Source organism: Rothia sp. (in: high G+C Gram-positive bacteria) (genome assembly GCF_030540545.1).
Lineage (GTDB): Bacteria > Actinomycetota > Actinomycetes > Actinomycetales > Micrococcaceae > Rothia.
Window position 1 is genome coordinate 1 of record NZ_JAUNVZ010000001.1, and the last position, 369,875, is coordinate 369,875.

The 369,875-nt window shown below is 56.2% G+C and carries 318 protein-coding genes, 10 tRNA genes, 2 rRNA genes, 3 pseudogenes and 1 riboswitch; of the genes and pseudogenes, 208 read left to right on the top strand and 125 right to left on the bottom strand.

Annotated features, from left to right (window positions below; translation table 11 throughout):
• Positions 1-220: 220 nt before the first annotated feature.
• The 11 genes from dnaB to Q4P78_RS00055 all read right to left on the bottom strand — a co-directional run bounded on the left by dnaB (position 221) and on the right by Q4P78_RS00055 (position 10,702).
• A complete protein-coding gene (gene dnaB / locus Q4P78_RS00005) occupies positions 221-1,585 on the bottom strand; it encodes a replicative DNA helicase (RefSeq protein WP_303338258.1) in 1,365 nt (454 codons plus the stop codon).
• 243 nt (positions 1,586-1,828) lie between these two features.
• Complete coding sequence (locus Q4P78_RS00010) at positions 1,829-2,632, bottom strand: class I SAM-dependent methyltransferase (RefSeq protein ID WP_303338260.1); 804 nt, start codon at positions 2,630-2,632, stop codon at positions 1,829-1,831.
• Positions 2,633-3,638: 1,006 nt separating this feature from the next.
• Positions 3,639-3,956, bottom strand: a complete 318-nt coding sequence (locus Q4P78_RS00015; RefSeq protein WP_303338261.1) for a hypothetical protein — start codon at positions 3,954-3,956, stop codon at positions 3,639-3,641.
• A gap of 118 nt (positions 3,957-4,074) precedes the next feature.
• Entirely contained in the window at positions 4,075-4,971 is an 897-nt protein-coding gene (locus Q4P78_RS00020; RefSeq protein WP_303338262.1) for an ABC transporter permease subunit, read from the bottom strand.
• 2 nt (positions 4,972-4,973) lie between these two features.
• Positions 4,974-5,972, bottom strand: a complete 999-nt coding sequence (locus Q4P78_RS00025) for an ABC transporter ATP-binding protein (RefSeq protein ID WP_303338263.1) — start codon at positions 5,970-5,972, stop codon at positions 4,974-4,976.
• 426 nt (positions 5,973-6,398) lie between these two features.
• Positions 6,399-6,851, bottom strand: a complete 453-nt coding sequence (gene rplI / locus Q4P78_RS00030; RefSeq protein WP_303338264.1) for a 50S ribosomal protein L9 — start codon at positions 6,849-6,851, stop codon at positions 6,399-6,401.
• A 20-nt stretch (positions 6,852-6,871) separates the two neighbouring features.
• A complete protein-coding gene (gene rpsR / locus Q4P78_RS00035; protein WP_004005948.1) occupies positions 6,872-7,108 on the bottom strand; it encodes a 30S ribosomal protein S18 in 237 nt (78 codons plus the stop codon).
• 89 nt (positions 7,109-7,197) lie between these two features.
• The gene (locus tag Q4P78_RS00040) at positions 7,198-7,851 is read right to left on the bottom strand and encodes a single-stranded DNA-binding protein (protein ID WP_303338265.1); all 654 of its coding nucleotides are present in this window, start codon (positions 7,849-7,851) and stop codon (positions 7,198-7,200) included.
• Between the two features lie 89 nt (positions 7,852-7,940).
• Complete coding sequence (gene rpsF / locus Q4P78_RS00045; protein WP_303338266.1) at positions 7,941-8,243, bottom strand: 30S ribosomal protein S6; 303 nt, start codon at positions 8,241-8,243, stop codon at positions 7,941-7,943.
• A gap of 222 nt (positions 8,244-8,465) precedes the next feature.
• A complete protein-coding gene (locus Q4P78_RS00050) occupies positions 8,466-8,789 on the bottom strand; it encodes a TM2 domain-containing protein (RefSeq protein ID WP_303338267.1) in 324 nt (107 codons plus the stop codon).
• 476 nt (positions 8,790-9,265) lie between these two features.
• Positions 9,266-10,702 carry a CCA tRNA nucleotidyltransferase gene (locus tag Q4P78_RS00055; RefSeq protein WP_303338268.1) on the bottom strand — a complete coding sequence of 479 codons (1,437 nt, stop codon included), beginning with the start codon at positions 10,700-10,702 and terminating at the stop codon, positions 9,266-9,268.
• A gap of 104 nt (positions 10,703-10,806) precedes the next feature.
• Here Q4P78_RS00055 and Q4P78_RS00060 point away from each other — a divergent pair, with 104 nt between their 5' ends.
• From Q4P78_RS00060 to trxA, 5 genes are all read left to right on the top strand, one after another.
• The gene (locus Q4P78_RS00060; RefSeq protein WP_303338269.1) at positions 10,807-11,307 is read left to right on the top strand and encodes an NUDIX hydrolase; all 501 of its coding nucleotides are present in this window, start codon (positions 10,807-10,809) and stop codon (positions 11,305-11,307) included.
• Positions 11,308-11,330: 23 nt separating this feature from the next.
• The gene (gene murJ, locus Q4P78_RS00065) at positions 11,331-12,998 is read left to right on the top strand and encodes a murein biosynthesis integral membrane protein MurJ (protein WP_303338270.1); all 1,668 of its coding nucleotides are present in this window, start codon (positions 11,331-11,333) and stop codon (positions 12,996-12,998) included.
• 246 nt (positions 12,999-13,244) lie between these two features.
• Entirely contained in the window at positions 13,245-14,453 is a 1,209-nt protein-coding gene (locus tag Q4P78_RS00070; RefSeq protein ID WP_303338271.1) for a serine/threonine protein kinase, read from the top strand.
• 224 nt (positions 14,454-14,677) lie between these two features.
• Complete coding sequence (trxB, locus tag Q4P78_RS00075; protein ID WP_303338272.1) at positions 14,678-15,703, top strand: thioredoxin-disulfide reductase; 1,026 nt, start codon at positions 14,678-14,680, stop codon at positions 15,701-15,703.
• Between the two features lie 26 nt (positions 15,704-15,729).
• Entirely contained in the window at positions 15,730-16,053 is a 324-nt protein-coding gene (trxA, locus tag Q4P78_RS00080) for a thioredoxin (protein ID WP_303338273.1), read from the top strand.
• A 125-nt stretch (positions 16,054-16,178) separates the two neighbouring features.
• On the opposite strand, the gene Q4P78_RS00085 is transcribed toward trxA, so the two are convergent.
• From Q4P78_RS00085 to rpmH, 8 genes are all read right to left on the bottom strand, one after another.
• A complete protein-coding gene (locus Q4P78_RS00085) occupies positions 16,179-17,474 on the bottom strand; it encodes a ParB/RepB/Spo0J family partition protein (protein ID WP_303338274.1) in 1,296 nt (431 codons plus the stop codon).
• Positions 17,475-17,506: 32 nt separating this feature from the next.
• On the bottom strand, positions 17,507-18,343 hold the full coding sequence (locus tag Q4P78_RS00090; protein ID WP_303338275.1) for a ParA family protein: 837 nt from the start codon (positions 18,341-18,343) through the stop codon (positions 17,507-17,509).
• 392 nt (positions 18,344-18,735) lie between these two features.
• Entirely contained in the window at positions 18,736-19,371 is a 636-nt protein-coding gene (gene rsmG, locus Q4P78_RS00095; RefSeq protein ID WP_303338276.1) for a 16S rRNA (guanine(527)-N(7))-methyltransferase RsmG, read from the bottom strand.
• Positions 19,372-19,893, bottom strand: coding sequence for a R3H domain-containing nucleic acid-binding protein (locus Q4P78_RS00100; protein WP_303338277.1), 522 nt, complete (start codon positions 19,891-19,893; stop codon positions 19,372-19,374). It lies immediately after the preceding gene.
• An 11-nt stretch (positions 19,894-19,904) separates the two neighbouring features.
• Positions 19,905-20,891 (bottom strand): membrane protein insertase YidC, encoded by a 987-nt coding sequence (gene yidC / locus Q4P78_RS00105; protein WP_303338278.1) that lies wholly within the window; start codon positions 20,889-20,891, stop codon positions 19,905-19,907.
• A 101-nt stretch (positions 20,892-20,992) separates the two neighbouring features.
• Complete coding sequence (gene yidD, locus Q4P78_RS00110; RefSeq protein WP_303338279.1) at positions 20,993-21,475, bottom strand: membrane protein insertion efficiency factor YidD; 483 nt, start codon at positions 21,473-21,475, stop codon at positions 20,993-20,995.
• 2 nt (positions 21,476-21,477) lie between these two features.
• Positions 21,478-21,897 (bottom strand): ribonuclease P protein component, encoded by a 420-nt coding sequence (rnpA, locus tag Q4P78_RS00115; RefSeq protein WP_303338280.1) that lies wholly within the window; start codon positions 21,895-21,897, stop codon positions 21,478-21,480.
• Positions 21,898-21,919: 22 nt separating this feature from the next.
• Positions 21,920-22,057: a 50S ribosomal protein L34 gene (gene rpmH, locus Q4P78_RS00120; RefSeq protein ID WP_049332235.1), complete on the bottom strand. Its 138-nt coding sequence runs from the start codon at positions 22,055-22,057 to the stop codon at positions 21,920-21,922.
• Between the two features lie 566 nt (positions 22,058-22,623).
• Between rpmH and dnaA the strand changes: the two genes are divergently transcribed.
• From dnaA to rrf (Q4P78_RS00195), 15 genes are all read left to right on the top strand, one after another.
• Complete coding sequence (dnaA, locus tag Q4P78_RS00125; RefSeq protein WP_303338281.1) at positions 22,624-24,162, top strand: chromosomal replication initiator protein DnaA; 1,539 nt, start codon at positions 22,624-22,626, stop codon at positions 24,160-24,162.
• A gap of 641 nt (positions 24,163-24,803) precedes the next feature.
• Positions 24,804-25,922 carry a DNA polymerase III subunit beta gene (gene dnaN / locus Q4P78_RS00130; protein WP_303338282.1) on the top strand — a complete coding sequence of 373 codons (1,119 nt, stop codon included), beginning with the start codon at positions 24,804-24,806 and terminating at the stop codon, positions 25,920-25,922.
• 75 nt (positions 25,923-25,997) lie between these two features.
• Positions 25,998-27,194, top strand: a complete 1,197-nt coding sequence (recF, locus tag Q4P78_RS00135; RefSeq protein WP_303338283.1) for a DNA replication/repair protein RecF — start codon at positions 25,998-26,000, stop codon at positions 27,192-27,194.
• A complete protein-coding gene (locus Q4P78_RS00140) occupies positions 27,194-27,940 on the top strand; it encodes a DUF721 domain-containing protein (RefSeq protein ID WP_303338284.1) in 747 nt (248 codons plus the stop codon). Before recF ends, Q4P78_RS00140 begins: the two co-directional genes overlap by 1 nt.
• Positions 27,941-28,219: 279 nt before the next feature.
• Positions 28,220-30,241: a DNA topoisomerase (ATP-hydrolyzing) subunit B gene (gyrB, locus tag Q4P78_RS00145; protein WP_303338285.1), complete on the top strand. Its 2,022-nt coding sequence runs from the start codon at positions 28,220-28,222 to the stop codon at positions 30,239-30,241.
• Between the two features lie 64 nt (positions 30,242-30,305).
• Positions 30,306-32,924 (top strand): DNA gyrase subunit A, encoded by a 2,619-nt coding sequence (gene gyrA / locus Q4P78_RS00150; protein ID WP_303338286.1) that lies wholly within the window; start codon positions 30,306-30,308, stop codon positions 32,922-32,924.
• Positions 32,924-33,523 carry a DUF3566 domain-containing protein gene (locus Q4P78_RS00155; protein ID WP_303338287.1) on the top strand — a complete coding sequence of 200 codons (600 nt, stop codon included), beginning with the start codon at positions 32,924-32,926 and terminating at the stop codon, positions 33,521-33,523. The genes gyrA and Q4P78_RS00155 overlap by 1 nt, the downstream gene beginning before the upstream one ends.
• 142 nt (positions 33,524-33,665) lie before the next feature.
• A tRNA-Ile gene (locus tag Q4P78_RS00160) sits at positions 33,666-33,739 on the top strand.
• 162 nt (positions 33,740-33,901) lie between these two features.
• Positions 33,902-33,974 (top strand) — tRNA-Ala (locus tag Q4P78_RS00165).
• A gap of 3 nt (positions 33,975-33,977) precedes the next feature.
• Positions 33,978-34,094, top strand: a 5S ribosomal RNA gene (gene rrf, locus Q4P78_RS00170).
• A 227-nt stretch (positions 34,095-34,321) separates the two neighbouring features.
• Positions 34,322-35,497: an inorganic phosphate transporter gene (locus Q4P78_RS00175; protein ID WP_303338288.1), complete on the top strand. Its 1,176-nt coding sequence runs from the start codon at positions 34,322-34,324 to the stop codon at positions 35,495-35,497.
• Positions 35,497-35,799, top strand: a complete 303-nt coding sequence (locus tag Q4P78_RS00180; protein WP_303338289.1) for a hypothetical protein — start codon at positions 35,497-35,499, stop codon at positions 35,797-35,799. The genes Q4P78_RS00175 and Q4P78_RS00180 overlap by 1 nt, the downstream gene beginning before the upstream one ends.
• A gap of 27 nt (positions 35,800-35,826) precedes the next feature.
• Positions 35,827-36,267 (top strand): DUF3349 domain-containing protein, encoded by a 441-nt coding sequence (locus tag Q4P78_RS00185; RefSeq protein WP_303338290.1) that lies wholly within the window; start codon positions 35,827-35,829, stop codon positions 36,265-36,267.
• 224 nt (positions 36,268-36,491) lie between these two features.
• Positions 36,492-36,564 (top strand) — tRNA-Ala (locus tag Q4P78_RS00190).
• Between the two features lie 3 nt (positions 36,565-36,567).
• Positions 36,568-36,684 (top strand): 5S ribosomal RNA (rrf, locus tag Q4P78_RS00195).
• A 173-nt stretch (positions 36,685-36,857) separates the two neighbouring features.
• Here rrf (Q4P78_RS00195) and Q4P78_RS00200 read toward each other — a convergent pair.
• Positions 36,858-37,199 carry a hypothetical protein gene (locus Q4P78_RS00200; RefSeq protein WP_303338291.1) on the bottom strand — a complete coding sequence of 114 codons (342 nt, stop codon included), beginning with the start codon at positions 37,197-37,199 and terminating at the stop codon, positions 36,858-36,860.
• A 236-nt stretch (positions 37,200-37,435) separates the two neighbouring features.
• Here Q4P78_RS00200 and Q4P78_RS00205 point away from each other — a divergent pair, with 236 nt between their 5' ends.
• Both Q4P78_RS00205 and Q4P78_RS00210 read left to right on the top strand, forming a co-directional pair.
• On the top strand, positions 37,436-37,963 hold the full coding sequence (locus Q4P78_RS00205; protein ID WP_303338292.1) for a peptidylprolyl isomerase: 528 nt from the start codon (positions 37,436-37,438) through the stop codon (positions 37,961-37,963).
• Positions 37,964-38,067: 104 nt separating this feature from the next.
• The gene (locus tag Q4P78_RS00210; protein ID WP_303338293.1) at positions 38,068-38,955 is read left to right on the top strand and encodes a rhomboid family intramembrane serine protease; all 888 of its coding nucleotides are present in this window, start codon (positions 38,068-38,070) and stop codon (positions 38,953-38,955) included.
• A gap of 391 nt (positions 38,956-39,346) precedes the next feature.
• On the opposite strand, the gene Q4P78_RS00215 is transcribed toward Q4P78_RS00210, so the two are convergent.
• The 5 genes from Q4P78_RS00215 to Q4P78_RS00235 form a co-directional block, all read right to left on the bottom strand.
• Complete coding sequence (locus tag Q4P78_RS00215; protein ID WP_303338294.1) at positions 39,347-40,186, bottom strand: shikimate 5-dehydrogenase; 840 nt, start codon at positions 40,184-40,186, stop codon at positions 39,347-39,349.
• A gap of 10 nt (positions 40,187-40,196) precedes the next feature.
• On the bottom strand, positions 40,197-40,523 hold the full coding sequence (locus tag Q4P78_RS00220) for a glutaredoxin domain-containing protein (protein WP_303338295.1): 327 nt from the start codon (positions 40,521-40,523) through the stop codon (positions 40,197-40,199).
• A gap of 73 nt (positions 40,524-40,596) precedes the next feature.
• Complete coding sequence (locus Q4P78_RS00225; protein ID WP_303338296.1) at positions 40,597-40,764, bottom strand: ribosome recycling factor; 168 nt, start codon at positions 40,762-40,764, stop codon at positions 40,597-40,599.
• Between the two features lie 139 nt (positions 40,765-40,903).
• Positions 40,904-42,322, bottom strand: coding sequence for a galactokinase family protein (locus Q4P78_RS00230; protein ID WP_303338297.1), 1,419 nt, complete (start codon positions 42,320-42,322; stop codon positions 40,904-40,906).
• 94 nt (positions 42,323-42,416) lie between these two features.
• Positions 42,417-42,989: a helix-turn-helix domain-containing protein gene (locus Q4P78_RS00235; protein ID WP_303338298.1), complete on the bottom strand. Its 573-nt coding sequence runs from the start codon at positions 42,987-42,989 to the stop codon at positions 42,417-42,419.
• A 117-nt stretch (positions 42,990-43,106) separates the two neighbouring features.
• On the opposite strand from Q4P78_RS00235, the gene Q4P78_RS00240 reads away from it, so the two are divergent.
• From Q4P78_RS00240 to Q4P78_RS00255, 4 genes are all read left to right on the top strand, one after another.
• On the top strand, positions 43,107-44,012 hold the full coding sequence (locus tag Q4P78_RS00240; protein ID WP_303338299.1) for a biotin synthase: 906 nt from the start codon (positions 43,107-43,109) through the stop codon (positions 44,010-44,012).
• Between the two features lie 234 nt (positions 44,013-44,246).
• Entirely contained in the window at positions 44,247-46,004 is a 1,758-nt protein-coding gene (locus Q4P78_RS00245) for a sodium:proton antiporter (protein ID WP_303338300.1), read from the top strand.
• A 211-nt stretch (positions 46,005-46,215) separates the two neighbouring features.
• Positions 46,216-46,698, top strand: a complete 483-nt coding sequence (locus tag Q4P78_RS00250) for a hypothetical protein (RefSeq protein ID WP_303338301.1) — start codon at positions 46,216-46,218, stop codon at positions 46,696-46,698.
• Between the two features lie 12 nt (positions 46,699-46,710).
• Positions 46,711-46,950, top strand: a complete 240-nt coding sequence (locus Q4P78_RS00255) for a hypothetical protein (RefSeq protein ID WP_303338302.1) — start codon at positions 46,711-46,713, stop codon at positions 46,948-46,950.
• A gap of 108 nt (positions 46,951-47,058) precedes the next feature.
• Here Q4P78_RS00255 and Q4P78_RS00260 read toward each other — a convergent pair whose 3' ends face one another.
• The 8 genes from Q4P78_RS00260 to Q4P78_RS00295 all read right to left on the bottom strand — a co-directional run bounded on the left by Q4P78_RS00260 (position 47,059) and on the right by Q4P78_RS00295 (position 54,741).
• On the bottom strand, positions 47,059-47,859 hold the full coding sequence (locus Q4P78_RS00260) for a CE1759 family FMN reductase (protein WP_303338303.1): 801 nt from the start codon (positions 47,857-47,859) through the stop codon (positions 47,059-47,061).
• 29 nt (positions 47,860-47,888) lie between these two features.
• Positions 47,889-49,022, bottom strand: coding sequence for an LLM class flavin-dependent oxidoreductase (locus tag Q4P78_RS00265; RefSeq protein WP_303338304.1), 1,134 nt, complete (start codon positions 49,020-49,022; stop codon positions 47,889-47,891).
• Between the two features lie 327 nt (positions 49,023-49,349).
• The gene (locus tag Q4P78_RS00270; protein ID WP_303338305.1) at positions 49,350-49,787 is read right to left on the bottom strand and encodes a hypothetical protein; all 438 of its coding nucleotides are present in this window, start codon (positions 49,785-49,787) and stop codon (positions 49,350-49,352) included.
• 92 nt (positions 49,788-49,879) lie between these two features.
• Positions 49,880-50,674: an HAD-IIB family hydrolase gene (locus Q4P78_RS00275; RefSeq protein ID WP_303338306.1), complete on the bottom strand. Its 795-nt coding sequence runs from the start codon at positions 50,672-50,674 to the stop codon at positions 49,880-49,882.
• A gap of 192 nt (positions 50,675-50,866) precedes the next feature.
• Complete coding sequence (locus Q4P78_RS00280; protein WP_303338307.1) at positions 50,867-51,727, bottom strand: PTS system mannose/fructose/sorbose family transporter subunit IID; 861 nt, start codon at positions 51,725-51,727, stop codon at positions 50,867-50,869.
• Positions 51,728-51,736: 9 nt separating this feature from the next.
• Positions 51,737-52,618, bottom strand: a complete 882-nt coding sequence (locus Q4P78_RS00285) for a PTS mannose/fructose/sorbose transporter subunit IIC (protein ID WP_303338308.1) — start codon at positions 52,616-52,618, stop codon at positions 51,737-51,739.
• The gene (locus Q4P78_RS00290; RefSeq protein ID WP_303338309.1) at positions 52,618-53,595 is read right to left on the bottom strand and encodes a mannose/fructose/sorbose PTS transporter subunit IIA; all 978 of its coding nucleotides are present in this window, start codon (positions 53,593-53,595) and stop codon (positions 52,618-52,620) included. Before Q4P78_RS00290 ends, Q4P78_RS00285 begins: the two co-directional genes overlap by 1 nt.
• A gap of 297 nt (positions 53,596-53,892) precedes the next feature.
• Entirely contained in the window at positions 53,893-54,741 is an 849-nt protein-coding gene (locus Q4P78_RS00295; protein WP_303338310.1) for a PRD domain-containing protein, read from the bottom strand.
• Between the two features lie 493 nt (positions 54,742-55,234).
• Here Q4P78_RS00295 and Q4P78_RS00300 point away from each other — a divergent pair, with 493 nt between their 5' ends.
• The 6 genes from Q4P78_RS00300 to Q4P78_RS00325 all read left to right on the top strand — a co-directional run bounded on the left by Q4P78_RS00300 (position 55,235) and on the right by Q4P78_RS00325 (position 62,514).
• A complete protein-coding gene (locus Q4P78_RS00300; protein ID WP_303338311.1) occupies positions 55,235-55,978 on the top strand; it encodes a response regulator transcription factor in 744 nt (247 codons plus the stop codon).
• A gap of 16 nt (positions 55,979-55,994) precedes the next feature.
• Entirely contained in the window at positions 55,995-57,686 is a 1,692-nt protein-coding gene (locus Q4P78_RS00305; RefSeq protein WP_303338312.1) for a cell wall metabolism sensor histidine kinase WalK, read from the top strand.
• Between the two features lie 172 nt (positions 57,687-57,858).
• The gene (locus tag Q4P78_RS00310) at positions 57,859-60,624 is read left to right on the top strand and encodes an MMPL family transporter (protein WP_303338313.1); all 2,766 of its coding nucleotides are present in this window, start codon (positions 57,859-57,861) and stop codon (positions 60,622-60,624) included.
• 225 nt (positions 60,625-60,849) lie between these two features.
• Positions 60,850-61,305, top strand: coding sequence for a CrcB family protein (locus Q4P78_RS00315; RefSeq protein WP_303338314.1), 456 nt, complete (start codon positions 60,850-60,852; stop codon positions 61,303-61,305).
• The gene (locus Q4P78_RS00320; protein ID WP_303338315.1) at positions 61,305-61,712 is read left to right on the top strand and encodes a CrcB family protein; all 408 of its coding nucleotides are present in this window, start codon (positions 61,305-61,307) and stop codon (positions 61,710-61,712) included. Before Q4P78_RS00315 ends, Q4P78_RS00320 begins: the two co-directional genes overlap by 1 nt.
• Before the next feature lie 172 nt (positions 61,713-61,884).
• Positions 61,885-62,514, top strand: a complete 630-nt coding sequence (locus tag Q4P78_RS00325; protein WP_303338316.1) for a VanZ family protein — start codon at positions 61,885-61,887, stop codon at positions 62,512-62,514.
• Between the two features lie 88 nt (positions 62,515-62,602).
• Here Q4P78_RS00325 and Q4P78_RS00330 read toward each other — a convergent pair whose 3' ends face one another.
• On the bottom strand, positions 62,603-63,862 hold the full coding sequence (locus Q4P78_RS00330; protein WP_303338317.1) for an acetylornithine deacetylase: 1,260 nt from the start codon (positions 63,860-63,862) through the stop codon (positions 62,603-62,605).
• A gap of 42 nt (positions 63,863-63,904) precedes the next feature.
• Positions 63,905-64,432 (bottom strand): flavin reductase family protein, encoded by a 528-nt coding sequence (locus Q4P78_RS00335; protein WP_303338318.1) that lies wholly within the window; start codon positions 64,430-64,432, stop codon positions 63,905-63,907.
• Positions 64,433-64,680: 248 nt separating this feature from the next.
• Here Q4P78_RS00335 and Q4P78_RS00340 point away from each other — a divergent pair, with 248 nt between their 5' ends.
• From Q4P78_RS00340 to Q4P78_RS00370, 7 genes are all read left to right on the top strand, one after another.
• Complete coding sequence (locus tag Q4P78_RS00340; protein ID WP_303338319.1) at positions 64,681-66,672, top strand: DUF6541 family protein; 1,992 nt, start codon at positions 64,681-64,683, stop codon at positions 66,670-66,672.
• 92 nt (positions 66,673-66,764) lie between these two features.
• Entirely contained in the window at positions 66,765-67,502 is a 738-nt protein-coding gene (locus tag Q4P78_RS00345; RefSeq protein ID WP_303338320.1) for a glycosyltransferase family 2 protein, read from the top strand.
• Positions 67,502-67,894 (top strand): DUF2304 domain-containing protein, encoded by a 393-nt coding sequence (locus tag Q4P78_RS00350; RefSeq protein WP_303338321.1) that lies wholly within the window; start codon positions 67,502-67,504, stop codon positions 67,892-67,894. Before Q4P78_RS00345 ends, Q4P78_RS00350 begins: the two co-directional genes overlap by 1 nt.
• 21 nt (positions 67,895-67,915) lie before the next feature.
• Positions 67,916-68,791 (top strand): glycosyltransferase, encoded by an 876-nt coding sequence (locus Q4P78_RS00355; protein ID WP_303338322.1) that lies wholly within the window; start codon positions 67,916-67,918, stop codon positions 68,789-68,791.
• Positions 68,792-68,800: 9 nt separating this feature from the next.
• Positions 68,801-70,096: a hypothetical protein gene (locus Q4P78_RS00360; protein WP_303338323.1), complete on the top strand. Its 1,296-nt coding sequence runs from the start codon at positions 68,801-68,803 to the stop codon at positions 70,094-70,096.
• Between the two features lie 50 nt (positions 70,097-70,146).
• Complete coding sequence (locus tag Q4P78_RS00365) at positions 70,147-71,280, top strand: acyltransferase (protein ID WP_303338324.1); 1,134 nt, start codon at positions 70,147-70,149, stop codon at positions 71,278-71,280.
• On the top strand, positions 71,267-72,232 hold the full coding sequence (locus Q4P78_RS00370) for a glycosyltransferase family A protein (RefSeq protein WP_303338325.1): 966 nt from the start codon (positions 71,267-71,269) through the stop codon (positions 72,230-72,232). Before Q4P78_RS00365 ends, Q4P78_RS00370 begins: the two co-directional genes overlap by 14 nt.
• Before the next feature lie 80 nt (positions 72,233-72,312).
• On the opposite strand, the gene Q4P78_RS00375 is transcribed toward Q4P78_RS00370, so the two are convergent.
• The 4 genes from Q4P78_RS00375 to Q4P78_RS00390 all read right to left on the bottom strand — a co-directional run bounded on the left by Q4P78_RS00375 (position 72,313) and on the right by Q4P78_RS00390 (position 74,608).
• Positions 72,313-73,125, bottom strand: coding sequence for a peptidoglycan amidohydrolase family protein (locus Q4P78_RS00375; RefSeq protein WP_303338326.1), 813 nt, complete (start codon positions 73,123-73,125; stop codon positions 72,313-72,315).
• Positions 73,126-73,153: 28 nt separating this feature from the next.
• Entirely contained in the window at positions 73,154-73,516 is a 363-nt protein-coding gene (locus Q4P78_RS00380; RefSeq protein ID WP_303338327.1) for a hypothetical protein, read from the bottom strand.
• Between the two features lie 284 nt (positions 73,517-73,800).
• On the bottom strand, positions 73,801-74,271 hold the full coding sequence (locus Q4P78_RS00385; RefSeq protein ID WP_303338328.1) for an ImmA/IrrE family metallo-endopeptidase: 471 nt from the start codon (positions 74,269-74,271) through the stop codon (positions 73,801-73,803).
• Positions 74,204-74,608, bottom strand: a complete 405-nt coding sequence (locus tag Q4P78_RS00390) for a helix-turn-helix domain-containing protein (protein ID WP_303338329.1) — start codon at positions 74,606-74,608, stop codon at positions 74,204-74,206. Before Q4P78_RS00390 ends, Q4P78_RS00385 begins: the two co-directional genes overlap by 68 nt.
• 642 nt (positions 74,609-75,250) lie before the next feature.
• Between Q4P78_RS00390 and Q4P78_RS00395 the strand changes: the two genes are divergently transcribed.
• Both Q4P78_RS00395 and Q4P78_RS00400 read left to right on the top strand, forming a co-directional pair.
• Positions 75,251-75,430, top strand: coding sequence for a hypothetical protein (locus tag Q4P78_RS00395; protein ID WP_303338330.1), 180 nt, complete (start codon positions 75,251-75,253; stop codon positions 75,428-75,430).
• Positions 75,431-76,143: 713 nt separating this feature from the next.
• On the top strand, positions 76,144-77,484 hold the full coding sequence (locus tag Q4P78_RS00400) for an MFS transporter (protein ID WP_303338331.1): 1,341 nt from the start codon (positions 76,144-76,146) through the stop codon (positions 77,482-77,484).
• A gap of 129 nt (positions 77,485-77,613) precedes the next feature.
• Here Q4P78_RS00400 and Q4P78_RS00405 read toward each other — a convergent pair whose 3' ends face one another.
• A complete protein-coding gene (locus tag Q4P78_RS00405) occupies positions 77,614-78,552 on the bottom strand; it encodes a shikimate dehydrogenase (RefSeq protein WP_303338332.1) in 939 nt (312 codons plus the stop codon).
• A 212-nt stretch (positions 78,553-78,764) separates the two neighbouring features.
• Here Q4P78_RS00405 and Q4P78_RS00410 point away from each other — a divergent pair, with 212 nt between their 5' ends.
• The 5 genes from Q4P78_RS00410 (at position 78,765) to Q4P78_RS00430 (ending at position 89,631) form a co-directional block, all read left to right on the top strand.
• Positions 78,765-83,669 carry an NAD-glutamate dehydrogenase gene (locus tag Q4P78_RS00410; protein ID WP_303338333.1) on the top strand — a complete coding sequence of 1,635 codons (4,905 nt, stop codon included), beginning with the start codon at positions 78,765-78,767 and terminating at the stop codon, positions 83,667-83,669.
• A gap of 151 nt (positions 83,670-83,820) precedes the next feature.
• Complete coding sequence (locus tag Q4P78_RS00415) at positions 83,821-84,885, top strand: alcohol dehydrogenase catalytic domain-containing protein (RefSeq protein WP_303338334.1); 1,065 nt, start codon at positions 83,821-83,823, stop codon at positions 84,883-84,885.
• 355 nt (positions 84,886-85,240) lie between these two features.
• A complete protein-coding gene (locus Q4P78_RS00420; RefSeq protein ID WP_303338335.1) occupies positions 85,241-86,605 on the top strand; it encodes a hypothetical protein in 1,365 nt (454 codons plus the stop codon).
• A 92-nt stretch (positions 86,606-86,697) separates the two neighbouring features.
• Positions 86,698-88,401 (top strand): GT4 family glycosyltransferase PelF, encoded by a 1,704-nt coding sequence (gene pelF, locus Q4P78_RS00425; RefSeq protein WP_303338336.1) that lies wholly within the window; start codon positions 86,698-86,700, stop codon positions 88,399-88,401.
• A gap of 3 nt (positions 88,402-88,404) precedes the next feature.
• A complete protein-coding gene (locus Q4P78_RS00430; protein WP_303338337.1) occupies positions 88,405-89,631 on the top strand; it encodes a putative glycoside hydrolase in 1,227 nt (408 codons plus the stop codon).
• Positions 89,632-89,725: 94 nt separating this feature from the next.
• Here the strand turns inward: Q4P78_RS00430 and Q4P78_RS00435 are convergent, their stop codons facing one another.
• The gene (locus Q4P78_RS00435; RefSeq protein WP_303338338.1) at positions 89,726-91,165 is read right to left on the bottom strand and encodes a glyceraldehyde-3-phosphate dehydrogenase; all 1,440 of its coding nucleotides are present in this window, start codon (positions 91,163-91,165) and stop codon (positions 89,726-89,728) included.
• Between the two features lie 345 nt (positions 91,166-91,510).
• Here Q4P78_RS00435 and Q4P78_RS00440 point away from each other — a divergent pair, with 345 nt between their 5' ends.
• From Q4P78_RS00440 to Q4P78_RS00470, 7 genes are all read left to right on the top strand, one after another.
• Entirely contained in the window at positions 91,511-92,446 is a 936-nt protein-coding gene (locus Q4P78_RS00440; protein WP_303338339.1) for a carbohydrate kinase, read from the top strand.
• A 116-nt stretch (positions 92,447-92,562) separates the two neighbouring features.
• Positions 92,563-93,123, top strand: a complete 561-nt coding sequence (locus Q4P78_RS00445; RefSeq protein ID WP_303338340.1) for a YbhB/YbcL family Raf kinase inhibitor-like protein — start codon at positions 92,563-92,565, stop codon at positions 93,121-93,123.
• Positions 93,124-93,945, top strand: a complete 822-nt coding sequence (locus Q4P78_RS00450; RefSeq protein ID WP_303338341.1) for an HAD-IIB family hydrolase — start codon at positions 93,124-93,126, stop codon at positions 93,943-93,945.
• A gap of 43 nt (positions 93,946-93,988) precedes the next feature.
• The gene (gene leuB / locus Q4P78_RS00455; protein WP_303338342.1) at positions 93,989-95,038 is read left to right on the top strand and encodes a 3-isopropylmalate dehydrogenase; all 1,050 of its coding nucleotides are present in this window, start codon (positions 93,989-93,991) and stop codon (positions 95,036-95,038) included.
• 156 nt (positions 95,039-95,194) lie between these two features.
• Entirely contained in the window at positions 95,195-96,637 is a 1,443-nt protein-coding gene (gene leuC / locus Q4P78_RS00460) for a 3-isopropylmalate dehydratase large subunit (RefSeq protein ID WP_303338343.1), read from the top strand.
• On the top strand, positions 96,637-97,242 hold the full coding sequence (gene leuD / locus Q4P78_RS00465; protein ID WP_303338344.1) for a 3-isopropylmalate dehydratase small subunit: 606 nt from the start codon (positions 96,637-96,639) through the stop codon (positions 97,240-97,242). The genes leuC and leuD overlap by 1 nt, the downstream gene beginning before the upstream one ends.
• A 2-nt stretch (positions 97,243-97,244) precedes the next feature.
• The gene (locus tag Q4P78_RS00470) at positions 97,245-98,024 is read left to right on the top strand and encodes an L-threonylcarbamoyladenylate synthase (protein ID WP_303338345.1); all 780 of its coding nucleotides are present in this window, start codon (positions 97,245-97,247) and stop codon (positions 98,022-98,024) included.
• A 996-nt stretch (positions 98,025-99,020) separates the two neighbouring features.
• On the opposite strand, the gene Q4P78_RS00475 is transcribed toward Q4P78_RS00470, so the two are convergent.
• The 9 genes from Q4P78_RS00475 to Q4P78_RS00515 all read right to left on the bottom strand — a co-directional run bounded on the left by Q4P78_RS00475 (position 99,021) and on the right by Q4P78_RS00515 (position 108,401).
• On the bottom strand, positions 99,021-100,205 hold the full coding sequence (locus Q4P78_RS00475) for a type II toxin-antitoxin system HipA family toxin (RefSeq protein ID WP_368660883.1): 1,185 nt from the start codon (positions 100,203-100,205) through the stop codon (positions 99,021-99,023).
• Positions 100,205-100,513 carry a helix-turn-helix domain-containing protein gene (locus Q4P78_RS00480; RefSeq protein WP_303338346.1) on the bottom strand — a complete coding sequence of 103 codons (309 nt, stop codon included), beginning with the start codon at positions 100,511-100,513 and terminating at the stop codon, positions 100,205-100,207. The genes Q4P78_RS00475 and Q4P78_RS00480 overlap by 1 nt, the downstream gene beginning before the upstream one ends.
• Positions 100,514-100,645: 132 nt before the next feature.
• Positions 100,646-101,980 carry a uracil-xanthine permease family protein gene (locus Q4P78_RS00485; protein WP_303338347.1) on the bottom strand — a complete coding sequence of 445 codons (1,335 nt, stop codon included), beginning with the start codon at positions 101,978-101,980 and terminating at the stop codon, positions 100,646-100,648.
• A 229-nt stretch (positions 101,981-102,209) separates the two neighbouring features.
• Positions 102,210-102,974, bottom strand: a complete 765-nt coding sequence (locus tag Q4P78_RS00490; protein WP_303338348.1) for an ABC transporter permease — start codon at positions 102,972-102,974, stop codon at positions 102,210-102,212.
• A complete protein-coding gene (locus tag Q4P78_RS00495) occupies positions 102,967-104,148 on the bottom strand; it encodes an ABC transporter substrate-binding protein (RefSeq protein WP_303338349.1) in 1,182 nt (393 codons plus the stop codon). The genes Q4P78_RS00490 and Q4P78_RS00495 overlap by 8 nt, the downstream gene beginning before the upstream one ends.
• On the bottom strand, positions 104,148-104,930 hold the full coding sequence (locus Q4P78_RS00500) for an ABC transporter ATP-binding protein (RefSeq protein WP_303338350.1): 783 nt from the start codon (positions 104,928-104,930) through the stop codon (positions 104,148-104,150). Before Q4P78_RS00500 ends, Q4P78_RS00495 begins: the two co-directional genes overlap by 1 nt.
• Before the next feature lie 23 nt (positions 104,931-104,953).
• Positions 104,954-106,051 (bottom strand): acyl-CoA dehydrogenase family protein, encoded by a 1,098-nt coding sequence (locus Q4P78_RS00505; protein ID WP_303338351.1) that lies wholly within the window; start codon positions 106,049-106,051, stop codon positions 104,954-104,956.
• Positions 106,052-106,062: 11 nt separating this feature from the next.
• Positions 106,063-106,584 carry a DUF4242 domain-containing protein gene (locus Q4P78_RS00510; RefSeq protein ID WP_303338352.1) on the bottom strand — a complete coding sequence of 174 codons (522 nt, stop codon included), beginning with the start codon at positions 106,582-106,584 and terminating at the stop codon, positions 106,063-106,065.
• A gap of 362 nt (positions 106,585-106,946) precedes the next feature.
• On the bottom strand, positions 106,947-108,401 hold the full coding sequence (locus Q4P78_RS00515) for a peptide MFS transporter (protein ID WP_303338353.1): 1,455 nt from the start codon (positions 108,399-108,401) through the stop codon (positions 106,947-106,949).
• 282 nt (positions 108,402-108,683) lie between these two features.
• On the opposite strand from Q4P78_RS00515, the gene Q4P78_RS00520 reads away from it, so the two are divergent.
• From Q4P78_RS00520 to Q4P78_RS00535, 4 genes are all read left to right on the top strand, one after another.
• Entirely contained in the window at positions 108,684-109,013 is a 330-nt protein-coding gene (locus Q4P78_RS00520) for a rhodanese-like domain-containing protein (RefSeq protein WP_303338354.1), read from the top strand.
• A gap of 171 nt (positions 109,014-109,184) precedes the next feature.
• Positions 109,185-110,579, top strand: coding sequence for an aminodeoxychorismate synthase component I (pabB, locus tag Q4P78_RS00525; RefSeq protein ID WP_303338355.1), 1,395 nt, complete (start codon positions 109,185-109,187; stop codon positions 110,577-110,579).
• 10 nt (positions 110,580-110,589) lie between these two features.
• Positions 110,590-111,171, top strand: coding sequence for an orotate phosphoribosyltransferase (pyrE, locus tag Q4P78_RS00530; protein WP_303338356.1), 582 nt, complete (start codon positions 110,590-110,592; stop codon positions 111,169-111,171).
• A 206-nt stretch (positions 111,172-111,377) separates the two neighbouring features.
• The gene (locus Q4P78_RS00535; protein WP_303338565.1) at positions 111,378-112,004 is read left to right on the top strand and encodes a TrmH family RNA methyltransferase; all 627 of its coding nucleotides are present in this window, start codon (positions 111,378-111,380) and stop codon (positions 112,002-112,004) included.
• Positions 112,005-112,137: 133 nt separating this feature from the next.
• Here Q4P78_RS00535 and Q4P78_RS00540 read toward each other — a convergent pair whose 3' ends face one another.
• Together Q4P78_RS00540 and Q4P78_RS00545 are read right to left on the bottom strand one after the other, a co-directional pair.
• Positions 112,138-113,178 carry an ornithine cyclodeaminase gene (locus Q4P78_RS00540; protein ID WP_303338357.1) on the bottom strand — a complete coding sequence of 347 codons (1,041 nt, stop codon included), beginning with the start codon at positions 113,176-113,178 and terminating at the stop codon, positions 112,138-112,140.
• A gap of 232 nt (positions 113,179-113,410) precedes the next feature.
• Positions 113,411-115,006 (bottom strand): amino acid permease, encoded by a 1,596-nt coding sequence (locus tag Q4P78_RS00545; RefSeq protein WP_303338358.1) that lies wholly within the window; start codon positions 115,004-115,006, stop codon positions 113,411-113,413.
• 625 nt (positions 115,007-115,631) lie between these two features.
• Between Q4P78_RS00545 and Q4P78_RS00550 the strand changes: the two genes are divergently transcribed.
• The 6 genes from Q4P78_RS00550 (at position 115,632) to Q4P78_RS00575 (ending at position 122,593) form a co-directional block, all read left to right on the top strand.
• Complete coding sequence (locus tag Q4P78_RS00550; protein WP_303338359.1) at positions 115,632-116,498, top strand: hypothetical protein; 867 nt, start codon at positions 115,632-115,634, stop codon at positions 116,496-116,498.
• 222 nt (positions 116,499-116,720) lie between these two features.
• The gene (locus Q4P78_RS00555; RefSeq protein WP_303338360.1) at positions 116,721-117,578 is read left to right on the top strand and encodes a hypothetical protein; all 858 of its coding nucleotides are present in this window, start codon (positions 116,721-116,723) and stop codon (positions 117,576-117,578) included.
• Between the two features lie 384 nt (positions 117,579-117,962).
• A complete protein-coding gene (locus Q4P78_RS00560; protein WP_303338361.1) occupies positions 117,963-118,292 on the top strand; it encodes a hypothetical protein in 330 nt (109 codons plus the stop codon).
• Entirely contained in the window at positions 118,286-119,146 is an 861-nt protein-coding gene (locus tag Q4P78_RS00565) for a hypothetical protein (RefSeq protein ID WP_303338362.1), read from the top strand. Before Q4P78_RS00560 ends, Q4P78_RS00565 begins: the two co-directional genes overlap by 7 nt.
• Before the next feature lie 220 nt (positions 119,147-119,366).
• Complete coding sequence (locus tag Q4P78_RS00570) at positions 119,367-120,497, top strand: secretion protein HlyD (protein ID WP_303338363.1); 1,131 nt, start codon at positions 119,367-119,369, stop codon at positions 120,495-120,497.
• On the top strand, positions 120,497-122,593 hold the full coding sequence (locus tag Q4P78_RS00575) for an ATP-binding cassette domain-containing protein (protein WP_303338364.1): 2,097 nt from the start codon (positions 120,497-120,499) through the stop codon (positions 122,591-122,593). Before Q4P78_RS00570 ends, Q4P78_RS00575 begins: the two co-directional genes overlap by 1 nt.
• 85 nt (positions 122,594-122,678) lie before the next feature.
• Here Q4P78_RS00575 and Q4P78_RS00580 read toward each other — a convergent pair whose 3' ends face one another.
• Positions 122,679-123,005, bottom strand: a complete 327-nt coding sequence (locus Q4P78_RS00580; RefSeq protein WP_303338365.1) for a hypothetical protein — start codon at positions 123,003-123,005, stop codon at positions 122,679-122,681.
• A gap of 215 nt (positions 123,006-123,220) precedes the next feature.
• Here Q4P78_RS00580 and fbaA point away from each other — a divergent pair, with 215 nt between their 5' ends.
• The 4 genes from fbaA to Q4P78_RS00600 all read left to right on the top strand — a co-directional run bounded on the left by fbaA (position 123,221) and on the right by Q4P78_RS00600 (position 126,677).
• Entirely contained in the window at positions 123,221-124,246 is a 1,026-nt protein-coding gene (fbaA, locus tag Q4P78_RS00585) for a class II fructose-bisphosphate aldolase (RefSeq protein ID WP_303338366.1), read from the top strand.
• Between the two features lie 200 nt (positions 124,247-124,446).
• Positions 124,447-125,070, top strand: a complete 624-nt coding sequence (locus Q4P78_RS00590; RefSeq protein WP_303338367.1) for an NAD(P)H-binding protein — start codon at positions 124,447-124,449, stop codon at positions 125,068-125,070.
• A gap of 339 nt (positions 125,071-125,409) precedes the next feature.
• Positions 125,410-125,766 carry a beta/gamma crystallin-related protein gene (locus Q4P78_RS00595; RefSeq protein ID WP_303338368.1) on the top strand — a complete coding sequence of 119 codons (357 nt, stop codon included), beginning with the start codon at positions 125,410-125,412 and terminating at the stop codon, positions 125,764-125,766.
• 89 nt (positions 125,767-125,855) lie between these two features.
• Positions 125,856-126,677: a hypothetical protein gene (locus tag Q4P78_RS00600; RefSeq protein WP_303338369.1), complete on the top strand. Its 822-nt coding sequence runs from the start codon at positions 125,856-125,858 to the stop codon at positions 126,675-126,677.
• Positions 126,678-126,781: 104 nt separating this feature from the next.
• Here Q4P78_RS00600 and Q4P78_RS00605 read toward each other — a convergent pair whose 3' ends face one another.
• Positions 126,782-127,360: an arsenic metallochaperone ArsD family protein gene (locus Q4P78_RS00605; RefSeq protein ID WP_303338566.1), complete on the bottom strand. Its 579-nt coding sequence runs from the start codon at positions 127,358-127,360 to the stop codon at positions 126,782-126,784.
• Between the two features lie 246 nt (positions 127,361-127,606).
• On the opposite strand from Q4P78_RS00605, the gene Q4P78_RS00610 reads away from it, so the two are divergent.
• Positions 127,607-128,110, top strand: coding sequence for a PTS glucose transporter subunit IIA (locus Q4P78_RS00610; protein ID WP_303338370.1), 504 nt, complete (start codon positions 127,607-127,609; stop codon positions 128,108-128,110).
• 270 nt (positions 128,111-128,380) lie between these two features.
• On the top strand, positions 128,381-129,976 hold the full coding sequence (locus Q4P78_RS00615) for a glycerophosphodiester phosphodiesterase (RefSeq protein ID WP_303338371.1): 1,596 nt from the start codon (positions 128,381-128,383) through the stop codon (positions 129,974-129,976).
• 113 nt (positions 129,977-130,089) lie between these two features.
• On the opposite strand, the gene Q4P78_RS00620 is transcribed toward Q4P78_RS00615, so the two are convergent.
• The gene (locus Q4P78_RS00620; RefSeq protein ID WP_303338372.1) at positions 130,090-130,698 is read right to left on the bottom strand and encodes a TetR/AcrR family transcriptional regulator; all 609 of its coding nucleotides are present in this window, start codon (positions 130,696-130,698) and stop codon (positions 130,090-130,092) included.
• Positions 130,699-130,935: 237 nt separating this feature from the next.
• Here Q4P78_RS00620 and Q4P78_RS00625 point away from each other — a divergent pair, with 237 nt between their 5' ends.
• The 5 genes from Q4P78_RS00625 to Q4P78_RS00645 all read left to right on the top strand — a co-directional run bounded on the left by Q4P78_RS00625 (position 130,936) and on the right by Q4P78_RS00645 (position 135,489).
• The gene (locus Q4P78_RS00625) at positions 130,936-132,162 is read left to right on the top strand and encodes an ABC transporter permease (protein WP_303338373.1); all 1,227 of its coding nucleotides are present in this window, start codon (positions 130,936-130,938) and stop codon (positions 132,160-132,162) included.
• A 260-nt stretch (positions 132,163-132,422) separates the two neighbouring features.
• The gene (locus Q4P78_RS00630) at positions 132,423-132,833 is read left to right on the top strand and encodes an RNA-binding S4 domain-containing protein (protein WP_303338374.1); all 411 of its coding nucleotides are present in this window, start codon (positions 132,423-132,425) and stop codon (positions 132,831-132,833) included.
• A 62-nt stretch (positions 132,834-132,895) separates the two neighbouring features.
• The gene (locus Q4P78_RS00635; RefSeq protein ID WP_303338375.1) at positions 132,896-134,281 is read left to right on the top strand and encodes an MATE family efflux transporter; all 1,386 of its coding nucleotides are present in this window, start codon (positions 132,896-132,898) and stop codon (positions 134,279-134,281) included.
• Positions 134,282-134,543: 262 nt separating this feature from the next.
• Positions 134,544-135,098, top strand: a complete 555-nt coding sequence (locus Q4P78_RS00640; protein ID WP_303338376.1) for a hypothetical protein — start codon at positions 134,544-134,546, stop codon at positions 135,096-135,098.
• Positions 135,099-135,150: 52 nt separating this feature from the next.
• Entirely contained in the window at positions 135,151-135,489 is a 339-nt protein-coding gene (locus Q4P78_RS00645) for a hypothetical protein (RefSeq protein WP_303338377.1), read from the top strand.
• 92 nt (positions 135,490-135,581) lie between these two features.
• On the opposite strand, the gene Q4P78_RS00650 is transcribed toward Q4P78_RS00645, so the two are convergent.
• The 3 genes from Q4P78_RS00650 to pta all read right to left on the bottom strand — a co-directional run bounded on the left by Q4P78_RS00650 (position 135,582) and on the right by pta (position 140,579).
• Positions 135,582-137,843 carry a cation-translocating P-type ATPase gene (locus tag Q4P78_RS00650; RefSeq protein ID WP_303338378.1) on the bottom strand — a complete coding sequence of 754 codons (2,262 nt, stop codon included), beginning with the start codon at positions 137,841-137,843 and terminating at the stop codon, positions 135,582-135,584.
• A gap of 300 nt (positions 137,844-138,143) precedes the next feature.
• Positions 138,144-138,359, bottom strand: a complete 216-nt coding sequence (locus Q4P78_RS00655) for a heavy-metal-associated domain-containing protein (RefSeq protein ID WP_303338567.1) — start codon at positions 138,357-138,359, stop codon at positions 138,144-138,146.
• 126 nt (positions 138,360-138,485) lie between these two features.
• Positions 138,486-140,579 (bottom strand): phosphate acetyltransferase, encoded by a 2,094-nt coding sequence (pta, locus tag Q4P78_RS00660; protein WP_303338379.1) that lies wholly within the window; start codon positions 140,577-140,579, stop codon positions 138,486-138,488.
• Positions 140,580-140,751: 172 nt separating this feature from the next.
• On the opposite strand from pta, the gene Q4P78_RS00665 reads away from it, so the two are divergent.
• The 8 genes from Q4P78_RS00665 (at position 140,752) to Q4P78_RS00700 (ending at position 149,566) form a co-directional block, all read left to right on the top strand.
• Positions 140,752-141,063 carry a thiamine-binding protein gene (locus Q4P78_RS00665; RefSeq protein ID WP_303338380.1) on the top strand — a complete coding sequence of 104 codons (312 nt, stop codon included), beginning with the start codon at positions 140,752-140,754 and terminating at the stop codon, positions 141,061-141,063.
• A gap of 45 nt (positions 141,064-141,108) precedes the next feature.
• Positions 141,109-141,969, top strand: coding sequence for a spermidine synthase (locus tag Q4P78_RS00670; RefSeq protein WP_303338381.1), 861 nt, complete (start codon positions 141,109-141,111; stop codon positions 141,967-141,969).
• Between the two features lie 154 nt (positions 141,970-142,123).
• On the top strand, positions 142,124-143,071 hold the full coding sequence (pheA, locus tag Q4P78_RS00675; protein WP_303338382.1) for a prephenate dehydratase: 948 nt from the start codon (positions 142,124-142,126) through the stop codon (positions 143,069-143,071).
• Positions 143,072-143,120: 49 nt separating this feature from the next.
• Positions 143,121-144,425, top strand: coding sequence for a serine--tRNA ligase (gene serS, locus Q4P78_RS00680; protein ID WP_303338383.1), 1,305 nt, complete (start codon positions 143,121-143,123; stop codon positions 144,423-144,425).
• A gap of 137 nt (positions 144,426-144,562) precedes the next feature.
• Positions 144,563-145,666 (top strand): diacylglycerol kinase family protein, encoded by a 1,104-nt coding sequence (locus Q4P78_RS00685; protein ID WP_303338384.1) that lies wholly within the window; start codon positions 144,563-144,565, stop codon positions 145,664-145,666.
• A gap of 201 nt (positions 145,667-145,867) precedes the next feature.
• Positions 145,868-147,004, top strand: a complete 1,137-nt coding sequence (locus Q4P78_RS00690) for an acetate/propionate family kinase (RefSeq protein WP_303338385.1) — start codon at positions 145,868-145,870, stop codon at positions 147,002-147,004.
• Between the two features lie 128 nt (positions 147,005-147,132).
• Positions 147,133-148,491 carry a M48 family metallopeptidase gene (locus Q4P78_RS00695; protein ID WP_303338386.1) on the top strand — a complete coding sequence of 453 codons (1,359 nt, stop codon included), beginning with the start codon at positions 147,133-147,135 and terminating at the stop codon, positions 148,489-148,491.
• A gap of 88 nt (positions 148,492-148,579) precedes the next feature.
• Positions 148,580-149,566 (top strand): bile acid:sodium symporter family protein, encoded by a 987-nt coding sequence (locus Q4P78_RS00700; RefSeq protein WP_303338387.1) that lies wholly within the window; start codon positions 148,580-148,582, stop codon positions 149,564-149,566.
• A 168-nt stretch (positions 149,567-149,734) separates the two neighbouring features.
• On the opposite strand, the gene Q4P78_RS00705 is transcribed toward Q4P78_RS00700, so the two are convergent.
• Complete coding sequence (locus Q4P78_RS00705) at positions 149,735-150,538, bottom strand: exodeoxyribonuclease III (RefSeq protein ID WP_303338388.1); 804 nt, start codon at positions 150,536-150,538, stop codon at positions 149,735-149,737.
• Positions 150,539-150,756: 218 nt separating this feature from the next.
• Complete coding sequence (locus Q4P78_RS00710) at positions 150,757-151,842, bottom strand: 2,3-butanediol dehydrogenase (RefSeq protein ID WP_303338389.1); 1,086 nt, start codon at positions 151,840-151,842, stop codon at positions 150,757-150,759.
• A 388-nt stretch (positions 151,843-152,230) separates the two neighbouring features.
• Here Q4P78_RS00710 and Q4P78_RS00715 point away from each other — a divergent pair, with 388 nt between their 5' ends.
• The 3 genes from Q4P78_RS00715 to Q4P78_RS00725 all read left to right on the top strand — a co-directional run bounded on the left by Q4P78_RS00715 (position 152,231) and on the right by Q4P78_RS00725 (position 155,027).
• Complete coding sequence (locus tag Q4P78_RS00715; RefSeq protein WP_303338390.1) at positions 152,231-153,142, top strand: metal ABC transporter substrate-binding protein; 912 nt, start codon at positions 152,231-152,233, stop codon at positions 153,140-153,142.
• Between the two features lie 194 nt (positions 153,143-153,336).
• Entirely contained in the window at positions 153,337-154,167 is an 831-nt protein-coding gene (locus Q4P78_RS00720; RefSeq protein WP_303338391.1) for a metal ABC transporter ATP-binding protein, read from the top strand.
• 41 nt (positions 154,168-154,208) lie between these two features.
• Positions 154,209-155,027: a metal ABC transporter permease gene (locus Q4P78_RS00725; protein ID WP_303338568.1), complete on the top strand. Its 819-nt coding sequence runs from the start codon at positions 154,209-154,211 to the stop codon at positions 155,025-155,027.
• A 65-nt stretch (positions 155,028-155,092) separates the two neighbouring features.
• Here Q4P78_RS00725 and Q4P78_RS00730 read toward each other — a convergent pair whose 3' ends face one another.
• On the bottom strand, positions 155,093-155,785 hold the full coding sequence (locus Q4P78_RS00730) for a metal-dependent transcriptional regulator (protein WP_303338392.1): 693 nt from the start codon (positions 155,783-155,785) through the stop codon (positions 155,093-155,095).
• 256 nt (positions 155,786-156,041) lie between these two features.
• On the opposite strand from Q4P78_RS00730, the gene Q4P78_RS00735 reads away from it, so the two are divergent.
• A complete protein-coding gene (locus Q4P78_RS00735; RefSeq protein WP_303338393.1) occupies positions 156,042-156,833 on the top strand; it encodes a MarR family winged helix-turn-helix transcriptional regulator in 792 nt (263 codons plus the stop codon).
• Between the two features lie 79 nt (positions 156,834-156,912).
• Here Q4P78_RS00735 and Q4P78_RS00740 read toward each other — a convergent pair whose 3' ends face one another.
• The 4 genes from Q4P78_RS00740 to Q4P78_RS00755 all read right to left on the bottom strand — a co-directional run bounded on the left by Q4P78_RS00740 (position 156,913) and on the right by Q4P78_RS00755 (position 163,186).
• Positions 156,913-157,791, bottom strand: coding sequence for a hypothetical protein (locus Q4P78_RS00740; RefSeq protein WP_303338394.1), 879 nt, complete (start codon positions 157,789-157,791; stop codon positions 156,913-156,915).
• 446 nt (positions 157,792-158,237) lie between these two features.
• Positions 158,238-158,876: a recombinase RecJ gene (locus Q4P78_RS00745; RefSeq protein WP_303338395.1), complete on the bottom strand. Its 639-nt coding sequence runs from the start codon at positions 158,874-158,876 to the stop codon at positions 158,238-158,240.
• Positions 158,877-159,050: 174 nt separating this feature from the next.
• A complete protein-coding gene (locus tag Q4P78_RS00750) occupies positions 159,051-161,675 on the bottom strand; it encodes a DEAD/DEAH box helicase (RefSeq protein WP_303338396.1) in 2,625 nt (874 codons plus the stop codon).
• An 89-nt stretch (positions 161,676-161,764) separates the two neighbouring features.
• On the bottom strand, positions 161,765-163,186 hold the full coding sequence (locus Q4P78_RS00755; RefSeq protein WP_303338397.1) for a D-alanyl-D-alanine carboxypeptidase: 1,422 nt from the start codon (positions 163,184-163,186) through the stop codon (positions 161,765-161,767).
• A gap of 86 nt (positions 163,187-163,272) precedes the next feature.
• Here Q4P78_RS00755 and ppa point away from each other — a divergent pair.
• The 6 genes and pseudogenes from ppa to folE all read left to right on the top strand — a co-directional run.
• A pseudogene (gene ppa / locus Q4P78_RS00760) lies at positions 163,273-163,767 on the top strand (inorganic diphosphatase); the annotation flags it as partial.
• A 274-nt stretch (positions 163,768-164,041) separates the two neighbouring features.
• The gene (locus Q4P78_RS00765) at positions 164,042-165,169 is read left to right on the top strand and encodes a zinc-dependent metalloprotease (RefSeq protein ID WP_303338398.1); all 1,128 of its coding nucleotides are present in this window, start codon (positions 164,042-164,044) and stop codon (positions 165,167-165,169) included.
• A 2-nt stretch (positions 165,170-165,171) separates the two neighbouring features.
• Positions 165,172-166,341, top strand: coding sequence for a tRNA lysidine(34) synthetase TilS (gene tilS, locus Q4P78_RS00770; protein ID WP_303338399.1), 1,170 nt, complete (start codon positions 165,172-165,174; stop codon positions 166,339-166,341).
• Positions 166,342-166,543: 202 nt separating this feature from the next.
• A complete protein-coding gene (gene hpt / locus Q4P78_RS00775) occupies positions 166,544-167,095 on the top strand; it encodes a hypoxanthine phosphoribosyltransferase (RefSeq protein WP_303338400.1) in 552 nt (183 codons plus the stop codon).
• Positions 167,096-167,315: 220 nt separating this feature from the next.
• Positions 167,316-169,502, top strand: a complete 2,187-nt coding sequence (ftsH, locus tag Q4P78_RS00780; RefSeq protein ID WP_303338401.1) for an ATP-dependent zinc metalloprotease FtsH — start codon at positions 167,316-167,318, stop codon at positions 169,500-169,502.
• Positions 169,489-170,067: a GTP cyclohydrolase I FolE gene (gene folE / locus Q4P78_RS00785; RefSeq protein WP_303338402.1), complete on the top strand. Its 579-nt coding sequence runs from the start codon at positions 169,489-169,491 to the stop codon at positions 170,065-170,067. Before ftsH ends, folE begins: the two co-directional genes overlap by 14 nt.
• A gap of 160 nt (positions 170,068-170,227) precedes the next feature.
• Here the strand turns inward: folE and Q4P78_RS00790 are convergent, their stop codons facing one another.
• Positions 170,228-170,413 (bottom strand): hypothetical protein, encoded by a 186-nt coding sequence (locus Q4P78_RS00790; RefSeq protein ID WP_303338403.1) that lies wholly within the window; start codon positions 170,411-170,413, stop codon positions 170,228-170,230.
• A 174-nt stretch (positions 170,414-170,587) separates the two neighbouring features.
• Between Q4P78_RS00790 and folP the strand changes: the two genes are divergently transcribed.
• From folP to Q4P78_RS00820, 6 genes are all read left to right on the top strand, one after another.
• Positions 170,588-171,487 carry a dihydropteroate synthase gene (gene folP, locus Q4P78_RS00795; RefSeq protein ID WP_303338404.1) on the top strand — a complete coding sequence of 300 codons (900 nt, stop codon included), beginning with the start codon at positions 170,588-170,590 and terminating at the stop codon, positions 171,485-171,487.
• Entirely contained in the window at positions 171,477-171,890 is a 414-nt protein-coding gene (folB, locus tag Q4P78_RS00800) for a dihydroneopterin aldolase (protein WP_303338405.1), read from the top strand. Before folP ends, folB begins: the two co-directional genes overlap by 11 nt.
• Entirely contained in the window at positions 171,883-172,539 is a 657-nt protein-coding gene (folK, locus tag Q4P78_RS00805; RefSeq protein ID WP_368660884.1) for a 2-amino-4-hydroxy-6-hydroxymethyldihydropteridine diphosphokinase, read from the top strand. The genes folB and folK overlap by 8 nt, the downstream gene beginning before the upstream one ends.
• Before the next feature lie 3 nt (positions 172,540-172,542).
• Positions 172,543-173,037 (top strand): DUF3180 domain-containing protein, encoded by a 495-nt coding sequence (locus Q4P78_RS00810; RefSeq protein WP_303338406.1) that lies wholly within the window; start codon positions 172,543-172,545, stop codon positions 173,035-173,037.
• Positions 173,038-173,145: 108 nt separating this feature from the next.
• The gene (locus tag Q4P78_RS00815) at positions 173,146-173,715 is read left to right on the top strand and encodes a PH domain-containing protein (RefSeq protein ID WP_303338407.1); all 570 of its coding nucleotides are present in this window, start codon (positions 173,146-173,148) and stop codon (positions 173,713-173,715) included.
• Complete coding sequence (locus Q4P78_RS00820) at positions 173,715-175,430, top strand: PH domain-containing protein (protein ID WP_303338408.1); 1,716 nt, start codon at positions 173,715-173,717, stop codon at positions 175,428-175,430. The genes Q4P78_RS00815 and Q4P78_RS00820 overlap by 1 nt, the downstream gene beginning before the upstream one ends.
• Positions 175,431-175,566: 136 nt before the next feature.
• Here the strand turns inward: Q4P78_RS00820 and Q4P78_RS00825 are convergent, their stop codons facing one another.
• Positions 175,567-176,637, bottom strand: coding sequence for an alkene reductase (locus tag Q4P78_RS00825; RefSeq protein WP_303338409.1), 1,071 nt, complete (start codon positions 176,635-176,637; stop codon positions 175,567-175,569).
• A 104-nt stretch (positions 176,638-176,741) separates the two neighbouring features.
• On the opposite strand from Q4P78_RS00825, the gene Q4P78_RS00830 reads away from it, so the two are divergent.
• The 8 genes from Q4P78_RS00830 (at position 176,742) to Q4P78_RS00865 (ending at position 186,452) form a co-directional block, all read left to right on the top strand.
• Entirely contained in the window at positions 176,742-177,161 is a 420-nt protein-coding gene (locus Q4P78_RS00830; protein ID WP_303338410.1) for a MarR family winged helix-turn-helix transcriptional regulator, read from the top strand.
• A 35-nt stretch (positions 177,162-177,196) separates the two neighbouring features.
• Positions 177,197-178,087 carry a Rossmann-like and DUF2520 domain-containing protein gene (locus tag Q4P78_RS00835; protein ID WP_303338411.1) on the top strand — a complete coding sequence of 297 codons (891 nt, stop codon included), beginning with the start codon at positions 177,197-177,199 and terminating at the stop codon, positions 178,085-178,087.
• A gap of 51 nt (positions 178,088-178,138) precedes the next feature.
• A complete protein-coding gene (gene panC / locus Q4P78_RS00840) occupies positions 178,139-179,083 on the top strand; it encodes a pantoate--beta-alanine ligase (protein WP_303338412.1) in 945 nt (314 codons plus the stop codon).
• A gap of 49 nt (positions 179,084-179,132) precedes the next feature.
• Entirely contained in the window at positions 179,133-180,716 is a 1,584-nt protein-coding gene (gene lysS / locus Q4P78_RS00845) for a lysine--tRNA ligase (protein ID WP_303338570.1), read from the top strand.
• 302 nt (positions 180,717-181,018) lie between these two features.
• Positions 181,019-181,378, top strand: coding sequence for an Lsr2 family protein (locus Q4P78_RS00850; RefSeq protein WP_303338413.1), 360 nt, complete (start codon positions 181,019-181,021; stop codon positions 181,376-181,378).
• Between the two features lie 612 nt (positions 181,379-181,990).
• Positions 181,991-184,546, top strand: coding sequence for an ATP-dependent Clp protease ATP-binding subunit (locus tag Q4P78_RS00855; protein WP_303338414.1), 2,556 nt, complete (start codon positions 181,991-181,993; stop codon positions 184,544-184,546).
• A 165-nt stretch (positions 184,547-184,711) separates the two neighbouring features.
• Positions 184,712-185,695, top strand: coding sequence for a type IV toxin-antitoxin system AbiEi family antitoxin (locus Q4P78_RS00860; protein ID WP_303338415.1), 984 nt, complete (start codon positions 184,712-184,714; stop codon positions 185,693-185,695).
• Between the two features lie 82 nt (positions 185,696-185,777).
• Positions 185,778-186,452: a hypothetical protein gene (locus Q4P78_RS00865; RefSeq protein ID WP_303338416.1), complete on the top strand. Its 675-nt coding sequence runs from the start codon at positions 185,778-185,780 to the stop codon at positions 186,450-186,452.
• Between the two features lie 58 nt (positions 186,453-186,510).
• On the opposite strand, the gene Q4P78_RS00870 is transcribed toward Q4P78_RS00865, so the two are convergent.
• On the bottom strand, positions 186,511-187,527 hold the full coding sequence (locus tag Q4P78_RS00870) for an A/G-specific adenine glycosylase (protein ID WP_303338417.1): 1,017 nt from the start codon (positions 187,525-187,527) through the stop codon (positions 186,511-186,513).
• Positions 187,528-187,778: 251 nt separating this feature from the next.
• On the opposite strand from Q4P78_RS00870, the gene Q4P78_RS00875 reads away from it, so the two are divergent.
• Positions 187,779-188,543, top strand: a complete 765-nt coding sequence (locus Q4P78_RS00875) for a hypothetical protein (protein WP_303338418.1) — start codon at positions 187,779-187,781, stop codon at positions 188,541-188,543.
• 67 nt (positions 188,544-188,610) lie between these two features.
• Here Q4P78_RS00875 and Q4P78_RS00880 read toward each other — a convergent pair whose 3' ends face one another.
• The gene (locus Q4P78_RS00880) at positions 188,611-189,321 is read right to left on the bottom strand and encodes an adenylate cyclase (RefSeq protein WP_303338419.1); all 711 of its coding nucleotides are present in this window, start codon (positions 189,319-189,321) and stop codon (positions 188,611-188,613) included.
• A 220-nt stretch (positions 189,322-189,541) separates the two neighbouring features.
• Positions 189,542-189,958 (bottom strand): hypothetical protein, encoded by a 417-nt coding sequence (locus Q4P78_RS00885; RefSeq protein ID WP_303338420.1) that lies wholly within the window; start codon positions 189,956-189,958, stop codon positions 189,542-189,544.
• Positions 189,959-190,905: 947 nt separating this feature from the next.
• Between Q4P78_RS00885 and Q4P78_RS00890 the strand changes: the two genes are divergently transcribed.
• Together Q4P78_RS00890 and Q4P78_RS00895 are read left to right on the top strand one after the other, a co-directional pair.
• Positions 190,906-191,250 carry a hypothetical protein gene (locus Q4P78_RS00890; protein WP_303338421.1) on the top strand — a complete coding sequence of 115 codons (345 nt, stop codon included), beginning with the start codon at positions 190,906-190,908 and terminating at the stop codon, positions 191,248-191,250.
• A 117-nt stretch (positions 191,251-191,367) separates the two neighbouring features.
• Positions 191,368-192,156, top strand: a complete 789-nt coding sequence (locus Q4P78_RS00895; RefSeq protein ID WP_303338422.1) for a hypothetical protein — start codon at positions 191,368-191,370, stop codon at positions 192,154-192,156.
• 75 nt (positions 192,157-192,231) lie between these two features.
• Here the strand turns inward: Q4P78_RS00895 and disA are convergent, their stop codons facing one another.
• Positions 192,232-193,299: a DNA integrity scanning diadenylate cyclase DisA gene (gene disA, locus Q4P78_RS00900; protein ID WP_303338423.1), complete on the bottom strand. Its 1,068-nt coding sequence runs from the start codon at positions 193,297-193,299 to the stop codon at positions 192,232-192,234.
• A 380-nt stretch (positions 193,300-193,679) separates the two neighbouring features.
• On the opposite strand from disA, the gene Q4P78_RS00905 reads away from it, so the two are divergent.
• The 4 genes from Q4P78_RS00905 (at position 193,680) to Q4P78_RS00920 (ending at position 197,851) form a co-directional block, all read left to right on the top strand.
• Entirely contained in the window at positions 193,680-194,633 is a 954-nt protein-coding gene (locus Q4P78_RS00905; RefSeq protein ID WP_303338424.1) for a hypothetical protein, read from the top strand.
• Between the two features lie 311 nt (positions 194,634-194,944).
• The gene (locus Q4P78_RS00910; protein WP_303338425.1) at positions 194,945-195,964 is read left to right on the top strand and encodes a peptidoglycan-binding protein; all 1,020 of its coding nucleotides are present in this window, start codon (positions 194,945-194,947) and stop codon (positions 195,962-195,964) included.
• Entirely contained in the window at positions 195,961-196,701 is a 741-nt protein-coding gene (locus Q4P78_RS00915) for an ABC transporter ATP-binding protein (RefSeq protein WP_303338426.1), read from the top strand. The genes Q4P78_RS00910 and Q4P78_RS00915 overlap by 4 nt, the downstream gene beginning before the upstream one ends.
• Complete coding sequence (locus Q4P78_RS00920; RefSeq protein ID WP_303338427.1) at positions 196,694-197,851, top strand: ABC transporter permease; 1,158 nt, start codon at positions 196,694-196,696, stop codon at positions 197,849-197,851. Before Q4P78_RS00915 ends, Q4P78_RS00920 begins: the two co-directional genes overlap by 8 nt.
• 68 nt (positions 197,852-197,919) lie before the next feature.
• Here Q4P78_RS00920 and Q4P78_RS00925 read toward each other — a convergent pair whose 3' ends face one another.
• Entirely contained in the window at positions 197,920-199,383 is a 1,464-nt protein-coding gene (locus Q4P78_RS00925) for a DNA repair protein RadA (RefSeq protein WP_303338428.1), read from the bottom strand.
• 436 nt (positions 199,384-199,819) lie between these two features.
• On the opposite strand from Q4P78_RS00925, the gene Q4P78_RS00930 reads away from it, so the two are divergent.
• On the top strand, positions 199,820-200,560 hold the full coding sequence (locus Q4P78_RS00930) for a hypothetical protein (protein WP_303338429.1): 741 nt from the start codon (positions 199,820-199,822) through the stop codon (positions 200,558-200,560).
• 42 nt (positions 200,561-200,602) lie between these two features.
• Positions 200,603-201,832: a hypothetical protein gene (locus Q4P78_RS00935; protein WP_303338430.1), complete on the top strand. Its 1,230-nt coding sequence runs from the start codon at positions 200,603-200,605 to the stop codon at positions 201,830-201,832.
• Between the two features lie 64 nt (positions 201,833-201,896).
• Here Q4P78_RS00935 and Q4P78_RS00940 read toward each other — a convergent pair whose 3' ends face one another.
• The 3 genes from Q4P78_RS00940 to Q4P78_RS00950 all read right to left on the bottom strand — a co-directional run bounded on the left by Q4P78_RS00940 (position 201,897) and on the right by Q4P78_RS00950 (position 205,632).
• The gene (locus Q4P78_RS00940) at positions 201,897-203,327 is read right to left on the bottom strand and encodes a polysaccharide pyruvyl transferase family protein (RefSeq protein WP_303338431.1); all 1,431 of its coding nucleotides are present in this window, start codon (positions 203,325-203,327) and stop codon (positions 201,897-201,899) included.
• Positions 203,328-203,369: 42 nt separating this feature from the next.
• Positions 203,370-204,428 carry a glycosyltransferase family 2 protein gene (locus tag Q4P78_RS00945; protein WP_303338432.1) on the bottom strand — a complete coding sequence of 353 codons (1,059 nt, stop codon included), beginning with the start codon at positions 204,426-204,428 and terminating at the stop codon, positions 203,370-203,372.
• 481 nt (positions 204,429-204,909) lie between these two features.
• A complete protein-coding gene (locus tag Q4P78_RS00950; protein ID WP_303338433.1) occupies positions 204,910-205,632 on the bottom strand; it encodes a histone acetyltransferase in 723 nt (240 codons plus the stop codon).
• Positions 205,633-205,766: 134 nt separating this feature from the next.
• Here Q4P78_RS00950 and Q4P78_RS00955 point away from each other — a divergent pair.
• The 3 genes from Q4P78_RS00955 to Q4P78_RS00965 all read left to right on the top strand — a co-directional run bounded on the left by Q4P78_RS00955 (position 205,767) and on the right by Q4P78_RS00965 (position 207,512).
• Positions 205,767-205,839: transfer RNA gene (locus Q4P78_RS00955), tRNA-Lys, on the top strand.
• A 191-nt stretch (positions 205,840-206,030) separates the two neighbouring features.
• Complete coding sequence (locus Q4P78_RS00960) at positions 206,031-206,732, top strand: hypothetical protein (protein ID WP_303338434.1); 702 nt, start codon at positions 206,031-206,033, stop codon at positions 206,730-206,732.
• 138 nt (positions 206,733-206,870) lie between these two features.
• Positions 206,871-207,512, top strand: coding sequence for a hypothetical protein (locus Q4P78_RS00965; protein WP_303338435.1), 642 nt, complete (start codon positions 206,871-206,873; stop codon positions 207,510-207,512).
• Positions 207,513-207,651: 139 nt separating this feature from the next.
• On the opposite strand, the gene Q4P78_RS00970 is transcribed toward Q4P78_RS00965, so the two are convergent.
• A complete protein-coding gene (locus Q4P78_RS00970) occupies positions 207,652-208,311 on the bottom strand; it encodes a DedA family protein (RefSeq protein WP_303338436.1) in 660 nt (219 codons plus the stop codon).
• Positions 208,312-208,566: 255 nt separating this feature from the next.
• Between Q4P78_RS00970 and Q4P78_RS00975 the strand changes: the two genes are divergently transcribed.
• The 9 genes from Q4P78_RS00975 (at position 208,567) to Q4P78_RS01015 (ending at position 218,483) form a co-directional block, all read left to right on the top strand.
• Positions 208,567-210,762, top strand: coding sequence for an ATP-dependent DNA helicase RecQ (locus tag Q4P78_RS00975; protein WP_303338437.1), 2,196 nt, complete (start codon positions 208,567-208,569; stop codon positions 210,760-210,762).
• A 104-nt stretch (positions 210,763-210,866) separates the two neighbouring features.
• Positions 210,867-211,328: a nucleoside deaminase gene (locus Q4P78_RS00980; protein ID WP_303338438.1), complete on the top strand. Its 462-nt coding sequence runs from the start codon at positions 210,867-210,869 to the stop codon at positions 211,326-211,328.
• A 248-nt stretch (positions 211,329-211,576) separates the two neighbouring features.
• Entirely contained in the window at positions 211,577-212,443 is an 867-nt protein-coding gene (locus tag Q4P78_RS00985) for a multidrug ABC transporter ATPase (RefSeq protein WP_303338439.1), read from the top strand.
• Complete coding sequence (locus Q4P78_RS00990; RefSeq protein ID WP_303338440.1) at positions 212,440-214,920, top strand: YhgE/Pip family protein; 2,481 nt, start codon at positions 212,440-212,442, stop codon at positions 214,918-214,920. The genes Q4P78_RS00985 and Q4P78_RS00990 overlap by 4 nt, the downstream gene beginning before the upstream one ends.
• Positions 214,920-215,549, top strand: coding sequence for a TetR/AcrR family transcriptional regulator (locus Q4P78_RS00995; protein WP_303338441.1), 630 nt, complete (start codon positions 214,920-214,922; stop codon positions 215,547-215,549). Before Q4P78_RS00990 ends, Q4P78_RS00995 begins: the two co-directional genes overlap by 1 nt.
• 64 nt (positions 215,550-215,613) lie before the next feature.
• Positions 215,614-215,700: transfer RNA gene (locus tag Q4P78_RS01000), tRNA-Ser, on the top strand.
• Positions 215,701-215,861: 161 nt separating this feature from the next.
• A complete protein-coding gene (gene upp / locus Q4P78_RS01005; protein ID WP_303338442.1) occupies positions 215,862-216,500 on the top strand; it encodes a uracil phosphoribosyltransferase in 639 nt (212 codons plus the stop codon).
• Between the two features lie 598 nt (positions 216,501-217,098).
• Positions 217,099-217,830, top strand: coding sequence for a winged helix-turn-helix domain-containing protein (locus Q4P78_RS01010; RefSeq protein WP_303338443.1), 732 nt, complete (start codon positions 217,099-217,101; stop codon positions 217,828-217,830).
• A 128-nt stretch (positions 217,831-217,958) separates the two neighbouring features.
• Entirely contained in the window at positions 217,959-218,483 is a 525-nt protein-coding gene (locus tag Q4P78_RS01015) for a histidine phosphatase family protein (RefSeq protein ID WP_303338444.1), read from the top strand.
• Positions 218,484-218,559: 76 nt separating this feature from the next.
• On the opposite strand, the gene Q4P78_RS01020 is transcribed toward Q4P78_RS01015, so the two are convergent.
• A tRNA-Ser gene (locus Q4P78_RS01020) sits at positions 218,560-218,648 on the bottom strand.
• Between the two features lie 269 nt (positions 218,649-218,917).
• Here Q4P78_RS01020 and Q4P78_RS01025 point away from each other — a divergent pair.
• The 5 genes from Q4P78_RS01025 to Q4P78_RS01045 all read left to right on the top strand — a co-directional run bounded on the left by Q4P78_RS01025 (position 218,918) and on the right by Q4P78_RS01045 (position 222,053).
• A complete protein-coding gene (locus tag Q4P78_RS01025; RefSeq protein WP_303338445.1) occupies positions 218,918-219,178 on the top strand; it encodes a hypothetical protein in 261 nt (86 codons plus the stop codon).
• Positions 219,179-219,184: 6 nt separating this feature from the next.
• A complete protein-coding gene (locus Q4P78_RS01030; protein WP_303338446.1) occupies positions 219,185-219,439 on the top strand; it encodes a hypothetical protein in 255 nt (84 codons plus the stop codon).
• Positions 219,440-219,675: 236 nt separating this feature from the next.
• A complete protein-coding gene (locus Q4P78_RS01035; RefSeq protein WP_303338447.1) occupies positions 219,676-220,527 on the top strand; it encodes a hypothetical protein in 852 nt (283 codons plus the stop codon).
• Between the two features lie 146 nt (positions 220,528-220,673).
• Positions 220,674-221,066 carry a hypothetical protein gene (locus Q4P78_RS01040; RefSeq protein ID WP_303338448.1) on the top strand — a complete coding sequence of 131 codons (393 nt, stop codon included), beginning with the start codon at positions 220,674-220,676 and terminating at the stop codon, positions 221,064-221,066.
• Between the two features lie 81 nt (positions 221,067-221,147).
• Positions 221,148-222,053, top strand: coding sequence for a hypothetical protein (locus Q4P78_RS01045; protein ID WP_303338449.1), 906 nt, complete (start codon positions 221,148-221,150; stop codon positions 222,051-222,053).
• A 146-nt stretch (positions 222,054-222,199) separates the two neighbouring features.
• Here the strand turns inward: Q4P78_RS01045 and Q4P78_RS01050 are convergent.
• Positions 222,200-222,287: transfer RNA gene (locus tag Q4P78_RS01050), tRNA-Ser, on the bottom strand.
• Positions 222,288-222,391: 104 nt separating this feature from the next.
• On the opposite strand from Q4P78_RS01050, the gene Q4P78_RS01055 reads away from it, so the two are divergent.
• The 3 genes from Q4P78_RS01055 to Q4P78_RS01065 all read left to right on the top strand — a co-directional run bounded on the left by Q4P78_RS01055 (position 222,392) and on the right by Q4P78_RS01065 (position 225,230).
• The gene (locus Q4P78_RS01055; RefSeq protein ID WP_303338450.1) at positions 222,392-223,411 is read left to right on the top strand and encodes an NAD(P)H-quinone oxidoreductase; all 1,020 of its coding nucleotides are present in this window, start codon (positions 222,392-222,394) and stop codon (positions 223,409-223,411) included.
• Between the two features lie 108 nt (positions 223,412-223,519).
• The gene (locus tag Q4P78_RS01060; RefSeq protein ID WP_303338451.1) at positions 223,520-224,011 is read left to right on the top strand and encodes a dehydrogenase; all 492 of its coding nucleotides are present in this window, start codon (positions 223,520-223,522) and stop codon (positions 224,009-224,011) included.
• 310 nt (positions 224,012-224,321) lie between these two features.
• Positions 224,322-225,230, top strand: coding sequence for a CoA ester lyase (locus Q4P78_RS01065; protein WP_303338452.1), 909 nt, complete (start codon positions 224,322-224,324; stop codon positions 225,228-225,230).
• Between the two features lie 72 nt (positions 225,231-225,302).
• Here the strand turns inward: Q4P78_RS01065 and Q4P78_RS01070 are convergent, their stop codons facing one another.
• Positions 225,303-225,491: a hypothetical protein gene (locus tag Q4P78_RS01070; protein ID WP_303338453.1), complete on the bottom strand. Its 189-nt coding sequence runs from the start codon at positions 225,489-225,491 to the stop codon at positions 225,303-225,305.
• Between the two features lie 124 nt (positions 225,492-225,615).
• Positions 225,616-225,687, bottom strand: a tRNA-Thr gene (locus tag Q4P78_RS01075).
• Between the two features lie 166 nt (positions 225,688-225,853).
• Here Q4P78_RS01075 and Q4P78_RS01080 point away from each other — a divergent pair.
• Together Q4P78_RS01080 and Q4P78_RS01085 are read left to right on the top strand one after the other, a co-directional pair.
• Positions 225,854-226,582, top strand: a complete 729-nt coding sequence (locus Q4P78_RS01080; RefSeq protein ID WP_303338454.1) for a DsbA family protein — start codon at positions 225,854-225,856, stop codon at positions 226,580-226,582.
• A gap of 5 nt (positions 226,583-226,587) precedes the next feature.
• Positions 226,588-227,406, top strand: a complete 819-nt coding sequence (locus Q4P78_RS01085; RefSeq protein ID WP_303338571.1) for a spermidine synthase — start codon at positions 226,588-226,590, stop codon at positions 227,404-227,406.
• A 108-nt stretch (positions 227,407-227,514) separates the two neighbouring features.
• Here the strand turns inward: Q4P78_RS01085 and Q4P78_RS01090 are convergent, their stop codons facing one another.
• Positions 227,515-228,561 carry a DMT family transporter gene (locus Q4P78_RS01090; RefSeq protein ID WP_303338455.1) on the bottom strand — a complete coding sequence of 349 codons (1,047 nt, stop codon included), beginning with the start codon at positions 228,559-228,561 and terminating at the stop codon, positions 227,515-227,517.
• 454 nt (positions 228,562-229,015) lie between these two features.
• Here Q4P78_RS01090 and Q4P78_RS01095 point away from each other — a divergent pair, with 454 nt between their 5' ends.
• Complete coding sequence (locus Q4P78_RS01095; protein ID WP_303338456.1) at positions 229,016-229,939, top strand: di- and tripeptidase; 924 nt, start codon at positions 229,016-229,018, stop codon at positions 229,937-229,939.
• Between the two features lie 111 nt (positions 229,940-230,050).
• On the opposite strand, the gene purB is transcribed toward Q4P78_RS01095, so the two are convergent.
• Positions 230,051-231,478 carry an adenylosuccinate lyase gene (purB, locus tag Q4P78_RS01100; protein WP_303338457.1) on the bottom strand — a complete coding sequence of 476 codons (1,428 nt, stop codon included), beginning with the start codon at positions 231,476-231,478 and terminating at the stop codon, positions 230,051-230,053.
• 337 nt (positions 231,479-231,815) lie between these two features.
• Here purB and Q4P78_RS01105 point away from each other — a divergent pair, with 337 nt between their 5' ends.
• The 6 genes from Q4P78_RS01105 (at position 231,816) to Q4P78_RS01130 (ending at position 239,842) form a co-directional block, all read left to right on the top strand.
• On the top strand, positions 231,816-232,409 hold the full coding sequence (locus Q4P78_RS01105; RefSeq protein ID WP_303338458.1) for a hypothetical protein: 594 nt from the start codon (positions 231,816-231,818) through the stop codon (positions 232,407-232,409).
• Positions 232,410-232,437: 28 nt separating this feature from the next.
• A complete protein-coding gene (locus Q4P78_RS01110) occupies positions 232,438-234,678 on the top strand; it encodes a hypothetical protein (protein ID WP_303338459.1) in 2,241 nt (746 codons plus the stop codon).
• A 33-nt stretch (positions 234,679-234,711) separates the two neighbouring features.
• Entirely contained in the window at positions 234,712-235,833 is a 1,122-nt protein-coding gene (locus Q4P78_RS01115; RefSeq protein ID WP_303338460.1) for a histidinol-phosphate transaminase, read from the top strand.
• A 317-nt stretch (positions 235,834-236,150) separates the two neighbouring features.
• Entirely contained in the window at positions 236,151-237,269 is a 1,119-nt protein-coding gene (locus Q4P78_RS01120) for a thiamine pyrophosphate-dependent enzyme (protein ID WP_368660886.1), read from the top strand.
• Entirely contained in the window at positions 237,269-238,261 is a 993-nt protein-coding gene (locus Q4P78_RS01125) for an alpha-ketoacid dehydrogenase subunit beta (RefSeq protein WP_303338462.1), read from the top strand. Before Q4P78_RS01120 ends, Q4P78_RS01125 begins: the two co-directional genes overlap by 1 nt.
• 63 nt (positions 238,262-238,324) lie before the next feature.
• Positions 238,325-239,842, top strand: coding sequence for a dihydrolipoamide acetyltransferase family protein (locus Q4P78_RS01130; protein WP_303338463.1), 1,518 nt, complete (start codon positions 238,325-238,327; stop codon positions 239,840-239,842).
• 81 nt (positions 239,843-239,923) lie between these two features.
• Here Q4P78_RS01130 and Q4P78_RS01135 read toward each other — a convergent pair whose 3' ends face one another.
• Genes Q4P78_RS01135 through Q4P78_RS01145 form a run of 3 tightly spaced genes read right to left on the bottom strand, consistent with a single transcriptional unit; the run spans position 239,924 to position 241,831 of the window.
• Entirely contained in the window at positions 239,924-240,952 is a 1,029-nt protein-coding gene (locus Q4P78_RS01135) for a hypothetical protein (RefSeq protein ID WP_303338464.1), read from the bottom strand.
• A gap of 32 nt (positions 240,953-240,984) precedes the next feature.
• Positions 240,985-241,683 (bottom strand): sugar O-acetyltransferase, encoded by a 699-nt coding sequence (locus Q4P78_RS01140; RefSeq protein ID WP_303338465.1) that lies wholly within the window; start codon positions 241,681-241,683, stop codon positions 240,985-240,987.
• 1 nt (position 241,684) lies between these two features.
• The gene (locus Q4P78_RS01145) at positions 241,685-241,831 is read right to left on the bottom strand and encodes a hypothetical protein (RefSeq protein ID WP_303338466.1); all 147 of its coding nucleotides are present in this window, start codon (positions 241,829-241,831) and stop codon (positions 241,685-241,687) included.
• A 94-nt stretch (positions 241,832-241,925) separates the two neighbouring features.
• Here Q4P78_RS01145 and Q4P78_RS01150 point away from each other — a divergent pair, with 94 nt between their 5' ends.
• The 4 genes from Q4P78_RS01150 to Q4P78_RS01165 all read left to right on the top strand — a co-directional run bounded on the left by Q4P78_RS01150 (position 241,926) and on the right by Q4P78_RS01165 (position 246,761).
• Complete coding sequence (locus Q4P78_RS01150; RefSeq protein WP_303338467.1) at positions 241,926-243,668, top strand: long-chain-fatty-acid--CoA ligase; 1,743 nt, start codon at positions 241,926-241,928, stop codon at positions 243,666-243,668.
• Positions 243,669-243,987: 319 nt separating this feature from the next.
• Positions 243,988-244,860, top strand: a complete 873-nt coding sequence (locus Q4P78_RS01155) for a MetQ/NlpA family ABC transporter substrate-binding protein (protein ID WP_303338468.1) — start codon at positions 243,988-243,990, stop codon at positions 244,858-244,860.
• Between the two features lie 144 nt (positions 244,861-245,004).
• Entirely contained in the window at positions 245,005-246,054 is a 1,050-nt protein-coding gene (locus Q4P78_RS01160; RefSeq protein WP_303338469.1) for a methionine ABC transporter ATP-binding protein, read from the top strand.
• Positions 246,054-246,761: a methionine ABC transporter permease gene (locus Q4P78_RS01165; RefSeq protein WP_303338470.1), complete on the top strand. Its 708-nt coding sequence runs from the start codon at positions 246,054-246,056 to the stop codon at positions 246,759-246,761. Before Q4P78_RS01160 ends, Q4P78_RS01165 begins: the two co-directional genes overlap by 1 nt.
• 72 nt (positions 246,762-246,833) lie before the next feature.
• Here the strand turns inward: Q4P78_RS01165 and Q4P78_RS01170 are convergent, their stop codons facing one another.
• The 3 genes from Q4P78_RS01170 to Q4P78_RS01180 are packed head-to-tail and all read right to left on the bottom strand — an operon-like array spanning position 246,834 to position 249,858.
• Entirely contained in the window at positions 246,834-247,553 is a 720-nt protein-coding gene (locus Q4P78_RS01170) for an HAD family phosphatase (protein ID WP_303338471.1), read from the bottom strand.
• A 32-nt stretch (positions 247,554-247,585) separates the two neighbouring features.
• Positions 247,586-248,995 carry an FtsX-like permease family protein gene (locus Q4P78_RS01175; protein ID WP_303338472.1) on the bottom strand — a complete coding sequence of 470 codons (1,410 nt, stop codon included), beginning with the start codon at positions 248,993-248,995 and terminating at the stop codon, positions 247,586-247,588.
• Positions 248,995-249,858 (bottom strand): ABC transporter ATP-binding protein, encoded by an 864-nt coding sequence (locus Q4P78_RS01180; RefSeq protein ID WP_303338473.1) that lies wholly within the window; start codon positions 249,856-249,858, stop codon positions 248,995-248,997. Before Q4P78_RS01180 ends, Q4P78_RS01175 begins: the two co-directional genes overlap by 1 nt.
• A gap of 123 nt (positions 249,859-249,981) precedes the next feature.
• On the opposite strand from Q4P78_RS01180, the gene Q4P78_RS01185 reads away from it, so the two are divergent.
• The 8 genes from Q4P78_RS01185 (at position 249,982) to Q4P78_RS01220 (ending at position 260,328) form a co-directional block, all read left to right on the top strand.
• Complete coding sequence (locus Q4P78_RS01185) at positions 249,982-251,271, top strand: histidine phosphatase family protein (protein ID WP_303338474.1); 1,290 nt, start codon at positions 249,982-249,984, stop codon at positions 251,269-251,271.
• Positions 251,261-251,755: a VanZ family protein gene (locus Q4P78_RS01190; RefSeq protein WP_303338475.1), complete on the top strand. Its 495-nt coding sequence runs from the start codon at positions 251,261-251,263 to the stop codon at positions 251,753-251,755. The genes Q4P78_RS01185 and Q4P78_RS01190 overlap by 11 nt, the downstream gene beginning before the upstream one ends.
• A gap of 268 nt (positions 251,756-252,023) precedes the next feature.
• Positions 252,024-252,815 (top strand): DeoR/GlpR family DNA-binding transcription regulator, encoded by a 792-nt coding sequence (locus Q4P78_RS01195; RefSeq protein WP_303338476.1) that lies wholly within the window; start codon positions 252,024-252,026, stop codon positions 252,813-252,815.
• Entirely contained in the window at positions 252,812-253,768 is a 957-nt protein-coding gene (locus Q4P78_RS01200) for a 1-phosphofructokinase family hexose kinase (RefSeq protein ID WP_303338477.1), read from the top strand. Before Q4P78_RS01195 ends, Q4P78_RS01200 begins: the two co-directional genes overlap by 4 nt.
• Positions 253,769-253,899: 131 nt before the next feature.
• Entirely contained in the window at positions 253,900-255,915 is a 2,016-nt protein-coding gene (locus Q4P78_RS01205) for a fructose-specific PTS transporter subunit EIIC (protein ID WP_303338478.1), read from the top strand.
• Positions 255,916-256,021: 106 nt separating this feature from the next.
• The gene (gene ptsP, locus Q4P78_RS01210) at positions 256,022-257,716 is read left to right on the top strand and encodes a phosphoenolpyruvate--protein phosphotransferase (protein WP_303338479.1); all 1,695 of its coding nucleotides are present in this window, start codon (positions 256,022-256,024) and stop codon (positions 257,714-257,716) included.
• A 224-nt stretch (positions 257,717-257,940) separates the two neighbouring features.
• Complete coding sequence (locus tag Q4P78_RS01215) at positions 257,941-258,219, top strand: HPr family phosphocarrier protein (protein WP_303338480.1); 279 nt, start codon at positions 257,941-257,943, stop codon at positions 258,217-258,219.
• A gap of 180 nt (positions 258,220-258,399) precedes the next feature.
• On the top strand, positions 258,400-260,328 hold the full coding sequence (locus Q4P78_RS01220) for a threonine/serine exporter ThrE family protein (RefSeq protein WP_303338481.1): 1,929 nt from the start codon (positions 258,400-258,402) through the stop codon (positions 260,326-260,328).
• Positions 260,329-260,406: 78 nt separating this feature from the next.
• Here Q4P78_RS01220 and Q4P78_RS01225 read toward each other — a convergent pair whose 3' ends face one another.
• Positions 260,407-261,081 carry a uracil-DNA glycosylase gene (locus Q4P78_RS01225; protein ID WP_303338482.1) on the bottom strand — a complete coding sequence of 225 codons (675 nt, stop codon included), beginning with the start codon at positions 261,079-261,081 and terminating at the stop codon, positions 260,407-260,409.
• A 253-nt stretch (positions 261,082-261,334) separates the two neighbouring features.
• Between Q4P78_RS01225 and Q4P78_RS01230 the strand changes: the two genes are divergently transcribed.
• From Q4P78_RS01230 to Q4P78_RS01255, 6 genes are all read left to right on the top strand, one after another.
• Complete coding sequence (locus tag Q4P78_RS01230) at positions 261,335-261,541, top strand: DUF3263 domain-containing protein (RefSeq protein WP_303338483.1); 207 nt, start codon at positions 261,335-261,337, stop codon at positions 261,539-261,541.
• Between the two features lie 179 nt (positions 261,542-261,720).
• On the top strand, positions 261,721-262,299 hold the full coding sequence (locus Q4P78_RS01235; protein WP_303338484.1) for a LytR C-terminal domain-containing protein: 579 nt from the start codon (positions 261,721-261,723) through the stop codon (positions 262,297-262,299).
• Between the two features lie 191 nt (positions 262,300-262,490).
• A complete protein-coding gene (groL, locus tag Q4P78_RS01240) occupies positions 262,491-264,113 on the top strand; it encodes a chaperonin GroEL (protein WP_303338485.1) in 1,623 nt (540 codons plus the stop codon).
• Positions 264,114-264,230: 117 nt separating this feature from the next.
• Entirely contained in the window at positions 264,231-265,370 is a 1,140-nt protein-coding gene (gene rlmC, locus Q4P78_RS01245) for a 23S rRNA (uracil(747)-C(5))-methyltransferase RlmC (protein ID WP_303338486.1), read from the top strand.
• Between the two features lie 52 nt (positions 265,371-265,422).
• Positions 265,423-266,184 carry an alpha/beta hydrolase gene (locus Q4P78_RS01250; RefSeq protein ID WP_303338487.1) on the top strand — a complete coding sequence of 254 codons (762 nt, stop codon included), beginning with the start codon at positions 265,423-265,425 and terminating at the stop codon, positions 266,182-266,184.
• 189 nt (positions 266,185-266,373) lie between these two features.
• The gene (locus Q4P78_RS01255; protein WP_303338572.1) at positions 266,374-267,765 is read left to right on the top strand and encodes an FAD-dependent oxidoreductase; all 1,392 of its coding nucleotides are present in this window, start codon (positions 266,374-266,376) and stop codon (positions 267,763-267,765) included.
• Positions 267,766-267,883: 118 nt separating this feature from the next.
• Here the strand turns inward: Q4P78_RS01255 and Q4P78_RS01260 are convergent, their stop codons facing one another.
• Positions 267,884-268,879 (bottom strand): MsnO8 family LLM class oxidoreductase, encoded by a 996-nt coding sequence (locus tag Q4P78_RS01260; protein ID WP_303338488.1) that lies wholly within the window; start codon positions 268,877-268,879, stop codon positions 267,884-267,886.
• 317 nt (positions 268,880-269,196) lie between these two features.
• Here Q4P78_RS01260 and Q4P78_RS01265 point away from each other — a divergent pair, with 317 nt between their 5' ends.
• The 3 genes from Q4P78_RS01265 to Q4P78_RS01275 are packed head-to-tail and all read left to right on the top strand — an operon-like array spanning position 269,197 to position 271,749.
• Positions 269,197-269,871, top strand: coding sequence for an isochorismatase family protein (locus Q4P78_RS01265; protein WP_303338489.1), 675 nt, complete (start codon positions 269,197-269,199; stop codon positions 269,869-269,871).
• Entirely contained in the window at positions 269,872-270,639 is a 768-nt protein-coding gene (locus Q4P78_RS01270) for an SDR family oxidoreductase (protein ID WP_303338490.1), read from the top strand.
• A 9-nt stretch (positions 270,640-270,648) separates the two neighbouring features.
• Positions 270,649-271,749: an isochorismate synthase MenF gene (locus Q4P78_RS01275; protein WP_303338491.1), complete on the top strand. Its 1,101-nt coding sequence runs from the start codon at positions 270,649-270,651 to the stop codon at positions 271,747-271,749.
• 34 nt (positions 271,750-271,783) lie between these two features.
• Here Q4P78_RS01275 and Q4P78_RS01280 read toward each other — a convergent pair whose 3' ends face one another.
• A complete protein-coding gene (locus Q4P78_RS01280; protein ID WP_303338492.1) occupies positions 271,784-272,797 on the bottom strand; it encodes a 4'-phosphopantetheinyl transferase superfamily protein in 1,014 nt (337 codons plus the stop codon).
• A 63-nt stretch (positions 272,798-272,860) separates the two neighbouring features.
• Between Q4P78_RS01280 and Q4P78_RS01285 the strand changes: the two are divergent.
• Positions 272,861-273,316, top strand: a pseudogene (locus tag Q4P78_RS01285) (RNase H family protein); the annotation flags it as partial.
• 1,496 nt (positions 273,317-274,812) lie between these two features.
• Positions 274,813-275,103 (top strand): WXG100 family type VII secretion target, encoded by a 291-nt coding sequence (locus Q4P78_RS01290; RefSeq protein ID WP_303338493.1) that lies wholly within the window; start codon positions 274,813-274,815, stop codon positions 275,101-275,103.
• Between the two features lie 198 nt (positions 275,104-275,301).
• On the opposite strand, the gene Q4P78_RS01295 is transcribed toward Q4P78_RS01290, so the two are convergent.
• From Q4P78_RS01295 to Q4P78_RS01305, 3 genes are all read right to left on the bottom strand, one after another.
• Positions 275,302-276,972 (bottom strand): HAMP domain-containing sensor histidine kinase, encoded by a 1,671-nt coding sequence (locus tag Q4P78_RS01295; RefSeq protein WP_303338494.1) that lies wholly within the window; start codon positions 276,970-276,972, stop codon positions 275,302-275,304.
• 106 nt (positions 276,973-277,078) lie between these two features.
• The gene (locus tag Q4P78_RS01300; RefSeq protein WP_303338495.1) at positions 277,079-277,783 is read right to left on the bottom strand and encodes a response regulator transcription factor; all 705 of its coding nucleotides are present in this window, start codon (positions 277,781-277,783) and stop codon (positions 277,079-277,081) included.
• A gap of 21 nt (positions 277,784-277,804) precedes the next feature.
• Positions 277,805-278,053, bottom strand: a complete 249-nt coding sequence (locus Q4P78_RS01305) for a hypothetical protein (protein ID WP_303338496.1) — start codon at positions 278,051-278,053, stop codon at positions 277,805-277,807.
• A gap of 165 nt (positions 278,054-278,218) precedes the next feature.
• Between Q4P78_RS01305 and Q4P78_RS01310 the strand changes: the two genes are divergently transcribed.
• From Q4P78_RS01310 to Q4P78_RS01320, 3 genes are all read left to right on the top strand, one after another.
• Complete coding sequence (locus Q4P78_RS01310) at positions 278,219-278,857, top strand: DUF3027 domain-containing protein (RefSeq protein WP_303338497.1); 639 nt, start codon at positions 278,219-278,221, stop codon at positions 278,855-278,857.
• A 217-nt stretch (positions 278,858-279,074) separates the two neighbouring features.
• Entirely contained in the window at positions 279,075-279,770 is a 696-nt protein-coding gene (locus Q4P78_RS01315; protein WP_303338498.1) for a metal-dependent transcriptional regulator, read from the top strand.
• 561 nt (positions 279,771-280,331) lie between these two features.
• Positions 280,332-280,479, top strand: a riboswitch (cyclic di-AMP (ydaO/yuaA leader).
• A gap of 4 nt (positions 280,480-280,483) precedes the next feature.
• Positions 280,484-281,134, top strand: a complete 651-nt coding sequence (locus tag Q4P78_RS01320) for a C40 family peptidase (protein WP_303338499.1) — start codon at positions 280,484-280,486, stop codon at positions 281,132-281,134.
• Positions 281,135-281,293: 159 nt separating this feature from the next.
• On the opposite strand, the pseudogene Q4P78_RS01325 reads toward Q4P78_RS01320, so the two are convergent.
• Positions 281,294-281,554 (bottom strand): annotated as a pseudogene (locus Q4P78_RS01325) (DUF4031 domain-containing protein); the annotation flags it as partial.
• 157 nt (positions 281,555-281,711) lie between these two features.
• Between Q4P78_RS01325 and Q4P78_RS01330 the strand changes: the two are divergent.
• The 4 genes from Q4P78_RS01330 (at position 281,712) to sucD (ending at position 287,117) form a co-directional block, all read left to right on the top strand.
• Positions 281,712-281,787, top strand: a tRNA-Arg gene (locus Q4P78_RS01330).
• A gap of 75 nt (positions 281,788-281,862) precedes the next feature.
• Complete coding sequence (gene pcrA / locus Q4P78_RS01335) at positions 281,863-284,736, top strand: DNA helicase PcrA (protein WP_303338500.1); 2,874 nt, start codon at positions 281,863-281,865, stop codon at positions 284,734-284,736.
• A 267-nt stretch (positions 284,737-285,003) separates the two neighbouring features.
• Positions 285,004-286,170: an ADP-forming succinate--CoA ligase subunit beta gene (gene sucC / locus Q4P78_RS01340; protein ID WP_303338501.1), complete on the top strand. Its 1,167-nt coding sequence runs from the start codon at positions 285,004-285,006 to the stop codon at positions 286,168-286,170.
• 29 nt (positions 286,171-286,199) lie between these two features.
• Positions 286,200-287,117 (top strand): succinate--CoA ligase subunit alpha, encoded by a 918-nt coding sequence (sucD, locus tag Q4P78_RS01345; protein ID WP_303338502.1) that lies wholly within the window; start codon positions 286,200-286,202, stop codon positions 287,115-287,117.
• Between the two features lie 168 nt (positions 287,118-287,285).
• Here the strand turns inward: sucD and Q4P78_RS01350 are convergent, their stop codons facing one another.
• The 4 genes from Q4P78_RS01350 to Q4P78_RS01365 all read right to left on the bottom strand — a co-directional run bounded on the left by Q4P78_RS01350 (position 287,286) and on the right by Q4P78_RS01365 (position 291,301).
• Positions 287,286-288,674 (bottom strand): VIT1/CCC1 family protein, encoded by a 1,389-nt coding sequence (locus Q4P78_RS01350; RefSeq protein WP_303338503.1) that lies wholly within the window; start codon positions 288,672-288,674, stop codon positions 287,286-287,288.
• 586 nt (positions 288,675-289,260) lie between these two features.
• The gene (locus tag Q4P78_RS01355; protein ID WP_303338504.1) at positions 289,261-289,761 is read right to left on the bottom strand and encodes a Dps family protein; all 501 of its coding nucleotides are present in this window, start codon (positions 289,759-289,761) and stop codon (positions 289,261-289,263) included.
• A gap of 208 nt (positions 289,762-289,969) precedes the next feature.
• Positions 289,970-290,608, bottom strand: a complete 639-nt coding sequence (locus Q4P78_RS01360; RefSeq protein ID WP_303338505.1) for an HAD family phosphatase — start codon at positions 290,606-290,608, stop codon at positions 289,970-289,972.
• A 15-nt stretch (positions 290,609-290,623) separates the two neighbouring features.
• A complete protein-coding gene (locus Q4P78_RS01365) occupies positions 290,624-291,301 on the bottom strand; it encodes an NAD(P)-binding oxidoreductase (protein ID WP_303338506.1) in 678 nt (225 codons plus the stop codon).
• A 195-nt stretch (positions 291,302-291,496) separates the two neighbouring features.
• On the opposite strand from Q4P78_RS01365, the gene clpB reads away from it, so the two are divergent.
• Complete coding sequence (clpB, locus tag Q4P78_RS01370; RefSeq protein WP_303338507.1) at positions 291,497-294,094, top strand: ATP-dependent chaperone ClpB; 2,598 nt, start codon at positions 291,497-291,499, stop codon at positions 294,092-294,094.
• A 93-nt stretch (positions 294,095-294,187) separates the two neighbouring features.
• Here clpB and Q4P78_RS01375 read toward each other — a convergent pair whose 3' ends face one another.
• The 5 genes from Q4P78_RS01375 to Q4P78_RS01395 all read right to left on the bottom strand — a co-directional run bounded on the left by Q4P78_RS01375 (position 294,188) and on the right by Q4P78_RS01395 (position 300,086).
• Entirely contained in the window at positions 294,188-294,814 is a 627-nt protein-coding gene (locus tag Q4P78_RS01375) for a hypothetical protein (RefSeq protein ID WP_303338508.1), read from the bottom strand.
• A gap of 833 nt (positions 294,815-295,647) precedes the next feature.
• On the bottom strand, positions 295,648-297,306 hold the full coding sequence (locus Q4P78_RS01380; RefSeq protein ID WP_303338509.1) for an ATP-binding cassette domain-containing protein: 1,659 nt from the start codon (positions 297,304-297,306) through the stop codon (positions 295,648-295,650).
• 393 nt (positions 297,307-297,699) lie between these two features.
• Positions 297,700-298,356 (bottom strand): hypothetical protein, encoded by a 657-nt coding sequence (locus Q4P78_RS01385; protein WP_303338510.1) that lies wholly within the window; start codon positions 298,354-298,356, stop codon positions 297,700-297,702.
• 74 nt (positions 298,357-298,430) lie between these two features.
• The gene (locus tag Q4P78_RS01390) at positions 298,431-298,670 is read right to left on the bottom strand and encodes a hypothetical protein (protein WP_303338511.1); all 240 of its coding nucleotides are present in this window, start codon (positions 298,668-298,670) and stop codon (positions 298,431-298,433) included.
• 462 nt (positions 298,671-299,132) lie between these two features.
• Positions 299,133-300,086: a Sir2 family NAD-dependent protein deacetylase gene (locus tag Q4P78_RS01395; RefSeq protein WP_303338512.1), complete on the bottom strand. Its 954-nt coding sequence runs from the start codon at positions 300,084-300,086 to the stop codon at positions 299,133-299,135.
• A gap of 311 nt (positions 300,087-300,397) precedes the next feature.
• Here Q4P78_RS01395 and Q4P78_RS01400 point away from each other — a divergent pair, with 311 nt between their 5' ends.
• The 10 genes from Q4P78_RS01400 to Q4P78_RS01445 all read left to right on the top strand — a co-directional run bounded on the left by Q4P78_RS01400 (position 300,398) and on the right by Q4P78_RS01445 (position 310,647).
• Positions 300,398-301,144: an MmpS family transport accessory protein gene (locus tag Q4P78_RS01400; RefSeq protein ID WP_303338513.1), complete on the top strand. Its 747-nt coding sequence runs from the start codon at positions 300,398-300,400 to the stop codon at positions 301,142-301,144.
• Positions 301,145-301,380: 236 nt separating this feature from the next.
• A complete protein-coding gene (locus Q4P78_RS01405) occupies positions 301,381-302,670 on the top strand; it encodes a hypothetical protein (protein ID WP_303338514.1) in 1,290 nt (429 codons plus the stop codon).
• Between the two features lie 258 nt (positions 302,671-302,928).
• Positions 302,929-303,276, top strand: a complete 348-nt coding sequence (locus Q4P78_RS01410; protein WP_303338515.1) for a hypothetical protein — start codon at positions 302,929-302,931, stop codon at positions 303,274-303,276.
• A gap of 14 nt (positions 303,277-303,290) precedes the next feature.
• A complete protein-coding gene (locus Q4P78_RS01415; RefSeq protein WP_303338516.1) occupies positions 303,291-303,956 on the top strand; it encodes an excalibur calcium-binding domain-containing protein in 666 nt (221 codons plus the stop codon).
• A 288-nt stretch (positions 303,957-304,244) separates the two neighbouring features.
• Positions 304,245-304,862: a DUF4956 domain-containing protein gene (locus Q4P78_RS01420; RefSeq protein ID WP_303338517.1), complete on the top strand. Its 618-nt coding sequence runs from the start codon at positions 304,245-304,247 to the stop codon at positions 304,860-304,862.
• A gap of 134 nt (positions 304,863-304,996) precedes the next feature.
• On the top strand, positions 304,997-305,872 hold the full coding sequence (locus Q4P78_RS01425) for a polyphosphate polymerase domain-containing protein (protein WP_303338518.1): 876 nt from the start codon (positions 304,997-304,999) through the stop codon (positions 305,870-305,872).
• Positions 305,873-305,918: 46 nt separating this feature from the next.
• Positions 305,919-307,607, top strand: coding sequence for a carbohydrate-binding domain-containing protein (locus Q4P78_RS01430; protein ID WP_303338519.1), 1,689 nt, complete (start codon positions 305,919-305,921; stop codon positions 307,605-307,607).
• Positions 307,608-307,927: 320 nt separating this feature from the next.
• Positions 307,928-308,140: a DUF3073 domain-containing protein gene (locus tag Q4P78_RS01435; RefSeq protein WP_303338573.1), complete on the top strand. Its 213-nt coding sequence runs from the start codon at positions 307,928-307,930 to the stop codon at positions 308,138-308,140.
• A 350-nt stretch (positions 308,141-308,490) separates the two neighbouring features.
• Entirely contained in the window at positions 308,491-309,522 is a 1,032-nt protein-coding gene (locus Q4P78_RS01440) for a phosphodiester glycosidase family protein (RefSeq protein WP_303338520.1), read from the top strand.
• A 3-nt stretch (positions 309,523-309,525) separates the two neighbouring features.
• Positions 309,526-310,647 (top strand): glycosyltransferase family 2 protein, encoded by a 1,122-nt coding sequence (locus tag Q4P78_RS01445; RefSeq protein WP_303338521.1) that lies wholly within the window; start codon positions 309,526-309,528, stop codon positions 310,645-310,647.
• 85 nt (positions 310,648-310,732) lie between these two features.
• Here Q4P78_RS01445 and purM read toward each other — a convergent pair whose 3' ends face one another.
• From purM to Q4P78_RS01470, 5 genes are all read right to left on the bottom strand, one after another.
• Positions 310,733-311,875, bottom strand: a complete 1,143-nt coding sequence (gene purM / locus Q4P78_RS01450; RefSeq protein ID WP_303338522.1) for a phosphoribosylformylglycinamidine cyclo-ligase — start codon at positions 311,873-311,875, stop codon at positions 310,733-310,735.
• Positions 311,875-313,650, bottom strand: coding sequence for an amidophosphoribosyltransferase (purF, locus tag Q4P78_RS01455; protein WP_303338523.1), 1,776 nt, complete (start codon positions 313,648-313,650; stop codon positions 311,875-311,877). The genes purM and purF overlap by 1 nt, the downstream gene beginning before the upstream one ends.
• A gap of 212 nt (positions 313,651-313,862) precedes the next feature.
• The gene (locus Q4P78_RS01460) at positions 313,863-314,285 is read right to left on the bottom strand and encodes a sterol carrier family protein (RefSeq protein WP_303338524.1); all 423 of its coding nucleotides are present in this window, start codon (positions 314,283-314,285) and stop codon (positions 313,863-313,865) included.
• On the bottom strand, positions 314,286-315,389 hold the full coding sequence (locus Q4P78_RS01465; protein WP_303338525.1) for an asparaginase: 1,104 nt from the start codon (positions 315,387-315,389) through the stop codon (positions 314,286-314,288).
• A 75-nt stretch (positions 315,390-315,464) separates the two neighbouring features.
• Positions 315,465-315,788: a hypothetical protein gene (locus tag Q4P78_RS01470; RefSeq protein WP_303338526.1), complete on the bottom strand. Its 324-nt coding sequence runs from the start codon at positions 315,786-315,788 to the stop codon at positions 315,465-315,467.
• 500 nt (positions 315,789-316,288) lie between these two features.
• On the opposite strand from Q4P78_RS01470, the gene purD reads away from it, so the two are divergent.
• Positions 316,289-317,566: a phosphoribosylamine--glycine ligase gene (gene purD, locus Q4P78_RS01475; RefSeq protein ID WP_303338527.1), complete on the top strand. Its 1,278-nt coding sequence runs from the start codon at positions 316,289-316,291 to the stop codon at positions 317,564-317,566.
• Positions 317,567-317,661: 95 nt separating this feature from the next.
• Positions 317,662-318,603, top strand: coding sequence for a phosphoribosylaminoimidazolesuccinocarboxamide synthase (locus Q4P78_RS01480; RefSeq protein WP_303338528.1), 942 nt, complete (start codon positions 317,662-317,664; stop codon positions 318,601-318,603).
• A gap of 347 nt (positions 318,604-318,950) precedes the next feature.
• Here the strand turns inward: Q4P78_RS01480 and Q4P78_RS01485 are convergent, their stop codons facing one another.
• Positions 318,951-319,712, bottom strand: coding sequence for a FadR/GntR family transcriptional regulator (locus Q4P78_RS01485; RefSeq protein WP_303338529.1), 762 nt, complete (start codon positions 319,710-319,712; stop codon positions 318,951-318,953).
• A 120-nt stretch (positions 319,713-319,832) separates the two neighbouring features.
• A complete protein-coding gene (locus tag Q4P78_RS01490) occupies positions 319,833-321,500 on the bottom strand; it encodes an L-lactate permease (RefSeq protein WP_303338530.1) in 1,668 nt (555 codons plus the stop codon).
• A gap of 1,020 nt (positions 321,501-322,520) precedes the next feature.
• Between Q4P78_RS01490 and Q4P78_RS01495 the strand changes: the two genes are divergently transcribed.
• Genes Q4P78_RS01495 through Q4P78_RS01505 form a run of 3 tightly spaced genes read left to right on the top strand, consistent with a single transcriptional unit; the run spans position 322,521 to position 325,656 of the window.
• Entirely contained in the window at positions 322,521-323,309 is a 789-nt protein-coding gene (locus Q4P78_RS01495; RefSeq protein ID WP_303338531.1) for a (Fe-S)-binding protein, read from the top strand.
• Between the two features lie 17 nt (positions 323,310-323,326).
• Complete coding sequence (locus Q4P78_RS01500; protein ID WP_303338532.1) at positions 323,327-325,015, top strand: LutB/LldF family L-lactate oxidation iron-sulfur protein; 1,689 nt, start codon at positions 323,327-323,329, stop codon at positions 325,013-325,015.
• Positions 325,015-325,656, top strand: a complete 642-nt coding sequence (locus Q4P78_RS01505; RefSeq protein ID WP_303338533.1) for an LUD domain-containing protein — start codon at positions 325,015-325,017, stop codon at positions 325,654-325,656. The genes Q4P78_RS01500 and Q4P78_RS01505 overlap by 1 nt, the downstream gene beginning before the upstream one ends.
• Before the next feature lie 190 nt (positions 325,657-325,846).
• Here Q4P78_RS01505 and Q4P78_RS01510 read toward each other — a convergent pair whose 3' ends face one another.
• On the bottom strand, positions 325,847-327,406 hold the full coding sequence (locus Q4P78_RS01510; RefSeq protein WP_303338534.1) for a molybdopterin-dependent oxidoreductase: 1,560 nt from the start codon (positions 327,404-327,406) through the stop codon (positions 325,847-325,849).
• Positions 327,407-327,896: 490 nt separating this feature from the next.
• Entirely contained in the window at positions 327,897-329,324 is a 1,428-nt protein-coding gene (locus Q4P78_RS01515) for a cation:proton antiporter (protein ID WP_303338535.1), read from the bottom strand.
• A 227-nt stretch (positions 329,325-329,551) separates the two neighbouring features.
• Between Q4P78_RS01515 and Q4P78_RS01520 the strand changes: the two genes are divergently transcribed.
• Complete coding sequence (locus tag Q4P78_RS01520) at positions 329,552-330,604, top strand: hypothetical protein (RefSeq protein ID WP_303338536.1); 1,053 nt, start codon at positions 329,552-329,554, stop codon at positions 330,602-330,604.
• Positions 330,605-330,871: 267 nt separating this feature from the next.
• Here Q4P78_RS01520 and Q4P78_RS01525 read toward each other — a convergent pair.
• The 7 genes from Q4P78_RS01525 to Q4P78_RS01555 all read right to left on the bottom strand — a co-directional run bounded on the left by Q4P78_RS01525 (position 330,872) and on the right by Q4P78_RS01555 (position 345,421).
• Positions 330,872-330,948: transfer RNA gene (locus tag Q4P78_RS01525), tRNA-Pro, on the bottom strand.
• A 160-nt stretch (positions 330,949-331,108) separates the two neighbouring features.
• Positions 331,109-335,194, bottom strand: coding sequence for a S8 family serine peptidase (locus tag Q4P78_RS01530; RefSeq protein ID WP_303338537.1), 4,086 nt, complete (start codon positions 335,192-335,194; stop codon positions 331,109-331,111).
• 132 nt (positions 335,195-335,326) lie between these two features.
• Positions 335,327-337,843 (bottom strand): S-layer homology domain-containing protein, encoded by a 2,517-nt coding sequence (locus Q4P78_RS01535; RefSeq protein ID WP_303338538.1) that lies wholly within the window; start codon positions 337,841-337,843, stop codon positions 335,327-335,329.
• 328 nt (positions 337,844-338,171) lie between these two features.
• Positions 338,172-340,022, bottom strand: a complete 1,851-nt coding sequence (locus tag Q4P78_RS01540; protein WP_303338539.1) for an ABC transporter ATP-binding protein — start codon at positions 340,020-340,022, stop codon at positions 338,172-338,174.
• Positions 340,022-341,872 carry an ABC transporter ATP-binding protein gene (locus Q4P78_RS01545; protein WP_303338540.1) on the bottom strand — a complete coding sequence of 617 codons (1,851 nt, stop codon included), beginning with the start codon at positions 341,870-341,872 and terminating at the stop codon, positions 340,022-340,024. The genes Q4P78_RS01540 and Q4P78_RS01545 overlap by 1 nt, the downstream gene beginning before the upstream one ends.
• A 202-nt stretch (positions 341,873-342,074) precedes the next feature.
• Complete coding sequence (locus tag Q4P78_RS01550) at positions 342,075-343,028, bottom strand: metallophosphoesterase (RefSeq protein ID WP_303338541.1); 954 nt, start codon at positions 343,026-343,028, stop codon at positions 342,075-342,077.
• Positions 343,029-343,279: 251 nt separating this feature from the next.
• Entirely contained in the window at positions 343,280-345,421 is a 2,142-nt protein-coding gene (locus tag Q4P78_RS01555) for a transglycosylase domain-containing protein (RefSeq protein ID WP_303338542.1), read from the bottom strand.
• A 186-nt stretch (positions 345,422-345,607) separates the two neighbouring features.
• Between Q4P78_RS01555 and Q4P78_RS01560 the strand changes: the two genes are divergently transcribed.
• The 3 genes from Q4P78_RS01560 (at position 345,608) to Q4P78_RS01570 (ending at position 347,606) form a co-directional block, all read left to right on the top strand.
• Positions 345,608-345,808 (top strand): hypothetical protein, encoded by a 201-nt coding sequence (locus Q4P78_RS01560; RefSeq protein ID WP_303338543.1) that lies wholly within the window; start codon positions 345,608-345,610, stop codon positions 345,806-345,808.
• A gap of 116 nt (positions 345,809-345,924) precedes the next feature.
• Entirely contained in the window at positions 345,925-346,407 is a 483-nt protein-coding gene (locus Q4P78_RS01565; RefSeq protein ID WP_303338544.1) for a RidA family protein, read from the top strand.
• A 26-nt stretch (positions 346,408-346,433) separates the two neighbouring features.
• A complete protein-coding gene (locus Q4P78_RS01570) occupies positions 346,434-347,606 on the top strand; it encodes an NUDIX hydrolase (protein WP_303338545.1) in 1,173 nt (390 codons plus the stop codon).
• A 152-nt stretch (positions 347,607-347,758) separates the two neighbouring features.
• Here Q4P78_RS01570 and Q4P78_RS01575 read toward each other — a convergent pair whose 3' ends face one another.
• Positions 347,759-348,436 carry a Crp/Fnr family transcriptional regulator gene (locus Q4P78_RS01575; protein ID WP_303338546.1) on the bottom strand — a complete coding sequence of 226 codons (678 nt, stop codon included), beginning with the start codon at positions 348,434-348,436 and terminating at the stop codon, positions 347,759-347,761.
• Positions 348,437-348,721: 285 nt separating this feature from the next.
• On the opposite strand from Q4P78_RS01575, the gene Q4P78_RS01580 reads away from it, so the two are divergent.
• Positions 348,722-349,900 (top strand): MarP family serine protease, encoded by a 1,179-nt coding sequence (locus Q4P78_RS01580; protein ID WP_303338547.1) that lies wholly within the window; start codon positions 348,722-348,724, stop codon positions 349,898-349,900.
• A gap of 96 nt (positions 349,901-349,996) precedes the next feature.
• Here the strand turns inward: Q4P78_RS01580 and aroQ are convergent, their stop codons facing one another.
• Positions 349,997-350,464 (bottom strand): type II 3-dehydroquinate dehydratase, encoded by a 468-nt coding sequence (aroQ, locus tag Q4P78_RS01585; RefSeq protein WP_303338548.1) that lies wholly within the window; start codon positions 350,462-350,464, stop codon positions 349,997-349,999.
• A gap of 119 nt (positions 350,465-350,583) precedes the next feature.
• Between aroQ and nth the strand changes: the two genes are divergently transcribed.
• Entirely contained in the window at positions 350,584-351,486 is a 903-nt protein-coding gene (gene nth, locus Q4P78_RS01590; protein ID WP_303338549.1) for an endonuclease III, read from the top strand.
• Positions 351,479-352,222, top strand: a complete 744-nt coding sequence (locus Q4P78_RS01595; protein ID WP_303338550.1) for a CoA pyrophosphatase — start codon at positions 351,479-351,481, stop codon at positions 352,220-352,222. The genes nth and Q4P78_RS01595 overlap by 8 nt, the downstream gene beginning before the upstream one ends.
• Before the next feature lie 90 nt (positions 352,223-352,312).
• On the opposite strand, the gene Q4P78_RS01600 is transcribed toward Q4P78_RS01595, so the two are convergent.
• The gene (locus tag Q4P78_RS01600) at positions 352,313-354,340 is read right to left on the bottom strand and encodes a bifunctional 3'-5' exonuclease/DNA polymerase (protein WP_303338551.1); all 2,028 of its coding nucleotides are present in this window, start codon (positions 354,338-354,340) and stop codon (positions 352,313-352,315) included.
• A 291-nt stretch (positions 354,341-354,631) separates the two neighbouring features.
• Here Q4P78_RS01600 and Q4P78_RS01605 point away from each other — a divergent pair, with 291 nt between their 5' ends.
• From Q4P78_RS01605 to Q4P78_RS01630, 6 genes are all read left to right on the top strand, one after another.
• Positions 354,632-356,011, top strand: a complete 1,380-nt coding sequence (locus tag Q4P78_RS01605) for a CpaF family protein (RefSeq protein WP_303338552.1) — start codon at positions 354,632-354,634, stop codon at positions 356,009-356,011.
• Positions 356,004-356,672 (top strand): type II secretion system F family protein, encoded by a 669-nt coding sequence (locus tag Q4P78_RS01610; RefSeq protein WP_303338553.1) that lies wholly within the window; start codon positions 356,004-356,006, stop codon positions 356,670-356,672. The genes Q4P78_RS01605 and Q4P78_RS01610 overlap by 8 nt, the downstream gene beginning before the upstream one ends.
• Positions 356,669-357,181, top strand: a complete 513-nt coding sequence (locus tag Q4P78_RS01615; RefSeq protein WP_303338554.1) for a type II secretion system F family protein — start codon at positions 356,669-356,671, stop codon at positions 357,179-357,181. The genes Q4P78_RS01610 and Q4P78_RS01615 overlap by 4 nt, the downstream gene beginning before the upstream one ends.
• A 96-nt stretch (positions 357,182-357,277) precedes the next feature.
• Positions 357,278-357,748, top strand: a complete 471-nt coding sequence (locus tag Q4P78_RS01620) for a DUF4244 domain-containing protein (protein ID WP_303338555.1) — start codon at positions 357,278-357,280, stop codon at positions 357,746-357,748.
• 42 nt (positions 357,749-357,790) lie between these two features.
• Entirely contained in the window at positions 357,791-358,276 is a 486-nt protein-coding gene (locus tag Q4P78_RS01625; RefSeq protein WP_303338556.1) for a TadE family protein, read from the top strand.
• The gene (locus Q4P78_RS01630) at positions 358,277-358,792 is read left to right on the top strand and encodes an Rv3654c family TadE-like protein (protein WP_303338557.1); all 516 of its coding nucleotides are present in this window, start codon (positions 358,277-358,279) and stop codon (positions 358,790-358,792) included.
• Here the strand turns inward: Q4P78_RS01630 and Q4P78_RS01635 are convergent.
• Positions 358,713-361,256, bottom strand: coding sequence for a DEAD/DEAH box helicase (locus tag Q4P78_RS01635; RefSeq protein ID WP_368660885.1), 2,544 nt, complete (start codon positions 361,254-361,256; stop codon positions 358,713-358,715). The two genes, Q4P78_RS01630 and Q4P78_RS01635, sit on opposite strands and share 80 nt — an antisense overlap.
• 116 nt (positions 361,257-361,372) lie before the next feature.
• On the opposite strand from Q4P78_RS01635, the gene Q4P78_RS01640 reads away from it, so the two are divergent.
• Positions 361,373-362,278 carry a rhodanese-related sulfurtransferase gene (locus tag Q4P78_RS01640; protein WP_303338558.1) on the top strand — a complete coding sequence of 302 codons (906 nt, stop codon included), beginning with the start codon at positions 361,373-361,375 and terminating at the stop codon, positions 362,276-362,278.
• A 100-nt stretch (positions 362,279-362,378) separates the two neighbouring features.
• On the opposite strand, the gene Q4P78_RS01645 is transcribed toward Q4P78_RS01640, so the two are convergent.
• Entirely contained in the window at positions 362,379-362,840 is a 462-nt protein-coding gene (locus Q4P78_RS01645) for a pyrimidine dimer DNA glycosylase/endonuclease V (RefSeq protein WP_303338559.1), read from the bottom strand.
• Positions 362,841-362,990: 150 nt separating this feature from the next.
• Between Q4P78_RS01645 and Q4P78_RS01650 the strand changes: the two genes are divergently transcribed.
• The 4 genes from Q4P78_RS01650 (at position 362,991) to topA (ending at position 369,553) form a co-directional block, all read left to right on the top strand.
• Entirely contained in the window at positions 362,991-364,049 is a 1,059-nt protein-coding gene (locus tag Q4P78_RS01650) for an LLM class flavin-dependent oxidoreductase (protein WP_303338560.1), read from the top strand.
• A 139-nt stretch (positions 364,050-364,188) separates the two neighbouring features.
• Positions 364,189-365,928, top strand: a complete 1,740-nt coding sequence (locus Q4P78_RS01655) for a methyltransferase (protein WP_303338561.1) — start codon at positions 364,189-364,191, stop codon at positions 365,926-365,928.
• 301 nt (positions 365,929-366,229) lie between these two features.
• On the top strand, positions 366,230-366,637 hold the full coding sequence (locus Q4P78_RS01660) for a pyridoxamine 5'-phosphate oxidase family protein (RefSeq protein WP_303338562.1): 408 nt from the start codon (positions 366,230-366,232) through the stop codon (positions 366,635-366,637).
• Between the two features lie 99 nt (positions 366,638-366,736).
• Complete coding sequence (topA, locus tag Q4P78_RS01665) at positions 366,737-369,553, top strand: type I DNA topoisomerase (RefSeq protein WP_303338563.1); 2,817 nt, start codon at positions 366,737-366,739, stop codon at positions 369,551-369,553.
• The last annotated feature ends 322 nt before the right edge of the window (positions 369,554-369,875 follow it).

The following is a 369,875-nucleotide window of genomic DNA, read 5'->3' on the forward strand; positions in this document are numbered from 1 at the left end:
ACAAACCACACCCAACATCAACACCACAACTAGGTGAATCAACCAGGAAGGTTATTTTCAGTTTTCGTCACCGTCTCGCGGCGACTCATATAACTATACAGGCTTTGAGGAGGTCGTGCAACTCGATATTGCATGAAGTGAGTCACATGTATATGGAGGGTGCTAACGCACCCTCCATATACCCTTCCACCCCTCATCTATACCTCTATAGAGAGAAGACCTAAGCTCCGCGAGGCTCCTCAATATTAGGAGCAAGGTTCGTAAAGCGAGAGTACTTACCCTGGAAGCCCAGAGAAATAGTCTTCGTAGGACCACCGCGGTGCTTGGCAATAATCATGTCCGCCTCACCCACACGAGGAGAATCAGGATCGTACATATCCTCACGATGCAGCAAAATCACCATATCCGCATCCTGCTCAATAGAACCAGACTCACGCAGATCCGAAATCATCGGGCGCTTATCCGTACGCTGCTCAGAACCACGGTTCAACTGGGACAGAGCAATCACGGGAACCTCAAGCTCCTTAGCCAAAAGCTTGAGACTACGAGAGAACTCAGAAACCTCTTGCTGACGAGACTCCACACGCTTACCCGAAGACATGAGCTGCAAATAGTCCAAAACCACCAGCTGCAAATTATTGCGCTGCTTGAGACGACGGCACTTTGCGCGAATCTCCATCAGCGTCATATTCGGAGAGTCATCAATAAATAGGGGTGCGGACTGCATCTTGCCCTGAGCCAGACTCAGACGAGACCAACCGTCATACTCCTCCAGCTCACCCTTCTTCAGGCGACCCATGGATAGCTTGGCCTCAGCGGAAATAATACGTATAGCAAGCTCCGTATGACTCATTTCCAAAGAGAAGAACGCGGTAGTCATATTGTGCTTAATCGCGGCAGAACGCGCGAAGTCCAGCGCCAGAGTCGACTTACCCACACCGGGACGCGCCGCAATCACAATCATCTGACCCGGATGCAGGCCACCGGTAAGATCATCAAACTCCGCAAAATCGGTGGGCACACCGTACACACCATCGGGGCGGTCCGCATTTGCCTGGATTTCCTGAACGGTTGCTTCCAGAACCTCAGAGAACGGCTTGTAATCATCCGATGCATTACCATCGGAGACCGCATAAATCTCAGCCTGAGCAGCATCCACCAGCTGGTCCACCTCGGCATCGCCATCATAGCCAAGGCGCGCAATCTTAGTACCCGCCTCAATCAGACGACGCATAATCGCGTGGTTCTTGACGATATCGGCATAGTAGGCGCTAGAGGCCGCGGTAGGCACAGTATTGGTCAGAGTATCCAGGTATACTGCGCCACCGGCACGGGTCAGCTCACCCTGCTTCTTGAGCTGAGCTGCAACCGTCACCGGGTCGGCGGGCTCACCGTGGCCGTAGAGGGATAGAATCGCCTCATAGATCAGCTCATGCGCGGGCTTATAGAAGTCCCCGGCGCGCAGCACCTCAACCACATCGGCAATAGCGTCTTTGGAGAGCAGCATGCCGCCCAGCACCGATTGCTCAGCAACCTCATCATGAGGCATAGAGCGAGCGCCATATTCGACGGGGGATTCAGACATGAAAAACTCCTCCAAGAAAACTACGGGTCATAGGGTCATGGGGCAGAGACACAGCTCTGCCTTCCCCTATTATCCCCCATGATGGCGCCAGCAGGCAGCAATTAATCCCGAATGAGCGCAGGGCTAAAGGAATAGAGAATGATGCCCCGGGTGCACGGCAGGTGCCGAACCCGAGGCATCATTCTCTATTGTTCTCTATGTATCTCCACGAGTCTCATCTACCGAGCCCACAGGGCAAAGGATTTATGCTTCCTTCTTGCGCAGCACCAAACCAATAGCACCCATGTGATCGGCGTGCTTGCGGAAGGTTGCGCGCATGCCCAGAACACGCTCGCGAATCTGGGGCTTACGTGCCAGGTTGAAGAGAATCTTAGCCATGCCCACGCCCTCGTCAGCAATCATGCGCTTGGGTTCCAGCAGAGCCATATCGGTCTGGTACATATCCACGACCTCGAAACCTGCCTCTTCAGCCAGGCGAGTCCACTCGCTCACGGTCAGCGGGCGGGCATTCACGCGGATGCTACGCGCCAGATCGCGCTGGATCTCCTGCTGGATTTCCGGGCGCAGGTAATCGGGGGTCAGGCTCAGCTCGTGAATAGCGTAGAAACCGCCGGGACGCAGGATGCGCGCTGCTTCCTTCATAATGTCCAGCTTGTGGTGGTCAGTCTGCATGGTCAGCATTGCTTCACCCACGACCACGTCAAAGCTTTCGGAGGGCAGGCCGGTTTCTTCTGCGCTAGCGTTGACCACACGGTAATTGGGGTGGTTTGCTGCATCAATGCGCTCACGGACGATTTCAGCTGCTTTGGGATCCAGGTCGACACCGGTGTAGGTTGCCGGCTGCCGCTTGACGATTTCCAGGGCGGTAATGCCCAGACCGGGTGCGAACTCTACGACATCAATCTCGCCGCCCAGAACGCGGCGCAGCAGAAATTCAGTGGTTTCGCGGCCGCCGGGGCGCAGGACCTTCTTACCGAGCTGTGCCAGAAGCCAGTGGCCGGCTGCCTTTTCTGCCGGACGGTCGGTGCCGGGTACGTTCTGTGCCATGCGTAGATCTCCTTTAATTCGCAGTGCATATAATTTGCATCGGTTGGGCAAGATTAATTGTATTCTACTCCCCCGCCGCCCGGGCTATCAATTTCTACAGTGAGCACTACGGAATATGAACTCTAGGGTGACCTGAGATAGGCATGAGTTCTGCAGCCAGGCTCTCGGGGCGCGCTCAGCGGCGAGCGCCCAGTCCCAGGCAGATCCGGGCAGGTGCTGTGGCGCGGAGAGATCAAGCTTAAAAGAGAATGGGGAGAAGTCCGAAGACCTCTCCCCATTCATCACACACACATACATACGAAAATCAGAGCCACTTCCGCTATGGAAGTCCAACTTTCTTCGTAGGTTCTCTCGAACCCACTGATATAACTATGAGGCATCCACCTTTATTCCCAATTTGTGAAAACTGAAAGAACCCTGTGAATGCATGGGATTGTGTGGGTTCATGTGGGAAAGTAGAGCCAGACCACCCCTAGAATCCCACGTAAAACCACATATAGGCTTATTGCGGAGGAAATCTATGCTCTGAGTGAAGAGGGAAAATCTATAGAAATTTTCAAAAATTTTCTGGATATACGCCCCAATACGGTCCCTCTACAAGTCTTGAAGGCAGCTTTTCTGCGCTGCGCGGCTCTGTTCTTTCAACAATTCACTCAGGTACAGAGTCTGTCTAGCGGATCGTGAAAGCTACTTCTATGAGGCTCCTGGAGGATTATCCTCTTGAGATGGTTGCTCCGCGCTCTTGCTCTTCTGAGATTCCCGCGCTCAATCCATCTCGAGATTAAAAGCAGAAGGGCGAAACCTTCATTTGAGGTTTCGCCCTTCTGCTTCGTATCTAACACTCTTTGTCAGATATACGAAACACACACATTCACATCGCAGTCCTCTCGAACCAACACTTATAGTAAACACCAGCTACCTGAACAAAGGATTGTGTTTAGCTGGAAGAATGCTGGGAGAGCGCTCCCAGAAGCCTGTGAACGCACCTCTAGCCTTCTGAAACCGCCTATACAGACGGGTTAACCACCAACGAAAACATAATGACCGAGAAAGGATTGAGCAGAAAAGTCGCCGCAGCCAGCACAATATTCTGCCAGCGGTAGGAGCGGAAACGAACCAAACCCACCAGGGCACAGGAGAGGCCAATCAGGGAACTAATCGTACCGACAATCATGCACAGTGCCCACAGGCCGGCTGCCGCATCCGGGCTCATCGATAAAGGGATAAACATGAGTGCCGAGGACACCAGAGTCACAACGGTAAAAATAGCACTCGTTATGCACAGCTGAGCGCTAGAAGAACGGGGAGCAGAAGATTTAGCCATATACCCAGAGTACCGGAGCTGGGACGCACAGGGTATTTAAAAGGCTCGGGCGGGTAGTGTTCTACCCGCCCGAACCTTCAGTTATTTCTTGTAGACAGGACTCGCCTATATCCAGATTCTAATCATCTAGACGCAGACGCAACCATCCCGCTACCAACGGCACCAGACCCCACGCCATAAAGCAGAGAGTACGCACCGTATGGTTTGGATCGCTGACCTTATCAATATCATGGGTCATTATCATATTGCCCAGATTCGAGGGAGTATATACCGTAATATCCTTGACCCACTCGACCCCGCTAAATACAGCCAGCAGCAGGGGAAGCACGAAAAGCAGCACAACAGCCACCACAATACCTCCCACATTGGATCGCAGCAGAGCACCCAGACCAAGACCCATCCAGCTCAACACCACCATATGCAGGCCTACCAGGGCAAAAAGACGGTACATGCCGCCGTCCATCTCGGGGCGAATTGCCTCGGGCAGAATGGGAAGACCCAGTACAAAACCTAATATCGAGCCCGCATAGCCCAGGATAAAAGCCACCACGCTAATAGAAATAGTCTTAGCCAGCAGCAGTAGTCCTCGACGTGGCACGGCAATCAAGGATGATTGAATGGAACCGGTAGAGTACTCCGTGGCTATAAAGTTCACTGCCGCCGAGAGGAAAAGCAGACCGCCTAAGGTGGCACCGGCAGCCGCCGGATAAAACACCACCTGCTTGAGCTGCTCCGCCACAGCCTCGGGCGGTAGAGCCGAACCACCCCAGGGAATCATATCCCCCGGTTTTGCGTGCTGAATACGGTCGTAGGTCATGGAGAGAGTCCACGCGTACAGGGCACCAAAGCCCGCCATAAGTGCCAGAGCCACCAGGAAAAGGATCCTCGGGGAGGGCAAGGTGCGTAGTTTATAGTGCTCCCCGCGGAGCACTCCAATCACTGAGAGTTTGGGTGCGCGGGACGCGCTCTTTTGTGCAGAAAGTTGTGCGGGGAGAGTGGAGGGTGCGACAGTCATGATTACTCCTTTCCTGCCGGTGTCGAGGCGGAAGACTCCTGCCAGGGGATATCTGATGCGGGCGCTGAGGGCTCTTCTACCGGGGCAACCGAAGACTTGGGAAACAAGGAGCTATATTCTTCTTCCCCACGGGTAAGCCGCAAATATACATCTTCCAGGGTTGCTTTGCGAGAGGAAAGCTCATAGACGAGGATCCGCTCATCCAGCGCAAGGCGGGCAATTTCCTCCGCGGGTGCCTGCACCATGAGAGCGTCATGTTCTAAAGGCTCCGTGGCAATGGAGCGGGAGTGCAGAAGATTCTGCAGGCGTTCGCGTTCATCGGTTCGCACCATGAAGCGATGCTCGCTGACCCGGTCGAGCAGCTGCTGCATGGAGGTATGCTCCAGCAGTCGACCGCGACCAATAATAATAAGGTCGTCAGCGGTCAGCTGCATTTCGCTCATCAGGTGCGAGGAAATCAGTACGGCTTTACCCTCGGAGGCGAGGTAGTGCGCCAGCTGGCGAACCCACACAACACCTTCCGGGTCGAGACCGTTGACGGGTTCATCCAGAATAATGTTTTGCGGGTCTCCCAAAAGTACCGAGGCGATACCTAAACGCTGGGTCATACCCAGGGAAAATTTACCCACTTTACGGTTGGCAACAGAGGAAATACCCGTCAGCTCCAGCACTTCTTTGATGCGGGAGACGGGGATGGAGTGAGTGAGCGCCAGGGTGCGCAGGTGCTGGTATGCGCTGCGACCGGGGTGGAAGGATTTACCGTCAAGCAGCGCGCCAACACTGGTCATGGGGGATGCGAGGGTGCGGTAGGGTACATTATCGACCAGTGCTGTACCGGAATTGGCGTGTTCCAGCCCGGTAATAAGGCGCATGGTGGTTGACTTACCCGCGCCGTTGGGGCCAAGGAATCCGGTGACTTTGCCATTGGGCACCGTGAAGCTGATATTATCAACGGCTACTTTGGAACCGTACTTCTTCGTCAGGTTTTTGACTTCTAACATTGAAATCTCTTTTCTACAGTATCGACAGGTGATGCTGTACTTCTAAAATACCCCCGCAACTCCTCTTCTCCTAGCCTATTGCGTATATTACGGAATTATGACGCGAGCCCCCTGAGTGAAACCCCAATCCGACAGCTTATCGGGTAGGGGCTTTGCAATGTTTCACGTGAAACGTGGAGAGTGCAGTGAGTGAATGTTTCACGTGAAACAATCTGATTAAAGCGCATGGGACGATGCCCTGGGAGGGACATTCCAGAGTTCGCTTGCGTTCCAGCCCTACCGGATCTAAAGAGCATCATCCCCTGCGGGATCTTTGCTACACCAGAATCAGTGAATAGCTCAGGTATAGCAAAAGGGGTAGTACCTATAGGTACTACCCCTTTAGAATCCTAGAAAATTCTAGAATTTTAAGCTATTGCTTATGCATTATGCAGCTGCAACAACATCCAGCTCAACGTTAGCAACAACGTCGTCGTGCAGACGAACGGTTACCTGGTGTGCACCGGTGCGCTTGATAGCGGAACCGAGGTGGATGGTGCGCTTGTCGATGGAGCCAATGCCTGCAGCCTCAACAGCTTCAGCAATTGCCTCAGCCTTGACGGTGCCGAACAGGCGGCCATCTACGCCAGCCTTGTGAGCAATCACAACGGGCTTAGCGGACAGTGCTGCTGCCAGTGCCTTTGCTTCTTCCAGGGAAGCCTTTGCGCGTGCTGCACGAGCTGCGCGGATGGACTCCACCTGCTTCTCGCCGCCTACGGTCCAGGTCACTGCGAAGCCGCGGGGCAGCAGGTAGTTACGTGCGTAACCGTTCTTAACGGTGACAACATCGCCAGCTGCACCGAGACCGGAAACTTCCTGAGTCAGAATGATCTTAGCCATGTTCTATACTCTCCTTCTCTTTAGCGGCCAGCGCCGGAGTAGGGCAGCAGTGCAACTTCGCGGGCGTTCTTAATTGCCTGAGCGATCTTGCGCTGTTCCTGAACGGTCACGCCAGTTACGCGGCGAGCGCGGATCTTGCCGCGATCGGAGATGAACTTGCGCAGCAGAGCGACGTCCTTGTAGTCGATTACGGTGACGTCAGCAGCCTTGAGCGGGTTCTGCTTGGGTTTGGGCTTACGGATTTCAGCCTTAGCCATCGTGGTGCTCCTTCATGAGTTTGGGAGCCCGCGGCCTTAAACCGCGGGATGGATGAATAATTTATGGTGTGAAAGAAAACGTGAACGGTTTAGAACGGGGGTTCGTCGCTAGCAGCGCCGGTTCCCCAGCTGTAGTTACCGCCTGCCTGAGAGCTCCAGGGATCAGCTGCAGGAGCAGACTGAGGCTGTGCCTGCTGAGGTGCAGGTGCGCTCTGCTGGGCGGGGGCGGAGTTGAAACCGTTGGCGTTGGAGTAACCATTATTGGTGTAGCTCTGCTGTTGGGGAGCGTATCCCTGTGCAGCGCCGCCTCCAAAGCCATTGTCGCCACCGAAGTTGGACTGCGGGGCGCCTGCGAAGTTGCCACCTGCGCCGTTGCCGCGCGCGGAGCGGGCTACGTTTGCGGTTGCGTAGCGCAGTGCCGGACCGATTTCTTCGAGTTCTAGCTCGAAGGAGGTGCGGCGTTCGCCTTCTTTCGTCTCATAGGTGCGAGACTTCAGGCGACCCTGCGCGATAACGCGGGTACCCTTCTTCAGGGATTCAGCGACGTTTTCTGCGTAGTCGCGCCAGATGGACGCGCGCAGAAAGAGTGCCTCACCGTCTTCCCACTGGTTCGTTGCACGGTTGAAGGTGCGCGGAGTGGATGCAATCGTGAAGTTTGCTACGGCTACACCATTGGGGGTGTATCGCAGTTCAGGATCGCTGGTGAGGTTACCGACCACAGTAATGACGGTTTCGCCTGCCATGGATGCCTCCTACTTATGAGATGGGTTCAAGTATGTTAGTTCTAGTTCACCATGCTTAACGGACAGGTTAAGCAGGTGAGCTAAAGACCTTACTTGGAGATCTTCTGATCTTCCGGGCGGATGATCTTGGTGCGCATGACGGACTCGTTCAGGTTCAGAACGCGATCGAGCTCAGCTGCGGTCTCGGGGGTTGCGGTGAAGTTAACCACTGCGTAGATACCCTCGGACTTCTTCTGAATTTCGTATGCCAGGCGACGACGACCCCAGATGTCTACGTTCTCGATAGAACCGCCATCGTTGGTGACGATCTCGAGGAACTTGGACAGCGAAGGCTCAACCGCACGGTCCTCAACCTCGGGGCTGAGGATAACCATCAGTTCATATGCACGCATGATTAAACCCCTCCTTTGGGCTAAACGGCTATGGGATTTCCATAGCAGGAGATACATGTTGCTTTATCGTGTGCCGCGCACCATGAGGGTGCGCACACAGATTGTTTAAGTTTACACCAGATATAGGCTTAATGACAGTAGAAACGCTGTGATATTAACGGGGACACCCGCACTTCATCATCAAGTGCGGGTCTCCCTCAATACCTAGAGCAGTGGATGCGCCTAGCGGGCGTTGAGAATAGCAACGCGCAGTATATTCGTAAAGGCATCCTTGAAAAGCAGCAGTAGGAGTAAACCGCCCGGTATCCACGGCAGACCCACGGGAGCCAATAGACCCGTAAGGCCGGTAAGGAGCAGATAGAAAATGCCCTGGATGGGCTGCGCCAGGTAGAACTTGTGAATACCGAGGGATCCCAGGAAGAACCAAAGGACATAGGTTAGCACCACAGACTTGCGGTTTACGTAGACGACACGGGTGGGTTCATTGACGTAGGATCGGGGGCCGGGCGCGGAGCCGTGTTGATAGCTTCCAGATGAATAAGCCATGAGTGATTCCTTTCGTAGTGAGTATATCTATGTGTTGATGCTTTGAGTATAGGGTTTTTAGCTATGTATCAGCTATGAGATACCCCGGTGATTGACGAGCATTTCTACACATATATGCCTACCGTGTATCCCAGTATCTCCCGGAGCTCTGACAACACAAGAGGGGTTTTGGAATCTAGAAGGTATTACAGAGCCTTAAATGGAAAGTGGTGGTGAATGTTTCACGTGAAACATCCACCACCACAACACACTACATTCAACCGATAGGTTCACACTCAGACATAGACTCCAAGAGCGCTACCCGCAGCCACCGGAAGTAAGCACAATTTTTAGCTGCGGGTGGCGCTCTAAGAAGTTGAGTTATATCAAGCTTAGCACTACTTTCAAGTTAAGGTTGAACTTTAATCAAATATTACGGAGAAATCTTTCCTCCACTCTGATAAGCCACCCCGAGTACCAGCACCAAGCACAGATACTTAGGACTCCTGTTGCTCATTCCACCAGGCCAGCAGGCGAGCGCTCGCTTCCTCCTGCCCTAAGGGGCCTTCCTCCATACGCAGATCCATGAGGAACTTATAAGCGCGACCCACCTGCGGACCCGGAGCAAGATTCAGCAGAGCCATAATCTGGCCGCCATCCAGATCCGGGCGAATAGCATCCAGCTCCTCCTGCGCGGCCAGAGCCTCAATACGCTCTTCCAAATCATCGTACGCGGCAGCCAAGGAACGAGCCATACGCTTATTGGAAGTAGTCACATCCGAACGAGACAGACGGTGCAGGCGCTGCAGCTGCTCGCCGGCATCGCGCACATAGCGGCGCACCGCAGAATCGCTCCAGCCCGCATCGCGATAGCCGTAGAAACGCATATGCAGCTCAATCAGGCGAGAAACAGCCTTAATCGTGTCATTATCAAAACGCAGAGCGCGCATACGCTTACGCGCCAACTTTGCACCCACCAGCTCATGCTGCAGGAAGGTCACCGAGCCATCCGCCTCAAACTTGCGGGTGGCGGGCTTACCAATATCGTGCAGCAGAGAGGCAAAACGCAAAATGAAATCGGGAGCCGGAACATCCCCCTCCGGGCCGGTCTCGCGATCCATTGCCTGCTCCATAACCTTGAGAGAATGCCAGTAGACATCCTTATGGTGATGAGCCGGGTCAATCTCCATACGCAGGGCGGGCAGCTCCGGCAGCACAAAATCAGCCAAACCCGAATCCACCAGTACCTCAATACCAGCCTTGGGGTAGGGGGCAACAATGAGTTTCACCAGCTCATCGCGTACACGCTCGGCAGAAATAATCTCAATGCGAGAAGCCATCTGTTCCATGGCCTCAAAAACCTCGGGTGCCAGCTTCATATTAAAACGAGCCACAAAACGCGCCGCGCGCATCATACGCAGGGGATCCTCAGAGAAAGAGTCCTGAGGCGAGCGCGGAGTACGAATAATACCCTCTGCCAAATCACGCTGGCCCTCAAAAAGATCCACAATCGCACCATCGGGCAGACGGGCTGCCATAGCGTTCATGGTGAAGTCGCGGCGAATCAGATCCTCACGCAAATCCTTACCGAAAGTCACGGTGGGCTTGCGGGAATCCGAAGCGTACACCTCGGCACGGTAGGTGGTAATCTCGTAAACCACGCCATTTTTGCGGGCGCTAATAGTGCCGTATTCCTTACCGATATCCCACGTCTTCTCAGCCCAGGGAGCAATAATCTGCTGAATCTGCTCCGGTTCGGCATCCGTGGTGAGATCAAAATCGGTAAAGGTATCGGAAGAATTCTGCTGACTGTGGCGAATAATATCGCGCACAATACCGCCCACCAGGTACAGCTGGAAACCCGCCCGGGCAAACAGCTCGCCCAGTGCCACGGCGTCAGGATACTTCTTCAACACATCAATTTTTTGCGACATAGTCCTCTAATCCTTGCAGATTCTACGCAAAAAAGCATATCGGGTAGCTCTCATAACCTCGCACTAGATACCGTATAAGGCTAGCTATCGGATAAGGTATAACTATGACTTTTCCAGTACCACGCGCACCCAAAGAGGGCTCCTTCGTGCCCCTGCGCCCCTCCGCGATGCCCCCAGAGGTCTCCGCGGGCGGAATTGTCATCGACTTTAACCAGCCCAATATGCCCGCAGCCATCATCGCCCGAGTCAACCGCGCCGGTTCCCTCGAATGGTGCCTGCCCAAAGGACATGTTGAGGCCGAAGAAACCATCCCCGACGCAGCGACCCGCGAAATCGCCGAAGAAACCGGCATTAACGGGCGCCCCATCTGGCCCCTGGGCACCATAGAATACTGGTTTACCGCCTCCGGAATGCGAATCCGCAAGCAGGTCTACCACTACCTCTTTGCCGCCACCGGCGGTGAACTGACCGTAGATAACGACCCCGATCGTGAAGCCGTAGACGTCGCATGGGTACCCCTGGCAGAGCTGGGAGAAAAACTCTCCTTCGCCAATGAACGTCATATCGCTGAACGGGCCTACCAGTATATTCAAAACCAGCTCTAAACACTCATATCAAAGGAGAATAGGTGGCACGAACAGACGCGTTCGCCAGCGCCATTATGGCAGCCGGAACCCTCGTATCCCGAGTGCTGGGTTTCGTCAAAGCAATCCTGCTCACCGTCGCCATCGGCTCCATATCCAATGTGGGCGACGTTTTTGAAACCGCCAACACCCTGCCCAACCTCATCTACGTGCTGGTAGCAGGCGGCGTGTTCAACTCCGTGCTGGTTCCTCAAATCATTAAAGCCGCCCAGGCTCAAGACGGGGGGCTGAGCTATATCTCCAAATTGGTCACCCTCACTGTGACCGCCATCGGTATAGTCACCGCCATAACCGTCGCCTGCGCCGTACCCATTATTCACATTATGGGTGCCAGCTGGACACCCGAACAGCAGAAACTGGGCGTTATCTTTGCCCTATGGTGTCTGCCGCAGATATTCTTCTACGGCCTGTACACCGTGATCGGTCAGGTACTCAACGCCAAGGACGCATTTGGCTCCTATATGTGGTCGCCGGTGCTGAATAATATCATCACCATTGCAGCCCTGATCGGTTTTATTGCCCTCTTTGGTCCGCAGGATACCAGCACCATCCCGCCGGCACACTCGGTGGAAAACTGGACCAGCGCCCAGACCCTGGTTCTGGCAGGTAGTGCAACCCTGGGCGTAGCGGTCCAGGCGCTCGTGCTCTTTATCCCGCTCTTCCGCATGGGTTTGCGCATTCGCCCCGACTTTGCATGGCGCGGCATCGGCCTGCGCGAGGCAGCAAAGCTCGCCGGCTGGACCCTCGCCTCGGGCGTGATCTCCAATATCGCCTTTATGTATATGACCCAGGTGGCCGCTTCCGTGGTCTCCTCCCGCGACTACTACGCTGCTCAGGGCATTGAGGTGCCGGGTCTGCAGGCTCTGAACTACGCCACCATGCTCTATATGCTGCCGCACGGCGTGGTGGGCGTATCCATTGCCACCGTGCTCTTTAACCGCCTGAGTGCCTCCTCCATTGCCGATGATAGCGATAGCGTGATTTACGCATTCTCGCGCGGTCTGCGTAACTCCGGTGTCGCCACCGTTTTCTGCGCCGTAGCTCTGGTCATCATGGCAGGTCCGGTAGCAACCCTCTTTAGCGGTGGTAATCCTAAGGCCGCCATTGCTATTGCCCAGCTGATTATTATCCTGGCGCCCGCCACTCCCCTGCTGACCGTGAACTTTATGTACACGCGCGTGCTCTTTGCCCGCGAAAACGCCAAGACCCCCTTCAATCTGCAGCTCTTCTCATCCATCACCATGGCACTCATGAGCTTTGGCGCATCCCTGCTGCCGGCCCCCTATGTGGTCTTTGCGCTTGCGGCTATTTACCCGATCAATAGCTTCTTGATGCTCATTACCGGTCACGTGGCAATCCGCCGCCGCCTGGGTGATTACGAGGGTCTGAAGATTATTAGCAGCTACGCCCGTTCCTTCTTCGCTTCGGTGGGTGCGGCTCTGCCGGCTCTGCTGGTGCTCTACCTGCTGGGTGCATGGAACCTCAGCGGTTTTGCCCTGGGCTCCAAGATGGGTGCGGTGATCTCCCTGGTTATTGCCGGAAGCATTATGGCCATCTGCTATGTGCCCATGATGCGCCTGGTGGGTCTACATGAGGGCCTGGCTCTGGTGGCTCCCCTTACCCGACGCCTCAAGACTCTATCACGCCGATAAAGCCGTTCAAGCTCTTTTCCGTAGCGTATAGACTTGTATCCCGTCTGCTTCTAGACGCAGACGGGATACGGCGTTTAAAGCCCCTTGTGCGACTAGCAGAGCGCTATACGCACCCGCTATTGGCATGAGAACATATGCACAGGCGCACACAGCGATGAGCCACAAGAGGCGGTACACTTGAATACATACAGCCCACCAGCGCCCTACAATACGGGCGCACGCTCACAAAAACCACAGGGAGAGTACATGGCGCAGCCCATTCCCGTAGGCACCGTCCTCGGAAACCGCTACGAAATTACCGCACAAACTATTACCACCGCAGAATCCGATATGATTCTGGACGGCATTGACCAGGTACTCAACCGCAAGGTCTCCATTGTGGTCGCCTCGGCGGCGCGCGCCTCTCTGCTGGAAAATAACTCCCGTATCCTTGCCGAGCGCAGCCGCTTTAATATTCAAATCCTGGATATGGGTATTACCCCCGAAGGCAATAAGTACCTGATTACCTCCCACACCCGCCCGGACGTGCTGCTAGATACCCTGCTGACCGATAACCAGGCGCTGGCAGAAGAGCAGAACGACGGCGCCATTGACTCCGAAATCTTCGGCGCGCCCAAGGATGCCACCAAGAACACCTACGAGCGTGTGAGCACCTCCACTGCACAGGCACCGGTAGCTATTAGCGCCACCAAGGAATGGACCGAAGCGGCTCCCATTAACCCCGAAGTTATCTCCGCAGTTTCCGAATCCAGCGGCATTTACGAAGACGAGGACGACGAAGAAACCCGCTCCCGCGGCGTATGGGCTATTGCCCTTGCCGGCGTGCTGGTGCTGGTCATCGGTGTGGGTGCAGCCCTGAGCTCTCTGAGCTCCCTGAGCAATAATGCTCCCGTGCTGGCAGACCCCACCGCCAAGGCAGCCAGCGCAAGCGCCTCCGTAGCTGCTGCAAGCGCCGCGGCATCCCCGAGTGCAAGTGCCTCCCCCACCCCGGCTGCACCCCCGAAGATCGCCGCCGTTACCCGCCTGATCCCCAATAACCCCACCTACATGGCGGATATGGACACCATGCTGCCCTATCTGACCGATGGCAACGCCAATACCGCCTGGATGAGCTACGGTTTCGGTACCGAGAACTTCTCCGGTCTGGTCACCGGCGTGGGTCTGTCCATTAAGCTGCAGACTCCCACCCTGACCAATACCGTGACCATTGACCAGATCGGTGGCACCGGCGGCGCATTTACCGTCTACACCAACTCCAAGGACTCCCTGGACGGCGCTGTAGAGGTCGCTAAGGGCACTATTTCCGGTCCCTCCACTGCGGTCAAGCTGGACACCGCAAAGCAGGCTGATAAGACCGGCTACGTGATTATTGTCTTCAATAGCGCATCCCGCCAGTCCCAGCCCATTGCACGCATGCCCTACGGCCTGCGCATTAGCGAGCTAAAGGTCGCCTAAGAGCTAGAGCAAGGGCTGTACAAGGGTCGAGATTCTTATGAGTCTCGACCCTTTTGCTATGCGTTCATACATAACGTTCTTCAATTCTCTATGACAGTCTGTGACCTTCTATGACCATATATTGCACTGAAAGGGTGTGGCTTCTACAGCACAGAGCAAACATGGAATAATCGAAGGAAAACAACGGTTACACACCATAGATACACGATGACAAGGAGAACACCATGAGCGAATCCACTCTGGGCGGCCTGTTTGGCGGTGCAGCACTGGGCGGTTTGAACCTGAACACCGCACCGGCAGCCCCCGAGCACGAAGAAACCGATGAAACCATTCATGAGGTTGTTATTGTCGGCGCAGGCCCCGCCGGTAATACCGCAGCCATCTACGCGGCTCGTGCCGATCTGCACCCCGTGCTCTTCGCAAGCTCCGTAGCTATTGGTGGCGCGCTCATGAACACCACCGAGGTGGAGAACTTCCCCGGATTTGTTGAGGGTATTCAGGGTCCGGAGCTGATGAGCAATATTGCTGCTCAGGCTGAGCGTTTCGGTACCGATGTACGCTATGCAGATGTTACCCGCCTGGAACTGGAGGGGGATGTAAAGAAGATTCATACCTCCGACGGTAAGATTCATCTGTCAAAGACCGTGATTCTCTCCACCGGTTCCCAGTACCGTTCTCTGGATGTGCCCGGCGAGGAGCGCCTCTCCGGTCACGGTGTTTCCTGGTGCGCAACCTGTGACGGTTTCTTCTTCAAGGACAAGGTCCTTGCTGTGGTCGGCGGTGGCGACTCCGCACTGGAAGAAGCAAACTTCCTTACCAAGTACGCATCCAAGGTCTACTTGATTCACCGCCGCGATTCCTTCCGTGCCTCGGATATCATGCAGAAGCGCGTTTTCGAGAACGAAAAGATCGAGGTTATCTGGAATAGCCAAGTTGTAGAAATTCAGGGTGAATCCACCGTAAACAACCTGGTACTGGAAGATACTGCAACCGGTCAGAACCGTGACCTGGCAGTGGACGGTATCTTTGAGGCTATTGGTTCCGACCCGCGCATTGAGCTGGTTGCCGATCAGCTGGAGCTGACCGAGAACAATACCATTGCGGTTCAGGGCCGTTCCTCCCGCACCTCTCTCCCCGGCGTATTTGCCTGCGGTGACGTGATTGATCCGACCTACCGCCAGGCAATTATTGCCGCAGGTTCCGGTGCTGTAGCCGCTCTGGACGCTCAGCACTACCTGGAATCTCTCTAATACTTTCTACTTGAAAAGGAGGCGCTATGAGCGCTCTGAATATTAGCGGCGATCAGTTCGCCAGCGAGGTTCTCTCCAGCGATAAGCCGGTTATTGTGGACTTCTGGGCTGAATGGTGCGGCCCCTGCCGCTCCATGGCTCCGACTCTGGACGAAATCGCTGCAGAGAATGCAGACACTCTGAAGGTTGTTAAGGTCAATGTGGATACCGACGGCGATATTGCTGCCGAGTACGGCGTGACTTCCATTCCCGCCATTTACCTCTTTAAGGATGGTGCAGTGGTCAAGGAAAGTGTGGGAGCCCGCCCCAAGCAGGCTCTGATGGCTCTCTTTGCTGAACACCTGAACTAGAGAACATATAGCTCTATAGATAAAGATCCGGGCTGTGCATGTTTCACGTGAAACATGCACAGCCCGGATCTTTATCTTCAATGGACTCTACACCCGAATATTCGAGCGCTCAGCACGTGTTGCCTCTACGATTCAAAGGAAGAATCAAGCACTCGAATAATACGATTCAAATCCTCAACATTGGCAAACTCAATAGTCATCTTGCCCTTGCGAGCGCCCAGACTGATCTTCACCTGGGTATCGAGCTTGTCGGCAAAAGCATCAGCAATATAATCCAGACGCTCATGGTGCTTCTGAGGCTGAGCTGCAGGACGCTTAGCTGCCGGCTCCTGACCACTATTTTCAGCAACCAGAGACTCCACGGCACGCACCGACAGACCCTCATTAACAATCTTCTGCGCCAGGGTTTCCATCTGAGCAGGATCCTTGAGAGCCAGCAGAGCGCGAGCGTGACCTGCTGAAAGAATACCCACGGCAACGCGACGCTGCACTAGGGCGGGCAGCTTGAGCAAGCGAATCGTATTGGTCACCTGCGGGCGAGAACGACCAATACGCTGAGCCAGCTGCTCCTGAGTGGCACCAAATTCTTCCATGAGCTGCTGGTATGCAGCGGCCTCTTCAATGGGATTCAGCTGGCTGCGGTGTAGATTTTCCAGCAGGGCATCGCGCAACAGGTCTTCATCCTGAGTGTCGCGAATAATTGCCGGGATAGTATCCAGACCCGCACGCTGGCTGGCGCGCCAACGACGCTCACCCATCACCAACTCATATTTTTCCTTGCGATCCTCTTCACGGGAAGGGCGCACCACAATGGGCTGCAGCACACCAATCTCACGAATAGAATGAACAAGCTCTTCCATATCCTGTTCATCAAAATCAACGCGAGGCTGTTTGCGGTTCGGGTGAATATCCGCAATATTCAGAGTTGCAAAGGATGCACCGGGTACGGGAAGCAGCTGATCTGCAGCAGTGCCGGGAGCCTGTACATCCTCACCAAAGAAGAAGTCTACCGGACGGCGGGTTAGGGTCGTATTGCGTAGAGCAGCACCCATATCCATACGGTCGGTCTTGCGATCTACCTTAACGCTCTTGGGTCCGGCAGCCTTGTGGGAAGACTGAGAAGAAGATGTTTCACGTGAAACATTGGCTTTATCTTGGGATGCTTCCACCGGGGTATGGGCGGATTTTACATCCTCATGTTCTTTATCCTCAACCTTATAAGAGTTGTTTTTCTGCTTCTTGGACGCATCTGCCGCGGGCTCGGATACAGACTTCTGCTCAGGCTTCTCCACGGGCTTTTCTGCAGCGGGAACCTCAAAAAGAGTCTGGGGCTCTTCAATATTCTTCTCTTCTGCAAGGGATGCCACATTGGGAATAAGCGCACCCAAACCGCGTCCTAGACCGCGACGTTTCTCAGCCAATCTTTTCTCCTTCTATTGTTAGGGTGCGCGAATTACTCAGCGCGATGAGCGATCTCTGCAGCAGCCTCGCGATAAGCGCGAGCGCCGGTAGAGGCGCTGTCATAAGTAATAACGGTCTGCTGGTAGCTGGGAGCCTCCGAAATGCGCACAGAGCGCGGAATGAGGGTCTGCAGGGTCTGCTGCGGGAAGTGCGAGCGCACCTCCTGAGCCACCTGGGACGCCAGATTGGTTCGACCGTCATACATAGTTAGCAAAATAGTGCTGATATGCAGAGAAGAATTCAAGTGCTTTTGGATCAGCTGGATATTCTTCAGCAGCTGGCTCAGGCCTTCCAGCGCATAGTACTCGCACTGAATGGGAATTAGAATTTCTTCTGCCGCCACGAAAGCATTAACGGTCAGCAGACCCAGGCTGGGCGGGCAATCAATAAAGACATAATCCAGGCGCTCCATACCCTGGTCCTGGCGCCATGCCGCGTAATCTTCCAGGGCGTTCTTCAAGCGGGTTTCGCGAGCCACCTGGGAAACCAACTCAATCTCAGCACCCGCCAAATCGATATTTGCCGGAGCGCACCACAGTTTTGCCATTTCGGGGCTGGCGACCACCACCTCGTGCAGGGGCTTGTCATTGATGAGCACATCGTACACGCTGGGTATTTCAACACCGTGCTCCACGCCCAGGGCGGTGGAGGCATTACCCTGGGGGTCATTATCAATCACCAGCACGTTCATACCGGCTTCCGCCAAGGCTGCGGCAAGATTGACGGCGGTGGAGGTTTTACCCACGCCTCCCTTTTGATTAGAGATCGTGAAGATACGGGTCTGCGGCGGAGTGGGCAGCACTGCCAGGGGGGTGGTTGCTTCGCTCATCGTTCCTTCCACGGGGTTTTCGGTGTATATTCTTGCCTGGATTATCGACGTGACATAGCCCGAAATGCGTGCATAATCTACACCATGCGGGGCAATGTTTCACGTGAAACATCTCGTTTCACACTCTCACAGTCAATCACAGGACGCCTATACAAGGGTATCGAAGATATGACAATGACGCCATACGGACACACTTCTAGGCATTGTTCATCCTTAGGCGCCGCTCATACTAGGCACTATTCACAGGTGCACCTCTCCCCTATTCCCTTACTCCTCCCTCTATGCCCCTCTATACATTCCAATAAACACAGAAGCCCCGTATAGGCATATGCCTATACGGGGCTTCTGCACGGCGCTTCTGCTAGAGCTCCAGCGGTTTAAGGTTCACACTCTTAGAGCTGAACCCTCACCACGGTGGTCGGTTCTTCCATCAGAGATTCACCTGCAATCAGAATATCGGTCTGGCGAGCACCATAACGATTGAGTTTCTTCTTTGCCTTGGTAATCTCCTCCGCTGCCGAACGACCTTTGAGAGCCAGCAGCTGGCCGGTACCGCGCAGAATCGGCAGGGTAATATCCAGCAGACCCACCAAAGCGGATACCGCGCGAGCGGTCACCACATCGGCCTGAACTTCACCCACAGCCTGTTCAGCACGCGAGCGCAGAATGGTTACATTCTCCAGACCCAGGTCCTCAACCACCTCAGTCAGCCAAATAACGCGGCGCTCCAAGGGCTCAATAAGGGTCACATGCAGATCGGGGCGGGCAATCGCCAGGCACAAGCCCGGCAGGCCCGCACCGGATCCCACATCAGCCACGCGGGCATTGGGTTCAATGAATTCCTGAACCACAGCGCAATTGAGCACGTGACGAGCCCACAGGCGAGGCACCTCACGCGGACCAATCAGGCCGCGCTCAATACCGCTGGTGGCAAGGTGCTCAACATAGCGCTGAGCCAGAGGCAGACGCTCGCCAAAGATTTCCTCGGCGGCGCGCTGCTCATTGTCAGTTAGAGTAATCTCGCTCATTTACGCCTCCGGCAGGGAAATGACGATATGGCGGCGGGTACCCTCACCCTCGGATTCGCTATAGAGTCCGGCGGCGGCAACCACATCATGAACCACCTTGCGCTCATAGGCACCCAGGGGCTTCATATGGTGCTCCTTACCGCTTTCACGCACGCGCTCAATGGCTTCCTGAGCGATCAGGGTCAGCTCCTGGCGGCGTGCGGCACGGTAGCCGTCCACATCCAGAATCAGGCGGGAGCGCTCGCCAGCCTGAGCCAGAACAGCCAGGCGCACCAGTTCCTGTAGAGCTTCGAGAACCTCGCCATTGCGACCAACCAGGTGGTGCAATTCGTTCTCTTCATCCTCTTCGTTGACTACCGAGAGGTAGGTGCGCTGGTTGCGCACCTCAATATCAATATCGCCGTCAATATCGGCAATATCCAGCAGCTCTTCCAGGTAGTCAGCGGCAATATCGCCCTCTTCAGCGGCGAAATCTACGCTCTCCAGCTCTTCGGGAGCAATATCCAGTACTTCTTCAGTCACCGTTATCTCCCTTAGTTGGACTTGCCCTTGGAGCGCTGCTGCTTCTGACGCTTCTTGCTCATGGGTTGCTGACGCTGACCTGCTGCTGCACGCTCACGAGCCTCTGCCAGCTCCTGCTCGTGCTGCTCGCGGGTCTTACCCACCGGAGGCAGGCCCTTAGCTGCACGGCGTGCATTCAGTTCCTTCTCAGCCTGGGAGCCGGGGGTGGGGTTATTGCGGATAACCCACCACTGCTGGCCCAGGGACCAGATGTTCGAGACGGTCCAGTAGTAGAGCACGCCCAGGGGGAAGTTAATACCGGAGACAGCGAAGATGATCGGGAACAGGTACATGATCATCTGCTGCTGACGGAACATGGGGGAATTCAGAGCGGCTTCGGACATGTTCTTGACGCTCAGCTGCTTCTGAATGAAGAACTGGGTGCCGCTCATAATCAGGATCATGACAACAGCCTGAACAATAGTGGAGACCTGATCACCATTGCCGGGGTTGAGCATGGTTGCAAAGAGGTTTGCACCGAAAATAGTTGCCTGGTTGAACTGCTGCACCAGGTCGGCGCTGAGCACCAGGATACCCTCGTGCTTGCTTGCAGCCTCGGGGACGCTATTGAGCACCTGGAACAGGCCGAAGAAGATCGGCATCTGAGCCAGGATGGGCATGCAGGAAGCCAGCGGGTTGGTACCGTGCTTCTTGTACAGATCCATCTGCTCCTGCGCCATCTGCTGGCGGGAGAGCTGGTCTTTCTTGCCCTTGTACTTTGCCTGCAGCTTTGCCATATCTCCCTGCATTGCGCTCATACCGCGCATTGCCTTGATTTGGGTGACAAAGAGAGGGATGGTGATGGTTCGCATCACCAGGGTCAGGCAGATAATTGCCAGAACCCAGGTTAGACCGCTGGCGGGGTCCATGCCCACTGCGGTAAAGAGCGTGTGGAAGACCCACAGCACTGCTGAGACGGCCCATTTGAAGGGCCAAAGGATCATATCAAAGATATTCACGTATTCTCCTTTGTGACTCGGCTAAGTCGTTGGAAGGAATCTGCGCCGGCAGGATAGCCGGGCAGAAGGTCTTATGGTCTTAGTCTGGGCAGGCCTTCGTATCAGGCGTCAGCTACGGCAGCAGCGTATTCGTCGATAGCTCTGCTCTGAAGTAACTGAGGATGGTTGACTAAGAGAATTTTCGGTTCGTTCCCGGGCTCAAAATCTCGTGTCCCCGCCGGAACGTGCTCTACTCCCCCGCGTTGCCAGGGAGTGCAGCGCAGAATGCGCACGCAGGTTAGATACGCACCTTTGAGAGCCCCGTGAACGGTGATAGCTTCCAGTCCGTAGGCGGAGCAGGTGGGGTAAAAACGACATACATCCCCGTAGAGAGGTGAGATGAAACGGCGCCAGAAACGAATAAAGGCAATCATAATATTTGCCGGTAGATACACCAGCGCCCACAGGGCACGTACAGCCCATAGAGTGTGGTTTGAACGCCAGTACTCTGTGGGGGCGTGATTCAGAATCTGCTCAGCGTAGAAAGCTATCTGTGCATCATCCGGGTGCGCCGGGTGCTTGTGGGGAGGATAAGGTTCGGGCATTACTAGCTCGCACTGCCTTCTTCACGATCCCGGCGTGCCTGCAGCTTAGCTATGCAGGAGGCGAGCGCCTGCTCGTAATCCTCGCGTAGCTGTTCGGTGCTGGCGTTAGCGGCGGCAGGTAGGGCGCGCACGGCAATGAGCAGCCCGGTCGGGTGCTGCTCTGTCGTGGATGCGGCAAATGCCCGCAGGCGCCTCTTGACGCTATTGCGGGTGATGGCGTTACCGACAGCCTTAGATACGATGAAACCTATCTGGGTTGTCTTTTCGGTATTTTCTGCCGTATATAGCACTACGTTCCGGCGTCCTGAGCGGACGCCGGAACGAAAAGCGCGGGAAAATTCTGTGCCAGTGCGCAGCCGGTGCCAGGTGGGCAGCACGGTTTTCCTCCCTAAGTGGACAAATCGCCCATACGCTAGGCGCATGGGCGATGAGTTGAAGCCGTTATTATGCCGACAGCTTTGCGCGGCCCTTGCCACGACGGTTCGACAGGATTGCGCGGCCTGCGCGGGTGCGCATGCGAAGACGGAAACCGTGCTTCTTGGCGCGGCGGCGGTTGTTCGGCTGGAAAGTACGCTTGCTCATACTTTTCTCCTTGATACTCGGTCAGCAAGCCCGTGTGAAACGGGGTTACTGTAAAAATTTTTATGCCCGGGGTACTTGCAACACTTGAAGTAGGCGGTGCATATACAACAGAACAACTCTAGAAGAGTAGAGTCTGAAGGTCAAGTTAAAAGCGGTGTTGTCGACTGGATGTAAGGGATTGCACTCTGCCTTACCCACTCTTGCACACCCTATATATATCGCGAGCAGAAACCCTTTAGGCCAAGGGAGCCTTTGGGCATTCACTATCCACACACAGCGTTTGGATCGGTACTTTAAGGGGATAAGACACAGGGGCGCTCCTGTGCAGGAGGGGTAAATACAGCAGTTTTCCCCAGATTCCCTCAAAAGCTATATCCAGATTTCCACAGGCATAATCCTTGAAAAATCAAGGTTTTATCCACATTTAATCACGGTCAACACACAAGTTTTCCACCATGTGGATAACTTGTGTGGAAAACCTGTGTGTCTACTGTGGATAGGCGCTATAGTTGGGGTATACTTCTTAATCTTTGAACATTAAGCGATGAACCGGATGGAGGCGGCGCATGAGCACGCAGAATGAACTAAGCGTCCGCTGGGCTCAGGTAGTCCAGCTGCTGCATGATGACCCGGATGTATCGCGTCTGGATCGCGGCACCATTAAGACTCTGAATCCGCAGGGTCATTTTGGGCAGATTCTGATTGTGGCTTTCCCCAGTGCCCATGCCCGTGATCTTTACCAGACCGGCAAGCTCAAAGAACCCATTGACCGCGCTGTGGCTGAGGTTTTCGGCGCCGGTACCGCTATTTCCGTACTCATTGATGAGAGCCTCAATAGCTTTAGTGAGGATATTGAGGATCTCTCCCCCGTGCGCCCGCTGCCGAGCCCCGAACAGCTCGAGCAGGAGGCACGCCCGGTAATTCTGCCTGAGGTAGCACCTGTCATGCGCGATATGCACCAGAAGGTGATTTACCACGAACTGGGCGATAATAATGCGCCCGCAGCGTTGAGTTTTAACCCGCAGCAGCTTGCCGATCGTCTGGCGGAAACCCCCAGCTGGGATACCTCCGATGATCTGAACCCGAACTATACCTTCGAAACTTTCGTGGTGGGCGCTTCCAACCGTTTTGCGCATGCGGCGGCCTTTGGCGTCTCCGAAACCCCCGGCGGGCTCTATAACCCCCTCTTTATTTACGGTGGTTCGGGTCTGGGTAAGACCCACCTGCTGCACGCCATTGGCAATTATTCCAAGGATCATCGCCCGGAGTTGCGCATTCGCTATGTGAATTCCGAAGAGTTCACCAACGACTTTATTAACTCCATTAAGGACGATGAGGGTGTCTCTTTTAAGCAGATCTACCGCAATGTGGATGTTCTGCTCATTGACGATATTCAGTTCCTTGCCGGTAAAGAGGCAACTCAGGAAGAGTTTTTCCATACGTTCAATGCCCTGCACGCGCACGGTAAGCAGATTGTGATTACTTCTGATCTGCCACCCAAGCAGCTGACGGGTTTTGAAGAGCGTATGCGTTCGCGCTTTGAGTCCGGCCTATCGGTGGATGTGCAGCAGCCCGATTTGGAGACTCGTATCGCAATTTTGCGTAAGAAGGCTCAGCATGACCTGCTGCAGGTACCCGATGATGTCATGGAGTACATTGCCTCCCATATCACCTCCAATATTCGCGAGTTGGAGGGTGCGCTGATCCGCGTGCACGCCTATGCTTCCCTGCAAAGTAAGCCTCTGACCGTTGGTTTGGCGCAGGAAACCCTCAAGGATTTGATCGATGGCGGCAGCGGCGAGGAAATTACCGCCTCCCACGTGCTGGCAACAACTACCGCCTATTTCAATGTGTCCCTCGAGGATGTTCGCTCCAAGTCCAGGACGCGCACTCTCACCAATGCCCGCCAGATCTCTATGTATCTGCTGCGTGAGCTCACGGATATGTCCCTGCCCCGTATTGGTCAGGAACTGGGCGGTCGTGATCATACGACGGTTATGCACGCTGTTCGTAAGGTCGGGGCGCAGATGGCGGAGCGAGAGACCACCTATAACCAGGTGACTGAGCTGACCAATATGATTCGTCAGAATCAGAAACACTCTTAAAAGTGGGATTTCTGCCTGTGGAAAGTCTGTGGTTTAAGTCCGGTGCGCTGTGGATGTTAAGTGCATAGATATTCTTTTGCTGTGCACAACGGTGGATGTATAAATTTCCATTCACAATGCATGGGATTTTATCCACGAACAATTCACAATCTACCCACAGGTAACTTTGGCGAAATAGTGCGGATGTAGGGGCTTTTCCACAGAATCCACAGCCGTTAACACTACTACTGTACTTTTTAAGAGAAAATCCTGAATAACGAAGTGGGGTTCCTTCGAGGATCCGAGCCATCCGCTGTGTGGTTGAAATTTCGAGTCAGGGTTGTCTGGTGCAGTGTGTGGGTTCCTGGGTAAGTAGTGAGGGGTTTTCGAACATTCCTACGCGCGCGTGCATGCGCGTACGCGTGCGCGCGTTAAGTACTTACTCTCCTAGGTTTTCCTGCTGCTGTACTTCTGGGGCTTGGGTGAGTCCTTGAGGGAAAGAGTTTGTAATTACAAGAATTTCTGCTCCCATCAAGGGTTCGTTTCACCGCTTCTGTATTTTGTGTAATTACAATGTTTCGGCTTCTCCGGTAGGATTGTGTATAGGTGTGCCCTCAAAGCGGCGCACAGAAGATTTTTGATTTCTTGTGAAAGGCGAAGGTATGAAATTCACTGTGGAGCGCGATGTCCTGGCTGAAGCCGTATCGTGGACTGCACGTTCTCTTCCGGCTCGTCCTACCGCACCGGTACTGAACGGTCTGCTCATTACCGCAAGCGCCGGTGAAGTAACCATCGCCAGCTTCGATCACGAAACCAGTGCCGTACAGCGTATTGCAGCCAATGTTGATACCGAAGGCGTGACCCTGGTTCCTGGCAAGATGCTCGATAGCATCTGCTCCTCCCTGCCGAATGCTGAAGTTGAGTTTGTGGCTGAGGAAAACGCTGTGTTCCTCACCTGCCGCTCGGCAAAGTTCAAGCTCGCGTCCATGCCCGTAGTTGACTACCCGGAACTGCCGGCTCTACAGGAAATTTCCGGTACCGTTGACGGGGCGGAATTCGCTAAGGCTGTGCAGCAGGTCAAGGTGGCTGTCTCTAAGGACGAAACCCTGCCTCTGCTGACCGGTATTCGCCTGGAAATTTCCGGCAACACCATGACCCTGCTGGCAACCGACCGTTACCGCCTTGCCATGCGTGAGCTGACCTGGAACCCGGTAGACCCCAATGTTGAGGCGGCTGTGCTGCTCAAGGGTAAGACCATTGCAGAGGTCGGTAGCACCCTCTCGGGCGCCGGTGAACTCTCTATCGCTCTGCCCGGCAGTGGTGAGCTGATCGGTTTTGCCTCCGGTACCCGCGTGAGCACCAGCGTGCTCATGGACGGCGAGTACCCCAATATCCGTCGCCTCTTCCCCGAAACCACCGATATTCACGCGGTGGTGCGCACCTCCGACCTGCTGGAGGCTGCACGCCGTATCTCGCTGGTTGCTGAGCGCAATACTCCCCTGCGCCTGGCCTTTAGTCAGGGTGCTGTGAGCATTGACGCCGGCCGCGGTGAAGAAGCTCAAGCCTCTGAAACCATTAATGCTCAGCTGCACGGCGAGGATATCGTGGTTGCCTACAACCCCGATTACCTCAAGCAGGGTCTGGGCGCTTTCGGTACCGAGTATGTGCGTTTCTCCTTCACCAGCGCTCCTAAGCCCGTGGTTCTCTCGGGTCAGGAGGAGCCTTTGGGCGAGGACCAGAGCCAGTACCGTTACCTGCTGATGCCCGTGACGAAGTTCTAAACTATTGCGCTCCTACGAGCGCTTGGTGCCCCGGCGCACGAGCCGCGGCGCGCATTCTAATCTTGTGGAGGTGCTGTGTTCATAGATCATATTTCGCTCTTGGATTTCCGCACCTACAGAATGCTGCAGCTGCCTCTTCGCGCCGGGGTTACTGTTTTCTTGGGCTCCAATGGTGTGGGTAAAACCAATATTGTGGAGGCCGTAGACTATGCGGCGAATTTGGGATCTCACAGGGTTAGTCACGATGCTCCCCTGGTGCGCGTGGGCGCCCAGAGGGCCTATATTCGTACCCGAACTGTGCGCGGTAATTTGCAGACCGTCACCGAGTTTGAGATCGCCCCCGGCGCCTCTAATCGAGTGCGCATTAATCGCGCGGCTCCCGTGCGGGCTAAAGAGGCGGCGGGTATTGCTCGCACGGTGCTTTTCTCTCCCGAAGATCTGCAGCTCATTAAGGGTGAGCCGGCGCTGCGTCGTCGTTTTTTGGATGAGGTGGCTATTTCTTTACGCCCCACGGTGGGCACCTATCGTAGCGAGTATGAGCGGGTGCTCAAACAGCGTAATTCGCTCTTGAAGTCCGCTCTGCGCTCTCGCAGCGATGAGAATCTTGAATCCACTCTGGCGGTCTGGGACGCCCAGTTGGCTGAATATGGCGCCCAGATACTTTCGGCTCGCCTGAAGTTGCTGAGCCGACTGCTGCCGGCTCTGCAGCGAGCCTATACGGGGCTTGCTGATGTGGCTAAAGAGGTGAGCTTTAGCTATGAGTCCACGGTACTGGGCAGCGTGAGCGCTGCTAATGTATCGGCTGCCGCTGCCCTACCGATATCGAGCCTGCAGGAGTATTTTGTTCGCGCGCTCTGGGAGGCGCGCAAGGCTGAGCGTGAGCGTGGGGTGACCCTGGTGGGTCCTCACCGTGATGATATTGCCCTGCTGCTGGGTTCTATTCCCGTCAAGGGTTATGCCTCTCATGGGGAGAGCTGGTCCTATGCTCTGGCGCTGCGCCTTGCCTCCTGGTATGTTCACCGGGATGAGGATCCGAGTGAGGGCGCTGAGCCGATTTTGATTCTGGATGATGTTTTTGCTGAGCTGGATTCTGCGCGCCGTCACCGTTTGGGTGCCCTGGTTGCCAATGCTCAGCAGGTGCTGATTACCTGTGCGGTTATTAGCGATATCCCTGAAGAGTTGGGAGACTATGCCCTGGTGCGTGTAAGTCCGGGCGTTGCGGTCTATGAGTCGGAAGCGGATCAGGATACTGAGAATATAGGTGATCGGTAATGAATACTCCTGATGCTGACTATGTAGCTTTGAATCGCGAGAAGAGCTATACCATGCGTGTGGAGCAATCTGAAGATGGCTCCGATATGGAAGTTGAGTTCCTCCATGCGGAAGGAAATATTGATACTGATGAATATAGCCCTACGGAAATAGATTACGAAGAGCTAGAGCACAGCAACGCCCCGGAGCAGATGTTACGCCGCGCTCGCGGCATAGCCTCCGAAGCGGGTATGGGGCGCCTGAACGATGACTCGGCAAAGATTCTCTTCCGCCGATTCGGTGCTGCCATGGACCAAACCCCCGGCGCGAAAAAACCCAAAATATCGACCCCTAACGATATAGCTCTGGCTCGATTGGGCGGCTACACCGGATCTAAAGAAAGTTTCCGCGACCCCAAAGCCTTAGGTGGTGTGCTGGATAATCTGCTGCGCTCTCGCGGCTGGCAATACCCTGTCTCTGTGGCTGGCGTGACCGCACGCTGGTCCCAGCTGGTGGGTGAGTATATTGCCGAACATACTGAGCCCACCACCTTCAAAGACGGAGTGCTGACCGTGCAATGCGATAGCACCGCCTACGCTACCCAGCTCAAGCTCATGCGCTTTGATGTCTTGGCCCATATGAATCGAGAACTGGGTGAGGATATTGTTCGCGGTCTGAATATTCTCGGCCCCAATAATGGTCGTTGGCGCTCGCGTGGCGGATGGCGTGTACAGGGTGGTCGAGGGGTGCGCGATACCTATGGATAGGGTGTGTGTGGCAGAGGAATATATCACTGAGTGATTCGGTCAACGTACGGCTGCGCTAGGTGTACTGGCTGTGCTGTACACCCCTACCGCCACGGGGGATGAGGCGCTCTAAGCGCCCTCTGAGGCGTTTTTGTGAGTCCTAAGGCTGAAAAATCACCTCAAAACATGTTCTATAGGGGATATTTTCGGTAGAATGGTAGAGAATATGTGCACCCTCAAGAGGCCTTGAGATATCCAGGCTACTGGGAGCACTCCCCTACCCGAGGAGACCTGAAGTACGTGGCTACGGAAAACACCCACGAATACGGCGCATCCGATATTACCGTTCTTGAAGGCTTGGAAGCTGTTCGCAAGCGTCCGGGCATGTACATTGGCTCAACCAATGAACGCGGTCTGCACCACCTGGTCTACGAAGTAGTAGACAACTCTGTGGACGAAGCCCTGGCAGGGCACGCAAGCCGCATTAACGTCACCATCCTGCCCGATGGTGCTATCCGCGTAGAAGACGACGGACGCGGTATCCCCGTGGACGAGCACCCCACCGAGCACAAGTCCACCGTCGAGGTGGTTATGACCGTGCTGCATGCCGGCGGTAAGTTCGGCGGCGGCGGCTACTCCGTCTCCGGCGGTCTGCACGGCGTGGGTATCTCCGTGGTGAACGCACTCTCCACTCGCGTGATTACCGAGGTGCACCGTCAGGGCTACGCATGGCATATTTCCTTCGCAAACGGCGGCGTGCCGGACGGCCCGCTGCGCCGCGGCGAACCCTCCGACCGCACCGGCACCATCCAGACCTTCTACCCGGATGGCTCCATTTTCGACACCGTCATTTTCGACTTTGAAACCCTGCGCACCCGATTTCAGCAGATGGCATTCCTGAATAAGGGTCTGACCATTGCCCTGACGGATCAGCGCGAAAAGTTTGAGGGCGACGAAGTCACCAGCGAAGAGGGTGAAAAGAAGGCTCTGCCTCTGAATACCGTGGGTGCAGATGCTCAAGGCTTTAAGAGCGTAACCTACCGCTACGATAACGGTCTCTTTGACTACGTTCACCACCTGAATAAGTCCAAGACCGTGGTCAATGAAGAAATCATTGCCTTTGAGGCAGAAGATGATGAACGCGGTATGGCTCTGGAAGTGGCTCTGCAGTGGACCACCTCCTACACCGAAAATACCTATACCTACGCCAACACCATTAACACCCACGAGGGTGGCACCCACGAAGAAGGCTTCCGTGCGGCTCTGACCTCCCTGGTGAATCGTTACGCTCGCGAGCAGAAGCTGCTGCGCGATAAGGACGATAACCTCACCGGTGACGATGTGCGCGAGGGCCTGACCGCCGTTATCTCTATCAAGATCGGCGAACCGCAGTTTGAAGGTCAGACCAAGACCAAGCTGGGCAACTCGGAGGCTAAGTCCTTTACCCAGCGAGAGGTCAATGACCACCTGGGCGACTGGTTCGGCCGTAACCCCTCCACCGCCAAGGATATTGTGCGTCGCGCCATTACCGCCGCTCAGGCACGTATGGCGGCCCGCAAGGCACGCGAAACCACCCGCCGTAAGGGCCTGCTGGAGACCAGCTCCATGCCCGGTAAGCTCAAGGACTGCTCCTCCAAGGATCCGCAGATTTCCGAAATTTACCTGGTGGAGGGTGACTCCGCGGGCGGTTCGGCTGTTCAGGGTCGCGACCCGAACACCCAGGCTATTTTGCCCCTGCGCGGTAAGATCCTGAACGTTGAGCGCGCTCGCCTGGACCGCGCCCTGTCCAATAGTGAAATCCAGTCCATGATTACCGCCTTCGGTACCGGCATTGGCGATGATTTCAATATTGAAAAGGCGCGCTACCACAAGATCGTGCTCATGGCCGATGCGGACGTGGACGGTCAGCACATTACCACCCTGCTGCTGACCCTGCTCTTCCGCTTTATGCGCCCGCTGATTGAGGCCGGCTATGTCTACCTGGCTCAGCCGCCGCTGTACCGCATTAAGTGGTCCAATGCCCCGCACGATTATGTCTACTCCGACGCCGAGCGCGATGCGGCTCTGGAGCGCGGCGCCGCCAAGAACCAGCGTCTGCCCAAGGATAACGGCATTCAGCGCTATAAGGGTCTGGGCGAGATGGACTACACCGAGCTGTGGGATACCACTATGGATCCTCAGCGCCGCACCCTGCTGCAGGTGACCATGGAAGACGCGGCCGCAGCGGATCAGATTTTCTCGGTGCTCATGGGTGAAGACGTGGAGGCACGTCGCGAGTTCATCCAGCAGAACGCCAAGGACATTCGATTCCTGGATATCTAAGACCCGCTTGAAAAGCGCGCGCTAAAAGATATCAGGGAACAACGATAAGAATGAGACGATAAGTATGAGTGAAGAGAATAACTCTACGCCCGAGATTGAGGTCATGACCAACCGCGGCGAGATCGTGGTGGATAACCCTCACGGTCATATTGAACAGGTGGACCTGCAGACCGAAATGCAGCGCTCCTACCTGGACTACGCTATGGCGGTTATTATTGGCCGCGCACTGCCGGATGTACGTGACGGCCTCAAGCCTGTGCACCGTCGCGTGATTTACGCAATGTACGACGGTGGTTACCGCCCCGACCGCTCCTTCAATAAGTGCGCTCGCGTGGTAGGTGATGTGATGGGTCAGTTCCACCCGCACGGTGACGCCGCGATTTATGACGCCCTGGTGCGTCTGATTCAGGGCTGGACCCTGCGCTACCCCCTGGCACTGGGTCAGGGCAACTTCGGCTCCCCCGGTAATGACGGTGCGGCAGCTCCCCGTTACACCGAGACCAAGATGGCGCCCATTGCTATGGAAATGGTGCGCGATATTACCGAAGATACCGTGGATTTCCAGCCGAACTACGACGGTAAGTCTCTGGAACCTACCGTATTGCCCTCGCGCATCCCGAACCTGCTGGTCAACGGCTCCTCGGGTATTGCTGTGGGTATGGCAACCAATATCCCGCCGCATAACCTGCGCGAAGTAGCCGATGGCGTGGACTGGTACCTGCAGAACCCCAATGCCACCAATGAAGAGCTGCTGGCAGCCCTGATGGAACGCATTAAGGGCCCCGACTTCCCCACCGGTGCAACCATTTTGGGCACCAAGGGTATTGAAGACGCCTACCGTACCGGTCGCGGCTCGATCACCATGCGCGCGGTGGTTAACGTTGAGGAAATCAACGGCCGCACCTGCCTGGTGGTGACCGAACTGCCCTATCAGGCAAACCCGGATAACCTGGCGATTAAGATTGCCGACCTGATTAAGGACGGCAAGATTACCGGTATTTCCGATCTGCGCGATGAGACCAGTGGTCGTACCGGTCAGCGCCTGGTGATTGTGCTCAAGCGCGATGCTGTCGCCAAGGTTGTGCTCAACAACCTGTACAAGCACACCCAGCTGCAGGAGAATTTCTCCGCCAATATGCTGGCCATTGTGGACGGGGTGCCCCGCACCTTGTCCCTGGATGCCTTTATTCGCCACTGGGTTACCCACCAGCTGGACGTTATTGTGCGCCGCACCCGCTACCGTCTGCGCCAGGCGGAAGAAGAGGCGCATATTCTGCGCGGTCTGCTCAAGGCTCTGGATGCCCTGGATGAGGTTATTGCCCTGATCCGCCGCTCCCCCACCGTAGATGAGGCGCGCACGGGTCTGATGCAGCTGCTGGGCATTGATGAGGCTCAGGCTCAGGCTATTTTGAATATGCAGCTGCGCCGCCTGGCTGCTCTGGAGCGCCAGAAGATTGAGGATCGTCACGCCGAGCTGGAGCGCCTGATCGGCGAATACAATGCGATTATTGCCTCCGAGGCTCGTCAGCGTGAGATTGTCTCCCAGGAGCTGCGCGAAATCGTCAACCGCTATGGCGATGACCGCCGCACCCAGATCCTGCGCGGCTACGACGGAGATATGTCCATTGAGGACCTGATTCCCGAAGAGGAAGTGGTGGTTACCATTACCCGCGGCGGCTATGTTAAGCGTACCCGCAGCGACCAATACCGCAGCCAGCACCGCGGTGGTAAGGGTATTAAGGGTGCCTCCCTGCGCGGCGATGATGTGGTGGAGCACTTCTTTGTCACCACCACCCACAGCTGGATTCTCTTCTTTACGAACCTGGGTCGCGTCTACCGCACCAAGGGCTATGAGCTCATGGATGCCGGTCGCGACGCCAAGGGTCAGCATGTGGCTAATCTTCTGGAATTCCAGCCCGGAGAGACCATCGCTAAGGTCATGGAGCTGCGTTCCTATGAGGATGCGGACTATCTGGTGCTGGCAACTCGCGGCGGCATGATTAAGAAGAGCCGCTTGAGCGATTACGACACCAACCGTACCGCGGGTCTGATTGCTATTAACCTGCGCGAGGGCGATGAGGTTGTTTCGGCATTCCTGGCTTCGGCTAGCGATGATATTATTCTGGTTTCCCGTGCCGGTATGTCCCTGCGCTTTAATGCCACCGATGAGGCTCTGCGTCCTATGGGTCGTTCCACCTCGGGTGTGACCGGTATGAAGTTCCGCGACGGCGATGAGCTGATTTCGGCTAATCTGGTAACCGATAATAGCTTTGTCTTTGTGGTCACCGAGGGTGGCTACGCCAAGCGCACCAGCGTGGACGAGTACCGCGTGCAGGGTCGTAATGGCTACGGCATTAAGGTTGCCAAGCTGGTGGAGGATCGCGGTGCTCTGGTGGGTGCCCTGATTGTTGATGAGGATGACGAGGTGCTGGTTGTTATGGCCGGCGGCAAGGTTGTCCGCACCAATGTCTCCGAAGTGCCGGCTAAGGGCCGCGATACTATGGGTGTTATTTTTGCAAAGCCCGGTAAGGGCGATAGCATTATCGGTGTGGCTCGTAATCAGGATCGTCAGCTGGACTCCGCCGAGGAACAGGACGAAGATTCTGAGCAGAGCGCCGCACAGGCAGAGCACACATCACAGGACGGTGGCGAAAATGACGCCGCCGGACAGGAAGGTAACTAATGAGCACGAATCCGCAGAGCGCATCCTCGGCGCAGAAGTCCGTCTCCACCGAGAAGAAGGCTGCCCCGAAGAAGAGCGCATCCGGCGCTAAGAAGGCTCCTGCAGGCGCTAAGAAGAAGCCCGTTGCCCGTAAGGGCAGGACCGGACCTGCACGCCGCACCACTGCGGCTCGTCGCGGCCCGGCGTCGCGCGCACAGGGCTCCCGCCGTCAGCTGGTGCGCCCTGCACCGCGTAGCAAGATTCGTCGCGCTCGCCTGGTGGTCCAGAAGATTGACCCCTGGTCGGTAGCTAAGATGGTCTTCCTGCTTTCGATGGCTCTGGGTATTGTGGTGGTTGTGGCTTCTGTGCTGCTCTTCCTCTTCCTGCAGGCATCCGGCTCTTTCCAGGGTATTAACCAGCTGCTGACCTCTTTGGGTACCGGTAATCAGGCTATTGATATTACTCAGATGGTCTCTGTGGGTCAGGTTGCTTTGATTACCACCATTATTTCGGTGGTCAATACTGTGCTCTTTACCCTGTTGGGTATGATTGCTGCGACCCTGTACAACCTGGCTGCTCGCCTGGTTGGTGGTATTACTCTGACGATGAGTGATGAGTAAAAGCCCGGATTTATGCGGGTTTTCTGCTGAATCAGCATCCAAAAAGTGCATGTGATGCAGAACATATGATTTCGACTTGCAGGGGGTGAAAAACCTCTGTATAGTTATATCTCGTTCCACGGGGAAACCCGAAGGAATGGGAGGGCGTATAGCTCAGACGGTTAGAGCGCTTCGCTGATAACGAAGAGGTCCCTGGTTCGATTCCAGGTACGCCCACTCTCTGAAAACTGAAAGGGAAAAATGAAGAAGATTCTTCTGATTGCGACCCTGGCGGTGGCCGGAGTTCTGGGTTTGAAAAAAGCTCAGGATGCCAAGCTTGCACAAGCCTGGCGTGAATCTACGGATTCTTTATAAAATAATAGCGATTTCCGCTAATGCGGGGGCGTGGCGCAATTGGTAGCGCATCTGCTTTGCAAGCAGAGGGTTAGGGGTTCGAGTCCCCTCGCCTCCACTTTCCGGTGATTATAGCAAGAGGGAAACGCCTGGTTCCATTCCGAACCCAGAAGCTAAGACTCTTAGCGCCGATGGTACTGCACTTTTGTGGGTGTGGGAGAGTAGGTCGTTGCCGGTTTATTATTGATAAAGACCGCTGAGGAAACTCAGCGGTCTTTTTGTTTACCCTAAGGGCTGCTGATCCGCCACCTTTCCCCCCTCGAGATATCGAGCGGGCACAGTGGATAAGCTGTTGCACGCTCTGCGGAGCGAGCTGCCCATAAATTCTAAAGTGCCCGGCGCGAGATAAGGCACTAAATGAGCAAAAGCGCACGCGAGGGTGCACAAGCGCTATAGAATTTAAGCGTGACTACTGAATTAATCGTTCTAGTGATTGTGGTGTTGACGGCTCTAGCCTTCGACTTCACAAACGGCTTCCACGATACCGGCAATGCCATGGCAACCTCCATTGCCACCGGCGCCTTGAAACCGAAAACCGCGGTGGCACTTTCTGCGAGCCTAAACCTCGTGGGTGCATTCCTCTCGGTTGAGGTGGCAAAAACTGTTGGTAAGGGGCTGGTAAACCTAGACCAAATCGACATTTCTCAAGACGGCTCAGGACTGATGCTCATCGTCTTTACCGGTCTGGTGGGCGGTATCCTATGGAACCTGCTGACCTGGCTGGTGGGTCTACCCTCAAGCTCCTCCCACGCTCTCTTTGGCGGCCTGATTGGTTCGGCTCTGGCAGCGCTGGGTTTCTCGGGCGTACAATGGGCGGGCGTCTTCTCTAAGATCGTAATCCCGGCGGTTATGTCCCCGGTGATTGCCGCCTTTGTCTCCTGTATTGGTACGTGGTTGGTGTACCGTATTGCCGCTCCGGTTTCCGATGAGCGCAAGCACCGCACCTTCCGCTGGGGTCAGGTGGGCACTGCCTCCCTGATGTCCCTGGCTCACGGTACCAATGATGCCCAGAAGACCATGGGTGTTATCTTCCTGGCGCTGGTTGCCTCCGGCGCGGTGAATGAATCCGACTCTATCCCCTTCTGGGTCAAGGCAGCCTGTGCAATTGCTATTGCTCTGGGTACTTGGCTGGGTGGCTGGCGCATTATCCGTACCCTGGGTAAGGGTATTGTGGAGGTTGACACCCCGCAGGGCGTGGCAGCTGACGGCGCATCCGCAGCTATTATTCTGACCTCCTCGCACTTCGGTATGGCTCTGTCCACCACTCACGTGGCAACCGGCTCCATTCTGGGTTCGGGTCTGGGTCGTAAGGGTGCTCAGGTGCGCTGGGGTGTTGCAGGACGCATGGTGCTGGCGTGGGTTATTACCCTACCCGCCGCTTCGGTGATTGGCGCTGTGACCTGGCTGATTGGTGCGGGTCTGAATACCCTCACCGGCACCCATTTTGTGGGTGAGCTGGTGGTCTTTGGCCTGCTGTGCCTCTTTAGTTTCATTATTTGGCGCCGTTCCAAGCATGATGATGTTTCCGCAGATAGCGTGACCGATGATTGGGATGAGAAGAGCCAGAAGGTGAGTGCCTAATGTCGCTGTTTGAACTGCTGGAAAAGATTGTCCCTGTGACCCTTGCCGGCCTTGCCTTTGGTGCGGGTCTGCCGGCTCTCTACGCCCTGGGCGTGCGTCTGCTGGCGGGTCGTACCGAGTACACGGCGGACGGTCAGCTGGTGGAGATTGAACCGCCCTCGACTGCCGCTCGCGTGGCCTCTGCCCTGGTCTTTGTTCTGATCGTGGGCGTGATTATTGTGGCGATCCTATGGGTCGCTAAGGACTTTATTGACCATACCTTTGGCTGGAATATCTTCGGTGTTACCGGAGGCGGCCACTAATGACTACTTGTAATGAAGGAGGGAACGATGCCGGATAAGAATATTATTACCCGCGTCGTGGATTGGCTGAGCGTCGGCTATCCCAAAGACGTGCCCGTACAGGACCGTGCTGCGGTGATGGCGATTCTGAAGATGCGCCTGACCGATGTGCAGCTGCAGGAGGTTGTGCGTCAGCTGATGCAATCGCGCGCAGCCCGCGGTGAGGCTTATGTGAGCGACCAGCGCATTAATGAGTACATTCGTCGCGTGGTTGACCACACCCCCACCCCGCAGGATATTGACCGCGTGGCAAAGATCCTGGGCGCTCACGGTTTCTTGATTTCGGAGAATCACGTGAATGAGGATGCGGATATCGCAGGTCGCCCCGAGTATGTTGCGTACGAGGATCCGACCACCGGCGAGATTCGTATTGCTGAGCTGGCGGCTGAGGCGGCTAAGATTGCCGCTCCGGGTGCCGGTGAGGAATAAGCTTTTCTGCGGCTCATAGACCCGTCAGAGGCGCGTAGAAGAACGTAGAGCCCTGTGCCCGTGCATACCTGGTAGTAATAGGTACGCACGGGCACAGGGCTTTTAATCGGTGGGACGGGCGGTATGAGAGAGTAGTGCAACACCCACCCTAAAAGCGTGATACAGTTCATAGCTTTTCGATTTGTATTCGGGGTGTTGGGTCTGTATAGTTGTATATGCACCGCGGGGGCGTGGCGCAATTGGTAGCGCATCTGCTTTGCAAGCAGAGGGTTAGGGGTTCGAGTCCCCTCGCCTCCACTTTCCGGTGATTATAGCAAGAGGGAAACGCCTGGTTCCATTCCGAACCCAGAAGCTAAGACTCTTAGCGCCGATGGTACTGCACTTTTGTGGGTGTGGGAGAGTAGGTCGTTGCCGGTTTATTGTTGATAAAGACCGCTGAGGAAACTCAGCGGTCTTTTTTGTTTACCCCTCTACAGAGTCTTTAGAGGTTATTCCCCTTTCTATCTCTAGCTGGCGGATATACACAAACCCGCGGGGTAGAATGCTTGATCAAGCACTCTATCCCGCGGGCTTTTCGAATATATGACCTCTTAGGCGTTCTTCCAGGGATCCTCAACCGGACGAGCAGCAGAGTATGCAGCGGCACCGGCAGCACCCAGAGCCACCAGCAGACCCACAAATGCCAGACCCTTACGGGGGCGCTTGCCGCCATTGCGAGCAATACGAGCCAGTTCCTTCTCGCTAGCCTTCAGGGTCTTAGCGGTAGCCTTACGAGCCTTCTTCAGGGCGCGCTCATTGCCGGTCAGCTTCTCAGCAAACATAGCGGCGGTCTTGGGATCGACCAGCTGCTCAGCCTTCTCAGCAACAGCCATGGACGCTACCACTGCGGCAGCCTTTGCAGCCTTAGCTGCCTTACGCTTCTTGCAGAACATTGTTCCTCCTTGGATAGTGCCGCCTCCGCATCGAGGGAGGAGGCAAATAAATCTGCTACTTCTTAGGATAAAAGGTTTAGCCCAAAATACCCACCGCACATGGGGCTAGAGAGCCAAATAATCCCCTCATCTGCCCCAGGCAGAGAGCATCTGTTCACGCCCGGCTAAATTGCCCAAAGACGAATATAGGGCGCTTCATGTGGCATAGGGGGCGTGTGCCATGAGAAAATAGGGGTATGACTATTGCAACTGCTAAGGCAACTATCCACACCAACTACGGTGATATTCACGTGGACCTCTTCGGTAACCACGCACCCCTGACCGTAGAGAACTTCATCGGTCTCTCCGATGGCTCCCGCGAGTGGAAGCACCCTCGCACCGGCGAAATCATGTCCCAGCCCCTGTACAAGGACGTGGTTTTCCACCGCATTATCAAGGACTTCATGATTCAGGGCGGTGACCCCCTGGGTCTGGGCATCGGCGGCCCCGGCTACCAGTTCAAGGACGAGTTCCACCCCGAGCTCTCCTTCTCCAAGCCCTACCTGCTGGCTATGGCAAACGCAGGCCCGGGCACCAACGGTTCCCAGTTCTTCATCACCACCCAGCCCACCGAGTGGCTGAACAACCGCCACACCATCTTCGGTGAGGTCTCCGATGAAGAGTCCAAGAAGGTTGTGGACGCTATTGAGAGCGTACAGACCGGCCCCCAGGACCGCCCCGTTAAGGACGTTGTGATCTCCTCGATCGATATCGAGAAGCTCTAATCTTTTTCACACTCAGCCCCCGCGCTTGCACCCCACAACGGTGCTGAGCGCGGGGGCTGAGCTTTATATGACCTGCCCGTCCCTCGCGATTCATAAGGATATGTATGACAGAGCAGCACCCCGAACATAGCTCCGCCTCCCCCGCTTATATACCCGAAGCCTCCACCAACCCCGCCGCTTCTGGCTTAGGGTCTAGCTCTTACAGCCCACTGGAGGCTACAGGAGCTGCGCAGAGCCAAGAAGAGCCTGTATGCCCGCGTCACCCCGACCGCGTCTCCTACGCCCGCTGTAAGCGCTGTATGCGCCCCGCCTGCGGTGCCTGCCAAGTGCAGATGGAGGTGGGTATGCTCTGCGCCGATTGCTACCGAGAGCTCTCCGCCGCCGCGGCAGCCGCTCGACCGGCTCCCTTTAAACCCTGGGCGACCTACACGCTGATCTCCTTGAATGTTCTGGTTTACGCTCTGCAGTGGATGGTTCCCAGCTTCTTCCAGAACTTCGCGCTCAACTGGGCCTATGTGGACTACTACGAGGGAATCAACGGCTACTACCGTGCGCTAACCAGCGGCTTTATGCACTCCCAGTACGACTACACACATATTCTCTTCAATATGTTCTCCCTGTACATTTTCGGTACCGCCCTGGAGAGAATGCTGGGACGCTGGCGCTTTGTGACCATCTATATCGCCTCGATTCTGGGCGGCTCGGCGATGGTCTATCTGCTTGCCTATAGGGATACCGTGGTGGGTGCCTCCGGCGGTATTTTCGGTCTGATTGGCTCCTATTTGGTGCTGCTGGTACTCATGAAGCAGCGTGAGCAGATTCGCTCCCTGATGGGTATGATCGGTCTGAATGTGGTCATGGGCTTTGTGATGCCCAATATTTCCTGGCAGGGACATCTGGGTGGCTTTATTGCCGGAGTTGTGGTGACCCTGGTGGTCATTGCTCCGCAGCTGATTCAGGTTCAAAAGCTCAAAAAGGAGCACCATCTCTAAGAGTCGTATGACAGGCACTAGAGTGAAGAGATTCCCCGATGTGCTATAGCACATCGGGGAATTTTTTGCTCCGAGCCCTCTGATACCCGTGAAAATGGGGGAGAGGCGCGTGGAGAACCTGAAACTTTTGTAATTACATAAATCCACAGACTGGGTTTTAAGTTATCCCCAGCTGTGGAGAAAGCTGGGGATAAGTCTTACATGCATGTAATTTAGGGGAGAATCTAGCGCAGAATCAAAGTCTTTAAGGGGTGAGTTTCATTCGTGAAATTACACGAATGTAGTTATACACAGTGTGGAAAAGTCCTGTGGAAAACTTGCGCGAGCGCAGAAAATCCCCGGGATTTAAGGCAAAAAGCCTTAAATCCCGGGGATTTTCAGCTATCCACAGCTAGTGGATAGAGGCGTACTCTTCAGCCTCCTGCACCAGCTGCGGCGAAAGCTCAACACCCGTATAGAGCTTGAACTGCTCGGCAGCCTGCAGGGCAATAATATCGCCACCGTGAATAATCTGCTGAGAACGCTCGCGCGCCGCGCGCACCAGGGGCGTGGCAACCGGCAGAGCCACCGCATCCACAATCACCCGCGCGCTATCAATGAAAGACAGAGGGAATGCGAGAGTCTCGCTCTCATCTGCACCCTCCATGCCTAGAGGAGTGACATTGACCAGCACCGCAGGGTGAGCGGTCGCCAAAGAAGCATCGGAGAGCTGATCCTCATGCGGCACCCAATCCCAGCCGTAACTAGAAGCCAAAGCGCGACCTGCCCGCTCATTGCGCGCCAGAATAGTCACCGCTTTAAAACCCGCACGATAAAAAGCACCCGCAACAGCAGAAGCCATACCGCCCGAGCCACGCAGCAGAACCGGCAGGGTAGGATCCACAGCGCGCTCAGTCAGCAGTTGGGAAACCGCCAAAACATCGGTGTTATACGCCTTGAGATGACCATCAGTATTAACCACGGTATTAACCGCACCGATGACCGCGGCAGATTCGTCCACCTCATCCACCAGCTCCAGCACGCGCTGCTTATGAGGCATAGAGACAGAGCAACCGCGAATACTCAGCGCACGCACACCGGCAATAGCACCGTCAATATCCTCTACACGATGAGCCTTATAGATAAAATTCAGCCCCAGCTTCTCATAGAGATAATTGTGGAAACGATTACCGTGCTCGGAGGGGCGCGCCGAGACCGAAATACACAGCTGAGTATCGCGATTAACCTGCATAATTCCCCCTTTAGCTCTGCTGAGCCTGCTTGCCCTCAACAACATTACGCAGCAGCTTAGCGGTGCGCTCGCGCAGCTTATCGCTAGCCGCCACAAAAGAAATATCGCCGGTATCCACGGTGGGAACGGTGGAATTGCCATCGTTCAGGCTCTGAACATGAGCCTCAGCCTGGGGATCTTCCCAAATATTTACCCAGGTAGCCTCATCGCCCAGGGCACCCAGGTGTGCATCCAGGCGCTCGCAGAAGGGGCAGCCCGGACGCCAATAAATCACGACACCGCCATTAGCGATGGTTTCGCGAGCTTGCTGCTGAGTGGACTGAGAACGCTCCAACATAATTTTCTCCTTGAGGGTTGATTCTTTATATACAGCATAAAGGCTCCCGTAACCCTACGGGAGCCCCTACACCTTACTTACCGGTGAACTTCTCGCTCAGCGACTGAGCCTGCTCGGAAATAACCTCGCCGGCCTTCTGAGCCATATCGTCGTTCACAACTTCCTTGCCAGCCTTGTCATTAATCAGGTCCTGAGCCTTGTCAACGCCCTGCTCAACCAGACCCTTAATATCGAAACCCATGAATTCTCCTTGAGTAGACCCCGCAATGGGGGAGTAAGTGGATTAGCCCGCACGCTTACGGGCTGTGCTGTTCACTATAACTGCTGAGGCGGACACTTTATGCCCGCATACGCCCAAAAGATAGCCACAACACAGAGTATTAGTCGCGCTTATAGGCAATATCCGCGGCATAACCAGCGCGCATGGGCAAAAAGCGCGGGGGTGCCCAGCCGCACGAGGCATAGAGATGCGCAATGGCATCCGCGGTACTCTCCAATAGCTCCTGCGGCATCAGAGCCATAACGGCACCGCCAAAACCACCGCCCACAATACGGGCACCCAGGGCGCCGTGTTCCAGACAAAGGCGCACCGTCTCATCAATTTCCACGCGGGATACGCGCAGCTCATCCCTCATAGACACAAAAGACTCTGTGAGAAGATGGCCCAGTTCTTTATAGAGCTTCTGCCGCTCTTGAGGCTCAGCGGTAGTTTCCAAAGCCTTGAGCACATAGATAGCACGGGGGACAAGCATCATATCGTGGAAGGCGTGGCGCACCCAGCCGCGCGGAAAATCCGGGGGAGTGCCTTCAGCATCTTCTAAAGCCAACATGGCGGCATTGGTACAAGAATCCACACGATTGGCGCGCTGTGCCTTTGCCTCGCGCTCGGGTACGTCGGCAAAGCTCAGATCCTCCGGCAATGCCCGGCGCAAAAAACTATAGCCCAGGGCATGGGAAGCCGATTCGGAGGCGGCGCGGCGTGCGGCAAAGCCACCGTCGATCAGCTCATGCGGGGTATTGGTATCAATGACCAGCCAGGCAAGTCCATCCTGCTCGGGTGCAACGTGCAGAGGTTCAATAGAAAAATCACGAAAATCAATCGCAAGCGCTTGTCCCGGCAGAGAACGCAGGGCAGCACTTTGATCCAAACCGCCCGTTTGAGCTCCCGCAATGGTGTTTTCAGCATTAATACACACCTGCGCCAAGCGGGCGCGTAGGGCATCATTGGCGGCGCTGCGATCCTGGGCTGCACGGTCAATTTCGACGCAATTTTCACGCTGCGGGCAGGAAAGATCCAGCAGAGCGAGCGCCGTAGAGGCCTCTAGAGCAGCAGAGGAAGAAAGACCGCCGCCAACCGGCACGCGGGAATTAATATAGAGATCGGCGCCGAAATGCTCGGGTAAGGCAATATCGCGACCACCCTCCTGATTCATAGCCCAGGCAACCCCGGCAACATAGGTAAACCAGCCCTTGAGCTGGCCGGGCACAATATCGCTAATCATGACGGTGCGTGTATCGGCAGGCATTTGGGCGCTGGCTGCGCGCAGCACACCGTCAGTGCGGGCACTACCTGCAATATAGGTGCGATAGGGCAGCGGCATGGGCAGGCAGGTGCCTCCCAAGAAATCAATATACTCGCCCAGTAGGTTCAGGCGCCCGGGTGCGGACCATACACCTTCGGGCTCATAGCCATAGGCTGAAATAAAGCTGGCACGGACGCGCTCAATCTCCTGAGCATCATCGGGTAGGCTTTCCCAGTGGGCGCCCAAGCTGGGCGATATCTCGGGGGAGGAAGTCATAGAATCATCTTTCTGAGATAGATGTTTCACGTGAAACATAAGAAGACCGGGTGTGCACCCATCAAGGGGAACACACCCGGTACTACTTTCGCTCTTAGTGCTGAAGAGTCATCTCAATAGCCTCACGCAAGGAGGCTAGATAAGCGGCACGACCGGCATCCGTAGGATCTAGAGGGCCCTCAATCACCTCGGCAAACATGACGCGGTTCTGCTGCTCCTCAATCAAATCCAGAGAGATATGAGTCAGTAGGCGAGCGCGCATCATAGCCTGCTCATCGCTAAAGCCAAGAACCAGCAGATCCTGAGCAATAGCGGCGGTCGGGGCAATGGAATCCTTGTGCAGGTTCAGTGCCAGGCGCATTACCTGCGAACCCTCACGAATGGGGTAGAGCACCGAATAGAGCACATCCCCACGCTGCAGCAGGGACTGCGCAATGCGCTGGCGATCGCGAGTACCCGCGGCTACAGAAAGCTCAGAAGGAGCCTTCTCCAAAATAAAATCAGCCAGGTCGATCAGTAGCTGCTGCTTAGAATCGACATGATAGTAGAGTGCGCCGGGAGCAACATCAAGCTCCTGAGCCAATCGGCGCATGGACAGTTCAGCCACACCACGCTCGGTCATGACCTCACGTGCGGCTTCCAGAATCTTAGTATGAGAAAGTGCCACATATCCATTCTAAAACTTTCCGCATCAGAATGGGATAAAAAGAGCCAAAGAAGCAAAAAATCCATGCCTAAGGCATAACTGCCTCGTAAATTTCGCCCAAAGGTGTTTAATACTTGTATGAGCAATACCTATTCTGAACTGGTAGACAGCATTAACGCCGGTAATAATCTGAGCGTTGAGCAGGTACACGACCTGCTGCTGGCAGAAGACGGGCAGGACTTCGCCCTGATTGAAGCGGCATCCATTCTGCGCCGCAATGAATTCCGCAATATGATCGCCATTGAGGCGCCCAAGGAACTGGCAGACGCCATGAGTACCCGCGCCATTTCCACCGCGAACTACGACCTGCTGGACATTAGTCACGATATCGACTCCCAGGAGCTGGCTGAACAGCTCGTGGCTCTGCGCGAATCCAAGGCGGTTGGTTTTAGTGTCAAGCTGCCCGAAAACGCAATCCCCATGAGCCTGCTGCGAATCCTCGCTATTGCTCGCCTGGCAGCACCCCAGAAGGTTATTCACCTGCCCGAAGGCTTTGAAGACGCACTGCGCTCGCTGACCTCCCTATCCCTGCACGTGGTTAGCGCCATTACCATTAGCGACGATTTGGATCGTTGGGAAACCGTCAACGATCTGCTCAAGTCCATGCGCCACGGCGGTATTGTCATCGCCGGCTCCGGTAGCGCCAACCCCCTGGCAGGCTACCTGAACTACCTGGCAAGTCAGGGTGTTGACCTGATGGGTATCGGCGGCGCTCGCGGCTCTTCCTGTGGCTCCGCTGATGGCGGCGGATGCTGCGGCGGTCACGATGAGGCACCCGCTGCCTCCGCCGGTGGTTGCGGTTGTGGGTCCGGTGGTTGCGGCGGTCACGCAGAGCCGGAACCTGAGCCCGTGGTGGAAGGCTGTGGCTGTGGATCGGGTGGCTGCGGTAGCTACAATGCTGAACCGGAACCCGAGCCTGAACCCGAACCTCTGGTTGAGGGCTGTGGTTGCGGTAGTGGCGGTTGCGGTAGCTACAACGGCTAATAGGTGTGAGATTTTCTAAGAGCCCGGTGCGAGTATCTAAATCATACTCGCGCTGGGCTCCTTCTCTATGCTCTAGCGGGTGAAAATAGGGTAGAGAGGCTCAAAAGGTCGAAAAGTTACGCCCATAGGGTGAGAAAGCTCCCTCGCTCGCTAAAAACCAGGCTCAGTAGAGTAAGGGTGCGCTAGAGTAAAAGGGAGTGCACCCGCGATAAAGAAAGGGGACACCCGCGCCTCATGCTCTACTTGACGACCATTATTATTATTCTGCTCGCCACCGTTTTTATGGTGGGACTGGGCGAACGTATTAACCTTCCCTGGCCGGTCATGATGACCCTGCTGGGCTTGGGCACCATGGCATTCCCCTGGGTGCCCCACATTGATATTGACTCCAGCATTATTCTGCCGATCTTCCTACCGCCCCTGCTCTGGGCTATCGGTGTGAAATTCTCCTGGGGTGCTCTGCGCCGCCGCTGGAAATCCGTACTGCTTTACTCGGTGCTGCTGACCACCGCCTCCGCCCTTGCCGTGGCGGGCTCGGTCATGTGGTGGGTGCCGGGCATGAGCGTTGCTATGGCTCTGGCAATCGGCGCCGCTATTGCTCCCCCCGACCCCGTGGCGGTGGAGGCAGTGGCAGAGCCGGTGGGTATTCCCCGCCGCCTGATTGCTACCCTGCAAACCGAGGGTAGTTTTAACGACGCTATCTCCCTGGTGCTCTTCCACGCAGCTATTCACGCCATTGAAAGCGGTCACCATGTGGATGCCCTGCAGGTCAGTATAGATTTTGTTGCGGGTTCCGCCCTGGCGGTTGTTATCGGTTATCTCTTTGGCTGGGTGGGTGGCTATGTGCGCCGCGCAGCCTACGGTACCGTGGCACGAAGCGCCGTGAGCCTGGTGATTCCTTTCGCTGCCTACCTGGTGGCTGAACATATTCACGCCTCGGGCGTTATTGCCGTGGTCATTGCCGCGATTCAGTTCTCCAGCACCAAGAACCTGGTGGCGCTGGATGCTGAGGACCGTCTGGCCAATGCCTCTTTCTGGCAGGTGATTGAGTTGCTGCTGACCGGTCTTGCCTTCGGCCTGATTGGCCTGCAGGCAAGCGGTATTATCTCCAGCGCCAACCCGGAACGACTGCTAACCCTCTTTATGCAGGGCGCTATGATTTCCGCCGTGGCTATTGCCGTGCGTCTGGCGTGGTTCGGTGCTGTGTGGCTTGCCGGTACCGCCAAGGGAAGCCCCGTACACGGTGGCGCACCCCGCTCCTTTGCCGAGGTGCTCATTATGACCTGGTCGGGTATGCGCGGTCTGGTGACGCTGATTCTGGCGCTGTCCATCCCCATGATTGAGGGCTATGAGCACCTGCGCGAAGACGCTATCGTGATTGCAATTTCCGTGCTCGCCTTTACCCTGGTGCTGCCGGGCCTGACCCTGCCGACCCTGATGAAGGTACTCAAGGTAGAGGTGGACGAGAGCGAAAAGGACGCCGTCTCCTCCCTGCTGAAGATCGCTCAGGACGCCGCCCTGGTCGCCATTCAGGAAGAAGCGAAGGATACCAGCCCCGAGGTTCAAGAGCGCGTGACCGATATGTGCACCGCTATTACCCGCCGCGATGATCTGCGTGAAATGGTACCTGAGAACTTCCAACCTCGATTGGATGCTCTGAAGAAGAGCAAGGAAGAGTACGCGCGTATTCGAGACGCGGCAATGGCTGCAGCTCAGGCTGAGGTGCTCTCGGCTCAGGATCGCTACGACCCGGATGATGTCTACCGTGTGGTGCGTAAGCTCGATATTCTCTCCCAAGCGGATGCTATCCGTCAGACTACCAATCAGAGCTTTGTGCTGCCGGGTCTTGCCGCCGGTGCCGTGGCACTGGAGCGCTATAACCTGGTGCGTCAGCATCTGAACCTGGGTACCTCCTCAATCCCCGTGATTGCTAACGCTCCCTCCTCGCCCTTTATGAGTCAGGTGGATTCGGGTGAGCAGCGCACTTCCTAAGTCTCAAAGAATGATTGAGAAATAGGTCAAGGAGAACTTGAGGCTCTTGCGCCGTCATATTCTTGGAGTTTTATCCTGAATATGGCGGCGCAAGTGTAGTTTATGCACCTTTTCCCCTAGAATATAAGGGGAGTACCTATTTATATATAGCAACTTCGCTATATAGCTGGTACTGAATATTGTCACTTACTCGCTGTCTATGGAAAGAAAAATGGACCTTAGCCTGATCAAAAAGCTCTCCCCCGCCTACTACACCTCCATCGCGGCCATTTTCCTTGGTGCCCTGGCATACTCCAGCTCCACCGTATGGCTCTCCGTGCTGGGCATGATCCTGCTGCTGCTGGCACTGGGACTGAACTTCTACGCCGTGTACCTGATGATTGCCCGCCAGGCAGGTCTGAGCACCCCGGCGGTTATTGAACGCCTGGATAACCTGGGCGCCAAGGCGGAACAGCAGATCCACGATGTTGAAAACCAGCTGCAGGAAAACTACGATAACCACCGTATTGCTCGCGCCGAGGCAAAGAGCCAGGCGGCAGAGCAGGCAGTTGAAAAGGCAAAGGCACAGGCAGCCGAGCATGCCGCAGAACGCGCTGCCGAAGCCTCCCAGGCAGATATTGATGAGGCTGAAACCCAGTCCCAGCCCGTAGTAGCTCCCCGCCGTAGCGTGCTACCCAAGCGTAGCGCTCGCTAAGGAAAGAGAGCCATGAACACTTCCTTCCTGCGATCCCCTGCGTACCTGCTCTCCATTACCCTGCTGCTCATGGGCGCTATTTTTAGCGGCACCCGCTATATGCTCATTGGCTGGATTCTTTTCATTGTGGGCCTGGCGCTAAACGCCATGGCGCTGGTGGTCCTTGCCAATCGCGACCGCCTGCACGCCATTGATGAAGCGGCACATAATGATGTGCTGCGCGCTCCCAAGAAGAACGCCCCCAAACGCTAAGCAACCATAGCGGCAGCTAAGAGACAGAATATCCCCCGGATAGCTCAGCTATCCGGGGGATATTTGTATAGACTGCATGCATCAAGGAACGGGTACTGATAACCTCCTTTAAGATTGCTGCAGGTTCTGCAGCATCTGGCTAAAGGGAGTCACGCTAAAACCGTGGCTGCTCTTCTTAGCTGCGGGCTCATCAAAGGGCGAAACACCGCCGCGAGCCACACCGAAGAAGGAACCGCTATTGGCGCCGCCCGCCTCGTCAAAGGGAGCATTCTCGCCCACCAGGGCACCGTCTACCTGAGCACCGGGAACCACCGGAGCATCAGCGTGAGCTGCCGCTACAGGAGCCTGAACGGGCTCCAGAGGCAGACCCGCCAGGGCGCCGGTGAGCTGCACAAACTCGGTGACCGAGGTGCGAATACGATTGGGCAGGGTTGCGTCCGAACCGAAGTCCGCAGTTGCCGCAAAGACCGCACTGGGAATCACAATGCCCTTCAGGTATCCCATCAGAGAGCGAATGGACTCAATCGCCAGGGAATGACGCGCGGTGCCGCCAGTTGCCGCGGGAAGTACCACGGTCTTGGCAAGGGAACCCTCGTCCACAGTATCCCAGAAGGACTTGAACAGACCCGAGTAGCTCGCCTTGAAAATCGGGGTTACCGCAATAACGCCCTGGGCATCCGCAATGGTGCTGTGAGCCGCCTCCAGAGCGGGGGAGGGGATGCCGGTCAAGAAGTACTGCATAATATCGTTACCTAGAGCGCGCAACTCAATATGCTCAATAACAATCTCGGTGCCGGAGGCTGCAAACTGGGCGCGAGCCTCATCTCCCAGCTGGTCGGCAAGCAGAGCCGTGCTGGAGGGAACCGAAAGACCTGCACTGACCAGGGCAATACGAAGAGTAATCATCATATATTCCTATCTATTCGACGCGAGCTGTTTTAGTTGACGCCCTTGTAGGAAGGGTCGGTGTGCACACCGCCGGGCAGAGCAATCTTGCCCTCAGCATGGCGCTTGAGCATGACCTTGCGGGTGGGTGCGGGAGCCGCATTTGGGGAACGCAGAGCCTCAAATTCCTTACGCAGAACGGGCACGACCTCTTCACCCAGCAGATCCAGCTGTTCCAGAACGGTCTTGGTGGGCAGACCCGCGTGATCCACCAGGAAGAGCTGGCGCTGGTAGTCGCCCGCGTACTCGCGGAAGGAGAGGGTCTTCTCAATAACTTCCTGCGGGGAGCCGACGGTCAGAGGGGTCTGCTCCATGAAGCTCTCCATGGAGGGGCCGCCACCGTAGACCGGTGCGTTATTGAAGAAGGGGCGGAACTCGTTCTTAGCGTCCTGGGAGTTCTTGCGCATAAAGACCTGGCCACCCAGACCCACAATTGCCTGCTCGGCGGTGCCGTGGCCGTAGTACTCGTAGCGCTCGCGGTAGAGCTCAATCATGCGCTGAGTGTGCTCCTTGGGCCAGAAGATATTGTTGTGGAAGAAACCGTCACCGTAGAATGCTGCCTGCTCGGCGATTTCGGGGGTGCGGATCGAGCCGTGCCAGACGAAGGGTGCCACATTATCCAGGGGGCGCGGGGTTGCGGTGAAGCCATTGAGCGGGGTGCGGTGCTTACCGGACCAGTTCACGCGCTCTTCACGCCAAAGCTTGTGCAGCAGGGCGTAGTTTTCGATGGCCAGTTCCACGCCCTCGCGAATATCCTTGCCGAACCAGGGGTAGACCGGGCCGGTGTTGCCGCGGCCGAGCATCAGGTCGGTGCGGCCGTCTGCCAGGTGCTGCAGGGTGCCGTAGTCTTCGGCGATGCGTACCGGGTCGGTGGTGGTAATCAGGGTGGTTGCGGTGGAGAGGGTGATCTTCTCGGTCTGTGCCGCAATATATGCCAGGGTGGTGGTGGGGGAGGATGCGATAAAGGGCGGGTTGTGGTGCTGGCCGGTTGCGAAGACGTCCAGGCCTACTTCTTCCGCGTGCTTTGCGATGGTGACCAGGTCCTTCTGACGCTGGTATTCGCTGGGGGTAACACCGGTGAGGGGGTTGCGGGTCAGATCGCCTACGCTAAAGATACCGAATTCCATGAGTTTTTCCTTTCATTGATGCTGTCTATCTCTTGGATGTCTCCAGTCTACAGGAAAATACTTTACATGTAAAGTATTTGGAAAGTGTGAGGTTGGGAATGGTTGTTATTGCTTGTTAGACAGGTTTACGATTTGAGTTATGGTGGTGCCGATGTGGGATGGGCTTCTCATTGGAGGCCCGAGTCATACTTCAAATATTGCATATATGAAACATTTGAAGCTCTCGCTCTCTACCTGCTCAGGGTGGGGTGTGGGAATGGTTGGTATTTCGGTATATAAAAATCGACCCCGTATGTTCTTGCGGGGTCGATAGCAGCGTGGTGATCGCTAATGCTGTTCGGCATTATCGGCTTGAGGATTGGAAGCGAAGATGGCAAAAGATTCAATGCTCGCGCGAGCCGAGGCCGTGAGTGCCTTGTTTTCGCTCAAAATACGCTCCGACAACTCCGCCATAAAATCCAGATACTCCTGCTTAGGTTCAGCCTGCCATGCCATGCGTGCCGCCTCCAGAGCCGCAAAATCACGCCAGAAACTACGCACCATCGTATTGCGCACCCACATAAGCACCAGAATGAGTGCCAGGGGAACCAAGCACCATGCGCTCTGCCAGAGAAGATATATGGCGATCGTGGTAGCCAGCAAAACCACCGACAGGGTGGTCGCGGGAACAATAGGGCTCGGGGGCTTCAATCTCTGATTCTTTACCAGGGAAGCGCGTGCCTCGGCACGGAAAATCTCACCCAGGCTCGGGTTCTTCTCGCTCATAAACCTAAAATCCTAACTCTGCAGGGTGATAATCATGTTTCACGTGAAACATTGACTCCTCCCCCCGGATATTTTTATAGATAGTGCGCGTATTATTTCGCAGCCGCCGAGCGCTCAATCGGCTCCTCAAGCAGCCCATCAATGAGCTCATGGGTGCTCGTAATCACGCGATCCGTCGCGCGCTTGACCGACAGGGGAGAACACTCAAAAGAAGCACTCACATCAGCCCAGCGGTGCATGGGAATATCATTATAAGAATCACCCACACTCACCCAGGTATACTCGGCCGGAGCAAGATAGCGTGCCAGCCAATCCAGTCCCGTACCCTTTGAAGAAGCGGGTGGCACAATATCCAAAAAGTCCTGATTCTTATGGCAATCAATGCGCTCACCGAAGCTGGCAAGAATCCACTCGTAGACCTCATCGCGCAGGCGCGCATCCGGAATCCAGAAGGGAATACCCACATACTCGTGGCTCTCCAGATCCTCTAGCGCCAGGGGTTCAAAAGCCGCCAAAATACTGGTAGAAGAATCCAGCGCACCACCCAAGCGGAAATCATACTCCAGGCTGGTTGCAAAAAGAGCTAGACCCTGATGATCGCCCCATTTCTCAACACAGGAGCGCACAATATCAACCGGTAGCGTCTGCTTATACAAAACTGTGTAATCAGCATCGGTCACCACAGCACCGGTATAGAGCACATTGTAATCAAAGCGAATTGAGGTGTCTTTTAGGGCATAGCGTGCGGCATAAATGCTCTTACCCGTGCACGCCACCGCAAGATTGCCCGCCTGCTGCCAGCGCGCAATAGCGGCTTGATCCTCGCCGCTTACGCCGTGCTGAAATAAAATCGTGCCGTCAAAATCAAAAGCCATTGCCATGGTCATAGCTGCGCTCCTATCCCTAGACTTTTCTACTATCCAGTGTACGTGCTGCCAGTTTCCAAAAATAGTGGAAAGACCAGCCTGTCGGTATTGAAAAGCCTGTACAGAAAAGCGGGCATAGAAAAGCCGGCGTGCCCCATATAAGGAACACGCCGGCTTTAAAGCTCATACAAGCTTAGATTACACTCTCATATCTTAGAGACCCAGGAAGCCGGTGTAGGCACCCGCAATACCCACGGCGAACAGACCGAAGATAATCCAGATAGCGTTAACCTTCTTCTTCAGCAGCCACATGCACAGGAAGCACAGCGCCAGCGACGCCAGGCCCGGCAGCAGCTGATTCAGGATGGACTGAACGGTCACATCTACATGAGCACCGGTCTGATCGGTGTACTCGGTGAGCTTGAGCGGAATATTCACACTCGTCCAGCGGTACACCAGAGCACCCATCACAAACAGACCCATCACGGAGGCACCCTGAGTGATCTTCTGCAAGGTGTTACCGCCCGCCTCCGATACAATCTCGGTACCCTTTTCGTAGCCGTACTTAAAGCCGTACCAGCGGGTTGCCCAGCGGATAGCGGACAGGCCAAAGAAGAAAATCAACGGGCCCAGAATATTGCCGGCAATAGCGAAGGATGCGCCAATAGCTGCCAGCACAATACGTGCGGTACCCCAGTAGATCGGGTCACCCACACCAGCCAGCGGGCCCATTAGACCCACCTTCACATTGGTGATAGCGGCGTCGTCAATATCCTTGCCGGCTGCCTTCTCGCGCTCCATAGCTGCGGTCACACCCATAATGGAGGATGCAACCCACGGCTGGGTATTGAAGAACTCCAGGTGGCGGGTCAGCGCCTCCGCCTGCTCTTCCTTGGTGCTGTAGAAACGCTTAATCGCCGGGATCATCGAGACCGCGAAACCGATCGACTGCATACGCTCGAAGTTAAAGGAACCCAGCAGGAAGGTCGAACGGAAATAGGTGTTGATCTTATCGCCCTGAGTCAGTTCGGGAACTTCGCGGGTCTGCTTTTCAAGATTCAGATTTTCACTCACGGGATTCTCCTACTCCAGCTCGTTATCAAGATCATTGGACGGGGCAGCAACCACAACAGTCTCGCTCTTGTGGAAGAGTGGGTTCAGCTGGGTGTAGAGTAGACCCAAAATAGCGCCCAGAATACCAATGCCCACCAGGTTCAGCTGAGCCATGCTGGACAGAGCCACGGACAGATCAGCCGGGCCACCGGTTACCGCGATGGACTGGCCAGCCGGGATAGCGGAAGCAGCAATGAAGCCCAGGAAGAAGAAGGGCATAAGAGCCTTGGAACGCATCATGTTCACCACCATGGCGAAACCAACCACGGTAATCATGCCACCTGCAATACGCAGACCCATGGTCACCTCGGCGGGGATAGCGTTGAGCATAGCGTTTAGGGAGTCGGTGCTAATAGCCGCCACGATTGCGGTCGGAATAGCCACACGCAGACCCTGCAGCACCATACCGGAAATGTGCATTGCCTCAATGCCGCGGAAGTTTGCGGTCTTGGCAAAATTATCAGCCTGGTGCTGGAAGAAGACGGTAATGGTACGGACAAAAATGGTCAGCACCTGACCCGCTGCCGCCAGGGGTACAGCCACAGCAATACCGGTGGTGATGTCCTGGTGACCCTGGATCACCACAATAGCGGAAATGGTGGAGGCCAGAGCCGAGTCGGGAGCCATTGCGGCGCCCACGTTCATCCAGCCCAGAGCGATGAGCTCCAGAGCGCCACCGAGCATAATGCCGGTAGAAATAGCCCAGCCCGGGTCAGCAGAACCCGGTGCCAGAGCCAGACCCATGAGGGTACATGCAACCAGCGGGCGGTGGAACTGACGCTCATCAACCACCGACGCCACGCCGGCAATAAAGGCCACAATAATGACCAAAATAAATGCGAGAGGACTCATTACTTATCCAACCCCTTATCCTTCAAAACCTTTGCCAAATTCACCGGAGAGTGGTTCGGCAACTTCTGCAGAGTCAGCTTTACTCCGCGGGAGAGCAGTTCGCGGTACGCAGCCAGGTCCTCTTCGGAGGCGTAGACCGCATCCGAAAGCTGAACCATGCCCTGCTTGAAGGTCACGCCACCGACGTTAATTTCGGCGATTTCAATACCTTCATCCAGCAGACGCAGTGCGTCCACGGGGTTTTCCACCACGAACATGGTCTTCATGCCGGTGTACTTGGGGTTGGAGTAGACGCGGCCGCTCTTGGCAATATCCAGAACGTTGGTCTTCACACTGGTAGGAGCGACCTGCAGCAGCAGGGTCTTGCGCAGCTTATCGGCTGCCGCATTATCGGAGGCTGCAATCAGGGTCTGAGGTGCTACGTGAGGCACCCAGCTGCCGGCAACCTGACCGTGAATCAGGCGGGAGTCAATGCGCATAAAGACGGCGTCCATATGACCGCCGGGCACCTGCTGTTCAGCCGGAACTTCAACTGCTGCGGGCTTGGGAGCTTCCGCGGGCTTGGCAGCGGCGTCGGGCTGGTTTGCTTCCTGGTAGGAGCGAATACCCTTAGTGCCCGCTTTATGTGCCTTGGCAACCAAGGAGGACAGGGTTGCGCTCTTGCGGCCTGCGGCGCTGATAACTTCAACCAGCATGGGGATATTAACACCGGAAACAACATCGATGTTCTCGCGCTCTGCGGCAAAAAGTACTGCAGCGTTATAGGGGCTGCCACCGAAAAGGTCTACCAGCAGCAGAACTTCTTCTGCACCGCTTTCCTTTTCAATGCGAGCGTATTCTGCCTGCAGATCTTCCGGACCCTGACCGGGTAGGAAGGTGACCGCGTGAACATTCTCGAGGTTCCCGAGAATCATGCTGGCAGTGGATACAAGCGCCGGAGCGCTCTCACCGTGTGCTGCCACAATGATGGTGACCATAGTGGTCCTCTCGTGAAGTGCGAATGGATGTGAGTTGCTCCGTGCCTAAGTGGCGCGGGGTCTCTTTGATAGTAGCACGTTAGGCGCTTCACACGAGGGGAAAATCATAGTATCTATACACTGTTTGGAATGTGGATATTGTTCACTCGCCGGGTATGTGGTCAGACCAATAATGAATCAATAGTGTGAGCAATGAATGGGTGGAAGGATAAAAGCGGTGTAGACCAGTAGAAATTGGAGGTTTTAAATATATGAATAGCTATATAGTTGAACATCTATATAGTCTTGACATGGTGTTTAACCCCAAATATCCTTGGCGAGACGGTCAATATGAATGGTCAGATATGTCAGTTCATCCTCGCGTAGAGAGTGCTGCATCTGCATTTCTAAAAGCATGAGCACCTTCTGTGCGCAGGCAAAAGCCTCCGGCGCATCTGCACGCACGGCAGCTAAAACACTGGGCTGAGAAATGCCGGTCGATTCAAGCTTTCCCTGGTCGGCGCGCACAAATAAATAGCGCAGGTGGGTAATAAAACGCGCCGCTGAAATAGAGGAGGAGTCAATAGTGCGACCGTAGGCGCTCTCAATCACCTCAAAAACCTGAGCGAAAACCTCGGTCATGCGGAAGGCACGCGACATATCCGCGGTGGCAAACTGGGCATTCACCAGGTGCAGCGCCAGGGGGATTGCCTCCGCGCTATCCAGGCGCACGCCGGTTCGCTCGGCAACCATCTGCAGAGCCTGGCGACCGTAGGTGACCTCGCGGGGATATAGAACCGTTACCTCCGGCTCCAGAGGGTACTGAACCCGAGTACCCTCGCGAGCACGAATGAGTGCATAGTGCAGGTGATCCGCCAGAGGCAGGATAAAGGAATTAGCAATCGCCAGAGTGGAGTCGGCGCGAGCCTGCGCCTCAAGCTGCGTGGCAATGCTGAGAATATCGGCGGGGATTTCCGTCAGAGACCAGGAGAGGCGCTCGGGGGAGATGCCCTGCTCGGGTACAAAGGTCTGCTCAATTTTGGACGGGTCGATCATATCGCCCTTGCGCTTACCAAAGGCAATACCGCGACCCATAACCACCGATTGTTTGCCGGTGGAGTCCTCAAGGAGGGCAATATTATTGTTGTAAATGCGGCTAATGCGCACGCTGTCCCTCCTTGTCGACTCGTGGATTCGGGGTGCTTAGGTCTATCCGGTGAGTGAATACGGATATAAACTCAGGAATGCTTATCCTTAATTTTAGCCCCATTTCACCTGGGGTGAGTGCTTTTATCTGAACTCTTGGGCCTTTACGCTCTCAGGTGGTGTAAGTGTCTGTTTCGGTCTCTGGAGCGGCTGCTGATAGCGCTGTGCAATGCGAAGAGTAACTGCCTTTGGTGGGATCGAGTACGAGGATAAAAGGTATATACGGTTTCAGTGTTGAGGTATATACGGTTTTGACCCCTAGGCCTCTACTTCCTTGATATTCCGGGCTAAAATGGGGTGTGCCTGGTATATACGGTTTTAGGGGTGTGTACATACGGAATCGTTATAACAGGGTTTTCTGCAGCCGCGCCGGTTCGCTGTGAGCACTAAAGTTTATGAAAAAAATTCATAGGTTTAGGCTCAGGTGCTCTCAAAGCCCGGTAACCTTAGATATATGAGCACTAAAGCAACAGAAATCGCCAAGAATCTACCCGCCCTTGAACACCCCGACGGCAGCCCCATCCGCGCCCTGGTGGTGGACGATGAAGAAATGCTCAAAGAACTCGTGAGCATGGGTCTGAAAATGATCGGCTGGGAGGTGCGCTCGGCAGGAGACGGCCCCTCCGCCCTTGCCGTGGCCCGCGATTGGCGACCCGATGTGCTGGTTCTGGACATTATGATGCCCGGCTTTGACGGTATTGAACTGCTTGGTCGCATCCGCAAGTTCTACCCCGAGGTTCCCTGCCTCTTCTTGACCGCAAAAGACTCCGTGGATAACCGTATTGAGGGTCTTGCCGCCGGTGCCGACGACTACGTCACCAAGCCCTTCTCCATGGAAGAGGTCATGATTCGCCTGCACCGCCTGGTGCAGCGCTCCGGTGTAACCGCCGTAGATGACGCTGAACTGGTCGTGGGTGATCTGGTGCTCAACCAGGACACCCGTGAAGTAACTCGCGGCGGCGACCCCATTGTGCTGACCGCAACCCAGTTCGATCTGCTGCGCTACCTGATGGAAAACGCTAAGCGCGTGGTCTCCAAGAGCCAGATCCTGGACAATGTGTGGAATTATGACTTCGGCGGTCAGGCAAATATTGTCGAACTCTACATTTCCTATCTGCGTAAGAAGATCGACGTGGGTCGTGAACCCATGATTCACACCGTGCGTGGCGCCGGTTATGTGCTGCGCCCGGCTATCTAAGGAACCCTCTTAACTAGTGAGTATTCCCCCCAACTCCGTGCCGCCCGCCGGCATGCCCGCCCCGCAGCCTGCACCCGTACCTCAGACACAGGCACCGCTCTCACATGGACAGGCAGCAGAAATCAGCACCGGATATAGTGCTCCCGGTGCTCCTAGCGCTGTCCTGAAACCCGCTCGCAAGCGCCGCCTCTGGCGTTTTAATCTGCGCTTGCGTACCAAAATCATTGCCCTGATGATTAGCCTGCTGGGCGTTGCCATGCTGCTGACCGGTGTAAGTACCTATGTGGTGCTTGAGCAGTCCATGACCAATCAGCTTAAAACCAGTCTGAATCAGGCATCGCAGCGCGCCCAAAGCCCCGGATTTAGTGACCGAGGCGGCGGCGGCTACACCTGCCAGAGCAGCGAGGGTGTGCACAACCCCCTGCTGACCCCCGGTCAGCAGAGCGGTCTGATTAGCATGTGTGTGAGCAGTAGCGACGAGATTGAGTTCGCCGGTCAGCTCACCGACGGCAATACCAGTTCTAAAGTTCGTGAACTAACCGAAGCTGATAAGAACACTCTCTTTACCTATAAAAACGGAGCCTATGACGGTCAAACCGCCCCGGCTGATGGTAAAGAGTACTATATTGTAAAACTCAGTATCGGTGACTACCTGGTTAAGGCATATAAGGGTAAAAACCCTCAAAGTGACATTCTGATTACCGGCGTGCCCATGAAAACCACCCAGGATTACCTGGGGCTCTATGTGACCGCCATGGTCATTGGATCCCTTGCCGTCATGATCGGTGCCGGCGCCCTGGGATCGGTCATTATCCGCCGCACCATGCAGCCCCTGGAACGAGTCTCCGGAGTGGCACTGGAAGTAGCACACACCGATCTGAGCCGCGGCACCCTTGACTCCGCCGTACGCGTGCAGGAACGAGACGCCGACCCCGATACAGAAGTGGGAGCGGTGGGCTACGCCCTGAACCAGATGCTCAATAATGTGGACTCGGCGATTACCATTCGCGACCGCACCGAACAGCAGATCCGCGCCTTTATTGCCGACGCCTCCCACGAGCTGCGCACGCCCCTTGCCTCCATTAAGGGGTACGCGGATATGATGCGCTGGACCGAAGCCCTGAGCGATGAGGGGCAAAGCTCCCTCATGCGCATTGACTCCCAAACGGACCGTATGCGCCGCCTGGTAGAAGATCTACTGCTGCTTGCCCGCCTGGATGAGGGCCGCGAACCCAAATACGAAATGGTGGATCTAACCGAGCTGCTGATTGAAAGCATCTCCGATATTCAGGTCGCCGCGCGCACCCACAAATGGCGACTGGATGTTCCGGATATCCCGGTGGAAATGTACGCCGATAAAATGCAGATGCAGCAGGTCATTCTCAATCTGCTCTCCAATGCGCGCAAACACACCGATGACGGCACCACCGTTATTGCCGGTCTGCGCATTTCCGCTGACGGGCAGCACGCCCTGATCAATGTGGTGGATAACGGCCCGGGTATTGCACCCGAATTTATCTCCAAGATCTTTGACCGTTTCTCCCGCGCGGATAAGGCACGCTCCGGATCCGACGGTACCACCGGCCTGGGCCTGTCCATTGTGCAGGCGATTGTGCAGGCGCACGGCGGTACCATTGAGGTGGCATCGCGTCCCGGACGCACCGAGTTTAAGATTCGCGTGCCCCTGGACTACCGCAAGCATATCTAGCGCTAGAGCAGCTAAGGCATAGAACTCATCGTGGAGGGTACCTGTAGAATAGGTACCCTCCATACCATTGCTCGGATCGTGAACCCGGGCATCGGTACACACCGAATTTAATGCACCGTTCATTAGCACCTTCATTAACCAACCACTCGACATCACAGTCTCAAGGACATATATGGCACAGCTTCTTTACCGCCTGGGCGAACGCTCGGCGCGTTTTGCCTGGAATATGATCGCTATTTGGGTATTCATTATCGCCCTGGCAGCAACCGGCTATAGCGCATTCCACGGCACCCTAGCGAACTCCTTCTCCATCCCCGGTTCCCAAACCCAGCAGCTAAGCGACGAGCTGGCTCAGCGTTTCCCCAGCGCCAATAAGGGCACCGGCCAGGTGGTTGTCTCCACCGCTGACGGTAGCGCCATGAGCGCCGAGCAGCAGCAGGCATTTACCTCCACCCTCGAGGGCGTCGCCAAGCACGTGTCGCAGGTTGACTCCGTGACGGACCCCTTCGCCCAGAAGCAGCAGCTTGAAGACGCCGCGCAGAAGATCCACGACGCGCGCGAGCAGATTAACGGTGCCGAGCCCCAATTTGCTGACGCCTGGACCCAGATTAATAACGCCCAGGCTCAGATCGACGGCGCCATTGCCCAGGGTACGCCCGCTGAGGCGCTCGCCGAACAGCAGACTCAGGTCAACGAGCAGAAAGCTCAGCTGGAGCAGTCCCAGAAGGAATTCCCCTCCAAGAAGAGCGAATTTGAGCGTCAGGAGAAGCTCTACAATCTGCTCTCCTCCTACCATGCGGTTTCCGAAGACGGCAGTACCGCCATTGCTACCGTGATCTTTGACCGCAGCACCCCCAATGTCTCCGCAGAGGCCAAGGAAGAACTGCAGTCCTACTTTAAGAATGCGGACCTCAAAGGTCTGCAGGTGAACTTTAGCCAGAGCATTGCCGAAACCGCCGGTGGCGGCATGGGCTCCAGCGAGATTGTGGGCGTTGCTATTGCCCTCATCGTGCTGATCGTTATGCTCGGCACCCTGATCGCCGCCGGCCTGCCTATCCTCATGGCGCTGGTGGGTGTTATCGTGGGTGTGCTCGGTACTCTGTCCTTCTCCTCCCTGGTGCAGATGAGCTCCACCACCTATATTCTGGGCATGATGCTCGGTCTTGCGGTGGGTATTGACTACTCCCTCTTTATTGTCAACCGTCACCGCCAGAACCTAATGCGTGGCGAAGAGATGCGCCGCTCCATCGCTCTGGCAAATGGCACCAGCGGTAACGCCGTGGTTTTTGCCGGCCTGACTGTGATTATTGCCCTGGTGGCTCTGAACGTGACCGGTATTCCCTTCCTGGGCTATATGGGTAATGCGGCGGCACTGTGCGTGGCGGTAGCTGTGCTGGTGTCCGTCACCCTGACCCCGGCGGTCCTGTCGGTTATTGGTCGCCGTATTATGCCCGCCAAGCTCTGGGCACAGGTGGATAGCGAAGAGAAGATTCAGGCTCTGCAGCAGGAGCGGGAACACCGCGCCGAGAACCCTCACGGCTGGGTCAAGATTGTGACTGCACGCCCCGTGGCAACCATTGCCTTGAGCATTATGCTGCTGGGTGCGCTCGCCATTCCCATGAGCCAGATGCGCCTGGGCCTGCCCGATGCCTCCGCCTCCGCCGTGGAGAGCACCGACTACAAGGCATACCAGCAGGTCAAGGAAAAGTTCGGTGAGGGCATGAGCGGCCCGGTTCTCGTGGTTGCTCACACCCCGGAGGGCATGGATCAGGCCAAGAGCGAGGAAACGCAGATTGCCATTGCGTCCTTCATTAAGTCCAAGGACAATGTTGCAACCGTCATCCCCGCCGGTCAGACCGATGATTACACCCTGCAGGTTTTCCAGGTAATCCCCACCCACGGCCCGGCGTCTGAAGAGACCGAGAAACTCGTGCAGCAGCTGCGCGAATCCACCGTGGATGTGCAGAACACCCAGGTGAGCCTGGGCGTGACGGGTCTGACCGGAGGCAATATTGACGTCTCTCAGATTCTCGCCTCCAAGCTGCCCCTGTACTTGGCTGTGGTGCTGGGACTGTCCTTTATTGTGATGATCCTGGTTTTCCGCTCCATTATTGTTCCCCTGGTTGCAACCGTGGGCTTTTTGGGGTCGATCCTGGCAAGTTTCGGTGCCGTGGTGGCAATTTACCAGCTGGGCTTTATGGGTTCCATCTTTGGTGTGCACGATCCGGGCCCGGTGCTTTCTTTCCTGCCCACGCTCATGATCGGTATTCTTTTCGGTCTGGCAATGGATTACCAGGTGTTCCTGGTGTCGGGTATGCGCGAGGAGTATGTGCACGGCCGTGAGGCTCGCCAGGCTGTGGTGACCGGTTATAACCATGCGGTGCGCGTGGTGGTTGCCGCAATGATCATTATGATTTCGGTCTTTGGCGGCTTTATGTTTGCTGAGTCGGCAATGATTCGCCCCATGGGCTTTGGTCTGGCGTTCGGCGTGCTGGTGGACGCCTTTATTGTGCGCATGACCCTCACCCCCGCGGTTTTGACCCTGCTGGGGGATAAGGCATGGTGGATCCCCGCCTGGCTGGATCGTGTGCTTCCGCAGCTGGACGTTGAGGGTGCTTCCCTGAGCGAATCCGAGGACTCCGTTGATCCTGAAGAGGACGAGGATGACGAGGAGTTTGAGCAGGAACTGGCTTCTAAGAACGCGGCGCATGAAGAAGCTGCTGCCGAGCCCGCCGAAGATAGCGCGGATGAGGAGAGCAAAGAGCCTGAAAGCGCCAAGGAAGAGATCGAGGAAGAATCTGAGGAAGAATATGAACCGGAGCTGCAGACCGCGGCAATGGAACTGAAGCTTCCCGAGCATATTTCTCCGGCAACCGAGTCCATTACCACGGTGGATAAGAACTATCGACCCACCCTGGACTCTGATGAGCTGAAGTAATCTGCTGCCAGATAGAACGAGATAGATAAAGGGGCTGCCCGTAACGGGTAGCCCCTTTATCTATGTATTGATGCTGGCTGTGGGCGCATCGACGGCTATATGACGTAATTTAAGTGCCCATAACTACCGGGTAGATAGCGGCCGGGTTTATGGTGGATAGAGCCGCAGTACCTCACTTTGTGCCTCGTACTACGGTTCACACACACAAATAACCGAAGGATATCAATGACCACCAATAACCCGCAGAGCCCACCTGAGGCTCTGCTGAACCGCATCCACCCCCTCATCCTGGTCTTTATTGGCGGAGGCACCGGCACCCTGCTGCGAGTGCTTGCGCCCCTGAATATCTCCATAGTGAATACCCTGGGCGCCCTGCTGCTAGGCGTGCTCACCGCCCTCTGGGCAGCCAGCCCGCGGGATACCCGCGGTCAGCGCCTGCTGCTGGGTACCGGTCTGCTGGGTGGCTTTACCAGCTATTCCGCAATTGCCGGAGTGCTCAATTACGGTCCGCTCTTTACGAGCTTCGGCACCCGCACTCCCGTAGAGCTCTTCTTCGTGCTCACCCTACTTAGCGGTCTGCTGGCTGCAGCCGCCGGGGTTTTTATCGGTAACCTGCTGGCGCGCGTGCTGCCCGGTTTTGAACCGGTGCACCCGGGCGCAGAGAGTGAAGGGGAGAACTAATGCTCTATACTCTGGCTATTTTCTGCGCCGGCGGTCTGGGATCGGTGCTGCGCTATCTGGGCGATAGTTCTTTGAGCGCTCGCTTTAAGAACCACCCCCTGGGGCTGTGGATTACCCCCACGGTCATCATCAATATTGTCGGTTCTCTACTCTACGGTGTACTGGCTGCCTGCGCGTATAACCCGCGTTTGGAATCGGCAACGGCGCAGACTCTCTCCGTGCTCATGCTGGGCTTCTTGGGTGGTTTTACGACTTTCTCGACCGCTATGGTGGAGGCGGTGCAGGCTTTGGCTCAGCGCGCCTATTACCGTTTCTTTCTTCTGTGGGCGGGTCAGCTTATGCTTGCGGTGGTCTTTGTGTCCCTGAGTTATATTCTGACCATGCAGATTCTTTCTTCCTTGCGTTAGGGGAACAGGGCGCTGTGGCGTTGATCTAGAGCCCCCGAGGGAATGAGGGTGTGTTCTCTCACGGTGCTTATCACAGCTAAATCATAGATGGGCGCGATACGATAGAGGCTCACTGACTCATTCACCTCAGGGCTTACCTGACCCATTGGAAAGGTTAAGGCGCTTCGCGCCCATGAAAGATCTGCTCAATCGCCATATGGCGTATGTTTTCGGTACCGAGATTACGGTGCTGACCCTTATTCTCTGCGCGGTGGGTTTTACTGCCATGGTCTACCGCGGCCGTCGCCTGAACCATCGGGTGGGGTTTAAGCACTATCTGCTCAGCGGCGCCTTTGCGCTCTTTTTGGCGTCCATTCTTGCTTTTACCCTCACCCCCATTGATGTGCAGTCGGATTATTGCACGTCGGGGTTGTACTATCCACGTTTTGGCCTGGGCTGGAGTTGGCAGGAGGCGTGGGAGCAGAGCTCTTCTGCGGGATTCCCGCAGGTGTTTTTGACCCGTAACTTTGCGCAGCTCTTTTTCAATATTGCTCTTTTTATCCCTCTGGGGTTCTTTACCGCGGGTTGTTTGAAATGGGATCTGCTCAAGACCGCAATCGCAGGTTTTACTCTCTCGGCTTTTATTGAGTTGAGTCAGCTGACCGGTAACTGGGGTATTGCTGGATGCGCCTACCGCACCTTTGATGTGGATGATTTGCTCAATAACACTCTGGGTGCTGTGGTGGGTGCGCTTGTGGTGTATGCTCTGCGTTCGCTATGGAAAGCGCTATTTTCCCGTAGTGCAGACTTGCATAGCGCATAAATACAGGTATATAGCTTAATAGAAATATAGATGGGTGTGTATCTCATATGAGATACACACCCATCTATTCATAGAGTTATATAGCCAACTATGCTTGAGCGGCGGTGCTTTCGGTACCCTTGGCCGCCCACACAAAAATCTGACGAATAAAATCCTCGCAGGCACGAATCTGATCCAACTCAATCCACTCATTGGGAGTATGAGCCTGAGCAATATCGCCCGGGCCGCAAATAATGGACTGAACACCCGCCTGCTGGAACTGGCCAGCTTCGGTACCGTACGTGACCTTTTCGGGAGCCGCTGCATTATTGAGCCAGTGCTGAGCCAGAAGAACCAGGGGAGCATCATCTGCGGTCTTTAGACCCGGCACGCGAGCCAGCAGCTCATGCTTGATCTCCAGGCGCTGAACTAGGGAACCGGCGGGTGCCTCCGCAAGCTGCTCAGCGCGCGCAGCCGCTGCACTAAAACGCTGAGTAATGGGGCCCAGAAGCTCCGCATCCAAAGTTTCAAGAACCGACTCGGTGCTCACGCTCGGCAGAGTGCGGAAATCATATTCCAGCTCGGCACGCTCGGCGACAATATTGTATTGAACACCGGCGCGCAGATAGTTCACGCCACCGGTTGAATGCGGCACCACGAAATCAGAATCAAAAGGGCCCTCAGCTGCCCATGAATTCGCCAGGTCATTAAGGAAGACCGAAAACTCTGCTGCCGGTACGGTGGCATTAACCCCGTGCGGCGCCAGGGAGCCGTGTTTAGCAATACCGGTAAAGCTCACGCGACCGCGGTGAGCGCCCTTGTGCGCTGAAATCACGCGCATACTGGAGGGCTCACCCACCACGCAAAACGTAGGCTGAATACCGCGAGCGCTAAACTCTTGGATCATAGAGGGCGCACCCACACAGCCGATCTCCTCATCATAGGAGAAAGCAAAGTGCACGGGCAGGCGCAGGGAGCCTGCGGCGCGCAAGGCGATCAGCTCGGGCAGCAGGTGCATGGCAACGCCCAGGTAGGCTTTCATATCGCAGGCACCGCGACCGTATAGTCGCGTGCCGCGCACGGTAGCCTCAAAAGGATCAGAGTCCCAGTCTTGACCGGCTACGGGCACCACATCGGTGTGTCCGGAGATGACAATGCCCCCGTTGGTTTGCCCGTCGCTGGCGGGTACGGTCACAAAGAGGTTGGCTCGGGTGCCGTCCTCGCTATAGGTGCGCACACCCTCAAGACCGTATTCTCCAAAGGCTTTTTCGAGCTCTTCAATCAGGGGTAGATTGCTGCTGCCGCTTTCAGTGGGAATAGAAATCAGGCGCGCAATCCATGGGTAGGAGGCGGGAAGATCCTGGCTCACGGTGTATCCAATCCTTGTGCCGGTAGGGTAAATATGTCTGTACTAAATCATATATTCCACGCTGGAGTGCTCACCCAGAGTGTGGAAGGTACGGCTGTGGTAGACCAGGGGAGCACCCTCGGTATTGTGGCGAATAAATTCTTCAATGCGCGCGGTAACTACCAGCGCCGGTCCTGCCGCCACGCGACTAAGCGGTACGGCGCGGGCAACGACCCCAACACCGTGCAGCAGGGGCTCGCCGGTGCTGAGCGTCTCCCATTCTTCGGGGTTTTCAAAGCGGGGCAGGCCGGGCTTGGCGAAGGTCTTTGCCAGGGCGATATTATCGGCATTGAGCATATGAATCAGGAAGGAATCAGCCTCGCTAATAACGGCTGCGGTGCCGCTGAGAGATTTGAGGGAGAAAGCAACAATTGCAGGATCTGCCGAGACCGAGACCAGGGAGGAGGCGGTCATGCCCACGGGTTCGCCGGCGTCGGTGGTTGCGGTGAGGATGGAGACTCCGGCGGGGTGGTTGCCGAATGCTTGCTTGAAGAGCTCTGCGGTGTCTTCGCTAATACCCTGTACGGTCATAATCTGTCTTTCTCTGCGGCTGCATGTTCTTCTTTAGACTATGCCCGGGGGCACTGTTTTGCCTAGTGAATGTCGAAATATGGCGTAGCGTTACTTTCTGTGACGTATTAAGACACATAATGTCATGTAACGATACGGAGCCAATGGCGATACTCTATGCGATGACAGGTAGAATCTATAGATGTAGGTTGAGCTTCCGTTAAGGAGCTGCCTATATGCGCACTATACCCACGAGAAGAAGAGGTTTCATGTACTCTGCTTGGTTGCCGTATGCTGGAGCGATTATTTTTGCAGTATTTATCTTCATCGCTCCGGGTTTGCTGATTGCAGTAACTTTGAGGCAGCGAGGTATCGCGGCTCTGGGTATTGCCCCTATCCTGTCGGCATCTACTGTGGCAGTGGGTTCCATTGCGGCAGCAAAGCTGGGTGTTCGATGGTCGATTTTTGTCCCCTTTGCAACTGCTTTGTTTATTGCTGCTGTGGGATGGGCTGTTATGAGCTTGGCGCAGCGTTTTGGCTGGGCGGATTCTTATCGTTGGCTGGGCGTATCTGAACAACCGGTAGAACGCGCTCAGTGGTCTTCTCGTGTTTCCTGGGTAACCTACGGCGCTATTATTATTGGTGCTCTTTTGCTGATTCGCCAGGTTGTCAATGGTATTGGCTTGCCGGAGAATCTTCCTCAGACCTATGACGTTAATTTCCACGTCAATGCTATTCGATATATTGCTGAGGAAGGCAATGCATCTTCGCTGACGTTGGCGGCAATGACCGGTGGCGATGAGGTCTTCTACCCCGGTGTATGGCATGCTTTTGCAGCCCTGGTATATATGTATGCCGGTACGAGCGTTATTGCCAGCGCCAATGTCGTTACTCTTGTGATATCGGCGCTGGTATGGCCGGTTTCTTTGATGTACCTGGTGCGCGTTGCTCTGAACCTTAATATTGTGGGCATTGTGGGTGCAGGTGTTGCAGCTGCTTCCTTTAGCTCTTTCCCTCTGGTTCTTGTTTTTTATGGTGTGCTGTACCCCAATGCTCTGGGTCTTGCTATTATTCCTGCTGCATTTGCTATGGGGGCTCAGCTGGTGCGTGTGTGCGCTACGCGCTACCTTTCCTCCACGAGTGCCCTGTACCTGCTCTTCTGGTCTTCTATTGCATTGGCTCTGGCGCATCCGAATACTTTGATGAGCTGGTTGCTTTTCGCTCTTCCGCTCATTGTGATCCGTATGGTGCTGCAGTGCGTTGCTATGGTTCGCCGTGAGGTGCCCGTTCGACAGGGTATTCTGCAGCTTGTGCTTCTGAGCTTGTACCCGATTGTTCTGGGTGTTCTGTGGAATATTGTCCGCCCGCTCAAGCACGCTGGCCCCTGGGGTCCCAAGTTGTCGGATTCCCAGGCGTGGGGTGAGATGCTGGGTAATGCCTCCATTGGTGTTGGCTCCATTCTGATTGTTATTTCTGCCTTTACCCTGATTGGTGCATATACTCTGATTGTCCGCAAGGATAAGGGGCGCTGGGTGGTTGCCTCCTGGCTGCTCGTTGGCTTGTTCTTTGTGATGGCTCGTTCTCTCGCGTGGGAGGAAGAGCGTTACTTCTGGGTTGGCGTGTGGTATCACGACCATTACCGCCTAGCTGCACTTTTGCCTATTTTTGCTGCTCCTCTTGCCGCATACGGTGTGCAGACTGCGTGGACCTATGTCCGTACTAAGTTGGCTGAGTGGAAGCTGCCTGCCGTGGCGGTTATGACTGTGACGACCCTGCTCTTTGTGGGTGCAGCGGTACAAACTCAGCGTAGTCATCCTATGACTGCGATGACTCACCTGTCCTATGCAAACTATGTGATGACTGAGGATAGCCTGCTGCTCTCTACCGATGAAAAGGACGTCATCGATCATATTCCTGAGTATGTTCCGCAGGGTGAGACTCTTATTATTCAGCCTTATACCGGTTCTTCGGTTATTTATGCCTACACCGGTTATAACGTAACCGCTAAGCATGTTCTGTATACCCCAACCCCTGAGGTTGAGACTATTAATCGCGGCCTGAAGAATGCTTTGACTGATCCGAAGGTGTGCGAGGCTGTTCGTGCCGCTAAAGCCTACTACTATGTAGATTTCGGCACGAAGCAGGTGGATAATGTATTTTCTAACCAGTACCCCGGATTTATTGGGGTTAAGCGCTCGGGTGTTCTGACTCCTGTCTACACCAAGGGCAAGGTCGGTCTGTATAAGGTTTCTGCCTGCTAAGAGGCTAGCGAGATATTGTTCGGGTGATGGTCACTGCGGCTTGTGATGAGCGGGTGGCCATCACCAATGATGTAGCATTAATGGGTAGAACTATGGAACGTACAGAACATCACGAATCGTCTCGAGAAGCGCGCACTCTGGTCATTATGCCTGCTTGGAATGAGGAAGAAGCAATTGGTGCAACCATTGCTGAAATCCGCAGGGAGGCACCCGGGGTGGATATTGTCGTGGTCAATGATGGCTCCACCGATAATACCAGCAGGGTAGCCCGTGAGGCCGGCGCCCTGGTGATTGATCAGCTGTACAATATGGGCGTCGGTGCTGCTATGCGCACCGGTTACCGATACGCACAGCAGCAGGACTATGACTATGCCCTGCAGGTGGATTCCGACGGCCAGCACGATCCGCGCAGTATCGCTGACTTGCAGCAGGCTATTGAGGGATACGATATTGTGGTCGGTACCCGTTTTGCTGAGGGTAGCGACTATAAGGTGTCCGGTCCGCGAAAGTGGGCAATGGGTCTTCTATCTTTCCTCTTTACCCGCGCTGCGGGCACCCCGTTTACCGATGTGACCAGTGGTTTTAAGATTGCCAACCGTACCGGTATTGATTTCTATGTAAAGAACCTGCCGGCGGAGTACCTGGGGGATACCGTCAATATTACGGCTATGGCTATTCGCAATGGTTTGCGGGTACGTCAGGTGCCGGTGACTATGCGTGAGCGTCAGGGCGGTGAGCCGTCCTCCGGCCCGATGAAGTCCGCAGTGTACCTGGTGCGTTCCCTCTTCTCCTATGCAATTTCTATGAGCCGTAAGAAGCAGGTGTTGTAATGAGCAGTAATGTCTTTTTCCTGATCCTTGCTCTCTGCATTTCCGTGCTGGTGATTGCTCAGGTACGCACCCGTAAGATGCACGAGAAGTATGCCTTTTTGTGGCTGAGCGTTTCTGCCGTCATTATTGTGTTGGGTGCCTTTCCGAATATTCTTAATGGCATTACAACAGCGGTGGGTATTGCAACCCCGGTGAACCTGCTCTTCTTGCTGTCCATTATGTTGCTGATTGGTGTATGCCTGCACCTGACCCTGGAACTGACCTCTCTTTCCGAGAAAAACCGTGTACTAGCTGAAGAGGTTGCCATTATTAAGGCGCGGCTCAGGCAGGGGGAGAGTGGATCTTCTGCTGAAGATACCTACAAGAAAACCTCAGAGACTTTGGATCGTTAAAGAATCTAGTGTGGAGTAAAAATGACTGTTGATATTCTATTCCCGTATTACGGTGACGTTGCAATGATGAAGCAGGCTGTTCTGTCTATCGTTGCTCAGACTAACCCCGATTGGCGTCTGATTGTTGTTGATGATGGCTACCCCGATGACTCTATCCCCGGCTGGTTTGAGTCTCTCAACGATGAGCGTATTACCTATATGCGCAATGAAACGAACCTGGGTGCGAATGCGAACTACCGCAAGTGCCTGACCTTCGTTGAGAATGAGCTGGTAACCGTGATGGGCGCTGATGATGTTATGCTGCCCAATTACGTCCAGTGGCTGGTGGATGCAGCGGCAGCCCACCCTGAAGCAAGCATTTTCCAGCCCGGCGTTGTGGTGATTGATGAGAACAACGCTGCATCCAACACCCTGGTGGAGAAGACCAAGGCATACTACCGTCCCAAGGAAGCTACCGTTCTGGGCGGTGAAGATCTGGTGGCATCGCTGCTGCGCGGTACCTGGTTCTACTTCCCCTCCCTGGGCTGGCGCGCTGACATGATGCTCAGCACCGGCTTCCGCGAGGGTCTGAACGTTATCCAGGATATGGCTCTGGTGCTGGATATTGCGATGCGCGGCGGTTCCCTGTACTACGATCCGACCCTGGCATTTATGTACCGCCGTCACGGTGGTTCTGACTCCTCCTGGCGTGCGCTGGAAGGCACCCGTTTCGATGAGGAGCGCGGCTACTTTAACGATATCGCCGATGAAATGTCTGCTCTGGGTTGGGCTCGTGCGGCGCGTATTGCTCGCATTCGTTTCTCTTCCCGTATGCACGCTTTGACCCTGCTGCCCAAGGCCGCATTGGCAAAGAAGTGGAACGGTGTGAAGAACCTAGCTAACCACGTGGTGAAGTAAGACATTCTTATGGGTGCAGAAGAAAATCCGGCAGCTGAGGCGACTACCGTTAAGCGCAGCCATTCGGCGGCTTTGGCGGGCTCGTCTCTTCTCTCGGCTATAGGGACGCTAGCTGCTACGGTCATTATTAAGCACGTCTTTGAAGGGCCTGAGCTGGCAGAGTTCCTGATCTTCTGGTCGATTCTTTTTGCCTGCACCAGTATTATGACCGGGGTGCAGCCCGAGGTAACTCGGGCTGTCACCTCGGCACACCACACCTACGTGTATAAGGCACGTATTGTCCCGGTTATTCTGCTCTTTGGTGCTGTGGCAGCGTTTTTAGTGCTGGTTACCGCATGGTGGTGGGCTCCTGCACAGGTGCCTATATCGCCTTATAGCGCGGTGGGGGCTATTGCCTGCGGTGTATTTTTCTATATTGTGCAGGCATTTTTGAGCGGTGCGAGTGCCGGTAATCATCATTGGTATTTCTTTGCCGCCATTGGCTCGGTGGAGTCCATGGGACGCCTGGTGCTTATGATTGCTGCAGCGTTTGTGGTTCCCAGCCTGATGGGTATGGAAATAGCGACCGTTGCGCCCATGATGTTGTGGGTATTTTTGGTGATTGCTGTGGTGGCGGGGCGTGCCGCGTGGTCGGCACGCGCCGATGTAGAAGCTGGTCAGCTCGCCAAGAATCTTGGGTGGGCTCTTATATCGGCTATTGCTTCGGCGGTGCTGATGTTGGGATTCCCCGCGGTTCTTAATAGTTCGCAGAAGGATATTAGCGGTACGGAGGTTATTGCTTTATCTATTCTGATTCTGGCTATTTCCATTACTCGTTCTCCCATTATGATTCCCCTGGTGGTTTTCCAGGGGGTTGCTATTGCGGCTTTTGTGAAGCAAAAGCATCGCCCTCTTCAGGCATTTATCAAGCCGGCTGCGGCGGTTGTGGGCGTTGGTGCTGTGGGTGCTGCTGCAGCCTGGGTCATTGGTCCTTGGCTCTTTAGCCTGCTCTATCCGGCAAAGCCCAGTGAAGTAGATGTCTATGCGCAGGTTGTGACCGGCCCTGTGCTGGCGGCTCTGGTATTCGCTGCTGCTCTCCTGGCGTTATTGACGCTTTCAGGTAATATTTCTTTGGCTGTGGGTCTGCACCGAGGATATATGCTAGGGTGGATTGCGGCGGCTTCTATGACGTGTCTTGTGGTATTTATCGTGCCATTACCGCTTGTAGTCAGGGCAATTGCGGCATTAATGTGCGGCCCCATTGTGGGTATATGCGTACATTTGTGGGCAGTGAACCGTCTTAACGCTCAGGCTAATATGACTTAAAAGGACACCGCATGTGGGATAAAGCCCTAACCTATCCGACTCTCAGGGAGATGATTCTTGAGAGGGAGAATTCCCTGAACTTCGTCAGGCTTATTCTGGCAAGCGGTGTGATTATATCCCATACACCCTATATCGTTCTGGGTAGAGAAGCCGTACCCGCAGACCCTTTTCTGCAGCATCTCTATGTCTTTGGCGACTACGCGGTAAACGGCTTTTTCTGTATTTCGGGCTTTCTGATTGCCCATAGTGCTACGCGTAGCGGGTTGGGTAGCTACCTGGTAAAGCGTATTGCCCGTATTTTCCCCGCCTGGTGGGTTTCGGTTCTTTTCGTTATTTTTGCCGGTGGAGCCATCGCTGAGCGCACCGGTCATCTACCCGCTGGATGGACCTGGAGTGGTGCTCTGCACTATTGGCAACAGAATTATGACCTGGTGGATAGCACGTTTTCTCTGATGGGTGGCCCCGTCAATGTCCCCTACGAAAAAGTATGGAATGGTTCTCAGTGGAGCCTGGAGTTTGAATGGTTTGCTTATCTCTTTCTGATTCCGCTGATGTATACACCGCTCTTCAGGAAGTATTTAAAAATAACATCGCTAACGGTGTACCTAGCCATTACTATTTTTTATCTTGTGGGACTTAACTACCCGGAATTTATCTATGACTCCTTTGGATGGAGTATGCGATGGTTTTACGTTAATTCCCTCATGTACTCTCTTTTCTTTGCCGGTACTGTGCTCTATGCCTATAGTGATAGGATTCGATGCATTCCTCTTGTGGGGTATGGGTCTGTGGCTCTGGGGCTCGTGATTACGTGGGCAGCCTATTGGAAGATAGGGATTCAAGACTGGACGCACCTTCTGGTGGCTTATGGGGTGCTGTGCATTGGCGCTTCCACTCTCATGAATGTGCCCATTGGCCGTAAGAACGATATTTCATATGGAATCTATATTTACGCTTGGCCGGTGCAGCAGATTCTGGTGATGCTCGGTAGTGTGTCGCTGGGCTGGGCGCTCAATATTGCACTAGATTTTGTTATTACGGTGGCGCTGGCGTGGGTATCATGGAAGTGTATCGAAAAGCCGGCGCTCAATTATGTGCGGCACCCGATGATTCAAGGCAAGGTAGAGGAGAAGAACCGTGGAGGCAATGATACCTCGAACGAGCATCATCATGCCCGTGTATAACACGGCAGATACGGTGATCGAAGCGATTCGTTCTGTGCAGGCTCAGACGGACCCCGATTTTGAGCTGCTGATTATTATTGATGCATCTCCGGATAACTCCCAGCAGGTGATTGAGGAGTATCTGCATGCTAACCCCGATCCTCGGGTGAAAGTATACGCAGAGACCATCAATCGTGGAAGCTCTGAGGTTCGTAATTACGCCATGGATCTGATTCGCGGCCGGTGGTTTGCTTTTCTTGATTCGGATGATTTTTATCGTTCCGATTACTTGGAAAAGATGCATGCCGCCGTTGAACGGTATCCTCAGGTACAGGTGGTTGCTGCCGGTCATTCGATGCTTTACCCCGACGGTTCGGAACGTGATCGCAGCCCGCAGAACGAGAAGTACTACGGGGATAATGAGCAGATTCTCGTTGATTACCTCAACGACCAGATTACTCCCTTTACCTGGGATAAGATTTACCGCACCGATGTGTGCCGAGGCTACCACTACCCCCAGAATGTGCAACGTGGTGATGACGGTGTTGGCTCCCTGAGCCTATTAACAAACGTCTCCCAGATGGCTATTATTCGCGAATCGCTCTATGTGTACCGTGTGAATGCATCTGGCTTGACCTGGGGTTCTTTACCTCCGGTGACCAATACGGAGGATCATATTGGGCACCTAGAGAGGATTCTGGGAGATCGCCTGCACAATCCTCGCATTGCCAGCGCCTTTAATGTTGCTCGGGCAATGGTTATTTTGCTCAACGCTCAGCAAGCTCTGCTAATTGGAGGGACGCAGGCGCAGGCCATTGTGCGCCGCTGCCGTCAAATGCTGGAGTGGAAGCAGATTATTGGTGCTCTACAAAGCAATAGGATGGTAGGTGCCGCTGCTGCGCTTCTGAAGATGTCCCCGGCCGCTTACAAGGCTTTCTATAGCGCCTACGCCCGTAAACAATACGGGCTCTAAGAACCCTGTAGGTCCCTGTCCTCTCTGATGAGATGACAGGGACCTACATATTTAATGGGTTGGTCTTTCAACGTGAGCGATTACTTCTTAACCATAGGCTCCAGTATCGGCAGAATACCGGGCTGCGCATCCGCAGGATTACCGGTGAGGGAATGCTGGGTAAAAATACCCGCCCACACCTCATCGTAGCGTTTAATGCTGTGCTCCAGCAGCTGCATATTCTGGGTGTGCAGCTGCGTCTGAAGACGTTCACACTCCTCAACCAATTTCTCCACGCATAGGTACTGTTGAGTTAGCCATTCAAAGACTTCACGGTACTTTAGCCGAGCATCACCAAAGATTTGTTTCGCAGATTCTCCCTGACGCACAAAGCTACGATTGAGAGCATCGTTGAAAGCAGTCTTGACCTGACGGTACACATCATCCCCCTGGCTGGTGGCCTGACCCAGGGCGCTGGCGGGCGGACGATAAATCGTCACCGCAGGGCTTCCATTGGCAACCCAAATGGTATCGTGCGGATTCACACTAATACCGTTATACCCGTAATTACAGTGAATAATCGTATCGTGATCGTCCAGGAAAAAGCCGGTATGACCGGCAGCCCCCGAAGATGCTCCGCGAACACCCCAAATAAAGATATCGCCTCGACGAGCCGGGTAGCCACCCGTATGATCGCGGGCTACCTTGGTCCAGCCGGCACGTTCAAGGGTACCGAAAAGAGTATCCGTATTACCTACAGACTCTCCAGCCGGAATAAGACCGGCATGCTTAAGTGCCAGGTATACGGCTGAGCTGTAATCATAGGAATTAGGACCCAGTCGAGCGGTCATAGAGTAGTGCACTTTGCCCTTACGGGAGTTCATCCATTCCAGGGCAGTATCAATTGCTGACATAGTATATCTCCTTATATATCGGTACGGGTTAGTGGCTCTTCTGAGCCTTGAGCTTCTTAAGCAGAGGAAGCACACCGGGTTTCAAATCCTCAGTACGGCCGCTATACGAGTACATCTCAAAAATGCCACCCCAGTTAATATCTGCACGGGATTTCAGCCAGCTGAGCCTATCGGTGAGTGCACGCTGGTTACGCTCGGTCTGTGCCTTCAGATGCGCAATTTTCTTATGAATATTCAGAAAGTTAGTGTCCACCCATTCCAGCTCACCTGCAATAGAAGCGGTCTTAGCATCATGGAATCGCGCCTTGGCGGGTGCGCCATCACGAATAAAGGTCTCATGCAGAATCTCGTCAATAGCTCGAGCAGCTGCATCATAGGTAGGATTAGCCATTATGTCTCCTTGGCAATAGGGGGCTGCGGGGCTCTGTCGGTACCAAAACAGATACCCCGCAGCCGGTGAATTTTTACTAGGCGCATCTCTACCCGTGTAGGGGGTAGAGACGCTAACTTCTCGGTGCCGATCCGAAACCTTTAGCGCTTCGGGAGCCGTTATCCAAAGAAGATATCTTTACTGTATGAAGAAAGCCCATCAAAAGTCCTGTGGAGCAAAAACGGGCTGTACGCATAGAAAAACGGTGCCTGTTTCCCTGATGGAAACAGGCACCGTGTGGTGTTTTATGAGAAGTCCTCATCTCCTCTGGGGAGGGGATGCTTTCGAAGATATATTGTGAGCAAATCGGGCATAACGCCCAGTTCGTAAGCGACTTTGGGTAAATCCGAGGGGTACATGGCGGCGATAGTTAGCAAATCCGCTCGATCAATGAGATTCTCCGCCGCTTTAAGATCGCAGTAGTTCTCCCTCTTGGTGCTCTCAAAGCTATCAATGGCGTTATGTTCATCCTCGCGCTCGGCGTGAATCAGTTCGTGGGCAAGAACGGAACGAGTTTGCCGAGAACTCATAGATGGTTCTAACACGATGGTGCGGGTGTCATGGTCGTATCTACCGAGTATGCCGACACCAGGATGTCCCCACACAATATCCACTCCCAGCTCTCGGGCGTGTTCTTCCGGGTCATAACTAAGCGTCAAAGAACCCCTCCTCTGAGCTGTGCACGGTACCTCGCTTAGCCGCCAGGGCGTAATCATCAGCGGAGTAGTTGCGTGCCTGATGTACGGGTACTGCTGCACTATCGGAAGCATTGAGGCGGCGCAGCAGTTCTGCGGTCAGATCTTCATTGGAGGCATCCTGCAGGGACGTGCCGCGCAGACTTTCGGCTCGTTGAGCGCTAATCAGGTTGCTGTGCACCATCAGCTCCAGCAAATCCAGGTTATAGCGGTCGGCAATCATGACGAGGGTCTGAACATCCATAGTTCCAGCCCCGGAGAAGCGGCGCTGAATCGCATTGTGGTTGATGCCGAGTTCAGCCGCGAGAGCACGCTGGGAGAGGCCGGTTTTTTCTTTAATGTACTCGCCAATAGTCATAGATTCAGGGTAGCACGTGACGCGGAATATCGGTCATTCGGGTGGAATATGACAGAATGTGACGCAAAAATTACGTCACTTGATTGACTTAATGGGTCAAGTTGTCTCACAATGGGAGCCACCTACTGAAAACAGGATCTCCTAGGAGGAACAATGAGTCGAAATATAAGTCAGGGTACGTGCTCTTTTCGCACAGATGGATATTGCCGTAGATGCGGTGTGCCCTACGCCGGAAAAACACCCGGTTGCTCAGCCTGCTGGGCTCGACATCGAGCCCGTGAACGACACAATGCATTGGGCGTATCGAATCGGGGTGTAGGCCTACCCATATGTCCCCAATGCTGGCGCACCGCCGGTAAACCCCTGATGGCATGCAGTATACGCCCGGAAAATTATGGGGAGATCATTGAGGTTGAGAATCAATGGAGCCCTATCTATACCCGCTGCACGGTGTGCATTCATGTACGACCCGGAACGGTTCCCTTGGATTCTCCGCGTGTATATCTGCCGGTTAACCCCGGGTCAAAACGTACCTCTACAAACCGTGTGTATCCAACACGGGCGCACCCGGTACATTTTATGCACGCCAATTGTGGGGTGTGTGGGGCTGAGATTGATGAATCGGCACGTTGCGCAGGTCGTATGTACTGTACTAAGCATTGGCGCGAGTATCGGAAGAAGAACCGTGACCTTAAGACCCGTACAGCCCAGGAAAACACTGTGTGCGATGCGGGTTTGGAGGCGTTCCTTACTGCCCGTCGCGCTCGCACTCATGGCTCGGCTCGACCGGCGCCTCGCCGTGCCCGCCCCAACCGTTGGTAGCATTGCGCTCCACAGGACTTTTGTGGGTGTTGAATTTTTTCTATATTCCACCCATACATTATCTGTGAGTGAGGTTATAAAATATATGTAATAATATATGCTGGGGTGAGTGCCAGGATAGCTTCAATAAGAGGTAAAACTGAGAATTTATACTTATTGGTGTGTAGAACTCGAGGGGTGGTGTAAATGAATAGTACTGTTATGCCATATTATCTCTATTATTGCCCTATGCCCAGGTGAGTAGCATAGAGGTGTGGTGGCAAGTATTAAGCCAAGTGGGATGGATATTGCAATTGGGGCGAGTATAAATTTAATTACTCTCCCCCAAATATCAGTGTCACCATCACAATTCCATTTATTCAAGGTGTAATAAAGAGTTAGAATAAGGATATTTATAATAATCCCTAATAATATTGGGTGTATGTCTAAGAAATTTTTATCTAGATAGTACCCTATAGGTGGGTTGTCGGGGCCATAATGTGGATGATAGGCATTAAGGCATGTTGCATCTGGAGGGTCATTGGGAAAGTAGAAGAATGATGGGATAGGCAATGAAATCACTCCAAACTATAGTGAGCTAGATGCAGGTATACCCAGTATATGGTGATAAGGCATGCCTTGGTAGGATTTCAGGTTCCGGTTTACAATAAAGGCAGACATGCCCGCCCGTTGGGTGGGGCATGGCACGCACAGAACCGATGAAAGGACCCCCGGTGACACGCACTGACGGCACAGTGGCCGACTCCCGCCCGGAAAATCAACCCAAATCACCGTGCAAAGCCGCCCTTGCCAGCTGGATCGGATCCGCCCTAGAATACTATGATTTCGCGGTCTATGGTACAGCCGCAGCGCTGGTTCTCAATAAAATCTTCTTCCCCGAAGACGAACCCGCCATTGGCATCCTCAAATCCATGATCGTCATCGGTGTTGCCTATATTGTGCGGCCCTTCGGTGCGATGATTATGGGGCCGTTGGGTGACCGTTACGGTCGTCGATTTGTTCTTATGCTCACCCTCTTCCTCATGGGTGGAGCCACTTTCGCTATCGGCTGCCTGCCTACCTACTCTCAGGTGGGACTATTCGCCCCGATCCTGCTGGTAATCTGCCGTATGGTGCAGGGACTCTCGGCAGCCGGCGAACAATCCAGTGCCATCTCTGTATCCCTGGAGCACGCACCCGAAAATCGCCGTGCCTTCATTACCAGCTGGACCCTGCAGGGTACCCAATTCGGTTCTCTGATTGCCACCGCAATCTATATTCCCTTTACCTCTCTGCTTTCCGAAGAGCAGCTGCTGAGCTGGGGTTGGCGTGTACCCTTCTGGCTCTCGGCACTGGTGGTTGTCACCGCCTATATTATTCGCCGTCGCCTGGCGGAACCTCCCGCGTACCTGAACCAGGTGCGCGATAGCGTGCCGCCGCTCAAGCGCGTCTTTATACACCATAAGCGTGCCGTTATTACCGTGGCACTCTGCGCCATGGTTAATACCGTCAATATGGTGTTCACGACCTTCGCGCTCTCCTATGCCACCAAGGGTCACGGTCTGCCCCAAACTCAGATGCTCATCGTTCCCGTGGCATCCAATGCGGTGGGTCTGCTCATGATCCCGGTTGCAGCCGTGCTCGCCGATCGCTTCGGGCGCAAACCCGTATTTATCACCGGTGCCCTGACTGCCTCCCTGGTCATGTACCCCTATTTGCAGGCTATTGCTGATCATAACTGGGTTGGAATTTTTGGATTCGGTATGCTCATGCACGGCGCGCTCTACTCCCTGGCAAACGGTGTATGGCCCGTCTTCTATGCTGAAATGTTCCCGACCAGTGTGCGTGTGACCGGCCTGGCGCTGGGCACTCAGATTGGTTTTGCACTCTCCGGGGGCATTGCCCCCTGGGCTGCTACTATCTACGCCGGGCCCGCCCTGCAGGATGCTGTCGGTCCCTCGATTTTTGTGGTGGCAATGTGCCTGCTGGTTGTTGGGGCGGCGTGGACTGCACTCGAGGGTAAGGGTAAGACCCTGGCTGAGTTGGATGAGTCCTTGGCTGTCACTAAGGGTTAAAGAGGGTCTCTATTGCTCCAAAAATCAGGTATATAGATTGATATTTATATAGATGAATTCAATATATAAGGGGTGTGAATGGCATATGTCGTTCACACCCCTTATATACTCCGCGCCCGAGAGTTGGATCTAGAGTTTAATGCCCTGCTGCTGCGCCAGAAGCTGCTCAAAATGAGCCTTCATACGCTCAGCATTGGCGGCAGAGCCGGTAAAGAGCTCAAAAGCATCCACTGCCTGACCGACCGCCATAAAACCACCCGGTAGTACCGCGCACCCGGCAGCGCGGGCCGCACGAATCAGTTCGGTCTCCTGGGGTAGATAAATAACATCGGCGACCCACAGACCGGAGTGCAGTAGTGCCGGGTTCAGGGGAATGCCCGGGTGCACATGCATACCAATAGGGGTGGCATTGACCAGACCGTGCGCTGTCTTCAGTGCCGCGCCAAGCTGCTCAACACTTTCAAGCGAGTCAATCTGAGCCTGGGGGAATCGCGCCCTTAAACGCTCAATCAGCTCCGCGCTCTTGGCGGCATCCGGATCAAAAATATAGAGCTGCTGTGCGCGCGCCTCAGAAGTCCCCAGACCCAGCTCTTCACCCTTTTTCAGCAGGGCGTAAGCGGTTGCGCTACCGGCACCTCCGGCACCCAGCTGTACCGTAACACTCAGTGCTCGGGTAGAGTCAGCAACCTCGGGCAGACCCCAGGAGAGTGCGCGCATAAAACCCGAAAAATCCGTATTGTCGCCATAACGGGTGCCGTCCTCATGCAGGAGCACGCAATTGACGGCGCCCAGAGCTCGGGCATCTTCGCTGAGCTCATCCACATATTCCATGACCGATTGCTTGCAGGGATGGGTGATATTAAAAGCGTTATAGCCCAGTAGCTGAGCGGCATCCAGTAGAGCCGGTAGAGATGCTGCATCCAGGTTCAGGGCGTCTAAATCAATGGGTCGATAGAGGTAGCGCAAGCCCAGTTCGCTAGCTTCCGCCTCGTGCATGGGAGGGGTGAGGGAGGTGGTAATGCCGTCACCGATGAGGCCCACCAGGAAAGATTCTTCTCTTAAGCTCATGGTCTATATATACCCTTAGAGCCGCTCAGAATGCGAGGATATGCAGGGCTGGAGTTAAAACTTCCCGATGCCGGAATAAATTCCACCCTTAAAAACCCCTCAAAAGAGCGCTGCGACACGCCCGAAGGTATAAGCTAGAAGGACACGACCATTGTGTAACACAGACAGACCAGATCACAGTGTAGTGAGCCTAATTTTCGGAAGGTAGAAAAGTGGTGAACGACGAGGCTAAGACCCGCTTCGAAGACACCACCCGAGCGGAGGCTTGGGTGGAACAATACTACCGGCATAGTCCCGCCGGCGACCGGGACCGCTTTACTGAGCGCGAATTAAAGAACCTTGCCTGCTCCCACTACACCCTTGCCTCCCAGCGAGAGCTCAATGCCCCCAAAATTGCGGTAGAAACCCGCGATGATCTGACCGTGCTCATGGTGGTCACCGAAGATATGGGCTACCTGCTCAGCTCCATTGCTGCCGAAGTATCCTCCAATTACGGCGGAATCGCAGCAATTTTTCACCCCATCTTTACCGTAGATCGCGACGCGCAGGGCAATATTCTGCGCGCCAAGCGTATCGATTTGGAGCGCCCGCTCAATAATGGCGACACCGCCTCCATGAGCATGAGTATTGTGGGCCCTGCAGCAGACGCCCCGGCTGGTTCTACCACCACCGTGGAATCCTGGATCGCTATTTTGCTCAGCAAAACCCAGGATGATTTCACCGGGCTGCAGCTGCGCCAGCAGGTTGAGAAGATCCTCAAGGATGTGCGCCTGAGCAATGCCGACTCCCAGGCAATGCACCAGCGAGTTAACGATATTGCCGACTCCATGAACGCCCTGCACGGCGTGGCTCTGGGCGGCAATCTGACCGACTACTACGCTCACCACGCCGGCTCGAGCGAACCGGCATCCCGCGTGAGTATTGCCCAGGATTTCCTACGCTGGCTCACCCGCGGCAACTTCCTCTTTCTGGGCGTTAAAACCCGCGAACTGACCTCCCAGTCCGGTCATATTGAGCTGCGCGATACGCCCGGTAGCACCCTGGGTGTACTGCGCGCCTCCGAAGGCACCCACGCCATCGCCCTGGAAGGTGAAGAGCTCGAGCGTGCCCTGTTCCCCAGTCCGCTGTATGTGACCAAGGCAAATAGCCGTTCCACCGTGGATCGTCACGAGCACCTGGACTATATTGGTGTGCGCCGTTTTGACCCCACCGGTCGTGTGATTGGTGAGTACGTTATTCTTGGCCTGTTCACCCGCCAGGCATACTCCCTGCCGGCGGTAGAAACCCCGCTGGTGCGCGAACGTATCGCCACCATGCGCCGCCGCCTGGGTATTTACACCGGATCCCACTCCGACCGCGCCCTGCTGGGTGCTGTAGAGGACTACCCGCGTCAGGAACTTTTCCAGACCGGCGTTGCCTCCCTGACGGAGACTTTCCGCGGCATCCTCGGTCTGGAGGAGCGCCGCGCCACCCGACTTTTCCTTCGCCCGGACCGTTTTGGTCGCTTTATTTCGGCAGTGGTCTATCTGCCGCGCGACCGCTATAACACCTCGGTCCGGAACCGTATCCAGCAGGTCTTCCGCGAGGAATTTGACCTGATCGCCATCGACCACGATATTTACCTATCGTCCTCGTCGCTGGCGCGCATATACTTCCGTATTCACCTGGCGAACCCCAACGCCCGCGTGGACACGGATATCAACGCTCTTGAGCAGCGACTGCAGGCAGCCACCCGCTCCTGGGAGGAAGCCACCGCAGCCGCTCTTGAGGCATGGAAACCTGGTGTGGAAGGCCGCCAGCTTGCATCCGTCTGGGCGAATGCAGCGCCGGCAACCTACCGTGCCGACTACGAAGTAGAAAATGCAATCGAGGATATTGTGATTTTTGAATCCCTTTCGGGCGAGACTACCAAGCCCGCCGCAATCAAGGTCGAGACCGGCGAAGCCACTACCCGTCTGAAGACCTATCTGTCCACTCCGCACACCCTCACTGAACTGCTGCCCGTTATGCAGAACATGGGTCTGGTTGTCGTAGACCAGAAGCCCTACGAGTTCTCCCCCGAAGACGGTGAAGAGTACAGCTACCTGTACGACTTCGGTGTAGAGTTCCCCGAGGGCGTAGACCCGCAGGAAGTTGCAGGTCTGTACGAAGACGCGCTGAACGCATACCTGCTGGGTCTGCGCGACTCCGACACCCTGGACCGCCTGATCCTGGTCGAGAAGCTCTCCTGGGAGCAGGTGCGCTTCTTCCGTGCATTCAACCACTACCTGATTCAGCTGGGCCTGGGCTACACCCCCTCCTTCATGTCCAACACCCTGCTGGCATACCCTGCCATCACCCGCGCACTGATCGAGTTCTTCGACGTGAGCTTCAACCCCTCCAACGGCCTGGACGAGGCAGCACGCGATGCACGCCGTGAAGAGATCCTCGAAGCCCTGCGCGAAGACCTGAACAAGATCCCCACCCTGGACGCTGACCGCTACCTGCGCTCGCTGACCAAGGTCATCAAGGCAATCCTGCGTACCAACGCATACCTGGGCCGCGAGGCACTGGCATTCAAGGTCGCTCCTCAGGAGATCGACTTCGCACCGCTGCCCCGCCCCAAGTTCGAGATCTTCGTGTACTCCCCGCGCGTTGAGGGCGTTCACCTGCGCTTTGGCTCCGTGGCTCGCGGTGGCCTGCGCTGGTCCGACCGCCGTGACGACTTCCGCACCGAGGTGCTGGGTCTGGTCAAGGCGCAGATGGTCAAGAACTCCGTTATTATCCCCACCGGTGCAAAGGGCGGCTTCTACCCCAAGCAGCTGCCGGACCCGGCAATCGACCGCGATGCATGGATCACCGAGGGTCGCGAGTCCTACAAGGTCTTCATCCGCTCCCTGCTGGATGTCACCGACAACCTCTCCGTAGCGGCAGACGGCACCGAGACCGTTGTGCGCCCCGAGGGTATCGTGGCACGCGATGGTGACGACTACTACCTGGTGGTGGCAGCCGATAAGGGTACCGCCGCATTCTCCGATACCGCAAACGCAATTAGCCTGGAGCGCGGCTTCTGGCTGGGCGACGCCTTCGCATCCGGCGGTTCCGTCGGTTACGACCACAAGGCAATGGGTATTACCGCACGCGGTGCATGGGAGTCCGTCAAGCGTCACTTCGCTGAGCTGGGTCGCGATTGCCAGGCTGAAGAGTTCACCGCTGTTGGTATTGGCGATATGTCCGGCGACGTGTTCGGTAACGGCATGCTGCGCTCGGATAAGACCCGCCTGGTGGCTGCTTTTGACCACCGCGATATCTTCCTGGATCCGAACCCGGATGCAGCCGTGGCATTTGCAGAGCGTCAGCGCCTGTACGACCTGCCCCGCTCCTCCTGGCAGGACTACAACCGTGAGCTGATCTCCGCCGGCGGTGGCGTGTACTCTCGCGGCCTGAAGTCCATCGAGATCACCCCCGAGGTGCGCGAGGCACTGGGTCTGGACGCCGAAATCACCGAACTGTCCCCCAACGAGCTGCTCTCGGCAATCCTGAAGGCACCGGTTGACCTGCTGTACAACGGCGGTATCGGTACCTACGTGAAGGCTTCCACCGAGACCAACGCACAGGTGGGCGATAAGGCTAACGACGCTCTGCGTGTGAACGGTAACGAACTGCGCGCCACCATCGTGGGCGAGGGCGGTAACCTGGGCTTCACCCAGCTGGGTCGTATTGAGGCTGCACGCAATGGCGTTATCCTCAACACCGACGCAATCGACAACTCCGCAGGTGTGGAAACCTCCGACCGCGAGGTGAACATTAAGATTCTGGTGGACCGTCTGGTTGCCAACGGCAAGCTCGACGCTGAAGAGCGTGCAGCCTTCATCGAATCCCTGCAGGATGAGGTCGGCAAGAAGGTTCTGGAAACCAATGTGGAGCAGAACGTTCTGCTGCAGGGCGAGTTCCACGAGACCGTTCTGGGCGCAAACCTGTACATCCGCCTGATGCACCTGTTGGAGAAGGAAGCCGGCCTGAACCGCGCCGTGGAATTCCTGCCCACCGACGAACAGCTGCGTGAGCGCCGCGCCAATAACGGCGAGCTGCTGACCCGCCCCGAGCTCTCGGTGCTGGCTGCATACGTGAAGATCTACCTGACCCACGCACTGGAGCAGACCTCCTTCGCTGATGATCCTTACCTGGAGTCCGTACTGCGCTCCTACTTCCCGGCGGCTCTGGTGGAGCGTTTCGGTGATGAGCTGGATTCGCACCCGCTGCGCAAGGAAATCATCTGCACCCGCGTTGCTAATGAGATGGTCAACCTGGGCGGTATCACCTTCGCATTCCGCGCTATGGAAGAAACCAACGCTGGCGTGGATGCTGTAGCACGCGCCTTCGTGGTTGCTCGCGAGCTCTTCGAGCTTGGCGTGGCTGCTAAGCTGCACCGCGAACTGCCCGCAACCTTCCCGGTTGAGGCATGGCACAAGATCATGCACGATAACCAGCGTGTGCTGGACCGTGCGGTACGCTGGTTCATCGCTGAGCGCGGTGTGGTTGCCGGCATTACCATCGATCAGATGCTCGAGGACTTCGGCGCTCTGGTTCAGCTGCGCCGTAACCTGCCTCAGTACCTCTCCGAGCTCTCTCACGCACGCGTTCACGCAAAGCGTGTCGAGGGTGAGGCACTGGGTCTGCCCGAGGAACTGATCGTGATCTGGATCCGCGGTCTGGAAGGCTACGCCCTGCTGGATGTTGTGCGCGTTGCTCAGGAGAACAGCCTGGATCCGGTCAGCCTGGCAGCAATCTACTACGCAGTTTACGACCGCTTCAGCGTGGATGAGCTGCTGGTTCACATCTCGCTGCTGAGCCGCAATGACCGCTGGGAGACCCTGGCACGTCAGTCCCTGCGCGCTTCCCTGTACGAGACCGTGGCATCCCTGGCACTGTCCGTGGCACAGGAGACCGAGGGCCAGTACGACACCGTTGAGAGCGCTCAGAAGGCACTGGATGAGTGGGTTGCTGATCACCCCACTCGCGTGGCTCGTATCGACTACATGCTCGAGCAGCTGCGTGAAGCAGACCGCGACACCCAGGCATACTCTCGCCTGGCAGTGCTCTCTGTGGTTCTGCACGCTCTGGCTAGCGCTTCCTAATAGAGGCGCTCAGGCTTTTAGCCTGTAGATGAAAGGCGGGTTGGATAGTATCCAGCCCGCCTTTTCTATTATCCGGGGTCTGAGGAAGGCGCCTATAATAGATGGACGCAATATATCAAAGATTCTTGATGAGTCTTCGGAAAGGAAAAGTGTGAAAGCAACTTTTTTGACCGGCCCCAAACAGATTCGCGTGGCCGAAGTACCCGAACCCCAGCTCAACCCCGCAGGTAGCGGCAAGGACGCTATTGTGCGCGTGGTGGCAGCCTGCGTCTGCGGCTCTGATGTATGGCCCTACCGCACCGCCCGCGCGGGTATGCAGCCCCGCCCCACCGGCCACGAATTCGTTGGTGTTGTGGAGGCAGTGGGTCCGAACGTAAAGAACGTCAAGGTGGGCGACTTCGTCATTACCCCCTTCTACGTTTGCTGTGGTGAGTGCATTAACTGCCAGCGCGGCTGGACCAACCAGTGCCTGCACCTGGGCTGGTACGGCGCGGGTGTGCCCGGCGAAGGCTATGCTGAGGGTGGTCAGAGCGCTAAGGTTCGCGTGCCCCTGGCAGACGGTACCCTGGTGGTTGTCCCCGGCGCCGATGAGCACAATGAGGAGCAGGTCAAGGATCTGCTGACCCTCTCCGATGTTATGGCAACCGGCTACCACGCGGCTATTTCTGGCGGTGTGGGTCCGGGTAAGTCCGTGGCTATTGTGGGTGACGGTGCCGTGGGTCTGTGCGCTGTGATCGCCTCCAAGATTCTGGGTGCTGAGCGCATTGTGATGATGAGCCGCCACGAGAAGAACCAGAAGCTTGCGGTTGAATTTGGCGCCACCGATATTGTGCCCCTGCGCGGTCAGGAAGCTGTGGACCACCTCAAGGAAATGTTTGACGGCATTGGCCCGGATTGCGTGCTGGAGTGCGTGGGTACCCGTGAGGCAATGGCTCAGGCTATTCAGTCCGCTCGCGGTGGCGGACAGGTCGGTTTCGTGGGCGTACCTCATGAGGGCGGCTCCTTGGATCTGGGCTTGATGTTCGGCACCAATGTGGGCGTGCGCGGCGGTATGGCAACCGTTCGAGATTACATTGAGCCCCTGCTGGAGCGCGTACAGGCTGGCGAGATTCACCCGGGTAAGGTTTTTGATATGGTCTTTAGCCTGGATGACGCTGCAGAAGCGTATGCTGCAATGGATGAGCGCCGCGCCATTAAGTCGATGATCCGCCCCTAAAGGCGCTTTAAATAGCATTAAATATACCGAGTTTTGAGCTGTTCATAAGGCTTAGAGAGTATTGAATCTTAACTCAAGGCTTAAATAGACACTCTTGCTCACCAAAACCCCCGTGACCGACTATTTATGCAGGTCACGGGGGTTTTCTGCACCCCAACAACCCCCAAAATCTGTTATTTATGCCACAGGTAGCGGGTTTTATAAGGTTCGGGAAGAAGTTTAGATATAGTTATGATGTGTTCTAATTTAACTTGAAGTAGAAGTGCAGTCTTAGAAATACGCTAAAATTTCAGTAGCCGTCTAACCACACGGTTACTTCCGACACTAGACATCACCGAAGAAAGAGTTTCTTTCGTTGACTAATCAACTTCAGCACGAGGAAACCCTCGCGCCCGCAGAGAGCCGTGCCCAGCTGCTGCTGAGCTTCATCCTCTACATCAGCCCGGTTGCGCTCCTGACGACTATCTTCCCGCTGGTCACCCCCGAAATGAGCCGCCAGTCTATCGGCGGTATTTCCCTGACCAGCATTATCCTCGCAGCCTCCATTACCGTTCCCTGGCTCAGCCAGGCGGTCTGCCTGCCGCTGTACCGAGCCATCGAGGCAGAACACAAGGCTATTGCTGACGCCCGCGAGGCAGTGCGTATTGAAGCGGACTTCGCGCACGATCGCCGCAAGTTCCAGCTCGAAAAGGAATTGCGCGCATCCCTGGCTGAAGCCCGCTACCAGGATATTAGCGATATTGCTGCCTTCACCCGCTCCTGGCTGTACATCTTCCTGGTCACCGCACCCCTGACCCTGCTCTTCGCCCTGCCCCTGGCATTCATCCTGGGATGGAATAGCGAAGCGCTCATCACCTTCCTGATCCTGGGTGTGCTCAATGTTGCCTTTGCGCAGCTGCTGATGATCCCCAACCTCTCCAAGAACCGTTGGGTTTGGGCTATCGCCTGGGGTGGCTTTACCGCAGCACTCTACTTCTTCCCCCTGATCTGGTTCCTGCCGCCGGCCGTGGGCTCCATTATCCTGCTCATTGCCCTGGGTAAGGATATTGCGCACCTGTTCCACTTCCGCATTGTGCCCCTGAAGAATATTGCAGGCGATGCCCTGCGCGGCTTCCTCACCGGCTCGGTGCTCTGGGCAGATAAATACGTCTTCTTTATTGCCGCCAACGGCACCATTGACGTGGTCGCTATCTACCTGAGCCTGATCCCCACCGTGATCGCCTACAACTACTTCTTCGTGGCCGAAGCCGAAAGCATTAACTCGGTCATTGCCCGCATGTGGACCCTCTTTGACTCCACCCCGCTGCCGCAGATGAAGCGCGAATCCGCCCAGATTCTGCGCACCTCCAACCGAGCCATGGCACGCACCCTGGGTCTTGCCGTGATCTGCTCGGTCATTACCGGTGTGCTCATGGCAATCTTCCTGCCGCATACCTTCCCCTTGGCATTCTCCGGTCTGATTGTGGCATTCCTCTTCCTGGTTATCACCCTGTTGAACTACCAGATTGAGTACATGACCATGTTCATTACCGTGCAGCTGATCGGCGCGGCGCACCTGGTGGCGGCGATTATTATCTTCGCCCTGAACCCGAGCGAATGGGGCTACATCCCCCTGATGGTTGCCGATGCACTCATCGCCTTTACTGCCTACCGCATTTACCACCGCGCCTGGGCAGCCCCGGAATACTCCCTGTTCTGGAAGCGCGCCCTGGCGTGGTAAACACTGCCCGCTAAGAGCCGGCACTCTTTATCCGGGCTTGCCGGGCTCAGAGATCGAGCACCGCAAGCCACAACATGAAAGACAACACGCAGATGACCACCTATCGCAATAGCTACGCACCGCTTCGCCTGCCGCAGCATGTGCAGCCCAACCACGACCCGGACTACCCGGACGTGGACGTAGCCATCGTCATGGAATCCACCTACCCGTACCTGAAGGGCGGCGTGTCCGCCGTGGTGCACGATATCGTCACCGAAAACCCCGATCTGAGCTACGGCATTATCCACATCGCCTGGGACTCCAACGACCCCCAGGAAGACCTCTACGGCATGCCTAAGAACGTCAAATGGGTCAAAATGGTCTACCTGTCCCTGGCGGATAACCGTGAGGGCTTCGCCCGCGAATGCGACCCTGCCCAGCTGCGCATGAACAGCCGCGGCCGCCGCGAACTGGTCCAGCGCCTCATGGGCGCCATCGCCTCCATGCATGCAGGAGACGTAAACCCCCTCTGGGACCTCTACGATGAGGGCATTAATCCCGCAACCCGCAGCTACTCCCTGCTGGCGCTCATGGGCACCCGCGAATTCATGGAGGCAATGGGCACCTGGGGCTTCTTCTCCCAGGTACCCCTGGGCGAGCTCTTCTGGAAGGTGCGCGACTTCGTCTCCATTCTCTACGCCCTGCTGTATGAGCGCATGCCCTACGCCCGCGTATACCACGCGCACACCACCGGCTACGCCTCCCTGGTCTCGGCGGCTGCAGCCCGTGATAACGGCACCAGCTTCCTGCTGACCGAGCACAACCTCTATGTGCGCGATACCGTCAACACCAAGCTTGAACGCAATATGGCAAAGCCGGTAACCACCGACTACATCTTCTTCGATGAGCCGCGCGATAACCCCGAACTGGGCCCGGTCACCCTGGACGAGCGCGCATGGAGCCACTGGTTCGTGGAAATGGGTCGCTTCTGCTACCCCAGTGCCGATATGGTCACCTACCTTTACCCCAAGGCTCTGGAAGAAGCCCGCGGTATTGGCGCACCCATCGACCAGTACAATGCCGGCGAAGAAGACCGCGCCATCGTGCTGCCCAATGGCATGCTCATTGAGAGCGTGGAGCCGGCATACCGTCAGCGCATTGAATCCCGCGCTCGCCTGCTGCGCGAAGGCAAGGACCACGTGTGGCGTTTCGTGTTCATTGCGCGCGTGGTGCCCATTAAGGGTCTGACCGATATGATCCGCACCCTGGCGATTCTGCGCGATAGTGGCCGCACGAACTTCCACCTGGATGTACTGGGCCCCACCAACCACCTGCCCGAATACTACGAGCTGTGCCTGCGCACCATTGAAGAGCTGAATATGGGGGAGTACATTACCTTCCACGGCACCGTAAACGTGCGCCAGATGCTCGGTGAATACGACCTGCTGGTCATGCCCAGCTACAACGAAGGCCAGCCCATTGTGGCGCTGGAAGCCATGGCAGCCTCGATCCCGCTGGTTTCTACTGATGTGGGCGGCATGTCGCAGCTGATTGGCGACACCCTCTACACCGATAGCGGCGAAGAGATTTACGGCTGCGGTACCCTGACCGTGCCCGGTGACGTCAAGGGCTTTGCCGACGCGCTGGAGCTGCTCATGGACAACCCCGAGGTGTACGAACGCTATTGCGTGAACGCCTACGAGCGCATTGAGAAATTCTTCCAGCTGCGGCTGGTTATGGACAAGTACAACCAGATTTACCGGAAGCTGGGTGGGCTGCCGCAGCGCCTACCCTGGGCTTCCGCGGAGGACGTATAAGCAGTGCCGACCAACGACACCCCTTGGGCGCTTGCGGGAACCCCCGCAGGCGCCCAGCGCCTTAACGCAGCCTGGATACGCTACGGTGGCGACCCCATCACCCGTGCCCAGCTGGACTTCGCTATCAAACACTACTCAGTTGCCATTATCCAGCCCTGGGAAAAAGAAGCAGCGCACTACCTCAAAACGCACGCACCGAATATGACGGTGCTCGCCTATAAGTGCCTCTCCTCCTCCCGCAACTACGAGCCAGGCCCGATTTACAGTTCCGGAGTCTCCTACGCCCAGGCGCAGGAACTACTCAAAAGCCGCAATATTGACCTCTTCGCGCGCCGTAAAGACGGCTCCCTGATTGAATGGAACGGCTACGGTGGGCATTTCCAGATGAAGGTCTGGAACCCCGACTACCGCTGGTTCTGGACCCAAAACGTGGTCAATGAAATGCGCAATTCGCCCTTTGACGGAGTCATGGCGGATAACGACGTGGAAAACGACTACTACAATCTGCACCTGCCCATTAGCGAAGCCAACGATATGGTCACCATCCGCGCGGGCCTAGAGGATCTGGTGGGCTACGCCGGAAGCGAGCTGAATAAAATCGGTAAGCTTCTGGTGCCCAATATTGCTGAGGCGCGCCTGCGCGAAGGCAAATGGAAGCGCCACAGTGCCTACGGTGGCGGCTTTGAAGAGGTATGGATGGGCTGGGACCGCGACTCCTTCCTGAGCCGCTCCCACACCCTGCTGCAGGGTGAAAGCATTTACGCCGGCGCCAAGGAAAAAATCACCCTCTACAAAAACGGTGTCAAGCATGAGGTTGCCCCGGTAACCGTGCTGCGCACACCTCAGAAACACGAGGGTGGCACGCGCGTACCCAGCACCACTAGCAGCATTTCCGACCCGAATCTGGATTATGCGCTCGCCGCCTATTGGGTCTTCGGTGCGGGTCGTTTTACCGGTGTGATTACCACCGGTCACGATAGCTACAACGGCACCCCCTTTAGCCCCGAGCTGTCCATGGATTTGGGCGCGCCTCTTTCTTCTTCGGATGCGCCCACCAGCCATGAGGGCGTGTACCTGCGTGAGTTTGTTCGTGGTTTTGCGGCGCTCAACGCTGGAGAGTCGCCTGTGGGCATTATTGTGCCGCGCGGGCTGGTGACCTGGGACGGCAAGACCGCCCCGGAGCAGGTGTACCTGCAACCGCATCAGGGCGTGGTCTATACCAAAGCATAAGCCTTGAGCTTTTAGCACCTAAAAATACCTGTGGGGCTCTCTCAATCTAGATTGAGAGAGCCCCACAGGTGTATTACTCACTAAAAGCTAGTGCTTAGCGTGCCGGGTAGGAGGGAGTGGAATCGCCCGCCATGCGCTCCAGAACGCGCACAACCTGGCAGGAGTAACCGAACTCATTGTCGTACCAGACGTAGAGCACAGCGCCGTCTTCGTTTACCACGGTTGCCAGGGAGTCAACCACGCCGGCATTGCGGGAACCCACAAAGTCGGTGGAGACAGCCTCGTGAGAATCGGAGTAACCAATCTGGCGGCGCAGCTGCCCATTGAGGGAGACCTGGCGGAAGAGCTCGTTCAGTTCTTCCTTGGAAGTTCCCGGGTTCTTGAACTTCAGGTTCAGCACGGCGATGGAAACATCCGGGGTGGGCACGCGGATTGCGCTACCGGTCAGCTTGCCCTCCAGCTGGGGCAGAGCCTTGGAGACAGCCTTTGCCGCACCGGTTTCGGTAATAACCATGTTCAGCACAGCGGAGCGGCCGCGACGGTCACCCTTGTGGAAGTTATCGATCAGGTTCTGATCATTGGTGAAGGCGTGCACGGTCTCAACGTGACCGTGTGCCACGCCGTACTGGTCGTCCAGAACCTTCAGCACCGGGGTAATAGCGTTGGTGGTGCAGGATGCTGCCGAGAGAATCTTATCCTCATCGGTAATGATCGAGTCGTTCACACCGAAGACAATATTCTTCATATCGCCCTTACCGGGTGCGGTCAGCAGCACGCGGGAAATACCGGGGCGCTCCAGGTGCTGGCTCAGACCCTCAACATCGCGCCAGCGGCCGGTGTTATCCACCAGCAGGGCGTCGTTAATGCCATATTCGGTGTAGTCCACGGTCTTCGGGTCGGAGGAGTAGATGAAACGAACCGGCACACCGTTAGCAATAATGGTGTCGTTTGCCTCGTCTACCTCAATGGTGCCGCGGAAGGGGCCGTGTACCGAGTCGCGCTCCAGCAGGGATGCGCGCTTGTGCAGATCGGTCTCGGAGTTCTTACGCACGACCACAGCGCGCAGGCGCAGGCTGCCGCCCAGGGAAGAGGAACGCTCGAGCAGAATACGAGCCAGCAGACGGCCAATACGACCGAAACCGTAGAGGACAACGTCCTGGGTGGGAGCCTGCTCGCCGGACTTGTTCAGGGAGTCGGCAAGCTGCTCGCGCAGCCAAGCGCCCAGCTCGGGGGAGCCGGCATCGCGGTGAGCGTGGTGCAGTGCTGCCACATCAATGGAGCAGGGGCCCAGGTTCAGCTCGGTCAGGGCGCGAATCAGTTCGTGGGAGTGTGCCGGGTTCAGGGGAGCGCCGTCAATCTGGGAGGCTGCATCGTGCAGCTTCAGCAGCTGAATAACGGACTTGTTGACCAGGCTGCGGCCGTGGATGCTCAGCACCACACCGTTATCACGGTTGAGGGTACCGATCAGGGGAATCATCTGCTCTGCCTGAGCCTGACGTGCGATCCACTGTTCGTGGCTGTTTTCAGTAGTCACTCTTGACCTTCTTCCTTGATAAGGACTTCCTCGTCAACGCGGTTTCCTGGGTTCAGGAGTGAGAAGAGACCGCGTCTAAAGCACCCGGGTGGGTGCCTTCTTATGTTTAGTCTAGCGTGTTGAGCACCACTGAACGCCTGTTTTTCGGGTTGGAAAAGACGGTAATTTTTCCGCCTTCCAGCAATCCCACACGAACCCACGCAAACCCAATCAAACCCTCCGAAAAACCGCCGAAAAACCCACACAAACACAGATTTTCACCCCGAGCGCCCGCTCATAAAAAATGTGCTTTTGCCAACGTTCGCCCCGTGACCTGCGCACAGTCCGGCGAGTAGAATAGGGAGTATGTTGACTGTAATCGGTGAAGCACTGGTAGATATCGTTCGTAAGCCCGGACAAGAAGCACACGCCTACCCCGGCGGTTCCCCCATGAACGTGGCGGTAGGCGCCGCACGCCTGGGCCACGAAACCTCCTTTATTGGCCACTTTGGCAATGATGAGTACGGCAAGAGCATTCAGGAGCATCTGGATGCCTCCGCGGTGGCTCAGCCCATTGCCCCCAGTGCTGAGCAGACCTCCACCGCCCAGGCATATATTGGTGCCGACGGTGCCGCCGAGTACGAATTCGACATTGAATGGTCCCTGGACGATATTGCCGAGCAGATGCAGCAGGTTATTGACTCCTCCACCGCCCTGCACACCGGTTCCATTGCCACCATGCTTGAGCCCGGCGCCCACGTGCTCATTGACGCCCTGCGCCGAGCTCGCGAAAAGGCGCTCATTAGCTACGACCCCAATTGCCGCCCGACCATTATTAGCGATCGCAATATTGCCGCCGAATGGGTTGAGAAGTTCATTGCCGTTTCCGCTCTGGTCAAGGCAAGCGATGAGGACGTTGAATGGCTCTACCCCCAGCGTTCCCTGGCTGATACCGCGCACGCCTGGCTGCGCGAGGGTGCCGAGTTGGTGGTTATTACCCGCGGTGCGGACGGCCCCATTGCTTTTAGTGAGCGTTTCCCCGAGGGTATTGAACGAGGCGCCTTTAAGGTGGAGGTTGCCGATACCGTGGGTGCAGGTGACTCCCTCATGGCTGCTCTGATTGCCGCTCTGCTTGACCGCGATATTTGCGGTGCCGATGCGCGTACCAAGCTGGCAGCCCTGGGCCGCGAGGATATTGAGCAGCTGCTGCGCTTCTCGGCGACCGCTGCCGGTATTACGGTTTCTCGCCCCGGTGCGAACCCGCCGAACCGCGATGAGCTCAACGCTGCTCTGGCTCTCTAGCCCGAAATCTGAGTTATATAGAGAGGTGTGTATATAGAAAAATATCTATATACACACCTCTTCTCAAAACCCATCCCTGACACATCACCGAGCTGTACTACCCGAAAGGAAGCCCCGTGTCCTACGCCCACACCTCGCACGCACCCCTGCCCCGCGACCCCTATGCGGGTCTGCCCGAACTGCCCACTTTTGAGCTCACCAGCACCGATATTGTTCAAGGCGGTACCGCACCCGCCTCCATGCTCTCGGCGCTCTTTGGCGTGCCTGGCGGTGAAGACCGCTCCCCGCAGCTTGCCTGGTCGGGCTTCCCCGAAGAGACCAAGTCCTTTGTTATCACCTGCTACGACCCTGACGCCCCCACGCCCAGCGGCTTCTGGCACTGGTGCATGAGCAATATTCCCGCGCATGTGACCGAACTGGCGGCAGACGCCAACTCGGCAGAGCTTCCCGAGGGCACCCTGGTACACCGCAATGATGCCTCCGCACCCGGTTTTGTCGGCTGCGCACCCCCGGCAGGTCACGGCCCGCACCGCTATATCTTCACCGTCACCGCGGTAGATGTCCCAGCTCTGGAACTGACCGACGAGGCAACTCCCGCCGTGGTTTCTTTCAATCTCTTTGGCCACGGCATTGCCCGCGCCCAGCTGACCGTCACCTACGAAGAACCCGCAGCATAAATGACCATTAAACTCATTGCCACCGATCTGGACGGCACGGTGATCGGCAGGGATTTTAAATTCCGACCCCGCACCCTAGCAGCCCTGCAAGCTGCCGAACACGCCGGAATGACCGTACTCTTTGTGACCGGCCGCCCCGCCCGCTGGCTCGATCCGCTCAGGGAACAGACCACCTTCGACTCCTACGCCATTTGCTCCAATGGTGCCGTGCTCTACCACCTGGGCACCGACGAGGTTGAAGAGGTCAACGGCACTAGCGCGGCGGTTATTGAGCGTGTGAATACCATTCTGCAGGCTGCCTACCCGCAGGCAACCTACACCCTGGAAACCCTGGATACCGTCTATATTCAGGGCTCCTATGAGGGTGGGGAAGTGCTCGAGGGTGCCCGCGTGGTTGAGTCCACGATTGAGCGCGCCCTGGCAGAGATTGGGGATGCACCCATTATTAAATTCCTCATCCGCGTGGAGGGTGCAGAGCCTACGCAGCTGCAGAGCGAGATTGAGCGCCTAGTGGGCGAATATGTCTTCGTCACGCGCGGTGTGGTGGGTGAACCCCTGGTAGAAATGGGCGACCCGCAGGTCAATAAGGGTGTGGTGCTGGCGCGCTTTGCCGCCCGACACGGCATTGACTCCAGCCAGGTTATGGCATTTGGCGATATGCCCAATGACACCCAGATGCTGCATTGGGCGGGTACCGGTTTTGCTATGGCCAGTGGCAACCCGGAACTTATCCGCTCCGTGGGACGCACCTGTCCGGCATTTGAACAGGACGGTGTGGCTCAGACTATTGAAGCCCTGCTGGACGGTACCCTGAAGCTATAGGAACGCCGCTAAATCTGCGGCATCAATTGCGGAAGGTGAAAGAATGAGCGCACGCATTACCGTTCTGGCAGGAGACGGCATCGGCCCGGAAATTATGGATGCGGGCCTGCGCGTACTGGCAGCCGCGGCTGAAAAAACCGGCTTCGAGTACAGCCTGGACGCCCAGCCCTTCGGTGGCGCCGCCATTGACGCCGCCGGACACCCCCTGCCCGAGCAGACCCTGGAATCCGCGCGCGCGGCCGACGCTATTCTGCTCGCCGCCATTGGTTCGCCCCGCTACGATAATGCCCCCGTGCGCCCCGAACAGGGTCTGCTGGCATTGCGCTCCCAGCTGGGTCTTTACGCTAATATTCGCCCCGTGCGTATCTTTGATTCCCTCTCTCACCTCTCGCCGCTAAAGCCCGAGCGTATTGAGGGTGTCTCCTTTACCGTGGTGCGCGAGCTGACCGGCGGTATTTACTTCGGCGAGCACACCCTCAAGGACGACTCCGCCCGCGATGTCAACGACTACACTCGCGCTGAAATTGAGCGCATTATGCACGTGGCATTCCGTCTGGCTGCCGCCCGCAAGGCTGCCGGTGGTGCGGGTATAGTGACCAGCATTGATAAGCAGAATGTGCTGGCAACCTCCAAGCTCTGGCGAATTGTTGCCGAGGACGTTGCCCAGCACTACCCCGATGTAACCCTCGAGCACCAGCTGGTGGACTCCGCCGCCATGCTCATGATTACCAACCCGGCACGCTTTGATGTGATTGTCACCGAGAACCTCTTTGGCGATATTCTTTCCGATGAGGCCAGCGTGCTCGCAGGAACCCTGGGTGTTATGCCCTCGGCAAGCCATGGCGAAGGACCGAGCCTCTACGAGCCCATTCACGGCTCCGCCCCCGATATTGCAGGGCAGGGCATTGCCAACCCCATTAGCATGATCCTTTCGGTGGCTATGATGCTGCGCGAATCCTTCGATCGTGAAGACGCCGCTTCCCTGATTGAAGGCGCTGTGCAGGCTGCCCTGGAATCGGGCGTGCGCACCCGTGATCTGGGTGGGGATGCAAGCACCGAGCAGATGACCGCAGCCATCCTGGCGGCTCTCTAAGCTCTCACGGAGCCACGCGCGGCACAGCCGGCAACAAGTTCATAATATGAGATAGGGCGTCCGCATCCTGAAAAGGAGAGCGGGCGCCTTATACCCTGAAAAAGCATCATCAAGCACACTCGCGCCACAGGCGCACCACAACGGAAGGAGGGGACAATGAGCGGCAAATCCATCCTCGATAAACTCTGGGAACGCCACGTTATCACCGGCACAGAAGGCGAACCGCAGCTGATCTACATCGACCAGCACTATATCCATGAAGTCACCAGCCCCCAAGCATTTCAGGGACTGCGCGAAGCCGGACGCACCGTGCGCCGCCCCGATCTGACCTACGGCACCACCGACCACAATGTGCCCACCGTGGATATCACCACCATCCGCGATATGATCTCCAAAACCCAGCTGGACACCCTCACCCGCAATGTGCAGGACTTCGGCATTGACACCGCCCTGCACGGCAGCTCCAACCAGGGCATTGTGCACATGGTCGGTCCCGAATCCGGCCGCACTCAGCCGGGCAAAACCATTGTCTGCGGAGATAGCCACACCGCAACCCACGGAGCCTTCGGTGCTATTGCCTTCGGTATTGGCACCAGCGAAGTGGAGCATGTCTTCGCCACCCAGACCCTCTGGCAGGTCAAGCCCAAGAAAATGCTTGTGCGCTTTATGGGCACGCCCGCACCCGGTATCTACGCCAAAGACTATATTCTGGCGCTCATCGCCCGCTACGGCGTGGCGGCAGGTACCGGCTACGCCGTGGAATATGTGGGCGAGGCGGTGGATGCGCTCAGCATGGAAGAGCGCATGACCATCTGCAATATGAGCATTGAATTCGGCGCCAAAATGGGCCTCATGAACCCGGACGAAAAGACCTACGAGTATGTGCGCGGCCGCGCCCACGCACCCAAGGACTTCGAGGCAGCCGTCGCCGATTGGCGCACCCTCGTCTCTGATGAGGACGCCCACTACGACCGCGTGATCGAAATTGACGTATCCACTTTAGCCCCCATGGCAACCTGGGGCACCAACCCCGAAATGGGTGTGGAATACGGTCAGGAATTCCCCGCCGCACGCGATATGAACGACGAACGCGCCTATAGCTATATGGACCTGCACCCCGGTCAGAAACTCGAAGATATCGACCTGGGCTATGTCTTTATCGGTTCCTGCACCAATGCGCGCCTGAGCGATCTGGTGCTCGCCGCCCGTTACGTGCAGGGCAAAAAGGTTAGCGATAAGCTCACCGCCATTGTCGTGCCCGGTTCCCGACCGGTCAAGCGCGCCGCAGAAGCCCTCGGCCTGGACAAAATCTTCAAAGAAGCCGGCTTTGGTTGGCGCGACCCCGGCTGCTCCATGTGCCTGGGCATGAACCCCGATAAGGTACCCGCCGGAGTGCACTGCGCCTCCACCAGCAACCGCAACTTTGAGGACCGTCAGGGCTTTGGCTCCCGCACGCACCTGTGCAGCCCCGCCATGGCAGCCGCAGCCGCTATTGCCGGCCGATTCGTGGACGTGCGCGAATTGGCAGCCGACCTGCCGGAACTGCCCGGTGTGGATGCTGCCCGCGCGGTAGATGAGACTCGAAAGGCGGTCGCCTAATGGAAAAATTCACGGTCTTTACAGCAACCACCGTGCCGCTGCTCAATGACAATATCGACACCGACCAGCTACTACCCAAGCAGTTCTTGAAACTGATCGATAAAAAGGGCTTCGGCAAGTACCTCATGTACGCCTGGCGCTACACGGATGATAAATACACCGAGAACCCCGAATTCATTTTCAACCGCCCCGAATACCGCGGTGCGCGCATTCTGATTACGGGCGATAATTTCGGGTCCGGCTCCTCCCGCGAGCACGCCGCCTGGGCTCTGGAGGACTACGGTTTCCGCGTGGTCATTGCCGGGTCCTTTGGCGATATTCACTACAATAACGAGCTAAAAAACGGCATGCTGCCCATTGTGCAGCCCCTTGAGGTGCGTCAGGCGCTTGCCTCCCTCTCACCCGAGGATGAGGTGACCGTTGATCTGCCCGCGCAGAAGATTATAAGCCCGGTGGGCACCTTCGATTTTGAGATTGATGCCGAGTGGAAAAATAAACTTGTTCACGGACTGGACGATATCGGTATTACCTTGCAGTACGAAGACCTTATCGCCGAATATGAGAGAAACCGCCCATCCTATTGGGTGCAGGAGAAGGAGAAATAACCATGGCAGAGCACATTCAGTGGGACGGTCAGCTTTCCGAGGCTGGTCTGGAGATCCTGCGCGGCGACGGTGGCTGCATTGTTTGCCCCACCAAGGTCGGCTACATCATTATGACCAGCGATAAGGCGGGTCTGGAGCGTAAGTTCGAGGCGAAGGAACGTAAGCGTTCCAAGCCCGGCGTGGTGCTGTGCGGCAGCATGGAAGAGCTGCGCGAGCTGGCTCAGCTGACCCCCGAGATTGACGCTTTCTACCAGAAGCACTGGGATGACGACGTGCTGCTGGGTTGCATTCTGCCCTGGAAGCCCGAGGCATACGAGAAGCTCAAGGCATACGGCGATGGCCGCGAAGAGCTCATGACCGACGCACGCGGCACCAGCTGCTTCGTGATTAAGTTCGGCGTTGCCGGTGAGCAGCTGGCAGCTCAGCTCTGGAGCGAAGGCAAGATGGTTTACGCTTCCTCCGCTAACCCCTCCGGTAAGGGTAACCGCGGCTCCTTCAAGGGTATTGGTGAGCGTATTGAGTCCCATGTTGACCTGGTCATTGAAGCTGATGACTACGTGGCGTCTATCCAGCCCGATAAGACCGTTGAGACCCGCTACGAGCAGGGCGTCATGGTCTCCATGGTGGATGCTGAGGGTAAGCTGATTCCTGTCCAGAACGGTGAGCGTTCTATCTCCCCGGCACCCGTGGTGATTCGTAAGGGCTTGGATATCGACAAGATCATGATGAACCTTTCCGAGTACTTCACCTCCTGGGATTACCGTCAGGGCGAGTACTACTAAGCCGATACGCGCTTAACTATTGACAAGGGTGGCTGGGATACACATGTATCCCAGCCACCCTTTTTATTTATCTCCTTGCTCAAGTGCTATAGCAAGAGCCATAACTGCGCCACCCCACACTGAACCACCTACAAGAGTTGCCAACACCGACAGGTGCGCAACTTCCTGCAGGAACCAATAGCCGAAGCAGACACTGGAAAATATAAAAATGTACTTCAAACCCTTGAAAAGCCATCCCATACCACATATCATACCTTATATGAAACCAAGGTATATATCACTAATTATAGTAGGTAGCTTGTTGACTCCGGTTGCCCCGGTGCATGCTGCTGAAGTCACTCCCATTTCTCACTCTGCGTATGCCTATAACTCAACTTCTCAGGAGGACACCACAGCACTTTCCGCTGAAGAGACTGCGATTATTCGAGCTTTCGAAGAAGCTGGGGAATCTGTGAATAATCTCGATGAATTCAATATCCGCTTTACCAACAGTCTTGCTCGGTCTGGATATCATGAATCTCTCGCACTCCCTGGTTCTAGTCCCTCGTATAAGATTTCAAGGTATACACATCCTCAAGCTATCCCTGCAATTCTTATAGCTGCATGATTCGGGATGTGTGTAGCAAGTGCATATAGCGTCCTTTCGGCGATACCTCGCCACGCACCCTACTTTGATAAGGCTATGGGTGTTGGAGCTGCTATCGCTGGCTGTATTGGTGGCTATGGAGCAGGAAATGTGGTTGGTCGCTGGATTCTTAACAATCCACGTTTTGCAGCTGGTGTTTTCAATGCAATTGGCCTTGGGCATCTAGCGGGGGACTCCCGTAGGTAATAAAACAGTATAAAAGGGTGGCTGGGATACATGTGTATCCCAGCCACCCTTTTTATGTAGGTTTGCTCTATGGGTAAATCTTTCGATAGATGCCCACGATGTATATCGAAAGAATTCTATCTATAAAATCGGAATACCATAAGAATTCTTTCTATATAGGTACTCTATAGATACCTAAGAGCCCACTCAAAACGAGGTGCCATAACACTCACACTAGCGCTATCCACCCCAAAGCCACGCGCCATATCTGGCACCCGAGGCAAAAGAGCGGCAGTCCGTTGTAGCCACTGCTCCGCTTGGGCAGTATCTACATCGAAAAGCTCTAGCACATCAGAGGACCATAGGAGTGAGGGTTCATAGCTATGATCTCCAAAGAGGGAAAGCTGATGCTCATTACCATCCGGAGTCGGGTTCATGTCAAAGCACGGGGCAAGAACCCAGGCATGCGAGGGGCGCAGAAAGCCGTGATTGCGCAAGTGGTCATCTGTATTGCCGGTTAGCGCTCCTAGCGCCGCGCGCATCCACAGCTGGGTGGTATCCATGCCCTCCTCGCGGGCAAACTCCACTACATCAACCCAATCACCGCCCTCGCCATCACGAGCTTCTAGCGCGGTCATTGCCGACATATACGGAATACGAGCCTGAGACTGCGAACGATCAAAACGCTGAGCCGTATAAATATGACGATCCTGCCCATGCGCATCCTGAATAGAACGCAAAGCAGTCACCGGTGTCTCAATATCCAGCTCAGAGGCAACACGACTGAGCGTATACTCCCAACCCATGACATCCCATTCATCACCCACAGGCTTAGGGAACTTTGCCAGCCACAACTTCCCCGAAACTAAAACATTAGCCTTTGGCCGCGCGCCACCCAGGGAACCCGTTGCACGAAATAAACGACGTGCCGCAATATCCTCCACAGTGCGGGCATCCCGCTCAACCGCCTGAGCTGTATTGAGCAACTCCGGCAACTCAAGCTCCACCGGAACACCGCCACCATCCGAGGTAAGCGCAGAGCCATCCTCCCAGAAGCGCAATGCACCCTGGCGACCTGCATCATTCACACCCAGAAGATAATCAAACTCGCTCAAGGAGGTTCTGCCCGCCGCACGCTGCAGAAGTTTACGACCCCAACGATCCGGCGCCGAATCACTCAAACCGCCCAAACCATCCAGTGGCTGCGCACCCAATATCAGTGGCAGGGAGGGAGCTAGAGCAAAAGCGGCGGGGTTCTGAAGATAGGAGGGGTTATAGTGAAAAATTCCGCGTGAGAAATTCACAAAGAGATCTCCTACAGGCACATCTTCATGATTCAGAGTGCAGGTTATGGAAATACGGCGAGCCACTAAAACACGACCTTCTTTGGGCGGACAGATTTGGGTAGTTGCTCGGCAGCGCGCAAACGCCCCACATCCGTCTGGTAGGGGTCGGTCGCATCCACCACGGCATCCAGCATATGCAAAACACGCAAAACACGGAACAGAACATCCGTGCGCACAGACTCGCCCTGCTCAATGCGGCGCAGGGTCACCGTCGTAATACCCGAACGATCAGCCACCATCTGCGCGGTTAAACCCATGAGCTTTCGCTGATTACGCAATTGCTCACCAATAGTGCGGCTGGCCCGGCGAACCTTTGTCGGAATATAAACCATCAGAGCCCCCAAAACATAAGAATTCTTACCCTTATCCTCCCATATAGAAAGAAAAATTTCTATATATAACGGAAGGAGAGTACAGAAAAGGGGCGGGCTTCCGAAGAAACCCACCCCTTGAGAGCCTAAAAATTAGTGGCCCAGAGCGTCATGATCCTTATCGGTAAAGGGCTTGAGCGGATCCCCCGCAGCCTTCGTCTTAGAGGCAATAAAGCTCATCAGATGGAAGACAATCAGAGTAGCCGCGGTACCCAGAGCAATACCGGCAAAGCTCAGCTCGCCAAAAGTCCAGGTGAAGTCAGCAATACCAACAATTAGCGCCACAGCGGCGGTGGTCAGGTTCACCTGGTTGGAGAAATCCACACGGTTCTCAGACCAGATGCGCACACCCAGCATGCCAATCATGCCGTACAGCACGGTTGCCGCACCGCCCAGCACGCCCGCCGGAACGGTAGCAATAGCCGCACCGAAACCGGGGAAGAGAGACAGGCCAATAGCGAAGAATGCAGCCACCCAGTACGCCGCGGTGGAGTACACCTTGGTTGCTGCCATCACGCCAATATTCTCGGCGTAGGTGGTGGTACCCGAACCGCCACCGGAACCCGCCACCACGGTAGCCAGACCGTCAGCCATGAGGGCGCGACCGGAGTACGCATCCAGATCCTTACCGGTCATGAGAGCCACGGACTTCACGTGACCAATATTCTCAGCCACCAGCACCAGAATCACGGGAATGAACAGGCCCGCAAGCTCCCAGTGGAACTCGGGGGTCTGGAATACGGGCAGGTTAATAAAGCCGCGCTCAGCTACGGTCTTATCAATGGTGGAGAAGTCCACTTCGCCGCGAATCACCGCGGTGATATAACCAATGATTACGCCCAGCAGAATGGACAGGCGACCAATAATGCCCTTGAACAGTACAGAAATCAGAATAATGGAGCCCAGGGTAACCAATGCGGTAATGGGAGCAACCATGAAATTAGTCTTGGCGCTCGGTGCCAGGTTGAAACCAATCAGCGCCACAATGGCACCGGTAACCACCGGGGGCATGAGCTTGGTCAGCCAGCCGGTACCGGCGAACTGAACAATCAGACCCACGAGGAAGAGCGCGGCACCTGCCATAACGATACCGCCCAGGGCGCCCGCCTGACCGTTGGAGGCGGTAGCTGCTGCCAGGGGCGCAATAAAAGCGAAGGAAGAGCCCAAGTAGGAGGGCACGCGACCGCGAGTAATCAGCAGGAAGAGGATGGTGCCCAGACCCGAGAAGAAGAGAGTGGTTGCCGGCGGGAAGCCGGTCAGCAGGGGTACCAGGAAGGTTGCGCCGAACATGGCGACCACGTGCTGAGCGCCAATACCGATGGTAATGGGCCAGGCAAGACGCTCATCGGGGGCAACCACGGAGCCGGGCTGAATGCTCTTGCCGTCACCGTGCAGCTTCCAGCCGAAGGCGGGGGACTTATCAGACATGAGTGTGTCCTTTGTGTGAAGTGTGTTGAATTCTTCCCAAGTGTACGCCATGAGTGAGCTGCTGCGCTCCGATAGTGCGCCAAATATGGCGAAAAGCAATCTTTTCGGGGTGTTTGAGGGCCCCGGCAGTGAGTATAAATATAGCCATATAGCTATAACACTAGCTATATGGCTATATATTGACTTTATGATGCGCTCACGGGAGCGCGCACCCGCTGGGATGCAGCTCTTATCCTGCACGGGAACGCAGCAGACGCTGAGCCGCAGCATCCAGAGCAATACCGAGTAAACCAATGACCACAATGGACACCAGCATCTCATCATAGGCAAGGCGGTCGCGGGCATTGAGAATCTCATAACCTAGCCCCGAAGAAACACCCAACATTTCGGCGGGCACAATAATCACCCAGCCAATACCCAAAGCCAGACGAAGACCGGCAAGAATCGAAGGAGCCAGCGCCGGCAGCAGTACCCGGCGCAGAGCCTCCCAACGACTAGCACCCAAAGTCTGCGCCAGCTGAGCGTAAAGAGGATCCATAGAATGCACCCCGCTGATGACGCTGAGCACCAGCGGCCACACGGCGGCAAGAGCCACCAGGAAAATCACGGGAGCCGAACCCACCCCAAAGAGCACCACCGCAATGGGCGCCCAGGACAGGGGAGAAACCATTCTTAAGAATTGCACGCTTGGAGCCGCCGCAGCCTGAGCCTTCGAGGAAAAACCCAGCCACAGCCCCAGGGGAATACCGATGAGAGCGGCAATACCCACACCGGCAAGTAGACGCCACAGGCTCAGGGTAATGTCCTCCAGCAGCACTCCGCGTTCAAGCATGGAGATAAAGGCGCCCGGCAGACGATCGGGTACAAAGGAGGAAAGCATGGGATGCCCGGAAGCGGCGGCGCTAAAAATCCACCAGAGCGCCAGGGTGCAGGCGGTACCGCCAATACCCAGCAGCACTCGGGTACGCGCTGGCAGGGGAGCACGTTTAGCCAAAGGACACCTCCTCATTTCGTTCAAAACCGGACATATTAAAAGCCTGCAGGCCGTAGGCACTCAGGGCAGCACGCACCGGGCCATCATGCACCAAATCACTGTGTACAGATTCAGTATTTAGGGTTGAGAGAAAACCTGTGGGCGCATCCACCAGAGTGCGTGAGAATTGCTGAACCAGCTCCCGCGTATAGGACTCATAGGGAAAAGGCGCGAAATCCAGACGATTACCGCCCCAATTAGCATGAGCGCAATGCTCCCCGGCGCTACCGGCCTCATGCTCCGCCAGGGCATAGGCAATGGAGCGCGCATCCTGAGGAAGATAAGAATCGCTCAGAACCTTGGCGCTAGACTCTCGCTCGGTGCGCGTAAAAGCGCTGGCAGACACGAGCGCCGCAGCAATATCCTCCGCCAAGGGACCGGAGCGGGCAATATCCCCGTGAACCACCGTGGCACAACAGGCATGATCGCGCCACATATCGCCCAGATACTGCTCAATACGGCCGGTAGAGCGCAGATGAGCGGCAGCATTAAACGGGTCAGCCACCGCAAAACCCGCAATGGTTTTCGCCGCCAACGCCGGAATCATATCGGCAGGAGACATAACAATCAGACCCACCTCGGAGCGAGAAGCATCCGGCAGGGCGCGAATGACCGGGCGTAGATTCGCTGCGCGTAGCCGCTGCTGCACAATAATATTGTGAATTGAAAACCAAGAAGGCACCGCCAGAGTACGCCCGGCAAGCTGCTCCATAGAACTCAGGGAAGGGTCAAGGGTCAGCGCCGAACCATTGGTGTGATTCCAGCCCAGCACCTTGGCATCCACCCGCAGCTGATAGCGCAGGTACAGGCTCATGGGCATGAGCAGGTGAATAATATCCACCCGGCGGGCAATAAAAGCCTCCACCAGAGAAGACCAGGAGCGAAAGAGTACCGGGGCAGCCGTGTGCACACCCTGAGCTTTAAAATCCCCGCGCTCATGGGCAATGAGCACAGGAGCGGCATCCACAATGGGCACATAGCCAATTTTCAGCGGGTTCTGCTCGGTGCCCACCGCCTGCGCTGCGCTGCTTGAGGCACCCAGAGACAACCCGGCAGCATGCGCGGCAAAAGCACCCGCTGTTAGCGCGCCGGTGGCAATACCGGCACCCAGCAGGTCACGGCGTGAAAACTCCATTAGCCAACTCCGACACTAACTTTCTGGACGCGCTCCTCAAGACTCTCAGCGGTCTCGGGCACGCGGGGATTTGCCGAAGCAAAGGCGCTACGGCTGCGATAGTATTCAAAAATTTCCTCTTCGCTCAGCGAGGGGTCATCGGTGCGCCAGATACGGCTAAAACCGGTACCGGCCTCAAAGAAACCAATACGGTCGCCCAGTACCAGAGCCTCAGAAATATCGTGAGAAATGGTCAAAGCAGAAACACCCAGATCCACAATGACTTCGCGCAGCCAATGCTGCACATCTTGACGGGTCGCCGGGTCCAACGCCGAGAGGGGCTCATCCAGGAGTAGGACCGAGGGTTTGACCGCCAGGGCGCGCGCAATGGACACACGCTGAGCCTGACCGCCCGAAAGCTCCGAGGGCAGGGAAGAGGCAAGATGAGCAATACCCAGACGTTCCAGCAGCTCATCCACATAGGAGCGTGCCGACACCCCGCGATTACGGCGGAATTTCAGTCCCAGAGTGATATTCTCGCGAACGCTCAGCCAGGGCAGTAGAGCAGCCTGCTGAAATACCATTGCCAGGCGACCGCCGTGAATATCTACGCGACCGGCATCCAAGCTCTCCAGGCCGGCAATAGCGCGCAGCAGGGTTGATTTGCCGCTACCGGTGGCGCCCAGAATAACAAAAGATTCACCGCGCCCAACGTTCAGATCGACTCCATTGAGTACCGGGGTGGTAGCGCCAGGATAGGTTTTGGTAGCCCCGAGAACATTAAGAGCATCAGCGTTGGACACGGTGAATTCCTTTCAATCAGTGATTATTCGCCACTGCTTAGGCGCAGCAGCTCATAGCGCAGGTGACCTTCCGTGGGCGACTGTACCGGCAGGAAGAGAGCCTCACGCACACGACGTGCGGTAGCGGAGGACTGGTCGTAGCCGCGACCGCCCACCACCTGCAACTCGTAGTGAGTCGCAGCGGTCGCAAAGTGCGAAACGTTCAGACGCAGAGCCAGCAGGTCAATAACCTCAGCTTGTGCCGGTGCGCTCGCCAGGCGAGTCAGTTCAGCACGCAGGCGCTCGTACTCCTCAACCAGGGCGTCGTACTCTGCACGGAAGACACCGAAAGCGTCCTCAGCGTGAGGTGCCGCCTGAACCAGGGACGAGGCACCCAGACCCAGGCAGAAGGAGGACTGAACCAGCAGGAAGGGAGCGGTAACCGCACCCAAGAAGCCAGCAAAATCACGGGTGAGAATATCAGCCTCGGGTACGAATACATCCTGGAACTTCAGGGTGCCCGACTGGGTGCTATTGAGAGCCAGCAGGTTGGTCTGGTAGCGAACGTCCAGGCCCTCAACATTGCGATTAATGCTCACAATGTAGCGGTTCGACTCACCCTCGGGGGCATTGTCCACAGCCACGGGCAGCACAATCACGCCGTTAGGGTACAGGTTCGACGCCCAAGCAATTGCACCGTTCAGGCGCAGACCGCCCTGGACAATCTCGGCATGTACCGTGATAGGAGCCAGACCAGAATTCTCCTTATAAGCGGCGGCCATTGCGGTGGTACCCGAAACGGTACCCTCGGCAAGGCCGGCGGGCAGCTCGCGACCTACAGCATCAAAGAATGCAATGGTGGAACGGTGAGCCCACAGGGAGAAAGCGGTGGAGGCGCACTCGGTTGCCAGATCAAAGGCAACGGCTACCTGCGGCAGCAGGGAGGACGAGTTATGCTCGCCCTTGCGGCCCAGGGTCAGCAGACCCTCCTTGCCCAGCTCGCGCAGGGTTTCAAAGGGGGAACGCTCATTGGCGTCTACTGCCGGGGCTGCCTCGCGAGCCAGCTGCAGCACGCGCTCGCGCTGCGGGTACTCGATGAGGGGCTCAAGAATCAGAACCGGTGCTTCACGTTCGATAGTCATTGGTCTTGTTCCTATGCGTGCAGCTTGAAGAGACGGTCAATGGGGGTGCTGACTGCCTGGCGGGCGCGCACAACGGCGTCCTCATCCGGTGCATCGTAGAAGCACAGGCACTTAGCGGTGTCCTCGCGGACGTAGGTGCGCAGGAAGGAAACCTCGGGCACCTCGGCGTACTTGGGGGAGTTCGCCTTCTTGCGGGTCAGGTACTGTTCCATGGTGATTTCGGCGGGGATATCCCACTCCACCAGGTAGTCAGCGTCCTTCTTGAGCTTCTTAATATCTTCCAGCTCGGCACCGACCAGACGTACTTCGTCCGGGCCGGCAATAGACGCACGCTCACCAATCGCGTCGGTGATCGACTGAGCGAATTCGGTATTCTCAGCTTCGATAATCACGAAGATAATCTTGTGGTCGGAAGCCACCTGGGTCTCAATCAGCTCACCACCGGACAGGGAGGTGTTGACGGTGCTGATGAGCGCCTCTGCTTCTTCCTTGGACGCAGATGCGGGGGTGAGTTCTACCAGGTACAGTGCCATTATTATTCCTCCTCGGCTAAGGGTTGAATGGGCGTCGGTTGGCGCCGCTGAGATAACCCTACGCCGTAGATTCAGGAAAACCTAGAAGATGTACTAATAAGAACTAGCGCTACGTTTTATGACGTGTTTGCCCTGTTCAGAGGCCTTTGTATGACTTTTTATGACACGAATTAAAGGTACATATGACGCTCTGTGAAGGATACAAAAAGCCGCGGGCAGGGGATAAACCCCAGCCCGCGGCTTCGTTATCTAGGCTGTGAAAGACTACTTCACACCGTTCATCAGCTTGCGCAAGGGAGTGCCGAATACAAAAGCCGGGACGTCCCGTAAAGAACATCCCGGCTTTAAGCTAGGCGCGGTGATTAGCGCACACCGGCCATGAGCTTCTGCAGCGGCTTGTGGCATGCTGCCAGCAGCACACCGGTACCAATGGCCAGCACACCCATCGCCACGAAGTAGGGCACTTCGTTTTCATGGGAGTAGAACTGTGCAAACCATCCCGAAAGCACGGTGCCCATTGCCACCGAGGTGAAGTAGAGCGCCAGCATACTCACGCGGTACTGCTTGGGTGCAATCTTCGTGGCAAAAGACGTACCGATCGGCGAGAACACCAGCTCAGCAATGGTAATCACAAACAGGATCAGCACAATCCAGTACAGTGCCACGCTGGCCACACCCTGCTGGGTGATGAACAGCAAGAAGCCGGCACCCAGCAGCACCAGACCCAGGGAGAACTTGGTGGTGGAGGAGGGCTGACGTTCACCCATCTTCGTCCAGATGGCGGTAAAGACCACGCCGAAAATCATAATGAACACCGGGTTGATGGAGTTGACCCATTCGGTGGGCATTTCCCAGGAGCCAACATGGCGGTTCAAACGCTCGTCGGCGTAGAGTTCAATCACGGTGAACTGCTGCTGGTACAGGCCAAAGAACACGGCGTTTGCAATCCACAGGGGAATGAAAGCGTAGACGCGGCTGCGTTCTTCACCGGTGACTTTCTTAGAGGAAAGCATCTGCACGAAGAGCGCCACAGCGGCCAGGGCGATAATGCCCATCACCCAGTTCTTGAGGTTTGCGGGGGTGACAATGCCGAAGGTGACCGCCAGGGCAATGACCGCAATAATAGCAACCAGGCTTGCGTAGAAGCCGTTGCGCTGTGCGGGGGTGAAGGGGTTAGCCACTTCGTGCACGCTGGCGGGCAGGTTCTTGCGGGTCAGGGCGTACTGGATCAGACCCAGCGCCATGCCGATTGCTGCGGCGCCGAAGGCCATGTGGAAGCCCTGCTCCACACGCAGCCAGCCGGTGAGCAGCGGGCCGAAGAACGCACCGGTGTTCACACCAATGTAGAAGATGGTGAAGCCTGCGTCGCGCAGCGGGTCGCCGTCCTTGTAGAGGGAGGCAACCAGCGCGGAGGCGTTGGTTTTGAGCACACCGGAGCCCACAGCCACGAGGATCAGGCCGATGGCTACACCGGCTACGCCGGGTACCAGAGCCAGTGCTGCGTGGCCGACCATAATGGTGATGGCCGAGTAGAAGAGGGCACGTTCGGGGCCGATGAGGCGGTCGCCGAGCACACTGCCCAGGATTGCCATGAGGTAGACGGTGCCGCCGTAGGCACCGATAATGCCGGCTGCGGTGGCTTTTTCAATGCCCAGGCCACCTTTGTCGATGCTGCTGTACAGGTAGAGCAGCATAACAACCTGCATGCCGTAGAAGGAGAAGCGCTCCCACATTTCTACGGAGAACAGGTTGGCGAGCATGCTGGGGTGACCGAAGAAGGTGCGCTGCTTGGGCGCACTGATCGGTGCAGTTGCCATGGTTCTCTTCTTTCTGAGAGGAAAATGTGTAGTATTCCCAATAAGTCTAGCCTTAGTGTGATGTTGCTGGCTAGCGCTATGCGTGGCGGGGTTCATATGGTGGATGTCTAATGTCATAGAACGTCATCTTTGGCGTTGTTCCCCGTTAGACGACACACTTTTAGTGTTCTTGCGCGGATATGTAGGGCGGGCTGAGCGCATAATGCGCGTATTCTAGTGCGCGGTTGCTGCCGCTCGGGATAAACTGATAGGGATAGAATTCTAAGCTCATAGGAGAGAAAAATGGCTGATGTGCCCCAGGTAAACCCGGTTGATGTTCCCGCCGATGCGTACATTATTGATGTGCGCGAACCTTATGAATGGGAGGGTGGCCATGCTGCAACCGCTCACCACATTCGCCTGGGTGAGCTGGTAGAGCGTATTGCTGAGGTTCCCAAGGATAAGGAAGTGTACTTTATTTGCCATGGTGGCGGTCGTTCTCAGCGCGCGGCAACCTACCTGGCGGAGTCCGGGTACACCACCCGTAATATTGCTGGTGGTACCAGTGCATGGTTTGCTGCCGAACTGCCCATGGTGAGCGAAAACGGTCAGGATCCGGCTGTTATCCACTAGGTTCTAGTTGTGGCGTATTCGCTGAGTACAACCGTGTAGAGGGGCTCTGTGCTGTGAGGGCACAGAGCCCCTCTATTTACTGATCTTCACATGATTCATATGAAGAATTTCGTATGAGAATCCAATACATTCAGCTCATATGGTTTACAGCCTGCCGATAGAATAGAGTCGATGCATACTGTACCCCTTGTAGTGCGCGCCCTGACGCCCGGCATTGACCCTGCCGCAGCCTTCAGACTGATCGCCACCGACGACTACGCCTTCTGGTTGGACTCGGCGCGCGCCGCCTCTCCCATGTCGCGAATCTCCTATATCGGCACCGTACCCGATAGCGCGCAGGTTATCCGCTGCGAGGATGCACGCACCGCCAATCCCTGGGAGGCACTGGAGAGTGCCCTTGTAAGCACTCCGCGCCCCGAGTCGGATGCGCAGCTGCCCGAAGGACTGCTGGGCGGCTATGTTGGCTTCTGGGGGTACGAGGCGCGCGCCAGCCTGCAGCCCGGCACTCCGGGCTACACTCCCGAGCACACTGCCGATACTCCCGATGCCCTATGGATGCCCGCCGTGCGCTATATGGTGCACGAGCACGCCACGGGAGCCAGCTGGCTGGTGGGCGATCAGGAGTGGATTGAAAGCATAGCGCCGCACCTTAATGCTCTGGTGAACAGCCATGCTCAGGCACAGTCTAATACTCAGCCGGCACAGCTACCCGAAGGCTTTCCCCTAATATTTACCGCCCCGGACCGCGAAGAGTATCTGGCTGCTATTGAGCACTCCCAGCGGGAAATCTTTGAGGGCAATAGCTACGAAGTGTGCCTGACCGCACGCACGGCAGCCAGCGCCTCGGCAGCACCCAGCAGGGAACAGCTTATTGATATGTATTCACTGCTGCGTGAGCACAATCCGGCACCCTATGCCGCGCTGCTACTCACCCCGGATATGGCGGTTCTTTCCAGCTCCCCCGAGCGCTTTTTGACCCTGGATTCTTCCGGCGTGATTGAGTCCAAACCCATTAAGGGCACCGTACCGCGCGGTGCCACCGAAGAAGAGGACGCTCAAGCGGCAGCATGGCTACAGGAGGATATTAAGACCCGCGCCGAGAACCTGATGATTGTGGACTTATTGCGCAATGATCTCTCCACGGTGTGTGAGCCGGGCAGTGTGCGCGTGCCGGTGCTCATGGGGGTTGAATCCTATCAGACGGTACACCAGCTGGTCTCCACTATCCGGGGTCATCTGCGCCCGGATATTTCCGCGGTACGGGCAACCGCCGCCTGTTTCCCGGGCGGCTCGATGACCGGTGCGCCCAAGCCTGAAACTATGCGCATTATCCAGCGTCTGGAGCAGCGCGCTCGCGGTGTGTATTCGGGGGCTTTGGGGTTTTATTCTGCTAATGGTTCATCGAATCTGTCCATTGTGATTCGTACCCTTGTGGTGAGTGGGCGTGAGTTTTCGATTTCTGCCGGTGGCGCTATTGTGGCTGATTCTTCCCCGCAGGCTGAGTATGAGGAAATGCTGACGAAACTTCGGGCTGCTCTACCTGCGAGCTTGGGTGTTCTGAAGTAGACTTAAGGGTATGACTAAGCTTTCTGAAACTCTTCCCATTGAGCAGGCTCGTGAGCGTCTGCGCGAATTGATTATGGACCTGGCTGTTGTGCGCGGCAAGGTGACTCTGGCATCCGGTAAGGAAGCGGATTACTATGTTGATCTGCGCCGTGTGACCCTGCAGCACGAGGCTTCTGCCCTGGTGGGTCAGGTCATGCTGGACCTGCTGGATAAGAACGGCATTGAGTTCGAGGCTGCCGGCGGTCTGACCATGGGTGCTGACCCGGTGGGTACCGCTATTATGCGTGCGGCTGCCGCTCAGGACCGTGCGATTGACGCTTTCGTGGTGCGTAAGGCTCAGAAGTCCTACGGTATGGGTCGTCAGGTTGAGGGCCCGAGTGTTGAGGGTCGCCGTGTGGTTGCTGTGGAGGACACCTCCACCACCGGTGGTTCCGCTCTGACCGCTGTTGAGGCTCTGCGCAAGGCGGGCGCTGAGGTTGTGGCTGTTGCTGTGATCGTTGACCGTGCAACCGGTGCTAAGGAGCATGTTGAAGAGGTCGCCGGCGTGCCCTGCTTCTACGCTTACTCCAAGGATGATCTGGGTCTGGATTAATCTCTGCCAGCAGTGACTATTCTTCTATAGCGCGAACGCCCGTGTACCATGAGAATGGTGCGCGGGCGTTGTGCTGTCGTTGATTCCGCGTGTATGTGAAAGGTTTCTTAATGTCTGATTCCACCCGACCCGCTGCTGATTCTGCCGCTTTAAGCCAGGTACAGGTACCCGAGGAGGCTCGCGCGCAGCCCTGGGATGATACCGATATGCCCGGCACTGCCCGTTTTGAGGTGGGCGTGGGCCCCTGGGAGGGCGAATGGCCCGAGGGCGATCACTGGGATGAGCAGCTGCTGCGTGAGGGCGACCGACGCAATGTGGTGGATAAATACCGCTATTGGAGCATGGATGCGATTATTGCCGATTTGGATACGCGCCGCCATGATTTCCATGTGGCGATTGAGAATTGGCAGCACGATCTGAATATTGGCACCGTGGTGCGCACCGCGAATGCCTTTTTGGCCAAAGAGGTGCACATTATTGGTCGCCGCCGCTGGAATCGTCGCGGTGCGATGGTGACCGACCGCTATCAGCATGTGCGTCACCATCCGAGTATTGAGGATTTTGTGCAGTGGGCGCGGGGTGAAGGTCTGGAGATTATCGGTATTGATATTTTCCCGGATTCGGTGCCTTTGGAAACTTATGACCTGCCGAAGAATTGCGTGTTGGTCTTTGGCCAGGAGGGTCCGGGTCTATCCGAGGAGATTCACGAGGCGGCTCGTGATACTCTCTCCATTGAGCAATTTGGTTCGACCCGTTCTATGAATGCGGCGTCCGCAGCGGCGGTGGCTATGCATGCCTGGGTGCGTCGCCATGTCTTTAATCAGATTCCTTAGTGCCGCCGCGATATACCAGGATTATAGATAATCGGTTATATAGCTATATACATATACCCCGGTATTCCTTGTACATCAAGGAAATACCGGGGTATATGCTGCTTAAAGGTATATATCTAAGGGTTGGTTCTGCTTAGCCGATGGGCACGCGAACATTTACCAGGGAGTAGAGGTCCTTGGGGTCGTCCGGGCTTGCCACCAGGTCAATGAACTGCTGCAGATCGGTGCCCTGGGTTGCCGCGCGAGCGTAGCGCAGGCCGGAGAAGTCAGCGATTGCAAAGCCCACGGAGTCGAAGAGGGTGATCTGCTCATCAGAGGTGCGACCTGCCTCTTCACCGGTGAGAACCTTCCAGAACTCGGTCACGGGGAAGTCGGGATCCTTCTGCTGAATCTCACCCTCAATGCGGGTCTGCGGGGGGAATTCCACAAAGACGGTGGAGCGGTCCAGAATTTCGCTCTCCAGCTCGGTCTTGCCGGGGCAGTCGCCACCAATAGCGTTAATGTGCACGCCGGGCTTGACCTGGGAGTTGAGCAGTACCTTCGCCTGCTGCTTATCAGCGGTGCAGGTGGTAATAATATCGGCGCCCTCAACAGCTTCGTCCACGCTGGAGCAAATCTTAATATTGAAGCCCAGGGGCTCGAGGTTGCGGCGGAACTTCTCCATAGCTGCCGGGTCAACATCGTAGACAGCCAGGTCTTCAATGCCCAGTACCGAGCGCATACCCAGCGCCTGGAATTCGGACTGGGAGCCGGTGCCGATCATTGCCATCTTCTTGGAGTCCTTGCGTGCCAGGTGCTTAGCGACCATGGCGGAGACGCCCGCGGTGCGCAGCGCGGTCAACAGGGTCATTTCTGCCAGGAAGACGGGGTAGCCATTGTCCACATCTGCCAGCAGACCGAATGCGGTCACGGTCTGGAAGCCGCGTGCGGGGTTGGAGGGGTGGCCGTTGACGTACTTGAAGGAGTAGGTCACGTTATCGCTGGTGGGCATCAGCTCAATCACGCCGAAGGGGGTGTGGGAGGCGACGCGCGCGATCTTATCGAAGCTCTGCCACTTCTTGAAGTCTTCTTCGAGGAAGCCGACCATGCCTCCGATAATATTTTCAACGCCGTCCTTCTGGATCCACTTCGCCATGGATGAGACGTCGACGAATTCTACGAGGTGTTCAGTCATGATTCTCCTTCGTGCTTGGGGGCGGGAACTCCGGCGGTAACCCAGCCCACATTTAAGTATACCTATGTGGTGTGCCTACGGACTATAAATTTTTGCCGAATCCTGAAAGCCTATGCGCTCTGTGCATATTGAGCCCTGCGCGTTCGGCGAGATGCACACAGAAATCTAAAGAGGGGAGTGCGTGTGCATCGCAGGGATCCACCCGCACTCCCCGTATCAGACCCGTCTAAGCCTAGGACTTAGAACCTTCTGCGGGGTCAATATAGCCATCGCCGTTTTCGTCCAGCTCGCTAAGGTTAATGTGAACCTTCGGTTCGGCAACCAGCTTCTTGACCACGGGGCGCTGAGCGATAATGGGCACGGCGCCGGTGTAGCCTTCACGCACACGAGCCACTTCGTTCACGCGATCGCGTACCTGGTACCAGCCGATAATCAGCAGCGGAATAACAACCAGCAGCGAGATCAGGGTCCAGCGACCGATCGGGTCATCCATGTACATGAGGATAATCACGACCGCCAAGAAGCCCATGACCGACCAGTCGGCAAAGCGACCACCGCGCGCACGGTATGCGGGGCGAGTGTACTTGCCTTCCTTCACCAGCTTGAGGAACTTCTGGTGAGACATGGCAATAGCAGCCCAGGATGCCATGGTGCCCACCGCGGCAATATTGAGCACAATCTCAAATGCCTGAGCGGGAACAATGAAGTTCAGTACCACACCGAAGAGACCGACTGCACCGGTGAGCAGAATACCTGCAACGGGCACACCCGACTTAGACACAATGGTGGTAAAGCGCGGTGCGGAACCGGCAACACCCATGGAGTGCAGAATACGACCGGTGGAGTACAGACCTGCATTCAGCGAGGATGCTGCGGCGGTAATAACCACCAGCTGCATAATCACATTGGTGCCGGGAATACCGATCTTGTCGAAGAAGGTCACGAAGGGCGACTCGGAATCTGCGTAAGCGGTGTAGGGCATCAGCAGGCAGAGCAGCACCACGGAACCCACGTAGAAGATAGCGATACGCCAGATCACGTTGTTAATGGCGCGGGGGATAACCTTTTCAACATTCTGGGTTTCGCCCGAGGTGGTGCCCACCAGCTCAATACCGGCGTAGGCGAACACAACACCCTGGACCACGATCAATGCGGGCAGCAGACCGTTGGGCAGCATGCCGCCTTCGGAGTTGGTAATCAGGCTAATACCCGGCTGCACGCCGTCGATGGGCTGACCGAAGATCAGGTACCAGATACCGATGAGCATAAAGGCGCTCAGTGCCAGAATCTTAATCAGTGCGAACCAGAATTCCAGCTCACCAAAGAGCTTAACGGAGACCAGGTTCAGCGCCACGGTAATGATCACCACGATAAAGGCGGTGACCCACTGGGGCAGGTCGGCAAAGAATTGGTTGTATCGACCGAACCAGTTGATGTAGATGGCGATTGCGGTGGCGTCAGCAACGGCGGTCATTGCCCAGTTGAGCCAGTAGAGCCAACCCGAGACGAAGGCAGCCTTTTCGCCGTAGAATTCGCGAGTGTAGGAGACGAAAGAGCCCGAGGAGGGGCGGTGTAGGATCAGTTCGCCCAGGGCGCGCAGAATCAGGTATCCGAAGAAACCACAGACGGCGTAGATGACGGCGAGCATGGGGCCGGCGTCCTGCAAGCGACTACCGGTTCCCAGGAACAGGCCGGTACCGATGGCGGAGCCGATGGCAATCATCTGCAGCTGTCGGGCACCCAGGCCCTTGTGGAAGCCCTCCTGCTCGTGGGCGAAGGGGTCGTTGGAGACCGCTGTCGGCGGCTTTTCGTGCGGGTTCGCGCTCATTGCTGACCTCGTTTCTTATGCGTCGGGGGTATGATTCACCTGCCGTCAGGGGTGGTTGAATCTGCTTCCTTGTCTGCGGCAGACACCAGCTTCACTGTGGTATCTGCCACGAAATACATTCTGAACTATAGCAGGCTTTGGTGAAAATATAAGCCCTGTCGGTGATATTTTTCCGAATGTATAGTGATGCATATCCTGTATATCTGGATATTTCCCCTAGAAAATCAATACTTGAGAGTGTGTGAGCTGAGTCTAAGATGAAAAATATTTCAGATTGTGGCGCGATACCGGAAGAGCTAAACCCTCTATGTTATAGGTCCTTAATATCCAGATAGTGGATACCTTCCCGGCACTCTCACCGGTCTGTGGGAATACGTGGGTTTAATGTTCAACCCCACACCCAGAACGTGGCTTTGGGTGGGATTGTGTGCGTTTTAATCCTGGAGTATGAGAGGACAGGCTCTTAAAGGCTCAAAATATCATCCTCTGGTATGAGGTTTTGAGGCTGTGCGCTTGAGATGATGGAAGAGTCATGGGATGAGGGGCTTGAAGAACTGGAATGGGTAGCTGGTTAATTCAAGCCCCTCGCGTATTCCGTTCATGAACGCATGAAAGGTGTGTAGCAATGGTTGCTTTTTCTTGGTCTCGCTTGCTCTCAGCGGGTCTGCTGGTCATGGCATTGTCAGCCTGTGGCTCGTCGAATTCATCGCACTATGAGCTACCGAATCCTGAGCCCCTCAAAGAAGTCGCTGCTGAACCTATTGAGGGCACTGCCTATATTGATTCGGTGAATGAACTCTTTAGGATTCCCGATAGTGTGAATAAGGCGATGTACCGCGTGACTCTTGATTGCATGGTGCAGCGAGGTTTTCCAGCACGTTCTCTATATCCTTTTCCTCATAACCAATCCCTTGGTGTGGGTGAGGGGTTCACTGTGGAGGTGGCGCGTGAACACGGCTATGCGTACCCCAAACAGGCTAATCAGCCCACAGAGGAAGATTTTGCGGGTATCCCGGATGAAGAATTGAGGGCTTTGCATACTCGCTTGGATCAATCCGGTGAGGTGGCGGGAAGTGAGGGCTGTTTGAATATTGCCCAGTCGAAGGTTATTGGTTCCGATGATGACTATCGTGTGCTCTTTTATTCGCAAAAGAATCTGCTGGGGTATACCAATGGGACTACCTTTGATGCGCGTCTGAGTGCCAAGGAAGAAGAATGGGCAGTCTGTATGCAGGATCGTTTTCATCGCAACGCTTCCGAGGGTATGACTCTCTATGTTATCGAGGCGGAAAAGGCGGAGAACTCCCATGAGTTGGCTATTGAGGACGCCACCTGCCGTGAAACTGTTGGATATTCCACCTATTACCGTGATGTAATGAATGGTTATATGAAACAATTCTTGGATGATAATCAGGGTTTGGTGGAAAATGTAACTCAGGTTAAGAAGAAAGCAGACGAACGCGCTGTAAATATTCTAAATTCTATATCCTAGTGGGCAATAATGCGTGTGTCCGAGCAATGGTGCTCGGGCACCGGGAGGGGTGTATTCACGCCCCTCCCTTTACTGTTCAGTGAGGGTATTTTAACGTTTTGATAACAATATGGGCAGAAAATTGATAATACTGCTTGTCCTATAGTGTGTGCATGGTAGTATATGAATACCATATTTACTTAATTCTTCCGGAATATATATTAGGTGAAAGATTGATAAAGCATGCAACATGGTGTGAAAACCTTTTCTATTGCAGTCGCACTTTCGGTGGCTCTTGTGGGGTGTTCGGCTTCTGTACCTTCGTCTACTTCCTCGAGTAGTGATGGGCCTGTTGTTCCTGCGACTCAGGTGGATGACCAAGCGGTTCTGAAAGTCGACAAATTAGTTGCATTTTCAGATGTGGAACGCAAAGCTTACAATAAAGCCGCTCAAGACTGCATGGTGCAGCACGGTCACGCTCCACGCGAAAACTACCCGGAACTTAGTCTGCGTTCCGTGCGTCAGTTGGTCATCCCCCGCGCCCTGAGTGTGGAGGAAGCGCGAACTTATGGATACATTAGTTCCACAGAACAAAAACGTGGAGAAAATGGTACGCATAGTGTTCGTGAAGTTGAGCTGAGTGAAGCTGAATATAAAGATTTTGCAGCAGGTTCTGAAGGTCAAGACAATTCCTGTCAGGCTCAAGCATTAACTCGAGTCTATGGTAATGAGGAATTGTGGAAAAACTATATGATTCTTGATAGTTACATTCTTCCCTATGTTAGTGCGTATCTTGACTCTTCCTCATATTCTGGTATAAATCGTCAATGGTCTGAATGTATGAAGAGTAAATCATATGATTATTCCAGCCCCGGTGCTGCTATTAGATCTGCTACCAATGCAAAGAATACTCAAGAGTTGGCAATTGCAGACACTCAATGTCGCGAGGGTGTGAAGTATGAGGAGAATCTTCATGAAGGTCTCAACGCGTATATGACCACCTTCCTGAATGAGAATCAGGGATTGATGGATCAGGTAGCTCAGGCGAAGAAGAATGCTGAGGCTAATGCTCCGAAGATTCTGGATGGTACCGTCTCGTAGGGTAGACGGGTTCGGTAACCTCTGGATAATCGGGTTATAGATCGTGAGGGGAGGGGTGTATCTACACCCCTCCCTGCGCCTGTGTCAGTGTAGAACTGCTGTATCGAAAAGTTCATTTATATGAGCTGTGCCATATTGTGTAAAATTTTCCACACTATGTTCCTTGACACATTGCAGGGTTTCTATATAAGCTGAAGACAGCTTCACATAGATAGTGAAGTTACTTTAGATAGTGCTGAAGAATAACACTCGAACTCAAAGATAGAGGTAAGATTGATGTTTTTCCGTAAGATTGCTACCGGTGCCTTGGTTTTGGGTGCCGTGCTGTCCATGTCTACTCCTGCTGGTCAGGCGCGTGATTTGCCTATCAATGATGCTAAAGCAATGACTGGTAATTACCATTGCTGGCAGGATCGTACGGTATGTATCTGGACTGATCCCTATTTCCGCGGAGATTCTCAGACTATTAGCGGTTTTGATCATTACCGCGATTTGTCGCCCTTCTTGCACGATAAGGCTTCGTCATGGATGAATATGAATTATTCGACTCGCATGTATCTCGGGGAATGGGTGGGAACCTTCTGGGATCCGCACTATAAGCTGGTTCGTGGTGCTTATCTTGAGCCTCAGCAGGCCGGTACTAATCTTGCGGATGATAAATTCGATAATAAGGCAGATTTCCTGGCGCGTGAAGATTGGGCGGGTCTATGGTAAAGAATAAAACGTTTCTGGGATGTGTAGGTGTTATTGTACTCGCCCTTTCAGCGTGTTCTGCCCCTAGTGGTGTATCTCATGATGCTTCTCCTGAGAGTTTTCAGATTGCCGATATGGGTTCGATACATAAGGCGGACGCAGTTGATCATCAGGCTGTGGAGAAAGTGAATGACATTGTTCTCCCGCCTGAGCTAGTAACTAAAGCTCTACAAAAATCGGCGGGTTCCTGTATGGTGAGCCGGGGACATGTTCAGCGTGACTGGTATTATATGCCTCGTTCGGAGTCTGTTCGGGATATTGTTGTTCCGGTTCCCCTGTCTATTGAAGCTGCTCGCGATACTGGGTACAACTCTCTTAAGTCTATGCGGGCTGGCGAGCGGGAGAAGGAATATGCTTTCTCTGATGCTGAGGCTAAGGATTACTATGGGTATGAGGGTGGTAATTCATGCCAGGGACAAGCGTGGGATAAGGTCTTTGGTGATAAAGAGTTATCTGCCCTTTATTTTCAGACGGCGAAATATATGCTTCCGTATGTCAATGCTGCCATTACTTCTGAAGAAGCGGTTGCTATTGATAATGAGTGGTCTACCTGTATGAAGGATAAGGGGTATGACTATTCGAGTCCGAGCAAGGCCATAGTGTCTGTTGCGAATAAGCCGGAGTCTCAAGAGGTTGCTATTGCTGATGCGACCTGTCGTGATCAAGTGCGTTTTGAAGAGCGCACTGAAGAGATTTTGGATGCGTATATGACGACCTTTCTGAATGATAATCAGGCTCTGCTGGAGCGTGTGGCTCAGGCGAAGAAGAATGCTGAGGCTAATGCTCCGAATATTCTGGATGGTACCGCCTCGTAGGGTAGACGGGTTCGGTAACCTCCGGATAATCGGGCCGTAGTGCGTGAGGGAAGGGGAATTATTCACCCTTCCCTCACCCTGTGTTCCACATGAAAAATCATCCTTAAGTATGAGAAAAATAGCTGCACAAGCCCCAGCCCACCTGGCATACTGGATATACAAGTGGTACCCACCACACACCACAGCGTAGTAGTTCGCCGTTATACCTCAAGGAGAGACAATGGCACAGCTCAAACAGCTCAGCCGCAAGGCATGGGTCTACATTACCATCGGCGCCCTGATCCTCATCACCGCCGTCACCCTCTGGAGCGCCCAAAGCTTTAAAACCACCGCCCAAGCAGCCGCCGAAGCGAAGCCCCCCGCCTCCAGCACCATTACTGCGCGCGTCACCAGCGAAAAATTACGCACCACCACCGCGCTACGCTGCACCGCAAGCTACGCAACCACCAAAGCTCTGAACTACGCCGGGCACGGCACCCAATACACCGCCATTCACGTGAAATCCGGTCAGGAAATCACCAACGGCACCCTCATCGCAGAGGTCAACGGTGCACCCCTCTACGCCATTACCGGCTCCTTCTCCTTCTACCGTGATCTCTCCATGGGAGACACCGGCCCCGACGCCGCCATGCTCAACACCGCCCTGACAAACCTGGGCCGTATGAATAGCACCGCCGGGGAAATCACCGAAGACACCTACCGCGCCCTGAACTCCATGTTCTACCTGGACGGCTACGGCCCGATTGATAGTGAAAGCCCCATCCCCGCGGACTACTTCACCGTGCTCTCCGCCCCCGCCAAGGTAGCCGGTACCCCGCGCGGCCCCGGAGCCGTGAGCGAAGGCTCCATTGCCGACCTGGTTGAAGGCGCCAAGAGCGTACAGTGCACCAGCCCCGCCGGAACCCTCACCCCCGAAGCAAAGAGCGGCCAGAAGGTCACCATTCCCGCCCTGGGCGATGAAGAATATGTGGGCACTCTGATTTCTCATGAGAGTAAGAGTGGCCAGGGCGGTAGCGCCGGCTCGGCAGCCCAGTCTGAACGATCCGCAGCGGGCTCTTCGAGCACTCAACCCGAGCGCTATATGCTGGTCAATGTGGGTGAAAAAGCCGAAAAACTCACCACCAGTGTGACCGGTGAACTGATCCTGGAAGAAACCCCCGAGCCGCAAACCGTGGTGCCCGCAGCCGCCCTCTTTACCAAAGACGGAAAGACCCATGTGATTCGAATCCGTGACGGCAAAGATGAAGAAATTCAGGTGCGCGTGCTCATTAATAGCAGCGGTAAAAACTCCGTCTCCGGAGATATTCACCCCGGCGACACGGTCAAGATTGTGCGAGAAAGCCGTAAATAATGAGTGCCTATAGTGTTCAAGCGCAAAACCTGAGTAAAAGCTTTACTCAGGGAGATAGCACTATTAGTGTGCTCAAAGACCTCTCGGTCAATATTGGTTACGGCGAAGTGGTCGCTATTTTAGGTCCCTCCGGTAGCGGTAAATCCACCCTGCTGAATATTCTCGGTCTGCTATCTGAAAGCGACACCGGATCCTATATTCTCAACGGTCAGAATACCGCCGAACTCAGCGCCGTTCAGCGCGCCCAGCTGCGCCTGCACCGTATCGGTTTTATCTTTCAGGCATTCCACCTGATCGACCACAAAAGTGTTCGTAAAAATGTGGAACTACCCCTGGAATATATGGGACTCAGCCGCGCCGAAAAAACCCGACGGGTAGACGCCATTCTGCAGCGCCTGGGGCTGACCCACCGTGCCGAAGCCAGCATTAAAACCCTCTCGGGCGGCGAGAAGCAGCGTGTAGCTATCGCGCGTGCCTTTATCGCCGAGCCAACCCTGCTACTTTGCGATGAGCCCACCGGCTCCCTGGATGAAGAGCTCACCCAGGAGGTTATTAACCTGCTGCGCGAGTTCACCGGGCAGCAGCAGAGCACCATTGTGGTCACGCACGACCCGGTGGTTGCCGCTCAGTGCGATCGCGTGCTGCGCATGCACGAGGGTCGCCTGGCGGAGGACTATTACACCGAGCGTGCGGGGCAGCAGGTCTCTTCTACCGTAGCTAAAAAGGTTCATGTGGAGGAAGCTCCCACAGATCAGATTCCGTTAAGGGAGATATTAGCTGCTGCGTATTCTATGCCTATGCCGTATGGTCGTGTCGAGAATTATCAGGTGGCACACACTGATACTCGCGTTGTACAGCAGCACGCGGTACAGAACCTGCCCTCAACCCCCTGGTGGAGGGTCAGCTTGAGCGAAGCCTGGGACGCCACGGTCCACCGCGTGCGTCGTAATCTTTTCACCATGCTCGGCGTGATCTTGGGTATTGCCTCCCTGGTGCTCACCGTGGGTCTGACCGCGACCATTTCCGGTCAGCTGGCGGAAAGCTTCGATGTGTTCCGTGCCCGCCATCTGGTTATGACCGATACCCGTAAAGAAGCCCCCACGCGCAGCCAGCTGCTGGAGCTTAGCCGCAGTGAAGGCTATGAGCGGGTGCATCAGCTCAATGGTGTAACGGGTGTGGCTCTTTTGAATCAGCTTTCCGAGGGCTCCGATATTCAAAACGGTCCCGATAATTTCGGTGAGCGTTCCGTCAATGTCACCGCCAGCGTACTGGGTGCAACCCCCAATGTTTTTGAGGTGGAGGGTCACACCCTAACCTACGGCCGCGGCTTTGACGAGGGGCATGTGGAGCGCGGCGATAAGGTGGTTGTGGTCTCCGAGTCGGTTGCCAAGAAATTGGGCATTCCGCGTGAAGAGGGCATTAATGTCTATATTCAGGGCGATATGTTCCGCGTGATCGGCATTGTGCAAGAGAACCCCTCCATTGCCCTGAGCTACGGTGCGGTTTATATTCCTCTGGGTGTTAAACCCTCCACCATGGACGGCAATAGTTCCGGTGCTAAGCACACGCAGATTGTGATTACCACCCAGGCGGGTGCGGCAAATCAGGTGGCTGAAGAGGCACCCTACGCCCTGTCCCCGGAGAAGCCTTCGCGCTATACCGTGGGTGTGCCTCCGGAGCCTAAAACTCTGCGTGAGGCGGTAGATACTCAGCAGCGCACTATGCTGATTGCCATGAGTGTTATTACGCTGATTATTGGTGCCATGGGTATTATGAATACCTTCTTGGTGGCGGTGATTGAAAGGCGCCGCGAGGTGGGTCTGCGCCTTGCTCTGGGTATGCGCCCGGCGGGTATTTTGGTGCAGATTGCCGCCGAGACTCTGCTAACCAGTATTATGGGCACTATTTTCGGTATTGTGGTCGCGATTAATGGTATTTCCATTGTGTCGCTCATGAACCATTGGACACCGATTATTAGTACTGAGACCATTGCGAGCGGTTTTATTGCCGGGGCTGTGGTGGGTCTGCTTGCCGGTATTTACCCGGCGTTGCGCGCGGCGCGTATTGATCCGGCAACTACCCTGGCTGCCGGCTAAACCTACCTTTTAGTGTTTGGGCGACTTTTCCTTGGTGGGGCGAACTGTTATATCGCCCAAACGAGAAAAAGTCGCCCCAACCCGGTTAACCGTTCAGGGATTCTAGACGCTGCTGCTGACGCGCCAGCTTGCGCTCCAGGCGCCCCTTTTTACGTTTGAGCAGAGCCCAGGAGGGGGAGCGCCACCAGGTCTTTTTGGCAATATCAATCACCGAAGGGAGTTTCTTGGCTGCCAGTGCTTTATCGATATCCAGATCGGCGGCTCCCTCGGCGCGCATGCGTTCAATCAGGGCAAAGGCTTCGGCGATTTTTCCGCTACCGATCACGTGGTTATCCATACGCTTCTGCACGGCGGCTAGGCGCGCACGGGTTTGTTCTATATATGCCTGTTGACGTTCATTCTCACTGGACATGCGATTCCCTAAATATTGTCATAATGCCACTAAGACAAGTATGCCTGCTCACTTGAGATTGAGCACAATATAAGCCTGAAATTCGTGAAATTTCTTGGGCTGACGGCTCCGAAAAACTTTTCACCCTTGCTAAAATAAGAACTAAGGTACGCCTGAATCTGGCGTAACGTCAATCAGTGGCCGCGTGCGGCCAAACCCTCCCGCTAGGAGATAGCATGGCAATTGCAACCCCCGAAAAGTACGCAGAAATGCTGGACACCGCGAAGGCTAAGGGCTTCGCATACCCGGCAGTGAACGTGACCTCCTCCCAGACCCTGAACGCTGCAATCCGCGGCTTCGCAGAGGCTGGTTCGGACGGCATCATCCAGGCATCCACCGGCGGTGCCGCATTCTGGTCCGGCTCCTCCAAGAAGGATATGGTTGTCGGTTCCCTGGCATTCGCAGCATACGCACGCGAAGTTGCTAAGCAGTACGACGTGAACATTGCACTGCACACCGACCACTGCCCCAAGGACAAGCTGGAAGGCTTCGTTCTGCCCCTGCTGGCAGAGTCCGAGAAGGCTGTAGCGCGCGGCGAAGACCCCATCTTCAACTCCCACATGTGGGACGGCTCCGCTATTGCTCTGGACGAGAACCTGCAGATCGCTGCAGAGCTGCTGGAGCGCACCTCTAAGGCAAATATCGTGCTCGAGGTTGAAATCGGCGCTGTCGGCGGCGAGGAAGACGGCGTTGAGGGTGCAATCGACGACACCCTGTACACTACCGTTGAAGACGCTGTGAAGACCGTTGAGGCTCTGGGGCTGGGTGAGAAGGGCCGCTACATTGCAGCGCTGACCTTCGGTAACGTGCACGGCGTGTACAAGCCCGGTAACGTGCACCTGCGTCCCGAGCTGCTGAAGGAAATCCAGGAGGCTATCTCCGCTAAGTACGGCACCGCTGAGAAGCCCTTCTCCCTGGTGTTCCACGGTGGTTCCGGCTCCAGCGCTCAGGAGATCGCAGACGCTGTTTCCTACGGCGTGGTCAAGATGAACATTGACACCGACACCCAGTACGCATTCACCCGCCCCGTTGCTGGCCACATGTTCAGCAACTACGACGGTGTGCTCAAGGTTGACGGCGAGGTCGGCAACAAGAAGGCTTACGACCCCCGCGTATGGGGCGCTCTGGCTGAGGAGAGCATGGCAGCTCGCGTGGTTGAGGCTTGCCAGCAGCTGGGCTCCGAGGGCAACTCGGTTCGCTAAGTATAGACTCCTATAGTCTGATAAACACCCCGTCTATTTCTTCTGGGAATAGGCGGGGTGTTTTATATTCTGTGTTGAGGGTTGCTGCAGGGGAGAGCGGGTATCGGTAAATATTACGTCCTATGAAAATGTCTATCCCTGCACGGCGGGCAGATGCTAGGGTAGTAGATATAATAAGCTCGATGAAGGGATAGAAGAGCATGGCTAAGGTTTTGATTCTGGGCTCTAACGGTCAGATTGCTCAGCATGCGGTTCGCCTGATGGAGGCTCGCGGTGATGAGCTGACCCTGTACGCTCGTTCTAAGCATCGCTATGTGCCCGAGGGTGCACAGGCTATTAGTGCTGATGTGCTGGACGAAGCGGCTCTGCGCCAGGCCATTGCTGGTCAGGATATTGTCTACGCGAACCTTGCTGGTGAGATTGAGGCGCAGGCAAAGGCTATTGTGGCGGCAATGGACGCTGAGGGCGTTAAGCGTCTGATTTTCGTGACTTCTATCGGTATTTACGATGAGGTTCCCGGTGCTTTTGGCGAGTGGAATAACGCAATGATTGGTAGCGTGCTCAAGGACTACCGTAAGGCAGCCGATGTTATTGAGGCATCCGATCTGGACTACACTGTGCTGCGCCCGGCATGGCTGACCAATAAGGATGAGACCGTATACGGTGTGACTCACCGTCACGATCCTTTCACTAATACTGAGGTGTCTCGCCAGGCTGTGGCGGCACTGGTGCGTGATATTGTGGCTGATCCAAGCATTGGTTCTCGCGATAGCTTGGGTGTGCACAAGCCCGGTACTGAGGGCCCGAAGCCTTCTTTCTACTAAGATTTACTGAATCTGTCTAATAGATAGGGTGTTATACGGAGTTTGCTCCGTATAACACCCTATATGCATATATTGGTTTATTCTGATTTTGCAATCTGCCTATGGGTGAGTAAAATATTCATGGAGCTAATATTTCTCTGCTAATTTCTCACATTAATCCTATATTTTAGTGCATTGTAGTGTTTTTTGATATTATTTAATAGTATTTAGTGAAAAATCTATGTTTGCTGCCGTGTGATTAAAGGAGTACCTTAATTAAGTACATACACCACTTGGTGTATGTACAGTTCGGTATACAGACCCTGGACGGTCTGTCTACCTCGACCAGAGGAGTATGCCATGCATGCTTTGAAGTCCCTGTTCGCCGGCGCTGCTGCGGTAGCGCTGTTGTTGACCTCTGTTCCTCCCTCGTCCGCGGCTCAGTTCTATGACCATGCGGGGTATCAGGGTGAGAACTACGATTCCCGTGGTTCGAGTGTGTTCTACTTTGAGCACATGAACGACCGTATCAGCTCCATTCGTAGCTGGGGTGAGAATTATATTCTCTACCAGGACTACGGATACAGTGGTCATTACAAGGTAACCGGGCGCGACGACTACTATGATCTTTATTGGCATAATGGTGCCGATAATACCATTCTGTACGTTCCCTGGAATGATGCTATTAGCTCCGCAGCCCGCATTTGGGATCGCTAATAGAATGTAGCAGTCACTGATGATCTCTGGCGGTAGGCCGGTCTGTCGCCAGTCTTTAGAGTATATTTTGATTCAAAGTGGAGAAAATAATGAACATAAAAGGGTTATTAGTAATTCTTGCTTGCTTATCTCTGAGTGTTTCCGGGTGTTCATCTACCTTGCAGAAGGACTCAAACGCTAAAGCACATCTTGATTATGAAAATAGTCAAATTAGCACACCGGTTTTAGAATATGCAGAGTCTTCTATAGATCGCAGTGCGGAAACGAAAGCGCGCGATATTCTCCTATCCAAGTGCTTTAGAGATAATGGCGGAGAATATAAAATTCCGACAGGTAAAACTACCATATCTTCAACCTCACGTGACTACGGTGTGTGGAGTGTAGATTATACGAAGAAATACGGTCTGCATGAGCCCGAAACATTTGTTCCCGTTCAGAATGACTATGGGATTCTTGATAAGTGCCTAAAGCTTGTTAAGCCTCAGGTTGAAAATATTGGTGGTGTAGTTGACGCTCAGAAAGCAAAGCGTCCAACTATTATCAGAGAGCGTGCCTATCGTGCAGCAATGTCTGATTCCGAATGGAAAACAAACCGTGAGGCGTGGTGGACCTGTCTTGAATCTAAAGGGCTCTCTCCCCGCAAAGGTGAGAACGAATGGGGCACAGAAGAATCACTGAGCGCATACACCCGTAAATCTCCCTCAGATCCTGCCTCTGAAGAAGAAATTCGCGTGCTGACCATTGAGGCTCAATGCAATGAAGATACCGGTATGGCTCGTAATTTGGCGAATCTAGAAGCAGCCTATCAGATGCCCCTGATTCGTGAGCATCAGACCGAGCTGAATGATCTTAAAGAGCAGATTAAGGCTCGTACCGAGAAATTCCAGCGTTTCATTGCCGAAAACCAGTAAATACCATCATCAAAGCTCTCAACGGTGAGAGACATAGATCAGGGGCTGAATGCGATTAATTCGTACTCAGCCCCTGAACTTTAGAGGTTCATATAGACACCCAATTACTTAGAACCGCAGCCGCAACCACCGCAGCCACAGCCTCCACCGCCCTTAGTAGCAACAGAGCCGCTGGTCGGAATACCATCGCCGGTATCGCCACCCATGAGATTAATACGGTTACCAATAGCCGGACCCACCGCAGCATTCGCACGATCAGCCAGAGTTGCTGCAAAACCAGCAGGCTGCAGGCTCGGAACCGGCGAAGACTCCACAGCAGCACCGCCCGGACCACAGGCAGCAGCGGCAGCATTCGCCTTCGGCTGCTTGACCGTATGAGCCTTAGAGAAACGCTTAATCTGCTCGGCAGTCGGGTACATATACGAGACCTTAACCTCGCCATTGACCAGCATGAGCGGCAAAACCTCAATACCGGACATAGCAATCTGATCCGCCACCGGCTCGCACAGCTCAAACGCCGAAGGATAGGTATCTGTAGAGTACACCTCAATATCCACACCGGAATCCAGCGCCTCCTGAGCCACGCCCAGGAAGAAGCTACGCTCCATATCGTCGCGATCCTCAGGGTTCTCACCCGGACCGGGAATGAAAACCTCCAAGACGGTGCCTTCAGCATTATTCATATCGCCCACAGTGCCCACCTTTCATAACACAGCTTAATTGGTATATACCCTCCTATTTTAGACCCCGGTACACATCACTGCCCAGAGGCGCGCCCCATTATGCTCAGCGCAAGAGCGTAGAAGTTCCGTACCTTAGGCAATATGTTCAAATTCGCCCTCAAGGCTCCCCAGAGAGCCAATGCTACGGTAATCTGGAATACAAGAGATAAGGCGAAAACGCCTCGACACACCTCAAAGGAGTACAGAATGTTTGGTTTCGGTAAGAAGAAGGCAGCAGCAGAAGCACCCGCCACCGATATTTTCGTAGCCCCCGTAGCCGGCGAATACCTGCCCCTGGCAGAGGTCTCCGACCCCGTATTCTCCCAGGGCATGATGGGCGACGGCTACGCAGTCAAGCCCACTGCAGGCACCGTTGTAGCACCCGTTGCAGGCACCGTGGCACTGATCCAGGACACCATGCACGCATTCATGCTGCGCAGCGAAAACGGTGCAGAGGTGCTGGTTCACATCGGTATCGACACCGTTGAGCTCGGCGGTGAAGGCTTCACCCGCCTGGCAAATGTTGGCGACGTCGTCGAAGCTGGCGCACCCATTATCGAGGTCAACTGGGACGAGGTTGCACCCAAGGTTCCCTCCACCGAGACCATGGTCATGATTACCAACACCCCCAAGTTCAATATTTCCAAGGACTCCGACGCACGCCGCACCGTAGCAGCCGGTGAGCGCGTTGCAGAGGCATCCAAGAAGTAAAGATTCCCCGTAATCAACCCGAGGGCTTTGTGTAGCGTGTACGTTACACAAAGCCCTTTGGCGTACCTGCCCCGGTATACCCCAAAGTCGGGGATAAAGGTGTACAGCACAGAGCGAAAACTTGCCCAAAGACGGGCTATAACGTGGGCATTCCCCACCCAAAAACGATATGCTACTTAGAGCTAAGGTAAAGATTGAGCCAAGGCTCAAGCACGGACTCGTCTTCACCCGGCCCAACCACACTCAGCAACCGGATGGGAGAAACCCGCAATGAGTACACACACATCACTGACCCGCCGCCGCCTGATCAGCGCCGGAGCCGCAGCAGGAGCCATGACCGGCGTTAACCTGCTGGCAAGCCCAGCAGCACAGGCAGCAGAGAACACCGCAGCCCGCACCTTCATTAGCCAGGATGAATTCTTCATCGCCCACCGAGGCGCTGGCGACGTGAACCCCGAACACACCGCCTACGCCTACGCCCAAGCCATCAACCAGGGGGCACGCGCCGTAGAAATTTCCCTGCGCATTACCAAAGACAAGCAGCTAGTGTGCATGCACGACGCGAACCTCAAGCGCACCACCGGAATTAATAAGCGCGTGCAGGACCTCGCCCTCAGGGATGTGCAAAAATACACGGTGAATATGCGTACCAGCCTGGGTGAAAATAGCCCCGAGCCCATCATCCCCACCTTCGAAGAAGCCCTGGACGCTATTGACGCAGCTAACCCCAACACCGTGCTCTTTGTCGAGGCCAAGGACTGGCAGGCGCGTGAGCCCATGTACACCATTATTCAGCGCCGAGGCATTGCCCACCGCGTGGTCATTAAAATGTTCCGCAATGGTGACGGCGGCTTTACCCCCAATAGCTGGCCGCTGCGCCAAGCAAAGTCCAAGGGTATGCTCACCTGGTGCTATTTCAACGGTGAAGACTCCCGCGCGAATATTAAAACCATGCTTTCCAGCCAGAACGTGGACCTGGTCGGTGTGCCCTACTATGAGAGCGTGACCGGCGCTAGCAGCGGAACTATGCCGGAGCAGACCGTGCGCACTATCTGCCAGGACGCCCAGGCAGCGGGCAAGGCGGTCATTATTTGGGAAATTCACCGCCGCAGTGCCTACCACAAATACAAGCAGCTGGGTGCTCGTGGTTTTATGTGCCCCGATCCTCGTTGGGTGCAGGCTCTCTACGGCGATGGCACCCTGGCGTTCAACGGTACCCGCCAGCACGGCATGATCCCGGCGGAATTCTCCAATGCGAGCGATATGCCGCAGATTAAGCCCGGGTCTATTGTGCACAGCCAGCCGCACGATCAGTCGGTGCTGCTGGGCCCGGTAGTGGAATACACGCAGCTCAAGCGCTATACCCTGGAATTTAGTATGCGCTGGAATTCCTCCCTGCCCACCACCAATTGGCAGTACGGCTATATTGCCTTTGGCCGCCGCCATGACGGACCGATGGGTATTGCCGGTAAGTTCAACTCCGGCACCGCGGGTAGCGATGAATACGGCGGCTGCTATGTGCTCGCCATTCGCCCCGGGAACGTGGCAAAGGATGAGCACGGAAAATACGTTTCGGGAGATCTGATCCAGCTCATGCGTTATGAGCCCGGCCCCGCGTATCCGATTAAGACCACCGTGCTGACCACCCTGCGCCCCGCCAAGCCCTTTAAGGCTGGTCAGTTGATTAACGGCAAGATTATTGTGCGTGGCGATACCATTGTGGTGGATGTTGCCGGTGCGCGTTCCGCGGTGATTCACGATAGCGCTCATCGCGGTCCCTATGTGCATTTCGGCCGCTATCACGGCAATGCTGAGGGCGGACCCCTAGAGCTGACGCGTTTTATTGCGCGTGAGCCTTGGGCTTAGGCTTTTGTCTAGGCACTGTGTAACGTAGCTTTAAACCTCTGTGGGGTGTATGTTTCACGTGAAACATACACCCCACAGAGGTTTAAGTTTTATATTGCGCTCACTGAGCAGTTTTAGGCGGGCAGCATGGTCATGCATAGCTGCTGCAGATGCGTATGATTCACAGAGCTATCCAGAGTGGTGCGCACCAGATAGCCCTGCACAATGACCATAAAAGCATCGGCAATATCGGCGGTAAAACGATCCACTGTATCCTGAGTGGGTTCTTCAGCACTGTGCTCGCTCAATTTAATACGAGCCCAGGGTTCTACCGCGCGGCGAATATAGGTGCGCACGGTGGACATCATGGTACCGGTTAGCCCCTGGAGTTCCTCATTGCTGGCTGCTTCCAGACGTAGGCGGAGCACCGCGGCAAAGTTAGCGCGAATGGGTAGATCTGCCGAGGTATTCAGGATAATGCGCAAAATATCGCGCGGCGAGGGCGTATCCGGCAGATTATTGTAGATTTCTTCCAGCTCGTCCAGGCGCGACTCAATGGTGGCGGCAAAAATATCCGCTTTGCTGGCAAAGTGGGAGTAGATAGAACCCGAGGAGAGTCCCGATGCCTTAATAATGTCGCTCATGGAGGTCTGAGTGTAGCCATTGGTGGTGAAGCATTCAAAGGCTGCATCGGTGATTTGTTTGCGGCGGGCTGCTTTGGTGGCATCTGTAAGTCGAGGCATATATACAGGGTATACCTCTGCGGGTGGCTTGTCCAGAGGCAAACAAAATATCAAGTCTGTTTAATATTCTGTTTGTAGATCCACGGGGTGGTGGTCGATGATCTCGCTAGAGTGCCGAAGGGAGGAGGGGCGTAATGTGAGCTTATAAACAAAATATCTATTTTGTTTGTGCTTTGCTTGAAGTGCGTGTACAGTTGAACCTGTAAACACAACATGTGTTTTGTTTGGAGATAAGAAATGAACAACGCACCCTACACCGCCCCCTCACCCTGGGGCAAGACCATCAAGGCAGCACTGATCGCAACCGTCATGGTCAGCCTGATCATCCTCGCCTTCGTCTGGCCCACCAAGGCAGCGGAATACAAGAACCTGCCCGTATCCATCGCAGGCCCCGAAGTGAGCGTTAGCTCCTTTGAACAGGGACTGAAGGATAAGGGAATCGAAACCTTCGACTTTACCGTGGTCACCGACCGCGCGGCAGCAGAGAAGAGCATTAAGGAACGCCACTCCTACGGCGCCATTATCTTTATCGAAAACGGTGCCCCCGAAGTGCTCACCGCACCGGCAGCAAACGCCGCAGCAACCCAGATGCTCACCGGCGTAGCAACCCAGATGAACGCCCAGGTGCAGCAGAAGTTCGCCGAAACCAAAATGCAGGCACTGACCCAAGCCGCAGCTGACACCGAAAACCCTGTCGCTGCGGGCATGGCAAACGCAATGCTCGAACAGTACAAGGTTGAGCAGGCAAAGCTCGCCGAATTGCACGTGAACACCGTCCCCGTGGTGACCCTGGCAGAGACCGATAGCAATGGTACCGGCCTGGCAGTTGCCGCTTTCCCCCTGGTGATGGGTGGCACCATCGGTGCGGCAGTTACCCTGATTGCCGTGCAGGGCACCCTGCGCCGCTTTGTTGCCGTGGCACTCTACGGTGTCTTCGGCGGCCTGGCAATGACCCTGATTCTGAGCACCTGGATGGGCTTTATCCCCGGTGACTTCGGCCATCTCTGGCTCGCCTTCGGCATGAGCGCAGCGGCAACCAGCTACTTCATTGTCGGCGTTGCCTCCATGCTGGGCCTTGGCGGTGGTATGGGTATCGGCGCTCTGGTAAATATGTTCATCGGCAACCCGATCTCCGGTGCTAGCATGCCCCACGAATTCCTGCCCGCCTTCTGGGGCGAGCTGGGTCAGCTGATGATCCCCGGCGCATCCAATACTCTGCTGCGCTCCCTGGCATACTTCCCCGAAGCTAGCACCGGCGCCCAGTGGGGCGTGCTGGTAGCATGGGCTATCTTCGGTATGACCCTGGGTGCCATTGGCTGGTACTTCAAGGAGCGCCCGGTTGATGTTGCAGCCGCCGAAAAGGTGGAGCGTGAAAGCCTGATGGAAAAGGCAGTCACCGCCGCACAGGATATTGTTGCCACTCCCAAGGCAGCAAAGGCAACCATGAGCGTTTCGAACGCATAGTGGGCGGGCATAAAAAACCCGAACGGCTCCGCCAGGAATGGTGCAGAGCCTGAGCTAAGAGAATAACCACTCCGGGTATCTCTTATCTCCACGGGCTACACCGCACACCGGAGTGATCAACCCCGATAGGAACACGCTTTGGGTAGAGCGTGAACCTATCGGGGTTTCTCTATACCTTTTATAGGCGTTGAGTATGGGCAGTGCTGCCCGCGTGGTGAACACGCATAGGGCAAATATCTCTCGCACCGTACAATGAAGATATGAGCGAAGAAGAGCTGCAGCACGCACGTTTAGATCTCTGGCTATGGGCAGTACGATTGCTCAAAACCCGCAGCCTAGCCGCCGAAGAAATCAAGGGCGGTCATATTAAAGTCAACGGTTCCCCCGTCAAACCCGCGCATAAACTCAAGCGCGGCGATATTGTCACCCGCCGCCTGCCCGGCTGGGAACGCACCTTTAAAGTTGAGAAGCTCATTACCAAGCGTGTGGGCGCACCCATTGCCGTTACCTGCTATGAGGATCTGTCCGCCCCCAAACCCGCCTATCTTTCTATGCCTCCGGTTGCCAAAAGAGAACGAGGAGCCGGTCGTCCCACCAAAAAAGAACGCCGCGCCCTGGACGCGCTGCGCGCTCGCGATGCCGATTTTATGGGCTTTGGGGAGGAGATGTAGTGGGGGAGACACTGGGTACTGGCGAGCTAAACAGAATAGATAATCCGAGTGGTGAGCCGGGTGTGAATACTGAGCTGAAATCGGCTCATTCCGCCGCCCCCGAGGTGCAGCCTACGAGCCTGAACCGTCAGATTCTAGCCCTGGCTATTCCCGCCTTTGGTGCGCTCATTGCTGAACCTCTCTTCTTGCTCGCCGATTCGGCGCTCATTGGGCAGTTGGGCACCGCACATCTAGCGGGTATGAGTATAGCCGCAACCCTGATCGGTACCGTGGTGGGCCTGATGAATTTCCTCGCCTATTCGGTGACCCCCAGCGTGGCGCGCCATTACGGTGCAGGGAACTACTCCGCCGCCTATAAAAATGGTGTGGATGGAGCCTGGGTCGCACTCGGATTAGGTATTTTGCTCATGATGATCGGGTACGCACTCGCCGACCCGCTCCTGCTGGCTCTCGGTGCCACGGATGAAACCATGGGCTACGCGCGCGACTACCTGCACCACAGCTTCTGGGGCTTGCCTCCTATGATGGTTATTCTCTCCCAGGTGGGCACCCTGCGCGGTCTACAAGATACCGTCACCCCGCTGAAAGTTGCGGGCGTGGGTGCCGTGGTGAACTTTGGCTTGAATTGGGCTCTCATTTACCCTGCCGGGTTGGGTGTTGCCGGCTCCGCCATGGGCACCTCCATTACCCAGTGGCTCATGATGATTGCTTTGGGATTGGTTTTGCATCGCGGCATGGTGCGTTATAGGGTGGACTGGCGCCCTGATTGGGAGGGCGCTCGCTCGGTGCTTTCCCTGGGGTCTTGGCTTATGCTGCGCACCCTGTCTATGCGCGCGGCTATGCTGCTGACCGTGGTGATCGTGGCGCGTTTTGGTACTCAGTCTCTGGCGGCCTATCAGCTGGGTATGAGTATTTTCTCCCTCTTCCTTTATGCCCTGGATTCCCTGGCTATTGCCGCTCAGGCTCTGTTGGGTAAGGAGATGGGCGCGCGCGATCTATCCCGTGCCACTGAGCGGAGCGCGGTGCGTGCTCTGCTGCATCGCCTGGTGCGCATGAGCCTGCTCTATGGCACGGTGACCGCTCTGCTGTGCCTGCCCCTGGGGTATTGGGGCGCTTGGATTTTTACTCCCGATGCGCAGGTTCAGATGCTGCTGGGTGCTAGCTGCCTGATTATTGCCCTGGGGCAGCCCCTTGCCGCCTATGTGTTTGTGTTGGACGGTATTTTGATGGGTGCCCAGGATATGCGCTATTTGGCGTTGGGTACCTTTATGATGCTGATTAGTTATGTTCCCGTACTGGGCGCTATTTGGTGGGCTCACGGTAACGGTGCGTTGAGTAGTTTCTGGGCCTATTGTGCCCTGTGGGTTACCTATATTTTCTGGTATCAGGGTGTTCGCGCCGTGATTTTTGGTCGCCGCGTTGCTTCCGATGTGTGGATGAAAGCCTGAATCGTGACATAAATCACGTAATGAATCTCTCTTTTTAGATGATTACCTAGAGAATTTGGGGTATAGTCTACCCTAACACTTGTTGAAGGTGTTGTATAAAATAGTGGCGGCTCTCGACCGAATGATCAAAAACAACCGAGAACCGCCAGAACTCTAACATCAACCGTAGGAGGTTTATAGAGCTTATATAGTCTATCGCATCTGTTTGAGATGTCAAGTTGGAATTTTCCTAGATGGAACTATATAGTAAAAGGATTTTACGATGGTGAATATTTCCTATAATCGTCGTTCGGCTTTGCGGCTTGCTGCTCTCGGAGGGGCAGTTGCAGTAGTGGGCGTCACGATGCCTATTGCTGAAGCAGGGGAAACCTTACCGAATGGTTGCCGTGTTGGCAAGTTTGTGGAGAAGCTCGATGAAGTAACTTACATGTATGAGCTTATTTCTCCGGATAACAAGGTTGTTGGCTATACCTTGGATCGTAAGTCTCGCCAGTTGCTTAAGGCAGTTGTGCAGGAAGTTAACGCTAAGGGTGGTATTGTACCTCCTCCTGTTCAGGGGACTTCTACCCAGGCTGATCCTTGGGCATGTGCTCTTGCGATTGGTGAATTTGTAGCTTTGGCTGCATTCCCCTGGGCTCGTGGTGCAAAGGTTGCGTGGCGTTTGTTATCGATCGTGCGCCGGTATGGTGTTGATAAGACGGCACGCATCTTGACTGGGTCGTATCACCTCGCTGAAGCTTCTATGCGGACTCAGATTCGTCAGCTTATCGGCGATCTTACCGGCATAGGAGCAATTGCTCACGCATGTTTCAGTTAGAACGTACTAGCTGAGTTAACGGCTCCTTATCTGATATTTTGGGAGGAATGAAATGAACTATTTCGCGATTCTTGTGGCGGCTTTGAGCACAGTGATTCTGCTGGGTTTACGGGTGAAGCATGCCCTCTCGGCCCGCAATGGGACCAAAACCAAAAATAGGGAAGAGTACACTGGCTGGGAGTTTCTCAACGTAGCACTTGCAGCCCTCAGTCTTGCCACGCTCCCGGAATACAGCCGTGACATTGTGCGCTGGAACCTGATATTGGTCGGCTTTGTGCCCCTGGTATTCCACAGTCGCGGCTACGCCTACGGACTACCCAAACATTGGGCCGTCCTCGGTTCCCTCGCCTTCGGGCTGGCAGAAGCCATTATCTTCTGGATAGGCTTCTAAAAGCATGGATGCATGCGCCATATTAAAGCGGTGCCCGCCTGGTAGTACCAGGCGGGCACCGCTTCGTTAAAATGGCTCGGTATAGGTGCTAACTAGCGCTCAAAACGAGTCAGGCGCACAGAATTTGCTACCACCAGCACCGAACTAGCAGCCATAGCAGCACCGGCAATCATCGGGTTCAGCAACCCCGCCGCAGCCACCGGAATAGCCACCACGTTATAGCCAAAAGCCCAGAGCAGATTCGAACGAATCGTACCCAGCGTAGCGCGAGCCAAACGCACAGCGCGCGTAACCGATAGTCCATCGGAACGAACCAGCACAATATCGGCACTCGCAGCGGCAACATCGGTACCAGCCGCCATAGCAATACCCACCGTGGCGCTCGCCAGGGCGGGAGCGTCATTCACACCATCGCCCACCATAGCCACACGATGACCGGCAGCCTGTAGCTCATTGACCAGTTGCGCCTTATCCGCCGGGGTCATCTGCGCGTGTACATGCTCCGGAGCGATATTCAGCTCGCGCGCCACGGCAGCAACCGTCGCCGGGGCATCACCCGAGGCAATATGCGGCTGGATACCCAGCTCGCGCAGCTGCTGCACAGTTTCAAGAGCATCTGGCTTGAGGCTATCCTGCAGACAGATTACGGCGATGGCTTGCGAATCATAGGCCATAATAACCGTGGTAAGACCCTGATCCTGCAGGTTTTTAATCCTGCTCTGCTGGTCATCGGAGAGGCTCACGCCGCGCTCGGATACAAAACGAGGAGAACCAATCAGTACCCGCTGCTCAATCGAAGACTCACACTCCAAGGGGGTCTCCACCAGGGCGGATACGCCACCCGGAACACCCTCAAAATCGCTCACAACCGGCTCTCCGGCGCTCGCAATGCGACCCGCAGAAGAGTCTAAAGAATCAGCCGCTGCGACAATAGCGCGCGCAATCGGATGCTCACTCAAACGCTCCACCGCGGCGGCACGAGCTAGAATCGCAGCATCAATTATGGGTTCAGTAGAGCGGGCAAAAGACTCAAAATCTGCTGCGCGAACCACCGACATCGCGCCAGAGGTCAGGGTACCCGTCTTATCAAACACAATGGTGTCCACCCTAGCGGCACCCTCCAGAGCCTGAGCATTCGAAATCAAAACACCCAGCTGAGACCCGCGACCCGTACCCGCCAATAGAGCCGTAGGAGTCGCCAAACCCAAGGCACAGGGGCATGCAATAAGCACCACCGACACGGCAGCATTAAACGCCGAGGACGCATCCCCGCTGAACACCAGCCAGCCAATCAGAGTTAGCAGAGCAAGCACCAAAATAGTCGGCACAAAGACCGCCGACACGCGATCCGCCAGGCGAGCCACCGGCGCCTTCGATTCCTGAGCGGCGGTCACCAGAGCCGTCATCTGAGCCAGAGTCGTCTCGGCACCCACGCGCTCAGCGCGAACTGTCAGAGCACCCGAGGTATTGACCGTACCGCCCGTAACATCATCGCCAGCCTGCACGCTTACCGGCACGGACTCGCCGGTCAGCATAGACTCATCCACCGCCGAGGCGCCCTCAAGTACCGTGCCATCGGTAGCGATCTGCTCACCCGGGCGCACCAAAAACACATCCCCGGGCACAATATCGGCAGCATCAATCACAATCTCGCGCGTGGTACCGCCCTTATCGGTGCGCAGCAAAGTAGCCTGCGCCGGAGCAAGAGCCAATAGCGCCTTGAGAGCCTGCGAGGATTTAGCGCGCGTGCGATGTTCAATCACGCGCCCCGCCAGCAGGAAAGTCGTCACCATAGACGCCGAATCAAAATACAGGGGCGCATGGTGCCCGGCGTGCACATGGGCGGTCAGTGCCGGGTCCATCAGCAGCTGCGCCAGAGAATAACCGTAGGCGGAGATAACACCCAGACTCACCAGAGTGTCCATCGTGGAGGAGCCGTGACGAGCCGCCTTAAACGCCGCGCTATGGAAGGGTGCTGCGCACCAGGTAGCCACCGGAACGGTCAGAAGAGCGATGACCCAACCCCAATGGGGGAATTGTAGTGCCGGAACCATAGAGATCAGGAAAATCGGCACACTCAGCGCAATCGATACCCAGAGTCGAGACAGCAGGGGATCACTCTGCGCTTGGGTATCGGCAGGAGTATCTGCGCTTTTGAGGGTGGCGGTGTAGCCGGCGGCATTGACCGTATCGACCACTTGGCTATCGCTCAAAGTATCGGGTACGAGCACGCGGGCAGATTCCAGGGGGAGGTTCACGCTGGCGTCCGCGCCGACTTTGCGTAGTTTGCGTTCCACGCGCCCCACGCAGGAGGCGCAGGTCATGCCCTCAATATTCAGGTGTACTACGCGCATGGCTGGTTCAGTGGTGGGTGCCGCTGGGCTCCCTTGAGTGTCTAATAAATTTGCTGAATTGTTACTCATGATTGTATTTGTTGCTATTTAGTGTCTCTTGTGAGGGTGCTTATATAGCTTAAACACCTGTGGTTTAAACATCCCGTGGGGCAGTGATATTCCGTGAATCGGGGCGAGGCATGATGACGCGGCGAGTGCTAAAGCTCGATAGGGCAGAAGCAATACTGTGGATACGCCTCGGGCGGTACAGGCTCACTCGCCCACCCCGCCCGCAGTGTACACGTGCCGGATTCCCCGGCACTAGATAGCGGGAGTGAAGCCCGCCTCCACAATAGCGTCGGCAACAGCCTGGGAGTCCAGGGCGCCCTCGTGCTCAATGGTGATAGTGGAGATGCCGTCCTTGACAACCTCCACCTGCACATCGCTTACGCCCGGCAGCTCTTCGATCTCTTCACGCACGCTCATAGCGCAGTGGCCACAGGTCAGTCCGCTTGCCTTAACAACGGTGCTCATGATCTATCCTTTCTCGAAACAATCTGTACTCTATCAATCCTACTCCTTCCAAACGGCACGAGTAGAGAAAAAGGGGTGGGTGTCTGATAGACACCCACCCCTTTACGCTCAGAGCGCTATAGGTGCAGACTAGAGAGTCTGAGCCTGGATAGCGGTAATAGCCACAGTGTTAATAATGTCCTCAACGGTGGTACCGCGAGAGAGGTCATTGACGGGCTTACGCAGACCCTGCAGCACCGGACCCACAGCGGCAGCACCCGAAGACTGCTGCACAGCCTTGTAGGTGTTGTTACCGGTGTTCAGATCCGGGAAGATGAACACGGTTGCCTGACCGGCAACAGCGCTACCGGGCAGCTTGGTGGACGCAATGGACATATTCGATGCAGCGTCGTACTGAATCGGACCCTCAACCGCGAAATCGGGGTTAGATGCACGAACCAGCTCGGTTGCCTCACGCACGCGATCCACATCCTCACCGGAGCCGGAGGTGCCGGTGGAGTAAGAGAGCATAGCAACCTTGGGATCCACACCGAACTGGCGAGCGGTCTCAGCAGAAGCCTGAGCAATATCAGCCAGCTGCTCAGCGTTCGGGTTCGGGTTCACAGCGCAGTCACCGTACACCAGCACACGGTCTTCCATGAGCATCAGGAAGACAGAGGAAACAATCTTGGTGCCCGGGCGGGTCTTAATGAACTCCAGGGAGGGGCGGATAGTGTTCGCGGTGGTGTTAACCGCACCGGATACCATACCGTCAGCCAGACCCTTGTATACCAGCATGGTGCCGAAGTAGGAAGGATCAGCCATGCGGGTACGAGCAGCCTCAATGGTGACACCCTTGTGAGCGCGCAGCTCAGCGTAGGTTGCCGCGAAGTCCTCGGTGTACTCGTTATTATCAATGTCGATAATGCGCACATTAGCCGGCAGGGTAATACCCTCAGCCTGGCAAATCTCAGCGATCTTCGCGGGGTTACCCAGCAGAATCAGATCGCAGAAGTCACGGCGAGCAATAATCTCCGAAGCGCGCAGAATACGCACATCGTAACCCTCGGGCAGAACAATCGAACGACGATCAGCGCGAGCGGTCTCAATCAGGTTGTGCAGGAAGCGAGTGGGGGTAATGGACGCCGGGCGCTCCAGCTCCAGGCGAGCCAGCAGCTCCTGCTCATCCACATGCTGAGACCATTCGCCCAGAGCGGTCGCGATCTTGCGGGTCTGACCGCCGTCAATATTGCCGCGTACGCGAGCAACCGCACGACCAGCCTTGAAGGTATCCAGCTCGGTGTTCATTACCGGGAAGGGAGCGTTCTCAACCAGGGAGGAAATAACGGTGTTCTCCCAGGAAGAAGCCTCAAAACCGCCGGTCAGCAGCAGACCCGAAGGAGCCGGGAAGCTCGGAGCCAGAGCGGACGCCAGAGCAGCAACCACAACATCGGTACGGTCGCCGGGGACAATCACGAAGTCGCCATCAGCGAACTGCTCCAGGAAGTTAGCCACGGTCATAGCGCCGATCTTAACCTCGTGGATATCGCGGTCCAGATCTTCCTGAGTCAGACCCGAAGCTTCCAGACCCAGAGCCGAAACAACCTCGGCAACGGTGGGCTGGGAGAGCTCCTGAACCTCGTTGAGCACGTATACGGGCAGATTAGCCTCGCCGAGCTTAACGTTCTTCTCAATCTCTTCGCGCAGAGCCGCGGGAGCACGGTTCACAATCACAGCGAAGAGGTCAGCCTTGGCAGCCAGCAGCTCGCTACGAGCCACGTCCACGGCGTTAACAGCCTCGGCAACGGATGCCTCGTGGGCACCGAGCACAGCAATGACGGGCAGACCCAGGTCGCGGGAAATCTGCACGTTCAGATCGAATTCAACAGCCAGAGCGTTCTGGTTGGTCAGGTATGCACCGTCAACCACCACAACATCGCTATTGGCGGCAACCTTGGCGTACTCAGCCACGGCGCGGGAGGAGATTTCCTCAGCCTTGCCCTCAGCGATCAGTTCCAGAGCCTCGTCCAGGCTCACAGCGCCGCCAACCTGGGACTCGCTCAGGTTGAAGTTCTCGCGCATGAGGCGAACCATGGGGTCGTTCGCCGCAATATCGCCCTTGAAAATCGGGCGGAAGAAGCCAACGCGGTTCGCGCGCTTGACCAGGGAGTCGGTGATGCCCAGCGCAACCATGGTCTTGCCAGATTCGGGGTTCATCGCCGAAATATAAATACCGGTAGTCATTCTTTTCCTCAAAGAGAGTTACGGGATGTCCGCAACGCTTATGGCGCGCGGACGCTCATAGTTCTATTTTATGCCCCGCAGCGTATGATTTCTGCCCTCGAGGCGTAAATATCGACAGAAAAGCCGTGAGCTACAGCGCGCCGCACGGAGTGATAAGCGTAGGATGGTGAGTATGTTATTCGCATTTTCTGTAGCCCCCACCACCGCTAGCGACGATAGCGGCTCTGTACATGACGCCGTAGCCGAAGCGGTCGCCATTGTGCGTGCTTCCGGCCTGCCGAACCAGACCGGCCCCATGTTCACCACCATTGAAGGCGAGTGGGATGAATGCATGGCGGTCATTAAAGCCGCCACCGAAGCCGTGGGTAAGTACGGTCCGCGTGTGCAGCTGGTTATTAAAGCCGATATTCGCCCCGGTCACGACCACGGGGAAATCGAAGGCAAAGTACAGCGCCTCAACGACGCCATTGAGCGCATGAAGTAGGTAGCTCTCGCTCCTGAGAGAGCCGCGAACCTGTACCCTTAGTACATGGCGAAAAAGAGCAAAAAGCAATCATCCTCCCGAGCAAGCGAGCAGGAAAAGCCCGTAGCGGGAGCCGCTGCCGGAGTCTACGAGATTTCCACGGGAACCGCTGAGCTGGTGCCCGATGGTTACCACGCCGACGGCTGGTTGCTGCTCATTAACGGTGTGCAATCCTCCCATGTGATTGTGGGTCAGCCGCAAGAACTGGACTTTGAGTATATGCGCTGGATTGCTGCCCTGGTGCGCTCGCATGTGGGTGAGCATCTGAACCCGCAGGCGCTGCGTATTACCCACCTGGGTGGCGGTGCCTGCTCCATGGCGCGCTATTTTGCCGATGTGTACCCGGCGTCCCGTAATACCGTGGTGGAGCTGGATGCGCGCCTTGCCGAGCTGGTGCGCGGCTGGTTCGATATCCCCAAGTCCCCGCGGGTGAAGATTCGTGTGGGTGAGGCCGGTGCTGTTGCCGCCACTTTTGTGGAGTCCTCGCGCGATATTGTGATTCGAGATGTGTTCGCCGGGGATGTTACTCCCGTCTCTCTAACTACCAGCGATTTTGTGGGCACCATTGATTCTTCTCTGGCTCCCGGCGGTCTCTATGTCATCAATTGCGGGGATGACCGTACCCTGGCTAATGCCAAAGCGGATGCTGCTGCTCTGCTGGATCATTTTGAGTACGCCTGCGTTATTGCTGACTCGGCAATGCTTAAGGGTCGTCGCCGAGGCAATGTGATTCTTGCCGGTTCCCACTCACCCCTGCCCGAGGCTGGTAGTGTGCAAGCTGCTGCTATTGCTCGTGAGCTGATGAGCGGGGGAGTGCCCGCCCAGTATTGGGATAGTGCTAAAGTGCGGGCTTTTGCCGGTCGTTAGCTGCCCGTATAAACAATACATATCGCTCTATAGATAATTAGTTATATATCTATAGGGCGATATTTTGATAGATGCGGCCCGAACTCTGAAATAAAAGGCTCTATACAGGCATATACCCCCGAGTCGCCCTCGCAGAGTATCTACAATAGTGACTATGCGATACACCTACCTGGGACCTGCCGGAACCTTTACCGAATCGGCCCTGCTGAGCGTACCCGGCGCAGACAGTGCCGAACGAATCCCCGCCACCAGCGTGCCCAATGCCCTGGAACGCCTGGCGCTGGGAGAAGTAGATGCCGCCATGGTGCCCATCGAAAACTCCGTAGAAGGCGGCGTGAGCGCCACCCTGGATGCCATTTCCGCCTCCGAAGGCGTGCGCATTATCCGCGAGGTGCTCGTACCCATTCGCTTTGTGCTGGTCGCCAAGCCCGGTACCCGCATGGAAGATATTCGCACCATCTCAACCCACACCCACGCCTGGGCACAGGTGCGCGGCTGGGCTGAAGAAACCCTGCCGCAGGTAGACTACCTGCCCGGTTCCTCCACCGCCGGTGCCGCCGTGGGGCTGCTCGACAATGAACGCCCCGGCTATGAAGCTGCCATCTGCTCCCCGGCACTGCTGGAATACCACCCCGAACTGCAGGTGCTGGCAGACAATATCGGCGACAATAAAAACGCCGTGACCCGCTTCGTGCTGCTCTCACGCACCGCCGATATTCCCGAACCCACCGGTGCCGATAAGACCACTCTGACCGTACCCCTGCCCGCAGATCACGCCGGTGCACTCACCGCCCTGCTGGAGCAGTTCTCGGTGCGCGGAGTGAACCTCTCCCGCATTGAATCCCGCCCCACCGGCGAAAAGATGGGCTCCTACGCCTTTAGCATTGACGCGGACGCCCACATTTACGAGGCGCGTATGCGCGATGCCCTGCGCGGCCTGCACCGCGTGGCACCCGAGATTAAATTCCTGGGCTCGTACCCGCGCGCTGACCATCAGAGTACCGCACCGAGCGCAATCCATAGCGATGAGGCCTTCGCGGCGGCTCACGCCTGGGTTGAGTCTCTCTTCCCGAACGGTCGCCCAGCTGCTCTGCGTCGCTAATCTACTGACCCCCGCCCGTTATATAACCCCTTAAGGTACATTAGTAATCGTGATTGATATTAACCTCCTCCGTGAAAACCCCGAGATCTTCCGCGCCAGCCAGCGCGCACGCGGCAAGGACGAAAGCCACGTCGACCGTATCCTGGCAGCTGACGAGGCGCGCCGCCGCCTGATCGGCGAATACGAAACCCTGCGCGCCGAGCAGAACGCCTTCGGCAAGCAGGTTGCTAAGGCCCCCAAGGAAGAAAAGCCCGCCCTGGTTGCCCAGGCTAAGGAACTGGCAACCAAGGTCAAGGAAGCCGAAGCAGCCTCCGAAGCAGCAGCCGCAGAGTTTACCGAACTGCTCTCCTCCATTGAGAACCTCATCGTTGACGGCGTGCCCGTAGGCGGCGAAGACGACTACGTGGTTCTCAAGACCGTGGGCACCCCGCGCGACTTTGAAGCAGAGGGCTTCGAGCCCCGCGACCACCTGGAAATTGGCGAACTGGTAGACGGTATCGACATGGTGCGCGGCGCCAAGGTCTCCGGCTCCCGCTTCTACTTCCTCAAGGGTCAGGTTGCACGCCTGGAGCAGGCACTGATGTGGCTGGCACTGGACACCGCAACCGCTAATGGCTTCACCATGATGACCACCCCCACCCTGGTACGCCCCGAAATCATGAACGGCACCGGTTTTAACGTCAAGCACGACGATGAAATCTACCGTCTGGAGCGCGACGACCTGTACCTGGTCGGCACCTCCGAGGTGGCTCTGGCGGGCTACCACGCCGATGAAATCATTGACCTGAGCAACGGCCCCAAGAAGTACCTGGGTTGGTCCTCCTGCTACCGCCGCGAGGCAGGCTCCGCCGGTAAGGACACCCGCGGTATTATTCGCGTGCACCAGTTCAACAAGGCTGAAATGTTCGTCTACTGCCCGGTTGAAGAGGCTGAGGCGATGCACGAGCAGCTGCTGGTTCTGGAAGAAGAAATGCTCGCCAAGTGCGAGCTCGCCTACCGCGTGATCGACACCGCTGCGGGCGATCTGGGTACCAGCGCGGCACGCAAGTTCGACTGTGAGGCATGGGTTCCCACCCAGGGTACCTTCCGCGAGCTGACCTCCACCTCGAACTGCACCACCTACCAGGCACGCCGCCTGAACACCCGTGAGCGTACCGCCGATACCGTGGATGAGCAGGGCAATGTGAAGAAGGGCCGCACCCGCTCGGTGGCAACCCTCAATGGCACCCTGGCAACCACCCGCTGGATTGTGGCGATTCTGGAAACCCACCAGCAGGCTGACGGCTCGGTACGAATTCCCGAAGCGCTGCGCCCCTATATGGGTGGCGCTGAGGTGATCCCGGCCATTGCCTAAATTCTTATCTTTCTAGGGTGCGCCCCTGGAGCAGATAACCGCCCGGTAGTGTGAATACTACCGGGCGGTTGTGTGTTTTGAGACCGGGTTGATGTTGGGCTGCCCCGTGTGCTGTGTGCGGGAGTATGCTTGTACCTATGGCTATTAACCGTAAATTTCTGGGGTATTCGCTGGCCGGTGCTGCCCTCACTGCTGTGGGTACACGTATTACCGGTATGGTGCGTCAGCAGCGCCGTTTGATTGCGCCGTTGGTGGCGCCTTTGGGTGTGTGGGGTGCCCTGGAGCCTGCTGATAGCCGCCTGGTGGGTGTGGTGTATAACCCGTCGAAGGCGCAGGCGCGCGGCTATGTGCGTGATATTGAGCGTCGTGTGAGTGAGCTGGGTTGGCCGCGTGTGCTTACGCGTGAGACGACGGTGCTCTCGCCGGGTACACAGCAGGCGCGTGAGCTGGTGGATGCCGGTGCGCAGATTGTGGTTGCTATTGGTGGTGACGGTACGGTGGGCGCAGTGGCGCGCGGGCTGCTGGGTACCGAGGTGAGTTTGGGGATTATTCCAGCCGGTACGGGTAATCTTTTGGCCCGTAACTTGTACCTGCCGCTGGCTGATCGGGAACGCAGTATTGATATTGCGCTCAATGGTGCGGCGGTTCCGATGGACGCGATTTCTATGCGCAGTGATTCGGTGCGCGGCTCCCAAGAGTATACGTTTTTTGTGATGAGTGGTGCCGGGCTGGATGCCCAGGTGATGCACGAAACCAGCGAGGAGCTTAAAGCGCAGCTGGGGTGGCTTGCCTATGTGCGTACGGGTGCCGGTGCCCTGATGGGTAAGAGCCCGCGGGTGCGTATTACGGTTGATGATCAGCCGCCGTTTGAGACGTGCATGAAGTCGGTGCTGATTGCTAATTGTGGTCGCCTACAGGGTGGTTTGCAATTGGCGAGCCTGGCTGATTTGAATGATGGTCAGCTTGAGGTGATTGTGACTTCCCCGCGGACTCTGGCGGGCTGGATGGTGGTGATGGGTAAGGTGATGCGCCGTACCCTGTGGGGCCATGCCCCCCTGCAGTTGCCGGTGATGCAGCATTATGTGGGTAAGCGGGTGCGTATTGAGATGCTGGAGGGTGCTCAGCCGGTGGAGGTTGATGGTGACCCTGTGGCCTCTGCACGTGCTGTGCAGGCGCAGGTGCTGCCGGAGGTTCTGCGCGTGCAGGCGCATCCGGATGTGCTCTCCTTTGTGCAGCTCTAGAAAGAGCCTCGAAGGTCTTAATGTGCGCCATATCGCGTGTTCGCTCATGAGAACTTTCCCCAGAGTGCACGCCAAGAGACTCAAAAAGTGAGAAAATAGAGAGAAAAGGTACGCCCAGCACCCTCACCAGGGGTCGCAATGCGCCCAATCCACACCCGAGGATCGGCGCCGGGCGCCCATACACCTAACGAAAGAGTATGTATGCTGATTCTTGTTGTGAACGCAGGTTCCTCCTCCCTGAAGTACCAGGTGCGCGACACCGCCGCTCCCGAAGCTGAGCAGGTGCTTACCGTCGGCCTGATCGAGAACATCGGCACCGACATCCCCGACCACGACGCAGCCCTGGAAATCATGGCAGCAAAGCTGGAAGAGGTACTGGACGGCCGCGAGCTGGAGGCAGTGGGTCACCGCGTTGTGCACGGCGGCGAAGAGTTCACCCAGCCCGTACTGCTCAACGATGCAGTGACCGCACACATTGAAGAGCTCTCCTCCCTGGCTCCGCTGCACAACCCCGCAAATGTCAAGGGTATCCGCGCAGCATTCCACAAGTGGCCGCACCTGCCCCAGGTTGCTGTCTTCGACACCGCGTTCCACGCAACCATGCCCGAGCACGCATGGCGTTACGCAATCCCCGAGGAACTGTACAAGCAGTACGGTATCCGCCGCTACGGCTTCCACGGCACCAGCCACGAGTACGTCACCCACGTTGGCGCAGAGCTGCTGGGTATCCCCGTGGACGAGTTCAACGCTGTGGTAGCTCACCTGGGCAACGGCGCATCCGCAACCGCTGTTAAGGGCGGCAAGTCCATCGATACTTCCATGGGCTACACCCCCCTGGCAGGTCTGATTATGGGTACCCGCTCCGGCGATATCGACCCCTCGGTTCTGACCACCATTCTGCAGCGCGATGAGAGCATCGACGCAGCACGTCTGGACACCATCCTGAACAAGGAGTCCGGTCTGCTGGCACTGGCAGGCTCCAACGACATGCGTAAGGTTGTTGAGGCAGCACAGGCAGGCGACGAGCGTGCACAGCTGGCACTGGACATGACCGCATACCGCGTAGCATCTTACATCGGTGCCTACAATGTTGCAGTCGGCGGCGCACAGGCAATCATCTTCACCGCAGGTATTGGCGAGAACTCGGGCGACTTCCGCAAGCTGGTTCTGGACCGCCTGGGCGCACTGGGTGTTAAGTACAACGCTGAAGAGAATATGGTTCGCTCTCCCGAGCCTCGCGTGATCTCCACCGAGGACTCCGCTGTCAAGGTACTGGTCATCCCCACCAACGAGGAGAAGGCTATCGCCGAGGCAACCGAGGCACTGGCAACCAAGTAACGCCGGTTCACTTCTAAGGTTCTAAACCGTCGATAAACCGCCCGTTTCCTGAAAACATGCAGGAGATGGGCGGTTTTTCGCGCCCGCGTGCGGTAGAGTGGAAAGAAAAGCACGAGCGAAGAGAGACTATGAGCGAGCACCATTTCCCGCCCGGCGGGAACCTACCCGATGACCTCTCCCAGGGCTGGCTTCCGGAAGATACCCGTCAGAAGCCTCGTAGCCCCTTGCCTGAACCGACCGGTGGCGAGTTCCAGAGCCTGCTGCCTCGCCGACTGGTTGCTGCTCTACGCCACCCGGGCGAGATGCCCTGGCTTATTGTTGCCTATGCGACCACCATCATCTCCTATATTGCGCTGACGGTACTGGTGGTTGAGTTCCTCGCTCACCTGGTGCGCGGTACTTTCGATCGCTCCGGTGCCCTGGATTCGGGTGTAAGTAGCGGCTCGAGTACCGTATCCCAGTTCGTGATGGGTCTGCTGTTGGCACCCCTGATTATTTATGTGGCTCGTGCTTTCTTCTACGCTCAGCAGCGTGCGCGCGGTATTCGTATTACGCCCACGCAGTTCCCTCAGGCTTACTATATGATTGCTGAGGCTGCGCGTGCTGCCGGTCTGCGCCGTATGCCCGATGCCTATGTCATTTCCGGTAATGGCGCTATTAATGCCTTTGCCTCCGGTCACGGCCACCGTCGTTATATTGCCCTGTACTCGGACCTTTTTGAGGTCGGTGGCGCCAGCCGTGACCCGGATGCCCTGCGTTTTGTGATTGGTCACGAGATCGGTCATATTGCTGCCGGTCATGTCAGCTACTTCCGTCTGTTGCTGAGCAATACTTTCTTGAATATCCCGATTCTGGGTGCTGCTCTGTGCCGTGCTCAGGAGTACACCGCCGATAATTTCGGGTACCGTTTCTGCCCCGAGGGTGCTAAGGGCGGTATGAAGCTGCTGGCTGGCGGTAAGTACCTGAATGCTCAGGTGAACTTTGATGAGTTCGCCAATCGTGCTGTTAATGACGGCGGTTTCTGGATGTGGCTGGTTAATGCTTCTGCCACTCACCCGATTCTGCCCCTGCGTTTCCACGCGATTCGCAATCGTGATGAGCCGGGTCGTCTGTTCTGGCGCCCGACTGTGAACCCGCCCGGTCCTGCGCCCTCGTTGGTTCCGCCCTCTGAGCGTACTGCGCTTATGCCCGACCCGCAGCAGGCTATTGCCTTTATGGACGAGAACCGTGCGGCGTGGGAGTCCTATAGTTTGGATACGGTGCAGGTTTTTGAGAAGCCCGCTCAGCCTCCGGCTATTGAGGGTACTCTGTACGCCGGTTGGATGGATCGTGCTTCTGCTGCTGAACATGAGGCGTTTATGCGCGCCTATTCTGCGGTTCCGGCTCCCGGCCAGATGCCTGCCCCGGGACAGTCTGTGGCTCCGGTATTCCCGCCGAATCAGCAGCCTCCCGCAGGCTACGGCGACCCCATCCCTCCCCAGGCTTAGGCTATAGATATCAATAGTGAAGTACCCCGGCGTGCGGTAGTGCGCCGGGGTACTTTTATGCCCGAGGCGTCAGTGAGATAATAGAACTATGCTCGCAAAAATTTTCAAAAGCATCGACCTGATGCTCTGGCTGGTTATTATCTCCCTCCTAACGGCGATCCTTTTGCCCGCACGGGGCGACTTCGCCACGATCTTTGCGACAGCAACCTCCTGGATTATCGCATTCCTCTTCTTCCTCTACGGCGCGCGCCTATCCACTCGCCAGGCGCTCGCGGGTCTAACCCATTGGCGACTGCACCTGACGATCCTCAGCTTCACTTTTATTCTCTTCCCCGTGATCGGTGTACTGCTGGCACCCCTGAAATATGTGGTGGGTGACGGGCTCTATGCGGGTATTCTTTACCTGACCTTGGTGCCCTCCACCATTCAGGCATCCGTTGCTTTTACCTCCATTGCGCGCGGTAATGTTGCCGGCGCTATTGTCAGCGCCTCCCTCTCCAGTCTGATGGGTGTGGTGGCAACCCCGCTGCTGGCAATGCTGCTCATGAACGGTGGGCACGTACAGATTTCCGGCAAGGTATTTGTGGATATTGCCGTGCAGATTTTCCTGCCCTTTGTGCTCGGTCAGCTGGTGCAGAAATGGGTGGGGCCCTTTGCGCGCACCAAGGTTGCTAAGTGGACCGATAAGCTGACCGTGATGATGGTGGTGTATTCGGCGTTCTCGGCAAGTATGGTCGCCGGTATTTGGACCTCGATCGCGTGGTGGCAGGTGGTTCTGCTGATTGTGATTGCTTTCGTCCTGGTGGCTCTTATGCTCTGGTTGACGTCCTTGATTGCCACCCGCCTGGGCTTTAACCGCGCCGATCGTGTGGCGATTATGTTCTGCGGCTCGAAGAAGTCCCTGGCGGCTGGTCTGCCCATGGCGACCATTATTTTCGGTGCGGGAACTATTGGTCTGCTGATTCTGCCGTTGATGATTTTCCATCAGATTCAGCTGATGATGTGCGCTTGGCTTGCAGGGCGTCTCTCGCACGACCCGCTTACTCCCGAGGAGCTTGAGGCTCAGGCAGCGTAGATTCTGACTCCACGATAAGTCGTACAGGGGTGGATAGTGTAAAAAATCGCGATTTTTTACACTATCCACCCCTGTCTCTATGCCATACTGTAAAAACAGCCATTTTTTACGCTATGACTGAGCGATTTTCTCACCAATCAATTTTATCTATATAGCCAAGTAGTTATACTAGTCGAGTTCGACAATCAGGGGAGCGTGGTCGCTCGTGCCCTCACCCGCGCGCTCCTCGGTATCCACAGTCGCAGACTTTACGCGAGCCGCCAAAGCCTGCGAGTAGAGCTGGAAGTCAATACGCATACCTTCATTCTTGCTCAGGCGACCCGCCTGATAATCCCAATAGGTATAGCCCTCAGTGCCCGGCAGTAGATCGCGTACCACATCGCTCAGACCCGCATCCAGCATTGCCTGGAACGCCGCACGCTCAGGAGCCGAAACATGGGTCAGCTGATTCTCACGGAAGAAATCAATATCCCACACATCGCTATCCAAAGGCGCCACATTCCAATCACCCACCAGGGCCAGCTGCAGATTCGGATCATCGGCCAGCCAGGACTCAACACTAGTGCGCAGCTGCTGCATCCAGCGCATCTTATAGTCCATATGGGGGTCATCCAGGCCGCGGCCATTAGGAACGTACAGGCTCCAGATACGCACGCCATTGCAGGTAGCGCCAATAGCGCGCGCCTCCACTACCTCCGGCTCACCGGGCTTACCAAAGGCAGGCTGGGAGGGAAAAGCACGCTGAACATCCTCAAGACCCACGCGGGAGGCAATAGCCACGCCATTCCACTGGTTTAGACCAAAGTGCGCCACATCGTAGCCCATGAATTCAAAAACATCCCAGGGGAACGAATCATCCTTGGTTTTCGTCTCCTGCAGCGCCAGTACATCCGGTTCGTGGGTTTCCAGCCACTCTTCCAGACGGTCGGCGCGGGCACGAATTGAGTTAATATTCCAGGTCGCGATTTTCATGCTCTCTAGCTTACCCCACCAACACGACCCGGCGAGTTACGGGAAAGAGTAAGGGCACCGAGTTTGGGGTGTAAAACTCGGTGCCCTTGAATGAGCAGACCCCACCGTCGCGGTCTGATCACAGGACATACTCCGCGATTAGAGAAACGGAATATGTCCTGTGCACCGGGATTCAGAACGTAGAAAGAACCCCGATGCAGCCTATACCCGTGCGGATTCTAGGAATCCAGTAGATCCCGGTGAGTGGTCACCAGAATCTTCACGGCGGTCTCGTTATGGTTGATGAGAGTGTCAAAACCCTTATCGACCAGGTCGTCAATGAAGATCTTGCCGGTAATAAACGGCTCAAGATTGATCTTGCCGGACTCCACCAGAGCAATGCTCTCGGGGTGGTTATTCACATAGGCAATGGTGCCGCGGATATCCAGTTCCTTGAGCACAATCTTCTGCATATTCAGCTGTGCTGGATGACCCCAAATGGAGACAATCACAATGCGCGCGGTGGGCTTAACGGCGTCCAGAATCAGATCCAATGCCGGCTGAACCGAGGTGCATTCAAAGGCGGTATCGGCACCGCGACCGTCGGTCAGGCGCTGAATTTCGGCAAGAACATCACTCTCGGCGGGGGAGAATGCATAATCGGCAACTCCCGCATCGATAGCCTTGGCGCGGCGCAGGGACGAGAGTTCAGAAATAATGACCTTCAGGCCCTTTGCCTTCAGCACCGCGGCGGTGAGCAGACCGATCGGGCCGGCGCCGGTAACCAGTGCGTACTGACCTTCTGTCAGTTCGCCCGCGCGCTCCACGGCGTGAACCGCTACGGTCAGGGGCTCAATGAGCGCCGCCTGGTCCAGGGGGATATTCTTGGAAATTTTATGCACCCAGCGACGCTTGACGCTAATGGTTTCCGACAGGCCACCGCCGCGACCGGCAAGACCAATAAAGTTCATATCCTTAGACAGGTGGTAGGTCTTGGATTCAGGGCCCACGTCCACACTATCGTCAACAATATAGGGCTCAACGATTACGTGATCGCCGACTTCCAGGTCAGTGACGCCTTCACCCAGGGCACTGACGGTACCGGAGAATTCGTGGCCGAGGGTAACGGGGGCGTCTTCGCCGGAGAGGGGGTGGGGGTGACCGTGGGAGGGACAGAAGATTGGTCCGTCCAGGTATTCGTGCAGGTCGGTGCCGCAAATGCCGCACCAGGCAACCTGAATGAGGACTTCACCTGGTGCAACCTCGGGGGTGGGGATGTCTTCAATACGTATATCGTTGCGGTCGTAGAAACGAGCTGCCTTCATGCTCTGCTCCTTAGTGCACAGCGTATATGCTGCGGGTTGGGGACGGGAGTCGGTTGGCTCCTTAACCTCACCCTACTCTCTTGAATCTCAAATGTCATCAGATGCTATATTTTGAGTGAATAATTCGTCATATTGACGTCATTATGACGTTAGTAGATAGCTGTTCTCATATACAGGCATGAAATTTTCACAGATACTTGAAAAATTATTCAGTGTAGTACTGACCTTTAGTATGCCCCGTGCACGGGCATAAGAGGATTAGATCTACCGTAGTTGAAAAGTTCGGCTAGGCGAACTATGATGAGAGTAGAAGATGAAAACCATTCGCATAAGAGTGTAATGGACTTTATCGACACTCACACACCGTACGCACTGATGGGAGAGACCAATGAAGAGAAAATTCCCTCTGGCAGCCATCCTGTTGAGCATCCTGGCTCTGGTACTGGCTGCATGCTCCGCTGCCCCCAAGGCAGAGGGTCAGAAGAAAACCGTGCTGACCACCTTCACCGTGCTCGCCGATATTGCGCAGAATGTTGCCGGCGATCACCTAAACGTGGAGTCGCTGACCAAACCCGGCGCGGAAATCCACGAATATGAGCCCACCCCCAGCGATATTAAAAAGGCAGCTAAGGCCGATCTGATCCTGGATAACGGCCTGAATCTGGAAAGCTGGTTCGAGAAGTTTGTCAAGGACTCCGACGCTAAGCACGCTACCGTGAGCAATGGGGTGAAGGTCATTAATATTACCGAAGACGCCTACGCGGGTAAGCCCAATCCTCACGCCTGGATGAGTCCGAGCAATGTGCAGAAGTACGTGGACAATATGGTCACCGAATTCTCTGCCCTGGACCCCGCGCACGCCGATGACTTCAAGAAGAACGCCGAGAGCTATAAGCAGAAGCTGCAGCAGGTCAAGGACGATATGGTCAAGGAACTGGGCACCCTACCGGAGTCTCAGCGCGCCCTGGTGACCTGTGAAGGCGCCTTCTCCTATCTGGCACAGGATGCCGGTATGAAGGAAAAGTACATTTGGGCCGTTAACTCCGAGCAGCAGGCAACCCCCTCGCAGATTTCCTCCGTGATTAGTTTTGTGAAGGAATCTCAGGTTCCGGCGGTCTTCTGCGAATCCACCGTGACCGATGCACCCATGCAGCAGGTGGTAGATGCCACCGGTGCCCGTTTTGGCGGCGTGCTCTATGTGGATTCCCTCTCGGATGCTAATGGCCCCGTGCCGACCTACCTGGATATGATCCGCCACGATGCTCATACCATCGTCAAGGGTCTGACCGGTAAGTCCTAAGATCTCAGCCCGCGGGTTGATAGATACGTGAATACCGATTCTCCCGCTGCCCTTTCACGGCTTCGAGGCGCGGGAGGGTCGGTATTCATCCGTCCAAGGGCGCTATGCGGCGTATCAGAGTATTACCTTGGGTGCACTCCGGTAGGAGCTGGGATACTCTCGTAGTGTCAGATTATTTTCTAGAAATATAAGCTATGGTCAAGAATATTTTCTCCTCTGCCCAGAGCGCGGGGGAGCAGAATTCCCCCATTCTGCAGGTGCAGAATGTGAGCGTGAATTACGGTAGCGTGCAGGCGCTGCACAATGCCAGCCTGAGTGTGCGTCAAGGCTCTATTTGCGGTCTGATTGGTATGAATGGCTCGGGTAAATCCACCCTTTTTAAGGCAATTATGGGGGTTCATCACGCACAGAGTGGTAGCGTGCTGATTGATAATCGAGCGCCCGCCCTGGCCCGTAAGGCGGGAACGGTCAGCTATGTGCCGCAGAGTGAAGATATTGACTGGTCTTTCCCTGTTTCCGTGGGTGAAGTGGTGGCTATGGGTCGCTACCGTAACCTGGGTCTGACTCGCCGTTTGCGCCCCGCCGATAAACTGGCAGTGCAGCATGCCCTGGAGCGTGTGGAGCTGCACGAGCTGGCGCATCGTCAAATTGGTGCTCTCTCGGGTGGTCAGCGTAAGCGTGCGTTTGTGGCTCGCGCTATTGCCCAGGGCGCCCAGCTGCTGCTGCTGGATGAGCCCTTTGCGGGCGTGGATAAGCGCAGTGAATCTATGCTGGTTGAGGTGCTGCAGCAGTTGCGCGATGAGGGTGCTTCGGTGCTGATTTCTACTCATGATTTGGCGTCTTTGCGTACCTTTGCCGATGATGCGGTGCTGCTGCGTAAAACTGTGCTCATGCAGGACACCCCCGATCGTGTGTTGCAGCCGCAGAACCTTATGCGTGCCTTCGGTATGGAGGTTGATGCGGGCACCTCTTCGAGCTCTCAGTCCGAGCTATCTAACGCTGATCTATCCCGGGAAGGGGAGTAAAAGTGATTGAATTTCTGACCGAACCTTTTACTCTGCCCTTTATGATGCGCGCCCTGATTGCCACGCTCATGGCGGCGAGTGTGTGCGCTCTGCTTTCTTGCTGGTTGGTTATGCTCGGCTGGTCATTGATGGGCGACGCCATTTCTCACGCTGTGGTTCCGGGCGTGGTGCTCGCCTATATCTTTGGTCTGCCTTTTGCCGTGGGTGCTGTGATTGCGGCTCTGTGCGCGGTGGCGCTGATTGGCGCGGTGCGTTCCAGCGGGCGTGTGCGTGAAGATGCCGCTATTGGCATTGTCTTTACAACTCTCTTTTCCTTCGGCCTGGTGCTTATTTCCGTTACGGCAACGAATACCGATTTGAATCATATTCTTTTTGGTAATGTGCTGGGCGTTTCTTGGGGCGATATTTGGCAGATCGGTATTTTGGCGGTGATTGTGGCTGCCGTGTTGCTGATGAAGCGCCGTGATTTTGTGCTCTATGCTTTTGACCCCGGGTTTGCGCACGCTATTGGTTTGCGCCCGCGCCTGCTCGGTGGCATTTTGCTGGTGATTTTGGCGCTCACTTCGGTGGTGGGTTTGCAGATTGTGGGTGTGGTGCTGGTGGTTGCCATGCTGATTATTCCGGGCTCTACCGCTCGACTGCTCACGGATCGTTTTGTGCCTATGCTGGTGATCGCGGTGGCTGTGTCGGTGCTGGGTACCGTGGTGGGTTTGTATGTGAGCTACTATGCGGATGTTTCCTCCGGCGGTGCTGTGGTGCTGGTGCAGGGTCTGATGTTCCTGGCGGTGTATGTTCTGGCGCCTCGTTACGGGGTGTTGGCGCGCTGGCGTGCGCGTCGGCAGAGTGCTGCTCTTTCCTAGAGGGCTAGAGCATAAGAGATATATAGGTGGAGCCCCGGATAGTGTATCCGGGGCTCCATGCCGTTTTAGAGTGTTGAGACAAAGAGGGACGCGGCGGCGGCAACACCCAGGGGTAGTGCCTGCGCGCTGTGCTCCTGGTGCTCAGCCGGGATAACGCGTACGTTAATTGCTTCGGAGAAGGGGGCGCCTTCTTCAATGAGTAGGGAGGCGCCGGGGATAATGCCGTGCTCGTGCAGGTATCGTAGTAGGCGCGGGTCGGCGTCATCAATGCGCTCGACCAGTACGCGGTCTCCGGGTGTGCATTGGGTCAGGGGCACGGTTTGGGGGAAGTGCATATTGCCTTGGGCGTCCGGGATAGGGTCGCCGTGTGGGTCGCGGGTGGGGTGACCCAGTAGGCTGTCGATTCGCTCGATCATAAAGTCGGAGACGGCGTGTTCGAGCACTTCGGCTTCGTCGTGTACATTGTCCCAGGTGTATCCCAGGGTTTGCACCAGGAAGGTTTCGATTAGGCGGTGGCGGCGGATCATTGCCAGGGCATAGGTTCGCCCCTGCGCGGTGAGTTCTATGCCGCCGTAGGGTTGGTGTTCAATGAGATCGGCTGCCGCTAGTCGTTTGAGCCCGTCTGAGACGGAGGAGATGCGCAGGCCCATATGTACCGCGAGAGTGGTTGCGGTGGCGGGTGTGCCGGACCATTCTTCGATAGCGTAGATGCTTTTGAGATAGTTTTGGGTGCTGACGGAGAGTTCTGAGAGCGGCATGGTTTAAGTGTACCGGGCGGTATGGGGGTGTGCCCAATGGTTGGTAAAAATTTTTTTATGGGGTGTTTACCTTGTGTTTTCGGGGTTCGAGCGCAAAAGAGAAAAATTTCCTACTGGTACCTGTTGCAAACTTTAACAGGTTCCTGTAGGATTTATGTCAGGAGCTGCACAGTACCGTATATCTACCGCGGAATGCACGCTCAGATACACCCATAGCGAGCACAGGCTCGCCCCATAGATTTTTGGAGAATATCTCATGAATACCCCCGAAGAATACACTGCAGAAGCAGCAGAAACCCTCTCCGGCCGCGAATTGATGCACAAGGTGATGGAATTTGCCCGTAATGCTCACGCATGGCGTGCACACCAGCACCACGCCAAGCACAAGAACGGCATGGACACCAGCCGCGGCCAGGGTCGTATTTTGGCTGCCCTGAACCTCAAGGATGGCATTCCCACCCGCGAGCTGGCGTATGTGTTGGGCATTCGCGTTCCTTCGCTGAATGAAAGCCTGGCAAAGCTGGAAGAAGCCGGTCATATTCGCCGTGAAGCGGATGTCAATGATAAGCGTATTAAGCTGATTTACCTGACCGAATCCGGTCGTGAGATGGGCGCAAGCGCTTCAGCTGAACCTAAGCGCCCAAATTTCTTTGAGGTGCTCACCGAACAGGAGCGCGCGCAATTTGCCGATATGATGGATCGTCTGAATGCTCGCCTGAGCCAGGAACTTCCCGATATGCAGCAGGCTCGTGAAGAGTGGGAGGCCGCAGCCCGTGAGCGCATGGGTGACGAGCGTTTTGAAGAGTGGATGAGCCGCGCTCGTCGCGGTGAAGAGTTCGGTTTTGGTCCTCGTGATTTTGGTCGAGGCGGTTTCGAACGCGGCTTTGGTCGCGGTCATCGTGGCGGTTTTAAGCACCGCGGTGAGCAGGGTGTTAATCGTGAAGGTTTTGGTCGAGGACATGAAGTGAAGGAGTACCGTCGTGGTGGTCGTTCGATGCGCGGCATGAAGCGCCGTTTCGGCTTTGAAACTCGTGGGTTTAATGCATAAATAATATGTACCCTGTGTGTAGGGGCTGGAGTAATCCAGCCCCTACACATAGTCGATTAAGGGATGAGAGGAAATGGGTCTATGAGTTCATAACCTTCTCAATGTTCCCTTCCCCTCTTTTCTTAATTTCAGTGTACTTTGCAATGATGTGCGGATTATCTTCAATGAATTGTGAGATATAGGGAATAAGTCCCTTTTTGATTCGCCCCTCATAGTCTATTTTCTCGCGACATGTAGCATCTGCTATTGCTGTATCGATATTATCGTGATCCTTTGTTTCTGCCTCATCTGGACTCCGGTGCTCGGGGTGAGAATTATCTACCATACAGGTTTTCCATTCCTTAAGCATGGTACTGTACTCTTCTGAGTCAAGATAGGAGTTAATATATGCATTAAGCATAGTATGCTTAATTGTTTCAAAAAACACGGCATCTTCGGCAGATCCATAGAGAGCTTTGAGCCCTTCAAGGAGGCAGGTCCCCTCAGGCATGCTGGGGCCACCGGGATATCCGGTAACATATTCTGACTTAGGGGTACCCGCCGTATAGTCTTCAAGAGCCTGATTGCTCATACGGGCTGTTTGGGCAGAATATGCATCCCATTCAGGATCTTCAGGATTGGCGTAGCCTCTAGTGCGGGCTTTTTCAAGGCTAAGTGATGTAACCAGTATGTGGCCACGGATGCTAAATGTTTCAAGTCGCTTTGCTCTAAATTCCGTATGCCCGCGGGCGTGCATGCAATCGGTAATTGCTTTTTCTTCAGCTTTACGCAAAGGTTCCTGTGTGCGGAATAAGTCAACCAATTTATTAATAGCCAGTGGATCAGGTTGAACGGTAGGGATGATAATTGTATCGTATGATTTTATAGATATCTCCTTGGGGGCTGTTTTATCTGGTTTTGCGCAACCGGAGATGGATACTATAAGTAGAATGCTGAGGAAATAGATAATACGCTTCATTGCTCGACCTTTGTGTCCGTTACCTAAGGAATAGTGGGTATAGGGCGACAGATGTTCATCCTACACTCACACACCTCTGTCTGGGTGGGAGCGTGCCTGAGCTGCAGGCAGGGTGAGCATGCCGGCGGTGACCATGAGCATGGCTACCATGGCGGATACATTATGGCGAAGATTCATGAGAATCATCTCCTTAGGTCGGGGTGCTTCGTCCGGGATGCACCGGTAAGTTTCACGTTTCCGTGAATATACATGACCTCTTCTTATAGCTGACTCTACTCCTTTGATGTGAGCGCCGCAACCAAAAATGCTTGAAATATCCAAAATAATCTGCCCATCAACCTCTCGCGGTAGATATTGAGGGTGTAGAAAAACGGGGCCCCATGCATCCTTAAGCTCAACACCACAGGAGAGAGAAAGAACGCAGGGAACCCCGCCGTATCTAAAATCTATAGCTCGATAGAACCCGCAGAAAAACTATCCACCGGAACATCCAGGCGGGTTAGAGCGTCCACCAGCAGCACACGGGCAGCCTGCTCCTCATGCCATCGAGCACGCACCAGAGCACGGCTAACAGCCTGAGTGGTAATACCCAGAGCCTGGGCCACAGCCTTCTGCTGACCGCGCACACCCGGAATCAAGGGGGCAACTACGCGCTGCTCCGCCTCGGTACGATCGGCACACACGCGATACAGTAGACGAATATTGCCGCTCAAAGCATCCGAAAGGAAACGCTGAGCAGAAGAAATAGCAATACCTCGAGCCGGGGAACCCGTACGCGCCTGCTCCACCGCAAGACGCGAATACTCCAGGGCATCACCATCACACAGAGCAATACTCAAATCATCAAGAGCATCACCCGAGGCGGGAATATTTAGATGCCCCACGCCCACGCCAACCCAGAAACCATTGTCCGGGGCAGCCAGCAGAGCGGCATGAACCGCATCAGAGGCAGATTCAAAAGCACCCTGAAGCTCATCGGGGTACGTCTGCGTAAAAGGTACGCGCGGGTTCAAGGGGGAGAGAGCCTGTTGCAGCTTCTCCACAGAACCCGACGACGAACGTTGGATAAAGGTTAGAACGAACACGTTCCTATTATGCCCTAAAACTTTCAAGCTACGGCATAACTTCAAAAGTGTACGCGCATAAAAATCACTATTCGCGCGCAAAGCACGCGTAAATGTGGCAGATATAACCCTGTATCATACAGTCACAAAACTAAACAATGTATAAAAATGCACCTCACGAGGGTGAATCGAACCCTAGATGGAATCCAGACCCAAACCCACAAAACCACCCAGAGCACGCACCTCCTGGACACTCTGCGGCACACAGCGCTCCACAGAGGAGCCACACACCACATCCGTGCGCCACTGGCCGCGAGAAATAGCCACATTCAAACGATTGGGCGAGAGCAAAAAACTCGCACTACGACCGGCAAGCTGCGCATTAGACGCCGCCAAAGACACCAGAGTTATGGGAGCCTCCTGCCCCTGGAACTTATCCACCGTACCCACACGAACACCCTGGCCATCATCAGTGAGCAGATTCGCCTGAATTAGAGCTGAACGAATCTGTTCTACCTGGGCTCCATAGGCGGCGACCACCACAATATCCTCAGGTTCAAGCTCACGCGTGACGCCCTTTTCAGTCCATGACGAACCAATATACCCGGATGCCAACTCAACAATGCGCTCAGCCTCCAGGGCATTACGCACCGAAGCGTGCTCATGATCCAGACGCACAATATTCAAACCCGGTTCAACAGCCCCACCCGAAGGCAGAGACAGGGCACGCTCAGCCGCCGCGGGAGCAGAAAGCAAACGACCCTCATACGACAGACGAGACACACTCGCGCAGAGCGCCGGGTGCATACGCCAGGACACACCCAAAAAATAACCATAGGCGGGATCAAGCACCGGATTACCATCCGAGAGCCAACCCAGAGCCGACTCATTGACCGGAATATCGTGGCTTGCGGTCGACACCTGAGGCAGCTGCTGAGGATCACCCAGCAGCAACATGGAACGGCATGCACGCGCCACTGCCAGAGTATTCGCCAGGGCATACTGGCCCGCCTCATCAATCACCAGAAGATCCAGGCTCTGCTGCGCAAAGCGCTTCTCGGAACTAAAATCCCAGGCGGTACCGGCAAATACAAAACCCTCAGGAGCGTTAAGACACTCCTGAAGTTGAGTATCGCTCACCTCCCGCCAGAGGAAATTCGGAGTCTGCGATTTACCGCGACCACGCGCCGCCTGCTCGGGTGGCACACCGCGCTCCAAACAGGCAGAGAGCATATTCTCTACCACCGCATGAGACTGCGCCACAATACCGATCTTCCAGCCCTGAGCAACCAGGCGCGCAATCACATGAGAACCCACAAAAGTCTTACCCGAACCGGGTGGGCCCTGCACCGCCACATAGGAAGAATCAAGGTTCTTCACCGCAGCGTAGAGAGCCTCAACCGCGGGTAGCTCGGCATCGCTAAAGTCCTCTACCGAGGGTAGGGAAGCGCCGCCGCGAAGGCGCGGAGGCTCACGGCGCACAATATCCTGAGCGGCACCCGGCAGCGCAGAGGGGAACGCCAAAGCGCTCTGCGTTGCGGTCTCTAAAATCGCCTCTTCCAAAGACTTCGTAGCAATAGGAATAGGGGGAGTGAGCGCAATGGGCAGCTGCTGATGCTGCTCCTCGGGCGCCAAGCCGGTCACGCCCTTTTCTTCCAGCAGGATATCCACCCTGCCGGAACCGTCCTGATGCTGATGAACCTCAAGTAGAGTGCCCTCCGGAATGCCCACCGAGAGCACCTGACGAGGTGCGGGAATATCCGGATTATTATGCGAATAATAGGTGGCGTCTTTAAAAAGCTGCGAGGTGACATGCTCCGGCGCACTGACGGCAGGGTAGAGCATATATAGACCGTTATCAGCCGCCTTAAGAGTGCTGGATTCACCCATACGCGCGGTAATCGCCAGGATACGCGCGGGCTTGCGAGCCCTGGGCTTGGGCAGATGCCAATCCTGCTCCACGGTCACAGAATCAAAAATCAGGGTGTCGCGCGAACCCTCCCAAACGGCGGGCTCATGGGAGAGACGATAAAAATGATCACGCCAAAATTGGGCGCGCTCGCGGCGATGATAATCCACCGCAGCAAGGTTCATGGCGTGCGCATACTCCACGCTAGTGGGGTAGTGATGCTCATTCTGCCAGGCTGTTTGCAGGGTTTTTAGGCTCTCCAGCAGGTGGGTGCGCTGCTCCAGGGCAGCAAGTTTATCTTCGTCCTCTTCCGGAGTCGGAGGCGGTACCGGGATAGACTCGCCCAGTTCGAGCACAATCTCGGAATCTTCCTCTTCACCGGTGATTTCTTCAGCCTGGGGTAGCTCGGTGGTGCCGTAGAGCATTTCGCAGGCGGGGCACTGGCGGCAGGTTATTAGCTGAGGCAGGCTTAGGAGCGCGCGGATATTCTCCGGTTCGCTCGCCTGTAGCTGCTCAATGGATTCTAAACGCTGCAGATAGGAGGCAGCCAGTGCTTGGGGCGCCGAGATGGAAATATATTCACTTCCCTCGGTGCTCTGTGCGTTTTCTTCTCCTGGAATATAGCTTAAAAGAATACCTGTTATGTTTGCGACGGGTGTGTGCTCGCTTAAAAGAACACTCCAGACACCGCCGCGAATCAGCGCCTGAACCGCAGACTCACCCGACTCCTGCTGCACCTTCAGGTGATAATCTCCCGCCGCGAGAGCCGAAAAGATGCCGCTATCCATACTAGAGAGAATGTGCTCACGCCAGTTGGGCACGCTGCGCGCACCCAACCAAAGCTCAGCCTCGCACACATTCGTATTCAGTAGGGCAGTGACCGAAAAATAAGGTACAGCAAGAGAATCCATATACACAGTATGCCCCAGAAAGAAGCTCTTTAATGTACGTGCAGGTACTCTTCGAAAACTTGCCTTTAGACGGGCTGAGCAGAAACGCCCTAGGCGCTCGGGCTCGCCGGCTCACTTGCAGTAGCAGACGCCGCGACAACGGGCTCTTTGGCCGAATTCGGCGCACGACCGGCAATAAGCGCCGCGCACTGATCCTCAAGACCGCGAACCGTCACCAGAGTGTCATAATCCGCCGGGAAATTACAGAAAATCACGAAAACACGGCGCTGACCCTCGGGAGTCACAGCCCACCCCGCCAACGACGCCGCACTATATAAAGTGCCCGTTTTCGCCCACACCTGCGAGCGAGCCCCGCGGCTCTCGGCACTGTCAAAACGATCAAGAAGAGTGCCCGACACACCCGCCAGAGGGAAGAAAGCCGGCATGGACTCAGCGATCTTCTGTTCCGGGTGATTGAGCAGAGCGCGCAGAACCGCTGCAGTGGTTACGGCACTGAGGCGATCGGCGGGCGCAAGACCGCACACATCCGCCTGAATTAGACCGGTCAGGGGGATAGACAGGCGGGTCAGTTCGTCACGAACCCAACGCTGAGCTGCCTCGGCACTACCCTCGCCGATAGCCTGTCGAGCTGCACAGCGAGCGAGCACTTCCGCCAGGGCATTATCGGAGCTGAGCATCATCAGCTGAGCCTGCTCGGAGACGGGGGCAGATTCTACTGATGCCAGTAGCTGAGCGTTTTCGGGAGTGGTGGCTGCCCCGGCGGCTTTAAAGGAATATCCGTTCTCTTTACCCTGTTCATTGAGCACAGCCAATACGCGATCATAAACCACCTGAGCGGCATTTTCCGGGCGCTCACTCTCCTCCCCACCGGGCACACGATGGGAATTAAACGCCACAGGATATAGCGCGCAGATCTGACCCGAGGCAATATCCCCCTCCTCCCACCCGGGATTTAGGTTCGCGCCGCTAAAAAGCGAGACATCCAGATGCAGAGTGTATTCACCCGCAGGAGCCTGCGCAGCCTTCAACTTGCGGCACGCCGCAGCAGCAAGAGTCTGCACACCCGCACGACCATTAACCGCCTGAGGATTGGACTCGCCGGGAGAGAGTAGAGAATCGCCACCCGCCACCATATAGAGCGCACGATCCGTATAGCGCAGGGACGTCTTCAAGGTCGAAGAATACAGAGGGGAATGGCTTAGCGCCAGCAGAGTCAGAACCTTCATGACCGAGGCGGGAGCAAATGCCTGATTCTTGCTCAGCCCGTAGATTTCGTCCCCACCCTCACTGAGCACCAGCACAGAACGATCCTTAGGCATAAGCGCCAAGGTCTCGTTCAAGGAGCTCTTCAACGCAGGATACAGCTCCTGCACAGAAGAAGGCGACGGGGAAGCGCTCACGCTCGGGGTTGCCTCCGGCTGCGGTGCCGGAGAAGAAGCGCACGCCGCCAAAGCCAGGGGTGCGGAGAACAAAAAAGTACGGCGCGAGAGTGAGGGGGAGGAAAAACGCATTCTTAAAGCATAGCCCGAGCTCACCGCCAGACTAAACACGCTACAATAATCAAGAAACGGCGCAAAACGCGCCCCCAAGTAAGAAAGAGGTTCCCATGGAACTGGACGTCACCATTGAAATCCCCGCAGGTTCCCGCGTTAAGTACGAGGTAGACCACGAGACCGGCCGCCTGCGCCTGGACCGCGTGCTGTTCACCTCCATGCAGTACCCCACCGCATACGGCTACTTCGAGAACACCCTGGGCGAAGACGGCGACCCGCTGGACGCAATGGTCATGCTCGACGTTGACGTAATCCCCGGCGTGATCGTTGAGGCTCGCCCCATTGCAGTATTCAACATGACCGACGAGGCAGGCGGCGACGCGAAGGTACTGTGCGTACCCGCTGACAAGCGCTACGACCACATCAAGTCCCTGGCTGATGTCCCCGAGCAGCTCAAGGCTGAGATCCAGCACTTCTTCGAGCGCTACAAGGACCTGGAGCCCAACAAGTGGGTTAAGGGCGAGGGCTGGGAAGACCTGGCAGCAGCAGAGAAGATGGTTCAGGAAGCTATCGAGCGTTTCGCAGCTGAAGGCCACTAATTTCTGGGCATGTAGCTAATACACGCTAGTACAAGGGCTTGGACACTCCATACACGGAGCGTCCAAGCCCTTGTGCTTTATTATGCGCATCTAAAATCCGAAGAATACTTCGGAAATACTGCTTGGGAAGGTAATAAAAAGGGGTAAAAGATAGGAATCCAAAGGATAGTTCGGAAAAGTTTAGGGCTCTCCGGAAGATAACCGGCAGCTCCCAGGTCGGGAATATACGCCCCGAATACATCACCTCAAGAGCCCCATGACATAGACTTAGACTATGAGCACCCTAGCTGAGCGCATCATTAACCCCGAAAAAATCGCCCGCACCGTATCCCTCATCGCACCCGCGGGCTCCCGATTTACCCGCCGCACCCGCGAACGCGAAATGCAGGCAGCCATCGCCTCCATCCGCAAGGCGGCAGAGACCTCCGTAGAACACGTCTATGCAATCACTGGGCTTGAAGCCGCCCACAACCTCCGAGACTCCCAGGTGCTCGTTATCGACCGCGCCACCTGGGCAAAAGCCAACGCCCAAGCATTCCGTATTATGGCAGCGCCCTTTATTGAGCCGCTCTTTGCCAGCCTGGAATCCAAAAATCCCAAGTCCATCCCCCTGGCATCCAGTATCGTCTCGGCTGAAATTGGTGCGGTGCTCTCATATCTTTCCACCGCAGTGCTGGGACAATACGACCCCTATGCTGCACTGGCGGGGTACGGGCCTGCCGGCGGGCGCCTCATGTTGGTCGCTCCCAATATTGTGAGCCTGGAAAAAGAGCTCAATTTAGAGCCCGAAGACTTCTACCTGTGGGTGTGCCTGCACGAGCAAACCCACCGCGTGCAATTTGCCGCCGCGCCCTGGCTACGTGAGCATTTTCTGAGCCTGATTTCTCACATGGGTGAGCACACCGCAGCCAATATTGAGGTATCTAAACTCGGAGGTCTCGGTCGCAGCTTGAACTCCGATAGTGAGAGTGACTCTTCTATCGCCCAGCCCACCGAGGAAATTCGCCGGATCGGCGCCGAACTCAACGCCGTCATGAGCCTGTTGGAAGGCCACGCCAATGTGGTCATGGACGCCATTGACGCCTCCATTGTTCCCAGCGTAAAAACCATTCGCCAGCGCTTTGACCGCCGCAGCAGCATTCAGAAAATTGTGCGCCGAGCCCTCAATAAGCTACTGGGCATGGAAAAGAAACTCGCACAATATAAAAACGGTCAGAAATTCGTACAGCATATCGTGGACCAGCGAGGCATGGAGGAATTCAACCGCGTTTGGGAACGCGCAGAAAACCTACCCAGCGAGGCAGAAATTCACGACCCCGACGCCTGGATCGCGCGCGTGCTCGAGAGCAAAGCTAGCGAATCCAGCGCAGCACTCAACCCGGCAGAGCAGAAGAAAGACTAACAATGCAAGAAGCACGAGAAGGCCGCCTGCACCCCGCCGTAGGACGCGCCCGCCAGCTCACAGCGCGCCTGCTCACCGAGCACTTCGGCAAAGACAGCGTGCAGCCCACCGGCCGTACCCGTCGCGCCTGCGTACGAGAGGCGAGTGAACTGCCCCTGCTGCTAGTTGCCTGCTCCGGCGGCCCCGACTCCCTAGCATTGGCAAGTATCGCAGCCCATTTTGCGCGCCGAGGCGATATGCGCGTGGGCGCTGTGATCGTTGACCACCAGCTGCAGGAAGGCAGCGGGCAGGTTGCCGAAGAAACTGCTCAAACCCTGCGATCCATGGGGCTTGCTCCGGTCGTGATTGAGCGCGCCACCGTGAACGATACCCGTCTGGGACCCGAAATGGCGGCGCGCAACGCCCGCTATGAAGTTTTTACCCGCGTGGCGCATCAGCTTGGCGCTCACGCTATTCTGCTCGGCCATACCCGCAATGACCAAGCGGAAACCGTACTGCTGGGTCTCTCTCGCGGCTCGGGCACCCGATCCCTTGCCGGCATGCCTACTCATAAAGAGGAACAGGGTGTAACCTATCTGCGCCCCCTGCTGGATATGAGCCGGGATGAGATAGAGGATATTTGTGCCGCCGAGGCCCTGACGCCCTGGATCGACCCAACCAACGCCGATACAAGCCTTATGCGCTCGCGGGTACGCCATGAGATTCTGCCCTTTTTGCAGGAGCATTTGGGTGGGGATATTATGCGCGCCCTGGCTCAAACCGCCACGATTGTGGGCGCCGATAGCGAGTATTTGAGTCAGCAGGCTCAGCTGGCTTTTGAGGCGGTTCAGCGAGTGCCGGTTGACCCGCAGGATTTCTCTATTGCATCTCTGCAACCCGCTACTAGCTTCTGCGCCCTAGATCGTGTGGCGCTCATGGAGCTACCCCGTGCCCTGCGCAGCCGCGTATTGGCACTGGCGGTGGCGGCTGCAGAGGGCGTTTCAGTGAATTTTGAGCGTCTGCGCGCTCTGGAGGATTTCGCCTCCGAGCACTCAATTGCAGGCCCGGTGCAGATGCCCGGTAAGGTGAGTGCCTACCGCCGTCGCCGTGTGCCGGTAGCCGGTGCCGGTGAGCAAAATAGGCGCGCCGATCTGCTGATTTTGCTCTCCACTCGTGCAGCTGCCGGCTCGTGATAGCATCCGCCGGGTAAAAGTCACATATTTTATTCGGCTCTGGGGCGCTTGCGGGGATGCTTGCACAGCGGAATTAAGTCATACTTAAGGTACAGATAATGCAAAGACGTACCGCGCGGCATGAAGCGCGGTCACGGTCGGCAGCACTCTTCCCGCACGCGCGGGGAGTTACGCCGTCCCTCGAGAGAAGAAAGTACTTGTTGTGCAGGCAAAAGATGTACAGGACGATCTGAAGAACGTCCTCTTCACCAAGGAAGAAATCCAGGCAAAGATTGATGAGCTGGCAGCTCAGATTGACGCCGACTACGAGGGCAAGGACGTGCTGCTGGTGGGCGTGCTCAAGGGTGCGATCATGGTGGTTGCTGACCTCTCCCGTGCGCTGAAGAACCACTACACCATGGACTGGATGGCTGTGTCCTCCTACGGCTCCGGCACCAAGTCCTCCGGCGTGGTGCGTATCCTCAAGGACCTGGACACCGATTTGACCGGTCGCGATGTGCTGATCGTTGAGGACATTATTGACTCCGGTCTGACCCTGGCATGGCTCAAGCAGAACCTGGCATCTCGTGGTGCAGCATCGGTTGAGATTTGCGCTCTGCTGCGCAAGCCCGCCGTGGTCAAGACCGATATTGACGTGAAGTACATCGGTTGGGATATTGACCCCGAGTTCGTGGTGGGTTACGGCCTGGACTTCGCTGAGAAGTACCGCAACCTGGATTGCATCGCGACCCTGCACCCGCACGTGTACTCCTAAAGATTAGATTTTAGGGCGGACGCCTCGCGTGCCGGTTTATCCGGTTCACGCGGGGCGTTCAGCATTAAAAGCCGTTAACCGCAGGGCGAAATATCGCCGTTTCTTATGACCGAATCCGGGCTCCTCGGGTACATTTAAGGTGATTCTTTCTATTCTCTGCCGGGTCATGCCGGGCAGAGCGTGATTTTGCGGGCACTGCCCCGCTCATGGAGGACTAATAGTGGCAACGAAACCTACACCCCCCAAGCCGGGCAGTGATAGCCTGTGGGGCAAGATTATTAACTCAAAGTGGCTGGGCGCTATTCTGATTGCCCTGGTCGCTCTGGGTATTTTCGTGTTCTCGTCAATGGGTCAGTCCCGCCAGCAGGTGGATACAAATGTCGGTTTGCAGCTGCTGAAGGATAACCAGGTTGTCAGCGCGAAAATCTACGACGGTGACCACCGCGTGGAGCTGAACCTGAAGGAATCCTATAAGCAGGGTTCCAAGGACATGGGTAAGAACCTGAAGTTCTACTACTCCACCCCGCGCGCTGAGGACGTCGCCCACGCCATGAGCGATGCCAAGCTGGAAAGCTACACCGACCAGCCGGTGGAGAGCAACTTCTTCGCCTCCATGGTCTCTATGCTGCTACCCCTGCTGCTCTTCGCCGCTCTCTTCTGGTTCATGATGAGCCGCTCGGGCGGTGGCGGCGTCATGTCCTTCTCGCGTTCTCGCGCGAAGAAGTTCGACAAGGACACCCCCTCGGTTCGATTCAGCGATGTTGCCGGCGCTGACGAAGCCGTAGCCGAGCTGCAGGAAGTCAAGGAATTCCTCTCCGAACCCGAAAAGTTCACCCGCCTGGGCGCTAAGATCCCCAAGGGGGTGCTGCTCTACGGCCCTCCCGGTACCGGTAAGACCCTGCTGGCAAAGGCTGTTGCGGGCGAGGCTGGCGTGCCCTTCTACTCCATCTCCGGCTCCGATTTCGTGGAGATGTTCGTGGGTGTGGGTGCATCCCGCGTGCGCGACCTCTTTAAGGAAGCACGCAGCAACCCCGCCGCCATTATCTTCGTCGACGAGATCGACGCTGTCGGTCGCCGCCGCGGTGTTGGCATGGGTGGCGGCAATGACGAACGCGAGCAGACCCTGAACCAGATGCTGGTTGAAATGGACGGCTTTGAGGGTAACTCCTCCGTGATCGTTATTGCAGCAACTAACCGCCCCGATGTGCTCGATCCCGCGCTGCTGCGCCCCGGTCGTTTCGACCGCCAGATTGGTGTGGAGGCGCCCGATATGAAGGGCCGCGCGCGCATTCTGGAAGTGCACGCAGCGGGCAAACCGATTGCTCAGCAGGTGGACCTGGGTCAGGTTGCTAAGCGCACCCCCGGCTTTACCGGCGCCGATTTGGCAAACGTTATGAACGAGGCGGCTCTGCTAACCGCCCGCGATAACGGCAATGTGATTGACGACCGCGCCATTGACGAGGCAATTGACCGTGTCATGGCAGGTCCTCAGCTGTCCTCGCGCATTATGAGCGAGCATGAGCGTAAGGTCACCGCATACCACGAGGGTGGTCACGCCCTGGTCGCTGCGGCTCTGCGCAACTCCTCCCCGGTTACTAAGATTACGATTCTGCCGCGCGGTCGCGCCCTGGGTTACACCATGGTTATGCCCAAGGACGATAAGTACTCCACCACCCGCAATGAGCTGCTGGATCAGATGGCTTACGCGATGGGTGGTCGCGCCGCCGAGGAGATTGTCTTCCACGACCCCTCCACCGGTGCAGCTAACGATATTCAGAAGGCGACCGATACCGCGCGTAAGATGGTCACCGATTACGGCATGAGCGCCGCGATTGGTTCCGTTAAGCTCTCCGGCGATGACACCGAGCCCTTCCTGGGTGGCGGTAGCGCAGGTTCTTCCCGCAGCTACTCCGATGAGACCGCTTTCACGGTTGATACCGAGGTGCGCGCTCTGCTGGAGCAGGCTCACGATGAGGCCTATGAGATTCTGGTAGAGAACCGCGATGTGCTCGACCGCCTGGCGTACGCCCTGCTGGAGCGTGAGACTCTGCTGGAGAACGAGATCGCTGAGATTTTCAAGGATGTGCGTAAGCGCCCCGAGCGTTCTCACTGGTACTCGAAGAAGACCCGCGAGGTGACCAATATTCCTCCGGTGAAGGCTCCCAGCGAGCTGGCCGCTGAGCGTGAAGCTGATGCCCCTGCGGAGCAGGCTCCCGCGACCGCCACGCAGCCCGTACAGCCCAGCCAGCCCTACGGTGTGCAGCCGGTTCAGCCGATTGCGCCCGCCCGCCCGGCACAGGTGCCTCCGGCTGCTCCCGCGGCGGTAGGCTCTGAGGATGAGTCGACCGTGGTCATGCCCGAGTCCGGCGCACCGTACCAGAATGGAGAGAATAATGACCGAGCATAAGGTGGATCAGCCGCGTATTGCTGCGGCGGTACGTGAGATTCTGCTGGCTATTGGCGAGGACCCGGATCGTGATGGTTTGGTAGATACCCCGGCGCGTGTTGCGCGTGCTTATGCGGAGTTCTTCTCGGGTCTGCATATGGATCCGGCGGATGTTTTGGGTACGACTTTCGACATTGAGCATTCTGAGCTGGTGCTGGTGAAGGACATTCCGTTCTATTCCACCTGTGAGCATCACCTGGTGCCGTTCCACGGTGTTGCCCATGTTGGCTATATCCCGGGCCCGGATGGTAAGGTGACCGGTTTGAGCAAACTGGCTCGCGTGGTTGATCTCTTCGCGCGTCGCCCGCAGGTTCAGGAGCGCCTGACCACTCAGGTGGTTGAGGCTCTGGAAGAGCATCTGTCCCCGCGCGGTGCGATTGTGGTGATTGAGGCTGAGCACATGTGCATGTCCATGCGCGGTGTGCGTAAGCCCGGCGCTAAGACCGTCACGAGCGCTGTGCGCGGTCAGCTGATGAACCCGGCAACCCGCGCCGAGGCAATGAGCCTGATCCTCTCCAAGCACTAGGAACCTCCGCGTAGAAAAGCCCAGTTAAGCACGTTTAGCCCAGGTATTAATGGGCTAAACGTGCATAACTGGGCTTTTCGCGCATCAGATACAGAGCATATAAAAACCGCAGCCCCCGGTGTGTTCGAAGCCGGGGGCTGCGGTGAGCGAAAAGGCTCTGTTAGTGAGCGGACTCTTCGGTATCCCAACCAAAAGCAATTGCACATACCAGTGCAACACCGGTAGCAGCACAAATCAGAGCGCTACCAAAAGTTACCCAACGCAGCGGGCCGTCAATGAGCACCAGAGCGATCAGGCTGGCAATAGCAATCAGCGAAGAAACCCAAGCACCGGTCTTCAGATTCACGTGAATCTCCTCTAACAATTCAAAAGGTGGCGTGCGGGCACGCCGGTACGTATGTGATATCTCAAGAATACGCCACAAAAGCTTAAAATACGCATTCGACATGCAATATTAAGCGCGGATTTGCGCATTTAGACGCGCATATCACCCCGGGATGAAAAACGGTAGCATTAAAGCATGACAGAACACGCCAGCGCACCGATCCTCACCGAGCACAGCCGCACACAGGTCATGGGTATCCTCAATGTCACCCCCGACTCCTTTAGCGACGGAGGTAAGCATTTCAGCCCCGAAGCCGCTATCGCGCACGCTGCCGCCATGCTTGCTGACGGCGCAGACATTATCGACGTGGGCGGCGAATCCACCCGCCCCGGAGCCACGCGCATTAGCCCCGAGCAGGAGCAGGATCGCATCCTGCCGGTGATCGAAGCGATCTCGAGCCTGGGTGCCACCATTAGCGTGGACACCATGAACCCCTCCACCGCCCGCGCCGCCATTGGGGCAGGAGCGCACATTATTAATGATGTCTCCGGCATGAATCTGAGCGATGAAATGCTCGAAACCGCAGCACACCTGCAGGTGCCCTATATCCTCATGCACGCGCGCGGTACCTCCACCACCATGAACGATTTGGCGGTATACCCGCGCGGCACCGTCACCGAGGTGCTGGAAGAGCTCATGAGCTTACGCGAGCGCGCCCTGGCAGCCGGTATTGCACCGCAGAATCTGATCCTTGACCCGGGTCTGGGCTTTGCTAAAACGGGCGAGCAGGACTGGGAGCTATTGGGCGCCGTACAGGATTTCCAGGCTCTGGGTCACCGCCTGCTCATTGCCGGTTCGCGCAAACGCTCGGTCGCCAATGCCCTGGCTGCCGCCGATAAGGAGCACGCCACCCGCTATAACCTGCCGCAGCCGGCGCCTCGTACACCCGAGCAGCGCGATGCCGCCAGCGCCGCCGTCGCTGCCCTCATGGCGCGCTCGGGCGTGTGGGCTGTACGCGTGCACGATGTCCGCGCCGCGGTAGATGCCATTACCATTGTTGAAACCATACGAAAGTTTGAGAAAAATGCACGATAAGATTACGCTGACCGGCGTGCGCGCCCACGGCTACCACGGTGTGTTGGAGTTTGAGAAGCGCGATGGCCAGGAATTCATTGTGGACGCGGTGCTACACGGTGATTTTAGCGCTGCGGCTGCCGGCGATGACCTGTCCCTAACCACCAATTACGCCGAGGTAGCTCAGCTGATTCACGACCGTATTACCGGTGAGGGTTTTGATTTGATTGAGACCCTGGCGGTGCGTATTGCCGAGGAGATTCTGGGTTCTCAGCCGCTGGTGACTGCTGTTGAGGTGACGGTGCATAAGCCGCACGCGCCGATTCAGGTACCTTTTGGATCGGTGGCGGTGAGCGTGGCGCGCTCTCGTATCGCGGCAGAGGGCGCGGGCGCTGAGAGCGCTAAGGTGTGCTCCCATGACTAATATGTCTATTCCTGAAAAGTATCGTGCGGTTCTGGCTTTGGGTTCTAATCTGGGTGATAGCGAGGACATTATTGAAGAGGCCGTGGCGCAGCTGCAGACTCTGGATATGCGTCTCATAGCTCTTTCGGGTTTGTATGCGACGGCTCCTGTGGGTGGCCCCGAACAGCCGGACTATATTAACGCCGTGATTGAAGTCGCTACCGACCTGGATCCCTATGAACTGCTGGCTGCCTGCCACCGCGTGGAGCAGGCGCATCGCCGCACGCGCGAGGTACGTTGGGGCCCGCGTACCCTGGATATTGACATTATCGCCATTGAACAGCGCATGCCTGAACCGGCAGAGGGTGCAGAAGAAATAGAGACGCAATGGGAGCCGCTGCTCTCTACTGACCCGGTGCTGACCCTGCCGCATCCTCGTGCCCGCGAGCGCGCCTTTGTACTGGTGCCCTGGGCGGAGGCAAACCCGCAGGCGCTACTACCCATCTCACCCGATCGCAAGGTCGCGGTAGTTCACCAGGCCTATGTGGTTTCTCGTGCCGATGAGGCCGCCGGTCAAAATGCTGTGACCGATTTACGCGGTATGTGTGATGCGTGCATTGACCCTGCTTATGCTGAGCCTTTGCCAAGTCTGGATAGCGCGGAGGAGTAGAGGATGAAAGAAATCCGTATCTCTACAGCGTTGGTGACCGTTGTGCTCACGGCGGCGCTTATCTTTGCTGTGGATGTTCTGCTGGCTAATTCTGGTTCCGAGCTGGCACCCTCTGCCGTGCTTGCCCTGGTGTGCGTGCTGATTGCTGGTACGGCGTTGTATTTGGGCTGGCAGGTGTCGCGTTTTAGGGATCCGTCAACGCGCTCGCAGGTGCGTAATATGACGGCTCTATCGGCGACGCGTGTGCTCGCGTTTGCGCAGTGTTCTATTATGACCGGCGCGGTGTTGACCGGTGCCATGCTGGGCATTCTTGCTTTTCACCTGACTCTGCTGGCTGAGCGCGGTGCCCTGGGCGGGTTGTGGATTGGTGCGCTTAATGCTCTTGCCGCTGTTATTCTGACGGTGGCGGGGCTGGTGGCTCAGCGCTGGTGCAAGCTGCCTCCGGAGGAAGACTCCTCTACCGGTCCGTCTACGGGCACGGTCAATATAGTGTCATAAATAGTGCTACTCTTCACATGCGGGGTGTGGCCTGTGTACACTGGGTATACAGACCGCGCCCCGCCTGCTTTAGTACGGGTGCATAACGAGTTCAAGGGAGAAAATGCTATGTCTGAATACCCCCAGTCTGCCCGTATACCTCAGTCTGCCGGTATTCCTGAATCTACCGGTGTACAGGAGCGCGAGTGGATTCCGCCCCATTCCACCTATGTGGCGGTGCGCTATACCCGCGATAGTTTTGCCCTAATCATCGTTATGCTTGTGCAGGCAGCGCTTATTCTGGGCTTTAAGTTTTTCCCTTCCCTGCTGCCTGTCTCTGAATCTGTTCAATACGCTATCTATGCGGTGATTATTGCGATTCTGCTCTGGTCTGCATGGTGGATGCTGACCCTGGTCCGCCGCACCCGTGCCCTGGGCTATTGCGTGCAGCCGGATTATCTTTCCTCCCGTAAGGGCCTTTTGTTCCGTCAAGAGGTCTCGATTCCTTATGGCCGCCTGCAGTATATGGATATTAAATCCGGGCCTCTGGAGCGCAAGGCCGGGCTGTGCCGCCTGCAGATTCGCACGGCGGGCGTGGCGGAGTCCTATATAACGATTTACGGCCTGAAATTTGAGCAGGCGCATCAGCTGCGTACCCTGCTGCTTGAGCGTGCCGAAGAGCGAATGGTGGAACTCTAATGGCTCGTTTTTCAGAGAATAATTCGCCGCATCCTCGGGATATCTCGCTGCTGACCGATGAGCTGCAGCAGGCACAGTGGTGGCGTGCCGATTGGCGTTCGGCTATAGCCCATGTGGGTGTTGTTGGCTGGGCGATTATTGCTTTTGCCCTGGTTCAGCTGCGCGATGCACTGATTACCGGCAATTTGGAAGAGAATGCACGGGCTGCTGAGAACATTTTTGAGAGCTTCGGCAATTTGGCGCGGACTCATCTGGGCAGGATTGGCTGGATGCTTTTTGCTGCTGTGGTCCTGCTGGTTATTGCCTTGATTCGCTGGTGGACGACCCGCTATTGGGTGGGTGAGGATATGCTGTACCGCCGTAGGGGTGTGTTCACTCGCCAGCTGCGTCAGGTGCGCTATGAGAGCATTCAGAGTGTGGAGCTGGACCGCCCGCTTATTGCCCGCCTGCTGGGTTTGGCGGTGGTGCGGTGCGAGATTCCCGACGGCGCCGAGACGGCTTTGCGTATTGAATATGTTTCAAAGGCGCGCGCCGATCAGCTGCGTGAGCAGATTTTCTCCCTGATGACTCAATCCCGTGCTGATGGTTCTTCTGCGCCTGGTTCTTCTGCCTCTTCGCCTGAGGATATGCCCGAAGTAGCACCTGCGGTCTTGACCGAACCGGCGTATGATTCCTTGATGCCCGCCCCCATAAACCAGAATAATTATTCTTTATCTACCGCTTCCACCCCGATTTTTAGGGTATCTACCGCCCGCTATGTGGGCGCTCTTTTGTTGGATGATATTTCCTGGATTATCCCCGCGTTGATAGTCTGGTCGATTCTTTTTGCCATTGGCTCTGCAATACTCACCCTCACGGGATTAGAGGATATAGAGGCTCATGAGGCCATGGGGGCTTTTGGTGTCTCCCTGATTTTCCCGGCTCTAGGTTATGCGGGTCATTTCTGGCACCAATTTGATCAGGGTGCCCGCTTTAGCCTAAGCGACCTCTCGAGCGCCCGAGGTAGGGGAGTGCAGATTAGCTACGGTCTGACCGGCACGCACACTCAGAGCGTTCTACTCTCGCGCATTCAGTCCTTTAGCTTGGAACAGCCCCTGCTCTGGCGCCTAACCCGCTGGTACCGCATGAAGCTCACCATTGCCGGTGTGGGTCTTGGGGATAAAGAAAATGATGTACTCACCCGCTCCACGGTGCTGCCGGTGGGTAATGCGCAGGATGTGCTGCGCGTGCTGGAGCATATTTACCCGCAGCTGGATTCCGTGCAGCGTGCCGCATTGCTGAACACCCTGCAGCCGGGAGCCTCCAATCCTTACGCCCCGCAGTTGCCTGCCCAGCCCTGGCAGGCGCGCCTGCAGACAGTGCCCGCGGCTCGTTTCCTTGCGCCCTTGAGTGCGCGCTATCGAGCTATGGGCTGGGAGCGTATTGATACAAACACCTCTAACACTCATAGCGAGGAGTACCTCTACTGGTCGCGCACCGGCTGGCGTGTACGCGTGCTTGCATGCATTCCCTCTACTCGCGTACTGGCGTTGCGTATTAGCTCAGGACCGATAGCACGAGTGGCCGGCGCTCGCACGGTGCATTGTGCCTCGGTACTCGGACCGGTGCGCGTGCGCAATCGCTGGATGGCAGCTGATCAGGTACCGCTCTATGAAGCCCATGTGCTCTCCCAAGCGGGCGGTCTGGCAAGAAAACGGCCTCAGCGCTTGCACTAGCTAGTAGCGCTGGTGAGCGCTTTAAGTCTGTGGGTGCTTATCTGCCCTCTTCTCATGGCAGATAAGCACCCGCACTGTATCTATTTCATTGAACTTATACACTATCCGAGTGCGGAGATTTGAGCTATCCGGGTCTTTAGTTGGCAGTGGGATAGTCGTTGTAGCCACGCTCGCCGCCTACGTAGAAGTAGCGTCCGTCTGCTTCGGTAAGCTCCAGATTTTCGGCGAAGCGTCGGGGCAGGTCGGGGTTGGAGATGAACAGTCGACCGATGGCTACGGCCTCTGCTTTTTCTTCTGCAATCAGGCGTTCTGCCAGTTCCTTGTTTGCGGGGGTTATAAAGTCGCCGCCGAGGATAAAGAATCCGTTGTATTCTTCACGCAGTGTTTCTACAGCTTCTTCGGAGGCACTAGTAATGACAGATACGTAGGCGATCCCCAGGCGTCGTGCCGCCGCCATGAGCGGCAGGTAGGTGGCTAGCATATCCTGCTCGTCCTTTTCCGCAACACCCTGGATGGTGAACTGGGGTGCGATTCGCAGACCTACGCGTTCGGCGCCGATGGCTGCCGAGACCTCTTCGAGCAGCTCGATGGCAAAGCGTGCACGGTTTTCGGGACTGCCGCCGTACTGGTCGGTGCGGGTGTTGGAGTTGGGTGCGAGGAACTGGTGGATCAGGTAGCCGGTGGCGCCGTGTAGTTCAATACCGTCCAGGCCCGCTTCAATGGCGTTGCGTGCTGCCTGGACGAATTCTGCCTTTGCGGCCTGGATATCGTCGATGCTCATTTCACGGGGCACGGGCAGTTCGGCTTTGCCGCTGGGTACGTGCGTGGTGGTGCCGGAGGCAATGGCGCTGGGCGCTAGGGGGTGTACGCCTTCGGTCAGTTCGGGGTGTGCCAGGCGGCCTGCGTGCATTAGCTGGACGACAATGCTACCGCCGCGTTCGTGCACGGCGTTGGCAATGTGTGACCAGCCTTTAATCTGTTCGGGGCTTTCCAAGCCAGGCTGGTTTTCGTAGCCACGGGAGGTGATGGTGGGGTAGGTGCCTTCTGCCACGATCAGGCCTGCGCTGGCGCGGTCTGCGTAGTAGCGAACCATAGCGTCGGTGGGTACGCCGTGTTCGGTGGCGCGGCGGCGGGTCATGGGTGCCATGACGAGGCGGTTCTTGAGTTTCAGGACGCCTGCGGTGGTGGGGGTGTAGAGGGTGTTCATGGTTGTTCTCTTTCGTTTGGTGGGGTGTTTCTGTTATGGTCCCCGGATAACACCATAATAGTTTAGAAACTCAACTATTGACAAGCTCAGGTAATATGATGTGTATGACAGTCGAAACCGAAAATCACCTCGCCCTCGTCCGCGAATCCATGAACCTCCTCGTGCGCGCAGCCGACACCGCCCGCGAAAACCTCGCGAACCTCGGTAAAAAACACCGCCTCTCCGCCAACGAAATCCGCGTGCTCCTCATACTGGAAGAACCCCTTAAAGGCAAAGAAATTGCCCAGGCCTTGGGCACCGACCCCTCCTATATCACCTCCCTTGCAACCAGCCTGGAGGGAGCTAGGCTGGTCGAACGCGTGGCAGGAACCGACCGCCGCGTGAAACTCATGGGACTCACAGAGCGTGGCGTCACCGTCCGACAGGAACTCATGCACGCCCTTCCCTACCAGGGCCCGGCAGCGCACCGTATGAGCGACCTGGAACTGTGCACCCTCATTGATCTGCTGAAAAAACTGCAATAGCGGCCAGAACACCCGCGTCTATACTTAATAGGGTGATGAATCTAAAACCTGCCCGCCTGAAGATTGGCATTATTAGCGCCGGAAAAGTTGGCGCTGTCCTCGGAGCTGCCCTGCGCGGCGCCGGGCACGAGATTGTGGGTGTTCACGCGGTCTCCGAAGCCTCCCGAGATCGCGCCGAGACCCTGCTAGCCGGCGTGCCGATGATGGACGCCGCCTCCATTGCTCGGGCAGCAGAGCTGCTATTGCTGGCGGTACCTGATGATGAGCTTCCCGGAGTCATCTCGGGTCTTACAGCAACCGGAAGCCTGAAAGCCGGGCAGCTGCTCATTCACACCTCGGGTCGTCACGGTACCGATATTTTTGCCCCCGCAACTGCCCTGGGCGCTATTGGTCTGGCTATTCACCCCGCCATGACTTTCACCGGCCTCTCCCTGGATATTGACCGTCTCAACGGCACCTCCTTTGCGGTCACCGGTCCCTCCCTCTACCTGCCTATTGCTCAGGCGCTGGTGGTGGAAATGGGTGGAGAGCCTGTTTTTATTGCAGAAGCCGACCGTGCGATTTACCACACGGCTCTAGCTCACGCCGCTAACCACCTGATGACCATCCTGGGACAATCCCAGCAGATGCTCGCCTCCATTGGTATTGAAAACCCCAGTGGATATATGGAACCCCTAGTCAAAGCCGCTTTGGATAACGCTCTGCGTCAGGGCGAGAATGCCCTGACCGGGCCGGTGGCGCGCGGGGATGTGAACACTTTGGGAGCTCACCTCAAAGCCCTGAATGAGTATGCTGAGCATGAAAATGCGGCGGATATTGTGGAGTCCTACCGCACACTGGCTGAATCTACGGCAAAAAGAGCGCATAATAGAAGTTTGTTAAGCGATGAACAATTGGGACGGATTCTCAAGCAGCTTTACAGCTAGCTTGCCCGGAGCACACACCGATCCCGCCCCGAACGACAAGGAGTTCTCGTCATGACTGAGAATCAGCCGACGATTGCAACCACGATTGCCGACTTCATCACCGCAATCACTAAAGCACTGGCCGCGGCACAGCTGCAGGCTGATGAGCAGGCGCGCGCGCTGGCAGCCCAAGAAGGTACCGAGGTTATCTACCGCGATGTGACCCTGGGCTTCGTACCGACCATGGGCGCACTGCACAATGGTCACGCAACCCTCATGCGCCGCGCCGCGGAGCAGAACGATGTGGTGGTCTCCTCCATCTTCGTCAACCCCCTGCAATTTGGCCCCGGCGAGGACTACGAACGCTACCCCCGCACCCTGGAAGCAGATGCCGCTCTAGCGGGCGAGGCAGGCGTACAGGTCATCTTCGCACCCTCCGTTGAGGAAATGTACCCCGACGGCGACCCCCTGATCCGCATTACCAGCGGCGAGCTGGGCACCAAGTTCGAAGGTAAGACCCGCCCGGGTCACTTCGACGGTGTGCTGACCGTGGTGAACAAGCTGTTCAATATTGTGCGTGCCGGCGCCGGTGACCACGAGGTCAACGCCTACTTCGGTCAGAAGGACGCCCAGCAGTTCGTGCTGATTCAGCGTATGGTGCACGATTTCAACCACAGTGTGAACCTGCGCCCGGTTGCTATTGTGCGCGATGATGACGGTCTGGCACTCTCTTCCCGCAATGAATTCCTCTCCCCGGCTGAACGCGAGGCAGCCCTGGTGCTCTCCCGCACCCTGGCACTGCTGCGCGAGAACTCCCTGAACCGCGGTTTTGAGGGTATTGATCTTCAGAGCGCTCGCGAGCGTATTAATGCGACCGAGGGCGTGCGCCTGGATTACCTGGAGCTGGTGGATCCCCATACTTTTGGTGAGCCCACCGAAGAATCTGAGCGTGTTTTGGCTCTGGCGGCAATTTTTGTGGGTTCCACTCGCCTGATTGACAATATGGACCTGCGCTAAAGTAGATAGAGTATGGTACTCGGTGGCAACACCCAAAGCTGATAAGGAAATGATGACGAAGGAAACCGCCGCACCGGCGATTGCAGATATGTCTGAGCAGATGTCCATCCGCTTGGAGAAGCGTGCGAAGCTGATTGAATCGGGTCGTGAAGCGTACCCGGTGGGCTTCTTCAATGCTGAGGGGCAGCGTATTGAACCCGACCATATTTCCGCTATTCGCGCCGAGTACGAACCGAAACTGGCTTCTGAAGAACTGGTAGCGGGCGATGAAACCGAGCACGTGGTTAACGTAGTTGGTCGCGTGGTCTTTGGCCGCAATACCGGTAAGCTCTGCTTCGCAACCCTGCAGTCCGGCACCTCCGGCAGCCGCATCCAGGCAATGCTCTCCCTGGCTGAGGTGGGCGAGGAGTCCCTGGCTGAGTGGAAGTCCCTGGTGGATCTGGGCGACCATGTGTTCGTCTCCGGTCGCGTGATTGTTTCTCGCCGTGGTGAGCTGTCCATTATGGTCACCCGTTGGGAGATGGCGTCCAAGGCTCTGCGCCCTCTGCCGGTGCTGCACAAGGACCTGAACGAAGAGACCCGCGTGCGTCAGCGTTACCTGGATCTGATGGTGCGCGATGAGGCTCGCGAGCTGGTGGTTAACCGCGCGAAGATTACCGCTACCGTGCGCCGCGTACTGGAGAACCACGGCTATATTGAGGTTGAGACCCCGATCCTGCAGCTGATTCACGGTGGTGCGGCAGCTCGCCCCTTCGAAACTCACCTGAACGCTTTCGACCAGGATATGACCCTGCGTATTGCAACCGAGCTGTACCTGAAGCGTGCAGTGGTCGGTGGCATTGACCGCGTGTACGAAATTGGTCGCGTGTTCCGCAATGAGGGTGTGGACTCCACCCACAGCCCTGAATTTACCACCCTGGAATGCTACGAGGCTTTTGCTGATCAGTTCATTATGGCTGAGCGTATGAAGGAAATCATTCAGTCTTGTGCTCGTGCTGTGGGTACCGAAAAGATTGAGACCGAGGCCGGCACCATTGACCTCTTTGGTGAGTGGGCGTGGGTTGGCGTGTACCCGGGTCTGTCTGCGGCTGTGGGTGTTGAGATTACCCCCGAGACCACTGCTGAGCAGCTGCGTGAGATCGCTGCTCAGCACGAGGTGGCTGTGGATCCCAAGTGGGATGCTGAGAAGCTGGTGGTTGAGCTCTTCGGTGAGATTGTTGAGCCGACCCTGATTAACCCGACTTTTGTGTACGATTATCCGCCGAGCGCACAGCCCTTGGCTCGCCCGCATCGTTCCGATAGTCACCTGATTGAGGCGTGGGATCTGATTATTGGTGGTATGGAGCGCGGTACCGCGTTCTCCGAGCTGATTGACCCGGTGATTCAGCGTGAGCGTCTGACCGAGCAGTCCCTGAAGGCTGCTGCCGGTGATGATGAGGCTATGCAGCTGGATGAGGACTTCCTGCGCGCCCTGGAGCACGGTGCACCGCCCATGGGTGGTATTGGTCTGGGTATTGACCGCCTGATTATGCTGCTGGCGGGCGATAAGGATCCCGAGCGTGAGGGTGTTGTGGTTCGTCAGCCCGGTATCCGCGAGACTATTCTGTTCCCGTTGATGAAGCCCGAGGCGTAAATAACGCGTTGACCTAGGCCTATAGTCGCATATATTGACAGGCTGTCACCTGCACCATATTGCTATTATTAGGCTGAGAATCGGCATATAGACCGCTAAAAGTCGGGGATTGGTTTGCTCCAATCCCCGACTTTGTCGTATCTATTAGACTTTATATTTCTAAAATTTTTACTTTTATGACGTTCATGGGGATACATTTCTTTATTTTTCTGTTACTATATGTACAAATACAGTTATCCTAACCCCGATGATAACCTTTCGGTGGGGTGGATAGTCCTATTACCTCTAAGGAGTTGAGAATCATGGCACAGAAGGTGCGCATTATTCTGGAAGATGACCTCGACGGCGGTCCCGCAGACGAAACCGTACGCTTCGGTCTCGACGGCGCTCTGTACGAAATTGACCTCTCCAGCGCAAACGCAGCACGCCTGCGCGACGCTATCCGTCCCTTCGTAGCGAAGGCTCGTCGCTCTCAGGGCGGCACCAACCGTCGTGGCGCTGGCCGTGCAGCAACCGGTACCGCTCCCAAGCGTAACCCCGAGATCGCTGCAATCCGCGAGTGGGCACAGAAGAACGGTCACCCCGTTTCTTCCCGCGGCCGCATTCACCAGCACATTCAGGATGCATACTACGCAGCTCTGAAGGCTGAGGGCGAGAACTAATTTTTATCGATTCATCTCGTTGAATCGCTAGAGTGAACGGGCAGGGTACCCCCTGCCCGTTTTCTTTTTAATAGTTTATGCTCTGCCACCCTGTATAAGCGGCTGAGCCTATAGATATCGTGGAATCGAAACAAGCCGAGGAGTGTCGACAGTGCGGTCTATAGTGCAATACCAATAGGCTTATATATAGTTCAAGGATTCGGCTGTATTTCGGCAGCTATTAGAGCCCCTGAATGTTCGGTGTGGACTGCTGTGAAAAGTTATTGTCCGCTGAACATTTCATGAACCATAAACTATTGCGGAGTGAAGTATTCACTGTTCTAGACAACGCCTCTCCCACACCCCGGTAAATCTCCGCTCGATTCTCCCCACACACCGCGTCACAGAACCCACCGGATATCCAAGCGCAGAATCCCAGCTGCAGAGCCTCAGAAGCTCGGCGCGGAAACAAGCCGCGTACCTGTATCTACCCCGAAAAACCGGTGTTTAAGTACGCCCACAGCTAGATAGAGCGCTATATTTCCCTTGATGGCGAACAGGGCGCGCTTTAGCCGGTAACCCACGGATTTTTTGCGTACTCTTGTATCAAGTCATTATTCCAAGGAGTGCGCAATGTTTGAACGCTTTACCGACCGTGCTCGGCGCGTCGTGGTGCTTGCCCAAGAGGAAGCACGCATGCTCAACCACAATTACATTGGTACCGAGCACCTTCTGCTCGGTCTCGTTCACGAGGGTGAGGGTATTGGTGCCCGCGCACTCGAATCTCAGGGTGTCACCCTGAACGCTGTCCGCGAGCAGGTGCAGGATATTGTGGGCCAGGGCCCGCAGGCACCGACCGGTCACATTCCCTTTACTCCGCGCGCCAAGAAGGTTCTTGAGCTGTCCATGCGCGAGGCCATTCAGCTCAACCACGGCTACATCGGCACCGAGCACATTCTGCTGGGTATGCTGCGCGCTAATGAGGGCGTAGCAATCCAGGTGCTGGCAAAGCTGGGCGCTGAGCCCGCCGCCGTACGCCAGTCCGTCATGGATCTGGTCTCCGGCTACCCGGGCAATAACGAGTCCAAGGAAACCGCCGGTGTTGGTGCGGGCAACTCCCGTGAAGGCACCCCGGCAGGTTCGACCATCCTGGATCAGTTCGGTACCAACCTGACCGCCTCTGCACGCGAAGGCAAACTGGACCCGGTTATCGGTCGCCACCAGGAGATGGAGCGCGTTATGCAGATCCTCTCCCGCCGTACCAAGAACAACCCCGTGCTGATCGGTGAGCCCGGTGTGGGTAAGACCGCCGTGGTGGAGGGTCTGGCTCAGGCTATTGTTCACGGCGATGTTCCCGAAACCCTAAAGGATAAGCACCTATATTCTCTGGATATGGGTTCTATGGTTGCTGGTTCTCGCTACCGCGGTGATTTCGAGGAGCGCCTGAAGAAGGTGCTGAAGGAAATCCGCCAGCGCGGCGATATTATCCTCTTCATCGATGAGATTCACACCCTGGTGGGTGCTGGTGCGGCTGAGGGCGCTATTGATGCTGCCTCTATCCTCAAGCCCATGCTGGCTCGTGGCGAGCTGCAGACCATCGGTGCCACCACCCTGGATGAGTACCGTAAGCACATTGAGAAGGACGCCGCTCTGGAGCGTCGCTTCCAGCCCGTGCAGGTGGATGAGCCCTCCCCCGAGCTGGCTATCCAGATCCTCAAGGGCGTGCGCGATAAGTACGAGGCTCACCACCGCGTGACCATCACCGATGAGGCTATTGAGACCGCTGTGAACCTCGCTCACCGCTACATCTCCGATCGTTTCCTGCCCGATAAGGCAGTGGACCTGGTTGACGAGGCTGGCGCTCGCCTGCGCATTAAGCGTATGACCGCACCGGCTGAGCTGAAGGTTCTGCAGGAGCAGGTCGCTAAGCTTGCCGACCAGAAGGCACAGGCTGTTGCAGCCAATGACTTCGAGAAGGCTTCTGAGCTGCGCGAGAAGGAAGAAGCAGCTATTGCTGAGCGCGATGCTGTGGAGAAGAACTGGCGTGAGAACGGTGGCGACGCATTCGGCACCGTGACCCCCGAGGTTATTTCCGATGTTCTCTCCGCCTCCACCGGTGTGCCCGTATACCGTATTACCGAGGAAGAGTCTTCGCGTCTTATTAAGATGGAAGACGAGCTGCACAAGCGCGTTATCGGTCAGGACCACGCTATTAAGGCACTGGCTCGTTCGATCCGCCGTACCCGTGCGGGTCTGAAGGATCCGAACCGCCCGGGTGGTTCCTTTATCTTCGCCGGTCCCACCGGTGTGGGTAAGACTGAGCTGGCAAAGGCTCTGGCTGAGTTCCTCTTTGGCGATGAGAAGTCCCTAATTACTCTGGATATGTCCGAGTATCAGGAGAAGCACACCGTTTCCCGTCTGTTCGGTGCACCTCCCGGCTATGTCGGTTATGAAGAGGGTGGCCAGCTGACTGAGAAGGTTCGCCGTAAGCCCTTCTCGGTGGTGCTTTTTGACGAGGTTGAAAAGGCTCATGCTGACCTATTCAACTCCCTGCTGCAGATCCTTGAAGACGGTCGTCTGACTGATTCTCAGGGTCGCGTGGTGGACTTCAAGAACACCGTGATCATTATGACCACTAACCTTGGTTCCCGTGATGTGAACCGCCGCGTGCCGGTTGGTTTCCAGGCAATGGACGATTCGGATGCAAGCTACGAGCGCATGCAGTCTCGCGTGATGGAGAACCTCAAGGAGCACTTCCGCCCCGAGTTCCTCAACCGTGTGGATGACATTATTGTCTTCCCGCAGCTGAGCGAGTCTGAGATTCTGCAGATTGTGGACCTGTTCGTGGGCCGTTTGGCTAAGCGTCTGGCGGATCAGGATATGTCCATTGAGCTGACCAATGCAGCTAAGGTTCTGATGGCCGCTAAGGGTTATGACCCCTCGATGGGTGCTCGTCCTCTGCGCCGCGAAATGCAGCGCAATATTGAGGATGTTCTCTCCGAGAAGATCCTGTTCGGCGAGATCAAGCCCGGCGAGAAGATCATTGTGGACGCCGAGGGTGAAGGCGATAACGCTAAGTTCACCTTCTCCTCGACCCCGATGAAGGAGCTGTCTCTGGATTCGGTTGCTGCTCTGGAGGCGGAGGCTGTTGTTGACGCTGAGCAGATCACCGAAGAGGCTGCTGAGTAAGACTGAATAGATAAGTGCCCCGGTACGTGCTGTGCCGGGGCACTTATCTATGCTCTGTATTCTCTGCAAGCTATTCCCCTCGTAACCAGCCTTCCTTTACCCGCGGTGAGTGTTTACATTTCGTAAACGTTTACATATCGTAAACACTCACCCTATACTGGATATATGTTGGATGAGCAGATTTTAATACCTGAGTTAGAACGTGTAGCGCAGAGCTACAATATGCAGGTTATTCGAGATTCACGGGGAGAACACCGCTTACAGTTGCCCGATAAGAGCACCCTTCCTCTGGATGCTTCTCTGGCACCGTATACATCGGTCTCCCTTATCGACGCTCATCGTCCTCAGCGAGGTGACAACCCGGTATATATTTTTGAACGTGTAGGGAGCAGCCTGGCGTCTGCTTTGCACGAGCGGGAGATCCAATATATTGATCGAGCTGGTAATGCGTGGATTCACACTCCAATTTTTAACCTATGGGTCGAGGGTAAAAAACACACTCGAGCAGCTCACCCCCGTCCCCGCACACGAACTAGTCGCACCTATAACAGACCCTTTACAGCTGCGCATCTTAGGGTTCTTTTTGTTCTCTTGGCGCAGGAACCGTTATTGCAGGAGTCTGTACGTACTATTGCTCGTGCTGCGGGAGTATCTGCAGCTATGGTCACAAAGACTTTCCAAGTCTTGAGAGCGCAGGGATTCTTGCTGGAATCTGCCAGGGGTAGAGTCTTGGAGCACCGTACTCTTTTACGCGAGCGTTGGGTACACGGGTATCTTAATACTCTGCGACCTACGTTAGAACAAGGTAAGTATAGTGGCGTACCTATAGCTGATTTTGCCCAGTATGCGCAGGCATCTCAGGAGTATCGGGATATGCTCAGCGGAGAGTATGCATTGGAGCAGGCGGGAGCCGATATCCGTGCTGCAGAGATTATCGCTTACGCTGAGTACCCTCCTGTAGAGATTATTCGAGCTCTTCGTCTTGTACCGGATTCTCAGGGGAAAATTACAATTATTCAGCCCTTTTGGAATCAGGAGTACATACAGAATATTCCCAATATTTTGGTGTATGCGGATGCGTTGGCTAGCGCAGATAGTCGTGTTGTAACCGCGGCTCGTAATTTCTGGAGGCAGAATGCAGAGGTTTAACAACCTATATAGCGAACCTGGCCTTCAGGCTCTACAATCCATTATTCGAGAAGCTGATAGTGTTCTAGGGGCAGGTACCTATATGGTTATTGGGTCCTTTGCACGTGATATCTATGCTCTCTGGGAAGCTGGTGGAACTCAGAGTATTCGTGGAACCCAGGATATTGATTTGGCCTTCGCCTATGCAGATTCAGATAATTTGGAGTCTCTCCAACATTTTGGTGAGCCTACCAATGGGACAATTTCTCGTATGCTTGGTCCTTACCAAGTCGATATTCTTCCTTTTAGCAGGAGCCAAGAGGGGATTCAAGAATATCGCGGTGAAGAAGGTCAAGCCTGGATAGTAACCGGGCTGAGAGAAGCATTTGAGCATTCTGTTCTTAAAGACATAGGGACAGGTCTTCAGATACGTGTACCCACTTTGGCAGGGTTACTGGGTCTCAAATTGATTGCTTGGGGTACTCGAGGGTACGGTGAATCCAGAGATGCCCAAGATTGGGTGTACCTTTTGGATTGTTATCACCGGCTCATAGATGAAGATTCTCTGTATAACTCTGAATACTTTAGTGGTGATCCTGTAGGTACCGTCGGGATTATGGCTGCTGTGGATGTAAAAAATATATTTGACAGTAGTAGTCTTAACGCGATGACTACAGTTCTGCAGGATATGCGTTATCAGAGGGTCTTGGAAGGGTATGTCGAGCGGCATGGACTGAGCGTACCTGACATATATCAGGCTTCTACACCGAACTTGTAGGTGTATAAGAGTATGGGTGGGTAGAAACTCTATGAGTTCCTACCCACCCATATAGATTTTAGAGACTGACCAGGGTATTGGTTTCGCGGATGAGGGAGTCGGCTAGTAGGGAAGTGTAGCAGCGGTCAATCTGCTCCTGGGCAGAGCCCAAAGCACGCAGCTGCGCAATAGAACGACGAAGCTGCTCACCCGCATCCGAATCAAGTAGCTGAACCACGTCGGAGTCCAGCACAATATGGGCGGGCAGGTGCGCAATATCAACACTCATATCCGTGAGCAGCGCCCGCGGAATGGGGGAGTGTGCCGCTCGAACCACCGCCATCATTGCCCCGCGCAGCTGCCTGTCGGTACCGGCCCAGCTTTGACCCACGGGCGTGTACTCCGCCTCGGGGCAGCCGGCAGCACGCCAAGCGCACATATCGCGCACCGGGCATAGATCGCATTCGGGGTTTTTAGCGGTGCAGATGAGAGCCCCCAGCTCCATGACGGACTCGTTCCAGAGCACCGATTCTCCCAGATCATTAGGCATGAGCGCCTCGGCAAGCCGGGTTTCTGCCGCGGTGAGGGATTTAGAGGGGAGTGCCTTCGCGCTAAAGAGCCGGGCGTGCACGCGGCGAATATTCGTATCGATGACGGTGGCGCGGCGACCGAAGGCAAAAACGCTAATAGCGGCGGCAGTGTAGGATCCGACACCGGGTAGAGCCAGCAGCTGGTCATAGTCGGCGGGTACTTCACCTGTGTGTTCTTCAACGATGGCTCGTGCCGCATTGTGCAGGCGTTGGGCTCGGCGCGGGTAGCCTAAGCGGCCCCAGGCACGCACTGCTTCCCCGGGTTCTTCACCGGCGAGATCGGCGGGGGTCGGCCAGCGGCGCATCCATTCTTCCCAGACGGGTAGTACTCGCTTAACGGGGGTTTGTTGGAGCATGAATTCGCTGACCATAACTCCCCAGGGGCTGCATTCTGCGCGTCGCCAGGGTAGGTCGCGTGCATTGGCAATGAACCAGTTATTGATCAGGTGGTGGGCGCGTTCAATAGTGTTGTGGTTCGGGAGAGTCTCTGGGGCGTTTTTTCGCATTGCTTTAGGGTACGCGATATGTATGCTTTTGCCCAATTAGGTGGACCCAAGAGCTGAGTTGTAGCGGGACTGCACATAAAGAATATATAGGGAATGCTCGTTCTCTTATTGCGCTATACGGGTTGTCATAGTGGCTCTCTACGGAAAACTAGAAGGACGATCGAAAGGATAGGATAGAGTGCTTGCATTCTATACTTTCGAGGGTAGAGGAGGGTTTCAAAGAGTGTATAAAAACAGTTATCCTTAAGAGTATGAGTGAATTCCGCCCTGAGACCGATTCTGTGTATGCAAAGCGCCGCCTGACTCTTGTTGTAGCGTTGCTGCTGGTTCTTGCATTGGCTTTCGTTGTTGGCACCTTTGTACTGGGTCGCCAGGCTAATTCGGGTAGCTCTCAGGCGGAGGCAACGGTCACTCCTTCTATTTCTACTGCACCCTTTGCGAATTTTAGTGCCCGCCCTACTCCCAGTATTGATCCTTCAGCTTCTGCGAGTGCTAGTGTGGCACCCAGCCAGTCGGTAACGGTGAGTGTGCCTGCATCCCCGAGTGCTGGTGTCAGTAGTGCTGCTGCGACTGTGAGTGTGGCACCCACTCCGAGCGCAGCGGCTACCAGTGCTAAGCCGAGCTCTACGGCTCTTGTGGCGTGCGCTGCTTCTGACTTGCAGGTGATAGTGGCTCCGTCTAAGACGGTATATGCTGCCGGTGAGCAGCCCAGTTTCCGCGTAACCTATACGAATACGGGCTCAACTCCCTGTACTATTGCTGCGGAGAGTGCTCCGGTGGATATTCAGGTGACCTCGGGTAGTGCGCGCGTGTATACGAAGAGCATGTGTACTCCGTCGAATGCCCCGAAGGGGCAGTTGCAGCCAGGTGCTGCTCAGGTAGGCGACTATGCCTGGGATCGCAATATTAATGTGTTGGGTTGTAATGCTCTTAAGCCTGCCCAGAAGGGTTCGTATTGGGTGGTTGCCAGTGTGCAGGGTGTTAGTTCTCAGCGTGTGAATTTTGTGCTTCAATAGCAGTGTATAGAACTATAGCTAAGCCCCGGTATAACTTATACCGGGGTTTAGCTATAGTTGAGACGCTTTAGGAGTTAATGATGTGTACGGCGCGTTCTTTCGCTACCTTTTCAATATCACGGATTTCCATGATCAGCGCTTCGTGGTCTTTGAGCCATTGTCCTGCTTTGGAGTAGAAGATGTCCTCTGCTTTGCGTACGATGCCTGAGGATTCTTGGCAGGTGTAGTCTGCTTGTGCCATGGCTCGTTCTTCGGCATTGGCTGGGGTGCCGGGTGCGCGGTAGTGTCCAAATTTTTGTTCGGCTACTTTGGGCGCGTCGCCGAATGTTTTAACGTCGGGGTATCCTGCTTGGTTCATGCACTGAGGATATTCCTTATTGCTACGATATAGTACACCTATTTCTTCATTGGCCCCAGTTTTACTTCCCACGTCTAATAGCTCATTGGTTAAGTTAGTATATTTTAACCCGTTTTCAATAGAGCCATATACTGCTTGGGTAGCATAACTGGTGCAAGAATCTGTAGTCATACCGATAATGGCTCCGCTATTTAGCTTGTAGGTTATAACCTTTTCTTGTTCTGAGCTATCTCCAGCGAGGGCAAGCCTATAACCAGAGTCTTCGGGTTCTTCTAGTACGGAGTCTGAGTAGGTCCGCAGATATCCGTATGTGAGCTCATCACCGCCGGTGAGTACGGCATCACCATTTATGGATGTGGCAACACTGCGTGAGCCACCGATATGTTCTTGGTGATGGTAAGTGTATCCCTTTTCCTTCATGCATTCTTTTATTTTGAAGGAGTAAGCGGATGAGATATCTGGATCTGGAGATGCATATGAGTCCAAGGTGGTACGTACATCTCGTGGGATTTCGACACTATTTTGGGCACAGGATGTGCATAGAAGCAGTGCAGTTATTAGAAGAGTATTTATTTTCTTCATGATGCTATACCCCTATGTAGGTGTGGTGGGAGAAAATTTTTCTCCCACCACGCAGTTTTTAGAAACACACAGTTCGATACATGTGATCGACCTTATCATTAGCATGGTCACCGACGTACCACATAATCTGACCAGCATTAAGCTTGAAAAGATGTTCTTCAGTAACCCAGGTGTGGGTGCTAATGCCAAGCAAGCAAATGTTAGTTTCATTCTTGACGGATGACATCATGTTATCCGGCACATCAATGTACCACGCCGGACCAGAACGGGTCAGTTCGCCCTGGAAGTTAACGTGATCGTAGGCATGGAAATCCGCACCAGCAGGAGCCACGGACCCAGTCAGAACCGCCGCCGATACCGCAAGAGCAGCACCGGTCTTCTTCATGATTGCGGGAGGGAACATTGTTCCTTCCTCCTTGATCTCAGGGGCATAAGCACCTTGGCTTATTCCTTGTGAAAGCATCTCGTGCTTCATGCCCGAAATTTTATAACAGGGTGAGTAATACCTTGTACTCACCATGGTAGGCAGTAAGATCACAGAAAGACAATCACACACAAGCCAACATCCATTACAGCAGTTGGCAAGAAATTGTTACAATCGTCACTAAACAACATCAAATAGATATATTATTATACAAATTTATGTGAAAAAGTAGACAAAAATCATTAATTTTCATCACAATTTTTTTCTATATATGGACTTAATATTTCGTTAAAAACCACATAAACCCACGGGTTCTCACATAAAACCACAGTGCATATTATTGCAGGCTCACAGTATCTGGAGTCACCCATGCACAGACAAAAGCACCGATTTCACTATCGGGACTTTTCACCTGGAGCACATCTGCCGGGCTCTAGTACAGGAACTTCTCCAGGCTGCTCTCTGCCATGCGGGAAAGGGACTCTCGAATAGTACGAGCACACTGCTCGCCTGCCCAGAAGGGTTCGTATTGGGTGGTTGCCAGTGTGTAGGGTGTTAGTTCTCAGTTTGTGAATTTTGTGTTGCAGTAGCCTAGGGCTGCTAAGGTAGACCCTCGGGACGCAAGTTTCGGGGGCTTTGTGCTGTTGCGAGGGCGGGGTAAGAACTTAACCCACTAGTGATTTATAGCACTTAATAGAATTTAAAATATAGATGAGTGTCTATGTGGTGAATTTCCATGTCAAATAGCGAATAATTTTTGTGGAATTTGATATTGTTTGATCCATTTATAATACTCGGTCTATATAGATAAATATGAATATATAAGCCTTTTGTTTCTGTGCACCTATTGACACCCCAATATCTTATCGACTAGGGTTATAGGCAACAAATTTATTGATAGTGATGTACCTCAATGATTTGTAACACTGAAGTTGGTCATGTCGCCAGCTTTTAAGACTTACGAGTGGGCAATGGTTGCCCGGGAAGGAGTGGCTGTTATGGTTGCTCAGAAGATGATGAAGGCTTTGTCGCTGCTGGGTGCTTCTGCACTCCTGATGGCTGGGGCTATTGGCCCCGCATCAGCAGATTTCCATGCTTACGAGCATGCTAATTTTCAGAACCAGATTACTCAGGTGAGGGGTGGGCATTGGTATATTGACGTTCCGGATGATGTTGTTTCTTCGGTGAAGAATTATACTGACACCTGTTACACTGGCCGTGACAATCTCTGGTATGGATCAGTGTTAGTTATTGAGCTTAGCCCTGGTCAGGATATGCGCAATCTCTATGGGGGAAATGATAGGATTAACTATTTTGCACAGTGCTGGTTAGGTGCTTTGTAAAGTTACCTGTTTTCCATAAAGTTAGGCTGGTGGTGATTTATGATGAGAAAAATAGCCCTTTGTGCAGTTTCTGCTTTGCTTATTTCCTCTTGTTCAACTTCGCCTAATGAAGAGCGCGTGTCGCAAGATGTCCAAAATATTATGAGTTCTTATAAAATGGGAAGCCAAGATATTGATATTGCTCTTGAGCAAGAGTATAAGAAATGTGCCCTTGAGCGCGGTAGAGCGTATACTCCCGGTGGTGTGAAGATCGGGAAAGGGGTCGCAGATCTTGTGAATACAGGCGCTGTTCTATACACGGAAGAAAAAGCTCGGCAGGGCTATCCCGTGACGATTCTCCCACAGGAATCTCAGGGTTCAAGGTATGAAGAAGACGACAGTCCCTATGATCCGGATAGTGTGGTTTCGTACAAAATACCGGAGAGTGGTGAGGTGTCTATGAACCCGAAAAGCTGCCGAGGGATAGCTGCTGCACGTGTATTTGGCACAATAGAAAAGCATCTTAAATACACGAACCTAATTAACGCTCTGGCGATGGTAAACCAGAAATACGGTATTGCTGAAGAGATTGGCATTCTCTATAAAACGGGTAAGGAATATCCCGCGTGCATGTCTGTGGCCGGGTACTCCGAGGTCAACTATTTTGGTGCGGCACCGCAGGTGGCTGCTAAGAAGTTCGGTCAGTACCGTAGTGAAGGTGAAGAGGCCAATGCTGAGGAACGCGCCCTAGCGCAGGCTGACTATAAGTGTCAGCAAGAGAGTGGTGTGGTGCGTAAGGCCGAGGATATTTTCTATTCTAAGGCTGCCCAGTGGTTCAAAGAGCACGAGTCGTTGATTTTTGAGATTCGTGATATTGAGGCTGAGGCTAAGGAACGCTCGATCAAAATTATTAACGGTGAGCTTTAGAAAAGCTATATGCGCACGGGTGAAGCCTGAACTCCTGCTGTGGGGTTTCAGGCTTCACCCCTGTGAGGTGGTGGTCTAGTACAGGAACTTCTCCAGGCTGCTCTCTGCCATGCGGGAAAGGGACTCTCGAATAGTACGAGCACGCTGTTCACCCACACCCTCAACAGCTCGTAAATCTTCCAGAGATGCCGCCATGAGCGCCTGCAAACTACCGAAACGCTCCACCATGCGCTCAGTAATGGCACGGGGCATGGTGGGAATACCATCGAGCAGGCGATATCCTCGAGGATGAAGAGGGGCTTCCATATCTATATCGTCAAAACCTACAACACGAGCGACAGTTTTAAGGTCGACAATATCCATGTCATCAAGGTTTTCTAGCGCCTGCTGGGCTGCAGCGATAGTCAATTCATTGGCGTCAGGCAGGTAGTCGCGCAAGATAATATCGCTGGTAGAGCTCTCAGGATTACGGAGCTCTTCAAGCTGCAAAGAAACCAAGCGACCATTAACACCCAACTCCAGCACATAATGGCTCACCTCGGCAATAATACGGCGCACCATTTCCATACGCTGCAAAGTCAACGCAACATTCGTGATCGTCACCGTCGACTCAATCTCCATGGACGAAAGCTCCGTCAACACCGTGCTTAGACGTCGAGTGTAGCTTTCCAAAGTCTGAATAGCCTGGTTTGCGCGACTCATCAAATATTGAGTGCTTTCAACGGTGTATCGAGTGCCATCCACATAGACAGAGATAACCGACATAGAAGCACTTACCGAAATCACCGGGAAACCGGTCTGAATAGCCACACGCTCCGCCGTACGATGGCGAGTGCCCGACTCATTCGTATCAATACTGGTGTCGGGCGAAAGCTGAACCGCAGCGTGCAGCAGGCGAGTACCCTCACGATTACAAATAATCGCGCCATCCATTTTGGCAAGTTCACGTAGGCGGGTTGCTGAGAACTCAGTATCAATACTGAAACCGCCCGAAGATATAGAAGTAACAGTCTTATCCGATCCAAGCACAATGAGAGCGCCGGTACGACCTCGAAGGATTCGTTCTAATCCTTCACGAAGTTCTGTACCGGGGGCTATACGAGCGATGGTCTTGAGAAGAAGTTCACTATATCTTGTCTGCACTCTACTAAGTGTACTCTTCTTAGCACAGGTGAGAGGGAGCTACTGAGGGTGACAGGGGCTCCAAAGGTGCTGCTTTAGAGCCCAGCAATGTAAGAGTATGCACTGTGGTTTCATGTGAGAATCCGTGGGTTTATGTGGTCTTTGACGAAATATTAAGTCCATATATAGAAAAAATGTGATGAAAATTAATGATTTTTGTCTACTTTTTCACAATAATATGTTGATTAATTTAGCTATTTATTACTAAATACATGCGATTCTTATAATTTGATAACATTTACTCTAGTGAATGTGGCTTTCCGTGTGCTTGCTTTTTCAGAAGTCTGCTCTCTAGCATGGTGAGTACAAGGTATTACTCACCCTGTTATAAAATTTCGGGCATGAAGCACGAGATGCTTTCACAAGGAATAAGCCAAGGTGCTTATGCCCCTGAGATCAAGGAGGAAGGAACAATGTTCCCTCACGCAATCATGAAGAAGACCGGTGCTGCTCTTGCGGTGTCGATGCTGGTTCTTACTGCTTGTTCCTCTTCCCCCGTCCAGGAAGTTCCTCAAGATATACGATCTGCTCTCGAATCATATGGAAAAGAATCATCTGATATTGAAGTGGCATTCAATATTGAAATGAAAAAATGCATGGATTCAAAAGGGAAAAGATTTATTCCACGAGATAATAGCATAACATTTTCAGGATCTGATGTTATCAATAATGGAGCCCGTATTCCCTCAATGGAACAAGCAAAATATGGATATAAATCTACATACAATGATTCTTTGATAGAGAGTAGTGAATCTGACATCAATCAAGAGGATTATAATCCTGCAGATGATATATCATACGCCCTCAGCTACGGCCCAAAGGTCGCCATCAACTCAAAGTCATGTGCGGGAGATGCATATAAAAAAATATATGGATCTATTGAGAATCGCCTAAAATATTCAAGCCTGATTAATGAAATGCTTCATATATCACAGGAGTATCATATAACTGAAGATATTATGCATCTTTATCAAAATAATAAAGAATATCCCCAGTGCATGGCGACTGCCGGGTATCCTGATATTAGTGTCTTCAGCCAAGGTCCAGCAGTAGCTGAACAAAAATTTGGTCGCTACCGCGCACCCGGCACCCCAGCCAACGCCGAAGAACGAGCCATGGCACAAGCAGACTATACCTGCCAAGAATCCTCAGGCATCGTACGCAAAGCAGAGGACATCTTCTACTCCAAAGCAGGACAATGGCTCAAAGACCACGAAGCGCTGATCATGGAAATCCGTGATATTGAAAAGGTAGCGAAAGAACGCGCCGTACAAATCATTAACAATCAGAGCTAAAAAGAGTATAGTGAGATGTAGAACACGAAGGGTGTGCCTCCCATGACGTTTGGGTACACCCTTCCTACAGCTCTACCCGGGTACAAGAGTGCCCACGCGGATCGAAGGAGAGAGCCGTGAACAATGGAACGAAAAAAATAGTCCCGGAAACTACCGGAACAGCTTCGGCCCGTAGAGCCCGAGGCTGGCTGGTACCTATCCTCGTTATTCTGCTTATTATCACCGGAGGTTTCTCCGTCTATGCCCTCGTAAGCGGAGTGAACACCCATATACAATCCACCCGAGAGCCCGAACGCGCCCAAAAACTAACGGTGCCCCTCCGAACCCAAACCCTCATTCGCTCCTATAGCTCCGAAGTGCAGATAACACCTGCCCACACTCGGGATATTACCCTGACAATACCCGGTGTAGTGACCCGCCCCGGAGCGGCAGCTGGCACGATTCTACACAATGGCGATATCGTCAGCACCATTAATGAACGACCCCTCTTTATCTTTAGCAGCGACACCCCGGCATACCGCGACCTGGCGCCCGGAAGCGTCGGTCGAGATGTACACGCCCTGCAAGTAGCCCTCGAAAACCTGGGGTACAGCATCTGGGATACTGAAGGGCACTACGGCGAAGCCACCGCTAACGCCATCTACTCCCTATACATTGACCGTGGATACGCTCCCCCCGCAGATATAGACGATGAGAACCGTTACTCCACGCCCTTGCCTCGTGCTGAATACACCCTCATGGAAGGCAACGACTACAGCGTCATGAATAGCTGCGGTGTTAAGGGTGCCCAGGTGAGTGGCAGCCTCTGCACCCTGCACGATGGTAATTACACCCTGGCTCTGAGCGCCGATAATAGCGATACCGCACGTGAACTGGCACCCGGCCAACAGGTGCGGATTAGCGGTGCGGGAGAAACCATCCAGGGCACCCTGGGGGAGCAGACGAGTAGTGCCCAGACAACCCCCTCTACTAACTCTGCGCCCGGCCAAGCTGCTGCCGCTGCTCAACAGGCACCGGGTGCTGCAGCCCGCCCAAGCTTCAGGATTAATGCTGCTCTACCCCAGGGCATTACCCCCCAGGCAAAGCTACGCGCAAACGTTATTATTCAGCAGAGCCCTGATAACGCTCTCACCGTTATGGAATCGGCGATAGTCGATCGTAATGGTGTGCGTGAACTGGTCCTTGAAAATAATGAGCGTGTAGCCATTAGTACCGGTGTGTGTGCCCAAGGAGAATGCGAAATTACGAACCCTCCGGCATCGCTGCGCGCAGGTCTGAAAGTAAAGCTGCGCGAGGACAGGAATGAGATGGGGAAGGAGCCGCGTGCATGAGCCTCCGCCCCGATACTGCTCGCTATGCCGTGGAATGCGAGAATATTTCCCGATATTTTCCGCCCGCAACCTGGGCTCTTAAAGACGCCAGTTTACGCATTGCCCCCGGAGAGTCCGTCGCCATTACCGGGGCATCCGGTAGTGGAAAATCCACCCTGCTCTCCATTATCGGTTTATTGGATCAGCCCACCGAGGGGCAGCTGCATATTCTCGGGGAGAATATGAGCCGCGCAAATGACCGTACTCGCACGCGCGCCCGCAAAGAACATATTGCCTTCGTATTTCAGGCATACCATTTGATTCAGCATTTAACCGCTCTAGAAAATATTGTGCACACGCTGACCATGCGCGGTATTTCAACGCACGATGCGCAGGAACGAGCACTACAAGCTCTAAGCCAGGTTGGTTTGGATCACCGCCTGCACGAGTACCCGAAAAATATGTCTGGCGGTGAGCAACAGCGTGTGGCAGTTGCCCGCGCTCTAGCGTGCCGACCGGCTATTCTACTCTGCGATGAGCCGACCGGTAATTTGGACACCGAGAATTCCCATAGGGTTTTAGATTTGCTGCTCTCCGGCTCTACGGATCGGCAGTCCTTGGTGATTATTACCCATGAGCCGGATATCGCTCAGCGTTGCGATCGTCAGATTTATATTCGTGACGGTCAGATTATGAGCGATAGTGCCGTACAGATAACTACGCACAATGCTCGGAGAGAGGAAGCAGCTCATGGCTAAGATACTTTCCTACGCTCTGCTAAGTGTTATTCGACGGTACAAGCGTAATATGCTGACTATTATTGCCATGCTAATTGGTACCACCACTATTATTGGGTTGGTCGGTATTTCTGAATCCTCTGCCTTGCACCGCATTAAGCATTTGGACGCTTATAGCGCCCAGGTGATTGGTGTGCGCCTGCAGATTGCCACCTGGGATATCCCCGAAGAGACTTTGCAAGAGCGCATAGCGCAAATTCCTGAGATTAACGGTGCCGGTACGCTCACCATTGACACACACAATACGAGCTACACGGTGAAGAATCTAAGCGGAACTATTACCGAGAACCCGCCCTTTGCGGTGGTTTCTGCGGAAGGCTTGCGCGCCCGAGAAGCCTATCTGACGGAGGGTACTTTCGCTGAGCCAGCACCCGGCCGTGAAGACCAGGCTGTGGTGTATGTGGGTGCTGCCCTGGCGAAGAATATTGGTGTGAGTGCGGAGCCCGGGCGTAACCATATGATGGTCAATGGTTCCGAGGTGACCGTGGCGGGTATTGTGCGCGATGGCCCTAAGAATAGTGCTCTGTCCACTGCGCTGATTGTACCCACGCGCAGTACCTATTTTGAGAAGGCGCACCAGCAGATGCGTGCCCTGGAGGTTCATGTGAACCCGGGTAGTGCGGATGTGGTGGCTGCGCAATTGCGCACTGTGCTAGATCCGCAGCGCCGACCGGAGGACACTAACCTGGATATTCCTCCTTCCCCGGTTGCTTTGCGTGAGTCCTATACGAGGGATTCTCGTACATTGACGACTATTATTTTGGCGGTGATGATTGCGTCGACCAGTTTCGGTATTGTGATGACCATGCAGATTTCCGTGTGGGAGCGCCGCCGTGAGATCGGTATTAATCGTGCTCTGGGTATGAGCCGCGCGGATATTGCCGGTGAGTTTTTAGCGGAGTCTGCTGTGCTCGGTGCACTGGGTGCCGTGGGTGGTTTTATCGCCGGTATTTTGTTGTGCTTTGGTGTGTGTGTTGCCAATGGGTGGGAGCTGTCTCTACCGCCCATTATTCTGGGTATCCCCGTGTTGGGGGCGCTGGTTGGTATGTGTGCCGGATGCCTGCCGGCCTTTGCTGCCACCAAGGTCGAACCCCTGGAACTACTTGCCTAATAACACCTCGGGCCACCGCTGTATACGGTGGCCCGAGTGCTATGCGCTACGCTGAGCGATAAGAGTGCTTAGGTTTGGGGGAAAAGCAGATTCAACGCCTCCCCAATACTGGTCACCTCGCGGACACTAACCCCCTCGGGAACCTCCCCAACCCCCTGAGGAGAAGCAGGCACTACCACATGGGTAAAACCAAGCCTTCCCACCTCGGCAATACGCTGACGAATACCCGGAACAGCACGAACCTCACCGGCAAGACCGACCTCACCAAAAACAGCCAACTTACGCGGAAGGGGCTTATTCTGAGCGGCAGAAGCCAATGCCATCACGCACGCCAAATCGGCAGCAGGCTCCGCAATCTTCGCACCGCCCACCGTAGACACATAACAATCCAAAGACCCCACATTCAAACCAGCACGGCGCTGCAAAACAGCTAACAACATTTGAATACGCGGAGAATCCAAACCACTCACCGTACGACGAGGAGACGGAGCCACCGCCTTATCCAACAGAGCCTGAACTTCAGCCAGCAGAGGGCGACGACCCTCCATTGTCACCGTAATACAGGTACCAGCCACCGGGTGAGGAGTACGCGAAACAAACATACCCGAAGGATCCAATACCGGGGCGATACCGTCCTCGTGCATATCGAAACAACCTACCTCATCCGTGGGGCCGAAACGATTCTTCACCGCACGCAACATACGCACATTCGTGTGCTTATCGCCCTCAAATTGGCAGACAACATCCACCAGATGCTCCAGCAGGCGAGGGCCGGCAATAGTGCCTTCCTTCGTCACATGACCCACCAGCAGAGTGCACATATTGCGCGCCTTCGCCTGCGCAATAATCGAAGCTGCGACCTCACGTACCTGAGTCACACCGCCGGCAGAACCATCCACATCTGCAGAAGCCAGAGTCTGCACCGAATCAATCACCAACAGAGAAGGATTAACCTGCTCAATATGAGCCAGAGCAGTACCCAAATCGGTCTCACTGGTCAGGTACAGGCGATCGGCCACCGCGTGAATACGGTCGGCGCGAAGCTTGACCTGAGCAGCAGATTCCTCACCCGTAATATAGAGGACATCGTGAACGGTCGGAGCCTGCGCAGCACGAGAACCCGGCACAGCTTTGGGAGGTTGCACAGGTACTTTCTGACCATCAGCCAGGGCGTAGCCACGAGCAAAAGTCGCCGCCACGTCAAGAAGCAGAGTGGATTTACCCACGCCGGGTTCACCTGCCATGAGGATAACGGCTCCGGGCACTAGACCGCCGCCGAGCACACGATCAAATTCGGGGTTGCCGGTACTCATATAGGCGGCGACGGTGGAGTCTACCTCTTTGATAGGCTGGGCTGGTTTTTGCACGCTGCTGGCTGCAACGGTGCGGGCGGTGGTGACGGCCGCGGCGACTTCTTCGACGCTGCCCCAGGTGCCGCATTCTCCGCAGCGACCCACCCATTTGGAGGTGGTCCAGCCGCATTCGGTGCAGCGGTAGGCGGGTGAATTCTTGGATCGTGCACGATTAGCCATGGCATTATTCTACGGTGTATTCGTCACAGCCCGCCCATTATTTCGTTACTAGCGTGGGGAACCTTGATTTGGCGAAGCGAGATGAAAAGTATAAAATATATGAGGATGTTGGCTTTAGACCATATTTTGATATGTGATGATAGTCATATATTTTGCCCAGGGTTTTGAGGGCTCTAGTTTCTGAGTGGTTGATAGCTAAGTAAATATTTCATTTTTTATGGATCTGACCAGTATTTATTGTACATCATCTATATTTCTAGTGGTAAATATAAAAATTTCTTTATATATAAATTTACTTTCTCTTCTTAAGGGTATCCTTGCTTTCTTGATTAGGGTCTGTGTAAGGTAGTTTCACCAGCTCGATTAGGACTGTATCCACCGAAGTTGATGTGCCATCCGTCAGGGGGTTCACATCCCACAGAGTGAGGTAAATATTATGACCCTTAAGAAGATGACCGTTTCGGTACTCGCATTGCTGGTGGGGTTCTGTATGACCCCTAACGCTAATGCAGACTACCATTCGATGAACGCGAATTTTGAATACATTGTGGTTTCTGCGGGGTTGAACCCCAGCAACCAGGAAGACCGTAATCTGATTCAGAGCGCTCTTGAGAAGACCGCAGAAGAATCTGGCGAAAGTTACGAAGCGATTGTGGAGCGCGTAGCTTACGAGTCGCAGAATGCAAAGCCTGATCAGGAAATGTTGGCAGGAGGGAATGTCCAGGCGTATCATGTGGCTCTTAGGGCTCCTCGTTATGTTGGCGATGTCTTTTACTCGTCAAACAGCACGTTCGGTATTCAGCATGGACATACTGGGATTTATGATTCCAGCTTCTCCTATGTTGAGGCTACGAGTCCGCATATTCGTCGTGTAAATGCGTACTGGGCTGAAGCCCCTGCCCCGGCTTTTAAGTATTATGTGGGCTGGGATCGCCAGAGTCCTAATAAGTATAAGGCTGCAAATTTTGCAGCTGCTCAGGTTGGTAAGGGCTATAACTGGTTCTTCTGGAATAATAAGACCATTTATGCGTCGACTTATAATTGTTCACAGCTTGTTTGGGCAGCTTATAAGCAGACGGACCCGAAGGTTGATTTGGATTCCAATGGGGGTGCTGGTGTCTATCCTCTTGACATTAAGAACTCGTCGTGGCTCCATGAGTACCAGCGTATAGGCTAGGTGATTAGATTGTCGTTTCTAATAAACGACAAGTTGGCAGTGATGGCTAGCCTAATTTTTAGGCTAGCCATCTTGTCATCTTGTCTTATTATTTCTCTCTCTGGATGTCATTCGTTTCAGGGTAAAGATGTTTCTGATAACCCTGGAATTGCACTTAAGAATAGTGCAATTGTTGTATCGATAGCAGGAGATTATAGAGGATATAAACATCCTGGAGGTGGAGTTGCCTTCTATGACCCTCAAAAAAATGAATGGTCTAAGCTAAGCAATGCTGGTGCTCAAACTTCAGATATTGATTTCCGAGACGGAAAACTATACTTTGGAGATTATGATACTGATTATATATTGAGTGATACCCTGGTAAAAATTCATCGGGGCTATGATTCTCCATATAATGAGAATGTTAAAGGTCTTAAGGACGGTGGGTTTGTAGCTGCGAAAAATATTAAAATGACAGATGATGGGTACGGATATGAATATCGTATTGTTGAAAGTCATGATGGGCAGACGAGTCGTAACTACCCCTATATGGCATGGATTTCAAGCTTGCAACGGTGTGAAGACGACAGTATGTGGTCAGTAGTAGCTGAGTACACGAGGGATTCGGACAAGTATCCCTATTCTTTTGACTCTCCCCTGGTTCTCATTAAGGTAACGCCTCAAGGTAGTGAAGAAGTCGTTCTGCGGCAGGAGCTTCACGCACCTCAGGGGGGTGCATTCTTTCAATGTATAGGTCATAAGATCATTGGAATTCAGGATATATACAGTAGTGAGAATAAAGAGAAAAACCTTGGCCCCGAGGATGCTGTAGGGTCAATTCTAGTTATTTTCGATACTCAAAAAAATACGGTTCAGCAAGTTCGAATTTCTGGATACAAAGCTCAACGTATTAATAAGGATATGTTTCAGGCTGAGATAGCTGAGCCGTGGTATTCCAATGGAGAAATATACTGGATTAGTGGAGACGGTGAAGTTATCTCGACCAATATTGAGACTGGAGTAAATACTAAGCGTTTTGATCTTGATAAGTCAACATTTGGTAAGAGTCCCAGTGAGGTAAAAGATCAAGGTATGTTCTACTGGGGTAACGGTTATCTTTACAATTTATATATGGATGACTCGCTAAACCATAATATCCTTAGGATATATGATATTAAAAAGGGAGAAGTGGTTAAAAAGCAAGAGATTCCAAAAATTGATGAAGTTGTTTCCAAATCGCAGTTCCCATACAAAATGATCGTAACAAACGAAAAAGAACTGCTGAAGTCATAAGCGAAAGCTAATAGGTGGGGGTGTCTAATATGCATTAGACACCCCCACCTATTTATCGCGGACTCTAAGAGATAAGACCCTGGGAACGGTACACCGCATCCCAAGAATGCATACGATCAGATAGCGACCATTCAAATCCAGCCTCGTGCGACCAGCGGCTCAACATAGCAATAGCTGCAGAACGTACAGACTCCCACTCCTCAGAAAGAAGCGCAAGAACCGGGGCAGGTTCTAGTGCCGGAACTGCAGAAGCCTCCCGACCCTCCAGAACAGCCAGGGCAGCCTCGTGCACCCTAGAAACATGCTCGGCAATAGCGGCGCGCACAGAGTTCAGGCTCTCACGGACATGCTCACCCATGACAGCAGAAATCAAGAAAGACGCCAGGGGAGTGGAGAGCATCTCAAGAGGCATAACAGCGCCCTGCATACCGTAAAGCTCCAGCGCACCACCGCCACGCTGCACCGTAAACACATCCGGCGCCAGTAGCACCGCAGGAACAGCCGCAGCCATACTAAAGACCATCGGATGATAGCGAGAACTCAGATTCAACAGAGCACCAGAATGCACCCGAACCGCCATATCGGTATGAACAATAGGCAGCTGCACCGCAGAAGTCTGCATAAAATGAGCCACGCGAGCATGAACAGCAGCATCCCCCGTGCCCTCAGCACGCAAACCATCACGAGCCTGATCGGGATTACCCATATGCGGCAGGAAAACAATAGAGCACTCATAGTCGCGGGCGCACTGATCCAAAAGAGCCGCAAGGGAACGAGCCTGAGTATCATTGAGCTCATTGAGAGTAACGCAGATATACCGCTCGGGAAGAGCGGGAATCTCAATACCGGCAGGATAGGTTAGCTCTATGGAACCCGGCTCAAAGAGCAGAGCATCGTCACCCGTATAGAGAGTCGGTAGATTGCGGTTAAGAGCCCACTCAAAAGAGCCGCGCTCACGCGCAGCACTCAGAGAGGCACTGTGCAGTAAATCCTCCAAAATATGTGCATCGGGAGGAGAAAGAACCGGGCCAAAGGACTGGCCGGTAACCACCAGCGGAATAGCACGATGGCGGGCGATCAGAGCGATAATGGCACGCTCAAAAAGCAGCCAGCCATAGCGGGAATTTAGATTGCCGCCACCGGAAATATGCACGCCATCGCAGGAAGAGACGTCATCAATAAAGCGCTCAATACGAGCCCAATCAATAGAATGCTCAATTGCCCAGACGGGAAGCTCTTTCTTGATATTATGCTCTAGAAAGTGATGAATAAAATCGAAGAGTTGTTCTCTTTTTGCTGGTTCATACGGTGCTTCAAGAGTCGGAATGTACTCATAATCCCCACCAATATACCGGGTAGAATGCTGCACATCGCGCGTGGTCAGCACCGGGCTGTGACCGTGCTCAGCATAAAAACGAGCCGAAGCAATAGTCATTGCCTCATCGCCCACATGGTATACAGGCTGACCAATATCGCCAACCACCAAAATACGCACGATTACCCCTCTACACTCTAAAGAATTCTGTCAAAACTGCTACTACAAGCGGCGGAAAAGGCGCTGAAGCTTACCGCGCCAGGAAAGATTGTGTTCCAAGCGCGCCAGACGCACAGAGTCATGCCCGGTACGTTCCTCCAAAACCTCCAGGCGGGAAGCACCCGAATTAAGCTGATGCTCAAGAGCATCCAGGCGCTCATTCAAACGATCCAGACGTTCCAAAATATCGCGGGATAGCTGATGGCTGTGGGCAATGCCGCCATCCAACTCATTAGCGTAATGAGCCTGAGTCAGCAGGGGGGCAAGAGCCGCAAGATGCGGGCGGGTGCCGTCCTTGCCGGCAGGGCTACCCGTAGGAGGCGCAAGTTGCGCAATATAGGCGCGCAGAGCCTCATCACGCACACGGGAATCGTAGAAGCGGTGTTCATCGGGTCGGCTAATACTATTAGCGGTTGCACCCGAAGCCTGCGGACGAATACACCAATAGGCAAGGGGCTCATTGATTACCAAAATCTCAGCAACCTGCGCCGCACGAATATTGAACTCCCAGTCGCCAACCACCGGCAGAGACTCATCGTAATAGCCGATCAGCTCATGCAGGCTGCGGCGATACATGACACCAATGGGCACCGCGCGATTGGTGCGAGTCAAATAGTGCAGACCGAATTGGTGAATATCGCCGTGCAGTATTTCAGTGCGCTCCAGCTCAAAACCATCGGGAGTCTCACGCTCAAAACGCTGCACCACGCGCACAGAGGATAGATACGCATCGCTCGCATCCAGAGCCTGTACGCTCACCTCAAGGAAGCGGGGATCCCACAGGTCATCGTCATCATGAATGCAGATATAGGTGGAATCGGTAGCACGAATACCCACATTGGAGGCGGCCTCCATACCCAGGCCCTCGGTGTGGATAATCTGCGCGCGGCTCGCCAGGGGACTAAGTGCCAGCACCTGCTCAGCTCGCTCACGGTCGCCACCGTCATTGACAATACATACCTGGAAATCCTGGAAAGTCTGCTCGGAAATATCCTTTAGAGCGCGCGCTAGAAACTTAGGGCGGTCCTTGGTTCGGACCACAATAGCAACGGTAGAAGTCATGGGTCTTTCGGTGGTTGGAGCCAATGGGTGGTGTGTATGTGGGTGGCACCTTGAAAAGGTACATAGTTAACTGTGTCTGATAAGGGTAAGGAAAGCTAATTTTACAGGTAGATTTTGCTCACAGACGCGGTGAACGAGGCGCTGAGGAAAGGCTTATAGATGCCGGGTATGGAAAAAGAGCCACCCGCCGTAGCGGGTGACTCTCTCAAGTTTAGGGATGCCGGGTTGGGAGCGCCTCTCGGCGGAAGGCCGCTCGAAGCGGCTAATGATTTGGAGCCCGGGGCTACCTATTAGCAACCCGACATCTTGTAATAATTATCCACCCGCACCGGGTGCTCTGTCAACCGAAAATGGGGCAAAATTGGAAAAATCTTCACAAAATATGTGGTGGAGCACTCGCAAATAGGGGTGTTATGGTAGCACTTGATGTTCAAAATACGTGTTATATGACGAATAGTTACAAGGCAGTCTGCAAAGACACTCACATGCCGGCTGATAAACCCACATGACCCGCACGCCACTGAGTCGCCACCGTCTGCAGCTGCCCAGCATACGCATCCAAAGAAGCAGCCCGCTCACTCAGTGCCACATGACGCTGCACATGCTCACGGCGCACCTCGTGACTAGCTCCACTTGCCGGATCAACACCCCGCTCATAAAGATCACGAAGACCCGCAGCGCACACCTTCGCAAAGGCCGCGCAACGCTCCAAAGCCACATCAAAATCCCCGACAAAAAGACCGGCAAGAATCTCATCCACGGTCGCAACAACCTCACTCGGGGTCGGCGGATCGGGCACACCAGCCACCACCACATCGCTCACATCCCGATCAATACCGCGTTCGTAGGCGCGCGCAAAAGAATCGGGGTTGCGCTGCACCGCATCCCGCAGGGCATACATACGCCACAGGGCACCCGGCAGAGAAATCGCGGGCGCAGCAGACCACATCATCGCAAGAGTCTCAATACCCCACTCATCGGTAAAGGTCACCAGGCGCTCCAAGAGTTCCGCCTGATCCGAAGAGTCTTCCGCAGAGTCCAAAGAACCCACCAGAGAACGGCCGCGAGTCACCAGCGCCAGGGCGCTCGCCTCGGCTGCCTCCTCGCGCAGGGCGGGATCCTCGCCGCCCTGGTAGTACTCAAACTTTTCGGTGGATAAACGAACGGGACGATGGAAAAAACGGGAAGAAGAATGCGTAGTCATGAGATTACAAGTCTACCCCCGGTCGGGGGTGCGCAGGGAAGAGTTAGCCAGGGTCGAAATTTAGGGGTGCGGGGTTCCAAAAGGCACATGGCAGTGCTTGAATCCGGGAAAAATCGTGTATAGTAGGTGATAGAGCGCCTTTAGCTCAGTCGGTAGAGCTACGGACTTTTAATCCGCAGGTCGTGGGTTCGAGCCCCACAGGGCGCACTTTTCACCCGTCATGTATACACATGGCGGGTTTTTCTATGCCCGGGATGCCACACCCGCTATTGGTGCTCAAGCTGAAAATAGGCTGGAAACACGCCCGGCAGGTTCATAAACCCTTGAATTTTCGTGGGATATGGGCAATATCGTGTATGCTCAAAATACCGATATACAACCCAACCAAAGGAGAACATATGGCTGCACAGCCCTATGCACCCAACCCTCAGGCACCCGTGCCTGTAGATAAAACCATTCCGGCACCGCTCACCGTTAAGATTGCGGCGGGTCTTGTCTTTGCGATTGCCGGACTCTCACTTATTTCTCTTGTGCTGACTATTATCTTTACGATTCAGACAAATGATGTGCTCGAGAAGATGCGCTATGTCAGAGACGCTAGCGACGATGGGTCACTTATCCGCTCGGTACTCTACGATCTATTGCGTACGACTATTAGTATCTCCATTGGTCGTGCTCTTTTAAAGGGATCCAAAGGAGCGAGGAATGTCTGTTTTGTTCTGGGTATCCTGGGTCCGCTCGTTAATCTCGGTTTTCTATACATGCAAGGCATGGAACTCGACTACGCGCACAAAGCAGCGTACGGTACTCGCAATGCATATGTGAGGGACCTTCTCGATATCTACGAGAACGCCTACCTCTCGTCTGCCATTATGGTTGCTATAGTCGTCCTTCTGAGCATTACCATTATTGTCTTGCTAGCGCTTCCCGCAAGCTCTCGATTCTTTGCAGCAATCATTGCTTTCAAGAAAGCGTCAAAGGAAGCTGACGAGGCTAAGGCAATGGATGCAGCACAGAGCCCGAACGTCCAGTTGCAGGCTGAGACTCCGACTGAGACGCAGAATCCTCCGCAGGGAGAGCAAAAGCCTCCGCACGCCTAAATAGATCATATGCTCATAAGGAAGACCCCGTTATGCCGCTACAGTCGTAACGGGGTTTTCCTGGTATTCACCCTATATCAAAAGATATATCGTGTATGCTCAAAGAGACCGATAAATTCATTCAACCAAGGAGAACATATGGCTGCACAGCCCTATGCACCCTATCCTCAGGCACCTGTACCCGCAGTTCCCGCCGCACCCGCACCGACCACCGTTAAGATTGCAGCCGGAGCAATTTTTGGCATTGCCCTTATCGCTCTGATTGATTTCGTGCTAGATCTTATTCTGACAGCGCAGATTACTAATGTGGCTAAAGAAGTAGGAGTCACGGAAGGTCTGACATACGGTACAACCCTGGTTGGCGGTGTTATCGGCATGATTTTCCGTGTATCTCTGAGCGTTGTCCTCGGTATTTTTATTCTGAAGCGCCATAATTGGGCTCGTATTGTCTGCTTTATTATGGGTGGTATTGGCACCCTGGTAAGCCTGCTGGTTATAGCTGGAGTATGTGTTGCATCAGCTCGGCTGCACGAGGGATCGAGTGTGGATTATGGGAGTTATAGCTCCACAGCAGAAAAGATTTTCGCGCTGGTAGATCTTGCTACGCTGCTGGGTATTATCGTGAACAGCCTGGTCATTGTTCTGAGCATTACCATTGTTGTTCTTCTGGTTCTGCCCGCAAGCAATCAATTCTTTGCCCCCAAGGAGCCGGCTATTATGTACCCCGTACAGCCTGTGGTACCCGGTGCACCTGCAGCATATAACCCGCAGGTAGCCTAGCAGCAGGCACCGAATGTGCAGCAGCCCTATGACCCGTACCAGAATCCTCAGAACCCCTACCAGGGCTAAAACCTAAAAGAGAATGACCCCGATACAGATTCACTCTGTATCGGGGTCATTCTATCTATGGGGTTGATGATTACTCAGCAGATTCCTGCTTAGCTTCACGGCGAGCACGCAGGTACTCAAGACCCACAGGAATCACCGAAACCAGCACAATAATAATGGCAATCAGCTCAATATTATTCTTAATAAAAGGCACGCCGCCGAGCATCACGCCCGCAAAACCAATGGACAGAATCCACACGCACGCGCCCACCACATTCCACAGGTGGAACGAAGAACGCTTATAGGAAGAAATGCCCGCAGCCAGCGACACAAAAGTACGCACAATCGGAATGAAACGACCCAGAACCAGAGCCAAACCGCCGCGCTTAGCAAAGAACTCCTCGGCAGCGTGCAGGTTCTTCGTGCTCAAGAAACGCGCATCATCCTTAAAAAGCTTACGGCCGTAACGAGCGCCCAACTGGTAGCCCACCTCGGCACCGGCAATAGCGGCAATAATGAGCACCGGCAAGAAAATCCACAGCGGAATACCCATCTGAGTGTGCAACATACCAATCGCAAAAATCAGCGAGTCACCCGGCAACACCGGGAAGAGCACACCGGACTCAATAAACACAATCACCGACGCCAGAGCAACAACCCAGCCACCGGCATTCAGCAAAATCTGCTCCAAATCCAGGCCCAGCAGAGCCACCGGAATATGAAGCGCAAAATTCGTCATAAGAAACGACATAACCATCCTGATCTAACGCCGCGCACGGCAAAAAGTATAACGTCTTGACCTACAGAATACAGATACACGCTAAGTGCCCGCTAGAACCAGGCTATGCTCACGCTGTGCACACTACCACCATTCTACGGGCAAAGGCGCACAAAGGCTTGAACAAAACAGGCGATGTACCCACAATCACCCCGCCCTGACCGCCCAGCCCCTATCAGCGCCCCGAGACTGGCACAATAGTAAGACGAAGAAGCAAAGGAGAAATCCATGACCCAGCCACAGCACGCGCCCATCGACTATAGCAACGAAGCACTCTACCAGCGCGCCCGCACCCTCCTGACCCAACTCACCGGCAACCCCACCGCGAACTTCCACCCCGGCCAATACGAAGCCATCCGCGCCCTGGTCCACGAACACCGCCGAGCCCTGGTCATCCAGCGTACCGGCTGGGGAAAATCAGCCGTCTACTTCATCTCCGCCATGCTGCTACGCGCCGAAGGAAGAGGCCCGGCACTCATTATCTCCCCGCTACTGGCGCTCATGCGCGACCAGGTAGCCGCCGCCGAACGCATGGGCGTGCGCGCCGCCATGATCAATTCCACCAATGTCACCGAATGGGACGAAATCCGCGCTCGCCTGCAAGCAGGACAGATGGATGTGCTGCTCATCAGCCCCGAGCGTCTCACCAATGCAGGATTCCGCGAACACTGGCTGCCCATTCTCTCCCGCGATTTGGGCATGCTCGTTATTGACGAGGCGCACTGTATCTCCGATTGGGGGCACGATTTCCGCCCCGACTACCGCCGCATTAGCGAACTACTCAACCGGCTGCCGGCGAGCGTGCCGGTACTTGCCACCACTGCAACCGCCAATAGCCGCGTCAGTAAAGACATTATGGATCAGCTTGCCGGTACCAACCCCGGCAGCGTGGTGCAGATTCGCGGCCCTCTTACCCGAGACTCCCTGCGCCTGGGTGTGCTCACCCTGCCCGAAAGTAGCACCAGCCGCCTGGCGTGGCTGGTTCGCTACCTGAATACTCTGCCGGGATCGGGCATTATCTACACCCTGACGGTCTCCGCTGCTGAAGATATTGCCAGCGCCCTACGCGCCGCCGGGTACGATGTGCTCTCCTACACCGGCGCCACCGACCCGGAAGAGCGCATTATTGCCGAAGAAGCCCTCAAGGCCAATAGGGTTAAAGCCCTGGTCGCCACCAGTGCCCTGGGCATGGGCTTCGACAAACCCGATCTGGGTTTTGTGGTGCACCTGGGCGCGCCCTCCTCCGCGATTAGCTACTACCAGCAGGTTGGACGAGCCGGCCGCGGCGCCATCCAGGCGGATGTGCTGCTACTGCCCGGTGAAGAAGACCGCTCCATTTGGGAGTACTTTGCCACCGCCTCCATGCCCGATGAAGAAAAGAGCATGCAGATTCTACAGACGCTTAATGCAGAACGCGCCGGGTTGAGTGTCCCGGCGTTAGAGGCACGCGTGCAGATTCGCCGCACCCAGCTGAACCTGCTGCTCAAGACCCTGGATGTTGAAGGCGCCGTATATAAAGACGGCTCCGTATGGAAGAGCACCGGTGCCGCCTGGAGTTACGATGCCCAGCGCTACGCCGCGGTTCTACAGGCACGCAAAGACGAACAGGACGCTATGCTCGCCTATGAGCGGGAGCAGAACCTGTGCCGTATGGTCTATTTGGCGCATCAGCTGGACGATATGAGCGCTGCACCCTGCGGACGCTGCGATGTATGCGCCGGCCCCTGGTACCCGCGCGAGCTGAGCGCCGAAAATATTGAGCAGGCGCGCGGTCGGCTGCACTCCACCGGTGTGGATATTGAGCCACGAGCCCAGTGGGTAAGCCAGCTGGCTAAGGTATCCGTACCCATGGACCTTTCTACTTTCGGCTCGGTGGCGCCCAAGGGTAAGATTGCCGAGAATGAGCGAGCTGAACGAGGTTATGCTCTGGCTCGTCTGAGCGATCTTTCCTGGGGTTCTCAGTTACGCGATATTTTCGCCGAAGACGCTGAGGGTAACCCGGTGGATTCTGCCGTTACGCGCTCGCTGGGGGAGGGCTGTATTGAGGTGCTTAAAAACTGGCAGTGGGGCCCCGCCGGTCGACCCGCGGCGGTGTTGGCTCTTGCCTCCCCGGTGCGCCCGCAGCTGGTGGAGAGCCTGGCGCGAGGTATTGCCCATATTGGTCATTTGGAATATTTGGGCACAAGTACCTTGCAGGCGAATCCGCGTTTCTTTGGTGGTAATGGTGTTTTCCGTTGCGCCGATGCTCTGGCGTGCTGTGCTTTGCCCGATAGTGTGGTGCAGTCCCTGGCAGCTAATCCGCGCCCGGTGCTGCTGGTGTCCGAGATGGTGGATTCCCGCTGGTCCTTTACGGTGATTGCGCGTTTGCTGCGCCGTGCTGGGGCTAATGCGGTATATCCCCTTGCCCTGGCTCAGAATGGCTAAATATTGGGAATATTTAGCTAATTGACCTGTATTTATAGATTTTAAGTTATATGTGTAATCAAGAATATAAAGCACTTGACGGGCAAAAGTTTGTCCTGTCCGATATGCCCGTACCCGAAGAGTTTAACCCCTGGATGCAGGCAGCCCTGGATCAAGCACAGCTCGCCTATAGCGCCGGTGAAATCCCCATTGGTGCTGTCGTCGTAGACCCCGAAGGCATGATTATTGGCGCCGGGCACAATAGTCGCGAAAGTGATCACGACCCCACCGGCCACGCAGAAATTAACGCCCTGCGCCAGGCTGCTGCGCACAGAAAATCTTGGCGCTTAGAAGATTGCACCCTGGTAGTCACCGTGGAACCCTGTCTGATGTGCGCGGGAACTATTCTCAGTGCCCGCATCCCGCGGGTTATTTTCGGCGCCTGGGAATCTAAAACCGGTGCCGTGGGTAGCGTATACGATGTGCTGCGCGATGCTCGCCTGGCAAAACCCGTTGAGGTATACGCCGGGGTGCAGGCGCAGAATGGTGCGGCTCTCATGGAGTCCTTTTTCGCGCAGAAACGATAGGGGATAGGCTTCGTATATTGGCCGGGTGCCGGTACGCCCGGCACCTGCACCCGGTGCTACCCGCAACTCAAGTTTTTGAAAAAATATCCTAAAAATCTCAAAAACTTTCCTCAAAGTTTTCAAAATTACACTCGCCAAGCCCCTAAAAGCCCTAGTGGAGCCCCTAAGGCTCCGTAGACTTGAATACGCGGCATAGCCGGGACACCCCGGTACCGCGTAACGCAGGCATAAAACACAGGCGAGGGTACATGCTAAAAGTAGACAATATTTGGGCTAAAGGCCGCCACAAGGCACTCTTTGGTCGTACCTCCTTCACCGTAGAGCGCGGTGAAGTGATTTTAGTGCAGGCAGATAGCCAGCTAGAGCGCACCGCCCTGGCACTGGGACTGACCGGACGACTGCCTCTAAACGGCGGCACCATCGCCTGGGGTGCGCAAGAGCGCACCTCCAAATACCGCCTGCGCCGCCTCTCCGATATTATTGATTCCCCCGAAGTCACCGCGCCCGAATCCCATATGCGCGTGCACGACTACGTCTCCGAAATGCTCTCCTATAGTCAGCCCATGTTCGGTCGCCCCCGCGCCACCCGCTGGCTTAAAGAGCGCGGCATGGAGGATCTGGATAAGCTCTGGACCGAGGAAATGACCGGCGAGAAGAATCTGGAACTCATGCTCGCCCTGGCGGAGCACTCCGGCTCGCCCTTGCTGGTATTCGATACCCCCTCGCGCCACTTTAACCGCACCCATATGTGGTTGCCGCAGCTGGTAGAACTGGCTGAAAATGAGGATAATCCGCGAGCCATTATCGCCATTGTGCCCCATATTTCTGAATCCTGGGAGGGCAAGCGAGCCGTAGTGGGTGACTCCCACGAAAAGCTGGTAGAAGAGCCCAAAATCAAGGATCCCAAGGATAAAGACCTTGACGATGACTCGGTACCGGTGACCAATCAGGTCCCCCGTGTACCCGCAGGTTACGAATTGGTGGATAGGAAGAACACCAAGAGCACTCGCGAAACCATTCAAGCGGCAGATGAGCATCCTCTCGAGGATATGCTCAGCGCAGAAGAAAGCACCCCGGCACGCACCGAGATGAACACCTCCAAGGAGCAAGCATGAGCGTATTACGCGTAGCCCTGGTTGAAATGAAGCGCCTGACCTCGGGTGTCCTGCCCTGGCTGGTGCTCATTGCCATGTCCTGTATCCCTCTGCTCTACGGCTATATTTACCTCTACGGCAACTGGGACGCCTACTCCAATGTCAAAGATATTAAGGGCGTTATGGTCGTGACCGATAAAGGCGGCACCAACGGTAATGGCGAGTATTTGAATACCGGTCAAGATGTTGAAAAGAACCTGCTGGACGCCGGAACCTTCAAATGGAGCACCATGGACTCTCGTGACCGAGCGGTGGATGCTGTGACCCGTGGCGAATACAACTTCGCCCTGGTCATTGGGGATGACTTTACCGAAAAGCTGCTCAGTGCCGGCTCCTTCGTGCCCGATAGCGAGGGTAATACGCCCGACATCAACCCCGAATCAGCCGGTATTGAAGTCATCACCAATGACGCCAATAACTACGTGCTGACCAATATTGTGACCAAAATGGGTACCGCGGTGCGTGATTCTGTAGCCGCCAAGGTGGGGGATAAGACCGCCAACACCCTGCTGGCAAGTTTCACCACCATTCACGGCAAAATGGGGGATGCGGCCGATGGCGCGACCAAGGTCAAAGACGGTGCCGTGAAACTCTCCGATGCCCTGAGCCAGATTAAGGACGGCACCGCCACCCTCAAGGACGGTTCGGTTAAGCTCAAGGACGGCTCCGCCACCCTCAAAGACGGCACCGCTCAGCTCACTGAGGGCTCCAGCAAGCTAGTTGACGGCCAGCAGCAGCTCTCCGACGGCGCTACCAAGCTCTCCACCGGCGCCAGCGATCTGGATAGTGGCGCTCAGAAGCTCGACTCCGGGGCTAAGAGCCTGGCTGACGGCACCTCTCAGCTCTCCGAAGGCACTCAGAAGCTAGAGGACGGCTCCAAGTCTCTGGCAGAGGGCTCGCAGAAGCTCGCCGATGGCACCGCTCAGCTCAAAGAAAACCTGGACAAGGCTGGCGTGCCCGAGCTTCCCTCCAAGCTCAATACCATGTGTCAGAACCTCGCCGCGATTAATACCAGCGAGGGCACCGGTAACTTCGGTACCGATTTGTCCAATACCGCTGTCTCCAAGGTGGCAGCCGATCTGCGCACCCGCCTGCAGCCGCTGGTAGATGACGGCACCATGACCTCCGAAGCCCTGGAAGCTGTCATTGCCCGCGTAGACTCTGAAGAAACTAAGAGGATCGTTGCTGGACTGAACGATACGGCTCTAAGCACCCTGCTGGAAAAGCGCGGCGCATCCAACCCCGATCTGGTATCTAAGCTGCAGCAGCTTAAAACTGACTCCTGCGCGGCCGACGGCACCAGCTCCATTGCACCCAAGGTGAGTGCCCTCAATGACGGCGTGAACCAGCTCAATACCGGTGCTTCTCAGCTGGCAACCGGCGCGAAGGCACTGCACACCGGCGCCACCACTGTGAACTCCGGTGCCTCCAAACTGGACTCGGGCGCTCAGCAGCTCTCCGAGGGTACCGGCACCCTAAGCAACGGTACTTCCCAGCTCTCCGAGGGCGCCTCCACCCTTGCCGAGGGTGAGAAGACCGCGTTGGATGGGCAGAAGCAGCTGGCTGACGGCGCTCAGAAGCTTGACGACGGTGCCGGCCAGCTCAAGGACGGCACCAAGCAGCTTGCCGACGGTAGCGAAAAGCTTGCCGACGGTTCCTCCCAGGCAAAGGACGGCTCCGACCAGCTTAAGGACGGTACCGGCCAGCTCTCCGACGGTCTGAGCAATGGCACCAAGCAGATCCCGAACCTGAACGAATCCGAGCGTGAAAAGGTTGCCGGTGTTATGAGCGACCCGGTGGAGTTGAACCACGACTCCCTGGCAAACGGCCGTAACTACGGTGAGGGCATGGCTCCTTTCTTTATGGCGCTCGCGCTGTGGATTGGTGCCCTTATGCTGGTGCAGACCCTGCGCCCCATGAACTCCCGTGCCCTGGCATCTCACGCTCCGAGCCTGCGTATCGCTATTGGCAGCTGGATCCCCTTTGCCTTGGTGGGTACCGCCCAGGTGGCTCTGATGTATGCCGCCGTGGTTTGGGGGCTGGGCTTTGAGGTGGCGCACCCCGTGTTGGTCTTCCTCTTCCTGTGCTTTGTCTCGCTGACTTTCACCGCCTTTATTCACGGCTTGGTGGTCTTTTTGGGCTCGCCGGGCAAGATTGTGGCTCTGATTATTCTGATTTTGCAGTTGATTAGTGCCGGCGGTGCCATGCCCTATGAGACCCTGCCCGAGGGTGCTCGTTGGCTGCACAATGCTCTGCCGATGAGCTATGCGGTGACCGGTATGCGCCGCCTGAGCTACGGTATTGATATTGGTAGCCTGTGGGGTATTGTGGCGGTTCTGCTGGTCTGGGCTTGCGCCGGTCTGCTGCTGAATTACTTCGGTACTCGCCGCGATCGCGTGTGGTCTTTGAAGAAGCTCGCTCCGGAGATTGTGGTCTAATGTCTAAGCTGACTAGCTCTTTATCGACCGGCCCGGTGCCTGTGGCGCCCAGTTCGCGCGGTGCGAAGACTCGTGAGCGTATTTTTAGTGCCGCCATGCAGATCCTCTCTGATGGTCAGAGCGAGGATATTAATATTGAGCAGCTGGCAGCTGCTGCGGGTGTTTCTAAGGGTACGGTGTATTACACCTTTGGCTCGCGCGCTCAGTTGCCGCAGGTTCTGCTGGATTATGGCACGGAGCGGCTGCGTGCGGCGGTTTTGCGCGCTACCGAGTCGGTCAGGGATCCGCGCCAGGGATTGCAGCAGGGTATTTATGCCAGCTTTGAGTTCCTGTATGAGCACCCGGGTTTTGCCCGCATGTGGTTGCAGGAGGGTAGCCGCCAGGTTGGTTTTAGCCAGGAGCTGCTGGGGCTGCGGCAGGACGTGCTGGGTGATTTGCACCGTATGGTCTCCCGCTTGGCGCTGAACTATCATCCTGATAGTGCTCAGGATGTCAGTGCTATTTCTGTGGCTCTTTTTGGTGCTATGTTCATGCTTTCTGTGGACCGCACGGTGCACGGCACGCAGCGTAGTGCTGAGGATGCCACGCGCACGGTCATGCTGATTGTGGATGGCTATATTCACCTTTAGGGTGCGCATCAAAGAGCTGCTTGTTTGCGCCCTGTAGCCGGGGTTGCTATACTATGTAGTTGTTGGTGGTGTGTCCGAGCGGCCGAAGGTGCATCACTCGAAATGATGTTTGGTGTAAAAGCCAACGGGGGTTCAAATCCCTCCACCACCGCGCCAACAAAAACCGCCTGTCGGGTTTCCTGACGGGCGGTTTTTCTATGCCCACGGGGCGCCCATCCGGGCTCTGTGGCTGCTCTGTAACTGAGCGTGGCTGTGCGCTATCTCTTGGTAATTTTCCTGCGCGGGTGCATCTATCTGTCATAAAATTAACCTATGCGTATTAAAGTTTTGGATCATCCCCTGGTTGATCATAAGGTTAGCGTTCTGCGCGATAAGAACACTCCCTCCCCGATTTTCCGTCAGCTGGCTGATGAGCTGGTGACTCTGCTTGCCTATGAGGCGACCCGTGAGATCCGCGTGGAGCAGCGCGAGATCGAGACCCCCGTGGCAAAGACCATGGGCACCGTTATTGCCGATCCTAAGCCCCTGGTGGTGCCGATTCTGCGCGCCGGCCTGGGTATGCTCGAGGGCATGACTCGCCTGATCCCCACCGCTGAGGTTGGCTTTTTGGGTATGGCTCGTAATGAAGAGACCCTGGATATTGTCACGTACGCTGAGCGTCTGCCCGAGGATCTGACCGGTCGTCAGGTGTATGTGCTTGATCCTATGCTGGCTACCGGCGGCACTCTGATCGAGTCGATTAAGTTCTTGCGTGCGCGCGGTGCCGAGTCCATTACCTGTGTCTGCCTGATTGCTGCTCCCGAGGGTATTGCTGCTCTGGAGGCTGGCGTTGAGGGCATGGACAATATTGACCTATTTGTGGCTGCTCGCGATGAGCGCCTGAATGAGAAGGCCTATATTGTTCCGGGCCTGGGCGATGCCGGTGACCGCCTCTACGGTGTGGCTCACTAGGCTTGTGGCTTCAGAAAGGGCGCGCTTGTTGCAGTGTGTACTGCGATGGGTGCGCCCTTTCTCTATCTTCTGCCGCTGTTCAGGGGGAATATTTTAGAGCCCCTATACGTTATGTGTGCTAGAACAGCTTCAAGTGTCTAATGAGTCTTTTGTCAGTGGGGCAGGAGGGTGAATTTAACCTTGTCACGGCGCTCTGTGGGCTTGGGTTCCTGCCTCGAGTGCGGGCCGAATGTTTAGTATCCGAAGCACTAGATGGTTTTTGATGTCTTGTAAAGTCACGTACCCAATTGTGAAGCTAGGGGCATAATGAATATAAATTCATTCTTTCCTTGTAAACTCGGCTGAGCTCTGTATAATTTTGGGGCAAAGTGTCAAATATATACTAGGTTTTTATAGTGAATCATGTCTGAATGTATTGTTTGATAAATATTGATATGTAATTCACGAGGTGGAAAAGTCTTCCAAACTCAGCTATTGCGCTTGATTTATTGGACAATTCCAGGGAGAGTTAAGTATGAGGGCGTGGAAGCGATAGCCGTATCCCACGTAAGCAGAACCAAAGGGACTCGTTCGCAACCTATTGAGAGAAGGCTTGATTATGTCAGGTGCACCTGGATACGTCCACATCTCCCAACGTGGACGTGCCGCGAAGCGCCCCGCAACGCCCACTGGCAATGCTCCTGCCGCAACCCTGCGCCCCATGTCTTTTTCCACGCAGGAACACGGTGGAACCCCCGAAAATGAGGCACGCGGCTTCGTGCTTTATGTGGGTCTAAATGAAGAACTTGCTGCAGCTAATGGCACCTCCCTGGTACGTATTGTGCAGGATCTGCGCACCTACGCTCACCACCTGGCGCCCGAGGCTGAATCCTACGCTGCGGTCGCCCTCGCACCCGTGAACGCTGAGGGTACCGATCTGGAGGTTGTGCGCAACGCTCTGGGTGATCCGACCGCAATCTACTACCCCGGTGCTGAGCCGGAACCTGAGACTCCCTCGCCTACCTCCTCCGGTGTGCTGATTGACCTTGCGCGCCGCGAGGTATTCCTGGACGGTGAGCCTCTGCTGCTGACCTTTAAGGAATTCGAGCTGCTGGCTCACCTGGTCGAAAACTCCAGCCGCACGGTGGGTCGCGATGAACTGCTGGATGCTCTCTGGCGTACCGATGATGAGCACCACCCGCATGAGCGCACCATTGACGTACATGTGCGTCGCCTGCGCTCTAAGCTGGGTCGACTCTCGGGCACTGTGCGCACTGTGCGCGGCCAGGGTTACCGTTTCTTTGAGCATCCCGAGGTTGTTGTGTGGGCAGCTCCCGAGTATTTGATCTAATCGATAGAGCCATCTAGGTTTGTGAACTTTTCACCCTCGAGGCGCGTGTGTGCGCCTCGAGGGTTCTGCTTTATGCGCCGGTACGCATTCAAGGGCACGCGAGGGCGCTCAGGGGCTAAAATTGGTATATGACTGAGCACGATGCAAAATATTTGATTCTCATGCGCCACGCCGAAGCTGACTGGGGTATGGATGATTTCAACCGCCCCTTGACCTCCCGCGGACATTCTCAGGCCCAGGCGGCGGGGCAGTGGCTGGCTGAGAAGGGTTATATTCCCGAGCAGATTATGTCTTCCTCGGCTCTGCGCACGCGCCAGACCACCACCTGGGTGTCGGATGCCCTGGGGGAGCAGGCTCCTACGGCTCATTTGGATGAGGGTCTGTACGAGGTGTCGGATTCGCGTATTATTGCGCGTATTAATGGTGTATCTGAGGATGTGCGTTCCCTGCTGGTGGTTTCTCACCTGCCGGGTATTTACGATGCGGCTCTGCGCCTGGCAACTGCCGATTCTGAGTATCAGGCAATGATGGATATGTCCTATGGCTTTGTGCCCAGCTCCATCGCGGTGTTCCGTGTGGATGATCTGTGGGCTCTGTTGGATAATGCCCGTACCGATTCGGGTGCTCGGCTGATTGATTTTGCGAGCTTCTAAACGCTGCGCTTCTTTAGAGTGAGGTGGAGTGGAGGGTGCGAAAAAGCCCCGTAGCGTGTGCTACGGGGCTTTGCTGCGGAGACGGGGGGATTTGAACCCCCGGTCGAGTTTAACCCCGACCCTTCATTAGCAGTGAAGTCCATTCGGCCGCTCTGGCACGTCTCCCAATGCTCTTGCTAGCAAGTGCATCCCTACAAGAATATCGGCTCTTGGCGCGCGGGTCAATTTCTAGAGCCTATTTCAGAAAATTTTTTTCGACCTCCCTGGATGCGAGCCAAATGCCATGAGTCTGTTGCGGGTGGATAGGGAAAACGTTACAGATATGTCACAGATAGTGTGTTCTATAGCTGTGTAGGAATACGCATGGGGTAAGCTGGAGGAACCGATAATCAGCAGTTTGTACTGCATCAACACACAAACATAAGGGGATACCTATGTTTGAAAACCCTCAGCCCAGCTACGGCACCGACGCAGCACAGTCGGCAGCACCCAATCTGAATAAGCCCGCGCAGCCCGCCCCTGTACAGCCCGAGGTACAGCAGCCCCAGGTGACCGGTCCTCTGGCAGGCGCGCAGCAGTCTCAGACTACCGGCCCTCTGCCGGGTGCTCAGCCCGGCTACGCTCAGTCGATGTACGCACAGGCAACCGTGACCATGATGACCCCTCAGCAGATGGAAGGTCAGAAGGCAGCATAGACCTCCATGACCCTGGGTATTATTGGCTTGGTGCTGAACTTCTTCGGCTTCTTTATGTGGTTCTTTGGCGCTGGTTCCCTGATTCTGGGCATTATTGGCGTTAAGAAGGCGGGCCAGGCAGAGCAGTTTGGCGTTGCAGCTTCCGGTGGTCGTATTATGGGCTGGATTAACCTGATCATTGGTGCCCTGGAGCTTCTTATTCTGGTTGGTTTTATTTTCCTCGGCATTATTGCTGTTGGCGCTGCTTCTACCAGTCGCTAAGTAATAGTATTATTCATGAAACCGCCGTATCTGAGAGTGATTGGATACGGCGGTTTTCTGCGCCCGGAGGTCTATGGGTAGAGAGAGGATTCAGCAAGTATTCAGGCTAATACCAGCAAAACTCCAGGCTCATGGCATAGGGTAGAGGCGCATACCCATACCTGAAGAGCATTGGAGCATAGATTGTGAACACGCCAGATACGCCTCACAACACCCGGGGATACACTCCCGAGGATATGAGCGAGGACGAAGAAACCCGCGTCTACACTATCGAAGACTACGGCTCCTACGGCTATGATCTGCAGGATGCCACACGACCCTACCCCGCAGAATATTCCACGGCACATACTTCGCCCGCCGCGGCAGAAACGGACCCAACTCGCCCCTACGAGCGCAGCATCGATGAAACCCTGCCCCTGAGCCCGGAAGTGAAACCGGCCGCCGAAGCATCCGCAGAAGACGCCACGCGTGTTATGGACGCTAAAGAACAGAACCAGCAGAGTGCACAATCCGAAGCCTGGCATGCTCCTGTGGGCCATGCCGTACCCTCGCTGGCTGAACTGGGGCAGATTGCAAAGATACCCGCCTCCGAACCCACCTTCGCCCCCGCACAGTCCTATGCATCCGCCTCGGCGCCTGCCTTTGCATCCACCGGTAGTGCGCTAGTACCTGCTGCCCCCACAACGTTCACCCATCTATATCCCGTGCAGACAGTGGTACCCGCCCTGATGCAAGACTCAATCGTAATGGTTCCCGGCTGCGCTGCCCCTCTGATGACCGCCCATGTTAAAGAGCAAAGCCAGCGAGCGCGGAATTTCGGTCTTATTGCTATGATCTGCTGCTTCCTGACGTATATCTTCTTTCCAAGCTCTACTGGATTGACGTCCATTTTCTGGTTGACGTCATTGGTGACAAGTATCTGCGCTATCGTCATGGGGAATAGCGACCGTAGAAAGGGAGCCAAGAGTAGCGCCGGAACGATTCTGGGGTGGACATCCCTGTGTATATCTCTGGTACCGCTGGCTCTTGTGATCCTGTTCTTTATCCTACTGATCATATTTGGTATTGCAGCCGGTATCACCCACTAGAGCCATATTCAGCAAAGACTCAGTTTGAGCATTCAAGCTGAGTCTTTGCTCTTAAAACTGCTCTTTTGAGGCCAGTAGCGTGCAAACTGGGATACACTCAAAGGGACATCACCCCGATACGCACAGATAATCAGAGGACGACTCTTATGTCTCAATACCCCGGCCCCTACTACCAGCAGCCCCAACCCGTTGTACAGCCTGTGGTTCAGCCCGTTGTACAGCCGATGATGATGGCGCAGCCCGTGGTCGCCGTAGACCCGCGTTATATGGAAGGTCAGAAGCTCGCTAAGGATTCCCACACCCTGGGTATTTGTGCCCTGATTGGTTCTCTGCTGTGCTTCGGTCTTATTTCTTTCGTTCTGGGTATTCTTGCCATTAACAAGGCAGGTCAGGCTGAGCAGATGGGCGTCTATGAATCCAATGGTCGCGCCATGGGCTGGGCGGGCGTTATTATTAGCTCTATTAGCGTTATTATCAGTACTATTTGGCTTATTTTCTTCTTTGCTGTCCTTGCTTCCTCCAGCAGCTACTACTATTAAAATCTTCTGACCTCCCGGCATATGCACACGCCGAGAGCCTATACTTTAAATACCTGCACATCACGCACCGATGGAGAGAGAATGTCAGAGAATCTACACCCTAACGCCCGCCCCAGGGACTGGGATGAAACCCGCCCCTACCCCGAGAACCTCAATGGCGATGAAACGGTACCCATGAGCCCGGAACAATACGCTCAGCTCTATCGCGAAATCCTCGATGAGGGTACCGGCTCATCTTCCTCGAACGCTGAGGCTACCGCCCCGAGCGAGCTCTCGATCTCGGCGGGCGAGCAGATTAGCGCCAGCGAAAGCATTTCCTCCGCGCGTGATAGTGAATCTTCATATGCCAGCTCTGAGGGCGACTTCTACGATGAGCCGACCGTGGTGGCTTCCCCGGCAATGATTCGCAGCCTGGATCCCTATGCGGGTTCCGCCCCGGCACCGGCTCCGGAGGCGCTTGCCCCGGCACCCGGCTATTCTCAGCCCGCTGTACCCCCTCAAGCAGCTGTGCCTCCCCAAGCTACTGTACCCCCGCAGGCTGCGGTTCCTCCGAACGCTGTACCGCAGGCGAGCGCTCCCGCTCCCAGCTATGCTCCTGCAGGTAGCGGCTATGCGGCACCGGCACCTGCCGCAGCGCCCTATCAGGCACAGCCGGGGTATCAGCCTCAGGCGGGCTACCAAGCACCCGGATATCAGGGCGGCTACGGTGCTCAGCCGGGAATGTACAATCCCGCCTATGCCCAGCAGGGTGCTGATCTGGCAAAGAGCTCCCGTACCTTCGGTATTTTGGCTCTTGTCTGTGGTGCCCTGTTTGGCATGTTCCTGTTTGTGGCTATCTTCAGCTGGCTTGCTCACTCTAAAGCCGATGAGGCAGAACGACTCGGATATTACGGTGAGAATGGTAAAACCATGGCACGTATTGGCGCTGCTCTGTGCTTAGTATGGGTAGTTATCGGCTTGATTATTACTTTTGCGTCAAGGGCCTAAGCTAAAACGTTAAAAGCCCCGTATCAATACGATACGGGGCTTTGCTGCGCAGTGCGGAGCCGCCATGGAGCCACAAAGCCAGTGTATATACACCAAGCCCCGCGCAAACCCTTGGAAAATCAAGGAACGCACGGGGCTTTGCTACGCGGATGGTAAGGGATTTGAACCCTTGAGACGGGGCTACCGCCTACTGGTTTTCAAGACCAGCTCCTTCGGCCGCTCGGACAACCATCCAATGTGATGCACGCTCACAGCGCACATGCTACCCGCCCATTATGGCATGAGCTAAGCTAAAACTATAAATCATGACACACCTATCAGCGAAGGAGAAACACCCCATGCGCGCCATTATTGAAGAAGCCCACGGCGGCCCCGAGGTGCTCACGGTCAGCGAGATTGACCTGCCTCAAGTGCAGGAGCACCAGGTGCTCATTAAGATTGCCGCCGCGGGTCTAAACCGCGCCGACGCCCTGCAGCGCCGCGGCCACTACCCGCCTCCGGCAGGTGCCTCCCATATCTACGGCCTGGAAGTCTCCGGAACCATTGAGGCCATCGGCTCTCAGGTGAGCGGCTGGGCTGTGGGGGATCAGGTGATGGCTCTGATGGCATCCGGCGGATACGCCGAATATGTTGCCGTAGATGCCCGCCATATTATGCCCATTCCCGCCGGTGTGTCCCTGATTGAGGCGGGCGGTATTCCCGAGGTTGCCGCCACCGTCTACTCCAATCTTGTCACCACCTGCGGTATGAGCCTGAACCCGGCGGATAATGCCGAGGTGTCCGTGCTGATTCACGGCGGCTCGGGCGGTATTGGCGCCCACGCTATTCAGCTGGCTTTGGCTGCCGGTGCGCGCGTCTTTGCCACCGCCGGTAGCGAGGAGAAGTGTGAGTTTATCCGTTCTCTGGGTCGTGAGCTGGGTGCGGATTCCGAGCGTCTGGTCGCCATTAACTACCGTGAAGAGTCCTTCCGTGAGGTCATTGAGCGCGAAACCAACTCTGTTGGCGTGAACTATATTCTGGATGTGGTGGGCGCTCCCTACCTGAACGATAATCTGCACTCCCTTGCCGATAGCGGCCATATGACCATTATTGGTTTGCAGGGTGGTGCTCGCGCCGAGCTGGATATGGGGCTTATGCTCACCCGCCGCCTGTCGGTACACGCAACCTCCCTGCGCTCGCGCGGTGCAGAGGATAAGGCGCGCATTATTGCCGGTGTACGTCGCGAGGTGCTGCCGCTGTATGAGCGCGGTCTGATTTCCCCGGCGCTGGATTCCACCTTTGATCTGGATCGCGCAGCTGCTGCGCACGAGTACTTTGACGGAGGCGCCTATTTCGGTAAGGTGCTGCTGGTTCCCTAGAGTTTGGGGTAGATGAGGGGAAGATATACGGACGGGCTGTCACTAAAGTAAAATTTAGGGTACCCTTAGATATATCTTAAGTATCTTCCGGCATTGAAAGGAGTGAGCGTGGGGCTCAAAGACTTCCTCCAATCCCGTCGTGACGACGCAGAATTGGGCAAAGGCGTATGGCGCCGCGCTCACGACCGCTTCTTGCGCGGAATCGACCGTTTTCATCAGGTGCTTGAACGATTAGCGGGCACCGATATGATCGAATTGGTCGTACCCAGCGCTAATGAACTTGCCGATTTGATTCCGCGCGTGCGCGCCATCGCCATGGAGGCGCACCGCATTGCCCCGAGTATGGACACCGATATTCCCTACTCCCCGAATGGCACCTTCTCCGATATTCACCGCGCCCTCTCCCGCGCCGGTAATGCTGCCGCCCTGTGCGCCGAGGCTCTAGCCATGGCTCGCTGCTTTGGCGATTGCAGCTCCGGATGCACTCGCCAGGTTACCGTAGAACGCCGCGTACAGACCGTGGTGGAGCATGTGCAGGAGGCTGAAGGGCTGATTGCTCGCGCCCTGCAGGAGCAGCAGGATATGGAATTGGTGTCGTAGACCTAGCCTTTAAAGATTAAGGGGCGGGCGCTCGCGTGTAGCGGGTGCCCGCCCTTTCGTCTACGGGTACAGGGTGGTTCGGATGAGGTTATCGCATTCGGTATGAAGCTATCTAGCGCCGGAACTTTTGCCCAAAAAAATGGGCTGTATTGGGTAGGAAAACTGAAGAGAGCCGGAATTTCGCGGGAAAAATTTTCAGAGCTGCAGGATACCCTCAATTTACTAAGGGCAACCTCAGTTCGTATGGGTCTAAAGGTAGACATACACTTAAAGACGGCTAACACATTCACCCGAAAGAAGAAGGCGAACCGTGATCGACTTCCACCGTAATGAACGCGCCATGGCGCTACGCCCCAGTCTCTCCCGTTCCTGGCTGCTGGTTCGTGGTAACTCCAGCGAAGAAGATATGGAACAAGCATTCGCCAGCGAAGCCGACTCCATCATCCTGGACCTGGAAGACGGCTGCCCCCCGGAAGAAAAAGACGAAGCACGCGCACGCATTGTAGAAATGCTCAGCGATAATGTTGTCGCATGGGTACGCATTAACGCCATCACCACCGAACACTGGTGGAAGGACGTTAAAGCACTGCGCGGCCTGAAGGGCCTGCGCGGCGTCATGCTCGCAACCGCAGAACACGCCACCGACGTGGCACGTACCGCCGAAGAGCTCGGCACCGGCACCCCCATTATTGCCCTGATTGAATCCGCACTGGGTGTACACAATTGCGTGAAGATCGCCCAGGAAATCGGCACCTTCCGCCTGGCATTCGGCGTGGGCGACTACCGCCGCGACACCGGCGCAACCGACGACCCCATGGCACTGGCATATGTCCGCTCCCAGCTGGTTATTGCCTCCACCCTGGGCGGTCTGCCCGGCCCCATTGACGGCCCCTCCCTGGGCAAGCAGGGCTTCGATCTGATCGAGGCATGCCGCCACGGCAGCGTGCACGGCATGACCGGCAAGATCACCCTGGACCACAAGCAGGCAGACACCATTAACCGTGCCTTCTCGCCCAGCGAGGCAGAAATCGCCGACGCGCACAACCTGCTGGATGTGCCGCTGGACGGCCCCAAGGACGGTTCCTACCTGCCGCGCTTCCTGCGTGCCAAGAAGATCGCCGAACTGGCAAAGGTCTACGGCCTGTGGGATAAGCCCGTCAGCCACTTCAAGGAAAACGCTCAGCCGGCCATTGATGAGCGCTTCAAGAAGGCTAAATAAGCCCGGAACCTAGCGTTATAAACTCAGCGACCCCGCCTCAGGCATGAGGCGGGGTCGCTTGAATTTAACAGCTTAGTTATGGGGCTTGGAACCACCGGTCAGAGCATAGGCGCACAGAAAGGAAGTCAGTGCACCCAACACCAGAGGCACCACTACGCTCGCCTCATCCCCAAAGGTCCAGCGGTAGAAAAACCACACACCCGTTAGCGGAAGCAACAGCACAATAAAAGTAAGCGTAAAACGCAGGCCGGAACGAGACATGCTCTCTCTCCTTGAAAAACGGGTCACAGGGTACGAGCACTATTCTACGCACCCGGACTGGAAAACGCTGAATAACCAGCAAAGGAATACACAAAAACCCTCGGCGAACCGAGGGTTTTAGCTGAGCCCCCAACCGGATTTGAACCGGTGACCTGCTCTTTACGAGGGAGCTGCTCTACCACTGAGCTATAGAGGCGCATACTGAGTTGCAGACTCAATACCAGCCCATACTATCAAGAAAAAGCGCCCAAAGCGAACCGCCCACCGGTTATAGAACAACGTGAGGGGAGTCAATAGTTCAAGAAGCGGTCAAGAGATAAATGCACCGTAGAATTAAAGAACATCACCACAAAGGAGCCCCCATGACAGAACATATCACTCGGCGCGCGCTGCTAGGCGCAGGCGCACCCCTGGCGCTCATCGCCCTGAGCGCATGCACCGCCACCAAAGACACCCAGGGCACCGGCAGCCCCACCCAAAGCCCCGCAGCAACCACCGGCTACCCCGGCTTGGAGAACAGCGGACTGCGCAATGACAGCGGCTACCACCTCAATAGCACCGTAGAGAAGGCACCCACCATCACCCTCTACACCGACTACCAGTGCCCCTATTGCGCCAAAGCAGAACCCAACTTTGAAGAAGCCGCACGCCAGCTCGAAGGCACCCTGAACCTGACCGTGCGCCACCTACCCCTGCTGAAAATCCACCCCCACGCGGGAACCTCCGCGCTGGCGGTACAGGCAGCAGAAAACCAGGGTAAGCACCTGGAAATGGCACGCCAGCTCTTTGCCACCCAGAGCGAATGGAAGAGCCTCCCCGATGTGGCAAGCGCAGAAGCGAAATTTGCCCAGTACGCCCAGTCCCTAGGACTGGACATGGACCGCTACCACAAGGACGCGCGCAGCGATGAAAGCGCCCAGCTGATCACCTCCGATATGAACCACGCGATTGAAATCGGAGTCAAAGGCACCCCCAGCTTCGTGCTGACCAAGGACGGCACCGAAACCGTGCTCAGCGGCGAACAGATCTCCTCCCAGACCGGCGCGGACGATATGGTTGCCCTCTTTAAGAAGGTCGCGGGTATCGCATGAGCCTAATGGACCCCGCGCGCCAAGCCCGCGCCGAGGCCGGAGTTCAGCTGCGCTACGCTAACGCGCGCGCCACCATTCACTCCGACGGCTTTAGCGACAACGGCTACGTGCTCGAAATTGGGGATGCCGAACAATCCCATGTGGACCTGGGCGACCCCGCCTATGTCTTCTACGAATACCTGCGCCGTATTGCCAATGTGATTGATCTGGTGCGCCCCAGCGGCGAACCCATTATTGCCGCCCACCTGGGCGCCGGTGCCCTGACCCTGGCACGCTATATTCAGGCAACCCGCCCCGGCTCGGCACAGGTAGCGGTGGATATTGAGCCGCAAATGCTCTCCTTCATCACCGATATTCTGCCCCTGCCTGCAGGTACCTCCTGCGCCCTGGTAACCGCCGATGCGCGCGAGGTGCTACCCGAACTGCCCGGATATGTGGACGGCGCCGCATTCGATGCGCTTATCCTGGATATTTTCACCGGAGTAGATGCTCCCGCGCACTTGGCGAACCGCGAGTACTACGCAGAGCTCAAAGAGCTTTTGGCGCCCGGAGGCGTGCTGGCAGTCAATGTGGGAGATGATAGGGGACTACCCTTCTTCCAGCAGCAGGCACCGGCACTGCTAGAAATCTTTGATCACGTTTGGTGCCTGGCTGAATCCAGCATGTTCACCGGGAATAACGAAGGCAATCTGGTGCTCATAGCCACCGACCGAGAGCTGGACGAAGACACAGCCGACGCGCTCTACGCCCGCGGCCCGCACCCGGCTGAAGTACTGGAGACTGAGCAGCTGCGCGAATTCTTAGCGGCGCTTGCCGGTGCGTAGAACCTTATAGCCTTAGCTCTTGAGCAAGAGCAGACATGTAGAAGAATAGATCAAGGGGGCGTGCAGGATACTATCCTGCACGCCCCCTTGATCGCTATATTCAGAGTGCTAATTCTTCTGAGTCGGATCAATGACCGGAATAGAGCCGGTTTCCGCCTTATAGACCATATCCGCACCGGTGGTCTCTACAGCACCGGGAAGGAACTCCTGCGCATGCTGCTGAGGATCCTCACCGGCTGCCAGCGCGGTACGCTCCGCCTTGGCATGAGCCAGAGTAATACCTACACTCGCAGCAACCAGCAGAGCAATAGCACCCCAACGAATTACCGAAGACTGCTCACCCAGAATCAACAGACCCGCCAGAGTAGCGATAGCCGGCTCCATACTCAGCAGCACACTGTACACGCTGGACGGCAGCAGACGCAGCGCCGAAATCTCCGCCAGGGAGGGCAGAGCCGAAGCTAGCATACTCATAATGAAACCAGCCCACAGAATCGGCAGAAGATTAGGGTTCGAGGGCAGACCCGAAAGCTGATCCCAATTCACCATAAAGGAGAAAGGCAGGGTCAGCGCGGTAGAGACAACATTGCCCATCACCATGCCGCCCATACCCGGGATAGTTGCGCCCACCTTCTCGGTCGCAAGAATATACGCCGCACGGCTAATAGCGGTCAGCACCGCAAAAATAATACCCACCAGCGCGAAATCCTCGGGCTTAGCCTGAGACTCACTGGTCAGCAGAGCCATACCCGCAAAGGACAGACCAATCCAAATCAAATCACTCTTACGGCGCGAAAGAACCGTAGCCAGCACCAGCGGACCCATGAACTCAATAGCCACCGCAATGCTCAGCGGAATCTGCTCAATCGCCACATAGAAAAAACCATTCGCGCCAAAAAGAGCCACGCCCAGAATAATCACCGAGCGCCACTGCTGGCGGGTCCAGGTGGTAAACGCCGGGCGGAAAATCGCGAGCAGAACAATGGAGGAGAAGAGTAAGCGAATACCCACCACGCCCCAAGCACCCAGCTCGGGCATGAGCTGCTTAGCCAGCGCCGAACCAAATTGAATCGATAAAATAGCACCCAGGGCGTAGGCAATACCCATACCCTGCGAAGCTAGCGGGGAACGCGCAGACGCGGAAGAAGCCGCCATACCAATCCTTTACCGCCGCGAACTATGCGGCACTCGTACAGGGTGCCTAAAGCTGTGCTGGAGCACCCTTGCTTTTTGATAGAAACGTTATCCCCATTCTACGCATGAGATGGGACACATACCTAACCGGTTTGCCGGCTGAACGTCACCAAATTATGAAAAATATTCACTCAATGCATAGACATAATTACCGGGGTATAGATAGGGACAAAGACAGCGAAATATACGGGCATGCAGCGCCGGAACGGCTATAAACATACCGCTGGATTCTATGGCGTTAGCGCGGTGCGAATATGCGACACGCGCGAGGAGAAAAGCGGGGTGCGAGGAAAACCAGGGGAGAACCTGTCCAAACACAGCCCTGAGCGAACGAGAGAAATAAATCAGGCTCTGCGCGCCCGTCACACACCCAATATTCAGAAAAGCATGATTTACTAAAACCATGCTAGACCCCATGAAGTCTCTATTCGATAACAACGGCAACCCCAAGCCGGCACTCACCACCGCCCTGGATAATGTACTGCGCGTACAGCGCCCCCTGGTACTGGCCCTGGTCAAGGCACTGCGTGAAAAGTACCCGCACGAAACCCCCGCCCAGCTGCAAAAGCGCCTGGAAAAGCAATACCTGCGCGATGTGACCGCCATCGGTGGCGTGACCGGCGCATCCTCCTTTGTGCCCGGCGTGGGTACCGTAACCTCCGTGGGTTTGTCCGTGGTCGCTATTGGTGGCTATTTGGAACGCACCGCGATCTTCGCCCAGGCGATCGCAGAACTGCACGGTGTGCACGTCATCGACCCCGAAGCGGCACGCTCCATGGTTATGGCGCTCATGCTCGGCGAAGAAGGCTCGCAGCTGATCACCAGCATCTTGGCAAAGAACGGTCGCGCGGGCATGCTCTCGAACCAGTGGGGTATGCTCATGGGCTCCAACTCCAAGATGTTCAGCGTGGAGCGCGCTCTGCGCAATATGTTCATTAAGCGTTTTATGGGGCGCCAGGCAGGCATGATGATGGGCCGCGCCATTCCCTTCGGCGTGGGTGCCGTGGTCGGTGGCGGCGCGAACCTTGCCCTGGGCCGCGAGGTTATTCGCAGCACCCGCGAAGCCTTCGGCGAGGCGCCCACCTACTTCCCGCCTGAGCTGACTCTGCCCGTGCGAGCACCGCGTTTTAGTGATGCAACGGTGGAAAACGCACCCGCCCCGCGTAAGCGCGGCGCAAAGATCGCCGGAGCTTTAACTGGCGGCGCTGTGGGCGCTGCAAAGGCTGTTATGAAGCGCCGCAAGCAGAAGGCAGCGCATGAAGAGACCGCTAGTCACGATGCGCACTCTCACGGTCTGCAGAATCCCGGTGCGGCTCACCGTCGTATGATGGGGCGCTAAAGCGGAGCAACTGCCGTATAGATACAGGCGCATTGCGTTAAAAGGATGGGGCGGGAAGTACTACTTCCCGCCCCATCCTTTTGGGTTAACCCACCAATGGTGAGCTAGAGATTAGGCATTCTTTGCGTGATCCAGCAGAGTGGGAGCAACACCAATGTAGGTGTGCGGGGTCAGCTCGGACAGGCGAGCAGCAGCCTGCTCGGACAGGCCCAGACCCGCCACGAATTCCTTCAGGCGAGCTGCATCCACGCGGTGACCGCGGGTTAGTTCCTTCAGACGCTCGTAGGGGTTCTCCATGCCCTCAACACCTGCAATAGCCTCGGCGCGCATAACCATCTGAATAGCCTCGGCCAGGACCTCCCAGTTGGCGTCCAGATCAGCGGAAATGGTGTCGGTAGCGATATCCAGGCGCTGCAGACCCTTGACCACATTGGAAATAGCCAGCACGGAGTGACCGAAAGCCACACCAATATTGCGCTGAGCCGAAGAGTCGGTCAGATCGCGCTGCCAGCGGCTGGTCACCAGGGTGGAAGCCAGGGAATCGAGCAGAGCGTTGGAGAGCTCCAGGTTAGCCTCTGCGTTTTCGAAACGAATCGGGTTCACCTTGTGCGGCATGGTGGAGGAACCGGTTGCACCCGCCACGGGAATCTGACGGAAGAAACCGATGGAAATGTAGCTCCACACATCGGTGCACAGGTTGTGCAGCACGCGGTTGAAGTGCGCAATATCGGAGTAGAGCTCAGCCTGCCAGTCGTGAGACTCAATCTGAGTGGTCAGCGGGTTCCAGGTCAGACCCAGGTGCTCAACGAAACCGCGAGAAATCTGCTGCCAATCGGCGGTGGGCACCGACGCGTAGTGAGCGGAGTAGGTGCCGGTTGCGCCGTTGATCTTACCCAGGAATTCGGTAGCCTGCGCGTGCTTAATCTGGCGCTTCAGACGCCATGCCAGCACACCTAGTTCCTTGCCGAGGGTGGAGGGGGTTGCGGGCTGGCCGTGAGTGCGCGAGAGCATAGGCACATTGCGGCCCTCTTCAGCCAGGTCCAGCAGAACCTGTACCAGGTTTTGTGCTGCAGGCAGCCAGACGTTCTCGAAAGCGTCCTTAATACCCAGGGCGTAGGAGAGGTTATTAATGTCTTCGCTGGTGCAGCCGAAGTGAACCAGGGGCACCAGGTGCTCCAGACCCAGGGCGGGCAGGCGGCGACCAATGTAGTACTCAACAGCCTTCACATCGTGTACGGTGACGGCTTCGATCTCTGCCAGCTCTGCAACGGAGTCAGCGTTGAAGTCGGTCACGATGGCGCGCAGACCCTGCTTCTGCTCATCGCTCAGCGGCTCAAGACCGGGCAGTACGCGGTGCTCGCACAGGTAGATGAACCATTCAACCTCAACATGGATGCGGTCGCGGTTCAGAGCGGCTTCGGACAGGTAGTTGGTCAGGGGCGCGGTGACGGATGCGTAGCGACCGTCCAGGGGGCCGAGGGCGAGGGTGCCGTCGCCCAGGTCGATACGGCCGGAGGGCAAAAGAGTGTTTTCAGACATAGTTCTATCTTCTCATATTCGGGTTCGCCGGGTGCGGGCTGGTGCACATTGTGGACGGCTTTAAATATGGGATTCGCGTGTGGGTGCCGTGCATGGAGACCCGGTAGGGGACAGCGGGTGCCCGTCATAAAAAGTCATAAAAGAGAGAAAAATCTGTCATATTTACGCACATAACGACTGATTTTGGCAGTTTAGCCTGTGGATAACTTTCTATTTGATAGAAAGCGCACTACTTATCCACAGATTTTATGTAATTACAAAAAACAGCCGCTAAAGCTCTCTACTCTTGGATACACCGGAACCTACACCACAGGTACGAGATCAGAAGGAGAGAACCATGGCAGAAGAAAACGAAAATATAGCCCCCGAAGAACCGGGATACGAACCCCCCAATATGGGAGAGATCCTGGGCGATATTGCCTCCCACGGAATATCAACCCTGGCAGCTGGCCCGGCAATTGCCGCTTTGCACGCTGCCGCCCAAGCAATGCGCGAACTGGGTAAAAGCCTCTACCGAGAGCTTGAGCAGGAGAGAGAAGAAATCCTTCAAACACGCAATCGCTCCAGCGCGGAATTACAAGCAGAATATTGGAAATCTGTCGCCGGTCAGAAATACAGAGACCGCCTGGATGAGCACTGTATCGAGGCTGGACGCATGGCAATGCTGACCGGCCAAGCAGCCCAGGGCTTTTTAGCAGCGGGAGAAGAAGTAGCCGCCCAGCTTGAAGGAAAAGCTGCCGCTATCTCCGCTATGGCTAAGCAGGTAGAAGATTTTATCCAGACCGCCGCTGACCACCTACACAGAGCTACAGAGGCTCAGGATATCGGCTCGGTTATTGCAGACTTAGGCGGTCAGCAGATACAGAACAACCTTAATTCGCTCATTGAGCAAGCAAAATCAAGCATTCCCCAGGGATGCTTCGTTCCCTAAAACGATAACAGATCAGAAAGGATAGATAATGAGCACAATAGAGCAGGCTATGCCCGCCGCTGCAGGCGGCCAGTTGACGGGTCATGCAACTATTGACGTAGATAAAGAGCAACTGGTTGGATTGGCTCACTCTGTCAATCAGGTGGGCTCCTCATATGGCGCCCAGACTATGTCTTTAGTTGCAGCAGCTCCCAAAGCTCTCCCCCTGCTGGTAGCAGCTTCGGGGCGTGAAGCAGCAGCGCAGGCTGCCCGGGCGGGAAGCGGTCTTAGCGCCCTGGGGCAGAATATGGGCAAAACCTCTGCCAATGTCATGGCTGCCTATCACGGCTATGAAAGCGCCGAGCAGGCTGTTATGGGAGCATTCGGTTCATTTATGAATGGCGCTCGCTCCATTCCCTCCAAGGTTTTTGACCGTGCCAAGGGTCTTTTTTCTGCTTTCGGACAGAATTTAGGGCAGTGGTGGAACGAGACTAAAGAGACTATATGGCAAGCAGCAATTCCAGCAATGCGAGTGCTCGCAGCTTTTGGGTCTAAGGCCTATAACGTGGCGAAATATTTGTATCCTGATGCTGCAGTGGACAGGATTAAGCGTCTCTTGATGGGTTTTGGGGTTTCTGGAGTCTGGGCAGATGCGATTACCCAAGGGTCATTTCAGGCTATCCAGCGCCTCTTTGGCTATGACCCCCAAGCTCCTAAGATTCGTGATGGTCGCTTGCACGAGATAGACAAGGACAATATGCCCGCGCATCCTCCTCTGAACGCCGATGAACGCGCGCGACGTATGAAGGAAGCTAACGATATGCAATATGGAGAGGAGGAAGAGAAACGAACCTCGGGCAGCTATGCGGAGCCCCTGGTCGATGTCTATCAGGATCCCCAAAGCGGCCAATATATTGTTGAAGTATATATTCCGGGTACCGATGGTGACGCGAAAAAATTAAACGACCCGGCAAGTGTCTACGCTAATGGTAGTTTGGCTCATGCGCGTTCTACTGATGCGCTGAAAGATTCTGCTCCCTATATGCAGCTGGTGGATAAGCAGCTTCGAGCTTTGGGGATTGATAAGCTGCCGAGGGATAAATGCACCATTAACCTCACCGGTCATTCCCAGGGCGGCGCAACCGCCTACCTGCTGGCAAATAATAATGAGTTCTACGGTCGCTACAATGTGGGAAATGTTTATACCTACGGTGCACCCATTGAACATCTTGAGGATAGAGGAGATAAGAAGTTCAAGGTACATCAATATCAGGACATTAAAGACCCAGTGCCGCATATTATTACCGGCGATAAATGGGAGGAACGTCCCGGAGACACCCATGTGGTTCTTGACCGTTCAAAGTATCCCGATGCTCCTGAGCCCGATAAGAGTACTCACGATATGAATCACTATCACACGAGTATTTCCGAGGGTGAAGAAGCAATTCGTATAATGGGCGACACCAATGCACATAAGTATGAAGCTGAGCGTTCAGCTGTCTATACCGGTACCACTGCTGGACATCCGGGAATTAATGCCCTTGACGGAGCTATGCAAGCCCTTAAAACACTTGGCAATGGAGGATATAACGAGGATGCTGCGAGAGATTTTCTGAGCCAAAGTGCTATGCGTAAGCCTCCCACCGATCGCTATACGGAATCTACCCCCACGTCTCAGCCGGGCATAGCAGAAAGTGCTATGGCTGCTATTCCTGAGGGAAGCGTAGGCTCTATGAATTCTTCGGTACTATCACCCCGGGAAAATAGTGTGCGACCGCACCAATGGGATGATCCGCAGAATACGGTGTACCGCTGGAACGGAAGCCTTGAGGACGGCCGTCTCGACAGTGTTCCTATGCCCTATCACGGCGATGGTAAAACCCATGCCATTCCCCTGGGCAGGCTACCCGGCGGAGCTGATCCTATTCCCGGTGTGTCTCAGCTTCCGGATATAGAGAAGCATTTTACTCCCGGTGGTTCTTTTGATTCTCTGCGCGATTCTATTGATAGAGCCTGGTCGGATTTCATTGAGTCCCCTGAGAATCCTGACCTGTATCCAAAGATCCTGCCCGTTGAACCGATATATCCGATCGAGCCCAATAGTCCCATTGACCGATTGGAAGTTCCGTCCTTTGACCCGCCTCTTCCCTATATCCCGGGGGAGAAAATGGATCCGGCCAATCCCGATCCTCGAATCTTTATGAACGAGGGATATAGTTCGGGAATGAGCACCGAAGAAATGCAAGAGCGATTAGCGCTTATCGGCACGGGAGACGGAGGAAGCTACTAAGCCAGCGGAGCGGGCGGGATTATACTGGAGAGCATGAGTGATACACAGCAAATACGCCCCCGACCGGTTTTTAGCAGCCTGCCCGAATACGCGGCGGGCAAGCCCCCTGCACCGGTAGAAGGGCTCACGCAGTACAAACTCTCCTCCAATGAAAACCCGCACGGGCCCGTGCCCGAGGTGGCGCGCATCCTAGCTGATTTCACCAGGGTGCACCGCTACCCCGACCCGCTGAGCACCCGCCTGCGCGAACGCCTCTCCGAACGCCTGAACGTACCCGCCGCGGACATCGTTACCGGTGCCGGAAGCTTGGGCGCCCTGGAACAGATCATTAAAACCTTTGCCGGAGCCAATGCCGACGGCAGTAGGGACGAGGTCATCTACGCCTGGCGTTCCTTCGAGGCCTACCCCATTCTGGTGGGTCTTGCCGGGGCAGCCAGCGTGCAGGTGCCCAATCTGCCCGACGGCTCCCACGATTTGGAGGCTATGCTCGCCGCCATTACCGAGCGTACCCGTGTGATTTTGCTGTGCACCCCCAATAACCCCACCGGCACCGTGCTGAGCGAATCTCAGGTGCGTTCCTTTATGGAGCGCGTGCCCAAAGATATTGTGGTGGTTTTGGACGAAGCCTATTTCGAGTTCTGCTCTGTTTCGCCCCTGGAACCCGGGGAACAAGCACCCGTGAACGGTGTGGATCTCTACGGGGAGTACGCGAATCTGGTGCTGCTGCGTACCTTCTCTAAGGCTCAGGGTCTGGCGGGCCTGCGCGTGGGCTACTCCATTTCCCAGCCCGCTATTACCCGCTACCTGCGTGTTGCGGCGACTCCCTTTGCGGTGACGTCCATTGCTGAAGAGGCTGCCGTTGCATCCATTGACCACGAGGATCAGGTGATGGAGCGCGTGAACCACCTGGTTTCTGAGCGTGAACGGGTGGTTGCAGCCCTGCAAGACGCCGGATATTTTTTCCCTCGTACTTTCGCGAACTTCGTGTGGTTGCCGCTGGGGGAGAAGACTCCCGAATTTGTGCAGGCGGCAGCCGCTCAGGCTCTATCGGTGCGTGCTTTTGGTACCGAGGGTGTGCGCGTAAGTATTGGCGAAGATGAAGCCAATGACCGCATGATTGCCCTGGCTCGTGACTTTGCTGCTCATAATCTCTAAGCTCTAGGAGCTGATAGATCACGCCCCGTATGGTGCTTTGTGAAGGAATGCTATACGGGGCTTTAGTGTATCTTAGCTCTCTATCTATATTGATGAAATTCTATATACAGAATTTTTCTATCAATGTTCAATAGGGGCGAAATTTAGCGTCATTTTCAGGTTTTGTTCAGCTTCAGCGCGCTAAAATGGTTCTATATGCCCATGCTTTCTTCCGGCGTGCCCAATTCAAGGGTCGGTGGGGAGCGTCCCGCTTGAAGTGTGGAGGTAAGACACACGTGACCGAACAATACCCGGGCGTACCCGAACGCATCCAGCTCATGGATGAAAACGGTACCGTCCACGAACACCCGGTTTTCAGCGCCTATGTGCAGGATGTTGACGCATCCCTGCTGCGTGACGCCTACCGCCTGATGTATCTGACCCGCCGTTTCGATGACGAGGCAACCGCCCTGCAGCGCCAGGGTAAGCTCGCCCTGTGGGTACCCAGCCGCGGCCAGGAAGCAGCCCAGGTTGGTTCCGCTTTCGCCTTCGCGCCCAATGACTACATCTTCCCCCAGTACCGCGAACACGCAGTGGCACTGCACCGCGGTGTGGACGTGCGGGGACTCATCGAAATTTTCGGCGGCGCAGCAACCGCCGGCTGGGATCCGCGCAAGCACAATCACCACGTGCTGACCAAGGTGCTCGGCGCCTCCACCTTGCACGCGGTGGGCTACGCCATGGGCCTGAAACTCGATGCACGCATTGCCGAAGAAACCGGCCAGCTGCAGACCGGCCAGGGTCAGGCAACCGACCCCGCCACCGATAGCGTGCCGCCCTCGGTCATTAGCTACTTTGGTGACGGCACCTCCACCGAGGGTGATGTGCACGAGGCAATGGTCTTCGCTGCCTCCTTTGATGCACCCGTGCTCTTCTTTGTGCAGAACAACCGCTGGGCTATTTCGGTGCCTTTTGATGTGCAGTCCCGCGTGCCGATTTCTACCCGCGCCGCAGGTTACGGCTTTGAGGGTCTGCGCGTGGACGGTAACGATGTGCTCGGCACCCTGGCTGTTACCCGCTACGCCATGGAAAAAATCCGCAAGGGCGAAGGCCCCGTGCTGATTGAGGCGGAAACCTACCGTCTGGGCGCGCACACCACTGCCGATGATCCCACCAAGTACCGCACCGATGAGGACCTGGCAGGTCCGCTCAAGGCCGACCCGCTGATCCGCATGGAGAAGTACCTGCGCGAGAACTCCTATGCTGATGATTCCTTCTTTGAAGAGATCGAATCGGAGGGTCAGAAGCTCGCCGATTACGCCCGCGAGGTGGCATTGAACCTGCAAGCGCCGGACTTTGACTACTTCTTTGACCGCGCCTATGCAGCCCCGCATGCGCAAGTTGAGCAGGAACGCGCGGAATACCGCGAGTACATGGCAGGCTTCGAGGAGGAATAATGAGTGCTCAGATTGAACGCATGACCCTTGCCAGGGCAATTACTCGCGCCTTGGATGATGCCCTGACCGAGGACCCCAAGGTCGTTATGATGGGCGAGGATATTGGCCAGCTCGGCGGCGTGTACCGCATTACCGAGGGTCTTATGGCTAAGCACGGTAAGCATCGCGTGATGGATGCGCCCCTGGGTGAATCCGGCATTATCGGTACCTCCATTGGTCTGGCGCTGCGCGGCTACCGCCCGGTGCCCGAGATTCAGTTCGACGGTTTCGTTTTCCCCGGTTACGACCAGATCACCAGCCAGCTGGCAAAGATCCATAATCGTACCGATAAGCAGTACACCGTGCCGGTGACTATCCGTATTCCCTACGGCGGTCTGATTGGCTCTGTGGAGCACCACTCCGAGTCTCCCGAGGCGCTCTTTGCTCACACCGCGGGTCTGCGTATTATTACGCCCTCCAGCCCGCACGACGCCTATTGGATGACCCGCAAGGCCATTGAACACCCCGACCCGATTATTATTTTCGAGCCCAAGCGTCGCTATTGGCTCAAGGGTGAAGTGGACTTCTCGGATACCTCCTTTGACCCGTTTAAGGCTCAGGTGGTTCGCGAGGGTACCGACGCAACCATTGTTGCTTATGGCCCGCTGGTTCCTACCGCTCTTGCTGCTGCCGAAGCTGCTGCTGAAGAGGGTCGCTCCGTTGAAGTGATTGACCTGCGTTCCATTTCCCCGATGGATGTGCCCACGGTGGCTGCCTCGGTGGAGAAGACTGGCCGCCTGATTATTGCCCACGAGGCACCGCGTTTTGGTGGTGTGGGTGGTGAGCTCGCGTCGGCTATTTCTGAGCGTTGCTTCTTTAGCCTGAAGTCCCCGGTGATGCGCGTGGGCGGCTACTACCTGCCCTACCCCGTTTCGGGTGTTGAGGAAGAGTATGTGCCCGATATGGATCGCATTCTGGATGCCGTGGATCGAGCATTTGAGTACGAGCTCTAAGAACTAAATAAATTCCCGCGAAGAATATAGATGTTTATCTATATTCCCTAGCGAAAGGCTAGAATGTCCCAGATTTTTGAGCTGCCCGATGTGGGCGAAGGCCTGACCGAAGCAGAAATTCTCTCCTGGAAGGTAGCTGTCGGCTCCCAGGTCGCCATTAACGATGTGCTGGTAGAAATCGAAACCGCCAAATCCGTGGTGGAGCTACCCTCCCCCTACGCGGGTACCGTAGAGAAGCTCTACGCCGCCGAGGGTGACACCGTTGAGACCGGCTCACCCATCATCGCCATTAGCGGCGGTGAAGCCAGCGGTAGCGACGCCCCCGCTCCGGCAGCAGAATCCCTGCCCGAGGCGGTCACCTCCGAGCCCGATAGCGATTCCCGCCCGCTGGTCGGTTCCGGTCCCAAGGCCGATACCGTCAAGCGCCGCGCCCGCAAGTCCCGCACCGCGCCCATTGCCTCCAGCCCGGTAGCTACCGCAGCTGCCAGCGCACCGGCACAGCCCGTAGTCCCCGCAGAACCCCTGCTGGGTCACGCGCCCGTAGACGCCGGCGGACGCAATGCCGGTCTGCTCTCCGAGCTTGCCGACCGCGCCTCCAAGCTGGTGGAAAATAGCCCCCTGAACACCGTGGTGCAGCGTCTGACCGGCACCCAGAATGCACCCGCACAGACGGCACCCCAGGCACCTGCAACCCCCGCCGTGGCACAGACCCTGGCGGCACCTCCCGTGCGCCTTGCCGCCAAGGAAATGGGTGTGGATTTGACCCAGGTACCGCCCACCGGTTCCCGCGGCCAGGTGACCAAGCAGGATCTGCTCAACTACGTGGCTCACCTGAACGACGTGCAGGAATCCTACGATAAGCACTGGTACCCCTCCACGAGCACCGGCGACCGCATTGAGCGTATCCTCGTGCGCGGCGTGCGCAAGGCGACCGCTAAGGCTATGGTTCACTCCGCCTTTACCGCCCCGCACGTCTCGATTTTTGTGGATGTGGATGCAACCCGCACCATGGAGTTCGTCAAGCGTCTGAAGAAGTCCCGCCACTTTGAGGGTATTAAGGTGACCCCGCTGCTGGTGCTTGCTGCCGCCGTGATTTGGGCTGCTGAGCGTAACCCGCAGGTCAACGCCACCTGGACCGACTCCGAGATTCAGATTAAGCACTATATGAACCTGGGTATTGCTGCGGCAACCCCGCGCGGTCTGATGGTGCCCAATATTAAGGATGCTCAGGAGCTGTCCCTGCGCGAGCTGGCGGTGGCTCTGAATAACCTGACCACCCGCGCCCGCGAGGGTAAGACTCAGCCTGCTGAGATGGCAAACGGTACCCTGACCATTACCAATATTGGTTCCCTGGGTATTGATACCGGTACCCCGATTATTAACCCGGGTGAGGTTGCTATTGTTGCCTTCGGTACCATCAAGCAGAAGCCCTGGGTGGTGGATGGTGAAGTGATTCCTCGCTGGGTGACTACCCTGGGCGGTTCCTTCGACCACCGTCTGCTGGACGGCGACCTTTCGGCTCGTTTTATGGCCGATGTTGCCGCGATTCTTGAAGAGCCGGCAATGCTTCTGGACTCCTAAATATAGGCGCTAAACCATAGAAGCCCGCCGCCCTCGATAATAGAGGGCGGCGGGCTTTTCGCTATCTTTTAGGTGGTTAACCTAGTGTTCAACACTCGGGTAGCGCTCCACACGGCGGTGATAAATACGACCGCATAGACCACCCAGCAGAGCACCCAGCAGGGCAATGAGCAGGAAGAGAACAAAAGCGAGGAAACCGTTGACCTGCACCGAAGTGGTCAAGAAGGACTGAGCCGAGAAGGGCGCAAAGGAGCCGCTGAACTGACCCGGCATAGCGGCGGTAAGCACACTGGCAATACCGACGCTAAGCACCAGCCACAGCCATACCGACCAACCCTGCTTCACCGGGGCAAAGCGCGCCATGCGAGCAGCGGTATAACCGCCAGCCCACGCAGAGAGCAGATAGCTACCACCCAGCAGGCTCGCGTAAAGCACGCCGTTGCTACCCTGAGCCAGCAGCTGGCTGACGGTATCCGGGGCGCTGGGTAGGGAAGCACCGGCGGGCAGAATCGCCGGAGCTGCCACATGCAGCACCAGGCTAATAGCCCAGGAGAAGAAAGAGAAAGCACCCATGAAAGCCGCCAGACCCATCAGCCCCGGAATAATCTGCATGCGGCCAAAACGCTGCTGCTGAGCGCTGAGAGCATCGCTAGGTTCCATCTCGGGGGAGAAAAGATCGGTCTCCGCGCCGGATACATGGGCTGAGGGCGCCGGGGTAGAAACGGCAGCAGCGGAAGAGGCTCCAGGAATAGTAGCCTCGGGCGCTGCAGCGGGCGCAGAAGCTGCGGGAGCAACCTGCGGAATAGCGGTAGTAACTGCCGCGGGTACTGCCGGGCGCAGAAGGGAGGTTACCGGGGTGGTTGCCTCCTCATCCGGGGTGTCCAGCCAGCTAATATCGCCGGAGGCGGGAGCCTCATAGGCGGACTGGGGCGCACTTTCGCGCTGGGCAGCGGCGGGGGAGGGCGCGGCATTCTGCAGCAGGGACTCATCCAGCAGGACGGTCGCCTCATCGCTGGCAAAAGCTGCATCCCAGGCGCTGTGATCGCTGCGCTGCGCCTGTTGCGAAGACGCCGACTGCTGGGGGTTCTGGGGGTTAGGAATCTGGCTCATATCTACCTATCGATGGATCGCTCAAGAGATAACTACTGCGAAGAAGAGTAGAACTCTTCGGCAGCGGCAATCTCTTCAGCACTGTACTGGTGCGGGTGCGCCGGGCGCTCATCCTCGCCCACATAGCGAATAACACGTGCCGGATTACCCACCGCAATAGCATGAGCGGGGATATCCTTGGTGACAACCGATCCGGCACCGATGACCGCATTATCCCCAATGCTCACGCCGCCGAGAATAATAGCGCCGCCACCAATCCACACATTGGAACCAATGCTAATGGGCTCGCCACCCTCCCAGAATGCCTTGCGGTCACCGGGGTTCAGCGGATGAGTGGGGGTCAAAAATTGCACATTCGGGCCCACCAGCACATAGTCGCCAAAGGTTACCGGGGCGACATCCAAAATGGTGGTGTTGAAATTAAAGAAACAGTGGTGACCAATAAAAGTATTGGTGCCGTAGTCAAAGGTCAGCGGCGGGCGCATATGCGATTTCTCGCCGTAGGCACCCAGTCCACCGCGCAGCAGCTCATCGGCCTGTTCCTGCTTACCTTCACGGTAGAGCTGGGCGTAATCCTGCGCAATGGAATAAATCGATGCCGTAATAGCGGCGCATCCTGCATCCGGCTTATAGACGGTACCGGCAACCATGCGACGATAAACCTCCCCGTGCTCAGTATCGAAAACAGCGGGGGTGGTGGTCAGCGGTGCGGGGGAATCAGAAACGCTCATTTTACTTTCCGTAGAACAGATACATCAGCAGAATAATCAGTGCGCCGACAGCAATAACCAGCAGACCGGCGATCAAAAAGCGTTTGGAAATTTCACGCAGCAGCTGCTTGAAGAGCTGGTCGTAGTACTCGTCCTGTTTTTTACCCATAACTACCAGTCTACCCGCTGGAGCATAAAAATTCGTAGGGTATTCCCAGCTTGTGAGCTTGGTGTTTGGCGCGCGCAAAAGGCACAATCGAACTATGACCAACGCGCAGTTTTCTCCCGCCGGTTCTGCACCGGTTGTTATTCCCGATAATCCGCTTAAAGAGCGACCCTGGTTGAAGGATTATTCTCCCGGGGTGGCAGCCAATGTGCAGCTTCCCGAAACTTCCCTAACTCACCTGATGGAGGAGGCAGTTCGTGCCGTGCCCTCCAAGGTTGCGTTGGAGTTCTTCGGCGCGACCACCACCTACGCCCAGCTGGGTGAGCAGATTGAGCGCGCTGCTGAGGGTTTGCGTCGCGCAGGTGTGCAGGCGGGCGACCGTGTGGCTATTATTCTGCCCAATTGCCCGCAGCATATTGTTGCTTTCTACGCGATTGTGCGCCTGGGCGCGATTGTGGTTGAGCACAACCCCCTGTACACCGGTGCTGAGCTGCGCCATATGTTTGAGGATCACGGCGCCAAGGCGGCGATTGTGTGGGATAAGATTGCCGAGCATGTGACCGGCCTGCCCGCTGATATTCGCCCCTCTCATATTTACGCGGTGAATATGGTCTCGGCTATGCCTGCAACCATGCGCGCTATGCTCAAGCTGCCGGTGAAGAAGGCACGCGAGTCTCGCGCCAAGCTGGAGGGTGCAGCTCCGGGCACCACGAGCTGGAAGCAGCTGCTCAAAAATGAGCGCCTGAGCGCTGACCACCACCGCCCCGGTGCGCACGATGTGGCTCTGCTGCAATACACTTCAGGTACGACCGGTCTGCCCAAGGGCGTTATGCTCACCCACCGTAATCTTGAATCTAATGGTCGTATGGGCGAGGCGTGGATTCAGCCCGGCGATGACGAAGTGATTTACTCGGTGCTGCCTCTTTTCCATGCCTACGGTATGACCCTGGGCTTGACCATTTCAGCCCTGTGCCGCGCTAAGCTGGTTCTTTTCCCCACCGTGGATATGGACCTGATGCTCAAAGCAATGAAGAAAAGCCGCCCGACCGTGCTGCCCGCGGTGCCTCCGGTGTATCGTCGTCTGCTGGATGTGGCGAAGGAACGCGGCGTGTCTCTGCAGGGTATTCGCTATGCGGTATCCGGTGCAATGAACCTGCCCCCGGAATTGGTGGCTGAGTGGGAGGAAGCCTCCGGCGGTTATATGGTGGAGGGTTACGGTCTGACCGAGTGTGCGCCGCTGGTCTCCTGCAATCCGCTCAACGACACTCGTCGTGCTGGTTCTATCGGTATTCCCTTCCCGAGCACCGATATTCGCGTGGTGGATCCCGAGACCCTGGAAGACGTTGCCCCCGGCCAGGAGGGCGAGCTGTGGGTGGCTGGGCCTCAGCGTTTTGCCGGCTATTGGAAGCGCGAGGAGGATACTCAGCGCACCATTACTGCCGATGGCTGGTTGCGTACCGGTGATATTGTGCGCCTGGATGAGGACTTCTTTATTCAGATTGTGGATCGCATTAAGGAAGTTATTATTACCGGCGGCTTTAATGTTTCGCCCACCGAGGTTGAGATTGCCCTCAAGCAGCACGATTCTGTGGCGGATGCCGCGGTGGTGGGTATTCCTCAGCCTGGCGGTGGCGAGATGGTGGTTGCTGCGGTGATTGCGGCTCCCGGTTTTGTGCCTCAGGAGCATGAGCTGCGCGAGCATTGCTATGAGCGTGTGACGCGCTATAAGGTGCCGCGCCGCGTGGTGGTAGTTGATGATTTGCCGCGTTCCATGCTGGGTAAGGTGCTGCGCCGTAAGGTGCGTGAGCAGCTGCTGGCTTCGGGCGAATTCGACGCTTAAGGCTCAATACTCCTCACAGGGTGGGGTGGGTAGTGAATACTACTCGCCCCACTTTTGTGCCCTGGATGGTATGTACACACATCGAGCAAGCACCTGGCTTGCTCTGTTGCTGTATGACGGCATATTTCGTAATATTACGAAATATTACGTTCATGACGGTGTATGTCTTCTTAAATGGAAACAACTACCACCCGAGAGCCTGCCCATGCTCTAATAAAAGCACACTATCTATCTCATCCAGTTAGCACGGGCACCGCGCGGTATTGCGCCACCCCGCGATAGCAGGAATCCAGGAAAACCAACAGAAAGTTTCATAGCCGTGAAGAAGTTTGTTGCAGCACTCGCTGTTTTGCCCCTTGCCATCGGTCTGTCCGCTTGCGGTTCCGCAAGCAACACCGCCAAGGACGATAACAAGGTTGTCATTGGTGTGGTTGGCAGCGAAAGCGTGAACCAGGTCCTCAAGGACGAAGCAGCCAAGCAGGGCATCACCATCGAATACCGCGAATTTTCCGCGTACACCGAGCCCAACCCTGCACTGGAGTCCGGCGATACCGACATGAACCGCTTCCAGCACATCCCCTACCTGGCAAACTACAACGTTGCCAACGACAAGGAACTGGAAGTTGTCGGCCCCACCGTTATCTACCCCATGGCACTGTTCTCCAAGAAGCACAAGAGCCTGAACGACATCCCCTCCGGTGGCACCATCGCGATCCCCAACGACACCGTCAATGAGGCACGTGCCCTGAACCTGCTGGAAGCAAACGGCCTGGTCAAGTTCAAGAGCGACAACATCTACATGCCCAAGGTTGACGACGTGGACACCTCCGCTTCCAAGGTTAAGGTCACCACCCTGGACGCGACCCAGACCGTCACCGCAATGGAATCCGTGGACGCATCCGTGGTCAACAATGACTTCATTAAGGACGCAGGCCTGGAGCCCAAGGATGCCCTGGCACAGGACGACCCCAAGAACCCCAAGGCACTGAAGTACGCAAACCTCTTCGTTTCCAAGAAGGAAAACGCAGATAAGGAAAGCTACAAGAAGGTCGTGGAAATCTACCACACCGAGCCCGTGCAGAAGGTTGTTCAGGAAGAAACCAAGAACACTGCTGTAGAGGTTAAGGCAAGCGCACAGGAGCTGCGTGAGCTGCTCAAGCAGGAGCAGGAAAACATTAAGAAGCAGAAGTAAGCTTCACCCGTGAACAAGCGGTAAACCGAGAACACCGGTTTACCGCTGTTCGCGTCTCATCGCAGAACCAAGAATAATACTTATCTGCACCAGATATTGAACAATCACCGGGCATACCGGAAGAGAAGAGTAAAGCGAGCGGCAATGAGCGAGAATGCACAGCCCACCACCGCCGAACCCATGGTCGTCCTGGATAAGGTCACCAAAGAATACGGCAAAGGTGACAAGATCGTCACCGCGGTCAACAACGTATCCCTGACCATTAACAAGGGCGAAATCTTCGCCATTATCGGCTACTCCGGTGCCGGTAAGTCCACCCTGGTCCGCATGATCAACGGTCTGGAATCCACCACCCGCGGCACCCTGACCGTGGACAGCTTTGAAATCTCCGGCAAGACCGATAGCCAGCTACGTCAAGCCCGCACCAATATCGGCATGATCTTCCAGCAGTTCAACCTCATGAACTCCCGCACCGTTGCCTCCAACGTGGAATTTCCCCTGAAGATCGCCGGCTGGGATAAGGCAAAGCGCCGCGCTCGCGTAGCAGAAATGCTCGAATTCGTGGGTCTTGCTGACCGCGCAGGCCACTACCCCAACCAGCTCTCGGGCGGTCAGAAGCAGCGCGTGGGTATCGCCCGCGCCCTGGCAACCAGCCCCTCCCTGCTGCTGGCGGACGAATCCACCAGCGCGCTGGACCCGGAAACCACCCAGGAAGTGCTCGCCCTGCTCAAAAAGGTGAACCGCGAACTGGGTATTACCGTGGTCGTTATTACCCACGAAATGGACGTGGTCTCCTCCATCGCCGACCGTGTAGCCGTCATGGAAACCGGCCGCGTGGTTGAAGAAGGCAATGTCTACGACGTGTTCTCCAACCCGCAGACCGAGGTGGCAAAGCTCTTTGTGGCAACCACCGTCAAGCTCGCCCCCACCGGCAGCGAGGCAGCAAGCCTGCGCGCAACCCACAAGGGTTACCTGGTCAACGTGGAAATTGTGGAAGGCAACCAGGAATTGGGTAAGGTACTTTCCCGCCTGAGCGAACGCAATATCCGCTTTAACATTGTTCAGGGCGGTATTGAAACCCTGCAGGGCAAGGCCTACGGCACCCTAACCCTGGAACTGATCGGCGAAATTACCAGTGTTGACGCAGCCATTGCCGAACTGGGCACCGTTACCCGCGTGCAGGAGGTGCGCTAATGTTTACCCCTAACTCTGTACCCGTCGCCGCTAAGGAATTCACCGGCGCTGAATGGAGCGATTTTATTAGCTCCAAGCTGGTCCCCGCCATCTGGGACACCCTGTACATGGTCTCAGCAACCATGATCATCGCCGGTTTTATTGGCCTGATCATCGGTGCACTGCTGTACACCACCCGACCCGGCAATATTTTCGCTAACCGTTTCGTCTACGGCGTGCTTAACGTGCTGGTCAATATTGTTCGCCCGATCCCCTTCATTATTTTGATTGCGGCACTGGGCAACTTGACGAATATTGTGGTGGGTACCCGCCTGGGCGTGAACGCGGCAATCTTCACCATGAGCTTCGGCGCGGCATTCGCTATTGCCCGCATTGTGGAGCAGAATATGGTCTCCATCGACCCGGGCGTGGTCGAGGCGGCTCGCGCAATGGGCGCCTCCAAGCTGCGTATTCTCTTCACCGTGATGATTCCCGAAGCTCTCGGCCCCTTGATCCTGGGCTACACCTTCATCATTATCGGTGTGGTGGATATGTCCGCTATGGCAGGTTATGTCGGTGCGGGCGGTCTGGGTAAGGTCGCCCTGGTGGACGGCTACCAGCGCTTCAATGACGGCGTGACCTGGGCTGTTGTGGCTATTATTATTGTGCTGGTGCAGCTGGTTCAGCTGGTCGGTAACACCCTGGCGAAGAAGGTTCTGCGCCGCTAAAAGCCGCTATACCGTATAGAAATATCCCCGTCGTCCCTGTGGACGGCGGGGATACTCTTTTACGGCTAGTATTTAGGATGCGCTCGCCTGCGCCCAGCGCTGTGCCAATGCCAAAAGATCCGGGTCGGTAAAGGAGGTAAACACACCGTGGCCGGCCGGGGTGCTCTCACTGGCGCCCTCGGGGGCAAAGACCAAAAGCTTTGTACCGGCATCGCGCGCAGCCTGCGCACCGGCAGCAGAATCCTCAAAGGTAATCGTGAACGCAGGATCGCCACCGAGACGACGCACCGCCTCCAGGTACATATCCGGGGCAGGTTTACCTGCGGGCACGTCATCACTACTGACCCAGGTCTGCACCAGCTTAGCGTGACCGTAGGTGTCCATCTTCAGCTTCAAAATACCGGCGGTAGAATTCGACGCCACCGCTACCGGCATAAACTGCGCCAAAAATGCCATGAACTCGTATGCGCCCTCAATCATCTGCACACCGGAGCTAATCACCTCGTGCTCCACGGTCATCAGCTCGTGCAAGGTTGCGTCACGGTGAGCAATAAACGCCTCAGTATTCGCGCGGTCGCCGGTGTAGGAAAGATCGGCGAGCACATCAGCCACCTGCGGTGCACTTAAACCCGTCAGGCGCTCCTCCAACTCCAGCGAGAAGGGGATATTCCACTTCTCAAAAAGCTCACGCTGCACACTATTCCACGCGGTTTCAGAATCCAGCAGCACCCCATCGCAATCAAAAACAGCGCAGGTGGGCACCCAGGACTCGGGAAGATCATGATTCAACATGGCTTAATTCTATCTTCTCAACCTCGCAACAATTAGAGCGCAGAAACCGGTTTGGACGTCACCGAACGCAGCAGCGGGGCAGTAGCCAGCAGCGCACAATGCACCAGCAGCACACCAACCACAATAGACGCCAAGACCAAACCCAGCGTATAGAGCAGCGACACACCGCTCAGAGCACTACCCATTAAAGGCCCCACCAGCAGCAACGCAGCAGCAGCCGACATAGTACTGACCAGCACCAGCGGACCCATCACCACCAGACGGCGCGAAGCACCCAAAACCCTACGCGAAGCACCCATCATATGCAGCGAAGAATACAGAGAAGACCGCTCAAAAATCGCGGCGCTCTGATTCAACAGAGCAGAAATAGCCACCAGCACAAAAGAAATACTCAGCAGCAGGAACAAACCCTGCCACATATCAGCAACTAGAGTAGATTGCGCAACATCCTGGCTCGCTCTCGACACTTGCGCAATAATCGAAAAAATCGGGCCTAAAAACGCCACTGTGAAAGTAGACATCGCCACCCCCGACACCTGACGCCAGGCCGCCCGTGGAGACTCCAAAATAGCGCGATACGCTAAGAGCGCATGAGGCTTAGAGGTGCGCTTAACCGCAATTTTTGCGTACAAACCCACCACAAAAGTACCCAGCAAATCCATCGCCACCATGCCCAAAAGCACCGGCAAACCAAGAATCAGGGCAACAATGAATAAAAGAACCGTATAGCTTACCCCGGCCTGGGCGGTGCTCTGCATCAGAGACTGCGCGAGCACCGAAAGCACAATAGCCGCACCAAAAATTACCAGGGCGCCCACCAGCAGCCTGCGCGATAAAGGGGCAGCCGACACGCGCTGACGCACACCCAGCGGGCTAATAGAGACCTTCGAGAGACCAAAAAGACTACTGACGGTAGCAACCACCAGGAAAAATAGGGCGCAATACCCAATCCCTTTGGGAGAAAGAGCCATATACCGCGCCTGCAGAGGAAAACCCTGAAAACGCAAAGTACCCAGCGGCTGAATGAGCAGAGCATAAAGCCCAACACCGAGCACAAAACCAATCAGTGCGTAGGCGAGGGCATCCAGCACCGTCATCATGGTCAGACGCGCAGTAGAAGCACCCAGCAGACGCAAAGTAGCCAAACGGTCATCACGGCGACGGGCACTAAGCCGAGCAGCCGAAGCACCCAGAGTAAAGAGCGGAAAAATCAGCAACAAGCCGGCAAACCAGGCACAAAATTGGTAAAAAGGAGCCATCTGTACCGCCTCACGATAGACCGCGGAAGCACCGGTGGCTCTGTAGGGCACCCAGAGATAAAAAGCCTGAATGCCGCCGGCCACCGTCAAGAGCGAGGCCGCCGAGGCAGCAAAAGCTAAAATCGGCAAAATAGCCTGTGAGGAAAAGAAAGTGCGGCGGGCAATAAGAGAATATACCTGCATTAGGCACCCCAATTCTGCTGATGCTGCGCGGGAGCCTGAGGCGTCTGCTGAATTGTGTTTTGGGGCGCCTGCTGTGTCTGCTGCGCTGAATCGCTCACAATCACACCGTCACGCACATGAATCACCCGCTGGCACGCCTGAGCCACCGCAGGATCATGAGTGACAATCACCAGAGCCGTATTCGAGGTCGTCACGTTCAGCAGCACCTGCATCACCTCACGCGCCGTGGCACTATCCAAAGCACCCGTGGGCTCATCGGCAAAAATAATCGGAGCATCATTCACCTGTGCCCGGGCAATAGCCACACGCTGCGCCTGACCACCCGAAAGCTCACCGATACGGCGGTTTCCCAGCGCGCCCAAACCTAGCTGCTGCAGCAGCTGCTGAGCCCGAGTACGCGCCTGCGAACGCGACATACCGGCCAGCATCGCCGACAAAGCAATATTCTCGCTCGCGGTCAGCTCCGGAACCAGCAAACCCTGCTGAAACACAAAACCGAAATGAGAAGCACGCAACGCCGTACGCTCGGCGTTGCTCATCGCCGCAATATCACGGTAACCCTGGGCATTACGCAGAAACACGCTGCCCGCATCGGGCTGAATAATACCGCTCAAAATATGCAGCAGCGTGGTCTTACCGCTGCCCGACGGACCCATAATCGCCACCGACTGGCCCGGGAAAATATCCAAGGATACCTGATGAAGCACCGGGTTAAAACCATAGGTTTTACTCAAGGAACGGGCACTAATAATCGGCTGCACTGCAGCAGCCGGTTGCGCGGCGGCGTTTACCTGCTGCCCACCGGGCGCAATAGAAGCTGACGGCGGATAAGAACCAGAAGGGGAGTGCATAAATTCAGTCATATATTCAGTATCCCAGAGACACAAACAAGGCCGTGTACAACCACAGTATGAAAATCTTGCGTATACAGAATCCCGCCGCTATATACACAGCATCCGCCGGCGCCCAAATGTCATAATGGGAATATGAGCACAAAACCCACACGTCTAATCCTGATCCGCCACGGCCAAACCGACTGGAACCTCGCCCACAAATTCCAAGGTGGCAGCGATATTCCCCTCAACGACACCGGCCGCTCCCAAGTCGCCGAAGCCATTGACTCCCTCAAAGCGCTAGAAACCGAAGGCGTGCATATTGACGGCGTGGTCTCCTCCCCGCTCATTCGCGCGGTAGAAAGCGGCCAGATTATCGCCCGCGGCCTGGACGTACCCTTCATCGGCACCTACGAAGGCCTGCAGGAACGCAGCTTTGGAGACCTGGAAGGCCGCGAAGCCACCGCCGAACTCATCGCCCAGGCACGCGCAGGGCTGAACCCCACCGTTGAGCCGCGCGAAGAATTCATTACCCGCGCCCTGGCAGCCATTAACCGCATCCGCAATGAACACGAAGGTAAAACCATTGTGGTCGCAGCCCACGGCATGCTCATCTCCATGGTCATGGGCGAACTCTACCGCCACGTGCCCGCCGAACTGACTGAAGACCCCTTCGTGCCCGGCGTGCTCATCTACCCCATTCCGCGCAATGCCGAACTGGTGCACGTGCCCCTGGAACTCATGGACGCCGCCATTGACCGCATTGTTGTGCGTGCCAATGAGCCCGAACTGGATCCCGAAGACCTACCCACGGGCGCCCTGGACGGCAGCCTGACCCTGATCCGCCACGGCCAGACCACTTGGAATAAAGCCGAACTCATGCAGGGCACCACCAATATTCCCCTCAATGACACCGGTCGCGCCCAGGCATACGACACCGGTGCCGTGCTTGCCGCCCGCGGCCTGCACTTTGATGTGCTCATTAGCTCCCCGCTGATTCGCGCCGCCGAAACCGCTCGCATTGTGGGCGAACGCTTCGATTTGAGCATTGGCGCCACCGATGCCGAGCTGGTCGAACGCTACTACGGCACCGCCGAGGGACTGCGTATTCCCGACACCCAGCTGCGCTCGCCCGAACGCTACTGGCCCGGCGTGGAGAGCGACCACGATGTGTATATTCGTGGCGTGCGCGCCCTGCGCCGTATTGTGCGCGAGCACCCCGGCGCCCACATTATGGTCGTCTCCCACGGCTCCTTTATTCGCCGCACTTACTCCGCCGCCCTGGGTCAGGAGCACCGCCCCGCCATTCCCAACGCCGAGCCTATCGCCTTTGATATTGCCGGCCTATTCGCCTGGTCCTCGCGTGAATGGTTTGGCGCTGATCTGCACGCGCAGGCAGCAGCTCACGCCGCCGAGCGTATGCAGAGTGTTCGTGTCGACTAAGGCTATCAAAGCGGCAGCGCGCCCTGCTCCTATAACCGGACGCTGGGCGCGCGGAACCCTCTGGGCGCTGCTGACACTCTGGGCTCTAACGGTCACAGCCATTGTTTTTGCACCCGTGCGCGTGGACGATAACGCCGCAGGAGGTGCCCTGGACGCCTGGTTGGCTCAGGCCCATAGTAACGGGCTGCCCGAGTGGATTAACCACTCGAGTATTGAACAGACCGCCAATATGGTCATGTTTATGCCCGGAGGTTTCGCTCTCTGCTTGCTACTGGGCTGGCGATTCTGGATGCTCTACGCCGGATTTATTGTCTCCGCCGCCATTGAAATCATTCAATTCTTTATGCCCGAGCGCGTGGGGGATTGGCACGATGTGCTTACCAACGGCACCGGTCTAGCGTTGGGCGCTCTGGCCGGTTGGGCGGTCTTGACAGTGCGCTCGCGTAGACTGTCCACGCGCGCTACCTCGTCCGCTGCCGCATAGAAATACCATTCAAAAGCCCACATAAACACACATAGACCCACATTCACCCGCGCGGGTGAATGTGGGTTTTATAGTGAAAAAGGCGCTAAAATAGGTGAGTTCACACAAAATATATTGACGTGCCCACATAAACGCACATAAAATCAAATGTGATTTAGTTTAGCGCGGTAAAAACCCACCTAAACTCACATTGCGGGCTGCTGCCCACCATAAGCGTACGGTCAACCCGTGCACACCCCGTACCCTCGAGAAGAAAGTGATGTGAGAGATGTTCGCTGAAGAACGCCGCGCTGAAATAGCCAAACTCGTCGCCGCAGCACGCCGCGTCAACGGCGCAGAACTGGCGCGCCGCTACGACGTCACCATGGAGACCGTGCGCCGCGACCTGGCGGTCCTGGAAGAGGCCGGCAAGCTACGCCGCGTGCACGGTGGCGCCGTGACCGTGGAACAGTCCACCGCCCTGGAATCCTCCATCGCCTCCCGCCAGCTGCTGAACAACTCCGAAAAGCGCCGCATTGCAGCCAAGGCCTATGAACTGCTGGCAGACTCGGAAATCGGCTCCATCGTGCTGGACGCCGGCTCCACCATTGAAGAACTCGCCGAAGAGATCGCAGCCAACGACTTTCGCCTCAAGACCGGCAATGACCGCCTGGTCATTACCCACGCACTGCATATTGCCGTCAAGCTCGCCGAAGCCGAAGGTGTTTCCCTGGAATTGGTGGGCGGCCACCTGCGCAAAATGACCTGGGCGGCAGTGGGTAGCCGCGCAGCAGAATACTTTAATACCATCCGCCCCGACGTTGCCTATATTGGCGCCAACGGCCTGGCGGCAGGATTTGGACTAACCACCCCCGGCATGAATGAGGCCATTGTAAAAACCGCCCTCATTAAGGCCGCGCGTCGCGTGGTGCTCCTGGCAGACTCCGCAAAATTCCATCGGGAAGCCCTGGTGCGTTTTGCAACCTTTGAAGATATTGACATCCTCATTACCAACCGCGCCCCCGACGGGGAACTTGCCGCGGCATTGGAAGAGGCAAATGTGGAGGTGATTATCGCGTGATCCTAACCCTGACCGCGAATCCCAGCATGGACCGCACCATTGAGCTGAGTGCACCCCTGGCGCACGGCGCCGTTCAGCGAGCCGCCGCTGCTGTTCAGGACCCGGGTGGCAAGGGCGTGAATATTTCCCGAGCCCTGCACGCCGCCAGTGTGCCCACCGAGGCCATTGTGCCCGGCGATGCTCACGACCCGGTGCTGACCGTACTCACCGAGCAGCATGTGGCGTATTCCAATCTGCCCACCGGCGAGCCCATCCGCTCCAATATCACCGTAGTTGACCCGGACGGTACCACCACCAAGCTCAACGCACCCGGTACCCGTTTCGATCAGCCCCTGCGCGAGGCGCTGGATGCCCTGGTGATTGAGCGTGCCCTGGCAACTAATGCCCACTGGGTGATTCTTGCCGGTTCCCTGCCCGCGGGTCTGCCCAGCAGCTACTATGCTGAGCTGATTGCTGCTCTGCGCGCGGCTGGCTTTGAGGGCAAGATTGCTCTGGACACCTCCGAGCAGACCCTGATTGACTCCCTGGCTCAGGAGGCTAAGCCCAGCCTGATTAAGCCCAACTCCGAGGAGTTGGCTCAGCTGACCGGCGCCTCCTCCTGGGAGGAGCTGGAGTCCAGTGCAGAGCTGACCGCTCGCACCGCGGCGTCTCTGCTCGGTGGCGGCATTGAATATGTGCTGGCAACCCTGGGCGGTGGCGGCGCGGTACTGGTGACCGAATCCGGCGCATGGCACGCAATTCACGAACCCATTAAGGTGCGTAGCACCGTGGGTGCGGGCGATAGCTCCCTCGCCGGTTTTGTGATTGCCTCCGAGGCGGGTGCATCCCCCGAGGATGCTCTGCTGAGCGCGGTTGCCTATGGTTCTGCAGCGGCTTCTCTGCCCGGCACTCGTATGCCTGTCCCGGCTGAAATCAGCATTGATAAGGTAACTCGTCGCGAGCTGGCTCTCTAAGTTTTTCCCTCATATTCGGGGGTCTATAGATTTTGGGGTATCGGTATTGCCGGTATTCCGCACACACATCCTGCTTATATAGCTTGTTAGATATATAGCTGAAACCACTCACTAAACCCGAGGAGGGTAGCATGTCTGATCTGATCACCACGGATCTCGTCCTGATGGACGAAAACCTGGGCGACTCTCGATTCGACGTAATCCAGGCACTGGCACAGGCGGTTGTCGGCGCGCAGCGCGCAACCGACTTCGAGCAGCTCTACGCGGATGCCAAGGCACGCGAATCCAAGACCGACACCGGCATTCCCGGCGGTATCGCCATCCCTCACTGCCGCTCCGCAGCAGTGACCGAACCGACCCTTGCCATGGCACGCCCCAACCCCGCCGTAGACTTCGGCGCAAAGGACGGCCCGGCAGACTTGATCTTCTTCATCGCAGCACCCGATGGCGCAGACCAGGCACACCTGAAGCTGCTCTCCACCCTGGCACGCTCCCTGATGAAGAAGAGCTTCACCGCATCCCTGCGCGAGGCAACCAGCCGCGAAGAAATCGTGGAACTGGTCAACCAGGCACTCGGTCTTGCCCCCAAGGCTGAAGAAGCAGCACCGGCAGCAGCCCCCGCCGAAAAGGCAGAGGAAGCTCCCGCAGTAGATCTGGGCAAGAGCGAAGAAGCAGCTCCTCAGAAGAAGCTGGTCGCCGTGACCGCATGCCCCACCGGCATTGCGCACACCTATATGGCAGCTGACGCCCTCAAGTACGCTGCTGAAGAGCTGGGCTACGACCTGAAGGTTGAAACCCAGGGCTCCTCCGGCAATGAGACCCTGACCCAGGCTGATATTGACGAAGCCGATGCAGTGGTCTTCGCCGTGTCCGTGAATGTGCGTGATCGCGGCCGTTTCGCGGGCAAGCCCTACGTGGAATCCCAGGTTAAGCGCGGTATTGACGAGCCCGAGGCAATGCTCAACGAAGCACTGGCAGAGGCCGCTAACCCCAATGGCGCGCGTGTTGCAGCGGTAACCGCGGGTGCCTCCGAAGAGGCCTCGGGCGCGTCCGGCCTGAGCTGGAGCTCCATCTACAAGGCACTGATGACCGGTGTCTCCTACATGATTCCCTTCGTGGCTGCCGGCGGTATTCTGGTGGCTCTGGGCTTCATCTTCGAGTCCATTACCGTGGCAAACCTGGGTGATGTGAACACCAAGGACATTCTTGCCAATAATGACTTCTTCGGCCAGATGAACGTGCACTGGACCCTGTACCTGGGTGCAGTACTGCAGACCATCGGTGGTATGGGTCTGAACCTGATGGTTCCGGCTCTGGCAGCCTACATTGCGTACGGTCTTGCCGGTCGCCCCGGTATTGCACCGGGCTTTATTGCCGGTACTGTGGCAACCACCGTTGGCGGCGGCTTCCTGGGCGGTATCGTGGGCGGTCTGCTCGCCGGTGTCTTCGCCTACGGTCTGGGTCAGCTCAAGCTGCCCCGCTGGCTCGGCTCCATGATGCCCGTGGTCATTACCCCTCTGCTGACTTCCCTCTTCGCCGGCGGCATTATGTACATTCTGCTGGCTGGCCCGCTCAAGGCTGCAACTGACGGTCTGCAGTCCTGGCTGACCGGTATGTCCGGTACTTCCGCTGTGGTTCTGGGTCTGATCCTGGGCGCTATGATGGCATCCGATCTGGGCGGTCCCATTAACAAGGCAGCGTACCTCTTTGCAGCAACCGGCCTGTCTGCAGGCGGAGATGTGAATAAGGAAATCATGGCGGCTGTGATTATCTCCGGTATGGTTCCCCCGCTGGCAATGGCTCTGGCAACCGCCCTGCGCCCCAAGGCGTTCAGCGAGGCTGAGCGTGAAAACGGCAAGGCAGCATGGCTGCTGGGTGCATCCTTCATCTCTGAGGGTGCGATTCCCTTTGCTTCTGCTGACCCGCTGCGCGTAATCCCCGCCTCCATCGTGGGTGGCGCTGTTGCAGGCGCTATCTCTATGGGTGCACATGTTGCTTCCCCGGCACCTCACGGCGGTATTTGGATCATTGGTTTGACCTCCAACCCCCTGATGTTCCTGGCGGCTGTTGTAGCCGGCACCGTGGTCAGTGCCCTGCTGTACCTGCTGCTGAAGGCTATCGGTTCCAAGGCTAAGCAGGACGCCTAGTATTTAGGCTTGTCCACTGACTAAAAATATGTGTTCAGACTACCCCCAGCGCACCATTCCCGGTACACTGGGGGTAGCCACATAGACTACGTAAGGAAATATTTCCATGACTACCTACAATGGTGTCGGCGTCTACGCCGGCCGCGTGATTGGTCCCGTTCTGCAGATGCCCGAGCCCATTAAGGAGCCCGCTGCATCCCTGCGTCTGAACGGCGAAAGCGTTGAAGAAGCTTCGCAGCGTATTAAGGACGCATCCCAGCGCGTGAAGGAAGACCTGCTCGCCCGCGCAGAGAACGCATCCCGCGACGGCAAGGCAGTGCTCAAGTCCACCTCCCAGATGGCAACCGACCGCGCCCTGCTCAAGAGCGCAATCAAGCTGGTTGAGACCCAGGAGCTGGCACCCGAGCGCGCAATCTGGGAAGCAGCAACCGCATTCGCTGACCAGATGAAGGCACTGGGCGGTTACATGGCTGAGCGCGTGACCGATATTCACGATGTGCGCGCCCGCATTGTGGCTGATCTGACCGGCCAGCAGGCACCCGGCATCCCCTTCTCCGAGGAGCCCTTCATCCTGGCTGCTATTGACCTGGCACCGGCTGATACCGCAACCCTGGACCCCGAGAAGGTTATCGCACTGATTACCTCCGACGGTGGCCCCCAGGCACACACCGCTATTCTGGCTCGCGGTCTGGGTCTGCCCGCAATCGTGGCAGCTAAGGGCGTGACCGAGATTGAAAACGGCACCGTGGTGTACCTGGACTGCAATGACGGCCTGGTCAACACCGAGCCCACCGAGGCTGAGCGTGAAGCAGCTGTTAAGTACGCAAACCGCAAGCCCGTTGCTGAATTCGACGGTCAGGGCGTGCTGGCTGACGGCACCCGCGTTGAGATTTACGCAAACGTTGGTGACGGCAAGTCCGCTGAAAAGGCAGCTAGCCTGAACGCTGAGGGTGTTGGTCTGCTGCGCACCGAGTTCGGCTTCCTGGGCTACGATACCGAGCCCAGCGCAGAGACTCAGGCAGCAACCTACAAGTCCGTCTTCGACGCATTCCCCGGCAAGCACATTGTGGTCCGTACCCTGGATGCAGGCGCCGATAAGCCGCTGCCCTTCCTGAACGTGAAGGAAGAGGAGAACCCCGCACTGGGTGTTCGCGGTTTCCGTACCGACTGGACCGTTCCCGGCGTGCTGGAGCGTCAGCTGGAAGCTATTAAGCTGGCTTCCGAGGGCTCCGAGGCTGATATTTGGGTGATGGCTCCCATGGTCTCCACCGCATCCGAGGCACGCACCTTCGCGAATATGCTCAAGAAGGTCGGCCTGCCCACTCACGGTGTGATGGTTGAGACCCCCGCAGCAGCTGTGAACGCAGAGGCTATTCTGGGCGAGGTTGACTTCGTTTCCATCGGTACCAACGACCTGACCCAGTACACCATGGCAGCTGACCGCCTGCTGGGCGATCTGGCACACCTGAACAACCCCTGGCAGCCCGCTGTTCTGAAGATGATCAAGCTGACCGTCGAGGGTGCACAGCGTGCCTCCGTGACCGCCGGTAAGAAGAAGTACGTGAGCGTGTGTGGCGAGGCAGCAGCTGACCCGGCGCTGGCTGTGGTTCTGGTCGGCCTGGGCGTGGATACCCTGTCCATGAACGCAGGCGCTATCCCCGCCGTTGCCGCTGTGCTCAAGTCCGTGACCCGCGAGAAGGCTCAGCACATTGCTTCCAAGGTTCTGGAGCAGATTTCCTCCGCTGAGGCTAAGCAGATTGCACGCGAACAGCTGCCGGTTCTGGACGAACTGGGTCTGTAAAAGATTCTGTAGTTCATAGGCGAATGGCTAAACCCGGAAAAGATTACGCTCCTTTAGATACTGTGGGCGGGCTGTGAATTGAGCTTTTTTAGTCAAGAAGCTACGCATAGCCTGGCCTAAAAAGGTACAATAAGAGACGTGAACTTTTCCGGGTTTTCCGGTCACCAGAAGAAATAAATTGGGGTCTAAATAACCTTTAGCCCCGGTTACTAAAGGAGTAAAACATGGCAGAGCGCGAAGCCACCATTGCAAGCCGAGTTGGCCTGCACGCACGTCCGGCAGCTATCTTCGCTGAGGCAGCAGGCGACCTCCCCGTTGAGGTCACCATTGCAGCTAAGGGCGAGCCCGCTGACGAGGCTATGGACGCAGCTTCCATCCTGTCCCTGATGTCCCTGGGTGCAAAGCACGGTGACGTTGTTGTGCTGCGCGCAGAGGGCGAAGGTGCAGAGGAAGCACTGGAGACCCTGGTCAAGATTCTCGAGACCGACCACGACGCTGAGTAATTCCAGCTTCTGAAATATCCCGCCCCGCCGCTTTCGGTGAGGGCGGGATATTTTTATACTCAAAGAGACACTCACACGCACTATCACCGGGCGGTGTATCTCATAGTCTCTCAACCTATGAGAGAGATATAGCGACCGGTACAATCAGTGATAAGAAGTACATCAACGGGTCAGGACAGCATGAGCGATCACACAGACACCCCGGACAACCCGATCCACGGTATGCGCGCCCTCTCCGCCGAGCAGATTCAGCGAGCAAAAGAAACGCAGGCTAGCGCTACCGGCGAGGCAGCCCGTGCACTCGCTCAAGCCTATGGGGAAACCGACGCCTATCGTGCCGAGCAGCAGCGCGCAGAACAGCAGCGCACCCAGGCGCAGATCAGTCAAGCGCTGGCTGGCGAACAGCAGGAGCTTGCCCAACAAAACCCGATTAAAGCCGCCGCCGAAAAGGCAGCAACCGCAGCTATTCCCATTGTGCCCGCGCCCCCGCGCTTTGGCGGTACAGAAATAACCTCTGTGCCCTCCACCGCGCCCGTGTCGGTGGCAACCACCACCCTACCCGTGGTGGGTCGAGGAGCCGGCGGCCGCTGGGGTGTGCGCTCCCTCAAATCCTTTGTGCAGGTGGCTCCTGCGGCGCCTCCTGCGGCTCCTCGCGGTCGGGCGCGCATTCAGCAGCCTCAGTTTGCCCTCAATAAGTTTTCCGAGGAGAAGCGCCGTGCCGAGGCGCGCCGTAAAGAGGCTCTGCGCCGCGAGAAAGAGTACGCTCGCGACACCCTGAACTTTACCCTGCGCCTTGCCGAGGCGATGTTTCACTATGGCGCCGATGCGGTGGATGTTGACTCGGCGATTATTGCCGTATGCTCCGCCTACGGTCTGGATTCGGTAGATGTGGATATTACCAACCAGTCGGTGACCATTAACTACACCTCCGACCCGGATATCTACATGGAATCGCGCATTATTAAGCGCAATACCTCCTCCGAGGAGCGTTTTACTCATACCCTGGTGCGCGTGGTGCGATCCTCCACCGAGAACTCCGAGGCTCTGGCGGCAACTTACCGCCTGATTCACGATATTACTCAGGGCGGTATTAACCTCGATATTGCCGACCTGAAGCTGAGCGAAATCACTAATGGTCGTAAGCTCTACGCTCCGGCAATTGTCTGGCTTGCCAATATTATATGTGCGGGTACTCTTACCGCGGCGCTGGGTGCAAGCTGGGCGACCAGTGTTGCCGCTGCCATTATTTTTATCCCGGTGTACCTGATTATGTCCCGCCTGGCATCTATTGGTATGGCGAGTTTCTTCCGCATGGCGGTGGGCGCGGGTATTACCACCCTGTTGGCGATTATGCTCGGCGGGGACGGATCTTTCCTACACCGCCCGGGTGTGAGTATTTCTGCGCCACTAGTGGTGGCGGCGGGTTTGATTATGTTCCTACCCACCCCGCGCTTGGTGGCGGCGGTGCAGGACGCCATTAATGGTTTCCCTGTCACAGCGGCGGGTCGTTTTGTGTCCACCGGTATGAGTTTTGTGGGTCTGGTGGTGGGTATTGCCACCGCGGTGAGTATTTTGGCTCTTTTTGGCTGGCCCATGCTGGATATTGCGCAGACTCGTTTTGAGCCGGCGCCGCCCTGGATTTGGGCTACTTTTATGATTATTGCCACCGTCGCTTGGGCTGTGGCTATTCAGACCTCGTGGCAGAAGTGCCTGCTGGTGGCTGCGATTACCGCCTGCGGGCTGGGTACCTACTATGGGGTGCAGATCCTCTCGGGTGAGGGTACGGGTCGTGCGGCGACGGCTGCGGCTGCTTTTGTGATTGGTGCTCTGAGCACCTACACGGCCTATAGGTTGCATGCACCGCAGGCTATTTTCTCGATCCCCGCGCTGACCTTCCTGCTGCCGGGTCTATCTTTCTTCCGCGGTATGTACCTGCTGACGGTGGATACGGATGTGGTGGTCGGCGTACAGAATGCTGTTACCGCTGTTTCCTTGGTGCTGGCAATGGCAGCGGGCGTGGCTTTGGGTAACTACGTTATGCAATATGTTATGCAGCATGTGAGCGTATGGCGCGTGGATCGTCGTCAGGAAATGCGCGCTAAATCCTAATATATCCATTTATGCATATAACTAGAGGGCTATGGAATCTGTCCATAGCCCTCTAGTCTATTCACCGCGTGAACACGCCTAGCGAACCTGCCAATTAACCGGCTGCGCACCCTGTTCAACCAGCAGCTCATTCACCCTAGAAAAAGGACGCGACCCAAAGAAACCGCGACGCGCCGATAGAGGAGAAGGATGCGCCGACTCCACACACGGATAGGGAGCGAGCATAGGCGCCAGCTTACGCGCATCATTACCCCACAGCAGAGCCACCAGGGGAGTGCCCCGAGCAACCAGAGCTTCAATAGCGCACTGGGTAATAGCCTCCCAGCCCTTGGCACGATGAGAGCCCGCATCGCCCTCACGCACACTGAGCACACGGTTGAGCAGCATGACACCCTCATCAGCCCAGGAACTCAAATCCCCGTGCTCGGCAGGCTCATATCCCAAATCCTCCTGCAGCTCGGTGTAAATATTCTTCAGCGAACGGGGAATAGGGCGAACATCGCGATGCACCGAAAAAGACAGACCCATAGCGTGCCCGGCGGTGGGGTAGGGGTCCTGCCCGACAATAAGCACCTTGACCGAACTCATAGGTCGGGTAAACGCATTAAAAATCTCAACCCCGGGCGGGAAAGTACGCACACCGGCGGCGTGCTCGGCACGCAAAAAATCACCCATAGCGCGAATCTGCGGTTCCACAGGGGCTAAAGCACGGGCCCAATCGGCGGCCATAATATTCTCTAAAGCTTGCTGCATAGTGCCACTATAGCGTGTTGTGTCCGGTGCCTGCGGGCAGAAAAATAATCTATACCGGTGCTAGCACCGATCTACCACTTTTCTACCACTGATATATATTGAATCTATACCCATATACGCCAAGAGAACCGCAAGGACATTCATGCCCGCCCAAGCCCCCACTCACGATAGCGCGCTAGAAGAGCAGCATATAGCTAAACACTCTGACCCAATCCCCCCACAAGAGGCAGAAGAGCCCGAAGCCCGCAATACTATGAGCGAACTTGAGCACGCCATTATTGCCCTGGAGAAGAAAAATTGGCGCTACCAGGGACGAAAAGAACAGGCGATTCTAAATATGGGACTGAGCCCCATAGCCTACTATCAAAAGCTCAACTCCATGATTGATGACCCGCGCATTATTGCCCGCTACCCGGTGGAAACCGACGCCTGGCGTGCACGCCGCGAGAGCAATATGTAGAGATAACCGCTCACGTCACAAAGAGTGAGATAGACGCCCGAAACATAGGACGGGCGCCTAAAACAGGGTAATCTAGACACAGACACTACTGAATACCAGCATTGCGCCCCGCCCAGAGTATACGCCCCAGCAGACACTTAGAGCAGGCGCGCAGCGAGCACCACTAGGACAAGCCGAGTATGAGCGCATTCCCGCCGGATGAATTCGACAAGATCGACGAAAATACCGCCCGCCGCGGTACCTACCGCGGCACCCTCATCGACCCCTCCAAGAACCCGCGCGGTGCACTTCCTGTCATCATTGCCGGTGCGCTCGCCCTGGTGCTGGGTGTTGTCATGTATCTGATGGCTCCTAAGCTTTACAGCCCCGGCACCTCCAGCTCCAAGCCCGTAGCGAGCTCCTCGGCATCGGCTGCTCCGCGTTCTAGCGCAGCTGCCTCCAGCGCCGCGGCAACCCCCAGCCCCACCGTGGATTCCTCGATTACCCTGAGCGTGTACAACTCGGGCGCTGCCGCAGGTAGCGCAACCAATGCCGCTACCCGTCTGCGCAACGCAGGGTACACCGTGGCGGCAACGGCAAACTGGACCGGCACCGCACCGGCCAATAGCATTGTGTACTACGGCTCCGGCTATGAGCAGCAGGCACAGCTGGTGGCATCGCAGCTGAACATTAGCAGCGTGCGTGAAATTAGCGCCGCTAACGGCCTGGGCTCCAATGACGTTATGGTGGTTCTTGCCAACGATTACGTCGCAGCATAAGCTCATACCTTAGCGCCCGCACGGTCGACCTAAACGACCCGGCGGGCGCTAAGTGCGCTCATGGCGATTAAGAGCCTGAAGGGGTCCAAAAATCTTGCTTGTACAGGCACTAAACTGACACAATAAATGAGGTATTAAAGCGGGTAGGGAGAGCCCTACCCGAAAAACTAGCCCAGGAGGGACAACGCCACATGGCAAAGCTCATTGCTTTTGATGAAGAAGCACGTCGCGGTCTGGAGCGAGGCCTAAACACTCTCGCTGACGCCGTGAAGGTCACCCTCGGCCCGCGCGGTCGCAACGTTGTTCTGGAGAAGGCGTGGGGCGCCCCCACCATCACCAACGACGGTGTGTCCATCGCCAAGGAAATCGAGCTCGAGGATCCGTACGAAAAGATCGGCGCAGAGCTGGTCAAGGAAGTTGCCAAGAAGACCGACGATATCGCAGGTGACGGCACCACCACCGCAACCGTGCTGGCACAGGCACTGGTTCGCGAGGGTCTGCGTAACGTGGCAGCTGGCGCTGACCCTCTCTCCCTCAAGCGCGGTATTGAGAAGGCTGTTGAGGCAGTCACCGCCGCTCTGCTCGAATCCGCTAAGGAAGTTGAGACCGAGGAAGAGATCGCAGCAACCGCATCTATCTCCGCAGGTGACGCAGAGATCGGTAAGCTGATCGCACAGGCTATGGAGAAGGTCGGCAAGGAAGGTGTGATTACCGTTGAGGAGTCCAACACCTTCGGCCTGCACCTGGAACTGACCGAGGGTATGCGCTTCGATAAGGGCTTCCTCTCCGGTTACTTCGTGACCGACCCCGAGCGCCAGGAAGCTGTTCTGGAAGACCCCTACGTGCTGGTCGTCAACCAGAAGATCTCCAACGTTAAGGACCTGGTTCCGGTTCTGGAGAAGGTCATGCAGTCCGGCAAGCCCCTGCTGATCGTGGCTGAGGACGTTGAGGGTGAGGCTCTGGCTCTGCTGGTGCTGAACAAGATGCGCGGCTCCATTAAGTCCGTGGCTGTGAAGGCTCCGGGCTTTGGTGATCGTCGTAAGGCTCAGATGGCTGATATTGCTATCCTGACCGGCGGCCAGGTTATTACCGAAGAGGTCGGCCTGTCCCTGGATTCTGCAACCCTGGATATGCTCGGTTCCGCTCGCAAGGTCGTTGTGACCAAGGACGAAACCACCATTATTGAGGGCGCTGGCGACGCAGCTGCTATTGAAGGCCGCGTGAACCAGATTCGTGCCGAGATCGCTAACTCCGACTCCGATTACGATCGTGAGAAGCTGCAGGAGCGCCTGGCAAAGCTCGCCGGTGGTGTGGCTGTGCTCAAGGCTGGCGCTGCAACCGAGGTTGAGCTCAAGGAACGCAAGCACCGCATTGAGGACGCTGTGCGTAACGCAAAGGCTGCTGTTGAAGAGGGCATCGTCCCCGGCGGTGGCGTGGCTCTGATCCAGGCTGGCGTGCAGGCATTCGAGTCCCTGCAGCTGGAGGGTGACGAGGCAACCGGCGCGAACATTGTTCGTGTTGCTATTGACGCTCCGCTGAAGCAGATCGCTGCAAACGCTGGCCTGGAGCCGGGCGTTGTGGTTGATAAGGTTCGTTCCCTGCCCGCAGGTACCGGCCTGAATGCTGCAACCGGTCAGTACGAAGACCTGATGGCTGCCGGCATTAACGACCCTGTCAAGGTCACCCGTTCCGCTCTGCAGAACGCTGCATCTATTGCGGGTCTGTTCCTGACCACCGAGGCTGTTGTGGCTAACAAGCCCGAGCCCGCCGGTGCTGCTGTTCCCGGCGCTGACGCAATGGGCGGCATGATGTAATCATCGCTGAGTGAACCCCTGTGTGTATCTGTACACACAGGGGTTCCTGCGTTTAATACCCTTATCAGTCTGCCCTCTCTGCCCGGGGTGCGCGGGCGGGGGTAGAATAGTGTACCTATGGAATGCCAGTATTACCGCGAGAATTTATGCCACTCCTGCGCCACTATCGAGCTGCCCTATGAGCAGCAGGTAGCCGCCAAGGAGAATGATGCGCACACCCTGCTGCAGGCATACCCGCACGTCAAATGGCTGCCCACCGCAACCAGCGCCCAGAGCGGCTTCCGCAATAAAGCCAAGTTCGTGGTGGGTGGAACCGCCGATCACCCGACCCTGGGTACCGTGGATTACCGTAGCGGCGCCTCCACCGACCTTGGGCAATGCCCGCTCTATATTGAGCAGATTGAGCCTGCGGTGCCGGTGCTGCGCGAATTTATTCGCCGCGCGCACCTGACCCCCTACGATATCCCCAAGCGCCGCGGCGAGCTAAAGAATATTCTCGTGACCGCCAGCGATGACGGTCAGCTGATGATTCGTTTTGTGTTGCGTTCTAAAAAGCTGCTGGTGCCGATCAAAAAGAATATGGATTGGCTGTGCCAGCAGCTGCCCACGGCCCGTGTGATTTCGGTGAATCTGCTGCGTGAGCATGTGGCGCTGGTGGAGGGTGATGAAGAAATTATCCTCACCGATCATCAGACCCTGCCCATGCGGGTTAACGACATGGTGCTACACCTGCGCCCGCAGAGTTTCTTCCAGACAAATACGTCGATTGCCGAGGCCATGTATTCTCAGGCTCAACAATGGGTGGCAGAGGTACAGCCGGGCAGCCTGTGGGATCTGTATTGCGGTGTGGGTGGTTTTGCCCTGCACGCCGCCGAGGTGATGGAACCCCACGCCCCGGTGACCGGTATTGAGATTAGCTCCGAGGCTATTGCCAGTGCCCGCTGGACCGCCCGCGAGAGTAGTATTGAGAATCTGCATTTCTCCGCCCAGGATGCGCCCGAGTTCGCCCTGTCTTCCGGTAGTGTGCCCGAGGTGCTGATTATGAACCCTCCGCGCCGCGGTATTGGTGCGAAGCTGTGCTCCTGGGTGCAGGATTCGGGGATTGAGCGCGTGATTTACTCCAGCTGTAACGCTAAGACACTGGCTCAGGATTTGGAGCGTATGCCCGCCTATGACCCGGTGCAGGCGCGTGTGCTGGATATGTTCCCGAATTCCAACCACTATGAGGTCATTACCCTACTTCAGCGCCGCGCGTAGATAGGTTTGGTCAGATAGATACTGGGCTTTCAAAGGGGGTACAGTAGTACCCATGCTTGAGACTAAAACCATTGTGCTGGTGCACGGCTATATGAATAATGCGCGCGTATGGGATGAATGGATTCCCTACCTTCAACGCTCCGGGTACACGGTACATGCCCCCTCCTGGCTCTATATGGATGCGCCCATCTCTCAGTTGCAGGTCAACCCCGATGCGCGTTTGGGACAGGTGACTTTTGGAGAGGTAGTAGAGCATTACGCGAGCTTTATTCAGAGCCTGCCCGAAAAGCCGATTCTGATCGGTCATTCCCTGGGCGGTGTGATGGTACAGAAGCTGGCCGAGCTGGGTTACGCGGCGGCTGCGGTGGCGGTCAATAGCGGCCCTCCGGCGGGTATTAGTGTTATGAATCTGGGGTGGTTGGTTTCCAATATTCAGCTGCTGGCTCCCTGGTCTAAGGCGCCCGCTCGCCTGATGAACCAGAAATGGTACCACCGCTATGTCTGCCAGGATCTGAGCTTTGAAGAAACCGGGCAGATGATGCGTGAGTTCTGTGTGCCTGCGGGCGCTCGCATCCCGGCAACCATCCAGCCTATTGATTGGTCTAAGTCGCATGTGCCTCTGCTATTTATTGCCGGCTCGCGGGATGCTTCGCAGCCTCCGGCGGTGAATTTCAAGAATTATAACGCCTACACCGATCCGGGCAGTGTGAAGGATTATATTCAGATTCAGGGCCGTACCCACAATACTCTGCGTCAGGATGGCTGGGAGTATGTTGCCGATACTATTCTGTTGTGGCTGCGCGGTCTGGACTAAAGACTGCCCGCGAGATCAGTAGATACACCTAGAGAAACACCCGTGATTATTCCAATGATTGTGGGTGTTTCTTAATGCCCGATTAAGATATAGCAGCCGCGGAATAAAGGTTGATGAGAACCGTTATAGGGATTGTCATACATCTTAAATTCCGCCTGCCACGCGGTGAGCGGAGAGAACGGGGAGATCATCGTGAGCGATACTCTGCACTTTGACCTGGTGGTTATTGGTTTCGGTAAGGCAGGTAAGACCCTCGCCGGCACATACGCACGCAGCGGCAAGAACGTTGCCCTGATTGAGCAGTCCAGCCAGATGTACGGCGGCACCTGCATTAATATTGGCTGCGTACCCACCAAAGCACTGGTGGAACGCGCCCACACCCTGCGCGAGGGCGAGAACCCCGATGAGCATTACGCATCGGCTGTCACTTTCCGTGAGAAGCTCACCGGTGCCATGCGGGCTAAGAATAAGGAAATTCTGCTCTCGAACGAGACCGCAAAGCTCATTGACGGCCACGCACGATTTATCTCGGACACTGAGATTGAAGTCACCGGTGGCGACACTTCCCTGCGCATTACCGCAGACTATTTTGTGATCAATACCGGCGCTGTGCCGGTGCTGCCCGCAATTGACGGTCTGGCAGAGTCCACGCGTGTGCTGACCTCCACCGAGCTGCAGAGCCTTGAGCCTCGCCCGCAGCGCCTGGCGGTGCTCGGTGGCGGCCCGATCGGCATTGAATTTGCCGGTATTTTCGCCTCCTACGGTACGCAGGTAAGCATCTTGGACGGTCCCCCCGCCCTCTTTGACCGATACGATGAGGATGTCGCCCAGGTTGCCCGCGATATCCTCACCGAGCAGGGTATCACTGTACATTCGGGCGTGCGCGTTGAGCGCATTGAAGATAGCGCTGAAGGTGTGACCGTGTACTACGCTAACTCCGAAGGCGCCTCCCAAGGCCTAGAGGCTGACTATGTGCTGGTAGCTACCGGCCGTAAGCCCGCCACCGAGGGCCTGGGTCTGGAGAACACCTCCATTAAGCTCACCGAACGCGGAGCAATTGCTGTTGACGAGCACCTGCGCACCTCGGTACCGAATATTTTCGCAGCCGGTGACGTGAACGGCGGCCCGCAGTTCACCTATATTTCTCTGGATGATTACCGCGTGATTGCCTCCCAGCTGATGGGTGACGGCTCCCGCTCCACCGGTGACCGCCAGGCGGTAGCGGCAACTATGTACATGAACCCGCCTCTGTCTTCTGTGGGTCTAACCGAGCGTGAGGCGCTGGCAGCCGGTCACCGCGTGAAGGTTTCCTCCAAGCCCGTGGCTGCTATTGCGGCAATGCCTCGCGCGAAGATTGTGGGCAACCCCGCCGGTGTCATGAAGTTCGTGATTGACGCTGAGAACGATAAGATTCTGGGCGCTCAGCTGCTGGTGGTTGAGTCCGGCGAGGTGATTAACCTGGTGGCTCAGGCGATGCGTTTCGGTATTACTGCCTCTCAGCTGCGCGATGCTATTTACACTCACCCCTCCATTACCGAGGGTATTAATGAGGTGCTGGCGGTTCAGACTGAGGTCAAATAAGCACCGAATACCAGGACATAAATTCTTGTAATTACACAATAGATTAAAGCGTGGGGTGCACTAGATATCTAGTACACCCCACGCTTTAATCTATTGTGTATACGGGCTGATCAGGAACCTACGCAGAAGCAATCAAACGCTGCGACAGCTCAGTGATGGAGCGGATCTTAGCCTGATTATCGGCGCAATAGGTGACCATCATCAGCTCATCGGTTGCGGTCTCCTGAGCGAACGCCTCTAGACGAGCCGCCACATCATCATAGGTGCCCACGAACATATGGCGATTACCCACGAGCATGGTGCGCAGGCGAGTCGCGTATTCCTCATCGGCAGCAATCTCATCCGGGTGCTTGAACTGCACGGGCAGGCCGCGCGCCAGGCGGTAGCGGAAATTCAACGCCGAGAGCGCATAATGCTGGGCTTCTTCTTCGGTTTCAGCAGCCATCACCGAGACAGCCGAAAGGTTCGTACCCTCCACGCCCTCGGGCAGCTGGGAACGGTAAGCATCCATCAGGTGCTCATCCTGAGAACCACTAAAGAACTGTGCGTAGGCGTAGTTGAAACCGTGGTGCGCTGCCCAGGTTGCCGAAGAGCCGGAGGAACCGAGCATCCACAGCTGCGGCGCGGTTGCCGGAGTGGGGAAGGCGTGCAGCATGGCGTAGGGGCTGTCCTTGGGCACATCGGCGCGGATAAAGGCAGCGGTTTCAAGAATAATATCGTTAATTTCGGGGACACCAATGGTGCGACCCTGATTCAGAGCTGCCGCGGCAAGCATATCGGTACCGGGCGCACGACCCAGACCCAAATCCACACGGTCGGGGTAGAGGGAAGCGAGCAGGTTGAAACGCTCGGCGATCTGCAAACTGCCATAGTTCATAGCCATGACACCGCCGGTACCCACACGAATACGCTCGGTGTGGGCAAGCACGTGAGCAGCCATAATATCGGGTGCGGAGCTAATGAAGCCGCGGGAGTTGTGATGCTCAGCGAACCAAATGCGGGTGTACCCGTTTGCATCGGCCGCCTGGGCGAACTCGGTCAGGCGTGAGAGGGTTTCTTCGCTGCTGACCCCGGTATAGAGGGGCACCTGGTCGAGAATGCTATAGCGAGTCATTGGGTTTTCCTTGAATGCCATATATGTATTTCGTGTACTAAGTACAGCCTAACACTTTTCACTGGCTATCCTGCTCCCTTTCGCCCGCGGTGTACGCCCGTTTATGCCCCTGTACGCCCCGGTTCTCGATGCCTGACAGGCTGTTAACAGAAATAGTGCGAAGCCTTATGAGCTCTATTCATCAGGTAAGCGTTTTATATGAGCTAGAGATACGAGACAAAAGCCTAAGGGTGTCCTAAGATAGATGAGGACACCAATCAACGGCGCTGACCTCTTCAACCGACGAAGAGCGCCACCGATAAAGAAAGACAACGCACATGGCACTACCGGCAATTGCGCCCTACTCCTACACCGATAACGAACACGCCAACCGCGTCTCCTGGCCCGTCGACCCCTCCCGTGCCGTACTGCTGGTACACGATCTGCAGGAGCATTTCGTCCGCGCCTTCTCACGCACCGACGAAAACGGCAATGAGCTACCCGAAGCGCAGATTAATATCGCCATTGCCAACACCCGCCGCCTGCTGGATACCGCCCACGCAGCCGGCATTCCCGTCTACTACACCGCACAGCCGCCCCGCCAGGACCCGGCTGACCGTCGCCTGCTGATCGACTTCTGGGGCGACGGCATGCAGGATGACGAAGGCGCACAGATTCTACCCGCCATTGCACCGGCAGAGGGCGATACCGTGCTGACCAAGTGGCGCTACTCCGCCTTTGTCCGCTCCGATTTCGAGCAGCGCCTCAAAGACTCCGGCCGCGACCAGCTGATTATTGTGGGCGTGTATGCACACATTGGCTGCCTGACCACCGCCCTGGAAGCCTTTATGCGCGATATTCAGCCCTTTATGGTCGCTGACGGCCTGGCTGATTTTAGCGAGGAGGAGCACCGCATGGCCTGCGAGTACGCTTCGGGCCGTTGCGCTCGCGTGCTTTCCACCGATGAGGTGCTGGCAGATATTGCCTCCTTCGAGAACGGTGCGGAGGCGTAAATGAGCTGGGTTATTGTTACCGGTGCCAATGGCGGTATTGGTACCGCCACCGTGCACCAGCTCATCCGTGACGGTTATAGCGTATATGCCGCCGATATGGCGCCTGAACCCGCGGAATCTTTCGCCAGCTACGGGGATGCTACCTTCCGTTACGCGCAGGTGGACGTCACCAGTGAAGAGTCCGTGGCTGCACTGGCTCATAGTGTCGCAGCGCTGGAGCAGGAGATTCAGGGCGCCGTGCTGGCAGCCGGTATTGCTCACAGCCAGTCCCTGCTGGATACCTCTTTTGAGACCTGGAAAAAGCTGCAGGCGGTCAATGCCGACGGCGTGTTCCTGTGCCTGCGCGAATTCGCACGCATTATGATTGCCCAGGCGGACAGCGACCCGTCCAATGCCCGCTCCCTGGTGACCATTGCCTCCAATGCGGCACGCACCCCGCGCGCGGAATTTGGTGCCTACGGTGCCTCCAAGGCGGCTGCTTTGCGCGTGTCCACCAGCTTCGGATTGCAGCTTGCAGCGCACGGCATTCGCGTGAATGTGGTGTGCCCGGGTACCACCCGCACCCCCATGGTGACCGACGCTTGGGATGGCGAGGACCAGAGCGCCCTGCCCATTGCCGGCAACCCCGCCACCTACCGCCTGGGTATTCCCCTGGGTCGTATTGCCGACCCGGAGGATATTGCCCGCGTGAATTCCTTTGTGATAAGCCCTTCTTCTCGCCATATGACCATGCAGGAGCTGGTTGTTGATGGCGGCGCGACCCTTTAGGAGATATCTATGAGCCTTCCCGCTTTTAGCTTTGCCGTTGGCGAGCGCCTGATCCGCTCCGCCGGCGAGATTACCCCCGTGACCGAAGAGAACGCTTTTGAAGTGGCGCGCGCTAAGGGTAGCGCCGTGATGGGTCTGATTCCCTTTGATCCTTCACGCCCGGCGCATCTTTTTGTGCCCGATAGCATGGAGGTCATTGACTCTCCCGTACCGCAGGAGAGCGTTGAGCTGGCGCAGCCGGTGACCATTGCCGGCCGCGATAATCTGGGTTTCCGCCGCGCGGTATCCACCGCTGTAGAGCGCATGAAGGCCGGTCAGCTGCGTAAGATTGTGCTCTCCCGTCTGCTCTTTGCACACTATGAGCCCGGTGCTCTGAACCTGGATGCTCTCTACGATAATCTGCGTGAGCAGCAGCGCGATGCTTTCATTTTTAGTGTGCAGCTGCCTGAGGGTGAACGCGGTATGGAGCACTCCTATCTGATGGGTGCCTCCCCGGAGCTGATTTTTGGTACCGAGGGTTCTGCTTTTAAGACCCACCCTCTGGCGGGTTCCGCCCCGCGTATTGCTGTGCCCGATAGTGAAGAGGATATTGCCATTGGCGAGTTCCTGATGATTTCGCCCAAGGATCGCGGCGAGCACAAGACTGTGATTGACGATATTCGTGCGCGCCTGACCCCGATTTCTGAGGAGCTGAATATTCCCACCGCTCCCTCCCTGCTGAAGACCCCGCAGCTATGGCATTTGGGCACCCCGATTTCTGGTGTGCTCAAGCAGGGTCTAAATTGCCTGGACGGTGCGCGTGCTATTCACCCGACCCCGGCTATTTGCGGCACACCCACCGATACGGCTCGCGAGATGATTAGTGAGCTGGAGGACTTTGATCGTTCCTTCTTTGGTGGTCTGGTGGGCTATATGGATGCTGAGGGTAACGGCCAGTGGGCGCTGGTTCTGCGCTGCGCTCAGGTGGATGAGCAGACCGCTATTCTCTACGCGGGCGCCGGTATTGTGGCTGAGTCCGACCCGGTGCTCGAGCACACTGAGACCGGTACCAAGCTGGGTAGTTTTGGTCGCGCTCTGGGTATTGATACTCTACCGGAGCGTAAAGCGTAGTAGCTCTTTGGATGTTGAGATTAAAACACCCAATCTAGGAGCCCAGAATACGGGCAATATCTTTAGGCACGGTGACCGGATATATTTCCGGCATCGTGCCTTCTGCGTGCTCGGGTACCTTGCGTAGGGTCGAGTCGCACAGAGGTGCGAAGGGAGCGGGCACGCTCACCGGGCGCGCCAGGGCAGCGTAGAAGTATTCTTCCTGCCCCTGGACGGGGTCTTGGGTGACCGCCACGCTGGAGGCTTCTGCCGCTTCACGGCGCAGGGCGTAGAAGTGAATATAAAATGAGCATTCTACATTGTGGGACTCACTCTGAGAGCTTTCGGAGGCAGAGACCAAGACGGGAGCAGGCAGAGAAGTATTCACACGAAGGGTATCAATGGGTTCCCAGAGTAGCTCCGGTACAGCGCCGTTTAGCGACTCACGCTCGAGGGCAATATGCTGCTGGATGCGCTCGCACGCCGTACGAGCCTGCACCTGCAGAGTGTCCAGAGCCGGTACATCAATACGGGCGGGGGAGTAGGATAGACCGTGACCGAAAACCTTGAGTATCGCCTCCTTAGCCACCCACGCCAGGGTACCGGCGCGCTGCTGAGCCTGCGCGTCCAAACTCTCGTATAGGCTCTTTTCCACGCTCGAAAGAGCAACCCGGCTAAAACCGGGAAAGAGTCGAGCCGCGGCGGACTCCACGTCCAAACCCAGGGGTAGAGCATCAGCTCCCAGAGCGCCCAGTGCCAGGGAAGAAGTCTGCGACATGGAGAAATTCACGCCCTCAATCCTTGGCTTGCCGTGCTTCTTGCCCGAAGTGCACAGCAGACAGCTACGATTGACCGCAATATCACCGGCGGCGGTCGGGCTGAATTCTAAGCGTGTGGCGGCCAAAGCCCGCATAAGCGCCTGAGTGGCAAGATAGCTCACCGCCGAGGTACGCGAAGGAGCAGAGGCAGCGCGCTCATGCTCAGCGTGCCCCAAATAGCTCAGCCAGCTAAAACGCATGCTCGAGTACAGGGCGCGCGTGGGCAGGGCAAAAATTTTAGTCGGGCTCATATGTTCTAGAATAGCGCCGCGCAAGGGGCGTTCACAGCAGGATAGGGTAAAGTCAAAGACATGATTGAGATTATTGCAGCAGCAGACGGTTCGGCGCTGGGCAACCCCGGCCCGGCAGGCTGGGCCTGGTACATTGACGAGAACACCTGGGCTGCCGGTGGCTGGGAGCACGGCACCAATAATATGGGCGAGATTAAAGGCGTGCTGGACCTTTTTGAATCCACCGCGAACCTGCCCGAGCACCGCCTGAAAGTGCTCTGCGATAGCCAGTATGTGATTAATTCCGTGACCAAGTGGATGGCGGGCTGGAAGAAGAAGGGCTGGAAGAAGTCCGACGGTAAGCCCGTGCTCAATCGTGAGCTTTGGGAGCAACTGGATGCCGCCATTGCCGGTCGCAACTATGAGTTTTCCTGGGTGAAGGGTCACTCCGGACATGAGCTGAACGAAGCAGCGGATTCTCGCGCCAATGCGGCGGCTCAGGCATATAAGGCTGGTCAGGAGCCGGAGGCAGGCCCTGGCCTGAGCGAGGCTTTTGTGCGCTCTGTGGGTCTTGAGCCTCAAGGTGCTGAAGAGATGACCCCTGAGGCTCAGGAAACCTTAGAAAAGGCTCAGGAGCCCGGGATGGAAGCCGAAGAGGTTCTTGAGACTCCCACCGCTTCGGCGCCCGAGAGTACCCCGGAGGATGCTACTCTCAGCACTCACGACTATAGCGAGGATGAGATTAGCGCAGCTCGTCGTAATTTGGATGCCCTGCGCGCCTCGGGTCTGCTGGGTTCGGGAGCTAAGATTGCTGTGCCCGATGAGCAGGAAGTTCGCGAACGCAAGGCGAAGTTTGCCGAGCTGGAAGAGCAGCGCGCAAAAGCTGAAGGACAGGCGGCAGCTCGTGCCGAAGACGAGCTGGAAGCTAAAACCATCCAGGCTAATGAGGAGGAGATTTCGGATCTGCCTCAGGGTGATGACGGAGACTACGATCCGCTCGAAGAGCTCTATGCTGAGGACGAGACTCAGCAGGCTGAGCAGGGCGAGCCGCAGGCTGTAGAGCCCGCTCAGCAGCCCGCTCATGCTCACGAGAGCGCATCTATAGGTGAGAGCGCACCGGCAGAAGAGGGCGCGCATTCCTCGCGTATTCTGCCCCCTCCGGCTCAGGATGATATGGAACCCTTGGGTCCCTGGGATGATGAGCTGCATGACAACGCACCGCAGGGTGCGCCTTCCCAGATCGCTGTATCCCAAGCAGCGCCCGCACAGTCTCAGCTTGTACAGCCTCAGCAGAATATCGACCCCTGGGCTGATACTCAGGCTGCAGCGCCTCAGGCGCTCGGTGTCCCCGCGCCGAACCCCGATGATGCTGTCCGAGCCGATATGTACTTAGCTCAGCACGGCACGAGCCTGGACGATAATACCCTCACTGCCCTGCTGCATGAGCGTCTGGTCTGGGCGACCGTGGCGGGTAAGACCGTCACTCGCGCCTCGGCTCTTGCCTACCGCTCGGCGGCTTTTGCTCAGGTGGGTGCACCCATTAAGCACAGCGCTCAGCGGGTGGATGAGTCCAATGTACTGGTCTTTGCCCAGATTCAGGTGCCCGGTCGAGGCACAGTGAACCGTTCGAGCCTGTGGCACTATGATGCCGCTAACGCTCGCTGGTCCCTACGCTTTAGGCAAGATACCCTGGTGCCCGCCGCCTAAGCGTCTCGATGAGAGATACGCGACCCCCGGTTTTCGGGGGTCGCGTGGCTTTAAGAGGGGCATAGGAAATAGGTACAGCTCAAGGGTGCTAGTCATAAAACGTCATATATCCTGTCATAATCCGGTAAATTCAGCCTCGAAAGACCACTATTGAGCCATATACGTCTGTGGATAGCTCAATCTTTGATAGAAATGAACTACTTTATCCACAGATTACTAAAAAGCACCAAAATGCATGAAAAAAGTACCATAGAGTTAAACCATGCACCGCACGGTGCACATAGAAACGAAATACCCCGCAGACGGGGACTAACTCAAGGAGAAAAACAATGGCTCAGTTTACCGTAGATTCCGAAATCATTGCCGCTAAGAGCGCCCAGGCACGCGCCCAGGTCGAGGCGATTTCCAGCGAAGTCACCGCCATGACCGCCTCCCTGCAGGATCTGCAGAGCTCCTGGACCGGTAGTGCATCGGCAAATTTCCAGAGTGTGTTGGATAATTGGCACGGCACCCAGCGCCGCGTTGAAGAATCCATCGCCCAGATTAACCTGGCTCTGGATAAGGCAGGCACCACCTATTCCGATACCGAAATGAGCAATGCGTCCATGTTTGTTGGCTAAAGAGCCCTCCGCGCTCTAAAGTAACGATAGATACGGTGATACAAGTCCGCTGCACCTGGACTCACCGATACTGTCCTCAGGTTGCCGTCAGCAATTACGCGTAAGCGTTCATAGTGCGACCATAAAAGAGGCGAGGCTGAATCAGCCCCGCCTCTTTTTAGTATCTCTTTATCCCTTGCCCTCGCCGTAAAAGCTGCTCTAGAAAGTTCCCGGAGCAGGCGCCGGCGCCATAGACTCAGCCACCTGCGGGGGCAGTTGAGGAGGCACAAAAGGCAGAGAAATCACGAAGGTAGCGCCACCTCCCGGGGTCTCCTCAATATGAATACTGCCCTCGTGCTGTTCAATAATTGCTGCGGCAATACTCAGACCCAGACCGGTACCACCGGTCTGACGCGAGCGAGAAGCATCGGTACGGTAGAAACGCTCAAAGACACGCTCACGATCTTCGCCGTGAATACCCGGGCCGTGATCTCGCACCTGAATTACCGAGCGCACGCCCAGGGGCCCCTCCTGACGTACACCCACCGCAATCTCTAGGGGAGTGCCCTCCGGGGTGTAGCGCATGGCATTGGTAATCAGGTTCGCAATCACCTGGCGCATGCGCTGCTCATCTCCCAGCACGGTCGCCTGGGTGGGAGGCTCGGTGGGGGTTAGACCCATCAGGGTTACGGCACGATCGGGGGAGGTAGCGTAGGCGTCATTGGTGGCATCCACCGCCAGATTAAACAGGTCAAAGGGTGCCAGCTGAGATTCGCGGCGCTCGTCAATTCGCGCCAGGGTCAGCAGATCCTCCACCAGCTGACCCATGCGCTTGGATTCGGATTCAATACGATCCATTGCCATAGCTACGGCATCCGCATTGGGCAGGGCGCCCTGACGATACAGTTCGGCATAGCCGCGGATACTCACCAGGGGGGTACGCAGCTCATGGGAAGCATCTCCCACAAAGCGGCGCATTTTCGCCTCGCTGCGCGCCTGAGCCTTGAAAGAAGCCTCAATCTGGCTGAGCATAGTATTGAGCGAGGTGGAGAGATGACCGATCTCATTATTGGGGTTGTAGTCCTCAATGCGCTGGGAGAGGTCGCCGGCAGCAATTTTCGCCGCGGTTTGCTCCACACGCGCCAGAGGCTCAAAGGTGCGCGTAACCAGCACCCAGGTCATAGCAATAGCCGAGATGAGCGTGGCAACGCCGAAAGCAAAGGTCAGAACACCCACCAGAGCCACCACCTGGTTGGTTTGCTTCAGAGGCACAGCAATAATCACCGAGGTTGCCGGTCCCAGGGCGCTATCGCTGCCGGAATTATCCAGAGTAATGGGCAGAATACGCCAATCGCTTGAGCCCGGCCCGCCATTGACCGTGGCACCGCTGAGGGAATTTTTGGCAACCTTATCGGCATTCCAACCGCTAATATCCGGGCCGTTTTCTCCGGGGGTTTGCTGCTCCGAGCTTGCCTGGTAGAGCACCGTGCCGTCTTTATCCAGTAGATAGGCGCGGTAAGATCCCAGGGAGGCATTGCGCTCGGAATTGCGCGTGGTCATCAGGGTGGTAATGGTGCTGGAGCTGGCGCGCATTTCTTCATCCAGCTGCTGCACCATTTGGGAGCGCAGAGCCGAAATAGCCACCAGGGAGGTCACAGCGATCGCCAGGGCGATCAAAAAGGAGGTGACTAGCACCAGCTGGGTGCGCAGGGAGAGCGCCTGGGTAAAGCGGCGGGAGCGGGAGAGTTTCTCGCCCGTTTCGGATTCAATATTTACGCCCGGAACGCCGGGCATGGAGCCGGGGGAGGGCATGAGGGAGGCGGTCAGCTCGCCGGTGGGCATATCGTCCGCATCGGGCAGGGCTGTATTAGCGTGGGGTTCGGAGGTCATAGAAGGGCTCTCTTCGTGCCTGAGGTTAGATAAGGAGGGGATAAAGAGACGCGCCCGCAGATGTGGGTTGGTAAGCCAAGCCACGGGGTGCGGGCGCGTGGATTCTTTAGGCGCGGGAGCCTCGAACCATGTATCCAACACCGCGCTTGGTGTGAATCAGGGGTTCCTTATCCGGGCGCTGAGCGTCAATCTTACGGCGCAGGTAGGAGATATAGGATTCCACAATGGAGGAATCGCCATTGAAATCGTATTCCCACACGTGGTCGAGAATCTGAGCCTTGGAAAGCACTCGGTTTGCGTTGAGCATGAGGTAGTGCAGCAGGTTGAACTCGGTGGGGGAGAGGTCGATTTCGGTTTCACCCAGGAATACTTCGTGAGTGTCGATATTCAGGGAGAGGTCGTCCACGCGCAGGATCGCATCGTCCTGACCCTCTGCCGAGCGGGAGCGGCGTAGGATAGCACGGATGCGGGCAATAACCTCGTCCAGAGAGAAGGGCTTGGTCACGTAGTCGTCGCCACCGGCGCCCAGACCGGCAACCTTATCTTCCACGGCGTCTTTTGCGGTGAGGAAGAGTACGGGGTAGGTGCGTCCGGCATCGCGCAGTCGGCGGGTTACCTCAAAGCCGTCCATGCCGGGCATCATGACGTCCAGCAGGATCAGATCGGGCTGTTCGCGTTCTGCTGCTTCTAGGGCGTCGCGACCATTACCTGCGGTGACGACCTCAAAACCGGCAAAGCGCAGGGAGGTTGCTAGGAGTTCAAGAATATTAAACTCGTCATCGACGACGAGCAATTTAGCTTCGGCAGTCATCTATCTCTTTCGGTGGTAGTGTTAGCTGGCGCGGCGGCGGCGAACCGCCAGGTAGATTGCCGCCATGAGGAGCATAAAAGCAACCGGCAGTAGAACCAGCGGGATCTGGCTCATAATGGCGGGTACTTCTTGTTCTGCTGATTTCATCAAGAGCATGATTACTCCGGAAAGTACGCATAGGATTGCCAGGGCGCCACCGCCAAAGCCCAACCAGCGAATAGCAGCGGTGTAGGGCAGCGGCGTATCGGTCTTGATGTGTTCTTCACTCATAGCACTACACTAGCACCGTATGTACCTAAATCACTGCATACGGGCGGAATTTAGGGCTAAAAGCACCCCTAAAACACTCAATTGTTGGGCTCAAGGCGCGGGGTTTGTGTCCTGTGGCTTTGTCATCAATGGGTGGGGGCAGGGAAAATTTGGTTTAATGGAGGTATGTCGCAACAGGTAGAGAATCAGCAGCACAGTCTTCAGGATCCTTTCGCCCCGGTGGCTGAGGAAGATCAGCAGCTGGAGGCTACCCTCGGCGTACCCTTTAAAGCTCGACGTACCTCCAAGGTAGATGAGGTGCTGGCAGAGGCTAAGGACATTGCCTTGCTGGGCGTGCAGGGTATCGCCCCGAAGAACTCGATCGGTCTGCTGCACCATGTGCGCGCCGAAGAGGAACGACTGACCACCCATCTTTTTGAGTGCACTCTGCCCGGCTACCGCGGCTGGTTCTGGTTCGCCACCCTCACTCGCGCACCCCGCTCGAAGAAGGCAACTATTTGCGAGGTTGGTTTGCTGCCCGGAGATGATGCTCTGCTGGCTCCCGCCTGGGTGCCCTGGGCTGAGCGCCTGCGCCCGGAGGATATTGAGGCTGAGGATCTGCAGGGTGAGGTAGCTGAAGTTGCCGCCGCGAATATTGACCCGGATGCAGCCGAAGCCGAAGAAGTGGTGCCTGCGGCTCTGAGCGAGGAAGAGATTGCTCGCGAGATTGAAGAGGCCGAAGCTGCAGATGCTCAGAAGAAGGTAGCCCGCCGTAAGGGTCGCTATAAGGGTCGTAAATATTCCCGTAAAGCTAAGGCTGAATAGTTCTTAAATTACCCACGTTTGCTGCTGATAGGCGGTTAACGGGGGTGTTTTGCGTGCCTTGAGCGAAAACTCTGCGCCTGACAGTGTGTCACTCGTGGCAAATTTAGGTAAAAAGGTACATAATAGGTAATCAGTAAAGTTCTAACTTAGGGAAAGCTATCTTTTCCCTGTAGTGCGATCATTTTGTGGATCACTGGATTGAAGGAAAGAGCCGGATATGACCGACCTCATCGATACTACTGAGATGTATCTGCGTACCATCCTGGAATTGGAAGAAGAAGGCATCGTGCCCATGCGTGCGCGTATTGCTGAGCGTCTGGAGCACTCCGGCCCCACCGTTTCTCAGACTGTCGCCCGTATGGAAAAGCACGGCCTGCTGGTAGTGCAGCCCGATCGTCACCTCTCGCTGACCGAAGAAGGTCGCCAGAAAGCTGTTGAGGTGATGCGCAAGCACCGCCTGGCGGAGCGCCTGCTGGCTGATGTGATCGGCCTGGACATTGAGTACGTGCACGACGAAGCCTGCCGGTGGGAGCACGTGATGAGCGATCGCGTGGAGAAGCGCATTCTGGGCATGCTCAACACCCCCAAGTTCTCCCCCTACGGCAACGCTATTCCGGGTCTGGAAGAGCTGGGTGTGGAGAGCGCACACAATGATGAGCGCACCGTATCTATGTCCATTGTGGCTCGCGATTCCCGCCCCGAGGATCGTTTCACCATTTCTCGTTTCCCCGAGTCCATCCAGACCGATATTGAACTGCTCAAGCTGCTGGCAGACGCCGGTATTGTTTACGGTGCTACTGTATCCGTGGTGGCAGGTACCGAGGATGATGTGATTGTTCGCGCCGATGGCGAGGATACCGCACTGTCCCTGGATAATGATGTTGCCAACGCTATTGTGGTCAAGCGCTCCTAAGCGCTAGACTTTTTAGAGTGTAGCTAACACGTAGGCCTCGAGCTCCCGCTCGCATACCGTATGCACGGTGTGCGAGCGGGTGTTTTTATCTGTGTCTGTGTGCTCTGCGGTGCTCGAGGAGAACCGGGATGGATGCGGTGGCTAATCTGGCGTGAGGTATGCACCCTGAAAAAGGGTAGGTCTCTTAAAGGGGTTGAGAGTTTATACAGCCCGTTTAATAAGCTTTAACGCGGGAATCTTAAATGCGATACGCCGGGGGAGAGAAGTTTTTAAGAGATTAAGACCCTAAAGCTATATCGCCGGGGTGGGGAGTTGAGGTTTAAAACGCTTAAACTCACTGGATACTTAAATGCCTAGTCACGGGCACTTAAAGAGACGAATAGCCGTTCGTTTAAGCTGAAGTTCCGGGTATGCTAAGGCTTCGCTAGCGGAAAAATTTCCAGGATTTACTCAGGATCAGAGGTGACAGCTGGGAGTTTTCTGTGTATTCTCTTTTACGTGCCCAAACACCTAATGTCAGAGGGCACCGCGAGTTAGATCCGCCGAGTGCTGCCGCTAACTCGTTAGAAACTACCCAATATTCGGCAGCAGCGGGGGACCCACTTTTGGTTTCTTGGTAGACCTTGGGGCGAAGTCACCGATTAGGTGGCCGGGCGTATCCATGTCCGAGTCCGACAGCTCACCTCGTCAGGCAATGGAGGAAATGATTTTTTATGGCTAAGAAGACTATCCGTAACGCTGGTATTGTCGCAATCGCTGGTGCAGCGCTGGTTGGTTCCACCGTTCCTGCAAACGCATTCGCAGAGGTTCCCGCAGCAGCTGACCTGTCCTACGACTACACCAACTACGAGTTCGACTACACCAGCTACACCACCCCCGCTACCTCTTATGTAGCACCCCAGGCTCAGCAGCAGCAGGCTTACCAGGCTCCCGTTCAGCAGCAGGCAGCTCCGGTACAGCAGGCTCCCGTTCAGCAGCAGGCAGCTCCCGTTCAGAACACTGCTCCCGCAGCTTCCACCGGTAACGCTTCCCGCGATGCAATCGTGGCAACCGCTAAGTCCGGTCTGGGTGGCGCATACGTTTGGGGCGGCAAGTCCTTCGGCGCATGGGATTGCTCCGGCTTCACCTCCTGGGTTTTCGCTCAGCACGGTATCAAGCTGACCGCTTACACCTTCGCAATGAAGAACGAGGTTCGTCCGACCTCCAACCCCCAGCCCGGTGACATCGTCTTCCAGAACGGTTACAACCACGTAGGTATCTACCTGGGTAACGGCAAGATGATCTCCGCACTGAACCCCTCTCAGGGCACCCTGATTCACGATGTGAACGCAATGCCCGTTGACGGTTTCTACACCGCGCTGTAAGTCTTAGACTTCCACACATTCACACAAAACCCCGTGGCTACGATAGTCACGGGGTTTTGCTTTTAAGAGTGTGCAGGCGGCTCCTGAATGCGCGGCAGACGCTGTCTTCTAAGCTGCCGGGCGCGCGGGAACTTCCTTTTTACCCGCAGCATAGGCGGCGGCGCGATCCTTAGCCTTAACCCTCAGACCGCTGGCAATCAAAATACGGGTTAGTTCCCCGGCGCTTACCGCCTGCGCGCCCAGAGAGAGCAGCTCATCGTACATCCAGATGGGCACATCATAATGATCTAAATCAAAGGCGCGCGGATCAATACCGGCACGCGCCGCAAAATCGTGCAGCTCCTCCAACGATGTATCGGAGATTAGATGCGAAAAATGCGTGCCGTGCGCCGGCCAGAGTGCGGGGTCAAGATAAATCACCTCTCTAGTCTAGGCAGAGCGCGCGGGCACCGCAGGGGAGAAAGCGCTAATGTTCACCCAACGGTGAGCCTGTTCGCTCTGCGCACTAAAGCCAACGGTGGGCAGCCAGTGAATCGGTGCGGGCTCTTAGGCGCGGTACTGTACTATAGATATATATGCCCTCGTAGCTCAGGGGATAGAGCACTTCTCTCCTAAAGAAGGTGTCGGACGTTCGAATCGTCTCGGGGGCACCACTAACCGCCGTGTCCTGTCAATGACGCGGCGGTTTTTATATCCTTGAAATACCTGCGCGCGTAGAAAGGACAACTATGAGCAGCACCCCCGAATCCTTCCCCGCGGGAGAGGATGCCCTCTTCGGCATGGACTTCTCCGCGCCCTACGACCCCGAATACGACGGCTATGTACCCGATGAAGCGGCAGCGGCTGAACCCTACCCGGCTACGGATCCTTTTGCTGGTGCCGACCCCTTTGCCGGTATGGATCTCATGGCAAACCCCGCGCCCCTGAACGATGCCCAGGCTATTGCCGCCCACGAAGACGCCCTGGGCGAATTTATGCCTCCTGCCTATCGCGTGGGTGGCAACGGGGAGGACTATGACCCCGCCGACCCCTACGCTCTGGCCCAGGCAGCTCCCACTTATAACCCGCACAGCCTGCTAGAAGGCTTGAACGAGCGCCAGCACCAGGCGGTCGTGCACTCCGGTACCCCTCTGCTCATTGTCGCCGGCGCGGGCTCGGGTAAAACCCGCGTGCTCACCCACCGCATCGCTTACCTGCTGGCAACCGGACGCGCGCATCCGGGTCAGATTCTTGCCATTACCTTTACCAATAAGGCGGCGGCTGAAATGCGCGAGCGTATTGAGGCGCTCATTGGCCCGCGCGCTCAGCGCATGTGGGTTTCGACCTTCCACAGCTTCTGCGTGCGCGTGCTGCGCCGTGAAGCAGCGGCTCTGGGGCTCAAATCCACCTTTACTATTTACGACTCGGCGGACTCGCAGCGCCTGCTGAGCCTGATTATTAAAGAAAAGGGGCTGGACCCGAAGAAGTTCAGCGCCCGCGCGGTCGGTTCTGCCATCTCGAATCTGAAGAATGAGCTGGTCACCGCCCGCTCCTATGCGGCGCGAGTATCTGCCTCCAATCCTTGGGAGCACGGCGTATCTACCGTCTACAGCGCCTATAGTGCGCGCCTGGCGGCGGCAAACTCCCTGGATTTTGACGATCTGATTGCTAAGACTGTGCAGCTGCTACGCGAAAACCCCGAGCTGGCAAACTACTATCGCCGCAAGTTCCGCCATATTCTGGTGGACGAGTATCAGGACACCAACCACGCCCAGTATGTGCTGGTGCGTGAGCTGGTGGGTGCCCACGCGCCCGCAGACCACCGTGAGCCGGGGGAGAAAAACCCGAATCCGAATGCGCCGACTCCCGGTGAGCTGACCGTGGTGGGCGACTCCGACCAGTCCATTTATGCCTTCCGCGGTGCCGATATTCGCAATATTATCGACTTCGAGAAGGACTACCCCAACGCGACCACCATTTTGCTGGAGCAGAACTACCGCTCTACGCAGAATATTCTCTCCGCAGCTAATGCGGTGATTGAGCGCAACCCCGATCGCCGCGAGAAGAAGCTCTGGACTGCCTCGGGTGCGGGCGAGAAGATTATTGGCTATGTGGCTGACTCCGAGCACGCCGAGGCACGCTATATTGCCCAGGAAATTGACCGCCTGAGCGATGAATACGGGGTTAAGCCCTCGGATGTGGCGATTTTCTACCGCACCAATGCCCAGTCGCGCGCCCTGGAAGAAATGCTCATGCGCGCGGGTCTGCCCTATCGTGTGGTTGGTGGCACCCGATTCTACGAGCGCAAGGAAATTAAGGACGCCCTGGCGTATCTGCGCGCTCTGTCCAACCCGGATGATGATATTTCGGTGCGTCGCATTCTGAATGAGCCCAAACGCGGTATTGGCGCCAAGAGCGAATCGGTGGTTGCCGATTACGCTACCGCGCGCAATATTTCCTTCTTTAGCGCCGCCCAGCAGGCTGGCTCTATTGACGCTCTGGGTGCTGCTGCGGTTAAAAAGTACGCCGCTTTTGTGCAGCTCATGGAGGATCTGGCGCAGATTTCCCGCACCGAGTCCGCCTCCACCACCCTGGAGGCTGTGCTGGAGCAGAGCGGCTATTTGCAGACCCTGCGTGAGTCCAAGGACATTCAGGATGAGTCGCGCGTGGAGAACCTCTCCGAGCTGCTGGACGCCATGGTTGAGTTTGAGAACGATAACCCCGGTGCTGATTTGGAGCAGTTCCTGGAGCATGTCTCCCTGGTGGCGGATGCCGATTCCATTCCCTCCCGCCCGGCAACGGCGGATGGTTCGACCCCCAGCGCGGCTCAGATTGCAGCCGAGGCAGCAGAAGCTAAGGAAGCGGGCGTTATTACTCTGATGACTCTGCACACCGCTAAGGGTCTGGAGTTCCCCGTGGTCTTTTTGACCGGTATGGAGTACGGTTTGTTCCCGCATCAGCGTGCCCTGACCGATGAGAAGGAAATGAGCGAGGAGCGCCGCCTGGCGTATGTGGGTCTGACTCGCGCCATGGAGCGCCTGTACGTGACTCGCGCGGAGGCTCGCACTATGTGGGGTAAGAGTACTTTTAATCCGCCCTCGCCTTTCTTGGAGGAGATTCCGGAGGATCTGCTGGATTGGAAGCGTACCGGTAGTACCTTTGGTGGTTTTGGTGCCTCCGGTATGGGTTCCTATGGTTCCGTTTATGGCTCCGGTGGGTATTCTTCCGGTAGCTACGGCGGATATTCTTCGGCAGGCTACTCCTCCGGCGGCTACCGTGGCTCTTCTAGCGGCTACCGCGAGAATTCTTCAAGCTCCTATGATGAGGGTTCGCAGGTCTCCCGTGGCCCCTCTAGTGCTGCGGTGAATGGCTCGGCATCCTACGGTTTGGCGGCTGCCGCTCGCGCCGCGGGTGCTACCTCCAAACCTCAGGCATCTCGGGTGCACCAGGCTAAGGAAGTGGTGCAGTTGGCGGTGGGGGATAAGGTCTCCCATAAGAGCTTTGGTACCGGTGTTGTGCTGGCGTTGGAAGGGCGCGGGGATAAGACCGTAGCGAAGGTTCGCTTTGGCTCGGAAGAGAAGCGTCTGCTGCTGCGTTATGCACCGGTGCAGAAGCTCTCCTAAGGCTAAAATTCGGGGCGTGTGCTCAATGGTTTAGGTGGATGAAACTCTTTGCCGAAAACTGTTAAGCGCACGCTCTAGATTTTTTGCCAAAATGGGGCTTCTCGGGTGCGCATCAGTGGTGATATCGGATAAAGTAATAGATGAGAAACTTTTGAAGTGTGCCGGTGTGTGCTCACTAAAGGGTACGTGCCGACATGGTTTGAAAATCTCACTAAGACCAGGCCGCCACGTAATGTGACGGCACCACTTCGACGAAGAAGGACTCCTGTGGACCTTTTCGAATACCAGGCGCGCGATCTCTTCGCTAAGCACGGCGTACCCGTGCTCAAGGGCATTGTTGCGACCACCCCTGAAGAAGCAAAGGCAGCAGCTGAGGAGATTGGCGGTCTGACCGTCATCAAGGCTCAGGTGAAGACTGGCGGCCGTGGTAAGGCCGGTGGCGTTAAGCTGGCTCGCACCCCCGAGGAAGCTTATGAGCATGCACAGGCAATCCTGGGCATGGACATCAAGGGCCACACCGTTCACCGTGTGCTGGTTGCTGAAGGTGCGGACATCGCAGAGGAATACTACTTCTCCCTGCTGCTGGACCGCGCAAACCGCTCCTACCTGGCAATGTGCTCGGTTGAAGGCGGTATGGAAATTGAGCAGCTGGCTGCTGAGCGTCCCGAGGCACTGGCAAAGGTAGAGGTTGACCCGCTGGTTGGCATCGACGCTGCTAAGGCTGAGGAAATCGTAAAGGCTGCTGGCTTCTCCGAGGAGCTGCAGGCTAAGGTTGCTCCCGTACTGGTCAAGCTGGGCGAGGTCTTCACCAAGGAAGACGCAACCCTGGTTGAGGTGAACCCGCTGGTTCAGACCCCCGCCGGTGACATCCTGGCTCTGGACGGCAAGGTTTCCCTGGACGACAACGCAGAATTCCGCCAGCCCGAGCACGAGGCTCTGGTGGACAAGTCCGCTGAGAACCCGCTGGAAGCAAAGGCTAAGCAGCACGATCTGAACTACGTGAAGCTGGACGGCGAGGTCGGTATCGTGGGTAACGGTGCTGGTCTGGTGATGTCCACTCTGGACGTCGTTGCATACGCTGGCGAGAACCACGGCAATGTGAAGCCCGCTAACTTCCTGGATATTGGTGGTGGCGCTTCCGCTGAGGTCATGGCTGCAGGTCTGGAAATCATCCTGGGCGACGAGCAGGTCAAGAGCGTGTTCGTGAACGTCTTCGGTGGTATTACCTCCTGCGACGCTGTGGCTAACGGTATCGTCAAGGCTCTGGAGATTCTGGGCGACGCAGCAACCAAGCCGCTGGTTGTCCGCCTGGACGGCAACAACGTTGTAGAAGGCCGCCGTATCCTCAGCGAGGCAAACCACCCGCTGATCGTACAGGCAGAAACCATGGACTCCGGTGCCGACAAGGCAGCAGAGCTCGCTCACAAGGCCTAATCGCCAGCAAAGGATTTCAAGGAAAAACTATGTCTATTTTCGTGAACAAGGACTCTAAGGTCATCGTTCAGGGCATTACCGGCGGCGAAGGCACCAAGCACACCGCTCGCATGCTCGCAGCAGGCACCAACATTGTGGGCGGCGTGAACGCTCGCAAGGCTGGCACCACCGTATCCCACAAGGATAAGAACGGCAACGACATTGAGCTGGACGTTTTCGGTTCCGTTGCTGAGGCTATTGAGAAGACCGGCGCTGACGTTTCCATCGTCTTCGTTCCGCCGGCCTTCACCAAGGCTGCAGTGCTCGAGGCTATCGAAGCTAAGATCGGCCTGGTTGTCGTGATCACCGAGGGTGTTCCGGTTCAGGACACCGCTGAGTTCTGGGCCGCTGCTAAGGCATCCGTGGACGAGAACGGCAAGCAGATCACCCGCATTATCGGCCCGAACTGCCCCGGTATCATCACCCCCGATGAGTGCCTGGTGGGTATCACCCCCGCAAACATCACCGGTAAGGGCAAAATCGGTCTGGTTTCCAAGTCCGGTACTCTGACCTACCAGATGATGTTCGAGCTGGCTGACATTGGCTTCACCACCGCTATTGGTATTGGTGGCGACCCCATTATCGGTACCACTCACATTGACGCTCTGGAGGCTTTCGAGGCTGACCCCGAGACCGAGGCTATTGTGATGATTGGTGAGATCGGTGGTGACGCTGAGGAGCGCGCTGCTGAGTACATCAAGGCTCACGTGACCAAGCCGGTTGTTGGCTACGTTGCAGGCTTCACCGCTCCCGAGGGTAAGACCATGGGTCACGCGGGTGCGATTGTTTCCGGTTCTTCCGGTACCGCACAGGCTAAGAAGGAAGCTCTGGAAGCTGCAGGCGTGAAGGTGGGTAAGACCCCCTCCGAGGCTGCTGCTCTGATGCGCGAAATCTTCGCAGCTAAGTAAGCTCTTTAGCTAAAAGTCGCCCGGGATAGATATTCTATCCCGGGCGACTTTTTGCTGTATTGGGTTCACGTCACGGGGCGTGAGCATGTAAGCTAGTAGTAGCTCTTGTAGAAAATCCCCCGCTCCTGTATCTGACACAGTGGCGGGGGATTTTCCTTAAACCAGGGACTAGCCCAGGGTTGTACCGAAAATGGTACCCAGCAGGTAGGTCACACCAGCTGCACCCAGACCGATGAGAATCTGACGCAGACCGCGCTTGAGCGGAGAAGCACCCGAAAGCAGACCTACAATACCGCCCGTAAAGCCCAGAGCGGCGGTCACAAAAAGCAGTGAAAGCACCATTGCCCACACACCCGACATGCCGAAAATATAGGGCAGAATCGGCACCAGAGCACCCGAGGCAAAGAAACTAAAAGAAGCCGCCGCAGCACCAATATCGGTACCCAGAGCCACGTTCTCCTCTTCCTCCTCAGCCTCGGGGTTGAAGGATAGGGAAGGGTCGCAATCGCAGTTCAGGGCGCCCAGACGCTCCTGGGCACGGTGATGGGCTGCCTCATCGTCCATGCCGCGAGCCTTATAAATCAGCTCCAGCTCATTAGCGTTAATATCCAAATCCCCGGCCACCTGCAGCGTCACCTGAGTCGGCTGGGACGCATCCAGCAGCTCACGCTGAGAGCGCACCGATACGAACTCACCGGCAGCCATAGAGAGCGCGCCGGAGAGCAAACCGGCAACACCCGAGAGTAGAACCATTGAAGAGGAAGCACCCGAGGCGGTAATACCAATGGTCAACGCCAGGTTGGAGACCAAACCGTCATTGGCACCAAAGACCGCGGCGCGGAAATTACCCGAGAGCTTCTCGCGGCCGCTGGTTGCCAGGGCGCGAATAATCTCCTCATGGATTGCCTCATCAGCTGCCATTTCTTCGGTAGCGTCCGGGTCCTCAGCGTAGGGGGAGCGGGACTCCGCCATCTGAGCCATCGCCAAAATGAACACCGAACCGAAGTGCTTTGCTAAGAATTGCAGGGTTGCTGACGAGAAGGAGGGGCGTGCGGGCGGGTTGGCGTGCTCGCCGAGCATATCGCGCCAATGCTGCTGGTGGCGTTTCTCGGCTTCGGCAACCTGCATGAGGATCTCTTTATCGCGTCCCTCGGCGCGCTGTGCCAGGTATCGGTAGATGCGCGCCTCGGATTCCTCATCGGCAAGGTAGCGGCGCCAGCGCTTAATCTGTGCCTGGGTGGGAGCTTCAACGGCGCTATGGCGTGCGGGCTCTTTAATGGTGTCGGGGCTGACGATTGATTGTACGCTTACCGGTGCCTGTGCGCGCTGTACGTGCACAGTGGTGCGGCGGTTATAGCGTGCTGGTAGTGCCGGTGCGCTGGAGGTTACCGGTCGTACGTGCAGTTGGGATGTGGAGGTAATGCTTTCATTGCGGGTGCGCACCAGGGGGGTGACCTGTCCACGGGAGCGTTCGTTGCTCTGCTGAGTCTCGCTTACCTGGGTGCTGGTGGACGTGTCGCGTGATGAGAAGTGCTGGGGGATGTTTTCGGTGCTCATGCTGTCTTTTCTGCTGCGGTGCTTTGTGAATTCTGCCTGTTAGTTCTAGGGTACGCGCTTGTGGGATGCTTAATCCACCAAGCTCATCGGTGCGCTAATGTTCGTTCCGGCGAAGATTTGACAGGAAGGCTTCGAAATTCCTGACAGACAATAAAGAAATATATTGTCATATTGGGTGTAATCCTTGACGCGAACAAGAGGGTGAAATAGCTTTATCTCTAAGATTATGTACTCAGCTGAAGAGGGTGGAGACTATGAAGAAAGCTGAAGATCGGGTGTACGAATTGCACGGAATGAACCCTCCTCGTAAGGAATCAGCGTGGTTTAAGATTCCACGCGGTCTCTCAATGGCATTGGATTTTCTGTGGAGTTATGCAATGGCTACATTGTTCTTTGCTCTTGTCTTGCAGAAGCCCTGGCTGGGAGCAGGAGTGTATATCCCCGCCTTCCTGTGTGCTACTGCCTGGAATGTTGTAATTTACTGGGGTAGATACCGAAAAAAGAAGTGAGTAAAAGCCTGTGGGGCGAGTAGATGTACTACTCGCCCCACAGGCTTTTAGCTAGGTAGCTTTTCCCTCACAAGGCTTTAGGCGATTTCGCCTTCGCCGTTCTCCAGGAATGCGCGGATGAACCACTGGAACTTCTCCAGCTCAGCGGTCTGACCGATGAAGATATCCTCGGTTACGGGGTCCTTGCCGGACACAGCCTCAATAGCTGCACGGTGAGCCTCGATCACGCGGGTGTAGACCTCGTTCAGAGCCTTCAGATGGGTGGTCACGCGTGCGCGACCCACTGCGTAATCCTCAACGGAGCGTGCTGCAACCAGCGCGCCAGCCAGACCGTTGGGGGATGCACCCAGGGTAGCCATGCGCTCTGCAATGGTGTCAACGAACTCGCGAACGGTATCAACCTGGGGATCAATCATTTCGTGCACTGCGATGAAACCGGGGCCAATCACGTTCCAGTGAGCGTGCTTGAGCAGCAGGTGCAGGTCGTTCAAATCGTGCAGGCGTGCCTGCAGAACCTCGGAGAGCTCCTTGCCCTCTTCCAGGGACAGACCGGGTGCGGTGTACTTTGCGTATGCCATGAGATTTTCCTTCGTTTGATGGTTCTCTATGAGTTCTTTGTGTCCGGGCCTGTGCTCCCGGGCGTTGATTTAAGTAAACCACTCCGGGCGCACCGATGCAAGTCTTATTTTGATAAGTTCATAATAAGCCATCTATGACCCTCGAGAGTGTATAGCCTAAGTACTTTCTAGGACGCGTATCACCGTGCGCAAGTAGCTATGGCAATGCTTAGGGAATCAGTGCGCTAATAGCCTCTACCGAAAGCTCCTCGTGCTTAAAACGTGCATCACCCAGCTCATCGGGAACCTGTAGCTCGCCGGGCACCACAATCACACGCATACCCGCAGCACTTGCCGAACGAACACCCGAGGGGGAATCCTCAATAGCCACGCACAGCGCCGGGTCAACATCCAGCTTCTGTGCTGCCAACAGGTACGGCTGAGGATCCGGCTTGGGGTGAGTAGTCTGCTCATTACCAATCACCGCACGGAAAACGCCTGCGGGAGCCGCATTGGCAGTGCGCTGGGCAATGGCAGTGGTCGCATTGGTCACCACCGCGGCAGGAATATCGGCACGTGCAATCTGCTCAAGTAGGGGAGCAATGCCGGGCAGGAATTCCACGCTCTGAGTCGCCAGGGCCGAGTGCACCTTAGCCACCAGAGCATCGTTCATTTCACTATCGGGAAGGTCTACCCCGCGCTCGCGTAGACGATCCAGGGTGAACTTCATGGATAGGCCCAAGCAATCCAGGGTGTCCTGCTCGGTCCATACTCCGCCGTGCTCTGCCGCGAGCTCCGCCTTTGCGGCTGCCCATACGGGTTCGGTGTCGACCAGGGTGCCGTCGTGATCAAAAAATATTGCCTGCAAACTCATATTTCTAGCTTAACCCCTGGCGGCGCGCACAACCCAGTGCTGATTTGCCTCATTTTCATCTGAGGAGGTGGCGCATTTCAGGAGCGCGCGAGCCACCTGTTCTCGCGGAATAAAGGGCACGGGAGCAATTTTTAGATGCTTCTGACCCGGATGCACCGCCAAGAGGTCGGGTGTGAGTGAGCTGGGGGAGTTGGTGAGCATGCCCGCGTATACATAGCTCAATTGGGTGTCGCCGGACTCAAGTAAAGTATCAGCGGCATTTTTATCCCCAATAATCGCGCGCATTACGCTGTGGCGAGCCAGCTTAATCGCCAGCGGCGCGCTGTCATATGAGGCGCCCGAGCCGATCGAAGAGAGAAGCACTAAGCGCGGCACTCCCGCAGCGCTGACCGCCTGCACAATGGGCGGTAGATTGCGGCGCATAAAATCGGTACGCAGCATATTCTTGAGCAGTGAATCCTGTCCCAGGGTGCTAATGGCTGCATGCGCTCCGCGGGCTGCTCGGGTGAGTGCGGGGATATCCTCTAGCTCTCCTCGGATAATGCGTAGATTGCTGTGCTCCGGTAATACGGCACGGGCTTTGAGTTCATTGCGTACATAGGCGGTGACGTGGTGGCCGCTCTCAAGAGCGAGAGTGGTCACCAATTGGCCGGTGCGCCCGGTGGCGCCACATATCAGGATATTCATGCTTTGAGTATAGGCTCTTGGCTGCCCGTGGTCCTTGTCAGTGAATCGCTCTTAGGCTGTCAGAATCAGTCCGCATACTGGCAAAAAATCTTGAGTGAAACCCTTGCCAAGTAAAGTTGAGTGCGGTAGACTCAATATAGATGATTATAAAGGGCGCATAAGAGAGCGTCCTGAACACTAAACACAAGGATAATAATGGACGCTAAATTCACCACCAAGAGCCAAGAAGCGCTCTCGGCAGCACAAAATAACGCGCACACCGCGCACAACCCCGCCATTGAGACCTCCCATATTCTCAAGGCGCTCATGGACCAGCGAGAAGGCGTAGCCGTCGCAGTCCTCAAGGCAGCAGGTCTGGACGTGGAGGCAATCTCCACCGCCGCAAGCACCGAAATTTCCAAGCTGCCCAAGGCATCCGGCTCCTCCGTGCAGGAAGCCAACTTTAGCCGCAACGCCATCGCAGCCATTAAGGCAGCGCAGACCCGCGCAGAAGGCTTTGGTGATAGCTATATTTCCACCGAAATGCTGCTGCTGGGCATCGCCAGCGGTAGCGACGATACTGCGCGCGCCATGCAGGCACTGGGTGCCACCGCAGAACTGATTGCACAGACCATCCCGAACGTGAGAGGAGACCGCACCGTGGACACCCCCGATCCCGAAGGTACCTTCCAAGCACTGGAAAAGTACGGTACCGACCTGACCGCCATTGCACGCGCAGGCAAGCTCGACCCGGTCATTGGCCGCGATAGCGAAATCCGCCGCGTGGTGCAGGTACTCTCCCGCCGCACCAAAAACAACCCCGTGCTCATCGGTGAACCCGGCGTGGGTAAGACCGCCGTGGTCGAAGGTCTGGCTCAGCGCATGGTCTCGGGCGACGTACCCGAATCTTTGCGCGGAAAGACCCTGATCAGCCTGGATCTGGGTTCCATGGTCGCCGGCGCAAAGTACCGCGGTGAATTCGAAGAGCGCCTCAAGGCTGTACTCGAAGAAATTAAGAAGTCCGAGGGTCAGATCGTGACCTTCATTGACGAAATGCACACCGTGGTCGGTGCAGGCGCCTCCGAAGGCTCCATGGACGCGGGCAATATGCTCAAGCCCATGCTGGCACGCGGTGAACTGCGCCTGATCGGTGCAACCACCCTGGATGAGTACCGCGAAAATATTGAAAAGGACCCGGCGCTGGAACGCCGCTTCCAGCAGGTCTATGTGGGCGAGCCCAGCGTTGAAGACACCATCGCCATTCTACGCGGTCTGAAGGAACGCTACGAGGCACACCACAAGGTACAGATTGCCGACTCCGCCCTCGTGGCAGCAGCAAGCCTGTCCAACCGTTATATTCCCTCCCGTCAGCTGCCCGATAAGGCAATTGACCTGATTGACGAGGCAGCAAGCCGCCTGCGCATGGAAATTGACTCCGCACCGGAGGAAATCGACCAACTGCGCCGCGCCGTGGATCGCCTGACCATGGAAGAGCTGGCTCTGGAAGGTGAAAACGACCCGGCATCGCTGGAACGCCTGGCAGCATTGCAGGCTGATATTGCCGATAAGAAGGAACAGTTGGACGCCCTGAACGCCCGCTGGGAAGCTGAAAAGGCAAGTCTAAACCGAGTGGGCGATATTAAGACTCAGATTGATGAGCTGCGCTCCCGCGCCGAGGTCGCTCAGCGCGATGGCGATCTGAACGAGGCATCCCGCCTGCTCTACGGCGAAATTCCCGCCCTGGAGGCACAGCTGGCTCAGGCTCAGCGCGCCGAAGACGAGGCAAAGGGTGACACTATGGTCTCTGACCAGGTGAGCGCCGACGATATTGCTGAGGTCATTAGCTCCTGGACCGGTATTCCCGCAGGTCGCATGCTGCAGGGCGAGTCCCAGAAGCTGCTGGATATGGAAGAGCGTCTGGGCTCCCGCCTGATCGGTCAGAAGGACGCCGTCACAGCCGTAGCGGATGCTGTTCGCCGCGCTCGCGCCGGTGTCTCCGACCCGAACCGCCCCATTGGCTCCTTCCTGTTCCTGGGCCCGACCGGCGTGGGTAAGACTGAGCTGGCGAAGGCTCTGGCTGAGTTCCAGTTTGATGATGAGCGTGCCCTGGTGCGTATCGATATGAGCGAGTACTCCGAGAAGCACACCGTTTCTCGTCTGGTTGGTGCCCCTCCCGGCTATGTCGGTCACGAAGAGGGCGGTCAGCTGACCGAGGCGGTTCGCCGTCGTCCCTACTCTGTGGTTCTGTTGGATGAGGTGGAGAAGGCCCACCCTGAAGTCTTCGATATTCTGCTGCAGGTGCTCGATGACGGTCGTCTAACTGACGGCCAGGGTCGCACCGTGGACTTCCGCAATGTGATTCTGATTCTGACCTCGAATTTGGGTTCGCAGTTCCTGGTGGATCAGCAGATGCCATTCGAGGAGCGCACCAAGAAGGCTATGGAGGTTGTGCACCGTTCCTTCCGCCCCGAGTTCTTGAATCGTCTGGATGAGATTATTATGTTCGAGCCGCTGACTGCGGAGAACCTGGGTGAGATTGTTCGCCTGCAGGTCAAGAGCATGAATAAGCGTCTTGAGGATCGTCGTTTGACTCTGGATGTCACCGAGGGTGCCCTGGCGTGGCTGGGTCTGACCGGCTACGACCCGGCGTTTGGTGCTCGCCCGCTGCGCCGTCTGGTTCAGCGTGAGATTGGCGATCGTCTGGCTCGCGGTATTCTCTCCGGCGAGTTCGTGGATGGCGATACCGTGACGGTGGATGTGAATGATGATCCGCAGTCCCCGTTGGCGGGCCTGGTGCTGAAGGCTCAGCGCTAAAAGATCCTCTCCGAGTACTGGGTTTTGCTCTACTACCCAATAGTGAATAGTGTGGGCGGGTGGGTTATATAACCGACCCGCCCACACTATATTTTATTGATGAGCTAGATAGTATTTCTTGAACTTTTCATTGTTCTCTTTAAAATCATCTAGATCTTTTTGCAGCTGCGTCTCATTCTTTTTAATAAGGGGTAGCTGATATGCTGCTTCAAGATCAGCAAGCTTTTGAATTGCCCCGGTATCTACAGCGCATTGCGCTTCAATGCCGGCAACTCGAATTTCCTCTTCGGTGAGAGGGCTATCCGAAAACTTTGGACTTCCGTCACCAATAATTGCTTTCTCGCCCTCATGGCTCCTGAGAATATCGGGGTCTGAGTCAATAGTTAGTCCTTTATCTCTAATACAGGAAATCCAATCCTTTGTTGCCTTATTCCATTCGGGATCTTGTTTTGCTGATGCGCGAGCTTGAACTTCCAAATTGCGTGCGAGGGGAACCCGACCGACGGTGCCGATTGAATTGAGGGTTTCTTTGGCTTTGTCCTCACAGCCGAATTGTGCAGGATTAGCGCCATTACCTCGGGGCGTACGCTGGGTGTAGCCGTTTTTGGCAGCGAACTCAGGGTTCCAGGAGGCGTATTCGCGCCCGGTACCGTCAAGGCGTAGAGATCCAGGAGCTTCATACGCCGCTCCATTTTCGGTAAAACAATTTTTGATCAGCAAATCGTGAGTTTTATTGTAGTAGCCTTCAATACCAATATGCAGGTATTCATCAAGAGGCTTAATAATACGATTATTGCTATAGTCTAGAGTCGCGTGTGCAGATGTGTCTTTTTCTGCAGCTGGATTATTGGAAACGCTGGAACAAGAAACCAGAAAAATAGGAATTACTGCTAGCGCACCAAACTTCTTCAGGGTTTTTTCATTCCTATCTACTTTCTAAGAAGGGCGGGAGAGAATCGGGATTTCCCTCCCGCCCTTGTATAAATATATAATTATTTACTCATCACAGCGCTGATATGAAGAGATGCGATCATTCCAATCGCCCCAATGAGTGCGGCCTGCGTAGTAACCGGCAAGAGTCGAGAAGTCTTGTCCATTGGTGTAGAAATAGTCCCCACCGTATCCGGCGTGATCATACATGCGGTAGCATTCGTGATAGCTGCGGAACGAAGTTACCTGGTCGTTGAACGCATCCCCAATATATGCTGAAGAAGCATATGCATTGGTATTGTGGGACCAGCCCGTGTACCATGCGTCCTTATAGAAGACGATGGCCTAAGACGGGGCTGAGGATGCGAGAAGTATGCCTCCTGCAAAGACAAGTGATAGTAAGTTGCGAACCTTCATGGTTTCGTCCTTTCAGCGTGATATGATGAAGAGCGGTCTTTGCTCTCCGAGAAGCGAGCACGCTGTTGTACTCAACTGTCTATCAAGTTTTATAGGTTTGTTACATATATCCCCCTTGAGAGTAGGTCTACGCTGATATATGTAGAGTAATACACAAAACTCTCGGTGTGTCATGCGACACGCCGAGAGTTTTGTGTATTGGGTAATTATTCGGAGAGATTCAGCGTGAACGTGGGCTTGAGAGCAGATGCGAAGTGCTCATGATGGCTAATAAAAAGCACAGCACCCTCATATACGCTCAGCACTTGAATCAGCCAATCCAGAGTAGAGGCATCCACATTATTGCTCGGCTCATCCAAAATCAGCAGACGAGGCGCCGGGGCGCTCAGCAGAGCGCACGCCACCGCCGCACGGAACTTCTCCCCACCGGAGAGCACACTCACATCCTTCTGCACCGTATCCGCGCGGAAAAGCAGGGAAGCAAGAGCATCACGAATCTCCTGCTCACTCAGTCCGGGATTCACCCGCGCAATAGCCTGCAATAGGCTCAAACCCGACTCGAACCTTAGCCGCTGCGGAATATACCCAACATCACCCGTTGCAAGTCGAGCCTCAAAACGCTCATTACGGTGCCCCGCAGCAGCCAGCTCAAGCTCGGCAGAAGAACCGGTAGGAGCGCTGGCTACAATAGTGCGAATCAGAGAAGTCTTGCCCACACCATTACGCCCGCTAATACGCACACGATCCCCGTAATTCACCAGCATATGAGCACCGCTTTCCCTGTCCACAAGGCTCAAAATCTGCTGATGGGCATGGCCGGATAAGGCGGGCATACGGAAATACACATGCTGCTCTTTACGTACAGCCCGCTGAGCCTGCTGTTGCTTCTGTTCGGCACGTTCACGGGTCGTATCGTGCACCCTCTGAGCCCTGGCAGCGGCAGACTGGGAGGATTGCTGCATGAGTCGCTTGAGCAGCTTATCGTTTTCCCCGCTGTGACGCACCTGGGAGGCAGAACGCGCACTACGCTCCTGCGCACGCACCCATTCACGCTGCTGCTTGCGAGCCTCGGTTTTTGCTTCCTGAGCTTCTTTCGTCGCCTGCTGTTGGGCGGCGTGTACCAGCTGCTCATAGTCGGTGTAGGAGCCCGGATAGAGAGTAAATTCGGTACCTTCGCGCCCGGAGTAGAGCTCAAGAATATGGTCACAGATATCCAGCAGCTGCTTATCGTGACTGACCATGAGCACCGGAATACTCAGAGCTTGAAGACCTGTCAATAATTCTGCCTGAGCGGCGGAATCTAGGTTATTACTCGGCTCATCAAGAATAAGCATTCTAGGATTCGGGTAGAGTGCAGCCGCCACAATAGCACTCACCAGCTGACCGTCAGAGAAACTCTCCACAGGACGAGCAAAGAACTCATAGAGCGCCGCACTCTCCAAACCCTGATAATCCAGGGCAGGGCCGAAAGAGCGCTCGCATAGATAAGCGTGTACCCGCTCGGCACAATCCCACTCATTGCCAATCAGCTCATAGAGCTCAGGCTCATATTCGCCCTCTTCCACGCGCTGTAGTGCATCCAATATGGCGGTAATACCAAAAATATCCGATAGACTGCGATAGCGATCCAGCCCCAAATCCTGCGGCACATAGGCGAAGGGCTCGGGTACGCTCACCGAGCCACGCGAGGGCTTAAGCTCACCAATAATGAGCTTAAGCAGGGTGGTTTTACCGGTGCCGTTATCGCCCACAATACCGGTAATTCCGGGCGGAATGACCAGGTTCAGGGAATCAAGTAGAGGCGCCTGACCGGGGTGCGCGTAGGTGCAATGAGAGAAGCTGATATTCATCATCTGGGCTGTCATATTCCTCCTGGGGAGCTTCAACGCTCGGATAGGCGGGTGCAGTACAGATAGGGGAGAGGCGGCCCATAGTGAGGGCATGAAAAAACCTCGCCGGCGGCGCTATATAGCGTTAAAGATTCTGGTGCACCCGAACAATGTACGGGGTCTAGTCAACACGGGATCACGCTGAAGGTGATGGCCTGTGGATTAGATATTCACCGGATTCTTCTCTTTCGACGAGGGATAAAGTCAGGCACGATTGGCACGCCTATAGCCATTCTATACCCACTTTTACTCCACAAGCAAGCATCCCGCATATGGTGCTGGATGCAGGGGAGAGGAGATACTGGAAAATAAAATGCGAAGAGCCTGGGTATATGGGTGCCAGACTCTTCGCACATAGAAATAAATTAATTATTTTTTCTTCTTCGGAGAGTACCATGAAGAAAGGGAGCAATGAGCACTTGCATAGTCGCCGGTAGCTTCCTGATGGTCTACAACTTCACCGTCGACCTTGATTGTGCAGGAAACACTAGTCGCTCGTTCGTTGAGGCTGAAACCGGTAGAAGCGCTCAGAGAATAATACTCATGTCGTGGAAGCTCGATAGTCTTTGACCATTCGCTGGAAAAATCTTCACTGCTGTGAGTGCTCAACGTGCCATGTGAAACGTCAGCATCTCCATTAGAGGTTACCAACAGTTCAACCTGGTAGGTAGATGGGGTAGTTATACGGGTTTTAGCAGGAGTTGTTTCCTGCTTAGCAACTGGTGTTTGAACGTTTTCCTGTTTGGGCGCTGCAGGAGCTGCTGCAGAAACATTCGCCTGTGCAGGTGCAGATGCTGCTACAACACTTTTCGAAGCACTAGCAGATGCCTTAGAAGAAGAGCTTGAAGCACTGGCACCAATGACCAGAGCACTACAACCGGCAAAGAGAAGCGCCATACCCGCGCAGCCGCCACCGAGTGCCCACAGCCAGGGCTTGCTCTTTTTCTCCGGAACCTGTTGCGGGTAATAGACCGGTATCTGCTGCGGCTGCTGATTATTAGGGGACGAGAAATTATCCTGAGACATAATAAACCTTGAGTGAATAGTAATATTCTGTTACTCCACGTGACATAGTGGAGTAACAGAATATTGAATGTGTTTTACTTACCGTAGCCCCAGTCAATCGGCTTGGAGCAGGTTACAGAGACATGATCGCCACTTGCATCGTGGGATTCGTGCTCCACACCATCAATAAGAACGGTGCAGCTCATTTCAGTAGCACCATCGATGATATCGCTAGAACCGTAGGCGCTATAGTAATCACGGCCCTTAACCTCTACAGTCTTAGACCATTCGCCATTGAATTTTTCGCTGCTGGTAGAACCAGAAGGACCGTACACGACAGAGGCAGGGCCATTGGACTTAAAACGGAATTCTACGGTGTGAACCTTGTCGGCTTCTGCACTAGCAGAGCTAATAGTATCGGAAGTAACCTTTGCAGCGCCACCAATAAGAGCGGTGCATCCTGCAAAGAGCAGAATAATAACCAGGCAGCCGCCGCCCAGGAACCAGAGCCAGGGACGGGACTTCTTAGCTACGGGTGCGCTGGGGGGGGGGGAGTAACAGTAGACATGGAAAACTCCAATCGAGTGAGATATGTGAGTGGTGAAGGGCGCGTTATTGCGCCCATCATGCGATTAGTATAGCTGAAATTCACAGGGTTCTGTTCTTAAACGGTCACTCGCTGCCTATAGAGTTGGGTCACATAAGTTTATGGCCTGGTTATACGTCCGAAGAGGGAAAACCGGGAAGGAATACCGTGTAGAGGTATCCATCCCGGTTCTTACTTAGTTCTGAGGTGCTTAGGAAAGGTCGAGGTCGTCCAGTAGGAGCTCTAAAGAAGGACCGACCATGCCGCGCCATAGGTAGGTGACCTTCGCATCCGCACGACCCGGGCCACCATTAATTACACCCACCGGCTTACCCGCACGCAGCATATCCAACACCATCTTATAGCCACTCATCACAGCCACCGAGGTACCCACCAGCAGCAGACCCGAAGAGCTCTCCTGCAACTGCTTCAAGCGTGCCTTACGATCAGCAGGAACAGCCTCGCCAAAATACACAACATCCGGCTTCATACTCAAACTACCGCACAGACGGCAACCAACCATCGTGAAATCCCGAACCTGCTCCTCCGAAAGGTCCACGTCACCATCGGGATTCACCCGCAAATTAACTTCTTCCAGTCGCTGCAGGTAGCCCGGGTTCGCATCCTCCAGGCGACGGTCAAAAGACTCGCGGCTCTCAAACTCACGGCAGCTTAGACACTGCACGCGACTCATATCCCCGTGCAGCGCCAGCACATTATCAGCGCCCGCATCCGCATGCAGACCATCCACATTCTGAGTCACAATAGCGCTCAACGCACCGGCAGCCTGCAACTCCGCCAGAGCATAGTGCGCACGATTCGGGTGAGCCTGCTTCATACGACGCCAACCCACATATGCACGCGCCCAATAGCGCAGGCGCGCCGCATCATCGTACATAAACTCCTGGTAGGTCATCGGGCGGTGATCGCGTAGAGCACCCTGAGGGCCACGATAATCCGGAATGCCAGACTCGGTACTGACACCCGCACCGGTCAAAACCAGCACATTCCCCGCGCGCAGCATAGAGGCAATACCGGCACGAGCGGCATCATTATCAATGGGCGTATCAGAATCAGAAACCACGCGCGCAATGGAACGCAGGGCAGCACGATGCACCGCGGCAATCTCTTCATTATCAAAAGCGGAATCGGTCCAGCGCGCCATGAAACTCCCTGTGTCTACTGAGCCCGCTCTATGCCGGGCAAAACTCTCATCCACCATAGTAGAGGCTTGAGGCGGTGCTCGCGCTCGCTTATACCCTCAGCTAAGCTCGCCCCGAGCGATATCGGGTACAGAAGGTGCACACATAATTCCCAGGGAATACACATGAGCTACACCCTTCAAAGTGGGATATTCGGCGAGGTCAAGAGGCTATTATATTGAAGTATCTGTGCTGTGTACCCGATACATGGATCGCGCGGCGCAGAGCCGATAGTGAGAGTTATCTACCCGTCTATTTTCGTCAAGGAGGCGTGATGAGCGTTCCCCCGCAGCACCCCAAACAGAATCAGCCCTACGGTGCTGCTTTCGACCCGGATGCGCCCTTTGACCCCAACGCACCCTTTAACCCGGTGGCACCGAGGTATGGGCAGCAACAGCAGCAAAATGGCCAGGGCTACGCGCAGCCCTCACCCTATGCCCAAGCCGCGCCCCTGGCGCCTCAAACCCCGCAGCGATCCGCCTACGCTCAGAGTGCCTATGCGCAGAATGCGCACGGGGCGCAGCATCATAGCGGTCCGTTGGATGCACCCTACGCCCACACCATCGAAGAAGAAACCAAACCCATCTGGCCTTGGGTCAGTGCCGGCGTGGGTGTTGTGGTGCTCGTGCTGATTGTGGCTGTGGTTCTTGCCTTTAGCGGCGCTCGGGGTAACGCGCCCACGCCGGCGGCAAGCGCCATTTCCTCACCGAGTCCCTCGGCGACCCAGGGTGTATCGGTGACTCTCAAAGTTCAAAGCAATGGTGCAGCGGATATTAGCTATGGCAGTATGAAGAACTCTTCCAAAGCCAAGGACTCTATCAATGGTGCTTGGTCTAAAGATGTACATATTCCCGCAGGTCAGGATTATTTCGTCAGTGTATATGCCCACGGTGCTGATAGTATCAGCTGCTCTATTTTTGTGGACGGCAAAGAGGTCGATACTAAAAGCGCCACGGGATCCAGCTCAAGTGTGTACTGCTCAATTCCCCTTGATGTGCTCAACCAGAAGAATAAGGTCTAGGCTGAGCTACTAGCCTTTATATACTCTGCGCCCCGGATACATGTGTATCCGGGGCGCACCTCTTTAAAACCTTGCCAAGGGGAGAGATAGGGTCATATAGAGAAAAGTTTGCGTCATATTCAGGAAACATTCAGAAAATACTCATAGGATATAAAGGTAGTGTGTTATCTGGCTCCGGCTATCGGTTGGGCTGGATAATCTGACAGACCATATACACCGTACTGAAAGAGAGAGTTATGAGCATCCCACCGCCCAATAACGCACCCCAGCCCGGTTCTGAACCTCAGAACACTGCACCCCAGGCACCTGCAGGCGCTGTGCCTGCGGTACCTCCGACTCCCGCTGGCGCTCCCGCTCCGGGCGCACCCCAGGGCGGTTACGGCTACGACCCGAATGCTCAGGCATCCTACCCGCAGCAGGCACAGCAGCCCTACGCTCAGGATCCCAACGCTCCCTTCGTACCCCCGGCATATCAGCAGCAGCCCGGTCAGCCCTACGGTCAGGACGCCTACGCAGCGGGCCCTGGCGGCTACGCTCAGCCCACCGGCGGTTACGCACCCTATAGCCAGTACCCGCAGGAGCCTGCCGAGAAGAAGCCGATCTGGCCTTGGATTGCCGGCGGTTCCGGTCTGCTGGTTATTGTTCTGGTTCTGGTGCTTGTGCTGGTCTTTAGCATGAACGGCAAGAGCACCCCGGATGCACCCGTGACCACGGCAGCAGATACCACCAGCGCATCCGCAGAAACTTCTAGTGCTTCTGCTTCGGCGTCCTCGAGCTCCAGCAGCTCTTCCTCTGCTAGCGCGAGCGCTTCGGCATCCTCTAGCTCTTCTTCTGCGTCAGCACCCCAGGCTAGTGGCGATAAGCTGCCTCGTTACGCTCCCGATGGCGCGAAGAACGACGATAAGGTCAAGGTCAAGGTCACCGCTAAGGTGACCGGCAAGGCTAAGATCCGTTACGGCGCTTCCGGTTCCACCAGCACCGAAGAAGTTACTAATAGCGAGTTTGTGAAAGAAGCCGAAGTCACCCGTAAAGATGGCTACGATCTGGACGTTAGCGCTGACTACAATGATGATGCAGCTGAGGTGAGCTGTGCTCTGAGCGTTAATGATCAGGTGATTTCTCGTTACTCTGCTAAGGGTGCTAGCTCCTCGGTACAGTGCTCGATTCCGATGGAACACAAGATGCCCGAGCTCTACAACCGCGACTACATGCGCAAGGGCAGCGACTACGAGGGTGAAGAGGTAAACATCGAGGCGAAGGTTACTAGCAATGGTAATGTCCGTCTCTCCTACGGTCCCACCGAGGCAAGCAACCGTATTAAGCACAAGGGCGATTGGTCCACCACTGCAAAGCAGGAACGTCGCGAGAGCTATAGCGTATATGTGACGTCCAGCTATGAAGATGGCGCAACCGAGATGAGCTGCACCATTCTGGTCAACGGCAAGGAAGTTGCTAAGAATACTGCAACGGGTAAGAACAGCAATGTAACCTGCACTATTCCTTACGAAGCTCGCCATAAGAGCTAAAAGCTACTATTCCTCGCGCATAATATACACTCATGGGTTTTTAGGTATACGTCCTAGAAACCCATGAGTGTATCTTAATCTTGAGCTGAGATTTAGGGTTAATAAACTAAGGATGTACTGGCTAAAAACCCGCGAAATTCCGCGGATTTTTAGGGATTTTCACCGCTTCGACAAGGACGTAGAAAAATACTGTGAAGAGCTGGCGTTTTGACGCCCAAAATCCACACATAGACATACAAAAATTGTTAGGATAATTCCATGAACACTAAGAAACTCACTTCTTTTGGCGCAGCAGCCGCGCTGACCCTCTCCATGAGCGGTGCAGCTCTGGCTCCCGTCATTGCTGTCGAACCCGCCGTTGTAAGCACTGCAGCCGGTGCCTCCGTAGGTAGCGGCCAGGTGCAGCTGTCCAGCACCTGGAACCAGGGCGAAGCCCTGACCATTGCGGGCACTAACTTTCTGAACGCTACTGGCCAGCCCGTTGAGGTTATTATTGCCTTCGCCGGCCCCAATGGTGTGATCACCGTTAACGGCCAGCAGGCATTTAGCGTAACCGCGGATGCCGCCGGTGCTTTACTATCAGCGTACCCTGGGATGAGGCACTGACCGACCAGGTCTCTGTGAGCGTATACGTTGGCCCCTCCGATCTGTCCATTTCTCCCGTGGTTGTGGGTCAGGTCAGCATTGTGAAGGCAACCCCGACCGAGCAGCCCAGCGAGCAGCCCACCGAGGCTCCGACTACCGCTCCGAGCGAGGCTCCTTCTGAGGCTCCCAGTGAGGCACCGTCGGAACAGCCCACCCAGGAGCCGACTGCCGCTCCCACTGAGCAGCCCACCGTAGCTCCCAGCGCTTCCTCGAGTGCATCTGCTGAGGCTAGTGCCTCTGCGTCTACTTCTGCGCCCGAAGCTGACGCGGATGTAGCAATCCACGAGGATGCCGCTGGAGATAAGATGGAATCTGCGGAGAACGGCGAGTCCACCCGTTTCGCTAATTGCCGCGAGGTGCGCGAGGCAGGCCTGGCGCCGATTCGCTCCGATCACCCGGACTTCCGCAAGAAGTTCGACCGCGATAATGACGGTATTGGTTGCGAGTCTGACTCCGACTGGGGTCGTAGCTCCTCCTCTTCTGATTCCTCGAGCACCGGTGGTTCTTCGACCACTACCTCCAGCTCTTCGGGCTCCCTGGCTAAGACCGGTGCTAATGGTGTAGCAAGCGCCGCAGGCCTGGGTCTGCTGGCACTGGGTGCAGGTGCTGCTGTTATCGTGCGTGCACGCCGCCAGAGCTAACAGGGCGCGTACACGTCGCCAGAGCTAAGTATTAGCATAATTGCATATATATGTGTTTTGGGTGTGCCTAGCGTTCAGTTGAGCCTCATCCAGCACAGCTAAAACACAGCAATCGAACAGCCCCCACTTGGCAAAATGCCGGGTGGGGGCTGTTTTGCGTCCAAAAATAACGAAAACTTATACAGAGAAAACCCTAAACACAGGCGAGGCACAGATTCGGGCGGAAAGATAGAACTAAGCAGAAACGGGGCACACCCGATACAACACGAAGTACAACGAAAGAAGAAGATGATGACCTTCCTGCCTATGGCAATCGCCGACCTACTGGCCATCGCGGCATTGTGCACCATCTACCTGATGCGCCACCGTAACCGCGAAATGGCACTGTCCTACACCATTATCAATGTGGGTGTCTTCGCCGTTACCGTAGCCATGGCAAGCGCCTCCACCACCAGCGCGGCGCTGGGGCTGGGACTCTTCGGTGTCCTTTCCATTATCCGCCTGCGCTCCACTGCCTTGAGCCAGCGGGAAGTTGCCTACTACTTCGTGGCTCTGGCAATGGGTCTGATTGCAGGTATCAATATTGACCCCGCTTATATCGCCTATAGCCTGATGGGTCTGCTGCTGGTCATTATGGCACTGGCAGACGGCAGCATTAAGAGTACTGCTCAGAAGAGCCAGATTATTACCGTAGACCGCGCTCTTAGCCGTGAAGAAGAGATTATTGCTTATCTGAATGCACGCCTGGGCTACTCGATCAGCTCCGTAAGCATTAAAGAAATTGACCTGATCAACGATAAGACTATCGCTGAGATTCAGTACAGTGTACCGGCATATGCACCGGTAGAAGCAGCGCAGAGTGCACCGGCTGCTCTAAGCGCCACCCGCGTACCCGCAGCCTACTAAAGATGTATAGACCCGTTATACGGGTTACTTAAGGAGAGAAAATGCGCCCTTTTGAAACAATCACCCACCCGAATTGGCAGAACACTATCGCCACCGCATTTTCTCCGCGCCCAACCACCAGAGAGGATATCAAAATGGCACTCGTACCCACCTACTGGCAGAGCATTAGCCTGGAGGACATGAACGCTAAGGCCGCCATGCAAACCCGAATCGACCGCAAGTACATTGTCGAGGCACGCTACGCGGCGGCAGTCATGGCAGAGCTGAACGCGGATGCCGCCGTCATGGAAATCAACGGCCAGCGTGAGTTCTCCTACGACTCGGTCTACTTCGATACCCCCTCCCTGGCAAGCTACCGCGCTGCCGCAACCGGTCGCCGCAACCGCTTCAAGGTGCGTACCCGCAGCTACCTGGATAGCGATTTGAGCTTCCTGGAAGTCAAGACTGAGGGTGAGCGCGCCATGACCGTAAAGGAACGCATCCCCTACCAGATTGAAAACCGCGACCGCCTGACCCGCGAAGGCCTGGACTATGTTGCCGAATCCCTAACCGGACTGCTGGAAGAACCCGTGACCAATCTGGAACCGGTACTGACCACCGAATACAAGCGAACCACGGTGTTTTTGCCCCAGAGCCAAGAGAACCCGGTGGACTCGCGCATGACCGTGGATACCTCCCTGGCGTGGACCTCCCTGAGCGAAAACGCCCTGCTGTACAACGTGGACTTCGGTAACTACCACGGCCGTACCCTGGGTACCCGCTACACCGCACCGGGCATGGTCATTATTGAAACCAAATCCGGTACCGCCCCCTCGGTTGCCGATAAGCACCTGTGGAGCGCGGGAATCCGCCCGGTGAAGATCTCCAAATTTGCTACCGGCATGGCTGCGCTGAACCCGCAGCTGCCCGCCAATAAGTGGAATCGCGTGATTGAGCGCTGGATGCAGCTCTCCCCGCAGGGTGTGCCCCTGCAGGATCCGATCAGTGCGGCTATTCCGCTGGTTCGCTAAATACTTTTGATATAAAACTCACTCACTTATAGAAGGAACATTCTCTATGATGAACGCCAATATTCCTAATACTCCTCAGCCGACCAAGAAGAGCTGGCAGGTAGCCACCGGCGCCGCCCTGATCGCTTCCTTAGCGCTCGCGGGCTGCTCGGCAACCGGCACCAACCTCGCTGCAAGCACCTCGGGTGCCAACGCGACAAGCTCCTCCAGCGCGGCGGCAAGCAGCGATAGCGGCGCCTCCTCGAGTTCGCTCTCCTACACCAAGAGCGGCCAGAAACTGGATGTAAAAACCCACTACTCCGCCAAGGATAGCCAGGTAGACGCCTCGAATGCGACCGCCGTGAACCTCTCCTCGCCCAGCGCCACCACCGGCGTGAGCGTAGAAAATGGTGTGATCACCATTAACGCCGCCGGCACCTATAAGCTCTCGGGCGAATACAGCGGCCAGATCAAGGTCGAGGTAACCAAGAACGACAAGGTCACTCTAATCCTGGACAACGCCACTATTAGCAATAGCTCCGGCGCTGCCATCAATATTGTGCAGGCAGATGAAGTGGTACTCTACACCGCATCCGGCACCACCAATACCATCAGCGACGGCTCCAGCTATAGCGCGACCGGTGAGAATGACCCGGACGCAGCCATCTACTCCAAGGCCGATCTGACCCTTGCCGGTGAAGGTAACCTGAAGGTCACCGGCTCCTATCAGGAAGGTATTCACACCAAGGACGGGCTGGTAATTGCCGGCGGCACGGTTGATGTCACCGCCAAGAACACCGGTATTAAGGGCAAGGACTACGTGGATATCCTGGGCGGTACTATCAATGTCACCGCACAGCAGGACGGTATTAAGTCCACCAACTCCACCGAGGATAACCGCGGCTGGACTCGCATGAGCGGCGGTACCGTGACCATTTCGGCGGGCGATGACGGTTTCAAGGCCGAGCACACCCTGGAAATCTCCGGCGGTACCCTGAACGTGACCAAGTCCAATGAGGGTATTGAGGCGCAGTACATCAATATTCTGGACGGCACCGTGAACGTCACCAGTAGCGACGACGGTATTAATGCCTCCTACACCGAGAGCAGCTCGAGCACTACCTCTACGAGCTCTTCTCAGAATAGTCAGGGCTCGGCGAATGCGCCCGGTGGTATGGGTCAGCCCCCTGCCGGTTCTCGAGGCGGCAACTCTAATGGCGGCGGTATGGGTAATGGCGGCCCCGGTGGTATGGGCGGCGGCCACGGCACTTTCGCTGTGGTGGATGCAGCCGTGAATATCCTGGGTGGTACCGTGACCGTCAACGCCAATGGCGACGGTATTGACTCCAATGGCGTCGCAACCCTCTCGGGCGGTACTGTGACCGTCAACGGTCCTTTCACCGGTGGTAACACCTCCCTGGATACTAATGGCGATCTGCTGCTCAACGGCTCCACCGTGGTTGTAGCAAACGCCGGTGATATGTTCGAGGCACCCGCAAGCACTTCCACCAGCGGCTATGTGAAGGTCACCGGCTCCTTTAAACAGGGCTCGACCGTACAGGTTGCCGACTCTTCCGGCAAGGTGGTGGCGAACTATAAGGTCAGCTCCTCCAGCGCAAAGCTGGTCATGGTCTCCTCGAGCGCCATCACCAAGGGTCAGTCCTACACCGTCTATAGCACCACCTCTAGCGTGGACGCGAATGCCACCTCCGTGGCATCCGGCGCCATCAAGGTGGGTACCGTAACCGCCTCCTAATAGCGACAGAAGCTACGCCCGCTCTCGATACTCTCGAGAGCGGGCGCGGCGGTTAATAGGGGCAGCGGGAAGCGATGTGAAAATAAAACGCTCATTCTTCGTGAGCCCGCTCTGCTCAAGCCAGCCGCCTTAAAGAGCGATGAAGCGGAATAATATATGCCTGCACAGCCATAATTTGAGGAAAAGCGCATAAATATCGCCCGCGAACAAGACAGAAGGCGGGTTAACAAGGTACCCTGTATAGAGAGAAAAGACTGTTAAACGATCCGCGCGCACTCCTAACGTGCACAGCGGACAGGATGGAAGAAGGGGGTCACGCCATGGGGCGCGGCCGTCAGAAGGCTAAGGCAACTCGTCAGGCTCGAGAGATGAAGTACTCCATTCTCGAAACCGACTATAGCGCACTCGAGCGCGAGCTCAGCGGCGCAAAGAAAAGCGACACCTCCGCAAAGTCGACCCGTCGTGCACGCGATGAGGACGACGACTACTCAGCATACGCTGAGAAATACGCCAACTACGGCGACGAGGACTAATCGCTTCATATAGCACCCCGGCGGATACCCACGGTATCCGCCGGTTTTACTTTAAGTTTCTCAACCACTCGCACAGAAAACACACCCAAACTAAGAAGAGCATAAACACAGCACAAGTTCCTGCACAGCAAAAGCACAGATATACAAAGAATGTATAGACTATACGACTAAAGTCTGCTCCTAGTGAGGCGTAAAACCTAGCTAGAGCATCGGTCAAACACAGCTAAAAAGCCCGGAAAATCAAGGAAGATACGGGGTGCAACTACAGGGGTGCACCTAAAAATGTAGCTCATAGCCGGTGCATAGCTTCTACACGATAAACACAAAAACTAGCCTGCGATTCTAGAACCATGAACAACGCAGAAAACACTCAGGTACAGAACATTCAGGCAAACGACGCAGAGCAGAAAAAAGCTCAGCGCAAGAAAATTACTCGACGCGCACTCATCGGCGGCGGCGCAGCAACCCTGGCAGTAGCCGGCGGCGGCGCACTCTGGGCATACGACCGGTATCTGGCCGAACACACCCAAATCTCAGACACCACCGCCTACGAGGCAGCACAGCGCTCCTCCAACGCAACGGCAGGCAATAGCGCAGCAGCAAGCACCGAAGCCCTCACCGGCGTGAAGGTCAGCGACAAAACCCTCACCGCCAATGAAGGCTCGATCAGCATCAAGACCGTGGTCGAAGGCAGCGGATCCAACCAGATCACCAGCTACTACGCCGAAGCCAAACTGAACGACGCAACCCTGCTACGCGGCGCATTCGCCAATAATAAATTCGGCCAGAACATTATTGACACGCCCAGCAATATCTCCAGTCAGCATAATGGCGTCTTCGCCATCAACGGCGACTACTACGGCTTCCGCACCACCGGCATTGTCATCCGAAACGGCGTAGCCTACCGTGACGCCGGTGCTCGCGAAGGTATGGCGTTCTACCGTGACGGCAGCGTAAAAATTTACGACGAAACCGCCACCAACGCCCAGACTCTCATCAATGAGGGCGTGTGGAACACCCTCTCCTTCGGCCCGGCACTGGTCAAGGACAGCCAGGTCGTTAGCGGTATCGACTCGGTCGAGGTGGACACCAACTTCGGTAACCACTCCATCCAGGGCAACCAGCCGCGAACCGGTATCGGTGTACTGGGGAAAAATCACTTCCTGTTCATCGTCACCGACGGCCGCTCCCAGGGCTACTCGCGCGGCGTGACCATGCCCGAATTCGCCCAAATGTTCAAGGACGCTGGATGCACCGCCGCCTACAACCTCGACGGCGGGTTCTCCTCCGCCATGGTCTTCAACGGCTCCCTGGTCAATAAGCCCGGCGGCGGCACCAAGGAACGCGGCACCAGCGACATTCTCTACATTGCGAAAGCATAAACCATGATTATCCTCATCCCCGCCTATAAGCCCGATACATCACTCGTGCATCTGGCCCACGCGCTCAAGGCACAGCATACCGGTAGCGACCCGCTCACCCTTTTGATCATCAACGACGGCTCCGGTGACGAATACGCCCCGATTTTTGATGAACTGCAGGCACTGGGTGCAGAAGTAGAACACCACCCGGTCAACCTCGGTAAAGGTGCGGCGCTGCGCACCGGTCTGAATTGGGCGCGCCTATACCGCCCCGAAGAAATCGTGATCACCGCGGACGCCGACGGCCAGCATTTACCTAAGGATATTTACACCGTCGCCGAGCATACTCTGCAGGCGGCTAAGCAGCAGCGTAAAGCACTCGTGCTGGGTGTACGCACCATCCCCGACCCGGCAGCGGGTCTAGAAGGCACCAAGGTACCCCTGCGATCCAAAGTGGGTAACTCGATGACCGTGGGTTTCTTCGCCCTGGCAACCGGCACGAAAATTGCCGATACTCAGACCGGCCTGCGCGGATTTACTCCGCAGATTATCGACTGGGCGCTGGAGATTCCCGGCAATAAATACCAGTACGAGTTCAGCATGCTGCTACGCGCCACTCGTGCCGGTGTAGACCTGGACGAGGTGCCCATTACCAAAGTCTACGAGCCGGGCAACCCCACCAGTCATTTCCGCCCTCTACAGGATTCCGCGCTGATTTATGCGCCTCTGCTGGGGTTCCTCGCCTCCTCCTTTCTGGCGGGGTTCATGGTGGATGCGCTCGCCCTCTTCGCCCTGGTAGCGGCCGGTGTGCCCCTGCTAGGAGCAGTTGTGGCGGCGCGATGCATCTCGGCACTCTGTAATTTCATGGTCAATCGCCTTATAATGCAGGACGGCGCTCAGCGCCCCAGTATTCAGCGCTCCATGGTGCGTTATGCTGTGCTTGCGGTAGCCCTGCTCATTGCTAATGCGGCTCTACTAGAACTGCTGGTTTCTTTGGGTATTCACCTGGTATTGGCAAAGATCCTCACCGAGCTAGTACTGATCCCCATTAGTTTCGCGGTACAGCGCCGCTGGGTATTCCTCCCTGTCCAGAAAACCCAGACTGCCATTCTATCTGCCCGTCAGCAGACCCTTATCTACCACTAATGACAGGTTTGGGACGCTTTAGCGCGTTTGGGATGTATCTAAGACATCCCAAACGCGCTAAAGCGTCCCAAATGCAGGATTAAGATTAAGAAGCGTACGAGCCGAGCATGCGCACAGCGCCGCCGTCTACGCCCTTAGCGCCCTGAACATAATCCGGGTTGTTGCTCTCCGGCTCGCCGGCAGCAACCACATCACCCATAATCCAGGAGGAAATACCGCGAGCATTCAGACGCTCAACAGCGGCATCCGCCACCGAAGGATCAACAATAGCGATCATGCCAACACCCAGGTTCAGAGTGCGCTCCAGATCAGCCAGAGGTACATTACCCAGCTGAGCAACCATAGAGAATACCGGGGGAATAGACCAGGTATTGCGGTTCACGCGACCTTCAAGACCCTGAGGCAGAACGCGAGCCAGGTTAGCAGCCAGACCGCCACCGGTCACATGGGAGAAACCGCGCACACCGTGACCGGTAGTGCCATCCTCACCATTGACCGGGAACGCAGCAGCCAGATCCAGGCAGTCCGCAGCGTAGACACGAGTGGGTTCCAGCAGCTCCTCACCCAGGGTGCGACCCAGCTCGTCGACGTGACGATCCAGACCCCAACCGGCAACATTAATCACCTTACGCACCAGGGAGTAGCCATTAGAGTGAATACCGGAAGAGGCCATAGCGATCAGCACATCGCCCTCACGTACACGGTCCGGGCCGAGCAGCTCATCAGCCTCAACAATACCGGTAGCAGCACCGGCAACATCGTACTCATCAGCAGCCAGCAGACCCGGGTGCTCAGCGGTCTCGCCACCGACCAGAGCGGTACCAGCCACAGAACATGCGCTTGCAATACCGCGCACAATATCAGCGATACGCTCGGGCACAACCTTACCGGTTGCAATGTAATCGGTCATGAACAGGGGCTTAGCGCCGCAGACCACAATATCGTCCACAACCATGCCCACCAGGTCAAAACCAATGGTGTCGTGAATATCCAAAGCCTGAGCAATAGCCACCTTGGTACCCACACCATCGGTGGAGGTAGCCAGGTAGGGCTTGCGGTACTTAGCCAGCTCGCTCAGATCGTACAGACCGGCAAAGCCGCCCACGCCGCCAACAACAGCGGAGGTGTGGGTCGCCTTCACAGCGTCCTTCATCAGCTCAACGGCGCGGTCGCCCGCCTCCACGTCAACGCCGGCGCTCGCGTAGGTTACGCTCGTATTCTCAGACATTAGTCCTCCTGGATAGACAGGGACGCCGGACGGCGATCCTCGGGAAGAAGCAAAGCTTCAAGTTCAGAGTCGGGACCCGGCTCGCAGGAACCGGTAGTATCGCAACCGCCCACCGGGGTCGGCTGCTCAACCAGCGGAATCAAACCGGTCGGCACCTTATTCTCCAGCAGGGGAGTGCCGGTGCGAGTATCAATAGAAATAGCCTCAGCGTGCTCGGGCTTAACCGGAACATCACGCTCCACGGTCACCTCAGCAGCCTTACCCGCCAGGGGGCCACCGGCGCCCTTACCTTCTTCGCTATCGAAGAGGGACTTACCGCGACGCTCCTCACTGGGCAGCTCAATCGGGTAGGTGCCGGTAAAGCAAGCGGTGCACATATTCTCGACCGACTGCTCGGTAGCGGCAATCATACCCTCGGGCGAAATATAACCCAGAGAATCCGCGCCCAGGTATTCGGCAATTTTCTCCACGCTGAACTCATTAGCAATCAGCTCGGAGCGGGAAGCAAAGTCAATGCCGTAGAAGCAGGGCCACTTAACCGGCGGGGAGGAAATACGCACGTGCACCTCGGCGGCACCGGCGTCACGCAGCATCTTAACCACGGCGCGCTGAGTATTACCGCGCACAATGGAGTCATCTACAATAATCAGGCGCTTACCCTCAACCACGGACTTGAGCGGGTTGAGCTTCAGACGAATACCCAGCTGGCGAATCGTCTGAGAAGGCTGAATAAAGGTACGACCAACATAGGAGTTCTTGACCAGGCCGTTACCGTAGGGAATCCCGGACTGCTCTGCGTAACCAATAGCCGCGGGCACACCGGATTCGGGGGTAGCCATGACCATATCGGCCTCAACCTGGTGCTCGCGCGCGAGCTGACGGCCCATTTCAACACGGGATTCGTACACGCTGCGGCCGTCAATGGTGGTATCCGGGCGAGCCAGGTACACAAACTCAAAGACACAGCCGGCGGGGTCAGCCTGAGCGAAACGCTGAGAACGCACACCGTTCTCGTCAATAGTTAGGAATTCGCCGGGCTCAACCTCACGCACGAACTCCGCACCCACAATATCCAGGGCAGCGGTTTCGGAGGCAACAACCCAGCCACTATCCAGGTTGTCGGTTTTGAGGGAACCCAGCACCAGGGGACGAACGCCCTGGGGGTCGCGGGCAGCGTAGAGCTTACCTTCATCCATAAAGGTCAGGCAGAATGCGCCACGTAGGGTGGGCAGCAAATCAAGGGCTGCCTCTTCCAAAGAATCAAAGTCGTGTTCAGCCAGCAGGGCGGTGACCAGAGCGGTATCGGTGGTGTTGCCCTGTGCGAGCTCGCCGTGTGTGGGCGGCTTGCCAGCGTTCTTAGCCAGCAGGCGGTCGTAAAGATCCGCAGAGTTGACCAGGTTACCGTTGTGCGCCAGGCAGAGAGTGCCGTGCGGGGTCGTGCCCAGGGTCGGCTGCGCATTGGCCCAGTGGGATGCGCCGGTGGTGGAGTAACGCGCGTGACCGATAGCGTGGTCACCCGGCATGGAGCTGAGCGTAGCTTCGTCAAAGACCTGGGATACCAGACCCATATCCTTGTATACGTGGATACGCTTGCCGTTGCTGGTTGCGATACCTGCTGACTCCTGACCGCGGTGCTGAAGCGCGTACAGGCCGTAGTAGGTCAGTTTAGCCACGTCTTCCCCGGGAGCCCAGACGCCAAATACGCCGCAGGCGTCCTTGGGGCCGTGATCAACCGGATCAAGATCGTGAGTGAGTTTTCCGTCGGGACGAATCAATTCACTTCTTTTCGACGTTGGGACTGCGGAAACGTGTGCCGCCTCCCTTGAGAGGTATTCAACGCCTTGAGCCGCTGAAAGTCTGTGTGCAAGGAATATGTAATGGCAGACACTACTTTAAGTTTACACCCTCAGCCCGCGAATCAACACCCAGGGTAACCTATAGCTGCACTTAAAGGTTGGCCCGGGTGCTGAACGGTGATTAAAGCAGATTAAAAGAGCGGGAAGAAACGCCCCAGATCGCTACGCTCACCGCTAGCGGATAGATCACCGCTAGCCAGAGCCTGATCCCAACTCAGAGCCCCGGTAATCAACGCCAGCCACAGAGCCGGGGACGTCTCCACCACCGACGGGGGAGTACCGCGCGTATGGCGAGGACCCGCCACACACTGAGTCACACCATAGGGAGGCACACGAACCTCAACGCTATTGCCCGGAGCCAGAGTCGCCAACTCCTCCAAACCGTAACGCACCGCGGTGGCGCGCACCCATCGAGGCAGAGCCGCCACGCTAGAATCCAGGGCGAAGAGCAAAGTTTCAGCGGGGACACTCTCAACCACCGGAGCTAGGGCGGTACGTACTGAGCTCAGAGCCGCCTGGCCGTCAGATTCGGAAATTTTACGATGAATAGCCACTTATGCCTCCCGGACACTATCCGTAACGGAGCCATCCAATGCCGCCTGCAGCGCAGGAGCCGGAATAATAGCACCCACACAACGGGCGGTCTGAGAAGGAACATCCTCAAGTCCGCCGGTCACCGGGCGCAACACGCGCGCCAGCAGTTGATCCACCAGGGACTCATCCAAGAAACCGGCAGCCTGCAGAGCTCGCAGAGCAACCATATAGGCGGCGCGATGGCTACCGTCAGAAATCTTCACCACCACAGAAGCACCCGAACGCAAGCCCATCGCCACAATACCCTCGGCGCCGTACTTGACCACCGCATCCAGCTCTTCGCTCAGCACAGTATCGGGGTGGTTCGGACCCTGAATCAGCTCGGGGTAATCCACCATCGCGGTTGCCACGGTGGAGGCGCGCGCATCGGCGCCCAGATTACGAATAGCGGACCCCAGGGTCGAGTAGGCACGTGCCAGACCCACCGGGGAAATGGCGTGTACGGGGGCGCCGCATCCGTCAATGCCGCTATAGGCGATCTTCTCGCCGGTGAACTCTTCAATCTCCTCGGCAATCATCTGCTGCAGGGGGTGAGAAGGATCCAAATAGGACTCCATAGTCCACAGCTCGGATCCCGGCTCAAGCTCACCGCGTTCCAGCTTCGCCGCGCACGCCCACAAAAAGGCTGCGTGCTTACCCGAGCAGGCATAAGCCAGGGGAGTCTTCGCCAGATTCTGGGTGATCATAGCGGTACGTGCCGTGGAATCATCCGGGTAGACCGCCGGGCATTGCAGGGCGGAGGCGTCGGTCCCGGCCTCAGCCAGCACATCCTGTACCGCGCGCATCTGCTCAAAGGTGCCGCGGTGGCTCGCGCAGGCAATAGCTACCTGGGCTCCGCGCAGAGGAGCACCCGCCTTGAGAGCACCAATAGTCTGCAGAGGCTTGAGGGCCGAACGCATATACACCGGCTCGTGCACGCTGCCCAGTTCAAGGGCAATCTCACCATCGGGGGAGAGGACCACGGCAATGCCGCGGTGACGGGACTCCACGGGGGCAGCGACAGGGTCAGTTCCTTCGCCGCGAGTAATATACGCCAGTTCTACATCGGGTGCTTGAAAAGTCATAGGCTCAATTATCCCATGAGTTTTAAAAGGTAGGCGCCCTCCCGCTGAATGCAGGAGGGCGCTTAGATCAAGGCATTAGATAAGAGCCGTAATAGCAGCCAGGGAACCAAAAAGAATACCCGGTGCATTGGCAATAACAATGGGCCAGTCACGCTTGCCCGCAGGGCGCCACAGACCGTAGGTTACCCACAGGGTGCAGTTCACAGCCGCCACCAGAGGCTGAATCCAGTCGCCCTTCGAGCCGTTGAGGTTACCAATAATCTGCGGGAAGTAGAAGACATACATGAGCACCGCGGTCACCGAAGCAACCTTGGCAAGAATCGGGAACGCCTTGGCGTAGAATTCGCTCTCGCTGCTCTGGGGCTGGGGTGCCTGGGTGTTTTCGGGCGTATTGGACATAGTGCTCTCCTTATCAAGGTATGTGGAATGGGGTGTGTTCTCACGCAGGATGCTCTGGTAGCGGCGTTCGCTAGCCATTGACATGAAAATGTAGGGGCGTAGCGCGCTAGAGCTAAAGAAAAAGAATATGGAAGCTTGTGTATATATAGCGCTGAGATATTGAGCTGAATTTCGCTCATACAAGGGTCAAGAACCTCGTGAAGCTTATCCGCCTGATATGTGAAATTTTCCGAGTCTGTGCACCGGCTGAGCCAATGGCGGATATGAACTATTGCTCCTTCAACCTTATGCCCCTTCGAACCCCAAAAGCAAAGGTCAGCGGTCAAAAAGAGCACCTAAAGGCCGGTTTTTGTGAACAACCAGACAAAAATATCAACCTATAGCGGATGATAAACGGGGTTGATGGAAATTAAAGCGTGATGGCTCACAAAACACTATTCCCGTACAGAAAATGGACACAGGTCGCCATAAAACATATGCCGTAGGTTACTCTAGTAACTATGAAGGTTTTGGTACTGGGCGGCGGCGGCCGCGAACATGCAATCATCCGAGCACTGCACAACGACCCCGCAGTGACTGAAATTCACAATGCGCCCGGCAACGCCGGCATCGCGCAGGACGCCATTGTCCACGCTGTCGACGCAAATAACCCCGAAGCAACCGTAGTGCTCGCCCGCGAAATCGCCGCGGACCTGATCGTCATCGGCCCCGAAGCACCCCTGGTCGCAGGCGTATCCGACGCCCTGCGTGAAGCGGGTTTCGCAGTCTTTGGCCCCTCCCAGGCAGCAGCAGAGCTAGAGGGCTCCAAGGCATTCGCCAAGAAGGTCATGGAAGAAGCCGGCGTGCCCACCGCCCGCGCCCTGGTCGCCACCACCGAAGAAGAAGCCGCCGCAGCACTGGACGAATTCGGCGCACCCTATGTTGTTAAAGACGACGGTCTGGCAGCAGGTAAGGGCGTTGTCGTCACCGAAGACCGCCAGGCAGCACTGGCACACGCCGCATCCTGCTTTGCAGCCGGCGGCAGCGTAGTCATCGAAGAATACTTGGACGGCCCCGAAGTCTCCCTCTTCGTCATTAGCGACGGTAAGAATGTATTGCCTCTGTCCCCGGCACAGGACTTCAAGCGCATCTTCAATAACGACGAGGGTCCCAACACCGGCGGTATGGGCGCATACACCCCCCTGCCCTGGCTGCCCGAAAACTTTGTCACCGAGGTCGTTGAAGCCGTTGCCCGCCCCACCGTGGCACGCATGGCAGAACGCGGCACGCCCTTTGTCGGCGTGCTCTTCTGCGGTCTTGCCGTCACCTCCAAGGGCGTGCGCGTAATCGAATTCAACGTGCGCTTTGGTGACCCGGAAACCCAGGCTGTGCTCGCACGCCTGCGCACTCCGCTCGGCTCCCTGCTGCTGGCAGCATCTCGCGGTGAGATCTCCGAAGATATGCAGCTGGACTGGGATCCGCGCACCGCAGTGGACGTGGTTATGGCGGCTGAAAACTACCCCGATACCCCGCGCAAGGGCGACGCTATCTCCGGTCTGGAGGCAGCGGCAGCAATTGAGGGCGTGCACGTAATTCACGCGGGCACCTCCGTTTCGGGTGAAGAGATTATCACCTCCGGCGGTCGTGTGCTGGCTGTTGTGGCTCTGGGTGAGAACCTGGAAGCGGCCCGCAATGCAGCTTACGCCGGTGTTGATGCTATTGAGTGGAATGGCGTGCAGTATCGCACCGATATTGCGCTCAAGGCGGTCGAAAACCGCATTAGCGTGCCCACCCCCTAAATTTTTATATGTCACGGCATCCGAAACCTGCACGGTTCGGGTGCCGTGCTTTATTCTTGAAACACACTCCAATTCACAACCCGCAAGGAGCACCCATGGCAAACGCCCCGCAGATTCCCGGTTGGACCCACATTTACTCCGGCAAAGTACGCGATCTGTACGTGCCGAACGAAGACTTCCATGAGGCAACCGGCCTGGTCATTGACGACAATACCGAGCTGCGCGCCGGCTCGGTCATGGTCGTAGCATCCGACCGTATTAGCGCCTTCGACAAGATTATTTCCACCCCCATCCCGGATAAGGGTAAGATCCTCACCCAGCTGTCCCTGTGGTGGTTCGAGCAGCTTGCCGACCTTGTGCCCAACCATGTGCTCTCTACCGATGTGCCCGCCGAGGTTGCCGGTCGCGCCATGATCTGCAAGTCCCTGAACATGTTCCCGGTGGAATGCATTGCCCGCGGTTACCTGACCGGTTCCGGTCTTGCTACTTACCGCGAGAGCGGCGAAATTGCGGGTGTGCAGCTGCCCGAGGGTCTGGTGGACGGCTCCCGCCTGGAGCAGCCGATCTTCACCCCCACCGGCAAGGCAGAGGTGGGTGAGCACGACGAGCTGATTACCCGCGATGAGCTCTACACCGAGGTGGGTCGCCCCGTGGGTGAGCGCCTGGAAGAGCTGACCCTGAAGATTTACTCCGCAGCTGAAGAGATTGCCCGTGAGCGCGGCATTATTCTGGCAGATACCAAGCTGGAATTCGGTACCGATTCTTACCGCGGCGAGATTACCCTGGGCGATGAGGTGCTCACCCCTGACTCCTCCCGTTTCTGGGATGCGGCAGAGTATGAGCCGGGTAAGTCTCAGCCCAGCTTCGATAAGCAGTTCGTGCGCGACTGGCTGCGCTCGGAGGAATCCGGCTGGGATGGTAAGACCTGGAACGGTAGCGAGGAGCCTCCGGCTCTGCCCGCTGAGATCGTGGAGAAGACCCGCGCGCGTTACGTTGAGGCTTTTGAGCGTCTGACCGGCCGCACTTTCGAGGCTTAATTAGCTTCTTGACCTATATAGACAAAAGGCTCTGATAAGGAATTACTCCTTGTCAGAGCCTTTTGCTATGGGATAGAAGTTATAGAGCCGAGGTGCGAGAACCGCACGACGAGCAAAAGCGTCCAGAGCCTCGAGAACATCCTTGAGGGTATCCCAATGGGGAGCCACATAGTCGGCGCTTACCGGAGAAGCGCCACCGATCCACACCCACTGGGTACGCAGCTGAGCGGCGTCTGGAATAACACCTTAATGAGAAAATTGGTGCAGATTTTCTCATTAAGAGCTCAGGGGCGTGGTCGGGTATAAACACCCAACCACACCCCGTATCCGCTTCCCGTGCAGAAGGCTTAGAGAAGTTCCTGCTGCTCGCTCGGCTCCTGACACTGCGGCAGAGTATCCTTACGCGCCGCCGAAGAGAGAGCATAGAACCACTGAATATGCTCGCACACCCTCTCATAGGCGGTCTGCTCATCGCGGGCAACCACCGCCTCCAAAATACCGCGGTGCTGCTGCTGCAGAGTGCGCTTTACGCCCTGCCAATCTTCCAGCTGAGGCACAGCCTCCTGCACATAGCTCACGGTCGCCATATGCAGAGAATCGATCACGGTATCCAGTACGATATTGCCGCCCAGAGCCGAAAGCTCATAGTGGAAACGAGCATCGCAAAAATGGAAACGCTCATCGCTGACCTGCTCGCTATCCATCTCCGTCAAATGCTCCAGAGCGCGCGCAATGGCGGCACTACGCTCGGGAGAATCCTCAGCTAAAGCGGCGGCACGAGCAGCGCTACCCTCCAGCAGCAGACGGGTAGAGACCACATCCTGCACAGGTAGGGAACGGGTGGCAATATGCATGCGCAGGGACCAGCTAATGGCATCGGTGGGTTCTGAAATAACAATCGCCCCCGACTTGGGGCCCGAACCGCTGGAGGAACGAATCAGACCCAGCGCGCTGAGAATATGCAGAGCCTCGCGCACCGATGGGCGAGAAATGCCGTATTTTTCCGCCAGGGCACGCTCTGAGGGTAGGCGGTCTCCCACCCGCAGCTCGCCCATGCGCAGGCGGCGTTCAAAAGTATCAAGAAGTAGCGAATAGCTACGATCTTGCATCACGAGTCTTCACCCCTGAAATATGTCTGTGTGTATGACGGGAGGCGGCGCGCCACGTGCAATACGTAACGCGCCGCCTCCTACCCAAGCTCATTCAGCCGTGATTAGCTCAGATGAACTTTAGGGAATCATGAAGTGCAGAACGTTGGTCTGCAGGAAGACCAGCGCACACACGACCACGAGCATTGCGAAGGACCAGGGAACGACAGCCTTGAAGATGTCGGATTCCTTACCCTCCATGTCCACAGAGGTAGCTGCAATAGCCAGCGACTGCGGGGAGATCATCTTACCGACCACACCACCGGTGGTGTTAGCAGCAAGCATGAGCTCGGGGGTAGCACCGGTCACGCCAGCAGCGTGCAGAGTATCGGATGCGGAGACCTGCAGCTTGGAGAACAGCGCGTTTGCACTGGTGTCCGAACCGGTCACAGCGGTACCGATCCAACCCAGAGCCGGTGCCAGGAATGCGTAGGCAACACCCAGAGATGCCAGGAAGGTACCCATTGCAACGGTCTGACCGGAGAGGTTCATGACGTATGCCAGGGCCAGCACGGATGCGATGGTCACAATGGTCCAGCGCATGCGGTGAACCACGGAGCCGAACTCGGTGAAGATAGCCGGGAACTTGAAGCCGTACTTACCGTTCTCGTTGAAGAAGAAGTAAATCACAGCAACAATCAGACCGGAGATAATCAGCAGAGTACCGGGGTTCGACAGCCAGGTGAACTTGTACTGGCCGGCAGACACAGCCTTACCGGTCTTATCAACCATGGCGTTAGCCAGGTCATCAATACGGTAGGTGACGGAGACCGAACCGAGGGTCTTCTTCAGTTCCTTCCAGAGGTTTGCAACACCGAAGATAGCAACCACGATCAGGTAGGGCAGAACAGCCATCCAGATACGAACTGCGGGCAGTTCTTCCTTCTTCTCGGAAGCAGCGGGCAGACCGTTACGCTCGCGAACACCCTCAATACCGCGCGGCTTCCATACCTGCAGGAAGAGCACAGCCACAGTCATGGAAGCGATACATGCGACCACGTCGGTCAGGTTGTAAATAGCGGTAGAAGCGGTGAGCCACTGAGCTGCACCGAAGGAAATACCGATGACCAGAGCAGGCAGCCAAGCGTCCTTAACACCCTGAATGCCGTCGAGCACGAAGAGCAGCAGAACCGGAACGAAAATAGCCAGCAGGGGAGCCTGGTGACCAACGATGGTAGCAATCACCTGGGGATCCTTACCGCCAACCTGGCCAGCGGTATCGATCGGCACAGCAACTGCACCGAACGCCACCGGAGCGGTGTTTGCAATCAGCACGGCGGTTGCAGCCTTCAGGGGCTTAACGCCCAGAGCCAGAATCATGGTTGCGGTAATTGCCACGGGAGCACCGAAGCCAGCCAGTGCCTCCAGCAGACCACCGAAGCAGAAAGCAATCAGGATCGCCTGGATGCGCAGATCGCCACCGCCGAGAATATCGAAGGTGCGGCGCAGATCCTCAAAGCGACCGGAAAGAACGGTGATCTGGTAGAACCAGATAGCACCCAAAATAACCCAGCAGATGACCAGACCGTGAACAGCACCAACGGTGGCACCGTATGCGGACAGACCCAGGGGCATGGTGAAGCCCACAACTGCGACCAGAATAGAAACAGCCAGTGCTACCAGCGCGGAAACGTGTGCGCGAGCCTTAACGCCCAGCAGCATCACGAAGAACGCCAGCAGCGGAATGGTAGCCACCAGAGCCGATAGGCCCAGGGAGTTACCCACCGCCTGAATATTTGCGGTGAACATATCCGCCCTCCTTGGTTCGGAAGAATTGTCAATGAATTTGATCCGGTACCTCATGAGCCGAACTGTGGCTGTGCGCCCGTGGCGCAGGAACAGTATCGGGCATGTGGTAAGACCAATATGTGTTACCTGTACCTTACGTGATGAGCTGCGCAGAGTTCAAGCTCGAGAGAGCATGGATTAGGGCGTTTTAGGGGCTTTAAGAGGGCAGAATGCTCGGGGAGTGTGGGCTGAAATACCCCGTATTCCTTGAATTCTCGGGCTCTATGGTCTGACCATTAGCCATGCAGAACATCAATGTGTCAAAACATGAAAATTCTCCCGGATTAAGCGCCGCCTGAGTGGGAAGGCGAGGGACAGCTCTTCGCGATGGGGGCCTTGATGAGCTGCCGGTATCCGATCTGAGCTGACTCTGGGTGTGGGTGGAAGTGGGTGGTGAGCGTATATCTATACGCCTCGAAGGGATGTTGGGTGCCGGCGTGTCGCCCTAGGGTGTATAAGATTGCTTACGTTATGAGCTGAGAGTGAATAGGTGTAACGGCAAGTATGCGATGCGCCTAGATGGGTGCAGCTCGGAAGAATCTGGAATGGTCGTTGTGTTTGCACCCCGTTGACAGAGAGGTCACGGTGACTCTAAGTAGCCCTGACTAGGGGATACACCTGTTTCCCGTAATACGTGCACCATATAAAGAGTGTGGTTAGTAAGTGTCGCACAATCTGCATCTGAAGCGCAGACGGTGAAATATGAAATGACTTAACTAAAAACTAAGGTATACCTTGTAATAATTTCATTAAAAAATTATGCGTTATTTCAATTCAGTTTTTAGAGCTTTGAAAAGCTAAAATAGTGTCAAAGACAAAAACCTCACACGCGGCTCCACCACCAGAAGGAACATAGCGTACCGCAGATGCCCGGGGCAGGCGCCACAAGCGCTCACTTCCCACATATTTCCCCGGCACTCGCACCACTGATACGTACGCATCAGGTGCCGGAACCGCACTAAATACAGGAAGGACGGCATCATGCGTATTGCACTTTTCTCCACGTGCATTGTTGATGGCATGTACCCCCGCACCGCTCGTGCGACCGTCGAAATTCTCGAACGTCTCGGCCACGAGGTTGTTTACCCTCCCGGTCAGACCTGCTGCTCCCAGATGCACGTAAACTCCGGCTACTTTGATGACGCATACCCGGTTGTGAAGAACCACGTTGAGTCCTTCTCCGACTGGGACTGGGATGTAGCTGTTGCTCCCTCCGGTTCCTGCGTGGCATCCCTGCGCCACCAGCAGGCAATGATTGCTCGCCGCGCGGGCGATGAAGCTCTGGCTATTAAAGCTGAGCAGATCGCTGCACGTACCTTCGAGCTCTCCAACCTGCTGATCGACATTCTGGGCATTACCGACGCAGCCGCTCAGCTGGGCTCCTACTTCCCCGAGCACGTGACCTACCACAGCTCCTGCCACGGTATGCGCATGCTGGGTCTGGGCACCCGCCAGCAGGATCTGCTCAAGACCGTTGAGGGTCTGAAGTACACCGAGCTGGAAGGCCTGGATCAGTGCTGCGGCTTCGGCGGTACCTTCTCCTTTAAGAACTCCGACGTTTCCGGTGCAATGGTCAACGACAAGGCCGACGCTGTGGAAGCAACCGGCGCATCCGTATGCTCCGGCGGCGACTGCTCCTGCCTGATGAACATTGGCGGCGCGCTTTCCCGCCGTGACTCCGAGGTTCAGACCATTCACTTCGCTGAAATCCTCGCATCCACCAAGGAAAACCCGCTGGTTATCACTGGCCCGGTTCAGCTGGCTAACTAAGACTTCAAGGACTAATCATGACTTCTATTCAGCTTGGTATGCCCAAGGTCGTCAGCTACGGCGAGGGCAATATTTTTGAAGAGATCCCCTTCCCCAAGTACGCGAAGGAAGAGCTCAAGAACGAGCAGCTGCGCAATAACCTGCGTTTCGTAACCCACGCAATCCGTGGCAAGCGCTCCAAGGTTACCGCAGAGCTGCCCGACTGGCAGGAACTGCGCACCACCGGTGAACAGACCAAGAACTACGTGCTGGCTCACCTGCCCGAACTGCTCGAAGAGTTCGAGCGTAACTTCACCGCTCGCGGCGGTCACGTGCACTGGGCACGCGATGCACACGAAGCAAACCAGATTGCTCTGGATCTGATTCGCGCCGAGGGCGTGGACGAAATCATTAAGATTAAGTCCATGGCAACCGCAGAAACCGGTCTGAACGAGTTCCTGGAAGAGAACGGCATTAACGCCATCGAGACCGACCTCGCGGAAGAAATCGTGCAGCTGGGTGAGGACCGCCCCTCGCACATTCTGGTGCCCGCAATTCACCGCAACCGCCGCGAAATCCGCGATATCTTCGTCAAGAAGATTGAGGGTATTAACCCCGATATTAGCGATGAGCCCGCAGAGCTGGCTGAGGCATCCCGCAACCGTCTGCGCGAGAAGTTCCTCTCCACCAAGGTTGCTGTCTCCGGTGTGAACTTCGGTATTGCCGAGACCGGTACCATGACCATCGTGGAGTCCGAGGGTAACGGCCGTATGTGCCTGACCCTGCCCGATACCCTGATTTCCTTCATGGGTATTGAGAAGCTGCTGCCCACCTTCCAGGACTACGAGACCTTCCTGCAGCTGCTGCCCCGCTCCTCCACCGGTGAGCGCATGAACCCCTACACCTCCATGTGGACCGGTGTTACCCCGGGCGATGGCCCCCAGAACCTGCACGTGATCCTGATCGATAACGGTCGTACCGCTGTGCTGGCTGATGAGCTGGGTCGTCAGGCTCTGCGCTGCATCCGCTGCTCGGCATGTATGAACGTATGCCCCGTGTACGAACGCGCAGGCGGTCACGCTTACGGTTCGACCTACCCGGGCCCGATTGGCGCTATCCTCTCCCCGCAGCTCTCCGGTATTGAGGCTGCACACAATAACTCCCTGCCCTACGCATCCTCCCTCTGTGGCGCATGCTACGAGGTCTGCCCCGTGAAGATTAACTTCCCCGAGGTGCTGGTGCACCTGCGCAGCAAGGATGTTGACTCCAAGAAGGCAGTGGGCGAGTTCGCCGGCAATAAGAAGGCTGCTCCCACCCAGATGGACGCCATGATGTACGGTGCGAAGAAGCTCTTCTCCTCCGGCAAGATGATGTCCCTGGCTGAGAAGGGTCTGCCCATGTCTCGCCTGATCACCGGCAAGAAGCACAAGATTTCTAAGCTGCCCGGTATTGTCTCCGGTTGGACCGACTACCGCGATATCCCCGAGCCGCCCAAGGAATCCTTCCGCAACTGGTGGAAGAAGGAGAAGGCGGGTGCTCCGGCACGCGATACCGCTGCGCGCGTGGATATTGACGCTCTGATTGCCGCTAATAAGGGCAAGCTGGAAGAGCTGCACGCTAACGCTGCTAAGGCTCAGGGCGAAGAATCCCTGACCGCCGCTAATGATGCTAAGGTTGCCAAGCTGGCTGCTGAGGCGAAGACCGCAAGCACTAAGGAGAACGCATAATGTCTGATGCTAAGTCCGTTATCCTGGGCCGTATCCGTTCGGCACTCTCCGATGGTTTCACCGCCCCCGAGCCGGTACGTAACTACCGTCGCGTGAGCCAGATTAGCCAGGAAGACACCATTGAAATGCTGATCGATCGTCTGATCGACTACAAGGCGAATGTTTTCCAGGCAACCGAAGACACCCTGGCTTCTGTGATTGCTGAGCGCCTGGGCGAGAAGTCCACCTACGTGATTCCCGTGGGTCTGAAGGACTCCTGGCTGCCGGCTGATACCGCTGATCGTAAGCGCGTGGTGGACTCCGGTAGCACCCTGAAGGAGCACGCTCTGAGCCACCGTGAGCTGGATGAGGTGGATGCTGTGGTGACCTCCTCTACCGTCTCTTGCGCTGAGACCGGCACCATTTTCCTGAACTCCAATCCGGATGAGGGTCGCCGCGCGATCTCTCTGGTTCCCGACCACCACATTTGCGTGGTGTCTCGCGATTCCGTGGTTGAGTTGGTGCCCGAAGCTATTGAGCGCATTACCTATGAGCGCCCGGTGACCATGATCTCCGGTCCTTCCGCAACCAGTGATATTGAGCTGATTCGCGTGGAGGGCGTGCACGGCCCGCGTACTCTGGATGTCATTATCCTGAACTAAATAGAGCACTGGCCCGATTCAGCGGCTAATAGAAGGGGGGGGTGGCCCGGTGAGTGTAATACTCACCGGGCCACCCCCCTTCTGAGCGGAAGTGGCTTTTCCTTCGCCCGCCCATGCAGATAGACGGGCCAAAGGAGTGCCTTTCAACGGTGCGGTGTGTGCACGCACCGAAGACTATATATCTAAGCCCTTAGACACGAGCGTCGAAGTGCTGCAGACCCGAATCCTCGCGGCTGCCGCCCTGACCATCGCCCTGCTCGGCGTAGTCGTGAATCCACTCGACCTTCTGAACCCACTTGACCATCTTGTAACCGTGCATGGAGTCCGCACGCAGACGCAGGGGACCGCCGTAGACATCCGGCAGGGGCTTATCGTTCATGCCCCAGGCGAGAATGGTCTCATCCTCCATAGCCATGGAGATATCCAGGCACTCGTAGTAGGGTTCGGTCGGGCGACCGTCGTAGGTATGACCCACGTGGCCGAAGGAGGTGATCATGACGTACTTAGCCTCAGGCTTCTTCTCCACCAGAGCCAGCACATCGCGCAGACGCACGCCCTCCCACTTAGCAATACCGGTCCAACCCTGCATACAGGTGTGCATGGTGATATTGGTTTCCTTGCCCAGAGCCTTCAGCTCGTCAATGGAGAGGGAAACAGGCTGATCGACCAGACCGCCCACCTCCAGGCGGTAGTCCACGAAGTTCTGTTCCTTCAGGCGGTTCCACTCAGTGCTCTCACGCTCCGTGGGCGGACGGGTGTTAACCCAGTGGAAGGGCGAAATATCAGCCTCGGTAAAGGCCTTCTTTGCTACCTGCTTGGACTTGATCAGGTCGAAGGTGAAGGAACGGATCGGGTTGGTCAGGCCCCAGATGAAGGTCTGGGTGAAGCGCGGGTTGCGCAGCGACCAGTAGGATGCTGCCAGCCACAGGACTACGCCGCCAACCATGCCCAGGATCAGCATGGTCACTGCCTGAGCAAATTCGGCCGCGCTGACCTCGTTGTAGGGCTTGTTGAGCATCATGTGCGCAATATTGTATTGCGGGTGAACCACGAACACCAGAGCCACGTGAACCAGGGAGAAGAACAGGTAGAACGCCATACCCAGGAAGTGGATGGAACGTGCGGTCTGACGGTTGCGGAAGAGCTTCACGTAGCCGGGGAAACGGCCGCAGAAAGCCGGGCTCATAATCGGGCCGGTTGCAATCATCAGCGGAGCCACAATGAAGACCACGGTAAAGTACATGAGCTTCTGCAGTGCATCATAGGGCTGGAAATGCTCAATGGAAGGAATCTGCAGACCCGCATAAATGGTGATGGATTCCCATGCCTCGGGGAAGATATCCCAGGAGGTGGGGACAATACGGCGCCACTGGCCGGTAGCAAAGAGCAGGGTCACGTACACGAAGCCGTTGACCAGCCAGATGCAGGTGACCAGTGCGTGCCAGGCTCGACCCAAACCAATCTTGGCGTTACCGGGCAGAGAAATCAGGGGAGAGAGGCTGCGCTGATCGTCGCGGGCGGTGAATTCACCGGGGACGGTAGAGACCTTGTCCTTGGTGAACTTAATCCACTCGGAGCCGGGGGTACAGTGGTTATTCCAATAGAAGCGCGGGTGCGAAGCGATAATCTCCCAGCCGGAACGAATCAGCAGACCCATCATCAGAAAGTTGATGAAGTGGGTAATGCGAAGCCAAGCGGGAAAGTCCAACTCAACGCCACCGCTACTCATCATTAAGAGAGTGGTATGCATGGCTTGTCCTTCATATATATGCAGTATTGTGTGTGCCCGCGCCGGTTTCTACGCCTTGGTCGGGTCTTGATGACGGGTAGTCAGACAAGCCTTATAAAATTTGCATCAACCGTGCGGGTTTATACTTCCATCATAGCTTTTTTCTTAGCTTTTGCAAAAGATAAAGGGCTGTGACACGCCGTCACTAAGAAAAAATTTTGGGCTGTTTTAGCCCGGAATTTAGGGGAAGCTTCCACGTAGTGGTAACCATTTCTCTCGTCACATATTCGGCACTATAGCAGTTAGAATGACCTTTTCTCGGATTCGCCCCGGAATAGTGCTTTTGTGGTTTCTGACCCTAAGGCTTAAACGTAAAATCTATCTTTTGTAAGAATGTCCATTGGACGCCCGCAAAGAGATAAGGTGTATATACACTGAATATATATAAGGGTTAGTTAAACACAAAGCCCCCGCAACGAGTGCGGGGGCCTAAACACTATAGAAGGCTTTTCTAGGACGTGCTCTTCTGAGACTCAGCAGAGTCTTCCAGTAACTGAGAGCCATCCCGAGACCCAATCTCAGAGGCCGCAGATTTGAGCTCAACCACCGGAATCATACCGGTGCTCAGCTTAACCTCGGAGTTCTTCTTCGCTTTCAGAGCGGCAATCTGCTCCCTACGGCTGGGGGCGGAGGCGCTCGCTGCCTGCGCGGGCAACAGACGGTTAATCGCAGCCGCCCACAGCGGGAAGAGCAGCACCGTCATCGCGCCACCGGCAACCAGCAGGGAGGCGGTTTGATCCTTCATCAGATCCGAGGCAGTGGCAACAGAGGTCACCGCCACAATAATCGGCAGACCAGCCGCCGAATACAGAGCCAACTGGGCGCGCTCATTCTTAGTCTCCAAACCGGAACCGGTATTAAAGAACATTTCCGCCACAAAAACAGGCAGACCGCGCACCAGCAGGATACCAATCACCACGGCAATAAGACCCAGGGGATTAGCCGTAACCGCCGCAGGATTAATACCCATGCCACTGACCACAAAGAACAGCGGAATCAAAAAGCTAAAACCGGCGGTCTCCAGACGGCGAGTTACCAGGTGCAGGGCGCTTCCGGGAGTCAGAGAACGCAGAATAATACCCGCAGCAAAGGCGCCCAGAACCGCATCCAAATTAAAGAGCGCAGTACACATGGTGAGGGCGCCCAGCAGAAGCATTGCCAGGCGCAGCACCGTCTGACCGGTGGTATTCGCCTCGGCAGCAATCAGAGCCCGCAAACCCGGAATACGAGTAAAAAGATGATGGGGCACCAGGGCGGTAATAATCGCAATCGCCATAAATGCCAGCAGAATCAGCAAAGCCGCACCCGGAGAGTGAGAAGAAAGCAGCAGGGACATGGCGAAAATCGGGAATAGCTCACCCACGGCGCCCTGCAGAAGCACCGCATTACCCACGCGTGTACCGGCGGCACCATTGGACTTGAGCATGGGCAGCAGAGTGCCCAGTGCCGTGGAGCTTAGCGCCACAGCAATCGCCACATAGGTGTACACATTCATGGCGAAACCCGTAATGCTTGCCGCACCCAGCAGACCCAGACTGAAACACACAAACCAAGTCAGTACCGCGCTACCGCCCTGACGGCTACGCAGAGATTGAGCGTTAATCTCAAAACCCGCAATGAGGAAGAGCATACCCAGACCCAATTCCTTCAGCAGGGGAATACCACCCTGAGTGCCCGCAAGATTCAAAACATTCGGGCCGATGAGCATACCAAAAAGCAGCAGGAAGACCACATCGGGAATACGTTTACGCAGCAGGCGCGAGAGTAGGGGCGAGATAAACGCCGCTAAGGTAATCCAGAAAATGGAGACGTACTGGGCGCTCTCGGCGAGGGCAGAGTGTTCGCTAGCTAGAAGAATAGTCTCGGAAGATATCAGCATAAAAACGGCTTGAGATAGACGATCGGGGTGCCGTACACCCCGTAGAATCACAGCGCACAGCCCCGAAATAGTGGGGCGGGTGCGGCGAAAAAGGTACCCTCCAGTATCTCATAATCATTCTCAGCAGCTGAAAAGGATAGCCTCTATAGTGTGTAGCGGCACCTCGGGCGCTGATAGACCCGCTAAACTAGAAGAACCACTCGCCTCACCGACGCTAAGGAGCAATCATGGCTGATACTTCTGCCACCACGCGTAACCCCGGTATTGATTTGGGGCGCACCTGGGCGGTCCTGCTACTGACCCTGCCCTTTTTGGTGAGCCTGCGCGTTATTCCGGTGAACCGCGCCCCCTGGATTTTCTCGGTCATGCCCGATGCCTCCACTCTTTTTGTGGCTCTGCTGGGTATTGCCGCCTATCTTTACGCGCAGAAGACTGCCTTTCCGCAATTTTTTGCCGGAACTATTACCCGTTTCATTGGCCTCTACGCTTTTGGATGGGTGTGGTCTATGTTCCTGGTTTCCGCGCCGTTTATTCGCTCCGGAGGCGGGTTGCTGGTGCCGAATCTGCTGATTACCTGCTCCGTGGTGACGCTCACCACCGTGATTTTTGTGTACCTGCCCCTGTGGGCTCAGGTCGCCTATACCGCGCTAATCTGCCCGCACCTGCCTTTTATCGGGGAGGCAGTAAGCAGGGCAGCCGCGCAGGGCGATATTTTTATTCATCGCTATCTCTCTTTTGTAGTTCCCGCCGATGCGCAGCCGCTGGTGGGTAATGCCCTGGATTATGCGTGGATTGCCAGCGCCGGTGTGGTGCTGTGGCGCCTCTATGAGGATATGGGCACTAAGCTCGCGGTGCCGGTGGTACTCTTCGCGCTCGCCTATAGCGCCTATGCATGGTTTACCCCGGCGGCTGTGAAGTGGACGCGCACCCTGCCCTGGCTGACAACTCTGGTAATTATTGCCGCCAGTATTTATGCGTGCGCTGAGCTAGCTCGTCTGCTTGCCGGTAATGCGCTATTGAATACGGCGCTCATCCCCGGTCAGATGTCGCTGAGTGTTTCCGCTGTGCTGCTGTTGGCGCTAGGTGCCGGTGCGTACCCGGCGTATCAGATGATCCTGCCCTATGTGAACGGTACTAGTACCTGGGCGGTGTACGGTTATGCGGTGCTCTTTAGTGCCCTCATGGTGGCTTTGGTGCTGGGTATTGCGGTGCTGCTGCGTAAGCTAACCGGCCGCGGCCCCTGCGAAACATCCCTGGCTCTTATCTCCGGTAGGGGATAAAGATTCCAACCTCTATCTGAGCGCATGCTCTAGAGATTTTCTGCTTCATCAGGCAATAGAGATATAGATAATTCTGTATCTCTCTTTCCCCAGCGATCCTCGTTATCGCCGATCCGGTATTGGCTCTCTGTACGCAGGGAGCCAATACTTTTGGTTGAGCATCCGCGACGTCTCAATGCCGCGCTGCGGGGAGTGGCGCATCCGGCATCTTCTGTACTGCGAAATGGGTAAAACGAAAGGCTCCCTGCAAGCAGAGAGCCTTTCAAGTGGTCGGGATGACAGGATTTGAACCTGCGACCTCGTCGTCCCGAACGACGCGCGCTACCAAGCTGCGCCACATCCCGATGGCTTCAGCGTTACCGAAGCAACTCAACAATAGTAACCGATACGCGCCCATTGTGCAAATACATATACCAAAATACGGGCGTGTATCGCGCCTAGATAGAGCAAAGAGCCGGTACAGGGTGAACTGTACCGGCTCTTTGGACCCATTCCTAAGGGGAATTAGCGGTGATCGTAGCGGTAAATAAATGCCGCCATAGCATCACGGTGAATGGGTTCCCAGGGACGGTAGGTGCCATCGGGCCAGCCGGTGGTTACCTTCTGGGATGCCAACCAGGAGATTTCACGGTAGAACATATTCTCTCGGGTTACATCGCTAAAGGGCGATACCGCCGGGGCGTTATAGGCGGGGCTACCGTCGTAGCGGTAGAAGAATGCCGCCATGGCGTCGCGGTTGACCGGATCGTGCGGGCGGAAGGTGCCGTCCGGGTAGCCGGTGGTAATGCCCTGCTGCTTCATCCACACAATCTCCTTGTAGAAGGGGAAGGAGGGATCCACATCGCTAAAGGGCGAAACAGCGGGCAGCTCAACCTTCGGGGATCCCGACATGCGGTAGAAGTATGCCGCCATGGCAGCGCGTTCTACATTCTGCAGGGGTCGGAATGTGCCGTCCGGGTAGCCGGTGGTAATACCGCTTGCCGCCAGCCAGTAGATTTCGGTGGAGAAGGTATCTCCATGCTTCACATCGCTAAAGGTGCGCGGGGTGGGCAGTGCCGGCTCATTGGGGTTGGCGCTGGGTGCGCTCGCTGAGGGGCTGGGCGTGGGTGCCACGCTCGGCTTGGGCGAGACAGTGGGAGTAGCGCTCGGGCTGGGCGAAACGGTGGGAGTAGCGCTCGGGCTTGCCGAGGGACTGGGCGCCGGGGTGGGCTCCTCGCTATGGGAGGGAACGACCGCCTCGCCATTGCTTTCCAGAACCTGCACGCGGGTTAGCGCGTTACCATCCGCATTCTTCAGCCCCTGGGTGCCCGCAGTGGCTGCGGAGGCATTGTGCATATGCAAGATGAGCGCCTTGGGGGAGGTACCCTCGGCACGGTGCGCGGTCACGGGGGAAGAAGCGGAATCCTCAAAGAGGGACAGGCCGCGGGTGCTACCTTCAAACCAGAGCTTGGGGGCGTAGGGGTTGAACTCCGCCCAATCGCTATAGCTGGGCATGCCGTCCGGGCTGTACTGGGTGACGGAGCGGTAGTGAATACCGGCGCCATCCTGCTCAGCCAGACCGAGGGAAGCCAAGGATACGGGCAGAACCGCCATATTGGTGTCGAAAATATTCGAATCGGTGCTACCCCATACGCCGTTGACCGGCTTCGCGTCGGCTTCGCGAGAGTAGCCGGTGCGCTTATTGGTCAGCAGCGCCAGGGGGTAGTCTAGGCCGGTGGTGCGGCGGGTGCGTAGCTCGTAGTCTGCGGTGCCGTCATTATCCGTATCGATTTCAATAGCCATGGAGAAGGACGGGGTCAGTACGGACCAATTGCTCTTGGTGACCACCGCAAAGGACAGGGTCGCCGGGGAGCGAGTGTCATTGGCTGCGCGCTTTGCCGGAACATTGGAGGAAGCGCCGGTGTAGGCTACCTGCAGCCACTTGCCGCCTTCAGAGGTGGACTGATCGGGGTTCTCATAACCCAGCTCAAAAGCACCCAGCAGGGAGTAGTAGCCACCGCGCTTAAGCTCGGTGCCTGAGGGCTTCAGGGTTGCGGTGGTACCGTTGCCAAATGCCAGAGCATCAGCGGGGTAGGAGAGGGTGGAGGCGGGCTTGGGGGCTGCGTGTACGGGCAGGATCAGGGTGGAGGTGGAATCGCTAAATTCCAGGTTTCCACTCAAGCTGCTCAGGTACTGGCGTGCTTTGCCCAGCTGGTCGCTTTCACTACCGGAGTCCAGAGTCTTGACCAGCTGGTCGGGGTCGACCTTCAGGGTTACGGGAATATTGACCCTGGAGTGCGCCGGGACGGTCACCGAGGACTGCACGGAGAATTCGGCACCGCGCAGGGAACCGGCACGATCAGCATAGGAAATAGAGAAGGTACGTTCTTTATCCCCGGTGTTTTCCACCGTAACTTCACGGGTGTAGGTACGGGTACCGCTGCCGGGGACAACTTCAATCACACCGAACGCCAGGGAGACGTATTCGGGGTGCTGCGCATTGTACACATAGGAATTTTCGGTGTTTGCCAGGGCCGCGTCCACACGACCGGCACCAATACGGTCACCGCCCAGGGATTCACCATGAGGGCCGGTAACAGTACCGCGCGCGGTATTCATAATACGCATTTTGACCTGCTGCGCGCTCATGGCGGGGTTCGCTGCCATAAGCTGAGCGGCAATACCTGCAACATGCGGGGTAGACATGGAGGTACCGGTCATCTGAGCGGCATTGGATCCGCCGCCAGCTTCCGCCGATTCAATGCGGGTACCGGGGGCGGAGACATCGGGCTTCACAAAGCCGTAGGAGCCGTGCAGACCGCGCGAGGTGGACTCGGCAATGGTGTCCTTGGAAGAGAAATCCAGGGCAATATTCTGCCAGGGAGCGGCCATTTCAATCTGCAGGGTGCCCGCTGCGGCAGCCTGCTCGAACTTCTTTGCCTGCTCGGTGGTGATCTGAATGCTCGGAATGGTCGCGTGACCGGAAATCGGCTTGGTGTCGTGCTCGGGAGCTACCAGCAGCACGCCCTTAGCGCCGGCTGCGCCGGCTGCCGCCACGCGCTGGGTGGAACCGCAGGAGCTATCCTGGCCCTTAGCCTCCCAGTAGAGCAGCGCCCATTTACCGGCGAAATCAGTACCCACAAAGGGCTGGCAGCCGGTCTTATTGGATTCGGGGGCAGCGGTGACGGTACCGTTAATGTGCTCATCTCCGCGGGCGAACGTATAGGAGTAGCCGTAGGATCCCGCGTAGTCACCGGCAATATCCGCCGGGGAGGTCACACGGTAGCGGTCGCCTCGGGTAATACCCGCCTGGGAGTTTGCCACGGTCAATGCCGCGGGGTTATTGGCGGGGGCGCCCAGAATGGAGTAGGCGTCGCCGTGGTTTAGGTTCGCCGCCGCGTTGCCTGCGGCAACCACTGCCAGTACATCGGCGTCTACCAGACGCTGAAGCATGAGGGATTCGGGGTCGTCGATAACGGAGTAGTCGCTACCTAGGGAGAGGTTTACAATATCGGCGCGGTCGCTAAAATCACCGTCACCATTGGGATCCAGGGCACGGTCCATTGCCTCACCGGCAACAGCCGATGCGCCCTTACAACCGAAGACGCGCAGGGCAACCAGGCGTGCCTCGGGAGCCGAACCCGGGCCGATCTTCATCTGCTGCACGCTCTCGGTGGTCAGCTGATCGTAGGCGCCGCGGAAAGTGGTGCCGTCGGAGTTCACGCCGTAACCGGCCGCGGTACCGGCAACATGGCTGCCGTGGCCCGCATCGGAGCAATCCAGGGGGTTGGAGTCCGGAGCCGGGGTGTTATACCCGGTGTAGGCATCGCCTACGAGGTCATAGCCACCGGCGAATTTTGCCGGGTCGTATAGACCTGCGGGGATACCCGAGGATGCCTTGGCACGCTGGTAGGCTGCCGCGGTGCCCGGACCGCCGAAATCACTGTGGGTGTAGTCGATACCGGTGTCGATCACGGCAATGGTCACGCCCTTACCGGTGGCGTGGCTCTGCTGCCATGCCTGCACGGCGTGGGTGTTGACATCGGAGACGGAGTTGCTCGGGTACTTGAGCACCACGGGGGAAATACGCACCACATCTGCTCGGGTGGCGAGCGCACGAATGGCTTCGGCGTCACCGGACAATGCTACGCCACGCTGCAAATTGTGGGTGGTGTACAGAACCTGCGCATTGCTCTCGGCAGCCAGCTGTGCGCCCTGCGACTGCACCTGCGCCTGAATGCTCTTGACCGCCGCACTTTGGGAAGCGGGGGCTACTTCGCGGCCGAGGGTAAAGGAGGAGTAGAAACCTGCGGTTGCGGCGTAAGCGCCGGAGCCTGCGAGTTCAACAAAGGCGGTGACCTGGCCTTGAGCTTCCTGTATGGAGGGGGAAATAACCGCGCCATCGCGCACACCGGCGGCGGGTGTTTTCACGCTCTGGTCAATAGCTGCCGGGGTGGGTTCGCTGGAGGCGGGCGCGGCAAATGCCGGGGCGCCGCCAATGCTCATGGTTAGGGAGAGCACGCCAATTCCCAGGGCGCGCAGGACAGAGGAAGTTCGCGCGCTCGGGGTATCGGCGCGGCTATCTCGCTCGCGCCTAAAGAATATGTTCATTGCTGGTCCTTTGAATGTGGTGATGCACAAACATGTAGGTGGCGGGCCTGTAGCCGGGGCGTTAGACCCGCCACCTAAAAACTATAGTGAATGTGATTCGAGATATAAATCTCGGTTTAGGGGCGCACTGCCCTAAGCGCGCGGGCGCTTATTCTTGAGGTGCTCATAGCGGTAGATAAACACCGCCATGGCATCGCGATTAATCGCGGTGGTCGGGCGGTAGGTGCCGTCATCCCAACCGGTGGTAATGCCCTGGGAAGCCAACCACTGAATCTCGTGGTAGAACATCGTATTCGGGTTAACATCCTTAAAATGCGCCTGAGGATCAACGCGCGGGCTCGCGTGGTCATAGCGGAAGAAGAACGCCGCCATGGCATCGCGATTGACCGGATCGTGCGGGCGGAAAGTGCCGTCATCCCAACCGGTGGTAATACCCTGCTGCTTCATCCACACAATCTCCTTGTAGAAGGGGAAGGAGGGATCCACATCCTTGAACGGCGAAACAGCGGGCAGCTCAACCTTCGGGGAGCCCGCCATGCGGTAGAAATATGCCGCCATGGCAGCGCGTTCCACGCTCTGCAGGGGTCGGAAGGTGCCGTCCGGGTAGCCGGTGGTAATACCCATCTTTGCCAGCCACTGAATCTCATCGTAGAACTGGGTGGTGGGCGGAACATCCCTAAAAATCGGGGCGCTGGGGATTTCCGGTTCGGGGGTGGGTTCAGGCTTGGGTTTAGGCTTCGGCTCGGGGGTAGGCTCGGGCTTTTCGGGCGCACCCTTAAGGCTAATATTCAGCGCCGCGTGAGTATCGGTGACGGTCATACCGTAGTGTGCACCGGTCACGCCCAGCACATACTCCTTGGTCGAATCGAGCAGATTCGCATCAATCACCAGATCGGTCTCAAAGGCGCCATCCACCAGGGTAGGGATATGCAGGTAGGTGACCATATCGCGCACCAGGGAACGCGAAGGTACCTGGCCGGGCTGCCACTTGCTCTTTTCCACCACGAACACATACACGCCCGCATCGGTACCCACGCCCTTATAGCCGCTGCCCTTGACATGCACAGTGTTCTTCTGTGCCGGATCCAGGCTCAGCGGGGAGGCAGAAATCACCGGGTTGGCGCGTTCCACCGGCTTGGAGGGCTCGGGCTCGGGGGTCGGTTCGGGAGTGGGCTCCGGGGTCGGATTGGAGCTGGAACCAGGCATAGTGTAGGGGTCCGAAGGCAGGGAGGGCGCGCTCTCACCATTGGCGTTAATCGCGTAAATCACCGCGGTGTAGGTCTCGCCGGGGGTGTAGTGATTGCTTAGCGCCATAAAGCCCGCGTCGGTGTCATTGCCCTCGACCATAATCTCGGTGGTCTTACCCTTAGAATCGGTGAGCACAATGCGGTAGGAGGTAATGGGCGAGCCACCATCATCGGGCTTGACCCACCACAGCGCCGGAATAATACCGGCAATGGGCAGAATAATCGGCTTATGAGGGGCAGCCGGTACGGTGCTTACGGGCTTAACCTCAAAAACATTGGAGAAGGTGCCGGTGGAGAACACCGGGTACAGCTCAGAGGCGGAGGCGCGAATACCCGCCTTGACCTCCACTACATAGGAGCCGTCCTTGACGTCCAAAAAGTCCACGCTGGTGGTGCCAGCGCCCAGGGAACGCTTATCCACGAAGGAACGGGAGGTGCCGTCCACACGGTAGAGAGTCACATCGTAGTCAGTAATACGCTGATCCAGTGCCGGTGCCTTCCAGGAAGCGTGCACGGTGCGCTTGGATACGCTGGCGTTCACACTATCGACCGGGGCTGCCCCAATATTCAGGGCGGTGGTGGCATCCAGACGGCGATCGGTCATCATCTTAGAACCGGCTGCCAGGGTGCCGATCACGTAGTGTTCGCCATGGCTTAGCGGCAGCTCGCTCGCTGCAATATCCAGGGTTGCATTAAAGGTGCCGTTCTTAATATCGGAAGCGGGCACGAAAACCGAGCGGGTAAATGCACCCTCGCTCGGGCGCTTGCCCGCACGCCAGGCATCGGCCTTGGCAACCACCACGTACACCCCATCGCTGGCGGCGCCACCGGTGTAGCCCACGCCCGAAACACTCAGCTGAGCATCCTTACCGGCGGTTACGGTACCGGAGACGCTCAACTGCACGGCGCCGGGATCTTCACTGAGTTCCAGGGGCGCGCTGGGCGCGGATTCATACCACTGACCGTTGATCAGGCCCGAAACGGTCACAGTGTAGGTGCCGCCGGCGGGCAGTGCCTCAATGCGGGCTTCGTGCTCCCAGTAGTTGGCGGTGCGGGTGGCGATCACCTTGTGTTCGGAGTTGTAGACCTGAATCTTGAAATCGCCGTAGCGACCCACCAGCTGGGAATTGGACCAGGAGATTTCCAGAACACTGGAGGAGAGTACGCTCTCAACCTCAATACGGGGTGCCTTAATATCGACGGCGGGTTCGGGTGCGGTAATGGGGGCAGCCTGAGCCGGGGTGGCGAGGGCAGGACCGCAGGCCAAGGTGAGTCCCAAGGTCAGGCTCAGGGCTCCTGCGGCGCTCTGCTTAAAGCTACGAGGCTTAAAGCTGCGGGGCTTGGGGCCTGCGGTGTGTGAGGATGCCGCTGCCGGGGTGTGCGCATCATTGCGGGGTATCATGATTCCTCCCAGAAGTCATGAGGTTCGTCGGGTGAATGGGTGATGGTTCCCAAGGTCATCGTCAGGGTGACTTTAGGTGAACCATACACAGTTAATCTACCGCTTTTTCTAGCCCCGCGGTACTTTATGACAGGCACTTTTTTGCTCTCGAGCCGGGTGCTAAAAAGCCGGGGTGTGCAGTACTTGAGCACTGTACACCCCGGCTTTTCGCGGGATAATGACTGGTTCTCTGTGCTTGAGTGGAACAGTTTTAGTGACAGGCTGTCATTGAAATCACATCAGGGGAAGTGTATAAACTTACGCCCCTTAGCTTCTTCCAAGCTAACAACTATCCCTCAGAGTCTGGACCGTTCAACTGCTCCCAAGCGCTATACAGAACAGCAAAACGGCCACCGGCAGCAATCAACTCTTCAGGGCTACCATCTTCCACAATAGAACCCTCAGCAATCACCAACACGCGATCAGAGTTCACCACGGTCGAAAGCCTGTGGGCAATCACCACCGAAGTACGACCTGCCAGCAAAGTAGCCAGGGCGCGCTGAACCGCCTTCTCACTGGGAATATCTAAAGAGGCAGTAGCCTCATCCAGAATCACCACATTCGGATCCGCCAAGAAAACACGAGCAAAGGTTACCAACTGACGCTGACCCGCCGAAAGATTCGCGCCTCCCTGACCGAGCATAGTGTCATAACCCTCAGGCAGATGACGAATAAACTCATCGGCACCCACCGCAGCGGCAGCGGCACGCACCTGCTCATCACTTGCTTCGGGATTGCCTAGGCGAATATTATCGGCAACCGTGGCGGAGAAGAGGAAAACCTCCTGGGTGAGCATAATAACCTCGCGGCGCAATTGCTCATCCGAGAGCTCACGCACATCCACACCATCTAGCAGCAGACGACCTGCAGAGACATCATAAAAACGAGCCATGAGCTTGACCAGAGTGGACTTACCGGCACCCGTGGGCCCCACCAGAGCCACCTGGCTACCGGGCTCAATGACCATATCGGTACGCGTAAACGCCGGGTGACCCTCAAAGTAGCTAAACTCCACAGCCTGCAGCTCAATCTCGCCACGCTTGACTCCCGGAAGAAGCTCGGCGCGCGCATCACGCTCCACCGGGTGCTCAGCCTGCTCAACAGCCGGTTTCTGATCCAAAAAGCCCGAAATTTTCTCCAGAGCACTAAAGGCCATCTGAATCAGGTTATAAAACTCAGAAAGCACCATCACCGGTTCAAAAACACGACCGGCATAAATCACCAGAGCCAGCAGAGTACCCACCTGCATGGTGCCACCCATGACCGCATAGCCACCGATCACCAGAGCCGCCGCAATAAAGAAATTACCAATGAGCATAAGTCCCGGCGAGAACATGCCAAAGTACTTCACCGAATCCATCACCGGCACGCGGTAATCCTCAGCAGCTTGCCCATAAGAGGCACGAGCGGCACTCTGAGAACCAAAAGCCTTGACCGCACGAATACCGCCAAAGGTCTCATTAAAACGACCGGTCAGCTTAGCCGACTCCACACGCTGAGCACGGAAAATAGGCACCGCCGCACGCTGGAACCAACGAGAGAGCAGATAAATCGGCCCGCTCATTACCAGCATGAGCACACCAATACGCCAATCCAGCACAAAAATAGTAATCGCCGAAAAGAGCATGGACAGCAAGGTCGCCGCCAGCTGGCTAATACCGCTATCAAGCAGGGCACGCACAGCATCCACATCCCCGGTCAAACGAGAAATCACCTTGCCGGAGGTGTACTCCTCGTGGAATGAGACGCTGAGCTTCTGAGCGTGGCTAAAGAGGCGGGTACGCAAATAAATGAGCACACGCAAGGAAATCTTCGCGGTCAAAATAATATTCAACCAGGTCAGCAGAGCGCTGATGAGCACCATGGCGCTAAAGAGCAACACCAGCTGAGTTAATGGTGCGCTATTACCCTCCAGCAGGGGAGTGACCGCGGTATCCAACGCCTGCGCCAAAATCAGAGGCTGCACGGTCGCCGCCAAGGTAGCAATAAGCACCGTGGCAATAGAGCCCCACAGAATTACGCGCTGAGGGCGAATAATTTCGTGCAGCAACGCCCAGGAGCGCTCGCGGGCAAGCTTCTGTTCTTCTTCGCTGAGCTGTACTTTATCCTCAGCACCCAGACCTGCAGGATGTCCCGACATTATTCCTCCTCCATGGTCATCAAATCACGATATGCGGCGCTGGTCGCCATGAGCTGGCGGTGAGTGCCGGTGGCAATAATCTTTCCGTGCTCCAGCAGCAGCACGGTATCTGCCAGCGCCACGGTGGAGGGGCGATGCGCGGTCAGCACCGTGGTCGCATAGCCCAGGGCGGCTAAGTCTTGAGCCTCGCGTGCTGCCTTAAGACCGTTAATAATGCGTTCCTCAGTGGCAACATCCAGAGCAGAGAAGGGATCATCGAGCAAGAGCACACTCGGGCGTACCAGCAGGGCACGAGCTAGGGATAGACGCTGACGCTGACCGCCCGAAAGGCTCATGCCCTCTTCACCAATGCGGGTCTCCAAACCCTCAGGCAGATCGAAAATAAACTCCGCGGCGGCAAGCTTAATCGCCTGATTCAGCAGTGCCTTGAGTTCCTGTTCAGGCACGGAATCAGCTGCGGGCAGGCCAAGCAGTAGATTCTCTCGCACGCTGCCGGAAAAGAGCACAGCCTCCTCAAAAACAAAGGCGGTGGAGCGGCGCAAAGATGTGAGGTCCAGGGCAGAAATATCCTGCCCATTCATGAGCACCCTACCTGCACTCGGCTCATAAAAACGCGGCAGCAGGGTCAGCGCCGTGGACTTACCGCTACCGGTAGCACCCACCAGAGCCACAATCTCACCGGGGGCAGCGGAGAAAGAAATATCCTCCAGCACGCGATGCTCGCTACCGTCCTTGCGTGGGTACCCAAAGGAGACCTGCTCAAAATCAATACGTACCGGTGCCTCAAAGGCGCGCGGCTGCTCCTGCTCGGGCACCAGAGCCACATCTTCAGGCACGGATTCATCCCCCATGACCTGCACATGACGTTCCCAAGCCACCCTATAACCCAGGTAACCGGAAATGAGCATAGTGGAGCGCTGCACATGGCTAAGAACCGCGGTCAGCAGGGCAAAATAGGCGCTCAGGGCACCCAGGCTCATAGTGCCCTCGGCAACTTGCGGAATACCGTAGTAGAGCACTGCCAGCATAGCGCCACCCATAATGCACCGCTGATAGAAAGCAACACGACCCACCAGAGCCGCACGGCGATACTCCAGCTCATTGACCTCTTGTGCATCCCTATTGAAAGCCTCAATGACCTGCGGGGAGCGACCCAGAGCCTTGAGCACGCGAATACCGCGCACCGACTCATCCACACTGGTAGCAAGGTCGGCGGTCTTCTCAGAAATCACGCGCGTGAGCTTGTGATAATTACGCGTGTAATTGAAAACCGAGAGAAAAAGAACCGGGATAGTAATCAGGAAAATAATCGCCAGGGACGGCGAAGCCTGCACCATAAAATAGGCGGACACTACGAACATGACCGCAATAGAGGTCAGCTGAATCAGCGCAAAAGAAAGCCAGCGGCGAATGGTACCCAAATCGCTCAGGGAGCGGCTCAGCAACTGACCGGAAGTCCAACGGTCAAAGAAACTCAAGGGGCTGCGCGAGAGCTTATCGAAGAAGTTCATGCGCATGCGCGTTTCCATAGTGGAGGTGGGATCCACCGCCAAAAAACGACGCAGGAAGGAAAGCGCCGCACTGGTCACGCCCAGCAGCAGCACCAGGGCGCCACCAATCCAAATGGCAGCCTCGGTGGGAGATTGCAGGGAATCCACAATATGCTGCAGCATTTGCGGCACCATAATCTCAAAGGTAGCGGCAAGCATACCCACCACTAGACCGGCAGTCCAGCGCGCGCGAATAGGCTTAACATAGGGGCCTAGGGTCAGAGGCGGCTGCTCACCCGCTGCATAGTCTAGTGGCTGCGGTACGGGTTCAGGTTTGGTGGTTAGCAGTGGGTTCGGCATGAATAATCCTGTGTATATGCGCCACACGGGACAAGGCGGTAGCCATAAGTCGTGAGTAATACCGTACGCTGCCGATCCCGTGGTTCGGGTGGCGGTACGGTGCGCGGCGCGATGGGTCCTTTAGTTAAAGTGTATACCCATTCAGGATTTTCTACAGGAACCTATTAGACTTTTGGGTGCGGGTTCTCAAAGAGAGGAATATCTAGACAGCACGCGGAGCCAAAGTCACCAGCACCGCCTCCGGCGGGCAGAAAAGACGCACCTGCGCAAAACGAGAGGTGCCTAAACCTGCAGAAATCTGAACCGGCACATCCTGCGTAAAACTCACACCCTTAGCGCGAGCAGGCGGCAAATCGCAATTACTGACCAGAGCGTGCCCGCCGGGCAGACATACCTGTCCGCCGTGAGTATGACCGGCAAAAATCGCCTGGGCGCCATCATCCACAAAACGATCCAGAGTACGCATATAGGGCGCATGAGCCACCCCCAAACGCACACTGCTCTCGGGCGCATCCCAGGCGGCGGGGGAGAAACCCGGGTGACGATCATAATCCAGATGCGGGTCATCCACACCCGAGAAGAAAATACGCGTGCCCTTAAGCTCCATATCGTCATAACGGTTAATCAGACCGCGCCAACCGCGAGACTCAAACTCCGCGTGCATTCGCTCAAAAGGTAGAGCCACACGACGATCATCAATACCCTCATCGCTGGTGGATTCCTTCCACAAATAGCGCGCAGGATTCTTCATAATCGGAGCGAAATAGCAATTAGAGCCGGGCACAAAAACACCCGGGAAATCCATGAGCGGATCCAGCGCACGCAGCAGCGGATCCAGACCCTCAACGTGGGAGAGATTATCTCCGGTATTAATCACCAGATCCGGCTGCAGCTCAGCTAGGGAGTGCATAAACTCGGTTTTGCGCTTCTGACCGGGAATCATATGCATATCCGAAATATGCAGAATACGAATCTCTTCGCTACCGGCAGGCAGCACCTCAAGGCGCTCGGTACGCACCTGGAAACGGTTTAGCTCAATGAAATGGGCGTAGGCGAGGGTCGCCGCAGCCGCACCGGCGCAGACAGCCGCGGCGCCCGAGGCAGCGCGCACAATGGAGGAAAGCTGCGAGGTAGAAGAAGAGGCAGCAGGCGACATGACTATTTCCTTTCACCGAGCCAATAACTCTTGGACACACCCGCACACTAGTAAACGGGCATTCGAGTACTACTCTAACAGCCCTTACTGTGTACAGGCTGATAGACAGATGCATACACGATGCGCTGGCTCTACGACCTATAGCTATTTCGGGGATAGAGCGGGATAGAAGAGCGTAGAAAACGCCCCGCCTATCGCATTGATAAACGGGGCGAAATCATATCCGTCTCTAACCCGGATCGGGCCCACCACTAGCCGGCTGCAGAGAGAACCTGCGCGCTCGGAAGGGTGAAATTATCCTTGTTGTACTTAGGAGCCATGGTTCGCATGAAGCTCTGCCACTGGGCACCGGCGTAGGTCGCACCATCCACATAGGTGAGCACGCGGCCATTAATCGCCAGGTTGTTCATAGAACGAGAACCCTGGTTCAGGCTACCAACCCAGGAAGAGGTGGACAGACCGCGAGTGTAACCGGTCATCCATGTCTGGGAGGAATTATCGTTCGTACCGGTCTTCGCAGCCGAAGCCTCGGGCAAACCAATACCGCGATCGGGAGCCGAACCGCCGTAGGCAATCACGCCCTTGAGCACCCAGCTCACGCCATTTGCCACATCGGGTTCAAGCACCTGCTCGCACTCATTGGTATATTCCTTCAGAGTGGAACCGTCATTTGCCAGCACCTTATCCATCGGGCGGGGCTCGCAATACTTACCCTCGCTCGCAAAGATTGCGAAGGTCGATGCCATGGTCAGCGGGGTTGCACCATTGGCGGTACCACCAATATTGCTCGAGAGGTTCTCCACCTTGTACAGAGGGTTACCGAAACCATCGTGCACATGTAGACGCTCAGCCATATCGCGAATATCGCACAAATCCAGGCGAGCAACCATGCCGTAGAGGTAGGAGTTCCAGGACTGGCGAATACCGTAGGCTGCGGTATTCCAGGTCTGACCGCCGGCAACCGCGTTCTTGAAGCTAAAGCCAGCCGGGTCATCGCGGAAGTAGAACTTACCGCCTTCAAGGCACTTAGCATTCCAACCGAAGGAGGTCGGGTAGAGCAGGGAGGTACCGTTGACAATGGCGTTCACGCCCTTGCCCGAAGCAATCCACTGAGCCAGAACCACGGGCTTGAAGGTCGAACCGGGCTGGAAACCGCCGGTACCACCGAATGCGTAATCAACGTTGTAGTTGAACTGGTTCACGCTGTGGTCGTTGGCATCAACGGGGTTACCCCACTGAGAGTTCTGAGCCATAGCAACCACACGACCGGTACCGGGCTCAACACTGGTCAGAGCAGCGTTAATATCATTCCAGTTGGTTGCACCGGGCTGAGTGGACTCCACAGCCTTCTTTGCAGCCACCTGAGCCTCGGGGTTCAGGGTGGTGACAATCTTCAGACCGCCGCGGCGCAGAGTCGCCTCGCGACGTTCAGTGGTCGGACCGAAGGAAGGATCACCCAGGAAGTTGTACAGCATGTAGTAGCAGAACTGCGCATTATCGCCCGCAATGGAGCAACCCTGAGAAGTGGGGTGTACATCCAGCTTAATATCGGAAGCAACCGCCTCCTCAAACTCCTGCTGAGTAATCTTCTTATCGCGCAGCATAGTCGAGAGCACAATATCGCGGCGCTCACGAGCCAGATCCGGGTTCTTGGTCGGATCGTAAATATTCGGTGCCTGCACCAGACCCGCCAGCAGAGCCGCCTGAGCAATGGTCAGGTTCTTAGCGGACTTACCCCAGTAGTACTGAGATGCAGCCTCAACACCGATATTCTGGCCACCCATATTCACAATATTCAGGTAGCCCTCAAGGATCTGATCCTTGGTCTTATTGCGCTCCATGGAGATCGCGAGCTTCATCTCTTTGATCTTATCCACGTAGTTCTTCTTAGCACCCAGAGTATTGGGGTCTTCACCGCGCGCAACATCAGCGTTAATAATCAGGTTATTAACGTACTGCTGGGTCAGGGTAGAAGCACCCTGACGCTTATTGGGGTTCAGAATATTATTGAAGAACGCACGACCAATACCAATCGGGGAGACAGCGCCGTGGTTGTAGAACTCACGGTCCTCCACCGAGATAATGGCATCCTTCAAATAGGGAGACATCTGATCCAGCTTAACCTGGGTATTGGTCTCTGCGAAGAAGGTTGCGATCTTCGTGGTGCCATCGGAAGCGTATACGGTCGAAGGCTTAGAGATATTCTCATCCGAAATATCATCCGGAAGGTCCTGGAACCAGGACATAGAGGCATTAGCCGTCAACGCAACGCTCATGGACGGAGGCAGCACAACCAGTGCCACCAGCAGGCCAGCAATCACGCTATACGCCAAAAACTGAATAAAATCGCCCGGGCGCGAACGCTTCGAGCGGGATTTCTTAGATGAAGCCATTTTTCCAGTGTAGCGTACACGCCCCAATCCGGCACCTGCACCGGGCTTGGTGAACTAAGGAAAACCGAAGAAACACACCCTATATAAGAGAAGAAAACACGCCAAAACTATGCTCTCGGACAAATAGCGCGGTAGCTGCCGGCGCGTATCTTGAGACCAACCCTCAAAGGTATTAACCTAGAGACTATGAAGAAATGGGAATACGCAACTGTGCCTCTAATGATCCACGCAACCAAGCAGATCCTCGATAGCTGGGGTGAAGACGGCTGGGAGCTGGTAACCGTACTGCCCGGCGCCTCCGCAGCAGGCCCCAACCCGGCATCCAATATGGTCGCCCCCACCCAGGGCAACCCCATCGCCTACTTCAAGCGTGAAAAGCAGGGCTAAAGCCCGCACACACACCCGATACTCGCACGCATACGCTAAGCGAGTATCGGGTGAGTCATCTTAAAGAGACTCATCAAACCCAAATGGGCGCGATACACCAGAGAAAAGAGAAAACCATGAGCGAATCCCGCATTGAAGCACGCATCCGCGAACTCGGCTACGAACTGCCCGAGGTAGCAGCCCCCGTCGCAGCATACGTACCCGCCATTGTCAGCGGCTCCTACGTCTACACCTCCGGACAGCTGCCCTTCACCCAGGGCGCACTGCCCGAAACCGGCAAGGTCTCCGACAACGGTCAGGACGGCTACGTGTCCCCCGAAAATGCTAAGAAGTACGCCGCCGTGAGCGTGCTCAACGCCCTGGCAGCCGTCAAGTCCGTTATTGGCGATCTGGATCGTATTAAGCAGGTCGTTAAGGTCGTCGGTTTCGTCTCCTCCGACCCCGCATTTACCGCACAGCCTGCAGTTATTAACGGTGCATCCGAACTGCTCGGTGAAATCTTCGGTGAAGCAGGCCAGCACGCACGCAGCGCCGTAGGCGTACCCGTGCTGCCCCTGGACTCGCCCGTCGAAGTCGAAATTATCGTAGAGTTCGCCTAAATCACAAGGCTCTCAAGGGAAGAGAAATGCTCTCCAACCAACCCATGTATACCGGCATGATCCCGGTACAGCCCGGCTCCGGCTCCGGCTCCACCCCCGCCGAGCAGCCGCAAGGAGCAGCACACCCGGATGCGACTAAACCCCGCATGTTCACCGGGCGCAGCAGCCTGCCCGCACCGCGCACCGAAAGCATTCAGCGCCTGTACAGCGTGCCCGAATATATGCGCGTGGCAGCCCAGCACTGGTCCCGCATCGAAAACCAAGCCGACCAGAGCGTGCGCAGCGCGCGCCTTGCAGCCTCGGTCATTTTCGTGCGCGATGGCGATAACGGTCTGGAAACCATCCTGACCTACCGCCCCGGCTGCTCACCCCTGGGAATCGTTGCCTTCCCGGGAGGCGCCGTGCGCGAAGACGATAGCCACCCGCTACCCTGGCACGGCCCCAGCCCCGAAGCCTGGCGCAAAAAACTGCACTTTGACAGCGTAGATTCCGCCCGAGCCAGCGTCATCGCAGCAATCCGCGAATCCTTTGAAGAAACCGGAATTCTGCTCGCCGGTAGCGATAGCCAAAGCGTTGCCGAATATAGCGCCGGAGACGAACATATGTGTCAGCGCTCCGCCGTGGCCTTAGAAGATCGCAGCTTTAACGAATTCTTGCGCCTAACGGGACTACAAGCACGCACCGATCTGCTGCGCGCGGTAGACCGCTGGCAATCCCCGGACTTCTTCCACAAGAGGTTTGACACCAGCTACTTCACCGCCGCTATTCCCGTAGGTCAGCGCGCCAAACTACTGCGTGAAAAGGGCGTATGGGGCGACTGGATCAATGTGCGTCAGCTGCTGGCAGAGCGCAATACCACCGCCCTGGGAGATGCCATTGGGCAGGAAAATACCGTGGGTAAAAAGCTCGAAGAGCTCATCGCCCCCGGAGTGATGTGCATGCTCGAATCCCTCGCCAAAGCCGACTCCACCGTAGCCTGGCTGGCAAAGAGCCGTACTGTGCGCGTACAAAAGCCCACCCTGGTCACCTCGGGAAACAGCTGTATGCTCTCCTTTATGGACGTGGTACCCGTTGCCCCCAAAACCGGACGATTCGGCGCCGTACCGGCAGCGGAAAAACCCGTTGCCGACAAGAACGCCGAGGGCACCTTTACCGGGGCGCTCAAAACCATTGCTCCCACCACTAAGCGGACGGCATAGAACATATCTGTATACAAAAGCACCGGCGGAGTGAAGAGAATCTTCACCCCGCCGGTGCTTTTAGCTATAAGAGCGTATACGCAGCAGCTTAGCGCGAGCGCTGTGCTCAATGCTGCTTTAGCGCGAGCGCTGGCGCTGTGCTCAATACTGCTTTAGCGAGAACGCTGACGCAGGCGCGGCAGGTCCAGAATGACCACAGCGCGTGCCTCCAGGCGGATCCAGCCGCGAGAAACGAACTCAGCCAGGGCCTTGTTCACGGTCTCACGAGAAGCACCGACCAGCTGAGCCAGCTCTTCCTGAGTCAGCTCATGAGCGACCAGAATGCCGTCGGTTGCCGGGCGGCCGAAACGATCCGCCAGATCCAGCAGAGCCTTAGCCAGACGACCCGGAACATCCGAGAAGACCAGGTCAGCCAGAGCCTCATTGGAACGACGCAGGCGACGAGCCAGAGCCTTAATCACCTGATCAGAAATCGAGGGATCCAGCTGCTGAGCGCGCTTGAAAGAATCGTGCTTAATAGCAGCCAGGCGAGTCTCGGATACAGCAACCGCATTGGTCGAACGGGGCGAAGGATCAAAGAGAGCCATCTCGCCGAAAACATCGCCGGGGCCCATAATTGCAACCATGTTCTCACGGCCATCAGCTGCTGTGCGACCCAGCTTAATCTTGCCCGAGAGTACAGCGAAGAGCTGATCGCCCTGATCGCCCTCGTAGAACAGAACGGCGTTGCGGGACAGGTCAACTTCCTGAATATCATCAGTCAGCAGCTTGAAGGCAGCATCATCCAGGCCCGCGAACAGCGGGGAGCGACGCAGAATCTCCAAATCCATGGGGGTCTCCTCAAAGAAAAAATACTAATAGTTAAGCGCTGCAGAGCGCCCGTTTGGTGAGTTGACCGGGCAGTGTCTGTGTGAGCTACCCGGTAGATGTGACATATTCAACTAATAAGAGCGTACCGCATATTTAAAAATTCTGCACCCAAAATACAGCCAGAATGGCAAAAATTTTTGCGTACCAGCAAAAACATAAGAAAAACACAGGTTCAACGCGTAGGATACATAATCCAACGGTAGGCATGTGCACACCTGCTGCCGAGAACATAAAGGAGAAATGGATTGTTTAGCTCTCTAAATATCCTCGACGTCCTCATCCCCATTATCCTGCTGCTGTACTTCCTGAGCGGACTACGCAGAGGCTTCTTCACCACCCTGGGCACCTTCGCCGGTCTAGCCCTGGGTGCCTGTGCCGCAGCCTGGCTCATCCCCCAAGCCATTGCAGCAGTCGGAACCCGCTGGGCACTCATTACCTTCCTGCTGGTGCTCGTCCTCTGCCTAACCATAGGTCAGTGGCTGGGCACCCTCGCCGGAGGCGCCATCCGCCGAGTCACCGATATAACGCCCCTCAAAGGCGTAGAACGCTTAGGCGGCGGCCTGCTGAACCTGGCAGCCTGCGCCCTGGTCATGGTGGTGCTCACTATTAGCGTACGCACCCTGCCCGTGCCTTCGCTCAACCTTGCGCTCTCTGAATCCAAGACCCTGTCCTGGATGGTAGAAAACACCCCCAACGGGCTAAAAGAGCGCATTGAATCGGCTCGAAGCGATGTGCTGGCAACCCGCACCATCCCCGAAATTGGGCAGCTGATCACCCCCGCCGCAGAAGCCCCGGTAGAGTATAACGACACCGCGCAGCTGCAGGCGGCAAGCGCCTCCGTGGTGCAGATTATGGGCACCGCCGAAGCCTGCGGATACACCTCCACCGGCTCCGGATTCGTCGCCGATCAGAACCTTGTCGTGACCAATGCACACGTGGTTGCCGGTGTGGATGCGCCCGTGGTGCAAGATAGCCGCGGCCGCATGTACAAGGGCCAGGTGGTCTATATGGACAGCGCCCAGGACCTTGCCTTTATCCGCACCGTCAATATGCCGCTAAGCCCCCTGGCCATCGGCAACAACGCGCGCCCGGGCACCGAAGTGGTCTTTATGGGCTACCCCAAGGGTGGTCCCTTTAGCGCCAAGCCCGCCACCGTGCAGGGTATCGGTAACACCCAGACCATTGACGCTGAAAGCGGTAAGAGCAACCCCATGCGTCAGGTCTATCAGCTGGCAGCCGATGTGCAGCACGGTAACTCCGGCGGTCCGGTGCTTACCAGCGACGGCACCGTAGTCGGCGTGATCTTCGGTAAGGCAACCACCGGTCAAACCGGTTACGCCATTTCGGCAAGCACCCTGCAGGCCGATTTGGCAGAAGGCGGCGCCAATACCGCAGCGATTTCTACCGGCACCTGCCGAGCCTAGGAATTCAAACCCGTCTATAGAGCTCAAGCCCATATATAGAATCAGGCCCCGAGTAGTCATACTCGGGGCCTGATTATTTTAAAAGCTTGGTAGAGCCTAGGATTCCTCAAAACCCTGACCCAACACACGAGCGGCGCTGGTTGCCAAATAATCAAGAGCCATAGTGTAGCCATAGGCGCCCGCACCGGCAATGACAGCGCTCGCCTGCGGGGAAACATAGGAATGATGGCGGAAAGGCTCACGGCGGTGAATATTGCTCAGGTGCACCTCCACCACCGGAATCTCCACAGCCTCCAGGGCATCGTGCAGAGCAATAGAGGTGTGGGTGTAGGCGCCGGGGTTAATAATAATGCCGCTACCGTTTAGACGGGCGTGCTGAATTGCGTCAATAAGCACACCCTCATGGTTGGATTGCAGACACTCCACCGCCAGCCCGTAGGAAGCCGCGCGCTCAATGATCGCGTTTTCAATATCACCAAGGGTCGTGGAGCCGTACACCTCCGGGCGGCGCTGCCCCAGCAGATTCAGATTCGGGCCATTGAGCAGAAAAATCACATCAGTCATACACCCAGTGTAAACCGCTCCAGGCGCTTGGGAATAGCACCCCGCTCCACTAAGAACAGAAGGAAACAGAGCACAACCTGCCTAGAAAAGAGCAGAGGGCACGCGTAAGCTTAGTCGCCATGAGCACCCCCGATTACTCACCCCTGGCCGCAGAAGAACTCACCGACGAAGTTCAGGAACTGCTCAGCACCCGCATAGTGCCCGAAGCCGATGCCGCAGCGGCAGCTCGACGCCGCGCCAAAGCTCCCGAAAGCCACCTGGCACTGGTGCGCCGCGCCCGCAAGATCAACCGCATCCTGGGGGCGACCTACCCCTATGCCGTGGCGGAACTAGACTTTGATAACCCCTTTGAGCTGCTGGTTGCCACCGTGCTCTCTGCCCAAACCACCGATGTGCGCGTCAACGCCGCAACCCCCGCCCTCTTTGCCGCCTACCCCAATGCTGCCGCTTTAGCCGCTGCCAGCCAAGAAGAAGTAGAACCCTATGTGCAATCCCTGGGCTTCTACCGCGCCAAAGCACGCTCCATTATTGGCCTCTCCCGCGCCCTGGATAGCGAATACAATGGGCAGGTACCCGCCGATGTGGACAAGCTGGTCAAACTACCCGGCGTGGGACGAAAAACCGCAAACGTGGTGCTCGGTAACGCCTTTGGCAAGCCGGGACTGACCGTCGACACCCACTTTGGGCGCCTAGCACGTCGCCTGGGATTCACCCGTGAGGAAGAACCCGAAAAAGTAGAGCGCGATGTGCAAGAACTATTTGAACCGCGCGATTGGACTCAGCTATCCCACCGCCTGGTCTACCACGGCCGCCGCATCTGCCACGCCCGCAAACCCGCCTGCGGAGTATGCCCCATTGCCGACCTATGCCCCTCCTACGGGGAAGGGGAGACGGATGAGCGCGCAGCCCGTAAACTAATGAAATACGAAATGACGCCCGGCCGCGAACGCCTACATCTGCGCATGCTGCAGGGCGCCACCCGCCGAGAGCTCATCGCCGAAGGATACCCCCTCAATGCCTAATACCTGCCAAGCAGCACGCACCGCCCTCTCCTCGCTAGCCAACGGCAGCGTAGAAGTGGATATGCACACCCTGCTCTCCTCCGCACCCGTGGGCGAACTCGCAAAAGAAGCTGCCGTACTGATTCTTTTCGGCGCCCTGGACTCCACCCCCGCCAGCTCACATTTTGAAGGCTGCCCCACCGAGGTGAGCGAAGAGCTGGATGTGCTGCTGCTGGTGCGCGCCTCCACCCTGCGCTCGCATGCCGGTCAGCCCGCCTTCCCCGGCGGCAAAATCGACCCGGAAGACTACGAGCAGGCAGAAAGCCAGGGCGTGAGCGTAGCCCATATTGCCGCCCTGCGCGAGGCAAATGAAGAAACCGGTCTGAACCCCGAGGGCGTTGAAATCCTAGGCCAGCTGCCGGCCCTGCCGCTGCCGGTCAGTGACTTTATGGTCACTCCCGTCATCGGTTGGTGGCGCGACCCCAGTGATGTGCAGGTGGTTGATTTTAATGAGTCCGCACTGATTGCCCGCGTGCCTGTGCGGGATCTGCTCAACCCCGCCAATCGCCATATGTCCTATGTGCGCCGCGGGGATACTAAGCACCTAACCCCGGCATTCCGCGTGCAGCAGGACGGCCACGAATTTACCGTTTGGGGCTTTACCGCCATGCTGTTGGATAGTATTTTCAATTCCCTGGGCTGGAGCGTTGAATGGGACCGCAATGATAAGCGCCCCGCACCCGGATTTGAGGACTAAGTGTTGCAGCTCTTACATAGGGCAGACCTGTTATAGAAAAGCGCCCCGGCGGCTCAGTATCTGAGCCACCGGGGCGCTTTATTATGAGCTTTATTTCGCCTGATCATAGGACTTCACCCGTGCGCAGGAGAGCGGGAAGTCCACGGGAACACGACCAAAAATCAACTCGGCGGCACGGGCTGCGCTCTCACGCACAATATGCTCCACCCGATCCATCTCAAAATCAGGGCCGCAGAGTAGTACCTCATCATGCAAAAAATACAGCAGCTTGGTGCTAAAGGGACGGTCGCCCCAGCATTCGGTCAGCAGGCGCGTGCGAATGAGCCCCATCCAGCAGAGAGCCCACTCCGCGGCGGTACCCTGTACCACAAAATTGCGGGTCATGCGACCAAAAGAAGCGCGGGCACTTACGGCGCGAGAAGCAGCTTGAGGACTCGACTGATCATTGACCACCTGCCACCAGCGCTCATCGGGCACGGGCGAGGTGCGACCCAAAAAAGTGGTCACCTGACCCCCGGCTTCACCAATACGAGCAGCCCGCTCGGTAAAGTCCATTGCCGCGGGAAAAAGAGCGGCAATATGGGGTAGCAGGGCACCAATTTCACCGCTGCGGCCGCCGTACATAATGGCGAGCATACCGATTTTCGCCTGGGCGCGCTCGGTCAGAGCAATATTCTTATGAGCCGCCAGGGAAGCAATATTGGAGTATAGATCCGCGCCGCGCGCCGCCTGTGCCAAATGCTCATCCCGGCTCAGAGCCGCCAAAATACGCGGTTCAATTTGTGAACCATCGGCAACTAGCAGGCTGTAGTGCTCCGGGGCAATAATGGAGCCGCGAATCTCTGCCGGTAGTTGCAGAGCACCGCCTCCGGAGGCACCCCAGCGACCGGTGGCGGCGCCTCCGACCTCAAGCAGCGGGCGGAAACGCTCACCCTGCACCCATTGCTCGGCCCAGCCCCACCCATTGGCGGTAAAAATCCTATAGAGCTTTTTGAACTCAAGAATCGGGTCAATCAACGCATGGCGGGCTTGGGCCTGATCGGGTTTTTCCTCAGCCCAGGTCAGCAGCTCGTATTTGCGCACACTATTCACCCGCACCCCGGCAGCCTGCAGGGCTTTGAGCAGTTCCTGGGCGGAGGCTGGGCGCAGGTTCGGGGAGTAGAGGCGAGCGCGTATGATCTCGGTGAGCTCATTGAGTCTGCGGGGGTATTGACCCTCAGCAGGCTTGGGGCCGAGCAGCTCTTCTAGATGCGCATTGTGGGCGGCGCTGCTAAAGGGCAGGCCGTACTGGGCGATTTCTGCAGCCACCAGGGCGCCGGAGGACTCGGCAGCGATTAATAGGGCCATACGCGCGGGGTGAGCGCTGGAGGCAATGGCCTGCAGCTGTATCACTAATTCAGCTAAAAGAGCGCGTAGAGCGGAGGGAAGTCGCTCTATCAGAGAGGGGACATACTCTTCGGAATTTCTGCGAGAATACAGCTCAAGAGACTCATATAAAGAATCATTATTCTCTGTTTTTAGTGGGTTCTGCACGGCATGAGAGCCTGGAGAGTCGGAACCGGAAGAGCCAAAGAAATCATCCCCGAAAAGCTCCTCCTGACCCTCAATCTGACGCGCCGACCAGATCGAAGAACGATGCTGTTCACTCTCAACGGCACGCTGCAGATTGTATACCGGAGAGTAGCTGATAAAGCCCGAAGGGTGGGTGGCAGATTGTGCCAGAATACGCTGAGCCAGGCGCATATCGTGACAGGAGAGCGGACGAGTATCCTGCGCCAAAATCAGGGGCATAATAGTGCGGCTATCTGCCCACGCCCAGCGCACACTAGGCGTTTGCGGGGAGGCGGAAAAATGGGCCTGCGCGCGCTCAATATAGCGCGCCAGATTCTTAGCCGGCACCTTATCCGCACGCACGATTCGGCAATAATTTAATGCCGAGAACTCAAGAGTTTGAGGGGTGGGCATAGTGCTCATTCGCTGGGCGTTCTGCTCGCGGGGCGCATCGCTGATTTCGCAGTGAAGAGCCGCCCATTCCTGTGCCTGTGCAGGCTCGGGCAGGGCAGTATCACTAGAGCCGTCAGAGAGCGATAGAGGTAGCGGGGCGAGCAGAATATGCATGCTTCTATTCTAGTCGGGGCTCATATGGGGCTATGGATTGTGCTCCTTGTCAGGAGGGCGGAGAGCGCCTGATAGAGCTAGAGCGTGTCTGAATAGAGCAGGCCGGCGCAGAATCTGCCCTGTCATAGTTCGTCATATATCGTGTCATCATTCGGTAAATAAACCTCCAATAGCGCCCAAAAATAGCGTCTAGCCTGTGGATAACTTTGATTTTGATAGTTTTCACCGCGTTTATCCACAGATATAGAAAAAGCCTCGGCGCGGACAGAAAAAATGTGCTCTACTGGGGTCATGAAAGAAAACACTAAAGCCCGCCGCGGGGCCAAGCTATTCGGACGGGTCCTCACATCGCCCGTCCGCACCCCGCCCCAGAATGCAGTTTCAGCGCTCAATACCGCCTCGGAACAGAGCGTAGAGCTGACACAGGGCCAACAGAACCTGCCCCTGTGGAAGCCACCGGTACCCACTCTGGCAATCCCCGAAGACTACGCCATGCGCACCCTGGCACTATCCGCCTGTGCAGCCCTGATGCGAGAGCGCTCGCCGCTGCTAACACACGCTATGAGCGAGCTACAGGCTTACGATCATGTGCTCGCGCAGTGCTATCAGCAGCTGGAGCGCGATATTAGCAGCGGTCCACTGGGAGCAATGAATCTGGATATTGCCCGTGCATATCTGCACTCCGAGTTGCACGGCATGGGCGCCCTGGATACCCTGTGCCACCTGCCGGGGCTAAGCGATATTTACGTCAATTCACCCACCGATATTTGGGTTCAATGTTCGGGTATTACCCGCCGAACATCCCTGAGCCTGGGTAGTGAAGAGCGGGTGCAGAGCCTGGCTTCTCGTCTGCTCAGACGGCACGGAGTGAGCCTGGATGCCGCCCACCCCAGTGGAGAAATTATTGACCCCTCGGGACGAAGAATCCACGCCGTGATTCCACCCCTGAGTGAGCGAACCCTGCTGAGTATCCGCCTGCCCGGCACTGTCCGCCCCAGCTTTGAGCAGCTGCAGCGCAGCGGCATGTTTGATGAGCGTTGCGCGCACCTGCTCAAAGATATGGTGGATCGCCGCCTGTCCTTTGTCATTAGCGGAGGCACCGGCACCGGCAAAACCACCCTGCTTAACGCCCTGCTTGCTCTCTGCCCGCCCCAGCAGCGTCTGCTTCTGCTGGAGGATAGCCCGGAACTGGCGCCCGCGCATCCGCACGCGGTGAGTCTGCACGCTCGAAGTGCCAATAGCGAAGGGCGCGGCGCGGTGGATTTGGGTCAGCTGCTGGTTCAGGCTCTGCGTATGGGCCCTGACCGCCTGGTCATGGGTGAATGCCGTGGCGCTGAAATTGTGCACCTCTTCAACGCTATGAACACCGGTCACCGGGGCGCCGGGACCACCCTGCACACCAATAGTGCGCAGGCTGTTCCCCTGCGCTTTCAAGCTCTGGGTGCCCTTGCCGCTCTTCCCCGAGAGACGGTGGATATGCACGCTCTGACTGCCTTTGAGCGCATTATTCACCTGGAGCAAGGGCGTGACGGTAAGCGCAGAGTTCAGGGAATCTACGCCCTGGGTATGGATAAGTCTCGGTGTTTAGAGGTTGTCCCCGTGTATATACCCGGTGCTAGCCAGCTCAATTCTGCAGATGAATCGGCACAGAGGGGAGAGAGTAATGGCTAGGGGCGTAAAAAACCGTGCTGTAACGGTTCGCCGCGTATCGGGTAAACCCAGTGTTGAGGAGTTGCACCTCTGGCCCGATACTCTGCGCTCGCTTTCCTCCGCTCTGAGCGCCGGTATTGACTATCAGCGAGCTTTAGCGTCGGTGCTCACCGGCCTAAAATCAGCCTCCCGCCGGGCACATACACGGGCTGAGAGAGGGGTACGTGCAACCTGGGCAGATATTGCCGATGTGCTCTCAGCTCTCATGAGCGCCCACAGCGCCGGGTACGACCCAGCCCACGCGTGCAGCACCCTGGCACTGCGGCGAGAACACAGCCGCCAACGCTGTGAAGAGCTGACCCTTTGCCTGGGGCTTAGCTACGGAACCGGCGCGCCCCTGGCGGATACCCTGCGCTCCTGCGCCGACTACGCCGAGGCCGCCATTGACGCCCGGCTTGCCAGAGAAAGCGCCCTGGCAGCTCCCGCGGCAACGGCGCGGCTGCTAAGCACTTTACCCTTTGTGGGGCTCGGTCTGGGTGCCCTGCTAGGAGCCGATCCTTTGGGCGTGCTCTTTGGCTCGATTCCGGGTGCTCTATGCGGGGCGGCGGGTCTGTATCTGGGCTGGGCGGGCTATAGCTGGAGCGCCCGATTAGTCCACAGCGCGGAGGTGAAGAGTCTATGAGTCTCTTTAGAGTACGTGCTCCCCGAGCCCGTCAGAGCGTGGGAGGCGGTAGGGAAAAATCTGAAACTCCCGTGGATATTTCCCTCATGCTCTACCTGCTGGCAAGTCAGCTGCAGGCGGGTCTGAACCTGCTCACGGCTCTTGAGGCTATGGCTCAGGCTCTACCGGCATCGGCGCACTCAATGTCGCGAGCCCTGCAGGAGATTAGCGCCCTATTGGCAGCAGGTGTTCCCTGGGGACAGGCTTGGGAACCCTATAGCGGGGAGCCTGCACTACGCACCCTTAGGCAGGCTTTGGGCAGCGTATGGGAGGCGGGCAGCCCCTCCGCCAGCATGCTCGTACACGCCGCTGAGCAGCATAGAAACTATAGGCGCAGGCACGCCGAGCGTATAGCCGCGCAGCTCTCGGTCTCCCTGGTTATCCCCCTGGGGCTGTGCTCCCTACCGGCTTTTATTGCCCTGAGCGTGGTGCCCCTGCTGCTGGGTCTTATGCCGGTGCTCTGGTCCTAAAACTTTTCGAGACTGAAGAGTACATTATCAATGCCGATTCTTTCGGGATGCACACCCGAAAAACGGCATATCCCACTATGAGAAATGGAGAAAATTATGAAAACCATGGAAATGCTTCTACCCCCGGAAAGCCCGATCATGCTGGATCTTTCCGGCAGCAACGCCGATAATTTCGGCGCCCCGGGTGCGCACCTGAAGCAGTGCGCCCGCTCGATCAAAGAACCGGTATATATTGCCGCCGGTGAACACGATGTTGGCTGCACCTTTGAAGCCTGCACCCCGCTGTGCACCGTAGTCACCGCGCTGAGCGAGATGATCTCCTATGAGAATGAGACAGCCGCTGAACGTGCGCTTTGCGCAGTCTCCGCCGGTGATTCTTCGAGCAAGGAACTGTGCCCGGTGGGAGATCCAGAAGAAGGTGCCTCCACCGCAGAATACGGTGTGGTCATGCTTGCCGCGGTGGGTTTTGCTGGGCTTCTGGCGCTGATTTTGAAATCGGATGAGGTTAAGAATCTGCTGCTGAATATTGTGCGTACCGCTCTGGGTGGTGCTACTCCCTTTGTCTAAGGGTAAGGCCCTATATACCGCTTAAAACTAAGGATAAAGAGAATGATTATTCGTGGATTTTACCCGGGGTGTCGACACCCGCCCCGGCGTGCAACAAGCAATCGTGCAGCCCACCGGGCCCGCGAGGCAGAGCACGGTGCTATTACCGCCGAATTTGCCGTAGCCTTGCCCGCCATTATTCTGGTGCTCACCTTTTGTCTGGGTGCTCTGAGCGTGGGTATCGCCCAGATTCGTGTGGATGAATCGGCGCGAGTTGCCGCCCGAGAACTCGCCCGAGGTGCCGATGAATCCACCGCCCTGCGCGCCGCACGGGATATAGAACCGCAGGCTCAGCTGCAGGTGGCGTATACGAGCGAGAATGTGCAGGTTCGAGCCGAACGCCGCGCCCCGGGAATCATTGGTTCTATGACCGGCTGGGTGCTTAGCTCCTCCTCTACAGTGCGCGTGGAAGAGCTCAATACCGGGCAGCCTAACCCCGATAGCCCTCCCGAAGGAGAGAATGAGAATAAGAGCGAGAAAGAGACATAAATGGGTACCTATATCTCTTCGCTGCGCACCCTTATTTCTCCACTGCGTGCACTTATTGTGAGTTTCCGGGCTTACCTAGCTGACTCGGCGCCGGAACCCCACAATCTTAGGGAGAACCGGGAACAGGGCAGCGGTACCGTCATGGCACTGGGCATTATTGCCGCCCTGATAATAGCCAGCCTGCTCGTGGCGGGTATGAGTGCGGCGGTGCACGCCAAAACCCAGGCTCAAAACGCGGCGGATGCGGCGGCCCTGGCGGCAGCAGATAGCCTGCGCGGCATAAGCTCCGGCGACCCCTGCTCAATCGCCCGGGAAATAGCTGAAGCCAATGGCGCGCAGCTTGTCGGGTGCGCCTTCCCAGCACGTGAGGAAACGGTAGATGTGCGCGTGAGCAAAGCACTACCCGGCCCCTTTGCAACCCTGGGACCGGTAGAGGCTATAGCCCGGGCGGGCTCGCCGGCAGATCCTCAAAGCCTTGATTCGGAAGCTGAGGAGTATTCAGAGCCTGAAGAATAGCCTGCAGCAGGCTCAGCGCACCGGCCTTATCCAGGGGGTCATTGCGATTACCGCACTTGGGCGATTGCACGCAGGAGGGGCATCCACTCTCACAGGTGCAGGACTGGATAGCTCTCAAAGTGGAGCTAATCCAGGCGGTCATAGCGTTAAATCCGCGCTCGCTAAATCCGGCGCCTCCCGCGGCGGCATCGTAGATATAGATGCTGGGCGCATCTGTATCTTCGTGATAGAGAGTGGATAAACCGCCCAAATCCCAGCGATCGCAGGTGGCAAGCAGGGGCAGCAGACCGATCATAGCGTGCTCGGCGGCGTGCAGGGTGCCGGGGGCAGCCGGCTCCTGCACCCCAGCAGCCCTCAAAAAGGCAGGATCGAAGCTCAGCCAGCAGGCTTCGGTGTGCAGAATCGAAGGTGGCATCTCCAGCAGCTCTTCACTCAGGTAATTACCGCCGCTAATAGCCAGGCGCTGATATCCCAACACCCGGTCGGTTACCTGCACCCGGCCGCGGTGCAGAATAACCGCTTCGGGTATACCAAAGGCTGAGAAGGATACGCGTGCCTTCTCCTGAAGTACCCGCACCTGGGTACTTTCCAGCGCTTTGGTGTAGTAGTCCGGGTGGGCGCGGGAAAGCAGAATAACCTTGGACTGCTCATCCCAGCTTTCCACCAGGTACTGTTTGCCCTGGTGCAGGTAAATAGCGCCCGGGTGACCCTGAGTTAGAGCCTGTTCGCGGTCCATGGTGCCCACCAGGGTGCCGTCCTGATCGATGAGCTGGAAGGGCGCGCCACCGGTACCGCGCAGATCCACCAGCTGAGCGGCAGACTCAGCGTGCGTCCAGTACCAGCCATCGGGGCGTGCTCGCAGATAACCCTGCGCCACCAGGCGATCGAGCAGGGCGCGAGTATGCGGGCCAAAGAGGTGCAGCTCTTCGGCACGTAGCGGAGTCTCCTCAGCCGCGGCGCATAGCTGAGGGGAGAGCACATAGGGGTTCGTCGGGTCGAAAATAGTGGCCTCCACGGGGCGCCCGAAAATCGCCTCGGGGTGGTGGACGAGGAAGGTATCCAGCGGGTCTTCACGGGCAATGAGCACCGCAATGGATTCCTGACCTCCTCGACCGGCGCGGCCAATACGCTGCATAAAGGCGGCGCGGGTGCCCGGCCAGCCCGCCAGCAGCACAGCGTCCAGACCGGAAATATCAATACCCAGTTCCAGCGCCGAGGTGGAGGCAAGGCCGAGTAGCTCGCCATTGCGCAGGCGACGCTCAATATCGCGGCGTTCCTCGGGAGTGTACCCGGAACGATAGGCGGCAACACGGTGCACCAGGGAGGGGTCTGCCTCTGCCAGATAGCTCTGGGTTTTCTGGGAGAGCAACTCGGCACCTCGCCGGGAGGTACTAAAGGCTAGGGTGCGCGTGCGGGAAAGAACCAGGTCGGTGAGCATACGGGAGGCCTGCTCACCGGCACTGATTCTTTGGGGGGCATTTTTCTCAGCCTCGGAGCGGGTATCAAAGCCTCGGGCGGCAAGCTTATCCGTTGCCTCTTCGGGTAAAAATTCCGGCTCCCAGAGTAGTACGGTGCGCTCACCACTGGGGGCGGTGGAGCGGGTAATGGTGCAAATTCGATCTTCGGGCACACCGATCAGAGAGCCGAAGGCTTGGGCAGGGTTGGCGCTGGTGGCGGAGGCACCAAAAAACACGGGCGTGGATTTATAGAGGGCTGCCACTCGGCGTAGCCGGCGCAGCAGATTGGCTATTTGCGCGCCAAAAACACCGCGGTAGCTGTGCACCTCATCCAAAATCACCAGGCGCAGGGAACGTAAGAAACGTGACCAGGAGCGGTGCTGACCCAGAATAGAGAAATTCAGCATTTCCGGAGTGGCAAGCACAAAGTTCGCCTGCTCGCGAATAACCCTGCGCTCATCGACGGGAGTGTCGCCATCGTAGCTGGCGGCGTAGAGCCCGGGTAGGGAGTAGGCACGAATGGAATTGAGCTGATCGGCAGAGAGGGCGCGCGCGGGCGATATATAGAGAACCGTGGCGCGCTCATCTGCCGTGCCTTCGTGTGGCTGATGATTCTCCGCGCGATAGATGGTGTCAAAGGCGGGCGCTAAGTAGCTTAGGGACTTTCCGGAGGCGGTTCCGGTGGAAATAATGGTGTGCTTTAGGCTCTGCGCATTGCCCCGGTGCGCATGTACTAGCGCTGCATGTACAGAATCTGCCGCCTGCATTTGGTGCTCAAAGGGCTCATCCACACCCATCATGTGAAAGCATTCAATAACGCGCGGGTGAATCCACTCAGACCAGGGGGAGTAGACCGCTTCTCGCGCGGGCATGGTGTGCACATGGGTGAGCTGCTCGGGTATCTCGCGAGGGATGCGCGGCAGTAGCTTGCCCAGGGTTTCGGCAAGCTGGGGGTCAGGCTGCATAAAATCCTGGGTGGATTCGGGATGCTCGGGGGATGAGGGCATGTCTTTAAGTGTACGCGGTGCTCCGAGCTGGCTTGGGGCTTCAGAGGCGGGCTTATTTGAGGGTGAAATTTAGAATATATAAAGAAATTTGCATGCGTTGGGCGTAAAATAGGGACGTGGCTCAAAATCGTATTATTCTGTATTACCAGTTCGCCCCCATCGCCGATCCGGAGGCTGTCAAGCTCTGGCAGCGCGCTCTCTGTGAGAAGCTGGGTCTGCGCGGACGTATCCTTATTTCTAAGCACGGTATTAACGGCACCCTGGGCGGCGAAATTAACGCTGTCAAGGCATACACCAAGGAAACCCGTCAGTACCCCGGTTTCAAGAACATGGAGTTCAAGTGGTCCGAAGGCGGTGCGGAAGACTTCCCGCGCCTGTCCGTGAAGGCACGCGATGAAATCGTGGCATTCGGCGCCCCCGATGAACTGCAGGTGGATGAAAACGGTGTGGTCGGCGGCGGTGTGCACCTGAAGCCCGAAGAGGTCAACAAGCTGGTTGCCGAGCGCGGCGACGAGGTGGTCTTCTTCGATGGTCGTAACGCCTTCGAAGCGAAGATCGGTAAGTTCAAGAACGCTATCGTTCCCGATGTTCGCACCACTCACGACTTCATCCGCGAGATTGAATCCGGCAAGTACGATCACCTCAAGGACAAGCCGGTTATTACCTATTGCACCGGCGGTATCCGCTGCGAGATTCTCTCGGCTCTGATGAAGAACCGCGGCTTTAACGAGATCTACCAGATCGACGGCGGTATTGTGCGCTACGGTGAAAAGTACGCCGATAAGGAACTCTGGGAAGGCTCCCTCTACGTCTTCGATAAGCGTATGCACATGGAGTTCAGCCCCGACACTGTCACCATTGGTGAGTGCGAGCGCTGCTCCAAGCCCTCCAATAAGTTCGAGAACTGCTCCAATGAGCGTTGCCGCGAACTGGTTCTGCTCTGCCCCGAATGTGCAGCTGATGATGAGAAGCGTCGCTGTGTGGGCGGTTGCGCTGTAGACCGCGAAGCAGCTAACGCCTAGTAGCATTGCTAATGCCCCGCGTATCCCTAAATAGCAGGGATGCGCGGGGTATTTTCTAGGCTCTGTTCTGTGACCATAGAGCGGGAACTAGCCCGGACCGCTAAAAGTCTTTAACCTTTTCCCAGTCTTCAATGGGGCCGGGAATAATGCTAAAGAGAGGGTGCGCAGGTACGCCTTGCGGAGTATCTAGGCGCTCGCTAAAAGTCACCAACCAGTCTTTGGCGCGCCCTCGGATTTTATGCTCGAGAAATTCCGCCTCGTAATGTAGCTGCCCATCGGTGCACAGAATTTTGGGTAGGGGTTGAGTGGGATCTGCCGGGTGGAGAATGAGCTCCCTATTGAAGCGGTAGCCTCGCGCCTCGGCCTCGTTTGCCAGCTCGCTGAGATAGGTCCCAATTGCTTCGAGGGGAGTGGCATGTTGCTTGAAGCGTAGCAGCTGTGGGTGATTGGTGTAGCCGCGGGTTTTGCCGTCCAATACTTTTTGAGCCAGGAGAGTCTCTCTCCAGCAGGCAATGAGAGCCGCTCGATCCAGTAGGGCGGGGTGTAGAGTCCAGATACGCATAGGAGCACTATATCAGGGGCTGAAAAGAGTGCAGACTGTGTCCGAGTTATATTCCCTAAAAAATACTTGACATGTAAAGTATTTGGAGTATTATTAAAACCAGATACAAGAGAAAAGCGCGGGACACCGCAGAAACGAAAGGCACACACCATGAGTGAGAACATCTCCATCAGCCACCTGGAACCGGCAAGCGGCAGCGATAAGAAGCTCGGATTCCTCTCCTTCGGCCACTGGGCAGAAATCCCCGGATCTCGCGTAGCAAGCGCATCCGACTCCCTGCTGCAGGCAATCGATTTGGCAGTGGGTGCAGAGGACATCGGTCTGGACGGCGCATTCTTCCGCGTGCACCACTTCGACCAGCAGCAGGCAACCCCCTACCCCTTACTTGCAGCTATCGCAGCCCGCACCTCCCGTATTGAGCTGGGCACCGGCGTAATCGATATGCGCTACGAAAACCCGCTCTACATGGCAGAACTAGCCGCAACCGCAGACCTCATCTCTGCAGGACGCCTGCAGCTGGGCGTCTCCCGCGGCTCGCCCGAATCCGTAATCCGCGGCTTTGAAAGCTTTGGCTACTACCCGGCAGAGGGCGAAGACGAAGGCGATATGGCACGCCGTCACCTGGATATCTTCATGAAGGCAATCCAGGGTGAAGGTATGGCACCCTCCGCACGCCGCGAAGGCGCCTACGCACCCGTGCAGCCTCAGGCGCCGGGCCTGGATAAGCGCATCTGGTGGGGCGCAGGCTCCACCGATACCGCTCTGTGGACCGCACGCCAGGGCTTGAACATGATGTCTTCGACCCTGTTGCTGGAAGATAAGGGTATTCCCTTCGATCAGCTGCAGGCAGAGCAGATTCGCTCCTACCGCGAAGAGTGGGTCAAGGCAGGGCACGAAGGCACCCCGCGCGTCTCGGTCTCCCGCTCGGTCATCCCGATCTTCGACGCTGACTCGGCACGTTACTTTGGCCGCCGCGCCCAGGAAGAATCGCAGGACTACACCGGCATTATTGACAATACCTTCTCGCGTTTTGGCCGCAGCTACATTGGCGATCCGGCCGATATTGCCGAAGAACTGGCACGTGACGAGGCCGTTCAGGCAGCCGACACCGTGCTGCTGACCGTACCGAATCAGCTGGGTGTGGACTTCAACCTGAAGATGCTCGACACCATTGTCAAGGAAATCAAGCCCGCTCTGAAGACCAAGTAGAGCTTAGACACTAGCAGACAAAACCCCCGGTAGATAGCACCGGGGGTTTTGCTATATATCCGATCGGGTATAGCAGCAGAGAATAGAGCGCTCATAATCCAGGGCTGAGATTAGAGCCCCGACCTGAGATAATAGAACTATGAGTGATACCCTGCCCGAAACCCCCGAATTTTCCCGCGTTGCGGATGCGCCCGCAAGCTACGACTATGCGGCTCTTGAGCATCTTAGAGAACGCCTGCAGCAGCTAGACTACCGCTATGACCCGGTGCAGCACCTGCTGGGCGATCGTGCCGCCGAGGCAATGGCTCGCGACCAGGTGGTTCCCGGGCTCTGGCGTATTGACCAGCTACTTGCCGACCCTGAATTGAGCGCTGAGGACCGCACCCTGGCGTTGGCAACCGGCTTCTTCCTGCTAGCTCGCGAATTGAATCCTGCAGAGATCCGAGAAGTTTTTTCCTACGCCTTTGATTCTGCGCTCGCTATTGGTCTGATTGAAGAATTCACCGCCGATAGCGGAGAAACTCTCTACCGTGCAGCTTATGATCTGCGCCCCCACGCCGCCAATGACGGCACCGAGCTGTGGGTAGCCTCCGATCTGGGGGCTCATCAGCGTCCCGGCGTGCTGCGTAAAGACCATGTGCTGGGCATTGGTCACGCCTCCCTGACCCTGGCGCAGATTACCGAGCGTACCCCCGCCGCCCGCGCCCTGGATTTGGGTACCGGTTGCGGTATTCAGACCTTCCACCTGCTCGATCATTGCAAGCATGTGACCGCCACCGATATTTCCGAGCGCGCCCTGGCATTTACTCGTTTTAACCTGCTGCTTAACGCTCCCGCTCTGGACATTGACCCGCAGAACCTGGAGGCACGCGTGAGCCTGCGCCTTGGCTCCCTGCTGGAACCAGTGGCGGGGGAGTACTTTGACCTGGTGATTTCCAATCCTCCCTTTGTGATTACCCCGCGCCGCGAGAATGAGAGCGCCGAGGACCAGTTCACTTACCGCGATGGTGGCATGCCGGGTGACCAGCTGGTCTCCACCCTGATTGAGGCAATCCCCTCGGTTCTACTTCCCGGTGGCCGCGCTCAAATGCTGGGTAACTGGGAGATTGTGGGCGAGCGACCCTGGGATGAGCGCCCGCGTGCCTGGGTAAAGGCAGTCGGGGCTGAAGCCTGGATTATTCAGCGTGAGGTGCTCACCCCCGAATCTTATGCCGAAACCTGGCTCAAAGACGCCAGCGAGAACCGTGACCGTGCCGCCTATGAGAGGACCTACCTGGATTATCTGAACGACTTTGCCTCCCGTCAGGTTAGCGGCATTGGCTTCGGTATGATCTGGTTGCGCCGCCCGGCTGAAAACGCTCCGGCTCATTCCCTGTTGCAGCGCTATGAAGAGATCACTTACCCGATTGCTCAGCCCATTGCGGCTGCCCTGACTCAGGCGGTGGCGCGTCATGATCGTCTGCACGCGCTGACTCCTCAGGAGTTCTTGGATTCTTATCTGGTGCTGGCTGAGGATGTGACCGAGGAACGCCATGGGGAGCCGGGTGCGGAGCATCCGCAGATTATTTTGCTGCGCGCCGGTTCCGGCCTGTGCCGTACCCAAATGCTTAGCACCGAGGCGGCGGGCTTTGTTTCTGCTAGTGATGGCGAGCTGGCTGTGGGGCAGATTCTTAATGCCCTGGCGGCTATTTTGGGCTGGGATGTGCTCGATGATCGCACCCGTGAGGCTGTTGATTCCGTGGTGCATTCGGCGGCTAATTTCACCGGGTCCGTGCTGGATGCGGATATGGCTCCCGAACGCGCCTTGGTGCTGGAGGCTATTGCCGAGCTGGTGGAAAAGTCCTTCCTGCATTTTGCTGATGAGGGCGCAGAAGCTTAGAACCTTCTAAGCGCTGAAGCTAAGAGATAAAGAGCGGGGGAGTAGCGGGTATATATCCGCTACTCCCTTTCTGTATATTCAGACTGTAGAAGTTACTCGACTAACGGTGTACACCTTATATAAAGGAACACATCGGAGCCTCCGAATATTCAGTGCCGTACACCAAAACGCCCTATAAAACGTCCACAATATGACATACACACGTCATATAGGCACCAAAAGCACAGAATACTGTGAAAAATGCCACCGAGCCCCGCATCCGGCGATAAAACCCTCCAGAGCAACAGATAGACTAAACACTATGAGTCACACAGAGCGCGACACCGAGCTAAACGAGCAAACCTGCTGGGAACGCCTACACGCAAACACCCTCGGCAGGCTCGTCATCGCCGACGGCAACACCGTCGAAGTCCTACCCGTGCTCTACGGCATCTCCGAAGAAGAAATCTACGTGCGCACCACCCGCGGCGAACGCTTCTCCTCCGTGGTCGTCAGCCGACACGTCGCCTTCGAAATCGACGAACTGCTCTTTGACGGTATCCGTTCTGTGATCGTCCAGGGCATCGCCCACTGGCTCCCGCCCGAAATGACCCCGCGCCTGGTCGAAAAATTCGACAACCGCACCACCGATAGCCACACCCAATGGGTGCAAATCATCCCCCGCAGCATCAAAGGACGCGAATACAGCCTGATACCGGCACAACACTAAAGCCCCGCAGGCACGACGTACAGCTCAATAGCACAAACCCCGCATAATGCGCTATGGTTGATACGCACCAACACGCAGTACACCAACCCAAGGAGAGTCGTGCCCGCAAAGGTAAACACCGGAAAAGCACTGCTGATTGTGGAGTCCCCCTCCAAAGTCAAAACCATCAGCGGCTACCTAGGAGACGAGTTCATGGTGGACTCCTCCATGGGTCATATCCGCGACCTCCCCCAGCCCTCCGAACTGCCCGAAGAGCTCAAAAAAAGCCCCGCTGGCAAATTCGCAGTGAACGTAGAGGACAACTTCGAACCCTACTACGTGACCAACCCCGATAAAAAGAAAAAAGTCACCGAACTCAAGCGCAAACTCAAAGACGCAGACGCGCTCTATCTGGCAACTGATGGTGACCGCGAAGGTGAAGCCATCGCCTGGCACCTGAAAGAAGTCCTCAAGCCCAAGGTACCCGTCTACCGTATGACCTTCCCCGAAATCACACGGGAAGCAATCCAGCGTGCCTTCGGCGAACTGCGCGATATCGACCAGCACCTGGTCGACGCCCAGGAAACCCGCCGAATCCTCGACCGTATCTACGGCTACGAAATCTCTCCCGTGCTCTGGCGCAAAGTCGGCCGCGGCCTCTCTGCAGGACGCGTGCAATCCGTCGCTACCCGCCTGGTCGTTGAGCGCGAACGCGAACGCATGGCATTTATCTCCGCCAACTACTGGGATCTAAGCGGCACCTTCACCACCGAAGCCAAGGAAAGCTTCGACGCGAAACTTATCGCCCTCAACGGAGCACGTGTAGCCAGCGGTAAAGACTTTGCCGATAACGGTCAGCTGACCAACGCCAAGGCAGCGCACCTGAACGAAGGGCAGGCACACGCCTTGGCTCAGGCTCTGACCGGTGTGCCCTTTAGCGTACGCAGCGTAGAAACCAAGCCCTATAAGCGCCGCCCCGCCGCGCCCTTTACCACCTCCACCCTGCAGCAGGAGGCGTCGCGCAAGCTGCGTTTCTCCTCCCGCGTGACCATGCAGGTCGCCCAGCGCCTCTACGAAAACGGTTACATCACCTATATGCGAACCGACTCCGTAGCCCTCTCCGACCAGGCGCTCAACGCAGCCCGCCGCCAGGCAACCGAACTCTACGGCGCCGAATACGTGCCCGCTGCCCCGCGCGTGTACACCTCCAAGAGCAAAAACGCGCAGGAAGCACACGAAGCAATCCGCCCCGCAGGTGACACTTTCCGCACCCCCGAGGCAGTGCGCGGCGCCCTGAGCAATGACGAATACCGCCTGTACGAACTGATCTGGAAGCGAACCGTCGCCTCCCAGATGGCAGACGCCACCGGCTCCACCGCATCCGTGCGTCTGGGCGCCACCGCAGCCAATGGTCAGGACGCAGAATTCGCAGCATCCGGTACCGTCATCACCTTCCGCGGCTTCCTCGCAGCCTACGAAGAAGGCACTGATGCAAGCCGCAGCGCAGACCGCGATAAGGATAACGATAAGCGCCTGCCCGCCCTGAGCGAAGGCGATAGCCTGAGCGCTGAAAACATTCAGGCAGCAGGTCACGAAACCCTGCCGCCCCCGCGCTACACCGAAGCCTCCCTGGTCAAGACCCTGGACGAGCTGGGCATCGGTCGACCCTCCACCTACGCCGCTGTTATCTCCACCATCATGGACCGCGGCTACGTGATTCCGCGCTCCGGCGCGCTCGTACCCTCCTGGACCGCCTTTAGCGTGGTACGTCTGATGGAAAATAGCTTCGCCTCCTATGTGGACTATGACTTCACCGCATCCATGGAAGAAGACCTGGACCGAATCGCACGCGGCGAAGAATCCCGCGTGGACTGGCTCGGCGAATTCTACTACGGTGGCGGCACCAAGCGCGGCCTGAAGCCCATTGTGGACAACCTGGGCGATATTGACGCGCGCGATATTAACTCCATCCGCATTGGCGAAGGTATTGTGCTGCGCGTAGGCAAATTCGGCCCCTATATTGAAGCCGAAGGCACCGTAAACACCGAAACCGGCGAAATTTCCGACCCGCAGCGTGCCAATGTACCCGATGACCTCGCACCCGATGAGCTCACCGAAGCCAAGGCGCGCGAGCTGATCGAAGCGGCTGCCTCCAAGGGCGATACCCGTTCCCTGGGCGTGGATCCTGACAATGGCTACGAAATCGTTGCGCGCGATGGACGCTACGGTCCCTACGTTACTGAAGTCATTCCTGAAATGACTGAGGAGCAGCTGCAGGCATATTTGGACTCGCTGCCCACCGAATACTACAAAAACGGTAAGCCCAAGCCCAAGAAGAAGCCCAAGCCCGTTAAGCCGCGTACCGCATCCCTGTTCAAATCTATGAGTGTAGACACCGTCACCCTCGAGCAGGCATTGCAGCTCATGAGCCTGCCGCGCGTGGTCGGAACCGACGCCGAAGGTGTGGAAATCACCGTTCAAAACGGACGCTTCGGCCCCTACCTGAAGAAGGGCACCGATTCCCGATCCATCGGTAGCGAAGAAGAAATCTTCACTATCACCCTTGAACAGGCACTGGAAATCTACTCCCAGCCCAAGACCCGCGGACGCGCCGCAGCCCGTCCGCCCCTGGCAGAACTGGGTGTAGACCCCGTCTCTGAGAAGAAGATCGTGATTAAGGATGGACGCTTCGGCCCCTACATTACCGACGGCGTCACCAATATTACGGTTCCTCGTGCCGAGTCCGTGGAATCCATGACTCACGAGCGTGCGGTACAGCTGCTGGCTGAAAAGCGCGCCAAGGGACCGGTCAAGCGCAAGACCGCGGCTAAGTCTACTGCCAAGAAGACCACGGCTAAAAAGACGACCGCTAAGAAGACCACGACGAAGAAGGCAACAACTGCGAAGAAGACGACTGCAAAGAAGTCTGCTGAGTAGGCTATAGAGTCGGAGCTATATATACGAATCTTGCATAGATCTATAAGAGTTTGTATAGGACTATGTGACTCTGTATAAAGCTATGAGACTCTGTCTAGGGCTAAGTGACTTTGTATAGAACTATGAGACTCTATATAGAGCGTATATAGATAGAAAGAACCGGTGCAATAGATGTATCTATTGCACCGGTTCTTTGTCTGTAAACCCCAATCCGGCAAGGCTGCGGCAGTGAATCCGGCAAGGCTACGGTCAGCAATCCGGCAAGGCTGCGGCTTTCAATCCGGCTAGGCGACGGTCAGCAATCAGGCAAGGCTGCGGTCAG

Excerpts from the sequence above, each read along its gene's own strand:
- Q4P78_RS01315 (WP_303338498.1), top strand. The coding sequence starts at position 279,075 with ATGACCGACCTCATCGATACTACTGAGATGTATCTGCGTACCATCCTG.
- Q4P78_RS00540 (WP_303338357.1), bottom strand. The coding sequence starts at position 113,178 with ATGACTGAACACCTCGTAGAATTCGTCGACGTCTCATCCATGGCGAAG.
- Q4P78_RS00620 (WP_303338372.1), bottom strand. The coding sequence starts at position 130,698 with ATGCCTCGACTTACAGATGCCACCAAAGCAGCCCGCCGCAAACAAATC.
- Q4P78_RS01535 (WP_303338538.1), bottom strand. The coding sequence starts at position 337,843 with ATGATACCCCGCAATGATGCGCACACCCCGGCAGCGGCATCCTCACAC.
- Q4P78_RS01355 (WP_303338504.1), bottom strand. The coding sequence starts at position 289,761 with ATGGCATACGCAAAGTACACCGCACCCGGTCTGTCCCTGGAAGAGGGC.
- Q4P78_RS00960 (WP_303338434.1), top strand. The coding sequence starts at position 206,031 with ATGGCTGCACAGCCCTATGCACCCAACCCTCAGGCACCCGTGCCTGTA.
- Q4P78_RS00555 (WP_303338360.1), top strand. The coding sequence starts at position 116,721 with ATGCAACATGGTGTGAAAACCTTTTCTATTGCAGTCGCACTTTCGGTG.
- Q4P78_RS01500 (WP_303338532.1), top strand. The coding sequence starts at position 323,327 with ATGACTTCTATTCAGCTTGGTATGCCCAAGGTCGTCAGCTACGGCGAG.
- Q4P78_RS01185 (WP_303338474.1), top strand. The coding sequence starts at position 249,982 with ATGAGCACAAAACCCACACGTCTAATCCTGATCCGCCACGGCCAAACC.
- yidD (WP_303338279.1), bottom strand. The coding sequence starts at position 21,475 with ATGCCCGAACCTTATCCTCCCCACAAGCACCCGGCGCACCCGGATGAT.
- Q4P78_RS00245 (WP_303338300.1), top strand. The coding sequence starts at position 44,247 with ATGCTCTACTTGACGACCATTATTATTATTCTGCTCGCCACCGTTTTT.
- Q4P78_RS00605 (WP_303338566.1), bottom strand. The coding sequence starts at position 127,360 with ATGAATAATGCTGAAGGCACCGTCTTGGAGGTTTTCATTCCCGGTCCG.
- Q4P78_RS00820 (WP_303338408.1), top strand. The coding sequence starts at position 173,715 with ATGGCTCGTTTTTCAGAGAATAATTCGCCGCATCCTCGGGATATCTCG.
- Q4P78_RS01550 (WP_303338541.1), bottom strand. The coding sequence starts at position 343,028 with ATGTCGCCTGCTGCCTCTTCTTCTACCTCGCAGCTTTCCTCCATTGTG.
- Q4P78_RS01305 (WP_303338496.1), bottom strand. The coding sequence starts at position 278,053 with ATGAGTGAAGAACACATCAAGACCGATACGCCGCTGCCCTACACCGCT.
- Q4P78_RS00060 (WP_303338269.1), top strand. The coding sequence starts at position 10,807 with ATGACTTTTCCAGTACCACGCGCACCCAAAGAGGGCTCCTTCGTGCCC.
- Q4P78_RS00810 (WP_303338406.1), top strand. The coding sequence starts at position 172,543 with ATGAAAGAAATCCGTATCTCTACAGCGTTGGTGACCGTTGTGCTCACG.
- Q4P78_RS01300 (WP_303338495.1), bottom strand. The coding sequence starts at position 277,783 with ATGACTGCCGAAGCTAAATTGCTCGTCGTCGATGACGAGTTTAATATT.
- groL (WP_303338485.1), top strand. The coding sequence starts at position 262,491 with ATGGCAAAGCTCATTGCTTTTGATGAAGAAGCACGTCGCGGTCTGGAG.
- Q4P78_RS00560 (WP_303338361.1), top strand. The coding sequence starts at position 117,963 with ATGACTGGTAATTACCATTGCTGGCAGGATCGTACGGTATGTATCTGG.
- Q4P78_RS00180 (WP_303338289.1), top strand. The coding sequence starts at position 35,497 with ATGTCGCTGTTTGAACTGCTGGAAAAGATTGTCCCTGTGACCCTTGCC.
- purM (WP_303338522.1), bottom strand. The coding sequence starts at position 311,875 with ATGTCTGAGAATACGAGCGTAACCTACGCGAGCGCCGGCGTTGACGTG.
- Q4P78_RS00970 (WP_303338436.1), bottom strand. The coding sequence starts at position 208,311 with ATGTCGTTTCTTATGACGAATTTTGCGCTTCATATTCCGGTGGCTCTG.
- Q4P78_RS01600 (WP_303338551.1), bottom strand. The coding sequence starts at position 354,340 with ATGCATATTCTGCTCGCCCCGCTACCTCTATCGCTCTCTGACGGCTCT.
- leuC (WP_303338343.1), top strand. The coding sequence starts at position 95,195 with ATGAGCGGCAAATCCATCCTCGATAAACTCTGGGAACGCCACGTTATC.
- Q4P78_RS00595 (WP_303338368.1), top strand. The coding sequence starts at position 125,410 with ATGCATGCTTTGAAGTCCCTGTTCGCCGGCGCTGCTGCGGTAGCGCTG.
- Q4P78_RS00915 (WP_303338426.1), top strand. The coding sequence starts at position 195,961 with ATGAGCCTCCGCCCCGATACTGCTCGCTATGCCGTGGAATGCGAGAAT.
- Q4P78_RS00860 (WP_303338415.1), top strand. The coding sequence starts at position 184,712 with ATGTTGGATGAGCAGATTTTAATACCTGAGTTAGAACGTGTAGCGCAG.
- rpsR (WP_004005948.1), bottom strand. The coding sequence starts at position 7,108 with ATGGCTAAGGCTGAAATCCGTAAGCCCAAACCCAAGCAGAACCCGCTC.
- Q4P78_RS00155 (WP_303338287.1), top strand. The coding sequence starts at position 32,924 with ATGAGCACGAATCCGCAGAGCGCATCCTCGGCGCAGAAGTCCGTCTCC.
- tilS (WP_303338399.1), top strand. The coding sequence starts at position 165,172 with ATGCAAGAAGCACGAGAAGGCCGCCTGCACCCCGCCGTAGGACGCGCC.
- Q4P78_RS00920 (WP_303338427.1), top strand. The coding sequence starts at position 196,694 with ATGGCTAAGATACTTTCCTACGCTCTGCTAAGTGTTATTCGACGGTAC.
- Q4P78_RS01485 (WP_303338529.1), bottom strand. The coding sequence starts at position 319,712 with ATGCAAGATCGTAGCTATTCGCTACTTCTTGATACTTTTGAACGCCGC.
- Q4P78_RS00645 (WP_303338377.1), top strand. The coding sequence starts at position 135,151 with ATGAACTATTTCGCGATTCTTGTGGCGGCTTTGAGCACAGTGATTCTG.
- Q4P78_RS01625 (WP_303338556.1), top strand. The coding sequence starts at position 357,791 with ATGATTATTCGTGGATTTTACCCGGGGTGTCGACACCCGCCCCGGCGT.
- Q4P78_RS01095 (WP_303338456.1), top strand. The coding sequence starts at position 229,016 with ATGAAGTCTCTATTCGATAACAACGGCAACCCCAAGCCGGCACTCACC.
- Q4P78_RS00520 (WP_303338354.1), top strand. The coding sequence starts at position 108,684 with ATGGCTGATGTGCCCCAGGTAAACCCGGTTGATGTTCCCGCCGATGCG.
- Q4P78_RS01565 (WP_303338544.1), top strand. The coding sequence starts at position 345,925 with ATGAGCGAATCCCGCATTGAAGCACGCATCCGCGAACTCGGCTACGAA.
- pabB (WP_303338355.1), top strand. The coding sequence starts at position 109,185 with ATGCATACTGTACCCCTTGTAGTGCGCGCCCTGACGCCCGGCATTGAC.
- Q4P78_RS01170 (WP_303338471.1), bottom strand. The coding sequence starts at position 247,553 with ATGTTGAATCATGATCTTCCCGAGTCCTGGGTGCCCACCTGCGCTGTT.
- Q4P78_RS00995 (WP_303338441.1), top strand. The coding sequence starts at position 214,920 with ATGTCTAAGCTGACTAGCTCTTTATCGACCGGCCCGGTGCCTGTGGCG.
- Q4P78_RS00715 (WP_303338390.1), top strand. The coding sequence starts at position 152,231 with ATGAAGAGAAAATTCCCTCTGGCAGCCATCCTGTTGAGCATCCTGGCT.
- Q4P78_RS01295 (WP_303338494.1), bottom strand. The coding sequence starts at position 276,972 with ATGACCTCCGAACCCCACGCTAATACAGCCCTGCCCGATGCGGACGAT.
- Q4P78_RS00650 (WP_303338378.1), bottom strand. The coding sequence starts at position 137,843 with ATGCGCGTAGTACACCTGAATATTGAGGGCATGACCTGCGCCTCCTGC.
- Q4P78_RS00025 (WP_303338263.1), bottom strand. The coding sequence starts at position 5,972 with ATGTTAGAAGTCAAAAACCTGACGAAGAAGTACGGTTCCAAAGTAGCC.
- Q4P78_RS00260 (WP_303338303.1), bottom strand. The coding sequence starts at position 47,859 with ATGATGATTACTCTTCGTATTGCCCTGGTCAGTGCAGGTCTTTCGGTT.
- Q4P78_RS01635 (WP_368660885.1), bottom strand. The coding sequence starts at position 361,256 with ATGCCCTCATCCCCCGAGCATCCCGAATCCACCCAGGATTTTATGCAG.
- Q4P78_RS01215 (WP_303338480.1), top strand. The coding sequence starts at position 257,941 with ATGGCAGAGCGCGAAGCCACCATTGCAAGCCGAGTTGGCCTGCACGCA.
- Q4P78_RS00665 (WP_303338380.1), top strand. The coding sequence starts at position 140,752 with ATGTTATTCGCATTTTCTGTAGCCCCCACCACCGCTAGCGACGATAGC.
- Q4P78_RS00205 (WP_303338292.1), top strand. The coding sequence starts at position 37,436 with ATGACTATTGCAACTGCTAAGGCAACTATCCACACCAACTACGGTGAT.
- Q4P78_RS00365 (WP_303338324.1), top strand. The coding sequence starts at position 70,147 with ATGATTCTTGAGAGGGAGAATTCCCTGAACTTCGTCAGGCTTATTCTG.
- Q4P78_RS00265 (WP_303338304.1), bottom strand. The coding sequence starts at position 49,022 with ATGGAATTCGGTATCTTTAGCGTAGGCGATCTGACCCGCAACCCCCTC.
- Q4P78_RS00300 (WP_303338311.1), top strand. The coding sequence starts at position 55,235 with ATGAGCACTAAAGCAACAGAAATCGCCAAGAATCTACCCGCCCTTGAA.
- Q4P78_RS01205 (WP_303338478.1), top strand. The coding sequence starts at position 253,900 with ATGTCTGATCTGATCACCACGGATCTCGTCCTGATGGACGAAAACCTG.
- Q4P78_RS00865 (WP_303338416.1), top strand. The coding sequence starts at position 185,778 with ATGGTTATTGGGTCCTTTGCACGTGATATCTATGCTCTCTGGGAAGCT.
- Q4P78_RS01540 (WP_303338539.1), bottom strand. The coding sequence starts at position 340,022 with ATGTCGGGACATCCTGCAGGTCTGGGTGCTGAGGATAAAGTACAGCTC.
- Q4P78_RS00405 (WP_303338332.1), bottom strand. The coding sequence starts at position 78,552 with ATGAGCTTAAGAGAAGAATCTTTCCTGGTGGGCCTCATCGGTGACGGC.
- Q4P78_RS01495 (WP_303338531.1), top strand. The coding sequence starts at position 322,521 with ATGCGTATTGCACTTTTCTCCACGTGCATTGTTGATGGCATGTACCCC.
- Q4P78_RS00220 (WP_303338295.1), bottom strand. The coding sequence starts at position 40,523 with ATGTTGGAGCGTTCTCAGTCCACTCAGCAGCAAGCTCGCGAAACCATC.
- Q4P78_RS00050 (WP_303338267.1), bottom strand. The coding sequence starts at position 8,789 with ATGGCTTATTCATCTGGAAGCTATCAACACGGCTCCGCGCCCGGCCCC.
- Q4P78_RS01575 (WP_303338546.1), bottom strand. The coding sequence starts at position 348,436 with ATGGATTTGGAGATTCTGCGTCGCTCCCCGCTGTTCGCGGGCCTGGAT.
- Q4P78_RS00695 (WP_303338386.1), top strand. The coding sequence starts at position 147,133 with ATGAGCGAGCACCATTTCCCGCCCGGCGGGAACCTACCCGATGACCTC.
- Q4P78_RS00370 (WP_303338325.1), top strand. The coding sequence starts at position 71,267 with ATGCCCGTGTATAACACGGCAGATACGGTGATCGAAGCGATTCGTTCT.
- Q4P78_RS01560 (WP_303338543.1), top strand. The coding sequence starts at position 345,608 with ATGAAGAAATGGGAATACGCAACTGTGCCTCTAATGATCCACGCAACC.
- Q4P78_RS01120 (WP_368660886.1), top strand. The coding sequence starts at position 236,151 with ATGGATGAAAACGGTACCGTCCACGAACACCCGGTTTTCAGCGCCTAT.
- Q4P78_RS00270 (WP_303338305.1), bottom strand. The coding sequence starts at position 49,787 with ATGAGCGAGAAGAACCCGAGCCTGGGTGAGATTTTCCGTGCCGAGGCA.
- Q4P78_RS00515 (WP_303338353.1), bottom strand. The coding sequence starts at position 108,401 with ATGGCAACTGCACCGATCAGTGCGCCCAAGCAGCGCACCTTCTTCGGT.
- Q4P78_RS01465 (WP_303338525.1), bottom strand. The coding sequence starts at position 315,389 with ATGACTTTTCAAGCACCCGATGTAGAACTGGCGTATATTACTCGCGGC.
- Q4P78_RS00690 (WP_303338385.1), top strand. The coding sequence starts at position 145,868 with ATGCTGATTCTTGTTGTGAACGCAGGTTCCTCCTCCCTGAAGTACCAG.
- rnpA (WP_303338280.1), bottom strand. The coding sequence starts at position 21,897 with ATGCGCCTAGCGTATGGGCGATTTGTCCACTTAGGGAGGAAAACCGTG.
- Q4P78_RS01165 (WP_303338470.1), top strand. The coding sequence starts at position 246,054 with ATGTTTACCCCTAACTCTGTACCCGTCGCCGCTAAGGAATTCACCGGC.
- Q4P78_RS01320 (WP_303338499.1), top strand. The coding sequence starts at position 280,484 with ATGGCTAAGAAGACTATCCGTAACGCTGGTATTGTCGCAATCGCTGGT.
- pelF (WP_303338336.1), top strand. The coding sequence starts at position 86,698 with ATGACCACCTATCGCAATAGCTACGCACCGCTTCGCCTGCCGCAGCAT.
- pta (WP_303338379.1), bottom strand. The coding sequence starts at position 140,579 with ATGACTACCGGTATTTATATTTCGGCGATGAACCCCGAATCTGGCAAG.
- sucD (WP_303338502.1), top strand. The coding sequence starts at position 286,200 with ATGTCTATTTTCGTGAACAAGGACTCTAAGGTCATCGTTCAGGGCATT.
- Q4P78_RS01480 (WP_303338528.1), top strand. The coding sequence starts at position 317,662 with ATGGCAAACGCCCCGCAGATTCCCGGTTGGACCCACATTTACTCCGGC.
- Q4P78_RS00950 (WP_303338433.1), bottom strand. The coding sequence starts at position 205,632 with ATGACTACGCATTCTTCTTCCCGTTTTTTCCATCGTCCCGTTCGTTTA.
- folK (WP_368660884.1), top strand. The coding sequence starts at position 171,883 with ATGACTAATATGTCTATTCCTGAAAAGTATCGTGCGGTTCTGGCTTTG.
- Q4P78_RS00685 (WP_303338384.1), top strand. The coding sequence starts at position 144,563 with ATGGCTATTAACCGTAAATTTCTGGGGTATTCGCTGGCCGGTGCTGCC.
- Q4P78_RS00825 (WP_303338409.1), bottom strand. The coding sequence starts at position 176,637 with ATGAACACCCTCTACACCCCCACCACCGCAGGCGTCCTGAAACTCAAG.
- Q4P78_RS00600 (WP_303338369.1), top strand. The coding sequence starts at position 125,856 with ATGAACATAAAAGGGTTATTAGTAATTCTTGCTTGCTTATCTCTGAGT.
- rplI (WP_303338264.1), bottom strand. The coding sequence starts at position 6,851 with ATGGCTAAGATCATTCTGACTCAGGAAGTTTCCGGTCTCGGTGCAGCT.
- Q4P78_RS00375 (WP_303338326.1), bottom strand. The coding sequence starts at position 73,125 with ATGTCAGCAATTGATACTGCCCTGGAATGGATGAACTCCCGTAAGGGC.
- Q4P78_RS00750 (WP_303338396.1), bottom strand. The coding sequence starts at position 161,675 with ATGGATTCTCTTGCTGTACCTTATTTTTCGGTCACTGCCCTACTGAAT.
- leuB (WP_303338342.1), top strand. The coding sequence starts at position 93,989 with ATGAGCGCACGCATTACCGTTCTGGCAGGAGACGGCATCGGCCCGGAA.
- Q4P78_RS00640 (WP_303338376.1), top strand. The coding sequence starts at position 134,544 with ATGGTGAATATTTCCTATAATCGTCGTTCGGCTTTGCGGCTTGCTGCT.
- Q4P78_RS00890 (WP_303338421.1), top strand. The coding sequence starts at position 190,906 with ATGGTTGCTCAGAAGATGATGAAGGCTTTGTCGCTGCTGGGTGCTTCT.
- Q4P78_RS00440 (WP_303338339.1), top strand. The coding sequence starts at position 91,511 with ATGTTGACTGTAATCGGTGAAGCACTGGTAGATATCGTTCGTAAGCCC.
- Q4P78_RS01130 (WP_303338463.1), top strand. The coding sequence starts at position 238,325 with ATGTCCCAGATTTTTGAGCTGCCCGATGTGGGCGAAGGCCTGACCGAA.
- Q4P78_RS00485 (WP_303338347.1), bottom strand. The coding sequence starts at position 101,980 with ATGTCTGATAAGTCCCCCGCCTTCGGCTGGAAGCTGCACGGTGACGGC.
- Q4P78_RS01135 (WP_303338464.1), bottom strand. The coding sequence starts at position 240,952 with ATGAGCCAGATTCCTAACCCCCAGAACCCCCAGCAGTCGGCGTCTTCG.
- Q4P78_RS01470 (WP_303338526.1), bottom strand. The coding sequence starts at position 315,788 with ATGTCCAATACGCCCGAAAACACCCAGGCACCCCAGCCCCAGAGCAGC.
- ptsP (WP_303338479.1), top strand. The coding sequence starts at position 256,022 with ATGACTACCTACAATGGTGTCGGCGTCTACGCCGGCCGCGTGATTGGT.
- Q4P78_RS00965 (WP_303338435.1), top strand. The coding sequence starts at position 206,871 with ATGGCTGCACAGCCCTATGCACCCTATCCTCAGGCACCTGTACCCGCA.
- Q4P78_RS01175 (WP_303338472.1), bottom strand. The coding sequence starts at position 248,995 with ATGCAGGTATATTCTCTTATTGCCCGCCGCACTTTCTTTTCCTCACAG.
- Q4P78_RS00930 (WP_303338429.1), top strand. The coding sequence starts at position 199,820 with ATGACCCTTAAGAAGATGACCGTTTCGGTACTCGCATTGCTGGTGGGG.
- Q4P78_RS01070 (WP_303338453.1), bottom strand. The coding sequence starts at position 225,491 with ATGTCTCGTTCCGGCCTGCGTTTTACGCTTACTTTTATTGTGCTGTTG.
- Q4P78_RS01385 (WP_303338510.1), bottom strand. The coding sequence starts at position 298,356 with ATGTCTCAGGATAATTTCTCGTCCCCTAATAATCAGCAGCCGCAGCAG.
- Q4P78_RS01395 (WP_303338512.1), bottom strand. The coding sequence starts at position 300,086 with ATGGCGCGCTGGACCGATTCCGCTTTTGATAATGAAGAGATTGCCGCG.
- Q4P78_RS01260 (WP_303338488.1), bottom strand. The coding sequence starts at position 268,879 with ATGACTCGCTATAGCATTCTCGACCAGGTGCCCCTCTATACCGGGGTC.
- Q4P78_RS01055 (WP_303338450.1), top strand. The coding sequence starts at position 222,392 with ATGCGCGCCATTATTGAAGAAGCCCACGGCGGCCCCGAGGTGCTCACG.
- Q4P78_RS00020 (WP_303338262.1), bottom strand. The coding sequence starts at position 4,971 with ATGACTGTCGCACCCTCCACTCTCCCCGCACAACTTTCTGCACAAAAG.
- Q4P78_RS01490 (WP_303338530.1), bottom strand. The coding sequence starts at position 321,500 with ATGTTCACCGCAAATATTCAGGCGGTGGGTAACTCCCTGGGCCTATCG.
- Q4P78_RS01630 (WP_303338557.1), top strand. The coding sequence starts at position 358,277 with ATGGGTACCTATATCTCTTCGCTGCGCACCCTTATTTCTCCACTGCGT.
- Q4P78_RS00215 (WP_303338294.1), bottom strand. The coding sequence starts at position 40,186 with ATGCAGGTTAATCGCGATACTCAGCTGTGTATTTCGGTCTCGGCGCGC.
- Q4P78_RS00975 (WP_303338437.1), top strand. The coding sequence starts at position 208,567 with ATGACCCAGCCACAGCACGCGCCCATCGACTATAGCAACGAAGCACTC.
- Q4P78_RS00905 (WP_303338424.1), top strand. The coding sequence starts at position 193,680 with ATGAAGCACGAGATGCTTTCACAAGGAATAAGCCAAGGTGCTTATGCC.
- Q4P78_RS00140 (WP_303338284.1), top strand. The coding sequence starts at position 27,194 with ATGAATACTCCTGATGCTGACTATGTAGCTTTGAATCGCGAGAAGAGC.
- Q4P78_RS01140 (WP_303338465.1), bottom strand. The coding sequence starts at position 241,683 with ATGAGCGTTTCTGATTCCCCCGCACCGCTGACCACCACCCCCGCTGTT.
- Q4P78_RS00610 (WP_303338370.1), top strand. The coding sequence starts at position 127,607 with ATGTTTGGTTTCGGTAAGAAGAAGGCAGCAGCAGAAGCACCCGCCACC.
- Q4P78_RS00705 (WP_303338388.1), bottom strand. The coding sequence starts at position 150,538 with ATGAAAATCGCGACCTGGAATATTAACTCAATTCGTGCCCGCGCCGAC.
- Q4P78_RS00945 (WP_303338432.1), bottom strand. The coding sequence starts at position 204,428 with ATGACTTCTACCGTTGCTATTGTGGTCCGAACCAAGGACCGCCCTAAG.
- lysS (WP_303338570.1), top strand. The coding sequence starts at position 179,133 with ATGATGACGAAGGAAACCGCCGCACCGGCGATTGCAGATATGTCTGAG.
- Q4P78_RS00765 (WP_303338398.1), top strand. The coding sequence starts at position 164,042 with ATGAGCACCCTAGCTGAGCGCATCATTAACCCCGAAAAAATCGCCCGC.
- Q4P78_RS00225 (WP_303338296.1), bottom strand. The coding sequence starts at position 40,764 with ATGGGTTTCGATATTAAGGGTCTGGTTGAGCAGGGCGTTGACAAGGCT.
- nth (WP_303338549.1), top strand. The coding sequence starts at position 350,584 with ATGAGCACCCCCGATTACTCACCCCTGGCCGCAGAAGAACTCACCGAC.
- Q4P78_RS01275 (WP_303338491.1), top strand. The coding sequence starts at position 270,649 with ATGAGCCTTCCCGCTTTTAGCTTTGCCGTTGGCGAGCGCCTGATCCGC.
- Q4P78_RS00255 (WP_303338302.1), top strand. The coding sequence starts at position 46,711 with ATGAACACTTCCTTCCTGCGATCCCCTGCGTACCTGCTCTCCATTACC.
- fbaA (WP_303338366.1), top strand. The coding sequence starts at position 123,221 with ATGGCAATTGCAACCCCCGAAAAGTACGCAGAAATGCTGGACACCGCG.
- aroQ (WP_303338548.1), bottom strand. The coding sequence starts at position 350,464 with ATGACTGATGTGATTTTTCTGCTCAATGGCCCGAATCTGAATCTGCTG.
- dnaA (WP_303338281.1), top strand. The coding sequence starts at position 22,624 with ATGAGCACGCAGAATGAACTAAGCGTCCGCTGGGCTCAGGTAGTCCAG.
- Q4P78_RS00720 (WP_303338391.1), top strand. The coding sequence starts at position 153,337 with ATGGTCAAGAATATTTTCTCCTCTGCCCAGAGCGCGGGGGAGCAGAAT.
- Q4P78_RS01520 (WP_303338536.1), top strand. The coding sequence starts at position 329,552 with ATGGCTGATACTTCTGCCACCACGCGTAACCCCGGTATTGATTTGGGG.
- Q4P78_RS01025 (WP_303338445.1), top strand. The coding sequence starts at position 218,918 with ATGTTTGAAAACCCTCAGCCCAGCTACGGCACCGACGCAGCACAGTCG.
- Q4P78_RS00070 (WP_303338271.1), top strand. The coding sequence starts at position 13,245 with ATGGCGCAGCCCATTCCCGTAGGCACCGTCCTCGGAAACCGCTACGAA.
- Q4P78_RS01420 (WP_303338517.1), top strand. The coding sequence starts at position 304,245 with ATGATGACCTTCCTGCCTATGGCAATCGCCGACCTACTGGCCATCGCG.
- folP (WP_303338404.1), top strand. The coding sequence starts at position 170,588 with ATGACAGAACACGCCAGCGCACCGATCCTCACCGAGCACAGCCGCACA.
- Q4P78_RS00880 (WP_303338419.1), bottom strand. The coding sequence starts at position 189,321 with ATGAAGGAAAAGGGATACACTTACCATCACCAAGAACATATCGGTGGC.
- Q4P78_RS01610 (WP_303338553.1), top strand. The coding sequence starts at position 356,004 with ATGGCTAGGGGCGTAAAAAACCGTGCTGTAACGGTTCGCCGCGTATCG.
- Q4P78_RS01015 (WP_303338444.1), top strand. The coding sequence starts at position 217,959 with ATGACTGAGCACGATGCAAAATATTTGATTCTCATGCGCCACGCCGAA.
- Q4P78_RS00580 (WP_303338365.1), bottom strand. The coding sequence starts at position 123,005 with ATGTCCAGTGAGAATGAACGTCAACAGGCATATATAGAACAAACCCGT.
- Q4P78_RS01380 (WP_303338509.1), bottom strand. The coding sequence starts at position 297,306 with ATGACAGCCCAGATGATGAATATCAGCTTCTCTCATTGCACCTACGCG.
- Q4P78_RS00470 (WP_303338345.1), top strand. The coding sequence starts at position 97,245 with ATGGCAGAGCACATTCAGTGGGACGGTCAGCTTTCCGAGGCTGGTCTG.
- Q4P78_RS00990 (WP_303338440.1), top strand. The coding sequence starts at position 212,440 with ATGAGCGTATTACGCGTAGCCCTGGTTGAAATGAAGCGCCTGACCTCG.
- Q4P78_RS01310 (WP_303338497.1), top strand. The coding sequence starts at position 278,219 with ATGTCGCAACAGGTAGAGAATCAGCAGCACAGTCTTCAGGATCCTTTC.
- Q4P78_RS01365 (WP_303338506.1), bottom strand. The coding sequence starts at position 291,301 with ATGAATATCCTGATATGTGGCGCCACCGGGCGCACCGGCCAATTGGTG.
- Q4P78_RS01150 (WP_303338467.1), top strand. The coding sequence starts at position 241,926 with ATGACCAACGCGCAGTTTTCTCCCGCCGGTTCTGCACCGGTTGTTATT.
- panC (WP_303338412.1), top strand. The coding sequence starts at position 178,139 with ATGACTGAGAATCAGCCGACGATTGCAACCACGATTGCCGACTTCATC.
- Q4P78_RS00925 (WP_303338428.1), bottom strand. The coding sequence starts at position 199,383 with ATGGCTAATCGTGCACGATCCAAGAATTCACCCGCCTACCGCTGCACC.
- Q4P78_RS00625 (WP_303338373.1), top strand. The coding sequence starts at position 130,936 with ATGAACAACGCACCCTACACCGCCCCCTCACCCTGGGGCAAGACCATC.
- Q4P78_RS00855 (WP_303338414.1), top strand. The coding sequence starts at position 181,991 with ATGTTTGAACGCTTTACCGACCGTGCTCGGCGCGTCGTGGTGCTTGCC.
- Q4P78_RS00040 (WP_303338265.1), bottom strand. The coding sequence starts at position 7,851 with ATGGCAGGCGAAACCGTCATTACTGTGGTCGGTAACCTCACCAGCGAT.
- Q4P78_RS00380 (WP_303338327.1), bottom strand. The coding sequence starts at position 73,516 with ATGGCTAATCCTACCTATGATGCAGCTGCTCGAGCTATTGACGAGATT.
- rpsF (WP_303338266.1), bottom strand. The coding sequence starts at position 8,243 with ATGCGTGCATATGAACTGATGGTTATCCTCAGCCCCGAGGTTGAGGAC.
- Q4P78_RS01555 (WP_303338542.1), bottom strand. The coding sequence starts at position 345,421 with ATGGCTTCATCTAAGAAATCCCGCTCGAAGCGTTCGCGCCCGGGCGAT.
- rlmC (WP_303338486.1), top strand. The coding sequence starts at position 264,231 with ATGGAATGCCAGTATTACCGCGAGAATTTATGCCACTCCTGCGCCACT.
- Q4P78_RS01230 (WP_303338483.1), top strand. The coding sequence starts at position 261,335 with ATGAGCGAACTTGAGCACGCCATTATTGCCCTGGAGAAGAAAAATTGG.
- Q4P78_RS01570 (WP_303338545.1), top strand. The coding sequence starts at position 346,434 with ATGCTCTCCAACCAACCCATGTATACCGGCATGATCCCGGTACAGCCC.
- Q4P78_RS00275 (WP_303338306.1), bottom strand. The coding sequence starts at position 50,674 with ATGACCATGGCAATGGCTTTTGATTTTGACGGCACGATTTTATTTCAG.
- Q4P78_RS00730 (WP_303338392.1), bottom strand. The coding sequence starts at position 155,785 with ATGCCGCTCTCAGAACTCTCCGTCAGCACCCAAAACTATCTCAAAAGC.
- folB (WP_303338405.1), top strand. The coding sequence starts at position 171,477 with ATGCACGATAAGATTACGCTGACCGGCGTGCGCGCCCACGGCTACCAC.
- Q4P78_RS01505 (WP_303338533.1), top strand. The coding sequence starts at position 325,015 with ATGTCTGATGCTAAGTCCGTTATCCTGGGCCGTATCCGTTCGGCACTC.
- Q4P78_RS00870 (WP_303338417.1), bottom strand. The coding sequence starts at position 187,527 with ATGCGAAAAAACGCCCCAGAGACTCTCCCGAACCACAACACTATTGAA.
- Q4P78_RS00055 (WP_303338268.1), bottom strand. The coding sequence starts at position 10,702 with ATGTCGCAAAAAATTGATGTGTTGAAGAAGTATCCTGACGCCGTGGCA.
- Q4P78_RS00310 (WP_303338313.1), top strand. The coding sequence starts at position 57,859 with ATGGCACAGCTTCTTTACCGCCTGGGCGAACGCTCGGCGCGTTTTGCC.
- Q4P78_RS01410 (WP_303338515.1), top strand. The coding sequence starts at position 302,929 with ATGAACACTAAGAAACTCACTTCTTTTGGCGCAGCAGCCGCGCTGACC.
- Q4P78_RS01445 (WP_303338521.1), top strand. The coding sequence starts at position 309,526 with ATGATTATCCTCATCCCCGCCTATAAGCCCGATACATCACTCGTGCAT.
- Q4P78_RS00630 (WP_303338374.1), top strand. The coding sequence starts at position 132,423 with ATGAGCGAAGAAGAGCTGCAGCACGCACGTTTAGATCTCTGGCTATGG.
- Q4P78_RS00090 (WP_303338275.1), bottom strand. The coding sequence starts at position 18,343 with ATGAGCGAAGCAACCACCCCCCTGGCAGTGCTGCCCACTCCGCCGCAG.
- Q4P78_RS00550 (WP_303338359.1), top strand. The coding sequence starts at position 115,632 with ATGGTTGCTTTTTCTTGGTCTCGCTTGCTCTCAGCGGGTCTGCTGGTC.
- purD (WP_303338527.1), top strand. The coding sequence starts at position 316,289 with ATGAAGGTTTTGGTACTGGGCGGCGGCGGCCGCGAACATGCAATCATC.
- Q4P78_RS00885 (WP_303338420.1), bottom strand. The coding sequence starts at position 189,958 with ATGAAGCACGAGATGCTTTCACAAGGAATAAGCCAAGGTGCTTATGCC.
- dnaB (WP_303338258.1), bottom strand. The coding sequence starts at position 1,585 with ATGTCTGAATCCCCCGTCGAATATGGCGCTCGCTCTATGCCTCATGAT.
- Q4P78_RS00735 (WP_303338393.1), top strand. The coding sequence starts at position 156,042 with ATGAATACCCCCGAAGAATACACTGCAGAAGCAGCAGAAACCCTCTCC.
- Q4P78_RS00985 (WP_303338439.1), top strand. The coding sequence starts at position 211,577 with ATGCTAAAAGTAGACAATATTTGGGCTAAAGGCCGCCACAAGGCACTC.
- Q4P78_RS01265 (WP_303338489.1), top strand. The coding sequence starts at position 269,197 with ATGGCACTACCGGCAATTGCGCCCTACTCCTACACCGATAACGAACAC.
- Q4P78_RS01430 (WP_303338519.1), top strand. The coding sequence starts at position 305,919 with ATGATGAACGCCAATATTCCTAATACTCCTCAGCCGACCAAGAAGAGC.
- Q4P78_RS00345 (WP_303338320.1), top strand. The coding sequence starts at position 66,765 with ATGGAACGTACAGAACATCACGAATCGTCTCGAGAAGCGCGCACTCTG.
- Q4P78_RS00755 (WP_303338397.1), bottom strand. The coding sequence starts at position 163,186 with ATGCGTTTTTCCTCCCCCTCACTCTCGCGCCGTACTTTTTTGTTCTCC.
- leuD (WP_303338344.1), top strand. The coding sequence starts at position 96,637 with ATGGAAAAATTCACGGTCTTTACAGCAACCACCGTGCCGCTGCTCAAT.
- gyrA (WP_303338286.1), top strand. The coding sequence starts at position 30,306 with ATGAGTGAAGAGAATAACTCTACGCCCGAGATTGAGGTCATGACCAAC.
- Q4P78_RS00250 (WP_303338301.1), top strand. The coding sequence starts at position 46,216 with ATGGACCTTAGCCTGATCAAAAAGCTCTCCCCCGCCTACTACACCTCC.
- pheA (WP_303338382.1), top strand. The coding sequence starts at position 142,124 with ATGCGATACACCTACCTGGGACCTGCCGGAACCTTTACCGAATCGGCC.
- Q4P78_RS01035 (WP_303338447.1), top strand. The coding sequence starts at position 219,676 with ATGAGCGAGGACGAAGAAACCCGCGTCTACACTATCGAAGACTACGGC.
- Q4P78_RS01280 (WP_303338492.1), bottom strand. The coding sequence starts at position 272,797 with ATGAGCCCGACTAAAATTTTTGCCCTGCCCACGCGCGCCCTGTACTCG.
- pyrE (WP_303338356.1), top strand. The coding sequence starts at position 110,590 with ATGACTAAGCTTTCTGAAACTCTTCCCATTGAGCAGGCTCGTGAGCGT.
- Q4P78_RS01595 (WP_303338550.1), top strand. The coding sequence starts at position 351,479 with ATGCCTAATACCTGCCAAGCAGCACGCACCGCCCTCTCCTCGCTAGCC.
- Q4P78_RS01030 (WP_303338446.1), top strand. The coding sequence starts at position 219,185 with ATGACCCTGGGTATTATTGGCTTGGTGCTGAACTTCTTCGGCTTCTTT.
- Q4P78_RS00285 (WP_303338308.1), bottom strand. The coding sequence starts at position 52,618 with ATGAGTCCTCTCGCATTTATTTTGGTCATTATTGTGGCCTTTATTGCC.
- Q4P78_RS01010 (WP_303338443.1), top strand. The coding sequence starts at position 217,099 with ATGTCAGGTGCACCTGGATACGTCCACATCTCCCAACGTGGACGTGCC.
- Q4P78_RS00850 (WP_303338413.1), top strand. The coding sequence starts at position 181,019 with ATGGCACAGAAGGTGCGCATTATTCTGGAAGATGACCTCGACGGCGGT.
- Q4P78_RS00545 (WP_303338358.1), bottom strand. The coding sequence starts at position 115,006 with ATGAGCGCGAACCCGCACGAAAAGCCGCCGACAGCGGTCTCCAACGAC.
- Q4P78_RS01195 (WP_303338476.1), top strand. The coding sequence starts at position 252,024 with ATGTTCGCTGAAGAACGCCGCGCTGAAATAGCCAAACTCGTCGCCGCA.
- Q4P78_RS00835 (WP_303338411.1), top strand. The coding sequence starts at position 177,197 with ATGAATCTAAAACCTGCCCGCCTGAAGATTGGCATTATTAGCGCCGGA.
- Q4P78_RS01515 (WP_303338535.1), bottom strand. The coding sequence starts at position 329,324 with ATGCTGATATCTTCCGAGACTATTCTTCTAGCTAGCGAACACTCTGCC.
- Q4P78_RS01235 (WP_303338484.1), top strand. The coding sequence starts at position 261,721 with ATGAGCGCATTCCCGCCGGATGAATTCGACAAGATCGACGAAAATACC.
- Q4P78_RS01545 (WP_303338540.1), bottom strand. The coding sequence starts at position 341,872 with ATGCCGAACCCACTGCTAACCACCAAACCTGAACCCGTACCGCAGCCA.
- Q4P78_RS00510 (WP_303338352.1), bottom strand. The coding sequence starts at position 106,584 with ATGGCACTGTACCTGGTAGAACTCACCCCCGCATCTGCGTCCAAGGAA.
- Q4P78_RS01090 (WP_303338455.1), bottom strand. The coding sequence starts at position 228,561 with ATGGCGGCTTCTTCCGCGTCTGCGCGTTCCCCGCTAGCTTCGCAGGGT.
- Q4P78_RS01645 (WP_303338559.1), bottom strand. The coding sequence starts at position 362,840 with ATGCGTATCTGGACTCTACACCCCGCCCTACTGGATCGAGCGGCTCTC.
- Q4P78_RS01530 (WP_303338537.1), bottom strand. The coding sequence starts at position 335,194 with ATGAACATATTCTTTAGGCGCGAGCGAGATAGCCGCGCCGATACCCCG.
- Q4P78_RS00505 (WP_303338351.1), bottom strand. The coding sequence starts at position 106,051 with ATGACTATCGAACGTGAAGCACCGGTTCTGATTCTTGAGCCCCTCATC.
- rsmG (WP_303338276.1), bottom strand. The coding sequence starts at position 19,371 with ATGAGCGAGATTACTCTAACTGACAATGAGCAGCGCGCCGCCGAGGAA.
- Q4P78_RS01510 (WP_303338534.1), bottom strand. The coding sequence starts at position 327,406 with ATGCATACCACTCTCTTAATGATGAGTAGCGGTGGCGTTGAGTTGGAC.
- dnaN (WP_303338282.1), top strand. The coding sequence starts at position 24,804 with ATGAAATTCACTGTGGAGCGCGATGTCCTGGCTGAAGCCGTATCGTGG.
- Q4P78_RS00290 (WP_303338309.1), bottom strand. The coding sequence starts at position 53,595 with ATGGTCACCATCATTGTGGCAGCACACGGTGAGAGCGCTCCGGCGCTT.
- Q4P78_RS00315 (WP_303338314.1), top strand. The coding sequence starts at position 60,850 with ATGACCACCAATAACCCGCAGAGCCCACCTGAGGCTCTGCTGAACCGC.
- Q4P78_RS01660 (WP_303338562.1), top strand. The coding sequence starts at position 366,230 with ATGAGTCACACAGAGCGCGACACCGAGCTAAACGAGCAAACCTGCTGG.
- Q4P78_RS01115 (WP_303338460.1), top strand. The coding sequence starts at position 234,712 with ATGAGTGATACACAGCAAATACGCCCCCGACCGGTTTTTAGCAGCCTG.
- purB (WP_303338457.1), bottom strand. The coding sequence starts at position 231,478 with ATGTCTGAAAACACTCTTTTGCCCTCCGGCCGTATCGACCTGGGCGAC.
- Q4P78_RS01080 (WP_303338454.1), top strand. The coding sequence starts at position 225,854 with ATGACAGAACATATCACTCGGCGCGCGCTGCTAGGCGCAGGCGCACCC.
- Q4P78_RS01620 (WP_303338555.1), top strand. The coding sequence starts at position 357,278 with ATGAAAACCATGGAAATGCTTCTACCCCCGGAAAGCCCGATCATGCTG.
- Q4P78_RS00480 (WP_303338346.1), bottom strand. The coding sequence starts at position 100,513 with ATGGTTTATATTCCGACAAAGGTTCGCCGGGCCAGCCGCACTATTGGT.
- Q4P78_RS00670 (WP_303338381.1), top strand. The coding sequence starts at position 141,109 with ATGGCGAAAAAGAGCAAAAAGCAATCATCCTCCCGAGCAAGCGAGCAG.
- Q4P78_RS00830 (WP_303338410.1), top strand. The coding sequence starts at position 176,742 with ATGACAGTCGAAACCGAAAATCACCTCGCCCTCGTCCGCGAATCCATG.
- Q4P78_RS00325 (WP_303338316.1), top strand. The coding sequence starts at position 61,885 with ATGAAAGATCTGCTCAATCGCCATATGGCGTATGTTTTCGGTACCGAG.
- Q4P78_RS00185 (WP_303338290.1), top strand. The coding sequence starts at position 35,827 with ATGCCGGATAAGAATATTATTACCCGCGTCGTGGATTGGCTGAGCGTC.
- Q4P78_RS00450 (WP_303338341.1), top strand. The coding sequence starts at position 93,124 with ATGACCATTAAACTCATTGCCACCGATCTGGACGGCACGGTGATCGGC.
- Q4P78_RS00710 (WP_303338389.1), bottom strand. The coding sequence starts at position 151,842 with ATGAAGGCAGCTCGTTTCTACGACCGCAACGATATACGTATTGAAGAC.
- Q4P78_RS01650 (WP_303338560.1), top strand. The coding sequence starts at position 362,991 with ATGAGTGAGAACATCTCCATCAGCCACCTGGAACCGGCAAGCGGCAGC.
- Q4P78_RS01290 (WP_303338493.1), top strand. The coding sequence starts at position 274,813 with ATGGCTCAGTTTACCGTAGATTCCGAAATCATTGCCGCTAAGAGCGCC.
- Q4P78_RS00535 (WP_303338565.1), top strand. The coding sequence starts at position 111,378 with ATGCCCGGCACTGCCCGTTTTGAGGTGGGCGTGGGCCCCTGGGAGGGC.
- Q4P78_RS00570 (WP_303338363.1), top strand. The coding sequence starts at position 119,367 with ATGGCACAGCTCAAACAGCTCAGCCGCAAGGCATGGGTCTACATTACC.
- trxA (WP_303338273.1), top strand. The coding sequence starts at position 15,730 with ATGAGCGCTCTGAATATTAGCGGCGATCAGTTCGCCAGCGAGGTTCTC.
- Q4P78_RS01655 (WP_303338561.1), top strand. The coding sequence starts at position 364,189 with ATGAGTGATACCCTGCCCGAAACCCCCGAATTTTCCCGCGTTGCGGAT.
- Q4P78_RS00700 (WP_303338387.1), top strand. The coding sequence starts at position 148,580 with ATGCTCGCAAAAATTTTCAAAAGCATCGACCTGATGCTCTGGCTGGTT.
- Q4P78_RS01145 (WP_303338466.1), bottom strand. The coding sequence starts at position 241,831 with ATGGGTAAAAAACAGGACGAGTACTACGACCAGCTCTTCAAGCAGCTG.
- Q4P78_RS01110 (WP_303338459.1), top strand. The coding sequence starts at position 232,438 with ATGAGCACAATAGAGCAGGCTATGCCCGCCGCTGCAGGCGGCCAGTTG.
- Q4P78_RS01250 (WP_303338487.1), top strand. The coding sequence starts at position 265,423 with ATGCTTGAGACTAAAACCATTGTGCTGGTGCACGGCTATATGAATAAT.
- rpmH (WP_049332235.1), bottom strand. The coding sequence starts at position 22,057 with ATGAGCAAGCGTACTTTCCAGCCGAACAACCGCCGCCGCGCCAAGAAG.
- Q4P78_RS01270 (WP_303338490.1), top strand. The coding sequence starts at position 269,872 with ATGAGCTGGGTTATTGTTACCGGTGCCAATGGCGGTATTGGTACCGCC.
- Q4P78_RS00010 (WP_303338260.1), bottom strand. The coding sequence starts at position 2,632 with ATGGCACAGAACGTACCCGGCACCGACCGTCCGGCAGAAAAGGCAGCC.
- Q4P78_RS00615 (WP_303338371.1), top strand. The coding sequence starts at position 128,381 with ATGAGTACACACACATCACTGACCCGCCGCCGCCTGATCAGCGCCGGA.
- Q4P78_RS01615 (WP_303338554.1), top strand. The coding sequence starts at position 356,669 with ATGAGTCTCTTTAGAGTACGTGCTCCCCGAGCCCGTCAGAGCGTGGGA.
- pcrA (WP_303338500.1), top strand. The coding sequence starts at position 281,863 with ATGAGCAGCACCCCCGAATCCTTCCCCGCGGGAGAGGATGCCCTCTTC.
- Q4P78_RS00815 (WP_303338407.1), top strand. The coding sequence starts at position 173,146 with ATGTCTGAATACCCCCAGTCTGCCCGTATACCTCAGTCTGCCGGTATT.
- Q4P78_RS00385 (WP_303338328.1), bottom strand. The coding sequence starts at position 74,271 with ATGATTACGCCCTGGCGGCTAAGCGAGGTACCGTGCACAGCTCAGAGG.
- Q4P78_RS00875 (WP_303338418.1), top strand. The coding sequence starts at position 187,779 with ATGAGTGAATTCCGCCCTGAGACCGATTCTGTGTATGCAAAGCGCCGC.
- Q4P78_RS01605 (WP_303338552.1), top strand. The coding sequence starts at position 354,632 with ATGAAAGAAAACACTAAAGCCCGCCGCGGGGCCAAGCTATTCGGACGG.
- Q4P78_RS01220 (WP_303338481.1), top strand. The coding sequence starts at position 258,400 with ATGAGCGATCACACAGACACCCCGGACAACCCGATCCACGGTATGCGC.
- Q4P78_RS00350 (WP_303338321.1), top strand. The coding sequence starts at position 67,502 with ATGAGCAGTAATGTCTTTTTCCTGATCCTTGCTCTCTGCATTTCCGTG.
- Q4P78_RS01225 (WP_303338482.1), bottom strand. The coding sequence starts at position 261,081 with ATGCAGCAAGCTTTAGAGAATATTATGGCCGCCGATTGGGCCCGTGCT.
- Q4P78_RS00395 (WP_303338330.1), top strand. The coding sequence starts at position 75,251 with ATGTACTGTACTAAGCATTGGCGCGAGTATCGGAAGAAGAACCGTGAC.
- Q4P78_RS00355 (WP_303338322.1), top strand. The coding sequence starts at position 67,916 with ATGACTGTTGATATTCTATTCCCGTATTACGGTGACGTTGCAATGATG.
- Q4P78_RS00565 (WP_303338362.1), top strand. The coding sequence starts at position 118,286 with ATGGTAAAGAATAAAACGTTTCTGGGATGTGTAGGTGTTATTGTACTC.
- Q4P78_RS01125 (WP_303338462.1), top strand. The coding sequence starts at position 237,269 with ATGAGTGCTCAGATTGAACGCATGACCCTTGCCAGGGCAATTACTCGC.
- Q4P78_RS00740 (WP_303338394.1), bottom strand. The coding sequence starts at position 157,791 with ATGAAGCGTATTATCTATTTCCTCAGCATTCTACTTATAGTATCCATC.
- Q4P78_RS01040 (WP_303338448.1), top strand. The coding sequence starts at position 220,674 with ATGTCTCAATACCCCGGCCCCTACTACCAGCAGCCCCAACCCGTTGTA.
- upp (WP_303338442.1), top strand. The coding sequence starts at position 215,862 with ATGCGTATTAAAGTTTTGGATCATCCCCTGGTTGATCATAAGGTTAGC.
- Q4P78_RS01400 (WP_303338513.1), top strand. The coding sequence starts at position 300,398 with ATGAGCGTTCCCCCGCAGCACCCCAAACAGAATCAGCCCTACGGTGCT.
- Q4P78_RS00725 (WP_303338568.1), top strand. The coding sequence starts at position 154,209 with ATGATGCGCGCCCTGATTGCCACGCTCATGGCGGCGAGTGTGTGCGCT.
- Q4P78_RS00230 (WP_303338297.1), bottom strand. The coding sequence starts at position 42,322 with ATGACTTCCTCCCCCGAGATATCGCCCAGCTTGGGCGCCCACTGGGAA.
- Q4P78_RS00210 (WP_303338293.1), top strand. The coding sequence starts at position 38,068 with ATGACAGAGCAGCACCCCGAACATAGCTCCGCCTCCCCCGCTTATATA.
- Q4P78_RS01085 (WP_303338571.1), top strand. The coding sequence starts at position 226,588 with ATGGACCCCGCGCGCCAAGCCCGCGCCGAGGCCGGAGTTCAGCTGCGC.
- Q4P78_RS01160 (WP_303338469.1), top strand. The coding sequence starts at position 245,005 with ATGAGCGAGAATGCACAGCCCACCACCGCCGAACCCATGGTCGTCCTG.
- Q4P78_RS00015 (WP_303338261.1), bottom strand. The coding sequence starts at position 3,956 with ATGGCTAAATCTTCTGCTCCCCGTTCTTCTAGCGCTCAGCTGTGCATA.
- Q4P78_RS00320 (WP_303338315.1), top strand. The coding sequence starts at position 61,305 with ATGCTCTATACTCTGGCTATTTTCTGCGCCGGCGGTCTGGGATCGGTG.
- Q4P78_RS01180 (WP_303338473.1), bottom strand. The coding sequence starts at position 249,858 with ATGACTGAATTTATGCACTCCCCTTCTGGTTCTTATCCGCCGTCAGCT.
- Q4P78_RS00340 (WP_303338319.1), top strand. The coding sequence starts at position 64,681 with ATGTACTCTGCTTGGTTGCCGTATGCTGGAGCGATTATTTTTGCAGTA.
- Q4P78_RS00360 (WP_303338323.1), top strand. The coding sequence starts at position 68,801 with ATGGGTGCAGAAGAAAATCCGGCAGCTGAGGCGACTACCGTTAAGCGC.
- clpB (WP_303338507.1), top strand. The coding sequence starts at position 291,497 with ATGGACGCTAAATTCACCACCAAGAGCCAAGAAGCGCTCTCGGCAGCA.
- Q4P78_RS00935 (WP_303338430.1), top strand. The coding sequence starts at position 200,603 with ATGGCTAGCCTAATTTTTAGGCTAGCCATCTTGTCATCTTGTCTTATT.
- Q4P78_RS01045 (WP_303338449.1), top strand. The coding sequence starts at position 221,148 with ATGTCAGAGAATCTACACCCTAACGCCCGCCCCAGGGACTGGGATGAA.
- Q4P78_RS00590 (WP_303338367.1), top strand. The coding sequence starts at position 124,447 with ATGGCTAAGGTTTTGATTCTGGGCTCTAACGGTCAGATTGCTCAGCAT.
- Q4P78_RS01425 (WP_303338518.1), top strand. The coding sequence starts at position 304,997 with ATGGCACTCGTACCCACCTACTGGCAGAGCATTAGCCTGGAGGACATG.
- Q4P78_RS00200 (WP_303338291.1), bottom strand. The coding sequence starts at position 37,199 with ATGTTCTGCAAGAAGCGTAAGGCAGCTAAGGCTGCAAAGGCTGCCGCA.
- Q4P78_RS01405 (WP_303338514.1), top strand. The coding sequence starts at position 301,381 with ATGAGCATCCCACCGCCCAATAACGCACCCCAGCCCGGTTCTGAACCT.
- folE (WP_303338402.1), top strand. The coding sequence starts at position 169,489 with ATGACCGAGCATAAGGTGGATCAGCCGCGTATTGCTGCGGCGGTACGT.
- Q4P78_RS01440 (WP_303338520.1), top strand. The coding sequence starts at position 308,491 with ATGAACAACGCAGAAAACACTCAGGTACAGAACATTCAGGCAAACGAC.
- Q4P78_RS00240 (WP_303338299.1), top strand. The coding sequence starts at position 43,107 with ATGAGCAATACCTATTCTGAACTGGTAGACAGCATTAACGCCGGTAAT.
- Q4P78_RS00390 (WP_303338329.1), bottom strand. The coding sequence starts at position 74,608 with ATGACTATTGGCGAGTACATTAAAGAAAAAACCGGCCTCTCCCAGCGT.
- Q4P78_RS00575 (WP_303338364.1), top strand. The coding sequence starts at position 120,497 with ATGAGTGCCTATAGTGTTCAAGCGCAAAACCTGAGTAAAAGCTTTACT.
- Q4P78_RS00980 (WP_303338438.1), top strand. The coding sequence starts at position 210,867 with ATGCCCGTACCCGAAGAGTTTAACCCCTGGATGCAGGCAGCCCTGGAT.
- Q4P78_RS00335 (WP_303338318.1), bottom strand. The coding sequence starts at position 64,432 with ATGACCGTACAGGGTATTAGCGAAGACACCGCAGAGCTCTTCAAGCAA.
- trxB (WP_303338272.1), top strand. The coding sequence starts at position 14,678 with ATGAGCGAATCCACTCTGGGCGGCCTGTTTGGCGGTGCAGCACTGGGC.
- Q4P78_RS01350 (WP_303338503.1), bottom strand. The coding sequence starts at position 288,674 with ATGAGCACCGAAAACATCCCCCAGCACTTCTCATCACGCGACACGTCC.
- Q4P78_RS01105 (WP_303338458.1), top strand. The coding sequence starts at position 231,816 with ATGGCAGAAGAAAACGAAAATATAGCCCCCGAAGAACCGGGATACGAA.
- Q4P78_RS01435 (WP_303338573.1), top strand. The coding sequence starts at position 307,928 with ATGGGGCGCGGCCGTCAGAAGGCTAAGGCAACTCGTCAGGCTCGAGAG.
- Q4P78_RS00495 (WP_303338349.1), bottom strand. The coding sequence starts at position 104,148 with ATGGAGTTTTCACGCCGTGACCTGCTGGGTGCCGGTATTGCCACCGGC.